This window comes from Hoeflea prorocentri (assembly GCF_027944115.1).
GTDB classification, from domain to species: Bacteria; Pseudomonadota; Alphaproteobacteria; order Rhizobiales; family Rhizobiaceae; genus Hoeflea_A; species Hoeflea_A prorocentri.
On the sequence record NZ_JAPJZI010000002.1, the window covers coordinates 1 to 335000 of the forward strand.

Annotated in this window: 306 protein-coding genes, 3 tRNA genes, 1 pseudogene and 2 riboswitches (1 of these 312 running past the window's edge); of the genes and pseudogenes, 175 read left to right on the plus strand and 135 right to left on the minus strand. The window is 59.0% G+C overall.

From position 1 onward, the window contains the following. The 5 genes and pseudogenes from OQ273_RS21585 to OQ273_RS21605 all read right to left on the minus strand — a co-directional run. Window positions 1-257 (minus strand): annotated as a pseudogene (locus OQ273_RS21585) (signal recognition particle-docking protein FtsY); the annotation flags it as partial. Between the two features lie 20 nt (window positions 258-277). Beyond that, complete coding sequence (gene mtaB / locus OQ273_RS21590) at window positions 278-1549, minus strand: tRNA (N(6)-L-threonylcarbamoyladenosine(37)-C(2))-methylthiotransferase MtaB (protein WP_267993178.1); 1272 nt, start codon at window positions 1547-1549, stop codon at window positions 278-280. Next, on the minus strand, window positions 1546-2439 hold the full coding sequence (gene dapF / locus OQ273_RS21595) for a diaminopimelate epimerase (RefSeq protein ID WP_267993179.1): 894 nt from the start codon (window positions 2437-2439) through the stop codon (window positions 1546-1548). Before dapF ends, mtaB begins: the two co-directional genes overlap by 4 nt. A gap of 34 nt (window positions 2440-2473) precedes the next feature. Continuing rightward, window positions 2474-3583, minus strand: a complete 1110-nt coding sequence (locus OQ273_RS21600) for an MBL fold metallo-hydrolase (RefSeq protein ID WP_267993180.1) — start codon at window positions 3581-3583, stop codon at window positions 2474-2476. Window positions 3584-3623: 40 nt separating this feature from the next. Beyond that, window positions 3624-4088, minus strand: a complete 465-nt coding sequence (locus OQ273_RS21605; RefSeq protein ID WP_267993181.1) for an Lrp/AsnC family transcriptional regulator — start codon at window positions 4086-4088, stop codon at window positions 3624-3626. A 98-nt stretch (window positions 4089-4186) separates the two neighbouring features. On the opposite strand from OQ273_RS21605, the gene OQ273_RS21610 reads away from it, so the two are divergent. Beyond that, window positions 4187-5503, plus strand: a complete 1317-nt coding sequence (locus OQ273_RS21610; RefSeq protein WP_267993182.1) for a cystathionine gamma-synthase family protein — start codon at window positions 4187-4189, stop codon at window positions 5501-5503. Between the two features lie 21 nt (window positions 5504-5524). Here OQ273_RS21610 and OQ273_RS21615 read toward each other — a convergent pair whose 3' ends face one another. Next, on the minus strand, window positions 5525-5908 hold the full coding sequence (locus OQ273_RS21615) for a cupin domain-containing protein (RefSeq protein WP_267993183.1): 384 nt from the start codon (window positions 5906-5908) through the stop codon (window positions 5525-5527). Window positions 5909-6075: 167 nt separating this feature from the next. On the opposite strand from OQ273_RS21615, the gene OQ273_RS21620 reads away from it, so the two are divergent. After that, window positions 6076-7515 (plus strand): adenylate/guanylate cyclase domain-containing protein, encoded by a 1440-nt coding sequence (locus OQ273_RS21620; RefSeq protein WP_267993184.1) that lies wholly within the window; start codon window positions 6076-6078, stop codon window positions 7513-7515. Window positions 7516-7539: 24 nt separating this feature from the next. On the opposite strand, the gene OQ273_RS21625 is transcribed toward OQ273_RS21620, so the two are convergent. Beyond that, complete coding sequence (locus OQ273_RS21625) at window positions 7540-9936, minus strand: methyl-accepting chemotaxis protein (RefSeq protein WP_267993185.1); 2397 nt, start codon at window positions 9934-9936, stop codon at window positions 7540-7542. A gap of 303 nt (window positions 9937-10239) precedes the next feature. Further along, a complete protein-coding gene (locus OQ273_RS21630) occupies window positions 10240-10698 on the minus strand; it encodes a helix-turn-helix domain-containing protein (RefSeq protein WP_267993186.1) in 459 nt (152 codons plus the stop codon). Window positions 10699-11496: 798 nt separating this feature from the next. Between OQ273_RS21630 and OQ273_RS21635 the strand changes: the two genes are divergently transcribed. The 3 genes from OQ273_RS21635 to OQ273_RS21645 all read left to right on the plus strand — a co-directional run bounded on the left by OQ273_RS21635 (window position 11497) and on the right by OQ273_RS21645 (window position 14071). Continuing rightward, on the plus strand, window positions 11497-12717 hold the full coding sequence (locus tag OQ273_RS21635) for an SH3 domain-containing protein (RefSeq protein WP_267993187.1): 1221 nt from the start codon (window positions 11497-11499) through the stop codon (window positions 12715-12717). A gap of 629 nt (window positions 12718-13346) precedes the next feature. Further along, window positions 13347-13703 (plus strand): Lin0512 family protein, encoded by a 357-nt coding sequence (locus OQ273_RS21640; protein ID WP_267993188.1) that lies wholly within the window; start codon window positions 13347-13349, stop codon window positions 13701-13703. Beyond that, a complete protein-coding gene (locus OQ273_RS21645; protein ID WP_267993189.1) occupies window positions 13700-14071 on the plus strand; it encodes a Lin0512 family protein in 372 nt (123 codons plus the stop codon). Before OQ273_RS21640 ends, OQ273_RS21645 begins: the two co-directional genes overlap by 4 nt. On the opposite strand, the gene OQ273_RS21650 is transcribed toward OQ273_RS21645, so the two are convergent. Beyond that, window positions 14068-15618 carry an MFS transporter gene (locus OQ273_RS21650; protein ID WP_267993190.1) on the minus strand — a complete coding sequence of 517 codons (1551 nt, stop codon included), beginning with the start codon at window positions 15616-15618 and terminating at the stop codon, window positions 14068-14070. The genes OQ273_RS21645 and OQ273_RS21650 overlap by 4 nt on opposite strands. Before the next feature lie 340 nt (window positions 15619-15958). On the opposite strand from OQ273_RS21650, the gene ffh reads away from it, so the two are divergent. The 10 genes from ffh to OQ273_RS21700 all read left to right on the plus strand — a co-directional run bounded on the left by ffh (window position 15959) and on the right by OQ273_RS21700 (window position 25207). Further along, the gene (gene ffh / locus OQ273_RS21655; protein WP_267993191.1) at window positions 15959-17491 is read left to right on the plus strand and encodes a signal recognition particle protein; all 1533 of its coding nucleotides are present in this window, start codon (window positions 15959-15961) and stop codon (window positions 17489-17491) included. 4 nt (window positions 17492-17495) lie between these two features. Next, the gene (locus tag OQ273_RS21660; RefSeq protein ID WP_267993192.1) at window positions 17496-17798 is read left to right on the plus strand and encodes a chorismate mutase; all 303 of its coding nucleotides are present in this window, start codon (window positions 17496-17498) and stop codon (window positions 17796-17798) included. 43 nt (window positions 17799-17841) lie between these two features. Next, the gene (gene rpsP, locus OQ273_RS21665; RefSeq protein WP_267993193.1) at window positions 17842-18267 is read left to right on the plus strand and encodes a 30S ribosomal protein S16; all 426 of its coding nucleotides are present in this window, start codon (window positions 17842-17844) and stop codon (window positions 18265-18267) included. A 66-nt stretch (window positions 18268-18333) separates the two neighbouring features. Then, window positions 18334-18936 (plus strand): ribosome maturation factor RimM, encoded by a 603-nt coding sequence (gene rimM, locus OQ273_RS21670; protein ID WP_267993194.1) that lies wholly within the window; start codon window positions 18334-18336, stop codon window positions 18934-18936. Further along, complete coding sequence (gene trmD / locus OQ273_RS21675; RefSeq protein WP_267993195.1) at window positions 18933-19637, plus strand: tRNA (guanosine(37)-N1)-methyltransferase TrmD; 705 nt, start codon at window positions 18933-18935, stop codon at window positions 19635-19637. Before rimM ends, trmD begins: the two co-directional genes overlap by 4 nt. Window positions 19638-19797: 160 nt before the next feature. Next, on the plus strand, window positions 19798-20367 hold the full coding sequence (rplS, locus tag OQ273_RS21680; RefSeq protein WP_267993196.1) for a 50S ribosomal protein L19: 570 nt from the start codon (window positions 19798-19800) through the stop codon (window positions 20365-20367). Between the two features lie 173 nt (window positions 20368-20540). Next, the gene (locus OQ273_RS21685) at window positions 20541-21338 is read left to right on the plus strand and encodes a transporter substrate-binding domain-containing protein (protein WP_267993197.1); all 798 of its coding nucleotides are present in this window, start codon (window positions 20541-20543) and stop codon (window positions 21336-21338) included. 68 nt (window positions 21339-21406) lie between these two features. After that, entirely contained in the window at window positions 21407-22231 is an 825-nt protein-coding gene (locus tag OQ273_RS21690; protein ID WP_267993198.1) for an amino acid ABC transporter permease, read from the plus strand. A 235-nt stretch (window positions 22232-22466) separates the two neighbouring features. Next, window positions 22467-23873: a 3-isopropylmalate dehydratase large subunit gene (gene leuC / locus OQ273_RS21695; protein WP_267993199.1), complete on the plus strand. Its 1407-nt coding sequence runs from the start codon at window positions 22467-22469 to the stop codon at window positions 23871-23873. 152 nt (window positions 23874-24025) lie between these two features. After that, a complete protein-coding gene (locus OQ273_RS21700; protein WP_267993200.1) occupies window positions 24026-25207 on the plus strand; it encodes a GGDEF domain-containing protein in 1182 nt (393 codons plus the stop codon). A 15-nt stretch (window positions 25208-25222) separates the two neighbouring features. Here OQ273_RS21700 and OQ273_RS21705 read toward each other — a convergent pair whose 3' ends face one another. Beyond that, window positions 25223-25540 carry a transporter family protein gene (locus OQ273_RS21705; protein WP_267993201.1) on the minus strand — a complete coding sequence of 106 codons (318 nt, stop codon included), beginning with the start codon at window positions 25538-25540 and terminating at the stop codon, window positions 25223-25225. A gap of 247 nt (window positions 25541-25787) precedes the next feature. Between OQ273_RS21705 and OQ273_RS21710 the strand changes: the two genes are divergently transcribed. The 5 genes from OQ273_RS21710 (at window position 25788) to OQ273_RS21730 (ending at window position 29930) form a co-directional block, all read left to right on the plus strand. Continuing rightward, on the plus strand, window positions 25788-26246 hold the full coding sequence (locus OQ273_RS21710; protein WP_267993202.1) for a GNAT family N-acetyltransferase: 459 nt from the start codon (window positions 25788-25790) through the stop codon (window positions 26244-26246). Between the two features lie 273 nt (window positions 26247-26519). Beyond that, complete coding sequence (sdhC, locus tag OQ273_RS21715) at window positions 26520-26912, plus strand: succinate dehydrogenase, cytochrome b556 subunit (RefSeq protein WP_267993203.1); 393 nt, start codon at window positions 26520-26522, stop codon at window positions 26910-26912. A gap of 12 nt (window positions 26913-26924) precedes the next feature. Then, entirely contained in the window at window positions 26925-27305 is a 381-nt protein-coding gene (gene sdhD, locus OQ273_RS21720; protein ID WP_267993204.1) for a succinate dehydrogenase, hydrophobic membrane anchor protein, read from the plus strand. 7 nt (window positions 27306-27312) lie between these two features. Continuing rightward, window positions 27313-29136, plus strand: a complete 1824-nt coding sequence (gene sdhA / locus OQ273_RS21725; RefSeq protein ID WP_267993205.1) for a succinate dehydrogenase flavoprotein subunit — start codon at window positions 27313-27315, stop codon at window positions 29134-29136. A gap of 14 nt (window positions 29137-29150) precedes the next feature. Next, window positions 29151-29930, plus strand: coding sequence for a succinate dehydrogenase iron-sulfur subunit (locus OQ273_RS21730; RefSeq protein WP_267993206.1), 780 nt, complete (start codon window positions 29151-29153; stop codon window positions 29928-29930). Window positions 29931-29942: 12 nt separating this feature from the next. Here OQ273_RS21730 and OQ273_RS21735 read toward each other — a convergent pair whose 3' ends face one another. Next, window positions 29943-31553 carry an APC family permease gene (locus OQ273_RS21735; protein WP_267993207.1) on the minus strand — a complete coding sequence of 537 codons (1611 nt, stop codon included), beginning with the start codon at window positions 31551-31553 and terminating at the stop codon, window positions 29943-29945. Between the two features lie 197 nt (window positions 31554-31750). Between OQ273_RS21735 and msrA the strand changes: the two genes are divergently transcribed. From msrA to lpdA, 10 genes are all read left to right on the plus strand, one after another. Then, window positions 31751-32410 carry a peptide-methionine (S)-S-oxide reductase MsrA gene (msrA, locus tag OQ273_RS21740; RefSeq protein WP_267993208.1) on the plus strand — a complete coding sequence of 220 codons (660 nt, stop codon included), beginning with the start codon at window positions 31751-31753 and terminating at the stop codon, window positions 32408-32410. A 252-nt stretch (window positions 32411-32662) separates the two neighbouring features. Beyond that, entirely contained in the window at window positions 32663-33172 is a 510-nt protein-coding gene (locus tag OQ273_RS21745) for a protease inhibitor Inh/omp19 family protein (RefSeq protein WP_267993209.1), read from the plus strand. Window positions 33173-33211: 39 nt separating this feature from the next. Then, window positions 33212-34378 (plus strand): cell division protein ZapE, encoded by a 1167-nt coding sequence (gene zapE, locus OQ273_RS21750; protein WP_267993210.1) that lies wholly within the window; start codon window positions 33212-33214, stop codon window positions 34376-34378. A 191-nt stretch (window positions 34379-34569) separates the two neighbouring features. Continuing rightward, the gene (gene mdh, locus OQ273_RS21755; RefSeq protein WP_267993211.1) at window positions 34570-35532 is read left to right on the plus strand and encodes a malate dehydrogenase; all 963 of its coding nucleotides are present in this window, start codon (window positions 34570-34572) and stop codon (window positions 35530-35532) included. 22 nt (window positions 35533-35554) lie between these two features. Further along, window positions 35555-36751 (plus strand): ADP-forming succinate--CoA ligase subunit beta, encoded by a 1197-nt coding sequence (gene sucC, locus OQ273_RS21760; RefSeq protein WP_267993212.1) that lies wholly within the window; start codon window positions 35555-35557, stop codon window positions 36749-36751. Between the two features lie 3 nt (window positions 36752-36754). After that, a complete protein-coding gene (gene sucD, locus OQ273_RS21765) occupies window positions 36755-37666 on the plus strand; it encodes a succinate--CoA ligase subunit alpha (protein ID WP_267993213.1) in 912 nt (303 codons plus the stop codon). A 274-nt stretch (window positions 37667-37940) separates the two neighbouring features. After that, window positions 37941-40925 carry a 2-oxoglutarate dehydrogenase E1 component gene (locus OQ273_RS21770; RefSeq protein WP_267993214.1) on the plus strand — a complete coding sequence of 995 codons (2985 nt, stop codon included), beginning with the start codon at window positions 37941-37943 and terminating at the stop codon, window positions 40923-40925. A 44-nt stretch (window positions 40926-40969) separates the two neighbouring features. Continuing rightward, window positions 40970-42205: a 2-oxoglutarate dehydrogenase complex dihydrolipoyllysine-residue succinyltransferase gene (gene odhB, locus OQ273_RS21775; protein WP_267993215.1), complete on the plus strand. Its 1236-nt coding sequence runs from the start codon at window positions 40970-40972 to the stop codon at window positions 42203-42205. A gap of 18 nt (window positions 42206-42223) precedes the next feature. Beyond that, window positions 42224-42724: a hypothetical protein gene (locus tag OQ273_RS21780; protein WP_267993216.1), complete on the plus strand. Its 501-nt coding sequence runs from the start codon at window positions 42224-42226 to the stop codon at window positions 42722-42724. Between the two features lie 31 nt (window positions 42725-42755). Continuing rightward, complete coding sequence (gene lpdA / locus OQ273_RS21785) at window positions 42756-44168, plus strand: dihydrolipoyl dehydrogenase (protein ID WP_267993217.1); 1413 nt, start codon at window positions 42756-42758, stop codon at window positions 44166-44168. A 14-nt stretch (window positions 44169-44182) separates the two neighbouring features. Here the strand turns inward: lpdA and OQ273_RS21790 are convergent, their stop codons facing one another. Both OQ273_RS21790 and OQ273_RS21795 read right to left on the minus strand, forming a co-directional pair. Continuing rightward, entirely contained in the window at window positions 44183-45265 is a 1083-nt protein-coding gene (locus OQ273_RS21790) for a TraB/GumN family protein (protein ID WP_267993218.1), read from the minus strand. Window positions 45266-45385: 120 nt separating this feature from the next. Further along, window positions 45386-46276 carry a tyrosine recombinase XerC gene (locus OQ273_RS21795; RefSeq protein WP_267993572.1) on the minus strand — a complete coding sequence of 297 codons (891 nt, stop codon included), beginning with the start codon at window positions 46274-46276 and terminating at the stop codon, window positions 45386-45388. A 284-nt stretch (window positions 46277-46560) separates the two neighbouring features. Between OQ273_RS21795 and OQ273_RS21800 the strand changes: the two genes are divergently transcribed. The 5 genes from OQ273_RS21800 (at window position 46561) to OQ273_RS21820 (ending at window position 51967) form a co-directional block, all read left to right on the plus strand. Then, window positions 46561-47481, plus strand: a complete 921-nt coding sequence (locus OQ273_RS21800; protein ID WP_267993219.1) for a GNAT family N-acetyltransferase — start codon at window positions 46561-46563, stop codon at window positions 47479-47481. Between the two features lie 247 nt (window positions 47482-47728). Then, on the plus strand, window positions 47729-48037 hold the full coding sequence (locus tag OQ273_RS21805) for a hypothetical protein (RefSeq protein WP_267993220.1): 309 nt from the start codon (window positions 47729-47731) through the stop codon (window positions 48035-48037). After that, on the plus strand, window positions 48038-49681 hold the full coding sequence (locus tag OQ273_RS21810; RefSeq protein WP_267993221.1) for a methyl-accepting chemotaxis protein: 1644 nt from the start codon (window positions 48038-48040) through the stop codon (window positions 49679-49681). 72 nt (window positions 49682-49753) lie between these two features. Next, entirely contained in the window at window positions 49754-50887 is a 1134-nt protein-coding gene (locus OQ273_RS21815; RefSeq protein ID WP_267993222.1) for an AAA family ATPase, read from the plus strand. Window positions 50888-51019: 132 nt separating this feature from the next. After that, a complete protein-coding gene (locus OQ273_RS21820; RefSeq protein ID WP_267993223.1) occupies window positions 51020-51967 on the plus strand; it encodes an endonuclease/exonuclease/phosphatase family protein in 948 nt (315 codons plus the stop codon). Window positions 51968-52054: 87 nt separating this feature from the next. Here OQ273_RS21820 and OQ273_RS21825 read toward each other — a convergent pair whose 3' ends face one another. The 3 genes from OQ273_RS21825 to OQ273_RS21835 form a co-directional block, all read right to left on the minus strand. Continuing rightward, the gene (locus tag OQ273_RS21825; RefSeq protein WP_267993224.1) at window positions 52055-53281 is read right to left on the minus strand and encodes a glycerate kinase family protein; all 1227 of its coding nucleotides are present in this window, start codon (window positions 53279-53281) and stop codon (window positions 52055-52057) included. Window positions 53282-53386: 105 nt separating this feature from the next. After that, window positions 53387-55240 carry an SLC13 family permease gene (locus tag OQ273_RS21830; protein ID WP_267993225.1) on the minus strand — a complete coding sequence of 618 codons (1854 nt, stop codon included), beginning with the start codon at window positions 55238-55240 and terminating at the stop codon, window positions 53387-53389. A gap of 69 nt (window positions 55241-55309) precedes the next feature. Beyond that, a complete protein-coding gene (locus tag OQ273_RS21835; RefSeq protein ID WP_267993226.1) occupies window positions 55310-55930 on the minus strand; it encodes a TetR/AcrR family transcriptional regulator in 621 nt (206 codons plus the stop codon). A gap of 89 nt (window positions 55931-56019) precedes the next feature. On the opposite strand from OQ273_RS21835, the gene OQ273_RS21840 reads away from it, so the two are divergent. Together OQ273_RS21840 and OQ273_RS21845 are read left to right on the plus strand one after the other, a co-directional pair. Continuing rightward, the gene (locus tag OQ273_RS21840; protein WP_267993227.1) at window positions 56020-56400 is read left to right on the plus strand and encodes a hypothetical protein; all 381 of its coding nucleotides are present in this window, start codon (window positions 56020-56022) and stop codon (window positions 56398-56400) included. 80 nt (window positions 56401-56480) lie between these two features. Continuing rightward, window positions 56481-56882 (plus strand): anthrone oxygenase family protein, encoded by a 402-nt coding sequence (locus tag OQ273_RS21845; RefSeq protein WP_425493435.1) that lies wholly within the window; start codon window positions 56481-56483, stop codon window positions 56880-56882. A gap of 66 nt (window positions 56883-56948) precedes the next feature. Here the strand turns inward: OQ273_RS21845 and OQ273_RS21850 are convergent, their stop codons facing one another. From OQ273_RS21850 to OQ273_RS21860, 3 genes are all read right to left on the minus strand, one after another. Beyond that, on the minus strand, window positions 56949-58199 hold the full coding sequence (locus OQ273_RS21850; protein WP_267993229.1) for a hypothetical protein: 1251 nt from the start codon (window positions 58197-58199) through the stop codon (window positions 56949-56951). After that, on the minus strand, window positions 58196-59008 hold the full coding sequence (locus OQ273_RS21855; RefSeq protein WP_267993230.1) for a hypothetical protein: 813 nt from the start codon (window positions 59006-59008) through the stop codon (window positions 58196-58198). Before OQ273_RS21855 ends, OQ273_RS21850 begins: the two co-directional genes overlap by 4 nt. Before the next feature lie 334 nt (window positions 59009-59342). Then, window positions 59343-59537 carry a hypothetical protein gene (locus OQ273_RS21860; protein ID WP_267993231.1) on the minus strand — a complete coding sequence of 65 codons (195 nt, stop codon included), beginning with the start codon at window positions 59535-59537 and terminating at the stop codon, window positions 59343-59345. 222 nt (window positions 59538-59759) lie between these two features. Between OQ273_RS21860 and OQ273_RS21865 the strand changes: the two genes are divergently transcribed. Further along, window positions 59760-61010 (plus strand): GlcNAc-transferase family protein, encoded by a 1251-nt coding sequence (locus tag OQ273_RS21865; RefSeq protein WP_267993232.1) that lies wholly within the window; start codon window positions 59760-59762, stop codon window positions 61008-61010. Window positions 61011-61027: 17 nt separating this feature from the next. On the opposite strand, the gene OQ273_RS21870 is transcribed toward OQ273_RS21865, so the two are convergent. From OQ273_RS21870 to fsa, 3 genes are all read right to left on the minus strand, one after another. Continuing rightward, complete coding sequence (locus tag OQ273_RS21870) at window positions 61028-61873, minus strand: hypothetical protein (RefSeq protein WP_267993233.1); 846 nt, start codon at window positions 61871-61873, stop codon at window positions 61028-61030. Then, window positions 61863-62141, minus strand: coding sequence for a pyrroloquinoline quinone biosynthesis peptide chaperone PqqD (pqqD, locus tag OQ273_RS21875; RefSeq protein ID WP_267993234.1), 279 nt, complete (start codon window positions 62139-62141; stop codon window positions 61863-61865). Before pqqD ends, OQ273_RS21870 begins: the two co-directional genes overlap by 11 nt. A 135-nt stretch (window positions 62142-62276) precedes the next feature. Beyond that, window positions 62277-62930, minus strand: coding sequence for a fructose-6-phosphate aldolase (fsa, locus tag OQ273_RS21880; protein ID WP_267993235.1), 654 nt, complete (start codon window positions 62928-62930; stop codon window positions 62277-62279). Window positions 62931-63002: 72 nt separating this feature from the next. Between fsa and OQ273_RS21885 the strand changes: the two genes are divergently transcribed. From OQ273_RS21885 to lepB, 8 genes are all read left to right on the plus strand, one after another. Beyond that, window positions 63003-65198: a primosomal protein N' gene (locus tag OQ273_RS21885; RefSeq protein ID WP_267993236.1), complete on the plus strand. Its 2196-nt coding sequence runs from the start codon at window positions 63003-63005 to the stop codon at window positions 65196-65198. A gap of 19 nt (window positions 65199-65217) precedes the next feature. Further along, complete coding sequence (locus OQ273_RS21890; RefSeq protein WP_267993237.1) at window positions 65218-65607, plus strand: AGROH133_08824 family phage infection protein; 390 nt, start codon at window positions 65218-65220, stop codon at window positions 65605-65607. 315 nt (window positions 65608-65922) lie between these two features. Beyond that, entirely contained in the window at window positions 65923-66483 is a 561-nt protein-coding gene (locus OQ273_RS21895; RefSeq protein ID WP_267993238.1) for a F0F1 ATP synthase subunit delta, read from the plus strand. Then, window positions 66483-68012 (plus strand): F0F1 ATP synthase subunit alpha, encoded by a 1530-nt coding sequence (gene atpA / locus OQ273_RS21900; protein ID WP_267993239.1) that lies wholly within the window; start codon window positions 66483-66485, stop codon window positions 68010-68012. The genes OQ273_RS21895 and atpA overlap by 1 nt, the downstream gene beginning before the upstream one ends. Window positions 68013-68043: 31 nt before the next feature. After that, on the plus strand, window positions 68044-68925 hold the full coding sequence (locus OQ273_RS21905) for a F0F1 ATP synthase subunit gamma (RefSeq protein ID WP_267993240.1): 882 nt from the start codon (window positions 68044-68046) through the stop codon (window positions 68923-68925). A 27-nt stretch (window positions 68926-68952) separates the two neighbouring features. Next, window positions 68953-70476, plus strand: coding sequence for a F0F1 ATP synthase subunit beta (atpD, locus tag OQ273_RS21910; protein WP_267993241.1), 1524 nt, complete (start codon window positions 68953-68955; stop codon window positions 70474-70476). A gap of 62 nt (window positions 70477-70538) precedes the next feature. Beyond that, entirely contained in the window at window positions 70539-70937 is a 399-nt protein-coding gene (locus tag OQ273_RS21915) for a F0F1 ATP synthase subunit epsilon (protein WP_267993242.1), read from the plus strand. Between the two features lie 209 nt (window positions 70938-71146). Beyond that, window positions 71147-72013, plus strand: coding sequence for a signal peptidase I (gene lepB, locus OQ273_RS21920; RefSeq protein ID WP_267993243.1), 867 nt, complete (start codon window positions 71147-71149; stop codon window positions 72011-72013). Here the strand turns inward: lepB and OQ273_RS21925 are convergent. The 16 genes from OQ273_RS21925 to OQ273_RS22000 form a co-directional block, all read right to left on the minus strand. After that, the gene (locus OQ273_RS21925; RefSeq protein WP_267993244.1) at window positions 72010-72720 is read right to left on the minus strand and encodes an aspartate/glutamate racemase family protein; all 711 of its coding nucleotides are present in this window, start codon (window positions 72718-72720) and stop codon (window positions 72010-72012) included. The genes lepB and OQ273_RS21925 overlap by 4 nt on opposite strands. A 4-nt stretch (window positions 72721-72724) precedes the next feature. Continuing rightward, a complete protein-coding gene (locus OQ273_RS21930) occupies window positions 72725-73237 on the minus strand; it encodes an RNA pyrophosphohydrolase (protein WP_267993245.1) in 513 nt (170 codons plus the stop codon). A 4-nt stretch (window positions 73238-73241) separates the two neighbouring features. Then, window positions 73242-74357, minus strand: a complete 1116-nt coding sequence (locus OQ273_RS21935) for a divergent polysaccharide deacetylase family protein (protein WP_267993246.1) — start codon at window positions 74355-74357, stop codon at window positions 73242-73244. Window positions 74358-74511: 154 nt separating this feature from the next. Then, on the minus strand, window positions 74512-75873 hold the full coding sequence (locus OQ273_RS21940; RefSeq protein WP_267993247.1) for a S41 family peptidase: 1362 nt from the start codon (window positions 75871-75873) through the stop codon (window positions 74512-74514). Continuing rightward, on the minus strand, window positions 75863-77302 hold the full coding sequence (locus OQ273_RS21945) for a murein hydrolase activator EnvC family protein (protein WP_267993248.1): 1440 nt from the start codon (window positions 77300-77302) through the stop codon (window positions 75863-75865). The genes OQ273_RS21940 and OQ273_RS21945 overlap by 11 nt, the downstream gene beginning before the upstream one ends. A 222-nt stretch (window positions 77303-77524) precedes the next feature. Continuing rightward, window positions 77525-78007 carry a 23S rRNA (pseudouridine(1915)-N(3))-methyltransferase RlmH gene (gene rlmH / locus OQ273_RS21950; RefSeq protein WP_267993249.1) on the minus strand — a complete coding sequence of 161 codons (483 nt, stop codon included), beginning with the start codon at window positions 78005-78007 and terminating at the stop codon, window positions 77525-77527. A gap of 182 nt (window positions 78008-78189) precedes the next feature. Further along, on the minus strand, window positions 78190-78621 hold the full coding sequence (gene rsfS / locus OQ273_RS21955) for a ribosome silencing factor (RefSeq protein ID WP_267993573.1): 432 nt from the start codon (window positions 78619-78621) through the stop codon (window positions 78190-78192). 198 nt (window positions 78622-78819) lie between these two features. Continuing rightward, window positions 78820-79470 carry a nicotinate-nucleotide adenylyltransferase gene (locus OQ273_RS21960; protein ID WP_267993250.1) on the minus strand — a complete coding sequence of 217 codons (651 nt, stop codon included), beginning with the start codon at window positions 79468-79470 and terminating at the stop codon, window positions 78820-78822. 11 nt (window positions 79471-79481) lie between these two features. Next, window positions 79482-80765: a glutamate-5-semialdehyde dehydrogenase gene (locus OQ273_RS21965; protein WP_267993251.1), complete on the minus strand. Its 1284-nt coding sequence runs from the start codon at window positions 80763-80765 to the stop codon at window positions 79482-79484. 19 nt (window positions 80766-80784) lie between these two features. Further along, on the minus strand, window positions 80785-81948 hold the full coding sequence (proB, locus tag OQ273_RS21970) for a glutamate 5-kinase (RefSeq protein WP_267993252.1): 1164 nt from the start codon (window positions 81946-81948) through the stop codon (window positions 80785-80787). Further along, a complete protein-coding gene (gene obgE, locus OQ273_RS21975) occupies window positions 81945-82988 on the minus strand; it encodes a GTPase ObgE (RefSeq protein WP_267993253.1) in 1044 nt (347 codons plus the stop codon). Before obgE ends, proB begins: the two co-directional genes overlap by 4 nt. Then, on the minus strand, window positions 82985-83218 hold the full coding sequence (locus OQ273_RS21980; RefSeq protein WP_267993586.1) for a hypothetical protein: 234 nt from the start codon (window positions 83216-83218) through the stop codon (window positions 82985-82987). The genes obgE and OQ273_RS21980 overlap by 4 nt, the downstream gene beginning before the upstream one ends. Next, window positions 83185-83784, minus strand: coding sequence for a GNAT family N-acetyltransferase (locus tag OQ273_RS21985; RefSeq protein ID WP_267993254.1), 600 nt, complete (start codon window positions 83782-83784; stop codon window positions 83185-83187). Before OQ273_RS21985 ends, OQ273_RS21980 begins: the two co-directional genes overlap by 34 nt. Window positions 83785-83896: 112 nt before the next feature. After that, window positions 83897-84166, minus strand: a complete 270-nt coding sequence (rpmA, locus tag OQ273_RS21990; protein ID WP_267993255.1) for a 50S ribosomal protein L27 — start codon at window positions 84164-84166, stop codon at window positions 83897-83899. A gap of 25 nt (window positions 84167-84191) precedes the next feature. Further along, a complete protein-coding gene (locus OQ273_RS21995; protein WP_267993256.1) occupies window positions 84192-84905 on the minus strand; it encodes a 50S ribosomal protein L21 in 714 nt (237 codons plus the stop codon). A 304-nt stretch (window positions 84906-85209) separates the two neighbouring features. Next, window positions 85210-86310: a glycosyltransferase family 4 protein gene (locus tag OQ273_RS22000; RefSeq protein WP_267993257.1), complete on the minus strand. Its 1101-nt coding sequence runs from the start codon at window positions 86308-86310 to the stop codon at window positions 85210-85212. Window positions 86311-86534: 224 nt separating this feature from the next. On the opposite strand from OQ273_RS22000, the gene OQ273_RS22005 reads away from it, so the two are divergent. Then, window positions 86535-86624: transfer RNA gene (locus tag OQ273_RS22005), tRNA-Ser, on the plus strand. Window positions 86625-86719: 95 nt separating this feature from the next. Here OQ273_RS22005 and OQ273_RS22010 read toward each other — a convergent pair. The 3 genes from OQ273_RS22010 to OQ273_RS22020 form a co-directional block, all read right to left on the minus strand. Further along, window positions 86720-87286 carry a cysteine hydrolase family protein gene (locus OQ273_RS22010; RefSeq protein WP_267993258.1) on the minus strand — a complete coding sequence of 189 codons (567 nt, stop codon included), beginning with the start codon at window positions 87284-87286 and terminating at the stop codon, window positions 86720-86722. Between the two features lie 256 nt (window positions 87287-87542). Beyond that, window positions 87543-89405 (minus strand): asparagine synthase (glutamine-hydrolyzing), encoded by a 1863-nt coding sequence (gene asnB, locus OQ273_RS22015; protein WP_267993259.1) that lies wholly within the window; start codon window positions 89403-89405, stop codon window positions 87543-87545. A 24-nt stretch (window positions 89406-89429) separates the two neighbouring features. Next, a complete protein-coding gene (locus OQ273_RS22020; protein WP_267993260.1) occupies window positions 89430-90506 on the minus strand; it encodes a sugar-transfer associated ATP-grasp domain-containing protein in 1077 nt (358 codons plus the stop codon). Window positions 90507-90650: 144 nt separating this feature from the next. On the opposite strand from OQ273_RS22020, the gene OQ273_RS22025 reads away from it, so the two are divergent. The 3 genes from OQ273_RS22025 to OQ273_RS22035 are packed head-to-tail and all read left to right on the plus strand — an operon-like array spanning window position 90651 to window position 94121. Beyond that, window positions 90651-91823, plus strand: a complete 1173-nt coding sequence (locus tag OQ273_RS22025) for a hypothetical protein (RefSeq protein WP_267993261.1) — start codon at window positions 90651-90653, stop codon at window positions 91821-91823. Beyond that, window positions 91820-93052 (plus strand): hypothetical protein, encoded by a 1233-nt coding sequence (locus tag OQ273_RS22030; RefSeq protein ID WP_267993262.1) that lies wholly within the window; start codon window positions 91820-91822, stop codon window positions 93050-93052. The genes OQ273_RS22025 and OQ273_RS22030 overlap by 4 nt, the downstream gene beginning before the upstream one ends. A 1-nt stretch (window position 93053) precedes the next feature. Beyond that, window positions 93054-94121: a GNAT family N-acetyltransferase gene (locus OQ273_RS22035; protein WP_267993263.1), complete on the plus strand. Its 1068-nt coding sequence runs from the start codon at window positions 93054-93056 to the stop codon at window positions 94119-94121. A 17-nt stretch (window positions 94122-94138) separates the two neighbouring features. Here OQ273_RS22035 and OQ273_RS22040 read toward each other — a convergent pair whose 3' ends face one another. Beyond that, window positions 94139-95371, minus strand: a complete 1233-nt coding sequence (locus OQ273_RS22040) for a hypothetical protein (RefSeq protein WP_271292127.1) — start codon at window positions 95369-95371, stop codon at window positions 94139-94141. Window positions 95372-95387: 16 nt separating this feature from the next. Here OQ273_RS22040 and OQ273_RS22045 point away from each other — a divergent pair, with 16 nt between their 5' ends. Continuing rightward, window positions 95388-96617 (plus strand): Mur ligase family protein, encoded by a 1230-nt coding sequence (locus OQ273_RS22045; protein WP_271292128.1) that lies wholly within the window; start codon window positions 95388-95390, stop codon window positions 96615-96617. On the opposite strand, the gene OQ273_RS22050 is transcribed toward OQ273_RS22045, so the two are convergent. Then, complete coding sequence (locus OQ273_RS22050; protein WP_267993266.1) at window positions 96608-97684, minus strand: formyltransferase family protein; 1077 nt, start codon at window positions 97682-97684, stop codon at window positions 96608-96610. The two genes, OQ273_RS22045 and OQ273_RS22050, sit on opposite strands and share 10 nt — an antisense overlap. A gap of 4 nt (window positions 97685-97688) precedes the next feature. Here OQ273_RS22050 and OQ273_RS22055 point away from each other — a divergent pair, with 4 nt between their 5' ends. After that, window positions 97689-98426: a glycosyltransferase family 25 protein gene (locus OQ273_RS22055; RefSeq protein ID WP_267993267.1), complete on the plus strand. Its 738-nt coding sequence runs from the start codon at window positions 97689-97691 to the stop codon at window positions 98424-98426. A 9-nt stretch (window positions 98427-98435) separates the two neighbouring features. Here OQ273_RS22055 and OQ273_RS22060 read toward each other — a convergent pair whose 3' ends face one another. Further along, window positions 98436-99380 (minus strand): polysaccharide pyruvyl transferase family protein, encoded by a 945-nt coding sequence (locus OQ273_RS22060; protein ID WP_267993268.1) that lies wholly within the window; start codon window positions 99378-99380, stop codon window positions 98436-98438. Window positions 99381-99838: 458 nt separating this feature from the next. Here OQ273_RS22060 and OQ273_RS22065 point away from each other — a divergent pair, with 458 nt between their 5' ends. Next, window positions 99839-100651 carry a hypothetical protein gene (locus OQ273_RS22065; protein ID WP_267993269.1) on the plus strand — a complete coding sequence of 271 codons (813 nt, stop codon included), beginning with the start codon at window positions 99839-99841 and terminating at the stop codon, window positions 100649-100651. 12 nt (window positions 100652-100663) lie between these two features. Here the strand turns inward: OQ273_RS22065 and OQ273_RS22070 are convergent, their stop codons facing one another. Both OQ273_RS22070 and OQ273_RS22075 read right to left on the minus strand, forming a co-directional pair. Beyond that, on the minus strand, window positions 100664-101602 hold the full coding sequence (locus OQ273_RS22070) for a nucleoside hydrolase (RefSeq protein ID WP_267993270.1): 939 nt from the start codon (window positions 101600-101602) through the stop codon (window positions 100664-100666). Beyond that, window positions 101599-103443 carry an adenine deaminase gene (locus OQ273_RS22075; protein WP_267993271.1) on the minus strand — a complete coding sequence of 615 codons (1845 nt, stop codon included), beginning with the start codon at window positions 103441-103443 and terminating at the stop codon, window positions 101599-101601. The genes OQ273_RS22070 and OQ273_RS22075 overlap by 4 nt, the downstream gene beginning before the upstream one ends. A 246-nt stretch (window positions 103444-103689) precedes the next feature. On the opposite strand from OQ273_RS22075, the gene OQ273_RS22080 reads away from it, so the two are divergent. Genes OQ273_RS22080 through OQ273_RS22105 form a run of 6 tightly spaced genes read left to right on the plus strand, consistent with a single transcriptional unit; the run spans window position 103690 to window position 110044 of the window. Beyond that, entirely contained in the window at window positions 103690-104673 is a 984-nt protein-coding gene (locus tag OQ273_RS22080; protein WP_267993574.1) for an ABC transporter substrate-binding protein, read from the plus strand. Window positions 104674-104676: 3 nt separating this feature from the next. Continuing rightward, window positions 104677-105504, plus strand: coding sequence for an ABC transporter permease (locus tag OQ273_RS22085; protein WP_267993272.1), 828 nt, complete (start codon window positions 104677-104679; stop codon window positions 105502-105504). Continuing rightward, on the plus strand, window positions 105501-106292 hold the full coding sequence (locus tag OQ273_RS22090; protein WP_267993273.1) for an ABC transporter permease: 792 nt from the start codon (window positions 105501-105503) through the stop codon (window positions 106290-106292). The genes OQ273_RS22085 and OQ273_RS22090 overlap by 4 nt, the downstream gene beginning before the upstream one ends. A gap of 4 nt (window positions 106293-106296) precedes the next feature. Beyond that, window positions 106297-107355, plus strand: coding sequence for an ABC transporter ATP-binding protein (locus OQ273_RS22095; RefSeq protein ID WP_267993274.1), 1059 nt, complete (start codon window positions 106297-106299; stop codon window positions 107353-107355). 29 nt (window positions 107356-107384) lie between these two features. After that, the gene (locus OQ273_RS22100; RefSeq protein WP_267993275.1) at window positions 107385-108659 is read left to right on the plus strand and encodes an amidohydrolase family protein; all 1275 of its coding nucleotides are present in this window, start codon (window positions 107385-107387) and stop codon (window positions 108657-108659) included. After that, on the plus strand, window positions 108656-110044 hold the full coding sequence (locus OQ273_RS22105; RefSeq protein WP_267993276.1) for a dipeptidase: 1389 nt from the start codon (window positions 108656-108658) through the stop codon (window positions 110042-110044). The genes OQ273_RS22100 and OQ273_RS22105 overlap by 4 nt, the downstream gene beginning before the upstream one ends. A 72-nt stretch (window positions 110045-110116) precedes the next feature. Here the strand turns inward: OQ273_RS22105 and OQ273_RS22110 are convergent, their stop codons facing one another. The 3 genes from OQ273_RS22110 to OQ273_RS22120 form a co-directional block, all read right to left on the minus strand. Further along, complete coding sequence (locus OQ273_RS22110; protein WP_267993277.1) at window positions 110117-110728, minus strand: LysE family translocator; 612 nt, start codon at window positions 110726-110728, stop codon at window positions 110117-110119. A gap of 192 nt (window positions 110729-110920) precedes the next feature. Beyond that, window positions 110921-111391, minus strand: a complete 471-nt coding sequence (locus OQ273_RS22115; protein WP_267993278.1) for an SRPBCC family protein — start codon at window positions 111389-111391, stop codon at window positions 110921-110923. After that, window positions 111388-111720, minus strand: coding sequence for an ArsR/SmtB family transcription factor (locus tag OQ273_RS22120; RefSeq protein WP_267993279.1), 333 nt, complete (start codon window positions 111718-111720; stop codon window positions 111388-111390). The genes OQ273_RS22115 and OQ273_RS22120 overlap by 4 nt, the downstream gene beginning before the upstream one ends. A 198-nt stretch (window positions 111721-111918) precedes the next feature. Here OQ273_RS22120 and OQ273_RS22125 point away from each other — a divergent pair, with 198 nt between their 5' ends. From OQ273_RS22125 to OQ273_RS22135, 3 genes are all read left to right on the plus strand, one after another. After that, the gene (locus OQ273_RS22125) at window positions 111919-112305 is read left to right on the plus strand and encodes a nuclear transport factor 2 family protein (protein WP_267993280.1); all 387 of its coding nucleotides are present in this window, start codon (window positions 111919-111921) and stop codon (window positions 112303-112305) included. A 66-nt stretch (window positions 112306-112371) separates the two neighbouring features. Beyond that, on the plus strand, window positions 112372-112725 hold the full coding sequence (locus OQ273_RS22130; protein WP_267993281.1) for a DUF1801 domain-containing protein: 354 nt from the start codon (window positions 112372-112374) through the stop codon (window positions 112723-112725). A gap of 107 nt (window positions 112726-112832) precedes the next feature. Beyond that, on the plus strand, window positions 112833-113324 hold the full coding sequence (locus OQ273_RS22135) for a hypothetical protein (protein WP_267993282.1): 492 nt from the start codon (window positions 112833-112835) through the stop codon (window positions 113322-113324). A 139-nt stretch (window positions 113325-113463) separates the two neighbouring features. Here OQ273_RS22135 and OQ273_RS22140 read toward each other — a convergent pair whose 3' ends face one another. Continuing rightward, entirely contained in the window at window positions 113464-113925 is a 462-nt protein-coding gene (locus OQ273_RS22140) for an Rrf2 family transcriptional regulator (RefSeq protein ID WP_267993283.1), read from the minus strand. A 128-nt stretch (window positions 113926-114053) separates the two neighbouring features. On the opposite strand from OQ273_RS22140, the gene OQ273_RS22145 reads away from it, so the two are divergent. The 3 genes from OQ273_RS22145 (at window position 114054) to tmpT (ending at window position 116762) form a co-directional block, all read left to right on the plus strand. Then, complete coding sequence (locus OQ273_RS22145; protein ID WP_267993284.1) at window positions 114054-114965, plus strand: NAD(P)/FAD-dependent oxidoreductase; 912 nt, start codon at window positions 114054-114056, stop codon at window positions 114963-114965. 3 nt (window positions 114966-114968) lie between these two features. Next, complete coding sequence (locus tag OQ273_RS22150; RefSeq protein WP_267993285.1) at window positions 114969-115607, plus strand: SAM-dependent methyltransferase; 639 nt, start codon at window positions 114969-114971, stop codon at window positions 115605-115607. Window positions 115608-116123: 516 nt separating this feature from the next. Beyond that, the gene (tmpT, locus tag OQ273_RS22155; RefSeq protein WP_267993286.1) at window positions 116124-116762 is read left to right on the plus strand and encodes a thiopurine S-methyltransferase; all 639 of its coding nucleotides are present in this window, start codon (window positions 116124-116126) and stop codon (window positions 116760-116762) included. 26 nt (window positions 116763-116788) lie between these two features. On the opposite strand, the gene OQ273_RS22160 is transcribed toward tmpT, so the two are convergent. After that, window positions 116789-117712, minus strand: coding sequence for a helix-turn-helix transcriptional regulator (locus OQ273_RS22160; RefSeq protein ID WP_267993287.1), 924 nt, complete (start codon window positions 117710-117712; stop codon window positions 116789-116791). 168 nt (window positions 117713-117880) lie between these two features. Here OQ273_RS22160 and OQ273_RS22165 point away from each other — a divergent pair, with 168 nt between their 5' ends. Further along, window positions 117881-119029, plus strand: coding sequence for a serine hydrolase domain-containing protein (locus OQ273_RS22165; protein ID WP_267993288.1), 1149 nt, complete (start codon window positions 117881-117883; stop codon window positions 119027-119029). 105 nt (window positions 119030-119134) lie between these two features. On the opposite strand, the gene OQ273_RS22170 is transcribed toward OQ273_RS22165, so the two are convergent. The 4 genes from OQ273_RS22170 to OQ273_RS22185 all read right to left on the minus strand — a co-directional run bounded on the left by OQ273_RS22170 (window position 119135) and on the right by OQ273_RS22185 (window position 121189). Further along, complete coding sequence (locus tag OQ273_RS22170) at window positions 119135-119755, minus strand: ATP-dependent Clp protease proteolytic subunit (protein WP_267993289.1); 621 nt, start codon at window positions 119753-119755, stop codon at window positions 119135-119137. 46 nt (window positions 119756-119801) lie between these two features. Continuing rightward, window positions 119802-120146 (minus strand): SRPBCC family protein, encoded by a 345-nt coding sequence (locus tag OQ273_RS22175; protein ID WP_267993290.1) that lies wholly within the window; start codon window positions 120144-120146, stop codon window positions 119802-119804. Further along, window positions 120146-120457, minus strand: a complete 312-nt coding sequence (locus OQ273_RS22180) for an ArsR/SmtB family transcription factor (protein WP_267993291.1) — start codon at window positions 120455-120457, stop codon at window positions 120146-120148. Before OQ273_RS22180 ends, OQ273_RS22175 begins: the two co-directional genes overlap by 1 nt. 93 nt (window positions 120458-120550) lie before the next feature. Beyond that, the gene (locus tag OQ273_RS22185) at window positions 120551-121189 is read right to left on the minus strand and encodes a TetR/AcrR family transcriptional regulator (RefSeq protein ID WP_267993292.1); all 639 of its coding nucleotides are present in this window, start codon (window positions 121187-121189) and stop codon (window positions 120551-120553) included. A gap of 152 nt (window positions 121190-121341) precedes the next feature. On the opposite strand from OQ273_RS22185, the gene OQ273_RS22190 reads away from it, so the two are divergent. From OQ273_RS22190 to OQ273_RS22205, 4 genes are read left to right on the plus strand one after another with little or no spacing between them, the layout of a single operon-like run. Further along, a complete protein-coding gene (locus OQ273_RS22190; RefSeq protein WP_425493436.1) occupies window positions 121342-122934 on the plus strand; it encodes a trimethylamine methyltransferase family protein in 1593 nt (530 codons plus the stop codon). Window positions 122935-122959: 25 nt separating this feature from the next. Beyond that, the gene (locus OQ273_RS22195) at window positions 122960-125005 is read left to right on the plus strand and encodes an oxidoreductase (RefSeq protein ID WP_267993294.1); all 2046 of its coding nucleotides are present in this window, start codon (window positions 122960-122962) and stop codon (window positions 125003-125005) included. Next, window positions 125002-126984 (plus strand): oxidoreductase, encoded by a 1983-nt coding sequence (locus tag OQ273_RS22200; protein WP_267993295.1) that lies wholly within the window; start codon window positions 125002-125004, stop codon window positions 126982-126984. The genes OQ273_RS22195 and OQ273_RS22200 overlap by 4 nt, the downstream gene beginning before the upstream one ends. Before the next feature lie 2 nt (window positions 126985-126986). After that, complete coding sequence (locus OQ273_RS22205) at window positions 126987-127979, plus strand: Ldh family oxidoreductase (RefSeq protein WP_267993296.1); 993 nt, start codon at window positions 126987-126989, stop codon at window positions 127977-127979. On the opposite strand, the gene thiD is transcribed toward OQ273_RS22205, so the two are convergent. Continuing rightward, the gene (thiD, locus tag OQ273_RS22210; protein ID WP_267993297.1) at window positions 127976-128818 is read right to left on the minus strand and encodes a bifunctional hydroxymethylpyrimidine kinase/phosphomethylpyrimidine kinase; all 843 of its coding nucleotides are present in this window, start codon (window positions 128816-128818) and stop codon (window positions 127976-127978) included. The two genes, OQ273_RS22205 and thiD, sit on opposite strands and share 4 nt — an antisense overlap. Next, window positions 128814-128903, minus strand: a riboswitch (TPP riboswitch). (Overlaps the previous gene by 5 nt.) 115 nt (window positions 128904-129018) lie before the next feature. On the opposite strand from thiD, the gene OQ273_RS22215 reads away from it, so the two are divergent. Continuing rightward, window positions 129019-134475, plus strand: a complete 5457-nt coding sequence (locus OQ273_RS22215) for an alpha-2-macroglobulin family protein (protein ID WP_267993298.1) — start codon at window positions 129019-129021, stop codon at window positions 134473-134475. Beyond that, complete coding sequence (pbpC, locus tag OQ273_RS22220) at window positions 134475-136562, plus strand: penicillin-binding protein 1C (RefSeq protein ID WP_267993299.1); 2088 nt, start codon at window positions 134475-134477, stop codon at window positions 136560-136562. The genes OQ273_RS22215 and pbpC overlap by 1 nt, the downstream gene beginning before the upstream one ends. Window positions 136563-136575: 13 nt before the next feature. Here the strand turns inward: pbpC and OQ273_RS22225 are convergent, their stop codons facing one another. Continuing rightward, on the minus strand, window positions 136576-137772 hold the full coding sequence (locus tag OQ273_RS22225; RefSeq protein ID WP_267993300.1) for a lytic murein transglycosylase: 1197 nt from the start codon (window positions 137770-137772) through the stop codon (window positions 136576-136578). 284 nt (window positions 137773-138056) lie between these two features. Between OQ273_RS22225 and OQ273_RS22230 the strand changes: the two genes are divergently transcribed. From OQ273_RS22230 to OQ273_RS22240, 3 genes are all read left to right on the plus strand, one after another. Further along, entirely contained in the window at window positions 138057-138818 is a 762-nt protein-coding gene (locus tag OQ273_RS22230) for a LuxR family transcriptional regulator (RefSeq protein WP_484496884.1), read from the plus strand. A 150-nt stretch (window positions 138819-138968) separates the two neighbouring features. Next, window positions 138969-142427: a pyruvate carboxylase gene (gene pyc / locus OQ273_RS22235; RefSeq protein ID WP_267993302.1), complete on the plus strand. Its 3459-nt coding sequence runs from the start codon at window positions 138969-138971 to the stop codon at window positions 142425-142427. 69 nt (window positions 142428-142496) lie between these two features. After that, entirely contained in the window at window positions 142497-143642 is a 1146-nt protein-coding gene (locus tag OQ273_RS22240; RefSeq protein WP_267993303.1) for an MFS transporter, read from the plus strand. A 12-nt stretch (window positions 143643-143654) separates the two neighbouring features. Here OQ273_RS22240 and OQ273_RS22245 read toward each other — a convergent pair whose 3' ends face one another. The 4 genes from OQ273_RS22245 to OQ273_RS22260 form a co-directional block, all read right to left on the minus strand. Continuing rightward, window positions 143655-145235, minus strand: coding sequence for an efflux transporter outer membrane subunit (locus OQ273_RS22245; protein ID WP_267993304.1), 1581 nt, complete (start codon window positions 145233-145235; stop codon window positions 143655-143657). 2 nt (window positions 145236-145237) lie between these two features. Next, window positions 145238-146383: an HlyD family secretion protein gene (locus OQ273_RS22250; RefSeq protein WP_267993305.1), complete on the minus strand. Its 1146-nt coding sequence runs from the start codon at window positions 146381-146383 to the stop codon at window positions 145238-145240. A gap of 12 nt (window positions 146384-146395) precedes the next feature. Continuing rightward, entirely contained in the window at window positions 146396-146836 is a 441-nt protein-coding gene (locus OQ273_RS22255; RefSeq protein WP_267993306.1) for a DUF3302 domain-containing protein, read from the minus strand. A 105-nt stretch (window positions 146837-146941) separates the two neighbouring features. Further along, complete coding sequence (locus tag OQ273_RS22260) at window positions 146942-147826, minus strand: LysR family transcriptional regulator (protein ID WP_267993307.1); 885 nt, start codon at window positions 147824-147826, stop codon at window positions 146942-146944. Window positions 147827-147934: 108 nt separating this feature from the next. Here OQ273_RS22260 and OQ273_RS22265 point away from each other — a divergent pair, with 108 nt between their 5' ends. Together OQ273_RS22265 and ispG are read left to right on the plus strand one after the other, a co-directional pair. Beyond that, window positions 147935-148906 carry an NmrA family NAD(P)-binding protein gene (locus tag OQ273_RS22265; protein ID WP_267993308.1) on the plus strand — a complete coding sequence of 324 codons (972 nt, stop codon included), beginning with the start codon at window positions 147935-147937 and terminating at the stop codon, window positions 148904-148906. A gap of 150 nt (window positions 148907-149056) precedes the next feature. Further along, window positions 149057-150316 (plus strand): flavodoxin-dependent (E)-4-hydroxy-3-methylbut-2-enyl-diphosphate synthase, encoded by a 1260-nt coding sequence (gene ispG, locus OQ273_RS22270; protein WP_267993309.1) that lies wholly within the window; start codon window positions 149057-149059, stop codon window positions 150314-150316. A gap of 8 nt (window positions 150317-150324) precedes the next feature. Here ispG and OQ273_RS22275 read toward each other — a convergent pair whose 3' ends face one another. Both OQ273_RS22275 and OQ273_RS22280 read right to left on the minus strand, forming a co-directional pair. Continuing rightward, a complete protein-coding gene (locus tag OQ273_RS22275; RefSeq protein WP_267993310.1) occupies window positions 150325-152703 on the minus strand; it encodes a hybrid sensor histidine kinase/response regulator in 2379 nt (792 codons plus the stop codon). A gap of 207 nt (window positions 152704-152910) precedes the next feature. After that, entirely contained in the window at window positions 152911-153825 is a 915-nt protein-coding gene (locus tag OQ273_RS22280; protein ID WP_267993311.1) for a polyprenyl synthetase family protein, read from the minus strand. Window positions 153826-153968: 143 nt separating this feature from the next. Between OQ273_RS22280 and mtgA the strand changes: the two genes are divergently transcribed. The 4 genes from mtgA to OQ273_RS22300 all read left to right on the plus strand — a co-directional run bounded on the left by mtgA (window position 153969) and on the right by OQ273_RS22300 (window position 156356). Continuing rightward, window positions 153969-154682, plus strand: coding sequence for a monofunctional biosynthetic peptidoglycan transglycosylase (gene mtgA / locus OQ273_RS22285; RefSeq protein ID WP_267993312.1), 714 nt, complete (start codon window positions 153969-153971; stop codon window positions 154680-154682). Between the two features lie 79 nt (window positions 154683-154761). Further along, window positions 154762-155409: a glutathione S-transferase family protein gene (locus OQ273_RS22290; RefSeq protein WP_267993313.1), complete on the plus strand. Its 648-nt coding sequence runs from the start codon at window positions 154762-154764 to the stop codon at window positions 155407-155409. Between the two features lie 173 nt (window positions 155410-155582). Further along, the gene (gene rpmF / locus OQ273_RS22295; RefSeq protein ID WP_267993314.1) at window positions 155583-155768 is read left to right on the plus strand and encodes a 50S ribosomal protein L32; all 186 of its coding nucleotides are present in this window, start codon (window positions 155583-155585) and stop codon (window positions 155766-155768) included. Between the two features lie 180 nt (window positions 155769-155948). Beyond that, entirely contained in the window at window positions 155949-156356 is a 408-nt protein-coding gene (locus OQ273_RS22300) for a hypothetical protein (RefSeq protein ID WP_267993315.1), read from the plus strand. A 23-nt stretch (window positions 156357-156379) separates the two neighbouring features. Here OQ273_RS22300 and OQ273_RS22305 read toward each other — a convergent pair whose 3' ends face one another. Next, window positions 156380-157549: a M20 aminoacylase family protein gene (locus OQ273_RS22305; RefSeq protein WP_267993316.1), complete on the minus strand. Its 1170-nt coding sequence runs from the start codon at window positions 157547-157549 to the stop codon at window positions 156380-156382. 111 nt (window positions 157550-157660) lie between these two features. Here OQ273_RS22305 and OQ273_RS22310 point away from each other — a divergent pair, with 111 nt between their 5' ends. Next, entirely contained in the window at window positions 157661-158815 is a 1155-nt protein-coding gene (locus OQ273_RS22310; protein ID WP_267993317.1) for a D-alanyl-D-alanine carboxypeptidase family protein, read from the plus strand. A gap of 13 nt (window positions 158816-158828) precedes the next feature. Next, entirely contained in the window at window positions 158829-159923 is a 1095-nt protein-coding gene (locus OQ273_RS22315; protein WP_267993318.1) for a CobW family GTP-binding protein, read from the plus strand. Window positions 159924-159930: 7 nt separating this feature from the next. Here the strand turns inward: OQ273_RS22315 and OQ273_RS22320 are convergent, their stop codons facing one another. The 5 genes from OQ273_RS22320 to OQ273_RS22340 form a co-directional block, all read right to left on the minus strand. After that, window positions 159931-160182 (minus strand): sulfurtransferase TusA family protein, encoded by a 252-nt coding sequence (locus tag OQ273_RS22320; protein ID WP_267993319.1) that lies wholly within the window; start codon window positions 160180-160182, stop codon window positions 159931-159933. After that, window positions 160167-161291: a L,D-transpeptidase family protein gene (locus tag OQ273_RS22325; RefSeq protein ID WP_333781707.1), complete on the minus strand. Its 1125-nt coding sequence runs from the start codon at window positions 161289-161291 to the stop codon at window positions 160167-160169. The genes OQ273_RS22320 and OQ273_RS22325 overlap by 16 nt, the downstream gene beginning before the upstream one ends. Before the next feature lie 201 nt (window positions 161292-161492). After that, complete coding sequence (locus OQ273_RS22330) at window positions 161493-162446, minus strand: acetyl-CoA carboxylase carboxyltransferase subunit alpha (RefSeq protein ID WP_267993320.1); 954 nt, start codon at window positions 162444-162446, stop codon at window positions 161493-161495. 93 nt (window positions 162447-162539) lie between these two features. After that, a complete protein-coding gene (locus tag OQ273_RS22335) occupies window positions 162540-163493 on the minus strand; it encodes a site-specific tyrosine recombinase XerD (RefSeq protein ID WP_267993321.1) in 954 nt (317 codons plus the stop codon). A gap of 20 nt (window positions 163494-163513) precedes the next feature. Continuing rightward, window positions 163514-163660, minus strand: coding sequence for a histidine kinase (locus OQ273_RS22340; RefSeq protein ID WP_267993322.1), 147 nt, complete (start codon window positions 163658-163660; stop codon window positions 163514-163516). 162 nt (window positions 163661-163822) lie between these two features. Here OQ273_RS22340 and OQ273_RS22345 point away from each other — a divergent pair, with 162 nt between their 5' ends. The 3 genes from OQ273_RS22345 to OQ273_RS22355 are packed head-to-tail and all read left to right on the plus strand — an operon-like array spanning window position 163823 to window position 166840. Further along, window positions 163823-164425, plus strand: coding sequence for a shikimate kinase (locus OQ273_RS22345; RefSeq protein WP_267993323.1), 603 nt, complete (start codon window positions 163823-163825; stop codon window positions 164423-164425). Between the two features lie 4 nt (window positions 164426-164429). Further along, on the plus strand, window positions 164430-165563 hold the full coding sequence (aroB, locus tag OQ273_RS22350) for a 3-dehydroquinate synthase (RefSeq protein ID WP_267993324.1): 1134 nt from the start codon (window positions 164430-164432) through the stop codon (window positions 165561-165563). After that, complete coding sequence (locus OQ273_RS22355; RefSeq protein WP_267993325.1) at window positions 165560-166840, plus strand: HlyC/CorC family transporter; 1281 nt, start codon at window positions 165560-165562, stop codon at window positions 166838-166840. The genes aroB and OQ273_RS22355 overlap by 4 nt, the downstream gene beginning before the upstream one ends. A 3-nt stretch (window positions 166841-166843) precedes the next feature. On the opposite strand, the gene OQ273_RS22360 is transcribed toward OQ273_RS22355, so the two are convergent. Next, the gene (locus OQ273_RS22360; RefSeq protein ID WP_267993326.1) at window positions 166844-167107 is read right to left on the minus strand and encodes a BolA family protein; all 264 of its coding nucleotides are present in this window, start codon (window positions 167105-167107) and stop codon (window positions 166844-166846) included. 161 nt (window positions 167108-167268) lie between these two features. Between OQ273_RS22360 and OQ273_RS22365 the strand changes: the two genes are divergently transcribed. The 4 genes from OQ273_RS22365 to OQ273_RS22380 all read left to right on the plus strand — a co-directional run bounded on the left by OQ273_RS22365 (window position 167269) and on the right by OQ273_RS22380 (window position 171910). Continuing rightward, window positions 167269-167916 carry a J domain-containing protein gene (locus OQ273_RS22365; RefSeq protein WP_267993576.1) on the plus strand — a complete coding sequence of 216 codons (648 nt, stop codon included), beginning with the start codon at window positions 167269-167271 and terminating at the stop codon, window positions 167914-167916. A gap of 87 nt (window positions 167917-168003) precedes the next feature. Next, window positions 168004-168993, plus strand: coding sequence for a cobaltochelatase subunit CobS (gene cobS / locus OQ273_RS22370; protein ID WP_267993327.1), 990 nt, complete (start codon window positions 168004-168006; stop codon window positions 168991-168993). Window positions 168994-168998: 5 nt separating this feature from the next. Next, window positions 168999-170891, plus strand: a complete 1893-nt coding sequence (gene cobT, locus OQ273_RS22375; protein WP_267993328.1) for a cobaltochelatase subunit CobT — start codon at window positions 168999-169001, stop codon at window positions 170889-170891. Window positions 170892-170896: 5 nt separating this feature from the next. Beyond that, complete coding sequence (locus tag OQ273_RS22380) at window positions 170897-171910, plus strand: esterase-like activity of phytase family protein (RefSeq protein WP_267993329.1); 1014 nt, start codon at window positions 170897-170899, stop codon at window positions 171908-171910. 6 nt (window positions 171911-171916) lie between these two features. Here OQ273_RS22380 and OQ273_RS22385 read toward each other — a convergent pair whose 3' ends face one another. Next, window positions 171917-172582, minus strand: coding sequence for a queuosine precursor transporter (locus OQ273_RS22385; protein ID WP_267993330.1), 666 nt, complete (start codon window positions 172580-172582; stop codon window positions 171917-171919). Between the two features lie 112 nt (window positions 172583-172694). After that, window positions 172695-172988 (minus strand): 50S ribosomal protein L28, encoded by a 294-nt coding sequence (gene rpmB / locus OQ273_RS22390; protein ID WP_267993331.1) that lies wholly within the window; start codon window positions 172986-172988, stop codon window positions 172695-172697. 207 nt (window positions 172989-173195) lie between these two features. On the opposite strand from rpmB, the gene yddG reads away from it, so the two are divergent. Further along, a complete protein-coding gene (yddG, locus tag OQ273_RS22395; RefSeq protein ID WP_267993332.1) occupies window positions 173196-174077 on the plus strand; it encodes an aromatic amino acid exporter YddG in 882 nt (293 codons plus the stop codon). Next, a complete protein-coding gene (locus OQ273_RS22400) occupies window positions 174074-174736 on the plus strand; it encodes a lysoplasmalogenase (protein WP_267993333.1) in 663 nt (220 codons plus the stop codon). Before yddG ends, OQ273_RS22400 begins: the two co-directional genes overlap by 4 nt. Here the strand turns inward: OQ273_RS22400 and gloB are convergent. After that, the gene (gene gloB / locus OQ273_RS22405) at window positions 174733-175503 is read right to left on the minus strand and encodes a hydroxyacylglutathione hydrolase (RefSeq protein ID WP_267993334.1); all 771 of its coding nucleotides are present in this window, start codon (window positions 175501-175503) and stop codon (window positions 174733-174735) included. The two genes, OQ273_RS22400 and gloB, sit on opposite strands and share 4 nt — an antisense overlap. Window positions 175504-175629: 126 nt before the next feature. Here gloB and OQ273_RS22410 point away from each other — a divergent pair, with 126 nt between their 5' ends. Next, the gene (locus OQ273_RS22410; RefSeq protein ID WP_267993335.1) at window positions 175630-176385 is read left to right on the plus strand and encodes a class I SAM-dependent methyltransferase; all 756 of its coding nucleotides are present in this window, start codon (window positions 175630-175632) and stop codon (window positions 176383-176385) included. On the opposite strand, the gene phaR is transcribed toward OQ273_RS22410, so the two are convergent. Next, a complete protein-coding gene (phaR, locus tag OQ273_RS22415) occupies window positions 176386-176982 on the minus strand; it encodes a polyhydroxyalkanoate synthesis repressor PhaR (RefSeq protein ID WP_267993336.1) in 597 nt (198 codons plus the stop codon). 346 nt (window positions 176983-177328) lie between these two features. On the opposite strand from phaR, the gene OQ273_RS22420 reads away from it, so the two are divergent. From OQ273_RS22420 to OQ273_RS22450, 7 genes are all read left to right on the plus strand, one after another. Beyond that, window positions 177329-178510: an acetyl-CoA C-acetyltransferase gene (locus OQ273_RS22420; RefSeq protein ID WP_267993337.1), complete on the plus strand. Its 1182-nt coding sequence runs from the start codon at window positions 177329-177331 to the stop codon at window positions 178508-178510. 55 nt (window positions 178511-178565) lie between these two features. Then, window positions 178566-179291 carry a beta-ketoacyl-ACP reductase gene (gene phbB / locus OQ273_RS22425; RefSeq protein WP_267993338.1) on the plus strand — a complete coding sequence of 242 codons (726 nt, stop codon included), beginning with the start codon at window positions 178566-178568 and terminating at the stop codon, window positions 179289-179291. 660 nt (window positions 179292-179951) lie between these two features. Further along, window positions 179952-183014 (plus strand): helicase-related protein, encoded by a 3063-nt coding sequence (locus tag OQ273_RS22430; protein WP_267993339.1) that lies wholly within the window; start codon window positions 179952-179954, stop codon window positions 183012-183014. A gap of 17 nt (window positions 183015-183031) precedes the next feature. After that, a complete protein-coding gene (locus OQ273_RS22435) occupies window positions 183032-183421 on the plus strand; it encodes an RNA-binding S4 domain-containing protein (RefSeq protein WP_267993340.1) in 390 nt (129 codons plus the stop codon). A 239-nt stretch (window positions 183422-183660) separates the two neighbouring features. Continuing rightward, window positions 183661-183999: a ferredoxin FdxA gene (gene fdxA / locus OQ273_RS22440; RefSeq protein ID WP_267993341.1), complete on the plus strand. Its 339-nt coding sequence runs from the start codon at window positions 183661-183663 to the stop codon at window positions 183997-183999. 408 nt (window positions 184000-184407) lie between these two features. Further along, a complete protein-coding gene (locus OQ273_RS22445; RefSeq protein WP_267993342.1) occupies window positions 184408-184989 on the plus strand; it encodes a CarD family transcriptional regulator in 582 nt (193 codons plus the stop codon). Window positions 184990-185296: 307 nt separating this feature from the next. Next, window positions 185297-186157, plus strand: a complete 861-nt coding sequence (locus tag OQ273_RS22450) for an RNA polymerase factor sigma-32 (protein ID WP_267993343.1) — start codon at window positions 185297-185299, stop codon at window positions 186155-186157. A gap of 12 nt (window positions 186158-186169) precedes the next feature. On the opposite strand, the gene OQ273_RS22455 is transcribed toward OQ273_RS22450, so the two are convergent. The 4 genes from OQ273_RS22455 to thiB form a co-directional block, all read right to left on the minus strand. Then, window positions 186170-187681, minus strand: a complete 1512-nt coding sequence (locus tag OQ273_RS22455; RefSeq protein ID WP_425493437.1) for a M48 family metalloprotease — start codon at window positions 187679-187681, stop codon at window positions 186170-186172. 94 nt (window positions 187682-187775) lie between these two features. Further along, window positions 187776-188492 carry a thiamine ABC transporter ATP-binding protein gene (locus OQ273_RS22460; RefSeq protein ID WP_267993345.1) on the minus strand — a complete coding sequence of 239 codons (717 nt, stop codon included), beginning with the start codon at window positions 188490-188492 and terminating at the stop codon, window positions 187776-187778. After that, a complete protein-coding gene (thiP, locus tag OQ273_RS22465) occupies window positions 188489-190120 on the minus strand; it encodes a thiamine/thiamine pyrophosphate ABC transporter permease (RefSeq protein WP_267993346.1) in 1632 nt (543 codons plus the stop codon). Before thiP ends, OQ273_RS22460 begins: the two co-directional genes overlap by 4 nt. A 7-nt stretch (window positions 190121-190127) precedes the next feature. Beyond that, window positions 190128-191144 carry a thiamine ABC transporter substrate binding subunit gene (gene thiB, locus OQ273_RS22470; RefSeq protein WP_267993347.1) on the minus strand — a complete coding sequence of 339 codons (1017 nt, stop codon included), beginning with the start codon at window positions 191142-191144 and terminating at the stop codon, window positions 190128-190130. A 35-nt stretch (window positions 191145-191179) separates the two neighbouring features. Continuing rightward, a riboswitch (TPP riboswitch) is annotated at window positions 191180-191289 on the minus strand. Window positions 191290-191353: 64 nt separating this feature from the next. Here thiB and OQ273_RS22475 point away from each other — a divergent pair. The 8 genes from OQ273_RS22475 (at window position 191354) to OQ273_RS22510 (ending at window position 200063) form a co-directional block, all read left to right on the plus strand. After that, window positions 191354-192007, plus strand: coding sequence for a thiamine diphosphokinase (locus OQ273_RS22475; protein ID WP_267993348.1), 654 nt, complete (start codon window positions 191354-191356; stop codon window positions 192005-192007). Between the two features lie 3 nt (window positions 192008-192010). Next, the gene (locus OQ273_RS22480; protein WP_267993349.1) at window positions 192011-193837 is read left to right on the plus strand and encodes an ABC-F family ATP-binding cassette domain-containing protein; all 1827 of its coding nucleotides are present in this window, start codon (window positions 192011-192013) and stop codon (window positions 193835-193837) included. A gap of 113 nt (window positions 193838-193950) precedes the next feature. Then, the gene (locus OQ273_RS22485; RefSeq protein ID WP_267993350.1) at window positions 193951-194793 is read left to right on the plus strand and encodes an AAA family ATPase; all 843 of its coding nucleotides are present in this window, start codon (window positions 193951-193953) and stop codon (window positions 194791-194793) included. A 51-nt stretch (window positions 194794-194844) separates the two neighbouring features. Further along, window positions 194845-195771, plus strand: coding sequence for a homoserine O-acetyltransferase MetA (gene metA / locus OQ273_RS22490; RefSeq protein WP_267993351.1), 927 nt, complete (start codon window positions 194845-194847; stop codon window positions 195769-195771). A gap of 27 nt (window positions 195772-195798) precedes the next feature. Continuing rightward, window positions 195799-196983, plus strand: a complete 1185-nt coding sequence (locus tag OQ273_RS22495; RefSeq protein WP_267993352.1) for a vWA domain-containing protein — start codon at window positions 195799-195801, stop codon at window positions 196981-196983. Between the two features lie 19 nt (window positions 196984-197002). Then, entirely contained in the window at window positions 197003-198013 is a 1011-nt protein-coding gene (locus tag OQ273_RS22500) for an aldose epimerase family protein (RefSeq protein WP_267993353.1), read from the plus strand. Between the two features lie 107 nt (window positions 198014-198120). After that, window positions 198121-199017, plus strand: a complete 897-nt coding sequence (locus tag OQ273_RS22505; protein WP_267993354.1) for a PfkB family carbohydrate kinase — start codon at window positions 198121-198123, stop codon at window positions 199015-199017. Continuing rightward, window positions 199017-200063 (plus strand): tagatose 1,6-diphosphate aldolase, encoded by a 1047-nt coding sequence (locus OQ273_RS22510; RefSeq protein WP_267993355.1) that lies wholly within the window; start codon window positions 199017-199019, stop codon window positions 200061-200063. The genes OQ273_RS22505 and OQ273_RS22510 overlap by 1 nt, the downstream gene beginning before the upstream one ends. A 23-nt stretch (window positions 200064-200086) precedes the next feature. Here the strand turns inward: OQ273_RS22510 and OQ273_RS22515 are convergent, their stop codons facing one another. Next, window positions 200087-200668, minus strand: coding sequence for a histidine phosphatase family protein (locus OQ273_RS22515; RefSeq protein WP_267993356.1), 582 nt, complete (start codon window positions 200666-200668; stop codon window positions 200087-200089). Between the two features lie 43 nt (window positions 200669-200711). Between OQ273_RS22515 and OQ273_RS22520 the strand changes: the two genes are divergently transcribed. After that, window positions 200712-202106, plus strand: a complete 1395-nt coding sequence (locus OQ273_RS22520; protein ID WP_267993357.1) for an L-fucose/L-arabinose isomerase family protein — start codon at window positions 200712-200714, stop codon at window positions 202104-202106. Between the two features lie 13 nt (window positions 202107-202119). Further along, window positions 202120-203205 (plus strand): Gfo/Idh/MocA family protein, encoded by a 1086-nt coding sequence (locus OQ273_RS22525; RefSeq protein WP_267993358.1) that lies wholly within the window; start codon window positions 202120-202122, stop codon window positions 203203-203205. 6 nt (window positions 203206-203211) lie between these two features. On the opposite strand, the gene OQ273_RS22530 is transcribed toward OQ273_RS22525, so the two are convergent. Next, window positions 203212-203958 (minus strand): GntR family transcriptional regulator, encoded by a 747-nt coding sequence (locus tag OQ273_RS22530; RefSeq protein ID WP_267993359.1) that lies wholly within the window; start codon window positions 203956-203958, stop codon window positions 203212-203214. 113 nt (window positions 203959-204071) lie between these two features. Here OQ273_RS22530 and OQ273_RS22535 point away from each other — a divergent pair, with 113 nt between their 5' ends. The 4 genes from OQ273_RS22535 (at window position 204072) to OQ273_RS22550 (ending at window position 207540) form a co-directional block, all read left to right on the plus strand. After that, the gene (locus OQ273_RS22535; protein WP_267993360.1) at window positions 204072-204359 is read left to right on the plus strand and encodes a UxaA family hydrolase; all 288 of its coding nucleotides are present in this window, start codon (window positions 204072-204074) and stop codon (window positions 204357-204359) included. An 11-nt stretch (window positions 204360-204370) separates the two neighbouring features. Next, the gene (locus OQ273_RS22540; RefSeq protein WP_267993361.1) at window positions 204371-205537 is read left to right on the plus strand and encodes a UxaA family hydrolase; all 1167 of its coding nucleotides are present in this window, start codon (window positions 204371-204373) and stop codon (window positions 205535-205537) included. 64 nt (window positions 205538-205601) lie between these two features. Next, window positions 205602-206540 carry a hydroxyacid dehydrogenase gene (locus OQ273_RS22545; RefSeq protein ID WP_267993362.1) on the plus strand — a complete coding sequence of 313 codons (939 nt, stop codon included), beginning with the start codon at window positions 205602-205604 and terminating at the stop codon, window positions 206538-206540. Further along, the gene (locus OQ273_RS22550) at window positions 206533-207540 is read left to right on the plus strand and encodes an Ldh family oxidoreductase (protein ID WP_267993363.1); all 1008 of its coding nucleotides are present in this window, start codon (window positions 206533-206535) and stop codon (window positions 207538-207540) included. Before OQ273_RS22545 ends, OQ273_RS22550 begins: the two co-directional genes overlap by 8 nt. 9 nt (window positions 207541-207549) lie before the next feature. Here the strand turns inward: OQ273_RS22550 and OQ273_RS22555 are convergent, their stop codons facing one another. Next, window positions 207550-208383, minus strand: a complete 834-nt coding sequence (locus OQ273_RS22555) for an AraC family transcriptional regulator (RefSeq protein ID WP_267993364.1) — start codon at window positions 208381-208383, stop codon at window positions 207550-207552. Between the two features lie 441 nt (window positions 208384-208824). On the opposite strand from OQ273_RS22555, the gene OQ273_RS22560 reads away from it, so the two are divergent. Next, window positions 208825-215346, plus strand: a complete 6522-nt coding sequence (locus OQ273_RS22560) for an autotransporter outer membrane beta-barrel domain-containing protein (protein WP_267993365.1) — start codon at window positions 208825-208827, stop codon at window positions 215344-215346. Between the two features lie 98 nt (window positions 215347-215444). On the opposite strand, the gene OQ273_RS22565 is transcribed toward OQ273_RS22560, so the two are convergent. After that, the gene (locus OQ273_RS22565; protein WP_267993366.1) at window positions 215445-216155 is read right to left on the minus strand and encodes a response regulator; all 711 of its coding nucleotides are present in this window, start codon (window positions 216153-216155) and stop codon (window positions 215445-215447) included. Beyond that, on the minus strand, window positions 216156-219071 hold the full coding sequence (locus OQ273_RS22570; RefSeq protein ID WP_267993367.1) for an ATP-binding protein: 2916 nt from the start codon (window positions 219069-219071) through the stop codon (window positions 216156-216158). It lies immediately after the preceding gene. A 249-nt stretch (window positions 219072-219320) separates the two neighbouring features. Between OQ273_RS22570 and OQ273_RS22575 the strand changes: the two genes are divergently transcribed. From OQ273_RS22575 to OQ273_RS22595, 5 genes are all read left to right on the plus strand, one after another. Then, the gene (locus OQ273_RS22575; protein ID WP_267993368.1) at window positions 219321-220157 is read left to right on the plus strand and encodes an alpha/beta fold hydrolase; all 837 of its coding nucleotides are present in this window, start codon (window positions 219321-219323) and stop codon (window positions 220155-220157) included. Window positions 220158-220224: 67 nt separating this feature from the next. Further along, window positions 220225-221055 (plus strand): class I SAM-dependent methyltransferase, encoded by an 831-nt coding sequence (locus OQ273_RS22580; protein ID WP_267993369.1) that lies wholly within the window; start codon window positions 220225-220227, stop codon window positions 221053-221055. A 157-nt stretch (window positions 221056-221212) separates the two neighbouring features. Next, complete coding sequence (locus tag OQ273_RS22585) at window positions 221213-221572, plus strand: group I truncated hemoglobin (protein ID WP_267993370.1); 360 nt, start codon at window positions 221213-221215, stop codon at window positions 221570-221572. Between the two features lie 3 nt (window positions 221573-221575). Beyond that, on the plus strand, window positions 221576-222631 hold the full coding sequence (locus OQ273_RS22590) for an adenylate/guanylate cyclase domain-containing protein (RefSeq protein WP_267993371.1): 1056 nt from the start codon (window positions 221576-221578) through the stop codon (window positions 222629-222631). Between the two features lie 133 nt (window positions 222632-222764). Further along, on the plus strand, window positions 222765-223568 hold the full coding sequence (locus OQ273_RS22595; RefSeq protein ID WP_267993372.1) for a hypothetical protein: 804 nt from the start codon (window positions 222765-222767) through the stop codon (window positions 223566-223568). 18 nt (window positions 223569-223586) lie between these two features. On the opposite strand, the gene OQ273_RS22600 is transcribed toward OQ273_RS22595, so the two are convergent. Next, complete coding sequence (locus OQ273_RS22600; protein WP_267993373.1) at window positions 223587-223967, minus strand: nuclear transport factor 2 family protein; 381 nt, start codon at window positions 223965-223967, stop codon at window positions 223587-223589. Window positions 223968-224113: 146 nt separating this feature from the next. Next, entirely contained in the window at window positions 224114-225388 is a 1275-nt protein-coding gene (locus tag OQ273_RS22605) for an MFS transporter (RefSeq protein ID WP_267993374.1), read from the minus strand. Between the two features lie 146 nt (window positions 225389-225534). Here OQ273_RS22605 and OQ273_RS22610 point away from each other — a divergent pair, with 146 nt between their 5' ends. Then, entirely contained in the window at window positions 225535-226764 is a 1230-nt protein-coding gene (locus OQ273_RS22610; protein WP_267993375.1) for a winged helix-turn-helix domain-containing protein, read from the plus strand. 9 nt (window positions 226765-226773) lie between these two features. Here OQ273_RS22610 and OQ273_RS22615 read toward each other — a convergent pair whose 3' ends face one another. From OQ273_RS22615 to OQ273_RS22630, 4 genes are all read right to left on the minus strand, one after another. Next, window positions 226774-228096: a TRAP transporter large permease gene (locus OQ273_RS22615; protein WP_267993376.1), complete on the minus strand. Its 1323-nt coding sequence runs from the start codon at window positions 228094-228096 to the stop codon at window positions 226774-226776. Then, on the minus strand, window positions 228093-228623 hold the full coding sequence (locus OQ273_RS22620) for a TRAP transporter small permease (RefSeq protein ID WP_267993377.1): 531 nt from the start codon (window positions 228621-228623) through the stop codon (window positions 228093-228095). Before OQ273_RS22620 ends, OQ273_RS22615 begins: the two co-directional genes overlap by 4 nt. A 263-nt stretch (window positions 228624-228886) precedes the next feature. After that, on the minus strand, window positions 228887-229936 hold the full coding sequence (locus OQ273_RS22625; protein WP_267993378.1) for a TRAP transporter substrate-binding protein: 1050 nt from the start codon (window positions 229934-229936) through the stop codon (window positions 228887-228889). Between the two features lie 410 nt (window positions 229937-230346). Continuing rightward, window positions 230347-230805 (minus strand): Lrp/AsnC family transcriptional regulator, encoded by a 459-nt coding sequence (locus OQ273_RS22630; RefSeq protein ID WP_267993379.1) that lies wholly within the window; start codon window positions 230803-230805, stop codon window positions 230347-230349. A 132-nt stretch (window positions 230806-230937) separates the two neighbouring features. On the opposite strand from OQ273_RS22630, the gene hppD reads away from it, so the two are divergent. The 7 genes from hppD (at window position 230938) to OQ273_RS22665 (ending at window position 238857) form a co-directional block, all read left to right on the plus strand. After that, window positions 230938-232050 (plus strand): 4-hydroxyphenylpyruvate dioxygenase, encoded by a 1113-nt coding sequence (gene hppD / locus OQ273_RS22635; RefSeq protein ID WP_267993380.1) that lies wholly within the window; start codon window positions 230938-230940, stop codon window positions 232048-232050. A gap of 166 nt (window positions 232051-232216) precedes the next feature. After that, on the plus strand, window positions 232217-232972 hold the full coding sequence (locus OQ273_RS22640) for a response regulator transcription factor (RefSeq protein WP_267993381.1): 756 nt from the start codon (window positions 232217-232219) through the stop codon (window positions 232970-232972). Between the two features lie 59 nt (window positions 232973-233031). Continuing rightward, a complete protein-coding gene (gene iaaH / locus OQ273_RS22645) occupies window positions 233032-234420 on the plus strand; it encodes an indoleacetamide hydrolase (RefSeq protein WP_267993382.1) in 1389 nt (462 codons plus the stop codon). Between the two features lie 24 nt (window positions 234421-234444). After that, window positions 234445-235593, plus strand: a complete 1149-nt coding sequence (locus tag OQ273_RS22650) for a substrate-binding domain-containing protein (RefSeq protein WP_267993383.1) — start codon at window positions 234445-234447, stop codon at window positions 235591-235593. Window positions 235594-235605: 12 nt separating this feature from the next. Further along, the gene (locus OQ273_RS22655) at window positions 235606-236451 is read left to right on the plus strand and encodes a branched-chain amino acid ABC transporter permease (RefSeq protein WP_267993384.1); all 846 of its coding nucleotides are present in this window, start codon (window positions 235606-235608) and stop codon (window positions 236449-236451) included. Continuing rightward, window positions 236429-238174 (plus strand): branched-chain amino acid ABC transporter ATP-binding protein/permease, encoded by a 1746-nt coding sequence (locus OQ273_RS22660; protein WP_267993385.1) that lies wholly within the window; start codon window positions 236429-236431, stop codon window positions 238172-238174. Before OQ273_RS22655 ends, OQ273_RS22660 begins: the two co-directional genes overlap by 23 nt. After that, entirely contained in the window at window positions 238174-238857 is a 684-nt protein-coding gene (locus tag OQ273_RS22665) for an ABC transporter ATP-binding protein (protein ID WP_267993386.1), read from the plus strand. The genes OQ273_RS22660 and OQ273_RS22665 overlap by 1 nt, the downstream gene beginning before the upstream one ends. Window positions 238858-238899: 42 nt before the next feature. Here OQ273_RS22665 and OQ273_RS22670 read toward each other — a convergent pair whose 3' ends face one another. The 4 genes from OQ273_RS22670 to OQ273_RS22685 all read right to left on the minus strand — a co-directional run bounded on the left by OQ273_RS22670 (window position 238900) and on the right by OQ273_RS22685 (window position 243311). After that, window positions 238900-239862 carry a sugar-binding transcriptional regulator gene (locus OQ273_RS22670; RefSeq protein ID WP_267993577.1) on the minus strand — a complete coding sequence of 321 codons (963 nt, stop codon included), beginning with the start codon at window positions 239860-239862 and terminating at the stop codon, window positions 238900-238902. Window positions 239863-239875: 13 nt separating this feature from the next. Further along, the gene (gene mtnA / locus OQ273_RS22675; RefSeq protein ID WP_267993387.1) at window positions 239876-240976 is read right to left on the minus strand and encodes an S-methyl-5-thioribose-1-phosphate isomerase; all 1101 of its coding nucleotides are present in this window, start codon (window positions 240974-240976) and stop codon (window positions 239876-239878) included. Further along, on the minus strand, window positions 240973-242232 hold the full coding sequence (mtnK, locus tag OQ273_RS22680; RefSeq protein ID WP_267993388.1) for an S-methyl-5-thioribose kinase: 1260 nt from the start codon (window positions 242230-242232) through the stop codon (window positions 240973-240975). Before mtnK ends, mtnA begins: the two co-directional genes overlap by 4 nt. A 191-nt stretch (window positions 242233-242423) precedes the next feature. Then, window positions 242424-243311, minus strand: coding sequence for a LysR family transcriptional regulator (locus OQ273_RS22685; protein WP_267993389.1), 888 nt, complete (start codon window positions 243309-243311; stop codon window positions 242424-242426). A 99-nt stretch (window positions 243312-243410) separates the two neighbouring features. Here OQ273_RS22685 and OQ273_RS22690 point away from each other — a divergent pair, with 99 nt between their 5' ends. From OQ273_RS22690 to OQ273_RS22700, 3 genes are all read left to right on the plus strand, one after another. Then, window positions 243411-244418, plus strand: a complete 1008-nt coding sequence (locus tag OQ273_RS22690) for a TAXI family TRAP transporter solute-binding subunit (RefSeq protein ID WP_267993390.1) — start codon at window positions 243411-243413, stop codon at window positions 244416-244418. Between the two features lie 79 nt (window positions 244419-244497). Continuing rightward, the gene (locus OQ273_RS22695) at window positions 244498-246426 is read left to right on the plus strand and encodes a TRAP transporter permease (protein WP_267993391.1); all 1929 of its coding nucleotides are present in this window, start codon (window positions 244498-244500) and stop codon (window positions 246424-246426) included. Continuing rightward, a complete protein-coding gene (locus OQ273_RS22700) occupies window positions 246419-247990 on the plus strand; it encodes a sulfatase family protein (protein WP_267993392.1) in 1572 nt (523 codons plus the stop codon). The genes OQ273_RS22695 and OQ273_RS22700 overlap by 8 nt, the downstream gene beginning before the upstream one ends. On the opposite strand, the gene maiA is transcribed toward OQ273_RS22700, so the two are convergent. The 7 genes from maiA to hmgA form a co-directional block, all read right to left on the minus strand. Continuing rightward, a complete protein-coding gene (gene maiA, locus OQ273_RS22705) occupies window positions 247987-248625 on the minus strand; it encodes a maleylacetoacetate isomerase (protein ID WP_267993393.1) in 639 nt (212 codons plus the stop codon). The genes OQ273_RS22700 and maiA overlap by 4 nt on opposite strands. Window positions 248626-248685: 60 nt before the next feature. After that, complete coding sequence (locus OQ273_RS22710) at window positions 248686-249225, minus strand: VOC family protein (protein WP_267993394.1); 540 nt, start codon at window positions 249223-249225, stop codon at window positions 248686-248688. A 96-nt stretch (window positions 249226-249321) separates the two neighbouring features. Continuing rightward, window positions 249322-249513 carry a DUF2783 domain-containing protein gene (locus OQ273_RS22715; protein WP_267993395.1) on the minus strand — a complete coding sequence of 64 codons (192 nt, stop codon included), beginning with the start codon at window positions 249511-249513 and terminating at the stop codon, window positions 249322-249324. Window positions 249514-249522: 9 nt separating this feature from the next. Continuing rightward, a complete protein-coding gene (locus OQ273_RS22720; protein WP_267993396.1) occupies window positions 249523-251133 on the minus strand; it encodes an FAD-dependent oxidoreductase in 1611 nt (536 codons plus the stop codon). A 28-nt stretch (window positions 251134-251161) separates the two neighbouring features. Beyond that, a complete protein-coding gene (locus OQ273_RS22725) occupies window positions 251162-252112 on the minus strand; it encodes an MBL fold metallo-hydrolase (protein ID WP_267993397.1) in 951 nt (316 codons plus the stop codon). A gap of 3 nt (window positions 252113-252115) precedes the next feature. Further along, window positions 252116-253138: a fumarylacetoacetate hydrolase family protein gene (locus tag OQ273_RS22730; protein ID WP_267993398.1), complete on the minus strand. Its 1023-nt coding sequence runs from the start codon at window positions 253136-253138 to the stop codon at window positions 252116-252118. A 1-nt stretch (window position 253139) separates the two neighbouring features. Then, window positions 253140-254453, minus strand: coding sequence for a homogentisate 1,2-dioxygenase (gene hmgA / locus OQ273_RS22735; RefSeq protein WP_267993399.1), 1314 nt, complete (start codon window positions 254451-254453; stop codon window positions 253140-253142). A 77-nt stretch (window positions 254454-254530) separates the two neighbouring features. Here hmgA and OQ273_RS22740 point away from each other — a divergent pair, with 77 nt between their 5' ends. Next, window positions 254531-254992: a MarR family winged helix-turn-helix transcriptional regulator gene (locus tag OQ273_RS22740; RefSeq protein ID WP_267993400.1), complete on the plus strand. Its 462-nt coding sequence runs from the start codon at window positions 254531-254533 to the stop codon at window positions 254990-254992. A 40-nt stretch (window positions 254993-255032) separates the two neighbouring features. On the opposite strand, the gene OQ273_RS22745 is transcribed toward OQ273_RS22740, so the two are convergent. Continuing rightward, window positions 255033-255296, minus strand: a complete 264-nt coding sequence (locus OQ273_RS22745; protein WP_267993401.1) for a YMGG-like glycine zipper-containing protein — start codon at window positions 255294-255296, stop codon at window positions 255033-255035. 202 nt (window positions 255297-255498) lie between these two features. After that, window positions 255499-256701 carry a 1-deoxy-D-xylulose-5-phosphate reductoisomerase gene (dxr, locus tag OQ273_RS22750; RefSeq protein ID WP_267993402.1) on the minus strand — a complete coding sequence of 401 codons (1203 nt, stop codon included), beginning with the start codon at window positions 256699-256701 and terminating at the stop codon, window positions 255499-255501. A 164-nt stretch (window positions 256702-256865) separates the two neighbouring features. Here dxr and kynU point away from each other — a divergent pair, with 164 nt between their 5' ends. From kynU to OQ273_RS22790, 8 genes are all read left to right on the plus strand, one after another. Continuing rightward, complete coding sequence (kynU, locus tag OQ273_RS22755) at window positions 256866-258104, plus strand: kynureninase (RefSeq protein WP_267993403.1); 1239 nt, start codon at window positions 256866-256868, stop codon at window positions 258102-258104. A 99-nt stretch (window positions 258105-258203) separates the two neighbouring features. Continuing rightward, entirely contained in the window at window positions 258204-259001 is a 798-nt protein-coding gene (gene pcaD / locus OQ273_RS22760) for a 3-oxoadipate enol-lactonase (protein ID WP_267993404.1), read from the plus strand. A gap of 56 nt (window positions 259002-259057) precedes the next feature. Beyond that, window positions 259058-260137, plus strand: coding sequence for a 3-carboxy-cis,cis-muconate cycloisomerase (locus tag OQ273_RS22765; RefSeq protein ID WP_267993405.1), 1080 nt, complete (start codon window positions 259058-259060; stop codon window positions 260135-260137). Next, on the plus strand, window positions 260134-261324 hold the full coding sequence (locus tag OQ273_RS22770) for a Bcr/CflA family efflux MFS transporter (RefSeq protein ID WP_267993406.1): 1191 nt from the start codon (window positions 260134-260136) through the stop codon (window positions 261322-261324). Before OQ273_RS22765 ends, OQ273_RS22770 begins: the two co-directional genes overlap by 4 nt. Window positions 261325-261326: 2 nt before the next feature. Continuing rightward, window positions 261327-262499 (plus strand): 4-hydroxybenzoate 3-monooxygenase, encoded by a 1173-nt coding sequence (pobA, locus tag OQ273_RS22775; protein WP_267993578.1) that lies wholly within the window; start codon window positions 261327-261329, stop codon window positions 262497-262499. A 165-nt stretch (window positions 262500-262664) separates the two neighbouring features. Then, the gene (locus OQ273_RS22780; RefSeq protein WP_267993407.1) at window positions 262665-264218 is read left to right on the plus strand and encodes an FMN-binding glutamate synthase family protein; all 1554 of its coding nucleotides are present in this window, start codon (window positions 262665-262667) and stop codon (window positions 264216-264218) included. Between the two features lie 267 nt (window positions 264219-264485). After that, on the plus strand, window positions 264486-265577 hold the full coding sequence (gene rsgA / locus OQ273_RS22785) for a ribosome small subunit-dependent GTPase A (protein WP_425493434.1): 1092 nt from the start codon (window positions 264486-264488) through the stop codon (window positions 265575-265577). Beyond that, the gene (locus OQ273_RS22790; RefSeq protein WP_267993408.1) at window positions 265574-266341 is read left to right on the plus strand and encodes a VOC family protein; all 768 of its coding nucleotides are present in this window, start codon (window positions 265574-265576) and stop codon (window positions 266339-266341) included. The genes rsgA and OQ273_RS22790 overlap by 4 nt, the downstream gene beginning before the upstream one ends. 70 nt (window positions 266342-266411) lie before the next feature. Here OQ273_RS22790 and OQ273_RS22795 read toward each other — a convergent pair. After that, window positions 266412-266488 (minus strand) — tRNA-Arg (locus OQ273_RS22795). A 206-nt stretch (window positions 266489-266694) separates the two neighbouring features. Here OQ273_RS22795 and OQ273_RS22800 point away from each other — a divergent pair. Then, window positions 266695-267558 (plus strand): bile acid:sodium symporter family protein, encoded by an 864-nt coding sequence (locus tag OQ273_RS22800; RefSeq protein ID WP_267993409.1) that lies wholly within the window; start codon window positions 266695-266697, stop codon window positions 267556-267558. A gap of 11 nt (window positions 267559-267569) precedes the next feature. Here the strand turns inward: OQ273_RS22800 and OQ273_RS22805 are convergent, their stop codons facing one another. The 6 genes from OQ273_RS22805 to OQ273_RS22830 all read right to left on the minus strand — a co-directional run bounded on the left by OQ273_RS22805 (window position 267570) and on the right by OQ273_RS22830 (window position 274945). After that, window positions 267570-268511 (minus strand): ABC transporter permease, encoded by a 942-nt coding sequence (locus OQ273_RS22805; RefSeq protein WP_267993410.1) that lies wholly within the window; start codon window positions 268509-268511, stop codon window positions 267570-267572. Next, the gene (locus OQ273_RS22810) at window positions 268511-269560 is read right to left on the minus strand and encodes an ABC transporter permease (protein WP_267993411.1); all 1050 of its coding nucleotides are present in this window, start codon (window positions 269558-269560) and stop codon (window positions 268511-268513) included. Before OQ273_RS22810 ends, OQ273_RS22805 begins: the two co-directional genes overlap by 1 nt. Further along, window positions 269550-271073 (minus strand): ABC transporter ATP-binding protein, encoded by a 1524-nt coding sequence (locus tag OQ273_RS22815; protein WP_267993412.1) that lies wholly within the window; start codon window positions 271071-271073, stop codon window positions 269550-269552. The genes OQ273_RS22810 and OQ273_RS22815 overlap by 11 nt, the downstream gene beginning before the upstream one ends. Then, window positions 271070-272509 (minus strand): amidase, encoded by a 1440-nt coding sequence (locus tag OQ273_RS22820; protein WP_267993413.1) that lies wholly within the window; start codon window positions 272507-272509, stop codon window positions 271070-271072. Before OQ273_RS22820 ends, OQ273_RS22815 begins: the two co-directional genes overlap by 4 nt. Before the next feature lie 9 nt (window positions 272510-272518). Further along, a complete protein-coding gene (locus tag OQ273_RS22825; RefSeq protein WP_267993414.1) occupies window positions 272519-273496 on the minus strand; it encodes a BMP family protein in 978 nt (325 codons plus the stop codon). A 141-nt stretch (window positions 273497-273637) separates the two neighbouring features. Then, window positions 273638-274945, minus strand: a complete 1308-nt coding sequence (locus OQ273_RS22830) for an amidohydrolase family protein (RefSeq protein WP_267993415.1) — start codon at window positions 274943-274945, stop codon at window positions 273638-273640. Window positions 274946-275199: 254 nt separating this feature from the next. On the opposite strand from OQ273_RS22830, the gene hisC reads away from it, so the two are divergent. Both hisC and OQ273_RS22840 read left to right on the plus strand, forming a co-directional pair. After that, on the plus strand, window positions 275200-276303 hold the full coding sequence (gene hisC, locus OQ273_RS22835) for a histidinol-phosphate transaminase (protein WP_267993416.1): 1104 nt from the start codon (window positions 275200-275202) through the stop codon (window positions 276301-276303). After that, complete coding sequence (locus OQ273_RS22840) at window positions 276300-277247, plus strand: prephenate/arogenate dehydrogenase family protein (RefSeq protein ID WP_267993417.1); 948 nt, start codon at window positions 276300-276302, stop codon at window positions 277245-277247. The genes hisC and OQ273_RS22840 overlap by 4 nt, the downstream gene beginning before the upstream one ends. Here OQ273_RS22840 and OQ273_RS22845 read toward each other — a convergent pair. Continuing rightward, window positions 277244-278257, minus strand: a complete 1014-nt coding sequence (locus tag OQ273_RS22845) for a DUF2125 domain-containing protein (RefSeq protein ID WP_267993418.1) — start codon at window positions 278255-278257, stop codon at window positions 277244-277246. The genes OQ273_RS22840 and OQ273_RS22845 overlap by 4 nt on opposite strands. Before the next feature lie 81 nt (window positions 278258-278338). On the opposite strand from OQ273_RS22845, the gene OQ273_RS22850 reads away from it, so the two are divergent. Continuing rightward, window positions 278339-278866, plus strand: coding sequence for a gamma-glutamylcyclotransferase (locus tag OQ273_RS22850; protein ID WP_267993419.1), 528 nt, complete (start codon window positions 278339-278341; stop codon window positions 278864-278866). On the opposite strand, the gene OQ273_RS22855 is transcribed toward OQ273_RS22850, so the two are convergent. The 4 genes from OQ273_RS22855 to ftsE form a co-directional block, all read right to left on the minus strand. Beyond that, window positions 278856-279653: a lysophospholipid acyltransferase family protein gene (locus OQ273_RS22855; protein ID WP_267993420.1), complete on the minus strand. Its 798-nt coding sequence runs from the start codon at window positions 279651-279653 to the stop codon at window positions 278856-278858. The genes OQ273_RS22850 and OQ273_RS22855 overlap by 11 nt on opposite strands. A 55-nt stretch (window positions 279654-279708) precedes the next feature. Then, window positions 279709-280449, minus strand: a complete 741-nt coding sequence (locus OQ273_RS22860; RefSeq protein ID WP_267993421.1) for a YdcF family protein — start codon at window positions 280447-280449, stop codon at window positions 279709-279711. Between the two features lie 85 nt (window positions 280450-280534). Then, window positions 280535-281524 (minus strand): cell division protein FtsX, encoded by a 990-nt coding sequence (locus tag OQ273_RS22865; protein WP_267993422.1) that lies wholly within the window; start codon window positions 281522-281524, stop codon window positions 280535-280537. Further along, window positions 281517-282176, minus strand: a complete 660-nt coding sequence (gene ftsE, locus OQ273_RS22870) for a cell division ATP-binding protein FtsE (RefSeq protein ID WP_267993423.1) — start codon at window positions 282174-282176, stop codon at window positions 281517-281519. The genes OQ273_RS22865 and ftsE overlap by 8 nt, the downstream gene beginning before the upstream one ends. A 265-nt stretch (window positions 282177-282441) precedes the next feature. On the opposite strand from ftsE, the gene OQ273_RS22875 reads away from it, so the two are divergent. The 3 genes from OQ273_RS22875 to OQ273_RS22885 all read left to right on the plus strand — a co-directional run bounded on the left by OQ273_RS22875 (window position 282442) and on the right by OQ273_RS22885 (window position 284346). Continuing rightward, the gene (locus OQ273_RS22875) at window positions 282442-283065 is read left to right on the plus strand and encodes a hypothetical protein (protein ID WP_267993424.1); all 624 of its coding nucleotides are present in this window, start codon (window positions 282442-282444) and stop codon (window positions 283063-283065) included. Window positions 283066-283225: 160 nt separating this feature from the next. Further along, entirely contained in the window at window positions 283226-283768 is a 543-nt protein-coding gene (gene hpt, locus OQ273_RS22880) for a hypoxanthine phosphoribosyltransferase (protein ID WP_267993425.1), read from the plus strand. A 215-nt stretch (window positions 283769-283983) separates the two neighbouring features. Continuing rightward, on the plus strand, window positions 283984-284346 hold the full coding sequence (locus OQ273_RS22885; protein ID WP_267993426.1) for a response regulator: 363 nt from the start codon (window positions 283984-283986) through the stop codon (window positions 284344-284346). 23 nt (window positions 284347-284369) lie between these two features. Here the strand turns inward: OQ273_RS22885 and OQ273_RS22890 are convergent, their stop codons facing one another. The 4 genes from OQ273_RS22890 to argH all read right to left on the minus strand — a co-directional run bounded on the left by OQ273_RS22890 (window position 284370) and on the right by argH (window position 289991). Continuing rightward, complete coding sequence (locus OQ273_RS22890; RefSeq protein ID WP_271292129.1) at window positions 284370-286859, minus strand: TIGR02302 family protein; 2490 nt, start codon at window positions 286857-286859, stop codon at window positions 284370-284372. A 187-nt stretch (window positions 286860-287046) separates the two neighbouring features. Continuing rightward, on the minus strand, window positions 287047-288312 hold the full coding sequence (gene lysA, locus OQ273_RS22895) for a diaminopimelate decarboxylase (RefSeq protein WP_267993428.1): 1266 nt from the start codon (window positions 288310-288312) through the stop codon (window positions 287047-287049). Between the two features lie 12 nt (window positions 288313-288324). Continuing rightward, window positions 288325-288510 carry an LPS translocon maturation chaperone LptM gene (gene lptM / locus OQ273_RS22900; protein ID WP_267993429.1) on the minus strand — a complete coding sequence of 62 codons (186 nt, stop codon included), beginning with the start codon at window positions 288508-288510 and terminating at the stop codon, window positions 288325-288327. Window positions 288511-288602: 92 nt separating this feature from the next. After that, window positions 288603-289991 carry an argininosuccinate lyase gene (gene argH, locus OQ273_RS22905; RefSeq protein WP_267993430.1) on the minus strand — a complete coding sequence of 463 codons (1389 nt, stop codon included), beginning with the start codon at window positions 289989-289991 and terminating at the stop codon, window positions 288603-288605. Window positions 289992-290019: 28 nt separating this feature from the next. Here argH and tlpA point away from each other — a divergent pair, with 28 nt between their 5' ends. Next, on the plus strand, window positions 290020-290715 hold the full coding sequence (gene tlpA, locus OQ273_RS22910; RefSeq protein WP_267993431.1) for a thiol:disulfide interchange protein TlpA: 696 nt from the start codon (window positions 290020-290022) through the stop codon (window positions 290713-290715). A gap of 19 nt (window positions 290716-290734) precedes the next feature. Then, window positions 290735-291133: a RidA family protein gene (locus tag OQ273_RS22915; protein WP_267993432.1), complete on the plus strand. Its 399-nt coding sequence runs from the start codon at window positions 290735-290737 to the stop codon at window positions 291131-291133. A gap of 32 nt (window positions 291134-291165) precedes the next feature. Here OQ273_RS22915 and OQ273_RS22920 read toward each other — a convergent pair whose 3' ends face one another. From OQ273_RS22920 to OQ273_RS22950, 7 genes are all read right to left on the minus strand, one after another. Then, window positions 291166-292047: a 3-hydroxybutyryl-CoA dehydrogenase gene (locus OQ273_RS22920; RefSeq protein ID WP_267993433.1), complete on the minus strand. Its 882-nt coding sequence runs from the start codon at window positions 292045-292047 to the stop codon at window positions 291166-291168. A gap of 128 nt (window positions 292048-292175) precedes the next feature. Then, window positions 292176-293105, minus strand: coding sequence for an electron transfer flavoprotein subunit alpha/FixB family protein (locus tag OQ273_RS22925; RefSeq protein WP_267993434.1), 930 nt, complete (start codon window positions 293103-293105; stop codon window positions 292176-292178). 16 nt (window positions 293106-293121) lie between these two features. Beyond that, the gene (locus OQ273_RS22930; RefSeq protein ID WP_267993435.1) at window positions 293122-293871 is read right to left on the minus strand and encodes an electron transfer flavoprotein subunit beta/FixA family protein; all 750 of its coding nucleotides are present in this window, start codon (window positions 293869-293871) and stop codon (window positions 293122-293124) included. 219 nt (window positions 293872-294090) lie between these two features. Next, entirely contained in the window at window positions 294091-294849 is a 759-nt protein-coding gene (locus OQ273_RS22935) for a rhomboid family intramembrane serine protease (RefSeq protein ID WP_267993436.1), read from the minus strand. A gap of 6 nt (window positions 294850-294855) precedes the next feature. Further along, entirely contained in the window at window positions 294856-295431 is a 576-nt protein-coding gene (locus tag OQ273_RS22940; RefSeq protein ID WP_267993437.1) for a cob(I)yrinic acid a,c-diamide adenosyltransferase, read from the minus strand. Between the two features lie 14 nt (window positions 295432-295445). Continuing rightward, the gene (locus tag OQ273_RS22945; protein ID WP_267993438.1) at window positions 295446-295643 is read right to left on the minus strand and encodes a twin transmembrane helix small protein; all 198 of its coding nucleotides are present in this window, start codon (window positions 295641-295643) and stop codon (window positions 295446-295448) included. 19 nt (window positions 295644-295662) lie between these two features. After that, window positions 295663-296493 (minus strand): SDR family oxidoreductase, encoded by an 831-nt coding sequence (locus OQ273_RS22950; protein WP_267993439.1) that lies wholly within the window; start codon window positions 296491-296493, stop codon window positions 295663-295665. A gap of 198 nt (window positions 296494-296691) precedes the next feature. Between OQ273_RS22950 and OQ273_RS22955 the strand changes: the two genes are divergently transcribed. Then, a complete protein-coding gene (locus OQ273_RS22955; protein WP_267993440.1) occupies window positions 296692-297519 on the plus strand; it encodes a YihY/virulence factor BrkB family protein in 828 nt (275 codons plus the stop codon). A gap of 211 nt (window positions 297520-297730) precedes the next feature. Then, on the plus strand, window positions 297731-298018 hold the full coding sequence (locus tag OQ273_RS22960; protein ID WP_267993441.1) for a hypothetical protein: 288 nt from the start codon (window positions 297731-297733) through the stop codon (window positions 298016-298018). A gap of 36 nt (window positions 298019-298054) precedes the next feature. On the opposite strand, the gene gluQRS is transcribed toward OQ273_RS22960, so the two are convergent. Then, a complete protein-coding gene (gene gluQRS / locus OQ273_RS22965; protein ID WP_267993442.1) occupies window positions 298055-298945 on the minus strand; it encodes a tRNA glutamyl-Q(34) synthetase GluQRS in 891 nt (296 codons plus the stop codon). Window positions 298946-299103: 158 nt separating this feature from the next. Here gluQRS and OQ273_RS22970 point away from each other — a divergent pair, with 158 nt between their 5' ends. Both OQ273_RS22970 and OQ273_RS22975 read left to right on the plus strand, forming a co-directional pair. Then, window positions 299104-299730, plus strand: coding sequence for a DNA-3-methyladenine glycosylase family protein (locus OQ273_RS22970; RefSeq protein ID WP_267993580.1), 627 nt, complete (start codon window positions 299104-299106; stop codon window positions 299728-299730). 124 nt (window positions 299731-299854) lie between these two features. Then, window positions 299855-300412 (plus strand): HNH endonuclease, encoded by a 558-nt coding sequence (locus OQ273_RS22975; RefSeq protein WP_267993443.1) that lies wholly within the window; start codon window positions 299855-299857, stop codon window positions 300410-300412. A 12-nt stretch (window positions 300413-300424) separates the two neighbouring features. On the opposite strand, the gene OQ273_RS22980 is transcribed toward OQ273_RS22975, so the two are convergent. After that, the gene (locus tag OQ273_RS22980) at window positions 300425-301807 is read right to left on the minus strand and encodes an AraC family transcriptional regulator (RefSeq protein ID WP_267993444.1); all 1383 of its coding nucleotides are present in this window, start codon (window positions 301805-301807) and stop codon (window positions 300425-300427) included. A 33-nt stretch (window positions 301808-301840) separates the two neighbouring features. Here OQ273_RS22980 and OQ273_RS22985 point away from each other — a divergent pair, with 33 nt between their 5' ends. Beyond that, window positions 301841-304237, plus strand: coding sequence for a right-handed parallel beta-helix repeat-containing protein (locus tag OQ273_RS22985; protein WP_267993445.1), 2397 nt, complete (start codon window positions 301841-301843; stop codon window positions 304235-304237). A gap of 82 nt (window positions 304238-304319) precedes the next feature. Here the strand turns inward: OQ273_RS22985 and OQ273_RS22990 are convergent, their stop codons facing one another. Together OQ273_RS22990 and OQ273_RS22995 are read right to left on the minus strand one after the other, a co-directional pair. Beyond that, the gene (locus tag OQ273_RS22990; RefSeq protein ID WP_267993446.1) at window positions 304320-304835 is read right to left on the minus strand and encodes a disulfide bond formation protein B; all 516 of its coding nucleotides are present in this window, start codon (window positions 304833-304835) and stop codon (window positions 304320-304322) included. A gap of 17 nt (window positions 304836-304852) precedes the next feature. Continuing rightward, entirely contained in the window at window positions 304853-305434 is a 582-nt protein-coding gene (locus OQ273_RS22995; RefSeq protein ID WP_267993447.1) for a YqaA family protein, read from the minus strand. Window positions 305435-305574: 140 nt separating this feature from the next. Between OQ273_RS22995 and OQ273_RS23000 the strand changes: the two genes are divergently transcribed. Together OQ273_RS23000 and OQ273_RS23005 are read left to right on the plus strand one after the other, a co-directional pair. Further along, window positions 305575-305661: transfer RNA gene (locus OQ273_RS23000), tRNA-Leu, on the plus strand. 201 nt (window positions 305662-305862) lie between these two features. After that, window positions 305863-307494 (plus strand): AMP-binding protein, encoded by a 1632-nt coding sequence (locus tag OQ273_RS23005; protein WP_267993581.1) that lies wholly within the window; start codon window positions 305863-305865, stop codon window positions 307492-307494. A 12-nt stretch (window positions 307495-307506) separates the two neighbouring features. Here OQ273_RS23005 and OQ273_RS23010 read toward each other — a convergent pair whose 3' ends face one another. From OQ273_RS23010 to secA, 3 genes are all read right to left on the minus strand, one after another. Beyond that, entirely contained in the window at window positions 307507-308784 is a 1278-nt protein-coding gene (locus OQ273_RS23010) for a GNAT family N-acetyltransferase (RefSeq protein ID WP_267993448.1), read from the minus strand. Window position 308785: 1 nt separating this feature from the next. Beyond that, window positions 308786-310219, minus strand: a complete 1434-nt coding sequence (locus tag OQ273_RS23015) for a lipopolysaccharide biosynthesis protein (RefSeq protein ID WP_267993449.1) — start codon at window positions 310217-310219, stop codon at window positions 308786-308788. Window positions 310220-310555: 336 nt separating this feature from the next. Further along, the gene (gene secA, locus OQ273_RS23020; RefSeq protein ID WP_267993450.1) at window positions 310556-313300 is read right to left on the minus strand and encodes a preprotein translocase subunit SecA; all 2745 of its coding nucleotides are present in this window, start codon (window positions 313298-313300) and stop codon (window positions 310556-310558) included. A gap of 282 nt (window positions 313301-313582) precedes the next feature. On the opposite strand from secA, the gene OQ273_RS23025 reads away from it, so the two are divergent. From OQ273_RS23025 to OQ273_RS23060, 8 genes are all read left to right on the plus strand, one after another. Continuing rightward, window positions 313583-314428, plus strand: coding sequence for a peptidylprolyl isomerase (locus OQ273_RS23025; RefSeq protein ID WP_425493438.1), 846 nt, complete (start codon window positions 313583-313585; stop codon window positions 314426-314428). A gap of 54 nt (window positions 314429-314482) precedes the next feature. Beyond that, entirely contained in the window at window positions 314483-315724 is a 1242-nt protein-coding gene (gene argJ, locus OQ273_RS23030) for a bifunctional glutamate N-acetyltransferase/amino-acid acetyltransferase ArgJ (protein ID WP_267993452.1), read from the plus strand. Window positions 315725-315796: 72 nt separating this feature from the next. After that, window positions 315797-316567 (plus strand): GNAT family N-acetyltransferase, encoded by a 771-nt coding sequence (locus tag OQ273_RS23035; RefSeq protein WP_267993453.1) that lies wholly within the window; start codon window positions 315797-315799, stop codon window positions 316565-316567. After that, a complete protein-coding gene (gene mutT, locus OQ273_RS23040; protein WP_267993454.1) occupies window positions 316557-316967 on the plus strand; it encodes an 8-oxo-dGTP diphosphatase MutT in 411 nt (136 codons plus the stop codon). Before OQ273_RS23035 ends, mutT begins: the two co-directional genes overlap by 11 nt. A 118-nt stretch (window positions 316968-317085) precedes the next feature. Further along, complete coding sequence (locus OQ273_RS23045) at window positions 317086-317421, plus strand: ArsR/SmtB family transcription factor (protein WP_267993455.1); 336 nt, start codon at window positions 317086-317088, stop codon at window positions 317419-317421. A gap of 5 nt (window positions 317422-317426) precedes the next feature. After that, window positions 317427-317909, plus strand: coding sequence for an SRPBCC family protein (locus OQ273_RS23050; protein ID WP_267993456.1), 483 nt, complete (start codon window positions 317427-317429; stop codon window positions 317907-317909). A gap of 144 nt (window positions 317910-318053) precedes the next feature. After that, window positions 318054-318368, plus strand: a complete 315-nt coding sequence (locus OQ273_RS23055; RefSeq protein WP_267993457.1) for a hypothetical protein — start codon at window positions 318054-318056, stop codon at window positions 318366-318368. Between the two features lie 191 nt (window positions 318369-318559). Further along, a complete protein-coding gene (locus OQ273_RS23060) occupies window positions 318560-318724 on the plus strand; it encodes a Flp family type IVb pilin (protein ID WP_267993458.1) in 165 nt (54 codons plus the stop codon). A 21-nt stretch (window positions 318725-318745) separates the two neighbouring features. On the opposite strand, the gene OQ273_RS23065 is transcribed toward OQ273_RS23060, so the two are convergent. Further along, entirely contained in the window at window positions 318746-319630 is an 885-nt protein-coding gene (locus tag OQ273_RS23065; RefSeq protein WP_267993459.1) for a methyltransferase domain-containing protein, read from the minus strand. A 58-nt stretch (window positions 319631-319688) separates the two neighbouring features. Here OQ273_RS23065 and OQ273_RS23070 point away from each other — a divergent pair, with 58 nt between their 5' ends. The 4 genes from OQ273_RS23070 (at window position 319689) to OQ273_RS23085 (ending at window position 322079) form a co-directional block, all read left to right on the plus strand. Beyond that, the gene (locus OQ273_RS23070) at window positions 319689-320441 is read left to right on the plus strand and encodes a ComF family protein (RefSeq protein ID WP_267993460.1); all 753 of its coding nucleotides are present in this window, start codon (window positions 319689-319691) and stop codon (window positions 320439-320441) included. Between the two features lie 61 nt (window positions 320442-320502). Further along, window positions 320503-320766 carry a glutaredoxin 3 gene (grxC, locus tag OQ273_RS23075; RefSeq protein ID WP_267993461.1) on the plus strand — a complete coding sequence of 88 codons (264 nt, stop codon included), beginning with the start codon at window positions 320503-320505 and terminating at the stop codon, window positions 320764-320766. Window positions 320767-320787: 21 nt separating this feature from the next. Next, window positions 320788-321654 (plus strand): carbon-nitrogen hydrolase family protein, encoded by an 867-nt coding sequence (locus OQ273_RS23080; protein WP_267993462.1) that lies wholly within the window; start codon window positions 320788-320790, stop codon window positions 321652-321654. Beyond that, entirely contained in the window at window positions 321651-322079 is a 429-nt protein-coding gene (locus tag OQ273_RS23085) for a DUF1178 family protein (protein ID WP_267993463.1), read from the plus strand. Before OQ273_RS23080 ends, OQ273_RS23085 begins: the two co-directional genes overlap by 4 nt. A gap of 6 nt (window positions 322080-322085) precedes the next feature. On the opposite strand, the gene ubiG is transcribed toward OQ273_RS23085, so the two are convergent. Next, window positions 322086-322832 (minus strand): bifunctional 2-polyprenyl-6-hydroxyphenol methylase/3-demethylubiquinol 3-O-methyltransferase UbiG, encoded by a 747-nt coding sequence (gene ubiG / locus OQ273_RS23090; protein ID WP_267993464.1) that lies wholly within the window; start codon window positions 322830-322832, stop codon window positions 322086-322088. Window positions 322833-323049: 217 nt separating this feature from the next. Between ubiG and OQ273_RS23095 the strand changes: the two genes are divergently transcribed. The 7 genes from OQ273_RS23095 to clpB all read left to right on the plus strand — a co-directional run bounded on the left by OQ273_RS23095 (window position 323050) and on the right by clpB (window position 333168). After that, window positions 323050-324303: an aspartate kinase gene (locus OQ273_RS23095; protein WP_267993465.1), complete on the plus strand. Its 1254-nt coding sequence runs from the start codon at window positions 323050-323052 to the stop codon at window positions 324301-324303. Window positions 324304-324359: 56 nt separating this feature from the next. Beyond that, window positions 324360-326627: a phosphoenolpyruvate--protein phosphotransferase gene (gene ptsP / locus OQ273_RS23100; protein ID WP_267993466.1), complete on the plus strand. Its 2268-nt coding sequence runs from the start codon at window positions 324360-324362 to the stop codon at window positions 326625-326627. Window positions 326628-326645: 18 nt separating this feature from the next. Further along, complete coding sequence (gene prfA, locus OQ273_RS23105; protein WP_267993467.1) at window positions 326646-327731, plus strand: peptide chain release factor 1; 1086 nt, start codon at window positions 326646-326648, stop codon at window positions 327729-327731. A gap of 28 nt (window positions 327732-327759) precedes the next feature. Further along, window positions 327760-328623: a peptide chain release factor N(5)-glutamine methyltransferase gene (gene prmC / locus OQ273_RS23110; RefSeq protein ID WP_276562541.1), complete on the plus strand. Its 864-nt coding sequence runs from the start codon at window positions 327760-327762 to the stop codon at window positions 328621-328623. After that, window positions 328620-329255, plus strand: coding sequence for an NAD(P)H-dependent oxidoreductase (locus OQ273_RS23115; RefSeq protein WP_267993469.1), 636 nt, complete (start codon window positions 328620-328622; stop codon window positions 329253-329255). The genes prmC and OQ273_RS23115 overlap by 4 nt, the downstream gene beginning before the upstream one ends. A gap of 407 nt (window positions 329256-329662) precedes the next feature. Continuing rightward, on the plus strand, window positions 329663-330310 hold the full coding sequence (locus OQ273_RS23120) for a DUF4167 domain-containing protein (RefSeq protein ID WP_267993470.1): 648 nt from the start codon (window positions 329663-329665) through the stop codon (window positions 330308-330310). A 242-nt stretch (window positions 330311-330552) separates the two neighbouring features. Next, on the plus strand, window positions 330553-333168 hold the full coding sequence (clpB, locus tag OQ273_RS23125; protein ID WP_267993471.1) for an ATP-dependent chaperone ClpB: 2616 nt from the start codon (window positions 330553-330555) through the stop codon (window positions 333166-333168). A 55-nt stretch (window positions 333169-333223) separates the two neighbouring features. Here the strand turns inward: clpB and OQ273_RS23130 are convergent, their stop codons facing one another. Beyond that, on the minus strand, window positions 333224-335000 hold the 3' portion of the coding sequence (locus OQ273_RS23130; RefSeq protein ID WP_267993472.1) for a M23 family metallopeptidase. Its footprint extends 167 nt past the window's final position; the window shows 1777 of its 1944 coding nt (coding positions 168-1944); the start codon falls outside the window, past its right edge; the stop codon is at window positions 333224-333226.

A 335000-nucleotide genomic window follows, 5' to 3' on the forward strand; every position in this document is an offset into this window, starting at 1 on the left:
TCAGGCTCAGGCTCAGGCTCAGGCTCAGGCTCAGGCTCAGGCTCAGGCTCAGGCTCAGGCTCAGGCTCAGGCTCAGGGATAAACTGCTGTGGCGCTTCCTCTAGCGGCGGTTCTTCGACAGGCGGAGCAATGTCCCCGGCTGGGGGCGACTGCTCGGCAAGCACCTCCTGCGTCTGGCCTTCGGCTTCAGTCTCCTCATCGGAGACGACCTTTTTCTTGCCGAACGAAAAAACCTTCTTGATGAAACCGAGTGCCATCTTTCGCCGCCGTTTCTAAATCAGGCCGCCGCGCGGGCGTCGTGGCCGCAAAGCCGTTGCCCGTCATGGCCGGTTATCTGCAATGGCACGATTGTGCCAGGCTGGCCGCCGCTCGTCTCGACCAGGGTGAAATTTTCTGACCGTCCGAGCCCCTCGCGCTCGATCAGGACGTTTTGAGCGCTGCCGACCATGCTCTCGAGATGACGCCGATGAGCCTCTTCGCCCTTTTCGCGAAGCCGGGCGGCGCGGGTCTTGATCAAGCCCCTGTCGAGCTGTGGCATGCGGGCCGCCGGCGTTCCCTCACGCGGCGAGAACGGGAAGACATGCAGGAATGACAGGCCGCATTCATCGACCAGGGACAGGGCGTTTTCGAACATCGTTTCTGTTTCGGTCGGAAAGCCGGCGATCAGATCGGCGCCGAGCGCCATGCCGGGCCGCAGGCTTTTGACTTCGTTGCAGAAGGCAATGGACTGATCGCGCAGGTGCCGGCGCTTCATGCGCTTCAAAATCATATCGTCGCCGTGCTGGAGCGAGAGATGCAGATAGGGCATGAAACGCGGCTCGTTGGCGATCAGATCCATCAGATGATCGTCCGCCTCGATCGAGTCGATCGAAGACAGCCGCAGGCGGGCAAGGTCGGGCACCTGCTCTAGGATTGTTCGGGCAAGAAGGCCGAGTGACGGTGTGCCGGGCAGATCGGCGCCATAGCTTGTGGCGTCGACACCGGTGATAACCACTTCCAGATAGCCATTGCCGACCAAACGCCTCACCTGCTCGACCACGGCGCCCATTGGCACCGAGCGGGAATTGCCCCGGCCATAGGGTATGATGCAGAAAGTGCAGCGATGGTCGCAGCCGTTCTGCACCTGAACGAAGGCGCGTGCGCGTCCCTCGATGGCGTCAACCATTTGCGGGGCCGTCGCCTTGACGCTCATGATGTCGTTGACGCGGATTTTTTCCTGCGCAGACACCCCGAAATCCGGCAGTTTCCGGTAGCTGCTGCTTTTCAGCTTTTCCTCATTGCCGAGAACCGCATCGACCTCGTCCATCTCGGCAAAGGCAGCAGCCTCTGTCTGTGCGGCGCAGCCGGTGACGATGATGCGGGCATGGGGATTGTCGCGGCGGGCGCGGCGGATTGCCTGTTTTGCCTGGCGCACGGCCTCGCCGGTTACGGCGCATGTGTTGACCACGATGGCGTTGTTGAGGCCGGCCTTTTCCGCCTCGCCGCGCATGACCTGCGATTCATAGGTGTTGAGGCGGCAGCCGAAAGTGATGATGTCGACACCGCTCACGCCCGGTTCTCCCCTTGCGGTGCATCGGGTTGCCAATGGCCGGTCGAGGGATCGAGCTGGCCGGAAAACTCCCATTCGGCGGGGCCGGTCATCGTCACCTTGTTGTTGTCCTCGTTCCAGTCGATGAGAAGCGGACCGCCCGGCACATTGACCGTGACGCGCCGTTCGGTTCTGCCGATGCGTGCGGCGGAAACAGCTGCCGCACAAGCCGCCGATCCACAGGCCCGGGTGAGGCCTGCCCCGCGTTCCCAGGTGCGCAGATCAAGCTCGTCCCTGGAGCGGATCCGGGCAATGGATATGTTTGCCCGCTCGGGAAAGACCGGATGGCTTTCAAGCAGCGGTCCGAAGCGGTCGAGATCATAGGAATTGACATCGTCGTCGACCCAGAACACCGCATGCGGATTGCCCATGGAGACAGCCGATGGCGAGTGCAGTACCGGCGCGTCGATCGGGCCGACCTGCAACTCGATCATGCGGGTGTCGCGAAATTCCTCGCCAAGCGGAATCTTTTCCCAGTTGAATTCCGGCGTGCCCATGTCGACGGATATCATGCCGTCTTCATGTTCGCGTGCATTCAGGATCCCGGCGACGGTCTGAAAGGTGAAAATCTGCTTGCCGGTTTCAGCGCCCAGGGCCTGAACGACGCATCGTGTACCGTTGCCGCAGGACTGTGCCTTGGAGCCGTCCGAATTGAGGATGTCGATATAGGCGTCCGTTCCCTTGATGCGCGGGTCGTGGATCGCCATGATCTGGTCGAAGGCGGTGGCCTTGTCGCCTGCGAGCGCAATGGCGGCCTCAGGCAACACGAAATCGGCGCGGCCACGCATATCGACCACGAGAATCTCGTTTCCCAGTCCGTTCATTTTTGCGAATTGAACCATTCCGGCCATCGGCCTGTCCTTTCAGGACGCTATATGGCCGAACTCATTGCAAATTACCAGATGCTGCCTTGCCGTCCGTCTGGCCGGTCCGCGACGTCGACGGCGGAATGTCCCAGCTTTCGCCGGGCCGCAGGGTTCTGAAGCGTGCCGGATCGACACTTTTCTGCGCCAGCGCGGCGGCCAACGCCTCAAGTGGCGCTTCGATCGCCTCATTGGTCAGCTGAAACGTTCCCCAATGGTGCCCGACTGCATGATCGGCGGCGCACAGTTCCAGTCCTTCTACGGCCTCCAACGGGTTTTGATGGTGATCCTTCATGAACCAGCGGGGCTCATAGGCGCCGATCGGCAGGATTGCCAGGCGGAAACCGCCATATTTTTCAAAGGCCATCTTGTAGTTGGTGCCGTCATGGAAGCCGGTGTCGCCGATATGGTAGATGCGCCCGGCTGGCGTCTCCAGAACAAAGGCGGCCCAAAGAGCCATGCGACGGTCGCGGCTGCCGCGGGCGGACCAATGGTGGCATGGTTCGAAATGGATACGCACGCCGCCCGCCAGATCGAGGGCATCGCCCCAATCGCCGGTCTCGATCTGCATATCCGGCACCGACGCATGAACGATGCGATCGTTTCCAAGCGGCGTGATCACCAGGGGACGGTGGTGTTTGTGAAGGCGCGCAAGGGTCCCGATGTCTAGATGATCGTAGTGGTTATGCGTCAGGAGCACGAGATCGATATCCGGCAGGCGGTCGAAAGCGATACCGGGCGCATTGATGCGTTTGGGGCCGATGAAGGAGAAAGGGGAAACACGCCGCGACCAGACCGGATCGGTCAGGATATTGAGGCCCGCGACCTGGATCAGCATGCTGGCATGCCCGATCATGGTGATCCTCAACCCGTCGCCATCTACCGTGGCATCGGGCATGGCATCGCCGACCGGGCTTTCGTAGCTTGGCGGCCACGGGTTGCGCTTTTCGCCGAACTGCCATTTTAGCAGATCACGCAGGCCGTTTGGCGGCCTGCCACCCGGATTGAAGAACCGGATGCCGTCGAAATGGTCGGAGGCCGGACCCTGATAGTATTTGTTGACAGGCTTCTTCTTGCCGCCGCGTCCAGAAACGGGTGGATCGGGGTGATTGTTCCTTTGATCCATGATCATGAGATAATCGGTGCAAACCGAGATTCAAGTCAATCATGCACTAGACCGGGTCCAGCGGCAGGTAGGGCCTGTCCTTCACCTTGCCGATGACCACTGATGTCTCGATGCCGGAAACGCCCGGCAGTTCAGCCAGCACCTCACGCAGATAGCGGTTGTAATCCGTCATTCCCGCCAGGCGCAGCATGAGGATATAATCGTGCGGGCCGGTTATGAGGTCGCAGCGTTGGACCTCCGGCAGCGCCATGATCCGGGATTCAAAGTCGGATATCGTCTTGCGGTCGCGGTTCAGAAGTTTGATGAACACGTAGATCGCCAGTTCCAATCCGCATTTTTCAGCATCGATGTCGGCGCGTACGCCGCGTATCACACCGGTTTCTTCCAGCCGGCGGATACGCCGGCGTGTCGGTGTGGGCGACAGGCCGACCGCCTGTGCAACGGTTTCAACGCTTGCCCGGCCGTCGCGGGTCAGCCTTGCAATTATCTTCCGGTCAATATTGTCGATCATTTTAGCGGAAAACCTCTATATCGATCCCGTATAATAGCAAAATAAGCGGGAAACGGCCAATCTACTCAGCATAAACTCCTCATTGGAGGAGGCGTTCCATGTCTTCAAAAAAAACCTTCCGCCGAACCGAAATCGGCGGTCATGAACTTCATCCGTCAACCCAGATGATGTCCTACGGCTATGAACCGTCCATGTCGGAAGGGGCTGTGAAGCCGCCGGTTTTCCTGACATCGACCTTTGCATTTCAGTCGGCGGAAGAAGGTGCGGCGTTCTTCGATGTCGTGGCGGGCCGCAAACCCGCGCCGGAGGAAGGCGGGGCCGGCGGGCTTGTCTACAGCCGTTTCAATCATCCGAATACGGAAATTGTCGAAGACAGGCTCGCATTGTTCGATGGCGCCGAGACGGCTTTGCTGACCTCATCCGGCATGGCGGCGATCAGCGCCATATTCCTGACTTTTCTGCGGCCCGGCGACTCCATCGTTCACTACACCCCGCTTTATGGCGGAACCGAATCGCTGATCGGCAAGGTGCTGCCGGGTTGGGGCATCAAGCCGATCCCCTTTGTGGACGGGCTGTCAGAAGGCGCGCTGATCTACACGCTGGAAAAGGCGGCGCGTCACGGGCCGGTGAAACTGCTTTATCTGGAGACGCCCGCCAATCCGACCAACGCAATGATCGATCTCGCAATGGCGCGCAGGGTTGTCGATACGTGGTCGAAAAGCTCCGGTCACCGGCCGCTGATTGTCTGCGACAACACCATGCTCGGGCCGGTGTTTCAAAAGCCTATTTCGCTCGGAACGGATATCTGCGTCTACTCGCTGACCAAATATGTCGGGGGGCACAGCGATCTGATCGCCGGCGGTATTACGGGTTCGAGGGATGTCTTGCATCCGGTGAGGATGACCCGCAGCGCCTTTGGGTTTCAGCTGGACCCGCATTCGTCGTGGATGCTTGCCCGCTCCATGGAGACCATGACGCTGCGCATGGAAAAGGCTGCCGACACAGGACGGCGCGTGGCTGACTGGCTTTCCATGAACACGATCATTCCATGCCGGGTTCTGCATCCCGAACACAATGCGGACGAACAGGCGCGCGCGGTCTATGACAGCCAGTGCAGCGGGCCTGGGTCGACCTTCTCATTCGTCGTCGAGGATGACCGTGCACTTGCCTTTCGCATTCTCAATGCGCTGCAGCTCTTCAAGCTGGCGGTCAGTCTCGGCGGAACGGAATCGCTTGTCTGTCATCCGGCCTCGACAACCCATTCGGGCGTGCCGCCGGTGGCGCGCGAGGCAGCCGGAGTGAGTGAAGGACTTGTCAGGCTGTCGGTTGGCCTGGAGCAGGCGGAGGATCTGATCGAGGATCTGAAGCAGGCCTTCACCAAGGCCTCAAACGGTGTTCTTTCTCTTGCTGGATGAACAATCGGGGCGAGCCTTGCTCTAGCGATCGGTCCAGCGCAGTGCCATTTCAGCCTTGTTCTGATAGGTCGCCTCAAAAATCGGAGCGGCCTGCGTCATTTCCATATGCAGCGTTTCCGAGCCGCAATTGCTGAAGCCGTGGCGGCATCCGGCGGGTATGATGACCGATTGCCCAGCCCTAAGGGTTTCGGTTTCGTCGTTCACCCAGACCTTGGCCATACCGTCGACCACGCGGATGACTTCTTCAACGGCATGGACATGAGTCGGCGCGCCGCATCCGGGGGCGGACCATTGGTCGAATATGCATAATTGACGGCAACCGGTCAGCAGTGAGGTGCGCATGCGCGTCGTGACGCCCGGCCACCATTCCTCCATTGGCTGGCTATCCTGGTCGATGATCCTCATCGGCGCCTCCCGCACCATCAAATTAACGGATTGATTATCAACCGGCGATCACGCCGGGTTCAAGTGAATTGATGCGCATGAGTGCAACGAACTGGTATTCTTGAATCGCCTTCCCGGCTAATGTGGCATTTGCAACACAGCTGCCGCCTGCCATATGGAGACACGCGTTGTCTGCAATAGAACTTGTCACGAAACAGTTCCGCAATACAAAGCGGCTGGACCAATTGCCAAAGCGCGTCCAAGAGGCGCTTGAAACGCGGGAACGCGCCAATGAAATCATGGCGCGCCTCATACAGCTCACCATCGTTATCCTGTTTTCGGTGATTTACATCGTCAGCCCGAAAACCAGTCCGGACGAGGCCTTTTCACCGGTTCCCCTGGTGCTCGGCGCCTATCTGATCATCAGCGTGATCGGTCTTATCTGGTCGATGCGTTACAGGCTGCCGCACTGGTCGGTCTACGGCTCCATCCTTTTCGACTTCGGACTGCTGTACAGTCTGATGATCAGTTTTCATCTTCAGTATATGCAGCCGGCATCCTTCATCCTGAAAGCGCCGACGCTGCTTTATGTGTTCATTTTCATCGCCATTCGTGCCCTGCGGTTCGAGGCGCGGTTCGTTATTGCCGCCGGTGCCATGGCAGCGGTGGGCTGGGGCGTGATGATCTTTTATGTGACGCGCATCGACCCCGGCGATAACATGCTGACGCGCTCCTATGTGGAATATCTTACTTCCAATTCCATTTTGATCGGAGCGGAGGTCGACAAGATCCTTTCTATCCTGTTGGTCACCGGTGTTTTGACGCTTGTCGTCAATGCGTCCAAGAACCTTCTGGTCAGCGCTGTGACAGAGGAGCAGGCGGCGAGCGATCTGTCGCGGTTTTTCGACACCAGCATTGCCAGCGGGATACGCCAGAGCGCCGACAGGCTGGAGGCCGGAGAGGGCGAAAACCGTGAGGCGGCGATCCTTTTTGTCGACATTCGCGGCTTCACCCGCACCGCCGCGACCATGGAAGCCTCCGACGTCATGCGTACACTGTCGCGTTATCACAGCCGTGTCGTTCCCATTATTCAGGAGTGCGGGGGTGTGATCGACAAATTCATGGGCGATGGGATCATGGCGACGTTCAGCTTTGACGGTGACCGTGCCGAGGCGTCGTTACGGGCCGTGGTTGCGGCTGAACGCATCCTTCGGGACGCCGATCTCTGGGACACCCAGGAACCGGCGCTCAAGGCGATCGGTCAAAACGGTATCGGAATAGGTATAGCATCGGGCCCCGTGGCGTTTGGGGCGGTCGGGCAGGAGAACCGTCTGGAAATCACGGTTATCGGATCGGCGGTTAATCATTGCGCCAAGCTGGAAAAACACAACAAAGTCCTGGGTACGCGCTTGATTGCAGCGGTTGATACCTGGCGGGATGCGCTTTCCAAGGGTTATCACGGCGGTCTGACAGCCGAGATAAGAGCCGACAGTCTGGAGGGCATTGTGCAGCCGCAGGAGATTGCGGTTCTGTCGCTAAAGGACGAAACGTCTCCGGTGTCGGAAGACGAGGGCGAAAGGATTGCCACCGTTCCTGCTGGCGTCAAACCTCAAACGGCTCCCAACTGAACCCGCGCAAAGCGCGGCTTTGCATCAGAATTCGTCCCAGTTGTCCTGATCGGCTGCCGGTGCCTTTGCGGTATTGCCTGCCGGCTTGAAGGCGCTGGTCAGTGCCCTGACCATCTTGTGAGCGGGCGACGGCGTGCCAGGCGTATCGGCATCCGCTTCCCGCAGGCGCGGGGGTTGCTGTGCGGCGGCTGTGCCCGAAAGGCGAAACTGGCCGATCTGTTGCGACAGGCCGGATACGTCCTCGGCAAGCTGGTGGGTGACCGCTGTTGTCTGTTCGACCATTGCGGCATTTTGCTGTGTCATCTGATCCATCTGGTTGACCGAAGCATTGACCTCCTCAATGCCTGTCAGCTGCTCATTGGCTGCTGTCGCGATGGCATTGATCGTGTCGTTTATGCTCGTGACGTGCTCAGAAATCTGGGACAGGGCCTCGCCGGTGGCGCGCACCATTTTGACGCCATTGTTGACCTCGCCGCCGGATTTTGTGATCAGCTCCTTGATTTCCTGCGCGGCAACGGCAGCACGCTGAGCAAGTTCACGCACCTCCTGAGCGACCACGGCAAAACCCTTGCCCGCTTCACCGGCGCGTGCGGCTTCGACGCCGGCATTGAGCGCCAGCAGGCTGGTCTGGAAAGCAATTTCATCAATGACATTGATGATGTTGGAAATCTCGGCGGACGCCGTCTCGATGCCTTCCATCGCGGTGATGGCTTCCGATACCACGGCCCTCGACTTTTCCGCATCGACCTGGGCGGCGCTTGCCATGTTGGCGGCCTCGCCGGCGCGTTCGGTGGTTCCCTTGACGACGGAGGTTATCTGCTCAAGGGCGGCGGAGGATTCCTCGAGCGAGGCTGCCTGTTGTTCGGTCCGGCGCGACAGGTCGTCGGCCGATGTGCGCATCTCGCGGGAATTGTTATCGATGGATGCGGTGCTGGTGCTGATATTGCCCAGCGTCATATTCAGCTTTTCGACTGAGGCGTTGAAATCGGTTCTCAGCCGTTCAAGACCCGCGAGGAATGGCTTGTCGAGGTGGACAGTCAGGTCGCCCTCGGAAAGGCGGGCAAGGCCATCGGCAAGCGCGTCGACGGCTTCCTGCATGCGGCGCGTTTCTTCAGCTTTGGCCGCTTCCCGCTCGGCGCGTTCGCGGTCGCTGAGTGAGCGGTTTTCTTCTGCTTCGCGCTCAAGCCGCTCCTTCTCAATGGCCGCGTCACGGAAGACGGCGACCGATCGCACCATCTCGCCGATTTCGTCCTTGCGGCCCTCGCCCTGCAGATCCAGATCGGTGTTGCCCTCAGCCAGCTCGGACATGCTTCCGACCAGCCTCGATATGGGTCTGGTGATTGTTCGCGAGAACAGCACGGCGGCCAGGAGAGCGGCGGCCAGCAAACCGAGTGCAATCAGGAGCACGATATTGCGCAGGGATGCGATGCCGGCGAGCGCTTCGGACCGGTCTATGATGGCAGCGACCAGCCAGTCGGAGCCGCCGAAATCGACCCGGGCAAAGGCGACCTTCGCGACCATGTTTCGGTATCCGTGAAGGTCGCCGGTCGTCATCTGATCGCGGGTTGTCTGTGCAATCAGCGGGGTTTCCAGGCGTGTCTTCAGGGCATTGTCCTCAGGTGATTTGACCGAGTCCGAGATCAGGACACCGTCTTTGCGGACAAGAAGCGTCTCACCGGTTTCACCGAGGCCGGTGGTGTTGTTCATGATCTGGGCAATCATTCCGTTGGGCATCTGCAGCGCGACGACACCATGAATATCCGTGCCGACCACGATGGGTGCGGCGACAAAAGCTGCCGGTGCATCATTGGACGGGGCATAGGGCTGATAGTCCGTCAGAATGAAGGGCTTGTCCGTGCCGGTCGCCATGACATCGCGGAAAATCCTGCCGAGATCGGAATCTTTCCACTGTCCGTCAAGAACATTGGTCGCAAAGTCGCTTTCCTTTTCGACCGTATAAACAACGTTACCGGCGGCATCGATAATGAAGAGATCGTAGTAGCCGTCGTCCTGGATGAAGTTGCGAAATCCGGAGTGATATTTTGCGTGGGTGGAATCGTATCCATCCTTGTCGGCGGTTTCGAGCAGGTTCTTCTGGCCGGCAGGATGCGGATTGTTTTCGATGTAGCGGCCCTGCAGTTCTGTCATGGGATGGTCGCCCAGAAAGCGCCAGCCAAAACTGAATGCGCTTAGAGCGCTCCTGATGTCCTCATCGGTTGCAAGGGCCTGAACGTCTTCCGAGACATCGTCAAGATAGGTTTCGATCTGATTTCTGCGACCGTCCACCAGAGCCTCAAGTTTCTCGAAGGATTTCTCCTCAAGTGCCTGAGAACTGATGACGAGGGAGGCAACGCTGGATGCGCCGATGGCAACCACTGTCAGTATGGCCGCAGCGAGCGGAAGTTTTCGGGAAATCAGCATGGATTAGCGCTTTGCCTCTGATCGGGAAGCGGGCATGCCCGACAGGGCCGCCGAAATCGCGCATCATGCAAATGGACAAAATCCATGGGTCCGGCGGGTTAAATCTATGAGTGTCAGTGTTAATCGGCAGTTAATATTCCCGCATTTCGATATAAATTGCGCCAATACACGCAATTGTATATCAGCCTCTGTTCAAAGCGTGTGGCCAATGTGGCCAGAGAGGATCAGGCAGCTCTGCAGATGCAGAGCTTCAAGCTTTGTGTTCGGGGTTTCCATGGCGTGTGGGGCCGACCGCTGGACGGGTCAGTCCTGTATCAGTTCATCGACCGTGGTGTTGAGCACTTTGGCAATTTTGCAGATTGCCGAAAGCGTTGGCCGTCTCGAGCCGTCTTCGATGCCTGCTACATAGTGTTCATCGAGCCCGGTTCGGGCAGCAAGCTGACGCAGGCTCATACCGCTCAATTCACGGCTATAGGTGACGGCGCTGCCACTATGGCGTGCAGCCTGTGCAATCTCCTGGGTCGCCGGTTCAATAGCCGGCTCAATGGCGGCCTCGACAAGAGACTGGGCTGCCATGGATTCGGCAAGTTCCAGCGAATCGTGCATGGCGTGGAATTCATGCTCCTTCAAAATGACGAACCGCTCCCCGTTGCCGGGAGCCGTGAACGTGCTGATTTCGGAGATAGAGTTGTGGAGCTTGAGTGTCGCCGACTCCCCCCGGTTGCCGTTGGCATGGAAGCTTCGCGCAGCGTTGTTTTTCATCAGGCCTCTCGATGACGCAGTGTGTGTTTAATCGCTCGCCCAGGATGGGGAGATTATATCTTCGTTTGAAAAAGTACAACTTTCTCAGCGGTTTTTAATAGAATCACTATGTAACAGAATTGATGGCCTGTCGCATTTTAGACACAAAATCGCTTGGGGAAAAACACGATTGATTCCCGATTAGGTTGCTTTCCGGGCTAATGAACGCTCCGCCAGTCAAAGCGGAATTCGGATTGCGATCAGTCCGGTGCGCTTCAATACCCAATGGATGCGGTGCCGATACCCTTTCCAGATCGCCTCTTTCTGTCAGGCTCCTGCAGGAAAACGGACTCCCCATCGCCGAGGAGCCTCTCCGATCACAAGGTATGCTGTTCGGGGTCGAGCGTCACCGACCACAACTCCCGGTCGGCCCGGTCCATTGGACGGACGGTCAATTCGGTTTTGGGAAGTGTGTCACTCGGGTCTCCCTGCTTTCGGTTGAGCTGTCCGACACGTCAATGTTTCAGTGCGGTGTTACGCCGCCATGGCCGCCCTTTGAATGCTACTTGAAGGCATTTCCGACAGGGCGGTTCAAATTCCCATGCCTTTCCGGCGTTACACGTGCCGCGAGTCTGTCAGGGATGGATGCAACGTGTATCACGTCCGATTTGCAACGGATTCGGAAAGTGACCGCTACCGGATGTGCCGCGCCACAATTTGGCACGCAGTTGGATTCTTAGCTGTGCGTCCATGGTGGTGGCTCGTACCACGCACAAGGCGAACCGTCACACTGGCAACAAGTGACTGGAGTAAGAGTTTATGGGTAGACAAGCTAGAACAATGGGCGGGTTTGCAGCCGGTCTTGCCAGGCGGCAGGTGCCTGCACGTGGTCCGGGGCGTCTGGTTGCAATCGGCGTCGTCACGGTCTTTGGCATTCTGGCAGGTTCCGCTGTTGGAGCGGCGCTTTACCGGACCGTTCTGCAGGAACCTGCCGCGACGGCCATGTCGATGCTTGAGGTGGCGCCTGCCGCGATTGCCGCCGAAAACGAAAAGCCGGCGGCAAGGATTGCGGCCAAGCCGGATGCTGAACCGAACGATTTGGCAACAGCCAGCGTTGTTGGGGACGCGGCCTCGTCAACGCAAAACGGGGGCAAGCCGCAGGGCGGGATAGCAAATTCCGCTTCAGCCGCCGTTACGGCGAGTTCTGTCGAGCGGGCAGCGGATGCACGCTTCGTGCGCCGTGAAACCGATACGCGTGCGCCCAGTGTCCATGTGTCGCCCGCACGCTTCAAAACTGCCTTTGCACAGCCCATTTTGGCGGGAACCCTTACTGACAGCGGCGAGACCGTGGACGCCGCGCGTACGGGATCGATCATACCGCCGTCCGCAATAGTCGAGTTCGCGGAAACAGAATCCGAAATTATCGAGATGGAAAGCAAGCTGACGGCGCTTGGCGCGGAGCATTTCAAAGTGCCGCAACAATCATCCGTCGTGCCTGTGCCTGCGCCACCCGTTGCCGCGACTGCATTGCCTGAGCCGGGTCTCGTCAACGCGAAGACCCGCAAATGGGTCAATATGCGTTCGGCTCCCAACAATAAGGCGCGGGTGCTGGCGGTGGTGCCGGCACAGGCCGATATATTCGCCGATGAAAACTGCACGCGCTGGTGCGGTGTTGTTTATGAGGGCCGCAAAGGCTTCATCTACAGAACCTTCATCACCCGGGCGGAACGCAGCAGCAAGCCTGTTAAAGTTGCGTCGGTCGCAACCGATGATGACGGTGCATTCAAGGCTTCGTCCGTCTCGGCCTATGCGGTGGCGAATGCAGAAGCTGAGAATATGGGCTTCAAGAAAGGCTGCGCCCGCAAATGGGTGAACCTGCGCGCCGGACCCAGCAGCAAGTCCGAGGTGCTGACCATCGTGCCGGCGGATGCGGAGATCATGGTCGAGACCGACTGTAAATGGTGCGGTGTCGTCTACAAGGGTCAGAAGGGCTACATCTACAAATCCTTTGTCATGTACGAAGACGAGAACAACGGTTGAGCGGCGGCAGCCGTTACCGCCCGGCAGTGTATGAGTAAGCCGGGCGGTTCTCGTCCGTTCGTCGAGACGGTGGAATTCCTACCGGTCACCATCCGAAAAGCGAGCCTCTAGACCAATCGGTCTAGAGGTATATTTGCGCACAATGTGCGCCCCTCGGGTCGTGAGATAGATGACGATTGGTCCTGCGCGCCGGCGAGATTTCTGTTCGACATCGTGCGCCGAATTTCGAATTTTCGGGTAAATCCGGCGGCGCGGGAGCGGTTTTTGACTTCTGTGGATCAGGTCTGAAGATCGTCGGCTCAGCGGTTTCGCGCTTGGAATCTGGCTGATTGCTCAACAGGGGCACGAATATCAGAGGATTTTCAACTATCTGAGTTCATTGAACTAAATCCGCCAGCCGCCTGCTAGACGACTGGTCGGTTTAGCTGCGCATCTCCTTAGGCCGTGAGGTAAGATAGACCATTTATGGCGCGATAGGGAGCGCTGAGATTCCGACTTTTCCACATTAGGGGCCATATGTGGGTTCTCTGTCACATCATTCCTGACCGCCAGGGTCTAGAGATGGGCCGGCCGATTGATTACCCAGTATTTGCAAATTGGGTACGAGCCCGAAGCGTCGGAGTGATTAAATGGCATTGAAGAGCATGGTGATGGAGTTCGGTAGCGGCGTCGATATACGCGGCGGCGATTGTACCAAGGCAGCGGTGCGCGCTGTGGAGGCAGCCCTGCGGCACAACTCCATCACATTCGCGCAGGCCTTCGATCAACCGAGGGAAGCGATGGTCATCAGGGTTGCGATCGGCGTGCCGCGACCCGATGAGGTCGATACCGGCAAAGTGGCAGGCGTGCTTCCCTATGGCTCTGCTGAGGTTCGTGTCGAAGAGGGCGGGATGGAGATCGCGCGCGATGATGGCGGCGTCGGCACGACTCTCGCCAATGCGGCCCTGACTGTTTACCTCGATGTGCCGGAAGGAGGCATGGCATGAGCGACCAGAAGACCCTCAAACGCATCATGCTTGAGATGGGCACGGGCAATGCGTTGCATTCGATGGATTACACCAGGGCGGCGATCCGCGCGGTCGAGGACGCCACCCGTCATTCCTCGCTGACCATGTTCCGCAGTCTCGGCATCGACCCGGACACGATGCAGATCGAGCTGACACTCGCTGCCCGGGAACCGGAGAAGATCAATCTGGACGCGGTGTCCAAAGCCCTGCCCTACGGCACCGTTATTCCAAAGGCCGTCAAGGGCGGGCTCAATGTGATGGATGAGACCAGCGGCCATCCGGTCGTTATCGTCAATGCCGGCCTTGTTGTTCGGGTACCGCTCTGCTCCGCATGTGCTGCGGTCTAATTGTCAATGGCATGCAATTTGGATTCATCAATTAGGGCAACCAGAAAGAGGCCAAGAACTGTCGAGAGCAACACCGGCCAGTAGGCGAGGCTCATACCCGCAGCAAAGGACTGGCTGATGATCGACCTGATCCTGTCGGCTTCCCCGGCACTGTAGCGGGCGAGCACCTCTCCGGCTGCTGCCGCCTTTGCGGATCCCGCATTGAGAATTGAGATATCGGCCGAGGAAATGGAAATTCCGGCCTCCCGGAGCGCGCCCTGAATGCGCATAAGGCCGGAGCCGTACATGATGGCTGTGGCCACCGCCACGCCGATCGCGCCATAGGCCAGATGCAGCATGAAGGACAAGCCGCCGGCAAGACCGGCCCGGGAGGCGGCCACCGCGCTGACGGTGGCGGTGCCGGAAGTGCCCACGGCCAGCGGGGCGCCGAAGCTGATCAGCAGCATGGCCGGCAAAATGGCGTAGTACCCCCATGATGAGGGCAGGAGGATCACGCTGGCGCAGCCCAGCGCGATGAGGACATAACCGGCAAAAAGAAGCCGCTTTGTGCTGTAGGGCTTGTAGAAATTTCCCGCGACAATCGAACCGACCGCCAGGGGCAGCATCAGCGGGATCATGCCGAAGGAGGCGGTCAGAACCGACCAGCCGAGCACCCTTTGCATGAACTGCGGAACATAAAGGAAAGCGACAAAGAAGGACGGCACCATGAGCGCGTTGAGCCAAAGTATCAGCATGAACGCGCGATTGCGCAGCAATTGCGGCGGCAAAAGCGGATCGGCGACCCGGCTTTCCACGAATGGAAACACCAGAAAGAGCAACAGGCTCAGGCACAGAATGCCGATGACGGATAGCGAGCCCCAGCCCCAATCGGTGCCGACATCGAGAACAAACAGCAGCGCCAATATGGCTGAAGACAGGATCAGGATGCCGGAATAGTCGATCTGTTCGTTTTCCGCCTGGGGCGGCTGCCGGGAGATCAGACGGAAGACAAGCAGGGCCGCAATGCTGCCCAGTACTGCATTGACCAGAAAAAACAGCCGCCAGTCGCCAAGATCGGATGCAACGCCGCCGATGAGCGGTCCGATCACATTGCCGCTTGTGACGCCAGCCAGGATGAGCCCCATGACAAGGCCGCGCTGGTCCTCGGTGGCATTGGTTGCGCCAAGCGCAATAGTGCTTAGCCAGATAAGTGCCGCACCCAATCCCTGAACCGCGCGCGCGGCGATCAGAAAACCGATATCCGGGGCAAGGAGACAGCCGACCGACGCGATGATGAAAAGCCCGAGACCGATGAGCAGCACGCGCCGCCGGTCATGGGTATCGCCGAGGCGTCCTCCGGTTACCATGAACATGGCAAATGACAGGGCGTAGATGTTGAGAACCCACTGCGTGGTTGTGATGTCGGCGGCCAGTTCGGATTCGATGGATGGCACAAGCAGAAGCGCGCCGGTAAAATCCGTGCCGATCGTAAAGGCCGTGATCATCAGCGTCGCGATGCCCAGGACCGTATGGCCGCCAACGGGACCCGCTTGCTTTTCTGCCGACATTGGACCTCACCTTTTTTAAGATCAGGACTGCTGCCCGTTCGACATCCGCACCCGATTGATGTCTCTCTTACAGAAACGGTACCCGCAGGCCGGCGGCACTGTCCACGCCACATCTTCCTTGACAATTGCCGGGCATTGCTGTTTATCCGCCGCATTCCGCGACGAGTTGATAACTCCGAGCAGCTGACCGGGACCCGTGCAGGTATAAAGAGATCCCGGAAGCCAACACCCGGCAGCGCGATGCGCCCCCGGGTGCCTTAGTGCTTTGCATGCAGGTCTTGTCAAAGGCGCGGGAGATAACGATCTTTCAGGAACAGCCCTGAAAGCAAAGGAACAACGGATGTTTGAGAGCCTTCAAGACCGCCTTGGATCGATCCTCAATGGACTGACCGGCCGTGGTGCGCTTTCCGAAAAGGATGTGTCGGCGGCGCTGCGCGAGGTTCGGCGGGCGCTGCTGGAAGCCGATGTGGCGCTTGAAGTCGTTCGCGGTTTTACCGACAAGGTCCGTGAACAGGCCGTTGGCGCCGAGGTGCTCAAATCCATCAAGCCCGGGCAGATGGTCGTCAAGATCGTCCATGACGAGCTTGTCGAGATGCTTGGCGCGGAGGGCGTGCCCATCGATCTCAATGCCCCGGCTCCCGTTGTCGTCATGATGGTCGGCCTTCAGGGTTCGGGCAAAACCACGACGAGCGGCAAGATCGCGGCAAGGCTTTCCTTGCGCGACAAGAAAAAGACACTGATGGCCTCGCTCGACACACGCAGGCCCGCCGCGCAGGAACAGTTGCGTCAGCTTGGCGAACAGACCGGCATCGACACGCTGCCGATTGTTGCCGGCCAGTCGCCGACCGAGATCGCGGCACGTGCGGTGCAGGCGGCCAAGCTTGGCGGCCATGATGTCGTCATCCTCGATACGGCAGGACGAACCCATATCGATGAGCCTTTGATGGTCGAGATGGCCGATATCAAGGCAAAGGCGAACCCTCATGAAATCCTGCTTGTCGCCGATGCGCTGACCGGTCAGGACGCCGTTAACCTGGCACGCAATTTCGACGAACGGGTCGGCATTACCGGTCTTGTCCTGACACGCATGGACGGCGATGGCCGCGGCGGCGCGGCTCTTTCGATGCGAGCGGTGACCGGCAAGCCGATCAAGCTGATCGGTACCGGCGAAAAGATGGACGCGCTGGAGGAATTCCATCCGCGCCGTATTGCCGACCGTATTCTCGGCATGGGCGATATCGTCTCGCTGGTCGAAAAGGCCGCCGAAACGATCGACGCCGAGAAGGCGCAGGTCATGGCCGAGCGCATGAAGGCCGGCAAGTTCGACCTCAACGACCTCGCGGAACAGCTCAAACAGATGCAGAAGATGGGCGGCATGTCCGGCTTCATGGGCCTGATGCCCGGCATGGGCAAGATGAAGGACCAGATCGCCGCTGCCGGGCTGGACGATACGGTGTTTCGCCAGCAGCTTGCCATCATTTCCTCGATGACGAGGAAGGAGCGGGCCAATCCGGACATTCTCAAACATTCGCGCAAGAAACGCATTGCGGCGGGTTCGGGCACCAGTTCGGCGGATATCAACAAGCTTTTGAAGATGCACCGGCAGATGGCCGACATGATGAAGGCCATGGGCGGCAAGGGCAAGAAGGCCGGCATGCTCGGCAAGATGATGGGCGGGCTGACCGGCGGTATGGGTGGCATGGGCGGCATGCCCGACCCCAAGCAGCTTGAAGCTCTGCAGAAACAGGCGGAAGCCGCCGGCCTTGGACAGGGCGGCGGATTGCCGGGGCTTGGCGGCGCCAAGCTTCCCGGTCTCGGCGGACCCAAGCTTCCGGGTGTCGGCGGGCTTCCCGGCCTGCCCAAGAAAAAGTGAGCCAATGACGATCGATCCGCAAGAGCGACTGAACGAACTGAGACGATCCATCGATAATTTCGATGCGGCGCTCATCCATATTCTGGCCGAACGCTTTCGCTGCACGCAGGCGGTGGGGCAGCTTAAGGCCGAATTCGATATGCCGCCCGCCGATCCGGCAAGGGAAAAGCGGCAGGTCGAACGCCTGCGAAAACTCGCTGAGGAGGCCGATCTCGATTCCGATTTCGCCGAAGCCTTCCTCAATTTCATCATCAAGGAGGTCATCCGTCACCACGAAGCCTTTCGGCACGGTGCGAACGGGAAGTGACCCTCTGCAAGCAAATCCGAACACGTTCTTAAAGGAAAATTGAATGTCTTTGAAAATTCGTCTGGCCCGCGGTGGGTCGAAAAAACGCCCCTACTACCACGTTGTGATCGCCGATGTGCGTGCACCGCGCGATGGCCGCTTTATCGAGCGTGTTGGCCGCTGGAACCCCATGCTGCCGAAGGATGCCGCGCGCGTTGAACTGAACGAAGAGCGCATCAAGTACTGGATGGAGCAGGGCGCCAAGCCGACCGACCGCGTTCTGCGCTTCCTTGATGAAGCAGGCATTGCCAAGCGCCCGGCGCGCAACAATCCGAAAAAGGCGCTGCCAGGCAAGAAGGCGCAGGAGCGTCTTGAAGAACTGAAGGCGAAGGAAGAAGAAGCCGCAGCCGCTGCCTCCGAGGCTGAAGCCGCACCGGCCGAGGAAGCACCGGCCGAAGAAGCAGCCGTTGAAGAAACCGCTGCGGAATAAGGCGGAACGCCATTGATTGCGAACGGGCGGCTGATAAGGCCGCCCGTTTGTTGTATGGAGCGTGTCATGGCAAAAGATGACGACCGCGTCCTGATGGCTGAGATCGGCGCCCCGCACGGGTTGCGCGGCGAGGTGCGCGCCAAGTTCTATACGGAAGATCCGCAGACGCTGGGCAGCTACGGACCGCTCTTTGACGAGAAGGGGCGGGCCTTCAAGGTGCTTTCGGTGCGCCCGGCCAAAAATGTCGTTGTGCTGCGCCTTGAGGGTGTTTCCGGCCGGGAAGCGGCAGAGGCAATGAAGGGCACCGCTCTTTATATATCACGGGACAGTCTGCCGGATGACGGGCTGGAGGACGACGAGTTCTTCCAGACAGACCTTGTCGGGCTTGCGGTCCTCGATGACGCGGGAAAGGCCTACGGAACCGTTACGAGCGTGCACAATTTCGGCGCCGGCGATATCCTCGAACTTGCAGATCCCGGCAAGCGGGCGGTGATGATCCCGTTTTCGGAAACCGCGGTTTGCGACATCAACTGGGATGACGGGCAACTCATCGTCGATCCGGTCGCGGCCGGCCTTGACGATCAGGGTGAGGATGAGGGACCTGGAAGCAGGCGGCGGCGTCCGCCGAAGCACCGGCCGGCAACATCCCGCAAGGACAGTCGTTCATGAGTTTCCGCGCCAGCGTGCTGACCCTTTATCCGCAGATGTTCCCTGGCCATCTGGAGCATTCCCTGGCCGGCCGGGCGCTTGAACGCGGCGACTGGACCTTGGAAACGGTGCAGATCAGGGATTTTGCCGGCGACAGGCACCGTACCGTTGACGATACGCCTGCGGGTGGCGGCGCCGGCATGGTGCTGAAACCCGATGTTCTGGCCGCCGCGATCGATCATGCCAGCCCGAGAGACGATGCCCGGCCGCGCCTGCTGATGAGCCCGCGCGGGACGCCGCTGACCCAGGAGCGTGTGCGGACGTTGGCAAAGGGTGCCGGGGCAGTCATTGTCTGCGGACGGTTCGAGGGCGTCGATCAGCGGGTTATCGAGGCGCGCGGGCTGGAGGAGGTTTCGGTCGGCGACTACATCCTGTCCGGCGGTGAGCCGGCCGCCCTGGTTTTGCTCGACGCTGTGGTGCGGCTGCTACCGGGTGTCATGGGCAACGACGCATCCGGTCAGTCGGAGAGCTTTGAGGACGGCCTGCTTGAATATCCGCACTATACGCGCCCTGCGATATTTGAGGATCGGCCCATCCCCGATGTCCTTTTGTCCGGCGACCATGGACGGGTCGATGTCTGGCGCCGCGAACAGGCTGAAAAGCTGACGCGTGAGAGGCGGCCGGATCTTCTGGAAGTCAAAAAAAAGACACCAAAGGGATGACAATCGGGCCCTGTTGGTGTATTTGCCCCGCAAATCGGTTTAATCCGAGACCATCAAGCAAAGAATGGTGAACCCGCTGCGCCGAAAGGCGACCCCCGAGGCAAGGACCGAAGGGCAGTCAAGCGCTCTGGCCGTTTTAGAACAAGAAAGGTTCTGGACCATGGATATTATCCGTGAACTTGAGGCCGAGCAGGCCGCAAAGATCGAAGCCAAACGCAAACTGCCGGAATTCTCGCCCGGCGATACGCTTCGCGTTTCCGTTCGCGTGACGGAAGGCAGCCGTACCCGCGTACAGGCCTATGAGGGTGTGTGTATCGCCCGGTCCGGTGGCGGCATCAATGAGAACTTCACCGTTCGCAAGATTTCCTACGGCGAAGGCGTCGAGCGTGTCTTCCCGATCTATTCGCCGATGGTCGAGGGTGTTGAGGTGGTGCGCCGCGGTAAGGTGCGCCGCGCGAAACTCTACTATCTGCGCGAGCGCCGCGGTAAATCCGCCCGCATCACCGAGAACACAAATATCCGTGCCCGTAAGCTGAACGATGCCGAGCGCCAGGCGCTTGCCGAGGAAAAGGCGCGGATCGAAGCCGAGAAGATTGCAGCCGCTGAGGCTCTGGCCGCCGAAAAGGCAGCCGCCGAGGCTGAAGAAAAGGCAGCGGCGGAAGCTGCGGCCAAGGCTGCCGAGGAGCCGGTGGAAAGCAATTCCGCGCCTGAGGATCAGGCGTCGAGCTAGTTTCAGCCGACAATCGGATGAGTTTGAAACGCGCGCCGGTCCGGCGTGCGTTTTTTGTTTGCGCAGATGGCATTTGCGAAAACCTGCGACGACTTGTCTTGCCGGACGGATTCGTGACATTGTTCGCATTCGCCGGCGCTGGATCAAAAGCCCGGCAATCCAGGGAGTTGTTCATGTCTATAGTCAAAACCGTTTTGGCAGCGGCGCTCGCTGCAATGATCGCGCCGGCTGGCGCCATTTCAGCCGATCTGCCGGACCTTGGCGGAAAGACCGTCACCGTCGTGACCGAAAACGCCTATCCGCCGCTTCAGTTCATCGATCCGAAAACCGGAAACCAGATCGGTTGGGAATATGATGCGATGGATGAGATCGCCAAGCGCCTCAACATGAAGGTCGAGTACCAGAACACCAGTTGGGATGCGATGATCCAGGCCGTGTCCGATGCGCAGTACGATGTCGGCATGACGGGGATCACCATCAAGGAAGAACGCAAGGAAAAGGTGGATTTCTCGGCGCCCTATATGCGCTCCGAGATGTTCATGCTTGTGCGCGGCGACGAGGAACGCTTTGCCGACCATACAAGTTTTGCAGCCCTTGAAGACGGGTTGGTCGGTGCGCAGTCAGGCACGACGCCCTTTTATGTCGCGGTTTACGATGTGCTTGACGGCAATGAACAAAATCCGCGTATCAAGCTGTTTGAGACGTTTGGGGCACAGGTCCAGGCGCTCAGGGCAGGAGATGTCGATCTGGTGTTGACGGACGGCACGGCCGGGCAGGGTTATGTCAAGGCCTCGGATGGAGCGCTGAAACTTATCGGCGAACCGCTCGGAACCGAGGATTTCGGCTTCATCTTTCCCAAGGGATCAGATCTCGTGGCTCCGATTGACGCCGCGATTGCGGATATGAAAGCCGACGGCACGATCGACGCGCTCAACACCAAGTGGTTCCTGGAATACGAGCTCGGCAAATAACAACACTGCCAAACCCGTGAACCAAAGCCTGCGGGCAGGACGCCCTGCCCGCATACCGACCGGACGCTATGGCCGCTAGCAGACCTTCAAGCGACAAGGATTTTCCATACTGGCTCGTCGCCGCGGGGATTATCGCCGCCGTGATTGCCATCATCATTGCGACAAATGACCTTTATACCCAGGTCCTTTCGATCGTGTCTAAGGGCGTATGGGTGACCATCTTCGTGACGCTGGTGGGGTTTACGCTGGCTTCGATCCTCGGCCTGATCATCGCGGTCATGGGCCTGTCGCGCTCGCTGATCCTTCGGCAGATCGCCCGGTTCTATGTCGAGATCATTCGCGGCGTGCCTATCCTGGTGCTTTTGTTTTACATCGCCTTTGTCGGTGCGCCGGGCTTTGTCGTTGCCTGGAATTTTCTGACCACGCCGCTACAGGAAGCCGGGCTGATCGAACCGCTGAAGGTTCGCGATATCTCACTGATGTGGCGGGCGATCATATCCCTGACAATCGGCTATTCGGCCTTCATCTCGGAGGTTTTCAGGGCCGGGATCCTGGCTGTCGATGAGGGGCAGATCGAGGCGGCGCAGGCGCTCGGTCTGTCGCGCTGGCAACGTTTTCGTCTGATCATCATGCCCCAGGCGCTGCGAACCATCCTTCCGCCGCTCGGCAATGACTTCGTCGCGATGGTCAAGGATTCCTCGCTGGTTTCCGTGCTCGGCGTCGCGGACCTGACGCAGATGGGCAAGGTCTACGCATCCGGATCGTTCCGCTTCTTTGAAACCTACTCCATCGTCGCCTATATATATCTCCTGCTTACGGTCGGCCTGTCGCTCATGCTCCGAGCGCTTGAACGGCGGCTTCGCCGGGCCGGCTTTGATGCGGATGCCGGCTGATTGCCGCATCGCTAAAAGCTTGATAAGAACGGTTCCAATGACCCAGAACATGATCATTGCAGGCATGAAATATACCGGCCGTGTCCGTTGCGGGACGTCGATTGCCTACCTGCCAGTGCATGATCACAAGCGGTTGCCGGGGCGGTTTTTCGCCCGCCTGCGGCACTCTGACGGCCTTCTCTAGCAAGAGCCTCAACCGTACCTAGCCATTGACCGTCTAATCGGACCTTTACCTATGACTGAAGCAAAAACTCTTTATGACAAAATCTGGGACGAGCATGTCGTCAACGAGCAGGAGGACGGAACCTGCCTGCTCTATATCGATCGCCATCTGGTCCATGAAGTGACCAGTCCGCAAGCCTTCGAGGGCCTGCGCATGAGCGGACGCGGCGTACGCCATCCGCACCGCACGCTGGCGGTCGTCGATCACAACGTGCCGACCACGCCCGACCGCAAGGAAGGCATCAAGAACGAGGAAAGCCGCATCCAGGTGGAAGCGCTTGCCAAGAACGCGGCCGAGTTCGGTGTCGATTATTTCCATGAAGCCGATATCCGCCAGGGTATCGTGCATATCGTCGGACCGGAGCAAGGCTTCACGCTTCCCGGCACCACCATCGTGTGCGGTGACAGCCACACATCCACACATGGCGCGTTCGGAGCGCTCGCCCACGGAATCGGAACGTCCGAGGTCGAGCATGTGCTTGCCACGCAGACGCTGATCCAGAAGAAAGCCAAGAATATGCTGGTGCGGGTGGACAATACCGTCCCCGAAGGCGTTACCGCCAAGGATATCATCCTGGCGATCATTGGCGAGATCGGCACGGCTGGCGGTACGGGCCATGTGATCGAGTTTGCGGGGCGGGCCATCACGGATCTGTCGATGGAAGGCCGCATGACGGTTTGCAACATGACGATCGAAGGCGGTGCGCGCGCCGGCCTTATTGCGCCGGACGAAAAGGCATTCGAATATCTCAAGGGGCGCCCGCGGGCGCCGCAGGGCGAACACTGGGATATGGCGGTCGAGCACTGGAAGACCTTGCGTACCGACGAGGGTGCGGAGTTTGACCGCACGGTTGTTCTCGATGCGCAGCACCTGCCGCCCATCGTTTCCTGGGGGTCTTCTCCGGAAGATGTGGTTTCCGTCACCGGCGTGGTGCCGAACCCGGACGATATCCAGGATGAAAACAAACGGGCATCCAAACAGCGTGCGCTCGACTATATGGGGCTGACAGCCGGAACCAGGATCACCGATATTCCGATCGACCGGGTCTTTATCGGTTCCTGCACAAATGGGCGTATCGAGGACCTGCGCGCCGCGGCAGCGGTCTTGAGCGGGCACCAGGTCAATGAAGGTGTCAATGCCATGGTTGTTCCGGGCTCGGGCCTTGTCAAATCGCAGGCCGAGCAGGAAGGACTCGACCGTATCTTCATCGATGCCGGCTTCGAGTGGCGGGAGCCGGGATGCTCCATGTGCCTGGCCATGAATGACGACAGGCTAAAGCCTGAGGAACGTTGCGCGTCGACATCGAACAGGAATTTCGAAGGTCGTCAGGGGTACCGTGGCCGCACCCACCTGGTCTCGCCTGCGATGGCTGCGGCGGCTGCCGTTGCCGGACGGTTCGTCGATATTCGCGACTGGTAACCTTCCGTAAACCAAGACTTCTTTCCCTTTGGGGGCGGGTTTGTAATCCGCCCCTTTATTGTGTTTTGTGCCCGCAATTGCGTGGCCGGGCATCTATTCGTTTACTTCAAATTAGGCCCTTTCGTGTACTCGCTATGTCTAAGGGGGACGATGTGGGTTTGTCATACATCCATGCGGTCAATATGGGGCTTGCAGCCGCGGTCATATGCGGATTGTCGGCGATATTCCTGTTTGACCGAAGCCGTAAATCGGCCCTTTGGTGGATGCTCAGCTTTGCCGCCGTCCTGCTTTCGGCCCTGTCATCGGCCGCGCTTCCGTTTGTAACGGCGCAACCGATAGCCGGCTATGTTTCCTTCGCGTTCACCATCATGGCGATCACCTGTCTGAATGTCGGGATAGCCTGGCACTACCGGGTCGCCACGCCGTGGCGGATCATTGACACGGTTGTCGCGGTTACACTCGTCGTGACCTTCATATCAACAATGGTGTTGCCGATCGGTCCGGTTTCCTGGACTGTCGAAGCGGTATCGCTTGCCGGTGCGCAAGCGGTCGGATTGTTCATCCTGATGCGATCCGAAAAGGGCAAACGGGACCGGGTGTTTATCGCGTTTCTGGCCCTTTCCATGCTGAACTTCCTGTCACATCCGGTGCTGGAAATGATGGCCCGGATTGAAAATGTGCAAAATGGCCTGGCCGATGCTGCCGTCGCCATGCACATCAACAATGCGCTGATCATGATCGGCCTTGCCACCTTCCTCATGCTGAGGCTTGCCAATCAACTGCTTGCTGATCTGAAAGGCCAATCGGAAACCGATGCGCTCTCTGGCCTTCTCAACAGAAACGGTTTCAACGCGGCGGTGCATTCAGCCCGCGACCGGCGGTCTAGCAAGGGGACCGCGTCCCTCGTCATCTGCGACCTGGATCATTTCAAGTCGATCAACGATCAGCACGGCCACCATGTCGGCGATCGCGTCATAGCCGCATTTGGCCGGCTCGTGCGCGCTGGCGCGCGTGATGGCGACGTGTGCGGCCGTGTCGGCGGTGAGGAGTTCTGCATATACCTGCTGAATTCGGATGCGCGCGCTGCGCGCCTGTTCGCCGAATGGCTCAGGGTCGCGTTTGCATCAACAAGCTATTCGGAACTGAGTTCCAATACGCGCTTTACCGCAAGCTTCGGCGTCACACAGGTTCAGGCGGACGAGACAATAGAAGAAGCCTATGTGCGTGCCGACAAGGCGCTCTATCAGGCCAAGCGTGATGGACGCAATTGCGTCCGCTCGGTCGGAGAAGCGTCGGAGCTATCCGGAATTAAATTCTCATCCGCCGCTGGCTAAAGCGGCCTTTCATCGTCAAGGCCGAATGATGCAGATCTTTGTCTGATCGTCGCAGTCCATCGCCGGCTGGGCATCACCCACATCGATGATTTTCGGTCCGGGTCTCGGCAGCATTTTCTTCGGCGGATTGATCGGCGCATAGTTGCCCCGGTCGCGATCGACATAGAAATAGATGCCGTTGCCCTTGAACTGGCGGGCGGATATGGCGCCGGAATAGGTGCCGACACCCTTGATCTTGGTCGGTAAACCACCATCGGCATTGGCCGGGGCCACGGCGAGCATCGGTGCAATCATTGCAGCGACGGCGAGGGATACGAGTGAACGCTTGGACATGGCAAAGCTCGTTTCGTTAACCAATGCGGACAACCCCGCATGTTGACTCATTCAACCGCACACGGATATCCGTCTGTTAAATCTAGGGTTTTCACTGCTTGTTTGCCAAGGGCGGGGATGTAAACCTTTTGTTAAGGTTAACAGCCGCACATCTCACTTAATGGCGGGTGACCTTTTGTTTCAATCTAAGCCAGACTTGCTCTATGAGTAAGGCAAATGTCCATGAAAGCGGAGTATTGCGGGCACCATGACTGCCGAACCGAAAATCGATATCAAACTGATGCGGCTGAAAGATGCGCACGAACTTGCCCCTCTGATTGCTGCCTATGCGCAGTCGCTCAAGCGCGGCGCGCCCCGCAGGCCGGACGAGTTCTATGCCGAAACGCTGCTTCAGGACCGGGTGGCGCAGCTCCTGGGTGCGCGGATCGATGGTGAACTGGTCGGGTTTCTGATCTTCTACGATTTGCCGGATGCTGTCACCGGCATGCGCTTCGGTCAGGTCGATCACCTTTATGTCCATCACGCGCAGCGCCGAAAGGGCATCGCCAAGGCCATGCTGGATGTGCTTTGCGAGGATGGTGAATCACGTGGGTGGAGCAAGCTGGTGCTCAATGCGCCGCGGCAGCCGGACGAAGGCAGAAAGCTCTACGAGAGTCTCGCCGCCACCGCCGATTGGGCGGGATTCGTCATCAGTTTCGAGCGATAGGGGCAGTATGGCCGCGTGTTTTGCAGCAATATTGCGCGGTGCAAGATTTTTTTCTGCCGGGTTTATATCGCGAATTTAGACTTTTGACGCCTTTCAATCGATTTGGAAGCGTTCTAAGAGTCGTAAAGCCGTGGAGACGACCGGTTTTGTCATAAACCACGGTGTATTCAGCGCTTTGACGCACCGCGGCAAAGACACTATTAACATCCGGCGAGAGCCGCAGCCGCAGCGCTGAGAGCCCGGACGCGATATGGAACTGAATTCGGAGGCCCCATGGCCAACGCCAGACAGAACAGACCCCTTTCCCCGCATCTGAGTATCTACAAACCGCTCCCGACTATGGTTATGTCGATCGTCCACCGCATCACCGGCGGGGCGCTTTATTTCGGAACCGTACTGCTTGCATGGTGGCTGATTTCGGCGGCGGCCGGTCCGTCCTATTTCGAACTGACCAACGCGATCTTCGGATCGCTTATCGGTCGCCTGATCCTGTTTCTTTATACCTGGGCGCTGCTGCATCACATGTTCGGGGGCATTCGCCACCTCATCTGGGATACGGGACGGGCATTCGACAAACATGTCAGTACAAAAATGGCCTGGGCCACGCTGATCTGTTCCGTCTCCTTGACCATCATCCTTTGGGCAATCGCCCTGATTTCATCTTAAGGGAGCGTAGTGATGGATATGCGCACGCCGCTTGGCCGGGTTCGCGGCCTGGGTTCAGCCAAGGAAGGCACGGACCATTTCTGGCGCCAGAGACTGACTGCCGTCGCCAATGTTCCCCTAACGATCTTTTTCGTGATTTTTGTGCTCGTCTATCATGGCGAGTCCTTTGAGACGGTTGCTGCGGCGCTGGGCAATCCGATTATCGCGGTTCTCATGGCGCTGACCATTCTATCGCTGGTCATTCATATGCGGCTGGGTATGCAAACGGTCATCGAGGACTATATCCACGGGGAAGGCCTGAAAGTCGTTCTTTTGATGGCCAACAGTTTCTTTGCCGTCGCCATTGGCGCGCTTTCGCTTTTTGCGATTTTGAAACTCGGATTTGGAGGCTGACAGCGCGATGGCAAATACCAACGGACAGGGCTACGAGCTGACGGAACACATGTTCGATGTGGTTGTGGTCGGCGCCGGCGGCGCCGGGCTGCGCGCCACGCTGGGCATGGCGGAGCAGGGCCTGCGCACGGCGTGCATCACAAAGGTCTTTCCGACCCGCTCGCACACGGTCGCGGCTCAGGGCGGGATTGCCGCCAGCCTGCAGAACATGACGCCGGACAGCTGGCACTGGCACATGTACGACACCGTCAAGGGATCGGACTGGCTGGGCGATAACGACGCCATGGAATATCTGGCGCGCGAGGCGCCGGCGGCGGTCTATGAGCTTGAGCATTACGGCGTGCCGTTCTCGCGCACCGAGAATGGCAAGATCTATCAGCGGCCCTTTGGCGGGCACATGCAGAATTTCGGCGAGGGGCCGCCGGTGCAGCGAACATGCGCGGCGGCCGACCGCACCGGTCATGCAATCCTTCATACGCTCTACGGCCAGTCACTGCGTCATAACGCCCAGTTCTTCATCGAGTACTTCGCCATCGACCTGCTGATGGATGATGATGGCGTGTGTACCGGGGTTGTGGCCTGGAACCTGGACGACGGAACGATCCATGTGTTCCGTGCCAAGATGGTGGTGCTCGCGACCGGCGGCTATGGCCGGGCCTATTTCTCGGCGACATCGGCGCACACATGCACCGGCGACGGGCATGGCATGATCGCACGGGCCGGACTGCCGTTGCAGGACATGGAATTCGTCCAGTTTCACCCGACCGGCATCTACGGCGCGGGCACGCTGATCACCGAAGGCGCGCGCGGAGAAGGCGGCTATCTCGTCAACTCCGAAGGCGAGCGATTCATGGAGCGTTATGCGCCGTCAGCCAAGGATCTCGCCTCGCGCGATGTGGTGTCGCGCTGCATGACGATGGAAATCCGCGAGGGGCGCGGGGTCGGCAAGGAAAAGGATCATATTTTCCTGCATCTCGATCATCTCGATCCCGCAGTTCTTGCCGAAAGGCTGCCTGGCATATCGGAATCGGCAAAGATTTTCGCCGGCGTCGACGTGACCCGCGACCCGATCCCGGTATTGCCGACCGTTCATTATAATATGGGCGGCATTCCGACGAATTATCACGGTGAAGTGCTCAACCCGACCAAGGACGATCCCGATCGCATTCAGCCCGGCCTGATGGCCGTTGGCGAAGCGGGCTGCGCATCGGTTCACGGTGCCAACCGGCTGGGTTCCAACTCGCTGATCGACCTGGTCGTGTTCGGCCGGGCCGCGGCCATCAAGGCCGGCGAGGTGGTTGACCGCAACAGCGATGTTCCGCCGGTGCCACAGGCCTGTTTCGACCGCATTATGGACCGCTTTGACAGGCGTCGTCATGCCGACGGCTCCATTCCGACGGCAACGCTGCGCGACAAGATGCAGCGGGCGATGCAGCGGGACGCGGCGGTCTTCAGGACACAGGAGACGCTCGAGGCCGGGTGCCGCAGCATGGATGAGATCTACAAGGAGCTCGCCGATGTGCGCACGACAGACCGGTCGATGATCTGGAACTCCGATCTTGTCGAAACGCTCGAGCTCGACAATCTGGCAGACTGCGCCATGTTGACCGTCTATGGCGGCGAGGCACGAAAGGAAAGCCGGGGCGCCCATGCGCGCGAGGACTTCCCCGACCGCGATGACAAAAAATGGCGGATCCATACGCTCGCCTGGATCGGCAAGGACGGCAAGGTGACGCTGGACTATCGTCCCGTGCGTACGGAGACGCTGACCACCGAGGAAGAAGGCGGCATCGAACTTGCCAAGATCGCGCCCAAGAAGCGTGTTTACTGACAGGAACCCGGCACATGGTTGAATTGACGCTCCCGAAGAACTCGCAGATGACCGAGGGAAAGACGTGGCCAAAGCCCGAGGGCGCCACCAATGTCCGCGAGTTCAAAATCTATCGCTGGTCGCCGGATGACGGGAAAAACCCGTCCGTGGACACGTTCTATGTTGATCTGGACGATTGCGGACCGATGGTTCTCGACGGCCTGTTGTGGATCAAGAACAAGGTCGATTCCACGCTGACGCTCCGCCGGTCCTGCCGGGAAGGCATTTGCGGTTCATGCGCGATGAATATCGACGGCACCAACACGCTCGCCTGCACCAAGGGCATGCAGGAGATCGAGGGGGCCGTGAAGATCTATCCCCTGCCCCACCTTCCCGTGATCAAGGACCTGGTACCCGACCTCAACAATTTCTATGCGCAGCACCAGTCGATCGAGCCGTGGCTGAAGACAACGACACCGGAGCCGCAGACGGAGTGGCTGCAGTCGCATGAAGATCGGGTCAAGCTCGACGGTCTTTATGAATGTATCCTGTGCGCCTGCTGCTCGACCTCCTGTCCGAGCTACTGGTGGAATGGCGACCGGTATCTCGGTCCGGCCGTGCTGCTCCAGGCCTATCGCTGGCTCATCGACAGCCGTGACGAAGCGACGGGCGAGCGGCTCGACGAACTGGAGGATCCGTTCCGCCTCTATCGTTGTCATACGATCATGAACTGTGCGCAGACCTGCCCGAAGGGCCTTAACCCCGCAAAGGCGATTGCGGAAATCAAGAAGATGCTGGTGGAACGGCGCGTTTAGGGCCTCTGCCGTTTACACCTCAAGATCGCGGATGATGGCCTCGTCGTAACCGATGCGGTCAAGAATATCGTCCGTCTGTTCGTCAAACTCGGCCTGGGTGAGGGCGCAGCGGACCGCCATATAGAATATGACGGCGCTGAAGGCTGCGCATGCGGCGATATCATAACCCTGCGATATGACACCCAGACCGCCAAAACTGCCGAGCCAGGACAACACGCCCAGACCGGCAATGTATGGCAGCAGCCAGGCGGCCTGGCGCAGATTGAGCTCCTCGCGGTTCATCGAACGCAGCCGCACAAAAAACAGCACCGCCCCAACCAGCATGGCCAATCCGAGCACCTTGACCGTGTGCCAGCCGCTCCAATAGACGATGAGCGTTGCCAGGATGAACGTCGTATAACCAAAGACGCTGACGGCAGGCAGGCGGAAGGGACGATTGTAGCCTGAAGCCAGCGTCCGTAGTGCAACAACGGCGATCGGGCCGACGATAAAGGACAGCACCACAAGCGAGCTGTGCGTGGCGACGAGCTGGGAAAAATTGAGGAACAGCACCGCGACCCAGCCGATGACAAGGTTCATGAGCAGCGCGTTAAGCGGAACGCCGAAGCTTGAAAGACTGGCAAATATCTGCGGCATGAAGCGCGTGTGGGTCAGGGCCAGAACCAGCCGCGCATTTGCGCCCACTGCGACAAGGGCCGAGCCGAAGGGTGAAATGATGGCGGTCGTGTTCATCAGGCTGACAAGCCACAGGAGTCCAAGCGCCGTGGCAATCGACGCCAATGGTCCGCCCTTGTGCGTAAAATGGAGGCTGGCCCAGCCGCCTGAGAGATCTGCCGGTGAAAGGGCTCCGATAAAGGCGATCTGAAGCCCCATATAGATCAGCAGGCAGATCAGCATCGCGGCAATCATGGCCAGCGGCACATTACGGCCCGGGTTCCGGACCTCACCGGCCATGTCGATCGCATGGCGAAATCCGATCATCGACAAGATGACACCACCCGATGAGACGGCGGACAAAATGCCAACCGTCCCATAGGGCGCGAAGCCTCCTGTTGACGTAAAATTGGACGGCTCGAATGATGAGGCGATGAACATTCCGGTAATGACGACCGGTACGATCACCTTCACCCAGGTGACGGAGGTATTGATGAGCGTGAAAAGGCGCACGCCAAGTGCGTTGAGAACCACAAAGAGCGCCATGAACCCGAGGGCAGCCAGTGAGCCCGGATAGGTCAGGGTTTCATAGGCCGGGCCCTTGAATATCCACGGCGCATAGGGTGCCAGATAGCGCAGTGTCGCCTCGACCTCGACGGGAGCAGTCAGAAGATAGCCGAGCCAGGCGGTCCAGCCCATTGCAATGGAGACGACATTGCCATGGGTTACCTGTGGTATGCTGGCTATTCCGCCAGGAAGTGGAAACATGGCCGATATTTCGGCAAAGGTCAGCGCCAGTGCCAGCATTGCGAGCGATCCGACCAGCCATGCGATGATTGCAGCCGGCCCGGCAAGCTGCGATGCCAGCAAAGGTGCAAAGAGCCAGCCCGATCCGATAATGCCGCTGACACCGAGGGCGATCAGCCCGACGAGACCGATCTCCCTTTTCAGCGTGTTCTGTTCGGCCATGCGGTATGCGCCCTCAATCGTCCGCCAGATGTGACTATGCATCTATTCGGATCAATTGGACAGGGATCACTTGGCTGCCATGTGACCTCGCCCTTTCCGTTGTCACGGTCTCGTGACCGGGTTTGACTTGTTAATGCGGTTGGTTTCTGCACCAATGGCCCGAGTATCGACGTCACAAAATTCCGGAGAAGGCGCCTATGCGGAACTTCCTGATCGCCGGCACCGTTGCTGCCGCAATCCTTGCAGGGTTGGCGGCCTATATGCCGATGGCATCGGTTTCGGCGCAGGCGGAAACGCCGGAAGATGCCGAGGTAGCGATTTTCGCGGGCGGGTGTTTCTGGTGTGTCGAATCGGATTTCGATCACGTTCCCGGCGTCGTTGAAACATTGTCGGGATATACGGGCGGTCATCTGGACAATCCGACCTACAAGGATGTGGTTACCGAAACCACGGGACATCGCGAAGCCGTCAAGATTACCTATGACCCTTCGAAGGTTAGCTATGCCGAACTGCTGGACATCTTTTTCCGCAGTGTTGATCCGACCGATCCGGACGGGCAGTTCTGCGATCGCGGCGAGAGCTATTCAACGGCCATATACACGCTGGATGACGAGCAGAAGAAGCTGGCCGAAGCGTCGAGCGCCGATGCAATGAAGGTTTTGAACAAGCCGATTGCCACGCGGATCATACCTGCGAGCACGTTCTATCCGGCCGAGGATTACCATCAGGACTATTATTTGAAGAATCCGATACGCTACCAGTACTACCGGCTCGGCTGCCGGCGTGATGCCCGGGTGGAAAGTCTTTGGGGCGACGAAGCGCATCGCGGCATCGATAAATCCTACAGGACGCAATAAGCCGGTTTCTGCGGCTAAAGCCTGGCCGGAAGAGAGCAGCGGGCTGGCAGATTCCATCCGGACTGACACCGCATCATCGTTCGCCGGGCTCTCTTATTTGGACTGGGCGGCGGTCACGGATCAATTCACTGGACTTCAATTGTGCAAATTTAATACAAATTTTGCCATCTTTGTGTATTGAATGCCAACGACCCGATATAGGTGTTGACAAGGGGTGCCGGTGATTCCCGGTCTGGATATGGGGAAAAATTGATGCGGAATGGACTGACTTTGATCGCGCTTTGCGCCGTAGTCGCTCTGGCTGGCTGCCAGAGAACGGGCTTTGGGCCGGGGCCCGGACAGCCCGCGCCGCTGTCGCCGGCGCCGGTCGGTGATATTCAGAGCGGGCAGCTTCCACCGCCCGGAGGTACTGATTTCCCGGACGCGCCGACGACGCAGGGACCGAGCGAGCAGGAGCTGCAGGCTGTTGCGGCCAATGCGCCCGAGGTCACGCGGGATGCCATGGTCGGGCGCTGGACCATATCGACAGGCGGCAATAGCTGTGACGTATTCCTTGCGCTGACCAAGTGGACCGGCGGATACCGCGCCGCCTCGCGCGGATGCACCGATCAGGCGGCCCTCATCTCCGCCTGGGATGTCGCCGGCAAGCAGGTTCTGCTCAGCGATTCTTCCGGAAACCAGTTCGCTGCGCTCTACAAGTCCGGCGAGCAGCGTTTTGACGGCACGACGTCTGCGGGACAGCCGATCAGCCTGAACCGCTAGCAAAAGGTGACGGACACCGGCCGCGGGTAGAATTATCCAATGAGTGTCGCAGACCGGATCACTGTCGCGGAGCGGTATAACGGGCTAGCCGAGGCCGGCGACATTGAAAGCGACGACGCCCAGTTGGAGCTGGCAGAGGCGCTTGACCGGATCCTGCTGGAAATACGCGAGCGCCGGCTGACGGCCAAATCCAGCAATCTTGGCTGGCTGTTTGCGCGCAAGCGAAAATCCGCCCCGGCCATCAGGGGGCTTTACATCCATGGCGCGGTCGGCCGTGGCAAAACCATGCTGATGGACCTTTTCTTCGAGCAGATCGCTGCCGAGCGCAAGCGCCGGGTGCATTTCCATGATTTCATGGCGGATGTGCATGGGCGCATTTATGCGCATCGCCAGGCGCTCAAGCGCGGCGAGACGAAACAGGAAGACCCCATCGAGCCGGTGGCCAGCCAACTCATCGCCGAAGCCTGGGTATTGTGTTTCGACGAGTTTTCGGTGACCGACATCGCGGACGCGATGATCCTGTCACGGCTGTTCGAACAGTTGTTCAAGCGCGGCTGTGTCTTGATCGCCACCTCGAATGTCGAGCCGGATGATCTCTATCACAACGGGCTGAACCGACAGCTTTTTCTTCCCTTTATCGATCTTCTCAAATCGCGTGTCGATGTCTTCAGCCTGGATGCGCGAACCGATTACCGGTTGGAAAAACTGCAGCAGTTGCCGGTCTATCTTTCGCCGCTCAACGATGAGACCCGCATTGCAATGGCCAAAGTCTGGCACGAGATGACGTTCGGCCAGATCGCGCATCCCAACACGATCAGCGTGAAGGGCCGCAAGATTGAGGTGCCGCTCGAGGCCGGCGGTATCGCACGGTTCAGCTTCGACGAATTATGCGCTAGGCCGCTTGCGGCCAGCGACTATCACCTCATCGCCCATCGCTACCACACCGTCTTTCTGGAAAACGTGCCGGTCATGGATGAGGACAGGCGCAATGAGGCAAAGCGCTTCATCAACCTTGTGGACATGCTCTACGACGCCGGCACACGCCTTATCGTTTCGGCGGCAGCCGTGCCCGAGGAGCTTTACATCAGCCGCAAGGGACCGGAGGGTTTCGAGTTTGCAAGAACCGCGTCGCGCCTGTTTGAAATGCAGAGTGTTGACTATCTGTCGGCCAGCCGTGCCGCGGAAACCGAAGAACACGACATCTGAATTTGTCACAGTTTGCGAAGAGGTTCGTAAAATTCTTACGTTTACGTAAGTGTTTGTTTATCTAACCGTTTGAAATTCTTACTATCAAAAGTATGAGTTGCCAAAAACGGTCTGGGAGTCTATCAACTTTCCGATTTGCGGCAACCTGACGCAGTTGCCGCCGGGAGAAATGAACTCGGAGGTGTCATTGGATGGCGCGAAATAAAATTGCATTGATCGGCTCGGGAATGATTGGCGGCACGCTCGCCCATCTGGCAGCCTTGAAGGAACTGGGCGACGTCGTGTTGTTCGATATTGCCGAGGGCATTCCCCAGGGCAAGGGCCTGGATATTGCACAGTCCGCACCGGTTGACGGCTTTGACGCCGAGATGACCGGGGCGAACGATTATGCCGCCATCGAGGGTGCGGATGTCTGTATCGTGACCGCAGGCGTCGCCAGAAAGCCTGGCATGAGCCGCGACGATCTTCTCGGTATCAATCTGAAGGTCATGGAGCAGGTGGGCGCGGGCATCAAGAAATATGCGCCGGACGCTTTTGTCATCTGCATCACCAATCCGCTGGATGCGATGGTCTGGGCGCTGCAGAAATTCTCCGGCCTGCCGAAGAACAAGGTCGTTGGAATGGCGGGCGTGCTCGACAGTTCCCGCTTCCGTCATTTCCTGGCCGATGAATTCGATGTCTCGGTCGAAGATGTCACCGCCTTCGTGCTCGGCGGTCACGGCGATACGATGGTGCCGCTGGCGCGCTACTCGACGGTTGCCGGCATTCCGCTGCCTGATCTCGTCAAGATGGGCTGGTGTTCAAAGGGCCGGCTTGAGGAAATCATCCAGCGCACGCGCGATGGCGGTGCGGAGATTGTCGGCCTGCTGAAATCGGGTTCGGCCTATTACGCACCTGCCGCATCGGCCATCTCGATGGCGGAGGCTTATCTGAAGGACAAAAAACGCGTGCTGCCATGCGCTGCGCATCTCTCAGGCCAGTATGGTGTGAAGGATATGTATGTCGGTGTGCCGACCGTGATCGGCGCCGGCGGCGTCGAGCGGGTTATCGAGATCGATCTCAACAAGTCCGAAAAGGATGCGTTCGACAAGTCGGTCGGGGCTGTCGCCGGTCTTTGCGAGGCCTGCATCGCCATCGCGCCGAACCTCAAATAGCCGGAACACGGGATTTCCATCCATGAACATCCATGAATACCAGGCCAAGGCTCTGCTCAAGAGCTTTGGCGCACCGGTCGCTGAGGGCGTGCCGATCTTTTCCGCCGACGAGGCCGCCGAGGCCGCGTCCAAGCTTCCCGGACCGCTCTACGTGGTCAAAAGCCAGATCCATGCAGGTGGCCGCGGCAAGGGCAAGTTCAAGGAGCTTCCCGCCGATGCAGCCGGCGGCGTGCGGCTTGCCCGTTCGATCGACGAAGTCGTGCAGAACGCCGGCGATATGCTGGGCAATACGCTGGTCACCAAACAGACCGGCGAGCATGGCAAGCAGGTCAACCGGCTCTACATCGAAGACGGCGCCGACATTGATCGCGAGCTTTATCTGTCCATTCTGGTTGACCGCACCGTTGGCCGCCCTGCCTTTGTCGTGTCGACGGAAGGCGGAATGGATATCGAGGCTGTCGCCGAGGAAACGCCGGAAAAGATCCTCACCCTTCCGATCGATCCGGATGCCGGTGTGACGGACGCCGATGCGGCAAAACTGTGCGATGCCCTGGCGCTGTCGGGTGATGCCCGCAGCGATGGGATGACGCTGTTTCCTATCCTCTACAAGGCCTTCATGGACAAGGATATGAGCCTTCTCGAGGTCAACCCGCTGATCGTCATGACAAATGGCCGGCTGCGGGTGCTTGACGCAAAGGTGTCCTTCGACGGAAACGCGCTCTTCAGGCATGACGATATCGTCGCCCTGCGCGATACGACCGAAGAGGACGAAAAGGAGATCGAGGCATCGAAATTCGATCTCGCCTATGTGGCGCTCGACGGCAATATCGGCTGCATGGTCAACGGCGCCGGGCTTGCCATGGCAACCATGGACATCATCAAGCTTTACGGCGCTGAACCGGCGAACTTCCTTGATGTTGGCGGCGGCGCGTCCAAAGAGAAGGTCACGGCGGCGTTCAAGATCATCACGGCCGATCCGGCTGTTGAGGGCATTCTCGTCAATATTTTCGGCGGCATCATGCGTTGCGACACGATTGCCGAAGGCGTTGTGGCAGCGGTGAAGGAGGTTGGTCTCCAGGTGCCGCTGGTGGTGCGCCTTGAAGGAACCAATGTCGAGAAGGGCAAAAAGATCATCAATGAAAGCGGTCTGAATGTCATCGCAGCGGACGATCTGGACGATGCCGCACAGAAAATCGTCAAAGCGGTGAAGGGAGCCTGATCGATGTCCATCATCGTCAACAAAGACACGAAAGTTCTGGTGCAGGGCCTGACCGGGAAAACCGGAACGTTCCATACCGAGCAGGCACTTGCCTACTACGGGACCAAGATGGTCGGCGGCATTCACCCCAAGAAGGGCGGTCAGACCTGGACGGGCAATGTCGGGGACGGCACCGTCGATTTGCCGATCTTTGCGTCTGTCGCCGAAGGCAAGGAAAGGACGGGAGCCGATGCCTCCGTCGTGTACGTGCCGCCGGCAGGCGCGGCTGCGGCCATTATCGAGGCAATCGATGCCGAGATCCCGCTGATCGTCTGTATCACGGAGGGCATTCCGGTTTCCGACATGGTCAAGGTCAAGGCGCGGCTTGAAAAATCCTCGTCCAGGCTGCTCGGGCCCAACTGTCCCGGCGTGCTGACGCCCGAGGAATGCAAGATCGGCATTATGCCCGGCAATATCTTCAAGAAAGGCTCCGTGGGCGTCGTATCGCGCTCGGGCACCTTGACCTATGAAGCGGTGTTCCAGACGACCAATGCAGGTCTCGGCCAGACAACGGCGGTCGGGATTGGCGGCGATCCGGTCAAGGGCACAGAGTTCATCGACGTGCTGGAAATGTATCTTGCCGACGATGCGACCAAGTCGATCATCATGATCGGCGAAATCGGCGGCTCGGCCGAAGAGGAAGCGGCGCAGTTTCTTGCCGATGAGGCAAAGAAAGGCCGTTCCAAGCCGACGGTCGGCTTTATCGCCGGACGTACGGCACCTCCCGGACGCACAATGGGTCATGCCGGCGCGGTTATCTCCGGCGGCAAGGGCGGGGCCGAAGACAAGATTGCGGCGATGGAAGCTGCGGGAATTCGCGTCTCGCCGTCGCCGGCCCAGCTCGGCAGTACGCTTGTCGCGCTGCTGAACGAATAAGATGAGAGGGCGCGGCGCGCTGGCCGCCGCGCCTTTTTGCAGCGGACACGCAATTGTGTCCGGATAACAAAAGCGCCGAAAACGGTGCTGGAAAAGAACCTTGAAGCCGCATGAGCGGCAAGAGGCATCAAATGTGCCGTGAAGGACTCCACAAGGACGGGTTCGGACTGCATATTTGATTCGGGTGGAAATGCGCGGCACCGGAAAACGGTGCAGGACACTGAGCGGCGAGGCCGCAACGTATCAAGGAGGCGGGGGAACCCGCAAAGGGCTGATGGCAAGACAGGACGCCAACGAAACCTTCCAGGCGACATCGTTTCTCTACGGCAGCAACGCATCCTATATTGAAGACCTCTATGCGCGCTACGAGGACGACCCGTCCTCGGTGCCGCCCGAGTGGCAGAGCTTCTTTGCCGCCCTGAAGGACGATGCGGACGCGGTGCGCAAGGCTGCGCAGGGCGCCTCGTGGAAACGGGACAACTGGCCGATTGCCGAAAATGGCGAACTGGTCTCGGCACTCGACGGCGATTGGAGCGCTGTCGAAAAACATATTGAGTCGCGGTTGAAGGACAAGTCGGCCAACGGTGCGGCAGTCCTTTCCGATGACGAGGTGCAGCAGGCGACACGCGATTCCGTTCGCGCCATCATGATGATCCGCGCCTATCGCATGCGCGGACATCTGCACGCCAATCTCGATCCGCTGGGCCTTGCCGAAGAGAAAGAGGACTACAACGAGCTGTCGCCGGAGAATTACGGTTTCAGCCCGGCCGATTTCGACAGGCGCATCTTCCTCGACAATGTGCTCGGCCTTGAATATGCGACCATCAACGAGATGCTCGACATTTTGCGGCGCACCTACTGCTCGACCATCGGCGTCGAGTTCATGCACATCTCGAACCCGGAAGAAAAGTCCTGGATCCAGCAGCGTATCGAAGGCCCGGACAAGGGTGTCGAATTCACCCAGCGCGGCAAGATCGCCATCCTGCAGAAACTTGTCGAGGCCGAAGGCTTCGAACAGTTTATCGACGTCAAATACAAGGGCACCAAGCGCTTCGGCCTGGATGGCGGTGAATCGCTTATTCCGGCGCTGGAACAGATTATCAAGCGCGGCGGCCAGATGGGGCTGAAAGAGATCGTGCTCGGCATGCCGCACCGCGGCCGTCTGAACGTGCTATCGCAGGTCATGGGCAAATCGCACCGGGCAATCTTCAACGAATTCAAGGGCGGTTCGTTCACGCCCGACGAAGTCGAAGGGTCCGGTGACGTGAAATATCACCTGGGAACCTCGTCGGATCGGGAGTTCGACGGAAACAGCGTTCACCTGTCGCTGACCGCCAACCCGTCCCACCTGGAAATCGTCAATCCCGTCGTGATGGGCAAGGCGCGGGCAAAGCAGGATCTGCTGGCAGGCCATGCGCGGGGCGAGATTGTGCCGCTGAAGGACCGGGTCAGGGTTCTGCCGCTGCTTCTGCATGGTGACGCGGCGTTTGCCGGCCAGGGTGTTGTCGCCGAATGTCTTGGTCTTTCGGGCCTGCGCGGTCACCGCGTTGCCGGAACAATCCATGTCATCGTCAATAATCAGATCGGCTTCACCACCAATCCGCGTTTCTCGCGTTCGTCGCCCTATCCGTCCGATGTTGCCAAAATGATCGAAGCGCCGATCTTCCACGTCAACGGCGACGATCCGGAAGCCGTTGTCTATGCGGCCAAGGTCGCGACCGAGTTCCGCATGATGTTTCACAAGCCGGTGGTGCTCGACATGTTCTGCTACCGCCGCTTCGGCCACAACGAGGGCGATGAGCCGGCGTTTACCCAGCCGATCATGTACAAGAAGATCCGCGCGCATGAGACGACGTTGCAGATCTACGCCAGGAAGCTCGTTGAAGAAGGGCTGATCGGCGTCGGCGAGGTCGAGAAGATGAAGGCCGACTGGCGGGCGTTCCTGGAACAGGAATTTGAGGCCGGCAATTCCTACAAGCCCAACAAGGCCGACTGGCTCGACGGCGTCTGGTCCGGCATGCGGGTTGCCGACAATCAGGACGAACAGCGCCGCGGCAAGACCGCGCTGACGGTCAAGAACCTGAAAGAGATGGGCCGCAAACTGTCGACGGTTCCCGACGGGTTCGAGGCGCATCGCACGGTGCGGCGGTTCATGGACCATCGCTCAAAAATGATCGAGACCGGCGACGGGATCGACTGGGCGACGGCCGAGGCGCTGGCTTTCGGCTCGCTGCTTCTGGAAGGCAATGTGGTGCGGCTCTCCGGTCAGGATTGTGAGCGCGGCACATTCTCGCAACGCCACTCCGTGCTTTACAGCCAGAGCGATGAAGAGCGCTATATTCCGCTCAACAATCTCGGCAAGGGGCAGGCGCTCTACGAGGTTATCAACTCGATGCTCTCGGAAGAGGCGGTGCTTGGCTTCGAATACGGCTATTCGCTGTCAGAACCCAATGCGCTGGTCCTTTGGGAGGCCCAGTTCGGTGACTTTGCCAATGGTGCGCAGGTGGTCTTCGACCAATTCATCTCGTCCGGCGAGCGCAAATGGCTGCGCATGTCGGGGCTGGTGTGCCTTTTGCCGCATGGTTACGAAGGCCAGGGGCCGGAACACTCCTCGGCGCGGCTGGAGCGGTTCCTGCAGCTTTGCGCCGAAGACAATATGCAGGTGGCGAACTGTACAACGCCGGCTAACTATTTTCATGTTCTGCGCCGCCAGATGAAGCGGAATTTCCGCAAGCCTCTAATTTTGATGACGCCGAAATCGTTGTTGCGTCACAAACGGGCGACGTCACAGCTCTCGGAAATGGCCGGTGACAGCTCCTTCCACCGGCTGCTTTGGGACGATGCGGAGGTGCTTAAGGACCAGCCGATCAAGCTGCAGAAGGACAACAAGATCCGCCGGGTCGTCATGTGCAGCGGCAAGGTCTATTACGACCTTTACGAGGAGCGTGAGAAACGCGGCATCGACGATATCTATCTGCTGCGGCTTGAGCAGCTTTATCCGTTCCCGGCCAAGGCGCTGATCAACGAGTTGTCGCGGTTCCGAGACGCCGAAATGGTCTGGTGTCAGGAAGAGCCGAAGAATATGGGTGCATGGGCCTTCATCGATCCCTATCTGGAATGGGTGCTGGCGCATATCGATGCCAAATATCAGCGGGTGCGTTACACCGGGCGTCCGGCGGCCGCCTCGCCGGCGACCGGCCTGATGTCCAAGCACAAGGCGCAACTGGAAGCATTCCTCGAGGATGCCCTTGGCAGTTAGAGACCTGAACGACAGCCATTTTTGAAAAACGGAAACTGAATATCATGGCCACAGAAATCCGCGTTCCCACCCTCGGCGAGTCCGTGACCGAGGCCACCATCGGGACCTGGTTCAAGAAGGTCGGCGATGCGATCGCCACCGATGAGCCGCTGGTCGAGCTTGAAACCGACAAGGTGACAATCGAAGTGCCGGCACCGACGGCTGGCACGCTGTCCGAGATCACCGCCAACGAGGGCGATACGGTGGAGGTGGACGCCCTGCTTGGCCAGATTGCCGAGGGCGCGGGCGCTCCTGCGCCGGCCGCCAAGGCCGAGGCACCGGCAGCATCCGAAGAACCGGCGAATGCCACGCCTGCCAATGCTGCGCCGGCGGTACCATCAGGCGCGGGAACGGATATGCCGCCGGCACCGTCGGCTGCCAAAATGATGGCGGAAAACAAGATTGATGCCGATCAGGTTGCCGGCAGCGGCAAGCGCGGGCAGGTGCTCAAGGGCGATGTCATCGATGCCCTGGCAAAGGGTATCAGCGAACCTGCACCGGCGCCCGCCGTGGCCCGTGCACCCTCCAGCGGTGAAGACGAAGCGCGCGAGGAGCGGGTGAAAATGACCCGGCTTCGCCAGACCATCGCACGGCGGCTGAAGGACGCCCAGAATACGGCGGCGATGCTGACCACCTATAATGAGGTGGACATGACGGCGGTGATGGAGCTGCGCAAGAAATACAAGGAACTGTTCGAGAAGAAACACGGTGTGAAACTCGGTTTCATGGGTTTCTTCACCAAGGCCGTGTGCCATGCGCTGAAAGAAATTCCGGCCGTGAATGCGGAAATTGACGGAACGGACATCATCTACAAGAATTACTGCCATGTCGGCGTTGCCGTCGGCACCGACAAGGGCCTTGTCGTGCCTGTCGTGCGTGATGCCGATCAGATGTCGATTGCCGGGATAGAACAGGAAATCGGCAGGCTTGGCCTTGCTGCCCGTGATGGTGAGCTGAGCATGGCCGACATGCAGGGCGGCACCTTCACGCTCTCGAATGGCGGTGTGTACGGTTCTTTGATGTCATCGCCGATCCTGAACGCGCCGCAATCGGGCATTCTTGGCATGCACAAGATCCAGGAGCGGCCCGTGGCGCTGGGCGGACAGGTTGTCATCCGTCCGATGATGTATCTGGCGCTGTCCTACGATCACCGGATTGTCGACGGCAAAGAAGCGGTGACATTCCTGGTGCGGGTCAAGGAAAGCCTTGAGGATCCCGAAAGGCTCGTGCTTGATCTGTAGCTGTTGAGGAAACAGCCGATGAGAAATGCCAGCCCTTGCCTGCTTGCTTTGGCCGCCGTGCTGATGCTGCCCGTACCGGGCCAGACCGAAGACACGGTCGCAAGGCGCTGCCCGCAGGTTCTTGCCGGCTATGCTGCAAATGATGATGCTGTGCGTCTGGAATTCAACGGATCCGACAATATGAGCTTCCGGTTTCTGGTCGCCGGTGAGGAACCCTATGACGGATTTGTCTTCGAGGCCGAAAACGAACCCGGCATTGCCGGCGTTATCCTCGACAACTGCCCGGATGGGGATGTGACCGGTGTGGAGCTGGACGCCTGCACGGTCTGGCGCGGTCATATGTATGGGATCGACGACAATGGCGGTACCGTCGAGCTCGGCGCCGCCGATGCGCCGGCGGTCGGACAACTTCACCTTAAAGGACTGGCGGAGGCGCTGACAAAGCGCCTGCCAGACTTGGCGGAGCGAATTCCGCAAGATCAGATCGAACGACTTAACCTTGTCGCTTGCCAGGAATAGGCAGCAGGAGAGGAATAGAAGGGACAGATAGATGGCTGAACGTTACGATCTTGTTGTGATCGGTACCGGCCCCGGCGGCTATGTGTGTGCAATCAAAGCCGCGCAACTCGGCCTGAAGACGGCGGTGGTCGAAAAACGCGCCACATTGGGCGGCACCTGTCTCAACATCGGGTGCATACCTTCCAAGGCGCTGCTGCACGCCTCGGAGATGTTTTCAGAAGCCAGTCACGCCCTGCCGGAACTTGGTGTCGAGACAGGCAAGCCGAAGCTTAACCTTGATAAGATGATGGCCCACAAGGATGCGACGGTGAAATCCAATGTGGACGGCATCGCCTTCCTGATGAAGAAAAACAAGATCGATGTCTTTACCGGCACGGGGACGATCCTTGGCGAGGGCAAGGTATCCGTTGTCCCAGAAAAGGGCGACAGTGTCGAACTGGAGACGAAAAACATCGTCATCGCCACCGGCTCTGATGTGGCCGGTATCCCGGGCGTCGATGTCAAATTCGACGAGAAGATCGTTGTCTCGTCGACCGGTGCACTGGAGCTGCCCAAGGTTCCCAAGGAAATGATTGTCGTCGGCGGCGGTGTCATCGGTCTGGAGCTGGGTTCCGTCTGGGCAAGGCTGGGGGCAAAGGTCACGGTTGTCGAGTTTCTGGACAAGGTCCTCGGCCAGATGGACGGGGATGTCTCCAAGCAGTTTCAGCGCATGCTCGGCAAGCAGGGGCTGACCTTCAAGCTGGGTGCAAAGGTGACCGGCGTTTCGGCGACCTCGCGTTCGGCCAAGGTGACGTTCGAGCCGGTCAAGGGCGGCGATGCGGAAACGATCAGCGCCGATGTTGTTCTGGTTGCGACCGGACGCAAACCCTATACGGAAGGACTTGGGCTTGAGAAAGCCGGGGTCGTGCTCGACAAGGCGGGCCGGGTTGAGATCAACGAGCATTTCCAGACCAATGTTTCCGGCATCTATGCCATTGGCGACGTTGTCGCCGGGCCGATGCTCGCCCACAAGGCTGAAGACGAGGGTGTGGCGGTTGCCGAAATTATTGCCGGGCAGGCCGGACACGTGAATTACAGTGTCATTCCAGGCGTCGTCTATACCCAGCCGGAGGTTGCCTCTGTCGGAAAGACCGAGGAGGAATTGAAAGCCGAAGGCATAGACTACAAGGTCGGCAAGTTCCCGTTTTCAGCAAACGGCCGGGCGCGCGCCATGCTGCAGTCCGACGGCTTTGCTAAGGTGCTGTCCGACAAGAGAACGGACCGGGTGCTTGGGGTTCACATTGTCGGCTTTGGCGCCGGGGATATGATTCACGAGGCCGCCGTGCTTATGGAATTCGGTGGAAGCGCCGAAGATCTCGGCCGCACCTGTCATGCACACCCGACCATGTCCGAGGCCGTCAAGGAAGCTGCGCTCGCAGCCTATGACAAGCCGATTCATATGTAGGCTGTGCTTGTACCCTAGTTGACCGCGGTGACCGTATAGCCGTCGCTGCGCAACAGTTCGACCAGACCGTCCTTGCCCGGGATATGGAGTGCGCCGACGGCGACAAATGCACCACCGTCCTTGAGGATCGGATCAAGGCGCTCTGCCATGGTCTTGTTGCGCGTTTCGATCAGTTCTTTCTCGAACTTTGCATAGGCGCCACTGTCCAGCTCGCCGGTCTCCATTGTCGCGGCTTCGACAAAGGGCATGATCATGTCAATGCGACCGTCGAGATACAAATCCGTCATCGTGGCGGTGACATCATCGAGCACCGGGCTCAGCGCGGCCGTGTCGGCAAGAAGCCGCGCCTGAACGTCGAGCGGAAGACCCGATACGATCGACAGCTGTTCCTTCAGCGTTTCCAGCCCTTCCAGTGTCTTGCCGCTGTCCAGCGCGCCGGTCGCCAGATCCTTGTCGAGAAAAGCAATGCCTTTGGCTCTTCGCTCGATTTCACAATCGGGCACGGCAATCATGCTGAAAATCAACCAGGGCTTCATACGGGAGACAAAAGCCATCGGAATGCCGCGCTCTTCAAGCACCGTCTCCACCAGATCGAAGTCCTCTTCGCTCAAAAGCCCTTCAAGCGTGACGCCTGCATCGAGCATTGTCAGATCGGGATCGGTCATAAGCGATGCCATGGCCCGCTCCAGTTCAACGATCTGCGAGGATTCAACCACCACCACCGCTGCGTCGTCATAGGCGCCCCGGGCCGTTGCGCCGAGTTCAAGGACGCGCGGATCCGTGGTGTGCATTGTTCCGTAAAGCCAGGAGACCGCCGCTCCGTCCTTTTCGATGCGCCAAAGCAGGCTGGATCCGTTGACGATTGCCGCCGCTTCAGCCTTGATCCGTTTCATGGTTTCCGGGTCGTCCTGCGCCATGGTTGCGAGCAGATTTTCACCCCGGCAGGCAATTTCCTCGGCCCGAGCCTGCGACGTGGCCAAGGCCAGAATTACGAAAAACGTTGCGACAAACAGCAGATGCAGCGCCATGGCTGCTGCAAGGGCCCAGTCGATGCGTAGGCGAACCGGTCGAAGCAAAGGGGGTGAAAGGAACGTCATGATCATTCCGTCAGGTTGAACGAGTGGAAGTATTTTAAACGATTGCGGCATGCAAAGCGTTAATTTACAGGCGTTTGGAGAAGCTTGCCTCGCTTGCGGTTAACAAAACCTTACGCGTGTTCAGGCGCGCGGATGTGCCTTTCCGTAGGCCTCCAGCAGGCGTGTGGTGTCGACAGCCGTATAGATCTGGGTCGTTGTCAGACTGGCGTGGCCAAGAAGTTCCTGGATTGACCGCAGGTCGCCGCCGCCGGCCAAAAGGTGGGTGGCAAAGGAATGTCTGAGCGCGTGGGGCGTTGCCGTATCCGGCAATCCCAACGCCGAACGCAGCCTGCGCATTTCCTTCTGGATGATCGCCGGCTGAAGGGCGCCGCCGCGCACACCGCGAAAAAGTGGCCCTTCCGCTTCAAGATGCCAGGGACAAAGATCGCGGTAATGTCCGACAGTTTCCGTGGCTGCGGGTATGAGCGGCACGATGCGTGTCTTTCCGCCTTTGCCGTCAATCTTCAGCGATGTCGGGTTGCCGGCAAAATCGGCCGGCTGCAGCCCCAGGGCTTCGGATATACGCAAGCCGCATCCGTAGAGCAAAGTCAGCACCGCCGCATTACGTGCTGCAACCCAGGGTTCTTCGGCCAGTTGTTCACTGTTGCGGGTGATCGCAACGGCCTGCGTGTCGGTCAGCGCCTTTGGAAGAGATTTCGGCTGCCGCGGCGCGCGCATGGCATTGATGCCGGCGGCATTGGCAAGGCCCCGCTTCTCCAGGAAACGCAGAAAGGAGCGTATGCCCGCAAGACTTCGGCCGAGGGTTCTGGCGCCGACGCCGTTTTTGCGCCTGAAAGCCATGAAGGCGCGCATATCGGCGGGGCGCAGCTCCGAAATGTCCGAAATCCCCGGCGGGCCGCCCAGATGGCCGGTCAAAAAGGTCAAAAACTGCCTTAGATCGCGCAAATAGCCGTCGAGTGTGTGTTTCGAGAGGCGTCTTTGGCGTTCAAGATTGTCCGCCCAATCGTGCATCTGGCGCTGGAGTTCCGGTTTTGCCGCAACGAGAAACGGTTCCTTGGTCATGAGTTCAGAGCGGTCCTATGGGCAAATACCGGGTTGTTTATCCTGCATAAAGTCCGTTTGCCGGTTGAAGACCCGGCCTTAAGGCATTACGTCACCTGCAGTCGATAATTATGGCATTCTTGCCCAGTGCGGTTATGTTACGGTTAACTCGGCGTTTGAGCGGGGCCGGGCTCTGTCATTGTGAGTACACAATTGGCTGCAATAGAACCTGTATACCTTTGCGGGGATGACGAATGGTCCAGAAGCGCTTTCATCTGACTAATTTGGATGACCTGGCCGATAGGCTTGCGCTCGTTTCCTATGGTCAGCCGGGCCATGTCGTCGATCAGCTCATTGCCGAACGCGGCCAGAAGATCGTGAAGAATCCGCTATGGCCGGTGATGCGGCCGTTCCTCTATTCCATTTTGCATTACCGTCAGGCGATCGATTTTGCCGATGCCATAGCCAATATGCCCGGCTACGATGCGATGGAGTATGCGAGTGGCCTGCTGAACCTTGAGTTGCAGGTGAACAACGAAGAACGCATCCCGGCGAGCGGCGGCTTCATTCTGGTCTGCAACCATCCTACGGGCATTGCCGACGGCGTTGCGGTCTTCGATCTTTTGAAGCATCGCAGACCCGACATGATGATCTTTGCGAACCGGGACGCATTGCGGGTCAATCCACGCTATGCGGAGATCATCATCCCGGTCGAATGGCGAGAAGAATACAAAAGCAATGTGAAAGCGCGAGAGACGCTGAAGCTGACCAACCGGGCCGTCAAGGAAGGCAAGGCGACGATCCTGTTCCCTTCCGGGCGTATTGCCTACTGGGCCAATGGCCGGCTGAACGAGCGGCCATGGAAACAGTCGGCAGTCGGTCTGGCGCGGCGCTATGGCCTGCCGGTGCTGCCCGTGAATATGACCGCACGGAACTCCGGCCTCTTTTACTGGCTGTCGAAACACTCGACGGAATTGCGCGACATGACCGTCTTCCACGAGGTGCTGAACAAGAAGCGCAAGACATTCCAGTTCAATATCGGTCACCTGATTGCGCCGGATGACCTGGAAGGCGATGTGGCCGAGATTACCCGTTCACTCGAACATCACTGTGTTTTCGAACTTGCGGATAATCCGGACTGCAGGTTCCATCATCGTACGCCCGCAGCGGCCTGACAGGGCACTTTTCGGGCCTTCCTGCTGGTTGTTGTTGTCTTCCGTTTACCAGGCTGAAAGAATTGTACCCTAGGTTGAACCAAGGTGCATGCAGTGCAACGTCATGTCCTTGGTCTCAGGCGGTTGACAGCCATTTCAGGTGACCGTGTTGCGCTTCGTGAGGCATGAAGCCGCCGCCACATGCTCGCCGGAGCAATTTTCCCGATTTGGTCTGATTTTTCGCAGGACACAATGCGACGGTGGTTTTTTGTCCATAACCCGTAAAGGCTGGATGGTCATCGCGGCCAACGCGGCTCTGGCAGCCGGCGTGGTGCTTGCCGCCTATGTGCTGCCTAAAGGATCCTATGTGGTCGTGGTCACTGCGCCCTGGCAGGGCAGTCACGCGGTCAACGTCATTTCCAAGGCCGGAGGGAGCCTTGTTTCCAGCGGCCGTTATGACTGGATCGCGGTTGCCCATTCCGACGAGCAGGACTTTCCGGTCCGGCTCATGAAAAACGGTGCGGTCGCCGTGCTGGATCACACCCTCGCCTATGGCTGTTTGAAGAGGAATTCCTAGATGAACGCGCTGCAAGCCCTTCGCTCCAAGGTATCATGCGGAATCATTGCGCTTTTGTGGATCAATGTCGCTGTCCTCTTGGCGCGCGCGATCTACGGCACCGATGCTTCCATTCCGGTTTTCCTGGGCGGGGGCCTGATCGTCACGCTGGCGGCGACGGCAACATGGTATTTCGACCGGACGGGACCGGTGACCCGGATCGTTACATCGATTACCCAGTTTGCCCTGGTGTCGCTGCTCGTTTACGCCTTTACCAATTCGCCGCTGCAGATCGACATGCACATGTATTTCTTTGCATCGTTGGCCGTTTGTGCGGCCTGGATCGACTGGCGGGCGATTATTGCCTTTACGATCGCGACAGCGTTGCACCATCTGGTTCTTTATTTCGCCCTTCCGGCAGCCGTCTTCCCGGGCGAATCGGAGTTTAGCCGCGTTGTGCTTCACGCGGTGGTCCTGCTTTTGCAAAGCGGCGTTCTCTTGATGATGTCCTGGTCGGTCGAACGCTCCCTGATCGCAGCCGAATCAGCGACAAGGGACGCGGAAGCGGCGCAGGAAGCCCTGTCGCAAGAATCGGCAAGGAGCAATGAACTGCACGCCCAATCGAATGAAGAACGTTCGCGGCGCGAAGCAGAAAAAGAAAGAGCGGCGGAAGATCTGAACGCGGCCATAGACCGGATCGGCGCTGGCCTCGGGCGCCTTGCCGAACGGGATTTTTCCGCCAGTATCGATGTCGCCTTCAGCGGCGATCTCGATCAGCTTCGCATTGATTTCAACCGCGCCGTCGACCAGCTGCGGTCGGCGCTCAACGATATCAGCGTAAGTGCAGGGAACATCACGTCAGGCTCCGTCGAGATCCGCACGGCCACCGATGATCTCTCGCGCCGAACCGAGCAGCAGGCGGCGTCTCTGGAAGAAACCGCGGCGGCGCTCGGCGAGATCACGACGACGGTTCAACACGCGGTGGAACGGGCCGAGGAAGCACGCAAGATGGTCTCCGAGGCGAAGGTCGATGCGGATGAATCCGGCGAAATCGTCGAGAAGGTCATCAACGCGATGCAGGAGCTTGAGGAATCGTCCAAGACGATCGGCCAGATCATCGGTGTGATCGAGGACATCGCCTTCCAGACCAATCTCCTGGCTCTTAATGCAGGGGTTGAGGCGGCCCGGGCAGGTGAGGCCGGAAAGGGTTTTGCAGTGGTTGCGCAGGAAGTGCGGGAACTGGCACAGCGCGCCTCCAATGCTGCCAAGGAAATCACCGGTCTCATCGCCACCAGCGACGTGCATGTCACTTCCAGCGTGGAGCTGGTCAACAAGACCAGCTCGGTGCTTTCCAATATCGCGGGCAAGGTGGTGGATATCGATCAGCATATCGACGCCATTGCCAACTCGTCGCGCGAACAGTCCGCCGGGCTGCAGGAGATCAACGTGGCCGTCAGCCAGATGGACCAGTTCACCCAGCAGAACGCAGCGATGGTCGAAGAAACGACGGCCTCTACCCATAGTCTCGCAAGGGAGCTTGAAGGCCTGACGAGCCAGATCGAGCAGTTCGATCTTGGCGGAGCGGCGTCATTCCAGTCCACACATGGCGGGTATGAAACCCAGATCGAGACCGGAGACGAGGAGCATCAGGTATCGGCGGCCTAGGGACCTTCACGTCCCGGTCAGAATCTTAAAGGCTGCCTTGCCGATGCAACAAACTCGGCATAGCTTCTCGGCATGTATTTACGCACCATGTCTGCCGCGAATTACCGGTCCCTGCGATCCATCCGCATGGATCTGGGATCGGTCAATCTCTTTGTCGGCGCGAACGGAGCCGGGAAATCCAACCTCTATAGGGCGCTGCAACTCGTCAAGGCGGCTGCCGAAGGGCGTCTGACGCATCTGGTTGCCGAAGAGGGCGGCATTTACTCGGCGTTCTGGAGCGGTGGCACGCGCAAGCAGGAAAAGGCCCGGATCCGGCTTTCGGCGGAGATCGTCGACGAGAACACCGGCATTGTCTACGGCTACAGTGTCGAAACGGGATACAAACAGGCAGAGCCGTCTGCGGGTTTTCTCCATGAGGCGCAGATCAAGACTGAAGAGCTGACGGTCGATACCGGCCGGCGCCCGGTGGTGACCATGCGGCGCAAAGGCGCGCACATCACGGCTCGTGGCGAATCGGGTCGAATGGAAGACTATCCGGAGCAGGCCCTGACTTCGGAAACGGCCCTTTTTTTGCTTGGCGATGCCGGTCGTTATCCGGAAATCAGCACACTGCGGCACATTATCGGACAATGGCGCTTCTACCACGGCTTCCGCTCCGATGCAGGCTCGCCCCTGCGTCTGCCATGTCTGCCCATCACCGCGCCGATGCTTGACGAGGACGGAGCCAACATTGCTGCGGTTTTTGCGACCATTGCCCATACGCGCCAGGATACAATCGATCTCGACCGAGCGGTCTACGATGCCTTTTCGGGTGCTGCGCTATCCATTCCCGTGCCGGAGGAATATGCAAGTTTCGGCCTTGTGCTCCCAGAGTTTCCCAAGCGTGTGTTCCAACCGCGCGAACTGTCCGACGGACAGATCCGGTTCCTGGCGCTGGCGGCTGCGCTTTTGTCCTACCGCCGCCCGCCCTTCATTGCGCTCAACGAACCCGAGGCAAGCCTCCATCCCGATATGCTTCCGGCGCTAGCCGCCATGATCGCCAACGCCTCCGCCGACTGCCAGGTCTGGGTTGTGACCCATTCACAGGCGCTGGCGGACGCCATTTCCGAGCGGTGCGGTGTGCGTGCAAAAACCGTCATCCGCCGCGACGGCGCCACCTGGATCGAAGGCATGACGCTGACGGGGCGGATCGACGATGAAGAGTAATGGTCTCAATCGTTGTAAATCAGGTTAAAACAAATGCGTCACATAAACGCAGTAGTTGTGCCGTACACATAGGATCAATCGCCCAATACTGGGTGATTACTTATCTACAACAGAATTGCGACGGAGGGTGTGATGAGTTTTCTGCAGATAGCAAGTTGGAATATTGAGCACTTGTCTGGTTCCAGCCGAGAGGCTAAGCGCCAGAGTGCCTTTGCATTGGCCGATCATATTGAGATGGCCGGTGTGGACATCATTGCGCTTCAAGAAATCTATGTGACCGAAGCGGATGAAGAAATTCAACTCAACGACGGTGGACCGACTATCTCATCAAGTGCCACAGATGACCGCCGCAATGCCGAGTTGGATGTGGTCTGCTACCTGTTGCAGGAGCATCTGGGTGATCCGTGGTCCTATCTCATTCTTCCGAATCGGAATGCCGGCGACAAGTCGCAGCTTTGCGCTGTGATGTGGAACGCCAACAGGGTCCAGAAAACAGCGCACATGAAAATCGACGTGCCGCACAAGGATGGCGATGACAATCTGTGGGATCGCGCGCCTCACGCTGTGAAATTTTCGGCAAAGTTGAAAGTTTGGCGACTTGACCAGGATGACGAGTGGATTGAAACGGAGGTTACGAAGAGTATTGCGCTCGTTCCATTGCACATGAAGTCAAATTACGGTGGCGTGACCAAGAACCGTCGTGTTCGCGGCAAGGAAGCAAAGGTCCTGTGCGAGCAGCTCGACGAAGTACGCGACCAAATCGACAACAGCTTGATTCTGATCGGCGATACAAACATTCTGAACAATGAAGAACCGGCGATTGAGCGCTTCGTGGACAGCGGACTGATCGACCTCAACAACAATGACGGGGCGACCTATTGGAGCAAGCAGTACGGCGAAGCTCCATTCGACCGTGTGTTCGTTGCGGAGGGCCGTGATGAGTTCAAGTATTCTCGCCAATACGTGCTGCGTTCATCCGATCTGGCGGCCCATGATCTCTATCTCTCCGATCATTATATGATCAAATTGAGTGTCAAAGCCTATCTTGATGATGACGATCCGCGCGAAGGTATCCAGTAGGTCTACGACGGCCGCGCTGTTTGAGCGCGGCCTTGAAGGCACCTGCGGATAGAAAGCCCGTTTTGGCCGCGGCCATTGTTTATGCTGTTAGTTGGTCAGGTTCAACCGGGATTGAGTGCCAAATGGCATTGCCGTCGATACCCGGATGGGCCTTGCCTGCATATCGAGCCGTGTGCCGACCATGATCATGCGCATGGCGTCCTCGGCGGCGCGGCGCAAGAGCTTGTGCGCGCTGCCGATTGCGGCTTCGAGTGTGCAGGGGCGTTTGATGATGGAGGCGAAAGCATCGATGCCGGCATCGAAAGTGCGGTCAACGCCACTGCCGATCGTACCGGCAAGGGCAATGGCCGGGATGCCGAGCTCGCGTGCCCGCCTTGCGACTTCGCATGGCACCTTTCCGTAGGGGCTCTGGCTGTCGAGCGATCCTTCCGCCGTGATCAGCAGATCGGCATCGCCGAGCATGGCTTCAAAGTCGAGATACTGCATGACAATATCAAAACGCGGATGCAGGGTTGCGTTGGCGAAGGCGGCAAGGCCGGCGCCGAGGCCACCCGATGCGCCGGAACCATTGACGTAACCGATATCGAGGCCAAGATCGATCCGAAGACGTTCCGCATAGGTTTCCAAAGCTTGTTCCAGTTGTTCAACCTGCTTCGGGCTCGCACCCTTTTGCGGGCCAAAGACCCGGGCAACGCCCTTCGGGCCCAACAGGACGTTGTGCCAGTTCACGGCGACATCGACTGTCACGCGGGAGAGCCTTGGATCAAGGCCTGAGGGATCGATATGGGCGAGCGATGCAAGACCGGCGCCGCCGAGGGCGATATCGTCGCCACGCATATCGGTGAGCCGGGCGCCAAGGGCCTGCGCCATTCCGGCGCCGCCATCGTTGATGCCGCTGTCACCGCAACCGATCAATATGCGTTTTGCACCGGAATCCAGGGCAGCGCGTATGAGTTCGCCGACGCCGAAACTCGTGGTGACTGTCGGATCGCGCAAGTCGCGTGGCACCAGGCGCAAACCGGCAGCGGCGGCCATTTCAATGACGGCGGTGGGTACGTCCTGCCCGCCGAGAAAACCGAAGAAGCTGTCAACCGGCTGACCGACGGGTCCCGTCACGACGATTTCGTGGAGGCTGCCGCCGGTGGCCTCAATCAGGCCCTTGGTGAAACCTTCGCCGCCATCGACCATCGGCGCCTTCATCAGGTTTGCGTCCGGAACGGCGCGTTTCACACCTTCGGAAATTGCCTCCACGACATCATCGACATCAAGGGATTCCTTGAAGCCGGATGGGGCGATCAGAACGTTGATAGACATTGTTTCGTCCTTTCGTGTTGCTGTGAAAGGAGAACGCCGAAGCACGAAATCTATTCCCTCAAAAACGGAAAAATCGCCGTATCAGGCAATTTTTCCTCTTTTTAATCAAGCGGCTACGGGCTTGGGCTTTGGAACCGGGATACGGCTTGGTGCGGACAGGAATTGCCGTGGAACGCGGCAGGCACTTTCGGCGATGCCGATGGTTGCAGGTGCCAGGTCCGACGCATAAAGGCGGGCCGAATGGGACCGCAGGCGCACCATGTCCTCGCTCTTGTAAAGTTCGCGAACCGCCTGGCGCTCGACCGGATATCCGTCCCGTTTCAACCGGTCCCAGACATGCCACCAACCGGCGGCCCACATTTTGCGATCGCGGATGGTTGTCAGCATGACGGCGCGCAGGTGCTCGGGTGTGCAGACCTGCTCATTGCCGGTCGCTGCAATTCGCTGACTTATCCCGGTGTTTGAAACAATTTCGGCCTGTGTCGCCAGCACCGGTGAGGTGTCCTGCGGCAATTGATGCGGCCAGATGAAGAGCGCAAAGACGATGATGATCGCGGTCTTGACCGGCAGGAGCGGGATCGCGAGGTGCAGAAGGTCAGACTGCGTGAATGTCTCGCGGTCCGCATTGCCAAAGAGCGCAACGGGCTTGGCACTTGCCATCATGGTCTGGCAGAAGCCGGTGCCAAGCACCGTCACGAGCGCCAAGGTGACGACGTCATGTCCGAAACCCGCCAGCGGCAGGGTCAAGGCCGGCACAAGCACGGCGGCACGGGCGCTGCGCGAGTTGATCACCAGATGGGACAGAACGGCGATGATGGTCAGGAAGGTGACGATGAGTGCGGTTGAACCGGTGGAGCCATCGGGCAGCACAGAAAGGGCCGCGTTTGCCATCCATGTGCTGGTGCCTGACAGGATGATGCTGTCGGCAATCACCACGGTTGCGGTCAGGAAGATCAGGAGCTCGACTTCAACCTTGCGGAATATGACCTTCGGGGATTCGGTCGTGAAGGGGCCGGTCAAAAGCAGAACGGCGCCGCCAATCGCGATCAGCGCGATGTCGATGCCATGCCATGGCGCGGTGATCCAAAGCGTGACGATCCCGACAAGCACAGTTGCAATGCGCCATTGCCGCGAATCATGTGTGGCTGACAGGGAGCCTTCTGCCTGGAGAATAGCGTGCCGTTCATCGCGTGGGATGAAGAGCGCGATGATCAGCGCGACGGCGATGTGGCTTGAAAGCAGCGTCAAGGGAAATGCCAGCATCAGCCATTCCAGATAGCCGATCGATACACCGGCGGCCCGGTTGATGGTTTCCACCGCGACCATGTGAGCACCGGCGCCGATGATCGAGCCGCCGGCGGAAAGCAGGATGACGGTGGGAAACATAAGGGCGAGCGCACGGGCGGAGCCTTTGCCGGGCATGCGGTCGGCAAGAGCCATGAAGACCGGCAGAAGCAAGGCGGCGCGGCCGGAGGTCGAAGGAATGAGGAATGCCGTTGCCGCGATCACAAATGCCAGCGCGTGAAAGAAGCCGGTCAGGCTGCGAAAGGGCCTGACGGCGGCAAAGGCCAGCCGTTCCATCAGCCCGCTGGTCTTTACGACGGCCGCGATGACGAACGCGGCAACCAGAAGCCAGATGAGCTCGCGGCCGAGCGTTGCATAAAGCTGTTCTTCGGGCACCACACCCGACAGAACGAGGACCAGGGCGGCGCTGACGGCGACAACGGAATCGGGAACCGGGGTCAGCGTCCATCCGATGATGGCCATTGCCGTGACCGCCAGGGCGATCCTGCCGCCCGTTTCGAGACCGGCGGGAAGTGACCACGCCGCGAGCAGGACCAAAGCGCAAAGCACAGCGGTGAGGATTGGGCGCGCCGACTTTTGAACCAGTTTGGAAACGGACCCCGCCATGTTCCCATGAGGGAAGGGGTCTGAAATGGAATAGGCCGACACGCTCACGATACTCTCCTGCTTTGTCACAAAACTGACATGAGAGGAGAACGCGGCCGGTTCCGGTTTATTCCCGTTTTAAGGTGTGGCAAACGTCCCGTCGGGCGACAAAAGCGTATTCAGGTACTCCAAGGCCAATTCTGATCGCCGCGCGATGTAGTCCGGATCGAGCTCCGGCTGCCGGCCTATGGCCCGCCTGATCTGCAGGTCTCCGATCAAAAGCCCGAGATAGAGTTCGGTTGCGTCCTGCGGATCTTCGAACGACAGATTGCCGGTATCGCGCGCCTGTTCCAGAACCTGGCGGATCAGCGGCGCGATGGTCTCGCGCCCGGTTTCCGAGATCGCTGCACCGAGTTCTCCCGTGGGATCGGCTGCCGCCGCCTGGTTCAGCGCTACGGCGCGTGTTCCGGTCAGCATGGATAAAAGTTTAGGGCCGAGTTCGGCGAGTGTCTGCAAAGCCGATCTGCCCTGTTTCAAAGATGCTTCCAGGTCACCGCGCACCTCATCCGCATTGCGGGCAACAAGCGCGCAGAAAAGCCCGCGTTTATCGCCATACCAGTTGTACAGGGTTTCATTGGAAGCCCGGGCCCGTTTCGCGATCGCCAGCATCGAGGTTCCCGCATATCCCTTTTCCTTCAGAACCGCATAGGCCGCCTCTTCGATCTGCTGCTGGCGGCGCGCACGATTTTCCTGCCTCAAATCAGTCTCCATAAAACACTTGACAATATCCGTAACGAAAATTACGGATACTTGCAACCGTACATATAATTACGCTTTTGGAGGTTAATATGGAACTCACTAGCGACAAAGCCGCGCCGGCCGCCCTGACCGCGCTCATAATCCTGCAACTTGTGATGCTCGGAGCACTTTTTGCCGGGGTGCCACCGCACCCGCCGGAAACGACGCCGCTTTTCGGTATCGGGCCATTTCTGGGAATGTCGCTGTCCGTCACAGCAGCGGCGCTGATGACCGGATCGGCTGCGACCCGCACGGGTTCTGTCCTGTGTGTTCTTGCGGTTTTGTGCGCTTTTGTTTCATTCGGACCGCAGAAATATTTCGACGAACAATTCGACCTCATCTGGCCCGCTGTCGTCTGCGGTCAGTTTGCCTCCGTTGTATTGCTTCTTCGGGTTTTTGCCGGGCCGTCGCACCGGGGGGTATCACATTGATAACCACGATTTCAGCACTCACATCGCTGCTTTTCACCGGCGCGATTTTCGGGTTCTTCTATGCCTGGGTCTGCTCGACCATGTGGGGCCTTGACGCTGCCGACTCGAGGACAGCGATCGAAGCAATGCAGGCCATGAACCAATCGGTGCGCAATGTCGTGTTTTTCCCCGCCTTCTTCCTGACGCCGGTTGTGCTGGTATTCAGCGCCATCGTTTTTGCGATGTCCGGCCTGTACAGGAGCGCAATCTTTTTTGGGCTTGCGGCAGGTCTTTATACTACCGGCGCATTGGTGCCCACGGCGCTTGTCAATGTTCCAATGAACGAGGCGCTCGCATCGATCACCATCCCCGCAAACCCGGCGGAGGCTGCCAGAATCTGGGCCGAGTACTCCCCAAAATGGCAACTCTGGAACCAACTGCGTACCGTTGCATCGGGCGTTGCTCTGCTGCTGACCGGATATGCGCTGATAAGCGGGTCTTAAGTGAGGCATAGGCCGTTTCGGCCGGAATGGGCACGATGGCTGGAAAGGCTGGCTTTGGAGGTCCGGTTATTCGATCCGTTCGTCCGTGTCATACAGGAAATGACGGCTGTGATTGATCGGGGATGCCAGCAGGACGCCGGCGCGAAACTTGCCGGTCCGTACGAGGCGGTAGGCCCGGGCCATAAAATGGCCCTCCTGCGACGTCTCAGGCTCATCGGTGAGGAACATTTCGCGGTTAAAATCTCTGGAGACATAGCTCGGCCAATTGTCGAAATGGACATTGCCGACGAGATAGGATGTGTGATTTTCTATCCCGCTGTTTTCGATGGTCGATGGGAAGGTTCCTTCCGGGAAATCCTTTTGTCTTTCCTCATTGGACAGATGGTACCACGCCCAGTTCAGATGGTGATCGCCGAAGAACTCGGTGAAACTGAGCATGAGATATCCCAGTTGCTCGCGCTCCAATATGGCCGAGGCGGTTTCGACGAGACCGGGAACATGGGAGCGAAACCCGTTCTTGCAAAGCGGCGCGTCGGAGGCATGCAGCAACATGTCGTCTTCGAACCAGAACATGCCCTTTGCCTGTTCCAGATTGTCGAAATGTCTGGCAGCGTTGCGGCGTCCGCCCATGATGCCGAGATTGCCCGAACGCAAGACGGAGAACCCGAAGGTTTTGCAAAGCGCGTCATATTCGGCCTGCGTTGTGGGGTTTGTTGAGTTGTCCTGCAGAACCAGTGTCCTACAGGACAGAAGGTCCGGGCACGCCTGCTTCACCGAGTTCAGCCATAGACCGAACTGTTTCGGCGTATTCATGCTCATGACGTAAACTGCGGCATCATGGGCAGGGACAGGTCGCGGGTAGTCTGCATGCGCTTCCGTCAGCAGGCGGCTGTCAGGTGCGGCCGCAATGCGGATCGCGACCAGTTCCTTGGCTATCCATTCGACCCTGTATCCGTTCTGCTTCAGGTGCCGTGCGGCCGCCGCGACATCTGCGCCCGGCAAGTGTTTTTTGCGTATTCGTATGAACTTCGGGCTGAGGCGCTGAATGTCGAGTTTGCCAAGGGTTTTCAGCGCTGTTCCCGGGACATTGATCTGCAAGATGTCGACATGGCCCAGACCTCGGCTTTTCAGCCGATCGAGGATCTTGTCTGTGGGTACACCGGCACCCAGTGTGAAGCGGAGCCAGCCGCTTTCGTCCTGGCGCTGGAGTTTAAACCAGTCTTTTGCCGTCCTTCCCAACCGCATGCTCACGATTGGTGCCGACTGGTTCAGGCTGTCCCGGATCGTTGCGCTGATCCAGCGTTCAACGGCATTCATGAGCCGGACCGCGCTGCTATGTCGGCAAAGAAAGGCCAGATGAGGCCGTCGGCGCCGATGAAACGGGTTTCGAAGATGTCCGGGTGAAGATTGCCCAATATGGTCAGTATGCTTTCTTCCGTTCCCATCAGCTTCTGGTGCAGGGTGAAACTCAACATGGCCTGGTAGAGGCGGTTCGCCTCGACAACAAACGCCTCAGGCCCGCCGAAAAAGCCGCCCCGTGCCACCCAGTTTATCGGCCTGCCGCCGGCATATCGTTCCATTGCGGCGCGCTCAAAACCATGTACTTCATGTACGGGCTGATAGGGAAAACAAAGCAGAAGAAATCTGCTTAACATGGGTGCGAGTTCGGCGCTCGTGATGGCCTTTGTCAACAGGTCCAGCGGCACTGTGTGCGTGATCCCCGCATCGATCCAGGCGAAGCGGCTGGTGCCGAACCGGTTCCGGCGGGCTTCTTCGGCAAGCCAGCCCATCTTGGCCATGACCAGCGGATTGTAGTGCGGCAGGCGCGCCTGAGGACTGGAGGGCAGCCATGAGGCCTGTTCCAGCCAATGTTTGGAGTTTCGGATTTTCTGAATTTGCTGGAAGTCCGGCTGTTTCTCGAGCGTTTCGAGATCGAGTGGCACGTGTATCTGATTGTGACGATCGTCAAGCCCGAGATCGGCGGGACCATAGACCACCAGGGGCATGCCGATATCACACAAGGCTTGCAGCTGTGTTGTGTAGAATGAAAACGGCCTTGCGAAATCCTTCGAAAGTTCCGCTCTTCCGATATCAATTGCCGCAGTTACGAAGGTTATGTCTTTCATTTTTTGTGCAATTTATACTTGTATTTTTTGACAAAAACAAAACGAAAAACGCTACTTGATTGATAGCTCTGCGGGTCAATCTTTCCGATTTTTATAAGATTTGCAGATAAATTACACGTGGAATCATAATACTGAAAGCGGTTTTGATTATTGTTATTTGATAGTGAATGATTACTAGATTTATTATGTATTTCCTTCCTTTGCCCTTGACTTTTACTCAAGGCTTGGCGACATTGCCCGCTGCTTTTAGGGGGCTAACCTTAAGTCCGAAATCAGGATGCGATCTCGCTTGAGCGCGGTCGATGTCAGTCTGCAACACGAAACTTGACGAGCGTTACAAGATGGTGTCACCGCTGAAGAAGAAGATATCCAGGCGCAAGCTATTGAAAGCCTTTGCTGCAAGTGTTGCGGTCGGCTCCATAACAGTGCTTCCGAAAAACTGGACAAAGCCGCTTGTTGAGACCATCGTCGTGCCGGCGCACGCCGCGGTGTCAGGACCTCCGGCGAGCCCGTCGGGAAGCCCATCCATGTCGCTTTCTCCATCTCCGGCACCCGCTTCTCCATCACCATCGCCATCGCCATCGCCTTCTCTTTCCCTTTCTGATTAGCGATACGTGGTGAGTCATCGTCCTCTTCTCCGGGGATGACCAGGTTCCAGGGAGATGGCGCTTGGGCGGCATTGCGATTAATCTCCAGGCCGGAAGGGCTGTGTAGCAGGCACGGCCCTGATACGATTCAGTGCTGAGCGGACATGGCGACGATTTTCATACAGATTGCTTCCTATCGCGACACGGAGCTGTTGCCGACGCTTCGGGATTGCGTCAGCAAGGCCCGGCACCCTGAAAACCTCAGATTTGGCATTTGCTGGCAACGGGACGAAACCGAGACGCTCGGCGAATTTGCCGATGACAGCCGGTTCCGGGTCCGCGAACATCACTACAGCGTTTCGAAAGGTCTTGGCTGGGCGAGGCAGCAGACTCAGAGCCTTTACGATGGCGAAGACTATTCGATGCAGGTCGATGCCCATCAGCGCTTCGTCGAGGATTGGGATGTCATTCTCATAGACATGCTCAATTCAATCGACAGCGAAAAGCCGCTGCTTACCTGCTATGCGCCACCCTACGATCCGCTGAATGAGGATCAGCCGCTGTCCCATACGCCCTCGTCGCTTGGTTTCGACCAGTTTACGCCAGAAGGTGCATTGCTGATCCGGCCGACGCATATGAAGGACTGGCAGGCGCGTCAATCACCGGTTCCGGGCCGTTATTTTTCCGGACACTTCTCATTCACGATCGGCCAATGGTGCCGGGACGTGCTTTACGATCCTGAATACTATTTCCATGGTGAAGAGATCAGCATGGCGGTGCGGTCCTATACGCATGGCTACGATATCTTCTATCCGCACCGTGTTGTGGTCTGGCACGAATACACCCGCAAATACCGCACGACCCATTGGAATGATCACGTGCCGGAAAAGGGCGCGACCGTTTCCTGGTACAAACGCAACGAGGACAGCCAGCGTCGGATGCGGATCCTCTTCAAGCAGGAAGAGGCTGATATCGACTTCAGGCACCTGGGTTTCGGGCCTGCTCGCTCTTTGGAGCACTATGAGCGGTATGCCGGCGTGAATTTCCGACTCAAGGCGGTGCAACGTTACACATTCGAAAACCACGAGCCGCCAAATCCCGAGATCTACGGATCGGATGAGGAGTGGGTCTCCAACAATGTCGACGATTTCTGGTGCCGCGTCCTGCTGCCCGAGGGTACCTACGATCCGAAAACGGACTACGAAACCCTGTACGTTTCGATCAACAATGCCCTCGGAGAGTCCATCTATCGCAAGGATATGCACGGGGACGAGGTCCGTGCGATTTTCGATCAAAGGCGCCCTGCATTCATTCAGCCCTATAAATCATTCGAGGAAGCAGCCGGCTGGACGGTGAGGCTCAAGGACAGTGCGGGCGAGGAACTGGCGGAGATCACGCGGCCGATTGTCCGTTAGGCTGACGCGACGCCTGATCAGTGATCTGTCGTGAAGCCCAGATCATCGAGAAAATGGAGGATGTCGGGACCACAATATGCAAGATCGCCATAGGTGATCTCATAGGCGTCGACGCCCTGAACAACCTCGCTCAACTCTGCAAAGCCGCGATCGTCAAAATTATCCGCGTTGGCCAGGCTGCCCAGAAGGCGGACCGATGCCTTGCTCCGGGGAACGGCGTTGATCACCGTTCGGCTGCCTTCCTTGTAGGTTACAAAGAAGACCGCGTCGAACCTCGGCATCTCAGCCGGAACCCCTGATTTCGATTTGAGCAGAATGGCTTCTTCGGACGCAATCAGGCGGTGTTCGTGTCGTGCCGCTCCGATCTCCTGTGCCAGAGCGCTCTGGACGTCTGTTTCAAGGCAGATCGGGCGTGGGAAGGTCGACATCGCCCGGTCCAGCGCGATACAGGCCAGTTCGTCGCTCAGACAGTGATAGCCTCTGAAATCTAGCCATGCCGAAAGGGTTGATTTTCCGGCCCCGGAAACCCCTGGCAGCAAGGCGCAGCGCCCGTTGGCCGATATGGCGGCCGCATGCATGATCAGTTCGCCACGCCCGCGCGATGCCAGGCTGTGTATGACTTCGGCAAGCAACAGAACTGCTGCGTCGGCGGGCTGCTTGTCCCGGTAGACCTCGGATCCGTCCCGAAAAAGGATGAAGCCCGACTGGTCATCGCCATCAAGCTCCAACGACAGATTGCCGTTTGCAGTATCAACCTGGCGAAACTCGGAGAACAGGAAGTGGAGCAACTCTTGTGCAGCGGCGCTCCTGGCTGAAATGCAGACCGTCGCCCCCGCCAGGCCTACGGTCTTTTCAGTCGGCATTGAGCTGAATGCACTTCTTTCCCTGCAACTGTTCCAGCGCCGCGTCGACATCCTGAGATATGTCCTTGGCGCCATCGAAGGCATCCGACAGTGTCTGCTGAATGTCTGCGACCGAGTTGGTTCCGTCGCACAGGCTCCACACCAGTGCCGCGGTCTCGTTCAGACACAGCGCATTGGAATGCGAGGCGTTGTAGAGGATGACTTCACCGTCAAAGTAAGACGCTTTGAAGCCGGGTGCCTGAGCAGGCTTGTCGGAGTCATTGTACATGCGGCGAAACCTACCCCCTGATGACGGGGGTAGTCAATGACGGTGACGGCTTGGCCGCATGCGGCTTACGACAGCTACCGGGTGCTTCCACACGGGTGTTCAATCAGAGGTTTTGACGACCAATCCCTGCCTGGCTCACCCGATCTTCTGGCCGGTTTTTGCCCAATCGGCCAGGAAGGCCTCAAGGCCCTTGTCCGTCAGCGGGTGTTTGACGAGTGCACGCAGGGTCGCCGGCGGTACGGTCGCCACATCCGCGCCGATCAGAGCGGCTTCCTTGACGTGATTGACGGTGCGGATGGAGGCGGCGAGGATTTCCGTCGCAAAGCCGTAATTGTCATAGATCTTGCGGATTTCGGCGATCAGTTCCATGCCGTCTGCAGCCATATCGTCAACGCGCCCGACGAAAGGCGAAATGAAGGTGGCGCCGGCCTTGGCTGCGAGCAGCGCCTGATTGGCCGAAAAGCACAAGGTGACATTCGTCTTGTGTCCGGCCGATGTCAGCGCCTTGCAGGCTTTCAGCCCGTCCATGGTCAGCGGCAGCTTGATGCAGATATTGTCCGCGATCTTTGCCAGAATGTCCGCCTCGGCCATCATGCCATCGAACTCGGTGGCCGTGACTTCGGCGGAAACCGGGCCGTCGACGATTGAACAGATCTCCTTTGTCACCTCCATGATGTCCCGTCCGGACTTCATGATCAGCGACGGATTGGTGGTCACACCATCCAACAGACCCAGCGCGTTCAATTCCTCGATCTCGGCAACATCTGCCGTGTCGACAAAAAATTTCATCGTATGTCTCGTTCCTTAATTGGCGGTCGCGGGTTTTCTTTAGATCAATCGCGGGGCAAGGTCACCCTCAAGATGAAAGATTCGCCGCAACTGCCGCTTGGCTGCGAGACTGCCATTGTGCCGGTCATGGTCCCCCTGCCGACGCCGCAGGCCTATTCCTATGCCGTGCCGGAGGGCCTGGAGGCCGCTCCGGGTGCGATCGTGCAGGTGCCGCTGGGCCCGAGACAGGTCGCCGGTATTGTCTGGGATGGCGAGACCGACGCGGTTGACCCGAAGAAACTGCGCCCCATCACCCATGTCTTCGATTGCCCGCCGATTGCCGCGGATATGCGCCGGTTTCTTGACTGGGTGGCGGCCTATACATTGTCGCCGCCGGGTCTTGTTGCCCGCATGGCGCTGCGCGCTCCGGCGGCATTCGAGCCGGCGGCTCCGACACAGGGGTTGAGATTGGGACGCGCGCGTCCGGAGCGCATGACGGCTGCCCGCGAACGGGTCATTGCCATGGCAGAAGACGGTTTGAGCTGGACCCGCACCGGGTTGGCGCGGGCCGCCGGTGTTTCCGTCAGCGTTGTCGACGGGCTCTTGAAGCAAGATGTTTTCGAGACGATCCTGATACCGCCGCAGCCGGTGGTGCCTCATCCCGATCCTGATTTCCGCTTGCCGGAACTGAGTGATGATCAACAGGCTGCTGTTCGCCGTTTGCTCGGTGAGGGTGGAAAGCCGCCGGCCGTATCGCTGATTGATGGGGTCACAGGATCGGGCAAGACGGAGGTTTACTTCGAAGCGGTGGCCGAGACGATCCGGCAGGGCCGGCAGGTGCTTATCCTGCTGCCGGAAATCGCGCTGACCTCGGTTTTTCTGGAGCGCTTTGAACGGCGCTTCGGCTGCAAGCCGGCCGAATGGCATTCGGAGCTTGCGCCGCGCATGCGCGAGAAAGTCTGGCGGCAGGCGGCGACCGGCGATGTTCGTGTCGTTGCAGGCGCGCGCTCGTCACTCTTTCTGCCCTTTGAAAATCTCGGCCTTGTTATCGTCGATGAAGAGCACGATGCCGCCTATAAACAGGAAGACCGGGTCTTTTATAACGCCCGCGACATGGCTGTGGTGCGTGCCCACATTGGAGGCTTTCCGGCCATTCTTGCGTCGGCAACGCCGTCGATTGAAAGCCGGGTCAATGCCGACAGCGGCAAATATGCCGATATCCGGCTGCCGGAGCGCTTCGGTGGTGCGGCGCTGCCTGACCTGCATCTGATTGACATGCGCCGTGATCCGCCGGCGCGGGGCGGCTTCCTGTCGCCGAAGCTGCTGGAAGCGATGAAGAAGACTGTGGCCGAGGGCGAGCAGGCGCTGCTGTTTCTAAACCGGCGCGGATACGCGCCACTGACACTGTGCCGGGTTTGCGGTCACCGGTTCCAATGTCCCGACTGTTCAAGCTGGCTGGTCGAACATCGCTTCCGTCGGCAATTGCAGTGCCATCATTGCGGCCACAATGAGCCGGCCCCGGAAGCCTGTCCGGAGTGCGGCACGCTTGATCACCTTGTTGCCTGCGGCCCCGGCGTGGAGCGCATAGCGGAGGAAGTCGACAGCCATTTCCCCGATGCCCGCACCATTGTGCTCTCCTCAGATATGGCCGGCGGGGTTCGACGGTTGAGGCTTGAGCTGGAGGCAATCGCCAAGGGCGAGGTCGATATTGTCATCGGAACGCAACTTGTCGCCAAGGGACATAACTTCCCCATGATGACACTGGTGGGGATTGTGGATTCCGATCTCGGGCTTGCCAATGGCGACCCGCGGGCCGCCGAGCGCACCTTTCAGCTTCTGTCGCAGGTGACAGGCCGCGCCGGGCGTTCGGGACGTAAGAGCATCGGCCTTCTCCAGACATACCAGCCGGCGCATCCGGTCATCCAGGCGATTGTTTCAGGCGACCGCGATGCCTTTTACGAGCGGGAGATCGCTGAGCGGGAAAACGCGCGGTTGCCGCCCTTTGGCCGCATGGCGGCGCTGATTGTTTCGGCTGCCGACCGCGTGGCGGCGGAAAGCTATGCGCGCAGCCTGCGACAGGCAGCGCCGGGCGCGCGCGATATTTCGGTTCTGGGACCGGCGGAGGCGCCGATGGCACTCATTCGCGGGCGCTACCGGTTTCGTTTGCTGGTTCATGGCACGAAACAGTCCGACATACAGGCCTATGTCGCGCAGATGATCGCGGCGGCGCCCGGCCCGCGTGGATCGGTTCGTGTACAGATCGATATCGATCCACAGAGTTTCATGTAACAGTCCGAGGGGAGACGGGATGATCGCATTTTACTGGCCCGGCACGACAGGCGAATGGCTGGCATTCGCCGTGGCGGTGATAACGGTTGGTTTTGGCGTGCTGCTGTTTTCGGCGCCACGCCTTTCCTTCCGCATTTTGAGGCTTGAGACGGCAAATGCGCACCCGGATGCGATTGCCGAAGGGCGTGCCACGATGGCGGGTTTTTATCTGGGGTGCGGTCTTTGCTGCATTCTGCTTGCCCAGCCTCTGATCTATCTGGCCCTGGGCGCTTCCTGGGCCTTTACCGCACTGGGCAGGCTGGTCTCTATCCTCTTCGATGGAGCGGCGACGCGCTTTAATGTATTGTCCACGCTGTTCGAGGCTGTGCTTGCCATCCTGCCGCTTGCCTTTGTCTTCGGGCTGATCTAGCGCAATCAATCGGTGACGCGAGCGGCATTGCGGACACTCAATGGTTGCCGCATGGCCACTGAGTTCCCGGTCGCCGGGTGCCTTGCGTGCCGGATTCATTCGTTTGCCGGGCAAGTTTGCGCACAGTCCGCCTAAAGCAGGGGGTAAAGCGTGTTGCGAGTCCCACACACGTGTGCTAGACGAACCACGAAATTCGACCGTGGCTCAGCGATGTGATGTTGCGGTTGGGGAGAAATCGAAACAAATTCAAGGATTTACGGAGACGCTCGCCTCCGGCTCAGAATCCCTGAATTCAGTTCAGAGAAAATAGCACACGTGGCAGACACATCTTCGCTCATTTCCGGTGTTGCAGAACGGTATGCGTCTTCGCTGTTCGACCTGGCGCTGGAAGCCAAATCCGAAACGGCCGTTGCAGAAGAACTCAACCGTCTGGAATCACTGATTGACAGCAGTGAAGATCTCAAACGATTGATCGTCAGTCCGGTGTTTTCCGCCGACGATCAGTTCAAGGCAATTTCAGCAATCGCCGACAAGGCCGGGTTTACCGGTCTCGTCGGCAATTTTTTACGTGTGGTCGCAAAGAACCGCAGGCTGTTCGCCGTGCCGGGTATCATCCGTGCCTATCGGATCATCGAGGCGCAGCATCGCGGCGAGGTCTCGGCGGATGTCACATCCGCCCGGGTACTGACCGGCGAGCAGGAAAAAGAATTGAAGGCGGCGCTCAAGAGCGTCACCGGAAAAGACGTGGCAATTCATGTCACCGTCGACCCGTCAATCATGGGCGGTCTGATCGTCAAGGTCGGCTCGCGTCAAATTGACACATCCCTTCGCTCAAAACTTTCTACCCTTAAGCTTGCACTGAAAGAGGTCGGCTGATGGACATCCGTGCCGCGGAAATCTCCGCAATCCTAAAAGATCAAATCAAAAATTTCGGCAAGGAGGCAGAAGTCTCCGAAGTCGGTCAGGTGCTGTCCGTCGGTGACGGTATCGCCCGTGTCTACGGCCTCGACAATGTACAGGCCGGCGAGATGGTGGAGTTTCCGGGCGGCATTCGCGGCATGGCCCTGAACCTTGAATCAGACAATGTCGGCGTTGTTATCTTCGGCTCTGACCGGGACATCAAGGAAGGCGACACCGTCAAGCGGACCGGCGCCATCGTGGATGTGCCTGTCGGCAAGGAACTGCTGGGCCGCGTTGTGGACGCCCTCGGCAATCCGATCGACGGCAAGGGCCCGATCAATGCCAAGGAACGTTCCCGTGTTGACGTCAAAGCGCCGGGTATCATCCCGCGTAAATCGGTTCATGAGCCCATGTCGACAGGTCTTAAGGCCATCGATGCGCTGATCCCGATCGGCCGCGGCCAGCGCGAACTTGTCATCGGCGACCGCCAGACCGGCAAGACCGCGATTATTCTCGACACCTTCCTCAACCAGAAGCCGATCCACGACAATGGCCCGGAAGAGGACAAGCTCTACTGCGTTTATGTTGCTGTCGGACAGAAACGCTCGACGGTCGCGCAGTTCGTGAAGGTGCTCGAAGAGCGCGGTGCGCTTGAATATTCCATCATCATCGCCGCAACCGCTTCCGACCCGGCTCCGATGCAGTTCCTGGCGCCGTTCGCTGGCTGTGCGATCGGCGAATATTTCCGCGACAACGGCATGCACGCGCTGATCGGTTATGACGACCTGTCCAAACAGGCCGTTTCCTACCGTCAGATGTCGCTGCTGCTTCGCCGCCCGCCGGGACGTGAAGCCTATCCTGGCGACGTTTTCTACCTTCACTCGCGCCTGCTTGAGCGTGCTGCGAAGCTCAATGAAGACAATGGCGCAGGTTCGCTGACCGCCTTGCCGGTGATCGAAACGCAGGGCAATGACGTGTCGGCCTTTATTCCGACCAATGTGATCTCCATTACCGATGGCCAGATCTTCCTGGAAACTGACCTTTTCTATCAGGGTATCCGTCCGGCGGTGAATGTCGGCCTCTCGGTTTCCCGCGTGGGTTCTTCGGCCCAGATCAAGGCGATGAAACAGGTTGCAGGCTCTATCAAGGGTGAACTGGCGCAGTATCGCGAGATGGCTGCCTTTGCCCAGTTCGGTTCCGACCTGGACGCTGCAACACAGCGCCTTTTGAACCGTGGTTCGCGCCTGACCGAACTCCTGAAGCAGCCGCAGTTCTCGCCGCTCAAGACGGAAGAGCAGGTCGCGGTCATCTTTGCAGGTGTGAACGGCTATCTCGACGGTCTCGATGTAGAGCAGGTCGGAGCTTTCGAGGAAGGATTGCTGGCGCATATGCGTGCGGACGGCAAGGATATCCTTGAAGCGATCCGTGTCGAAAAGGCCCTGAGCGACGACATCCAGAGCAAGCTCAAGACTGCGATCGATGCGTTCGCCAAGTCTTTCGCCTGATTGGACGCAAGCAGTAACGGACGGATAACGGATGCCTTCACTTAAGGATCTGAGAAACCGGATCGCCACGGTCAAGGCGACGCAGAAGATCACCAAGGCGATGCAGATGGTCGCCGCGGCGAAGCTTCGGCGCGCACAGGAATCGGTGGAAGCGGCGCGGCCCTATTCGCAGCGTATGAGCGCGGTGCTTGGCAATATTGCCGGTGCGGTGGTGAATGCCGACGATGCGCCACGCCTGATGAGCGGGACCGGTTCGGACCAGACGCATCTCTTGGTGGTGTGCACCGCCGAGCGCGGATTGTGCGGCGGTTTCAACTCGCAGATTTCCCGCCTGGCGCGTGAGCATATCGGTGAGCTTCAGGGTCAGGGCAAGGACGTCAAAATCCTCTGTGTCGGCAAGAAGGGCTATGATGTCCTGAAACGGCAATATGGCAATCTGATCATTGACCGGGTCGATCTGCGTGAAGTCAAGCGTATCGGCTTTGGCAATGCGGACGATATCGCCAGGAAGGTCATCGGCCTTTTCGATGAAGGCGCGTTTGACGTCTGCACACTGTTCTATTCGGAATTCCAGTCGGTCATCACCCAGGTGCCGACGGCGCAGCAGATCATTCCGTCCGGCACCGGCGACGAAGAAGCCGAGCAGACCGGAACCGACGCTGTTTACGAGTATGAGCCGGATGCAACCGCTATTCTCGACGACCTGATCCCGCGCAACATTGCCGTGCAGATATTCCGTGCCCTTCTTGAGAATGCGGCTTCGGAACAGGGTGCGCGCATGACGGCCATGGACAATGCGACCCGCAATGCCGGGGATATGATCGACAAGCTGACGCTCAACTACAACCGTCAGCGCCAGGCGCAAATTACAAAAGAACTGATTGAAATTATTTCGGGCGCGGAAGCGCTCTAGAGGCTCTGAGAAGAGGGTAATTACGATATGGCTAAGGCAGCTACCCCAACAAAATCCGCTGATGCGGCAGCAAAGCCGGCAAAAAGCCGCGCCAAGGCTAAGGCGGCAGCCAAGCCGGCCGGTGTGACCGGAACGATCACGCAGGTTATCGGCGCCGTCGTCGACGTCGCCTTTGAAGATCACCTGCCGCCGATCCTGAACGCGCTGGAAACCGACAACCTCGGCAACCGTCTGGTTCTGGAAGTCGCGCAGCACCTTGGTGAAAACACCGTGCGCACCATTGCCATGGACTCCAGTGAGGGTCTCGTCCGTGGCCAGAAGGTGACCGATACGGGCGAGCCGATCGCCGTGCCGGTTGGTGCCGAGACGCTAGGCCGCATCATGAACGTGATCGGCGAGCCGATCGATGAAGCCGGTCCGGTCAAAGCCACCGCCAAACGGGCCATTCACCAGGATGCACCGGAATATGTCGATCAGTCGACCGAAGCGGAAATCCTGGTCACGGGCATCAAGGTCGTCGACCTGCTGGCGCCCTATGCAAGGGGCGGCAAGATCGGCCTCTTCGGCGGTGCCGGTGTTGGCAAGACCGTTCTCATTCAGGAACTGATCAACAACGTCGCCAAGGCGCACGGTGGTTACTCCGTATTCGCCGGTGTCGGCGAGCGCACCCGCGAAGGCAACGACCTTTACTGGGAAATGATCGAATCGGGCGTGAACAAGGACCCCAAGGAGCATGACGGCTCCACGGAAGGTTCCAAATGCGCGCTGGTCTTCGGCCAGATGAACGAGCCGCCCGGAGCGCGCGCCCGTGTTGCGCTGACCGGCCTGACCATTGCCGAACAGTTCCGTGATGAAGGTCAGGACGTGCTGTTCTTCGTCGACAATATCTTCCGCTTTACCCAGGCGGGTTCGGAAGTGTCCGCGCTTCTTGGCCGTATTCCTTCGGCCGTGGGTTATCAGCCGACGCTCGCCACAGATATGGGCACCATGCAGGAGCGCATCACGACGACCAACAAGGGTTCGATCACCTCGGTGCAGGCCGTTTACGTCCCGGCCGACGACCTGACCGACCCGGCGCCTGCCACCTCGTTCGCGCACTTGGATGCAACGACGGTTCTTAACCGCGCGATCTCGGAAAAAGGCATCTACCCGGCCGTGGATCCACTCGATTCCACGTCGCGTATGCTTGATCCGATGATTGTCGGTCAGGAACACTACGATGTTGCCCGCCGTGTGCAGTCGATCCTGCAGCGCTACAAGTCCCTGCAGGACATCATCGCCATTCTCGGCATGGACGAACTTTCCGAAGAAGACAAGATGACCGTTGCACGCGCCCGCAAGATCGAGCGTTTCCTGTCGCAGCCGTTCTTCGTTGCCGAAGTCTTTACCGGTTCGCCCGGCCAGCTCGTCGATCTCGACGACACGATCAAGAGCTTCAAGGGCCTGGTGGAAGGCGAGTATGACCACCTGCCGGAAGCCGCCTTCTACATGGTTGGCGGTATCGATCAGGCGATCGAGAAAGCTCAGAAGCTGGCTGCCGAGGCAGCCTAAGGCGTTGATAACGGTGCGGGCTCTTCGGCCCGCCCCATGTCCACCAAAAAAGGTGACCAGCGATGGCTGAAAGCTTTAATTTCGAACTCGTTTCTCCGGAACGTCTGCTGCTGTCGGAAGCGGCCAGCGAGGTTATCCTGCCGGGCGCTGACGGAGAAATGACGGTGATGGCCAACCATGCACCGGTCATGACCACCATCAAGCCGGGGATCGTCGAAGTGAAATCCGCCGAGGGCGGGTCGAACCGCTACGTGGTGTTCGGCGGTTTTGCCGATATCCTGCCGGAAGGCTGCACCGTGCTTGCAGAATCCGCGGTTCATGTCGACGAGATCGACCATGAGGACATTGCACAGCGTATTCAAAATACCAGGGAAGATCTGCAGGATGCGACGGACGATGCCGAAAAGGCGCGCATCTCCGAAAAACTCGATCACCTGACGACGCTGCAAAGCGCGGTATAAGCATCTTTTGAAGATCGGTTCCTGAGGCAAGCGGGCTGAAAAGCCCGCTTTTTTGTGTTTGCAAGTGACATGTAAGTGCGGCCTGCACATCAATCCATTTGTTAGGATATTTCACAATGGCATCAAACCCAGAACCCAGAGGCACAGTCTCAACTGTAGTCCTAACGGCAGTTCTGGGTTTGATTGGCGGTCTACTCTGGATAGGTAGGTTGAGATTTGCAGCCGTTGTGGCTTTCGCGATGGCCGCTCTTTATTTTTTCTTTTACTTCGACTTTGCAGCCCTTCCAAAGCTGCCGGTACAAATAGTTGGAAACTACCCTTTGATTTTCTTTATGGGTTTTAGTGTCGTATCCATAGGCATAACGCTGTGGCTGCGTCCAACTAGCCTGCCTCACAGACTTTACTCGAGATGGTGGATGGTTTTTCTATGTGTTCTTGTCATTTCAATTATACCTCCCGCTTTAGTTAGAGCGTTGATCTATCAGCCCTTTTCAACCCCAGGGGGATCAATGGTGCCTACTCTGGTGCCTGGCGATAGGTTATTTGCTGACAAATTAGCTTACGGATATGGTCCTTACAGCTTTCCGTTTTCGGATGTGTTGTTCGGAAGCCGCCCTTGGCCGGACAACCTAAATCGTGGTGATATTGTGGTATTTAGGCTGCCTCAGGATCCACAAACTTCATACATAAAGCGAGTCATAGGACTGCCGGGTGATACCGTTCAAATGGTGGATGGTTACACCATTCTCAACGGCGTCAGACTTTCACAAGAGAAAATGTCAGACTACCTTTATGATGGAACAACAGGGATAGCGCGTTACAGGGAAACCCTGCCTTTCGGGCGATCATACACAATCCTGAATCTTTACGATAATACCGAACTCGACAATACGCCGGAGTTTGAAGTCCCCGACAACAGCTTTTTTGTTCTTGGAGATAACCGGGACAATTCGTTGGACTCCCGCCTTTCGATGGGCATGATCCCAATCGACAATCTTGCCGGCAAGGCCGTATGGATTTACGCCAACTCAGGGGGCGACCTTGATAGAGCCCGACAGGATTTGTCGGAAAACTAACTGAAGTGCTGTCGTACTTTGAGCGCCTGTTCCACCGCCGCCACGGCGTGAAGGGCGGTTGTGTCGTAGAGCGGCAGCGCGCTATTGGTCTCGTCGACGGCCATCGTCAGTTCGGTGCAGCCAAGGATGATGCAGTCACATCCGTCGCCGCGCAGGTCATCGATGGCGGCGTGAAAGAATCTGCGGGCATCGGCCCTGACCTCGCCGAGGCATAGCTCCTCGTAAATGATGCGATGGATGGCGTCGCGTTCCTTGCTGTTCGGTACCACGACATCAAGGCCGAAGGCGCTCCGCAGACGATCGGCGTAGAAATCTTCTTCCATGGTGAAACGTGTGCCCAGAAGGCCGACACGCCGACGCCCGTCTTCAACCAATGCCTTGCCTGTCGCATCGGCGATATGCAAGACCGGCAGGCCGCTTCCCGTCTCCACTTCGTCGGCAACCTTGTGCATCGTGTTGGTGGCGATCACCAGGAAATCGGCGCCGGCGGCTTTCAGTCCCGAAGCCGCTTTGGAGAGGATTTCAGCCGTTCCCTGCCAGTCGCCGGAATGCTGGCGCTGCTCGATCTCATGGAAGTTCACCGAATGCAGAAGGATGCGGGCGGAATGCAGGCCGCCGAGCCGGCGTTTGACCTCTTCATTCATCAGTCGGTAGTAAATGGCGGTCGATTCCCAGCTCATACCGCCGATAAGGCCGATCAGTTTCATCGACCTACACCGTCAGATGGGAAAAGGCGGCCAGAACCTCTTCATAGACGCCGCGCTTGAACGGTACGATGAGGCCGGGCAGGTCTGAGAGCCGCCGCCATTGCCAGGTATCGAATTCCGCCTTGTAGCCGTCGGGTGGCGGATTGATGGCGATTTCGCTTTCGTCACCTTCAAACCGGAAGGCGAACCAACGCTGGGTCTGACCGCGATATTTGCCCTTAAGGGCAACGCCCATCAAATGGTCGGGCAGATCATATTTGATCCATTCGGGCGCTTCGGCAAGCAGCGATATGCTGCGAATGCCGGTTTCTTCGTAAAGCTCGCGTCTTGCCGCGTCGATGGGCTCTTCACCCTTGTCGATACCGCCTTGCGGCAGTTGCCAGCGGAAGTCGGAGGGCGACAGTTCACCCTTTTCCTCGGCAATACGGTGACCGGCCCAGACGAGCCCTTCCTTGTTGATGACAACAACACCGACACAGGGCCGGTATGCCATGAGTTCGGTCTTGCGCTTGTTCATCTTTTCAAAAATCTTCCGGGTCGTCAGCAAGCGCCGAAACGGCGACGATTTCAATACCACGCGCCTTGGCTTCATTGGCCCATGCCGCGATGGCGTTGACGCTGGTCTCAAAGGCCGAAGCGATGGCGATCGCCGATCCGTTCCTGCGGGCAATACGCTCGGCTTCGTCCAGCTTTTTCATGATCTGAATGCGGTTTACCTCGTGATCGACCACCATGTCAGCGGTTGCATGGGGAACGCCGATCGCGGAAGCAAGTGAGCCTGTTACCGTTCGCGCCGAAGTTCCGTCATCAAGAAAGAGAATACCCCGGCGGGCTATATCGCGCATGATCGGTTCGGTGGCGTCGGGATCGGACAGGAATCGGGCGCCCATGAAATTCATGATGCCCGTATAATTTGTGATGCGGCCGAGCGCCCAATGCAGATCGGCCAGGTTCTGTGGGGTTCCGTCTTCGACAACCAGCGTATGGGGACCCGGATCGTTCTGCGGATAGTTGAAGGGCTCGAAGGGCACCTGCAACAAGACCTCATGTCCTGCCCGTCTGGCTTCCTGCAGCCAGCGCTGCAGGCTGTTGCCGCTGGCGGCGAAGGCAAGGGTTATCTCCTCCGGAAGGGTGGCGATGGCATATTGCGTGCCGGTCTGGCTGAGGCCGAGACCGCCGACGACGATGGCAATGCGGGTGCCGCGTGCGCCGGACCAGGGGCGTGCATAGGCCTCGAGTGCGCGCCGCCCGTCGGCGCTCTTGATCGGCAGGCGTCCGAAGTCCGTATCTTCAAGAAGTTCGGGGACCGGCAGATGCGCCATGCGCGGGTCCTGCCCGACCGTTTCAGCGCCTGAGATGATCAAAGGTCCGTCACCGGACCTGTCGCGCGGCGAGATGGTCGTAACAACCCCACCCTCATCGGTCAGCGTGCGTGCGATTTCCGCGCCTGAATCGCCAGCAACACGTTCCTCTGAGGCAATGCCGCCCTCAATAACGATGGGTTCGGATTGTGCGGGTTGTTCACTGGCGGCGACTTGTTTTTCAGCCGGTTCTGGCGCACCGCGCAACGGGCTTTGCTGCAACGCCATGTATCCGGCACCGCCGAACAGGATGAGCACGGCAATTCCCGCAATCATCCAGCGGCCCTTCCGGCCGCTACCTGCCGCCGGTTTTTTTTGCCGCCGATCCTGCCCAAGCGGTTTGTTTAGTTCGGAACCTGTGTCCACAGCCGCCGGTTCAACCTTGATCCTGATTCAGAACCGCCCGCTTTCGCGGGCGGTGTCTTTAAGCTTATTCGGTCTTGGGGGTTTCCTTGTCAACCTCCTTGGCCGCCTTCAACGTGTTGTCCGGGCTAGGTGGAAATGCCGGATCGGTTCTTTCGCCGCGCAGCAGTTCCAGCGCAAAACCGAGTTGTTCGTCATCCTCGGGCTCTGGCGGAACATAGGCAATGGAGCCGGATCCTTCTTCGGTTTCATCCTGACCCTGAATGTGCCCGCGCAGTTCCGATTCTCCGGTTTCACGGACCCGGCCCTGCAGTTCCTCGGGCAGCGGCTGCTCGACAATGATGTCAGGCTTGATGCCGGTTCCCTGGATCGACTTGCCGGACGGCGTGTAGTAGAGCGCCGTCGTCAGGCGCAGCGCGCCGTTCTCGCCAAGCGGGATGATTGTTTGAACGGAGCCCTTGCCGAAGGACCGGGTGCCGACAACTGTCGCCCTGTGGTGGTCCTGCAGGGCGCCCGCGACAATCTCCGAGGCACTGGCGGAGCCGCCATTGACAAGCACGATGATCGGTTTGCCGTCGGTCAGATCGCCCGGGCGCGAATTGTAGCGACGGGTTTCTTCTGAGTTGCGGCCGCGGGTCGAAACGATTTCCCCACGGTCGAGGAAGGCATCGGACACGTTGATCGCCTGATCGAGCAGACCGCCCGGGTTGAGCCGCAGGTCGATGACATAGCCCTTGAGTTCATCAGCAGGGATCTTGTCTTCGATATCCTTGATGGCATTTGCCAGGTCGTTATAGGTCTTCTCGGTAAAGGAAATCACGCGGACATAGCCGACATTGTCCTCAACCCGGTGCCTTACAGCCCGGATCTTGATGATCGCACGGGTGATTTCGATGTTTATCGGCGCATCTGCACCTTCTCGCAGGATCGTCAGATTGATATCGGAGCCGACCGGGCCGCGCATTTTGTCGACGGCCTGGGACAAGGTCAGGCCGCGCACCGCTTCGCCGTCGATTTCCGAGATCAGGTCGCCGGCAAGGACGCCGGCCTTGGAGGCAGGCGTTTCGTCGATGGGCGTGATCACCTTGACCAGTTCGCTGTCCTGATCGAGCGTCACTTCGATGCCGAGGCCGCCGAATTCACCGCGCGTCTGGGTGCGCATGTCGTTCGCGTCATCGACATTGAGGTAGCTGGAATGCGGGTCGAGCGAGGTCAACATGCCGTTGATCGCGCTCTCGATCAGTTCTTTCTCCTCCGGCGGTGTTACATATTGCGCGCGCACGCGTTCGAACACGTCACCAAAAATGGAGAGCTGTTTGTAGGTTTCGGAGTTGGCCGCGACGGCCGACGAGCCGGAATATTGCAGCGCGGTGACTGATACCGCGCCAATGAAAACTCCGACGGTCAGAATTAGTACCTTACGAATCATTTCGTACCCTTCCGGACGGATTGCTGGCCCACCACGGAGCCGGATCAACGGGTTTTCCGTTTTTTCTAAATTCAATGTAGAGCGTTGGCTCCGTCGAAGCTAGAGCCAATACCGATGCCGACACCACCTTTGTCCTGGTCATGCGGCCTATCGGTTCGCCCGCCACGACAAATTGGCCGATGTCGGCATTTGTCCTGCCCATTCCGGCCAATACCAGGTGATAACCGTCCCCTGCGTTGAGGATAATCAATTCCCCGTAGGAGCGGAACGGACCTGAATATACCACCCAACCATCGGCAGGCGCTGTCACAATCGCGTCAGCCACGGTTGAGACGGTCATGCCCTGCAGAGTCTGACCGGACCCATCATCTTCCCCGAAACCGAACTTCTGGCTGCCGGCGACGGGCAGTTCGAGCTTCTTCTTGAGTTTGGAGAAGGCAAATGCGGGCGCAATACGGTTGGCGTCCGGTGTTCCCTCGCGCGCCTGTTCGCGTGCCTTCTGGCGCTGCTCCTTGGCCTCTTCCTCACGTCTCTTTTCCGCCAGGCGCGCTTCTGCGGCGGCCTTGCGGACCGAGTCGATTTCGGTACCCAGAGAGGCAATCAGGTCTTCAAGACTTTTGGCGCGGGCAGCGAGCCTTTGCGATGCTTCAGCTTCAAGGGCCAGCTTCTCCTGACTTTGTTCGGTCAGTTTGCGTTTTTCAGCGAGCAAAAGGGTCAGGCGCTCTTCCTCTTCAGCCTGGTTTTCGAGTGTTGCCAGCAGCAGTTCACGTTCATTGGCTATGGATGCCCGGATGTCGGTGAGTTCCTTCAGATCATCTACGAGCTGCTGCGTCTGCTCTCGAATTTCCGGCACAACCGCACCGAGGAGAATGGCACTGCGGACCGATGAGAGCGCATCCTCAGGGCTTACGAGCAGGGCCGGCGGCGGGTTGCGCCCCATGCGCTGCAGTGCGGCCAAAACTTCCGCCAGCACGCCGCGCCGTGCGTTGAGCGAGGCACGAGCACTGGTTTCTCGGCCGTTGAGACTTGCCAGCCGCAATTCGCTCTCGGAGATATCCTCGCTGAGCTTCTTTTGCGTTTTTGCGCTCTGCACCAGTTCGATGCGCAGCGTCACCTCATCCTTCTTGAGGGCCTCGATGCTGTCTTCCAGGGCTTCACGACGCTCTTTCGAAAGCTCGATATCGGCAGACAGTCGTTCAAGCTCGCCGAGGCCCTTTTTGCGCTGTTCATCGAGTTGTTCGATGGTGGCAGCGCCGGGACGGGCCGATTTCGGCGTTTTTGAGGTTTGGGCAGCGGCGAAGAGCGGCAAGGCGATGACCGTGCACAATGCAATGGCCGCCACCCATCCGCCGGGCACGGCAAAGCCGGCGCTCCTGCGCGCCGATCCGTCCCTTTTGCCGGTCGCGGGCTTGGGCAGATTGCTTTGCATTATCCTGCGAATCACGGTCTCCCAAAAGCTCCCGACACCATAGCCCGATCGCCGCCGGTGGCAACGCAAAACACCGTGTGCGGGGGGCCTCGACGGTCCGCCATCTTCACGATCGTCATGCCATGTCTCAAATCGTGAAGTTCGCGGATACGATTTGATGCTGTCTGCCAACCAAGCGTGGCCGTGATGTGGCAGAGCGTGGCGAATGGTTAATATGGGCGGTCAGTCTCGGTGATAGGGGTGCCCGGTCAGGATGGTTGCGGCGCGGTAGAGCTGTTCGGCAAGCAGGATGCGCACGATCTGATGCGGCCAGGTGAGTTTTCCGAAGGAAAGGACCTTGTCGGCCTTGTCCAGGAGACTGTCGTCATGGCCATCCGCGCCACCGATCGCGACTGCAAGGTCCCGGCGGCCGATATCGGCCCAGCCGGCGAGGGTATCGGCAAATCTACGCGAAGACATGGTGGAGCCGTGCTCATCAAGAACGAGAAGAACACAATCATCCGGCAGTTGTTTTTCAAGCGCTTCGTATTCCTCGCGCTTGCGCGTGGCTGCGTCGGTTGCCCGGCTTTCGGTAATTTCCACGATGCGGTTGAAATTCAGGCCTCTGGCCGCGCCGGCCTTTTTAAATCGGTCGATATAGCGTGCCGAGAGTTCTCTTTCCGGACCGGCCTTGAGCTTGCCCACGGCGTAAATCGTTACCCGCATTTTGCCTCACGCCATCGTCGTCCCGGCGGCCGGGGCGCTCATTAAAGGCAATCCATATGGCGGGGCACCTGCTCAGACTGAACAGTGCGGCCTGAAACCACACGGATTCAATAGTTTGCCAGCTCCTTGCGTCACTTCCATCAACCTGCTCGCCTGTCGGGCGACGCGGCCGAATCGTGATGCTAGTGCACGGTATCCTCTTCGACTTCAGGGGCCATCCACATCTTCTCGATATTGTAGAATTCCCTGACTTCGGGGCGGAACACGTGAACGATGATGTCTCCGGCGTCGATCAGGACCCAGTCGCCATGACTCAATCCTTCCACTTTCGCCGATCCGAAACCCGCGCTTTTAAGTTCCCGCAACAGATGGTCGCAGATTGCCGTGACATGACGGCTTGAACGCCCTGACGATACAACCATGTGGTCGCCCAGCGCAGACTTACCGGTGATGTCGATGGAGACAACGTCTTCCGCCTTGGATTCCTCGAGGCTGGCGAGGACCAGTTTCAACGCATGGAATGCAGCATTGCCGCTTTCCAGTGCGGATGAGGAAACGCTTGCGGCATTTCCTTTGCTATGTGCTGTTCTCAGTGTCTTTCCTTTCTGTAACAGAACAAGCCCTGTTTTGCCCCTACGGAGACTTTTTGTCTTCCGGCCCCATTGCCGGTGTTTCTCCGCTTCAACGGCTGCCAATCGTCAAAAACGACTCAGACAATAACCGTTGCAGCAAACACCTAGAAAGATAGGCATGGAACGCCAATGGTTTCAAGACAAAGCTCATCACGATTTTTCCGCTGCTTTTTGAACGGCTTAGCCGTTTTGGCCGGTTTCGGACCGCCCCGAAGCTCCGCTATTGCGGAGCGCTGTCGACGACAGGGGGGAGCGCGGACCGTGAATAAAGGTCCAGGCCGGCGGGCGCATGCGTGCGAGTGCAACCGATTGCATTTCATCGACCCGCGCGTGCCCGAACGTCTTGGCCATAACCGAAGACAGGTAGGACAGCGTCGAGCCGGGCCGGTCGACAACAGCGATCGGCACACGATTGGCGATTGCCTGCCAGTTTTGCCAATGGTGAAATCCCGCCAGATTGTCCGCTCCCATGACCCAGACGAAATCGACGCCGCGGTTGCGCGACAGGACAAATTCCAGCGTTTCAGAGGTATAGCTCAGATTATGCACTGCTTCGAACGCGGTGAATTTGACCCGTGGGTCGTGGACGATCTTCCGGCTCAGATCCATGCGTGTCGCCAGGCTTGCCAGCGCGCCGTGATCCTTCAGCGGATTGCCCGGCGTGACGATCCACCAAAGCTGATCGAGACGAAGCCGGCGCAGTGCCGTCTCGGCCACCAGCACATGGCCTTCATGCGGAGGATTGAAAGATCCGCCAAACAGGCCGACCGCCATGCCGGGCTCGACATGGGGCATGCGCAACAGCGCTGCTGGGATCTCATTGCCGTGCATGGCGGTTCCGATTAGGGGCGGGTCTGGCCGTCGCCGTGGACCCGGTATTTGAAGGATGTGAGTTGTTCAACGCCAACCGGCCCGCGCGCGTGCATCTTGCCCGTGGCGATACCAATCTCCGCACCCATGCCGAACTCGCCGCCGTCGGCGAACTGGGTGGATGCATTATGCAAAAGGATCGCTGAATCGATTTCATTCATGAACCGTTCGACAACACCTGCATCCTCGGCAATGACCGCTTCGGTGTGGCTGGAGGAATAGCGGCCGATATGAGCGATGGCACCGTCGATGCCATTGACCAGCGTCACGGAGATGATCGGCGCAAGATACTCGGTCGACCAGTCTTCCTCCGTCGCCAGAACGGCTTGCGCAAAGGCGTGACAGACCTCATGCGACCCGCGAATCTCGCAGCCCGCTGCACTCAGCGCAGTCAGGACCGGCAAGAGGTGTGTTTCGGCGGCTGCCCGGTGGACAAGCAAAGTTTCGGCGGAGCCGCAAATGCCGGTGCGGCGCATCTTCGCGTTGACGGCGATGGCCGTCGCCATGTCGATGTCCGCAGACGCATCGATATAGATGTGGCACAGGCCCTCAAGATGGGCAAAAACCGGCACACGCGCCTCGCCCTGCACCCGTGCAACAAGGCTCTTGCCGCCGCGCGGGACAATGACATCGATGGAGCCGTCCAGACCTTTCAGCATTTCGCCGACCGCCTTGCGGTCTGTCACCGGAACACGCTGGATGGCGTTTTCGGGAAGGCCGGCGGCACGAAGGCCCTCGACAAGACATGCATGGATGGCGGCCGAGGAATTGTGTGAATCCGAGCCGCCGCGCAGGATCACTGCATTGCCGGCTTTGAGGCAAAGAGCACCGGCATCGGCTGTGACATTCGGGCGGCTTTCATAGATGACGCCGATGACGCCGAGCGGTGTGCGCACGCGTTCGATTTTCAGACCGTTGGGCCGGGTCCATTCGGCCATCACGTCGCCGACCGGATCCTTCAGCGCGGCGATGGCGCGGATGCCCTGTGCCATGGCGGCGACCCGGTCCGCGTCCAGCTTCAGCCGGTCGAGGAATGACGCTGCCATGTCGGAAGCCGACGCCTTTTCCATATCGATGGCATTGGCCGCGAGGATGGCGTCGCTTCCGGCCATGATCGCGTCGGCCATGGCATTCAGGGCCTTGTTTTTCTGCTCCGGAGTTGCAATCGCCAGCGGGCCGCTTGCGCTGCGCGCGTTGCGGCCAAGTTCCGCCATGACAGCGGCCACGTCCGTTTCTTTTGCAACTTCATCAAGCATCGTCTTGCTCCTGGCGTCCTTACGCGTCTTCATTCGGGGCTATTTGCGCCCCTGTCAACACCATGTCATCGCGGTGAACCATGGCGGCCCGGCCCGAATAGCCCAGAATTCCGGCGATCTCGGAGGATTTGCGACCGGCGATCTGACGGGCCTCGTCAGACCCGTAAGCGGCAAGCCCGCGGGCGAATTCATATCCGGCCAGATTGCAGATGGCGACGGTATCGCCCCGCAGAAAACTGCCGACGACCTTTCTGACGCCGGCCGGCAGAAGGCTTTTGCCTGTCTTCAGTGCGTTTTCCGCACCGGGATCGACAAAAAACCGTCCGCCCGGATCGATCTGCCCGGCAATCCACGTCTTGCGCGCCGTGACCGGCGAGGTGCTGGGCTCGAACAGGCTGTGGCGCGTGCCTTCATCGATCGCGCGCAGAGGATGATCGCGCTTTCCGGACGCGATGATCATGGCGCAGCCGGCCTTGGTGGCGATGCGCCCGGCTTCGATCTTGGTCTTCATGCCGCCGCGCGACAGTTCGGAACCTGCATCGCCCGCCATGGCGTCAATTTCCGGCGTTATTTCGGGGATATGGTGCATGAAGCCAGCGTCGGGGTTGCTGTCGGGCGGCGCGGTGTAGAGGCCGTCGACATCCGACAGCAGAACCAGCATGTCGGCGCCGGCCATGCTTGCCACGCGTGCGGCCAGGCGGTCATTGTCGCCATAGCGGATTTCATTGGTCGCCACGCTGTCATTTTCATTGATCACCGGCACTGCACCGGCTGCCAGCAACTGTTCAATGGTTGCGCGGGCGTTGAGATAGCGCCGCCGCTCGCGGGTATCGTCAAGCGTCAGCAGGATCTGGCCGGCTACGAGACCCTGCTTCGACAGTGCGTCGGACCAGGCCTTGGCAAGAGCGATCTGGCCGATCGAGGCGACAGCCTGGCTTTCTTCCAGTTTCAGGCTGCCGCTGGCATGGCCAAGGCTGGTTCCCTGCATGACGGTACGGCCAAGGGCGATCGATCCGGATGAGACGATCAGGACATCGCATCCGGCTTTCCTGAGCGCGGCGATGTCGAGGCAAAGCGTCTCGACCCAGTGACGCCGCAGACCGTCACTACGGTCCACCAGCAGCGCGGAGCCGACCTTGATGGCAATGCGCCGATAGTTGGCGAGGCAGGTGCTGCGCATCATGTGCTCCAGTCCCGCGCCCCCTCGGCGCTGCTGTCCTCGCGCCCGGCGTTTTTATCATCCTCGATGATGGCGGCCAGCCTGCGCAGGGCGGCCGTCATGCCCTGGCCCGATACGGCGGACAGGACCAGCGGTGTCTGGCCGCAGGCTTCTTCCAGCTCGCCAGCAAGCGCCGCCTGCAATTCCTCGTCAAGAATGTCGGCCTGCGACAGGGCGACAATCTCGGGTTTTTCGCCAAGACCGTGGCCATAGGCCTCGAGTTCCCCGCGTACGGTTCGATATGCATCTGCAACATCGGTCTCCTGCGCAGAGACAAGGTGGAGGAGGACCCGTGTGCGCTCGACGTGGCCGAGGAAGCGGTCGCCAATGCCCGAGCCCTGGTGAGCGCCCTCGATCAGCCCCGGAATGTCGGCAATGATGAATTCGCCACCGTCGACGCTGGCAACGCCAAGATTGGGATGCAGAGTGGTGAAGGGATAGTCGGCGATCTTCGGGCGTGCGCGCGTGACGCTGGACAGGAACGTGGATTTTCCGGCGTTCGGAAGGCCCACCAAGCCTGCATCGGCAATCAGTTTCAGACGCAGCCATATGGTCTTTTCAATGCCGGGCAGGCCGGGATTGGCATGGCGGGGCGCCTGATTGGTGGAGGATTTAAAATGCGCGTTGCCAAAGCCGCCATTGCCGCCGGCGGCCAGACGAAAGCGCTGGCCTTCATCGATCATATCGCAGATCAGCGTTTCATTGTCTTCTTCAAAGATCTGCGTGCCGACCGGCACTTTCAGGATCGTGTCCGAGCCGGTGGCTCCCGTACGGTTGCGACCCATGCCGTGCATGCCGGTCTTCGCCTTGAAATGCTGCTGATAGCGATAATCGATCAACGTATTGAGGCCGTGCACGGCCTCGGCCCAGACATCGCCGCCACGGCCGCCATCGCCGCCGTCCGGTCCGCCGAACTCGATGTATTTTTCACGGCGGAATGAGACCGATCCCCCGCCTCCGTCGCCGGAGCGGATATAGACCTTTGCCTGATCAAGAAATTTCATCTGTCAGCTATCCGCCTGCGATTGCGTTGGTTTTGTCGGCCATACGGATAAAGCCCGCATGCTTTAAGGTCAAAGGCAATCGTTGAAAACGCTTTGCGGGCCATTTGCTGCGCCTGCTCGATTTTTTCCGCTTTGTCATGCCTTGCCGTCCATTGCCAAAAGAAGAGGCCCGTGGTTTTCACCACGGGCCTTGATGTCATGCCGCCGCCCAGCTGCGCAGGGAGATCCATGTCTTGCGGTCGAGGCGGTACCATTCGACGGGAACCGTGCTGCCAAGCGCCAGCGATTTGGCCATTCCCGTTCCCTGGAACTGGAAACCGCATTTGTGGATCACCCGGCGCGAAGCGAGGTTGGTGACCCTGCAGCGCACGTCGATGCAGTCGATGCTGCGGGTGCGGAAGGCCATGTCGATGACCGCATGTGCGGCCTCCGTGGCATAGCCGTTGCCCCAATGGGGCTCGCCGATCCAGTATCCGAGCTCTAGCGTTGCCGGATCGTCCTGTGGCTCGATCCCGCAACAACCCAGGAAACGCCCGTCTTCGGCATTGGTCACTGCATAGATGCACTTGCCGATCGCGCCTGTTTTGGAGCGTCGGATAAAATCCGCTGCGTCCTTGCGGGTATAGGGATGCGGCATACGCGACACCATCGTTGCGACCCGGGCATTGTTGGCGAGACAGGTAAGGGCATCCGTGTCCTCGGTATGCGGGGTGCGCAGAACGAGCCTTTCAGTCACGAGAACCGGACAACCCGCCCGCTCGTGATGGCTCTCATCTTCCTGACTATCCGCTTCCATTTTCAGTCCTCCAGTTGCAAATGAAAAGGGGAGATGGCGCCCCATCTCCCCTGACAACTCTTGGCCTGAAATGTTTCAGCCGGGTCGATGAGACGCCGGCTGTCCCCACCGGCTATTCCGCTGCTTGCGCAAGCGGCATTACGGACACATAGCAGCGGCCGTTGGCTTTTGTTCGGAACTGCACATTGCCTTCGACCGTTGCGAAGATCGTGTGGTCCTTGCCGAGGCCGACACCCTGTCCCGGGTGCCATTTCGTGCCGCGCTGGCGCACGATAATGTTGCCCGGAATGACGGCTTCGCCGCCGAATTTCTTCACGCCGAGGCGTTTGGATTCCGAATCGCGTCCGTTGCGCGACGAACCGCCAGCTTTTTTGTGTGCCATTGGTCTACTCCTTACCTCGTAACCGTTACTTCGCTTCGCCGGCCAGGGCCTTGGCCTGACCGATCCAGTCGTCACGCTCGATGCGGCCCTTGAAATTCAAGGCCTCGTCGAGCTTTGCGATATCGTCCTTCGAAAAAGCTGCGATCTGCGCGTATTGCGTGACGCCGAATGCATGCAGCTTCTTCTCAAGAACCGGACCGACACCGGAGATCTTCTTCAGATCGTCAGCATCGCCCTTGGGTGCCGAGAAAATCGTGGCCGGCTCTTCCTTGGCGGCTTTCGCCTTGGGTGCGGCCTTGGGCTTCTCAGCGGACTTCGCCTCTTCAGCAGGTTTGGCCTTTGCAGGTGCCTTTGCCTTCGGAGCCTCTTCGGTCTTCTTGGCTTCGGCTTTCTTCGGAGCGGCAGCCTTCTTCTTCGGCTTGGCGCCACCCGTCAGGATTTCCGAAATGCGGATCGTGGTCTCGTGCTGGCGATGACCGCGGGTCCGCTTGGAGTTCTGGCGGCGGCGCTTCTTGAAGGCGATAACCTTGCGGGCGCGTCCCTGCTCGACAACTTCGGCGGTGACAAGCGCGCCGTCCACAAAGGGTTTGCCGATGGTTGCATCGGCGCCTTCGCCGACCATCAGAACTTCCGTAAACTCAACCATGTCGCCGGCATCGCCGGCAAGCTTTTCGACCTTCAGGAGGTCGTCGGCGGCGACAGTGTACTGCTTTCCGCCTGTTTTAATGACTGCGAACATTTTTTTGCCTTTCGCCGTTCGGTCCGGCTTGCCACGGTGAACCGCGCAGCCGTCTTTTTATCAGTCGTTTGCAAATCGTCGCCCAATCGCGCCGAAGGTCGCTGTCGTGACCCCCAAAAGCCATTTGACGGGTTTTCCCGCAGCTGTATTTTTCGGAACCTGGTCCAACAAAAACAGATGGCGCAAGTCACCTTACGCCATGGATGACTGCGGGATAAGGGAAAGCCTTTGCCAAGTCAAGAAGCGGGCGGTGTTTTTTGCCCTTCCGGGACCGAGATTTTTTCGTTGAGTGGTGGCTTGGCGGCTATGGTCGGGAGCTGGCGGTCCTGCTGGTGTCCGTCACCCGCTCGTAGACCCGTTCGATTTCCGCAAGAACAGCGTTTTCGCCACATTTTTCCTGCAGGCGCTGCCTGCCTGACAGGCCGACCGTTTCGGCAAGGCCGGGTTCCTTGAGCAGGGCGCCGATGGCGTCACGGGCGCTTTGCCAATCCCCTACCGCCACGGCAAACCCGTCTGTGCCGCTGCGAATGAGGTCAGGGACCTGGCCGGTCAGATAGGAGACGACAGGCACGGTCTGCGACATCGCCTCAAGTACGACGACCGGGCCTTCCTCCTTCTTCGACGTGCTCAACAACACATCAAACCCGCCGATCATGGACGGCGCATCGTCGCGGTGGCCGGTCAAAACGACATTCGCCTCGATCTGCGGATCGTTCAGGAGTGTCTCCCAGCCCTCCAGGCGTTTTGCATGATGAAGGCTGCCGACGACGACCAACTTGACCCGAGGATCGATCGCGACCAGTTCCCTAAGGATCCTCAGACCGTCGGTCTGGTTCTTGCGCGGACCGACGCTTCCGACCATACCGATCGTGAAGGCGTCTGGAGGAAGTCCCAGCAACGTTCGCAGCGCGGTCTTTGCCCGCGTTCTGTCCGGCGGCTGCGGGCTGATGGGGACAAAGTTCGGAATGACGTGGATTTTTGAGCGGGCAACCAGATTGAAACGGGTATGAAACGCGGCTGTCTGATGGCTGGGTGCAATCACAGCCTTGAAAAAGGCAAAGGGTATCTGGACGTTGCGGCTGTGCGCTGTTGTGACGACTGCAGCGTTTGCCGCTATACGAAACACCATGCCGTATTTGTTGGCCCTGCTGCCATGGCAGTGGATGACGTCGCATCCTCTGTCGCGGATATCGTAACCAATCCTGCGTATCTCAGCCGGACGGGTTTCAAGGCTGCTGCCGAGTGCTGTCAGCGGGGTTGGAAAGTCCTGTAAAGAAAGCCATGCACCCGACCGGTGCACCAGATGTACCTCATGCCCCCGCTGCAATTGCGCGGCGATGAGGCTGTGGCAACTGCTGGTGACGCCGTTCCGTTCCCAATGGGATACGATATGTGCGATTTTCAAACCTGACCCCTCTCGGGACGGTCGATACGACAATCGCCATGGACTTGTCCATGGCGTTGCAGCGCCGCGGTGCAAATGGATTGCCGCCGGACCTCCTTCACCCCTGCGTCGGCAATGGTTCCCGGTTGTGGCCGTATCTTTGACGGGATGCGAAAACGGCCTTGTCTTGCGGCGCTTGAATGGGTAAGACAGCGCCCGCATATTCTTTATGCCGACCATGACGCGGAGAGGTGGCTGAGTGGTTGAAAGCACCGCATTCGAAATGCGGCATACGGGCAACCGTATCGGGGGTTCGAATCCCTTCCTCTCCGCCAGTCTTTCCGGGTCTGCTCTGCCGCACTCATCTGGCCGATGCTGCATTATCGCAATGGACGAAGCGTTTGCTCACTTCGCGTGCTTCCAATCGGCATCAGCGATTGAATTCCTTTGTCAATGAACTGACGATGTCCTTGGAGCCAGTGAGTGAGGCCATCTTGCCGTTAAGATAGTCCAGACTGATTTTTGAATGCCGCCGGTCATGGGAGCCAATGCAATCTTCCGCGAGTACCACTCGCAGGTCTCGCTGATAAGCGTCGATGGCCGTCATTCTCACACAGGCATGTGTGTTGATGCCGCAAAGGACAAGACGTTCCACATCGTTGTCTTGAAGAAAGTCATCCAAGTTCGTTCGAAAAAACGCACTGTATCGTTTCTTGGTCACTGTTTCGTCACCGTCCAGCCAGTCAAGCTTTGGGTGCAACTCCGCTCCTGGACTGTTCTCAATGACAAGGCGGACGTTTTTGTCCCGCATTTCCAAAAAGGCGTCTGTCAGGTCCTGACGAAACTCGGTCTTTATCCAGACAATCGGTAGGCAAAGGCTGCGAAAGCAGGAAACCAATTTGTTGACACCTGACACCAGACTCTGGGTTTCATCTGGATCCCAAGAAGCAAGGTAGTCGTTTTGAAGGTCGATTATTGCAAGGCAGTCTTTCATCATCCGCGATTTGTTAGCGCGGTGTTGAAACAAATGCGTGACAATATTTTGCGCTGTTCCTTTTCGGACACATCAGTGCCGTGCGTTCAACGGCTGAACCCAGCCGCGTTCTTGAAATGGCCCATGACGCTGCCAGGGTTGCATGTTTCCAACAGGCTGATCTTAGGCATGCCGACCCGTCCCGACGGGTCCACGACGGCCGAGCCTCTCGCAGGCCCGGTTCCTGTCAGACGGCTACGGAGGCTTGAAGAACGCGGGTTCAGCGCCCGGCAGCGCCGACCAGTTTTTCGCCAACGTCTTCCGCTGTTTCTCCCGAGCCGTAAATGCGTGCGAAGACCTCATGGCCGACAAGGCGCGCGCGCAGGTAGGGGTTTGCCCCGCACATTGCGACAAAGCGGCCGGTTTCCCCAATACTCCATCCCATTAACTCACGCAGCACGCCGCCGTTCAGGAGTGTCTCAGTACCCTCGAAATAGTCGTTGGTTACGGGAAAGCCCTTCTTCTTTGCCAGAATATTCTGCGCAGGCAAATATCTCGATGCCACCTGTTTCAAAAGCCATTTTCCCTGCCGTTTTCGATATTTGAGCGCAGGCGGCAGGTTGAGGGCAAAGTCGATTATTCCGTTCTCCAGAAACGGCACGCGCAATTCGACTGAAGATGCCATTGAAACGCGATCGTGACGATGGATTATGCCTTGCATGTGACCACACAGGTCGAAAATCCCGTTACCCGCATAGACCCGGCGAGATATTGGCTTCAGGAATTCCAGAGCCTCCATTATGTCATGCTGGCGAAAATTGTATGCCGCCGAAAGAGAGGAAGCAAACTTCATCGCAACGCTGGGTGTCATTCCTCCCATTGCATTGACGAAGGCGGAATCGATCAGGCGATCAAGTCGCCGTTTCCGGGCGCTTCGCGTTGGCCCGAGAGCGGCGATCAGAGACAAGATGGATGCACGGCGCGCGGATTTTGCGTGCCACGGGTAACCGCCGAACAGTTCGTCTGAGCCTTCGCCGGTCAAAAGCACTTTGATTCCGTCGGCCTTGCAGCGTCTCGTCAGTGCGAGGAGTGCCGGTGTTGCATTGCTGAGATTACCATTTTCAACGTGGTAGATCGAAGTGGCGAGCAGCCGCAAATACTGAGCCCGGTCCAGTGCGACCCTTTTCAATGGCACGCTCAATCCCGAGCAGGTTCGCTGTGCGTCCTCGGCTTCGCTGACACCGGTATCCGGATCGATGACATAGGCATGGAACGGATTGACGAACTCGCGTGTCAGAGCCGTGATCATGCCTGAATCGACTCCGCCGGAACAGGCGGTGGCAAGCTCTGTATCAGACAGACAGTGCATTCCGACACTCGCGCGCAGACGCGCTTCCAGCTCTGTCTTTGCCCTTTCAGTGTCCGGTCGGCGCTCGCCCAGCCTCAGGGGATCCAGCGCGTCAAGAGCATGCCAGAATGACCCCTCGTGAACACCGTCATTGTCTATCCGCCAACAGGCACCCGGCGGTAACCTTCTCACATTCCGGAAGGAAGAGAGGTAAGAATCAACACTCTGAAACGCAAGCGCCAGGGTCAGGGAGCGTGTGTCGATATGTGTTTCGAAGCCGGATACCCTGAGCAGTGCCTTGTCCTCGGAGGCAAACATGTAGCGGTCGCCGACTGACGCAAAGGAAAGCGCCTTGATACCGAGACGGTCGCGACACAACCACAGGGCCTCCTTGCGCTTGTCGAAATAGGCGAATGCGAACATTCCGGTAAAACGTTGCAGTGCCTCTTCCACTCCCCAATGATGAAGTGCCCACAATACGACTTCGGTGTCGCTTTCGCTGATGAAGTTTATGCCGACCCTTTGCAGCTCAGCGCGCAGTTCCCGAAAGTTGTAGACTTCACCATTATAAACCAGAGCGCCGCTTTCGTCGGGCGTGGTTGCCGGTTGCAGTCCTCGGTCCGACGGATCGAGGATAGCCAACCGGCAGTGGCCAAATGCTAGGCGCTCATTTGACCAAAACCCTTGCCCATCGGGCCCTCGATGGGCAATCTCCTGGATCATTGAGCGGATATCTGCAGTGTCAGTTTCCGTTACCCGGTCCTTGCGATGCCAAATTCCTGCAATTCCACACATTCGGCAGGCCCTGTTTCTTGCGTTTCAAATCATGCGGAATTCGGCGAGGATGCGCCTCTTGGGTTCGGTGTCGAGCAGCGAGGCAGCGCTCTGGACAGAATCGACCCCCGGTCGCGTATTCATCTCGATAACGGTGACGCCGTCTTCGCGCAGCGCGATGTCCCAGCCCACCAATCCGGGGCGCGGGAGGATGCCGGACAGTTCGGAGACCGTTTCGCAAATCATTTGCCAATGCGGCACCGTAACACCCGCCAGCAATGTCCCTGTTTCCGGATGGGTATCGGAAAGCGTCCGTGCAAACCTTTCTTCATTAAATGACACGCATGGGCCAAGCACACCGGTTTCGAGATCAATGGCCGAAACGGTGCCGCCCGTTCCCTTCAGAAAATTATCGGTCGGCGCCGAGCGGCTGGTCGCGCATTTGAGGGTTGCGGCGAGGATGACGACCCTGTAGTCGACCGCGGACGTTGCAGTCAGCACCCGGACAGAATTGACGGCGTCAGGGAATATTTGACGTGCCCAGGCTGATTGTTCGATGATCTCGGAAATCATGAAACCGAGCGGAAGCCCCTTGACCCACTGGTCCATGCCTGACCTGTCAAGATAGTCGCCGTTGATGCGAAAGCCCCGCCCTTCACGTGCCGCCCTGAAAGCACCGGCACCTTTGCCTGCGTCGGCCGGCTTGATGAAGATGGCTCGGTCACCTTCCAGAAGTGACGGCACTTGCGACCGTTTGGTGATTGCGGACACCCCATCGGCTATGGGGACAACGCGGTCGCCGGCGACGTAGTGAGTCACCGGTGGTGAAACACTTGGCCGTACTTTGTCGAGCCACAGTTTTTGAGAGATCTTGTTATGTAAAGCCGCATACAACATTCTGTTGTAGAAGGCAGATCTTCTCTCAAATTTTGTCAGGCGAATGTATCTTCCGGAACTGCGGATATCCGGGGGTAGAAGAGCAATAGACCTGGACGGGTGGCCGCGGACTATTGACCGGATACGCCATATAATGTGTGGTGCAGGATGCTTAAATTCTTCGTCAAGCAGGCCGGAAAAAGAGCTAATACGAGTAAATATCCCCATGATCGACTTAAACCACAAGTACCGTTTCTGATCAATTGCTGCTAATGTGCCTGCAAATACTTGGAATTCTTTCCATTTTATCTGAATGTTTCGGTCTCGTCATGCGACTCAGAATGCGCAGTTCATACCTCATCCATCAACATGATCGACGATGAGCAGACAATGAAGCCTGGGTGCCTGTCTGTCTCATTCGCACCATCGATGCCGGTTCAGGACAGCGATCGAACCCCCCTGACTGTGCGGTTTTCGTCCGGTCATTATGAACGGCTGGTTCATTTCAAATCAGCGGGCGCTCCGCTCACTGCCTCAGGCGATGCGCTGTTGTGCCTCGGTTTGCTGCCTGCTCTGGAACTGGGTGTCGACTTGCGCATCGATTGCGAGGTCGACGAAGACCTGATGGAGCAATCGGGCGACATACAGGAGCTCTTGTGTGCCTGGTATCCGGGCTATCAGCCGGTTTCGATTCTGGCTAAGACGACGCGCCGGCAATATCCTGCCAACCGGAAGACCGGCCTCTTTTTCTCCGGCGGTGTCGATTCGTGCTTTTCCCTTGTGGAATCGGGTGAAAAGCTCGGGGGGCTGGTCACGGTCATAGGTGCGGATGTTAATCCGAACGACAAGGAAAATGCCGAACGGCTCGAAGCCATCACGCGGGATATAGCCGGTCACTATGAGTTAAATGCAATATTCGTATCCACGGACATCAGGCGAACGTCCGATGCGCTGATTGGTTGGGTCGAATATCACGGCGCGGTTCTCGCTGCGATCAGACATATGCTGGCCGACGAATTCGACAATCAGCTCATCGCCTCATCGGCGGACGAATCGTCCTGGAACCGCAGGTGGGGCTCCCATCCGGCGCTCGATGGCCTTTGGAGCACGCCCGGCGCCGGCATCGAGCATCATGGAATGGTTGATCGGCTTGCGAAAATTGACCGCCTTGGCCGTGAACCGGAATTGATGCGTCGGCTCAGGGTCTGCAATCTTCAGTTCGAGAATTGCGGGGCATGCGACAAGTGCTTGTTCATGCAGGCCTCATTTGATCTTCTGGATATTCGAAATTCGGCAACGACATTCGATGCCGCTGCGCCAGCGACACCGGATTTGCGTGTCACCGGGGAAGGTTCGCTGTCCGATCTGAAGCAAATGCGGAAATTCGCTTTGGCCAAGGGAGGGCACGGTGACATCGTCGCATCGATAGATAAGGGGCTGCGACGCTATGAGCGGACAAAGGGTTTGCAGCGACTGGTGCCGGTCTCGGAAATAAAGCGTCGGTTCAAGAGGCTGAAGCGCAAAATGCGGTTCCGGCGGGCAAGAACGGGGACGAGCGGATGACCCTTCCGGAGCTTACGGCGATCTATCCGCCCGGAACCTTTCTGGCGCCGCGTCTGGAAGATCCATCGGCAAAATGGGTGCCTTCAGATCTGCACGCGGTCGAGTTCATGACCGCGAATCTGATCGCATGTGCCGGCGGATTTCCCATGCTTGTGCATAAAGCCGCCATGTCTCCCGACGGCTTGGAATTGATGGAGCGTTGCGGTGTCAACATAGGCAGCGCCATTGAAACCTATGAAACACCCGACGATTACCACAATGCCCTCATGCGACGTATTGAAGATGGCCAGACCGCGGTTTTCGTCTACCCGTCCAGCGTACAATTGCCTGAAAAGAAAGCCGCTCTTGTCGCTTCCGATTGTCTCGCCCACCTGAACAACAAACAAAACATTGCCCAATTGTCAGGTCCGGAGAATATCCCGAGACGCCGCACAATCGACAATGGCAGCCGCGACCAGCGCGACACCTTGGTGGCGCCGATTGCCCTGAAGATAGCAACGAACGAACCCAATGCCGGTGGATTGGACGTTGCGATCTGTCGCCGGCGCAGGCACATCGACCGTGCTCTGTCACGCTTCGCGGATGCTGAGACTCTGATTGCCGAGGAACTGATTGAAGCGGTGCGGAACTGGTGCGTGCAATTTGCCGTCACGGCGGATGGGACCGTGTGTGAAATAGGGGCAACGGAACAGATTTGCATTCGCAGCGGAATTCATGCGGGAAATCTGTACGCCGTCGATGCAAGCCCGGAAGAAAATGTCCTCACGATCGGCCGTTCAATTGCCGAAGCCGGTAGCAAACTGGGTTTTCGAGGTCTGTGCGGGTTCGATATTCTGTTGGACAGGCATGGCAAGGCTTTTGTGATTGACCTTAATTTTCGGCCAGTTTCCAGCTCTGCTTTTCTGTATGAGGCGTTGCGGCGCAGTAATTTGGGCACAGGTGCCCGGTTTGCACGTCTGGCATTTTGCAGGTCGGAAGGCACTCTTGCGCAGATGATCCGGCGTTGCGATCAGGGCTTCCGTGACGGCTGGATTATCCCACTGGCCACGTTCGAACCGGAGTTTGGCGGCCTGAAAGGCGGCACCGCGCGGATGCGCCTGATGATCGTTGCAGATAGTCTTAAGGTATTACACAGGCGCGAGCAGAGCCTCGCCGGATGCGGGGTCGATTTTGTACATATGCCAAATCGTTTCGAGCAACTGAAACACTGGTTTCGGAACGTGATCTGAAATGGTTGTGCAATCGCCCGGAGATATGGATTACCAGTGGGAAATCGTCGACAGCGAAAATGGGCTCGGTCTGCTTGAGCGGGAATGGTCGGCCTTGAATGCGCGATGCGGACCACAGGGGTTTTTCACGCGGTACGAGGTGATAAGGGCAAACTGGGACCGGCACCGCGCTGATTCCGGGAGCAAGCTTCATATTGTTGTCTTCCGGGACCGGGGGGGCACTCTCGTGATGGGCGTGCCCATGGTGCGGGTCCGCGAGCCGCTTGGAACGCACAAGCTGGTTTGGCTGGATTCCAAAACGCCGCTTTATGACGATGTGCTTCTGGATCCGGATGTCGAAATCGAGGTTGCCGCCCGACATTTCAAGAGTGTTCTTTCAACGTCCTTGTTGAACCGGGTGTTGAAAATCGGCTTTGTACTTGAAGGCTCAAATCTTCACCGGTTGCTTAATGCCACTGGACTGCCGACAAAGTTGCTGACGACGGCGCCGTCTTTGAACATTTCTGAATTTGAGAGCTGGGAGCACTATCTTTCACGGATCTCAACGAATCGACGGCAGCGAATACGCAATTTCGTCCGGAGAATTGAGAAGGCCGGCGCCAAGGCTCCAAGGCTGATCACAAATGCAGCGGAACGCCGTGATGTGATGAATGAACTCTTCGACAGGAAAAGGCGCTGGGCGGGGATGCGTAGCGATCTTATGGATTGGGTCGCACCTGAGGAAACGGAAGCCTGGTTTCAATTGATCAGCAATATTCAGGACGAAAGGAACAGGAGCCACCTGTTCCTGTTGGAATCGGATACCGAACGCATTGCAAGTCTGTTGTTCTTTGAGCGCGATGGCACGCTTTTTCTATCTAAACTCGCACACAGCGAAGCCTGGGAACAGTTTTCTCCCGGTTGGCTGATTGTCCACGAAGCGATTAAATTCGGCATTGAACAACGCATGAAGACTGTGGACTTCATGATCGGCAATGGTGCCTGGAAGGAGCGAATCGCGGACCGTACCAACAAGATATTTGGCTGCCGCGCCGGGCCGGTGTCCTGGCGATTTGGTACTCTGAAATAATCTCCTGGCGGGATCGCTCACTCAAACCGACTTGCTGCAAGGTTTTCAGCCACCAGAAATTGATCCGGTGCCCGTTGGCATTGTCTGAACAGATGATCACGTGCGTCGAGTGCAAGCCGGGCCATTCTCGCATAGTCCCGTTTATCGGTGCCGTCTTCCGGAATTGCGTGGCGGTTGCCGTTTAAGGGCTCGACGGTGGCTTCCATGCGTCTTAAGGGCTCGGTTTCCAGTATGGACATTGAAAAGATGGGCGTGTTGCGGCGGGTGGCTATGGAGAGCGGAGAGGTCGGCATGCTGACATAACCCGCTTCGCCGAACGGCATCTCGACGAACATGTTTCCGGCATAGACATTGTTGGTCAATATTATGAGTTCGCCCTGTTCCAAAAGGCTGATGATCTTCCCCATCACGGAGGCGCCATGGCTGCGGTCGAACACGACCCGTTGCTTCAAATACTTGTTTTCCGCGCTGCGTAGAAGCCGGTTGATAGTCGCATTTCCAAATGCGGTATCAGAAAACCCGTGACTGTCGACACTGACCTGAAGCGGCTCAAAACCCTGTTCCCGCAACGCCCGTTTGCCAGCCAGAGCCTGATATTCGAACTGAAATGCCCAGACTATGGCACCTTTGCCGGCCTTCAGGGCGTCGCGAAGCAGGTCGGCGCCAGAAAAGTCGATTTTCGGATTTCTTCGTTGTGCAAGAATATCGACCATGAGCATATGTCTGCGTCTGTGTGTCATTCGCAGATGAGATCGAAATAACAACTCAACTTCTTCTTCGTCATTGATAGAAAAAACAGATCGCATTGACTTGGCAAATCTTGCGAAATTCTTTTTACGATGGTGACGATAACGAATTGATGAAGTAAACCGATTGAAAGATGTCCATGTGCTGACCGGGAAAAGGGTTGAAGCTGCAGATCCGCAAAGGAGCAATATCTCTCTGATGTCACTTTCCGAGAAACGCCGCCGGGCCGGCGGCTTCAAACGTGTCCGTTTGTAGAAGCGTGCCATATCGCCAGCGGAGAGGATCTCATTCGTAAGCTCGTAGGAAAAATAGCGTTCAGACATAAATTCTACTTTAAACAGCCCGTGCCCGCTTCCAACAGTACTTGAAATCCAGAGCGCTCTTTTCGCAAAATAACAGTTGCTGAAGTAGTCGGGAAGCAAATAGAGCAAAAAGGAAAATAAACCTTTGAAGGCGAAGAGCACCTCCCGGACCGCAGTTTTCACTCGATTGAGCGAGCTCAACAGCCGTGATGGCCGATTGCGCAGCTCAATCAGGGCCGTGCGCAAAGGCTGGAAGAAAATTTATGCTGAGTGGCGTCGCAAACGTATTCATCTGGATTCAATCATCGCGGTCACCGGCAGTTGCGGTAAGTCGACAACCACCAAACTTACTGCCGCTGCATTGGCTGAAAAACCCGGTGTTTATCTCGGATATGGAAAGAACACGCCCAAAGGCATTCGGGGGGCAATGTTCAGGATGCCGGCCAGTGCAAAAATCTGGGTTCAGGAAGTCAGCGGGCATAAACATGATGCCATGGAGACATCGGTCAGATTCATCAGGCCGACAATCGGTGTCGTGACCACAATCGGGATGGATCACATCTCGAACTTCGACTCGCCTGAAGATATCGCCGTCTCAAAGGGGCAACTGGTTGAGGCATTGCCGGAAAATGGACATGCGATTCTCAATGCCGACGACCCACTTGTGGCTGCGATGGCTGGGCGTACACACGCCAATGTCATCACTTTCGGCAAGGCGCCCGATGCTGATATTCGCCTTGTTTCAAGCAGTCACGGATATCCCGAGCGCCTCAATCTAAGAGTGTGTGCAGGTGAGGAGGTTGTGGACGTTCCGACACGATTTGTGGGCGAGCGCTGGACTACCAGCGTGCTGGCTGCGCTTGCTGCAGCGCATGCGGTGGGTGTGCCGCTCAAACAGGCCGCCGCCGGCATTGAAACGGTTGAACCGCTGCGTTTCAAAGACGATGTTTATACCCACAATGGCATGACATTTATTGTCGACTCATACAAGGCACCGCTTTGGACGGTCCAGTCAAGCGTGGACATTGTCGCCGCTGCAAAGGCACAACGTAAGGTCATGATCTTCGGAACGATTTCAGACTATCGGGGTTCTGCCAGGGGCAAGTATGTCCGAAGTGCGAAATCGGCACTTGAGGCAGCGCAGCTTGTTATCTTCTACGGTCGGCATTCGCAGCGGGTCAGGCGGCTGAAAGCCGATTACCCGGATCGGCTCTTCATGTTCGAGACCTACAAGGAGTTGACGGCTTTTCTGCGCGGGGCTTTGAAGGCGGGAGACCTTATCTACATTAAAGCCTCGGGCTCCGCCGATCACCTCGAGCGCATCGTGCTGGATCATAAAAAGCCGGTGATTTGCGAGTTAACGGATTGTAGCAGGCCGTATACCTGCAACCATTGCAGGCACCTTCACGGCAAGAAGCGTTGGTTCTCACGAACGCGTCAGACCTGATCTTTGGCCTGCCAGAATTTACTCAACCGATACCCGGCGATCGAAATTGCCGGGTTGGACAATATGGAAACCGCCTTTCTCTTGCGAAACATCCGTATGCGGCAGTCGCGGATATCCATTTCGACAAAGATCGGCGAGACACGCGCATCCGCTCCGGTGGGCTCGGAAACAACGGAAACTGAGCGGTGGACCGGAAATGTATCACGCCGACCTATAGGTGGTTGTATCGCCGCACGCACATTGACGCCGGCAGGCATGGCCAGAAGTCGCCGTACCTCGTCAAGTGTTTTCCCCGCTTCCACACAGAACTCATATCGGCCGGCCTTTCTGTAGTTTCCGGAGCCCTGGATTTGAGCAACAGCCTCAAGGTCGCCTCTGAGATAGGACTGCAGATCGGTGCGCGCGAGATCGGCGGCGGCCTGCGCCAAGCGAAAGGTCCAGACGTGGTAGTTCTGGCCAGGAGCGGCCGGAACGCTCCGTTGAGCGATAATTGGACCCGTGTCGATGCCAGCATCAAGCTGGTGTATCGTTACGCCGCCATACGTGTCCGCCTGGCCATCGGCCAACAGGCTGAGCGTTGGCTTGGGACCCTTGTAGTGGGGTAGCAAAGCCGGGTGCACGTTAACCGCCCGCCTGCCGAATTGATCTATTATCCAGCGCGGCACAATCTGATGTGTCATCAGGGTAATGAGAGTATCGGCTTTAACTTCCGACAATAAATCTCTTTTTTGTGGAATACTTGAAAGAATATCATTTCGAATTACATGAATATTATGACGTTTGACATGAGCTCTAAGCGTTGGTACTGAGCTTGAAAAAGAAACGATTTCTTGCGTTATGCTTGATTCTAGATGTTTTTTGTCTCTAGTCCAGATAGCAGAGATAGTATTACCGCAACCAAGCCAAGCATCGATGAAAGCTGAGCTTACGATGCTTTTTTCAACGATAAATAAAGCGCGAAACGAGTCAGGCATATCAACAAGAATTTCCCACAGTGCTATCGGAAAAACATAGAATAGAGCGAGTCGGGCGGCTTTGTCAGAATTTTCCTTTTCTGCGTATCTCATTAATTTGGATCGTCATCCCGAACGACTGAGGATTTCGGGCGCTGCGCTGGATTCTCTTGGCCTCAATTTCCAGCGCTTGGCGGGTGTCGACTACCGCGAACTGGATCCTCAGACGATTGGCGCGGCCGTCGATAAGACGCCCGCGGCGATGGTCAAGCGTCAGCTTAGCCCTGGCGAGATTGCCTGTTTTCTGTCTCACATCAAGGTGTGGCGGGCGATTGCGGAGAGCTCGGAGGATATGGCCTGGGTTTTTGAGGATGACGTTTCGTTTTGTGCGAATGCACGCACGGCAATGTTGGAAATCGAATCCGGTAAGCGCGACTGGGATCTTGTTCGGCTCTACAGCCATAAGGCCCTGTCGCTGGAGCGGATTGAACCAATGGAGTGCGGGTATTCGATCGGACTTTCGCGGAAAATCCCGATGTCCACAATCGGCTATGCAATCTCCCGTCCGGCAGCTGATTTCTTGTCCCGGGCGATGGTGCCGTTCAGTCTTCCTGTCGACTCTGCGCTCAAGCAGTGGTGGGATCACGGGCTTTGCACAAAAGTTGTCGCACCGTCTCTTTGTGAGCCGCGAAAAGATACCGCCACCGCCAGCACCTTGGATGCTAGCCGTGCAAACAACAAACCGAAAAGTCTCGTTGATCGCTTTGTGCTAAACCTGCGTTATCAGTTTGAGCAGAGGCGCATGCGACATGGCCACGCCGCACGCTTTCCGGACAGAAACCGTTTTGATTGGTAGGACGTTGCCTCAGTTCAACGTGACGTGAGGCAACAGGTGTGGCCAGGTGTTGACATAGGCGCCGACTTTCCCGGTCTTGTTGTCTGCTGCCGCAACCTCCCGTTTCATCAGAGAGGCGAGGATGACACCATGCAGGCGGTCAGTCAGGACGCGGTTGCCGCGTCCCAACAGTTTTGATGCGGCCTTGACCTTGGACTTTGCGACACTGTCAAATGCAGCAAGTCGCAGCCGCCGGGACGGGATCAGAGGCGAAATTTTGCCGAGTCGGTTCATCTGCATGATCGTCCGGTTATCCCGCCAGTCGAAAACATCACCGCTCGGCAGATGGTTGCCGGAGGCACCCGGTAAAGCTTCGCCGTCCTTCCTAAACAGGCCAACCGCCTCGGTTGTCGGCCTCGCGTCTGATATGTGGCACCAGTGGGCAGTATCGGGGCATAGTTGTCCTTCAATTCGGTAAGTCTCGCGAAGTTGCTTCATGCTGTTTCGCTCCCTGACAAGAACTTTCAAGTTGAGGCAGCGTTCCACCACCGAACGGGTCTCGGCGATCAGCGCTGGGTTGCCGGGATCGCGCTCGGCAACACTCAGCGGCAACAGGACAATTCGCAAATCCGCAATTTTGTCGAGTGCCCGAAGGCGCATTCGGTGGTGCTTCTCGTACAGTGATCCGAAATTTCCACCTCCGAGAAAGAATATCGTGCCCTCGGAAGTTTTCTCGCGGCACCGTCGAGCATCGAATTGCCGGACGGTCGATACGTAGGCGGGCGCATATCCGTAGATGCTCTCCAGAGCCCGACGCGCTCCCAACCATATCGCGCAGTCGCCAGGATTGGCATAGTTGGGATAATCAACGATTGCGTATGGTTTTCCCGGCGCCAGTCCGCTGAGCGCTTGCTCAATATATCCCTTGGCGGAACTGTTCATCTGTTGTGTGCGGATCCCCGTTGCAGACGCCATATCCTGGGTTCCAGATTTTATTGAATTGAACAGCAAGTGACTGTCGATAATTATCGCAAAAAGCAAACAATTGATAGATACATAATATGTATATCATATGCTGAGTGCGATTATTTATTCATACGTATTCGCCAATTCAGAATTATAGAACCGGTAAAAGCAATAGAGATTTTGTTTTTTGATTTGCTCGGTTCTGCTCTTTCATAGCGAAATGGTTTTGTTGCTCTTCCGTGGCGAACCCCATCAAGACCGACTCTGCACTAAGAATATACTGCGAGACTATTCTTAATGTGAGGTTGCTTTATTTCTTCTATTTTCCATTAGAAATTGTATTCTCCAATGTTTTAAGATTGAAAATACCGATTAACACTTGAGCGGGTTGATTCGATCCGTGCCTGAATTCAGACCAGAGGCGCTACGGGCGTCTATTTCGTGAAATCGAATCCGAGGATGCAACGATGGGTTACAGGATTTTTGCACTTTGCCTGAAACAGGTTTTCGGCCACCTTGGCGTGGCTTTGCGCTTAAGCTGGTTCTGGCTGCTGCTCGGCTTGCTGCTGTTTTTGGGGTTTTTTGGAATGTTCGGCGGTCTTGATCAGCAGGCCGGCAGCGAAGGTGTTCAACCACATGCCGGGCCGCCTGTTTTCCTGACCCTGCTGTTGTCCATTGCCACAATGGTAGTCTTTTTGCTCGGCGGGGCGGTTATCGCAATTGGCTGGCATCGATTTGTCTTACTGGATGAGGAGCCGCAAAACTTCTTTGTGCTACGGCGGCAGTGGTCAATCGGAACTTACGTCATACGCGGACTTCTGATTATGCTCATTCTGGCGGCGGTGTTCCTTCCCCTGTTACTCATCCTGGTTTTGGTGTTCGGTTCGGTCATCTTCGGATCTGTTACTAATGAAGGTGGATCCTCCAACAGTCTGTTTGTGATGGCAGCATTCCTGTTGCTGGTAAATGTCGCAGCAACGTGGGTTATTTTACGAATCGGCCTGGTCCTGCCGACTATTGCGGTCGACAAGAGGATATCATTCGGCGAATCCATCAGATTGACGCGGCACGTGGCCGGGCCGCTTCTTGTAACCGCGGTTTGCATCGTGGTGTTCAATTTCATCCCGACCTTCTTGTTTGAAATTGTCTCTACTCAGTCTACGGCGCTGGAGATTGTTCGAATGGCGTTCACGACCGCATTCAGTTGGATCAGCTTCCTTGTCAGCATTGGAATATTGACGGTTGTCTACGGACATTGTGCAGAAAACCGCCCTGTTTGAACGAGGCATGCTCTAGCTTGCGAGAACCGCAGCGCTTCTGAAATGCTCGGTGATACTCCCTAGGTCACAGGTTTCAACGAGGCGGATTTTCGGCGTTCCGAGGCGGCCGGACGGGTCGACGACGGTCATGCCCCTGGTCAGTCCCGGCTCCAGTGACACGGCGACGGAGGCCTTCAGGGTGCGGGTCGCAATGTCAGCGTTGATTGTCACGCTTGCTGCTAGCTGATCGACAAATCTGAGGCGGTCGGGATTGCCAAAGCCCTGGGTCACCCGGCGGGCATGCGCGGTGAGAGCGGTCATGAACGCGCAGATCGCCGTTTCCGGAACGGCCCCGTGAAGCCCGTCGCACTCAGCTCCGGTCAGATAATGGCGTGCACAGGTCTCCCAGGGCACCAACAGGATGTCCAGCGCTGAGCTGAACACAATCGAGGCAGCCTCCGGGTCGGCATAGATGTTGAACTCCGCCGCCGGTGTGATGTTGCCGCGCCCCTCAATCGTGCCGCCCATGATGATGACGCTGCCAATGCCTGCCGCCGCTTGCGGTTCGGCTTGCAGGACATGCGCCAGATTTGTCAACGGACCGATCATAAGAATGTCGACCGGGCCATTGCCGGCGGCCTGCATCAGCGTTTCCGTCAGATAGGACACCGCGTCCTGCGATTGCGCGCCGGCCCGAGCCGGCGGAAGCTCGATGCCGCCAAGGCCGTTGTCTCCATGAATGGCGGTCGCATTGATCGGCTCTTGCGCCATCGGCGAAACCGAACCTGGGTAGACGGGGATCTCCGCGCCCGCGAGGGCGAGCACGCGCAATATGTTGTCGGTGGCTTGCTCCACCGGGACGTTTCCATGGCATGTGGTGATCGCTGAAGGTGGGCGACCATTGGCCAGGAGCATGATCAGGGCCTGGGCATCATCGACGCCGCCATCGGTATCAAGGATGAGCGGGTTCAAAAGACCACCGGACGCGTTTCGCCCGTCGCCACGTTGATAAAGCCGTCAGGCGCATGTGCGCTCGGGGCAACAAGGTTCCATCGCCACGGGGCGCAGGTCAGCGTTGCTATGGCCAGGCGCTCCGGAAATCCGGGTTGCCAGCGGGGATGGAAACTCGGTTCATACATCCAGTCGACCTCTTCCGCGGCCCGGTAGAGAGCCGTCATTTCAGCATCATTGACCTTGGCAGGGCGCGCCGTCATCAGGCCTGCGATTTCATATTGTACGCGGGCGCTGATCTCACCGCGATGGACCAGCACCCAGCCGCCGCCCATGTCGGCCAGGGCGTTGACCGCCTTTGCCATGGCTGCATCGGAAGAGCCGACGCACCAGACATTGTGCTTGTCATGACCCATGGAACAACACAGCGCGGTGTCCGGGTCCCGCGGCCCGCAGCCGAGCCAGAACATCTTCGACACCGCCGCCGCGCCCGAGAACCTGTCTATGATGGAGAACTTGGTGATGTTCTGTTCCGGATCGCGCTGCACGAGCCCGTTTTCAACCGGCAGGGTGCGTGTGGGAACATCGTCACTCCAATGAAAGGGACGCAAGACCCAGGCCTGCATCGTCTCACGATCCGGTTCTGCAGGGATTGCAAAGTCATCCGCGACGAGCGGCCGGCCTATACGGATCGTGTTACGGGCCCAGTCCGGCCAGTCGAGGTTCGGGACTTTTTCGAGATATTCGGTACCTTCGGAAACCTGGCGTCCGTCGGCCCAGACCTGCGCTATCGAGAAGCTTTCAACATCGTCGAGCAGGACCAGATCGGCGAACCGCCCGGGCGATATGCTTCCGACCCATGGTGTCAGGCGCATGTGCCGCGCCGGATTGATGGTGGCGAGCTGAATGGCGGTTTCCGGTGCAAGGCCGGCCTTCATAGCAAGACGGACATTGTGGTCCGTGGCGCCGAGTTTCAGCGTATCGGATGCGCTGCGATCATCTGTCGCAACAGCTATTTGCGACCAGTCCTGCAAGCCACGCTCCAAAAGCCCTTCAATGATTTCGGCCATGGTGTGCACGCGCAGTTCGACAAACAGCCCGTGCCGCAGTTTTTCCCAGGCTTCCTCGGCTGTCCAGGCCTCGTGGTCGGAGGCCATGCCGGCGGCGGCAAAGGCATTGATGCCGGCAAGGTCGCGAATGCCGGCCGCGTGGCCTTCAACGACACCACGCGCTTCCATCGTTGCGCGGATCATCGACCACAGGCGTTCATGGCCGGGATTGTCCGCATCGGTGATCGCCGGCCAGTCCATGACCTCGTCAAGTCCGACTGTCATGGCAGAGGCCGCCAGGAAGCCGGACTGGTCCAATCCGTCAAGATAAGCGCCGTGCTCCCAGCCGGTTGGCGGCACGGCCGAACCCGGCAGGGGAAAGATTTTCAGCGGCGAACCCGCCTCGCGTGCCAACAGCCAGAAATCGAGGGTTTGTTTCGGCAGGACGTTGGACAGTTCGTGACTTGCTTCGCACGTCCATGTGTTGCCGCGCGGCAGAACGAGCGCGGCCTCATATTCGGGTGTCAGGTGGGAGCTTTCAATGTGTTTGTGAACTTCGCCGAGGCCCGGGACCGCGCACAGGTCGAGTCGTTCCACATGCTTGCGGGCTTCGCCCGGATAGCTTCCTCTCGGACCGACAAAGGCTATTCGGCCGCCCGAGATCGCAATATCGACATTTTCCATCCACGTCGCAGTCGGCGTATCAAGCAGGCGACCGACACTCAAAATCAGATCGGCAGGCGTGCGGCCAAGTGCGACCTGCACCAAAGAACGCCGCAGCGTTACTTCTTCATCGAAGTTGATGTTTCCCACGTTTGGCCTCTCAAATCCGGGAATTTGGTGTATCGCGCGTTTGACTGCAACCTGCCTTTGTAGTCGTGCGTCAGCGCTTGACTCATGCGGTGCGGACGCTTCTATTGTAAAGCAGGACTTCCCTAAAATGCACTCCCAAGACCTTTGACACCATTATCTTTTTGGGGATGGCCTGAATTTGTCGAAACAAATTTCCTTAGGGGGAAAACCGTGAAAAGAATTTTATCCGCAGGCGCTGTTGCGCTGATGCTCTCCGCAGGCGTGGCGAACGCGAAGGAGACGTTCACAATTTCCTGGTGGGGCTATAACGGCGAGAAGCTGGACGCCAATATCATCCAACCTTTCCTGAAAATGTGTGACTGCGAAGTCGTGTTTGAAACCGGTAACAATGCCGATCGCCTCAACAAACTGGCAGTGCGCCGGGGCGAAGGTGTCGATGTCATCTTCCTGACAGACAGCTTTTCCCAGATCGGGGTGGAGCAGGGACTGTTTCAGCCGGTCGATCGCGCGAAGATACCGAATGTCGAAAAGCTCTATGACCTGGCCAAAGCCCCGCAAGGCGAATATGGCCCGGCCTATTCCATCGGGCGCGTGTCGATCGTTTATGACAGCGAAAAGGTCGATCCGATCACGAGCTGGGACGATCTGTGGCGCGAAGATCTGGCCGGAACAGTCAGCCTGCCGGGCATCACCACGACAGCCGGCCCGATGATGGTGCTGCGCGCGGCCGCTCACGCGGGCGTGGATGCGTATACCGACCCGGACGGGGCCTTTGCAGCCATCGAGGAACTCAAGCCAAACATTGTCAAAAACTACAATACCGGCTCAGAGATGGTGAACCTGATCTCCACGGGCGAAGCGACTGTCGCGGTCGCGCAGGACTTTACCTTCGCATCGCTGATGGAAGCGGTTCCGAGCATGGTCGAGGCCGAGTTGAGCGACGGCGGCATTGCCACACTCAACACGATCAATATCCCGACCGGAGCGAAACAGGTCGATCTGGCGCACAAGTTCATCAACTTCGTGCTGTCCACCGAGGTTCAGACGATTGAGGCAAAACAGGGCGTTGACGCGCCCGTTAATACCGAAGTCGTGCTGACCGAAGAGGAAGCGGCGAACTGGACTTACGGCGAAGACGAGATTGCTGCGCTCAACCGCATCGACTACGGCAAACTCAATGCTGCGAAGACGGAGTGGATTGACCGCTGGAACGAAATTTTCGGTCTGTAATCCATGACGGCACGGCAACTGGGCTGGTATCTTGTGATGCCAGCCACGCTGGCCGTGGTCATCTTTCTGGGATGGCCGGTCGGCGGGACCTTTTCCACGACGTTTCTTGACGGATCGGGCTGGTTCTCGAATTATGTGAACTTCTTCTCAAGCCCGTTCCGCCGCGCCGTCCTGTGGCGCACAACCGAAATCGCTCTTGTGACTACCGTGATCTCGTTGCTGATCGGGTTCGTGACGGCCTATGTCGTCTCGCGCGCGCCGGGATCGTGGAAGGGTATCCTTATTGTTGCCGCTGTGTTCCCGCTTTTGACGGGGGTGGTCGTGCGCAGCTTTGCGTGGCTGATCATCCTCGGCAAAAACGGCATTGCCAACGAGATCATGCTGTCGCTCGGCATTATCTCCGAGCCGCTGTCCATGCTCTACACAAAGGGGTCCGTCATCATCGCGATGGTCTACCTCTTTGTGCCACTGATGATTTTGACGATTGTCGGTGTCCTTGAGAGCATTCCGGACGAATATGTCGATGCCGCCGCCTCGCTTGGCGCATCGCCTTTTGCCCGGTTCTGGCAAATCGTCTTTCCCCTCGCCGTGCCCGGATTGATCGTCGGGGCGGTACTGGTTTTCACCGGTTCGTTCACGTCTTACGCCACGCCGCAACTGCTTGGCGGGGAACAGCAGATGATGATGGGCACCTTCCTTCATCAAAGAGCAATGGTCACCTTTGACTGGATCGGCGCCTCGACCATCGCGGCGATCATGACCATTGTGACCATTACCATCGTTTACGTGATGAGCCGCCTGGCCAAGCGACTGAATCCGGCGGCCGTATGATGACCAGGCGTGTACATCCCCTCTTGATCGGTTTTACAGCGCTGGTCTTTGTGTTTCTTGTCGGGCCGCTGGTTATCATCATCGGCGCCTCGATCAGCGATACGAGCTTTCTGACCTTTCCCCCGAGGGGGATAACGCTTCGCTGGTATGAGAATATTTTCGAGGTGTCTGCCTTTACCCGCACCATGGGCACCAGCTTTACGCTGGCGCTTCTGGGCACCAGCCTTTCGCTGCTTGTGGGAATTCCGGCAGCCTACGCCTTGAGCCGCTACCGGATCGAACTGCCAAGCTTCCTCAGCACGGTTTTTGTGCTCCCCATTCTCGTGCCGGAAATCGTGCTCGGGTTTTCGATCATGAAGTCGATCACCGCCGGTATGGGCGTGGCGATTTATCCGTCGCTTGTCATTGGACACGCGCTTTTGGTGCTGCCTTACTGCGTTCGTGTCGTCTCGGCGTCGCTGGCCTCGTTCGACTTTTCCATCGAGGAGGCGGCGGTCTCTCTGGGCTGCCCGCGTTGGCGTGCCTTTTTGACCGTTGTGCTGCCGAATGTGCGCGCCGGCGTCATCGCCGCATTTATCCTGGCGTTCATCACCTCCATCAACGATGTGTCGATCTCTCTGTTTTTGACAGGGCCGGGCATATCGACGCTGCCTATCCAGTTGCTTGCGCATATGGAGCAGTTTTTCGACCCGACGATTGCATCCGTTTCGGTGCTGTTGATGCTGGTCACCGTGGCGGTCATGGCGACCGTCGAGTTTACCCTTGGCCTAACGTTCCTGACGAAATGATAAGATGACGGTTTCACTATCCATTGAAAGCATCGATGCGCATTACGGCCAGACACAGGTGCTGGAAGATCTGTCACTGCATGTCAGGGCGGGCGAGCTGGTCTCTCTTTTAGGTGCTTCGGGCTGCGGCAAGACGACGACCTTGCGGGCGGTCGCCGGGTTCCTGCAACCGACACGCGGGGTTATCCGGCTGGGTGATGTTGACCTGACGCGGCTGCCTGCGCATAAACGCAATATCGGGCTTGTGTTCCAGACCTATGCGCTGTTTCCGCATTTGAGCGTTCTCGACAATGTCGCCTTCGGGCTGAAACAGCGCGGGATCAATACGCGTGAACGGCGTCAGCGGGCCGGCGAAATGCTGGAACGGGTGGGCCTTGCCCATTTGACCGACAGGGTGCCGTCCGCTCTTTCCGGCGGTCAGCGCCAAAGGGTGGCGCTGGCGCGTGCGTTGGTGATCGACCCGCCTTTGATGATGTTTGACGAACCGCTTTCGAACCTTGATGCCAAGCTGAGGGTCGAGATGCGGGTCGAAATCCGTCGGATGCAGCAGGCCGGAGAACGGACCGCGCTCTACGTGACCCATGACCAGGAAGAGGCCTTTTCGATCTCGGACCGCGTGGCGATCATGAACGACGGCAAGGTCATGCAGCTCGATACGCCGGAGGTGCTGTATTCAAAGCCGGCCAATGCGTTCGTCGCCAACTTCGTGGGCTTTGAAAACATGATCAAGATGCGCGTCGTTGGCGAATCCGACGGCAAGGTCCGTGCCGAGATGGTCGGGGGCGGGCAAATCGAACTGAGTGCGGCCGATCACACCGTACCGGCGCGGGAGTTCCTGTTTGCGGCAAGAGCCGACGGGCTCGAGGTCCGTTCCGAGGGCGCCGGAATACCGGTCAGTCTGGGACTGCGAACCTATCTCGGGCGCGCCTACCAATATCGATGCGAGACGCCCGCCGGCGAGATCGTCGCCAACGGATCGATCGCCCAGCCGCTGGAACCGGGCACGGAGGCGGTGCTGGTGCCGAAACCGGATCAGTGCTGTCTGCTTCCGGTCTCTGACTGATGATCCTCGGCAATGCACGAATTCTTCCGATGGACCCTGCCCGGCGGGAGATCTTGTGTGGCTGGATTGAGATCGAAGACGGCAAGATAAAGGCCTTGGGCGAGGGCGATGCGCCGCGCGAGGCGCTGGATATGAGCGGCGACCTGATCATGCCGGGCATGGTCAATACCCATTGTCATATGGCCATGACGCTGTTTCGCGGTCTCGGCGAGGATGTCGATGACAGGCTCTATCGCTATATCCTGCCGCTGGAGCGCGATTGCGTGACCGCGGATGTGGTGCGCGCCGGCAGCGAACTGGCGGCGCTGGAGTTGATCCGTGGCGGTGTGACCTGTGTCGCGGATATGTATTATTTCGAGGATGTGGTTGGCGAGGTGATCGACCAAAGCGGATTGCGCGGCATTGTCGGGCAAACAATCGGCGACTTTTCACCCCCGGATCACCACAGTTTCGACGAGGGCTTTGCCCGCTGTGATGCCTTGGTGGACCGGTTTGGCGATCACCCACGCGTCATTCCCTCGATTGCTCCGCACGCGCCCTATTCGACCGGACCGGACGTGATGCAACGCGTGGCCGAATGGGCTGAGGATAATCCGGGCGCCCGGGTTCAGATGCATCTTGCCGAAAGCGAGCACGAGATGCGCTGGTGCGCTGACAACTATCGTGTGCGGCCGGTGGAGCTTGTTGCTCAATCGGGTCTTTTGCGCGACGGGCTGATCGCCGCGCATTGTCTGCATATCGATGAGGCCGAGGCCGTGCAGTTGGCCGAAGCCGGCGTCGGCGTAGCGCATAATGCACGCTCGAACGGCAAGGCGGGACGCGGGATCGCGCCTGTTGCGATGATGCGAGAGCGGGGCGTTCGCGTCGGTCTTGCCAGCGACGGCGCCATGAGCGGCAATACGCTCGATCTCTTTGCGCAGATGGCGCCCGCATCGATGTTTCAAAGCATTGCCAATGGCAGCCGCAGCGCTCTGCCAGCGCGCGATATCGTTGCCATGGCGACGATCGAAGGTGCGGACGTGCTGGGGCTGCAAGCCAGGATCGGCTCGCTGGAGCCCGGCAAATCGGCCGATCTGATCCGTGTCAGCCTGGATGAGCCGAGGGCGCAGCCGCTCTATGACATATACTCGGCCCTGGTGTTTGTGCTTTCGGCCGGTGACATCCGGGCAACGATGGTGGCCGGCGAGTGGCTGATGCGGGACGGCGCGGTCGCGACGCTTGAGCAGGAACGCATCGTTGCAAATGCGAACCGGATCGCAAAAGACTTTGAAACCCATATCGAACAGTTGGAGAAGGATTTATGAGCGCAGTCAAAGATGTGTTGGACCATGTGGATGCCGGCATCGACAAAGGACTGGAGCGGCTGTTCGAGCTGGTGCGTATTCCGTCGATTTCGACTGATCCGTCGCATGCATCCGACGTGCGCCGGGCAGCGGAATGGCTGGCTGCGGATCTGCGCTCCATGGGGTTCGATGCTAATCTTCGCGAGACCGAAGGGCATCCGATGGTGGTCGGTCATGGGCCAAAGACCGATGGGCCGCATGTTCTGTTTTACGGTCACTATGACGTGCAGCCCGCCGATCCGCTGGAGCTGTGGGACACTGACCCGTTTGAGCCGGTTCTGCGTCCGCAGCCCGATGGCGAGACCCATATTGTCGGGCGCGGGGCTTCCGACGACAAGGGCGCACTGATGACGTTTGTCGAGGCGTGCCGGGCATTTATCGATGTGCGTGGCTCCCTGCCGCTCAACGTGTCCTTTTTGTTCGAGGGGGAAGAGGAAAGCGGCAGCGGAAGCCTTGCCGGGTTCCTGGAAAAGACGGCGGAGGAGCTCAGATGCGATGCGGTTCTGGTTTGTGACACCGATATGTGGGACCGCGATACGCCGGCGGTGACCACCATGCTGCGCGGCCTGGTCGGGCAGGAACTGACGATTACCTGCGCCGATCGAGACCTGCATTCCGGTATGTTCGGAAATGCCGCACGTAATGCCGGGCAGGTATTGGGTGATGTGATAGCCAGCCTGCGCGGAGAAAATGGATCAGTCCTGATCGATGGCTTTTACGACGGCGTGGAGGATCTTGACCCCGCCATTGCCGAATTATGGGCGGAGCTTCCCTTCGACGAAGAAGCCTTTTTGACCGATATCGGCTTGCATATCCCGGCAGGCGAAACGGGCCGGACGATCCTTGAGCAGGTCTGGGCGCGGCCCACCTGCGAGATCAACGGGATCTGGTCAGGTTACACGGAGCCGGGATTCAAGACAGTTATTCCGGCAAAGGCGCATGCAAAAATCTCCTTCCGCCTGGTTGCCGGCCAGGACCCGGAAAAAATCCGTGCGGCCTTCCAGCGGCATGTCCGAGATCAACTGCCCGATGATTGTGATGTCACATTTGCCGATCATGGCCTGTCGCCGGCCACGTCTATGCCCACCGATGGCGCCTTCATGCAGGCCACGCTCAAGGCCTTGAGCGAAGAATGGGAAACCAAGGCCGCCATTGCCGGAACCGGCGGATCGATCCCGATCATCGGCGAATTTGAGCGCCGCCTGGGGACGAATGCGCTGCTCGTGGGGTTCGGCCGGTTCGACAACCGCATTCACAGCCCCAACGAGAAATACGATCTCTCAAGCTACCATAAGGGGACGCGGTCCTGGGTGCGCATCCTGCATGCGCTGGCGCATGCAAACTGAGCAGAAAATGCGAAGCCTATGGAGGTCGGCGGCTGAAAGCACAGCAAGGAAGGCGAATGACCGGTCTCAATCCTACGCAGTTTTTTCGGAGCGCGCCAAAAGGACAGCTACCGTGCCCATCAGCCCGGCCGAAGCGCGATTGATGATGCGTCGTCTCAACGGCGTAAGTGCATGTGCGCCAACCAGTGTACCGGCCGTCACCCAAAGCAATGCCGCTATAGCCTCGACTGTCACATAAGTGGCTCCAAGCATGAAGAGCTGCGGCATGAGCGGCGAAGACTCGTTCACAAATTGAGGCAGGAAGACAGTCAGCAAAAGATAGGCTTTGGGGTTGCCCATCAGCGTAAGGAACTCGCGTCGCATGAGCGTGGATACCTCGGGCGCCTTGATTTCGGTGTCGCTCTCCGCGTTCCACAACTGCCATGCAAGATAGGTCAGATATGCGACACCGGCCCATTTAAGCACCAGAAAGGCAAGTTCCGACGTCTGAAGCAAGACATCCAGTCCAAGCGAAATCAGCACAACGAGAACCGCCCAGGCGGCCATGCGCCCGATGATGCTCTTCGCGGTCCGGAACCAGCCCGCTTTCGTGGCTGAAACAAATGCCAGGAGGTTATTTGCACCGGGAGACGCACCCAGGAGGAAGGCCGCCGGAAGAAAAATCAGCAATTGCTGCCACGTCATGTCGTTGTCCCTTTTGGCAAAACCGTATCCGGAGATCGCATTCGATCAATGTTCTAAATGCTGCCTAACGGTCTTTTGGGTCTTCACAGGCCCGGGCGACCAGTTGCGGTATGCCGGGCTTGCGGGCGCTGGAAACATTTATGCGATCGCTGACATCTCCCAATGTGCCGTTCAGGTCGACCGCAGCGCTCGTTACACCGTGCCGGACACCAGTGCATCGAGGCTGCGATAGCTCGCCTCCAGACCTTCATCCATGGGGCTTTTCAATACACCATCTCTTGTGGCTTTGCTGTCATAGTGCAGGTTCATCGTGACGAATGTTTGGCCATCCCTCTCGGTAAAGAGCTGTTCAACGAGCGTTTCGTTGTCCGGGAAGACATCGAAAATTTCGGTCAGCAGAAGGCGGTTTTCCGTTTCGATCTCGCGAAATCTTCCGGTTGCCGACATGCGGCCATCGGGCCATTCCCAGACATAGCGATAGGTGCCCCCGATGCGCAGGTCGATCTCGCACTCCGGCATGGTATGTCCGGACGGGCCGGTCAGCCAGCGCTTTACCAAAGCCGGTTCTGTATGAGCCCGCCAGACAAGAGGCCTGGGGGCATCGAAGCTGCGCACGATTTCGATCGTCGTATCGGTCGGCGTTGTCATCCGAAGGGGCCTCATGGCGTATCATCCTCCTGCTTCAGGTCGTTCAGGACATCGTCGAGCCGGGTGTAATTCTCCTGCCAAATCATGCGGTATCGATCCAGCCAGTCCTCAATGGGCGTAAGGGCTGCCGGTTCAATTCGGCGTGGCCGTGACGTGCCGTCAACGCGTGTCGAAATCAGCCCCGCCCTTTCCAGCACCTTGAGATGGCGTGAGATTGAGGGTTGCGACATCGAGAAGGGCTCGCGGATTTGATCGACTGTGGCCTCTCCTTCGGCAAGCCGGGCAAGAATGGCTCGGCGGGTCGGATCGGAGAGAGCGTGGAAAATTGTATCGAGTGAATGCATGAGCACATAGTATAGCATTTTCGCTATATAGCAACATACGAATATAAGGCCCTCTCTCCACCTTCCCCAGAGCCGTCATTTGCAATCGGGACAAATGCGGCCGGTTTGCCGTATCGGACTTGATTCAGCGCAATGCCGTTTGTGCCGGGTGTCCTAAAGTCGGCACGGTGCTCCCGCTGCAAGGAACTGAGTGGTGTTATGGCTGAAGATCATCCCAATGTCGCGGCGTTGAAACGACTGGACCTGAGCAATCTGGCAGGGTCGGCCGATCTGATATCGCCGGATTTCGTATGGCATTTCTTCAATCCGAAACTGCCGGACGTTGAGGGCGATTATGCCGGTCTGCAAGGGCTGCAGACCTTCTTTCAAAAGATGGGTGGGACGACGGGCGGAACCTTCAGGGTGGAACCCGTTTCCATAACGGCCATGGGAGACGAGCTGGTGGTTGTCCATGTCAGGGACAGGATGACCATTGAGGGTGAGTCGATTGTCATCGATGCTGTTGTCGTATGGCGGTTTGTCGACGGCCGGATAGCCGAGGCCTGGGACATCCCGTCCCTGCATGTGCCGGCGGCAATCGAATAACAACGCAGTTCTTCGTAATTGTCAGGATGCCCAGCATCCCTGATGTCGGAACCGGAGCCTGGGACGATGCCGAAACACAAGACCATTGATGAGTATATCCGCGACTGCCCCGATGCTGTTCAGCCGCTATTGGAGACATTGCGGGCATTTATCCATGAAACGCTGCCCGGGGCCGGTGAGGGCATGAAATATGGTGCCCCGATTTTCTACAATGCAAACAAGGTGCCGGTCATTTATCTTTTCGGCGGGCGCGATCACGTCAATTTCGGCTTCTTGAAAAGCGCTGAGCTTTGCGACCCGGATGGCGTGTTGAAAGGGTCCGGCAAACCGAGCAAGCATTTGCAGGTTTTTCCGGACCGGCCCATCGATCAGTCCGTGCTTATTAACTTTGTCAGGCAGTGCGACGACATGAAGCCCTAATTGCTGATCATAAACGTAAACAAACCCGCCACTGAGATCGTTCCAGCGTGATTGCGTGCATGTGCTGAATTGTTGACCAGACGTTTGACGAGAATGGCATTCAAAAAATGGAATCCGTGACCGTTTCGCCAGCAGACCTGTTGGCTATTGCCGGGATGTTTGGGGGCTTTCTGATCCAGAATTATGCCGAGTGGCGGGGCGGCGGTCCGAAACTGCCGGACACAGCAGCGGTTCGACACATGTTTCCGGTTCAGAACGACAGGGTGCGATGGCTGGCCCTCGTCTTCGTTTCAATTCTGGTGATCGTTGTTTGTACCGTCTCTTTGACACTCAACATGGTGTGGATTGTTGTCGCGATCGCATCGGCCCTGGCTTTGAACGCCGTTGTCCAGATGATCATCTCGCTACACCTTAAGGCAATACAACCCGGCACATTGAGCGGGCTGGCATTCATGCTGCCGCCCTCGCTGTGGGTTGCGATATCACTCGGTCAGCAGGCCGGTTGGACCGCCATTCTGGCCGGGCCTCTCCTGTCTTTCCCTATTTTATTCGGTGTCTGGTGGCTCGCCGCCTTCCTTGACAGACCGGGTCCAGACTAGCTCGTCTTCTCAATCGCTCTGCTCGATATTCAGGCATGTCCGAACGGGACATGACGCCTCCGCCTTTCCACGAGAGGCTTCAAGGACGATCGCTGTGCGGTTACCTAAGGTGACCATCTTCTCGGCCGGACCTGTCGGATCAGGCGCAGCTTTTGGATGCAGCCGCTCTCGGTTTCTGTTCGGCGAAACGCTGCTCAAAATCTTCCGCCAGATCTGCCACCGTAATCGCCGCAAACCGTTCCCGCAGAAGGACTTCCGCCTCGCTCAGGGCCTTGGTCATGCGCGCGTCGACCGCCTGTTCGACAAGGCACTCGGGTTGCTCGCTATCAGGCCCGATATTGAAAAGGGGCGGCTCACCGATCGCCAGATAGACATCGAGAAGCGTGGTTTCGGCAAGGCTTTTGGTCAGGTGCCAGCCGCCACCATGGCCCTTTTCCGACTTGACGAGGCCTCTTTCACGCAGGCCCGACATCATGCGGCGCACAACGACCGGATTGGTTCCGAGCATCTTGGAAATCTGCGCTGATGTCGGTTGCTGTACGTGTCTGTCCATGTGGATCAGAACGTGAAGGATGCGGGACATCCGGCTGTCACGGGGCATGATGGGTCCTTTGACTATATCCCCCGCAACTTAACGCCGAATGCCTCATGTAACAATCAGTGTTTTGTGAGTTGACTCTGTGCCGAGCTATCATGTAACACAGAATGATGCATGAAAAGGAGGCACCTATGCGGTTTGATGTCATCATTGTCGGAGGCAGTTTTGCCGGTCAGGCAGCGGCGCTGCAGCTTGGACGCGCCAGGCGCCGCGTTTTGGTGCTGGATGCGGGCCGGCCGCGCAATCGTTTTGCTCGATCTTCGCACGGGTTTCTGGGCCAGGATGGCGTCCCGCCGGCAGACATGATCTTTACCTTCTCGGACCAGTTGGATCGCTACGGAACAGTTGAGCGCAGCCATGGCGAGGCCATCGGTGTTTCGACAACCGACGGATGGTTCCAGGTAGCGCAGGACGATGGCACTTCGGTCTCCGGGCGCCGGCTGATTCTTGCCAGCGGTATTCGCGACAGGTTGCCACCCATCCCCGGAGTTGAGGAACGCTGGGGCGTTGGAGTTCTCCATTGTCCCTACTGCCACGGATATGAGTTGGGCCAGAAGCCCATCGGTGTTCTGGGCGACAGCGAACTGGCCTTTCACCAGGCGATGCTGGTTGCGGACTGGGGACCAACGACCTTGTTCCTCCAGAACACGCTGAAACTTGACGAAGATCAGGAAGGCATACTCGCGGAGCGGGATGTGACCGTTGAATGCGCGCCGGTCATGGAGCTCCTTGGGCATGGGCAAACCCTCGAGGCGGTTCGACTGGCCGACGACAGAACCGTTCAACTGGCCGGGCTTTTCGTGGCGCCCAAAACCGAAATCACCGGAAACCTTGCAGTCAGCCTTGGTTGCGTCCTGGACGATGGTCCGACCGGTCATCTCATCGCGGTTGACGGACATCAGCAAACGTCAGTGCCGGGTGTCTTTGCGGCAGGCGATGTGGCGTCGGCTATGTCAAATGCAACCCTGTCGGCGGCCAGCGGCGTAAGAGCGGCTGCCGCCGCCCATCGCTCCTTGATCTTTACCGCAGCGGAGGCCGTTTAAGTCATGCCACAAGAGATCAGCGACTCCGGCAAAACGGCCGAAGATTTCTGGGAAGATGTCTACGGTGAGGCCTCGCCAATTTCCCGCGGTCGACCGGGACTTGTTGTCGAGCGCTTCACAAAGGCGCTCGCGCCCGGACACGCGCTCGATATGGGCTGTGCCAAGGGGGACGACGCGGTCTGGCTGGCGAAGCGCAAGTGGACGGTGGTTGCGGTCGATATCTCTTCGACCGCGCTGGCATATGCTGCCGAAAATGCCCGAAGGGAGGACGTGTCGGATCGCATTTCATTTGAGCAGTATGATCTTGCCAACAGCTTTCCGGCCGGCAGTTTCAATCTTGTACTGGCGAGTTTTTTCCACTCACCGGTGGGGCTTCCGCGTGCAAAGGTTTTCAGACGCGCCGCTGCATCTATCGTCTCCGGCGGTCATCTTCTGATCATCGAACACGGGTCCCGCGCGCCTTGGTCCTGGGCGCCGTCCGATACGCAGTATCCAACAGCGGAAGAAGCATTTCAGGAACTTGATCTTGATGCAGGCGTTTGGGAGCCTGTTTACATCGATGCGGTTGAACGTGTCGCGAAGGGTCCCGATAACCAGGAAGCGACCGTGCGTGACAACGTTGTCTTCCTTCGTCGCCTCTAGTGCCGTCGAGCAGGTCATTGATCAGTATTCGGATAGGCCCGTTGCGAGAGATGCCGTCATGCAGGCGCTCGTTTGCCAGTGGAGTTGTCCCACGGTTCGATAGTTCCCAACCGGTTGGCGCTTGCTCCGCCGACACATACGCAAAGTCGTGCGGACGGGACCCAGCATGGTGACGCGTTCCGCTGGCCGACAATGGGCGCGGCCGGCGGTTCGTCCTGATCAAGACCTGCGCAATAGCCTTTGAAGCCGGAGGCAGAGGATATCCCGGCGCAATTCTTGTCTCCGGCGCTTAACACGAGAACGGATGAGTAGGATGGCGCACTGGTCGATCGCATGCGCGGGTTTAATGGTTTTGTAGAAAGGCCATGGGTTGTTCCGGCCCTGCCGGTAAGTCGCTCTTTCGCGTAACCTTTGCAATATCAAATGCGCCCGATTTCCTTTTGCGCTTGACCTCAAGTGAACTTGAAGCCGTATCATTCACGGCAATAGGGACTTGGCAAGGAGAAACGGATAGCGATGGATGAGGATTTCTGGCAGGCCCGGTGGCGTGACAACAGGATCGGTTTTCACGAGGCGGAGCCGAATTCTCTGCTATCCAGCCATTATGCGAGGCTGAAGCTTGAGCCTGGCAGCAGGGTATTCGTTCCGCTGTGCGGAAAAGCCGTTGATCTCGATTGGTTCGTCGGCAACGGACATCATGTGATCGGTGTCGAATTCAACCAACGGGCTGTCGAGGAGGTATTTGAGCGAAACGGGTTGAGCCCGCAGGTGCGGATGGTGGGGCAGCACCGCCATTACAGTGCGGCGGCTCTCGATCTTTTTGCCGGTGACTTTTTTGGTCTCACCCCGGACATGATCGGGTCTGTCGACGCCGTTTACGACCGCGCGGCGCTTATCGCGCTTCCCGTCTCCTTAAGACGCAGATATGTGCGGCACCTGTTCGAAATCACCAATTTCGCCCGACAATTTCTTATCACGCTGGATTATGACCAGACGCAGATGGACGGGCCGCCCTTCTCGGTTCCCGCGGACGAAATCGATGTGCTCTACGGTGGCCGATACCGGACTGAACTGCTGGAGAGCCGTGAGATGACCGGGCCGATTTCGAAACGATGCGGCGGCAGTGAGAATGCGTGGCTGATTGAGCCGGCGTGATGCCCTGAAATCAGGTGGATGCGCTGTTAATCGCGGTGGGTGCGGGGTGTGCTGCCGGTCTTGCGCCGGTATGACCGGTAGAATGTCGACAGATTGCGATACCCGACCCGCTCGGCAATGTGAGCAACAGTCAGCCCCGGGTTGGCATTGATCAGACGATCGGCGGCGTCGCAGCGCTCGGTGTTGAGCATCTCGGTAAATGTCGTTCCACAACTTGCCAGATGCTGCTGCAGCGTGCGCACAGACAATCCCAGTTCGAGGGCCAGATCCTCAATTGAGAAATCGGCATCAAGGCAGCCATCGCGGGCAAGCGCTCTGGCCTTCAGGAATGTTGCCTGATGTCCGGAAAAGGACGCCCTGCCGATATCATCGCGGGACATGGTGCGGATGAGCCCGAAGAGCGCGGCCGCCGTGTCATCGATTTCTTCATCATCCCACGCGCGCTGGCGATGTGTGGCATGCGACAGAACCCGTGAGAGTGCCGGCAGCAGGGGATGTTTGCCGAGCCGTTGTGTCAGTTCACGGGAAGCCGTTTCCTGCAGATCCCGCGGTATTCGGAAAACAAGCAGTTCGGTAACTGCGCCTGAACCGATATTGGCGTCAAATATTCGTGCATTGTCGACAACAACAACACTGCCGGGGACCGTTTTGACCTCACTCGCTCCAAAATCATGGATCATCTCACCCTTCAAAACATAATTGAGATAGAGCCCATCATCTTCAGCGTCGACGATATCGGTTCTTGTCCGGCTCACTTTGTGATCCGGAACCGACAGATAGGTGAAGGAGGCCCGGGCGCCTTGTGAGTGGCGAAGGCGCGCGTTGAAGGGCCGATCGAATTCGGGACGTTCGGGCGTGAGCTTAGAAAATGAGGCACACAAACCGGAACGGTAATATTCAAACCGGCGAGACTCCTCGACATCCTCCGCCGCCCAATTCTGACATGGCACGTTTTATCCTCCAAAGCGTAAAACATGACGCCATGGCCCACATTTTGCAATCCACCGCGTCAAACGCGACAGATCCGCGCCCCACGCAAATGACGGGGCTGATGGCCTGTGCAAGTCTTCAGCTTGCCAAAAAACTGCAAATCAACTGAATGAAGGCTGGGAGGAGACATGGAGAATCTGCAATCGGAACTGGATCGTGCGGTCGAGCAGGGGGAACTGCCTTTTGTCGTTGCGACGGTCGCGAACAGGGATGGTGTCGTCTTTGAGGGTAGTGCTGGTTCGGCGGCCAACGGGCGCGATGCCGGCATGGATACAATGTTCCGCATCTTTTCGATGACCAAGGCTATCGGGTCGACGGCGGCGGCGATACTCGTTGACCGTGGCAAGCTCGACCCCGGTGAGCCTGTCGGGAACATATTGCCCGAATGGAAAGAGCTCAGGGTGCTTGAAGGTCTGGGCGATAGCGGACCCATACTGCGCGAACCCGCGACCGAAGCCACGGTCCGGCATCTCGCAACGCATACATCGGGACTCGAGTACGAGTTCTGGAACGCCGATGTTGCGGCATATATGGAGGCGACAGAACATCCTTCGGTCCTGGCCGGAACAAAGTCGTCGCTCAACTATCCGCTCATGACCGATCCAGGAACGCGTTGGGGTTACGGACCCAGCACGGATTGGCTGGGGCGCGTTGTCGAGGCTGTCGACGGACGGCGGATCGATTCGTTTTGTACGGAAGAGATTTTTGAACCACTCGGAATGACCGACACGGTTTTTGAACTCTCGGAGGCCCAAACGGCGCGCCTTGCGGATGTCAGTATCCGTGGAGAAGACGGCACATTCGGTCCAATGGAAATTGCGCCGCCGCCCAATCCGGAAGTTTACGGCATGGGGCATGCGCTGTATTCAGCGCCGAAAGACTATATCAGATTCTGCCAGATGGTCCTGAACAACGGCATGCATGGCGGCAAACAGATTCTCGGGCCGGCGGCGATGTCGCTTATGATGGAGGATCAGATGGGCGGTTTGTCGTTTGAGAAAATGACAAGCAGCTCGCCGCTGGTCTCCAATGTGGATATGTTTGGTGGAGCTCCAACCGGCCATACGTTCGGTTTCCTGCAGAACCGGGCAGACGTTCCCGGCCGCCGGCGTGCCGGTTCACTCGGTTGGGCAGGTGTGTTGAATTCCCACTACTGGATCGATCCGTCGACGGGCATTGCGGCGGTGTTCATGACCCAGTCGCTTCCGTTTGTCGAAAAGCCGCTCCTGGATTTCTATGGGCGTTTTGAGACGGCGGTTCATCAGCAGGCTTCATAGGCGCATCGCCTGATTAACAAAGCGTCGTATTCGATCGAAGGCCGCGGCCGTGTGTGAGCACGACCGCGGCCTGTGCAGCTTGAACGATGTTGGTTGCGGGAAGGATCAGCTATCGGATTGCTCCTGTTCCTCTCTCGGTCCCGTGAGGATGCGGTCGATGAGACCCCATTCGAGGGCTTCTTCGGCGGTCATGAAGTGGTCGCGGTCCAGTGCCCGCTCGGCTTCCTCATAGGTGCGGCCGCAGGCTTCGGCATAAAGCCGCGTGATGCGGCGTTTGGTGCCCTGAATTTCTTCGGCGTGGATGGCGATGTCCGATGCCTGGCCCTGATAGCCGCCCGATGGCTGGTGAACGAGCATATTGGCGTTGGGCAAGGCGGCGCGCTGTCCCGGTTCACCGGCCATCAGCAGGAAGGAGCCCATTGAGCGGGCGGTGCCCATGCACAGCGTATGCACCGGCGCGCGAATGTGGCGCATGGTATCGAACATGGCAAAGCCGCTGGTCACGATGCCGCCCGGTGAGTTGATATAAAGATTGATCGGCTTTTTCGGGTTTTCCGATTCCAGGAAGAGAAGCTGGGCGCAGACAAGCGCTGCCACGGCATCGTTGACCTCGCCGTTGAGGAAAATGATCCGCTCGCGCAGCAGGCGCGAGTAAATGTCGAAAGAACGTTCTCCAAGGCTGGACTGCTCAACGACCATGGGGACGAGTTGCATCGCTTCGCGCATCGGCGAACTCCTGTCTTCAATTGTGCTTTAAAACCTTTGAGCTGCCTCAGGCGGCGAGCATCAAGGGCTGACCATTGTCGTTCGAGACCTTCGAGCCGACGTCCAGTTGCCGGTTGGCGATCTCATGGATGATCCGCAGCGCCGTTCCGCCGGACCGGTTGGGTGCAATCTGGAAGGTTACGATGCTTTCGATGAATGGCGGTTCATCATCGCGCATCCTGTAGCTGACTTCCTGTCCCGGTGTTGCCGACACGATCTGTGAGGAGTCCGGGCCGGCATCGGCGAACCATTTTGTCCTGTATTCATCCAGACTGACGGCGCGCCATACCTTTTCCGGTTCGGCATCAAGATCGTAATCTTGTACCAGTTTTTCGTTCTCGGGCTTTTTCATCAATCCATGTCCTTGAGTACATCTTTCAGGGCATCAATGCGGGCCGGCCAGTAATTGCGGTATTTCTGCAGCCAGCGGGCGATGTGCTCCAAACCTTCCGGGTCGACCTCATAATTGACAAACCGGCCCTGCCGTTCCTCACGCACCAGCTTGGCCGCGCGCAGCACCGACAGGTGCTGCGACATGGCCGGCTGGCTGATCTCCATGCCCTCGCGCAACGCGCTGGCATTGCTGCCGCCGCCAGCGAGTTTTTCAAAAATGGCACGGCGTGTGGGATCGCCAAGCGCTTTGAAGATATCGTTCTCGATCATGAGAATACATAAGCACAGACTTATGTGATTCGCAAGTCGTGAAACTGGACGTCTGGAACAAAGAGCGGCCGGCCAGGTGTCGGCACGCCGGTCTCAGCTTGTCAAAAGCTCCCGATGCCGGCCTATGAAACGTTCGATTTCCGTCTGGCTCGGCTGCCTGCCGGTATAGGTCTCGATATAGTCGGGCATGCGCCGGATCCTGATGTCCATGGGTTCTTCGACCATCATGGAGATGTATCCGACCTGTGTGTAATAGATTGTGTGCGAGCGCACGTCGGCCTGCTCTTTGCTATAGCCATAGCGTGTGAACATGCCGCCTATCGCCTCTATGCGGTCGCGGTCGGTGTTTTCCAGACGTTTCTTCAGTTTCGGCGCTGATTGGGCCCAGTTGCGGATGGCGAAATCCAGCTTCGCGTCGAAAAGGGTGTCATCGATCCAGCAATCGAAAAGGTTGAAGACCGCCTCTGTGATGGTCTCGGCATAGCGTTCACATCGCTCTACCAGGTTTCCGGTGTTCTTTTTCTCCCAGCGTCGAACAAGAGCCGCGAGCAGAGCGTCCCGGTCCTCGAAATGCCAGTAAAAGCTGGTCCGCGACAGGCCGAGCGCCTTGGCAAGCGGCATGATCTTCACTGCTTCCACGCCAGAGCCGATCAGCATGTCGTAGGCCTTTTCCAGCCAGAGATCCTCCGACCCGCGCCAGCCCTTTGTCTTGTGCGCCACAACGTCATCCATGGGATGCTGATAGCATCTGCATTTGACGCAGGCAAATGAATCGACACTTATGTACATATTATTGACACATATGTCGATTTCTGTTTCCAATGCACTCGAGGTCGAGAGGCGTCATCGGGAGGAAGCGGTCGATGCCACGGTTGGAAGAGCCCTTGCAGTTAAATTCGGGTGGCGGACAGGCCGGCCGCAGAGTGCGCGGGTCGCGTAACAGAGGCCGCCTGTCGCGCCGGGCCGCACGTGCCGGCGGCGCGGGGCAGAACACACATCTTTCGGTCCCCTTCATTACCCGCAATGTTGCCCCGCAGGATCTCCTGTCGGAAGACGCGCTGGTCAAAGTCGAGAATGCAGCCGACAGGATCCTCGCGGAGATCGGAATAGAATTCCGGGATGATCACGAGACGGTCGAACTGTTCCGGACAGCCGGCGGGCAGGTCACGCCCGTCTCGGGTGAAGCATGGAACATCCGGTTCGAACCGGGCATGATCCGCGAAATCCTCAAAACCGCGCCGCCGCGTTTTACCCAGCATGCGCGCAATCCGCTGAACTCGGTTGAAATCGGCGGAGATGCCGTTGTTCTGGCACCTGCTTATGGCTCGCCCTTTGTCATGGATCTCGATCAGGGGCGGCGCTACGGCACAATCGAGGACTTCCGTAACTTCGTGAAGCTCGCCCAGGCCAGCCCCTGGCTGCATCATTCCGGCGGGACGATCTGCGAGCCCACAGATATCCCGGTCAACAAGCGGCATTTGGATATGGTCTATGCCCATATGCGCTATTCGGACCGGGCGTTTTTGGGCTCGGTCACCGCGCCGGAGCGTGCCGCCGACAGCATCGAGATGTGCCGTATTCTTTTCGGTGCGGAATTTGTCGATGCACATTGCGTTATCATGGGCAATTTCAACGCGACATCGCCGCTGGTCTGGGACGGGGTGTCGACCGAGGGCATCCGCACCTATGCGGCGGCCGGTCAGGGCAGTATTCATGTGCCGTTTCTGCTTGGCGGCGCCGTTTCGCCCGTCACCATGGCCGGCATGGTTGCGCAAGGCCTCGCCGAATCGATGGTCGGCTGCGCATTGACCCAGCTCGTGCGTCCCGGCGCGCCGACCATTCTGGCGTCGTTTCTTGCCTCCATGTCCTTGCGGTCAGGCAGCCCGACCTTCGGCACGCCGGAGCCGGCGCTCGGCAGTCTTGTCATGGGACAGCTGGCCCGGCGGCTTGATCTGCCCCTGCGTTGCGCCGGCAACTTCTCAACCTCCAAGCTACCGGATGCGCAGGCCATGACCCAGTCGGTCCTGTCGATGATGTCGGCGGTGCAGTGCGGCGCCCATTACATCCTGCATTCAGCCGGCTTTCTCGACGGGCTTTTGTCGATGTCCTACGAGAAATTCGTGATGGATACGGATCTTTGCGCCGCGCTCCACGCCTATCTTGCCGGTCTGAAGGTCGACGAGGACACGCTCGGCATCGAAGCCCTGGCGGAAGGCGGGCCGGGCAAGCACCTCTTCAGCACCGCGCATACTTTGCGGCACTATGAAACCGCCTATTGGGACAGCGCGCTCAATGATGACCAGCCGTTTGAGACCTGGTTCGAACAGGGAGAGGAAGATGCCATGGCAAGGGCCAACAAGGCATGGAAGCAGACGCTGGAAAGCTACGAAGCTCCGGCAATCGACGAAGCGATTGACGACGCGCTGAAGGATTTCATCGCAGCTCGCAAATCCTCGATGGAAGATCGCTGGTATTGATGGCGATGAGCAGGGCAAATCACACATGACGTCCGACCCTTTGCTGCAGCCCTACCGGCTCAAACACCTGACGCTGAAAAACCGGGTCATGATCACCAGCCACGAGCCGGCCTATCCGGAAGACGGCATGCCGAAGGAGCGGTACCGGGCCTATCACGAGGAACGGGCGCGGGCGGGCGTCGCCCTGACGATGACTGCCGGATCGGCTGCGGTATCGAAAGACAGCCCGCCGGTCTTCAACAATGTCCTTGCCTATAAGGACGAGGTGGTCCCGTGGATCCGGGAGCTAACGGACGCCTGCCATGACCATGGCTGTGCGGTGATGATCCAGCTGACCCATCTTGGTCGCCGCACCGGCTGGAACAAGGGGGACTGGCTGCCGTCGGTCTCATCCTCTCGCCATCGCGAGCCGGCGCACCGCGCCTTTCCCAAGCTCATCGAAGACTGGGACATCGAACGCATTATCGGCGATTTCGCCGATGCGGCGGAGCGCATGAAGGCCGGCGGCATGGACGGGATCGAGTTGCAGGTTTACGGCCATTTGCTCGACCAGTTCTGGTCGCCGCTCTCCAATGATCTTGACGGCCCCTATGGCGCGGACACGCTGGAAAACCGCCTGCGCTTTCCTTTGGATGTGCTGGGGGCGGTGCGCGAGCGGGTGGGTGACGATTTCATCGTCGGGTTTCGCTATACGGCCGACGAGGTGCAAAAGGGCGGGATTACCGCCGAGGAAGGGATCGAGATATCGAAAAGACTTGCCGATACCGGGCAGGTGGATTTTCTCAACGTGATCCGCGGGCGGATCCATACCGATCCGGCGATGACCGATGTCATCCCGGTCCAGGGCATGCGCAACGCGCCACATCTGGACTTTGCCGGCGAGGTCAGGAAAGCGACCGGTATGCCGGTGTTCCATGCTGCCAAAATCCCCGATATCGCAACGGCGCGCCATGCCATCGCGTCAGGCCTTCTCGATATGGTCGGCATGACGCGGGCGCATATTGCCGATCCGCATCTGGTCAGGAAAGTTATGGAAGGCCGCGAGGACGATATCCGGCCCTGCGTCGGCGCGACGTACTGTCTGGACCGGATTTATCAGGCGGGCGAGGCGCTGTGCATGCACAATGCCGCCACCGGCCGGGAACTCACGATGCCGCACGAGATCGAGCCAGCGGAGACGAAGCGGAAGATCGTCATCGTCGGGGCCGGGCCGGGCGGGCTGGAAGCCGCTCGCGTTGCGGCCGAGCGTGGCCACGAGGTCGTCGTTTTCGAGGCGGCGCCGGATCCCGGCGGGCAGGTCCGGCTGACCGCGCGATCGCCAAGACGGCGGGAGATGATCTCTATCATCGACTGGCGCATGGCCCAGTGCTCCGCGCGGGGTGTCGTCTTCCATTTCAACACATGGGCCGAGGCCGATCACATCACCGCGGAAAACCCTGATGTCGTGATCATGGCCACCGGCGGTATGCCCAATACGCAGCTTTTCGAGCAGGCGGGTGAAAAGGCCAATGTCGTGACAAGCTGGGATTTGATTTCCGGCGATGTCAAACCGGCCGGCAGCGTTCTGATTTATGATGAAAGCGGCGATCATCCGGGACTTCAGGCCGCCGAAATCGCCGCCGAGGCCGGGTCGACGGTCGAAATCATGACGCCGGACCGGGTGTTCGCCCCCGATATTATGGGTATGAATCTCGTGCCCTATATGCGCGCCCTGCAGGACAAGGACGTGACATTCACGGTGACCCGCCGGCTTCTGGATGTGCGCCGCGAGGGCAACAAGCTGACCGCGCTGATCGGTACGGATTATTCTGATCATACCGATGAGGCACTGTACGATCAGGTGGTGCTCAATTATGGCACGTTGCCACTGGACGAACTCTATTTTGAGCTCAAGCCGATGAGCTCGAACCTTGGTGCAGTGGACTATGACGCGCTGATCGGCGGGCGGCCGCAGGCGTTGCAACGCAACAGGGATGGTGTCTTCCAGCTTTTCCGGATCGGCGATGCGGTGTCTGCCCGCAACACCCATGCCGCCATCTATGACGCCTTGCGGCTGGTGAAAGACCTTTGAGCGCGTTCCGTCATATCTTCAAGCCGGCGCAACTGCGCCACAAGACTTTGCGCAACCGGATCGTCTTCGGCGCCCACACAACCAACATGGCTGAGGACGGCTACCCTGTGGCGCGGCATACAGAATATTATCGGGAGCGGGCGATCGGCGGGGCGGGGATGATCGTGGTCGAGCCGATGCCGGTGCATGCGGCAGCCGTTCTGACACGCGGCAATTTCCGTCACAGCGACGACAGTATCATTCCGCTTTTTCGCAAGGTGACCGAGGCGATCAAGGACAACGGGGCGGTCGCCATCCAGCAGCTTTATCATGTCGGCCAGCATGGCGATGCCGACAATTCTTTTCACGCCAACTGGTCGCCGTCGGGACGGCCGAGCTACCATGACAGCGATGGCAGCCACACGATGACCGGGCTGGAAATCGAGGAAACCATCGACGGTTTTGTCCAGGCGGCCCGCCGTTGCAAGGAAGCCGGATTTGACGGTGTCGAGGTATGGGCCGCTTATCATAGTTTCATCGATCAGTTCTGGACCCCCTGGTCGAACCGGCGTGACGATCGATGGGGCGGCAGCCTTGAAAACCGCACACGGATTTCGCGCGAAATCATCGACCGTATCCGCCGCCTGTGCGGAGAGGATTTCATTGTCGGTCTCGCCGTCAGCGACGAGCCCGACGTGGATGTGATGCTGTCGCGTGAATCGATTGCCGAGATCGTGGCGCTGCACGACCGGACGCAGGACGTTGACTATGTGACCTGCGGCGTCGGCGGTTATTTCGATTTCTACAAGCTGATGCCGACCTTCCTCTATCCGGAAAAGATGGGGACTGATCTGTCGCAAATCCTGAAGGCTTCGGTCAGCCATGCGCTGGTGACCGCCGAGGCCCATATCCGTACGCCGGAAAATGCCGAAACCGTTTTGGGCGAAGGTCTGAGCGATCTCGTCTCTATCGTGCGCGGGCAGATCGCCGATCCGCATCTCGCCGCCAAGGCTGAAGAGGGTCGCCCGGAGGACATTCGCGGTTGTCTGTCCTGCAACCAGATGTGCTGGGGGCGGCGATCGCGCGACTACTGGATATCCTGCGTCGTCAACCCGTCTGCCGGGCGTGAATGGGAATGGGGCGGTGACCGGTTCAGCCCGACAGAAACACCGAAAAATGTGCTGGTTGTCGGCGGCGGCCCGGCGGGTCTCGAAGCCGCCCGCGTTGCCGCTGAGCGTGGCCACCAAGTTGTGCTTGCGGAGGCGGGTCACCGGCTCGGCGGTGCCTTCGCGCTTGCCGGGAAGCAACCGCGCCGGGCGCAGATCGCCGATCTGATCGCCTGGTATGAGCGGCAACTGGCGAAGCTTGGTGTTAATGTGCGCCTCAACAGCTTTGTCGAGGCAGATGACGTGGCCGCGCATGGAGCTGATACAGTCATTCTTGCCACGGGCTCGCTGCCCGCCGACACCGGTTTCCAGAAGGCACTGCCGCAGTTCGACGACCTGCCCGGCCTGGCAAGCGGCAATGTCTTTTCCGCCGAAGCCGTGATGGCCGGCGAGGCCCGGCCGGGCAAACGCGTCATCGTTCTCGACGAGGGCGGCAACTGGAAAGGTTGCGGTACGGCCTGGAAATTGGCTGAAGATGGTCATGACGTCACGATGGTCACGCCGGATGCGCTGATCGGCAAGGAGCTGCAGCGCACAGCCGCCGATTTCCCGCTGCGGCGCGCCTTGAGCCGTTTGGGCGCTGAGTTCATCGTCGAAAGCGCGATCCTTGAATGGACAGCGGGCGGCGCGCGGGTCGTGTCCCTGCTAACCGGTGAAGAGCGGATGATCGAAGCGGACACCTTGGTCACCGCGACAACCAATGTGGCATTCGATTCGCTGGCGTGTGAGCTTGCAGAACGCGGCATTGCTTTCACGGCCATCGGCGATGGCGTTGCGGCCCGGCAGGCGCCCTATGCGATCCACGATGGGCGGCGGGTGGCGCTGGAGATATAGACATGATGATGACGACGGATGATTTGGAGCGCTTGCTCGTCGAAGTGCTGACCGCAGTGGGGTTTTCGCGCAAGGCTGCGGCTGCGCTTTCGCGCCAGACCGTGTTCAGCGAAGAGCTTGGCCAGCACAGCGTCGGCGTTGCGCATGTCTTTGATTATATTGACGGTCTTGAAGCAGGCCGCATCGACGGCGCGGCCGAGCCGGAGATAAGCGACCCGGCTCCGACTATGATCCGTATCGACGGCAAGGGCGGCCTGCCGCAGACGGGTTTCGATATGGTCATTGACCGTCTGGTGTCGCGGGCAAAGGAGCTCGGCATGTGCGCCGTGCTGCAGAACAACGCGACGACGTGCGGTTCGCTCGGCACCTATGCATTGCGGCTTTCGAATGCCGGTCTGGTCTGTCTTGCCGCCACCAACGGACCGCCGCTGCTCGCCGGGTCCGGCTCGACCAAGCCGGTCTTTTGCACCAATCCGATGGCGTTTTCGACACCACAGGCTGACGGGCCGCCTTTGTTAATCGATCAATCCTCCAGCGCCACGGCCTATGTTAATATTCGCGAGGCTGCCGAACGGGGCGAGGCAATCCCCGCCGGCTGGGCTCTCGACAGGGACGGCAAGCCGACGACGGACCCTAAGGCTGCGCTTATGGGCACGCTGCTTTCCTATGGTGGTTCGCGGGGCGCGAATATGGCGCTGATGGTAGAGGTTCTGGCGGCAGGTCTGACCGGCGCCAACTGGTCGCTCGATGCGCCGTCCGTGTTTGAAGGTGATCAGTGCCCGGCATCGGGCCTGTTTGTTCTTGCGATTGATCCGGCCGTAATCGATCCGGATTTTCCCAAGCGGATGAGCGTGCAGATCCAGCGCCTCGGGAAGGATTACGGCGTTCATATACCGGGCCTCGCCAAGGCTGAAAACAGGGCACACACGCTCTGCGGCGGAATTGAAGTCGATGACCGCGCGATCGAGCGCCTTCGTGCGCTTACGGCAGATTAGGCATCTTCAGTGCTTGCGGCGTCATGCGTGTCTCCTGACTGTCGCTGCCGCCAACCGTGACAAACCGGGCCATGGCCTCGGCCGACGGATAGCATATGGCCGTGCATGATTGCGCCGCGAAGATAGTCCCGGGCCGCGCCCACGGCTTCCGACAGGGCTGTCTTGACCGGAAGCTGCGTTGCAATTGCGGACGACAGGGTGCAGCCGGTTCCGTGGGTGTTTGGCGTGGCGATCCGTGCGTCTTCGAACCAGGAAAGACCTTCCGAGCCGGCGAGAACATCGCTGCAGATGTTTCCCTTGAGATGGCCGCCTTTCAGCAACACCGCGTTTGGCCCGAGTTTCAAAAGCCGTTTTGCCGCTTGCTCCATGTCGTTCCGGTCTCGCGGCGCGATGCGGTTCAAAAGTTCTCCGGCCTCCGGGATATTCGGCGTCAGAATGTCTGCCTTCGGCAAAAGCTCTGTTTTCATTGCGTCGATGGCGTCAGGGGCAATCAATCTCGCACCGCTTGTGGCGACACAAACAGGATCAAGGACAACCGGCACGCCGGTCAGGTGGTCGAGACATCCGGCGACCGCGCGGATGATGTCGGCTTTTGCCAGCATGCCGATCTTGATCGCGTCGATACGGATATCCTTGAGGATGGTCATGATTTGCTGTTCGACGAAAGCGGCGGGAACCTCGTGAATGCCGGAAACGCCCTTTGTGTTCTGGGCCGTGAGCGCCGTGATGACGGCCATGCCGTAGCCGCCATTGGCCTGAATTGTCTTCAGGTCGGCCTGGATGCCGGCGCCGCCGGACGGATCGGAGCCGGCAATAGCCAGAATATTCGCAACAGTCATGGGCGGTTCAACTCCCTTCGCCGGCATTATCCGAAGCAGGTTCAACGGGTTTGATCTCAGCCTTGCGGCACCCCGGTTCCATTTCAATCCACCCTGCCGCGGCCGCGATGTCAAGGAAGAAGGGCTTTCTTCGTTCGCCTGTCTTGAAATCTTCGCAGTTTCCTGCGTTGGTTGCAGAACATCCTTGATGGGAGAGTGAGATGTTCAAGCGCCTTGGAACCATTGCCGTTCTTATTGCCGGCATCGCGGTCGCGGGAACCGCGCTGGCGTCGGATACACGCCGGATCGAGACGGTCGATAATGCCGACTATTACGGGTTCGATTTGCGGGCCGAAAAGGATGTGACGCTGGATGAGTGCAAATCCATCTGTCTTTCCGACGGCGATTGCCGTGCTTTCACTTTCAACACCAAGGCGCAGTGGTGTTTCCTGAAATCCGATTTCAATCGGCTTGAGCCCTTTGAAGGCGCAGTCGCGGGCAAGGTTGTCACAGGGACCGACGGCGCTGACCTTGGCGCGCCTTCCGATCTTTCTTTCCTTGGCCGGGGCCTTTACACGGAAGCGTCTCAGAAGAAATCGGAGCTGACGGCGCGGCGCGACGGGGAAACCGGTCTGGCGGCCACTGTTGCGGCGGGTCGGAACGCGCTTGCAGCCGGCGATCCGGCTTTCGCGGTTGATGCGTTTGGCCGCGCGATAGGCATCGATCCGGGCGATGTCGATCTCTGGCTGAACCTTTCCCACGCGGCGCTCAATACGCTCTATGCCGGCAGTCAGAATGACTATTCCATGCAGCGCACCGCATCGTCAGCGGCGCTGAATGCCTATGAGCTGTCGCGCACGGCGCCGCAGCGGGCTCAGGCGCTTGATCTGCTCGCCAAGGCGCTTGAGGTTCGGCAGCAGTTCCGGCCCGCGCTTGAGGCCTACAAGGAGAGCCTTGCGCTGGTGGATTCGCCGCGTGTGCGGGCTGATTTTCAGGACCTGCGTTCGAGAAAGGGCTTCCGCGTCGTTGAGCATACGGTTGATGCCGATAGCGCCACAGCGCGGCTTTGCGTGCGCTTTTCCGACCCCTTGATGCCGACCGGCGTCGACTACGCGTCCTATGTGAGCATTGATGGACGTGCGGCCGGTGACGTGACGGCCAAGGGTCAGGAAATCTGCGCCGGCGGCCTCGAACACGGCAAAACCTACCGGCTGACCCTGCGGTCCGGACTGCCGGCGGAAATCGGCGAGATTCTCGAGGCGCCGGTGACCATCAGCGCCTATGTGCGCGACCGCTCGCCGAGCGTGCGGTTTGATGGCGACCGGTTCGTTCTTCCGGGCGCCGGGCGCAAGGGGGTTCCGGTGGTCAGCATCAATGCGGACGCGGTGGAGCTTGAACTTTACCGCATCGGTGACCGCTCGCTTGCGCCCGTCATGGCCAAGTCACGGTTCCTGCGCCAACTCGACGCCTATGACGAGGACACGATCCGCGACGAACTCGGAGAGAAGGTCTGGCAGGGCACGCTGGAGACCGGAAACGAACTTAACCGCGAAACGATAACGAGCTTCCCGGTCGACGAGGCGCTGCCGGAGCGTAAGCCGGGTGTCTACGTGATAACGGCGCGTGTCGCGGGTGAACGTCTCGATAATTGGCAAAGCCGCGCCACCCAATGGCTGGTGGTGTCCGATATCGGCCTTTCGACCTTTTCCGGAAGTGACGGACTGCATGTCTTTGCCCGCTCGCTCGACACGGCGAAACCACGCGCGAATGCGGAACTGACGCTTCTGGCGCGCAACAACGAGATATTGGGGCAGGCTACAACGGACAGTGACGGGCGGGCGCATTTTGCCGCCGGTCTCATGCGCGGCAAGGCGGGGTTGGAGCCGGCTGTCGTGACCGTTACCGGCGAGGATGGCGACTTTGTCTTCCTCGACCTTTCGCGTGCCGGGTTTGACCTGTCCGACCGCGGAGTCTCGGGACGCGCCGCGCCCGGGCCGCTGGATGTCTATGCATGGCTGGATCGCGGCATTTACCGCGCCGGCGAGACGGTGCACCTGTCGGCGCTGTTGCGCGATGATGCGGCGCTCGCGGTCGCTAACCTGCCGCTGACCTTCACCGTCGTGCGGCCTGACGGCAAGGAGGACCGGCGCAGTGTGCGAACCGGCGGCCCGGCGGGCGGCTATCAGCTCGATCTCGATTTGCCGGCCAATGCCATGCAGGGCGCCTGGACCATCCGCTCCGTTGCGGGGAACGGCGGCGCGGCGCTGAGCGAAACGCGGTTTCTGGTTGAGGATTTCCGGCCTGACCGGATCGCTGTCGATCTTGTGCTGCCCAAGGCTCCGCTGGCGGTCGGTGGAACCGAGCAGGCGGAAATCGATGGCCGTTTCCTCTACGGTGCGCCGGCAGCCGGATTGTCCGCCGATGCGGAGCTGAAACTGAAATCGGTGCGCACCCGGCCTTCTTTCCCGGGCTATGTGTTCGGTCTCGCGGATGAAGCGGCGGTGGAGAGCCAACTCGACATTGCGAGCGTTCCGCTGCTCAATGCACAAGGCAAGAGCACGGTTGATCTCTCCCTACGCACCTTGCCGGCGACAACCCATCCACTGGAAGCCGACCTGACGGTGCGGCTACGCGAGGGTGGCGGCCGGGCGGTTGAGAAAACCGGTACGATGCGTGTCAGGCCCGAAGGCCTGATGATCGGTATCAGGCCGGGTTTTGAAGGCGGTCAGGTAGGTGAGAACGCCACGGCCCGCTTCCAGGTGATTGCCGCCGGCGCCGACGGCAAGGCGGTTGCCGGTACCGACCTCAAATGGTCACTGCTGCAGATCGAGCGGGATTATCAGTGGTACCGTGAAGGCAATAGCTGGCGCTATGAGCCGGTCGAGTATACGAAACAGATTCGCGACGGTGTTGTCTCCTCAACCCCCGAAACGCCGGGCGAAATCGACGTGACTGTCGATTGGGGCCGCTACAGGCTGATTGTCGAGACGGACAGTCCGGGTGGACCGGCTTCCAGCATCGAGTTCGATTCCGGATGGCACGTGAGCACGGCCTCGACCGAGTCGCCCGACGGGCTTGAGATTGCCCTTGACCGGCAGAGCTATAGCGCCGGTGAGACGGCCAGGCTGAAAATCACGCCGCGCTTTGCCGGTGAAGCCCTGATTGCGGTTTCAAACGAGCGGCTGCATGAGGTGTTCAACGTGACCGTTCCAGGCGAAGGAACGGTGCTTGATATTCCGGTCAAGGATGGCTGGGGGGCAGGCGCCTATGTGACGGCGACACTGATCATGCCCGGCGACCGGGCCGAAAGCCGGCTTCCGGCGCGCGCTGTCGGGGTGAAATGGCTGGCGGTTGATCCGGGTGACCGCGCCCTTGCTGTTTCTCTTCAGGTGCCCGACAAAATTCAACCGAACACGCGGCTCGATATTCCGATCACTGTCTCCGGAGCAGGCAAGACGGCGCGCATCACGCTGGCGGCTGTGGATGTCGGCATTCTTAATCTCACAGCCTACCGCGCGCCTGACCCTCAGGACTGGTATTTCGGCCAGCGGCGTATGGGTGTCGAACTGCGTGATCTCTATGGCCGGCTGATCGATGGATCGCAGGGCGTCACCGGGCGCTTGCGAACCGGCGGAGACGGCCCGGGCATGGCGATCAAGGGCAGCCCGCCGCGCGAAAAGCTGGTGGCCCTTTTCTCAGGCATCGTCGAAACCGATGCCGATGGAAAGGCGACGGTTTCCTTCGATATCCCTCAGTTCAACGGCACGCTGAAACTGATGGCAGTTGCCTGGACTGATGAGGGCGTCGGGCAGGCGCAAAAGGATCTGATCGTGCGCGATCCGGTGGTCGTGACAGCCAGCCTGCCGCAGTTTCTGGCTCCCGGCGACGTTTCGCTTCTGCGTTTTGATATTGCCAATACCGACGGGCCGGATGGTGCCTATGCCGTCACGCTCGATACCGGAGAGGCGCTATCGGTTTCGTCACCGGACCTGCCCGCCACCATCAATCTGACAAAGGGTGCGAAGACGGCTTTGACCGTCGGCGTCCAGGCCGGGCAACCGACGCAGGCGGAGGTCGCCTTGCGCCTTGTCGGGCCGGACGGCACGACGGTCGAAAACCGGCAGAGCGTTGATGTCCGGCCGGCGACGCTTCCGGTCACGACACGGCTCGAACTGCCGCTGGCCGCGAATGGCGGGTCGGCTGTGGTCGATGCGGAACTGCTTGCCGCCAACTATCTGGACGGCGCCAGCGTGACGGTCGGCGTTTCGAAGTCGGATTTCGATGTCCCCGGACTTTTGATGTCGCTCGACCGCTATCCCTATGGCTGCGCAGAACAGACGACAAGCCGGGCCTTGCCGTTGCTTTATCTCAGCGAACTCGATGCACCGGCATCGCTTATCGGCGAGACAGGTCTGCGCGGTAAAATCGAGGCCTCCATCGCCCGTGTCCTGTCCTATCAGTCGGCAGCCGGCAGTTTCGGACTGTGGGGGCCGGGAGGCGGCGACCTGTGGCTCGATGCCTATGTCACAGACTTTCTGACCCGTGCGCGCGAACGCGAATATGCGGTTCCGCAGCAATCGATGCGTGTCGCGCTCGATAATCTGCAGAGCGTGCTCTCATACACAAACAGCGTTGCCGACGATGGCGACGGCATTGCCTATGCGCTCTACGTTCTGGCACGCAACAAGCGGGCCTCGGCGGGTGATCTGCGTTACTATGCCGATGCCCAGCTCGATGCGTTCCGCACGCCGATGGCGCGTGCCCAGATCGCGGCGGCGCTGGCGCTCTATGGCGATGTGGAACGGGCTCAGCGGGCCTTCGCATCCGCTTATCAACTTGCCGATGGCAGTGCAGCCGCGGATTTACGGCGTACCGATTACGGCTCGCCCCTGCGTGACGATGCGGCGCTGCTTGCGCTGGCCGGTGAAAGCCGTCCGGCCTCGCCTCTCTTTGGCGATATGGTGCGGCTTGTTTCAAGCCGGCAGATGCAAAGCCCGGCGCGCACCACGCAGGAACAGGCCTGGATGCTGCTCGCAGCCCGGGCGGTGCAGGATCAGGAAAACACGCTTCGCCTGGAGCTGAATGGCGAGACCATTGACGGTGCACTCAGCCGCTCGGTCAGCGGTGCGTCTCTTACATCCGATCCGCTTCGCCTGCGCAATAATGGGTCCGAAGCACTGACGGCGATCGTTACGACGGTGGCGGCACCGGTTCAGCCGCCCGAGGCCGGCGGAAAGGGTTTTGCCATCTCCCGTGCCTACTACGATATGAGCGGCAACGAGATATCGATCGACACTGTTGACCAGAACACCCGCTTTGTTGTGGTGCTGACGGTGCAACAGACAACCGACCTGCCGGCACAGATCGTCATCACCGATCTTTTGCCGGCCGGTGTCGAGATCGACAATCCGCGCATTGTCCAAAGTGCGGCGCTTTCGGCCTTTTCCTGGCTGGGCGACACGGCACCTGCCCACACGGAATTCCATAGTGACCGGTTTGCAGCGGCCTTTAAGACCAGCGGGTCGAACCGAGATCCCATGCGGGTTGCCTATGTGGCGCGGGCGGCGATCCCCGGAACCTATGCGCTTCCGGCAGCGCAGGTGGAAGATATGTACCGGCCTGAATTTGCCGCCCGCACGGGCGCACGTTTCATGACCGTGCGCGGCGCAAACCAGTAATGGGTCGCTGGCGCATATTCGGCTTTGCGGCAGGCGGTTTTGCTTGCCTGCTAATGCTTGCCATTGCGCTGGCTGCAACGCTTGACCGCTTCTATCCGCCTCCGCTTCCGGATGCACGAACCCTGTCGGTCGAAGTTGTCGACCGCAACGGCGCCCTGCTTCGCGTCTTCGCTGCCGAGGATGGCCGCTGGCGCATGCAACCCCGGCTTGACCGGCTTGATGCCGAATTTCTCGATCTGCTGATTGCCTACGAGGACAAACGCTTCTGGTCGCATCATGGCGTCGACCCCCTGGCGATGATGCGGGCGGCCGGGCAGATGGTTGTGCATGGCCGCATTGTTTCCGGTGCGTCGACGATCACGATGCAACTTGCCCGTCTTTTGGAGCCGAGGCCATCGCGCACCATCGGGGCAAAACTGCTGCAAATGGCACGGGCGGTGCAGCTGGAGCAGCGGCTCTCCAAAGAGGAGATTCTTGCCTGGTATCTGACCCTGGCGCCCTATGGCGGCAATCTGGAGGGCGTTCGTGCGGCGAGCCTTGCCTATTTCGGCATGGAGCCCGGCGCGCTTCGTCTCGATCAGGCGGCGCTGCTCGTTGCCTTGCCGCAGTCTCCCGAAACGAGACGGCCCGACCGGCATCCGGACGCAGCCCGCCGGGCGAGCCTCCGGGTTCTTCAGCGCGCGGCGGACAAGAACCTGATTGACGGGAACGAGGTCCGCCGTGTCGCGAATTTGAGATTTTCCGCTGAACGCCGTCCCTTGCCGGCGCTTGCCGCACATCTGGCGCAGCGGGCGCGAGCGGGCAATCCGCTAACAAAGCGGCATGAGACGCAGTTGCTGAGCAGTGTGCAGGCCCGCCTTGAAAAGGTGGCGGCGGAGGCCGCAGAGCGCCTCGGTCAGCGTCTCTCGGTGGCAATTGTCATGGCCGATGGCCGGGATGGAAGCATTGTCGCCCAGGTTGGCTCCGCAGGGTTCTTCGGCAGTGAGCGGGCCGGCTGGATCGACATGACCCAGGCCCAGCGTTCGCCCGGTTCAACGCTCAAGCCCTTTATCTACGGGCTGGCCTTTCAGGAAGGCGTTGTGCTGCCCGAAACGCTGATTTCGGATCGTCCGGCGGATTTTGCCGGATACCGCCCGCAGAATTTTGATCTTCAGTTTCAAGGTGATGTCAGCGTAAGGCGCGCGCTGCAACTGTCGTTGAATGTTCCGGCAGTCCGGTTACTTTCTGCTGTTGGGCCTGCGCGCCTCGCCTCATTGCTGCGGCGGGCGGGCATGCACTATGCGCTGCCGCAGGGCGACCGGCCGGGCCTTTCGATCGGGCTCGGTGGCATCGGCACGCGGCTTGTAGATCTCGTGCAGATCTACAGCCTGTTCGTTACAGGGAACGGGCAGGCGGCCATACTTTCCAACGGCATCGACAGACCGGCGCAAGGCAACGGAAACGGACCCGTTTTGAGCGATGTATCGCTCTGGCATGTGCGCGATATTCTGAGCGGCGCTGCGGCGCCCGCCGGTTCGCCGCAACTGCCAATCGCCTATAAGACCGGCACCAGCTACGGCTATCGCGATGCATGGTCGATCGGGTTTGATGGCCGCTATGTCATCGGCGTTTGGATCGGACGTGCCGACAACAGCGCCGTGCCCGGACTGACCGGACTGAACTCTGCCGCCCCGGTTCTCTTCGAAGCGTTTGCAAGGTCGGGGGTGGATATCGTTCCTTTCGCTCCGCCGCCTGTCGGTGCGGTGCGCATTGCGCGCCACGATTTGCCGGGACCGATGCGCCGATACCGTTCGGCGCAGGAGCGGCTGCAAAACGCGCCAAGTGGGGAGGCCGCGCCGCACATCGCCTACCCGCCGGCCGGTGCCCGCATAGCGCTCAGCCGGGGGCAGACGGGCTGCTTTCGGCCGCTCGTCGTCAAGCTACAGGGCGGGCGTCCGCCTTTCCGGTGGCTGGCAAACGGAAAACCGGCCGGCGCGCCGGTGCGCGACCGCCAATGGCAATGGATGCCGGACGGGCCGGGAAGCACGCGGCTGGCGGTTATCGATGCCGCCGGGCGCAGCGTCGATGTCGATGTGGTGATTGAATAGATATATCAGCCGGCTATTGCGCCATCACTGATTTGTGGACATCCACGTCCGCATGGCCGTCAGGCGTCATGCCGTTGCGGGCCTGATAGTTGCGGATGACAGCCCGCATCTCCAGGCCGATGCGTCCGTCCGTTCTGGGCACCTTGTAACCGAGGGACTGCATTTTCTTCTGCATCTCGACGCGCTCTTTCTTGTTGAGCGGCCGCTCGACATTCCAGTTGCCGGCAAGCGGCGAATGCCGGTTTGCAATCCGGTCCGCCAGATGACCGACAGCCAAGGCGTAGGCATCGGAGAAATTATAGGATTTCAGGACCATGAAGTTGTCGGTAGCGAGAAAAGCCAGGCCTTCAACGCCGCTCGGGAACAGGAGCGTTGCAGAACCTTTGTCAGGCAGGCTGCCGCCATCGGTGCGCACGACGCCGCGTTTGACCCAATTGCGATAGGTGTCGTCAGCCTTGGTCAGATCAATGCCTTTCGGCAGGCTGACCTGATAGCCCCAGTTCTCATTTGTGCTCCAGCCATAGCCTTTCAGATAGTTGGCGGCCGAGGCCAGCGCATCCGGGGCGCTGCGCCACAGGTCGCGCTTGCCGTCGCCATTATGGTCAACGGCGTATTTCAGAAAGCTGGACGGCATGAACTGTGTATGTCCGACTGCCCCTGCCCAGGACCCGCGCATCTGGTTGCGGGCCAGCTTTTCCTGCTGCATTACAAGCAGCGCGTTGATGAACTCTTTTTTGAAATAATCGCCGCGGTAACCGGCATGGGCAAGCGTCGCCAGCGACCGCAATGTGTCGCTGTTGCCGATGTAACCGCCATAGTTGGTCTCCATGCCCCATATCGCCAGAACCACATAGCGGTCGACGCCGTATTTGCGCTCGATTGCCTTAAGGGTGCGGTCATATTTTTTCGCCATGGCCCGCCCGTTCTTGACGATGCCGGAGGTGACCCGCTTGCCGACATACTGGCCGATGCTTCGCTTGAATTCGGGCTGGCTCTTGGTGAACTTCAGGATTTTGGTATTTGCCGTTAGGCCGTTTGTCGCCGCCTCGAAGGTTTCCCACGTGACGCCGGCGTCGGCGGCTTCTGGATAAAGTGAATCCACGTAATTCTTGAAGCTTGGGCCGGCCTCGGCCGGCGGCGGCGCGGGTAGCAGCAAAAGGACGCCTGAGAAGGCCAAAAAGACGAAAAAGAAGGTGCTTCGGGTGAACATGGCCGGAGCATAGCAAGAACACGCGCCGTGGCAAGGAGTCCGGCTGTACTCGTCCGGCGGGTATACAGAACAGCACAGCAAAGAAAATGATTGATTACTTTTACCACTTCGCATTAAACGCTATGGTTGATTTGGATGCGTGTCATCCGTGGTTGGGGGATGAGCCGAACCGATAGAAAGTCCGGCGTGTAGAGCTCGCCGCGGACAGCAGGGCGGCCGTTCAAAACAGGAATAGAAGGCGACAAACCGGCGCAAGCCGGTGAGAGCCGCACACGATTCCTGCGATGCGACGAGAGGGTATCCGATTGGAAACGGCGGTCATTATCGAATTTCTTGAAATCATTGATCAAATGGATTCGCAGGCTGAGGTCATCGAACGGCTCGAATCAATCCTCGTCAAGTATGGTTTCGAGTATTACGGACTTGTCCGTCGGCCAATGGTACTAGACGACCCGCTCAGTCTTATTCTGGCCAGCCGCTGGCCCGAGGGCTGGCCAAGGCGATATCTGCGCAAGAAATACAGCCTGATCGACCCGACCGTCAGATATCTCGGTCACGCGCGCAGGGGTTTCAATTGGAAGCAGGCCATTCCCGCCTTTGAAGCTGATCCACACTGGAACCGCATGCAGCGTATGATGGCAGATGCTCGAAACCACGGCCTGGAGGGCGGTTACAATTTTCCGGTGCATGGCCGCCAGGGGCTTTTGGGATGTCTCTCGGTTGGCGGCAAACCGGTCGATCTGAGTGTCGGCGATATGATCGAGTTTGAGGCATTGGCCAAGGCCGTATTCTGGCGCATTCTCGAACTTGTCGATCCGAAAACCCATGAGGATCTGTCCTCAGCAGTTGAAGTCAGCCTGACACAGCGCGAGATGGAGGCGCTTCTTTATCTTGCCGATGGCCTGACATCGATCGAGATCGCGCAGGTTCTTGAGCTTTCGAACCATACGGTTGATTGGTATATGAACGCCTTGCAACAGAAGCTGAAGGCTAAAAACCGCCAGCATGCAGTCGCAATTGGATTCCGGCTCGGCCTGCTCTCATGATGTGCTAGTACATTTTGGTGCAATGCACACAAAGAGCCCGCAGCCGCAGGTTCTTGGCGCATGGAGCTTCAAATAGTTTTTGAAACAGTCTAATAGATTGCGCGATAGCGTGTGGTTTGCTGCGCTGCACAGCCAGTGGAGACTTTCATCTTGCCGATTTCGAAAATTCTTGTCGCCAACCGATCCGAAATTGCAATCCGCGTTTTTCGCGCCGCCAACGAGCTGGGGCTGAAGACCGTTGCCGTCTGGGCAGAGGAAGACAAGCTGGCCCTGCACCGGTTCAAGGCCGATGAATCCTACCAGGTCGGGCGCGGGCCGCATCTGCCGGCGGATCTCGGTCCCATCGAGAGTTATCTGTCCATCGACGAGATGATCCGTGTCGCCAAGCTCTCCGGGGCCGACGCCATCCATCCCGGATACGGGCTGCTTTCCGAAAGCCCGGAATTTGCCGAGGCCTGCGCCGACAACGGTATCGTCTTTATCGGCCCGAAACCTGAAACCATGCGCCGCCTCGGCAACAAGGTCGCGGCGCGCAATCTTGCCGTCGAGGTCGGTGTTCCGGTCGTGCCGGCCACCGAGCCGCTGCCCGATGATATGGAAGAGACGGCCCGTATGGCACGCGAGATCGGTTTTCCGGTCATGCTGAAGGCCTCCTGGGGCGGCGGTGGGCGCGGCATGCGTGTAATCCGCTCCGAAGACGAGCTGGAGCGGGAAGTCACCGAGGCCAAGCGTGAAGCACGGGCGGCTTTCGGCAAGGACGAGGTTTATCTGGAAAAGCTGGTCGAGCGGGCGCGGCATGTGGAAGTCCAGATGCTGGGCGACACCCATGGCAATGTGGTTCACCTTTATGAACGCGATTGCTCCATTCAGCGGCGAAACCAGAAGGTCGTTGAACGCGCGCCCGCGCCTTACCTTGATGATGCAAAACGAATGGAGCTGGCGTCCTATGCCATCAAGATCGGCGAGGCGACCAACTATATCGGCGCCGGAACCGTCGAATTCCTGATGGATGCCGATACGGGCGAATTCTATTTTATCGAGGTCAATCCGCGCATTCAGGTCGAGCACACCGTGACCGAGGAAGTCACGGGCATCGATATTGTCAAGGCGCAAATCCATATTCTGGACGGCTTTGCCATCGGTACGGACGCATCGGGCGTCCCGGCGCAGGGCGATATCCGGCTTAACGGCCATGCCTTGCAGTGTCGCATTACAACCGAGGATCCCGAGCAGAATTTCATCCCGGACTATGGCCGGATCACCGCCTATCGCGGTGCGACCGGGTTCGGAATACGGCTCGATGGCGGCACCGCCTACTCAGGTGCTGTCATTACTCGCTTTTACGATCCGCTTCTGGAAAAGGTGACCGCCTGGGCACCGACGCCCGAAGAGGCGATCAACCGTATGGACCGGGCGCTGCGCGAATTCCGTATCCGCGGCGTTGCGACCAATCTGACCTTCCTCGAGGCCATCATCGGTCACGCGCATTTCCGCAACAACAGCTATACGACCAAGTTCATCGACGACACGCCGGAGCTGTTCGAACAGGTTCGCCGCAAGGACAGGGCGACGCGTCTTTTGACCTATCTCGCGGACGTCACGGTCAATGGGCATCCCGAAACCCGCGGCCGGATCATGCCGGATCAGGATTTAAGCGCGCCGATCGTTCCGTTTATCGACGCAGCGATCAAGGACGGCAGCAAGCAGACCTTTGATGCTCTGGGGCCTGAAAAATTCGCTTCATGGATGCGCGGGCAAAAGCGTGTGCTGATGACGGATACGACGATGCGCGACGGGCACCAATCGCTGCTCGCCACCCGTATGCGTACGCATGACATCGTGCGGATTGCAGACACCTACGCCAAGGCGCTTCCCGATTTGTTTTCGCTTGAGTGCTGGGGCGGCGCGACGTTCGACGTGTCCATGCGGTTTTTGACCGAAGACCCGTGGGAGCGGCTGGCGCAAATCCGGGAAGGTGCGCCGAACATCCTGCTTCAGATGCTGCTGAGGGGTGCGAACGGCGTTGGCTACAAGAACTATCCCGATAATGTGGTGAAGTTCTTCGTGCGTCAGGCGGCAGCAGGCGGCATCGACCTTTTCCGCGTCTTCGATTGCCTCAACTGGGTCGAAAACATGCGCGTCGCAATGGACGCAGTGTGCGAAGAAGAGCGGCTGTGCGAGGCGACGATCTGTTATACCGGCGACATCCTCAATTCCGCCCGGCCCAAATATGATCTGAAATATTATGAGGGCCTGGCGCGCGAACTGACCGATGCCGGCGCGCATATTATCGCCCTTAAGGATATGGCCGGGCTGTTGAAGCCGACTGCTGCAACCATGCTTTTCAAGGCGCTGCGCGAGGCAACGGATCTGCCGATTCATTTCCATACGCACGATACGTCCGGCATTTCAGCCGCCACAGTTCTGGCTGCCGTCGATGCCGGGGTCGATGCGGTCGACGGGGCGATGGACGCGCTTTCCGGCAATACGTCGCAGCCCTGCCTCGGCTCGATCGTCGAAGCATTGCGGGGCGGCGAGCGCGACCCGGGTCTCGATCCGGAGTGGATCCGCCGCATTTCCTTCTACTGGGAGGCCGTACGGGCGCAATATGTGGCCTTCGAGAGTGATCTCAAAGGGCCGGCGTCGGAGGTTTATCTGCATGAAATGCCCGGCGGGCAGTTCACCAATCTGAAGGAGCAGGCGCGCTCGCTTGGTCTTGAAACACGCTGGCATGAAGTGGCGCAGGCCTATGCGGACGCCAACCAGATGTTCGGCGATATCGTCAAGGTGACGCCGTCTTCAAAGGTTGTTGGCGACATGGCGTTGATGATGGTGTCGCAGGATCTGTCCGTTGCTGATGTGGAAGACCCGGATCGCGATGTGTCCTTTCCCGATTCCGTCGTGTCGATGATGCGCGGCGATCTCGGACAGTCGCCGGGTGGATGGCCGGAAGCGCTGCAAAAGAAGGTCCTGAAGGGCGACGATGCCTATGCGGTGCGGCCCGGTTCGCTTTTGAAAGATGCCGATCTCGAGGCCGAGAGAGCCGATATCGAAACGGCCATCGACCGGAGCGTCAACGATTTCGAGCTGGCCTCTTACCTGATGTATCCCAAGGTTTTCACCGATTACGCCATGGCGCAGGAAACCTACGGCCCCGTTTCCACCCTGCCCACACCGGCCTATTTTTACGGCCTGCCGGCCGGCGATGAACTTTTTGTGGATCTGGAAAAGGGCGTGACGCTGGTGATCCGCAATCTTGCCATCGGGGAGGCCAATGACAAGGGCATGGTGACCGTGTTCTTCGAACTGAACGGTCAGCCGCGGCGCATCAAGGTTCCGGACCGGGCGCATGGCGCCTCCGCCGCTGCACAGCGCCGCAAGGCGGATGCGGCAGATGAAGCCCATGTGGGTGCGCCGATGCCGGGCGTGGTCTCGACCGTTGCGGTTGCGGCCGGGCAGGAGGTGCAGGCCGGAGACGTCCTGCTTTCCATCGAAGCGATGAAAATGGAGACGGCGATCCACGCAGAAAGGGATGGCGTCATTGCTGAGGTGCTGGTAAAAGCCGGCGATCAGATTGACGCAAAAGATCTTTTGGTCGTCTACACATAATTTGAAACGGTTCCGCCGGCCGGCGGCCGGAAGCAAGCCAGTTCTGGACTGCTGTGGGGGGCAACGGACATGCGCGCAGCAGTCTCCGCGATGTTCCTGATGAACGGATTTGTGGTCGGAAGCTGGGCGCCGCTGGTTCCCGAGCTTGCAGCCCGGCATGCGCTGAGCGAGTCGAGGGTCGGCTTTTTGATCCTCGCGCTCGGTCTCGGGTCGATCCTGATCATGCCGCTGTCCGGCGCGCTCATTGCCCGCATCGGAGCGCGGCCCGTTCTTAGAGTGACCAGCATTGCCTGCTGCTTCGTGCTGCTCCCGCTGGTTTTTGCCCCGGCGGTTCCGGTGCTCGTTGCCGTGCTTTTTGTCTTCGGCGGCGTGATCGGCTCCATGGATATCGGCATGAACGCCAATGCCGTCGTTGTGGAACGGCGGCTTAAACGGGCGATCATGTCCTCCTGTCACGGCTTCTGGAGCCTTGGCGGCCTCATCGGCGCAGCGTCCGGTGGGTTTCTTATCAATTGGTTCGGCGCAAACATGCATGCGGCCATCGTTGCCGCCGTCGCATTTCTTATCGTTCTTTGCGCTATCACCCGGCTTGCACCCGATCTTCCAGTTTCACCGGATGTGAAACCCAGGTTTCGCCTCACCCTTGCGCCCATGCCTTATGTGGTGGGTCTGGTGGCGCTGTTTTCCATGGTGCCGGAGGGTGCGATTCTCGATTGGGGGGCGCTTTACCTGAGGCAGGACCTCGGCGCTGACGTCAGCTATTCCGGTCTTGCCTTCGGCGCCGTGGCCGCGACGATGGCCACCGTGCGGTTCGTGGGCGATGCGGTGCGGCGCAAATTCGGCGCGGTGCGGACTGTCCGGTACTCGGCGCTGATTGCGGCCGCCGGCCTTTTTGTAGCGGCTATCGCCGGGTCACCGGCAGCGGCCATCGCCGGGTTCGCACTGTCGGGCATCGGCATCGCCAATCTGGTACCCGTCGCGCTTTCGGCGGCCGGCAATCTGCCTGGCCTACCGGCCGGGGTCGGCATCAGCATTGCAACGAGCATGGGCTATTCAGGCATCCTGATGGCGCCGGCGCTGATCGGGTTTATCGCCGAGCACAACAGCTTTTCTGTCGCCTTCATGAGCCTTGCGGCGCTTTTCGCCGTGGTGCTCGCCCTCTCATCGGTGGCGCGGCACGCGGATATCGGCGAGCCTGCCACCGCCGGCCATTAAGTGCGTTTGGTCTCACTGTGCCGGCAGGACCGGTTTTTCCAGCAACTCACCCCAATTGGTCCGGTTTTCCATCTGCTGGCGTGTCTTGGCGTTGACAAAACCCTTCACATTGGGGGGCACCCATCCGCCTGCCAGTCCCTTGTAGACTGCGATCAGATTCGTCAGCACGTCGGCACGCGCGGCCAGAAGGCGGGCTTCTGCATCAAGCAGCGACCTTTGAGCGTCAAGGACGCGGTCATAACTTGCCGTGCCGTCCTGGTATTGGACCAGCACCTCGCCCTCGGCGCGTTTGGATGCAGCGACGCTGCGTGACAGATAGACGGTCTGCTGCTTCGAGCGCACAAAGGCGACAAGCGCCGTCTCGACTTCGGCATAGGCGTTGAGAACTGTGTTTTTGTATTGCTCCAGTGCTTCCTGGAGTTCGGCGTCCTGCACGCGGACATTGTTCTGGATACGGCCATAATTGAGCACGTTCCAGGAGAAGGACGGATTGATGAAGCCTTCAAAGCTGCGCGTGTTGAAGAGACCTTTGAAATCGCTGGCCTTCAGGCCGATGGCGCCGGATATGGTGAAGGCGGGATAAAGGTCTGCCTTGGCGACGCCGATCTGCCCGGATTGTGCGGCGGCAAGATATTCGGCAGCGCGGATGTCCGGACGCCGGCGCAACATATCGGCCGGCACGCCGACGGCCACTGTCGCCGGAACGCGTGGCAGCCGTGAATATTTCTTCAAGCGGGGTGCGACATTGCCGGGCGGCTCGCTCAGCAACACGCTCAAGGCGTTCGTGGCCTGGGCGAGATCCGCCTGGTAACCCGGCAGGGTAGCAAGGGTGCTGTTATAGGCCGCCGTTGCCTCATCGACGTCAAGGCGGGTTGTCGTGCCGCCTTCCAGCTTGACCTTGGCAATGTCGAGGCTCTTTTTCTGAAGGGCAAGGTTGCGCCGGGTCAGGGCAATCAGACCCTGAAGCTCGCGGATCGTGACATAGGTCGCGGCGATGTCGCCGGTCAGCGTGACAAGCGCGTCGTCATAGCTGGCGATCTGATATAGCAGATTGGCGCGCGCCGACTGCACGTCGCGGCGGATCTTGCCCCAGAGATCGATTTCCCAGCCGGCATCAAACCCGGTGCTGTAGCGGGTGAACTCGGGATCGAGCGGAATGAATTGCTGGATGTCGCGCACCAGCGGCTCGTTGTCACTCAGCCGGACGCTTTGAACACCGCCCTTGGCCTGCTGCTGCTGGGGAAAAAGTTCGCCCTTTGCGACACCCAGCTGGGCACGCGCCTGATAAACGCGCGCACCGGCAGCCTCCAGAACGACATTCTGGCGGTAGGCTTCTTCTATCAGCGCGGTGAGGGTCGGATCCTTAAACAGCGTCCACCAGTTGTTGACCGCCTCGCTTCGCGTGGTGAAGCCGGTCTTGGCATCGATTTCAAGTCCTGCTCCCTTGCTCCAGCTTCCAAGATAGGGCGCTTCGGGGCGCTCGAAATCCGGGCCCACCATGCAGCCGGCAAGCAGCATTCCGGTCAGCGCCAGCACTACATGTTTTCGGCCGCGCTTTGCGTATCGGCTGAATGTCTCCATCGTGACCGCCATGGTTAGAAACTCAACGGGAACAGGAAGTTGGCCCAGGAGTAGAGCCGGATATTGATGCGCCGCAGCGGTTCAAAGCCCTTGCCGAGCCCGGTATAGATCGCAACCGCTCCGTGGGCGCCGGCCGGAAACCGCTTCAGGGACGGATCGGTCACCTTAATCTGGACCGCGATGCGGCCTTGCAGTTTGGGGAAGCGGAATGTCGGTACATTGCCGCTCGGCTTGATCTGGCCCTGACCGGTTCCCCACCAGACCGATTCCACTTCGCCCTTGAAGATCTGCCCCGGGAAAATGTCGAGCGCCACCTCAACTTCCTGGCCGGGTTCAACGAATTTGAGATGCTCCTGATAGAAGGTTGCCAGCAGATAAGGATCGGCATCGGCGACAAGCACGGCGAGCGCTGCGATGCGCCGGTTGCCGACAACGAGGCCGGGCCGGGCCTGTTGGGTGACGATCATGCCGTCCTCTGGCGCGCGGATTGTCGTCTGATCGAGATAGTATTGCGACTTCGACAGATCGGCCTCGGCTGCAACGACCTGGGCGTTGACGCCGTCGATCTTGGCATCGCGGGCCAGTTCTGCCTTGGTCACGTTGGCCTTGGCTTCGGCGACCTGTGCATCGGCAGCCGCAAGTTGCTGTGTCCACTTGTCCAGCGTTTCCTGACGTGCGCCGCCTTTCGGCACGAGATCGGAATATCTCTTTACCTCTTCCTGGGCATAGGTCTGGTTGGCCACCGCCTCGTCGAGCGCATCATTGGCCTGATCGACATTGATCTCCAGGATCTTGGCGTTCTGCTGCGCCTCGACAAGTTTAGCCCGGTTGGTTTCCAGATTGGCCTCGTAGACCGTCTTGTCGAACTGATACATCACGTCGCCGGCCTTGACCTGCTGGTTTGCGGTCACGAGCACCTCTTCAAGCAGGGTGGGTTGCGGCAGGCGCGGGACCAGCTGAATGGTCGGCCGGATCACATGGCTGTCCATGGAATAGGGCTGGAAGAAGCGCAGGGCGATCAGGAAGATCAGCAGCAGGTGGACACCGACCCAGAAGCCGACAATACCCCAGACGATATTGAACTTTAAGAGCCTGAACCGGAAGAACACCAGCCAGACAAAGACGATGTACGCAACAACAATGCCAACGGCTACAAACATTCATCCATCCCGTCAGGCTGTCTTGTCCGGTTCATTGTCTTTTGCCGGGTTTTGCGCAGGCATGGTTTGCTCGTCAGCGTCTGCCGGCGCCTGGGCTTCCGTCACGCGGTGCGCCCCCGCCCCCGTTTCCGGTCCGGCCGGCAGCGGAATGCCGTAGACGGATGCCGGTTGCGCTTCCAGGTCAACGTCGCTGTCGGGCATCGTCCTGATGTCGACGAGGGTCGCCTCATGCATTGCCCAGATAATCGCGTGCACCCAGGGAAACACGGTGAAGAGGCCGATCCAGCCAATGATCTTCACCGCGCCGGCATGCGGGTGGTTGCGCCGTTCCGCGATCTTGCCCGGCAGGCTGCCGATCTGGATCAGAATGTAGAAGAAAGCGATGATGAGAATCAGAATAAACAGGAATGTCAGGTAGTCATAGCCGGTCAGCTGCCAGTCAATCAGATGCATTGAGCCGCCTCCACCGTTTTGCTGTCCCCATTGCCCGCGGTATCCGTCAAGCTTCGGCGCAGTGTCGCCCGACGACGCAAATATTGCAACACTGCAGGCAATTCTTCATGTCTCATTCAGTGGCAACAGCCTGATGTGTTCATAAAGAAAATCCATCGTGCGGCGGATGCGGCGGCTGGTTCGCAATTCGCTGTGGGATGCCAGCCAGATCGGCAGGGGCGGGATGGTGACATCCGGCAGGATGCGCTGCAGGCCGGGGCTGCCGGCAGCAAGGATATGGGCTATGAAGCCAATCCCGGCACCTGCCTTGACCAATTCGAAATAGGCGACCTGATCGTCCGTTCGCACCGCGAAGGAACCGCGCTGGGCGTGAATTCCCAAATCGGCCATTCCTTCCAGGATCAGATTGGAACGGTCCATGCCGATCAAACGGTGCTGGAAAAGTTCCTCGACGGTTTTCGGTGCTTTGAAGCGGGCGAGGTAACGTTCGTCCGCATAGGTGCCCATGCCGACATCGTTGGTCTTTCTGGCGATGAGATCGTTCTGGGTCGGCCGTATCATGCGTACGGCAATATCGGCGTCCCGGCTTAGAAGGTTTTCAACAGTGTCGCTGGGAACCAGCTCGATCTCGATGTCGGGTTCTTCCCTGCCAAGGGCAGACAGGATCGGCGGCAGAACGTAGGTGGAAACCACCTTGCTGGCTGTTATCCGCACCGTTCCCCGGACCGTCTGAGAGCGTCCTGCGGCCTTGAGCGAAAGCCTGTCGGCTTCCGCCGACATGGCGCGTGCATCGTCAACAATCGATAAGCCTGCTTCCGTCAGCGCCATGCCCTGCCGGCCGCGTTTAAACAGTGTCAGGCCGAGAGACGCCTCAAGCGCGTCGATATGCCGGCCAAGGGTTGGTTGGCTGAGCCCCAGATCATCCGCAGCCCGGCCCAATGCGCCATGATCGGCGACGGCCAGAAAGCTGCGAATGAGGTTCCAATCCATTTTTACGATACAAATTTGAATGGTGAGTATCAGTTTTTCGACGTTAAAAATACGAAAATAGATGGATATTGTCTACCCATACCCCCACAATCCAATGGAGATTAAGCCATGCAGACGATTGCCGTTATCGGTGCCAATGGCCGGCTCGGAAACCAGATTGCCCTGGCATTTCATTCGGCGGGCTATCGCGTTATCGCCATCACGCGCTCCGGCATTGCCGCTCATCTTCCGGCGCAGATCGAGCGCCGCACGGCCGATGCCACCGACCGTCAGGCTCTGATCCGCGCCACCGAAGGCGCGCAGTTCATATTCAACGGGCTCAACCCGCTCTACACACAGTGGGCAAAACTGGTGCTTCCGCTTGGGGCCAATGTGATGGCGGCGGCGCGGGCGCACGGTGCCGTCCATCTGTTCCCAGGCAATGTTTATAATCACGGCGAAACGATCCCTCCGGTCCTGAAGGATGACAGCCCGCAGGAAGCGCGAACCCGGAAGGGGGCCATACGCATAGAGCTCGAGCGGCGGTTTCGCGAGGAAAGCTCCCGTAGCGGGACCCAGACCATTTTGCTGCGGGCCGGCGACTTCTTCGGCGGCCGGGTGGCAGGCACATGGTTTGATCTTGTTATCGCGAAGAAAATCGCGAACGGCATTTTCACATATCCGGGGCCAATGGATATACCTCATGCATGGGCTTACCTTCCCGACCTGGCGAAGGCCTTTGTCAGATTGGCGGATGAGGCGGGCAACCTGCAGCCCTTCGAGACATTCCAATTTCCCGGTCACACGATGACCGGAACGGAGCTTAAAAACCATTGCGAAGCGGCTATCGGGCAGACGTTGAAACAACGGGGCATGCCCTGGCCACTGCTGAGGCTTGGCGGGCTTGTCGTGCCGATGCTCAGGGAGGTGAGCGAGATGGCCTATCTTTGGCGTGTTGCTCACAGCCTGGACGGATCAAAACTGGAAGCGCTGATCGGGCCTGTGCCGAAGGCCGACCCACAGGCGGCCGTCGCAACGGCCCTTTCTGATTTTGGCATCGACACGTCCGCCGCTAAGTCCGCCTTGCCGGCGGCTGTTTAGAGGCAGCACTCACCAACACGGCCAAACGCCGCGTTGCAAAGTGGCGCAACTTGCGTCTCCCCGGTGTCATCATATTGACATCGGGGGCTGATTGTACCACCTCACGAGCCATGGGGTCCGGCATTTGCCGGATGGCGAGCAGAGGTTTGAATGTCCAGCTACTATTCGCAGGTGTTTGACCGGCGTCCTTCCGTTGGCGTCGATGTCGGCGGCGTCAAGATCGGCGGAAGCGCGCCCATTGTGGTCCAGTCGATGACCAACACCGACACGGCCGATATCGATGCAACGGTCGCCCAGGTTGCGGCCCTTCACCAGGCTGGATCCGAGATCGTTCGCATTACCGTCGACCGCGATGAAAGCGCCGCCGCCGTTCCCAAGATCCGCGAACGCCTGGAACGGCTTGGGCTGGACGTGCCGCTTGTCGGCGATTTTCACTATATCGGCCACAAGCTGCTCGCCGATCACCCGGCCTGCGCCGAAGCGCTGGCAAAGTATCGCATCAATCCGGGCAATGTCGGCTTCAAGGACAAGAAGGACAAGCAGTTCGCACAGATCATCGAAATGGCGATCCGCAACGACAAGCCGGTGCGCATCGGTGTGAACTGGGGTTCGCTCGATCAAGTGCTTCTGACACGTCTGATGGACGAGAACCACGACAAGGGCGGACCGTTGAGCGCGCAGGAGGTGATGCAGGAAGCCATAGTCCAGTCAGCGCTTCTTTCGGCTGACCTTGCCGAGGAGATCGGCCTGCCGAGGGAACGCATCATCCTGTCGGCCAAGGTCAGCCAGGTGCAGGATCTGATTGCCGTTTACACGGAGCTTGCGCGCCGCTCGGATCATGCGCTGCATCTGGGACTTACGGAAGCCGGGATGGGCAGCAAGGGTATTGTCGCCTCGTCGGCTGCCCTGAGCATCGTCCTGCAGCAGGGCATTGGCGATACGATCCGCATCTCGCTGACGCCGGAGCCGGGCGGCGACCGTACCCGCGAGGTGCAGGTTGCCCAGGAACTTCTGCAGGTTATGGGATTTCGCCAGTTCGTTCCCGTGGTTGCCGCCTGCCCCGGGTGCGGGCGCACCACGTCTACCGTCTTTCAGGAACTTGCACAGAAAATCGAAGATGACCTGCGGCGCAATATGCCGGTATGGCGGGATAAATATCCAGGTGTCGAAACACTGAACGTCGCCGTGATGGGATGCATCGTCAACGGGCCGGGCGAATCCAAACATGCTGATATCGGCATTTCACTGCCCGGAACCGGTGAGAGCCCGGCGGCGCCGGTCTTTGTTGACGGCAAGAAGGTGAAGACCTTGCGTGGGCCGAACATTGCCTCCGACTTCGAGGCCATGGTGGATGCCTATATCGCCAACAGGTTCGGAAACACCGGTCAGGAAGACCCGAACGCTGCCTGAAACCGGATCTAAGAGGATTGCTGCCGGTTGTTTTCCGCGCCGCGGAGCCAGATATCAATCTTCTGCGACAGCTTTTCCGGTGAGATCGGTTTGGGCATATAGTCGTCCATACCGGCATTCAGGCAACGGGCGCGGTCGTCCTTGAGTGCGTGCGCTGTTACTCCGACAATTGGAGTGTGCTGGCCGAGTTTTGCCTCATGATCGCGGATGTGAGCTGTCGCCTGATAGCCGTTCATCCTGGGCATGGAGACGTCCATGAGGATGAGGCGTGGCTTGAGCTTGCGCCAGAGTTGCACGGCCTCTTCGCCGTCGCCTGCAATACGATAGGAATATCCGCTATCGCCCAGCATGTGGTTAAACACCATCTGATTGACGTCGTTGTCCTCTGCGACCAGGATATCGACAGAACCTGATGCGGCCTTGTCCTTTCCCGGAAGCGGGTGCACGGCAGGGGCCGAGCTATCTCGGACCGCCTTGCCGGCTTCTTGCATCGCCGGGCTTTCATTCGCTGCCTTTTCCCCGCGCACCGGCAATTGCGCCAATACGGAGGTAATCGTCTCCAGCAGCAGGGACGCCCGCACCGGCTTCGTCAAATGGGCATTGACATTATTGCGGTCGCAAAGCTCGGCCGTTCCCTCCTGGTCGACAGCGGTCGTCAGGAGCACCGGTATGCCGGCGGTGGCGTTCTGCGACGACAGTTCGGTCCGCAGGGCTGGTACGGACAGTTCCGGTGTCGATGTGTCAATCATGATGAGATTGGTGGGCAGCCCGATTTCAGTTGCCCGGCGAGCCAGCGCAACAGCGAGATCAATGGACTCCACCGCAGCGCAATCGAACGACCAGCTTTGAAGCTGTTCGCGGGCGACCCGTCGTCCGATCTCGTTTTCGTCGATGACGATAATGCGGGCTCCGGCGAAACTCTCCCCAAGAGCCGGTGCGGCCTGTTTGAGTTCTTCGCTGATCGGCAGCCGCAGCTTGATCTGGAAAACCGATCCTTTTCCGACCGTGCTTTCGACGGCGATCTGACCGCCCATCAGTTCGACCAGGCCGGCGGCAATGGCAAGTCCCAGCCCGGTGCCCTCGTATTTGCGGGTTGATGAGGTGTCGACCTGGCTGAATTTGTCGAAGATTATGCTCAGCTTGTCTGCCGGAATGCCCGGGCCGGTATCCTCTATGGTCATTCGGATATTCGCTTCCGTGCCCCAGACAGCGCCGTCGACATTGATCATAACCCGGCCGTGCTCGGTGAATTTCACCGCGTTGCCGACAATGTTGGTCAAAACCTGACGAAGACGGCCCACATCGCCAACAAACGCATCCGGCAGGTTCGGATCGTAACGCAGGATCATTTCCAGATCCTTCTTGGCAACACTGCCGGCCAGAAGAGTGGCAATGTCCTCGACGGTTTCGCGCAGATTGAAGGGCACTGCAGCGAGTTGCATCTGGCGGGCGTCGATTTTTGAGAAATCGAGAATATCGTTGATGATCGTCAGAAGTGCGTGCCCCGATTTTACGATGATATCGATAAATGTGTGCTGCTTGGTGTCGAGTTCCGTGCGCGAGAGCAGCTCCGCCATACCGAGCACACCGTTCATCGGCGTCCTGATCTCATGGCTCATATTTGCAAGGAATTGCGATTTGGCCCTTTCTGCCGCCCTGGCTCTTTTGCTATCGCGCCGGGCCTGGGCAACAGCTTCGTCGAGGTTGCGGATCGAGCGCCAAAGCAGAACGTCGATGGGTATGAACACGAACAAACCAAGTGCGAGCAGGACCCCCAATATGGTCAGCAGAAACATCTCCATCCGCTTGCCTTGGACAATGGTTGCGCCCTTAAGAGACAAGAGGATGCTCTGGGTGATTTTTGCATCGGTACGGCTTAGAAAGCTGGCATATACGGAATACAGAACCTTGGCTTCCCAGCGCAGATCGTCAACAGTTTTTGCCTGCTCCACCGATTGCGTGTCGACCATACGGTCATAATGCTCGAACGGGTCATCAGCCCGCATGTAACGGTCCGCTGCATAAACACTTTGTCTCAGCGATTGAGGCGTTTGTGGTGAAAACCACAACTGGCGAAATTGCGATAACTCGTCGCCGACTGCCTGCTGGCGAAAGATCAAGCCCTTCCTGACCGATTCAACGCTGGAATCGTCAGGCAGAGTTTCCATTCGCGCGGCACGGTCCGCCAAAGAAATGAGAGCTATGTCAAGCTTGTGCAGTGACTGGACCATCTGTCCCAGATGGCTGATCGTTTCATTCTGTTCGCGTTGCTGGCCATAGAAAACAACGCTTATTGTGGCGATGAGCAAAAGGGTCGCCGCATAGCTGGTGCGCAAAAAGATCGATATCTTTTTACGGCTGCGGCGGTTTTCGCTCCACTCTTGCATGCCCACACCAGTCAACAAGCTCAATAATCAACATTTTTCGGGTAATCGCACATCCGGGATACCCATGGCGACAGAACCCGACAACATCCCGTTACGCGCGCAAACGGCTTGCGCAATATATCGTCATGATTGCAGGCATCTTTTCAGGCAAGAGTTAACGGGTACTTAAGGCGATGCCTTGATTGCGCGCTGCCTGCCCTGCCGTGTTCAGCGGTCCCGTTCGGCGATAAAACGCGCCGCGAGCTTGAGATATTGTGCCGACTGGCCAAACGGCTCCAGTAATTGTGTGGCCTCCTGCACAAGGCCCGACAATTGCTTTTGCGCCCATTGCTCTCCGTGAAGACCGACGAGTGTGGCCTTTCCATGCGCCGCATCCTTGCCGGTCGCCTTGCCAACCGCATCAGCATTGCCGGTTACATCCAGCAGATCGTCGGCGAGCTGGAAGGCCAATCCGATGGCTTCGCCAAAGCGCCTTAGTCTTTCCCTGTCGCTTGCTGCCGCGCCCGCAAGTATCGCGCCGGCCTCGCAGGAATAACGTATAAGAGCCCCTGTTTTCATGGCCTGAAGCCTGATGATGCCGGCTTCATCGGGCGGTGTCGTTTCAGCGGCAAGATCCAGCGCCTGACCGCCTGCCATTCCACCGATGCCCGAGGCCTTCGTCAACTCGTAAATGAGCTCGATGCGGCGTTCGCCGTCGGCCTGTGTTTGCGGCGAGGCAATAATCTCGAACGCCAGTGTCAGCAAGGTATCGCCGGCCAGGATGGCCGTTGCTTCATCGAACGCCACATGCACCGTTGGCTGACCGCGGCGCATGTCGTCATCATCCATGGCCGGCAGGTCGTCATGGATAAGCGAATAGCAGTGCAGGCACTCAATGGCAGCGCCGACCCGGGCCGCCGCGGACCGGTCGGCTCCGAGAAGCGCCGCCGTTTCCATCACCAGGAACGGCCGCATCCGTTTCCCACCATTCAGCACGCCGTAGCGCATGGCTGCCAGCAGATTGGCCGGGCGGGCAATCTCCTCCTCGCCTACATCTGCTGTGAGGATCGTATCGAGCACGGATTCGATTTCGGCGGCGCGTTCCGCCAGCCGATCGACAAGGGACATGGATTCACTGGTCATGAGGCCGTCTTCGCATGAAGCACCATTTGCAGCAATGCTTTCTTTGCCAATGCAAGTTCAAAACTCGATTGGACATGAAGCGGTTCAAATCCTCCTTGGCTTGCACTAAGGAAGTGAAACAAAGACGCTGACACGGGGTAGCCTTGGCCAAGAAGAGAAAAAAGAGCAAGCAGCGCTCGAGCGGCTATTCCCTCAGGCGTATCGTCATGCGCGCGATCCTGGTGATCGTTCTGCTGCCTCTGGTCCTGACCGTTGCCTACAAGCCGTCCTTTGTGCACCCGGTTTCGACCCTGATGATCCGCGATCTGGTCTTTGCGCACGGTTATGCGCGGAGCTGGGTGCCGTTTGACGAGATCGCTCCGGCCCTGGTGCAGTCGGTTCTGATGTCGGAGGACGGCCGGTTCTGCGCGCATCATGGTGTCGACTGGGATGCGGTGAACACGGTCATTGACGGCGCTCTGGATGGAGAGCGTCCGCGCGGCGCGAGCACAATCGCCATGCAAACCGTCAAGAACCTCTTTTTGTGGTCCAGCCGGTCCTATCTGCGCAAGGGGCTTGAAGTTCCGCTGGCGCTCTTTGCCGATGCTGTCTGGTCGAAGCGGCGATTGATGGAAATTTATCTCAACATCGCCGAGTGGGGTCCCGGCATCTACGGTATTGAGGCAGCTTCCTATTATTATTACGGCATTTCCGCCTCGCGCCTGTCGCGCAGGCAGGCGGCCTATCTGGCGGTGGCGCTGCCAAACCCCAATGTGAGAAGCCCGGTCAAGCCTTCCCGGGGATTGACCAGGCTGGCGAGACTGGCAGAGCGTCGCGCCCACCAATCCGGCGCATACATCAAATGCCTTTATGAATAGGTCAGGGCAATTTGATAGTGCCCGTCACACTGTCGCGCTAGAAGGGCAATAGAGCGGCTCGTGCATGGAGACCTGACAGATGAGCGAAATCGTCCTTTACATCGGCAACAAGAACTATTCGTCCTGGTCCTTGCGGCCATGGATTGCGATGCGGATACTGGACATCGAGTTTCGCGAGGAGCTTGTTCCATTCGACATGGCAGCCGGAAATCCCGCTTTTGCCGATTTTTCGCCAACCAACAAGGTACCGGTTCTCGAGCACGGAACGGTGCGTGTTTGGGAGTCGCTGGCAATCATGGAATATCTGAATGACCTGTTTTACACCAAGCGGATCTGGCCGCATGAGCATGACAGGCGCGCCCATGCAAGGGCGATCAGCTGCGAGATGCTCAGCGGGTTTTCAGCCCTGCGGTCCGCGTGCCCCATGAACATGCGGCGTGAGCCGGCGGAGCTTGCCGTGTCCCAGGCCGCACGTGATGACGTCAAGCGCATCGTCGCGATCTGGAAAGAGTGTCTTGAACAGAGCGGAGGTCCGTTTCTTTTCGGTCATTTTTCGGCGGCCGATGCGATGTTCGCGCCGGTGGTCAACCGGTTTGATATCTATCGTCTGACAGCGGATCCGACTGCCCTTTCCTATATGGAGCACATGAAGTCGCTTCCGGCATGGCAGGAATGGGAGAGCGCGGGAAGAGCCGAAAGCTGGGTCATTGAAGAGGACGAGGTTTGAAAAGCCGAACGGTGCCTTGCCGCCATTGACCCCAAATGCCAAAAAAAAGCCCGCAGGTGCTGGCCAAACGGCCATTTGCAATGTATAAGCCCGCGCAATTTCCGAAATTGACACGTGTCGTTTCGGCCCGGACCAGGCCGATGAACACGTATTGTCCGCGAGTGGAGTAGAAAATGGCCGTACCTAAAAGTAAAGTGACCCGCTCGAAGCGCGGCATGCGCCGCGCCACCGATGCGCTCAAGACACCGACTTATGTGGAAGACAAGGATTCGGGCGAACTGCGCCGTCCTCACCATATCGATCTGAAGACCGGTATGTACCGGGGCCGTCAGGTTCTGACCAACAAAGACAACGCCTAAGTTTCAGGGCAAGCCCTGATCGAGACAAAAGGCCGGCAAATGCCGGCCTTTTTTTGTCCGGCCGTTGCCATGATTTTGCCGGTAACCCTGTTTTACGTTTCTCCAGCCATGCCGGCACGCAGCTTTGTAAACTGTGATAGAGCTTGGTCCTGTCTTTTCGAACCGGGGCGATCCGACACGATGATTGCGGCTATTCCACTGATGATCTTTCCGTTGATCGCCTACAACGCGCTGGTCTTCGGGCCGTTCGAGGGTGCGGGGCTGGATATTCTGTCTATGGATATGGTCAGCATTTCCATGATCTCAGGCGCGCAGTGGTCAATGCAGCTCGGCGACCTGGTTATCGTCGGTGCGCTTGTTCTTCTGTTCCTGGAGATCCTCAAGGCGACACGCAGCGGAAGCTGGTCCGTCATTGACCATCTTTTGTCCGCCGTCGTTTTCGTGGCGTTCCTGATTGAGTTTCTGACCGTCGGCGAAGCGGCCACGGACATCTTCTTTATCCTGACGGTGATTGCGTTCGTCGACCTGATCGCCGGCTTTTCCGTATCGATCAAATCCGCCGGGCGGGACGTTTCCATCGGACTATAGAACGTCCGCGCCAGACAGTTTTGTCAATTGCGGATCAAGGCCGATTCGGCGAGTTTGACCCAGTAGGAAATTCCGTACGGAATAACCTCGTCGTTGAAATCGAATTCGGGATGGTGCAGCGCTGCTGTATCCCCATTGCCGATGAAGATGAAGGATCCGGGCCGCGCTTCCAGCATATAGGAGAAGTCCTCGCCGCCCATCGTCGGCGATGCATTCTGGTTGACCTTGCCCTCGCCCGCGATTTCCTCTGCGACCGTAACCGAGAAATCCGTCTGATCGGCATGGTTGAAAGTCACGGGATAGCCGCGCTTGTATTGAACCGTTGCCTCGGCGTTATGTGCGTCGGCTACGCTGCGGACAATCTGCTCGATGCGCCTTTCAGCCATGGCGCGCACTTCGGGGTCGAGTGTGCGGACTGTTCCCGCAATCTCGGCTTCTTCCGGTATGACGTTATAGGCATTGCCGGCGTTGAATTTTGTTACCGATACGACAATCGATTCCAGCGGGTTCGCATTGCGCGAGGCAATGAGCTGAAGTCCGGAGACGATCTGTGCCGTAATGGTGATGGGATCGACGGTCTGATAAGGCATGGCGGCGTGTCCGCCGCGGCCTTTGACCGTCACGGTGAACTCGTCGGTTGCGGCCATGATGGCGCCGCTGCGTGTGGCGAACTCGCCGACCGCGAGGCCGGGCATATTATGCATGCCGAACACCTCTTCGATGGCAAAACGTTCCATCATGCCGTCCTTGACCATCTCGTTGCCGCCGCCGCCGCCTTCTTCGGCAGGCTGAAAAATGACCGCGACCGACCCGTCAAAATTGCGGGTTTCCGTCAGATATTTGGCTGCGCCGAGGAGCATGGCAGTATGACCGTCATGGCCGCAGGCATGCATCTTGCCATCGACGGTTGATGCCCATGGCTTGTCCGTTGCCTCGGTGATTGGCAATGCATCCATGTCGGCGCGAAGGCCGACGACGCGGCCTTCGCCGCCATTGCGCCCCTTGATCAATGCGACGACGCCTGTTCGCCCGATGCCGGTGACGACCTCATCGCAGCCGAATTCTTCCAGCTTTTCTTTCACAAAGGCTGCGGTTTCGTGAACGTCGAAAAGAAGTTCAGGACGTGTATGAAGGTGCCTGCGCCATTCCGTCACTTCGGATTGGAGTTCGGCGGCGCGGTTAAGTATCGGCATGAAATATACCCTTGTTGCTGAATTTATACCTAACGGATGTATGGCATATAGAGCAGGTTTGCGTTACATACAATTCGTGCCCCGATCATCTGTTGGAGTCCGGTCCCGCCCATGCATCGAGTATCGAGTGTGCCCGTCATATGTCTCATCGCACTGGTGATTGCCGCTGTCTTGACAGCAGGCGCGAAAGCCGCAGGACCGACGATCGTGGTCGACGTGAAAAGCGGCAAGGTGCTTGAACACAAAGATGCTTTCCAGCGCTGGTACCCGGCTTCACTGACCAAGCTGATGACCGCCTACGTGGTTTTCCGCCAGGTGCAGGCCGGTGCGGTGTCCATGGACGGCAAGGTGACGATCAGCAACGCGGCGGCGAAGGCGCCGCCGAGCAAGATGTACTTCAAACCCGGCTCGCAGTTGACGCTCGACAACGCGATCAAGATTATCATGGTCAAGTCGGCTAATGATGTTTCAGTGGCGATCGGGGAGACAATAGCCGGTAGCCGTGATGCCTTCGTGGCGATGATGAATGCCGAAGCAAGGCGCATCGGCATGACCGATACACGGTTTGTCAATGCAAGCGGTTTGCCGGGTAAAGGCCAGCGCACGACGGCCCGCGACATGGCTGTCCTTGGCGTGGCGCTTCTGCGCGAATTCCCCCAATACAGCCACTATTTCGCCCTGGAAGCGATCAGCACCGGGAAAAAAACCTATACAAACTACAATATTCTGATCGGGCGTTTTGCCGGTGCGAACGGCATGAAAACGGGCTTTATCTGTTCTTCCGGCTTCAATCAGGTCTCATCGGCGACCCGTAAAGGCCGGACCGTGGTCTCGGTTGTTCTCGGCGCCAAGGATCAGGAAGAACGGGCTGTGGAATCGGCACGCCTGTTGCAAAAGGGACTGACGACGCCCGGTCTTGCCAAGCCAACGCTCAAGGGGCTTCGTCCCTATGGCCAGAACCGGCTGCAGATTGTTGATCTCAGGCCGGTTGTGTGTTCGCAAGAGGCGCGAAAGGCACGCTATGGGGGCCGTGACGTCGAGGGGCGAATGACGCTCAGCTCGGCCTATATTTCGCCGCTCGGCCGCAAGGCTCGCGCCGTGCCTGTCGGGCTGACCGGCCGTGTGCCGGCAGCTTTGACAGCGGGGCGGATTCCCGTGCCGAAAGCAAGACCGGTCCGCATTGGCGGAAGTGACAGTCCGGTGACCGCATCGCAGGCCAAACCCGCAAGCAATGTTCCGGTGCCGCAGACCCGCCCCAGTCTCTGATCGGGCTGCGTGTATGAACCGGCCCGACCCAATTCCTGTTTCCGTATTGACCGGCTTTCTCGGGTCGGGAAAGACGACGCTGCTTAACCGGCTTTTGAAGGATCCGGACCTGCGCGATACGGCAGTGATCATCAACGAGTTCGGCGATGTGGGCATAGATCATCTTCTGGTGGAACAATCGAGCGATGGCGTCATAGAGTTGTCGGACGGATGCCTGTGCTGCACGGTCCGCGGCGAACTCGTCGACACGCTGGCCGATCTTGTCGACCGCCTTCACACCGGACGCATCAAGGCGCTTGGCCGGGTGATTGTCGAGACAACGGGACTGGCGGACCCGGCGCCGGTGCTTCACGCCATCATGGGCCATCCGGTTCTGGTGCAGAACTACCGTCTCGACGGCGTTATCACGGCGGTTGATGCGGTCAATGGCGATGCCACGCTCAACGCCCATGAAGAGGCTGTCAAACAGGTCGCCGTAGCGGACCGGATCGTTCTGACCAAGACCGATCTCATCGATCCGGCTTCGCCGGAGTTTGCACGGTTCACGTCGCGGCTCATGCATCTCAATCCGGGTGCGCCGCAGCTTTCGTCAAACGATGACGAGGCGAAAGCGGTCGCGCTGTTTGATTGCGGTCTTTACGACCCGGCGACAAAGACGGCTGATGTCAGCCGCTGGTTGCGGGACGAGGCCTATCGGCACGATCACGATCACGTCCATGACGTCAACCGGCACGATGCACGCATCCGTGCGTTCACGCTGACCGAAGACAAGCCGATCGAGCCGGATGCGCTGGAGATGTTCGTTGATCTTTTGCGTTCCAGCCAAAGTGACAAGCTGCTGCGCATGAAGGGGATTGTAGGTCTTGCCGACGATCCGGACAGGCCGGTCGTGCTGCATGGCGTGCAGTCCATTTTCCATCCGCCGGTGCGGCTTGCCGGCTGGCCGGACGATGACCGGCGAACCCGGCTTGTGGTGATCACCCGCGATCTCGAAGAAGCTTTTGTCGCGAGGCTTTTTGCAGCCTTTACCGGAACGCCCCAGATCGACACGCCCGACCTGCAGGCCATGGAAAGCAATCCGCTTTCGATACCAGGTTTCAAACCCTGATTTAAGGTCAGCCTGTCTTCTCGATCAGGAAGCGGTGACCGCCATCGACGGTCTGCGTCTCAAGGAGGCGATGTCCGAATTCAGAGCAGAAATGCGGGATATCCACGACCGCAAGCGGATCGGTGGTTTCGACCCATATGCGGGTGCCACCAGCCAGCGGCGCCATGCGTTTTTTTGTTTTCAGGACAGGCAATGGACATTTCAAACCGCGCAGGTCGTAATGTTCAGTGCCTGTCTCGTCATCTACCAAACGCGCCACCAGGATTTCTTCTTCTTGGACGGTTGTGGTGCAGCGGCGGTCGCCGGCGACGGAGTTGGGACTGCCGGAACGGCCGCGACACTGCCCACATCGGTTGCCGGAGGCAGAGGGGCGATTGCGGCATTGCTGCCGGCCACCGGTGTCGATTGCTGAATCGTTGCGGTCTGTTCGTTGCTGGTTCGTCCGGGCGACAGCAATGTGGCAATTGCAGGGGTTTTGGTGCGGTCGTTCAGCTCTTTGATCGCCGCAGCGAACTCCTGGTCATATTTCTTCGTATGGGCCGCATAGGCCAGGGCAAGCGATTGCGGCGGAGCTGAAACCGGGCAGGCGCGCTGCGGGTGGAATTCATCACCCTCTTCGGCGACCTGGTTGAAGACATACTGCCCGTCACACACATCGACCTTAGGAGGCCGCTTGGTCAATTCGAAATGATCATAGCCGACCTTGATCATCTCCCAGTATTCATAATGCCGGTGGTTGCGATGTCGAGCCATGTTCTCGGCGGTCATGCGGAACGGATAGGCCTGCACCTGGAAAGCCTGCTGACCGCCGCGATGGGCCTCGCGGGCGAAGGCGTAGATCTCGATCATCAGCTCGTCGGTCATCGAGTAACAGCCGGCGGACGAGCAGGCGCCATGGACCATCAAATGCGAACCGGTGCGCCCGTGTGCTCTGTCATAGGCGTTGGGAAAGCCCATGTTGAACGACAGGTAGTAGCTGGAATTGGGATTCATCTGGTGGGGCTTGACGTGATAGTAGCCTTCCGGCGCCTGGCGGTCGCCTTCCTTGAACTTCGGTCCGAGTTCACCCGACCACTTGCAGATCTCATATTCCTTGACCATCGCGTAGCGGCCGTTACCCTTGGCCTTCCAGACCTCGAGCATGCCTTCTTCCTTGAAGATACGCATCATGATGGGCGCGCGGACCCGCTGGTCATGCGCCTTCATCTTGTTGACGAGTTTCTTGGGAAGCTCGTATTCGGCCTTGTTGTCGACGGATTCCAGGACATCCTGGCATCCCGCAATGGCAAGGCTCATACCCGCAACGGCGATTGCCGATTTCCAGCCAGTCAGACGCACTGTGCCCCTTTCCCATCCGTTTGACGCCAAGACCTCTCGTGGCCCCATGCGCCGTCCGAATTTCATTACCGGTCTACGGCCCGCCGCTTCCGATTGTCGGCAGCGGACTCAATCATCCTATGTCGCCCAAAGTATGACCGATATGTTTCCGGAATCTTTACCACAATCGATAAACGAGTGACTTCACAAATATGTAATTGGTTGCCGTCGCCGTTTGCGTGCCGTTTCGGGCTAAAGATTGCGGCCCATGTCGAGGAACTTCTGACGCCGGTTACGGCGCAGCATGTCGCCGTCGAGCGAACTGAGATCGTCAAGACCGCCGGCGATTGCATCTCCGGTTGCGGCGATGACCGCGGCGGGGTCGCGATGGGCCCCGCCGACCGGTTCTTCGATAATGTCGTCTATAACGCCGAGCTGCTTCAGATCCTGGGCGGTGATCTTCATATTGGCGGCGGCGTCCTTGGCGCGCGCCGCATCGCGCCACAGGATCGAGGCTGCACCTTCGGGCGAAATGACGCTGTAGATCGCATGTTCGAGCATATAGATCCGATTGCCGGTCGCGATGGCGATGGCTCCGCCGGAACCACCTTCGCCTATGACGACGGAGATAATCGGAACCTTGACGTTGAGGCACATTTCCGTTGAACGGGCGATGGCTTCCGCCTGGCCGCGTTCCTCGGCCCCAACGCCCGGATAGGCGCCTGATGTGTCGATCAGCGTAATCACCGGCAGGCCGAACCGGTTCGCCATCTCCAGGACACGGACAGCCTTGCGATAACCTTCGGGCCGGGCACTGCCGAAATTATGCCGGATACGGGATTTTGTATCATTGCCCTTTTCCTGGCCAATGATCGCCACACCCTGTCCCCGGAAACGTCCGAGACCGGCCTGGATTGCTTCATCGTTCGAGAATTTGCGGTCGCCGGCAAGAGGCGTGAATTCTTCAAAAAGAGCTTCGGCATAGTCGCGGAAATGCGGACGGGCGGGGTGCCGTGCGACCTGTGTCTTCTGCCATGGGGTCAGCTTGGTATAGAGATCAGCCAGAACATCCTTGGCGCGCGCTTCGAGTTTTTCGATTTCGGCGGCGGTGTCGATGATTTCGTCGTCCCCGGCAAGCCTGCGTAGCTCGTGAATCTTGCCTTCGATGTCTGACAACGGTTTTTCGAAGTCGAGATAGTTGATCATCTATGTCCGATCTCAGCCTGTTTTCTGGCGCGTTGTGTTTTCTGGCTAAGAGCCATTGCGTCGCAAAGCAAGCAAAAACGAAAACCGCGCGCTCTATGTGCTGTTTTTATCCGCAATTGCAAGGGGATGATTCTCGCTGACCAGGCGGTGCAGCCGCTCCTCCAATATGTGCGTGTAGATCTGTGTGGTCGAAATATCCGAATGGCCGAGCAGTTCCTGGACCACGCGCAGATCGGCGCCGTTCTGCAAGAGGTGACTGGCGAAAGCATGCCGCAAAACGTGTGGCGACAGGGCCTTGGCGGGCAGGCCGCTGCGAATGCCGAGCGCCTTCAATTCGCGGGCAAAGACCTGTCGTGGCAGATGTCCACCGGCCGAGCGCGAGGGAAACAGAAATGGCGATCCAGCGCCCTCGTCGCGCGCTCGCAGCGCCTTGGCATAGCGCATCAACGCATCTCTGGATGCCGAGGACAGCGGAACAAGACGCTCCTTGCCGCCCTTTCCCCGGACGATCAGGAAGCGCTTGTCTTGCTGGGTTGCCACCGATGCTGGAAGCCCCACGAGTTCTGTCACCCGCAGACCGGTGGCATAGAGCAGTTCGATCAACGCAAGCCGACGCAGCCGGATCAGCCGCTCGGGATCATCAATGGCTGTTTCGTCGGCTTCGCTTCTGGCCTGTTCGATCAGAGCCGTGACATTTTCCATGCTCAAGCTCTTGGGTAACGGCTGTCTTTTTTTCGGCGAATCCAGAATTCCGGTCGGGTCGTCCGTTCGCAGGCCTTCGGTGTAGAGGAACCGGTAGAATTGCCTGAGTGCCGAGAGGCGCCGTGCCTGAGAACTGGCGGCGAAACCTCGGTCCGCGATGTCCGATAAGTAGCGCTGCAGGTCTTCGCTTCGTGCCGAGGCAAGACTTGAGCCGCCGCCGCTCATGAAAGCGTGCGCGTCTTCAAGGTCGTTTCTGTAGGAAGAAAGCGTGTTGCCTGCCGCGCCGCGCTCGGCGCTCATCATCTCCAGAAAGGCTTCGAGATGCGCCAGGCTCAGATCAGCCATGACGCCCCGCCATTGGGGTGTCAGTTCGGATTGACCTTCTCGGTCGGCACGCGAATTTCAATCTGACGCGGTTTGGGGTCAACATAAATGGTCAGCGCATACATGGCGCCATACACCAGGCCGGCAATAACTGCGCAAAAGACAAGAAACCGGATGAGTGACGGCATGCCTCGTTCCATGGATTCGAATAGGACTGCTCCTTTATGGTCGAGGCGATGATCCGTTGCAAGACCGGAATCAGGTGGCTGTGTCTTATCGCGGCGGCTGCGTTGCTTGACGCCGTGCGAACATTTGCCGATACCGGTGTAACAGAAGATGGAACCTGGCGAATGATGACCCGTGCATCCGAATCAGCGCACCCGCAGGCCGACGAGGCGCGCGCCTGTCTGGGCAGTCGGGCCGTGGCGTTTGTCGGGCTTATGGGCGCAGGCAAATCGGTGATCGGCCGCATGTCCGCGCAGGCCATGCGGATCCCATTTGTCGATTCCGATCACGAGATCGAGCAGGTCTCACGCATGTCAATCTCGGACCTTTTCGCCCAATATGGCGAGGCCGAGTTCAGGGCGCTTGAAGCACGGGTCATCAAAAGGTTGCTTCAGGAAGGGCCGATGGTGCTTTCGACCGGCGGCGGTGCGTTCATGCAGGCGCCGGTTCGTGACTATATCGGGCAGTCCGGCTTGTCGTTGTGGCTGAAGGCGGATCTGGATGTCCTGTGGGAGCGGGTGAAACGCCGCAGTCACAGGCCGCTTTTGCAGACGGACAACCCGGAGGCAACGCTTTCGGCGTTGCTTGACGAGCGTTACCCGGTCTACGCAATGGCCGATCTCGTTGTCCAGTCGCGTGACGCGCCGAAGGAAACGATCGTGGACGAGGTTCTCGACGCGATTATCAAAAACGGACCGCAAGAAGCCGGTGACAGAAAAGATGGTTGATCACATGAAATCGAACGCCGGGCCGGGTGAAGAGGCGAGGGTACGGGTAGATCTGGGCGCGCGCTCCTATGACATCCTGATCGGACCCGGGCGCATTGCCGAGGCCGGCGCTCAGATTGCACAGCGATTGCCGGACGCCCAAGTCGCCATCATCACGGATGAGACGGTTGCCGGGCTTCATCTCGACACTTTGGGCGAAAGCCTGTCAGCAGCCGGGATCAAGGCCGTGCCGATCATCCTGCCGGCCGGCGAACGGACCAAGAGCTTCGAACATCTGATGCAGGCCTGCGACGCGGTGCTTGACGCCCGGCTCGAGCGCGGCGACGCCGTGGTGGCGCTCGGAGGCGGGGTGATCGGCGATCTCACCGGCTTTGTCGCCGGGATCGTGCGCCGGGGCATGCATTATGTGCAGGTGCCGACGTCGCTGTTGGCGCAGGTCGATTCCTCCGTCGGAGGCAAGACCGGCATCAACACCGGCCACGGCAAGAACCTGGTTGGAGTCTTTCACCAGCCAGAGCTGGTGCTGGCCGATACCGATGTTCTCGACACGTTGAGCGAGCGGGAGTTTCGTGCCGGTTATGCGGAGGTTGCCAAATACGGCCTCATTGACAGGCCGGAGTTTTTCGCCTGGCTGGAGGACAATTGGCGAGAGGTCTTTTCCGGCGGTGCCGCCCGCGTTGAAGCCATCGCCACGAGCTGTCAGGCAAAGGCCGATGTGGTGGCGGCGGATGAGCGCGAAAGCGGTCACCGCGCATTGCTCAATCTCGGTCACACATTCGGCCATGCGCTTGAGGCGGCGACGGGTTATGACAGCCGGCGCCTGGTGCATGGCGAGGGCGTCGCCATCGGTGTGGTGCTCGCGCACGAGTTTTCGGCACGCATGAACCATGCGAGCCCGGATGACGCCAGGCGTGTTGCGGAGCATTTGCGCGCCGTTGGTTTGCCGACAAGCATTCACGATATTGACGGAGAGCTGCCGCCACCTGATATATTGATGGAGCACATCGCCCAGGACAAAAAGGTCAAAAGGGGCAAACTGACCTTCATCCTCACTCGGGGAATAGGCCAGTCCTTTATCGCCGATGATGTGCCGCAATCCGAAGTTCTCGGTTTCTTGAAGGAAAAATACACACAATGATTGCCGAATATTGGCTGGTCATCCTTATCATCATCGCCCTTATTGCCGTTTCGGGGTTCTTTTCCGGTTCGGAAACGGCGCTGACCGCCGCCTCGCGTGCCCGCATGCACCAGCTCGAGGCCAACGGGCAGCACAGCGCCGGTATCGTCGTGCGGCTGATCCAACGCCGCGACAGGCTGATCGGAGCGCTGCTGATCGGCAACAACCTTGTCAACATTCTTGCTTCCGCGCTGGCGACCAGCCTGTTTCTAAGCCTCTTCGGCGAAGCGGGTGTGGCCTATGCGACGCTGGCGATGACCATTCTTCTGGTGATCTTCGCAGAAGTCCTGCCGAAGAGCTGGGCGATTTCTTCAACCGACCGTTTTGCCATGACGGTCGCGCCGTTTGTGCGCGTGTTCGTAGCTGTTGCCGGCCCGCTCTCAAGCGTCGTCAATGCGATTGTTCGACGTCTGCTCGGTCTTCTTGGCGTGACCTTGTCGACCGAGACATCGATGCTATCCGCCCAGGAGGAACTGCGCGGGGCCGTGGCGCTGCTGCACCGGGAAGGCTCGGTGGTCAAGGCCGACCGAGACCGGCTTGGCGGCGTTCTCGATCTTGGCGAACTGGAAGTCTCCGACGTCATGGTACACCGCACGTCCATGCGCATGATCAATGCCGATGAGGAGCCGGAAACCGCCGTTCGGCAGGTGCTTGAAAGCCCCTATACCCGTATGCCGGTCTGGCGCGGAGAGACGGACAATATTATCGGTGTGATCCACGCCAAGGATGTGTTGCGCGCACTTGCCGGCACGGGCGGCGACCGCAAGACGGTCGATATCGTCAAGACGGCGCAAAAACCGTGGTTTGTGCCCGATACAACCAATGTGAAGGATCAGCTCAGTGCATTTTTGCGGCGCAAGGCCCATTTTGCCATCGTGGTCGATGAATATGGCGAGGTGGAAGGTCTGGTGACGCTTGAGGATATCCTTGAGGAGATCGTCGGCGATATAGCCGACGAGCACGATCTTGAAATGCAGGGTGTGCGGCAGGAGGCTGACGGTTCGGTTGTGGTGGATGGCAATGTGCCGATCCGCGATCTTAACCGGGCGCTGGACTGGAACCTACCGGACGAGGAGGCGACCACAGTTGCCGGTCTCGTCATCCATGAATCGCAGATCATTCCGGAAGAGCGCCAGGCGTTTACCTATCACGGCATGCGGTTCATCGTGATGAAACGCGTCAAAAACCGGATCACGAAACTGCGTATCCGGCCGGTGGCCTCGGAGAGCGGAAGCTAGCTCTTACCAGCGGACCGTTTCGTCGGGGGCTGCCGGCTCGATCGCAAGGGCGTGGACGCCTGCTTCCAGCTCTTCATTCAGCAATTCGTTGACTGCCCTGTGCCGCGCGATGCGGGGCATGCCGGCAAATGTGTCGGAAACGATACGGATTCGGAAATGGGTTTCGCCGGTGCCATCGAAGCTTTCCTGATGGCCGGCGTGCTGATGACTTTCGTTGATGACATAAAGGCGCTGCGGCGCGAATGCATCACGAAGTTTTTTTGTCATACGCGTCTCAATTGGTCCGTTTTGTCCTGTCATGACAGCTTATTCCTGCTATGATATTGCGCCCCGGTCTGGTGCGGAGTGATTCAGCCCGCGCGTCCGATCCGATAATAGGGCAAACCGCGGCAAGTCAATGCTTGTTCGCACAGGCGGCACACATTGTAATTGAGCACATGAAACTGGATTCAAAATATTTTGACAGCATCCGCTCGTCCAAAAAGAAGGGCAAGAAGGGCGCAAAAAAGGCAACTGAAGCGCCAACCTGCCAGTGGGACGGGTGTGAGAAGAAGGGTGAATTCAAGGCGCCGGTCGGCCGCGATGCCGAGGGCGAATATTTTATGTTCTGCGCCGAACACGTGCGCGAGTACAACAAGGGCTATAATTATTTCTCCGGCCTGTCGGATGGCGAGATTGCCCGATACCAGAAAGAAGCCCTGACCGGTCACAGGCCGACCTGGACGGTCGGCGTCAACAAAACATCGGGCGGTGCGCAGGCCAATCCGCAGCATGCGCAGGCGCGCTCGGGCAGCGCCGCGGCCTATGCCAATATGCGTGATCCGTTCCGCCTTTTCGAAGAGCGGGGTTCGGCCCGGGCGCAACCGCGCAAACGAAAGCTCAAGACACTGGAGGCCAAGGCCTTCGACACGATGGGCCTTGCCGCAAATGCGACATCTGACGACATCAAAACCCGCTACAAGGAACTGGTGAAACAGCACCACCCCGATGCCAATGGCGGCGACCGGGGGTCGGAGGAGCGGTTTCGCGAAGTAATTCAGGCCTATCAATTGTTAAAACAGTCTGGTTTCTGCTAGACGATGCCTGCAGACAAAAAGTTCACGGACAATTCGGTTTCTGTGACGCGTAAAACGGCCGACAAGGACGGCCGTGGTGGAGACATGATGAACAAGATTGACCTCGATATTACCAATCTGCCGGACACAACCGTGCAGGTCAGGGAAACCTTTGATATCGATACCGATCTCAAGGTGCCGGCCTATTCTCAGGCTGATGCCTATGTGCCGGATCTGGACCCGGATTACCTGTTCGACCGGGAGACGACGCTGGCGATCCTTGCCGGCTTTGCCCACAACCGCAGGGTGATGGTCTCCGGCTATCACGGCACCGGCAAATCGACCCATATCGAACAGGTCGCCGCGCGGCTCAACTGGCCATGCGTGCGCGTCAATCTCGACAGCCATGTCAGCCGTATCGACCTTGTCGGCAAGGACGCCATCGTGCTTCAGGATGGCCAGCAGGTTACCGAATTCCGCGACGGTATTTTGCCTTGGGCCTATCAACACAATGTGGCGCTGGTCTTTGACGAATACGATGCCGGCCGCCCCGATGTGATGTTCGTTATTCAGCGGGTGCTGGAATCGTCAGGCCGCCTGACGCTTCTGGACCAGAGCCGTGTGATCCGACCGCACCCCGCCTTCCGCCTGTTTGCGACGGCAAACACGGTTGGCCTCGGCGATACGACCGGCCTTTATCATGGTACCCAGCAGATCAACCAGGCACAGATGGACCGCTGGTCGATCGTGACGACACTCAACTATCTGCCGCACGACAACGAGGTCAATATCGTACTGGCCAAGGTCAAGAGTTTCGATACCGAAGAGGGTCGCGACAAGGTTTCCAAGATGGTCCGGGTCGCGGATATGACACGTGCTGCCTTCATCAACGGCGATCTTTCGACCGTGATGAGCCCGCGTACCGTCATCACCTGGGCGGAAAATGCCGAAATCTTTGGCGACCTCGCTTTTGCCTTCCAGCTCACCTTCCTGAACAAATGTGATGAGCTCGAGCGCTCGCTGGTGGCTGAACAATATCAGCGTGCCTTCGGCGAAGAGCTCAAGGACAGCGCAGCCAATATCGTTCTGGATTCCTAGGATCGATGGCCGGCCGCGGTGACAATTCCCGGGCGACTGCCCGTCCGCCGGTCGATTCGGAACCGTTCAAGCGTGCCTTGACCGGTTGCGTGCGCTCGATTGCCAACGACCATGAACTTGAGGTGGTGTTTGCCAATGACCGGCCCGGACTTGCCGGCGAACGGGCACGGCTGCCAGATCTTCCCAAGCGCCCGTCGCGCAGCGATGTCAGCCTGACGCGTGGTGTCGGGGATTCGCTGGCGCTGCGCAAGGCCTGTCACGATACGGCTGTTCACACGGCCATGGCGCCGCAGGGGGACGACGCCCGTGAGATATTCGACGCTGTGGAACAGGCCCGGATCGAGGCAATCGGGTCAAAACGTATGGCCGGTGTTGCGGACAATCTGACAGCCGTGCTGTCGGACCGCTGCAACAAGGCCGGCTACCGCAATATCACCGACAGGGCGCAGGCACCGCTGCATGACGCGCTGGCACTTCTGGTGCGGGAAAAACTCACCGGACAGGCGCCGCCCGAGACCGCCGGTCCGGTTCTTGATCTGTGGCGCGACTGGATCGAGGAAAAAGCCGGCGCCGATATGGAGCATCTTGGCGAAGCGCTGGAAGATCAGCAGGCATTTGCCCGGCTTGTTCGCGATATGCTGGCTCATATGGATGTCGCCGAGGAATATGGCGAAGATCCCGATCAGCAGGATCAGCAGGACGAGACGACCGACGACGATCAGCCCCGCTCCGATGAGGAGAATGACGAGAGCGCGCAGGATGAAGCCGGATCGGAATCCGCGCCTGCCGAGGAGAACGAATCCGCTGACGAACAGATGGAAGACGGCGAGATGGACGGCGCCGAGGTCACCGAGGACGATATGCTCGATGACCAGGACGACGATGCCGAGACGCCGGGAGAGACACGGCGGCCGAATACGCCGTTCGACGATCTTAGCCAGAAGGTCGACTATGGCGTGTTCACCGAACAGTTCGACGAAACGGTGGCCGCCGAGGAGTTGTGTGAAGAGGCCGAGCTGGAGCGGTTGCGGGCCTTTCTCGACAAACAGCTTTCGAACCTGCAGGGCGTCGTCGGGCGTCTTGCCAACCGGTTGCAGCGGCGGCTGATGGCTCAGCAGAACCGGGCATGGGAATTCGACCTTGAGGAAGGTTATCTCGATTCCGCGCGGCTCGTGCGCATGGTGATCGATCCAATGCAGTCGCTCTCTTTCAAGATGGAACGCGATACCAATTTCCGCGACACCGTTGTCACGCTCCTGATCGATAATTCCGGATCGATGCGCGGCCGGCCGATCACGGTTGCAGCCACCTGTGCGGATATTCTTGCCCGCACGTTGGAACGCTGCGGGGTCAAGGTCGAGATCCTCGGCTTTACCACCAAGGCCTGGAAGGGCGGACAGGCCCGCGAAAAGTGGCTGGGCGAAGGAAAGCCTGCCAATCCGGGCCGGCTCAACGATTTGCGTCACATTATCTACAAATCCGCGGATGCGCCATGGCGGCGGGCGCGGCGCAATCTTGGTCTGATGATGCGCGAGGGTCTGCTGAAGGAAAACATTGATGGCGAGGCGCTGATCTGGGCGCATAACCGCCTGTTGGGGCGGCCAGAACAGCGGCGTATCCTGATGATGATTTCCGACGGCGCACCGGTTGACGATTCAACCCTGTCGGTCAATCCAGGCAATTATCTCGAGCGTCATTTGAGGGCGGTGATCGAGGAGATCGAGACGCGGTCTCCGATCGAGTTGCTTGCCATCGGCATCGGGCACGACGTGACGCGCTACTATCGCCGCGCGGTGACTATTGTCGATGCCGAGGAACTCGCCGGTGCGATGACCGAGCAGTTGGCTTCGCTCTTCGAGGAAGAGCAAGGCGGGCCGGCAATGCGGCGCGCGGGCTGATCATCATGAAGATCCTGCTGCGCCTTGCGCTGGCTCTGGGCCTTGCCGCGGTTCCGGTCACTGCTGTTGCGCGCGATGACGGTGTGAGCCGGATCGAGGTTGAAGCGCAGCAAATCCCGCGGTTCCGCGTCCGCTCTGACAAAACGCGCTTCGGAGACCTCGACTATCTTGGCGGTATTGAGATTACGTCGCCCAACGCTCTGCTGGGTGGGATCTCCGGCTTCCGGCTAATGCCGGACGGCGTCCGGTTTATTGGTGTGCTGGACACGGGCCACTGGATGACCGGCCGCATCGAGCGCGGTGCGGATGGCCGTTTGGCGGGGCTTGCCGATGTCGATATCGCGGCAATGCGCGATCGTGGCGGCGATGTTGTTCAGCAGCGTTACTATGTCGATGCGGAAGGCCTCGCGATAGACGGTGACACGGTCTATGTCAGTTTCGAGCGCGAGCACAGGATTGAGCAGCACCGTCTTGAGGACGTGCCGCAATCGTCCCCGGTGCGCCAGGTTCCGCAACCGATTCCGCTTTACGAGTTCCGGAACAATCGCGGCCTAGAAGCTCTGGCTGTTGCTCCGCTGGGAACACCGCTTGACGGCGCGCTTGTCGCGGTGAGTGAAAAGAGCCTCAACAAGAAGGGCGACATTTTTGCTGCGATTGTGACCGGTCCGAAAAAGGGCGTTTTCTTTGTGCGCCGGCATCCGCCCTTTGACGTGACGGATGGCGACTTCCTGCCGAATGGCGATCTGCTGCTGCTGGAGCGCCGGTTTTCACTTGCCGAAGGTGTCGGCATGCGCATTCGGCGCATTGCGGCGGCCGATATCAAACCGGGCGCAACGGTGGATGGCGATATTCTTATCGAGGCGGATCTTGGTTTCCAGATCGACAATATGGAGAGCCTTGACGTCTTTGAAAGCGAGGACGGCAGTACGCGTATCCTGCTTGCATCCGACGACAATCACTCGCTCCTGCAGCGCAGCCTGCTGCTGGAGTTTGAACTTGCCGATCAGGATACCAACTGAATCGGTCTAAGAGTGCTGACCGGTGGGTTTGTGCAGGCGCAGAACCGTCAGAAATGCGCGGTAGGGCGCCAGCATCGCCAGTGAAACCAGCAGCTTGACCGCCAGATCGCCGATGGCCCAGGACATCCAGCGCGGCGTCTCAAAGGCAAAGAAGCCGAGCAGCGGCGCCGCCTCGATGGCAAAAGCGTCATTGGCGCCGAGGATTGCAAAGCTTGCCGCGAAGGCGAGCGAGAAGAACAGCACCGTATCGATGATCGAACCCAGGACAGACGAAACCAGTGGCGCATGCCACCAGCGGGAATGGCGCAGGCGTTCGAAAATCGAGACGTCCAGCAGTTGCGCAACAAGGAAGGCCGATCCGGAAGCAATCGCAATGCGCGGCGTCGCGACATAGATCGAAATGCCGACGGCCAGAACAAAGCCAACGGTGACAATAAGGCGAGCCTTTGCCGGCCCGAAATGCCGGTTTGACAGGTCGGTCACCAGGAAGGCGATCGGGTAGGTGAACGCGCCCCAGGTCAGGATATCGTCCAGAACAAACGGGCCGATCGTATACATGACCGGGAACTGGACGAGATAGTTGGACGCTATCACCACTGCCGTCATCGCGAGCAGATAGGGATAGATGCGGGTGATCAGGCCAAAAGCCGAATATGCAGAGTCTTTGAGCATTTTTTTATCCTGGGTTATGCCACCAGCGAAACCGGGCTGAAACAGATCCGGTCACAATAAAGCAGGCCGGTCAAGACGGCCCGCGACTACATTATTATGCTCGCAACGCCTATCAGGCTGCTGCTTCAGCAGCCTTCTTGGCAATCTGCCGTTTCAGCAGACGGGCACGCATGGACAGTTCTTTTTCACTTGCCTTTGCCAGGAATGCGTCGAGACCGCCGCGATGCTCAACCGAACGCAGTGCGGCCGCGGAAACACGAAGCCGGTAGCTCTTGCCGAGCGCGTCGGAAATCAGTGTCACGTTGCAAAGGTTCGGGAGGAACTTGCGCCGCGTCTTGTTGTTGGCGTGGCTTACATTGTTGCCCGACTGGACGGCCTTGCCGGTCAATTCGCAACTGCGGGACATGGGTTTCACCTTCAGTCTGATGGCCTGTTGCAATGCGTGTGCGGTGCCGTGCTCCGACCGCAGCTTTCTGGCCTGTAATTGGAAAGTCGCGGTTCTATAGTCGGCGGTGGCGCGCGCGTCAAGTGAAAGCTGGCGCTGCAGTGGTGATTGGGTTAGACCTTGCGGCGCTTTTGCTGATCTTACATATTTTCGGAGAAAACGGCGTCCATGCAGGCAACGCTTATCGGATTTAGCGCCATTGTCATGTGGTCGCTGCTTGCGCTGCTGACGGCGTCTTCAGGTAAGGTTCCGCCCTTTCAGCTCGCCGCCATGTGTTTTACCATCGGCACGGCCATTGGTCTTGCCGCTCTTGCAGCCCGGCCATCGGGATTTTGGACGATCCTGCGTCAGCCCTTGCCCGTCTGGTTGCTCGGGGTCGGCGGTCTGTTCGGCTATCATTTTCTGTATTTCACGGCCCTGCGGAACGCGCCGCCCGTTGAGGCCGGTCTGATTGCTTATCTCTGGCCGCTGCTGATTGTTGTCGGTTCGGCTCTTTTGCCCGGCGAACGGCTTGGATGGCAGCATGTGGCGGGTGCTCTTGCTGGGCTTTTGGGAACTGTTCTCATCGTTTCAAGGAACGGCCTTTCCTTCGACGACCGGTTTTTGTTCGGTTACGGCGCTGCGCTGCTTTGCGCCTTCACCTGGTCTGGATATTCGTTGCTTTCCAGGCGTTTCGGGGCGGTGCCGACGGATGTGGTGACAGGTTTCTGTGGGCTGACGGCACTCCTGTCGCTGCTTTGTCATCTGGCGCTGGAAGAAACGGTGTGGCCGGTCGGGGCCGTGCAATGGGCCGCCGTTGCCGGGCTGGGCCTCCTGCCCGTCGGCGCGGCTTTTTACGCCTGGGACTACGGGGTCAAGCGCGGCAATATCCAAATTCTTGGAACGGCAAGCTATGCGGCACCGCTGCTGTCCACGCTGATCCTGATCGCAGCCGGCGCGGGGCAAGCCGACTGGCACATCGCAGTGGCCTGCGTTCTGATCACCGGAGGAGCGGTGCTGGCGGCAAAGGATTTGCTGTTTGCGCGCGGCCGCAAGGGAGAGCGGGTATGAGCCTTTTTGAGTACGGTCTCGATACCCCGCTTCCGGGCACGTTGCTGTTTTCGGCTGTGGCGGCGTTTCTTTATCTGTTGATGGTTTCAAGGCCGCCCTCGGCGCGCCGTACCGGCGTCAAAACGCTGGCTATCGCTCTCCTTGCCGTCCTTTCGGTGTTGGCAAACGGGCCGGTTCTTCTAACCGCCGGGCTGCTTGCCTGCGCCATCGGCGATGCACTTTTGGCGCAGGACGACGACCGGGCATTCCAACTTGGCATTGGGGCGTTTTTACTCGGCCATGTGGCCTATATCGCGTTGTTTGTTACTGAAGGACGTATCGACCTTTTCTCAGAGCAGCCGCTTCGCATCATCATTGCCATTGCAATCATCGGTTTTTGCGCGGTGGTTGCGCGCAGGCTCTTGCCGGCCACCGGTGCGCTTAAAGCGGCTGTGAGCGCCTATGTGGTGGTTATCGCCCTGATGGCGCTCTTTTCGCTCATGATGTCCGGTTGGGGTGTTGTTGCGGGCGCCCTATTGTTCGTGGCGTCCGACACGGTTCTGGCGCTTCAGCGTTTCCTCATGCCGGCCGAAGAAGGAACGCCCTGGCGCGCGCTCTTCGTCTGGGCGAGTTATTACCTCGCCCAGCTTCTCATCACGCTGGCAGTTCTGGGATTTTAGAAACTGTCCTTGCGGCGGCGTATCTCGGCAAAAACTTCCGCATCGCTTGCCTCGCCCATGGCGAGCAGGTCGCGGATGGCTGTCTCGCCGGTGCGAAGAAACGGGTTGGTGGCTCTTTCGAGGCCGATGGTCGTCGGCAGTGTCGGACGGTGCGCGTCCCTCAGCCTGGCGATCTCCTCAGCGCGCCGCTCCAGTGCCTTGTTTCCCGGCTCGATCGTCACCGCAAAAGCAGCGTTCGACATGGTGTATTCATGACCGCAATAGACGGTCGTGTCGTCGGGGAGCGCGGCAAGTTTCTGCAGCGATGTGTGCATCTGTTCGGGTGTTCCCTCGAAAACCCGCCCGCAGCCAAGGGCAAAAAGCGTGTCGGCGGCAAAAAGAACGGATGCGCCGGGGATATAGTAACAGATGTGACCCAGCGTATGCCCCGGGGTTTCGATCACCTGAACCTCGAACCCACCGAAATGGAAACGGTCGCCTTCCGATACTGTTTCATCGATACCCGGTATTTTTTTTGCTTCCGCGGCAGGTCCGATGATGTTGGCGCCGTAGCGTTGCTTTAAAGCGGCATTCGCCTCGACATGATCAGTATGGTGATGGGTGACGAGGATATGGTTGAGTGACCAGCCTCTGCTCTCCAGCGCCTCGACAATGGGCGCTTCCTCAGGGGCGTCGATCGAACCGGTGACACCCGTCTGCGGGTCATGGATCAGGACGCCGTAATTGTCCTGCCGACATGGAAATTGTTCGATCACCAATTCAGACATTGCTGTCTCCCAGAAATAATATTGCGACTATCGTCGGCATGCGCTTGCCGCCGGCGTTAACGTCAAGTTGGATCGGCAGGACCGGCACGGTTCAATTTAGTCCTGTCACGCATTAGGTTTATAGACATGCATACCGATATCGTCGATTTGCGGCAGTTTTACCATACCCGGCTCGGAAAGCTTGCCGAGGATGCCATTGCCATGGCCCTGTCATCGCTCTGGGCAAAACTGCCTGGCGAGCGGCTGATGGGGCTGGGATATGCCGTCCCCTATCTCGACCGTTTCAGGGCCGATGCGGAACGCGCCTTTGCCTTCATGCCCGCCGGGCAGGGCGCGATAAATTGGCCGACCCTTGAGGTGTCGGCGACGGCACTGGTCTTCGACGAGGAATTGCCTCTTGCCGATGCATCGGTTGACCGGATCCTGATGATCCATGCGCTGGAATACGCCGAAAACCCGCGTGAGACCCTGATGGAAGCCTGGCGGGTTCTGGCGCCCGGCGGCCGTTTGGTGATTGTGGTGCCGAACCGCCGCGGCATGTGGGCACGTCTTGATCATACGCCCTTCGGCTCGGGCACACCCTATTCGCGCAACCAGATTACCGGCCTTTTGCGCGATGCGAGCTTTACGCCCGGCGCGTTTGCCGAGGCACTGTTTTTTCCGCCGTCGCGGCACAAGGCTATTCAAAGCATGGCGCGGACGACCGAACGCCTCGGCAGGCGTTACTGGCCGCTCTTCAGCGGCCTCGTGGTCGTCGAAGCGCAAAAACGTCTTTATCAGGGTTTGCCGGTAGCCGAACGCGCGTCCCGGCGGGTCTTCGTGCCGGTGCTTGCGCCTCAGGGCGCCTCGCGGGCCAGCCGATGCGGCATCGGCAGGACCTGATCAGCCGTCCATGGAATCGAGCTTGTCCTGCAGGGCTCTCAGCTGATCCTTCAGCTCCTTGAGGTCGGCATTGTCGGATTTTGCCTTGTCCTCGGTGGCCGGGGCTTCCGTGCCCTGTGCGCCGGCAAAGGGCGAAAACATCTGCATGGCCTGCTGGAACATCTCGGTGTTGCGGCGCACCTGCTCTTCCATCACCTGCATGGGCATCTGCATATTGCGCGCCATCTGCGTTTCACCGAACGCCTTTGTCATCTGCTCGCGCATCTGATCCTGCTGTGCGGTAAAGGCGCTCATCGAGTGTTCCAGATAACTTGGAACAAGCATCTGCATCTGGTCGCCATAATAGGAAATGAGCTGGCGAAGAAAGGAGACGGGCAGGAGCGTGTTGCCGGTCTTGGATTCCTGCTCGAAAATGATCTGGGTCAGCACTGAGTGGGTAATGTCGTCGCCCGACTTGGCGTCCACAACCACAAAATCGTCGCCGTTCTTGACCATGACCGCCAGGTCGTCCAGCGTCACATAGGTGCTGGTGCCGGTATTGTAGAGCCGGCGATTGGCGTACTTCTTTATGACAATCTGCCCATCAGCCTTTGCCATACATGCTACCTCCCTGCCGGCGGATGCCCGATGACTGCCCCGTTTCGAGGCGGTCTCTTGATGATTGCGCGTGGCAAAAATCAGTTCTTTTTGCGCCGGTCGGCACCCCCGAAAAGGGTGCAAAATTCAACAATGACAACCACATGATCATGAGTTCCGGAAAAAGTATAGCATTATTTCAAATGGTTTGTGCAATGCGGCGAGTATGACGTGCCGATCCGGCCGGAAACGAAAGGATGCAAGGATTAGCGCAAATGCTGCAGGTGCGTTTGACTTCCGCATCAACCTGCTTCACTTTCACCGGTGACACGATCCTGGACGACAATCCAACCTTCGGGGAAATTCTATGACACAACCTTCAATCGTAATCGCCAGCGCGGCTCGAACGGCCGTGGGATCCTTCAACGGCGCCTTTGCGACGGTCCCTGCCCATGAGCTTGGCGCCTGCGCCATCTCCGGCGCCCTTGAGCGGGCCGGCGTGGACCCCTCCGATGTCGACGAAGTGATCATGGGCCAGATACTGCAGGCCGGCGAAGGCCAGAACCCCGCCCGCCAGGCGGCCATGAGCGCCGGCATTCCGCATGAAGCAACGGCCTGGGGTCTGAACCAGCTTTGCGGATCCGGATTGCGCGCGGTTGCGGTCGGCATGCAGCAGATCGCCACGGGCGATGCGTCGATTGTCGTCGCCGGCGGCCAGGAATCCATGTCCATGGCGCCGCATTGCGCCCATTTGCGCTCCGGTCAGAAGATGGGCGATCTCAAAATGATCGACACGATGATCAAGGACGGCCTGACGGATGCGTTTTACGGCTACCATATGGGCAACACGGCCGAGAATGTCGCCGAGCGCTGGCAGCTCACGCGCGAAGACCAGGACACCTTTGCCGTCGCCTCGCAGAACAAGGCCGAAGCGGCGCAGAAAGCCGGTCGGTTCAAGGACGAGATCGTGCCGTTCACCGTCAAGACCCGCAAGGGCGACATAATCGTCGAAGATGACGAGTATATCCGTCACGGTGCATCGATCGAACAGATGGCAAAGCTGCGCCCGGCGTTCTCGAAAGACGGCACGGTGACGGCGGCCAATGCGTCCGGCATTAATGACGGCGCGGCGGCGACCGTGCTGATGAGTGAAGAAGAAGCGGCCAAGCGCGGCATCAAGCCGATGGCCAAGATCGTATCCTGGGCAACGGCGGGCGTTGATCCGCAGATCATGGGAACCGGGCCGATCCCGGCTTCCAAGAAGGCGCTGGAACGCGCCGGCTGGACAATCGCCGACCTGGAGCTGGTCGAAGCCAATGAAGCGTTTGCCGCCCAGGCCTGTGCGGTAAACAAGGATCTCGGCTGGGATCCAGAGATCGTCAATGTGAATGGCGGTGCGATTGCCATCGGCCACCCGATCGGCGCGTCCGGTGCGCGGGTGCTCAATACGCTGCTTTTCGAAATGCAGCGCCGGGATGCCAAGAAGGGCCTTGCCACGCTGTGCATCGGCGGCGGAATGGGTGTCGCGATGTGCATTGAGCGCAGCTAGGAAAACCAGCGCGTGCCATCATTGGGCACGCGCATAGAAACCTCCGGGAGGTGTTATGAGTAAAGTTGCAGTTGTCACGGGCGGAACGCGAGGCATCGGCGCCGCGATTTCGGTTGCCCTCAAGGAAGCCGGCTACAGCGTCGCCGCCAACTATGCGGGCAATGACGAAAAGGCCAATGCCTTCAAGGAAGAGACGGGAATTCCCGTCTATAAGTGGGACGTTTCGGACTACCAGTCCTGCGCCGACGGGATTGCCAAGGTGGAAGCCGATCTCGGGCCGGTTGCGATCCTGGTCAACAATGCCGGCATCACGCGCGATGCCATGTTCCACAAGATGACACCGGAAAACTGGAACGATGTGATCAGCACCAACCTGACGGGTCTGTTCAACATGACGCACCCCGTCTGGCCCGGCATGCGTGAGCGCGGCTTCGGACGCGTAATCAACATCTCTTCCATCAACGGTCAGAAGGGTCAGATGGGGCAGGCAAACTATTCCGCCGCCAAGGCCGGTGATATCGGCCTGACCAAGACATTGGCTCAGGAAGGCGCCGCCAAGGGCATCACCGTGAATGCCATTTGCCCTGGCTATATCGGCACCGAGATGGTGCGGGCCGTGCCCGAGAAGGTTCTCAACGAGCGCATTCTGCCGCTGATCCCGGTCGGCCGTCTGGGCGAGCCTGAAGAGATTGCGCGCTGTGTCGTCTTCCTGGCATCGGATGATGCCGGTTTCATAACCGGCTCGACCATATCAGCCAATGGTGGGCAATATTTCGCCTGATAACGCATATTTTTCATAAAAAGGCGGCGTCCGATGGGCGCCGCCTTTTTGTTTTCCGATTCGTTTTTCGTCGTCGGCCCCTTGGCGCCGGTCAGTGCGTATTAACTTTTTTCATGACGTGACAGCGTCTGTTGTTAACGATTGGCCCTGCCCGGCACGTCATACGAGGGCCTCCAGCCGTCCTGACTTGTGGCTGAGCCGTTGCGGCGGGATAGATGTTGTGTGGACAAAACAGGAACGTGTGCCGGTCAGCGATTCGTCGCCGTTTCGTTCCGCCTTTGATCGTATTGTTAACGCATATCGCGAAAATTCGGTATTTTCCCGTTTAGGAACCGTTAAGTTTTTGCGAGCGTTTACAGGCTGTTAACCATAATGTTCGGATCGGTCAGGCACCTTGAGGCAAATCGTTAACGCTGACAGTCCAAATTCGGCATTATCTGCAATTCGGGGTCGACAGCCGATTCAGCATCTAGTGGTGGCTTTGTCGCGCAGGCGCAGATTTTGCCGTGAACAAACCCTGAATCTTGATGAGTCAGTGATTCGTCGCCGTTTCGTTCCGCCCCTGTTCCAATTGTTAACCGCAGAGATGAAATTTGCCGTGTGCAGCACCATTTGCCGTGGTAAGAACCCCGCAATCCAATCGCAGATGTTTCACGTTTGATGCTCCAATCCACACAGCAAGACAACAGGGCGGCCGTCCACAGCGGACGCGGGGTAACCGCGGTGCTCGGGCCGACAAATACCGGCAAGACCCACTATGCCATCGAGCGCATGGTGGCGCATGGCAGCGGGGTGATCGGCCTGCCTTTGCGGCTGCTTGCCCGCGAGGTCTATGAGCGCATCTGCGAAAAGGCGGGGCGGGCCAATGTTGCGCTCATTACCGGCGAAGAAAAGATCAGCCCGCAGGGCGCGCGGTATTCCGTCTGCACCGTCGAAGCGATGCCGAAGGAAACGGACGTCGAGTTTGTCGCCATCGACGAGGTGCAACTGGCCGGCGACCTGGAGCGCGGGCATGTCTTTACGGACCGGCTCCTCAATCTGAGGGGCCGCGAGGAAACGTTGCTTCTGGGCGCGGCAACAATGCGGCCCATCCTTGAAAGCTTGCTGCCCGGCCTGACCGTGGTCTCGCGGCCGCGGCTCTCGCATCTTGCCTATTCGGGATCCAAGAAGATCACCCGGCTGCCGCGCCGTTCGGCCGTCGTGGCCTTTTCGGCCGACGAGGTTTATGCCATCGCCGAACTGATCCGCCGCCAGCGCGGTGGCGCCGCTGTTGTGCTAGGCGCCTTGAGCCCTCGAACCCGCAATGCGCAGGTGGCGCTCTATCAGCAGGGCGACGTCGAATATCTGGTGGCAACCGATGCCATCGGCATGGGGCTCAATCTCGACGTTGATCATGTCGCCTTTGCCCAGGACAGAAAGTTCGACGGCTACCAGTTCCGCAATCTGAATCCGACCGAACTCGGCCAGATCGCCGGCCGCGCCGGCCGCTATATGCGGGACGGGACCTTTGGCGTGACCGGGCGGGTCGACCCTTTCCCCGACGAGGTTGTCGAACGGATAGAGAGTCACGATTTCGAGCCGCTCAAGGTACTGCAGTGGCGCAGCAAGATGTTCGACTTCTCATCGCTCAACGATCTTTGCGCCAGTCTGGACGAAGCGCCGACACGGCAGGGGCTTACACGGGCGCTGCCCGCGGTCGACAGGCAGGCACTCGATTATCTGTCCCGCGATAGCGATGTGGTGCGGATGGCCAGGGGACCTGAGGCGGTTGAGCGGCTTTGGGATGTGTGCGCACTGCCCGATTACCGCAAAATCGCGCCGGCACAGCATGCCGATCTGATTGCCACAATTTTTTGCGACATTGTCGAACAGGGCCATGTGCGCGAGGATTATGTTGCCGAACAGGTGCGGCGGGCGGACCGGACCGACGGGGAAATCGACACGCTGTCGGCGCGCATTTCGCAAATCAGAACCTGGACATACGCGGCAAACAGGCCCGGTTGGCTTGCGAATCCGTCACACTGGCAAGAAAAGACGCGCGAAATCGAGGATCGGTTGTCGGATGCGTTGCATGAAAGGTTGACGAAACGCTTTGTTGACCGCAGGACATCTGTGCTCATGAAGCGGTTAAGAGAGAACGCTATGCTTGAAGCTGAAATCGGCGTCGATGGGGACGTTTTTGTCGAGGGACACCATGTCGGACAGTTGAACGGATTCCGGTTCACGCCCGATTCCAGTGCCGAGGGTCCGGACGCCAAGGCGGTGCTTGCGGCGGCCCAAAAATCTCTGGCGCTGGAGTTCGAGGCGCGCGCGGCGCGGCTGCACGCATCCGGTAACAATGATTTTGCATTGTCTTCCGACGGGTTCGTCCGTTGGATGGGTGATCCGATTGCGCGCCTTGCCGAGAGCGACAATATCTTGCGTCCGCGGGCAGTCCTGTTAGCCGACGAACAATTGACGCAGCAAGCACGTGACGTGGTCTCGGCGCGTATCGAGCGTTTTGTCGGACATCACATCGGGACCGTCCTCAAGCCGCTTGATGACCTGGCTGCCGCCGAAGACCTTGAGGGCCTTTCCAAGGGGTTGGCTTTTCGTCTGGTGGAAGCCTTCGGAATTTTGTTCCGGCGGGATGTCGCCGCCGATGTAAAAGCGCTCGATCAGGATGCGCGCGGCACGCTGCGCCGTTACGGCATTCGCTTCGGTGCCTATCACGTGTTCATGCCGGCGCTGCTGAAACCGGCTCCTGCGGAGATGATCACACTCTTGTGGTCACTGCGAAATGATGGATTTGACAAGCCGGGATATGGCGAAATCACATCAGCGCTGGCGGCCGGCCGGACATCGGTTGTTACGGATCCCTCCTATGAACGGGAATTTTACCGGCTTGCCGGATTCCGCTTCCTGGGCAAGCGCGCGGTGCGGATCGATATTCTTGAGCGGCTCGCGGATATCATCAGGCCGCTTTTGCAATGGAAAGAGGATGCGGGGCCGCGGCCGGAGGGCGCCTATGACGGTCGCCGGTTCGTCACGACCCCGGCCATGCTCTCCATACTCGGCGCCACCGCGGATGATATCGAGGAGATTCTCAAGGGCCTTGGCTATCGGTCGGAGCAGGTCAGTGCAGAAGAAGCGGAGGCCCACCTGGTAGCGCTGGATGCAAAGGCCGCAGAGGCTGGCGCGAAACCTGACGCGACTGTGGCAACAGATGGGGCAGCGAAAGACGTCAAGGCCGAGGCCGAACCGTCGGCAAAGCCAGAAGAAACTGCCGGTGCCGATGAGGCGGAAGCGCAAAAGGCCGAAACGGAAATCGTGGTCACTGAAAATGCAGTGGCGAATTCGCCACCGGAAGAGGCGGCTTCGCCCGATGCAAATGCGCCAGAGGCAGAAGAGGCTGACGATGGTGCCGTTTCTGCAAAGACTGACGAAGGGGAAGCCGAGCCACCCAAGCCTGTCCTCCTGTGGCGCCCGGCCGGACGTACCGATGGTCAGCGTGGCCGTGGCCGCCATCATAATCAGCGCAAGGGAGCCGGTCCGGGAAAGCAGCAGGGCAGGCACCGCGATGGCGAACGCGGACCCAAAAAGGGCAAGGGCAATTTCAAAGGCAAGTCGGGCAAGGGCAAGCCGGGAGGCTTCTCGTCCCGTCCGCCGCGCACGAATAAGCCGATCGATCCGGATTCGCCCTTTGCCAAGCTGGCGGCTCTCAAAGAGCAACTCAACAAGTGAGGGCCGGCTGACACGCCATGACCAGCGAAGCCAGGCAGCGGATTGACAAATGGCTCTATTTCGCACGTGTCGTAAAATCCCGCTCGCTTGCCGCCAAGCTCGCACAATCGGGCCGCGTCAGGCTCAATGGTGACAAGATCGATCAGCCCAGCAGGCAGGTGGGATGCGAGGATGTGCTCACCGTCACGCTTGATCGCAAGATTCTGGTTCTCAAAATCGTCGGGTTTGCAGAACGGCGAGGCCCCTATTCGGAAGCCAAGATGCTCTACGAAGATATAAGTCCACCCCCCGTTGCCCGCGACCGCACGGCAACGCCCGCGCTTGCCCCGTACCGGGAGGCAGGCAGCGGACGCCCGACCAAGCGTGAGCGAAGGCAGTTGGATAAATTGAAGTCTTCGGACGAGTAGCCGCGCCGCCGCGTGTGGATGCGACAAATTGTACCAGACGCAATCCCGCTTTCCGATTCCGGCATCAAGTTGGCGCATTTGTTCGGCGATACAGGCAAATTTGGAATGCGGTTTCTGGAGCTTCCGCGCCTGAGGGCCACACTGCGTCTCCAGGCGTAACCATGGTCTTGCCAAGGCAAATCAAAGCCGCTACCTGAACGATTGTTCAACACTCGCGCATGCCGAAACCGGAGCCGTTCATGACATATATCGTCAACGACAATTGCATCAAATGCAAATACACCGATTGCGTGGAAGTGTGTCCGGTTGACTGTTTCTACGAGGGCGAGAACATGCTCGTGATCCACCCGGACGAATGTATCGATTGCGGTGTGTGCGAACCGGAATGCCCGGCGGAAGCCATCAAGCCGGACACGGAGCCCGGTCTCGAGAAATGGCTGCAGATCAACACGGAATATGCCGAAAAGTGGCCCAATATCACCATGAAGAAAGACCCGCTTCCCGATGCGGATGCGCACGACGGCATGGAAGGAAAGTTTGAAAAGTTCTTTTCCGCCGAGCCAGGTGAAGGTGACTGAACGCCACCTGGCGCCGTGCATCGTGCCACGCGGCCAACGGAGTTCATCTTGAAAACGGGCGTAAGTTAACCAATATAATGGATTGAGCCGGCCGCGCGTGTGTGCAAGTGCGGCAAATTATTGATTTGCGCGGATTTTTGTGATAGTTGTGTCAAACTGATCACAGGCAGGTCCAGGGGCCTGCCGTAAATGCCACGCTCACGGAAGAAAAACATCCCCGCGAACCTGAGTTCATCTGACAGCAGCTTGCTTGGACGGCTGTCACGTATGGCCGGATGTGTTGATTGTCCACGTGTGCGATTGAAGGCGAAAGGCAACAGGCCGACATTCCCGTCAGCTCTGCCTGCGGTGCGGATCGGTACCTAACCCGGCGTTCTCCGGGGCTGTAATAGGGAGTAAAAAGAACGCATGACAACCCAGAAAAAGTCTTCTCAGCGTCAGGGTTTCAAGACGAACGAGTACATTGTCTATCCAGCCCATGGGGTCGGTCAGATTGTTGCAATCGAAGAGCAGGAAGTTGCCGGTCACAAGCTTGAGCTTTTTGTTATCGATTTCGAAAAGGACAAAATGCGGCTCAAGGTTCCGGTTGCCAAGGCATCCTCAATCGGCATGCGCAAGCTTGCCGAAACGGACTTTGTCGACCGTTCTCTGAAAGTGGTGCAGGGCCGCGCGCGCATCAAGCGCACCATGTGGTCGCGCCGCGCGCAGGAATATGACGCCAAGATCAATTCCGGCGACCTGATTTCGATCGCCGAGGTTGTTCGCGATCTCTATCGAGCTGAAAACCAGCCGGAGCAGTCCTATTCGGAGCGCCAGCTTTATGAGGCGGCACTTGACCGGATGGCGCGGGAGATTGCTGCCGTCAACAAGCTCTCGGAAACCGAGGCTGTGCGTCTGATCGAGACCAATCTGAACAAGGGTCCGAAGCGCGGCAAGGCCGCTTCCGAAGACGGCGTCAATGATGGCGAAACGCAGGAAGCAGCAGCTTAAGTGTTGATTTTGTAAAGTTCACCGGAATGTGAACGCGCGATCGCGACACAAGATTATTCGCTGGAAATGAGCAAAAACCCGGTCATCGACCGGGTTTTTTGCATCTTTTACTCAAGTTTTAGGAGTTTGGGATCGATTGGTCCCAAATGGTGAACACTGCGTTTCATTGCAATTGTAGTGATCCACACACACGATTGTGACGTAACAACCGTGCGTTTGCCCGTAAGAATAGGGTACCGGGTTCAGACCCGACCGGTTTTTGAAACCTCAAGCGAAAGCTACGAAGGCTTTCATTTTGGAGTGCATCATGAGCGGAGTTCGTGCCGGAAATGACATGATCAAGGCAGCCATGGCTGCTCCATATCTCGACCGTGAGGAAGAGCACGAGCTTGCGGTGAGCTGGAAAGAACACAAGGACCAGGAGGCGCTCCACAAGATTGCCACCGCCCATATGCGACTGGTCATCTCGATGGCTGCCAAGTTTCGAAATTTCGGTTTGCCGATGAACGACCTCATTCAGGAGGGCCATGTCGGCTTGCTTGAAGCGGCGGCAAGGTTCGAACCCGAACGCGATGTGCGGTTCTCCACCTATGCGACGTGGTGGATACGGGCGTCCATCCAGGACTATATCCTGCGCAACTGGTCGATTGTTCGCGGCGGGACAAGCTCTGCGCAAAAGGCGCTGTTTTTCAATCTCAGGCGTCTGCGCGCCAAGCTCTGGCGCAGCAACGAGAACATGGGCGATAGCGCGATCCATCAGGAGATAGCGCTGGCCGTTGGCGTCAACGTCAAGGATGTTGCCGTCATGGATGCGCGCCTGTCGGGATCCGATACATCGCTCAATGCGCCGGTATCTGACTCTGAATCGCCGGGCTCGGACCGGATCGAGTTCCTCAAGAGCGAGGACCCGCTTCCCGATGAACAGGTCAGCATCATGATCGATCAGGAACGCCGGTCGGAGTGGATCAAATCTGCGCTTGATAAACTCAACCCGCGCGAAATGAAGATCATCAAAGAGCGCCGGCTCAGCGAGAACGGGGCGACCCTGGAAGCGCTTGGGACAAGTCTCGGCATTTCCAAGGAACGCGTGCGCCAGATAGAGAACCGTGCGCTGGAGAAGCTCAAGGTTGCTCTTGAGAAGGATTCCCCGGCCATCACCAGCATGTAGACCGGAACCGCCCTACCGGTCGGTCACGATCTTGACATCCTGGCCGACCGACAAGCTGCTGCCCCGTGGCAGTGCATTGAGCAATCTGAACAGTTCCAGGCGCCGATTGGTGCCGCGCATTTTTCCGGCAAGGCTCGTGACGGTATCGCCCGCTTTGACGGTTTCCGTGCGAATGCGCAGCGGTTTCAAAGCGGCAACCTCCGCCAAGGACAGTTTGCGGAACGAATCGCGCACAAGCCGGGCTGTGGTTTCAAGGGATCTGCTCCCCTTCGGCGCAGCGGTCAAAAGCCGATAGATACGGTTTTTGACACGAATAACCGTGACATCGAAATCCCACTTGTCCGCCGAAGCGCGCGCCGTTGCGGCGTCGAGGCCGTTGATTTTCGCCGAACGTACGGTTGAAGGAATAAGCCCGCTCACCCAGCCGCTTGTGATGTAGTTGGTCAGTGCGGTGCGCCGGCGGTCCGTGACACCGTCGAACCGGATGGCCACATCGCCGGGACCGGTGGCCAGGACGGCCTGCGCGGTGTTGTCGATCTGGAAGCCTTCCGGCACGCTGAAGCGGATGCCGAGATTTGGATGCAGGAAGGTCAGGCCTCTGACATAGCCTTCATTCGGGCTATCCCCGTAAAGCAGCCCGTTGATGCCTTTCAGATACATGTCGCGGTCGCGCGTGCCTGTTCCCGGCGGCCCGAACGCACGGGCATGTCGATTTGCCAGCTCAAGCCTTTTTGGGGCATCGGGGTGGGTGGACAGAAAGTCCAGGCTCTGGTCCGAGGCGTCGGCGTCTCCGGCCCGGAAACGGCTGTAGGCTTCCATGGATTGCAGGAACCGGGCGGCGGCGTAGGGATCAAAGCCGGCTTCACCAAGCATGCGCACGCCAATGACGTCGGCCTGCAATTCCTGTTGGCGGGAGAAAGCGGCAAGGCGCAGTTTGCTGCGGGCCGTCACCTGACGCCCGTCGATCTCATCCGACAGGATTTCGTTGGCAACGCGGCCGGCAATCGCCTCGGCTTCCTCGGCACGTTGCCTTTGCAGGCCGTGATTGGCCGTAACATGGGCCATTTCATGCGCTATGACCGCCGCGACCTCGGAGGAATCATTGGCGAGCGCCAGCAGGCCGCGTGTCACATAGAGGTATCCGCCCGGCAAGGCGAAGGCATTGACCGATGGCGAGTTGAGGATCGTGATGCGGTAGGTCTGTTTCGGGTTTTCCGAAGCCAGTGTCAGCGCGCCGACGATGCGGGCAAGCAGCCGCTCGACCTGGGGATCGCTGTATTCACCGCCATAACTTGCCACAATCCGGGGATGTTCGCGGGCGCCAAGGCGGGCACGCGGATCGTTCTTTTCCAGACGGCCGACCGTTTGCGGGTTGTCGGAAGGACCCACCGGGGAGGAATAGGTTTCATTGAGAAGCGATTGGCAGCCGGCCAGCAACAGGCACAGCCCGGCGATGCAGGCGGCCCGCACTGCAAGCCGCCCACGCGACTGGCGCCTCGGCGTTGTGCTCGAAGATCCTTCTATTTGAGACAGGTATGCGATCGGATCAGCGCCTCATGGGTTCATGGAGCATAACCAATGCCCCAATTTGAATGCTGGTGCCATAGTGTCGATACCATCATTCTCCGTGGCCAAGATAGTCGGACAGTCCGGGAATGTCCTTGCGCTTGAAAAAACCTTCCGCCGGGCCCGCCGCAACGGATTTGCCTGCGTCCAGAAATATGATTTCATCTGCAATGTCGGCCGCCTCTTGCGGCTGGTGGGTAACAATCAAAACGGTCATCCCGGTTTCGATCTGCAATTGTTTCACCAATAGCAGCATATCGCGGCGTAATCGAGGCCCGAGCGCGGCAAAAGGTTCGTCCAGCAGGAGCACAGGCCGACGCCTGACGAGCGCCCGCGCAATGGCGACCCGCTGGCGTTCTCCGCCGGACAAGGTGCCGGGCATGCGCCGTTCGAAACCGGTCAGTCCGACACGCTCCAGCGCAGCGGAGACGGTTGCCAGATCACCCGTGTCAGCCGATAGCCGCGGTCTGATCCCCAAAAGGACATTGGTGGCGATATCGAGGTGGGAAAAAAGGTTGTTTTCCTGAAAGACCATCGAGACGGGACGGTCCGCCGGATCGGTTTTCGACATATCGGCTTCGCCGATGCGTATCGCGCCTTCTTCAATACGCTCAAAACCGGCAATGAGATTGAGAAGCGTTGTCTTGCCGGCGCCGGACGGCCCTATGAGCGCGGCAATTTTTCCAGGCGCGATGTCGGCGTCGAAAACCATGCGATGTCCGTCGCGTTCCAGCGTTGCTGCCTTCAGGGATACGGACTGCCCGATCATAGTTCGGACCCGTGGCTGTTCGTGCGCCCGCGGTCTGCAAGGATCATGAGGACAAGGCACACAAGACCGAGCAGGAGCGCCAGCCCCGCCGCATCGCTTGTGCGGTAGCTGCCCATACGCTGGAGCAAAAGATAGGGAAGGGTAATGACATCCTGGCTGCCGAACAGCGCGATCGCTCCCAGATCGCCGAGCGACAGGGCCATGGCGAAGGCCATTGCCAGAAGCAGAGATCGGCGCAGGCCCGGCCAGTCGACAAGAACGAGACGGTTGATCCCGGCAATACCGAGTGATTGCACCAGTTTTGCGGTACGCGCCATATGTGTGGTGTGAGCGGGTTCAAGCACCCGCATGACAAATGGCAGGGCCATGAGGGCATTGACGGCAATGACAATCACCGGCGCCATCGCAAAGACATCGACATGGCTGCGCAACAGGACAAACCAGCCGGCGCCCAGAACGATCGGCGGAACAAGAAGAACAAGGCTGGATGCACCGGTTGTTGAAAAACGGAACAGGCGCGCCCAGGCATGCCGGGATGCAAATGGCAGCGCCGCATAGCGCGCCCGTATCAGGCAAAGGCCCATGGTAATCGAGATAAGGGCCGCGGCAAGTGCAATCGCCAGGCTGGTCGCGATGGCGCGCCAGACGATTGCCTCGTTCAGCAGCTGGGTGAAATCGGCCAGCAGTCCCGAGACAGCGACAGATACCAGGGGCGACAAGAGAAACAATGCCGATACGCAGATCAGGGAAAAATCGGTGATCAAAGAGGCTGAACCCTTCGCGGGGAAACGCTGCGACGCCTGACCGGAGGTTCCGCCTTCGCTCGGGGAGCCGCCCATCAATGCGAGCATTGCCAACAAAACCGAAGTCAGGGTGAGCTGGATGAGCGCGAGTGCGACGGCGCGTTGCGGATCGAAATCAAACCGCAGCGCCTGATAGATCGCCACTTCGATGGTGGTGGCGGCCGGTCCGCCGCCGAGCAGCAGCACCAAGGTAAAGCTGGTGACACAAAGCATGAAGATAAGGCCGCAAACCGGCGCAAGGTTGCTGCGCATGAAAGGCCACTCTATCAGCCGAAAAACCGTCCAGGAACCAAGGCCAAGCTGGCTGGCATTGCGCCAGTATTCCGGCGGCACACGGTCGAGCTGGGCAAGAAGCAGGCGTGTTGCGAGCGGCATGTTGAAAAAGACATGGGCAATCAATATGCCGGCTAGCCCGTAGATCGATACCGGCTCGGACATGCCGGCAGACAGCAGCGCCGAGTTGATAATGCCCTGCCGGCCCCAGATCTCGATGATGCCAAGTGCCGCAACGATGGGTGGAAGGCCGATTGGCACGGCCAGCAGACGCACCAGCCAGCGGCGACCGGGAAAGCTTTGTCGGCGGGCAAGGGCGCGGGCCAGCGGGATTGCCAGGCCGACGGACAGCACAGTCGACAGGCATGCCTGAAGAAGCGTGAATTGGGTGACCTTCCAGATATAGCTGCTAAACAGGGCGCTGCCCGTGGTTTCGAAGGTCGCGGCAGCGCCCATAAGAGCCAGTACGGCGGCGCCGATCACTCCGGCCATGACGCAAAGCACGAATATGCCTGCGCCTATCCCGGTGACCGTTTGCCGCCTGCCCAGCATGGTTCGGTCAGTCGCTCATGACGGCGAGCCATTCATCGACCCAGGCCTTGCGGTTTTGCGAGACTTCCTCGGAAGAAAAGAGCAGCGTCTTTCCCGGCTTCACCAGTTCCTCAAATGCAGCGGGAAGAGGCTCGGACAGTTTGCCTGCCGGATACATCCAGTTGGTTGTCGGAATGGCGTTCTGGAAACCGGGTCCGGTCATGAATGCAAGGAATTCACGGGCCAGGTCTTTTTGCTGTGACGATTTGACCAGACCGGCCACCTCGATCTGCATGTAGTGCCCCTCGTTGAAACGGGCCGCCTGATAGCGGTCGCTTTCCTCCGCGATCATGTGGTAGGCGGGCGACGTCGTATAGGACAGGACCATCGGCACTTCGCCGTTGGTGAAGAGGCCATAGGCTTCCGACCAGCCCGGCGTAACCGTCAAAACACGGTCTTTGAATGTCTCCCACGCCTTGGGCGCGTCGTCTCCATAGACCGATTTCATCCACAAAAGCAGGCCGAGCCCCGGTGTCGAGGTGCGCGGGTCCTGGATGGCGATCTTGAGCGCCGGATCGCCTTCGACAAGCGCCTTCAGGCTTGCGGGCGGCGTTTCGATCGCTTCGGTATCGTAGACGACGGCAAAATAACCGAAGTCATAGGGAACAAAGACATCGTCGGACCAGCTGCCCGGCACATCGACATTCGATTGATCGATACCGCTGGGCTCGAAGAGGCCGGTTTCCTTGGCTTCGGTGACAAGGTTGGTATCGAGGCCGAGCACGATGTCGGCTTTTGTGCCTTCGCCTTCAAGCTTGAGCCGGTTGAGCAGGGCAACGCCGTCGGCAATGCCGACCCAGTTGAGTGTGCAGTTGCAGTTTTCTTCAAAGGCCTTCTTGACCACCGGCCCCGGTCCCCATTCGGCAACGAAACTGTCATAAGTGTAGACGGTCAATTCGCGGTCGTTCGCCATGGCCGCTGGTGCGAGGACCAGGCCGGCCGCGAGTGACAAGGCTGCGGACAAAATACGGGTCTTTACGGGCATATGCGCCTCCTTCATCTGTGTTTGCGGGAAAAAGGCGCTTTGATGCGTCTAATCCCTCCGCCGGTACAAGCCGGATCAGGTTCTTCGGGTTGGCTTTCAGCCTCTCAGCAAACCGCAGCCGCGGTCGGCACCCCGTTAGAGCAAGAACCGTCATAGTCCGGCTTATCGGCGCTGGCAAGTGCGGCAAAAGCTGCTATGTGCATCGGTCAATGACGCAGAAGACGACATTTTTGATCCTGCTGGGCGGCAGCCTTGAGAAGACGGCGCGTCTGCGCGGCCAGATTGACGGCGCACGGGTGATCGCCGCCGATGGCGGCATGTTTCATGCCCACGACCTTTCAGTGCAACCGGAATTGTGGGTCGGTGATTTTGATTCCTCGCCCGCATCCCTGCAGCAAAACTGGCCTGGAACGCCGCGAAAGGACTTTCCGGCGGAAAAGAATGCCACCGACGGCGAAATCGCCGTTGACGAGGCACTCGCGCTCGGCGCCAACAGGATCATTCTGGCCGGCGCGCTCGGCGGTGAGCGCAGCGATCATGCCTTCTTCCATATGGCTCTGGCCTGCCGGTTGAAATCGGAAGGCACCGATGTGCTGCTGACATCCGGCGTTGAAGAAGGTTGGACGCTTGGTCCGGGCAGCCAGACAATCGACCTGCCGCCAGCCTCGATGTTCTCGATCCTCAACTTTTCCGATGTCTCTTCACTTGATGTAGAGGGGGTGCGCTATCCGCTGAAAGAGTTCCATCTGCCGTTCGGATCTTCGCGCACGATCTCCAATGTTACCGAGGGGCCGGTATCGGTTCGCCTTGGCTCGGGCACTGCACTGCTGCTTGCCCGGCCATTCGATCTGTCAGGCACCTGAAGCATGGCGCCGCCGATCCTCAAACTCGACGGGATTGAGCTGACCTTCGGCGGTACGCCGCTGCTGGCCGGCGCGAATCTGCAGATTCTTCCCGGAGATCGTATTTGCCTTGTCGGCCGCAACGGATCGGGCAAGTCGACATTAATGAAGATTGCCGCCGGCATGGTCGAGCCGCAATCGGGCGAGGTGTTCAGGCATCCTTCCGCAACGGTCCGCTATCTGGAACAGGCGCCGGATTTTGACGTGTTCAAGAGCGTGCGAGACTATGCCGAAGCCGGCCTTGGGCCAGGTGACGATCCGCATCGTGTCAGCTATCTGCTGGAACATCTCGGGCTCTCCGGCGATGAAGATCCTCAAAGGCTTTCCGGCGGCGAGGCGCGCCGTGCCGCTCTTGCCCGGGTGCTCGCTCCCGAGCCGGATATTCTCTTGCTGGATGAGCCGACCAATCATCTCGACCTTCCGGCGATCGAATGGCTCGAGGGAGAGTTGAAGCGAAGCCGCAGCGCATTGGTATTGATCTCCCACGACCGGCGGTTCCTTGAAAATGTGTCCCGCGCAACCGTTTGGCTGGACCGGGGTCAAACCCGCCGTCTCGACGAAGGATTTGGCGCCTTTGAGGCCTGGCGCGACCAGGTGCTGGAGGAAGAGGAGCGGGATCAGCACAAGCTTGGCCGTGCGATCGTGCGGGAGGAACACTGGCTGCGTTACGGTGTGACGGCGCGACGCAAGCGCAATGTCAGGCGTCTTTCCGAATTGAAGGATATGCGTTCCCGTCTGCGTGCGCACCGTGGTCCGGTGGGTGGCATCGATGCGAGTGCGGCGGCGGCGCGAGAATCCGGAAAGCTGGTTGTCGAGGCCGAAGGCATCGGCAAGGCGTTCGGCGGACGGGAGATTGTCACCGACTTTTCCATCCGCATTGCCCGGGGCGACCGTATCGGCCTCGTGGGACCAAACGGGGCGGGAAAAACGACGCTCCTGAAGCTTTTGACCGGTGGGCTTGCACCCGACAGCGGTCATATGCGGCTCGGTGCCAATCTCGAAATCTCCACACTTGATCAAAAACGCACCGAGCTGGACCCGAACGAAACGCTGGAGCATTTCCTGACCGGGGGTCGTGGCAACTCACTGGAAGTCGATGGGCGCCAGCGTCATGTCACCGGCTATATGAAGGATTTCCTGTTTCAGCCCGAACAGGCGCGCACGCCAATCCGTGAGCTTTCCGGCGGCGAAAGGGCGCGCCTGATCCTGGCGCGCAATCTTGCAAAACCCAGCAATTTCATTGTTCTGGACGAGCCGACCAACGATCTCGACATGGAGACGCTCGATCTGCTGCAGGAAATCGTCTCGTCCTTTTCCGGCACCGTCATTCTGGTAAGCCATGACCGTGATTTTCTCGATCGCACCGTGACCTCCGTCATTGCACCGCGCAATCCGGCCACGCCCGATGGGCAGTGGATCATCTATGCGGGCGGTTACAGCGATATGCTGGCCCAGCGCGGCGCGGATGAAGCCGCCCCAAAGGCCAGGGCGAAGGGGGGAGGATCTGTGCAAGGGCCGAAGCCTGAGCGGAGCGCGGACAAGAAAGCCAAGCTCTCCTACAAGCAGAAATTCGCGCTGGAAACGCTTCCGCAAAAGATCGAGGAGGCGCAGGGGCGTGTTGAGGAACTGGAGGCCGGCATGGCCGACCCGGATCTGTTCTCGCGCAATCCGGATGCGTTCAACCGTTTTGCCGCAGAGCTTTCGGCACTGCAGGACGGCATTGCAGCCATGGAAGAGGAATGGCTGGAGCTCGAAATGTTGCGCGAAACGCTTGAAAAGGGTGCTTCCTAATCCAGATTCTGCGTTTTCCGGAGCCATGGCGGCCGGCTGAAACCGGACAAGTGTTTGCATTTGGGTAAAACATGCCTAATGTCCCGGCGCAAAACAGATGAGAGATGAAGACCATGCGGTTTGAAGGCACAAGCGCCTATATTGCGGAGAAGGACCTCAAGGTTGCGGTCAACGCGGCCATTACCCTTGAGCGGCCTCTGCTGGTCAAGGGCGAGCCGGGCACGGGCAAAACCGAACTGGCCAAGCAGGTGGCTTCGGCCCTCGATCTCGACCTGATCGAGTGGCACATCAAATCGACGACCAAGGCGCAGCAGGGTCTTTACGAATATGATGCGGTCTCGCGTCTGAGAGACAGTCAGCTCGGCGACGACCGGGTCAATGATGTGCGCAACTACATCAAGCGCGGCAAGCTTTGGGACGCGTTCGCGACCGACAAGAAGGTCGTGCTTCTGATCGACGAAATCGACAAGGCCGATATCGAGTTCCCGAACGACCTTCTGCAGGAACTCGACAAGATGGAGTTCTTTGTCTACGAGACCGGCGAGACGGTTCGTGCCAAGCAACGGCCGGTCGTGATCATTACGTCAAACAATGAGAAAGAACTGCCGGACGCATTTTTGCGCCGTTGTTTTTTCCATTACATCAAGTTTCCGGATGCGCAGACGCTGCAGCAGATCGTCGACGTACATTACCCGGGCATCAAGCAGGAGCTTGTGAGCGCGGCCCTTTCCCAGTTCTACGAGGTTCGCGATGTGCCCGGGCTGAAGAAGAAGCCGTCCACCTCCGAGGCTCTCGACTGGATCAGGCTGCTGGTTTCCGACGATATCGAGCCGGGCGATCTTCGCGGCAGCGTCAAGAACGCCCTGCCCCGGCTGCACGGGGCGCTTTTGAAAAACGAACAGGACGTACATCTGTTTGAACGCCTGGCGTTCATGTCGCGGCGCGACGGCGCCTAGTAGAAGACGTAAACGCACCCTTTCGTTTTCAAGACAAAGATCGACAGTTCCATGCCTATCAAGATTCCAGACCAACTTCCCGCGCGAAAAGTGCTTGAGGCGGAGGGTGTTACGGTGATGGCGGAGACGGCCGCCATTCGTCAGGATATCCGACCGCTGCAGATCGGCCTGCTCAATCTGATGCCAAACAAGATCCGCACCGAGTTGCAAATCGCGCGGCTCGTCGGTGCGACACCGCTGCAGGTGGAACTGTCGCTAGTGCGCATCGGCAAGCACAAGGCGAAAAACACGCCGGAAGACCATTTGCTGGCCTTCTACGAAACCTGGGAAGAGGTGGCCGACCGCAAGTTCGACGGGTTCATCATCACCGGCGCGCCCATCGAACTTCTGGAGTTCGAGGAGGTTGCCTATTGGGACGAGATGACCCGCATCCTCGACTGGACCGTGACCAATGTGCATTCCAGCATGAATGTGTGCTGGGGTGCGATGGCGGCGATCCACCATTTCCACGGCGTTCCGAAATACTCGCTCGATCAGAAGGCGTTCGGCGTCTACCGGCACCATAATCTGAACCCGGCATCGCCCTATCTCAACGGATTTTCCGACGACTTCCAGATTCCGGTATCCCGCTGGACCGAGGTTCGCGACGAGGATATCGACCCGTCAGCCGGACTTGAGGTGCTGATGAAGTCGGATGAGACGGGTGTCTGTCTTGTTCATGAGCCCCACTGCAACCGTCTCTACATATTCAATCATATCGAATATGATTCCGTTTCGCTTGCCGAGGAGTATCATCGTGATGTCAGTCAGGGGAAGCCGATCCATATTCCGCACAACTATTTCCCGCATGACAATCCGGAGGCGGAGCCGCTCAACCGCTGGCGCAGCCATGCGCATCTTTTGTTCGGCAACTGGATCAACACGCTCTACCAATCGACGCCCTATGATATGGAGATGATCGGCGAGGGCCGGACTTAGCGGCGCTCAACCGGAAAAGGACTGCGCATGTTCATTCCATTCTTCCTTGAACTGAAGGCCGCGAAGATCCCGGTTTCGCTTCGTGAATACCTGACGCTTCTGGAAGGCATGGATGCGCACATCGTCAATTATGATGTCGAAGGGTTTTACTTCCTCGCCCGCTCGGCGCTGATCAAGGACGAGCGTTTCATCGATCGGTTCGACCGGGTATTTTCACATGTCTTTCGCGGTGTTGAGGCGGTCTCTGGTGAAGCCGGGCCGCAGGCGGTCGAACTTCCGGAGGAATGGCTCAGAAGGCTTGCCGAAAAGCATCTGAGCGAAGAGGAAAAGGCGTTGATCGAGAGCCTTGGCGGCTTCGACAAGCTCATGGAAACGCTGAAGAAACGCCTGGAAGAACAAAAGGGTCGGCATCAGGGCGGAAGCAAATGGATCGGAACGGCGGGAACCTCTCCCTTCGGCGCGTATGGCTACAATCCTGAGGGCATCCGCATCGGGCAGGACGGGAGCCGCAACAAACGTGCGGTCAAGGTATGGGACAAGCGGGAATTCAAGAACTTCGACGATTCGGTGGAACTTGGAACGCGCAACATCAAGGTGGCGCTGAAACGCCTGCGCCGCTGGATCCGTGCCGGCGCTGATGAAGAATTCGATCTGGATGGCACCATCCGCTCGACGGCCGAGCACGGATATCTTGACGTGCAAACGCGGCCGGAACGCCGCAACGCGATCAAGCTTTTGATGTTTTTTGATGTCGGCGGATCGATGGACGGCCATATCAAGGTGGTCGAGGAACTGTTTTCCGCAGTGCGTTCAGAGTTCAAGCACATGGAATATTATTACTTTCACAATTGCCTCTACGAGGGCGTGTGGAAGGATAATCGCCGACGCCACAGCGAGGTTCTGCCCACCTATGACGTGCTGCGCACCTATGGACCTGACTACCGGGTTATTTTTGTCGGCGACGCTTCGATGAGCCCCTATGAGATCGTCTATCCCGGCGGCGCGGTTGAGCACTGGAACGAGGAAGCCGGGCAGATCTGGCTCGGCCGGATTCTGGATCATTTCTCAAGGGTTGTCTGGATCAACCCGACGCTTGAAAAACACTGGGGCTATACACATTCCATCGGTCTTATCAGGGAGATATTTTCCGATCGGATGTATCCGCTGACGCTGGCCGGCCTGGACGCTGCAACCCGTGAGCTGTCACGATGAAAACGGATTGTTCCAAGCGATGACGATAGAGACGTTCGGACAGACGGCAGATGGCGCAGATGTGCACCGGGTGACCATTCGGGGCGGCGGGCTGACGGCGCGGCTGATGGACTGGGGGGCGGCTGTTCAGGACCTTCGGCTCGAGGGGCATGCGCCGCCACTGGTGCTCGGCTTCGACCGGTTTGAGGACTACCCGGCCCATTCGCCCTATTTCGGCGCCACCGCCGGACGCTATGCCAATCGTATTGCTGAAGGACGGTTTCAGCTCGATGGTGCGTACTACCAGCTTGATCTGAACGAAAAGGGCCGCACACATTTGCATGGCGGCTCGCAAGGCATCGGGAAGCGGATCTGGGACATTGCCGAAAGCGGCGCGGATTTCGTCCGGTTCGAGCTTGTCGATGCGGACGGACATATGGGGTATCCCGGAAACTGCCGTATGGCATGCACCTATCAGGTGAAGACCGGCGGTGTTCTTTCGGTTGTTCTGGAGGCGCAGACCGACCGGTCTACTATCTGCAACCTGACACACCACAGCTACTTCAATCTGGATGGCAATGCGTCGATTGACGCCCACGAGCTGATGATTGCGGCGGACCACTATCTGCCGGTGGATGGCGACCTCATTCCGACGGGCGAGATCACCCCGGTCGCGGGAACGGCATTCGATTTTACCGAAATGCGACCGACCATGTCCGACGAATACGGCCAGGCAGGCGGCTATGATCACAATTTCTGTCTGTCGGGCGGCCGGGAAAACAAGCGGGCCGTCGCATTGGCCCGCAGTCTCAATTCAGGCGTTGGAATGGAGGTTTGGACCAGCGAGCCTGGACTGCAATTTTATACCGGTGCAAAAATTGACATTCCCGTTGATGGGCTAGACGGCAGAAAGTACGGGGCTTTTGCCGGATTTTGCCTTGAGGCACAGCTTTGGCCTGACAGTCCCAATCACAGCGATTTCCCGGATGCGATCTTAAGGCCCGGCGGCCTTTTGAGGCAGGAAACGGATTATATCTTCTCACTGAGCTGATTGCTGGTCCGGTGTGCGGACAGGCCGGGTCCGTATTTCAATTTTTCTAATCTTGTATCTTATATAAGACTTGATAGATTGCAGCCGAAAGGAGCCCCTCCTCCATCATGACAACCGTTCTAGCCGCCGGTTCCGCCGTCGTCGATTTTGTCTTCCAACTCAATGAAGCGCCGTCCCGGTCGGAAAAGCACCGGGCGCGGGACGCGACCATCGTTGGCGGTGGCTGCGCTGCGAACGCGGCCGTCGCAGTTTCACGCCTGGGTGGCCAGGCAGTCCTTGCCGCGCGCCTGGGAGACGATGTTATTGGCGACATGATCTTGACGGATCTGGACAAAGAGAAGGTCGATTGCTCGTTGGTCAGACGGTTTGAAGGCAAGCGCTCCTCTTATTCATCCGTTCTTGTCGACCCGGAGGGCGAGCGCAGCATTGTCAATTTCCGGGATATGGAAATCGACTTCAGCGGCCGCTGGCTTGAAGAGGGTCCCCTGCCACGATTTGATGCGGCACTGGCCGACACGCGCTGGCCGGATGGCGCGCGTGCGATGATGCAGCTGGCGCGGCAGCGGGGCGTGCCGGGCATCATCGATGGGGAGGCCCCGGTCCGGGAAGCAGAGGACGCCTTAAGGCTTGCCTCCCACATTGCTTTTTCCCAGTCGGGGCTGCGCGATTTTGACAATACGGATGACCTGGAAGCAGCGCTGCGGCGCGCTGGCAGTGAAACGGGGGCCTGGGTCTGCGTAACGATGGGCGCGGACGGCGTCTACTGGATCGAAGACGACCGGTTTCGGCATATGCCGGCCTTTGAGGTCAAGGCGGTGGATACGCTCGGTGCCGGCGACGTCTGGCATGGCGCGTTTGCGCTGATGCTGGCGCGCGGCAACGACGAGGAAACGGCAATCCGCTTCGCCAGCGCCACGTCCGCGCTCAAGTGCACGCGGTTCGGCGGCCGGCGCGGCACACCGACTGCAGATGAAGTTGAAGCATTTTTGATGGAGAGAGCTTGATGCAACTGACACCCGGAAAACTTTGGGGTATGCGCCGCATGGCGGACGCTGCCGGGCGCTTCAAGATGACGGCGGTCGATCAGAGGCCGCCGATCAAGAATCCCATCGCGGCGCATTACGGGACCGATGAGGCGCCTTATGATGACGTTGCCCGTTTCAAGGCGCTTTTGACGGAAACCCTTCAGGATGAATCCTCGGCGATGCTGCTTGATCCGCACTACGCAATCCCGCGGGGCATCGGGTATTTGTCTCCGGCAAAGGGACTGATTGTCACGCTTGAAGACTCGCTGTTCGAAGAGACCGAGGGCGGGCGTCTGTCGTTGCAGATCGATGACTGGTCGGTGGCCAAGATCAAGCGCATGGGCGGTGATGCAGTTAAAGTGCTGGCCTGGTACAGGCCCGATGCGTCGGATGCGGTCAATCGTCATCAGCAAGACTTCGTCAAACGGATCGGCGAAGCCTGCGCACATTGCGACATTCCGTTTCTGTTCGAGTTGCTGGTCTATCCGCTTGCCAGCGATGCGCACCAGACAAAGGACTATGTCGAACTGCAGGGTAAGAAGGCCGATGACGTGCTTGCCTCTGTCGAGGAGTTCGCCAAGGCCGATTATGGGGTTGATGTCTTCAAGCTTGAGAGCCCGGTCAATGCGGGAGATGTTCCGGGCGTCGGCAATGACGGCTGGGAAGAGGTTCAGCCTGTTTTTGACGAAATGGGACGGCTTGCAGGGCGGCCCTGGGTGATGCTGTCGGCGGGTGCCGGCAAGCCGCAGTTCCGCAATATTCTGACCCATGCTTTCCGCGCCGGTGCATCCGGTTATCTTGCCGGTCGGGCGATCTGGCTGGATGCCTTTTCCCGTTTTCCCGACTGGGGCGCCATGCGCGCCGGGCTGTCGGGTGAGTCAGTCGACTATATGAAGGATCTCAATGCGCTCACCGATGCTGACGCAATGGCCTGGCACGCACACTCGGTCTTTGTCGAAGGCGGTGCGACGTTCTCGCCGGATGATGCGTCATTCCGGCATCAATACGGAGACTTCGGATCGTGATGACGTATCGGCGCCATTGGTGTCTAGTCGAGCAACAGGCGTGCGACGACATCGAGGGTCTGCGGATCGTCCCGCGATGGCGCGACGATGACAGCCTCGCCCTCGCGCGGTGTGATGCCGGTCAGCGCCTCGACGTTTTCCGGATGGGTCATCATCACCTGGTTTCCGGGCCCGCGAAAGGCGCGGATGATTTCCATCACCTCTGCGTTTTTTGCTTCCAGCGTTTCCGGGTCGTCCTCGACAAGATCGAGCGCCTCCAGCAGTTGGGCATCGACATCGCGGAACGCATTTTCAGCGGTTTCAAGCGTGCGGCACCACTGGCTGGAATAGACAGTGGAAATGGATACGGCGCGCGCCGCAAAACGCACCCCTCTGCGGCGTGCCTGCTGCCGTCCGCGATCGGAAAGGTTCCGTTGGGTCGCGCAGTCGCCCAGTTCAAAAAAGGGTGGATCGCCGACACCCGGTGCCAGCGCATGGGTCAAGAGGATCGTATAGCCGCCGGAGGCAAGCCGCGCCCAGGCAGCTTCCGTCGCCTTGGCCCCGGAGACTGCGAAACCGCAGATCAGCAGGACTGTTGCAACCAGGGCAAGTGGACGTCGTTTCATATAGCGGCTCCGATAACGCATATACTAGGAGTTTAATCGGCAAATGAAAGAGGTACAGACGCTCGGCGTCCTGCCACTCGGTCGGCCGACATTCGATGTGGCCTTTGCCGAAGAAAAACTCAAGGCCATGTTGGACGCTCTGGCTACATCGGGCAAGACATTGTGCGGCCCCGCGACGTTGTTGATGGATGAGGCGGCGACGAAGGAGGGCATCGAACAGATCAAAGCGGCCAAGCCGGATGCCGTTCTTATCCTCCAGGTCACCTTCACGGACGCCGGCGCCACCATGGCTGCCGCCTCGGCATTTGACATGCCGCTGGGGCTTTGGGCGGTGCCGGAACCCCGCATTGGCGGGCGGTTGCGGCTCAACGCCTTTTGTGGGCTCAACCTTGCCTCCCATGCGCTCGGGCGAGCAGGGCGACCGTTCTCCTGGATGTATACCGACCCGCAAAGCCCTGATATCGGGTCTGAGCTGCAGGCGCTTTTTCGCGGTGAGCGTATTGTCGCACCAATGGACGGCGTGTCGCTATCGCCGCAAACAAAGGGGAGTGAGGCTGTTGCGACGCTGGGCGGCAAGCGCATCGCCCGAATCGGCGCGCATCCCGACGGTTTCGACACCTGTCGCTATGATGCATCCAAATTGAAGGAGCTGACAGGGATCGAGGTGGAGGAGCTCGGCCTTGCCGGGCTGTTCGATACCGCCCGGGCCATGCCGGACGAGGTGGTTCAGGATATCCGCGCAGCCGCCGAGCGCGATCTCGAAGGCCTGGAGAGCGTCAATCAGGAGGAACTCGACCGTTCGTTGCGGCTCAAGGCGGCGCTCTCTGCACTCAAGGATGATGGCGGGTATGACGCATTTGCCATTCGTTGCTGGCCGGAGACCTTTACTGAATATGGCGGCGCGGTCTGCGGACCCGTTTCCATGATGGGCGAAGCACGGGTGCCGTGCGCCTGCGAAGCAGATGTCTATGGCGCGGCGACCCAATTGCTGTTGCAGAGCGTGGCGGACAGCCCGGTTTTCCTGGTCGACATGGTGGATATGGATGTCGCGGACGATACCGGTGTCGTGTGGCATTGCGGCCAGGCGCCGATATCCATGGCCGATCCGAAGAGCGATGCGCAGGCGACGATCCACACAAACCGAAAAATGCCGCTGCTTTACGAATTCGGGCTGCGCCCCGGGCGCGTCACGCTGATGCGGCTCAGTCAGGCACGCGGCCGGCACGTCATGATCCTTGCGGGCGCCGAAATGCTGGAACGGCCGATGGCGTTTACCGGAACGTCCGGCGTCCTCCGGTTCGACCGACCGGTCTCATCGGTTCTGCCCGATATCATGAACAGCGGGTTGGAACACCATATGGCGCTGGCTTACGGCGATCATGGCGAAGCGCTGATTGCCGCCGCCGCTGCGCTGAAACTTCCCGTCATCCGTCTTTGAAGGCAGCAGGCATATGAATACCATCCGTTATGGCATTATCGGTTCGGGCATGATGGGCCAGGAGCACATCAGGAACATCGCGCTGCTCGACGGGACCGAGATCAGCGCTGTGGCTGATCCGAATACGGAGATGCAGCGCAGTGCGGCGACGCTTGCGGGACCGGCCTGCCGGACTTTTTCTCATCACGGCCGGCTGATTGAGGAGGGCGGTTTCGATGCGCTGGTGGTGGCCGCGCCGAACCATATGCACAAACCGATCCTTGATGATGTGCTGAAATGCGATGTGCCTGTGCTGGTGGAAAAGCCGCTCGGTATTGACGGCTCGCAATGCCGGGACATCATGGCGGGAGCAAACGGCAGGAAAGCTCCGGTATGGGTGGCGATGGAGTATCGCTACATGCCGCCGATTGCACGCTTACTGGAAGAAGTGCGGGCCGGCGCGGCAGGTGAGCCGAAGATGATCGCCATTCGCGAACACCGCTTTCCCTTTTTGAGCAAGGTCGGCGACTGGAACCGATTTCAGGATCAGACCGGCGGCACAATGATCGAAAAGTGCTGCCATTTTTTCGACCTGATGCGTCTTCTGTCCGGTTCGGAAGCCATCCGGGTTTTTGCGTCGGGTGCCATGGACGTTAACTTCAAGGACGAAATATTCAACGGCCGACGGGCGGATATTCTCGACAATGCCTTTGTGATTGTCGATTTCGAGAACGGCATTCGGGCCATGCTGGATCTGTGCATGTTCGCCGAAGGGTCTTACTGGCAGGAAACCGTTACCGTTACCGGCGACCGGGCGCGCATCGATGCCCATGTGCCGGGACCGGCACGGTTTTCGCCGACGGGTGAGGAACGCTCGTCACGCCTCGTCCTGTCGCCGCGCGAGAGTAAAGTGCCGATTGCAGAGGACATCCATGTTGATCCGGCGATTTTGTCGGCGGGCGATCACCACGGATCCACCTTCTACCAGCATGAGAAGTTTCTTCACATGGTGCGCAATGGCGGCGCGCCGGAAGTCAGCATGCTGGATGGTGCCAAGTCGGTCGAAATCGGCGCAGCAGCCGAGGAATCGGCACGGACCGGTATGCCGGTGATGCTTTAGGCCGCTTCAGGGCAGGCTGACGGCGTAGTGCTGGTCGCTGGTCAGGCAGCGCGATGAACGCAGTTCCACCGGATTGCCTTCAAGATCGCGGGCTATGCGCGTTATCAACAGCAAGGGCGTGCCGACCCCGCACCCCAGGGCCGCTGAATCGCGCGGTTCGCAAAGGATGGCTTTTACGCGCTCATCCGCCTTGGCGATGGTTATGCCCCAGCGCGATGAATAGAGCCGGTAGATATTGTTGGGAATTTCGTCCAGCTCCCTGAAGTCCGGAAAAGTCGCCGAGGGGATCGTAATGGTCTCGGCAATCACCGGTCTGCCGCCAAGTTCGCGCACGCGCTCGATACGCCAGACGGGTGCGCCGTCAGCAATGGAAAGCGACCGGGTTTCCTGCGCCGAGGCCTTTTCTTCGGACCAATCCAGTAGCCTTGATTCGGGAAATGTTTCCTTTTCGGCATGTTCGTCGGAGGTCAGCCGGAAAAACTGGAACAGGATGCGTGAATCCTCGGGTTCAGCAACAAATGTCCCGCGACCCTGATGGCGCACCAGAAGGCTTTCAGCGGTCATGGCATCGAGTGCCTTGCGCACCGTGCCCTGGCTGACATTGAGCTGGCGGGCCAGCTCCTGTTCGCTTGGTATGTTGGTGCCCGGTTGCCAGGTCCCGTCAACCAGCCGACGAATCAACTGGTCCTTGACCTGGGCGTAGAGCGGTTTGAAGCCGATGTTCGTGTCTGTTTCCTGCAAGGCCGCACCCATTTAGATGGCTCTGTTTAGCCTGATCCGGTTGACAATGCCAGCATAATGTATCTTATATATTATATAAGACTTGGCGCTACGGCGCTCCCAATCCTGAAATTCTGGAGGCAGCCTTGAGTATCCCGCACTTGCTGGTGCACGACCACAAGGACAATGTCGGCGTGGTTGTGATTGAAGACCTGACCGCCGGCACGAATATGACCTGTGTCGTGACCCATGATGATTCCGATTTTGAAATGACCTGCAGCAACGATGTGCCGATCGGGCACAAGGTCGCGCTGAAGGACCTCAACGAGGGCGACACGGTGATCAAATATGGCGAGGACATCGGCAAGGTGGTCGCGCCGATCAAGAAGGGCGAGCATGTGCACGTCCACAATGTGAAAACCAAGCGCTGGTAGGAGGCAAACCCATGTCAAACAGGATCATGGCTTACCGGCGCGAGAATGGCCGGGTCGGTGTCCGCAATCACGTTGTCATCCTGCCGCTGGATGATATCTCCAATGCGGCCTGTGAAGCGGTTGCCAACAATATCAAAGGCACGATGGCGTTGCCGCACGCCTATGGGCGGCTGCAGTTCGGGGAAGACCTCGATCTTCACTTCCGTACGATGATCGGCACCGGCGCGAACCCGAATGTCGCCGCCGTTGTTGTCATCGGTATCGAACCGGAATGGACGAAGGTCGTTGTCGACGGGATTGCCGAGACCGGCAAACCGGTGACCGGGCTGTCGATCGAACAGAACGGCGATATCGCAACCATTGCCGCCGCGTCGCGTGTCGCCAAGGAGTACGTACATTGGGCGACCGAGCTGCAGCGGGTGGAGTGTGACATCTCTGAGCTGTGGATTTCAACGAAGTGCGGCGAGAGCGACACGACGACCGGCCTGTCGTCCTGTCCGACGGTCGGCAACATGTACGACAAGCTTCTGCCTCAGGGCATCTATGGGTGTTTCGGGGAAACGTCGGAGATTACCGGTGCGGAACATCTTTGCGCCAAGCGTGCGGCCAATCCGGAAGCCGGCGAAAAATTCATGAAGATCTGGCAGGCCTATCAGGACGACGTCATCGAGGCGCACAAGACATCCGACCTTTCGGACAGCCAGCCGACCAAGGGTAACATTCTCGGCGGCCTGACGACCATCGAGGAAAAGGCGCTCGGCAATCTGGAAAAGATCGGCCGCACATCGACCTATGTGGATGCGCTCGGCCCCGCCGAAGCCCCGCAAAAGGGCAAGGGCCTCTACTTCATGGATACATCGTCTGCCGCTGCCGAATGCGTCACCTTGATGGGGGCAGCGGGATATGTGATCCACACCTTCCCGACAGGCCAGGGCAATGTCATTGGCAACCCCATCGTGCCGGTGATCAAGATATCGGGCAATCCGCGTACGCTGCGGACCATGAGCGAGCACATTGATGTTGACGTCACCGGTGTGTTGCGCCGCGATATGACGATCGATCAGGCCGGCGATGCGCTGATCGACATGATCGCCCGCACCGCCAATGGCCGCAATACGGCGGCCGAAGCGCTTGGTCACCGCGAGTTTGTCATGACCAAGCTTTACCGCAGCGCCTGAGTGCTGCACTGTATCGGAACGGGCTCCTTGCGGGCCCGTTCACGAACACGACCGGACTTCTTCAATGGCCAAGATCGTTATTACCGAGTTCATGGACGATGCGGCGGTGGCCCTGTTGTCTGATCATCACGAGACCCATTATGACCGCGGCCTTGCCGACCGGCAGGAGGATATCCCGTCTTTGACCGGCGATGCGTCCGCGCTCATCGTACGCAACCGGACACAGGTCAACACCGCGCTCCTTGATGCAACGCCCGGGCTCAAATGTGTCGGCCGGCTTGGTGTCGGTCTCGACAATATCGACCTTGAGGCGTGCAAGGCGCGGGGCGTTGCCGTGTTTCCCGCCACGGGTGCCAACAATCAGAGCGTCGCCGAATATGTGATTGCCAATGCGATGCTGCTGCTGCGGGGCGCATACCACTCAAGCGATGCAATGCTGAGCGGGGCTTGGCCGCGCCAGCAACTGATGGGTCGCGAGCTCGCGGGCCGAACCATGGGGCTCGTCGGTTTTGGCGCCATAGCCCGGGAGGTCGCGCTGCGCGCCAGCGTGCTGGGCATGGATATCGTTGCCTATGACCCCTTCTGCATGGCGGATGATCCGGGTTGGCAGCTGGCCCGCAACGTTTCCCTCGACGGTCTGCTGGAATTGTCCGATGTGGTCAGCCTTCATACGCCTCTGAATGACAAGACGCGGCATATGATCAACGCCGACGCCCTGTCGAAGATGAAGCCGGATGCGGTGATCATCAACGCGGCCCGGGGCGGGGTCGTTGACGAGGACGCGCTTGCAGCCGCGCTTTCGGGCGGCCGGCTTGCCGGCGCCGCCCTTGATGTTTTTGAGGTGGAGCCGTTGACGGCGGAGGCCGCCAAAAAGTTCGCCGGCATCGGCAATGTTGTGCTGACCCCGCATATAGCCGGGGTGACGGACGAATCCAATGTGCGCGTCAGCGCGATGACGGCAAAATCCGTTCTGGACCATCTGGCGGGTGCCGGACATGGCTGACGGGGAAATGCGGCTGAGCCCTGATGCCGTCCATGTCTTGATCGTGGATGCGCTGCGAAGATCAGAAACATCGCCTGACAATGCCGATGCTGTAGCGCGGGCGCTTGTTGCTGCCGAACTGGCCGGCCAGCGCGGACATGGGCTGCGTCGGGTCGGTTCCTACGCAGCGCAGGCAGCCTGCGGGAAGGTTGATGGTCACGCGCGTCCGTCCCTGGCCCAGCACAAACCGGCAGCAGCGCTGATCGATGCTGCAAACGGTTTTGCTTACCCGGCTATTGAAATGGCCCAGAACTGGCTTGGCGAAACCTGTCCGGCTCAGGGTATCGCCATCGTCGGCATCACCCGGTCGCACCATTGCGGTGTCGCGGGCGTGGTTGTTGAAGCGCTGGCGGATAAGGGGCTAGTCGCGATGCTGTTTGCCAATACGCCTGGCGCCATGGCGCCCTGGGGTGGCAGAAGAGCGCTCTTCGGCACCAATCCGATCGCGTTCTCGGCGCCCGTCAAAGGTGATGATCCGGTCACGGTTGACATCTCGCTTTCCAAGGTTGCGCGCGGCAAGATCATGGCTGCTAATCAAAGCGGCGAAAGCATCCCCGAGGGTTGGGCCTTCGATGCCGACGGCGTGCCCACGACGGATCCGGCGGCTGCGCTTTCCGGCACCATGGCGCCGATGGGCGATGCCAAGGGCACGGTGCTGGCGTTGATGGTTGAACTCCTCAGCGCCGGGCTGACGGGCGCGCACTACAGTTTCGAGCAAAGTTCTTTCCTCAATGCGCAAGGGGATCCGCCGGGAGCCGGTCAGACCCTTGTGGCCATCGATCCGACAGCGTTCGGTCACGATGCGACTGCCCGTTTTGTGCACATGGCTGCAAAGATCGGGGATGATGACGGGGCAAGACTGCCGGGTCGTCGCCGACAGGCGCTTCGCGAGGCATTTCGGCGCGACGGAGTTCCGGTCGATGCCGGCCTGGTGGCCGACATCGAGGCGATCGGGGCCTGATCGAATCGTTCAGGCTGCGAGCGGGAGGTAGATCTCGGTCAGCAGGTCCTCGGGTTTGGTTTCTGCCGGATTGTTGAGATAGACTTCGTAGCAGGGCGAGTCCGCGGGCTCGCGGCCGGATTCCGGCAGCCAGCGGCCGAACAGGTGATCATAGGCGACCCTGATGTCCTCATAGGGCCCTTTGTAGGTCAGGATTGCGTAATCGCCGGCCTTCAGGGTTACATCGTCAAGCCCCTTCGGCAAATCTGTGTTGTCGGCGACCAGAAAGCCGGCGCAGCTTTTAAGATCGGCTTCCGCAACTAAACTCGGATCGTCATAATAGACTGCGGCGACACCGCGTATGTTCGATCCGAGTTGTGGTGCGAAGGCTCCCAGTTTCTGGAATTGCGCACCGATCCCGGTATACGGCCCATGATGGTGCAGGGCTGCCAGATGCTGGTTTTCGGCTTTTTTGACTTCGACGTCGAACACTTTGTTTTCTCCTTTAGAGCGTGCTGGTTTGGTCAGGCTTGAAAAGCCATCCTTGCGGAACGATCGGGGAGAAACGCCGTACTGATCCTGAAAGGCGCGTGTGAAGCTTTTGACATTGGGATATCCCACCTTTGCCGCAATGGCGGAAACCGGCCAGTCCTTGCCGATCAGCCACAAGGCGGCGCGGTGAAGCCGCAGCCGGCGGGCAGCCTGGGCGCAGGTCTCACCGGTCATGGCGTTAAAGATCCGATGCCAGTGAAACCTGGACATGGCCGCCACATCGGCAAGTGCGTCCAGCGACAGGTCGCCGGCGGGATTGTCGTGAATATGTCTCAAGACACGCATGATACGCTTCTCATAATCGTTCGACACCGTTCACTCCCTGCTTTGTTCCACCGTCACCTTGCCCCAGGGCCGATCCACAAATCTTGCTGAATTGGCGGTTTGCATGCCGGATGGTCGTGGATCGACACAGTGAGACGAAGAAAAGTGGCGATGTGGTTTCACCTTGATGGAAGCGTGGCTGCATTTTCGCCAGCGCCGGGTTTCAGACACAAAGCTCCGCCGGATTTCCGGGTTCGGCACGGTTCGGTTTGCACAATCTGTGGGTGCAATGATGTGAATCTGCAACAGTCCATCGGATTCGATCCCTACCACAGGTTGATAACCTACAATGTGAATTGAACCAAAACGCGATGTCCAAATAGCATTATCTCAGCGGGCTTATTTCGCTCCGGACTACCTAGAACAGTTTCAGCAGCCATAGCTACTATCACCAATTCGACCGCAGCGTCGTTAAGTGAGGACGTTATAATGGGGTATGCATCGCGTCAGGGATTGAAGTCCAATCTTCTCAAATTAACCCTTGGTATCGGTGCTTTGCCGGCTATCAGCCTGGCCGGTGGTGCGTTTGCGCAGACGGTGCTTCCTCCGGGTGAAAGCGGTATCGATATTCTTGAGACCGGCGATCCAGCAAATTCGATCACTGTCGAAAACGCTGGGGGTTTTTCGGTTCTTACGCTGACAATACCGGGTCCTCCATTTCCGGTCTCGATACCGGCTTTCGGCGTCAATGTCCGCAGCGCCGGTGACGACGGTGAGCTGCGCTCCGGAAGTCCGAGGTTGCCAGGTCCATCCGGTAACGGCGGAACAGTGGAGGTGACCAATTCCGGCATTATCGAAGCGGCGGGCTTGATGTCGGGTGGTATTCGCGCCGTCAGTCAGGGCGGTGACGGCGTGGAGGGCTTCGACAACGCCGGTGCGTCGAATGATTTTGGTGGCGACGGCGGCAACGGGGCCGATGTGACCGTATCGAACAGCGGCGTCCTGACGACCTCTGGCCAGTCCGGCGTTGGCCTGTTTGCCGCCAGCCTCGGTGGTGATGGGGGCGACGGCGCGGATTCCGATGCAGGTCTTGGTGGTAATGCCGGGTCGGCCGGCATCGTCATGGTCGAGAACATCGCCAAAATCACAACCAATGCGGCCAGGGCAAACGGCATCAGTGCCATCAGTCAGGGTGGTGACGGCGGCCAAGGCGGCGACGAAACAGACGACATCATTGGAGGAACCGGTGGGACCGGCGGGCTTGGCGGGGCCGGCTCCGATGTCTTTGTGACCAACCACGGCTTGGTGGAAACTTTCGGCAATGATGCTTTCGCGGTCTTTGCATCCTCGACCGGAGGGGCCGGAGGGGCCGGCGGCAAAGGCGGCGGTGTTCTGCCCATCGTGGTCAATGGCGGTTCCGCCAACAATGGCGGACGCGCAGGTGATGTTGACGTGACCAATTTCGGAACCTTGACCACATCCGGTGTCGGATCCAGCGCGCTTTTTGTTCAGTCCGTTGGCGGCGGTGGCGGTGTGGCGGGAACGGCCGGCAATCTCAGAACTCTGGTCAGCCTTGCCGGATCCGGCGGTGCGGGGGCCGATGCGGGCGACGTTTCGGTCGACAATTACGGGCAGATCGAGACAAGGGGAGCCGGTGCGCACGGTCTCCTGCTACAATCCATCGGTGGTGGCGGTGGATCGGCGGGGTTTGCTGTCGGTCTTATCAGTATCGGCGGTACGAGCGGCGATGACGACGAAGCGGGCGGCGCCGATGGGGGCCGCGTCAATGGCGTAAACCATGGCACCATTACAACGGAAGCATCCTATGCCTATGGCGTGATCGCTCAATCAGTTGGCGGCGGCGGTGGCGGCGGCGGGTTTAACGTTGGAGCGATTGCAATTGGTGGGGAGGGTAGCACCGGTGGTGATGCAGGCGCGGTCGAGTTCGAGAATAGCGGCATCATCAGGACGTCAGGCGACTTCTCGGGTGCGTTGCTCGCGCAGTCGACCGGCGGCGGTGGCGGCGTCGGGGGCGGTGCCGTCAGCATCTTCTCCATCGGCGGCAGCGGCAGTTTCGGCGGCGATGCAAAACAGGTTGACGTCACCAACACAGCCGACCTTGCGACCGGCGGACATGTTTCATTCGGGGTCAAGGCTCAATCGATTGGCGGCGGCGGCGGCGCAGGTGGCTTTGGAGTAAGTGCCGGTCTGTTGGGATCGACAGCCATCGGCGGGTCGGGCGGCTCAGGCGGCAGCGGCTCGGTGGTGAATCTGTCTAACGCGGGTTCGGTCGTTACGGACGGAGCCCTGTCCCATGCGGTTGTCGCCCAATCCATTGGCGGCGGCGGTGGAACAGGCGGGTTCGCAGTAGCCGGATCGATCGGGATCGGCGTTGCGGTGTCTTCGGCATTCGGCGGCCGGGGTGGCGACGGCGGAGACGGCGGTGCCGTCACGCTCGTTAATGACGGTATGGTTCAGACGATGGGTGCCGGCGCGCTCGGAGTTCTTGCCCAGTCAGCCGGCGGTGGTGGTGGCGCCGGCGGGTTTGCCGCCGCCGGCGCGGTGTCGATCGGTGTCAGCAAGATTTCGGCCACCTCGGTGACACTGGCCCTCGGCGGGAGCGGCGGAGGGGGCGGCTCGTCGGATGCGGTGATCCTTGAAAACAATGGATCTGTGTCGACCAGCGGCGACCGCGCTCATGCGATCGTAGCCCAATCGGTTGGCGGTGGTGGCGGATCGGGCGGCTTTACCGGGTCGGCGTCTGTCGCGATCGGCGTCGGAACAAAGTTGCCGAATTTCGCAGTGAGTGTTGGAATCGGCGGGACGGGCGGCGATGGCGGTCATGGCAAGACTGTTTCAGCGACCAGCACGGCAGCGCTGATCCATACGAGCGGGCGTGATGCAGACGGCATTTTGGCGCAATCCGTCGGCGGTGGTGGCGGTGAGGGTGGTTTTGCACTTGGAGGCGCGGCGGGCGGTCAGAAATCCTTCAACGTGACCGTGCAGGTTGGCGGTGAGGGCGGTGCCGGCGGAAACAGCGACCGGGTGCAGGTGTCCAACAGTAGCCGTATTGTGACGGAAGGCCTCTCTTCTGTCGGGCTTGTGGCGCAATCCGTTGGCGGTGGCGGCGGCAGCGGTGGCTTTGTCGGCGGCATCGCGTTCGGTCTTAAGGAGTCCGTCAATGTTGCGGTTACCGTTGGTGGCAAGGGCGGCGACGGTGGTAACGGCGGCACTGTGTTTGTCGAAAATGACGGCGTTATCTCTACAGGTGGAGAACTCTCGTCGGCCCTCTTGGCTCAATCGGTGGGTGGCGGGGGCGGGACCGGAGGTGCCGCCGGTATCGACGAAGACGCCGTTACAGCGCTTCTAACCGATCTTGTCGGAGTTACCGACGATACGGCCGAAGACGGCCTGCCGGATCTCGGTGGTGCCGGCTCATTTGGATTTGGCGCTCAGGTATTCAATGCGAGTGTGACGGTCGGCGGCACGGGGGGCAAGGGCGGTGATGGCAATGATGTCGTTGTCCAGAACGCCGCGGCATTATCGACCAGCGGTGCCCAGTCCGCTGTCATTTTCCTGCAGTCGGTCGGCGGAGGTGGTGGCCAGGGCGGCGTTGCCACCGCGGTCAGTGCAAGCTTCGGCTCGTCAAATGGCGGAGTGCTGACCATCGGCATTGGCGGCAAGGGGGGCGCTGCGGGTGTAGGCAAAACGGTATCCTTGGACAATTCCGGGAACCTTATCTCCCTAGCGGATGGTTCGTCCGGGATCTTTGCGCAATCGGTCGGCGGTGGAGGCGGCCAGGGCGGGTCCGTGCGCGGTATGCCCCGTGTCAGCCTGGAAAAGAAAACTCGTGAATCCCAGAAATCCTTGTCGCTTGCCGTCACGGTCGGCGGGCGCGGTGGTGGTGGCGGCGCCGGCGGAACCGTAGATGTTCTAAACAGCGGCATCATCACAACGGAGGGTGCTCTCGCACACGGCATTGATGCCCAGTCCGTCGGTGGCGGGGGCGGGACTGGCGGAGATGCTGAGGCGTCCGCATCGTCATCAACCGGACTGACTGCTGTATCCGTTGCGGTCGGCGGTTTCGGAGGATCAGCCAGCAATGGCGGGTCGGTTGGTGTTCAAAACACGGCAGCGGTGGCCACAAAAGGCATCATCAGCAACGCGATCCGGGCACAGTCTGTGGGCGGTGGCGGTGGGGCCGGCGGGCGCGGAAACGCGTCGCAGGGTGGAACCGTTGCTATCGGTGGATTTGGTGGCGCAGTCGGTGACGGCGGCCTTGTCGAGGTGACGAACAGCGGTGCTTTAAGCACCGGCAACAACCTGTCGCACGGCATTTTCGCCCAGTCCGTTGGCGGCGGTGGCGGTGATGGCGGCAACGCTGTGTTCAATCCAATCTACGGCGCTCTTCTGGCCTTCGGCGAGGACGGAGGCGAAGGTTTTGAACAATTCGGCGAGGCTGCAGGCGTTGCGGGATTTGTCAACAATATAAAGAAACCGTCATTCGGAATTGGCGTCGGAGGTTTTGGCGGAGCGTCCGGCAGTGGCGGTTCGGTTTCGGTTAACAATGAAGGCAGCATTTTCACACAAGGCGCACACGCGGACGGCATATTCATCCAGTCGGTGGGCGGCGGCGGCGGCGTTGGCGGCGATGGTGTTGTCTTCCGGACCGGACAGATCGTTATTGGCGGCATCGGCGGCAGCTCAGGGAACGGCGGCTCCGTGTCGGTTGTTCATGACGGGACTATCCAGGCAGCGGGCATCGCGTCCGCCGGTATTCGCGCGCAATCGGTGGGCGGCGGTGGCGGTGTTGGCGGAGCAACGGCCATCGGCATCGATCCGTTTGGTGTTGAACTGTTCGAAAATCCTTTCGCCGGTGGCCATGGTGACGGTGGTGCCGTGTCAATCACGACGAGTGGCAGCATTGAGGCACTAGGCGGAGCCTCCCCTGAAAACCTGGAAAACGGTCTTGCGGGTATCGGAATCCTGGCGCAGTCAATCGGCGGTGGCGGCGGGATCATCGGCACAGAGAGCGGGATAGCAAATCTCGGCTCTCTGCATGGCAACGGTGCAGGCGGTGCCGTGTCAATCGATCACACCGGCAATATCCTGGCCATGGGTGTCAACAGCATGGCGGTTCTGGCGCAAAGCGAAGGCGGTACCGGCAGTGATGATATTTCCATTGCGTTGAACGGCGGGACCGTGATCGGCGGTTCCGGCTTCCTGGGTGGCGGCGTTTTCATTCTTGACGGTGCGAACAACACGTTCGTTAACTCAGCAGCCTTGTCGGCATTGAACAACAAGGCGCTCGTCGCAACGAGCGGCAACGACACGGTGCGAAACCTCGGCTCGATAACCGGTGACATTGATCTGGGTTCTGGAACCAACAGTTTTACGACAAAGAGCGGCGGCACCGTCACCAGCACCGGAATATTGGATATGGGCGGTGGCACGTTCACAAATGAGGGCCATCTCCAGGCCGGCCTTGATGGCCAGCGCTCGATCAATGTTGATTTGACGGGCCATTTCGTTCAGTCCGGCACTGGCAACCTCCTGCTTGATCTCAGCCTGGATCAGGACAAGAGCGAAGGGGAGATTGTGCGTGTGTCCGGGACAGCGGACGTTGATGGTGTTGTAGCGGTGAACGTTTTCAATCCGCTTGCCGGCGAACAAAGGCGGACGATCATTGAAGCTACCGGCGGAGTAACGGACAGGGGGCTTGCCGTAAACGCGAGCCCTGTTCTCAATGCAGAGCTCGCCTTTGAGGACGGGACTGACGTCGTGTTCGTGACTGATCTCAGTTTTTCTGAACCGGGCATCGGTCTGACCTCGAACCAGGCCGGCGTAGCGGCCGCGTTGGACTTTGCCGTAAGTAACGGCCTTGACGGTTTCGATGTGCTTTTCGATGAGCTGTTGGCGAATGACATTTCTGCTGATGACATCGTCAAGGCTTACTCAAGTCTGAGCGGGGAGGTCTATTCAACAACACATTCCGCCTTGAACTCCAACGGCCTGATGCTTGGCAGTATCTTGTCGAACATTACCCTGGGTGCAGGCGGCGGATCACCCGATACCAGTACGGCGGCGTTCCAGTTTCTCCCATACGCGCCGGTAGCGACAACAAGCAATAGCTTTCCGTCCGAGGCGCTTTCCGCAGACGCGGCAACAGGGCTGGCGCAGTCGAGGCCGTTCGTGTTCGCGCAGGGTCTTTACCGCCGGCTGTCCATCGATTCCGATGGAAACGGTGCGGCGAGCCGCACGATCAACTCGGGTATTCTCGGCGGAGGCGGGTTTCAGGTTGATGGTCGCCTGATCACAGGTCTTGCGGTCGGCTATCTGCGAACCGATTCAGATGTTGGCTCCCTGGGTAGCCGGGTCGACGGCAACAGCGCCGTTGTCGCGGGATTTGCCAGCATAAAGGACGGTGCGATCGATCTCAGTGCCAACCTTGGGTATGTGTATAGCGATCTTGACAGCAGTCGTGCCGTCACGGTCGGAAACCTTGCAGCGACGGCAAGCGCCGATTTTACCGCAAACAGCGGCTTCGGCTATGTCGAGGCTGGATATTCGTTTGATCTTGACGACGTCAAAATCCGGCCGTTTGCAGCGGGCGGCTTTTCCGTGACCCGCAACAACCGGTTTTCTGAGACCGGCGCCGGGGCCGCGAATTTGACCGTCGGCGCACAGACTTCAGCGCTCGGCCAACTCCTTCTTGGCATCGGTGTTCACACGAAGGTCATGGTCAATACGGTTCAGTTTACGCCGCATATCGAGGCGGCATTCCAGCAGGAACTGGGAAATCTCGGTCCGGATACGGCGGTAACTCTGCAACCTGGCGGTCTGACCTTCACAACGGCCGGGACTGAAGCATCCCGTCAAAAGGCTGTGCTCCGCAGCGGCTTCCTTGCCGAATTCAACGATCAGTCGAGCGCCTTTGTGAATTATGAGGGAGCGTTCTCACATCGCGAAACCGAGCACAACATCCAGGCCGGTTTCAAATTCAGGTTCTGAAAGCGTGTGCCTTTTCTGCGTCCAATGGTCTTTGCAGTTGTTGGCCAAAGGCCCACGCTCTGATGAGCGAACGCGTTTGCCCGGGTTTTGCAAGCCGCTCAGGCGTCCGGATCGTAAACGTAGCCTATGCCGCGGACGGTCTTGATGATCGCCGGCTTTTCCGGGTTTCGTTCTATCTTGCGCCGTAACCGGGATATGCGGATGTCAATGGAGCGGTCGAAAGGATCCCAGCTGCGGTCATGGGCCTGCTCAAGGATCTGGTCGCGGTTGAGAACACGGCCCTTGTTTTCGGCAAAGGCTTTGAGAAGATTGAATTCCATGGCGGTCAACGCAACCTCCTCGCCCTCCTTGTCGAGCATTTTGGCGGCCTCAAGATCGAGCACATAGTCGCCGAAACGGGCCGATCCAGGTTTGCTCTTATCGGCTGGCGCTTCCGCTGACTTGCGCCTCAGCACCGCCTTTATCCGCGCTTCGAGTTCGCGCAGGTCGACCGGTTTTCCGAGATAGTCGTCGGCGCCCATCTCCAGCCCGATGATCCGGTCGACCACCTCGCCAGCGGCAGTCAGCATCACCACCGGTGTCTGGTCTTCCGTGCGCAGCGAGCGCAGTGTAGTCAACCCGTCCTCGCGCGGCATATTGATGTCGAGGATGATCAGGTCGATCCGGTTTGCGCCAAGCACCGTGCGCAGCTCGTCGCTGCTGGCGGCCTTGGAGACATTGAATCCGCGTTTGCGCAGATATTCCTGCACCATGTCGCGAACATCCCGTTCGTCGTCGCAGATCACAAGGTGATAGTGGCTGTTTTCCATTTAACCGTCGTCTTTTTCACTCTTCAGGATACCATATACAAGTTCGCGCAGTTCGGCCGGCGATACCGGTTTTTCGAGATACGCGCATTGTGATTCCCGAAGCAGGCTCTGGGAAGCGACGCCCATCGTGTCGCCGGTGATAAATGCCGTTCTTTCCAGCAAATCCGGATATTCGTCCCGGACGATTTCAAACAGTCCGCGCCCGTCGATGCCCGGCATGTTGAGATCGCTGAGCAGAAGGCCGTAGCGGTTCTCGCGCAATCTTTGCGCCGCTTCGTCGCCCGTATGAGCCAGATCGACCCGGAAACCTTCCTTTTTCAGTATTTCGGCGATCAGTTCGGCGACCTCCACCTCATCATCCACAATCAGTGCTCTCACGCCGACGCGGTTGCGTTCGGCGTCGCCGTCTTCCGCCGGTTCGCTTTCGGCCTGTTTTGAAACGGGAAGCTGGATGACAAAGCGGCTGCCGGAAAGATATTCGGCGTCGACCCAGATATGCCCGCCATGGGAATGGATGATGCGGTGGCAAAAGGCCAGACCGATGCCGGTTCCATCGCCGACGTCCTTGGTGGTGAAGAACGGCTCGAATATGCGGGCCATGATGTTTTGCGGAATGCCAGGACCATCGTCCTCAACAATGATTTCCACGGCGTCTTCCGACTTCGACAGGCCTGTTGAAACCGTGATGCGCTTGCCCTTTCCGGCCGTCATGATGGCCTGTTCGGCATTGATGATCAGATTGATGATGACCTGGGTGATCTGATCGGCATCGGCAATGATGTCGGGGATTTCGCGGTCAAGCGTGCAATCGATTTCAAGGCCCTCGCCATGTTTGCCGTAGCCGGCGACATCGACCGCCGTCGAGATCAAGGCGTTGACATCGGTGTTCTCCATCTTTGTGGGCTGTTGCCGTGCCATGGCCAGGAAGGTCTTGACGATCTTGGCGCACCGTTCGGCCGCGGCGCTGATTTTTTCGATACGTGCAATGCTGTCCGGGTCCGTCGCCTCTTCCCGCAGCATCAGAGAATGGCCGACAACGATCGACAGCGGATTGTTGAGTTCATGCGCGACGCCGGCCAAAAGTTCGCCGAGTGCGGACATTTTCTCATTCTGAAACAAAAGCTCGCGCTGGCTGGATAGTTCGTCCTGCAAGGCAAGTTCGCCGGTCAAGTCGCGCGTATTGGAGACAATCACGTCTTCGCCGTTAAACTCAATCAGGCGTGCCGAGATGGAGCCCCAGAATTCCTCGCCCTTGGCGTTCAGCAGCTTGACCTTGTGTTCGTCGACCCAGCCTTTTTTGTGCAGAATGTCGATATAGGCCTGCCGTTCTCCTGCATCGACATAATAATCCCCTGCGATTTCCACCGGTCCAAAAAGGGCGGTGGTTTCGGGACTGCGGAACAGCAGCCTGCCGGTTTCGGCATTGGTCATCTGAACGGGAACCGGGCATGCCTCCAGCACCTTGCGGATCATCGCCTCGGCTTCGTTGAGCCGGGTCAGATCGATGGTTGTCGTGACGACGACCTCCTCGCCTTTGTATTCGGCAAGGCGGCCATAGGCGGAAGCGGGAAACTCGTCGCCGTCCCTGTTGATCAGGGTGAGCTTGTAATCATCGACATGACCGTCCGCCAGGAGTGTGGTGATATAGTCGGCCCGGTCGTCGATACTGACATAAAACTCGGTGGCGGCCTTGACCTTGCCGAACAGTTCCGCAGCGGCCGGATTGCGGTAGAGAATGCGGCCATCACCGACGCGGGCCATGACGACCGGCGCGGGACTTGCCTCAAGAACCTGGCGGATCAGGAGATCGCCGTCCCGTTCGGCTGCCTCGGCCAGCTTGCGTTCCGTCACGTCGGTGCGCGTTACGACAAAGCCGCCCAGCTTGGTCGGATGCACGGAGACGAGGTAGCAGGTGCCGTCCGTGTGCCTGAGTTCGTAGTCCTGGATATATTCGATGCCGTTCTCAATGCGCCCGGATACCCATTCGTCCTCATGGCCGACGGCATCGGCGTAGATGCCGCGCCGCGCGGTTTCACGCATCAGGATTTCCCAGTCGAGCCCCGGCTCAAGGATATCCGCGACGGCGTGGTTCATTTCCTTGTAGCGTTCGTTGAACATGACGAGGCGGTTGTCTTCGTCATAAAGCGCAAACCCCTCCGACAAGGACTCGATTGCATCGCGCAGCATATCGCGGGCCTTGACCGTATCTTCCTCAAGCTCGGTGCGATCCATCAGATCCTGGATGGCATTGAGAACGATTTCATCACCGCCCCGCTCAGTCAAAACCGCACAACCGCGCACCAGGATTTCCTTGCCGGAGTCGGATTTCGTCTTAACCGGATAATTTTCAATCGAGCCTTTGAGCTGGAGCTTGCGTAGCATTTCGATGCTGTCGTCGGTATCAAAGAAGAATTCCGAGATGGTCCGATCGTCGAGCGCGTCCGGCTTGACGTTGTAAAGCCGGTTCGAAGCCGAGTTGGAATAGAGCACTTCGCCGGTTTCGATGCGGTTGACCCACATCGGAAGCGGGATGTTTTCGACAAGGAACTGCATCAGGCTGTGCTTGTCTTTTTGCCCGGTTATATCGACGCTTATATAAAGTGTGCCGCCGTCCTGTGCGGGGCAGCTGGACAAAAGGCGCCACCGGCCATCCTTCATCCGTGCTTCCAGCGGGGCGCCACGATGGCCCTGCCAGAGCGCGGCGGCCCGTAGCCTGTCATCGGTCGTTTGTCCGATGTCGCTCTGATTTATGCTGTCGAACCGTTCAAGATATTCGCACAGCACATCATCCCGCCCGGCCCTGCCTGAGACAATGCCGGCCAAGGTCTCGAATTCGCCGCTGGCTTCTGCAAGGGCGCCATGGGCATCAAACCGCACGAAGGCGGCACTATGGTCGATCGTCGCGTGCCTGGACATGGCAAAGTCCTATCCCGCCAGTGTTTCAGTCGGTTTTCATTTCTGCGGCCGATTGTTTCAATTGTTTCAGCCAATGACAAATTCCGGCGCGAACGAAAACCTAAATCATTGAAACTGCGAGCGCTTTGAGTTCGCGCCGTTGCCGTTCGTTGGGCAACAAATGAAACACGGAACGGGCTGATCTGAAAACGAAACGAAACCTGCAAGCTGCAAATAGCGGTCAAACGAACACACGACAGGAACAGTCCGATGACCGTACGTCTTTCCAGCCCCGCCCATGCGAACGCACCCATCGTTGCGCTTCATTCGTCCGCGTCGAGCGGTGCACAGTGGAGCAGCCTTGGCGAAGACCTGCATGGCCGCTTTGATGTCATGGCGCCCGATCTGCCCGGATATGGCGCACCGTCCCTTGATGATGCGGGTTCGGCCGGTACGCAGCCGATTGCAGAGCGGATTGTCCGGCAGGTCGAGACATTTGGCGTTCCCGTTCACCTGGTCGGTCATTCCTTTGGGGCGACGGTCGCCCTGAAGATCGCGTTGATGCGGCCCGATCTGATCAAGAGCCTGACACTTTATGAGCCGGCTGCCTTTCATTTTCTGCAGTGGGGCGGTGAGGAAGAGCTGCGTCTCGGTACAACGATCAAAGCAGTCCGGGATGCATTGGCGGCCCATGTCGCCGAGGGCGCGCCGGAAGCGGGAATGCGGGCCTTTATCGATTTCTGGAACGGCGCCGGGGCTTTCGACAGTTTCGGCTCGAAGACGCAGGAAAGGTTCGCCGCGATGGCCGGGTCCATCCTGGACGACTTTGCCTGCGGGTTTTCCGAAAGCTGGACGCTTGAAGACCTAAGCGCTCTCAAAATGCCGACACTGATGATGATGGGGATGGAGTCGCCTGCTATTGCGCAGCACGTGGCCATCGAGATCGCCGGTGCGATCCGGGACGCTAGGCTTGCGATGCTGCCGGGACTTGGACACATGGCGCCGGTCTTTGAGCCGGGCTGGGTCAATCCGCGCATTTTTGAACATATCGCCGGAACCGAACGCCCGGTTGCCAATTGCTACTGGCCCGAAAGGTCAGCGGCGTAACACCTCACGCCCATCCAGGGATGAACCAAAGGGGACAAGGCCCCACTCACCGCGAAAGGAGAACACAATGAACATCATAGCACCTGTCAGGGAAGCTCCCGACTTTGCCGCAATCAAGCAAAAGCAGAATGCGGCCTGGTCGTCCGGAGATTACAAACGGATCGGAGTGACTTTGCAGCTCACCGGTGAAGAGCTTGCCGAGGTTGTCGACATGGCGCCCGGTTCCAAAGTTCTCGATGTTGCGGCCGGCAATGGCAATGCGACGCTGGCCTTTGCGCGCCGTTGGTGCGATGTCACATCGACGGACTATGTCGGGACGCTGCTTGAGGGCGGGCGCCAAAGGGCCGATGCCGAAGGTCTTGATGTGAGCTTCAAGGTTGCGGATGCGGAGGACCTTCCCTTCGCCGACGGTTCATTCGATGCGGTTGTGTCGACCTTCGGGGTGATGTTTACGCCAAATCAGGATCAGTCGGCCTCGGAACTGGTTCGCGTTTGCCGCTGTGGCGGGAAGATCGCGATGGCCAACTGGACGCCGGACAGTTTTATCGGTGCCCTGTTCCGCACGCTTGGCAAACATGTCCCGCCGCCGGCAGGCGTGCAGTCTCCGGCGCTTTGGGGAGACCGCAAGTGGATCGGCGAAACATTTGCAAAAAGCGCCCAGTCGATTTCCACGACGGTGAAGCGTTTCAACTTCCGCTATCATTCGCCGCAGCAATTCATCGGTTTCTTCCGAACCTATTACGGCCCGGTGCACAAGGCATTTGCCGCCGTGGGCAAGGAAGGTCAGATCGCATTGAATGACGACATCCTGGAAACGATAGCGCAATTCGATGTCGCGAAGGACGGTACAATGCATGTGCCTTCGGACTATGCCGAAATCGTCATCGAAAAGGCCTGATTTGCGTTCCCCGGCGGAACTCCGCCGGGGCCGCTCCCGATTTCGCAACTTACGCTTGGTTTCAGTATTTGTGGTTTTTGGTAAAGATCGTTGAAATAACTCAACAATTCAATCAAATAGAAATTTACAGTGGTTTCGGTCATGGGAGCACCGAATAATGAATGAGCAAAGTCTTTTCGAGAAATATGGCGGCTTCGCAAGAATTAGCCGTGTTGTCCTGAGTTTCTATGACACGCTGCTCGACAGCGACGATATCGGACCGTTCTTTGACGATATCGACATGTCCCGCATGGTTGATCATCAGACCAAATTCATCGCTTCGCTTCTCGGAGGCCCGGCCTCCTACACCGACAATCAGCTTCGTCAGTTGCATTCGCATCTTCCGATCGAGGACGACCATTTCGACGAACTCAAAGTTGTCCTGGGCGCGACCCTCAAGGACCATGAATTCACCGATCCGGATATAATCGCCGTCCTGCAGGAATTTGAGAAGCGGCGAGGCCTCATCGTAGGATAAGAGATGTCCATCGAAACCATAAATGAACAGTTGCTACGTGCCATCGGTGTCGGAGTGGCTCTTCTGGACGGCAACAGTTTCAATTTTCGTTTTCACAACGACACGTTCGAGGAATGGTTCGGCAAACCCGAGGCGGATGCGCGGCTGGGCGATGTTTTCAGCGAGCTGGATATTGACGCGTTGCGCAAGGGCCTGAAGGAGAACGGCGGCTATACCGGCGAAACCCGGTTCAAGAAAAAGCGCCGAACGATGGCGGTTGCGCTGGATTTTACTCTGACCGAAGAGGGCGGCCAGGAGATTGCCGTCCTGGTGTGCCAGAACATAACCCGCATCCGCGAGCTGGAATCGATGATCGATTCCTATTCCATGATGGTCGAGCGCAACAATCGGGAATTGAAGCGCGAAAAGGAGCAGGTGGAAAAGCTGCTTTTGAACATCATGCCGCGGGCCGTCTATGAAGAATTCAAGACCTTTGGCGTCGTGACACCGCAGCTCTACGACCCTGTGTCCGTCCTGATGCTCGATTTTGTCGGCTTCACCGATATGGTCGCGTCCGCCGATCCAAGTGTGACGGTGACGGAACTCAACGACATCTACAGCGCCTTTGACCGGATCGGCGAGCAGTTCGGCTGCGAGCGGATCAAGACGATCGGCGATGCCTATATCACTGTCGCCGGCCTTCCCGATCCGACACCCGATCATTCAAAGGCCGCCGCCAATGCCGCGATCCGGTTTATCCGTTACCTGGAACGGCGCAATTCGTCTCACCCGAACCAGTGGCGTTGCCGTATCGGCCTTGCGACCGGCGCGGTGGTCGGCTCTGTCGTCGGCATCCAGAAATATGTCTATGATATTTTCGGCCCGGCAGTGAACCTTGCAACACGGCTGCAGGAGTTTTCCGAACCGATGCAGATCAGCGTTCAGGACGAAATGGCGGCTACGTTGCGCGAGCACTTTGAGCTTGCCAATCTCGGATCGCGCGATATCCGCGGTTTCGGCCAGAAGGATGTGTGGCATTTGCTTGATACGGCCAAGACCATGAAAAAGGCCGGCAAATAGGGATGACGGCCCGGGCGCGTTTGAACTCTGTGTTTCGCGTACATGGCAACTTAAAAGGGTTTTCAATAATCTTTCGGTAAGACTCTTGGCCTAATTCTGATGCAACTTAATGTTGTGCGGTTGGATTCGGGCGATGGAAGACCAGCAGTTTCGCAAGTCTGTCCTTGTGTGGACCAGTCTGCTCGTCCTTGTCCTTCTCCTCCATCCTTACATTGCCGCCGCCCCGGACCATGCATCGATCTGCGGATCGTTCGTCCGCACCTGTCGATCGGCTGGAGAGGTCATCGCCATGTTCGGACGACCGGTGGCGGTCTTCCTGATCGGCTCTTTCCTTCTGCGTGCCGTCTTTTTTCGAGTACGCTGGCTTGAGATCAGCATGGGCTGGGCAATCCTGGCGCTGCTCTGGCTCCTGGGTTCTGCCCCGTTTCTGATTGGTACGTTTATCGTGCCCGGAGCGAACATAGCGCTTGGAAATGCGCCCGTCGCGGTACCGACCTTGCTGTTGTTCTTTGTGGCGTTGATCGGCTTTCTGGCCTTTGTCGAATTTCCTTTCGCGCGACATCTGGATGCCATGGGTCATGTCGCCTGGGTGACGGCATTTGTGGTCGCCTGTCATGCAACCCTGTTACTGGCGGGTTCCATTTTTACCGGATTGACGCTCATACCCTATATGGCCGGCCTGATAGGCGTCTCCGGTCTGGCCGGCCTCTCACAGATCAAGCTCTACTTCGTTTATCTCGCGCAAGCGCTGTTGTTTGGCTTGCCCTTCAAGCTCTTTATCCTGATCGATCTGGCGGTTTTTACCGCCGCCCTGATCTTCGTCCTCGCGCGGCAGGGAGGCGAAAGCAAGTCTGTCCAGGTTTCAGGCGTTCCAAGCCGCTGGGACAATCCGGACGGTCAGGCAAGAAGCAGCTTTGGACGGCTCGGCGAGGGCTGATGACCCGGTTGCCAATGGTCAGTACTCCATGAACTCCGTTGCCTTGCCGTTTTTGAACAGCCACAGGTCAATCTTGGGGCCTCGGACTTTTCGGCCGGTCTGACGGTGAGTGAATGAACATTCCCCGAGCGCTATGACCCGCTCGCCACGGGCGATGAATTCGTTGACGCGGAAGAAGTCCATGGACCATTCACTGGCCAGCTCTTCGTAGTGTTTGATGACTTCCTGCTTCGGTGCGCGCTGGCGTGTGAAAACCAGTTCCGGCATCGCCTCCATGGACGAGCCCCAATCCAGCCGATCGGCAAATACGTCCGACCAGACCCTGGTGTCACCCCCGGTTTCGTGCCACGCATTGTAGGCGTTGCGCAGAATCTCTACGTTGATTTCTTCTTCAGCCATGGAATCCGCCCTGCGAAGGTTTTTTCACCAGCAGGTTTCAAAACAAAAAAACCAAAGTCTGTGTGATAACTCACACAAACGGAAAAAACCGAGCGGTTACGTTGCCTGGCCCGACCGAAATCAACGGATTGGCCGCAAAGCGGGCCTCAGGCGCCCGTCTTTTGTGCCTTTGGAAAGCGAAGTGCGGCCGCTGCGTAAATCAATAATGCTGCGCAGCCCGCAGCAGCGCAAAAAAACGGGATGCGCAAGGCCATGTCCCGGCCCAGCCCGGGCTCAACCATCGTTACGATCACGCCGCCCGCCACCGCGCCAAGCGGCATCATACCCCAGCCGAAGAACCGGTAAATGCTGTTGACCCGGCCGAGCAGGTCCTCGGGGATGGTACGCTGCCTGTAGGAGACCGTGACAACGTTCCACAAGAGTGCCGCGAACATCTCGACGAAGAGTGCAAGAGCGACGACGGTCGGCGATGCGGTAAGGGCAATCGCCAGATAGGGGAGCGGGAAAATCGCAAGCGCGGCAAAAAGGCTGTTCCTGCCTCCGATGCGTGACGCAAGTGCCGGGCAGACCAATCCGCCGATGACGCCGCCGGCCGCCCCCGCCGTCAGCAGGACCCCATAGCCGAAGGCGGAGAGGCCAAGACTTTCCTGCACGAACAGGACCATGATCGCCAGCGTCATCGTGTGGAGGGCATTGAGAAGGCCGAGCATGACGGCCAGCCTGAAAATCAGCCGGTGGGCGAAGATCCATGACAGGCCGGCCTTCAGATCGGTCCAGAATTTCTGCCGCACGCGTGTGGCGGTGCGGGCGGGAAAGCCGATCTGCCAAAGGCACCAGGCCGACAGGGCAAACATGACCGCGTCAAAACCGAAGGGTGCCGGAACCGCCAGGGCAATCAGCAGTCCGGCGAGCGGCGGGCCGATGAAGGAGCCCATTACCTGTTCGATGCTCCAGATCTGGCCATTCGCCTGCTCCAGTTGGCGCGACTCAACCAGTTGCGGCAGAACCGTCTGCGCAGTGTTGTCGCGAAAAACCTCAGCCGTGCCGAGCAGGAAGGCCAGGATCCCCAGCGCCAGGATAAAGACGCTTTGCAGGCCGGAGCCGTCAGGCAGGGGCAAGGATGGGGAACTCAGGATCAGCCCGACAACGCCTAGGCTGAGGAACAGGCGCGCCATATCGGCACGGACCATCAGCTTTTGCCGGTTTGCCCGATCGGTAACGACCCCGACGGGCAATGCCAGCAGGAACCAGGGCAACCGCGTGGCGAAAGCGACAAATGAGATATGGAGCGGATCCCGGCTGATCATTGTTGCCAGCCAGGGAAATGCCAGGGCGGCCACGCCGTCACCCAGATTGGACAGGGCGCTGCCAGAAAACAGAAGCCGGTAGTTCCGGTTGTGTCGAAGCAATCGTGTGTTCACGGACGACCTGTCCTATCGGATTGGTGGGCCACTGATCGTGATTGAGCCTATGTCATCGACAACCATATGCAAGGACCCTTTCATCCGGCGGCAAAGCGGGTTAAGAATGTTCATGGTTTGTTTTCAAATGGCTTGGGAGGCGGCGGGTGTCTGATAGCAGTGGCAAGGCGTTGTTGCGTGTGTCCAATGCGACGGCACGCGGGCTGTTTCTGGAGCGCCACGGCCTTTGCGACGACCCGTCGCGGAAAATCGGCAAAGGCGATTTGCAGGCGCTGATCGAACGGCTCGGCTTCGTTCAGGTGGACAGTATCAACACCGTTGCGCGGGCGCATGATCTTATCCTTTTTTCCCGCCGGCAGGGCTACCGGCCAAAACAGCTGAAAGCTTTGCTGGAAAAGGAACGCTCGCTGTTTGAACATTGGACGCATGATGCCTCGGTCATCCCGACGCAGTTCTATCCCTATTGGGAATTGCGGTTCGACCGATACCGGGAGCGGCTGATCAAGCGCTGGCGCGAATGGCGGCGGGACGGGTTCGAAGAAAAAATCGATGATGTGCTTGCGCATATCGCGCAGAACGGGCCCGCCATGTCACGGGAGATGGGAGGAGACGAAAAGAAGAACAGCGGCGGCTGGTGGGACTGGCACCCTTCCAAAACGGCGCTGGAGTATCTGTGGCGCACCGGACAACTCGCCGTTTGCCGCAGGGACGGTTTTCAGAAAGTCTATGATCTGTGTGAGCGGGTGATTGCCGAAGAACACCGCTCGGACCGCTACAGCGTGGAGGAAACAGTCGACTGGGCCTGTTCCAGCGCATTGGACCGCCTCGGATTTGCGACATCGGGAGAGATCGCCGCCTTTTGGGAGGGCATCACGCCGGCGGAGGCAAAAATGTGGTGTGCGGAACGGCTTGGCAGCGAGCTGATTGAAATCGAAATCGAGACGGCGCAGGGCGGGCGGCCGCACCGGGTGTTTGCCCGAGCTGATATCGAGACACATCTGGAGGCGGTTGCCGACGCACCCAGCCGTCTCCGGGTGCTCAGCCCCTTCGATCCCGCCATCCGTGACCGCAAGCGCGCCGAGCGGCTCTTCGGGTTCAACTACCGCATCGAAGTGTTCGTGCCGGAGCCGAAGCGCCGATACGGCTATTATGTCTTCCCGCTGCTTGAAGGAGACCGGCTGATCGGGCGCATCGATATGAAATGCCGCCGCGATACAGGCGTCCTTGATGTCACGGCCCTTTGGCCGGAGCCGAAGGTCAAGCTCGGGCGCGGGCGTCTTGCCCGTCTTGAGGCGGAACTCGACCGGATCCGGCGCTTTACCGGCTGCGAACGGGTGGACTATGCCGACGGATGGATTCGTGACCCGCTGCCTTAGCCGCCCGCACTAATAGAGCCAGCGCACAAGCCCGAGCGTGATGAACGGGAACAGCGCCAGGATGACAACCCGCAGCAGATCGGTGGCAACAAAGGGAAAGACGCCGCGATAGGTCTGGCTGAGCGGAACGTCGGGCGCCATGGAGTTGATGACAAAGAGGTTCATGCCCACCGGTGGCGTTATCAGCCCGACTTCGACGACGATCAGCACGAGGATGCCGAACCACAGGGCGAATTCTTCCGGCGAAAGTCCGAAGTCGAGACCAATCACGATCGGAAAGAAGATTGGAACCGTCAGCAGGATCATCGACAGCGAATCCATGACGCAGCCAAAAATCAGATACAGAAGAAGGATGATCGACAGGATCAGCCAGGGAGAAAGCCCCTGTTCTGTGACGTAAAGCGCTGCTTCCTGAGGCAACTGCGAAAGTGCCAGAAAGCCGTTATATATCGCAGCGCCCAGGATAATCAGGAAGATCATGCCGGTGGAATTGGCCGTATCGAGGATTGATGATTTAAGCGTCGACCATGTCAGCCCGCCATTGACCAATGCGATGAGGCCGGTGCCGGCTGCTCCGACAGCGGCAGCCTCGGTCGGAGTGAAGATACCCATATAGATGCCACCGACCACGAGCAGGAAGACGGCGAGAACCGGCCAGACCGCCAGCAGGGCGCGAAAGCGCTCGGCATAGGGCACGCGCTCGCGGGTGCCGGCCGAATTCGGCCGGATACGCACGTAGATCGAAATGGCGAGCATATAGCCGAGTGCTGCAAGGATGCCCGGGACAACAGCTGCGACAAAGAGCTTGGCGATGTTCTGCTCTGTGAGGATTGCGTAGATCACCAGGACCACCGAGGGCGGTATGAGAATGCCGAGCGTTCCGCCGGCTGCGAGCGTGCCGGTCGCGAGCGGGCCGGAGAAGCCGTAGCGTTTGAGTTCCGGAAGGGCGACCTGACCCATTGTGGCGGCCGTTGCGAGAGAGGACCCGCATATGGACCCGAAGCCGGCGCAGGCGCCGACGGCAGCCATTGCGACACCGCCGCGCCGATGACCTAGCCATGTCTCTGCCGCCTTGAAGAGCGCCGTCGACATGCCGCCCAGCCGGGCAAACTGGCCCATCAGAAGAAACAGCGGCACGATGGAGAGCGAATAGCTGGAGAAGGTTCCGTAGGTCTGGTTCTTCAATTGCCCGAAGATCATCAGGAAGGAACCGTTGATCATGTAGCTTCCGAGCACGCCGACGGCCAGCATGGCAAGGCCGATCGGAATGCGAAGAAAAATCAGAAGAAGCAGAACTGGAAACGACCAGATGCCGATCTCGAGATTGCTCACGACAATTCTCCGCCGATCACCACACTGGAACCTGTCCGGTACTCACGGATGCTGCGCCAGAAACACCATGCCGCGACGATCACAAAAACCACGGCACCGAAGAGGCCGGCCGCATAGGCCCACCAGATGGGAAACTGCAGGATGAACGTCGTTTCGCTGTAATTGTACTTGTCGATGGTGCCGAGCCAGTGGCGCCAGCAGATCAGAGCGGCAAACAGCAGCATGAGGAAATTGGCAACCATCTCGATGAGGCGATTGAGATTGTCGCTGAAATGCATGGTGAGGATTTCAACGACGGCGTTGCCGCGCCGCAAATGACACCAGGGCAGGAAGGCGAAGACGGCAAATGCCGTTCCGGCTTCCACCAGTTCAAAATCGCCGGGAACAGGAGCAAGGCCGGCAAATACGAGTGCGCGTCCGGTCACGGAGATTACCGTAACGATGATCAGTGCGGTCAGGACCAGACCGCCGGCAAGGGCCGTCAGGCGTGCAAGAGCCTGGATCCAGCGTTCAATTCGCTCCGACATTTTCGTATCCCATCCGGCTTGTGCCGCCCCTCTTGACGCGGCCAGCTATCATCACTTTGCGTTCCGCCTGTCATTTATCGCGCTGTTGGCGGGCCGTGACAATGCTGCGATCCGGTTATCCAATGGCTGGTCCGGCATGGCCATGTGTCCTGTTCCGGACGCAATGGTCGGATCCGTGCCGGCGCAAGCCGCCTCAAATGGTCCTGGTGGTTGAAGTATGGCGGAACGGGCGGTCAGGTGTCTGACCGCCCGTTCGTTCGCACCTAGTTTGTGTTCTTGTCGATCGCCGCTTTGGCGCGGTCATAAAGATCGCGGGCATCGATGCCCTTGGCATCCATTTCGGCAATCCAATTGTCGATGACCGGCTGAGCCGCCGCCTTCCAGCGCGCCACTTCGGCATCGTCCAGAACGATGATGGCGTTACCGGCCTTTTCAGCGATTTCGCGGCCCGGCGCGTCGAATTCCTGCATGGTGCGGCCGGCGAAGGCCGAGAATTCCAGTCCGGAATTGTCATCGATCACTTTCTTCAGATCATCCGGCAGGCTGTCATATTTCGCCTTGTTCATGGCAAGGACGAAGACGGCCGTATAAAGCGCCCGGTCGCCGGAGAACTCCGTATGCGTGCTGACGAGTTCCGGAATCTTCAGGGCAGGCGTTACCTCCCACGGGATAACGGTACCGTCGATCACACCCTTTGAGAGCGCTTCGGGAATGGCGGGAACGGGCATGCCGACAGGCGTGGCGCCCATTTCGGACAGAAGCCCGTTGATGACCCTGGTCGGACCGCGCAGCTTTTTACCCTGCATATCCTCAAGCTTGGTTACGCCGTCCCCTTGCACGTGGAACATGCCGGGACCGTGCATCCAGGTGCCGAGGATTTTGAAATCCTTGAAATCCGTGTCCTTCATGTCGGACTCGAATATCTCCCAATAGGCCCGCGATCCGGCCTCTGCATTGGTCATCATGAAAGGCAGTTCAAAAACCTCGGCCCGTGGGAAACGACCGGGCGAATAGCCGGGCAGCGTCCAGACAATATCGACGACCCCGTCGCGGGCCTGGTCGATAAGCTGAGGCGGCGTTCCACCGAGAGCCATGGCGCTGAAAACATCAACCTTGATGCGTCCGTCGGAAGCTTTCTCAATGCTCTCGGCCCAGGGCATCAGAACATTTTTCGGCACATTGGCCTGCGGCGGCAGGAACTGGTGCAAGCGCAGCGTTACTTCCTGCGCCATTGAAGGCAGCATGCTTGCTCCGAGCCCCGCTGCGACAACCGCGGCTGCCGCAAATGATTTCATCAGTGTGCGTTTCTTCATCAGTATCCTCCCTGAAATCCCGAAACGAGTTGGGTCCTATGGTTTGGCGGCCCCGCAAAAGCGATGACCGAAATCTGGTGTTTCATTTTTCTCCGCCTGCTTTCTGCACGCATCCCGATGTGCATGAAAGCAGTTTCAATGGTGGAGGTAAAATGAAAAGTAGCTGCTCATCCATATCTGGTCTGATATGGATTGTCGCCGTCAAACGGCCTGGCCGGACGGCTCGCTCGTGTTTTGAAATACCCCTTTTAACTCCTGCGGGCTTTGCGCCGTTTTCTTCATGAGTGCCTTCGGGTTTGATCCTGCAGGCGGCGGCATTGAAATGGCTTATTTTTGTAACTGTCTAGAGCGAATCCGGAGCGGATTGCCGCAATTGCAGCCGGACCGGCGCGAAGACGTTGTTTCACCGGCTAATTCAACGGTAAAGCGTGCGTGTCCTTGATCGTTTCAAGAACAATGGCCGATTTGACATGTCTGACCGATTCATGCGGCAAGAGGATATCGTTGACGAATCCTGACAGGGCCTTGAGATCCGCGGTCACGACCTTGAGCATATAATCCATCTCGCCGGTCAGTGTGTGGGCCTCCAATACTTCAGGAAGCCGGTTGACGAGCTCGGCGAATTGTCTGGCGTTGTCGCGGTTGTGGGTGTCCAGGGTCACGGTGATGATATTGACGATCCCAAGATTGAGCCGCATGCGGTCGAGGCTGGCGAAATAGCCGCGGATATATCCTTCCTCTTCAAGCCGCATGCGCCTCCGGGAACATTGCGAAGGGGAGAGATTCACGCGCTCCGACAGTTCACCATTGGTCAGGCGTGCATCATTCTGGAGTTCATCGAGAATTCTCCGGTCAAACTGATCAAGCATAATTCGTGCGCCATTTAATCATCGTGTGCATGTTCTGTGCGAATAATTATGAAATTCAGTCTGTTTTGCAACCTTTGTGCGGAGATTTTGCGCGATAATGGCGTCAATATAACACAGATGAGGAGTGCTCCCATGGGTCCGTTTCCGCATAATGCGCCGCCCGCCAAAATCGATGAGAACAACCCGGCAGGTACAGATGGTTTCGAATTTGTAGAGTTTGCTCACCCGGAGCCGGAAAAGCTCGAGGAACTGTTTTCACGCATGGGATTTGCGCCCGTCGCACGGCACAAAAATAAGAACATCACTGTCTGGCGTCAGGGCGATGTCAATTACATCCTGAATGCACAAAAAGGGTCCTTTGCCGACCGGTTCATTGATCTGCACGGACCTTGCGCGCCGTCCATGGCCTGGCGGGTTGTTGATGCCGATCACGCGTTCCGGCACGCCGTGTCCAAGGGCGCGACGCCTTACGAAGGCGACGACAAGGCGCTTGATGCGCCAGCCATCGTCGGCATCGGCGGGTCGCTGCTTTATTTCATCGATACCTATGGCGAAAAAGGCTCTCCCTATGAGGGCGAGTTTGAGTGGCTGGGCAAAAAGGACCCGAAGCCCGAAGGTGTCGGCTTCTATTACCTTGACCACCTCACCCACAATGTCTTTCGCGGCAATATGGACAAATGGTGGGACTTTTACCGCGAGATGTTCGGCTTCAAGCAGATCCATTTCTTCGATATCGAAGGAAAGATGACCGGCCTTGTCTCCCGTGCGATCACCAGCCCTTGCGACAAAATCCGCATCCCGCTCAACGAGTCGACCGACGACAAGAGCCAGATCGAGGAATTCCTGCGCAAGTATAAGGGTGAAGGCATTCAGCACATCGCCGTCGGTACCGAGAGTATTTACGATGCGACCGACAAGCTTGCCGCGAACGGGCTCAAATTCATGCCAGGCCCTCCGCAGACCTATTACGAGAAATCACAGGAACGGGTGAACGGCCACGACGAGCCGCTGGACCGGATGGCCAAACACGGCATTCTGATCGACGGCGAAGGTGTGGTCGACGGCGGCATGACCAAGATCCTGCTGCAGATTTTTTCCAAGACCGTTATCGGGCCGATCTTCTTCGAGTTCATCCAGCGCAAGGGCGACGAGGGCTTCGGTGAGGGCAATTTCCGCGCCCTGTTCGAATCGATTGAGGAAGACCAGATCCGACGTGGCGAACTCACGGTCGACGCCGCCGAATAGGTTATACAGTTTCCGAAAAACGCACCCCGCCGCCATCCCGACGGCGGGGTTTTTTGTTGCCTCAAAAGATCGCTGGTTTGGGGCACGTGTGGCGGTGAGTCGTCAAACGCTTCTTGTTTGGTTATGGTTTGAGGGTCCCGGACAAGGAGACAGGGAGGGCCTTTGCATGAATTTGACCAGTCATGAAGCAAATCTGGTCTTTTCCATCATGCGCGATTTGAGCGGCGACTATGATCATGTCGAAGTGCGCCAGCGGGTCGGGCAACGGCTGCTTGAGCTTTTGCGGGCGGATTATTTTGCCTCATATATCTGGGACGAAAACACCAAGACGTTCGTTTCGGCGGTCCAGGTCAATATGAGCTGGGACAATCTGGAGCGGTACGAGAACTATTACCAGTTCCGCGATCCGATCACTCCGACGCTGCAAAGACGGCGCAAGGCAACGCCGGTCAGCCAGATTATGCGGCACGAAAAACTGGTGCGGACCGAATTCTTCAACGACTTCCTGAAACGGGACGGGCTTTGCTACGGGATGAATTATTTCGCCTATGACCGCGGCGCCAATATCGGCGACATGCGGATCTGGCGCGGTGAGCGCGGCGAGGACTTTACCGAGCGCGACGCCTTTATTGTCGATGCCATTGGTCCCAGTTTCGTCAATGCCTTGATCCGTGCACAGAAATTCGGCTCCAAGTCCCAGGCTCTGCGGTTTTGCGAGTTGAGGGACCGGTTGAACTTCACGGCCCGTGAGGCGGAAATCGCGGATATGCTGGTCATCGGATCCACCGATGAGGAGATCTGCGAAAAACTGCTGATCTCAAAGCCGACGTTGAGAACACATATCAGCGCGATTTTCCGTAAATCGGGCCTCAATCGCCGCACGCAACTGGCGCAATATCTGGCAGACCAAAATCATCATTAGTGATGATGCCGCCCGTTTGGCATCTTAGCTAGGCTTCCTTCTCGTCATAGGAGGAAGATATGGCACGATCGTCTGAAATCGGCGCCGCCGAACTGTTGCGCCGCCTCGATGCCGGGCAGATTTCCGCGCAGGAATACGCTCAGGAGATTGTCAGGAGCTGCCGGGAACTGGCCGAGCTGAACGCTGTGTCTTTCTTCGACCCGGACCTGCTTGCGGAGTTTGCGCGCGGCGCGGACGAAAAACGCTCGAAGGGCGAAGGCGGTCGGCTTTGCGGACTACCGCTGATTGTCAAGGACAACATCAATACCACCGCCTATCCGACGACGGGCGGCACCGGCGCCCTTCAGAACTGTACCCCCGAGACCAATGCCGGTGTGATTTCACGGCTGCTTGGTGAAGACGCAATCATCGGCGCCAAGTCGGGCATGCACGAACTGGCCTTCGGCATCACGTCGAACAATGCCGTGACGGGAGCGGTGCGCAACCCGCATGACACTTCGAAGATACCGGGCGGTTCCTCCGGCGGAACCGCTGCCGCCGTTGCAGCAGGCATGTTTCCGGCCGGGCTTGGGACCGATACCGGTGGCTCTTGCAGAATTCCGGCGGCGCTTTGCGGCGTTGTCGGCTTTCGGCCCACGCACGGACGATATGCCGGTGACGGTATTGTTCCCATATCCCATACGCGCGACACGGCCGGGCCGCTGGCGCGATGTGTTGAAGACATATCCCTGCTCGATGGCGTGTTGAGCGGTGAGGAGGTGAAGACCGCGCAGGTCAATCCGGCCGACATGCGGCTTGGCGTTCCCGCCGAGGTTTTTTTCGACAATCTCGAGCCGGAGGTAGAGGCTGGTGTACAGGAAAGCCTTCGCGCCCTGGAGAAGGCCGGCGCAACGCTGGTTGATGTATCCTTCGCCGATATCTGGTCACACAATGAAGCCTTCAGTTTTCCCGTGGTCTTCTACGAGGTGATGCGCGACCTGCCGGCCTATCTTCAAAAACATGCTCCGCATGTGACACTCGGTTCCCTGGTCGAGCAGATCGGCTCGCCGGATGTGGCCGGTGCGATCGGCAGCCAGCTCGGCGAAGATGCAATGCCACAAGAGGCCTATCGCGCCGCGATGGACGTTCACCGCCCGGCCATGCGGAAGATCTACGAAGATGTCTTCAGGACGTCCGGGCTTGCTGCGATCGTCTTTCCCACCACGCCGCTTCGCGCGCGCGACATCGGTCTGGACGAGACCGTAGAACTCAATGGCGCGCAGGTCCCGACATTTCCCACCTACATCCGCAATACCGATCTTGGCTCCAATCTCGGCGTGCCCGGGATTTCATTGCCTTGCCGGAGCGTTGCCGGCCTTCCGGTCGGGATCGAGTTTGACGGGATGGCGGGAGCCGATGCCGGTCTGCTTTCGCTCGCCCGGGCTGCGGAAGCAGTGCTCTCACAATAACCAGGGGAACAGGAGGAATACGACATGACATCAACAATAATCAAAACCGTACTTGCAGCCGCGCTGGCGACAACAGCGCTGGCGGGAGCCGCCCTTGCCGACATCAAGGTCGGTGTGCTTGTGCCGGATTCGGGGCCGGGTGGCCTTTTTGGTCCGTCTTCCAGAAATTCGGCAATGTTGGCCGCCAAGGAAATCAATGCCGCCGGCGGCATTAATGGCGAGAAAATCGAACTGGTCTTTGCGGATGTGGGTGTACCGCCGGCGGAAGCCGCGCAGGCCGCGCTCAAATTGTGGAAGGGCGAGGGTGTCGAGGCCTTTGTCGGTATGCACGATTCAGCCGTCCGTTCGGCGCTGATGGGGCTATTCAAGGGTCAGGTTCCCTATGTCTACACGCCCGTTTACGAAGGCAATGCCTGCGGCGACGGCCTTTATGTGACCGGCGAGACACCCAGCCAGCAGCTTGCGCCGGTCATTCCGCATCTGATGGAAGAGAAGGGAGCCAGCAAATGGTATCTGATCGGCCACGACTATAACTGGCCGCGCGACACCAATGCGCTGGCCAAAACCTATATCGCCGAGGCGGGCGGTGAAGTGGTGGGAGAAGAGTATCTTCCCTTCACTGTTTCCGATTTCGACTCCTCGCTGCAGAAGATCAAGGAAAGCGGCGCGGACGGGGTGCTGATCACGCTGGTCGGCGGCGGCTCCGTTGGCTTTAACGTGGCGTTTGCCGGTTTCGGCCTCGACAAGCAGGCGATACGGCTTGGAACACTGATCGAAGAAAACACACTTGCCGGTATCGGCGCGGCGAATGCAGACGGGCTCTATTCGTCAGCCGGCTACTTTGCTTCGATCGACACGGATACCGCTAGGGATTTCGCCGCGGCTTATGCCAGCGAGTTTGGCGATGATGCCGCGCCGCTCAATACGCTGGGCCAATCGGCCTATGATGGGCTGAAACTTCTGGCCGCCATCGCCGACAAGGCCGGCAGTCTGGATGTTGCGGCCATGGATGCGGCAGCTGAGGGGACGACGTATAGCTCGCCACGCGGTGAAGGCATGTTGAAGGGCGGCCACGTCACCCAGACCATTTACCTGGCTGAGGGAACAGGCGGTTCGTTCAATGTCGTCCGGTCCTTTCCGGGCGTGGCGACGTCCGAAGGGTGTTCGAACTAGAGCCCTGCGGACATGTCAGCCGTTCTGATCCTCAATGTGCTTTGGCAGGTCAGCGTTCTTGCAATGGTAACGCTCGGCCTTGCCATTGTGTTCGGCCAGTTGAAGATCATGAACATGGCCCATGGCGAACTTGTGATGATCGGGGCTTATGCTCCGGTCATCACCGCCAATATGGGGCTTCCGGCGATCTTTCAGGTCCCGGTCTGCATCCTGACCGTCGCACTGACGGCGCTCGTGCTGGAGCGCACGATTGTGCGGCACTTTTATGCGCGGCCATTCGACAGCCTGCTGGCGACCTGGGGCATCTCCATTCTGCTGCGCGAGATCGTCGAACTGATCTTCGGTCGCGGATATCAGTCTGTCGCCTCGCCGCTGCCGGGAACCATGTCGGTTTTCGGAACGGACTATCCCGTTTACAGGGTCGTGGTTATGCTCGGCATCCTGGCGTTTTTTGTCGTCCTTGCTCTTTGGTATCGCCGCTCGTCCATCGGAACGAAAATCAAGGCCATGGTCGAAAACCCGGAACTGGCACGCGCCTGCGGGATCAATACGGACAGGCTCTCCACCATCTGTTTTGTTTTTGGTGCCGTCACGGCCGGTATCGCCGGCATGGTGCTTGCGCCGACCATTCGCATCGAGCCGATGATGGGCCTCGACTATCTCGTGCGCTCGTTCTTTTCCCTTGTTGTCGGCGGCCTTGGCAGCCTTGAAGGCCTGTTCGTGGGCGTCGGAATCATAGGCGGGACGCAGTCGGTGTTCAGCGCTCTCTTCAATCAGACTTACGGGTATCTCTTCATTCTCTTTCTTTCCATCGTGTTTTTGTGGTTGCGGCCCCATGGCATCCATCGCGCTCGTTAATACGGCTCTGCTGGCCGTGTTGCTGGCCGTGCCGTTCCTGTTCGACATGTTTTTCGCCTATCAGATCGGCCTCTATCTGATTTACGGCATTGCGGCTCAGGGTATCGGCTATCTTTGGGGTCGTGCCGGCATCCTGCCATTGGGGCAGGCCATGTTCTTCGGTCTGAGCGCCTATGCCTGCGCCATCATTCTCCTGCATGTGGATGGGCTTGGCCTTCAGATCCTGCTGCTTTTGTGTGTTCTCATCAGCGCCGGTCTCTTGGCACTTGTCATTGCGTCCCTGATCTTCAAGGGACGCGCCGACAGCGGTCCGTTCTTCTCGCTGATCACACTTGCCCTTGTCATGATCTGTGAGCAGGTCGCGGGAACCGCAACGGGCGTGACGGGCGGTTTCAACGGGCTGAGCGGCTTTGGAACCATTGCCGGACTGGATCAGTTCGGCGGGTTTTACTACGTCATCGTCCTGGCTGTTGTATTGTCAACCGTGGCCTTAATGGTGCTGGATCGCCTGCCGGCCGGGCTTGTCAGCCGGGCGGTCGCGGATAATGAACAACGTCTGCAGCTCCTGGGTTTCAGAACCCATATCGTCAAGGGCGCCGCCTTTGCACTTGCCGCGGTCCTGGCCGGGCTTGCTGGCATTCTCTTTGCCAATCATCAGGGCATTGTCACGCCGACATCGACGGGTTTTTTGTTATCCGCAAATCTGGTGATCTGGACCGCGGTTGGGGGCCGCTATCATGTTCTCGGTCCGCTTCTGGGGGCCGTTCTGATCGGCTATCTATCTTCGGAGTTGCGCGACAGTTTTCTGTATTGGGAGGTGTTGCTGGCCTGCCTTTTCATATTGGTGGTCCTCAAGGCTCCCGGGGGACTGGCGGACCTCGTCAGTGCATCCCTGTCACGGTTTCTTCCGGCAAAGACCGCCATTGTCCGGCAGTCGGATAATGTTCCCCCCACCGGATTTGATGGCGGGGCAAAGGCGGTCCGCTTCGATGGGGTAAGGGTCAGGGCCGGGCGGGTCCGGATCCTCAATGGCGTAGACTACACCACTCCAGACAAGGGGATCGTGTGTATCATCGGTCCGAACGGGGCGGGTAAGACATCCTTGCTGAACTCGATCACCGGCGGCTTGCCTGTTTCCGGCGGCTCCATTTCCTTGCGCGGTGAGACGATCGCCAACCGTCCGCCCCATATGGCGCTTCGAAGCGGCATCGGCAGAAAGCTGCAAGTGCCTTCTGTTTTCCAGTCTCTGACCGTTTCGGAAAATCTCAGTCTTGCAATGCTGGCGGGCCGGGCTGCGCCCGGCGATTTCTTTCTGCCATCCGCTCTCGGCTGGGGAAGTGGGCAACTTGATGAGATGCTGTCGACACGGGGCTTCCCTCTGGCCGAAACACTGGACGATCCGGCATCGGCTCTTGCCCAGGGACACCGGCAGTTTCTTGAACTTGCCATGACCATTGCGGCCGAGCCTCCGGTGCTGCTTCTCGATGAACCCTGTGCTGGTCTTTCGCCCGACGAAACACACCTGATGACGCGGCTCGTCAAACGCTTCCAGGAGCAAAATGATGGCCTGATCCTGCTCATTGAACACGATATGAGCATCGTGAAATCGCTCTCTAACCAGGTCATGGTGCTTCATCAGGGAGAGGTGCTGGCGCAGGGAACATATGAAGAGATCAGCGCAAACCCGGCGGTGCAGAACGTCTACTCGGGAGGCACGAAATAATGTCCGCTGCACTCCAGTTCGAAAACCTGACAGGCGGCTATGGCGGTGTGGAAATCCTTCACGGGGTTTCGGGAGAGGTGAGGGCCGGCCATGTGTTGGGTGTTTTTGGCCGCAACGGCGTCGGCAAAACGACGCTTGCGCGGATGCTGACGGGCTCTCTTCCAGTTGCGAGCGGTTCGGTTCTCTTGTCGGGCAGGACTGTGAACGATATGGCGGCGTTTGAACGCCGCAGGGCCGGTTTGGGTTACATGCCGCAGACATCGATGGTGTTTGACGGTCTGACCGTTTTGGAAAACCTCTCCATGGCGGGAAGCAGTTCCCGGCTTGCCGGTCTTTATGAACTGTTCCCACGCATGCGCGAAAGAAAGGATCAGAACGCGGGGTCGATGTCAGGCGGCGAACGCAAGATCGTCGCCTTTACCCGCACCATGCTTGAAGACACCGATGTGATCGTCCTAGACGAGCCCTCGGAAGGCGTGCAGCCAGAGAACATAGCTCATATGGAAACTTTCATCTCCCGGCGGCGGGATGAGGGATGCGCCATTGTGCTGATCGAGCAGAACCTGAATATGCTGCTCGGGTTGGCAGACAGTTTTCTCGGGCTGGATTCCGGGCGCATCGTTTACCAGGGCGCGAGGAAAGAGGTGACCCGCGAGCAGCTTCTGGACGTCTTGCTGGTCTGAGCCTACTCCGCGACGCAGCACTCGCGCTGATGCCGACCACGGTCAGGCTGCTTCAAGCAAAGCTTCCGCGGTTTGCGAGCACGTTGCGACATGGGTTGCAAAGCCGCCCTTGATGGCCGCCCGCATCGGCTCGACCTTGTCAGGACCCGCTGAGGCCAGAAGACCCAACTCCTTGCCCAACATCGTATCGAGCGTGGCGCCGATAATCCGGTCGTCAATTTCGCCGGGGATCGGCCGGCCGTTACCATCGATGAAACGCCCGCAGACCACAGCCTTGGCACCCTTTTTCAGATAGTTGGAAAGGGTTTCGTCGCTGACCAGGCCATTTTGCACCACATGGCTTTCGGCGTCGCATGAGCCGGCCGCAAACAATGTCTTGTTGCAGTTTTTTATGGCCGTAAACTGTTCGGCAATGACCGGCTCCTGCTTGAGCAGGCTTGCAAGCTCCGGGTTTTGAACAATCAGCGGAGCGTGGAGGTTAATGCAGAGCGCGCCGAAACGCTCGGCAAGGTTCGACGAACATGCCTCGGCTGCAAAGCCAAGTGGTGTTGCCCGCGAACCCACGAGCTGAACAATCTGAAGGTCCGGCATGTCGATGCGTTCGGCCGCGACCGAAATCTTGAAGACCGTCTCGCCCCAGGAGACACCCAGCCGGTCGCCGGGAGACAGCAGTGATGGCAGCCAATCGGCCGTCGCCCTTGCCACCCGGGTCAACGATTGCGCCGCATCGTCTGCAACAGCCGGCACAACGAGCGCATCGCGCAGACCGAAACGGGATTTGAGGGCTTCGGCGATTTCCCGTTCCGTAAAGACATTCGGGCGCAAGGATACACGGACATAATCCCGCGCCCGTGCCTCGGCCAGATAGTTGACCACAGTCGACCGCGAGATGTTCAGTTTTTCAGCGATCTCCGCCTGGTTGAGGTCCTGGTGAAAATAATACCAGGCAACTTCAAGGATCTGATCCTCGATCCGTGACCGTTTGCGGCTACCGTTTCGCGTCACACTGCTCAAGGTGTCAGACTGCCTCCCGGTGTTCGGAAAAGAGCCGAAGCATGTCTTCCTCATTGGCCTTGGCGATGCCGCGTTCGGTAATCAGCCCGGTCACCAGCCGCGCCGGCGTGACGTCAAATGCGGGATTGCCGGCGGGCGTGCCGTCGGGACTGACTTGAACCTGCTCGACATTGCCCTCATCGTTTCGGCCCCAGATATGGGTGGTTTCGCGATGATCGCGTTCCTCGATGGGGATTTCGGCGATGCCGTCGCGCACGGTCCAGTCGATCGTCGGCGATGGAAGGGCGGCGTAGAACGGGATATCGTTGTCATGGGCGGCCAGCGCCTTCAGGTAAGTCCCGATCTTGTTGCAGATATCGCCTTGGCGCGTCGCCCGGTCGACACCCACCAGAACCATGTCGACCTGACCGTGTTGCATCAGGTGCCCGCCGGCATTGTCCGTCAGATAGGTGTGGGGCACGCCGTGATGTCCCAGTTCCCAGGCCGTCAGGACACCCTGGTTGCGGGGCCGTGTTTCACCCACCCATATATGAACCGGTATGCCTGCATCATGGGCCTGATACATGGGGCTCGTTGCCGTTCCCCAGTCCACGGTGGCGATCCAACCGGCATTGCAGTGGGTGAGAATACGGACCGGCTCGCCATCTGCCTTGTCTGCCGCGATTTTCCTGATGAGGTCCAGGCCATGAACGCCGATCATCCGGTTGATCTCCACGTCCTCATCGGAAATGTCGTGTGCAAGCTGCAGCGCTGCCGTTGCCCGGTCCGAGGGCGCCAGTGGAGCAAGGTGCGCCTGGCATCGGTCCAGCGCCCATTTGAGGTTGATGGCGGTCGGTCGCGTCTGGATCAGCACGTCCCTCGCATGATCGAGGCTTGCGTCGGAGGCGTCTTTGCCCATCTGATGGGCCACGCCATAGGCCGCCGTCGCGCCGATCAGCGGCGCGCCGCGTACGCGCATCTCCTTGATGGCTGCGGCATAGTCTTCCAGCGTTGGCACCGCCTGGACGACAAATTTGTGCGGTAGCCAGCGCTGATCGATAATTTTGAGAACCGCTTCGTCGTGATCGTACCAGAGCGAGCGATAATGGGTTCCGTCGACCTTCATAGGACGTCCTCCTCAGCATAACGGGATGCCAGTGTTTCGATCAGTTGCGCCGGGTCCGATCCGGAGCGTTGCAGGACGAGGTCGCGCCCCATCATCAGGTTGCGCGCCTCAAGTTTCCCACGCTCTTCGATATTCTCGATTGTTTCGAAATCGGCATTGTGTGCCAGAGACAATACGCGCCGGTGCATCTCGATGCCACAAATGCCGAGCGCATCGTGCCAAATGCCGTCAAGCACCGCCTGCAGCGCAGGCTGGCTGCTGTGGCCCTGATCCTCAAACAGCGCAGCCGGGTAGAGCATGCCGGTCCTTTCGCTGTCCCACAGCCTCGTGAACTCCTCGTCGAACCGGCTGATAACGGTCATGATCTGCGCCATGAGCCAGCCCTGATAGTCAGACAGATCCGCAGATTTGCGGTGAGCAGGCTGGCTGAAAAAACTCATCAGAAAATTTGCAATCAGCATGCCGACATCAAAGCCCATCGGGCCGTATTGAGAAAACTCCGGATCGATGACCTTGCTTTCCCTATCCGTGCACATGACAGAGCCGGAATGGAGATCGCCATGCACCATTGTTTCGGTGTTGGAGGCAAAGGCCTGAAGCATCTGCTGCGCCGCGACCTTGAGCGCGACATCGCTGCGCAGGGCTGTGACTAAAGGGTCGAGAACGGCGTTGTGATGGTTCATTTCAGCCGGGTAATAGGGATCGGTGAACACCAGCGCCTCGGTTATGGCCGGGATTGCGACGTTGCCGCTGAAAACGCCGACATCGGCTTTCTTGTCGGCGCTTTGCATGCTCAATTCCGAACCGCGAAAGGCGGTTCGTGCGCAGAATTTGCCAAGAAACTCGCCGAGGCCCTCGACACGTTCGCCTTCAATGAGTTTCTTTCTCAGGATCGTGTGGGGTGTCAGATATTCCATCGCGATGAGCGCCTGGTTCTCATCGAAATGAATCACTTCAGGAACCGAGCCGGGGTCGCGTTCTGCCTGACGGACAAGCGCATGATGCTCATAGGTGGCCCGGTACAAAGGCAGCGGCCAGCTATCGCCGACCATGCGTACATAGGGCAGGGCCTGCTTGACGATGACGGTGTCCAGCGTTCCCCTTACGATGAACACGAGATTGAGATTTCCGTCACCCACCTCCTCGATTGACCAGCCGGACGGATCGCCCCCAAGCCTTTGCGCGATGGGTTTGATTGCCCCGATGCGGCTGCTGAGTGTCTCCTCCGTCAAGGCGGCGTACTGTATCGATGCCATATGGCGACTCCGTTTTACCGCGGGCCGGCGGCGAGACGTCCGGTGCGTTGTGGCGAAAACAGTAGCGAAACGTAGCATTATGTCAATTATGTCGACATATGACTAAATTAGCCAATTGCTTTTGGACGCGAGGTGTAAATCAGTCGTCACGCATCAGAGGCCGGCGGCGCATCTCACTTTGAACCTGTTTCTCAGCCTTTCAGAAAACTGAAGAAACTCTCGGCGGTTCCTGTGAACGCCATGCCTGCGCGACGGATTATGCCGAGAGGGCGGTAAAACTGGGGATGGTCGAAATCCAGAAAGACCAACTCATCCTCCAGGTAAGGCGCCGTGGTGGCCCTTGGCATGGTTGTAATCAGGTCGGTGCTTGCGACAATTTCCAGAACCGAGCGGATTGAATCTGTTTCGACAGCGATATGGACGGTTTTTATGCCGGAAGCGATGAGGGCGGTTTCGGTTTGCTGGCGCAGGAGACTTCCTCTTGAATGTGCGAGCCAGGTCTGCGCTTCAAGGTCTGACGGAAGGATGTTCTGGCGGCCGGCCAGGACGTGTGCGACCCTGCAAAGGACGCCGACCCGGTCGTCGATCAGGTGCTGGAACTCCAGCCCGTCAGCCGGGCCGGCCAGGCTCCTCGGGCCGAGCACAAGATCGATCTGTCCTCGCTCCAGCATCGAACGCAGTTCGTGAACGAGCCCGGTTCGCAGTTCAATACTGCAATTGGGATTGGCCACGATAAAACGTGACAGGGCATCTGTGAGAAATCGTCCCGCGACGATCGGCGGCGCGCCGATGCGCAGCTCGCCCGTCGCGCCTTTTGCGGATTGATCGGCAACAACACTTGCCTGTTCTTCGGCGACACGGATGGCAAGCCCGTTGCGCGCAAGCCGTAGCCCAAGCTTGTTGGGAATCGACCGGCGGCCTTCCCGGGAAAACAGCGGCGTTCCGAGGCGCTGCTCCAGGGTGCGCATGTTGCGGCTGAGTGCGGGCTGCGTCAGCCCAAGTCTGTCCGCGGCCGCCTGGAACGATCCCGCTTCGACAATAACCGAAAGCTGCGAAAGGTGTTTGGGATCAAGTTTCATACCAATAATTTATCTATTCGGTCTGATATTTAATTATTCTAGATAAAATGAAACCGATAAGCTAACGGAAAAATTCAGGAGGGATACCGGGAGGAAATCGTGTTTATTCCACGCAAAATTGTTTTTTCACTGCTCGTTGCAGCCTGTGCTGTTGTTGCGCCGTCCATCGGTGCTGCTCAAATTTTCAAGGGAGAGACCGCCGGTGTCGGTGACCCGGTGCACACAATGTTCGTCGCATTCACAAACCAGGCCGGCAAGGCCGGCGTCAATATAGAGGTGAATGCCGGGCAGACCCTGACAAGATCCATGCTCAAGGGGGCGAAGGGTGAGATTGGCTTCTTCTCCACGGTCCCTTCGCTTGTCAATCTGATGGCCGGTCAGAAACGGATGTATGAGAAGGTCGAAGGTGCGCCGGAATTGGCGAAGAACCTCAGAGCGCTTGTTGGCTTCAAGGCCGGCGCTTACCATCCGGTTACGCTCAAGGGCTCGGGAATTGAAGACTGGGCCGACATCAAGGGCAAGACCGTCTTTACGGGACCGCCTGCCGGATCTGCCTCCGCGACTTCCGAAGCGCTGATCAAGATCATCACCGGCTATGAAGCCGGAAAGGACTACAAGGCTGTTCGTCTCGGCTGGGGCGAGGGCTATACGGCGCTCGCCGACGGTAAAATTGACATGATGATCCGCCCGGCGGAAATCGGATCCGCCAATATCGAGCGCTTCGGCTTGTCGGGTGAATTCCGCATCCTTTCCATTCCTGAAGATGCTGTCGGCAGCGAAGCCATGCAGGCCCTCTTTGGACGGCCGGGACGCGGGATGCTGCAGTTTGAGGGCGATATCTATAAAGGCCAACTGACAGAGGGCGGCATCACCGCATTGGGCTTTACCCAGTTCATCGGTACCCATGCCGATATTTCCGACGACGTCGTCTATGCCGCCACCAAGGCGTTTTGGGACAATCTCGACGAGGTGCAGGCAACGGCTTTCTTCCTGAAAGACGTCACTCCGGAAACGGCGTTCACCTCTATCAACGTTCCGTTGCACCCGGGCGCTTTGCGGTACTATGAGGAAGCAGGGTTTGAGGTTCCGGACGCCATTCGTCCATAAAACCTGATTTGCCACCGCGGGCCGGCCGCCGATCGTACCCGGCTCGCGCTCTCATCCCTCGCGAATGAGATTTGCACCCATGACCGCTACGTCGCAAAACTCCGGCGCGGCAGCTCTTGTCTTTGCAGCTGTTTGCGCTCTGGCCAGTGCCGCTCTCGGCGCCATGGCCCTCTATAGCTCGGGCGTCGGATTGATAGATCCGAAATTACATCGCGCTGCGGGATTTGCCCTGGCGCTTGTTGTCGCCGTTGCCGTTTCCCGCGCCCGCCGCGATACGTCAAAGCAAAGTGGCGGCGCGGCTTTGCTGTTGCTGCTTTTGGATGTCGCCCTGATTGTCCTGGGACTGTGGTCGATCTGGTCGTTCTATTTTGTCCAGACCGAGATGGAGACGGCGCTCTATGATGTGACGAACAGGGATGCCTGGCCTGCCCTGGCAGGCTTGATCGTGTTTCTTGAGCTGTGTCGCCGCCTTTGGGGATGGGGGCTCTTTGGCGTCGGCGTGTTTGGTGTCGTCTATCTCCTGTTTGGCCAGGACCTTCCCGGACTGCTTGCCCATTCCGGCTTTTCGTTAAGGGAAGTCTCAGAGGCGCTCTGGTACAACACCAACAAAGGTGTGTTCGGCTCGATCACCAACATTGTGCTGAGCACGGTGTTCATCTTCATTATTTTCGGCGTGCTGCTGGAAGGGACCGGCGCCGGCGATACGCTTTTGAAATTCGCATTCCTGGTTACACGGCGGACCCGCGGCGGACCCGCTCATGCGGCAATCCTGGCCTCGTCAATGTTCGGAACGATGTCAGGTTCGACGGTCGCGAATATCGTCGGCACGGGCACCTTCACCATACCGATGATCAAAAAGAGAGGTTTCTCGCCAACCTTTGCCGCCGGTATCGAGGCCACCGCGTCATCCGGCGGGCAGATCATGCCGCCCATCATGGGAGCCGCTGCTCTGGTTATGGCGGATCTGACCGGTGTCGGTTATCTCAACATCATCGTGGCGGCGTTGCTTCCGGCCTTGTTTTACTATTTCAGCCTGTTCTCGGCGGTCACAGTTGAAGCCCGGCGCCAGGGCATCAAGGTCGAACCGCTGACGATCGACGACAAGATCACCCGCGTCGACCTGGTTAACTCCCTGCTTTTTGTCTGCCCGATCCTGACGGTCATCGGTTCGCTGATTGCTGGGCTCTCTACTTCGGCGGCTGGGTTTTACGCCATCGTCGTTCTGCTCCTGCTGTGTGTTATCAATCCGGAGGTCCGCAGGGATCCGGCACGGGTTGGCCGCTCGTTCCTGAAGGGCGCCGAATCGGGCGCGACGCTGTTGATCGCCATCGCGGCCATTGGAATTCTGGTCGGCGCGCTCGATTCAACGGGGCTCGGTCTCAAGCTGGCGAATGTCATTGCGTCGATCCGCGGTGAAAGCCTGTTTTCGGCTTTGCTGGTGGCCATGGCCGGAGCGCTGATCCTCGGCATGGGCATGCCGACCCTCCCGGCCTATCTGATCATCATTCTTGTCATGGGTCCCGCCATCCAGGCGCTGGGTCTGTCGATGCTAACGGCCCATATGTTTGTTTTCTACTACGGCGTTGCCTCTTCTCTGACGCCGCCCGTGGCCATTGCGGCCTATGCGGCGGCACCTATAGCAGGAGCAAATCCGCTGATGACGGCCTTCATGTCTTTCCGGCTCGGAATGGCAAAATTCATCATTCCGTTTGTCTTCGCGTTTTATCCGGCAGTACTGATTATCGAGGAGTTCAGCCTGCTGCCCTTCCTCTGGATTGTCGCCAGGACCTGTTTCTGTATCTGGCTGTTTTCCTCGGCTCTTTCCGGCTTCGACCGGCGCAAACTCACAATGGCCGAGATCGTCCTTCGCTTTGTCGTGGCTTTTGCATGCCTTGCCGTCAGCCCGGCTGTGTACCTGCCAGCCATCGCGATCGGTCTTGTCCTCATAGCGGTTGACGTTCGCGTTGCCTCCTCAAGCGGGCGGCGGCAGGAGCCCGTCCATGACTAAAAAGCCGAATTTCCTTTTCATCATAACCGATCAGCACCGCGCCGATCATCTGGGCTGCTATGGGAACCCGACGGTCCGCACGCCTCACATAGACAGGCTTGCGAAACATGGACGCAGATGGGACAGGTTCTATGTCGCCAACCCGATCTGCATGCCCAACAGGGCCTCCATCATGACCGGCCGCATGTGTTCCGTGCATGGTGCGCGGCACAACGGCATCGCCTTGTCGAAGGATCAGACAACGTTCGTCGAACTGCTGCGCGATGCGGGCTACCGCACGGGGCTGATCGGCAAATCACACCTGCAGAGTTTCACAGGGCTACCCGCCACCAACCGGTTCACGCCCGCTCCCGGACGCACAACGCCATCGCCGCACCTTCGCGATGCACAGAAAAACAACCGGCACGGTTCTGACTATGATCTGGAGATTGTTCCCGACTGGGAGACGCCGCTGGCCTCGCGCATCGACGGGGATTTTTATGGGTTTGAGCATGTCGAGGTCGTGGCCGATCACGGTGATCAGGCATCCGGAGACTATCTTTTGTGGGCCCGGGAGAAATGTCCTGACTTTGACAGTCTGACGGGACCGGACAATGCACTGCCGGACAATCGTATCAAGGCACCGCAAGCCTGGCGCACCGCCGTTCCGGAAGACCTTTATTCGACATCCTGGATCGCGGACCGGTCAGCCGATTGGCTCGGTCAAAGGGCCGAGGACGGTGAGCCGTTTTTCCTGCAGATGTCCTTTCCCGACCCACACCACCCGTTTACCCCGCCTGGGCACTATTGGGATATGTACGATCCCGGCGACATGAAGCTGCCGGCATCCTTCGGAAAGGGCGATCTGCCGCCTATCAGGGCAATGCGCGAGGCTTTGCAAAACAACACGGATCCAAGGAACAATCAGAACCCGTTTGCGGTGACACAGGACGAGGCACGTTCAATTATCGCGCTGACCTATGGCATGATCAGCATGATCGATGATGCGATCGGCCGGGTCGTTGCGCAATTGGAAGCCCTTGGTCTTGCCGACGATACCATTGTTGTCTTTACCGCTGACCACGGCGATTACATGGGCGATCATGGTCTGATGCTGAAGCTCCTGCTTCACTATCAAAGCATTATCCGCGTGCCTTTCATCTGGATGGATCCAAGAGAAGGGTCCGAGGCTGTGTCGGATCATGGTTTGGCCTCGTCGATTGATATTTCGGCCACTGTTTTGGCGCGGGCGGGCATTCAGCCCTACAACGGCATCCAGGGCCGGGATCTTCTTTCAACACAATCACCGTCTGCCATTGTCGTGGAAGAAGACAGTCAACGGCCGATGACCGGTTTCGAACGTCCGCAAAGGGTGCGAACCCTGGTTACGGAACGCTATCGCATGTCGTTGCGCGAGGGAGAGGACTGGAACGAGTTGTACGATCTGCAGGCCGATCCCCATGAGCTGAGCAATCTTTATGATCGGTCCGGTTCCGCTGCTGCCCGACATGAGCTGACCGAATTGATGTTAAGGCGCCTGATTGAGCTTCAGGATCGCTCACCCCTGCCCGCCTATCGGGCCTAACCGGCGGCGTTGACGCGATCGGGGTGTGCCGCGGCAAACGCTTCGAGCCGGGCGCAGTTCTCCGCTATCTCTTTGATGCGTGACAGGTCGGCGATATCCGCGCCCCAACGCTCGGCGTTGTAGAGCTGCGGGACGAGGCAGATATCAGCCATGGTTGGTGCGTCGCCGTGGCAGAATGTGCCGCCTTGTCCGTCGCCCAGGCGTTTTTCGAAGGCGGCGAGACCCTTGCGGATATAAGTTTTCATCCAGTCGACACGCACGGCTTCGTCTCCGCCGGTCCGCGCCATGATATCGGCAGCGACGGAGGAGTTGCAGATCGGGTGGATTTCCATGGCGATGATATAGGAGAGCGTGCGTACCCTTGATCGTTCCAGCGCCGCATCGGGCAGGAATGTGACCGGTCGTGTCTCGTTCAGGTACTCGATAATCGCCAGCGACTGGGTGAGGGTCTGTCCGTCGATATCGAGCGCAGGCACGAAGCCCTGGGGGTTGCGCGACAGGTGCGCGTTTTCCAGATGTTCGCCCTTCAGGAGGTCGACCGACGTTGTGTCATATTCGATTTCAGCCAGGTTGAGCGCGATGCGCACCCGGTAGCTCGCCGACGAGCGCCAATAATCATAAAGAACCGGCGTCATTTTATCCCTCCAGAAGGAGCGGCGTCCTTTTGATCCGGACGCCGCTATTGCCATTGCCTTCTATTTACCGAGTTCTTTGGCGTGCAACCAGTCGGCATGGTTGGGAGCCTTTTTGGTTTTTGTCCATTCTTCGAGCATGTCCCATTTGACAGCGTCGAGGCGCTCAAGCATGGCGTCTTCATCCGGATCCGGGCAGGCCAGTTCGATGCGGTGGCCGTTGGGATCGAAAAAGTAGATCGAATGGAAGATGGAATGGTCGGTGACGCCGAGGACTTCCACGCCGTTCTTTTCCAGATGATCCTTGTATTCAAGCAGCGTGTCGCGGTCCTTGACCTTGAACGCGATGTGCTGGACCCAGATCGGGGTGTTTTCGTCGCGGCCCATCTGCGGCTTTGTCGGCAGTTCGAAGAAGGCAAGTACGTTGCCGTTGCCGGCATCGAGGAACAGGTGCATGTAGGGATCAGGCTCGTGGGTGGACGGCACCTTGTCTTCGGCGATCGCCAGGACAAAATCCATGTTGAGCATCTTTGTGTACCAGTCCACGGTTTCCTTGGCATCCTTGCAGCGATAGGCGACGTGGTGGATTTGTTCGATCTTCATTAAGTGCATCTCCCTTGTTCAGTTGGGCGAACCATAATAGTTACGAATGTAACTATCTAGCTCTGGTTCGCCGTTTTCGCCGGCCCTGCCTGCGGTCTATGTGTTTGCTGCCGCCTCTAACGCCTCGCTGAGGGTTTCGCGTTCACCGATATGGTTGGCGAGTATGAGGATGAGGCGGGCGTTGAATGCGTCGCTCTCGTCCTTGCTCAAACCCTCATGGGCGGCGAGCAGTTCGGCGTAAAAATCGTCGGGGCTACTGATGTTCTTGTGGGTGTTGAGTTTGCTCATGACATGTCCTCACGACCTGGCCGTTGCGGTATTGAGCGCGGCGCGCACAAGGGCTTCGTCATACCCGGTCCAGCGTGCGGCGACATGCTGGTCGGGCCGGAAAAGATAGATGGCCTGCTCCTCGTCTCCGAGATAGCGTTTTTGAATGTGCCCGTCCGGATCGTCGATTGTATTGATCCGCAGTCCCTCAACGGCGACGCCGTCAATGTCGAGGTTTTCGGGAACGTTCGTATTGATGCCGAGGAGCTGGAAACGGTTGCCGAGCAGATCGGACAGCCAGTTGGTGCCCACCGGCGCATCGACAACCGGTGCGCCTGGCCGGGTGCGCGGCGGCAGCTGCGCATTATCGTCGCCGTTCAGTGGTGAGCCGTCATAGACGCTCGGCACCGACAGGCGGCCGGAATTCACCAGCGGGCGGGCAAATTCATATTGCTCGGCGAGATCAAGGACGGCATTGCGAAACACCCGGCTGATCTCCGATTTCGGCGTGATGAAATCGGTGGAGCGCGACGAGTTCAAAATGTTCTCATCCGCGCCGAGAATGCGCTCATAATCATAGCTGTCGAGCAGGCTCTCGGGCGCCACGCCATCTATGATGAGCTTCAGCTTCCAGATCAGATTGTCGGTGTCCTGCAGGCCGGAATTTGCGCCGCGTGCGCCGAAAGGCGAGACTTGATGCGCCGCGTCGCCGGCAAACAACACCCGACCGTGGCGGAATTTTTCCATGCGGCGACACTGGAACGTGTAGATCGAGACCCATTCGAGTTCGAACTTGGCATCATCGCCAAGCATGGCCTTGAGGCGCGGGATGACGTTTTCCGGCTGTTTTTCCTTTTCCTTGTCGATGTTCCAGCCAAGCTGCAGGTCGATGCGCCAGACATTGTCCGGCTGCTTGTGCAACAGTGCCGACTGGTTGCGGTTAAAGGGCGGGTCGAACCAGAACCAGCGTTCGGTCGGAAAGTCCGCCTCCATGACAACGTCGGCAATGAGGAAATTGTCCTCAAAGACGCGGCCGATGAAATCAAGACCAAGCATCTTGCGGGCCGGCGACGTGGCGCCGTCGCAAGCGATCAGCCAGTCGCATTCAAGCTTGTACGAGCCTTCAGGCGTGTCGATGGTCAGGACGACATGATCGTCGCTCGGATCGATGTTGGCGACGCGGCTGTTGCCGCGAATCTCGATCTGCTTGCCTTCTGCCTGCAGTGCCTGGACGCGGTGCACCAGATATTCCTCAAAATGGTACTGCTGCAGATTGATGAAGGCCGGGCGCTTGTGGCCCTCTTCGGGAAGAAGGTCGAATTCGTAGATTTTGCGGTCGTCGAAAAACACCTTGCCGAGCTTCCACTCGACGCTCTTGTCGACGAACTCGTCGCCGCAGCCCAGCCGGTCGAGGATTTCGAGCGGCCGCTTGGCATAGCAGATGGCGCGCGAACCCCAGCTGACCTTGTCGTTCTCGTCGACTATGACAACCGGGATATCCTGCTGCGCAAGGTCGATCGCCGCCCCAAGGCCGATGGGGCCGGCACCGATAACGATCACCGGGTGACGCACGGGTGCCGGTGCATCCTGATCGGCAGACCGCTGATAAGGATAAAGCGGCGTCTCGAAAATCTTACTCAAACTGACCTCCCATTATGATACTCGCGGTTCAGCCCTGCAGGGCTTCCCACATCTCCTTGTCCCGTTCGGCCGTCCAGATACGCGGCGTGTCCATGCCGAGCGCCTCGTCATAGGCGCGGGCGACGTTGAACGGCAGGCAGTGCTCGTAGATCGCGTAGTCCGCGAATTTCGGATCGCACTCGGCCCGCACCGCATCCCAGGCTTCCTTGAGCGATCCGCCGCGTGCAGCAACGGCTGCCGCGGGGCGATAGGTGCTGGCAACGAAATCGCGGGTGTTTTCAATCGCGGCGCTGACCATTTCATCGCCGATCAGCGCGTCGCCGCGTCCGGGTGCAATGGCGCGCGGATTAAAGCCGGCAATGGCGTTCAGCGTTCCGCCCCAATCGCCAAAATGGCCGTCTCCGCAGTAGCAGGCGGAATGGTACTCAACGATGTCGCCGGTGAACATGACGCCTTCGTCCGGGACCCAGGCGACAATGTCGCCCGCCGTGTGGGCGCGGCCGAGATGCATCAGGTCGACGCGCCGCTTGCCGAGATAGACCGTCATCTTCTGCGTGAACGTCATGGTCGGCCATGTCAGGCCGGGGATGCTCTCACGGCCCTGGAAGAGACGCGGGAAACGTTCAAACTCGGAATCCCAGTCTTCCTGGCCGCGTTCGGCGACCATGGCGCGGCATTTTTCCGAAGCGATCACCTGCTCGGCCCCGTAGGCAGACGCGCCGAGCACGCGCACGGCATGATAATGGGACAGAACCACATATTTGATCGGCTTGTCGGTAACGCTGCGGACCTTCTCGACCACCTTGGCCGCGAGGCGCGGCGTTGCCTGCGCGTCGATAATCATGACACTGTCATCACCGATGATGACACCGGTGTTGGGATCGCCTTCGGCCGTAAAGGCCCAAAGGTCGCGGCCGATTTCCGAGAAGGTGATGGTCTTTTCCGTCATATCCCCGCGGGATGCGAATTCCTTGGCCATTGGTCAGGCTTCCTTCTTGTATTGTTCGACGGTCTGCTCGATGGCGCCGAAGATGGAATGTCCGTCGCCGTCCTTCATTTCGATGCGGACCGTATCGCCGAATTTCATGAAGCCGGTTGTCGGCTTGCCGTCATTGATGGTTTCGATCATGCGGATTTCGGCGATGCAGGAATAACCGACGCCGCCCTCGGCAACCGGCTTTCCGGGACCGCCATCGTCCAGCTTGTTGGAGACGGTTCCCGAACCGATGATCGCGCCGGCCGAAAGCGGCCGCGTTTTGGCCGCATGGGCAATCAGCTGCGGGAAATCGAATGTCATGTCGATGCCGGCATTGGCGCAGCCGAACGGGGCGCCGTTGTAGTCGACGAGGAGGGGCAGGTGCAGCTTGCCGCCATCCCAGGCATCACCAAGCTCGTCCGGCGTGACGGCGACCGGCGAAAAGGCCGACGACGGCTTCGACTGGAAGAAGCCGAAGCCCTTGCCGAGTTCGGCCGGAATGAGGCCACGCAACGACACGTCGTTGACCAGCATGATCAGCCGGATCGCCTCGCGCGCCTCATCGACGCTCGCGCCCATGGGCACATCGTCAACGATAACAGCGATCTCGCCTTCCATGTCGATGCCCCAGGCTTCGTCCGCCATGCGGATCGGATCGCGCGGTGCGAGAAAGGCGTCGGAGCCGCCCTGATACATCAGCGGATCGGTCCAGAAGCTTGGCGGCATTTCAGCATTGCGGGCCTTGCGCACGAGTTCCACATGATTGACGTAGGCCGAACCATCCGCCCATTGATAGGCGCGCGGCAGCGGCGAATGGGCATCGTGTTCGTGGAACCGTTCGGTCGGCTGCGAACCTGATTCAAGCGTCTCGGCGGCGCGTTCCAGCCGTGGTGCGACATTTGCCCAGTCGTCGAGCGCGGCCTGCAGCGTCGGCGCGATATGGTTGACGACGGTGCAATAAGCCAGATCCTTCGATACGACCGCCAGTTTTCCGTCGCGCGTGCCGTCTTTTAGTGTTGCGAGTTTCATATCAGTCCCAGTTTCCCTCAATTGAGCCGTCAAAGCGCTTCTTTAGGCCCTTCCAGCAATCGATATAGTTATCCTGAAGCGTTTCGAGCTGCATGGCATAGCTCGTCACATGCTGCGGGAAGCGTGTTTCGAACATGAATGCAAGGGTCTCGTCCAGCTTGGTTGGCGCGAGCTCGGCTTCGGAGGCTTTTTCAAAACCCATCGTGTCCGGGCCGTGCGGCAGCATCATGTTGTGCAGGCTCATACCGCCTGGAACAAAACCTTCTTCCTTGGCGTCATATTGACCATGCACCAGTCCCATGAACTCCGACATGATGTTGCGGTGATACCAGGGCGGGCGGAACGTGTGTTCAGCAACCATCCAGCGCGGCGGGAAGATCACGAAGTCGATATTCGCGGTGCCCTCTTCCCCGCTCGGTGCCGTCAGGACTGTGAATATGGACGGGTCGGGATGATCGAAGAGGATGGCGCCAACGGGAGAGAATGTCTTCAGATCGTATTTGAAGGGCGCATAATTGCCATGCCATGCGATCACATCGAGCGGCGAATGGCCGATTTCGGTCACATAGAATTGCCCGCACCATTTCACATGGACGCGGCAGTCCGTTTCCTTGTCTTCCCAGGCGGCGACCGGGGTCTTGAAATCGCGCGGGTTGGCGAGACAGTTGGCGCCGATGGGCCCGCGGTCCGGCAGTGTGAACTTGGCGCCGTAATTCTCGCAGATATATCCGCGTGCTTCGCCGTCAGCCGGATCGACCTGGAAGATCATACCGCGCGGAATCATGGCGATTTCTGTCGGCGCAACCGTCATGCGGCCGAGCTCGGTGAAGATTTCCAGCGTGCCGATCTGCGGAACGATCAGCAGCTCCGCGTCGGCATTGAAGAAATAATCATCGCCCATCGGCGCGTTGCAGATATAGGCGTGGCTTGCCATGCCCACCTGGGTATGAACATCACCGGCGGTGGTCATCGTGCGCACGCCGTCAATGAAGTTGACCGGTTCGTCCGGCATGGGAACCGGATCCCAACGCAGCTGGCCGATCGGCATCACATCGTCGCAGATATGGGGTGCTGTTTTCCAGTGATCGCGGGCGTGGCTTGAAAAACGTGCCGTGTGGCGCACGCTAGGGCGAATCCGGTAAAGCCAGGATCTCTCATTGGTGCCTCGCGGCGCCGTGAAAGGCGAACCGGACAGTTGTTCGGCATAGAGGCCGTAGTTGCATTTTTGCGGACTGTTTTGCCCCTGGGGCAAGGCGTTGGGCAGCGATTCCGTCTCGAAATCATTGCCGAAGCCGGGCATATAGGCGTCAGACATTTTATCCCTCATTACAACTTTTCTAATTTTGTTTCGTATGTAACAATTGAATTTGTAACTATCAAACGGAGCTGACCGTGACCGAGCAAGACGTTGCCCCGCTTTCGCTTGAGGCATTCCTTCCCTACAAACTCAATCGTGTCGCTGAACTGGTTAGCCGCCGTTTTGCGGTGATCTACAAGGATCACGCCGGTCTGACGCGGCCGGAATGGCGCACGCTGGCAACGCTCGGCCAATACGGAACGCTGACGGCCAAATCCATTGGCGCGCATTCCTCAATGCACAAGACCAAGGTCAGCCGTGCGGTTCAGTCGCTTGAAGACCGCAAGTGGCTGGCGAGAATGACGGATGAACATGACCGGCGGGTCGAACACCTGACTTTGACGAAGGAAGGGGCGCGGAACTACCGTAACCTTGCCAAGCTGGCCCATGAATTCGAAATGGGGCTTAAAGACATTCTGGGCGAAGAGAGCTTCGAAGATCTTAATAACGGGCTGGCCGCCGTCGAAGATCAGCTTGGCACCGAAATATTCCTGTGAAAAAACGCGCCGGCAGTTGGCCGGCGCGCCCTTAACCCGATCAGTAACCCTGCGGGCACCTGGCCGTATAGCGGCGACCGTAACGGTCGCGGTAGAAGCAGTCGTCTGAACCCTCTGAAACGCGGCCGATAACCGCACCTGCGACGCCGCCGATTGCAGCGCCGACGAGCGCGCCTTCCGCCGTACCGGTTGCGACGGCACCGATCGCAGCACCCGATGCTGCGCCGATGGTTGCTCCCTGCTGTGTTGGTGTGCAGCCGGCGATGGCAAGCCCAACGACAGCAAGCGCGAGAATATTCTTCATGTTCAAGCCTCCGATATCTTTCCCACCGCAGGAAAGTTGTTTGCACATTACATATTTTTGCATTGCTTGCACGCCTTTGCGGTAATTTTCCGGCAAACCAACGCAGCGCCTGCAGGCATGGTTCCTTGAAGCTTCTTACCTGCAGGACGGCAAATCAATAATCGAAACGCGATGAACCCATTGTGAATGGGGCGGCCTGAAACTAGGTTGCGAGTGGCCGCTGGGTCCTGCTTCCAACGATTTCGCCGGCAAGGATCCGCGCCGTTCCGTCCGCCTCGAAGACGGCGTCTATGGATGTCATATCCGCCGCACCGAGCTTTTGCATGACGGTTTCGACAATGTCTGCCATTTCCAGAAAGCCGACCTGTCCGGCGATAAAGGCTTCGAGGGCCACTTCCTTTGCGCCGTTGAGGATCGCACCGGACAGGCCACCAGCCTGCATGGCCTGCCGGGCAAGTCTCAGCGAGGGAAAGCGCGCCTCGTCGGGTGCCTCGAAATCAAGCCGCGCAAGCTTGGCAAAATCAAGCCGCTCGACCGGCAGGGAAGGTCTTTGCGGAAAGGCGAGGCAATAGCCTATGGCGGTTCTCATGTCAGGTGCGCCAAGTTGCGCCAGGATCGAGCCGTCGCTGTAGCCGACCATGGAATGGATAACCGACTGGGGATGGACGACAACCTCGACCTGGTCAGCGCTCATTCGAAACAGGTGTTTGGCCTCGATCATCTCCAGCGCCTTGTTGAACATCGAGGCGCTGTCGATGGATATTTTGAGCCCCATCGACCAGTTGGGATGGGCTGCCGCCATATCGGGCGTTACCGTTGCCATGTCTTCAAGGCTGCGCTGGCGAAACGGACCGCCTGATGCGGTCAGAATGATGCGCTCGATCGCATGGCGCTGATCGTCCTCGAACACCTGGAAAATGGCGTTGTGTTCGCTATCGACCGGCAGCAGCCGCCCGCCGCCCTTTTCAATTTCACGGTTGAACAACTCGCCTGCCGACACGAGGCATTCCTTGTTGGCAAGGGCAATGTCCGCGCCGGTCCTTATGGCCGCAAGCGTTGGTGCAAGACCGGCCATGCCGACGATCCCGGCCATGAACCAGTCGATATCGCGGCCGGCAGCCTCAATAAGCGCCGTTTCGCCGGCGGCCACCTCGATCCCGGTTCCCGAGAGCGCTTCCTTTAACTCCTGATAACGATTTGCATTGGCTGTGACGGCGATCTCGGCCTGACATTCGATCGCCTGACGGGCCAAAAGGTCGATATTGTCGCGGCCCGTTATCGCGCAGATTTCGTAGGATTGCCGACCACCGAGATGCCGAATGACATCAAGCGTGTTGCAGCCGATCGAGCCGGTCGATCCAAAAATGCTTAGACGCTGCGGTGCCGTCCCGGCTGGTTCTGTCATGGGTTGCGTTTCAAAGGTTTCACCGCGGACGAGAAACCAGATGGGGCAGGCCGCGTCAATGTTGCCACGGGTTTTATTTGAGGTTGTGTGCCTTAAAGTTTGCCATCGGAGATCAAAATACTTTAAACTTAAAACAATATGTGTGAAGCAGTGGAGCAGCCAACATGATGAGCCGGGATGATGCCTTGAATCTGGACCGCGAGGATGGGCTCGCGGGTCTGCGCGATGCGTTCAGGCTGCGTGAAGGGCTGATCTATCTTGACGGCAATTCGCTCGGACCGATGCAGCACAGCGTCGCGAGGCGCGTTGAGCAATGCCTGCATACCGAGTGGGGCGAGGATCTCATCGCCTCATGGAACAAGGCGGGCTGGTATCCCATGCCGCAAACAGTGGGAGCGAAGATCGCGCCGCTGATCGGGGCAGGCGCGCAGGATGTCGCCGTCACCGATTCCACCTCGGTCAATCTCTTCAAGGTGTTGGCCGCTGCACTGCAGATGCGGCCGGGCCGGCGGGTTATTGTGTCCGAGCGCAGCAACTTTCCGACCGATCTTTATATTGCAGAGGGCATCGCCGCCTTCGCGGACAAGGGCCATGAGCTTCGGCTGATCGATTCCACGCAGGAGCTCGATGCGGCAATCGGCGAGGATGTGGCCGTCGTCATGCTGACTCACGTGAACTACCGTACCGGCGAAGCGCACGATATGGCCGCCGTCACGAAGGCCGCTCACGATGCGGGTGCAGTGATGATCTGGGATCTTGCCCATTCCGCCGGCGCGATGCCGGTTGATCTGCAGGCTGCTGATGCCGATTTTGCGATCGGCTGCGGATATAAATATCTCAATGGCGGACCGGGTGCGCCGGCATTCATCTATGTTGCGCCGCGGCTTCACAATGAGGTTTCGCAGCCGCTGTCCGGCTGGTTCGGGCATAAGGCTCCATTTGCGATGGAGCCGTCTTTCGAAGCGGCAAAGACAATCCATCGCTTCCTGACCGGCACGCCGCCGGTGCTATCGCTTGTGGCGCTCGATGCAGCGCTCGATATCTGGAACTCCGTGTCGCTCGGAGCCGTGCGGGAGAAATCGGTTCGGTTGTGCGAATTGTTCATAGAGCTTGTTGAGGAGCGATGTGAAGGCCTCGGCCTGACACTGGCGAGCCCGCGCGATGCATCGAGGCGCGGCAGCCAGGTCTGCTTTGCGCACGCGGATGCATATCCGGTCATGCAGGCCCTTATCGCGCGCGATGTGATCGGGGATTTCAGGGCGCCCGATATTCTGCGCTTCGGATTTGCTCCGCTTTATGTGCGTTTTGTCGATATCTACGATGCCGTTGAACATCTGCGGGATGTGCTCCAATCCGGTGAATGGGAGCAGGAGCGCTTCAAGGTCAAGAGCGCGGTAACCTGACGATTATTCATACCGGGCTTGATATGAATGGCCCGGTCTTTTTCATTTTACCTCTCCGGTTCAATCTGCTTTCATCGCCGCTGAACAAAGGAGCACGCGGTGCAATTTGCGACGATCAACGGAGTGACGCTGCACTACCAGCTTATCGGGGCGCCCGAGGGCAAGCCGGTGCTGGTGTTTTCCAATTCTCTCGGCACGGATTTAAGAATCTGGCGCGACGTTATCGTGCGGCTCGTGGGGGAGTTTGCAATTGTCACCTATGACAAACGCGGTCACGGATTGTCCGACCTCGGACAGGCACCCTATCGTATTGAAGATCATGTCGGAGATCTTGCCGGACTACTCGACCATCTGTCTGTTCGTGATGCAATTGTCTGCGGGCTTTCGGTCGGCGGCCTCATCGCCCAGGGTCTGTATGCCAGCCGTCCGGACCTGGTTCGCGCGCTGATGCTTTGCGATACGGCACACAAAATCGGCACCGCCGAGATGTGGAACGCACGCATTGAGGCAATCGAACAGGACGGACTGGAGTCAATTGGCGATCAGGTCATGGAACGCTGGTTCACTGCCGCGTTCCGCGATGAAGAGGCGGACACCCTGGCCGGCTATCGCAACATGCTGTGCCGGACGCCGGCTGCCGGATACGCCGGAACCGCGGCCGCGATCAGGGATGCCGATTTCACGCATCAGGCGCCGGTTATCAATGTGCCGACCATGTGCGTGGTCGGCGACGAGGATTTATCGACGCCGCCGGAGCTTGTCGGCGAATTTGCCAAACTCATTCCGGGCGCGCGGTATCAGGTGATTCCGAAAGCCGGTCATCTGCCCTGCATTGAGCAGCCGGAAGTCTTTACCGATGCGCTTCGCGCCTTTGTTGATCTGCTGTCTGCGGGCTGATCCGCCCGGCAAGAGCCGCTTCGCTATCTTTGAATGGGAGTAAACGGGGTGTCCCGATGAGCGTTTCCGTATTCGAGCACCCGCTCCTGTCGGGTCTTCTGGGCGATGATGCAATCCGCAGCACGTTTTCTTTCGCAAGTGAGATCGAGGCGATGCTGCGGTTTGAGGCTGCCCTTGCCGTGGCGGAGGAAGCAGCCGGAGTCATTGCGGACGGTGCGGCGAAAGCCATTCAGACGTCTTGTAAGAATTTTCAGCCTGATATTGCCGCGTTGCAGGCCGCAACCGCGCGTGACGGGGTTATGGTGCCGGAACTGGTGCGGCAATTGCGCGAGGCCATCGACCCGGAATTCAGAACGCACCTTCATTTTGGCGCAACCAGCCAGGATGTGGTGGACACCGCGCTTGTTTTGCGGCTGCGCCCGGCGCTTCAAACGATTGCCGATCGTCTTGCTGCGCTTTGCGGGCAACTGGATTTGCTTGAGACCACATACGGTCAAAACGATCTGGTGGGCCGCACGCGTATGCAGGCGGCGCGTCCGCTTCGTGTTGCCGACCGGATTGCGGCCTGGCGGCGCCCGCTCGCTGGTCTTTTGAGCGATTTTCCGACGGTTGAGCAAAAGGTGGCCTGTCTGCAGTTTGCCGGCGCTACAGGTACGCTCGATGATCTCGGGGCGCAGGGCCGGGCCGTGGCCGAAAGGCTGGCGCAGGAGCTTGAGCTTTCCTATGCAGGATGTTGGCACACCGACCGTCAATCCTTTGCCGAACTTGCCGGTTTCCTATCGCGTCTGACCGGAGCCTTGGGAAAAACCGGCCTGGACGTCACGCTCATGGCCCAAAACGAGGTTGGTGAGATCGAGCTTTCCGGCGGCGGCGGATCGTCCGCCATGGCGCACAAGAAAAACCCGGTCAAGGCGGAGATTCTCGTGGCCTTGGCGTCTTTCAATGCAACGCTGCTGCCGGGCATGCATACGGCCCTTGTCCACGAGAACGAACGCTCGGGTGCGGCCTGGACGCTTGAGTGGATGGTGTTGCCGCAGATGGTGCTTGCCACAGGCGCCGCCCTGCGCGTGGCGGGCGATCTGCTCGGCGACATTGTCGCAATGGGCACGGGCAGCATGCAGGATAATCGCTCATGATGGGCCGCCGCGCCATCGTGGTTTTTTGCGGGTTGTTGATGTCCGTCACGGCATTTTCGGTCGACATCACCCTGCCGGCCTTCCCGCAGATGATGAACGAGTTTTCCACGGGATTCACTCAGGTGCAGTGGTCTGTGACCGCCTTCCTGTTTGCCACGGGAATAGGCCAGCTTGTCTGGGGCTCCTTCTCGGACCGCTTTGGCCGCCGGCCGACGCTCTTTATCGGACTGACCACACTGCTTGCCGGCCAGATGCTGGCCATTGCGGCGCCGACCATCGATGCGCTGCTCGTTGCAAGGGTGATCCAGGGGCTGGGCGCCGCCGCTGCGATTGTCAGTTGCCGGGCCATTTTACGGGACCTGTTCAGCGGTCAGGAACTGGCGCGGTCCATGGCATTTGCTTCCGCAGTCTTTGCGATCGGGCCAATGCTTGCGCCCCTCTTTGGGGCGCTGATCACTGAATTTTCCGGCTGGCGCTTCATTTTTGTCGCACTTGGAATTCTTGCAACGCTGTTGCTCATCCTGCTTGCCTATTTCGAGGAGACGTCACCGCAAAAGGACAGGCGGGCGCTTCACGCGACACGGATAAAGTCGAATGTGGCGGCCGTGTTCCATCACCCGCAATCGCGCTTTTTCATGATCGTGTCGATGTTTGTGATGGCTTTCATGCTCCTGATCCTTACCGGCGCCGCCCCGGTCTATGAGACGGAGTTCGGCATTACCGGGGTTACGTTCGCCGTGCTTTTCGGCATCCATGGCCTGGGTATTGTAGCGGGGCAGATCCTTAACCGCCGCCTGATCGTTTCAATCGGCGTTTTCGCTGCGATTGCGGTCGCCGGGGCCGTCATGGTAGCGATGTCCGGCCTGTTGCTCTTTCTTTCCGCAACAGGGCTTTTGACGGTCTATGTTCTGCCCGTCATTCTGGCGCTGGCGAATGCGGCGTTCCTGGTTTTTTACTCCAATGCGACAAGCCTTGTTCTCGACCCACATCACGAAAGGGCGGGTTTTGCGGTGTCGCTGTTTGGGTTTTTCACACAGATGGGGGGCGCGGGAATCGTGTCCATCCTGGTTTATTTCAGCAACGACAGCGCCGTCGGCATGTCGTCCCTGATGTTTGTCATTGCAATCGGAACATGCGCGGCTCTGATCTTGTGGAAAGGTCGGTCGCAGGAGGTGGGAGAGACATGAATATGCGCACACAGGTCGTCATTATCGGATCCGGCCCGTCCGGACTGCTCCTTGGGCAACTGCTTTACCGGGCCGGGATCGACAACATCGTGCTCGACCGGTCCAGCAAGGAGCACATTCTGGGGCGCATACGTGCCGGTGTGCTCGAGGAGGGAATGGTTGGGCTGATGGAGCAGGCCGGAGCTGCTGCACGCATGCAGCGCGAGAACCTGCCGCATGACGGTTTTGATCTCATCTTCGATGATGAGGTGCATCGCATCGATCTCTTCGGCCTGACCGGCGGAAAACGGGTTCATGTTTACGGGCAGACGGAGATTACGCAGGATCTCATGGATGCGCGTGAAGCCGAGGGCCTGCAGTCTTTCTACGAGGCGAGCGATGTGCGCCCTCACGATTTTGACGGGTCGCGGCCCTATGTGACGTTTGAACATGATGGCCAGGACCACCGCATTGAGTGTGATTTCGTTGCCGGATGCGACGGGTTTCACGGCATATGCCGGCAGGTCGTGCCCGACGGCGCGATGGAGACGTTCGAAAAGGTTTATCCTTTCGGCTGGCTTGGGCTCCTGTCCGATGTCCCTCCGGTGCATGACGAACTGATTTATGCCAATCACCGGCGTGGCTTTGCGCTTTGCTCCATGCGCTCGAAGACCCGGAGCCGGTACTATGTACAGTGCCTCGCTAGTGAGCGAGCCGAAGATTGGACGGCCGATGCTTTCTGGGACGAACTTCGCCGGCGACTGCCCGAGGAAACGGCGGAGCGGGTGACGACGGGGCCGGCGCTGGAGATGTCAATCGCGCCGTTGCGATCCGTCGTGTCCGAACCCATGCGGTTCGGGCGGCTCTTTCTGGCCGGGGATGCGGCTCACATTGTCCCGCCGACCGGTGCAAAGGGGCTGAATCTGGCGGCAAGCGACGTTCACTATCTGCTGGAAGGATTGCGTGACTATTATGCCGATGGCAGCGAAGCCGGTATTGATGCCTACTCGCAAAGAGCTTTGCACCGCATCTGGAACGCCGAACGGTTTTCGTGGTGGATGACAAGCGTCACACACCGTTTCCCGGATATGAGCGGATTTGACCGGCATATTCAGCGCGCTGAATTCTCGCAGCTGGTCCATTCGAAGGCCGCATCGACGGTGCTCGCGGAAAACTATGTGGGGCTGCCGTACTGACAGGCATGTTCATGCGCTCACGGCCGGCTCACCCGAATATGTCTTGCGGTTGATCGGTAATGGATAGCATGCTGCCCGAGCCGATCTGACATGCACGCAGCGGGCCGCACTCTTGACCGCTTCCGCGCCTAGTGTCAGTTCGACCTGCAAGCAGGGGGCAGCGATATGGACAGTCTTTCGAACCAGTTCGTGATGGGAACGCTTCAGTTCCTGTCGACACTATTTGTTTTCGCGATCGGCACGGTTGTGCTGGTGGCGATTGTGCTGTTCATACTTGATGTCAGCCAGACCGGCGATGCGGTGCGCCGGAACTACCCGGTTCTGGGACGCTTCCGCTACCTGTTTTCGGCCCTTGGCGAGTTCTTCAGGCAATATTTCTTCGCCATGGACCGCGAGGAAATGCCGTTCAACCGGGCGGAACGCGAATGGATCGACCGGGCCGCCAAGAGCAAGGACAACACGGTCGCATTCGGATCGACCAAGAGCCTGACGCCGCCCGGCACGGCAATTTTTGTCAATTGCCCGTTTCCGACACTGTCGGAAGATGCATCACAGGTCGAAGCGCTGGAGATCGGGCCTTATGCCCGTGAACCCTATGAAGCACCGTCCTTGTTCAACATATCCGGCATGAGCTACGGCGCGCTTTCAACGCCCGCGGTCCGGGCGCTTTCAAACGGCGCACGGATGGCCGGATGCTGGCTCAACACCGGCGAGGGTGGCCTGTCGCCGCATCATCTTGAGGGCGGCTGCGACATCGTTTTCCAGATCGGCACGGCCAAATACGGGGTGCGGGGCAAAGACGGATTGATGAGTGATGAAAAGCTCAAGGAAGTGGCCGCACATCCGCAGGTCAAGATGTTTGAGCTGAAGATGAGCCAGGGCGCCAAGCCGGGAAAGGGCGGCATTCTGCCTGGTATCAAGGTCACGCCCGAGATTGCCGCGATCCGCGGTATTCCGGAAGGAAGGGATTCCATCTCTCCGAACCGGCATCCCGAAATCGACAATGCGGCGCAGATGCTCGATGTGATTGAGCGGATCCGATCCGTTACCGGCAAGCCCACCGGCTTCAAGGCCGTTGTCGGCGCCTTTGGCTGGATCGAGACGATGTGCAAGGAAATTCACGCGAGAGGCATAAAAAGCGCGCCTGATTTCATCACCATCGACAGCGGCGATGGCGGTACAGGCGCGGCGCCGATGCCCTTAATGGACAATGTCGGCCTGCCGGTGAAGGAATCGCTGCCGCTTGTGGTCGACATTCTGCAGAGATACGGCCTGCGCGAGCGCATCCGCATTATTTGCTCGGGCAAGCTGATCACACCGTCCGAGGTTGCCTGGGCGCTTGCCGCCGGTGCTGACTTTGTTACGTCGGCGCGGGGCTTCATGTTCTCCCTTGGCTGTATCCAGGCGCTCAAATGCAACCGCAATACCTGCCCGACCGGAATCACCACCCATAACAAGCGGCTGCAACGCGGCCTAAACCCCGAAAGCAAGGCGGTCCGCGTAGCGGGCTACTGCAAGAACATGATCCACGAGGTGGAGGTGCTTGCCCATTCCTGTGGTGTCAAACGCCCGCGGCTTTTACGACGCATGCATGTGCGCATTGTGCAGGACAACGGCAAATCGATTGCCATGGATGAGCTTTATCCCGGCCCCGAGGTTTTGCCGCAATATCGCGCTGAGGGTGCGGCAAAATCGGCACAGCCAACCGCTGCTCAATAAATCTCGGACGGGATGTCTTTTAAGGACCCTTTCTAGCCGGCGGAGCGGGTTGAAGAACTGCGGACAATAGAATATATTAGAGATCTCTGAAGTGGAGCTTTCATGTCCCGGTAAGGTGGGGAGGCAAAGGGCCTCCCGGTGCAAAATCAATCAGCAGGAATGACCTCCGAACAAGGTTCGGCGGGGCTGTAGTTTTGCAATCTCAAACATCACTGACACCTTGAGCCCGAGCGCTGCTCGTGGCCGAGACATGAGAGACAACCCACAATGACTCGGGATATTTCCAGATATCTTCCGCTTGGACTGACAGTCGGCGGCGTTGAACGACAATTGACCGCCTTGGAGAAAATGGGGTGGCAGCCCTTTTTTGAACAACAGATCAGCGTGGATGAACTGGCGCGGACGCCGCCCGTCCGCGTCGTCGAAGTGCACCGCAACGGGCTGCACGTGATCGGCGAACACATTGACAAGATGATCCAGCCCCGCGCGGATGTCACGGTCGGCGACTGGTTGTTGCTGGACTCGGACCATCCGCTGTCGAGCCGTCACCTGGAGCGCAGGAGCCTGCTGAAACGCCGGGCGCCGGGAACCGACAGGCAGGTCCAGCTCATCGCAGCCAATGTCGACACGATCTTTATCGTTTCGTCCTGCAATCAAGACTTCAATATCGCCCGCCTTGAGCGGTACATTGCCCTGGCATTCGAGGCGGATATCTCTCCGGTTATCGTATTGACCAAGGCTGATCTGGTTTCGGATGTTCAGGCCTATGTCGATCAGGCACGTGCGATTTCCGACCTGGTCCCTGTCGTCACCCTCGATGCACGCGATCATGAACCGAGGGAAAAGCTGGCGCAGTGGTGCAAACCCGGCAGCACCGTCGCGTTTGTCGGCTCGTCCGGTGTCGGAAAGTCGACCTTGACCAACGCTCTGGCCGGCAATCAGTCCATCGAGACGCAAACCATCCGGGAAGACGACGCAAAGGGCCGCCACACGACCACAAGGCGGCAGTTGCATCCTGTCCCGGGCGACGTCCTCGTTCTGGATACGCCTGGAATGCGCGAGCTGCAGTTGACGGATGCAGCGTCGGGCATTGACAATGTTTTTGCCGATCTCCACGACCTTTCAGTCCGGTGCCGCTTCAAAGATTGCCGTCATGAAACGGAGCCGGGGTGCGCCGTGTTGCGCGCCGTGGAAAATGGCGAGATAGACGCGGCACGGCTAGGCCGGTGGCGCAAGCTTCAGGCCGAGGAGGCGCACAATTCCGCAAGCCTTGCTGAACGTAGAAGCAAGGACAAGGCGTTTGGCAAAATGGTGCGGCAGGTCAAAAAGATAAAGGACCAGAAGGATCCGGAACGATGATTGCCGAAAAGTTGGGTCGTGTTGTCTGGCACGACCTTTTTACCCGAAACCGGAAGCGCGCGATGGCTTTCTATCAGCGCCTTGCGGGCTGGCGCTACGTCACCGAACACGCGACGGATTTCGCATGGGGCGGCGGCGAGAAGGATTTTGTTCTCGCACTGTTGGCAGATGAAGCAGGCGCCGGCTTTGCTGAAACACCACAGGCCTTTCAGGACGGATGGATCGCCTATGTGGAGGTGCGCGATGTGGACGCTGCCGCCTTGCAGGCAGAGGAGCTTGGAGGGGCAGTCGTTCGTGCGCCGTTCGACGTTCCTGGCGTAGGGCGCAATGCGCTTCTGGCCGACCCCTTCGGAGCCCTTATCGGCATTTCATTGTCGCGTCATTCCTTTCCCGCGCCCCGGAGTCAGTTTGGTCCTGAAATCTATCTGTCGGACCGGGCGGTTTTTCCCGATGCGTTCTACAGAACGCTGTTCGATTGGAGAGCGGCCTCTGCGCAATCGGCGGGGCCGGCCGGCTGCGCGATCTGCGGTCCTTCGGGAGAGACGGTGGCATTGCGCCATTCGGCAACGTTGCCAAGGGCTGCGGGCGCCTTATGGCTTCCAAGCCTCAAGGTGGCCGATCCGCAGGCCGCCTTGTGTCATGGGCAAGAACTGGGAGCCAAGCCCTTCAACGGCACATCCGGAGAACCGGCACAGCGGCCCTATTGCATGTTGCAAGATCCCGACGGTTCGCTTCTGCGCCTTTTAGGGGCGCCGGATGAATAGCGGCTTTATCCCGAGGCCTTTCGGATTGTGTCTTTGAAGAGTTTTTTCATTGTTCAGCAGCATTGATTGATGGCGATCCCGACAGGATTCGAACCTGTGACCCTCAGATTAGGAATCTGATGCTCTATCCTGCTGAGCTACGGGACCGCACCCTTGGCTTTCAGGCCAAGATCACCTTCATCCTTACATAAAAAGCGGGGCGGACATCAAGGCCAATTCCTGCCGATGGAGCCGGCCATCTGATTGGCGGGCGCATCCCTCTGCGCGCCACCTCTCTTTTGGGTGGTAAATGTTGATGTCCCCTATTCACTTTCTTGCTTCCGAGTATAATCCTACGAAAACGGAGGGGTATTGTGGGGATTATCCTAAGCGTCTTTCTGCCGCTTTCGCTGGCATTCATCATGTTCTCCCTGGGGCTCGGCCTGACGATTGCCGATTTTGCCCGCGTGGTGGCAAAGCCGAAGGCCTTTTTCGCCGGAGCGGTGTCGCAGATCGTCGTGCTGCCGCTCATCGCCTTTGTGCTGCTGCAGCTTTTCAGCCTGCCGCCGGAACTCGCCGTCGGCGTGATGATCCTGTCCTTCTGTCCGGGCGGCGTCACATCGAACCTCATCACCAAGCTGGCGGGCGGGGCTGTCGCCCTGTCAGTCACGCTGACCGGCGTTGTCAGCCTTGTCTCCGTCGTCACCGTGCCATTGCTTGTGGCATGGGCTGCGGACCATTTCATGGGTCAGGCGGCACCCGACATCAACGTAACGTCGCTGGCGCTTGCCATGTTTGCCATCACGACCGTGCCGGTGGCGCTGGGTGTAGCGCTGAGGCATTTCGCCACGCCGCTTGCAGACCGTATCGACGCAACGATCGCGCGGATCGCTCTTGTTCTTTTCGTCATCATCGTGGTTGGAGCGCTTGCAGCCAATTGGGAGGTCTTCGTCAGCAACCTGGCGCTGCTCGGTCCGCTTCTCATCCTGCTCAACGTTCTGCTTCTGCTGGTCGGTCTCGGCATAGGCCGGTTCATGGGGCTCGATCATGCGGACGGCATCGCCATTGCCGTGGAGACGGGTGTGCAGAACAGCACGCTCGGCATCACCGTCGGCAGCCTGATCGTCGAGGCGGCGAGCGGGCTTCCGCCCTTCAGCCTGCCGTCCGGCGTTTACGGCATCACAATGTATTTCGTGGCCCTGCCGTTCGTATACTGGATGCGGCGCGGTCGCGGCTGATCAAAGGGCCGCTACCGCTCACCCTTGCGGTAGGGCGCCATCAGCGCTTGCGGAACCTTCGCGCGGCGCGACATGGCGATGAGCGCGACGATGGACAGGACATAAGGCACCATCAAAAAGAGCTGATAGGGGATTGCACTTTCGACCACATGCTGCAGCCGAAGCTGATAGGCGTCGAACAATGCAAAGAGCAAAGCGCCGAGCAGCGCCTTGCCGGGACGCCAGGAGGCAAAGACGACCAACGCGATGCAGACCCAGCCGCGGCCCTGCACCATCGTGGGAAAGAACGAGTTGAACGTCGCCGTGGTCAGGAAAGCCCCGCCGAGTGCCATGAAGGCACTGCCTGTGACAATCGCGCCGATGCGGATCGAGATCGGGTTGAGCCCCTGTGCCTCAACGGCATGCGGGTTTTCACCTGTCATGCGAACAGCAAGGCCAAGCGGCGTGCGCGCCAGCACATAGGCCGTCGCCAGGCAGGCGAAGATCGCCAGATAGGTGGGCGCGGTCTGTGTAAACAGCGCTTCGCCGATAAAGGGAATATCCGTAAGGCCCGGGATCGCCAGCGGCTGGAACGGTTCGATTGTCGGCGGCGTGGAGGAAACCGGTAGCGAGAGCCGGTAGATATAGTAAGTCAGCGAGGATGCAAACAGCGTGATGCCCAGCCCGGTGACGTGTTGGGATAGGCCGAGTGGCACGGTGAGCATGGCGTGCAGCAGGCCGAAGAGGCCACCGCATAGCGCCGCGACGATCAGCCCGGTCCACAGATCACCACCCTGATAGACGGTCATCCAGGCAACCATGGCGCCCATGGTCATGATGCCTTCGATACCAAGGTTCAAAACGCCCGCGCGCTCGCAGATCAGAGCGCCCAAAGTGCCAAAAATGAGCGGCGTGGCAATGCGCAGAACCGCGCCCCAGAGGCTTGCCGACGCGAAGATTTCCAGCGCTTCCATCAGCGACGCACCCTGTAGCTTGTGAACAGAAGGCTGACGAGCATGGTCAGCAGAGAAATGGAGACGATCACATCGGCGATGAAGCTTGGTACGCCAAGCGCCCGGCTCATACTGTCGGCCCCGACAAAGACGATGGCGACAAACAGCGCCGTAATGACCACGCCCAGCGGATTGAGCCCGGCCAGCATGGCAACCACGATGCCGGAATAGCCATAGCCCGGCGACAGGTCGAGCGTGACGTAGCCTTTGAGGCCGGTGACCTCGATCGCCCCGGCGAGGCCTGCAAGCGCCCCTGAAATACAGGCAACGCCGAGCATGGTCTTGCCAAGGGCGATGCCGGCGAAGGAAGCGGCCTTCTGGTTGAGACCGGCGGCTTTGGTCTCCAGCCCGAATACCGTCCGAGTCTGAATAAACCAGATGATGAGTGCCGCCGCCAGGGCAATGAGAAGACCGATATGAAGTCTGGTTCGCGCGAGGATTTTCGGCAGCAGCACATCGTTGCTGACGGCGACCGATTGCGGCCAGCCGAAGGCCAGCGGGTCCTTCATCGGACCCTCGATCATCATCGAGACAAACAGCAGGACGATGAAATTGAGGATAAGCGTCGTCACGACCTCATCGACGCCGAGCCGAATGCGCAAGAGAACCGGGCCAAGCAGAAGCAAGGCTCCGGAGATCATTCCGGCAATCAGGATGATGCCGATCGCCAGCGGCGCGGGCAGGCCGGCTGTCATGTGGTGTCCGATCCATGCGGCGGCGATGGCGCCAAGATAAAGCTGACCTTCTCCGCCGATGTTCCACAGCCGTGCGCGGAAAGCGACAGCGGCGGCTAGGCCGGTCAAAATGAGCGGCGTGGTGCGGGTCAGCGTTTCCGAGATCGACAGGCGTGAGCCGAACGCGCCCTTGAGCATTTCAAAATAGGCATCGAACGGGTTGGCTCCGGCCATGGCGATGAGGCCACCGGACAGGATAAGCGAGATGAGGATCGCGGCGACCGGGGCCGCGACGATCATCGCCACTGAGGTCTGTTCGCGCCGCTCAAGCCGCATCGGTATCTCCCCAGATGCCGGCCATCATCAGCCCGACCGATTGGGAATCGGCGTCAGCGGCAGCGATCGGCTCGGAAAGCCGTCCGTTGAAGATCGCCTGCACACGGTCCGACAGGGCCAAAACCTCGTCAAGGTCTTCCGATATGAGCAGAATCGCTGTTCCGTTTTTGCGCGCTTCCAGCAATTCGGAATGGACGGCTGCAATGGCTCCCTCGTCCAGCCCGCGTGTCGGCTGGTTGGCGATGATGAGACCCGGGTCGGTCGCAAGATTGCGGCCAAGGATCATCTTCTGCATGTTACCGCCCGACAGAAGCCGGGTTCCCGTATCGGGATCGGCCCCGCGAATGTCGAAGCGGGATATGAGTTCATCGGCAAAGGCACGTCCGGCAGAGCGGTCGACAAGGGCATGTTTTGAAAAGCGGCTGTCGTGGACGCGTTCCAGCACGGCGTTTTCCCAGACGGTCATTTCACCGACGACGCCTTCCGCGTTGCGGTCTTCCGGAATTCGGCCGGTTCCGGCCTTGACCAATGCTCGGGGAGAAAAGGACCGGGTTTCGATGCCATCGCGGACCAGCGTTCCGGCGCTGGCGCCGACGAGGCCGCACGTCAGCCGGCCAAGGCTTGCCTGTCCGTTGCCCGATACACCAATGATGCCGAGTATTTCGCCTGCCCGAACGTTGAAACCGATGTTGTCGAGCGTCTTGCGCCCATCCTCAATGACATCGACGGCCCTTGCGGCCAGGACTTCGACACCCGCCGCCTGAGCCTGTCTGACAGGCCTTGTAACCCGGCGGCCGACCATCAGTTCGGCAAGCTCGGCCCGGTCGGTCTCATTTGTCAGCCTTTCGGCAATGACCTTGCCGCCGCGCAGTATTACCACCCGCTTGGACGCGGACATGACCTCCGCCAGCTTGTGCGAGATGAAAATGACCGAAAGCCCGGTTTCGGTCATATCTCTCAGCGTCTTGAAGAGCTGTTCAGCCTCAATGCCGGTCAATACCGCGGTGGGCTCGTCGAGGATCAATACCCTGGCATCGCGGTAGAGCGCCTTGAGGATTTCGACACGCTGTTTTTCGCCGACCGAGAGGTCGCCGACGAGCGCATCGGGGGCGACCTGCAGGCCGAAGCGTTCCGACAGTTCCGTCAGCTTCCTGCGCGCGCCGGCCCGGTCGGAGCGCATAAGGGAAAGCGGTTCCGTTCCGATCATGATGTTGTCGAGAACCGAGAGGTTGCCTGCGAGCGTGAAATGCTGGTGCACCATGCCGATGCCGGCTTCAATGGCGGCGCGAGGGCTGCCAGGGGGAAGGGTGTTTCCGAAAGCGCGCACTTCACCCTCATCGGCTGTGTAGTGGCCGAAGAGGATATTCATCAGCGTTGTCTTGCCGGCGCCGTTTTCACCCAACAGTGCGAGCAGTTCACCCTTCGCAAGCGACAGGCTGATATTGTCATTGGCGATGAGCTTGCCGAAGCGCTTGGAAATGCCGGAAAGTTCAAGAACCAGTTCGCTGCTCATGCGTTTGTCCCCGCGATGTCTGCCGGGTACGTCCAGCGGGAAGCAACTTCCAGTTCCCGGGCGATATCAAGCAAAAGCAGATCGGAGCCGATCGGCCCGACAAGCTGAAGTGACAAAGGCAAGCCGGAGGTGCTCCGACCATGCGGCAGGCTGAGTGCCGGGAGACCGGCGGCATTGGCGAGTGCGGCGCGGGGTGCAATCGAAGTCATCTGATCCCAAAACGTGTTGGTGTCTGTTTTATCCAGTGACATCGCGCCGACTTTCGGCGGCGGGCCGGCAAGTGTCGGCATGATAATCGCATCAATCCCGTCAAACAGTTTCCAGCAGGCATACGCCAGGCCGGCGGCATCCGCCTCCGCCTGAAACAGATCGGTCGCCGGCAGGCCGCGTCCCTCCTGCGCGACGGCTGCAGCGATTGGCGTGACTTCATCCTCGGCGATCGACAAAGCGTCAAACCAGCCTGCGAGCGCTACCGAGAGCATGGTGCGCACGATACGGTCCGCGGTCTCGGCGAGCGTGTCGAGTGTGTCCTCGCACAGATCGACAATGGTGTGACCCCGTTCCTCCAGCCGCGATGCGGCGGCGCGGACAGCTTCTGCCTGGTCGCCGGCGAGGGGCCATTTCATCTTGTCGACAAGGCCCAAATTCAGACCCTTGACCGGGACGCCCGACAGGGACAACTCGCCATAGGGCCCCATTGTGTGCCCTGAGATCGCGACAAGAGCCAAGCGCACGTCTCGAACGGAGCGCGCCAGGACCAGATCACCGGTTATGCCCATCAAATGGTTGCCGAAATCGGGCGCATTGGAGGTCAGCCCGCGCGAGGGTTTGAGACCGACGAGGCCGCAACAGGCGGCGGGAATACGGATGGAGCCGGCGGCGTCGGTTGCGTGGGCCATGGCAACGATACCGGAGGCCACTGCTGCCGCGGCGCCGCCCGACGAGCCGCCCGGTGAATATTCAGTGTTCCAAGGATTACGCGCAACCGGCCCGCCGGGCGGCTCGCTGGTCAGCGCGAGGCCGAATTCCGGTGTGGTGGTGACGCCGTAGGGCAAAAGGCCTGCCTGCCTGAAACGCTCAAAAGTCAGGCTGTCGTGTTCCTCCGGTCCAAGCCGTTTGGCCAACGCCTTCGATCCGGCATAAACGGGCAGTCCCTTTGCGCCATTGCCGAGATCCTTGGCGAGGAAGGGCAGTCCGGCAAAAGGCGCATTGACGGCGGCCGGGTCACCTTCGGCCAGTCTTTTGTCAAATGCTGCGGCGGCGTTGCGCCCCATCTGGATGTTGAGGTGGCAGATACAGCCGAACGGGTCCGATTGCGCCCGCTCGATACTCGCCTCCATCAGCGCCGTGGCACTCAGCTCTCCATGACGAACAGCTTCGGCCAGCGCCGTTGCATCAGAAAGCGGCGCCGTGGCGCCGCTTTGGTCGAAAGACATGCGCTCCGCTCAGGACGGTTCGTCAGTTTTAATCGGGACTTCGAAGGAGCCATCCTTGATGGCCTTGCGCTTTTCTTCCATCGCCGAAATGGCGTCGGGCGAAATGCCGTCGGCAACAAAGAGGATGTCATTCCCACCATGTTTCATGAAGGAGAATTCCGTGTAGTCCTTGCCGACGGGATTGCCCGCCGCGACATCGGCGACAATAGCGTCGACTGTCGGGCGGAAATTCCAGATGGCATTGGCAAAGACCGTGCCCGGATAGCGGGGGGTGTAGTCGATCAGCGAGCCGATGGCGAGGACCTCAAGTTCCTTGGCGCCGTCCGCTGTTCCGATACGCTCACCGAAGATGACGTCCGCACCCGCATCGATCTGGGCGATGGCCGCTTCCTTGGCTTTCGGCGGATCGAACCAGGCGCCGATGAAGCTGTTGAGGAATTTGGCGTCCGGGTTCACTTCCATGACACCGTCACGGAAGGCGTTGATCAGCAGATTGACTTCCGGGATCGGGTAACCGCCGACTGAACCGTATGTGTTCGATTTGCTCAGAGAGCCTGCGAGCATACCGGCAAGATAGGCGGCTTCATGGTTTCGGGTGCCGAACACGCCGAAATTGTCGCCTGCCGGTCCACCCGACGATCCCATCAGGAAAGCGACGTCGGGATAATCGGCGGCGACCTGCCTTGCTTCGTTCTCGACCGCGTAGGATTCGCCCCAGATCAGGTCGACTCCCTGTTCGGCATATTCGCGCATGGCGCGGGCATAATCCGTGCCGGAGACGCCTTCAGAGAAGACATATTCGATGACACCATCATCATGAGCCGACTGAAGGGCTTCGTGAATGCGTGAATTCCATGCGTTCTCCACCGGTGAGGCGTGAATGCCGGCGACTTTGACCTTGTCTGCGGCAATTGACGGTGCGGCAAAAGCTGTTGCGGCACCGAGTGCAACCGCAAAGACGTGTCTGCGTGTAAGTTTTTTTATCATGATGGTGTTCCTCTGGATTGCGGACGTTTCCCTGCCCGGGCTGTTGCCCCAGGACGAGCTGTTTTTGTAATTTTTGTCCCAATGGTCAAAATGGTATCGAGCCCCGGTCATTTGTCAACAAGATGATTGGGCGGGAGCCGTTCACAAGGTCTTGCCTGGCGGGTTTTCCACTGGCGCATAACCGGCCGGGTCAACCGTATCCGGCCTGCCGGCAAGATTGAGTGTCGATACCTGCGGCTCAGCTTGCGCGATGATCTCTCCATTGCGCAAGACAGCCAGCCGGTTGGCCTTCAGCCTGATGGCCTCAACCGGGTCGCGGGCCTGCAAAAGAACACAGGTGGCCGGTTTGCCCTTTTCGATGCCGTAATCGTCAAGGCCCATGGCGCGGGCGGAGTTGACCGTGACGGCGTCAAAAGCCTGTTTCATCGCCTCAATCGAGGTCATCTGGGCCACATGGACGGCCATGTGCGCGACCTCCAGCATGTCGGCGCTGCCCATCGAATACCAGGGGTCCATGCAGCAATCCTGACCAAGAGCCACATTGATGCCCGCAGCAAGCATTTCCGGCACCCGGGTCAGGCCGCGGCGTTTCGGGTAGGTGTCGTGCCGGCCCTGCAACGTGATGTTGATCAGCGGGTTCGGGATGGCATGGATTTCAGCCTCCGCGATGAGCGGAATGAGCTTGGAGACGTAGTAATTGTCCATCGAATGCATCGACGTCAGATGCGAACCTGCCACGCGGCCCTGCAATCCAAGCCGCACAGTTTCCGCGGCGAGCGTTTCGATATGGCGAGAAAGCGGATCGTCTGTTTCATCGCAGTGCATGTCGACCGGCAGGCCGCGTTCGGTGGCGATTTCGCAAAGCCTTTGTACCGATGCCGCGCCTTCGAGCATTGTGCGCTCGAAATGAGGAATGCCGCCGACAATGTCGACACCCTTGTCCAAAGCGCGCAGCAGGTTTTGCTCTGCATCCGGCGAACGGAAAAGCCCGTCCTGCGGAAAGGCCACTAACTGCAGATCGATATAGGGCGCGACCTTTTCGCGAACCTCGATCAGCGCATCGACGGCGAGCAGTCTTTCGTCACAGACATCCACGTGGCTGCGGATGGACAAAAGACCGCGCGATACGGCCAGATCGCAGTAGCGGAGGGCTCGCTCGACGACCGCCTCCCGGGTCAGGAGCGGCTTGAGCTCACCCCAAAGCGCTATGCCCTCCAGAAGCGTTCCGGAGCGGTTAAGCCGCGGCTGGCCGAGGGAGAGCGTTGCGTCCATGTGAAAATGCGGATCGACAAAGGGCGGTGAGACCAGCCTTCCGCTGGCATCGATTGTTTTTTGCGACTGCGCATCAATTGCCGGCGCAATGTCCTGGAATGTTCCGTCGGAAACCGCGATGTCGACGCCGGTCCTGCCGTCCGGCAGATTGGCGTTCTTGATGAGCAAATCGAGCATGGGCGTCTCCTGGCGCGGCGGGCTTGCAAACATCGCATTGCAGCATGCGGTGAGACAGTCCCGCAAGCGCAGTTGACGGTTTGTACGGTGGATTCTCGGGATTGTTCACAGCCGCGTCACGCAACACCAAGAGTTTTCCGCGTGAGCCGCAGGCGTCTAAAGCCTCGACAATCAGGCCCCATGGGGCTATGCCCCGCTGGTTGTTACCGGTCGCCGCAGCTCCAGTCTCGCGGCGCAAACAGGGAATCGTGACGATGACCAGTGCCAGATCAGTGCCGGCACCCAAGAACGGCGTGATGGATATCGCGGCCTATGTGCCCGGAAAGGAAACCGCTCCGGGTGTTGAGCGCGTTTACAAGCTTTCCTCGAATGAGACGCCGCTCGGGCCCAGTCCCAGCGCGGTAAAAGCGCTGACGCACGTTCTGGATCATCTGGAAATCTACCCAGACGGGGCCTCGAATGCGTTGCGCGATGCCATCGCGGACGTGTACGGACTGAACCCGGCCAACATCCTGTGCGGGAACGGGTCGGATGAACTGCTTGGGCTCTTGTGCCAGACCTATCTGTCACCCGGCGATGAGGGTATTTTTTCCGAACACGGATTTCTCGTCTACAAGATCCAGATCACCGGCGCGGGCGCTGTGCCGGTCAGTGTTCCAGAGACGGATTGCCGGGCGAATGTCGACGCGATCCTCGATGCCGTAACGGAGCGCACGCGCATTGTGTTCCTGGCCAATCCGAACAATCCGACTGGAACCTATATTCCTGTTGATGAAGTACGGCGGCTACAGGCCGGCCTGCCCGGAAACGTACTGCTCGTTCTCGATGCGGCTTATGCGGAATATGTACGCCGCAATGATTATGAGTCCGGGATCGAACTGGTGTCCGGCAGCGACAATGTCGTCATGACGCGGACCTTTTCCAAGATCTACGGTCTGGCCGGACTGCGCATCGGCTGGATTTACGCGCCTGCTGCGGTGATCGATGCGCTTAACAGGATCCGCGGTCCGTTCAATGTCAACGCGGCTGCGATCGCGGCGGGAGCCGCGGCGATGCGCGACCGTGATCATGTCGAGCGCGCCATTGCCCACAACGAAGACTGGCGCAGCCGGCTGACCAGCGGATTTGAGGCGCTCGGCCTGACGGTTACGCCGTCGGTCGGCAACTTCCTGCTCGTACACTTCGACGGCACCGCCAAGTCCGCTGAGGAGGCCGATGCCTTCCTGACCAGCTGCGGCTTTGTGCTTCGGCGGGTGACGGCCTATGGCTTTCCCAACGCCTTGCGCATGACAGTGGGCAGCCAAGAGGCCAATGAAGGCGTGCTGGCCGCGCTGAAAGACTTCATGGAACAGGCATGAGTGATATCCGTTTTGAAAAAATCGCCCTGATCGGCATCGGCCTCATCGGGTCCTCACTTGCGCGGGTCATCCGAGAACGGCGGATTGCCGGCAATATTGCCGTGGCCAGCCGTAGCTCCGAGACGCTTGAGCGCGCGCACGATCTGAATTTGGGCGATTCCTACACCACATCGGCTACGGAGGCTGTCCGCGATGCCGATCTCGTCATTGTCTGTGTTCCGGTCGGTGCTTCCGCCAAGGTGGCGCGTGACATCAGCGACACGTTAAAACCCGGCGCCATCGTCACGGATGTCGGTTCGACCAAACAATCCGTCATCGAGCAGATGATGCCGGTGCTTCCCGAAACCGTGCATTTCATTCCAGGGCACCCGATTGCCGGCACGGAGCAATCGGGCCCGGATGCCGGCTTTGCCGAGCTTTTTGACGGCCGCTGGTGCATCCTGACGCCGATTGCCGGCACGGATGAGACGGCGATCGATAGGCTGACCGGCTTCTGGCATGCCTGCGGCTCCATGGTGGACCGCATGGACCCGGAACACCACGATATGGTGCTCGCCATCGTTTCTCACCTGCCGCATATCATTGCCTATAATATCGTCGGCACGGCCAATGATTTCGAGACGGTTTCGAAATCCGAGGTCATCAAATATTCGGCTTCAGGTTTTCGTGATTTTACCCGCCTCGCCGCCTCCGATCCGACCATGTGGCGCGATGTGTGCCTGCACAACAAGGACGCAATCCTGGAAATGCTTGCGCGATTTTCCGAGGACCTTTCGTCGCTGCAAAGGGCTATCCGCTGGGGAGACGGCGACAAGTTGTTCGATCTCTTCAACCGCACGCGGCACATCCGCAAGTCGATCATCGATGCCGGTCAGGATGTGGATGTTCCCGATTTCGGCCGCCATGTGGCGCAGACCGAGGGCCACGGCGAAGACACGCTCTAGATCGGCGGCAGTTTGCCGAGCTGAATGAAGCCGATCCGGACGGTTCCGTTCTCAATGTTGACGGGCAGCGACAACGATCCGCCACCGCCGCCGATACCGGCAGCAATGCCGGCAGCGTTGCCGATTTCCTTGGCCAGATGCGGGAAGGCGCGGGTGAGGACATCCTGCCAGGCCCGCATATTGCGGACCTCCATGTTGAATTTGCCGGTTAAATAGCCGTCCTGATTGATCGAGAACGGACCTTCTATGCTGAGGCCTGCACCATTTTCCAGATCGGCGTTGAGATTGTTGAGCGAGGCGCTGAGATCGCGCCAGGGCTGATCGGTTTGGGAGCCACCGTTCAAGAGTGATGCCCGGTCAGCCAAAGTGACATCCGCTTGCAGGTCGAGAGCGGGCATGTTGCCAAGCTGTTCGCCGAGGCGCACGATCGCGCTGTTGAGGCGCAGCACCGCATCGAGATCGGCATTGTTTCGGCGGGCATGGAACTGCGAGGTTTCAGCCACCACCTCAACAGGATCGGACGCACCGGCCACTGTGACCTTTGCCTGAAGCTCCTTGCTTTCCAGTGAGGCGCGGTCGAGGCCGTCCAGACTGAAGACCGTGCTGGAACGCAGGATGTCCCAATTCATATCGGCCAGCAGGCCGGCGCTCGCCTTTATCGATACCGGGCCGTCGAGTTCGGAGACAATGTGGTTGGGCTTGTAGATCTGGGCGGCGGAGCGGAACCCGCCGGTCGACACCGTTGTCGCGGTCTTCTGGTCCTCGGCAACAACCGAGGTACAGTGCAAGCCGAGCCGGAAAGGATAACCGCGCACATCCAGATCCCGGCAGTCAGCTTCCACATTCTGGCTGCGCAAATCGCTGAGCAGGAACTGGCTGCGGCTTTCGAGCTGGCCGGCAAGGTAGAACCACACGCCGGTATAGCCGGCAATGGCGACAACAATCAGGATCACCAGCCACAGATATCTGCGTGACGTATTTGCCGGTGCTTTGCCACTTGACCTTGCCATTTGGTTCTCCAATTGTGCGGTCTGCCTGACGATGACAAACCAGCGCGGCAGGGCCGCGTATTCGGGATACTGACAAACGATATGGATGATTTTTGGGTCTTTGGCTATGGGTCGCTGATGTGGCGGCCGGGATTTGAGTTCGAGGAGGCGCGGCGCGGACGCCTTTTCGGCTATCGCAGAGCGCTTTGCATCTACTCCTATGTCCATCGCGGAACGCCGGAAAAGCCGGGTCTCGTGCTGGGGCTCGATCAGGGCGGCTCCTGCACGGGCATGGTCTATCGCGTGAACGGCGACATGCGCGAACCGGTGATGTCCTATCTGCGGTCGCGCGAGCTCGTCACCAATGTTTATCTTGAGCGCACCTCGCCGGTGCATCTGGCAGACGGGCGGCGCATAACAGCGGTCTGTTATGTCGCCGATACGGGCCATCATCAGTTTGCCGGACATCTTTCAGCCGAGGATGCGGCGCAGCGTGTTTCGTTCTCGCAAGGACAATCCGGGCACAATGTCGATTATGTCGCAAGCACCGTCGCGCATCTCAAGGAGATGGAGATCCGCGATCACTGGCTTGAGGATGTCGCCAGGCGGATGGATGCGCTTACGCGCTGACCGGCTTTTCTGAAGTCAATTCTTCATATCGCTTGCGCGCCAGTTTCGGCAGCGGCAGGTCGGGATTGTCCCGCACTGCCTCAACGAGCAGTTTGTCGACCGCGCTTTCAGTCTCGTCGATCAGGCGCTGCATGAACTCTTCCGGCGGCAGGCCGGGCGGTATCGGCGGCAGGAAATGCACCTTTATGTTGCCCGGATAGCGCAGGAATTTTCGCCTCGGCCAGAAAAGGCCGGCAACGACGGCCACCGGCATGACCGGCACATCAAGCTCGGAATAGATACGGGCGATGCCGTAGCGATAGGCCGGCTCGGCGCCTACCGCGCGCCGCGTGCCCTCCGGATAGATGATGAGCTGACGTCCGTCCGCCATTTGCTGGCGTGTCTGCTCAAGGACGGCCGGCATGACCTTTTCGCGGCTGCCGCGATTGATCGGCACCATCCGCATCTTGTTGACGTACCATCCAAACAGCGGGATCCAGGTCAGTTCGCGCTTTAGGATGTAAAACGGATCATCAAGATAGGGCAGCAGGCCGATGGCGTCCCAGAAGGACTGGTGTTTGGGCGCAATGATGTAGCCGCCCTTGGGAATGTTTTCCAGACCTTCGACGGAGTGTGTCGTGCCGACGATATGCTCCATCAGCCAGTTGCTGGAGCGGACCCAATTCTTGGGGATAACCCAGGCTGCCTTTCTGCGCATCAGGAAATAGGGCGGCGTGAAGATGATCATCTGGATGATCAGGCTGAGATAAAACGCCAGGTTAAACAGCGCGGAACGGACAAGGAGCATAAAAGGCAGACCGGGTTGTTTTACACCGCCTACTGTGACGATGGGCGGGGCGGTGTCAATCGCCCTTGAGTTGTCCGGACGCCGCGGCCTGGCCAGTGGCAATGCCACCGTTGCTCGACCGCAGCCCGTCTCTGGAGTGGGTGCCGCGGGACAGATGAAGCCGTGCCCCGAGATATTTTACGTATTCGGCAGCGAGCATACGCAAGGCACCCGGCTCCTGCAGCCAGCGCAAATGCGTCAGTTCAAGGGTAACCACCGGATAGGGAACAAAGTTGGTCTGCGGGTCGACACGTCTGAGTTCCAGCAGGCTGCGCGGCATATGATAATTGCTCGTGACAACGATGACGTTCCGGTAACCATGTTTGCGCACCCAAAGGGCCGCTTCATTGGCATTGCCGATTGTGTCTATGGCGTCATGCCCGATGTCGACACAACACTCAAAAAGGGCCGGTTCGGCCTTGGTCAGCCTTTGGATCTGGCTGCCGGTAGTCGAGGGGTTTACGCCCGAGATGAGCAGATGCGCCGCCGTCCCGTTGTCCAATAGCTCTATTGCCCGATCAATGCGCCGGCTGCCGCCGGTCAACACCACGATACCATCGGCCTTGGCCAGCGATTTCGGCGGGGTCAGTTCGATGACGTCGCGTGAAAAGCGCAGGAAACTGCCCGCAAGGAGACCCACCGCCACCGCGACAACAAGCAGGAATACCCCCGCAAGCCGCATGAGCCAGCGCGCGCCCCCGCTGTGCTTTGACAACGAATCGGCTGGCGCCGATTCGTTGCTTTCTTCGGTCTTCATGATTCTTCCATACAGCGCCTTTGTGGCAAGCGCCAGAAGGCTGTGGACGGCAATGCGTCATGCCGTCCGTCCATGGGGTGCCCGCTTACGAGATCGAGTAGGTCGGATCAGAGCGGATCAGGTCGATCTCCATAATTGTGCGAATAACGGTGATGCGCGTTGTCAGGGCGGTCAGCACGGCCGTTATAACGACAATTGCCAGTGCACCGATATAGCCGCCGGCACCCATCGAGAAGCCGCCAAAGAGAGCGGTTGCCTGATCGCTTTCCGGGGTTGCGAGGCTGACGCTTGCCCAAAGACTGGCCACGGCAAAACAGAGCGTTGCGCCGAGCCCGCCGGCCAGGGCGCCCTTTAGAGCGATCAAAAAGAAGTGCTTTTGAAACTTGGAGGCAACGAAGCTCGCCTCCGCCCCGACGAAATGCAGGACTTCGACAATATGGTGATTGCCCGACAATGCGCCGCGTGTTGCAAAAACCACCGTCAGGATGGTTGCCGTGAACACCAGGGCAAGGACGCCCAGACCGATGATCACGGTCGTGTTGGCCATGGCGATCAGCCGATCCACCCATGTGCGATGATCGTCAAGGAAGACATTGGCGACCGATTCTTCAAGCGCCGCCCGCATGCCCGCAAAATCCGGTGGAGAGGCCTCGTCAATGGTGACGATGACCAGCCGCGGAACGGGGAGTTCCTCCATGTCGAGGCCCTCGCCGAGCCAGGGCTCCAGCAGGCGCGCCGTTGCCGCCGAATCAACGATCATGGCGGAGGTTGTGCCGGTAAAACTCAGCGCAATGTCACGCGCCTTGGTCAGCTCGGCATCCAGATCCAGCCCCGGCTCGGGCTTGATCTGGATGGTGATTTCGCGTGAGATCTCGCTTTGCCAGCTGTTTGCCGTGTCCTGAACCATGATCACGGCACCCAGCGTCAGGCAGGCGAGGAACGACATGATGGATATCACCAGCATGAGTGAACTGCCGGCAATATTCGACGCCGGCACGATCGGGGCCGTTGGCCGCAAGACGATTTCGCGCCGGCTCTCCTGAAGACCGGTTTCGTTTTCCGTCACATCATTCATAGATTTCCAGCCGTCCGCCCGAGAGAATCATACGCCGCGCATCCACCTGATCCATCAGCGACAGATCGTGAGTGGCAATGATCACGGCTGTGCCGAGTTTGTTGAGTTCCATGAACAGCCGCAACAGGCGTCTGGCAAGCGGCGCATCGACATTGCCCGTCGGCTCGTCCGCCAGCAAGATTTCCGGCTGGTCGATCAGGGCGCGGGCAATGGCGGCGCGCTGTTTTTCACCGCCCGACAGGATCGGAGGCAGCACGTTCATCCGGTCGCCAAGTCCAACCCATTTCAAAAGCTCCACAACATCGGTGCGGTAGCTTGCCTCGTCCTTGCCGCGCACCCGCAGGGGCAGGGCCACATTCTCATAGGTGGTCAGGTGGTCGAGCAGACGGAAATCCTGAAAAACAATACCGATGCGGCGGCGCAGCTTGGGCAGTTCCTGTTGCGGTATCGTCGTGATGTCATGGCCGAAAATCCGCACAAAGCCGCGTGTCGGCTGCAAGGACATGAACATGAGGCGCAACAAGGTTGTCTTGCCTGCACCGGACGGTCCGGTCAGAAACTGAAACGAGCGCCGCGGGACGTCGAATGTCAGATCGCGCAGGATCTCCGGTCCCATGCCATACCGCAGTCCAACATTGTCAAAGTCGATCACGCCCGCCTCGTTCCTGCATTGCGTCTACCCGTCGCCCTGCCGCCAGGGTTAATTATGGGTAAAGGTCGGCCCTATGGTGCGCACTCCAGCTGCCGAGTTTCTTCTTTGTTAACCAAATCCGTTTACGAAGGCTAAAGAATTCCCGCAACGGCCGGGCCAGGGGAACAGAAAACAGCTCATGCAAAACGGCAGCGGCAAACACAGATTCGGCTATAGTACGCGAAATCGTTTTGCGAAACAGCCTTCGAGACATAGCAGCGAAAAAATGCCCGGTCACGGCGCCAAATTGTCCGGCCCCCTGTTCGATAGCGATATCATCGATGCCGAATTCGAACATGTCGACGATGACATCCGTCCGACAAGGCCTGTTCGCAATCGTGCCCCTGCCGTCCGCCCGGAGGTCCGGGCAACGGATTTTTCCAGGTCAGTCCCTGAACCCCATGGCGGCGCGAACTTCTTTACAAATCAACCGTTTGCCAGGCGAGAAGACAAAAAACGCTCGGCGTCCGGGTTCGTCGGGCTCGTCGCCGCCGTCAGCCTTTTGGCATTCTGGGTTTCCGGCGGCCACGCTCTCTTTTCCGGCGGAGCGGGTTCCGGCGACGGCCTGAGCCTTTCCGATGTCAGTGTCGATCCGCTGCGTGTCAGAGACGAGTCCTACTTCGTTGTCCACGGCGTTATCAAAAACAATTCGGCCGATTCGCAGGACGTGCCCTTGCTGACGATCGCGCCGGATGAGACGCAGAGCGATGAACTGCCTCTTTATGCGCGCGCCGGCAAGGAAAAGCTGGCAGCCGGCGAAAGCACGCGTTTTCGTGTGCGTGTTCCCAGCAATGTGCGCGACTACGGCAATCTGAGCGTATCGCTGGCAGGCGGCGGCACGGCCCGCTGACGCGCAAGCGCGCATATCCTGCGCATTATGCCGGGAAACTTGGCGAATAAGCCGACATTGGCTTTTCCTTTTTGTACGCATGTTCTACACCGGCTGCAGGGTGGCGGTGCGTCTGGCGCACAGGCCGCTTGCAGATGAGCGTAATTCCGGAATTGCACCTATGCCTGTTGTCCGCGGAAAGAATATCGACGTCCTGTTTTCGCCGGAGCAGATTGCCGAGCGCAATCTGGACCTTGCCAAACAAATTGCGACCGAGCCGAAGGAAGACCTGTTGGTCATTTCCATCCTGAAGGGCTCGTTCATTTTTGCCGCCGACCTGCTGCGTGCCCTGCATGCGGCCGGACTGGAGCCGGAGGTGGAGTTCATAACGCTCTCCAGCTATGGCAAGGGGACCAAGAGCCAGGGCGTCAGGATCATCAAGGATATCGACAGCGAGGTCCGGGGCCGCGATGTTCTGCTGATTGACGATATTCTGGAATCCGGCAACACGCTGCGCTTTGCCCGTGAACTCATGTATGAGCGCGGTGCGCGCAATGTCTCGATTGCGGTCCTGCTGGACAAGACATGCCGCAGGGAAGGCACGCTTAATGCGGATTTTGTCGGCTTCGAATGCCCTGACTATTTCGTGGTCGGATACGGCATGGATGTCGCCTATGCGTTTCGCGAACTGCCCTTTGTCGGTGTTGTAACCGGGGACGCGTAGCAGACTGCCGACGGCCAAGGTTCTGTTAAGCATGATGCGGCGAATGTTATCCGGCGCAAAAAGTTTCCTCGCCTGACCGGCGGGCATTTACCCTGCGAAAAGGTTTGAATGGTTTGCTGTGATCGGGACACATCTCGGGCGGTCTTGCGGCCGGTCGTACATGATACAGGGAGAGCATCGCACGACCGGTGCTCGGACAAGTCGGACGGGAAAGAATGGCAAAAATCCTTATTGCCGAGGACGAGGAATCGCTTCGTCGTTTTGTCAGCCGGGCATTGAGAATGGACGGGCATGACGTGGTGGAAGCCGCAGACGGCGCGCATGGCCTCGATCAACTGCGCGAAAACGTCACCTACGATCTTCTTCTGTCGGATATTCGTATGCCGGTGATGGACGGTATCGAACTGGCCCACACCGCGGCAGTGGAATTTCCGGAGCTGAAGATTTTGCTGATGACGGGGTATGCCGAACAGCGTGAACGAGCCGATTCACTCAGCGATATCATCGTCGACGTGGTGCCGAAGCCGTTTTCTCTTCCGGACATTCGCGGAGCGGTCGCCGAGGCGCTCGCTGCCTGACCGGTTGCCGGTCGCGTTTTACTTTACCGGTTGTCGAGCAGTCTCTCGAGATAAAACCGTTCCATTTCCGGCCTGAAACTATCACCAAGGCGCTCGCGTATCGCTTCCAGAATGCGCCTTGCACGCTGGATGTCCGCTTCTTCCGGAACTTTGACATCCTCACCGAAATCGGGGCCTGAATTGGCGCGGGGCCGTCCGAGCGGGTCCGTGCCAAGCGGGTCCCGGCGCGCTGAACCCGGTTGTTGCCCCGGGCTTTCGCCCATGGCCTGACGCATCTGATTCATCATCTGTTGAGCGCCGTCGCGCAAGGCCTGCAGTGCACGGCCCTGTTCATCGACGGCGGTGCCGCCCTCACCTTCGCCAAGCGCCTTTCCGGCTTCCCCCATGGCCTCTCCGGCTTCACCGAAACCCTCGTTCTGGCCGAGGCCGAATTCCTCAAGCTTTTCCTGCAATTCACCGAGCTGCTGTTGCAGGGCTTCCTGTTGCTCGCGCAACTGCCGCAGGGCCTCGCGCAGTTCTTCCTCGGTCATCTCGCCCTGGTCGCCGCTCTGGTTCTGCTGGCCTTCCTCGTTCTGGAAATATTCCTGCCGCCGTCTTTCCCTGAGCGCCTGCTCCAGATCGTAGGTTTCTTCCATGAGCTGCTGCTGCTGTTGCATCAGTTCGCCGAGCTTGTCCATCTGCTGGCGCATGGGATTGTCGCCCGGAGCCTGCTGGTGCTGGCCGGTCTGCAGATTGTTCATCATGCGCTGCAGCTCGGACAGGAGCTGTTGCGCCTGATCGCGGGCGCCCGATTGGGCGAGGTTCTCGATCTGGTCGAGCATGCGGTCGAGGTCCTGCTGACGCAGGATGTTCTGCAAGGCCTCCGTAGGCACCTGCTGGAGTGCATTCTGGTTCTGTTGCATCTGCTGTGCGAGCGCCTGCAGGAACTCGTTCATCGCTTCGCGCAGTTCATCCATCAGGGCCTGGATTTCTTCATCCGACGCACCGTTCTCAAGCGCTTCAGACAGGGCCCGCTGAGCGTCGCGCAGCCGGCGCTCCGCAAAGGAAAGATCGCCGTCCTCAATGCCGAGAGCAATGTCCCACATATGGTCGGCCGCGTCGCGCAACATGTCGTCGTCCCAGGCCTGCTTGACCCTGGAGCGCGCCGATTTGATCAGCAGATAATGGGTGCTGTTCTTGATGGTTTCTTCGGGGGCGATGGTGACTGCATCGTTCAGTTCGATCACCCGGTCGATCCGGTTGGCATCGAGCGCGAGAACCTGACGCTGTTCCGCGACCGAGCCGGCGAGCAGATTGCTGAAGAACCGCCCGGGAAGGATCATCTGATATGGGGCGCTGCGTCCGGTCTGTCCGGTGAAATCCTCGGCGACGAGGGTGATTGTGACGGGTTTTCCGGCGAGCGGATGTTCGGTCAGATCGCGGCTTTCGCGGCCCTTGCGTTCATGCGCTGTCTTTCGCGGCAATGTCAGCGGGTATTCCGGCGGATCGTAGAGCGGTCTCGCGTCCGCCCCCTGTGCTTCGACCGGGACGATTTCCGCATAGGCACGCTGAACGCCGTAATCATCGCTTAGTACAAAGCCGATTTCCAAGGCTCCGTTCACCGCACGCCCCGGCTCGCCGTCAAACGTGATTTCAGGTGCGTTATCGGGAATGAGCTCGAAGCGCCAGCTCTCAGCGAGCTGTGTTCCCTTGCGGACCTCGAGCGCACCATCGGCAGGCGCATCGAAGCGGTAGTTGAAGGCCTTGGTGGCGGTCGGCTGAGGCGAGGAGCCGGCAGCCTGATCATCAACCGGAATGGATATCTCTTCGTTGCCGGAGCGGTAGATCACCTGTTCGCTGCCGGTTCCACCGACGATGCGGACCAGCATCTCGCTGCCCTGCGGCACGGAAATGATCTCCGGTAAATCCTTGCTGCTTCCGGTCAGAAACAGGGGCGCCTTCCCGGTATATTCGGGTGGCGTGACCCAAGCATCAACCCGCATGCCGGCGATCTGTTGCACCGGCTTGTGGCTGTAAAACGCATCACCAAGCAATCCGGACCGGCTGGAATAGGAATAGGCAAAGCCGACGACAAACAACAGCACGACCACAGCACGAAGGCCGTAAGGATCGAGTTTCGGCGTATCGGGCTGGGGCGGTGCAAGGTGTATGGCCCCGACCCGTTTTGCCATGCGCTTCTGGTGGGCCTGCCAAAGAGACCTTGCGAAAGGGTCTTGCGATTCAAGCGTATCGGACTGGACCGCCAGTGCCTGGTGGACAATGGCGTTGTCCCTTTCCAGGCGCTGCAGAGCAGCTCTTCTGCCCGGCCAGTGAACGCTGCGCAGAGGGTAGAGGGAGGCAAGGAACCCGATGGCAAAGACGCCGACGCTCGCCATGCGCAGCCAATCCGGAACAAGCCGGAAATAACCCAGCCAGGAAAAGGCTGCGAACAGGGCCACAACACCGATGACCGGCAGCAGACGCGGCCAGATGCCTTCGCATAAAAGGATAAGCTGCGTGGCGCGCGTGCGCATGCTAATGCTCCGCAGCAGTGCCTGCCCGGTCGAGTATCCCTGCGGTTTCGGTTCCGCCATCGGCGTCGAATCCTCCTGATATCAGGATAGAAGGATAGCATCCTTTGCGGCAAAGGCGAGACGGCGCAACAAATTGTGAGCGGCAATCAGCCCGTCTTTCAGGTGCAGAATCGCGCTGGCGGGCCGTTCAAAGCCAGTCAGGAAGGGAATCCAGCCCGATCAGCTCCTCGTAGCTGGGGCGTGGCCTGACGACGTGAAAATCACCACCATTGACAAGGACTTCGGGAACCAGAAGCCTGGAATTATAGGTCGATGACTGGACCGCGCCATAGGCTCCTGCAGAGCCGATGGCGATCAGATCGCCGGCTTCCAGTGCAGGCAACTTGCGGTCCTTGGCGATATAATCGCCGCTTTCGCAGACCGGTCCGACAATATCGGCTTCAATGTCGGGCGTGCCTGGAACGGGAACGGCAACGGGCCTGATTTCATGCCAGGCTTCGTAGAGCGTCGGCCGGATCAGGTCGTTCATAGCCGCATCAACGATGACGAACGTCTTGTTGCCCGTGTCCTTCACATAGATCACTTCACTGACCAGTATTCCGGCATTGCCGGCGATCATGCGCCCGGGCTCGAAAACCACCTTGCAGTTCAGCGATTTCAGGTTTTCCAGCACGACATCGGCATAGGCCAGTGGATCAGGCGGCGGATTGTTGTCGTCGCGATAGGGGATGCCGAGGCCGCCGCCGACATCGACATGATCGATGGCATGGCCCGCCTCGCGCAACCGGGCGACCAGCGTCTGCAGCAGTTTGAAGGCGTCGTCATAGGGCTGCAGTTCGGTAATCTGGCTGCCGATATGCAGATCGATGCCCGTAACCTTTATGCCCGGCAGGTTTGCCGCGCGGGCATAAACCGCTTCGGCATCGCGCCAGGAGATGCCGAACTTGTCTTCCTTCTTGCCGGTGGAAATCTTGGCATGTGTCTTTGCGTCGACATCCGGGTTGATGCGGAAAGAGACGGACGCGGTGCGGCCAAGGTGCGATGCCCGCTGGCTGATCATCTCCAGTTCGGCTTCCGATTCGATGTTGAAGCACAGGATTTCGGTGCTGAGGGCGTAATCGATTTCGCGGACCGTCTTGCCGACGCCGGAAAAGACGATCTTTTGCGCCGGTATGCCGGCAGCAAGGGCCCGGCGCAGCTCACCCTCCGACACAACGTCCGCTCCGGCTCCCAGCCTGGCAAGTGTTGCCAGGACGGCCTGGTTGGAGTTTGCCTTCATTGCATAACAGACGAGGGCGTCAATCTCCTTGAACGCGCCGGCAAACACCTTGTAGTGGCGCTCCAGCGTTGCTGTCGAATAACAATAGAAGGGCGTGCCGACCGATCGTGCGATCTCGGCAATGCTGACATCCTCGGCATGGAGGATACCGTCCTTGTATTCAAAATGATTCACTGGGCTGGCAGCCTATTGGATGAGCGGGTCGAGAATGAAGCGACGTTCAGGAACCGGCTTGTCCTTTTCCTCCGGATCCTCGGCGACCTGACCGCGCGGCGGTGGCACTTCAAGGGGCCCCTTGCGGCCGCAGCCGGCAGCTACCAGTCCGATCAGTACTAGAAACATTGCAGCTTTGACGGCTGATGTGGCGTTCATGGAGCGCTCGCAATTATCCGGAACTCGTGATGAAGCTCTTTTAGACCGTTTCGGTGCAAATGTGCACCCTGTTTATGCGCGTTACCGCTTTGTTAGAGCTGCGCGCGCCACCAGGCGATCTGCTCACGCACATTATCCGGCGCCGTGCCGCCGAAACTTGTGCGGCTGGCAACCGAGGCCTCGACGGTCAGGACCGAATAGACACCCTCATTCACAGACGGGTTCAAATCGCGCAGATCCTCAAGCGGCAGGTCCGCCAGGTCGCAGCCGCGCTCTTCGGCAAGCGCCACCGCCCGGCCGGTCACGTGATGGGCTTCGCGAAACGGCAGTCCTGCCTCGCGAACCAGCCAGTCTGCAAGGTCTGTCGCGGTCGAATAACCCGATCCGGCAGCCGCCTTCATGCCATCGTTCAGGACTTTCAGGTCCGAGATCATTCCCGTCATTGCGGCGATTGCCAGTTCCAGCGTCTCGGCTGCGTCGAAGACCTGTTCCTTGTCCTCCTGCATGTCCTTTGAGTAGGCGAGCGGAAGTCCCTTCATCACCGTCAGCAGGGCAATCAGTGCACCGCTGATGCGTCCGGTCTTGGCGCGGACGAGTTCGGCGGCGTCCGGGTTTTTCTTCTGCGGCATGATGGAAGAGCCGGTCGAAAAGGCATCGGATAGCCGGACAAAGCCGAATTGCGGCGTCGACCAGATGACGATCTCCTCGGCAAGACGTGACAGGTGGGTTCCGCAGATGGCCGCCATACTGAGGAACTCGAGCGCGAAATCCCTGTCGGAAACGGTATCGATCGAGTTGCGCGTGGGCGCTGAAAAACCAAGCGCGCCGGCGGTGTTGTGCCTGTCGATGGGAAAGCCGGTGCCGGCAAGGGCGGCAGCGCCGAGAGGGCATTCGTCAAGCCGCGCAAGCGCATCGCGCACCCGCGAGCGGTCGCGGCCGAACATTTCCACATAGGCCATGCAATGATGTCCGAACGTGACTGGCTGCGCCGTCTGCAGATGTGTGAAACCCGGCATGACGGTGTCGGCATGCTCTTCGGCGCGGTTGAGAAAGGCGCCGATCAGATTTGTCAGTGCGGTTTGTGTTTTCTCAATCTCTGCGCGGACCCACATGCGAAAGTCGAGCGCGACTTGATCGTTGCGCGAACGGGCCGTGTGCAGCCGACCGGCCGCCGGGCCGATCAGATCGGACAGCCGCGCCTCGATATTCATATGAATATCTTCAAGCCGCCGCGAGAATTCGAAGCCGCCACTCTCGATTTCTGACATTATCGTGTTCAGGCCCTGCACAATCTTGTCACGATCGTCTGAGCTTATTATTCCAGTGGTGGCCAGCATATCGGCGTGGGCCAGCGAGCCGCGGATATCCTCGGCGTAGAGTTTCCGGTCGAAATCGATTGACGCGTTGATATCTTCCATGATCGCGTCGGGACCGGAGGCGAAGCGTCCGCCCCACATCTTGTTGGAGGATTTACCGTTCATGTGTCAGTCAGCTCCGGAGATGACGTAAATGTCGGAACAAAAAAACGGAAACACCACGATCTTCATGATTGTCGGCGCCGCTGTTGTCCTGGCCATCGTGGCCGTTCTGGCTGCGGTATACGTGAATGATGCGCCGTCTGGCAACAACTCAAACGGGGCGAACAGCGCTGTAGCGCCCGCCGCCGCGTGCTCCGGTTCGGTGGAACTGGCAAAGGCCGTAGAACCGTTCGCCACGGGTCATGTTGCCGCCATGGCATCGGCGAGCGAGCCGAGATCGCTGGCGTTTCTGTCGTTCAACTCACCACAGGGCGAAAAGATGACGGTCGGTGACATGTCTGGAAAGACGCTGCTGGTCAATCTGTGGGCGACATGGTGCGCACCCTGCCGGGAAGAGATGCCGGCGCTTGACGAACTGCAGAAAGTCATGGGCGGCGAAGACTTCGAGGTCGTCGCCATCAATATCGATCAGGGTGACGACAGCAAGCCGACGGCATTCCTTGAGGAAATCGGCGTCGCCAGTCTCGGCTACTATCGCGACAACACAATGGGCGTTTTTAACGATCTGAAGAAAGAAGGCCTTGCCTTCGGCCTTCCGGTGACGCTGCTGATCGATGAGGCGGGCTGCCTAGTCGCCAATATGAACGGCCCGGCACACTGGTCGAGCGATGATGCCAAGGCCTATGTCGGCGCGGCGCTTTCCGGCCGGCAGCAGCCGTCATCTTAGTCTGCCTGGACCCTTGTTGATGGCTAAGCGTACTCTAATTCCGCCATTATTGGCGGCGGCGGCCGGAAAGGCGAAGATGTCGCCGGCCATCGTGTCCGGCGATCATGTTTTCCTGACGGGTTCGACAGGCGGAAATGCAGAAGGGGTCATGCCCAATGATCCCGGTCAGCAGTTTCGCAATGCATTTGACAAGATAGGGGCAATCCTGGACGAGGGCGGCATGACGCTACAGTCTGTCGTTGAGATGACCACCTACCACGTCGGCTTGCGTGATCACTTCGATCTGTTCGATGCCGTGCGGCTTGAATACTTTGACGAACCCTATCCGGCTTGGACGGCGGTGGAAGTCGCGGGCCTCAGGCGTGAGGGTGCTGTCGTCGAGATACGTGTGATCGCGTATTCCGGTTCCACAGGCTGAATGTAAAACCGTGCCGCATCCGGCAAGGACCTTTAGCGCGTCGGCACCGGCTCCTCGCCGCGATAGTCGTAAAAGCCGCGCCCGGTCTTGCGGCCGAGCCAGCCGGCCTCGACATATTTCACCAGCAGCGGGCAGGGCCGGTATTTTGAATCGGCCAGCCCGTCGTAAAGCACCTGCATGATCGACAGGCAGGTGTCGAGGCCGATGAAGTCGGCAAGCTGCAGCGGGCCGATCGGATGGTTGGCTCCAAGCTTCATCGATGTGTCGATGGCTTCAACCGTGCCCACGCCCTCATAAAGCGTGTAGATCGCCTCATTGATCATGGGCAGCAGGATGCGATTGACGATGAAGGCGGGGAAATCCTCGGCCACGGTCACCGTCTTGTCGAGGGAGACAACAAATTCCTTGGCCGCATCGAAGGTGATGTCGGCGGTGGCGATGCCGCGGACCAATTCAACCAGCCGCATGACCGGGGCCGGGTTCATGAAGTGAATGCCGATGAAGCGCTCGGGCCGATCGGTCGCCGAGGCAAGCCGGGTTATCGACAGGGACGAGGTGTTTGTCGCCAAAATGGCTTCCGGGTTGAGAACCGGGCACAGATTGGCAAAGATTTTCCGCTTGACCGTCTCGTCTTCCGTCGCTGCTTCGATCACCAGATCCAGCGATGCGAGGTCTTCGACAGATGGCGCGGCGATGATGCGTCCGATCGCCTTGTTACGGTCGGCATCCTTCAAGGTTCCGGCCGCAACCTGTCGGGCCATGTTGCCGTTTATCGTCGCCAGCCCATCCTTGATGCGTTCCTCGGACACATCGTGCAGATGGATATCGTAACCGGCAATTGCGCAAACATGCGCAATACCGTTACCCATCTGGCCTGCTCCGACTATTCCAACAGATTTGATCGCGTTGGCCATTTTTATTCCGTTCTTTCGGGGTGTCGCGTGCTTACGCCGCTCGTCTGTTACAAACTAAATGGCCGGGCTGGTAACGTCCAGCCCGGCCAGTAAGTTTGCGTGACGAATCTGCTTAAGCAGTGATCGGGCTAAAGCGCCTTTTCCAGCTCGGGCAGGGCGTCGAAGAGATCTGCGACAAGACCGTAATCGGCAACCTGGAAAATGGGTGCCTCCTCGTCCTTGTTGATGGCGACAATGACCTTGGAGTCCTTCATGCCCGCAAGGTGCTGGATGGCGCCCGATATGCCGCAGGCAATGTAAAGGTCCGGTGCGACCACCTTGCCCGTCTGACCGACCTGAAGGTCGTTGGGGGCATAACCGGCATCGACCGCTGCACGGGATGCGCCGACGGCGGCACCCAGCTTGTCTGCAACCGGAAGGATGACTTCCTGGAATTTTTCCTCGGAGCCAAGGGCGCGTCCGCCGGAGATGATCACCTTTGCAGATGTCAGTTCGGGGCGGTCGCTTTCCGACAGTTTTTCTTCCACGAAGGTCGAAAGTCCCGGATTGTCTGCTGCGGAGATCGTCTCGACTGCTGCCGAACCGCCTTCACCGGCAGCATTGAAGCCGGCGGTGCGCACGGTGACGACTTTTTTGGCGTCTGTCGCCTGAACGGTCTGAATCGCATTGCCCGCATAGATGGGGCGTTTGAAGGTGTCGGCACTCACCACTTCGGTGATGTCCGAGACCTGCATGACGTCCAGAAGGGCTGCGACACGCGGCATGACGTTTTTGCCTGTGGTCGTCGCGGCGGCGACGATGGCATCATAATCGCCGGCCATGGAGACAATCAGCGCTGCCATCGGCTCGGCGAGGCTGTATTCCAGCTCGTCGGCTTCAGCCAGAAGCACCTTGGATACGCCATCGAGCTTTGCAGCTTCGTCGGCGGCGGCCTTTGCACCTTTGCCGGCAACCAGCACGTGGACGTCACCGCCCATCTGCGCAGCAGCCGACAGGGCCTTGGCGGTCTGATCGGAAAGGGACGCGTTGTCGTGTTCCGCAAGAAGAAGAGTAGTCATGCGTTTGATCCTTTCCTTAAAGCACGCCGGCTTCGTTTTTAAGCTTGTCGACAAGCTCGGCAACGCTTTCAACCTTGACGCCGGCCTTGCGGCCCTCGGGCTCTTCGGTGGTCAGTACTTTAAGCCTTGGAGCGGTGTCGACGCCGTAATCGGCAGTGGTTTTCTTGTCGAGCGGCTTCTTCTTGGCCTTCATGATGTTCGGCAGCGAAGCGTAGCGCGGCTCGTTAAGCCGCAGGTCCGTCGTGACGACGGCGGGCAGTGTGATCTCGACAGTCTGAAGGCCACCGTCAACTTCGCGCGTCACGGACGCCTTGCCGTCGCCGATTTCGATCTCAGAAGCGAATGTGCCCTGTGACCATCCAAGCAGTGCGGCAAGCATCTGTCCCGTCTGGTTCGCGTCGTCGTCAATGGCCTGTTTGCCGACAATGACGAGGCCGGGATCTTCCTCAGCGACGATCGCCTTGAGGATCTTGGCAACGGCAAGCGGTTCGACCGTGTCGTCCGTCTGGACCAGGATGCCGCGATCGGCACCCATGGCAAGGGCCGTCCGGATAGTTTCCTCGGCCTTTGCCGGTCCGATGGAAACGGCGACGATTTCCTCAACCTTGCCGGCTTCTTTCAGCCGGATCGCTTCCTCGACCGAAATTTCGTCAAAGGGGTTCATGGACATCTTGACGTTTGCAAGCTCAACACCCGAGCCATCGGGCCGGACGCGGATCTTGACGTTGTAGTCGACGACCCGTTTTACTGGGACCAGAACTTTCATTCGCTTACCTTTCTCAAATCGTGCGCAGGACTTGGCACATCCGGCGTGTCCGATGCTGGCTGGAAGGCGACATGATCATGTCCATTTCTGGCCAGAAACACCCGGATTATTTGAAATACTGAGCCTCTCGGCAGTCACATATCTGCAAGTGGCCTTGTCGGTCAATTGCGTTTGTGCCGCAGGGACGGGATTTCGCCTGTTTCGTTGCGGTTGCCCGCCTCAGCGGCCCCAGCGTCTTTCGACTTTCGGAACCGGTGATTTGTGCCTGACAACCGCGCGGGGCGAGACAATCTGACGGTCAAACAGCGGTACGTCGCGTCTCTTCAGCAAGACGACGAGGATAGCACCTGCCACGATGCCGCCCACATGGGCCGCCCAGGAGACAGCGCCATCGCTGTCGGCAAACACCATGACGAACTGATAGCCCACCCATATCAGCAGCGGGACAAAGGCTGGCAGGGGTAATGGAATACGCCACATAACCAGAACCCAGATCCTGACACGCGGGTGGAGGATCAGATAGGCGGCGACGATGCCGGCAACCGCGCCGGAAGCGCCGATGAGCGGCGCCTCCGAGCCGGCATTGAACAGGCCATGGGCCAGCGCGCCGGCCGCCGCGCAGGCAAGGTAGAAGATGAGGAAGCGGAAATGGCCGAGTGCGTCCTCGATGTTGTCGCCAAAGACCCACAGGAAGACCATGTTGCCGGCAAGATGCATGAAATTGGCATGCAGGAAGGAATAGGTGATGTAGGTCGCCGTTTCCGGCACGAGCGTCAGACCCGGTGCAAGCTCTGCCGGTCCGAAGGCAACGGCAGGGATAAAACCCAGCCCGAGGACGGCGGCTGTTGTCAACTCACCGTCCGCACCGCTCAGGGCGGTCAATACCCAGACGATCACATTGATCGCGATAAGTGTCAGGGTGACGTATTGGCGATCAATATGGTCGAGGTCGTTGCGATCGTTGAGCGGTATGAACATGAGCGTCTAACGGTTCTTGCCCGGCACCCAGAGAATATCGCTGCGGCCATTGTCATTGGCGCAACGCGCGGCCACAAACAAGAGATCCGAAACGCGATTGATATAGCGCAGGCCGTCAGCGTTGACGTGAGCGCCGGTACCAGCCAACGCGACCATGATCCTTTCCGCCCTGCGGGTAACTGTGCGCGCCTGGTGAAGTGCCGCGGCTGCCGGTGATCCTCCGGGCAATACAAAAGAGGTCAATGCGTCGAGATCGGCGTTGAGCCTGTCAATCTCGGTTTCAACGCGGCTGACCTGATCCGCGGTGATGCGCAGCGGTTCATAGTCGAGTTTTTTTCCTTCATCAGGCGTCGCCAGATCGGCACCGAGATCGAAGAAATCATTTTGCAGGCGCGCAAGCATGGCGTCGAGGGTGGCGAGATCACCGGTGTGCAGGCGCGCCATGCCGATACAGGCATTGGCCTCGTCAACGGTGCCGAAGGCCTCGACCCGAAGGTCGTTTTTCGGGCAGCGTTCGCCGGTGCTCAGTCCGGTGGTGCCGTCGTCGCCGGTGCGCGTGTAGATTTTATTGAGTTTGACCAAAATCGTCTCCCGCTTTAACGGCCGCCGCCGGTGATCCACAATACAACCACGATCAGAACCACGGCAATGAATTGCAGGAGCACGCGAAGCTGCATGAGTTTGTTGGACAGATTGCCGGAGCCGCCGCGCATCATGTTTATGAGGCCCCGGATGAGCACGAAAACAACGGCGGCCATCGCCACCAGTGTCAGATAGTAGAAAAAGGATGCCATTGCTGTTCCTGCTTTAGCGCTAGCGTTTCTCGATGAGGCCGTAGAACACGCTTGTCGGGAGAAGACGTTTCATCAGGGTCGCAATCCTTGCGGGCCGGGTGATAACATAATGGGGCCTCGGCCGCCGGCTTTCCAGTGCATGTTTGAGCACGGCATAAACGGCGTCCGGTTTGAGCTTGGTTCTGGAACGTACGCCGCCCTGCCGGAGCCGTTGCAGTTCCTTTTGATAGTCGTCCCGGTGAACGGACCCCTCGACATCGATATAGCGTTCGACATAGGCCAGCGCATTGGTTGCGAATTTCGACTCGATCGGACCGGGTTCGATCAGGCTGAGATGGATATCGGTACCGGCGAGCTCGTGCCGCAGGGTCACCGACAGGCCTTCCAGGGCAAACTTTGAAGCGTTGTAGGCGCCGCGAAAGCGCAGGGGAACCAGGCCCAGGATCGACGAACACTGCACGATGCGCCCATGGCCCTTATTCCTCATGACCGGAACGATGCGTCGCGTGAGCTCGTGCCAGCCGAAGAAATTGGCTTCGAACTGTTCGCGCAACACATCGGTGCTGAGGTCCTCAACGGCGCCCGCCTGTCCGTAGGCGCCATTGTTGAAAAGCGCGTCCAGCGTGCCGCCGGTTGCTTCAAGGACGTCACTTGTCAGTGTCGCGATGCTTTCGGGTTCACGATAGTCGAGATAGAAGGCCTCGAACCCGTCCTGCTTCAGCGCCTCGATATCTTCGGCCTTGCGGGCCGTTGCAAAAACCCGCCAGCCATCGTTGCGCAGCGCACGCGCGCAATAGGCGCCGATGCCAGAAGAGCATCCGGTAACAAGAATGTTTTTTTGATCTGGCATGAAGGCCCGGTCCGTGATGGCGGCCCCACCCGGGACCATTGAAGAAAATGCTGTCTAACGTCTGCACAATGTCTTTGACAAGCGGCGGGGTGCCTTGCGATCAATAAGTTGTTCTTCAAGAGTGCGCGATTTGTTATGCAATCGCCGCATATTCTGCGGCAGACGGCCGGTGCGGCACCGACGAGGTGGAGAGAGCGTATGACGGCAGCTTATCTGTGGAGAGTGGTTCGTGAGGCCGTCGTCCACTTCAATCAGGACGACGGCTGGGCGATGGCCAGCCACGTCGCCCTTTCCACGCTGCTGGCGATTTTCCCGTTTCTTATCTTCGCAACGTCGCTTGCGAGTTTTGTCGGTGCGGATGCCTTCGCCGATACTGCTGTCCACATTGTCTTCGATACCTGGCCGAAGTCGATCGCCGAACCGATATCGCAGCAGGTCCTGCAGGTGCTGACAGTCAATCGCGGCGGCGTTCTGACCGTTTCGGTCCTTGCGGCCGCGTTCTTTGCGTCGAACGGTGTGGAGGCGCTACGGGTTTCGCTCAACCGTGCCTACCGCGTGACGGATCGCCGGTCGATCTTCTTCAACCGGGCGCAAAGTCTTGGCTTCGTCGTGATCGCCGCGCTCATCCTGCTGGCGATCAGTTTTCTGCTTGTCCTTGCTCCCATCCTGACGAAACTGATGCGGGACTGGCTTCCCTGGTCGGAAGACCTCATTTCGCACCTTGATAACTGGCGTCTGGTGGTTGCGGTGATCGTGCTCTTTGTCGGTCTCATCGTATGCCACAGGTGGCTGCCGGCCGGCTACAGGTCCATCCGGGCGACCTTACCGGGTGTTTTGGTTACCATGATCTTCTGGATGGCCGGTGCGTTGCTCTTTTCGGCCTACCTGCAGCAGTTTTCCACCTATGTGGCGACCTATGCCGGCCTTGCTTCCATCATGATCGCATTGATTTTCCTCTATATTGTCGCTGCGATCTTCATTCTCGGAGCAGAGCTCAACGCCTCGATCCTTGCTGAGAAGCAATAAAGGCCGAAACGCCCCGGCAGTTCCGCTGTGCCGAAGTCCTTAAAAAGCTGTCCTGCCTGTTGAAAGAACATTAACCGCACCTCTCGGAAACCCGCAAAAATGATGGGTTTTGGGGTAGTATTTGTCCCTGGCAAATGAATTGTCACGCGGAGTTACTTGTTTGTTGTGGGCGGTATCAAGTCTCGGCGTCTGCAAATGACGGAGCTTGGACATGTTTACATTCCTGTCACCGGAACTGGCTTACGCGCTGATTCTCGCGTGTGCCATGATCTGGTTTTTTGCCGGTCATGCCATGGATGGCATCATGGGCACGATCGGCTTCGGCGTGTTTGGCAACATGATCGTGATGGCGACCGGCCAGGCCCTCGGGATGATCCTGGTGGATATGGCCGGCCTTCCGCTGAACAGCATGCAAGTGCTTGTGGCAGCATCGTTGCTCGGCGCGTTTGGAGCGCTGCTGCTTTTGGCTCTGCTGAAGCAGATTTTTCTGCGGATCTGACACCAGCCAAAGACCGTTGAAGCATGCAAACCGGCGTCAGATCCTGGCGCCGGTTTCGCACATCCGAATGACCTCGGCGGCTGATCGCCCGGCGTCTCTGAGGGCACCGATGCCGGTGTCGCTCTGGCTCTTGGAGAGCTTGCGCCCCTGCGCATCAACAAGCAGCGCGTGATGGCAGTAGTCCGGCTCGGGAAGGCCAAGCAACGCCTGTAACAGCCGGTGCACCGATGTGGCGTGAAAGAGATCGTGCCCCCTGACAATATCCGTGACACCCTGACGGGCGTCGTCGACAACAACGGACAGATGATAGCTCGTCGGCGTATCCTTGCGTGCGAGAATCACATCGCCCCAGGCTTGCGGCTTTGCCGGGATGTGTCCGGTTTCGCCCTTGGGCCCGCATCCCGCCTCCCGCCAGCCGATGGGTTGGCCCAGCCGGGCGCAGGCTGCCTCCATATCAAGTCGCCAGGCAAAGGGCCGGCCTGACTCTGCCAGGTCCTGCTGCTCAGCGCTCGTCAGGTTCCGTTCATTGCCGGGATAAAGCGGTGCGCCGTCGGGGTCGCGCGGCCAGACCTTTCCGCCTTTCTCATATTCGGCGACATGATCCTTGATCTGGGAACGGGTAAAACAGGCTGGATAAACAAGTCCCATGTCCCGCAACTCATCCAATGCAGCGCGATAGTCGGCGAAATGGTCGCTTTGCCTGCGGACGGGTTGTTCCCACTCGATGTTCAGCCAGTGCAGATCCGCAATGATCTGCTCTTCAAACAGCGGTGTGCAGCGTTCCGTATCGATATCCTCCATCCGCAACAAAAGACGGCCACAGCACTCCTCGGCCATGGCTTTGTTGCACAGTGCGGAATAGGCATGCCCCAGATGAAGGCGGCCATTGGGGCTGGGAGCAAAACGAAAGACGCGTCGTTTGCTCATCGCTCCTGTCCTGCGTCAGGCGTCATTCGCTTTGGTCCCTTCATTCGATACTGCGGCCGTTGTATTAGCAAAACACCGGCGCGGTGAACATTGCCGCCGGAAGGGAGCTTTTTGCAGTGAACGATGCACGGCCAAGACGTATCGAGACAGCAACCGACATGTCGGAGGGGCTGGCGGCGCTTGCCGCGATGGACAGGCGCCTGGGCGCGGTCATCGAGAGGGCCGGGCCTGTTCCGCTGCGGCGACGCGAACCCGGCTATCAGGGCCTTGCGGAGATTATTGTCGCGCAGATGGTCTCCAAAGCTTCAGCATCAGCCATTTGGCAACGGCTTCAAGACGAGGCGGGCGGCGGGTGTACACCCGAAGCGATTGCCACGCTCAGCGATGCGCAGTGCCGCCGGATCGGTCTGTCGCGCTCGAAGGAGGCGACATTGAAGGCCGCGGCAGCAGCCGTTCTTGAGGGCGTTGTCGACCCGCAAGCGCTTTGCACCATGCCGGCGGACCGGTCGATCACCGTCATGACCGGCATCAAGGGGATCGGTCCCTGGACTGCCGAGGTGTATCTGCTGTTTTGTGCCGGCCATCCCGATATCTTCCCGGCAGGCGATGTGGCGCTGCAGAGCGCCGCCGCGCACGCCTTTGAACTGGATGAGCGCCCGGATCAAAAGACGCTGCGTGAAATGGCTGGTGACTGGCAGCCCTGGCGCGGTGTCGCAGCCCGCCTGTTATGGGCCTATTACGCCACGGAGATGAGGCGTGGTGACGTGTCTCCGACCGGCGACTAGCCTGTTGCGCTTCGGTCACCGCCGCGACGTTCAATCGCGGTCAATTTCCTGAGATTACTTCACAATCCTGTAACAACCGGCCTAATATATCGGAGACAAGCGGCGAATCGCTCAGGAGAGTGAGTTGACGATAGCAGTTTCACCCGACGCGCTTCCGGCGCTGGTACTGAATGCCGATTACCGGCCGCTCAGCTATTACCCCTTGTCGCTATGGTCGTGGCAGGATGCGATCAAGGCGGTGTTCCTCGACCGGGTCAATATTCTAGCCGAATACGAACACCGTGTGTCCTCGCCAAGCATGTCCATGGCGCTGCCGAGCGTTGTGTGCCTGAAGACTTATGTGAAGCCGAGCCGTTATCCCGCGTTCACGCGGTTCAACGTGTTTTTGCGCGACCGCTTCCAGTGCCAGTATTGCGGCACCGATGCGGATCTGACCTTCGACCATGTCATCCCGCGCCGCTATGGCGGTGAAACGACGTGGGAGAACATCGTTGCTGCCTGCTCGTCCTGCAATCTGAAAAAGGGCGGCAAGATGCCGAAAGAAGCGCGGATGTATCCGTCGCAGAAGCCCTACCATCCGACTGTGCATGACCTGCACAATAACGGGCGCAAGTTTCCGCCCAACTATCTGCACGAAAGCTGGATGGACTATCTCTACTGGGACGTCGAACTGGAGCCGTAGCGCCGGTTTGCTCTACGCGCTTTTCTTTCTGGCTTCCTCTGGCAAGGCGAGTCCCCTTCTCCACGCGCCCGGCGATTTGCCAAACAGGCGTTTGAATGTTGCTGAAAACGACGCCCCGGAATCATATCCGACCGATAGGGCAATTCTGTTAATAGAGCGGTTCGGCTCCATCTCGAGCTGCCGGGCGGCCAGAATCATGCGCCATCGCGTAAGATAACGCAGCGGCGTTTCACCGGTCGTTCGCGAAAAGCGGGCTGCGAAGGTTGACCGGGACATGGCTACCTCGGAGGCTAGTTCCTGCACTGACCAGTTACGGGAGGGTGATTCATGCATGGCCTGCAGAGCCTTTGCGACTTGAGGGTCGTGCAGACCCTTTAGCCAGCCAATTTGCTCCGGTGACGATCTGGTAAGCCAACGACGCATGAATGAGAGGTACAAAAGGTTCACCAGACTATCCAACTCGGCCAATGCGCCAAGCTGGTCTGAATGCGCTTCCGCCGCTGCTCTGCGCAGCATGGGCTCAAATGAGGCAAAGGTTTCATCGCCCAGGCCGCTTAGCGTCGCATGATCAGGGAAGGTCTCGATCAGATTCTTGGCGGTCTGGCTGCTGAAATTGAACCGGGCGCAAATGATCGATGTTTCGGGCCCGTCGGCCTGCTTCTCCACGCCGCTGATTTCACCGCTCTCGACGGCGTGCATACGCACCCGCGTATCGTTCTCCGCAAACGTTACCTTCGGAGCATCCGGCGCGCTTCCAAGAACGTGTGCGTGCCCCCTGGTGAACATCGTCATGTCGCCTTCTTCAAGACGGATGGTTTCGCCTTTGAATGTGACGCAGGCGGATCCCTTAAAAATGAGATGGAAGACGGCTTCATCGGCTTCGGGCGATTCAAAAGCCCAGTCACCTTGCAGTCGCAACAATCCCGTAACGCGGTTCCTGGCGGTGATATTGTTCAAGATATCACTGACGACATCCACGGCCGTGATCCTCCTCTCGGCGGTTTGCACATAAAGCCCGGACTCAAACTCTTGCAAGGCCTTCACTTCGTTATGCTGGAAGTTGCATCCGATGCGCTTCACATGCTCAATAGTCTGAAGTCGAAACCATCTGTCAATATTTGGGACGCCGGGATTCTTATTCGAGAGTCCTGATGATTGGCTATTGCCGGCTTCCGCGCAGAGAATCCACGGGCGCCACTGCCGCGAGTCTCCATTGTCAGCACGATTCCGGCCCGCCGCAGTGATTGAGACGATCACGTAAACAAATGAGACAATCGCACATAGCCAGTTCCCGAACCCGCATGCACATTCGCCCCAAATTGAGGTGAACCGGCTTTCCGAGGCGTCGTGCGGTGTCTGTGCATCGAAGGGGTGTCCTCGAAGCCTGTCGGGCATGTTGCCCGGTCTGAGAAACGAGGAAACCCGAATATGACAATCTCACTGCCGAGCCCGAAGCGCGGTTCCATTGTCTTGGCCCTTCTGTGTTCGACGGCTTTGATTGCGCCGTCGCCGCTCATCGCTCAGGAGGTTATCGACGTTACAGATCCCCTCCTTATCACCAATGCGCTCACGCCAGGCGGGTTGGGGGTGGAGGCAGGTGACACGGTCGTCATCGATGAAAACGTCTCAATCATCGTGGACAACATTCCCGGGCTCGATTTCTTCCAGCTGAACCTCGACGATGTCAGTATCATCAACAATGGCTCCATTTGGACAAACGGAACCATCGCCGAATTCTACGGTGATGGAATTTACTTAAGCCGAGGTAACAACATTTCAGTCACGAACAACGGGTCCATCAGCGTCGGTGACGGTGAAAGCTCCGCAATCTACTTGAGGAATGTCGCCAACAGCCAGGTTGTCAACAACGGGCTGCTCGAAATCCGGGCTGAAGCTGCGGAAGAAATTGAACAAAACCAGAGGCCCGGGCTTTCGAGTGGCTTTAGTGCTGGTATGCGGGTTGATGCCTATGAATCGATCACGGACTCCAATGACAATATCACCGGCGCAATCGTGCGCACCGGCAACCTGCTCGTGAACAACAATACAATCATGTCCAATGTGCTGCAGAGCAGGGGCATGTATATCGACGGCGCAACCGGTCCGTTCTACCTTTTCTCGAACTCCACCGCCGTCAACAATGGTAACATCCTGATGATGGCCGAAGCGGACATCCGCAGTTTCGGCACCTTTGACAACAGCGGTTTGCGGGCAGAGGGTCATGGCAACACGTTGATCAATAACGGATTGATCGAGATTCATCCCGAAGGCTTCGGTATCGATGGCAACGGGGCCGCCAACACGATCAGAAATTACGGTACCATTCGGACTTTCTACGGCGAATCCCACGGGATCGAGAACTATCGAAATCAGACGGACGTGCCTGCCGGCACACCCATGAACGAGACTTACAATTTCGGTCATATTGAATCGTTTGGTGCTCCCATAGAGATCGTCGAAGAACGTGTCGTGTTTGATCAAGATGGAAACCCGGTGCGTGATCAGGATGGCAATCTGGTAACGACTATTGAAAACAGTCAGAGACAGGGACGAGCTGGCCATGGCGTAAGCTTGACCGGTCATCAGTTCCATAAATTTGTCAACGCCGGCACCATCATCTCACACCACGGCTATTCAATCGATGTCAGTGCTGACCAGCCGACCGATGATGCTGATATCGATTTGCACCTAAATGATGGCTCGATCCTTTACGGCGACGTCTTCGTCTCCTTCTTCGACCGCATCAATCGCTTTACCGGCGTGACGACGCGGGAAGGAAATGACAAGCATACAAGCCTGGCACTGGGTGATGGTCTCAACGCAACCATACGCTTCGATCTGTTCGCCGAGTCCGGTAGGGACAACAATGGGAACGCTACACTGCGTGGCGGCGCGCTGCCGGATGAGATCACGTCATACCACAACAGCCATGTCGTGGATGAGGGGCTAGGCATTGTCTACGTCGCCGATCTGGACTCCTATTCCCAGCAGGACCAGGCGCTATGGCGCATGACCTCGATCCTGCAGGACGCAATCGAAGCTGGCAGCGGCACCCAGCTGCCGGCGAACACCTATGGCTTTGCGAAGAATGTAGAGGGACGGTGGACGCGTGCATTCGGCGGCGGGCTGTTTGCGCAAAGAGACGGGGCAGCGCCGGCCTACAATGCCGGCTCAGCAGGGCTGGTGACTGGTGTGGAGTCGCAGCCCTTAGGGTTTCACGGCGGTGTTGCCGTCTCTCATGTCGCAGGCAATGAGGATGTTTCCTATGAGACGACGTCAGCGAGTGTCTTCGGCGGTGTTTCTAGCGATCTTGCAGAATCGGTCGGCTATTCGTTCACCGTTGGTGCCGCCGTCAACAGCACTGATCGCGATCAGGCCGACAACAGAGTTATGGGCGGGATCGACAGCGACAGCGCGAACTATGCCTCGATCTTCGTAACGCCGTCGGTACGTGTTGACGGTCCGATCAGAGGAAGCTCCGTCAGGCTGCTTTATACGGGCCTGTGGCAGCAGGGCCATACGTTCAACTTTCCGGCCGGCACCATCCTGTCGGTCGATGATCGTTTCGCCAATTTCGTGCAGTCGCGTTTCCAGATGCAGCACAGGCTGGGCGCAGCCACGCTCGCCTATGGTGTCGAGGCCAGTTGGACTGACGGACAGGATATGAGCTTCAGTCTTATGGGAACGGACCTCGCTACGCCTTACGATGACGGGTTCTACTCCCGCTTCTTCTCCAGGGTTCATAACGACAAAGGTTACCTCGAAGTCGGCTACGATACTGAGAAGCGGGCAACCGCCGAAGCCGGACTCAAAATCACTTTCTAAGTCCAACACTCCTGTCGTCAGTCTTTTCCGAGTCGGCTGTTGCTTCTGTCGGCTCGGCTTTCTTGATCGAGAGCCGGATGTGTTATTTCACGACGGACCATGCCCCGCGCAGGCAGCCGGTCGCGAGAACGACACTGGTGATAACGTTCCAGCCGGCGAAGGATAGGCCGAGGAAGCGCCCGGCCGCTTCGTCGCAGGCCGGAGGCGTCTTGGCGTTGATATCGGCAAGCAGGTTGGATGCGTCGGTCGTCAGGCCGGCGGCGCCGCCACAGTCAGCCGGGCCCGGCCACCAACCCCATTCGACCCCGGAATGGTAGACGCCGAGGCCGGCGCCGTAGAGCATCAGCAGGCCGCCGGCGGCAAAGAGGAGGCGTGTCACAACAACGGGCGCCCTGAACATCGATGCGGCGGCGGCCGCAAGCATGACCGGCACGCCGATATAATAGGGTGTCCGCTGCTCCAGACATAAAGCGCAGGGAATAAAACCGCCTATATGCTCGAAGCCAAGTGCCGAGCCAACCACAACGGCCATGGCCAGCGCGAGGATCAGCGCCTCGATCGTCTTTGACTTGCCGGTCAATGCATGTTCAGCGGCCATTGCTGACTCTATCCTTCCTAGAACACGAACCTTATTGCGTAAAAGCCGCCGATCAGCAGCACCATGAATATGACGAAAAGAATACCGAGATATTTTTCGATAAAGGTGCGGATCGGTTGGCCGAAATGATAGAGCAGATAGGCAACCAGGAAAAACCGTAGGCTGCGGCCGATCAGGCTGACCACGATGAAGGTGACCAGATTCAGCCCCGTTGCGCCGGAGAAGATTGTCAGGACCTTGTAAGGAAACGGTGTGATCGCAGCAAAGAGCACGCCCCAGCCGCCATAGGTGTTGTACCACTGGCTGATCTGGTCGAAGGAATCTTCCTTGCCGTAGAAATTCAGGATCGGTTTGCCGACGGCCTCGAAGAGGAACATGCCGATGGCATAGCCAAGAAGGGCGCCGGCCACCGAAGCGATGGTGCAGATCAGCGCCGTCTTCCACCAGGATTTCCGGTCGGCAATGACCATCGGTATCAAAAGCACATCCGGAGGGATGGGAAATACCGAACTTTCAATGAAAGAAACGCCGGCAAGACCGGTGCGTGCATGCCGTGTTGCGGCAAGCGACATGGTCCAGTCATAGAGGCGTCGAAGCATGGTGTGATCCCCGTTGGCGCGGTCGTTCTTAGCAGAATCGGGTGAGGCGTAAACAGAATTCGGTCATTTGTGCCTGAAAGCTAGCAAATGCAGGTTGACCGGATGTTACCGGCTCTTATATTCCACCTGCTGCATGACATGCGGGTGTGGCGGAATTGGTAGACGCGCGGGATTCAAAATCCCGTATCTTAATCGATGTGTCGGTTCGAGCCCGACCACCCGTACCACAGCAATTTCCCGGTGCGCCCGAGGCCGTCAACGCGTTGCCTGTCGATTGGTTCCTTGGAAAAGACGTTTTCCCATCCGTTTCAGATCATATCCGCCGGTATCCGGCCAGTGAACCGTCCGGGGCCGGAGCTTGCCAGGCCTTGCAAAGGCGGTCGTGTCGCCTGTAAATCGGCGGATTGAAAGAGTGAGGTCGATTGAGCATGCTTCCGGTTCGTCAGTCCTATGAGGCGCTTGTCCGGGATTTTGCCTGGGCCATCCCGGATCGGTACAACATCGCCCGATCCGTTTGCGATGACTGGGCGGAAAGGGAACCGGATCGGGTCTGCCTGCTGCACTACATGCCGGATGGTGAGCCGGATCAGCTGACCTATGGCGATCTGCGGGAAAGGTCCAATGCGCTGGCGGCCGGGCTTGCCGCACTTGGCGTTGGCCGTGAAGACCGGGTCGCCCTGCTGTTGCCGCAGGGTTTTGATACGGCCATTGCGCATGTGGCGATCTACAAGCTCGGCGCTATCGCCGTGCCGTTGGCTCTTCTGTTCGGTATAGAAGCGCTGGACTACCGCCTGCGGACATCTGGGGTGAAATGCGTGATCACCAATGAGGCGGGTTCTGAGAAGGTACGCCAGATCGCTGGAGGGCTTGATGGATTTGCCGGCATCGTCTCGACGGATGAGGTGACAGGCACGATTTCGTTTCAGGAGTTGATCAGCTCTCATCCGGGCCGTTTTGAGACCGCCGATACAGGTGCCGAGGATCCGGCCCTGATGATCTTTACATCCGGCACGACCGGGCCGCCAAAGGGCGCGCTGCATGCGCACCGGGTGCTGCTTGGCCATTTGCCGGGTGTTCAGTTGCCGCACGAGTTTCTGCCGCAGGAGGATGATCTCTTCTGGACGCCGGCGGACTGGGCCTGGGCGGGCGGCCTGCTGAACGTGCTGTTGCCGGGGCTTCATTTTGGTGTGCCCGTGGTGTCCTCCGCGGCGCAGAAGTTCGATCCGGAGACAGCGTTTCGGATCATGGAAAAAACCGGCGTTCGTAACGCGTTCATTCCGCCGACAGCACTGAAAATGCTGCGTACCGTGGAACGCCCTTCCGAACGCTTTGACCTGAAACTGCGGACCATCGGATCGGGCGGCGAGTCACTCGGCAAGGAGACCTATGAGTGGGCCCGGCAGGAGCTTGGTCTGACGATCAACGAATTTTACGGACAGACCGAGTGCAACCTGGTTGTCTCATCCTGCGGGAAAATCGGCGTGAGCCGCGCGGGCGCTATCGGTCGCGCCGTTCCGGGGCATACTGTTGCAATCATCGACCGGGACGGTCAGGAGGTATCGCCGGGAACGCCGGGCCAGATTGCGGTCAAGCGGCCCGACCCGGTAATGTTCCTGCGTTACTGGGACAATGAGCCCGCCACCCGCTCCAAATTCATCGGCGATTGGATGCTGACCGGCGATCAGGGAATCATGAGCGAGGATGGCTACATCGAGTTTTTCGGCCGGGATGACGACGTGATCACCTCGGCCGGTTACCGGATCGGCCCCGGAGAAATCGAAGACTGCCTGACCGGTCATCCGGCGGTGGCGCTGGCGGCGGCCGTTGGCAAGCCGGACGCTCTGCGCACGGAGATTGTCAAGGCCTATATCGTTCTTGCGCCCGGACACAAGCCGAGCCACGCGCTTGCGGGCGAAATTCAGGATTGGGTCAAGGTTCGGCTGTCGGCGCACGAATATCCGCGAGAGGTTGAGTTCCTCAAATCGATGCCATTGACGACGACCGGAAAGGTCATTCGCAGGGAGCTGCGGGACCGCGCTATTCGCGAGGCGGGCGTCTAGTCCAATCCAGATCTAACGTCCCCGGGTCATGCCGCGCAGCTTGTTCCTCACGATCCGCGCAATGTTGCGTGTTTCGTTATAGAGGTGCAACTGCGTTTCGACCTGGCGCATGTCGCGGTCGCTTGACTGCGAAAGGCCGACGATCAGCGTTCCCATCCTGCAGCGCTCGCGCCAAAGCCGGCTCATGACCGGATGGTCTTCAACCGCGCAGGAATCGCTGATGGTGATATTCGGATCCTCAAGATGCAGGGCCGTCAACTCGTCCATAAGGAGTTGTCCCGGAGACAGCGAACTGAAGGTCTCGTTATAGGCTGTTTTCCAAGTATAGGCTGTGCCGCTCTGGATAAATACGATCATGGAAGCGATCGCCTCACCGTTCAGGTTGAGCGTGTGAATGCGCACATTGTCGGTTTCGGCAAGGTCCGTGATGGCCTCGCGGGCGAAGGCAGCACGGTACCGGTCAACCACCATCGCGGTGCGGCGGCGACCTTTCCAACCGGACGCTTCCAGCGCGAGAAACTCCTCCATCCGGTAACGGATATCACCGGGCTGGCGGGCAACGTCATAGGTGACCTCGCCATGCCCGCCGAGCAAACGCAACTGCCGCCTGCGTTCGCGCAGATGTTTGGAGGAAAGCGATTGTTTGAGATACTGCGTGCCGTCAAGCGTGCTTTTCAGCATTGGCCGTTCGAACGGATCCGTCTCGGTGATTGGAAGGCCGCGACTGACCGCGACGGCGCGGAGCAATTGAACAAACGGGCCGTCGAGACGTGCAGACGGGATGATGAGCACCGATGGCAGATCGAGCTTGCCGGATCCCAGTGTTTCGAGGAGATTGTCGAGCGTTTCGGCGGCGCCCTCCTGATCGAGCAACGGCGTGCCCAGCGGGCCGAAATCGTTCGCCCAGGCGCGAATGATGGGTGAGCCGATGGCAAAGCCCGGCCGTTCAATCGAAAAGGGCATGAGGAAGCGCAGCCTGCTGCGGCGTTCGTCCTCGTCGCGCATGATCATCAGCCGGATTTCCTTGTCTTCCAGCCGGGGCATGGCGGGCGCCATGAAGCGGGCGGAGAAGAAGACGTTGCCTTCGAGCGCCCTGTTGGTCAGGAAATCGAGCTCCCGGCGCAGGTCGTATCCCGCGCGGGCCGGATAGATGCACAATTGCCGTGACTTGCGGCCGGCCTCAACCGAGATCTCGGCACTCGGGCGTTCGATTGTGATCCCGGCCACCGTGGTGGCTGTGGTTGCGCCGGCACCGCCGGGTTCGTCCTGCAGGAAAGGATTTGAAGACATGTCAGTTTGCCTCCTGGCCCGCGGTACGCGGCCAGCTTAAGATGTGCATGCTGATACCCAGCCGACGGCGGATGATGATGTAGAGCAACAGTGCCTCGACACACATTGCAAATGCCGTTGCCGCTGCTGCGCCCTCTATTCCGAAGATGGGGATGAGGGCGATGTTGCCGGCAATATTGACGGTAAGGACGGCGAAATAGACCGCAGCGCAGATCTTCTGTTGTCCCGACATCGTCAACAGCGCTTCTCCCGGGCCGATCAGGGCCTTTGCAGCGATGCCGGCAAAGAGAATGACCATGACCGGATAGCCGCCTGCGAAATCGGGGCCGAACAGCGAAAGAAGGAATTGTCCAAGTGCGAGGACGCTGCCGCCGACCACCAGCGTCGGCCAGAAGGTCCAGCGTGCCGTGCTTGCTGCGAACCGGGCAAGCTCGCTATTTTTCTCTTCGGCAACCAGTGTTGAAAAGCGCGGCGCCATGCCCGCCTTGATGGCGAAGAAGACGAAGTGGACGAGCGCCATGGTTTTTGCGGCCGCAAAATAGGTTGCGACGAGATCCGGCTCCAGGAAAATGCCGACCATGATGACGTCGGCATTGGTCAGCAGATAGTAAAAGCCTTCCACCAGGAAGAGCGGCATGGATATGCGCAGCCAGTAGCCGAGATGGATTTCTTTCGGGCCTGTCTCGTAGCGGCGGCGCAAGCGGCGGCCAAGCAAGAGAAACTGACCTGCCGTTGCGGTGTATGTCGCGATAAGCGCCGAGATCAGGGCGGTCTTGGCATCGGCCCCGAATCCGGCAATCACAGCAATAAACATGATCAACGGGATGAGAACAGGGCGCACCAGATAGGTCGGGGTCAAGGCCTGTATGCCCCAGTTGTTCGCCCTTGCTGTGCCCTCCATCGCATCGCCGAGGGCCAGCATGGGCAGCATGAACGCGCCAAGGACCAGCGGGATGACATAGTAGCTGGTGATCAGGTCGCCGAAGAAATAGATGAAGGTGATGCCCAGCGTTGCGACAATGCTGGCGCTTATGAAGGAGAACACCCGCGAAGTCAGATAGATGCCGCGGATTTTGGCGAATTCGCCGCGTGACTTGTATTGCGGGATGAAACGGATCAGCGTCGTGTGGAAGCCGAAGCAGGTCAGTGTTCCGATGATGAGCGACGTGACCCAGACGAAAACGAAAATGCCGTATTCGAACTGACCCATCAGGCGGGCGAGGAAAATCTGCGACAGAAATGCTATGCCGGCGCTCATGACCCTGATCAAGAACGCTATGATTGACATGCGACGTGCTTCGCCATGGCCATCATGGCCCTGGATCAGTTTGTCGATCTGCCCGATGATTCCTGTGCGGCGGTTTCCCGCTCCGGCATCCGGCGCAAGCGTGTCGTCCGTTGCATTTTCAACCGTCATACGCACGGTCACTACCATTCCAAACTCTATACAGGCGGCAAGTATCGCCGATGGCCGTTAAAAAACGGTTCGAATTGGGCGATTTCGACAAATATTTCGATAAACCACTGCGCTGATACTTGTTTTTACCGACGCGGACGCTTCCTGGACTGGCAAAAACCTTGCCATGCGGATGCGCTGAACCGTGTTTTGATACCAAGGCAAAACCAAAGGATTGCCGGATCCGGGTCCATCCACCCGGTTCACGGAATTCGTCGCCGGTTTTTCTCGTGATTTATCAATGCGGCAGCAATTAGCCGGCGATTTACCGCCCGTGTTCAAAACTTCGTGAGTGACGGCATAAAGCGCGGGGTATTAGCTGAACGAGCCGTGACAGTGCTTGTATTTCTTGCCCGATCCACAAGGGCACGGTTCGTTTCTGCCGACTTTGCCCCAGCTTTCCGGATTGTTCGGATCGCGTTCCTCGGCCGGAACGACACGAGACTGGGCCGGCGCAAGCGCCAATCCGCCGCCCCTTTCATCCGGTTCGGCAAACTCGTCCAGGCCGGTTGTGGCGTCGATATGGTGGCCTTCCATGTGTTCCGGCGGGGTCGGCTCAGGCGCGTCAGCGGCTTCGCGCACGAGTTCGACGCGCATGAGCTGGGCGGTAACCGTTTCGCGCAGGTTAGCCAGCAGGCTCTGGAACAGTTCAAAGGCTTCGGCCTTGTATTCCTGCAACGGATCGCGCTGCGCCATCCCCCTGAAGCCGATGACCGAGCGCAGATGGTCGAGATTGACCAGATGTTCGCGCCACAGATGGTCGAGCGTCTGCAAAATGATGGACTTCTCGACATAGCTCATGACTTCCGGGCCGAAACGCTCAGCGCGGTCTGCCGCGGCCCTTTCCGCCTCGGCCGACAGGCGCTCGCGGATATCGTCCTCGGCGATGCCTTCCTCGGCAGCCCATTCGTCAACCGGCACATCCAGGTTCAGGAACTTCTCCGTTTCCTGCTTCAGGCCCTCAAGATCCCACTGTTCCGCATAGGCTCTTTCGGGAATATTGCGGGCGACAACCGCCTCGACGACGTCCTGGCGCATGTCGGCGGTGGTTTCGCCGATATCTTCGGCATCCATGAGTTCCAGACGCTGCTCGAAGATCACCTTGCGCTGATCGTTCATCACATCGTCGAATTTCAAGAGGTTCTTTCGGACGTCGAAGTTGCGCGCTTCAACCTTTTTCTGGGCCCGTTCCAGCGCCTTGTTGATCCAGGGATGGACGATCGCCTCGCCTTCCTTCAGGCCAAGCTTCTTGAGCATGCCGTCCATCCGGTCGGACCCGAAAATACGCATCAGGTCGTCCTGAAGGGACAGGAAGAATTTCGAACGTCCCGGATCACCCTGGCGGCCGGAACGGCCGCGCAGTTGATTATCGATCCGCCGGCTTTCATGCCGTTCGGTCGCCAGGACATAAAGTCCGCCTGCGGCCAGCGCCTTTTCCTTCAGCGTCTGCACCTCCTTGCGGATGGCTTCTTCCTTTGTCTTGCGCTCGTTTTCGTCGTCGATATTCTCGAGTTCCTGGGAGATGCGCATGTCGACATTGCCGCCAAGCTGAATATCGGTGCCGCGGCCGGCCATGTTCGTGGCGATGGTGACGGTGCCCGGAGCGCCGGCCTGGGCGATGATCAGCGCCTCCTGCTCGTGATAGCGCGCATTGAGGACCTGAAAACCCTCCACGCCCGAGTTGCGCAGGCGTTCAGCCAGAAGTTCGGATTTCTCAATCGATGTGGTTCCGACAAGCACTGGCTGCCCGCGCCCGCTTGCATCGCGTATCTCAGAGACGATCGCGTCATATTTTTCTTCTACTGTGCGATAGACCTCGTCGTCTTCATCCAGGCGCTGAATGGGAAGGTTGGTCGGAACTTCAACAACGTTGAGCCCGTAGATATTGCCGAATTCCTCGGCTTCGGTCGACGCGGTGCCCGTCATGCCGGCCAGTTTGGAATACATGCGGAAATAGTTCTGGAAGGTAATCGAGGCCAGTGTCTGGTTTTCGGGCTGAATATCCACCTTCTCTTTGGCCTCAAGCGCCTGGTGCTGGCCTTCCGAGTAGCGGCGGCCCGGCATCATACGGCCGGTGAATTCGTCGATGATGACGATCTCGCCATTGCGGACGATATAGTCCTTGTCGCGGGTGAAAAGCTTGTGCGCCTTCAGCGCATTGTTGACATGGTGGACGACAGTGACGTTGTCGACATCGTAGAGGGCTTCGCCTTTCAGAAGGCCGGCTTCCTTGAGCATGCCTTCGAGCTTTTCCGTTCCTTCTTCGGTGAAGGTTGCCGAGCGCTGTTTTTCATCGATCTCGTAATCGCTTTCGTCGAGAAGCGGAATGTAGGCGTCGATGGTGTTGTAGAGGTCAGAGCGGTCGTCCAGCGGACCGGATATGATCAGCGGTGTGCGCGCTTCGTCGATCAGGATCGAGTCGACTTCGTCAACGATCGCGTAATTGTGACCGCGCTGGACCATCTGGCCGCGCTCGAGCTTCATGTTGTCACGCAGGTAATCGAAGCCGAGTTCGTTGTTTGTCGCGTAGGTGATATCGCAGGCATAGGCGTCGCGGCGCTGTTCGTCGTCCATTCCGTGAACGATTGTCGCCGTTGTCATGCCGAGGAAGTTATAGACCTTGCCCATCCAGTCGGCGTCGCGCGTTGCGAGATAATCGTTCACCGTCACCACGTGAACGCCCTTGCCTTCAAGCGCATTCAGGTAGACCGGCAGCGTTGCGACCAGCGTCTTGCCCTCGCCGGTCTTCATTTCGGAGATGGAATTCTCGTGCAGGATCATTCCGCCGATGAGCTGGACATCAAAGGGGCGAAGGCCGATGACGCGCCGCGCCGCCTCGCGAACGGTCGCAAATGCCGGGACAAGAAGATCATCCAGCTTCGCGCCGTCGGCGAGCTGTTTTCTGAAGTCGTCCGTGCGGGCGGCAAGCGCTTCGTCGCTCAGGGCCTGCAGCTCGTTTTCCAGAGCGTTGATCGCTTCAACACGGGGCCTGTATGACCGTATGCGGCGCTCATTCGAAGAGCCAAAGATCTTCTGGGCGATTCCGCCGAATCTGACCATCAATGTGGTCCTTTCCTGCTTGTCGGGCAGATCTTTGCTGATCCGTCTGTGGCCCAATGACGCGGTTTTGAAGCTGGTCCGCCCGAAACTGAACTGGACGCGAGATTGCGTGACAGATAAGAGGGGGGGTGATCGATGTCAACGTCGCGGTGGTGCCGTTGGAATTGGCGCGTTGTGGCGGGCAACCTGATTCAGGCTTCAGTTGGCTCGGAAATCGGCAATTGAATGAAGATTGTGGTCGTGGCCGCAATATCAGAAGAGGTTAAGATCATGCACAGAACAATGCCATGGCGGGCGGCTATCGTGGCGCTGACGATCTGCGCGGGTGCCGGGGCGGCGGCACAGGATGCGGAAGACAAGGTTATTGCGACAATCGGCGGCAAGCCGGTCTATCAATCGGAATTGACCTTCGCCGAATCCGATCTCGATCCGCAGTTCTCGCGCCTTCCCGCCGACCAACGCACGGCCGCGGCATTGTCCGCCTTGCTCGACATAAAGCTGATGGCCCAGCAGGCCGAGGGTGCAGGGCTGGGCAAGGATGAAGCTTTCCAGCGGCGTCTGTCTTTCCTGAAAGACCGTGCTTTGCACAATGAGTATTTCAGGACCAAGGTTGTAGACGGTCTGACCGATGACGCGGTGCGCGCCCGCTATGAGCAGGAAATCGCTGCCACCGAACCGGAGCAGGAAATCAAGGCCCGTCACATTCTGGTCGACAGTGAGGAGCAGGCAAAGGCGATCATCGCCGACCTCGACGGCGGCACGGATTTTGTCGAGCTTGCCAAGGAAAAATCAACTGGACCAAGCGGACCGCAGGGTGGCGATCTTGGTTATTTCACCCGTGGCCGAATGGTTCCGGAATTCGAAGAAGCGGCTTTTGCACTGGAACCCGGCAGCTATACCAAGGAACCGATCAAAACGCAGTTCGGCTGGCATGTCATCAAGGTCGAGGACCGGCGCGATACACCGCCGCCGCAGTTCGAACAGGTTGCGGACCAGATAAGGCGCGTGCTTTTGCAGGAGCAGTATCTGGCGTTGATCCAGGAAGCCCGTGACGCAATTGAGGTCGAAGTCACCGATCAGGATCTGCAGAGCCTGCTCGACAAGGCCAACGCGCAGGGCCAAAACTGATACGATCTGAACCCGGAGCCATTTGAACACGGCACGCTCTAGGCAAGACCCATAATGACTCAATCCGTTTCTCCACTGGCGCCGGAGCGTCCGGTCGATCTGCCGGCCCTTGACGGTGTACGCATCGCGACGGCGGCCGCAGGCATCAAATATGAAGGCCGCACCGACCTCATGGTGATGGTGTTTGACCGCCCGGCGACTGTTGCAGGTGTGTTCACAAAGTCCCTGTGTCCGTCCGCGCCGGTTGAATTCTGCCGGCAGAATCTGCCGGGCGGGCGCGCTCTCGCACTTGTGGTCAACTCAGGCAATGCCAATGCGTTTACCGGCAAAAAGGGGGCCGAGGCGGCGCAGATCACGGCGGATACCGCGGCGGCTGCACTCGGATGCGATGCATCGGACGTGTTTCTTGCCTCGACGGGCGTGATCGGCGAGCCGATGGACGCATCGGCTTTCGCGGGCAAGCTGTCGGGGCTCTGCGGCGATGCGGTGCCGGACGGGTGGATGGGCGCGGCGCGGGCGATCATGACCACCGACACCTATCCCAAATTGGCGGCGCGGACCGCAAAGATCAACGGGGTGGAGGTCAGGATCAACGGGATCGCCAAGGGCGCTGGAATGATTGCTCCCGACATGGCAACCATGTTGTCATTCGTCGTGACGGATGCCGATATTTCATCCAGGGCGCTCCAGGCCCTTTTGAGCGAAGGCGTCGAGGGAACGTTCAACGCCATTACCGTCGATAGTGACACATCGACGTCCGACACGGTCATGCTGTTTGCAACCGGATCGGCAATGGACGGAGACGCGGCGCAGATAGAGGATGCGGATGATGATGCCCTGGCGGAATTCAAGGCGGCTCTTTTCGATCTTTTGAAGGATCTCGCACATCAGGTTGTGCGCGATGGTGAAGGCGCCCGCAAGATGGTCGAGATTACGGTGCGTGGCGCTGCCAGCGACAAGGCGGCCAAGATCATTGCCCTTTCAGTTGCCAATTCCCCGCTCGTGAAAACCGCCGTTGCAGGAGAGGATGCGAACTGGGGGCGGGTCGTCATGGCGGTTGGCAAGGCCGGACAGGAAGCAAACCGTGATCAGCTCAATATCTGGTTCGGCGATATACGTGTGGCTGCCAGCGGCGAGCGCGACCCGGATTACAGCGAAGAAGCGGCTGCGGCAGTTATGAAACAATCGACAATCAATATCACCGTGGATGTGGGTGTCGGAAACGGCGAGGCAACTGTTTGGACCTGCGACCTGACGAAGGATTATGTGGCAATCAACGGCGATTACCGAAGTTGAGCGGAAGATGCGGGCGTGAAGATTTTGCCTGGATCATCCCGAACTTTTCCGCCGGGTGCGCGAGGTAGTGCAATGCAGGACCTAGCAAGCGTTCGACGTCTGGAAGCGTTGGGTTTCAGAGCCTGGCCGGCCGCGTCCATCCAGTATGACGGCAGTTGGCAGGTTCGGCTGACGGCAGGTCATCCGTCGAAACGGTTGAACTCCGTCAATCCGCTCGATCCGTCCGATCATCGCGATATCGAAAAGCGTGTGGAGCGCACGGCGCAGCGGTTCAGGGCCTATGGCCGGCCGCTCGTGTTCCGTCAGTCGCCGCTCGCACCGCCTCAGCTCGATGCTTATTTCGATGCCCATGGCTGGCGCCGTTTTGATGAAACAAGGGTCATGACGGCCGAAATCGGTCATCTCGATCTCGATGCCGTCCTCGATCATCTGCCCATTCGCGAGATCGGCCGCTATGTCGATGCATCCATTCAGGTTCATGGCCGCGACAGAGCACTCAAGCCTGGTTTGACGGAAGTGCTCAGCTCGATCCGGCCTGAGGCCGGTTTCTTTGTCATCGAGGAGGCCGGTTCCGGTCCGGTCGCAACGGTCCTTTGCGTTCATGACAATGATATGGCCGGCATATTCGAGCTTGCCACACGCAGTGACAGCCGCCGCAAGGGCCATGCGCGCGAGGTCGTGACCACGGCCTTGCGCTGGGCGCGTATGCGCGGCGCCGAGAAGGCCTGGCTCCAGGTTGAAGCTGACAATGTGGCTGCAGTCAGCCTCTATGAAAGTGTCGGTTTCCGGGAAACCTACCGCTACGATTACCGCCAAGCGCCCGAGACAGCCGATGGCGACTGACCGGAAAATGGTTCTGGTGGCGGCCTGTGCGCTCGTGGATGCCGACGGCAGGGTACTCCTTGCGCAGCGGCCGGCCGGAAAGAGCATGGCCGGACTGTGGGAGTTTCCCGGCGGCAAGGTCGAACCTGGAGAGACGCCCGAGGAAACAGTGATCCGGGAACTGGAGGAGGAGCTCGGCATAACGACCAAGCCCTCCTGCCTCGCGCCTCTCACGTTTGCCAGCCATGGCTATGAGGATTTTCACCTTCTGATGCCGCTTTATGTATGCCGTCGTTTCTGGGGCACGGCACAGGCGCGGGAGGGGCAGAGCCTCAAATGGGTGCGGCCCCGGAAGCTGCGGGAATATCCCATGCCTGCCGCCGACGAGCCGTTGATCCCCTACCTCATGGACCTTCTGTAAAAACTGCAAATGCGCCAGTCAGCCAGCTGAGATTTTCATTGGCGGCGGTTCGCGCCTCATGGAGGCTGTCCGGCGTTTGCCGTTGACATGGTGAGGCTATGTCTATAAAGGAAACCATATGGTTTCCTTTTATGATGCGCCCGGTGTCTTTCATGCACTCGGCGATGTGAACCGGCTGAAGATTGTCTCGCAGCTCTGTACGGGTGAGCCCATGCGTGTCAGCGACATCGCGGCCGGTTTCGACATGACACGTCCGGCCGTTTCCAAACATCTGCGGATCCTGGAGACAGCCGGTGTTTTGCGCGTCGAGTGGCGAGGGCGCGAGAAATACTGCCATGTGCGGCCCGAAGGCCTCGCATTGGCAAGGGACTGGATCGCCAGGCATGAACAGTTGTGGGCCGGCGCGCTTGGCGAACTGAAAGCCCATTTTCAAGAGCAAAATGACAGGGAGTGACGGCAATGGCGACGACAAAGGCGGAGCAGGCATTCGACACGGTTACCGTAAGCGAGGTCATACCGGCGCCGGTCGCCGCCGTCTGGCGTGCCTGGACGCTTCCGGAAGAGAAGATGACATGGTGGGGTCGCAGCGAAAACCTGAAGCTGGTTCTTTGTGAAATGGATGTGCGCGTGGGAGGGCGATACCGCTATGGCATGGCGGCGGACGGAGACACTGAGGTCAGCGAAGCGGCGCACGGCTGCTACCGGGTCGTCGAGGAAGAGAAGCGTCTGGTCTATACGTGGAGCTGGGGCGGTGAAGAGCCAAGCGTTCGTGATACGCTGGTGACCGTCATATTTGAACGCGTTGACGCCAATGCAACGCGGGTGACCGTCACCCACGAACGCCAACCAACTAAACGGGTGGCCACGATCCACACCGAGGGGTGGACGCATATGCTGGCCGATCTTGTTCTTCATGTCGAAAACGGACCGGGCGAGCATTAGAAAATCGGTCTGGTTGAGGCATGTGAGGCGTCTGCGCATGCCCAATCCGGCCCCGCAGGTCCCCGTTGGGGCGGGCCGTTAATCAATTATTCAACATAATACCAGATAGTTGGACCTTGGGTACGTGTGTACGGGGGCTCTGCGATGGGCAACGATGATTTCTGGTCTTCGGTATATTCGGCGTCATCTGAAGAAAAACGTCAGGGACGCTTCAGTCTGGTGCGGATTGCGCTGCTTTTCGGTTCAGCAGCAGTGGCGTTTGCGCTGATCATACCGCCGATGATCAATACGCCTTCCGACGATTGGGAGCTTATCAGCCGTAGCCGCGGCCTTGATTACACCACGACGGCGACCGTGCGCCGGTCTCGGGAATACACCATTCAGCGCTCAGTTCTGCAGCCATTGTCCAGTTCCGTATGCATCATCGAGCCAAGTGGGCGACAAACGGGCGATTGCTGAACAGGCCCAGCCAAACCTTTTGTTTGGTTAACAATTTCATGTGTGCCTGTGCCGGGAAAATTAATTTGTCGGCTTTGAATTAAAGTCTTGTGACTGCCTTGGTAGCCGGTCAACTGTGTTTGTTAGGATACTCGCAAGGGGCAGGGCTTAGTGTACCGATCAAATGAGTTCCGGCGCTTAGGGGGGCCGAAATGAAACAGTTTAAGCAGTTTATGGAATGCCAAAGCGGTGCCACTGCAATCGAATACGCGCTCATTGCCGGGCTGGTATCGATCACGATCATTGCCGGAGCGACCGGGATCGGCAACGAGCTTTCTGACATTTTCGACTATGTAGCCGCAGCGTTCACCAGCTGATTTCCGGACTGTCGCCGGGGATCACAGCTTGTGTTCCCGGCTTCCGAGTGCAGCCGCAAGGCTGGCTTTTGCCGATCCGGGCGCAAGCGGTTTCTGCTGACTTGCGTGAGGCTTCCAACCCGATACATACAATATGTTGAACGTTGCCCGGATACGTCCGTCCGGGTCGGAAAACCGTTCGGCATAGATTTCGGCAGCCCGAAGAAACAGTGATCTGGCAGCCGGTTTCCTGCTGCGGGCTGCCAGCGGGTTTGACATGCCCATGTTCCGCAGATCGCGCATCAGCGCAAACATATGATCGTAGCGAACCGTATAGGTTTCGGCATCCACAACAGGAAGGGCGAAACCCGCACGCTGAAGGAGCATTCCGCAATCACGCACGTCGGCAAAGGGCATGACCCTTGCGCTGACACCGCCCGTCTGTTCGCTTTCCGCCGCTATCAGTGCTTCGCGCAGTTCCGCCAGCGTGCCGCCGCCCGGCAAGGCCGCGAGCAGCAGGCCATCCGGGCTGAGAGCACGATTGATCTGCAGGAGCAGGCCCGGCAGATCATCGACGAGATGCAGGGACAATGGCGAGATGATGAGACCGACAGCTTCGTCGGCGACCGGAAGTCTCTCAAGGTCCGATACGATCCCGGTGTGGCCCTCATTCAGCAATTGCTGGTCCTGTTCAACGCGCACAACGCTTGATACCTTGCCGCTGCCGGTCATCAGATCAGCCATCGATCCTGTATGAGCATGCAGGGCAATGGCGTTCTGGAATGTGCGCTCAACGACGTTCAAACGCTCTCCGAGCTCACTGCTGACGATATCCAGCAGAAAATCAGCCCCTTCGGTGGCGGCGCGCAGCGCCCGCAGCCGGTTGCGGCGGACAAGCTCGGTGTCAAATAGCCGGTCGGCTTCCATTGCACATGCCCGTTATCGTTGTATTGTCCGTCATATGGCCTCCAGTTCGTTCAATTCCATGGCATTGTCAATCAGCGGATGGTTGCGTTCCTCCGTCAGGCGCTTGGCTGAAAGCATTTATCCGCCGATTTGTGCGGGATGCGGCGCTTTCTCCGGTCGCCATGGCGGATTGTGCGGAGCGTGCTGGAGCAATATGGCCTGGATTGAAAAACCGGTCTGTGATGTGCTGGGCTCGCCTTTGCCTTTCGAGGCGGGCGAGGGGGCGCTCAGCGCCGATGCGATTGCCGACCCGCCGCCCTTCGCGAAAGCGCGATCCGCTGTCCTCTATGATGATGTCGCGCGGTCGATTGTCCACCGTTTTAAATATAAGGACCGCACGGATCTTGCGGATATGATGGCCCGCTGGATGGTGAGAGCCGGCGCAGATCTTATTGCCGGGACCGACGTGATCCTGCCTGTTCCTCTACACCGTGGCAGGCTGTTGTTCAGGCAATTCAACCAGTCCGCGGAGCTGGCGCGTGCTGTGGCACGCCAGACCGGGTTGCCCTACAAGCCGGCAACACTGTTGCGCATTCGAGCGACACGCCGCCAGGTCGGGCTCGGCGCTTCAGCGCGGGCAGACAATGTCCGGCGGGCGTTTTCCATTCCTCAAAAAAGGCGTCGCGATGTGAAAGGCAAGTGCGTCTTGCTTGTCGATGATGTCTATACGACAGGTGCCACAGTAAAATCCGCCGCACGCGAACTTGAGCGTGCCGGAGCACGCAAGGTGTTCGTGCTGACTTTCGCGAGGGTTGCCCCGGGGTATTTGTAAGCCCTATATGAGCTTTCAAATAAAGGATAATCGCTGTTTGCGGCGCGATCAGGAGAATAATATGGCCGAGGTGACCATCTATACGCGGAAATTCTGCGGGTTTTGCACCGCTGCAAAACGGTTGCTGGAGAAAAAGGGTGTCTCATACACCGAACATGACGCAACCTTTTCAAGCCAGCTGAGACAGGAAATGGTTCAGCGCGCGCGGGGCGGATCGACTTTCCCGCAGATATTCATTGGCGATGTGCATGTCGGCGGCTGCGACGAGTTGCACGCGCTTGAGCGGGGCGGGAAGCTTGACGGCCTGCTTCAATCGGCCGCCTGACCACACTAAAGGGACGAGAAGGTGAGCGGGCAGACATTTCGGGCAGCGGCGATCCAGATGCGATCGGGTATGGACCCGCAGAGCAATATCCGGGATCTGCGGGACGGCGTCAAAGAGGCTGCCGGCCGGGGCGCTGACTATGTCCAGACCCCTGAAATGACTGGTGCGCTGGTGCGCGACCGGGCGGGCCTTTGCGCGATCCTCAAGGACGAAGCCGATGATCCGGTTGTCGCTGCCGCGAGCGATCTGGCACATGAATACGGTATTCACCTTCATATCGGATCGACGGCCGTTGCCGCGGCGGGCGGCAAGGCAGCCAACCGTGCCTATCTTTTTGATCCCTCAGGCTCGCTGGTCGCACATTATGACAAGATCCACATGTTCGACGTCGATTTGGACAATGGCGAGAGCTGGCGCGAAAGCACAACCTACGAACCCGGCAATAGGGCCGTGTTGGCGCAATTGCCGTTTGCCGATCTGGGTTTTGGGATCTGCTACGATGTCAGGTTCCCCGAACTGTTCCAGACGCTCGCGCTGTCGGGCGCCGATCTTCTGACCGTTCCGGCTGCATTCACGCGGCAGACCGGACAGGCGCATTGGCACACGCTGTTGCGGGCACGGGCAATCGAAAACGGCGCCTTCATTGTTGCGGCCGCCCAGGGCGGGCAGCATGAGGACGGACGCGAGACGTTTGGTCATTCCTTGATGGTTGACCCCTGGGGCCGTATCATTGCTGAAGCGGACCATGATGAGCCTGCGGTCATTACCGCCGAAATCGACCGGTCCTTGAGCCGTTCGGCACGCGGCAAGGTTCCTAACCTGAAAAACCGCCGCGACTTCGGGCTTACGTTGAGCGGTGCCGCAGTGAAAGCCGAGGTGAGCGTATGATCAAGTTCGACCTCATCTGCGACAAGCAGCATAGTTTTGAAGCCTGGTTTTCGGGAAACGAGGACTTTGAAAAGCAGCGTGACGCCAAGCTGGTCGAATGTCCGCATTGCGGCTCGTCAAGCGTTGAAAAGGCGCTGATGGCTCCGTCGGTTTCAACAGCGCGCAGCAAGGAGGCCTCCATGCAGCTTGCGATGAACAATACTCAGAAGGCTGCCATCGATCAGCTGCGCCAGGCGGTCAAGACAATCCGGGAGAACTCCGAGGATGTGGGCGAACGTTTCCCCGAGGAAGCGCGCAAGATTCACTACGGCGAAAGCGAAGAGCGCGGTATTATCGGGCAGGCCAAGCCCGATGAGGTCAAGTCGCTGCTGGATGAGGGTGTCGGCGTTGCGCCATTACCCGACCTGCCGGAAGAAAAGAACTGACGGCCGCTATTTCGGCCGCGCGGCAAGCATCATGTAATTGACATCCATGTCACGCGACAGGTCCCAGCGATCCGACAGAGGGTTGTAGAATACGCCTGTGCGATCGATCATCTGCATGCCGGAACGGCCGACAGGCGCTTCGATTTCCTCCGGGCGCACAAGTTTTTCGTATTGATGCGTGCCCCGCGGCAGCCAGCGCAGGACGTATTCGGCGCCGACTATCGCAAGTGCCAACGCCTTGAACGTCCGGTTGATCGTTGCGACAAACATCAGCCCGCCCGGGCGGACCATACCGGCGCAGGCGGACAGGAACAGGTCCACATCGGCAACATGCTCGACGACTTCCATGTTAAGGACAATGTCGAATGTTTCGCCGTTCGCCGCGAGGTCTTCGGCCGGAACGGCCCGGTAGTCCACCGCGACGCCGCTTTGAGTGGCATGGATCTTGGCGATCTCAATGTTCGTCTCGGATGCGTCGGCGCCAAGAACCTCGGCGCCCATACGCGCCATGGGCTCGCTCAAAAGGCCGCCGCCGCAGCCGATATCGAGCACGCGCAGCCCGGCAAGCGGCTGTGGCGATTTGGGGTCGCGCCCGAACTGGGCACAGGCCCGGTCCCGGATATATTCCAGACGCACCGGGTTGAATTTGTGAAGCGGGCGGAATTTGCCGGTCGGATCCCACCATTCAGAGGCCATGGCTGAAAATCTGTCGACTTCAGCCTGATCTATCGTCGTTCCTTCGGTGTTGCTCATGACCGGTCTCCTGCAGTCTGGCCCATCAAGTCGGCTTAACGGGGTGGAAAGTCAAGAGCGGCATTTGCGCTCACAAGGGCCTGGCCGAAACTTGCAGCCAGCCGGGTTTTTGTTTATGAGGTCGGCGCTGCCGCTCGCATTCGACGAGCGGTTTGGTTTATGCGCACCTCGCATCACTGAATGCTCTAACCTTGCTCCTGGGAGTCCGGTCTGACCGATGGCCCGCATTGTCATGAAATTCGGCGGCACGTCCGTGGCCGATCTCGAGCGTATTCGTAACGTCGCGCGGCATGTCAAGCGTGAGGTCGATTCCGGACATGAGGTTGCCGTGGTGGTCTCGGCCATGGCCGGAAAGACCAACGAACTTGTGGAATGGACGCGTGAAGCATCCGCCCTTCATGATGCGCGTGAATATGATGCCGTCGTTGCCTCCGGTGAACAGGTCACGTCCGGTCTTCTGGCGATCACGCTTCAATCGATGGGCGTCAATGCGCGTTCATGGCAGGGATGGCAGATTCCGATCCGGACCAACAATGCGCACGGCGCTGCGCGGATCCTGGATATTGACGGGACGGACCTGATCCGCCGTTTCGGCGAAGGACAGGTCGCCGTTGTTGCCGGTTTTCAAGGCATCGGTCCGGACAATCGTATCGCGACACTGGGGCGTGGCGGCTCCGACACGAGCGCCGTTGCCATCGCCGCCGGGGTGAAAGCGGACCGGTGCGATATATATACCGATGTGGATGGTGTTTATACGACCGACCCGCGGATCGAACCTGCCGCGCGGCGGCTGAAGACCATTGCGTTTGAAGAGATGCTGGAGATGGCATCGCTTGGCGCGAAAGTGCTTCAAGTGCGGTCCGTCGAACTGGCCATGGTCCACAAGGTCCGGACTTTCGTGCGGTCGAGTTTTACGGAGCCCGATGCACCCGGGATGGATGATTTTGACAACCCGCCCGGCACTTTGATTTGTGATGAGGATGAGATCGTGGAACAGGAAGTCGTAACCGGCATTGCCTATGCAAAGGATGAGGCACAGATTTCCCTGCGACGCGTTGCCGATCGGCCGGGCGTGTCGGCGGCGATATTCGGACCGCTTGCAGAAGCTCATATCAATGTCGATATGATCGTCCAGAACATTTCCGAGGACGGTACGTCGACCGATATGACGTTCACAATTCCGTCCGGTGACATGGACAAGGCCGTTGCCGTGCTGGAAAAGGCACGTGAGGCAATCGGCTTCGATGCGGTCCAGAGCGAACAGGGCCTGGTCAAGGTCTCGGTGATCGGTATCGGCATGCGCAGCCATGCGGGCGTTGCAGCCACGGCGTTCACCGCGCTTGCCGAAAAGGGTATCAACATCAAGGCCATCACCACATCCGAGATCAAGATCTCAATCCTGATCGACGGGGCCTATGCGGAGCTCGCCGTGCGCACTTTGCATTCGGTCTACGGCCTCGATAAAACTTAAGCATCCGCGACACCCGCCCCGCGGACCGTGAAATGAAAACGGAGTGCGAAAGCGCGATGAGAGACCCATCGGCCGGTCCCCGCGTCATGCTGAGACGCTTGCGCGAGCTTATGGCGGAGCCGCTTGAGCCGCAGGAACGGCTCGACCGGATCGTGCGCCAGATTGCCCAGAACATGGTTGCTGAGGTCTGCTCCTTCTATGTTCTGCGGGCGGACGGGGTGCTGGAACTCTACGCCACCGAAGGCCTCAACCCGGGAGCGGTGCACCTGGCGCAGCTCAAGATGGGGCAGGGTCTTGTCGGAACCATCGCCGCCGGGGCGAGGCCGCTCAGCCTGTCGGATGCACAATCGCACCCTGCCTTTACCTACCTGCCGGAAACCGGAGAGGAGATTTTCCACTCCTTCCTCGGCGTTCCCATCCTTCGTGCCGGTCGGACATTGGGTGTTCTGGTCATCCAGAACAAGGCGATGCGCAATTACCGCGAGGACGAGCTTGAAGCGCTCGAGACCACGGCAATGGTGCTCGCCGAAATGATTGCCACCGGGGATCTGAAGAAGGTCACCCGCCCCGGGATCGAACTGGATCTGAGCCGCCCGGTTACCATTGACGGGGATGCCTATTCGGACGGGATCGGGCTTGGTTATGCGGTGCTTCATGAGCCGCGTATCGTGGTCACCGAACTGCTTAACGAGGATATCGACAGCGAGTTGGCGCGGCTTGAGGATGCGCTCGATTCGCTGCGCATCTCGATTGACGACATGCTGTCGCGCCGGGACGTATCGATGGAAGGCGAGCACCGGGCGGTGCTTGAGGCCTATCGCATGTTTGCGCATGATCGCGGCTGGGTCAGAAAACTTGAAGAGGCCATCCGCAACGGCCTGACCGCGGAGGCCGCGGTCGAGAAGGTTCAGAGCGACATGCGCGCGCGCATGATCCATATGACCGATCCGTATCTGCGCGAACGCCTGCATGATTTCGACGATCTCGCCAACCGGCTTTTGCGCCAGCTTACCGGCTTCAACGTCAAGGCGCATGAGGATGAGTTTCCGGAAGCCGCGGTTGTCGTGGCGCGGGCCATGGGAGCGGCCGAACTGCTGGACTATCCGCGAGCCAAGGTTCGCGGGCTGGTGCTGGAAGAAGGTTCGGTGACGAGCCATGTTGTGATTGTAGCGCGGGCCATGGGTATTCCCGTTGTCGGGCAGGCTTCGGGTGTTGCCTCGATGACCGAGAACGGCGATTCGATCATCGTCGACGGTGACGACGGCAAGGTGCATCTGCGCCCGATGGCGGATCTGGAAAGCGCCTATGCGGAAAAAGTCCGGTTCAGCGCGCGGCGTCAGGAGCAGTACCGCGCCCTGCGCCCGGTGGACCCGGTGACCCGCGACGGTGTGCCCGTCACGCTGCAGATGAATGCCGGGCTTCTTGTCGACCTGCCGCAGCTTGAAGAGTCCGGCGCAAGCGGTGTCGGTCTCTTCCGCACCGAATTGCAGTTCATGATCGCATCGACCATGCCGAAGGTCGATGAACAGGAGCAGTTCTACCGCAGCGCGCTCAGACAGGCGAAAGGCAAGCCCATCACGTTCCGCGCACTCGATATCGGCGGCGACAAGGTGATTCCCTATTTCCGGGCAGCGCATGAGGAGAACCCGGCGCTCGGATGGCGTGCCATGCGGCTGGCTCTGGACCGGCCCGGCATATTGAGGATGCAGTTGCGGGCGCTGCTTCGTGCAACGGCGGGCGGGGAACTCAAGCTGATGTTCCCGATGGTCACCGAGATCAGTGAGTTCCGTGCGGCCCGCGCCCTGGTGAACAAGGAAGTCAATCATCTTTCCAGGTTCGGCTATGACCTGCCGCGCAAGCTGGAACTCGGCGCGATGCTGGAGGTGCCAAGCCTCATGTGGCAGCTCGACGAACTGATGAAGGAAGCCGATTTCGTTTCCGTCGGCTCGAACGACCTGTTCCAGTTCGCCATGGCAAGCGACCGGGGGAATGTGCGCGTCAGCAACCGGTTCGACCCGTTGGGACGGACGTTTCTGCGCATCCTGCGGCAGATCGTAACGGCATCCGATGCCGCCGGCACGCCGCTGACGCTGTGCGGCGAACTGGCCGGCCGGCCGCTGACAGCAATGGCCCTTATCGGCCTTGGTTTCCGCTCCATATCCATGTCTCCCGCCGGTATCGGCCCGGTGAAATCCATGTTGCTGGCGCTCGATGCGGGCAAATTGGCGCAAATGCTGCTCCCGGCTCTTGAAGACGATGAGCCGGAGTTTACTGTGCGCGAATTGCTGACCGATTTTGCCGACTCCAACGGCATCCCTCTCTAACCTTGCCGAGAGCTGACAATGGCAAAACTACCGCTTGAAAAAATGCGCGAGCTTGAAAACCGCTTCGAGGAGATCGAAGCGCGCATGGCACAGGGACCGGAAGCCGATGTCTATGTGAAACTTGCGTCCGAATATTCGGAGTTGGAGCCGGTTGTCGCGACCATCCGCAATCATGCCAAAACCGCCGCCGAAATCGGCGATCTGAAATCCATGCTCTCCGATGCGGATACGGATGACGAAATGCGCGCATTGGCCGAACTTGAGCTGCCGGAGCTTGAGGAGCGTATCGGCCGGCTCGAGCAGGACATGCAGGTTATGCTGCTGCCGAAGGATGCCGCTGACGACAAGAGTGCGATCCTGGAGATCCGCGCCGGAACCGGCGGTTCGGAAGCCGCACTTTTTGCCGGTGATCTGTTCCGCATGTATGAGCGCTATGCCGCCTCTCATGGCTGGAAAGTCGAGGTCATGAGTGCCAGCGAGGGCGAAGTGGGAGGCTTCAAGGAAATCGTTGCCTCGATTACCGGGCGCGGTGTCTTTGCGCGGTTGAAATTCGAATCCGGCGTTCACCGCGTGCAGCGTGTGCCTGAAACCGAATCCGGCGGGCGCATCCACACATCCGCCGCAACCGTTGCGGTGCTTCCGGAGGCGGAAGATATCGATATTGAGGTTCGTAACGAAGATATCCGCATTGATACGATGCGCGCGTCGGGCGCCGGCGGACAGCATGTGAATACGACTGATTCTGCCGTGCGCATTACGCATGTGCCGAGCGGTATCGTCGTAACCCAGGCGGAAAAATCGCAGCACCAGAACCGGGCGCGCGCCATGCAGATCCTGCGAGCCAGGCTTTTCGATCTGGAACGCCAGAGAGCCGAGAGCGAACGCTCGGCGGAAAGAAAGAGCCAGGTTGGCTCGGGCGACCGTTCGGAGCGCATCCGCACCTATAATTTTCCGCAGGGACGGGTGACGGACCACCGCATTAACCTGACGCTTTACAAGCTCGACCGCATGATGATGGGCGAGATCGACGAGGTGGTCGATGCGCTGATTGCCGATCATCAGGCCGATCTGCTGGCTGCTCTTGGCGAGACGTCCAGTGCCTGAGGCAAACCGGTTTGCCGCCGTGGGCGAGATGACCCGAAACGCACTGATCAAGAACCTGTCGGTGCGGTTTGAAGAGACGCACCTGCCTCAGCCAGGGGATGATGCCCGGGCGCTGGTATGCGGATTGCTCGATCTCGACCTGACGGACCTTGTCCTCGCAGGCAAGGAGGCCGTATCCGAGGATGATGTGGCGCGCATCCTCAGTGCGGCTGAACGGCGATGCAGGCATGAGCCGGTCCATCGCATTTTGGGCTGGCGTGCGTTTTATGGCCGTGATTTCCTGCTTTCACCGGAAACGCTGGAGCCGCGCCCCGACACCGAAACACTCGTTTCTGCAGTGCTTCCTCTTTCCCGTTCGGTCATTGCGGCGCGCGGCCGTTGCCGCGTGATTGACCTTGGAACCGGAACCGGCGCGATCGGCCTGACGCTGCTTTGTGAACTGCCCCAAGCGGAGGGAACCGGGACCGATATCTCGCAGGATGCGCTTGCGACGGCCCGCCGCAACGCGCAGCGCCTCGGCGTATCGGACCGGTTCAGGACCATATGCGGAAACTGGTTCGACGCTGTCGAAGGCGAATATGATCTCGTGGTTTCCAACCCGCCCTATATCCGTCACGGCGTCATTGCGACACTGGATGAGGATGTGCGCGGTTTTGATCCTGTTGTCGCGCTGGACGGAGGCGTTGACGGGCTGGACGGTTATCGCTCGATTGCGGCGGGTGCAATGTCTCACTTGGCGCCCGGCGGTCACATCGCCGTTGAAACCGGATATGACCAGCAGGATGCCGTTTGCGGCATTTTCCAGGATCATCACTTCAGATGTCTTGAGCGCATCACGGATTTCGGCGGAAACGACCGGGTTCTGATATTCAGCCGGAAGCCTCAGGCATGACCAGTCCGGATGAAAAACCGGACAACATACTGGTTGTCAGTTGTCATCCGCTCGAGCGCAGTCTTTGCCGCGACCTTTGCAACCACGTGATGGAACGGATCGGGTCTTCTGACCACCGGCTAAACCATCTCGATCTTTATGAGGCCGGTTTTGATCCCGTGCTTTCGGCATCAGAGCGCGCCACGTACAAGGAGCCGCAATACCTGTCGGGCGCTGTGGACAAGCAGGTAAGGGCACTCCTGGAAGCTGATATGCTGATCCTTGTCTTTCCGGTCTGGTGGTTCGGTTTTCCGGCTTTGCTGAAGGGATGGTTTGACCGGGTATGGGCGCCCGGCATTGCCTATGACCACGGTGAGAATGCCGGTCCGATCAAGCCGCGGCTGATGAAGTTGCGGCACTGCGTTGCGGTGACGACAATGGGAAGTCCGTGGTGGGTCGACCGGTTTGTGCTTGGCAGGCCGGTCAGAAAGGTCCTGTCGCGCGCCATCCTCGGAGCCTGTGCGCCGAAGTGCCGGTTTCGCATGCTGACACTTTACGGGGCCGATGCTGTAGCACGGCGTGACGTCGAGCAATTCAAACGACGCATTGATGGCGTGCTGACCGGCGTACTGAATCAAGGGCGCGAATCATGATTGGCCGAGTGGATCAAAACCGGTTGCTCGCCATAGGCTCACTGGTCATGAAAAGTGATGAACGGGCGCGATCGTGGCAACCTGTTGCAACGGGCCACCCTTGCGGTTTAGGTAAATCGAATTAGATAAAGAAAAGGCTTGGAATTGACGGCAAACCACGCTAATTTCCCGTCAACGCTGAACACATGGTCATCGCTTTAGATTCGATCCTCCAGGATTGCTTCGCGTTTCGCTTCGGCGACACTGATCGACCATCAGCCACAGAATCTGCCCTTGTATGAATGTGAAGCGGAAAGAGCGCAAGCGCACATCCTTATGCGGCCTGCAGCATGGCAGCCGAATAGTGATTTCAACAGCCGGTGCAGATCGAGCAATCCGACAACAGGACAATTTCAGGTGAGTGACGTATGAGGTCAGGACAGCAGAACAAACGCGGTCGCGGGCGTAATAATAATCAAAGAAAGAGCGGTAATCCGCTTTCGCGCACCTACGACAGCACCGGTCCTGACGTAAAGATTCGCGGCACGGCTCAGCATATCGCCGATAAGTATGCGGCGATGGCGCGCGATGCGCTTGGTTCCGGCGACACGGTGATGGCCGAAAACTATTTGCAGCATGCCGAACACTATAACCGCATTATCGCGGCTGCTCAGGCGCAGATGCAGGAACGCTATCAGCGCGATGACCGCGACAATGCCGATCGCGAACAGCCCCAGGCCGAAGGGAGCAACGCACCAGCAGAATCCGGCGAACGCGAAACATCGGAAGCAGCAGTCGACGGTTCCGGGCCGCAGCCGGTCATTTCCGGTACACCCGCAGAGGTAGCGATTGGCGAAGATGCCGTTCAGCCGGCGCGCCGCACACCTTCGCGGCGCCGGACAACCGGCCGCCCGAGGCGCGCCCGTGGTGCCGAGAACGGTGCGGCCAGCGAGGAAGCCAACGGAAGCGGAGGCGCTCAGGAAAATGCGGCTCCTGTTGTTTCGGAAGCCGCGCCCGCACCGGCCGAAGCAACTGAAACGACACCGGAAGTGGCGGCAGCCCCGCGCGACGCCTGAATTATACAGCCCAACGCTGATTTTGAACGCCCGGCTTGCCGGGCGTTTTTCATGTCTGGTCAGGGAAACGGCTGCGACAACTTGGCTTTCACAGATCAAAGTCAAATTGAAATCCGGGGTTGAATGAACCCCGTTACAATTCCCATATTAGCACTAACCACGGCCCGCCGATTTCGGGGGTCAAGTCCGGATCCATTGTTCCGTGCCGCATGCCGGGCGGAACATGACAAGGAGATATTTGTATGAATATGGAAAAGTACAGCGAGCGGGTGCGCGGCTTCTTGCAGTCCGCCCAAACCCATGCGCTGGCCGAGGGGCATCAGCAGTTCACTCCGGAACATATCCTGAAGGTTCTGTTGGACGATCCGGAAGGGATGGCCGCCTCACTGATTGAGCGCGCCGGAGGGCGTGCGGACGATGCAAGAATAGCCGTTGATGCGGCACTTGCCAAACTGCCCAAGGTATCAGGCGGCAACGGGCAGATTTATCTTGCCCAGCCGCTGGCAAAGGTTTTTGCAACCGCCGAAGAGGCGGCGAAGAAGGCGGGAGACAGTTTTGTTACCGTCGAGAGGCTTTTGCTGGCGCTGACAATCGAAAAATCTTCGGCAACTGCCGAAATTCTGGAAAAAGCCGGCGTCACGGCACAGGGCCTTAACCAGGCCATCAACGAGATCCGCAAGGGAAGAACGGCCGATTCCGCCAGTGCGGAAGAAGGATATGACGCCCTGAAGAAATATGCGCGCGATCTGACCGAGGAAGCCCGCGAGGGCAAACTCGATCCCGTCATCGGGCGGGACGATGAAATCCGACGCACGATCCAGGTGCTTTCGCGCCGCACCAAGAACAATCCGGTGCTGATCGGCGAACCCGGCGTCGGCAAGACAGCCATTGCCGAAGGGTTGGCCTTGCGTATCGTCAACGGCGACGTTCCTGAATCGCTGAAGGACAAGCAGTTGCTTGCCCTCGACATGGGTGCGCTCATTGCCGGCGCGAAGTATCGCGGCGAGTTTGAAGAGCGGCTGAAATCCGTTCTTTCGGAAGTTCAGGCTGCCGCCGGAAATATCATCCTCTTCATTGACGAGATGCATACGCTGGTCGGCGCCGGCAAGGCGGACGGGGCAATGGATGCCTCCAACCTTTTGAAGCCGGCTCTTGCACGCGGGGAACTTCACTGCGTTGGCGCCACCACGCTTGATGAGTACCGCAAGCATGTGGAAAAGGATGCGGCTCTGGCCCGCCGGTTCCAGCCTGTCTTCGTCGAGGAGCCGACGGTTGAGGATACGATCTCGATCCTGCGCGGCATCAAGGAAAAATACGAACAGCATCACAAGGTTCGGATTTCGGATTCGGCCCTGGTTTCGGCTGCGACCCTTTCCAACCGCTATATCACCGACCGTTTCCTGCCGGACAAGGCGATCGACCTTGTTGACGAATCCGCTTCACGGCTGCGCATGCAGGTCGATTCCAAGCCCGAAGAGCTTGATGAGCTGGACCGGCGCATCATTCAGTTGAAGATAGAACGCGAGGCGTTGCTGAAGGAAACCGACAATGCGTCGAGGGACCGTCTCGAGAAACTCGAGATCGACCTGGCCGCGCTTGAGGAAAAGGCCGATTCACTGACTGCCATGTGGCAGTCGGAAAAGCAGAAGCTCGGCCTTGCCGCAGAATTGAAGAAGCAGCTGGACGATGCCCGCAATGCGTTGGCAATCGCGCAGCGCAACGGCGAATTCCAGCGTGCCGGTGAGCTTGCCTATGGCGAGATACCGGAGCTTGAGCGCAAGCTCGAGGAAGCTGAAACCGAAGGCGAAGGCAAGTCGGCCATGGTCGAGGAGACCGTGACGCCGGACCACATCGCCCATGTCGTTTCGCGCTGGACCGGCATTCCTGTCGACAAGATGCTGGAAGGCGAGCGCGACAAGCTCTTGCGCATGGAAGACGAGCTGTCTAAGCGCGTCGTCGGACAGGGCGAGGCCGTTCAGGCCGTTTCCAAGGCGGTGCGCAGGGCCCGGGCGGGTCTGCAGGATCCGAACAGGCCGATCGGCTCCTTCATCTTCCTCGGGCCGACGGGTGTCGGCAAGACGGAGCTGACCAAGGCACTGGCCAATTTCCTGTTCGACGACGAGACGGCCATGGTCCGCATGGACATGTCGGAGTTCATGGAAAAGCACTCCGTTGCCCGCCTCATTGGCGCGCCTCCCGGATATGTCGGGTATGAAGAAGGCGGCGCTTTGACTGAAGCTGTACGCCGCCGACCCTATCAGGTGGTGCTGTTCGACGAGATAGAAAAGGCGCATCCGGATGTCTTCAACGTGTTGTTGCAGGTGCTTGATGACGGCCGCCTGACGGACGGTCAGGGCCGTACGGTCGATTTCCGCAATACGCTGATCATCATGACGTCTAACCTCGGAGCGGAATATCTGACAGGTCTTGCCGAAGATCAGGACGTGGATTCCGTTCGTGATCAGGTGATGGAAGTGGTCAAGGCATCTTTCCGGCCCGAGTTTCTCAACCGGGTGGACGAAACCATCCTGTTCCACAGGCTTCGGCGCGAGGATATGGGTGCCATCGTCGATATTCAGATGGCGCGCCTGGCGGATCTGGTTTCGGAACGCAAGATCACCATCGATCTCGGCGAAGACGCCCGCGACTGGTTGGCCGACAAGGGTTACGATCCGGCCTATGGTGCGCGCCCGCTGAAGCGCGTGATCCAGAAGTTCGTCCAGGACCCGCTGGCTGAGAAGATCCTCGGTGGGGAAATCGCCGATGGTCAGCACGTCAAGATATCGGCGGGCTCCGACAGGCTGCTGATAACAGGAGCGGCCAAAGCAAAAGGCGGAAAGGATGCGGAAGCCGCCTGATACAGACTGGATGAAAAAGAAAAAGCCCGGCTAGGCCGGGCTTTTTTATATCTGATCAGTTCAGCGCCGCGAGCCGCGCGGGGTCCGCATCGCGGCCCATCAGCCTGTCAATGCGCTCGCGTTCGGCCTGGAAGGTTGCCAGTGCCTCTCCGCTCAGCGACTTGCCGTCCGGCAGGCGCACCCGCATCGGGTCGACCTTGCGGCCGTTGACGATCAATTCGTAGTGCAGGTGCGGTCCGGTTGAAAGGCCGGTTGATCCGACATAGCCGATGACCTGTCCCTGTTTGACGCGTGCGCCCGGAACAACGCCCTTGGCGATCTTTGTCTGGTGCGAATAGGAGCTGACATAGCCATTGGGGTGGCGAATGAGCGTTTGCTTGCCGTAGCCGCCCTTGTTCCATCCGGCTTTTTCCACCACGCCGTTTCCGGCCGATATGATCGGCGTTCCGCGCGGGGCGCTCCAGTCGACACCCCAATGCATGCGCTTGTAACCCAGGATCGGGTGCCGGCGCATGCCGAAGCCGGAACGGAAGCGGCCGTTGGGCAGCGGATTGCGTATCAGAAACTGGCGTGCGCTACGGCCTTCCGGATCGTAATAGTCTATGGAGCCGTCCTCCGGATTTCGGAAGCGGTAAAGCGCAACGTCGTTGTTGCCGAAGGTTGCCGCAAGGTAAAGAAGCTCCGAATCCTGGGTCGCTTCCTTGCTCTCCTCGTCGACGGAGAACATCGCCTCCATCGTGTCGGTCGGCTTCAGGCGAGCCTGATAGTCGACATTGCTGGCAAGCAGACGGATGATCTTGTCCGTCATATCGGAGTCCATACCGTAAGACAGAGCGGCCTTGTAGATGCCGTCATAGACTCTCGGCAGATCGCGCCCGCTCAAAACCGGCACGGGCGTTTCATCGAACGCCGTGGATACGGCCGGAGATTTCGGCGGTTCGGAGGCTGCCACGAGGATCTCGAAATCGTTTACCGCGACCGAGGCAACATGTTTGCCGCCCCGATAAGCCGACGCGCGCACGATACGGGTGTCGCGGTCACGCTGCTCCAGGCCAATGCGGAAAACATCGCCTTCGCGCAGTTCCGATGAACCGGTCTCACTAGTCAGAACCTCGGAGACATATTTCGCCTCGCCTTCCGCATATCCTGCGGTCAGCAGGGCATCCAGCATCGTTTTCGTCTCGCGAATGGCGATGACGTCGTCGATGAACTCAACCGTGTTGTTGCCCTGGGAAAGGGCAGGTTCGACGGAAACGTTTTCCGCGACCACACGGGCATTGAGGTTTGTGCTGAAATCAAAGGGGGAACTCGATCCGGAAAAGCGCTGCGGATTCACATAGTGAAGCATGGCGACCTGGAAGGTCTCGTCCGTCAGGATTGAGCCGTTGGTGCGCACATCCTCTTCCGCTTCTTCCGCGCTCATGGATGCTGCGTAGTCATACGGGGCGCCGGCGACCGGGAAATCGGTGACCTTCAGCCGGATTTCCGATTCCACTTCCGCACCGTAGATAACACCGGTAGAACTCTCCGTTTCCGGTTCCGCCTTGCCTGAGGAAAAGATCTTCAGCGGGTCGAATTTCGGATAATCGCCGGGAGCGGCGTGATTTGCGGCGAGTGCCATTTTCACATGCGCGAAGGGGCGGCTGCGGATAACGCTGCGTTCGCCCTCGTTGATCATGGTGGAGATTTCCATGATGGTCTTGTCTGAGGGCTTGGCGGCGATTGTCGTCGCAACGAGCCGATTGCCCTTTTCGGCGCCTTCAACCGACCCGTTTATATCCGTTGCCGCATAGGCTTCGCCAGGGATCGCCAACTGTTCGCGGCCGTCGAGC

Bases quoted from the DNA above. Each gene is read 5' to 3' on its own strand.
- dapF (WP_267993179.1), bottom strand. From the start codon at position 2,439: ATGGCCGGAATGGTTCAATTCGCAAAAATGAACGGACTGGGAAACGAG.
- OQ273_RS21600 (WP_267993180.1), bottom strand. From the start codon at position 3,583: ATGATCATGGATCAAAGGAACAATCACCCCGATCCACCCGTTTCTGGA.
- OQ273_RS21605 (WP_267993181.1), bottom strand. From the start codon at position 4,088: ATGATCGACAATATTGACCGGAAGATAATTGCAAGGCTGACCCGCGAC.
- OQ273_RS21610 (WP_267993182.1), top strand. From the start codon at position 4,187: ATGTCTTCAAAAAAAACCTTCCGCCGAACCGAAATCGGCGGTCATGAA.
- OQ273_RS21615 (WP_267993183.1), bottom strand. From the start codon at position 5,908: ATGAGGATCATCGACCAGGATAGCCAGCCAATGGAGGAATGGTGGCCG.
- OQ273_RS21625 (WP_267993185.1), bottom strand. From the start codon at position 9,936: ATGCTGATTTCCCGAAAACTTCCGCTCGCTGCGGCCATACTGACAGTG.
- OQ273_RS21630 (WP_267993186.1), bottom strand. From the start codon at position 10,698: ATGAAAAACAACGCTGCGCGAAGCTTCCATGCCAACGGCAACCGGGGG.
- OQ273_RS21635 (WP_267993187.1), top strand. From the start codon at position 11,497: ATGGGTAGACAAGCTAGAACAATGGGCGGGTTTGCAGCCGGTCTTGCC.
- OQ273_RS21640 (WP_267993188.1), top strand. From the start codon at position 13,347: ATGGCATTGAAGAGCATGGTGATGGAGTTCGGTAGCGGCGTCGATATA.
- OQ273_RS21645 (WP_267993189.1), top strand. From the start codon at position 13,700: ATGAGCGACCAGAAGACCCTCAAACGCATCATGCTTGAGATGGGCACG.
- OQ273_RS21650 (WP_267993190.1), bottom strand. From the start codon at position 15,618: ATGTCGGCAGAAAAGCAAGCGGGTCCCGTTGGCGGCCATACGGTCCTG.
- ffh (WP_267993191.1), top strand. From the start codon at position 15,959: ATGTTTGAGAGCCTTCAAGACCGCCTTGGATCGATCCTCAATGGACTG.
- OQ273_RS21660 (WP_267993192.1), top strand. From the start codon at position 17,496: ATGACGATCGATCCGCAAGAGCGACTGAACGAACTGAGACGATCCATC.
- rpsP (WP_267993193.1), top strand. From the start codon at position 17,842: ATGTCTTTGAAAATTCGTCTGGCCCGCGGTGGGTCGAAAAAACGCCCC.
- rimM (WP_267993194.1), top strand. From the start codon at position 18,334: ATGGCAAAAGATGACGACCGCGTCCTGATGGCTGAGATCGGCGCCCCG.
- trmD (WP_267993195.1), top strand. From the start codon at position 18,933: ATGAGTTTCCGCGCCAGCGTGCTGACCCTTTATCCGCAGATGTTCCCT.
- rplS (WP_267993196.1), top strand. From the start codon at position 19,798: ATGGATATTATCCGTGAACTTGAGGCCGAGCAGGCCGCAAAGATCGAA.
- OQ273_RS21685 (WP_267993197.1), top strand. From the start codon at position 20,541: ATGTCTATAGTCAAAACCGTTTTGGCAGCGGCGCTCGCTGCAATGATC.
- OQ273_RS21690 (WP_267993198.1), top strand. From the start codon at position 21,407: ATGGCCGCTAGCAGACCTTCAAGCGACAAGGATTTTCCATACTGGCTC.
- leuC (WP_267993199.1), top strand. From the start codon at position 22,467: ATGACTGAAGCAAAAACTCTTTATGACAAAATCTGGGACGAGCATGTC.
- OQ273_RS21705 (WP_267993201.1), bottom strand. From the start codon at position 25,540: ATGTCCAAGCGTTCACTCGTATCCCTCGCCGTCGCTGCAATGATTGCA.
- OQ273_RS21710 (WP_267993202.1), top strand. From the start codon at position 25,788: ATGACTGCCGAACCGAAAATCGATATCAAACTGATGCGGCTGAAAGAT.
- sdhC (WP_267993203.1), top strand. From the start codon at position 26,520: ATGGCCAACGCCAGACAGAACAGACCCCTTTCCCCGCATCTGAGTATC.
- sdhD (WP_267993204.1), top strand. From the start codon at position 26,925: ATGGATATGCGCACGCCGCTTGGCCGGGTTCGCGGCCTGGGTTCAGCC.
- sdhA (WP_267993205.1), top strand. From the start codon at position 27,313: ATGGCAAATACCAACGGACAGGGCTACGAGCTGACGGAACACATGTTC.
- OQ273_RS21730 (WP_267993206.1), top strand. From the start codon at position 29,151: ATGGTTGAATTGACGCTCCCGAAGAACTCGCAGATGACCGAGGGAAAG.
- OQ273_RS21735 (WP_267993207.1), bottom strand. From the start codon at position 31,553: ATGGCCGAACAGAACACGCTGAAAAGGGAGATCGGTCTCGTCGGGCTG.
- msrA (WP_267993208.1), top strand. From the start codon at position 31,751: ATGCGGAACTTCCTGATCGCCGGCACCGTTGCTGCCGCAATCCTTGCA.
- OQ273_RS21745 (WP_267993209.1), top strand. From the start codon at position 32,663: ATGCGGAATGGACTGACTTTGATCGCGCTTTGCGCCGTAGTCGCTCTG.
- zapE (WP_267993210.1), top strand. From the start codon at position 33,212: ATGAGTGTCGCAGACCGGATCACTGTCGCGGAGCGGTATAACGGGCTA.
- mdh (WP_267993211.1), top strand. From the start codon at position 34,570: ATGGCGCGAAATAAAATTGCATTGATCGGCTCGGGAATGATTGGCGGC.
- sucC (WP_267993212.1), top strand. From the start codon at position 35,555: ATGAACATCCATGAATACCAGGCCAAGGCTCTGCTCAAGAGCTTTGGC.
- sucD (WP_267993213.1), top strand. From the start codon at position 36,755: ATGTCCATCATCGTCAACAAAGACACGAAAGTTCTGGTGCAGGGCCTG.
- OQ273_RS21770 (WP_267993214.1), top strand. From the start codon at position 37,941: ATGGCAAGACAGGACGCCAACGAAACCTTCCAGGCGACATCGTTTCTC.
- odhB (WP_267993215.1), top strand. From the start codon at position 40,970: ATGGCCACAGAAATCCGCGTTCCCACCCTCGGCGAGTCCGTGACCGAG.
- OQ273_RS21780 (WP_267993216.1), top strand. From the start codon at position 42,224: ATGAGAAATGCCAGCCCTTGCCTGCTTGCTTTGGCCGCCGTGCTGATG.
- lpdA (WP_267993217.1), top strand. From the start codon at position 42,756: ATGGCTGAACGTTACGATCTTGTTGTGATCGGTACCGGCCCCGGCGGC.
- OQ273_RS21790 (WP_267993218.1), bottom strand. From the start codon at position 45,265: ATGACGTTCCTTTCACCCCCTTTGCTTCGACCGGTTCGCCTACGCATC.
- OQ273_RS21795 (WP_267993572.1), bottom strand. From the start codon at position 46,276: ATGCACGATTGGGCGGACAATCTTGAACGCCAAAGACGCCTCTCGAAA.
- OQ273_RS21800 (WP_267993219.1), top strand. From the start codon at position 46,561: ATGGTCCAGAAGCGCTTTCATCTGACTAATTTGGATGACCTGGCCGAT.
- OQ273_RS21810 (WP_267993221.1), top strand. From the start codon at position 48,038: ATGAACGCGCTGCAAGCCCTTCGCTCCAAGGTATCATGCGGAATCATT.
- OQ273_RS21815 (WP_267993222.1), top strand. From the start codon at position 49,754: ATGTATTTACGCACCATGTCTGCCGCGAATTACCGGTCCCTGCGATCC.
- OQ273_RS21820 (WP_267993223.1), top strand. From the start codon at position 51,020: ATGAGTTTTCTGCAGATAGCAAGTTGGAATATTGAGCACTTGTCTGGT.
- OQ273_RS21825 (WP_267993224.1), bottom strand. From the start codon at position 53,281: ATGTCTATCAACGTTCTGATCGCCCCATCCGGCTTCAAGGAATCCCTT.
- OQ273_RS21840 (WP_267993227.1), top strand. From the start codon at position 56,020: ATGGAACTCACTAGCGACAAAGCCGCGCCGGCCGCCCTGACCGCGCTC.
- OQ273_RS21845 (WP_425493435.1), top strand. From the start codon at position 56,481: ATGTGGGGCCTTGACGCTGCCGACTCGAGGACAGCGATCGAAGCAATG.
- OQ273_RS21850 (WP_267993229.1), bottom strand. From the start codon at position 58,199: ATGAATGCCGTTGAACGCTGGATCAGCGCAACGATCCGGGACAGCCTG.
- OQ273_RS21855 (WP_267993230.1), bottom strand. From the start codon at position 59,008: ATGAAAGACATAACCTTCGTAACTGCGGCAATTGATATCGGAAGAGCG.
- OQ273_RS21860 (WP_267993231.1), bottom strand. From the start codon at position 59,537: ATGGATGGGCTTCCCGACGGGCTCGCCGGAGGTCCTGACACCGCGGCG.
- OQ273_RS21865 (WP_267993232.1), top strand. From the start codon at position 59,760: ATGGCGACGATTTTCATACAGATTGCTTCCTATCGCGACACGGAGCTG.
- OQ273_RS21870 (WP_267993233.1), bottom strand. From the start codon at position 61,873: ATGCCGACTGAAAAGACCGTAGGCCTGGCGGGGGCGACGGTCTGCATT.
- pqqD (WP_267993234.1), bottom strand. From the start codon at position 62,141: ATGTACAATGACTCCGACAAGCCTGCTCAGGCACCCGGCTTCAAAGCG.
- fsa (WP_267993235.1), bottom strand. From the start codon at position 62,930: ATGAAATTTTTTGTCGACACGGCAGATGTTGCCGAGATCGAGGAATTG.
- OQ273_RS21885 (WP_267993236.1), top strand. From the start codon at position 63,003: ATGAAAGATTCGCCGCAACTGCCGCTTGGCTGCGAGACTGCCATTGTG.
- OQ273_RS21890 (WP_267993237.1), top strand. From the start codon at position 65,218: ATGATCGCATTTTACTGGCCCGGCACGACAGGCGAATGGCTGGCATTC.
- atpA (WP_267993239.1), top strand. From the start codon at position 66,483: ATGGACATCCGTGCCGCGGAAATCTCCGCAATCCTAAAAGATCAAATC.
- OQ273_RS21905 (WP_267993240.1), top strand. From the start codon at position 68,044: ATGCCTTCACTTAAGGATCTGAGAAACCGGATCGCCACGGTCAAGGCG.
- atpD (WP_267993241.1), top strand. From the start codon at position 68,953: ATGGCTAAGGCAGCTACCCCAACAAAATCCGCTGATGCGGCAGCAAAG.
- OQ273_RS21915 (WP_267993242.1), top strand. From the start codon at position 70,539: ATGGCTGAAAGCTTTAATTTCGAACTCGTTTCTCCGGAACGTCTGCTG.
- OQ273_RS21925 (WP_267993244.1), bottom strand. From the start codon at position 72,720: ATGAAACTGATCGGCCTTATCGGCGGTATGAGCTGGGAATCGACCGCC.
- OQ273_RS21930 (WP_267993245.1), bottom strand. From the start codon at position 73,237: ATGAACAAGCGCAAGACCGAACTCATGGCATACCGGCCCTGTGTCGGT.
- OQ273_RS21935 (WP_267993246.1), bottom strand. From the start codon at position 74,357: ATGATTGCGGGAATTGCCGTGCTCATCCTGTTCGGCGGTGCCGGATAC.
- OQ273_RS21940 (WP_267993247.1), bottom strand. From the start codon at position 75,873: ATGATTCGTAAGGTACTAATTCTGACCGTCGGAGTTTTCATTGGCGCG.
- OQ273_RS21945 (WP_267993248.1), bottom strand. From the start codon at position 77,302: ATGCAAAGCAATCTGCCCAAGCCCGCGACCGGCAAAAGGGACGGATCG.
- rlmH (WP_267993249.1), bottom strand. From the start codon at position 78,007: ATGCGGGTAACGATTTACGCCGTGGGCAAGCTCAAGGCCGGTCCGGAA.
- OQ273_RS21960 (WP_267993250.1), bottom strand. From the start codon at position 79,470: ATGCACGGCAATGAGATCCCAGCAGCGCTGTTGCGCATGCCCCATGTC.
- OQ273_RS21965 (WP_267993251.1), bottom strand. From the start codon at position 80,765: ATGCTTGATGAAGTTGCAAAAGAAACGGACGTGGCCGCTGTCATGGCG.
- proB (WP_267993252.1), bottom strand. From the start codon at position 81,948: ATGATGCGCAGCACCTGCCTCGCCAACTATCGGCGCATTGCCATCAAG.
- obgE (WP_267993253.1), bottom strand. From the start codon at position 82,988: ATGAAATTTCTTGATCAGGCAAAGGTCTATATCCGCTCCGGCGACGGA.
- OQ273_RS21980 (WP_267993586.1), bottom strand. From the start codon at position 83,218: ATGGATCTCCCTGCGCAGCTGGGCGGCGGCATGACATCAAGGCCCGTG.
- OQ273_RS21985 (WP_267993254.1), bottom strand. From the start codon at position 83,784: ATGGAAGCGGATAGTCAGGAAGATGAGAGCCATCACGAGCGGGCGGGT.
- rpmA (WP_267993255.1), bottom strand. From the start codon at position 84,166: ATGGCACACAAAAAAGCTGGCGGTTCGTCGCGCAACGGACGCGATTCG.
- OQ273_RS21995 (WP_267993256.1), bottom strand. From the start codon at position 84,905: ATGTTCGCAGTCATTAAAACAGGCGGAAAGCAGTACACTGTCGCCGCC.
- OQ273_RS22010 (WP_267993258.1), bottom strand. From the start codon at position 87,286: ATGATGAAAGACTGCCTTGCAATAATCGACCTTCAAAACGACTACCTT.
- asnB (WP_267993259.1), bottom strand. From the start codon at position 89,405: ATGTGTGGAATTGCAGGAATTTGGCATCGCAAGGACCGGGTAACGGAA.
- OQ273_RS22025 (WP_267993261.1), top strand. From the start codon at position 90,651: ATGAAGCCTGGGTGCCTGTCTGTCTCATTCGCACCATCGATGCCGGTT.
- OQ273_RS22030 (WP_267993262.1), top strand. From the start codon at position 91,820: ATGACCCTTCCGGAGCTTACGGCGATCTATCCGCCCGGAACCTTTCTG.
- OQ273_RS22035 (WP_267993263.1), top strand. From the start codon at position 93,054: ATGGTTGTGCAATCGCCCGGAGATATGGATTACCAGTGGGAAATCGTC.
- OQ273_RS22050 (WP_267993266.1), bottom strand. From the start codon at position 97,684: ATGAGATACGCAGAAAAGGAAAATTCTGACAAAGCCGCCCGACTCGCT.
- OQ273_RS22060 (WP_267993268.1), bottom strand. From the start codon at position 99,380: ATGGCGTCTGCAACGGGGATCCGCACACAACAGATGAACAGTTCCGCC.
- OQ273_RS22065 (WP_267993269.1), top strand. From the start codon at position 99,839: ATGGGTTACAGGATTTTTGCACTTTGCCTGAAACAGGTTTTCGGCCAC.
- OQ273_RS22080 (WP_267993574.1), top strand. From the start codon at position 103,690: ATGCTCTCCGCAGGCGTGGCGAACGCGAAGGAGACGTTCACAATTTCC.
- OQ273_RS22085 (WP_267993272.1), top strand. From the start codon at position 104,677: ATGACGGCACGGCAACTGGGCTGGTATCTTGTGATGCCAGCCACGCTG.
- OQ273_RS22090 (WP_267993273.1), top strand. From the start codon at position 105,501: ATGATGACCAGGCGTGTACATCCCCTCTTGATCGGTTTTACAGCGCTG.
- OQ273_RS22095 (WP_267993274.1), top strand. From the start codon at position 106,297: ATGACGGTTTCACTATCCATTGAAAGCATCGATGCGCATTACGGCCAG.
- OQ273_RS22100 (WP_267993275.1), top strand. From the start codon at position 107,385: ATGGACCCTGCCCGGCGGGAGATCTTGTGTGGCTGGATTGAGATCGAA.
- OQ273_RS22105 (WP_267993276.1), top strand. From the start codon at position 108,656: ATGAGCGCAGTCAAAGATGTGTTGGACCATGTGGATGCCGGCATCGAC.
- OQ273_RS22110 (WP_267993277.1), bottom strand. From the start codon at position 110,728: ATGACGTGGCAGCAATTGCTGATTTTTCTTCCGGCGGCCTTCCTCCTG.
- OQ273_RS22115 (WP_267993278.1), bottom strand. From the start codon at position 111,391: ATGAGGCCCCTTCGGATGACAACGCCGACCGATACGACGATCGAAATC.
- OQ273_RS22120 (WP_267993279.1), bottom strand. From the start codon at position 111,720: ATGCATTCACTCGATACAATTTTCCACGCTCTCTCCGATCCGACCCGC.
- OQ273_RS22125 (WP_267993280.1), top strand. From the start codon at position 111,919: ATGGCTGAAGATCATCCCAATGTCGCGGCGTTGAAACGACTGGACCTG.
- OQ273_RS22130 (WP_267993281.1), top strand. From the start codon at position 112,372: ATGCCGAAACACAAGACCATTGATGAGTATATCCGCGACTGCCCCGAT.
- OQ273_RS22135 (WP_267993282.1), top strand. From the start codon at position 112,833: ATGGAATCCGTGACCGTTTCGCCAGCAGACCTGTTGGCTATTGCCGGG.
- OQ273_RS22140 (WP_267993283.1), bottom strand. From the start codon at position 113,925: ATGCCCCGTGACAGCCGGATGTCCCGCATCCTTCACGTTCTGATCCAC.
- OQ273_RS22145 (WP_267993284.1), top strand. From the start codon at position 114,054: ATGCGGTTTGATGTCATCATTGTCGGAGGCAGTTTTGCCGGTCAGGCA.
- OQ273_RS22150 (WP_267993285.1), top strand. From the start codon at position 114,969: ATGCCACAAGAGATCAGCGACTCCGGCAAAACGGCCGAAGATTTCTGG.
- tmpT (WP_267993286.1), top strand. From the start codon at position 116,124: ATGGATGAGGATTTCTGGCAGGCCCGGTGGCGTGACAACAGGATCGGT.
- OQ273_RS22165 (WP_267993288.1), top strand. From the start codon at position 117,881: ATGGAGAATCTGCAATCGGAACTGGATCGTGCGGTCGAGCAGGGGGAA.
- OQ273_RS22170 (WP_267993289.1), bottom strand. From the start codon at position 119,755: ATGCGCGAAGCGATGCAACTCGTCCCCATGGTCGTTGAGCAGTCCAGC.
- OQ273_RS22175 (WP_267993290.1), bottom strand. From the start codon at position 120,146: ATGAAAAAGCCCGAGAACGAAAAACTGGTACAAGATTACGATCTTGAT.
- OQ273_RS22180 (WP_267993291.1), bottom strand. From the start codon at position 120,457: ATGATCGAGAACGATATCTTCAAAGCGCTTGGCGATCCCACACGCCGT.
- OQ273_RS22185 (WP_267993292.1), bottom strand. From the start codon at position 121,189: ATGGATGACGTTGTGGCGCACAAGACAAAGGGCTGGCGCGGGTCGGAG.
- OQ273_RS22195 (WP_267993294.1), top strand. From the start codon at position 122,960: ATGACGTCCGACCCTTTGCTGCAGCCCTACCGGCTCAAACACCTGACG.
- OQ273_RS22205 (WP_267993296.1), top strand. From the start codon at position 126,987: ATGATGATGACGACGGATGATTTGGAGCGCTTGCTCGTCGAAGTGCTG.
- thiD (WP_267993297.1), bottom strand. From the start codon at position 128,818: ATGACTGTTGCGAATATTCTGGCTATTGCCGGCTCCGATCCGTCCGGC.
- OQ273_RS22215 (WP_267993298.1), top strand. From the start codon at position 129,019: ATGTTCAAGCGCCTTGGAACCATTGCCGTTCTTATTGCCGGCATCGCG.
- pbpC (WP_267993299.1), top strand. From the start codon at position 134,475: ATGGGTCGCTGGCGCATATTCGGCTTTGCGGCAGGCGGTTTTGCTTGC.
- OQ273_RS22225 (WP_267993300.1), bottom strand. From the start codon at position 137,772: ATGTTCACCCGAAGCACCTTCTTTTTCGTCTTTTTGGCCTTCTCAGGC.
- OQ273_RS22230 (WP_484496884.1), top strand. From the start codon at position 138,057: ATGCGACGAGAGGGTATCCGATTGGAAACGGCGGTCATTATCGAATTT.
- OQ273_RS22240 (WP_267993303.1), top strand. From the start codon at position 142,497: ATGCGCGCAGCAGTCTCCGCGATGTTCCTGATGAACGGATTTGTGGTC.
- OQ273_RS22245 (WP_267993304.1), bottom strand. From the start codon at position 145,235: ATGGCGGTCACGATGGAGACATTCAGCCGATACGCAAAGCGCGGCCGA.
- OQ273_RS22250 (WP_267993305.1), bottom strand. From the start codon at position 146,383: ATGTTTGTAGCCGTTGGCATTGTTGTTGCGTACATCGTCTTTGTCTGG.
- OQ273_RS22255 (WP_267993306.1), bottom strand. From the start codon at position 146,836: ATGCATCTGATTGACTGGCAGCTGACCGGCTATGACTACCTGACATTC.
- OQ273_RS22260 (WP_267993307.1), bottom strand. From the start codon at position 147,826: ATGGATTGGAACCTCATTCGCAGCTTTCTGGCCGTCGCCGATCATGGC.
- OQ273_RS22265 (WP_267993308.1), top strand. From the start codon at position 147,935: ATGCAGACGATTGCCGTTATCGGTGCCAATGGCCGGCTCGGAAACCAG.
- ispG (WP_267993309.1), top strand. From the start codon at position 149,057: ATGTCCAGCTACTATTCGCAGGTGTTTGACCGGCGTCCTTCCGTTGGC.
- OQ273_RS22275 (WP_267993310.1), bottom strand. From the start codon at position 152,703: ATGCAAGAGTGGAGCGAAAACCGCCGCAGCCGTAAAAAGATATCGATC.
- OQ273_RS22280 (WP_267993311.1), bottom strand. From the start codon at position 153,825: ATGACCAGTGAATCCATGTCCCTTGTCGATCGGCTGGCGGAACGCGCC.
- OQ273_RS22290 (WP_267993313.1), top strand. From the start codon at position 154,762: ATGAGCGAAATCGTCCTTTACATCGGCAACAAGAACTATTCGTCCTGG.
- rpmF (WP_267993314.1), top strand. From the start codon at position 155,583: ATGGCCGTACCTAAAAGTAAAGTGACCCGCTCGAAGCGCGGCATGCGC.
- OQ273_RS22300 (WP_267993315.1), top strand. From the start codon at position 155,949: ATGATTGCGGCTATTCCACTGATGATCTTTCCGTTGATCGCCTACAAC.
- OQ273_RS22305 (WP_267993316.1), bottom strand. From the start codon at position 157,549: ATGCCGATACTTAACCGCGCCGCCGAACTCCAATCCGAAGTGACGGAA.
- OQ273_RS22310 (WP_267993317.1), top strand. From the start codon at position 157,661: ATGCATCGAGTATCGAGTGTGCCCGTCATATGTCTCATCGCACTGGTG.
- OQ273_RS22315 (WP_267993318.1), top strand. From the start codon at position 158,829: ATGAACCGGCCCGACCCAATTCCTGTTTCCGTATTGACCGGCTTTCTC.
- OQ273_RS22330 (WP_267993320.1), bottom strand. From the start codon at position 162,446: ATGATCAACTATCTCGACTTCGAAAAACCGTTGTCAGACATCGAAGGC.
- OQ273_RS22335 (WP_267993321.1), bottom strand. From the start codon at position 163,493: ATGGCTGATCTGAGCCTGGCGCATCTCGAAGCCTTTCTGGAGATGATG.
- OQ273_RS22340 (WP_267993322.1), bottom strand. From the start codon at position 163,660: ATGCCGTCACTCATCCGGTTTCTTGTCTTTTGCGCAGTTATTGCCGGC.
- OQ273_RS22345 (WP_267993323.1), top strand. From the start codon at position 163,823: ATGATGACCCGTGCATCCGAATCAGCGCACCCGCAGGCCGACGAGGCG.
- aroB (WP_267993324.1), top strand. From the start codon at position 164,430: ATGAAATCGAACGCCGGGCCGGGTGAAGAGGCGAGGGTACGGGTAGAT.
- OQ273_RS22355 (WP_267993325.1), top strand. From the start codon at position 165,560: ATGATTGCCGAATATTGGCTGGTCATCCTTATCATCATCGCCCTTATT.
- OQ273_RS22360 (WP_267993326.1), bottom strand. From the start codon at position 167,107: ATGACAAAAAAACTTCGTGATGCATTCGCGCCGCAGCGCCTTTATGTC.
- cobS (WP_267993327.1), top strand. From the start codon at position 168,004: ATGAACAAGATTGACCTCGATATTACCAATCTGCCGGACACAACCGTG.
- cobT (WP_267993328.1), top strand. From the start codon at position 168,999: ATGGCCGGCCGCGGTGACAATTCCCGGGCGACTGCCCGTCCGCCGGTC.
- OQ273_RS22380 (WP_267993329.1), top strand. From the start codon at position 170,897: ATGAAGATCCTGCTGCGCCTTGCGCTGGCTCTGGGCCTTGCCGCGGTT.
- OQ273_RS22385 (WP_267993330.1), bottom strand. From the start codon at position 172,582: ATGCTCAAAGACTCTGCATATTCGGCTTTTGGCCTGATCACCCGCATC.
- rpmB (WP_267993331.1), bottom strand. From the start codon at position 172,988: ATGTCCCGCAGTTGCGAATTGACCGGCAAGGCCGTCCAGTCGGGCAAC.
- yddG (WP_267993332.1), top strand. From the start codon at position 173,196: ATGCAGGCAACGCTTATCGGATTTAGCGCCATTGTCATGTGGTCGCTG.
- OQ273_RS22400 (WP_267993333.1), top strand. From the start codon at position 174,074: ATGAGCCTTTTTGAGTACGGTCTCGATACCCCGCTTCCGGGCACGTTG.
- gloB (WP_267993334.1), bottom strand. From the start codon at position 175,503: ATGTCTGAATTGGTGATCGAACAATTTCCATGTCGGCAGGACAATTAC.
- OQ273_RS22410 (WP_267993335.1), top strand. From the start codon at position 175,630: ATGCATACCGATATCGTCGATTTGCGGCAGTTTTACCATACCCGGCTC.
- phaR (WP_267993336.1), bottom strand. From the start codon at position 176,982: ATGGCAAAGGCTGATGGGCAGATTGTCATAAAGAAGTACGCCAATCGC.
- OQ273_RS22420 (WP_267993337.1), top strand. From the start codon at position 177,329: ATGACACAACCTTCAATCGTAATCGCCAGCGCGGCTCGAACGGCCGTG.
- phbB (WP_267993338.1), top strand. From the start codon at position 178,566: ATGAGTAAAGTTGCAGTTGTCACGGGCGGAACGCGAGGCATCGGCGCC.
- OQ273_RS22430 (WP_267993339.1), top strand. From the start codon at position 179,952: ATGCTCCAATCCACACAGCAAGACAACAGGGCGGCCGTCCACAGCGGA.
- OQ273_RS22435 (WP_267993340.1), top strand. From the start codon at position 183,032: ATGACCAGCGAAGCCAGGCAGCGGATTGACAAATGGCTCTATTTCGCA.
- fdxA (WP_267993341.1), top strand. From the start codon at position 183,661: ATGACATATATCGTCAACGACAATTGCATCAAATGCAAATACACCGAT.
- OQ273_RS22445 (WP_267993342.1), top strand. From the start codon at position 184,408: ATGACAACCCAGAAAAAGTCTTCTCAGCGTCAGGGTTTCAAGACGAAC.
- OQ273_RS22450 (WP_267993343.1), top strand. From the start codon at position 185,297: ATGAGCGGAGTTCGTGCCGGAAATGACATGATCAAGGCAGCCATGGCT.
- OQ273_RS22460 (WP_267993345.1), bottom strand. From the start codon at position 188,492: ATGATCGGGCAGTCCGTATCCCTGAAGGCAGCAACGCTGGAACGCGAC.
- thiP (WP_267993346.1), bottom strand. From the start codon at position 190,120: ATGCTGGGCAGGCGGCAAACGGTCACCGGGATAGGCGCAGGCATATTC.
- thiB (WP_267993347.1), bottom strand. From the start codon at position 191,144: ATGCCCGTAAAGACCCGTATTTTGTCCGCAGCCTTGTCACTCGCGGCC.
- OQ273_RS22475 (WP_267993348.1), top strand. From the start codon at position 191,354: ATGACGCAGAAGACGACATTTTTGATCCTGCTGGGCGGCAGCCTTGAG.
- OQ273_RS22480 (WP_267993349.1), top strand. From the start codon at position 192,011: ATGGCGCCGCCGATCCTCAAACTCGACGGGATTGAGCTGACCTTCGGC.
- OQ273_RS22485 (WP_267993350.1), top strand. From the start codon at position 193,951: ATGCGGTTTGAAGGCACAAGCGCCTATATTGCGGAGAAGGACCTCAAG.
- metA (WP_267993351.1), top strand. From the start codon at position 194,845: ATGCCTATCAAGATTCCAGACCAACTTCCCGCGCGAAAAGTGCTTGAG.
- OQ273_RS22495 (WP_267993352.1), top strand. From the start codon at position 195,799: ATGTTCATTCCATTCTTCCTTGAACTGAAGGCCGCGAAGATCCCGGTT.
- OQ273_RS22500 (WP_267993353.1), top strand. From the start codon at position 197,003: ATGACGATAGAGACGTTCGGACAGACGGCAGATGGCGCAGATGTGCAC.
- OQ273_RS22505 (WP_267993354.1), top strand. From the start codon at position 198,121: ATGACAACCGTTCTAGCCGCCGGTTCCGCCGTCGTCGATTTTGTCTTC.
- OQ273_RS22510 (WP_267993355.1), top strand. From the start codon at position 199,017: ATGCAACTGACACCCGGAAAACTTTGGGGTATGCGCCGCATGGCGGAC.
- OQ273_RS22515 (WP_267993356.1), bottom strand. From the start codon at position 200,668: ATGAAACGACGTCCACTTGCCCTGGTTGCAACAGTCCTGCTGATCTGC.
- OQ273_RS22520 (WP_267993357.1), top strand. From the start codon at position 200,712: ATGAAAGAGGTACAGACGCTCGGCGTCCTGCCACTCGGTCGGCCGACA.
- OQ273_RS22525 (WP_267993358.1), top strand. From the start codon at position 202,120: ATGAATACCATCCGTTATGGCATTATCGGTTCGGGCATGATGGGCCAG.
- OQ273_RS22530 (WP_267993359.1), bottom strand. From the start codon at position 203,958: ATGGGTGCGGCCTTGCAGGAAACAGACACGAACATCGGCTTCAAACCG.
- OQ273_RS22540 (WP_267993361.1), top strand. From the start codon at position 204,371: ATGTCAAACAGGATCATGGCTTACCGGCGCGAGAATGGCCGGGTCGGT.
- OQ273_RS22545 (WP_267993362.1), top strand. From the start codon at position 205,602: ATGGCCAAGATCGTTATTACCGAGTTCATGGACGATGCGGCGGTGGCC.
- OQ273_RS22550 (WP_267993363.1), top strand. From the start codon at position 206,533: ATGGCTGACGGGGAAATGCGGCTGAGCCCTGATGCCGTCCATGTCTTG.
- OQ273_RS22560 (WP_267993365.1), top strand. From the start codon at position 208,825: ATGGGGTATGCATCGCGTCAGGGATTGAAGTCCAATCTTCTCAAATTA.
- OQ273_RS22565 (WP_267993366.1), bottom strand. From the start codon at position 216,155: ATGGAAAACAGCCACTATCACCTTGTGATCTGCGACGACGAACGGGAT.
- OQ273_RS22570 (WP_267993367.1), bottom strand. From the start codon at position 219,071: ATGTCCAGGCACGCGACGATCGACCATAGTGCCGCCTTCGTGCGGTTT.
- OQ273_RS22575 (WP_267993368.1), top strand. From the start codon at position 219,321: ATGACCGTACGTCTTTCCAGCCCCGCCCATGCGAACGCACCCATCGTT.
- OQ273_RS22580 (WP_267993369.1), top strand. From the start codon at position 220,225: ATGAACATCATAGCACCTGTCAGGGAAGCTCCCGACTTTGCCGCAATC.
- OQ273_RS22585 (WP_267993370.1), top strand. From the start codon at position 221,213: ATGAATGAGCAAAGTCTTTTCGAGAAATATGGCGGCTTCGCAAGAATT.
- OQ273_RS22590 (WP_267993371.1), top strand. From the start codon at position 221,576: ATGTCCATCGAAACCATAAATGAACAGTTGCTACGTGCCATCGGTGTC.
- OQ273_RS22595 (WP_267993372.1), top strand. From the start codon at position 222,765: ATGGAAGACCAGCAGTTTCGCAAGTCTGTCCTTGTGTGGACCAGTCTG.
- OQ273_RS22600 (WP_267993373.1), bottom strand. From the start codon at position 223,967: ATGGCTGAAGAAGAAATCAACGTAGAGATTCTGCGCAACGCCTACAAT.
- OQ273_RS22620 (WP_267993377.1), bottom strand. From the start codon at position 228,623: ATGTCGGAGCGAATTGAACGCTGGATCCAGGCTCTTGCACGCCTGACG.
- OQ273_RS22625 (WP_267993378.1), bottom strand. From the start codon at position 229,936: ATGAAGAAACGCACACTGATGAAATCATTTGCGGCAGCCGCGGTTGTC.
- OQ273_RS22630 (WP_267993379.1), bottom strand. From the start codon at position 230,805: ATGCTTGATCAGTTTGACCGGAGAATTCTCGATGAACTCCAGAATGAT.
- hppD (WP_267993380.1), top strand. From the start codon at position 230,938: ATGGGTCCGTTTCCGCATAATGCGCCGCCCGCCAAAATCGATGAGAAC.
- OQ273_RS22640 (WP_267993381.1), top strand. From the start codon at position 232,217: ATGAATTTGACCAGTCATGAAGCAAATCTGGTCTTTTCCATCATGCGC.
- iaaH (WP_267993382.1), top strand. From the start codon at position 233,032: ATGGCACGATCGTCTGAAATCGGCGCCGCCGAACTGTTGCGCCGCCTC.
- OQ273_RS22650 (WP_267993383.1), top strand. From the start codon at position 234,445: ATGACATCAACAATAATCAAAACCGTACTTGCAGCCGCGCTGGCGACA.
- OQ273_RS22655 (WP_267993384.1), top strand. From the start codon at position 235,606: ATGTCAGCCGTTCTGATCCTCAATGTGCTTTGGCAGGTCAGCGTTCTT.
- OQ273_RS22660 (WP_267993385.1), top strand. From the start codon at position 236,429: ATGGCATCCATCGCGCTCGTTAATACGGCTCTGCTGGCCGTGTTGCTG.
- OQ273_RS22665 (WP_267993386.1), top strand. From the start codon at position 238,174: ATGTCCGCTGCACTCCAGTTCGAAAACCTGACAGGCGGCTATGGCGGT.
- mtnA (WP_267993387.1), bottom strand. From the start codon at position 240,976: ATGAAGGTCGACGGAACCCATTATCGCTCGCTCTGGTACGATCACGAC.
- mtnK (WP_267993388.1), bottom strand. From the start codon at position 242,232: ATGGCATCGATACAGTACGCCGCCTTGACGGAGGAGACACTCAGCAGC.
- OQ273_RS22685 (WP_267993389.1), bottom strand. From the start codon at position 243,311: ATGAAACTTGATCCCAAACACCTTTCGCAGCTTTCGGTTATTGTCGAA.
- OQ273_RS22695 (WP_267993391.1), top strand. From the start codon at position 244,498: ATGACCGCTACGTCGCAAAACTCCGGCGCGGCAGCTCTTGTCTTTGCA.
- OQ273_RS22700 (WP_267993392.1), top strand. From the start codon at position 246,419: ATGACTAAAAAGCCGAATTTCCTTTTCATCATAACCGATCAGCACCGC.
- maiA (WP_267993393.1), bottom strand. From the start codon at position 248,625: ATGACGCCGGTTCTTTATGATTATTGGCGCTCGTCGGCGAGCTACCGG.
- OQ273_RS22710 (WP_267993394.1), bottom strand. From the start codon at position 249,225: ATGAAGATCGAACAAATCCACCACGTCGCCTATCGCTGCAAGGATGCC.
- OQ273_RS22715 (WP_267993395.1), bottom strand. From the start codon at position 249,513: ATGAGCAAACTCAACACCCACAAGAACATCAGTAGCCCCGACGATTTT.
- OQ273_RS22725 (WP_267993397.1), bottom strand. From the start codon at position 252,112: ATGGCCAAGGAATTCGCATCCCGCGGGGATATGACGGAAAAGACCATC.
- OQ273_RS22730 (WP_267993398.1), bottom strand. From the start codon at position 253,138: ATGAAACTCGCAACACTAAAAGACGGCACGCGCGACGGAAAACTGGCG.
- hmgA (WP_267993399.1), bottom strand. From the start codon at position 254,453: ATGTCTGACGCCTATATGCCCGGCTTCGGCAATGATTTCGAGACGGAA.
- OQ273_RS22745 (WP_267993401.1), bottom strand. From the start codon at position 255,296: ATGAAGAATATTCTCGCGCTTGCTGTCGTTGGGCTTGCCATCGCCGGC.
- dxr (WP_267993402.1), bottom strand. From the start codon at position 256,701: ATGACAGAACCAGCCGGGACGGCACCGCAGCGTCTAAGCATTTTTGGA.
- kynU (WP_267993403.1), top strand. From the start codon at position 256,866: ATGATGAGCCGGGATGATGCCTTGAATCTGGACCGCGAGGATGGGCTC.
- OQ273_RS22765 (WP_267993405.1), top strand. From the start codon at position 259,058: ATGAGCGTTTCCGTATTCGAGCACCCGCTCCTGTCGGGTCTTCTGGGC.
- OQ273_RS22770 (WP_267993406.1), top strand. From the start codon at position 260,134: ATGATGGGCCGCCGCGCCATCGTGGTTTTTTGCGGGTTGTTGATGTCC.
- pobA (WP_267993578.1), top strand. From the start codon at position 261,327: ATGCGCACACAGGTCGTCATTATCGGATCCGGCCCGTCCGGACTGCTC.
- OQ273_RS22780 (WP_267993407.1), top strand. From the start codon at position 262,665: ATGGACAGTCTTTCGAACCAGTTCGTGATGGGAACGCTTCAGTTCCTG.
- rsgA (WP_425493434.1), top strand. From the start codon at position 264,486: ATGACTCGGGATATTTCCAGATATCTTCCGCTTGGACTGACAGTCGGC.
- OQ273_RS22790 (WP_267993408.1), top strand. From the start codon at position 265,574: ATGATTGCCGAAAAGTTGGGTCGTGTTGTCTGGCACGACCTTTTTACC.
- OQ273_RS22805 (WP_267993410.1), bottom strand. From the start codon at position 268,511: ATGGAAGCGCTGGAAATCTTCGCGTCGGCAAGCCTCTGGGGCGCGGTT.
- OQ273_RS22810 (WP_267993411.1), bottom strand. From the start codon at position 269,560: ATGCGGCTTGAGCGGCGCGAACAGACCTCAGTGGCGATGATCGTCGCG.
- OQ273_RS22815 (WP_267993412.1), bottom strand. From the start codon at position 271,073: ATGAGCAGCGAACTGGTTCTTGAACTTTCCGGCATTTCCAAGCGCTTC.
- OQ273_RS22820 (WP_267993413.1), bottom strand. From the start codon at position 272,509: ATGTCTTTCGACCAAAGCGGCGCCACGGCGCCGCTTTCTGATGCAACG.
- OQ273_RS22825 (WP_267993414.1), bottom strand. From the start codon at position 273,496: ATGATAAAAAAACTTACACGCAGACACGTCTTTGCGGTTGCACTCGGT.
- OQ273_RS22830 (WP_267993415.1), bottom strand. From the start codon at position 274,945: ATGCTCGATTTGCTCATCAAGAACGCCAATCTGCCGGACGGCAGGACC.
- hisC (WP_267993416.1), top strand. From the start codon at position 275,200: ATGACCAGTGCCAGATCAGTGCCGGCACCCAAGAACGGCGTGATGGAT.
- OQ273_RS22840 (WP_267993417.1), top strand. From the start codon at position 276,300: ATGAGTGATATCCGTTTTGAAAAAATCGCCCTGATCGGCATCGGCCTC.
- OQ273_RS22845 (WP_267993418.1), bottom strand. From the start codon at position 278,257: ATGGCAAGGTCAAGTGGCAAAGCACCGGCAAATACGTCACGCAGATAT.
- OQ273_RS22850 (WP_267993419.1), top strand. From the start codon at position 278,339: ATGGATGATTTTTGGGTCTTTGGCTATGGGTCGCTGATGTGGCGGCCG.
- OQ273_RS22855 (WP_267993420.1), bottom strand. From the start codon at position 279,653: ATGCTCCTTGTCCGTTCCGCGCTGTTTAACCTGGCGTTTTATCTCAGC.
- OQ273_RS22860 (WP_267993421.1), bottom strand. From the start codon at position 280,449: ATGAAGACCGAAGAAAGCAACGAATCGGCGCCAGCCGATTCGTTGTCA.
- OQ273_RS22865 (WP_267993422.1), bottom strand. From the start codon at position 281,524: ATGAATGATGTGACGGAAAACGAAACCGGTCTTCAGGAGAGCCGGCGC.
- OQ273_RS22875 (WP_267993424.1), top strand. From the start codon at position 282,442: ATGCCCGGTCACGGCGCCAAATTGTCCGGCCCCCTGTTCGATAGCGAT.
- hpt (WP_267993425.1), top strand. From the start codon at position 283,226: ATGCCTGTTGTCCGCGGAAAGAATATCGACGTCCTGTTTTCGCCGGAG.
- OQ273_RS22885 (WP_267993426.1), top strand. From the start codon at position 283,984: ATGGCAAAAATCCTTATTGCCGAGGACGAGGAATCGCTTCGTCGTTTT.
- OQ273_RS22890 (WP_271292129.1), bottom strand. From the start codon at position 286,859: ATGCGCACGCGCGCCACGCAGCTTATCCTTTTATGCGAAGGCATCTGG.
- lptM (WP_267993429.1), bottom strand. From the start codon at position 288,510: ATGAACGCCACATCAGCCGTCAAAGCTGCAATGTTTCTAGTACTGATC.
- argH (WP_267993430.1), bottom strand. From the start codon at position 289,991: ATGAACGGTAAATCCTCCAACAAGATGTGGGGCGGACGCTTCGCCTCC.
- tlpA (WP_267993431.1), top strand. From the start codon at position 290,020: ATGTCGGAACAAAAAAACGGAAACACCACGATCTTCATGATTGTCGGC.
- OQ273_RS22915 (WP_267993432.1), top strand. From the start codon at position 290,735: ATGGCTAAGCGTACTCTAATTCCGCCATTATTGGCGGCGGCGGCCGGA.
- OQ273_RS22920 (WP_267993433.1), bottom strand. From the start codon at position 292,047: ATGGCCAACGCGATCAAATCTGTTGGAATAGTCGGAGCAGGCCAGATG.
- OQ273_RS22925 (WP_267993434.1), bottom strand. From the start codon at position 293,105: ATGACTACTCTTCTTCTTGCGGAACACGACAACGCGTCCCTTTCCGAT.
- OQ273_RS22930 (WP_267993435.1), bottom strand. From the start codon at position 293,871: ATGAAAGTTCTGGTCCCAGTAAAACGGGTCGTCGACTACAACGTCAAG.
- OQ273_RS22935 (WP_267993436.1), bottom strand. From the start codon at position 294,849: ATGTTCATACCGCTCAACGATCGCAACGACCTCGACCATATTGATCGC.
- OQ273_RS22945 (WP_267993438.1), bottom strand. From the start codon at position 295,643: ATGGCATCCTTTTTCTACTATCTGACACTGGTGGCGATGGCCGCCGTT.
- OQ273_RS22950 (WP_267993439.1), bottom strand. From the start codon at position 296,493: ATGCCAGATCAAAAAAACATTCTTGTTACCGGATGCTCTTCTGGCATC.
- OQ273_RS22955 (WP_267993440.1), top strand. From the start codon at position 296,692: ATGACGGCAGCTTATCTGTGGAGAGTGGTTCGTGAGGCCGTCGTCCAC.
- OQ273_RS22960 (WP_267993441.1), top strand. From the start codon at position 297,731: ATGTTTACATTCCTGTCACCGGAACTGGCTTACGCGCTGATTCTCGCG.
- gluQRS (WP_267993442.1), bottom strand. From the start codon at position 298,945: ATGAGCAAACGACGCGTCTTTCGTTTTGCTCCCAGCCCCAATGGCCGC.
- OQ273_RS22970 (WP_267993580.1), top strand. From the start codon at position 299,104: ATGTCGGAGGGGCTGGCGGCGCTTGCCGCGATGGACAGGCGCCTGGGC.
- OQ273_RS22980 (WP_267993444.1), bottom strand. From the start codon at position 301,807: ATGCCCGACAGGCTTCGAGGACACCCCTTCGATGCACAGACACCGCAC.
- OQ273_RS22985 (WP_267993445.1), top strand. From the start codon at position 301,841: ATGACAATCTCACTGCCGAGCCCGAAGCGCGGTTCCATTGTCTTGGCC.
- OQ273_RS22990 (WP_267993446.1), bottom strand. From the start codon at position 304,835: ATGGCCGCTGAACATGCATTGACCGGCAAGTCAAAGACGATCGAGGCG.
- OQ273_RS22995 (WP_267993447.1), bottom strand. From the start codon at position 305,434: ATGCTTCGACGCCTCTATGACTGGACCATGTCGCTTGCCGCAACACGG.
- OQ273_RS23005 (WP_267993581.1), top strand. From the start codon at position 305,863: ATGCTTCCGGTTCGTCAGTCCTATGAGGCGCTTGTCCGGGATTTTGCC.
- OQ273_RS23010 (WP_267993448.1), bottom strand. From the start codon at position 308,784: ATGTCTTCAAATCCTTTCCTGCAGGACGAACCCGGCGGTGCCGGCGCA.
- OQ273_RS23015 (WP_267993449.1), bottom strand. From the start codon at position 310,219: ATGGTAGTGACCGTGCGTATGACGGTTGAAAATGCAACGGACGACACG.
- secA (WP_267993450.1), bottom strand. From the start codon at position 313,300: ATGGTCAGATTCGGCGGAATCGCCCAGAAGATCTTTGGCTCTTCGAAT.
- OQ273_RS23025 (WP_425493438.1), top strand. From the start codon at position 313,583: ATGCCATGGCGGGCGGCTATCGTGGCGCTGACGATCTGCGCGGGTGCC.
- argJ (WP_267993452.1), top strand. From the start codon at position 314,483: ATGACTCAATCCGTTTCTCCACTGGCGCCGGAGCGTCCGGTCGATCTG.
- OQ273_RS23035 (WP_267993453.1), top strand. From the start codon at position 315,797: ATGCAGGACCTAGCAAGCGTTCGACGTCTGGAAGCGTTGGGTTTCAGA.
- mutT (WP_267993454.1), top strand. From the start codon at position 316,557: ATGGCGACTGACCGGAAAATGGTTCTGGTGGCGGCCTGTGCGCTCGTG.
- OQ273_RS23045 (WP_267993455.1), top strand. From the start codon at position 317,086: ATGGTTTCCTTTTATGATGCGCCCGGTGTCTTTCATGCACTCGGCGAT.
- OQ273_RS23050 (WP_267993456.1), top strand. From the start codon at position 317,427: ATGGCGACGACAAAGGCGGAGCAGGCATTCGACACGGTTACCGTAAGC.
- OQ273_RS23055 (WP_267993457.1), top strand. From the start codon at position 318,054: ATGGGCAACGATGATTTCTGGTCTTCGGTATATTCGGCGTCATCTGAA.
- OQ273_RS23060 (WP_267993458.1), top strand. From the start codon at position 318,560: ATGAAACAGTTTAAGCAGTTTATGGAATGCCAAAGCGGTGCCACTGCA.
- OQ273_RS23065 (WP_267993459.1), bottom strand. From the start codon at position 319,630: ATGGAAGCCGACCGGCTATTTGACACCGAGCTTGTCCGCCGCAACCGG.
- OQ273_RS23070 (WP_267993460.1), top strand. From the start codon at position 319,689: ATGGCATTGTCAATCAGCGGATGGTTGCGTTCCTCCGTCAGGCGCTTG.
- grxC (WP_267993461.1), top strand. From the start codon at position 320,503: ATGGCCGAGGTGACCATCTATACGCGGAAATTCTGCGGGTTTTGCACC.
- OQ273_RS23085 (WP_267993463.1), top strand. From the start codon at position 321,651: ATGATCAAGTTCGACCTCATCTGCGACAAGCAGCATAGTTTTGAAGCC.
- ubiG (WP_267993464.1), bottom strand. From the start codon at position 322,832: ATGAGCAACACCGAAGGAACGACGATAGATCAGGCTGAAGTCGACAGA.
- OQ273_RS23095 (WP_267993465.1), top strand. From the start codon at position 323,050: ATGGCCCGCATTGTCATGAAATTCGGCGGCACGTCCGTGGCCGATCTC.
- ptsP (WP_267993466.1), top strand. From the start codon at position 324,360: ATGAGAGACCCATCGGCCGGTCCCCGCGTCATGCTGAGACGCTTGCGC.
- prfA (WP_267993467.1), top strand. From the start codon at position 326,646: ATGGCAAAACTACCGCTTGAAAAAATGCGCGAGCTTGAAAACCGCTTC.
- prmC (WP_276562541.1), top strand. From the start codon at position 327,760: ATGACCCGAAACGCACTGATCAAGAACCTGTCGGTGCGGTTTGAAGAG.
- OQ273_RS23115 (WP_267993469.1), top strand. From the start codon at position 328,620: ATGACCAGTCCGGATGAAAAACCGGACAACATACTGGTTGTCAGTTGT.
- OQ273_RS23120 (WP_267993470.1), top strand. From the start codon at position 329,663: ATGAGGTCAGGACAGCAGAACAAACGCGGTCGCGGGCGTAATAATAAT.
- clpB (WP_267993471.1), top strand. From the start codon at position 330,553: ATGAATATGGAAAAGTACAGCGAGCGGGTGCGCGGCTTCTTGCAGTCC.